The 461373-nt window shown below is 69.3% G+C and carries 404 protein-coding genes, 9 tRNA genes, 2 pseudogenes and 2 riboswitches (2 of these 417 only partly in view); of the genes and pseudogenes, 188 read left to right on the top strand and 227 right to left on the bottom strand.

The window, feature by feature from the left end; genetic code table 11:
• The 3 genes from EDC82_RS03430 to rplJ form a co-directional block, all read right to left on the bottom strand.
• On the bottom strand, positions 1-2079 hold the 5' portion of the coding sequence (locus tag EDC82_RS03430; RefSeq protein ID WP_131940627.1) for an ABC transporter ATP-binding protein. It extends 1392 nt beyond the left edge of the window; only the first 2079 of its 3471 coding nucleotides appear in the window; the start codon lies at positions 2077-2079; its stop codon lies off the left edge, out of view.
• A 199-nt stretch (positions 2080-2278) separates the two neighbouring features.
• On the bottom strand, positions 2279-2665 hold the full coding sequence (rplL, locus tag EDC82_RS03425) for a 50S ribosomal protein L7/L12 (protein ID WP_006946083.1): 387 nt from the start codon (positions 2663-2665) through the stop codon (positions 2279-2281).
• A gap of 105 nt (positions 2666-2770) precedes the next feature.
• On the bottom strand, positions 2771-3361 hold the full coding sequence (gene rplJ / locus EDC82_RS03420; RefSeq protein WP_131940625.1) for a 50S ribosomal protein L10: 591 nt from the start codon (positions 3359-3361) through the stop codon (positions 2771-2773).
• 397 nt (positions 3362-3758) lie between these two features.
• Between rplJ and EDC82_RS03415 the strand changes: the two genes are divergently transcribed.
• The 3 genes from EDC82_RS03415 to EDC82_RS03405 all read left to right on the top strand — a co-directional run bounded on the left by EDC82_RS03415 (position 3759) and on the right by EDC82_RS03405 (position 8098).
• Positions 3759-4526, top strand: coding sequence for a DUF6318 family protein (locus tag EDC82_RS03415; RefSeq protein ID WP_131940623.1), 768 nt, complete (start codon positions 3759-3761; stop codon positions 4524-4526).
• Positions 4527-4653: 127 nt separating this feature from the next.
• Complete coding sequence (locus EDC82_RS03410) at positions 4654-5472, top strand: hypothetical protein (RefSeq protein WP_160126181.1); 819 nt, start codon at positions 4654-4656, stop codon at positions 5470-5472.
• Between the two features lie 223 nt (positions 5473-5695).
• Positions 5696-8098, top strand: a complete 2403-nt coding sequence (locus EDC82_RS03405) for a lamin tail domain-containing protein (protein WP_074045780.1) — start codon at positions 5696-5698, stop codon at positions 8096-8098.
• Between the two features lie 130 nt (positions 8099-8228).
• Here EDC82_RS03405 and rplA read toward each other — a convergent pair whose 3' ends face one another.
• The 5 genes from rplA to EDC82_RS03380 all read right to left on the bottom strand — a co-directional run bounded on the left by rplA (position 8229) and on the right by EDC82_RS03380 (position 11278).
• The gene (gene rplA, locus EDC82_RS03400; RefSeq protein WP_038567056.1) at positions 8229-8948 is read right to left on the bottom strand and encodes a 50S ribosomal protein L1; all 720 of its coding nucleotides are present in this window, start codon (positions 8946-8948) and stop codon (positions 8229-8231) included.
• 474 nt (positions 8949-9422) lie between these two features.
• The gene (gene rplK / locus EDC82_RS03395) at positions 9423-9851 is read right to left on the bottom strand and encodes a 50S ribosomal protein L11 (protein WP_006946271.1); all 429 of its coding nucleotides are present in this window, start codon (positions 9849-9851) and stop codon (positions 9423-9425) included.
• Positions 9852-9977: 126 nt separating this feature from the next.
• On the bottom strand, positions 9978-10811 hold the full coding sequence (gene nusG, locus EDC82_RS03390) for a transcription termination/antitermination protein NusG (protein ID WP_006946230.1): 834 nt from the start codon (positions 10809-10811) through the stop codon (positions 9978-9980).
• 112 nt (positions 10812-10923) lie between these two features.
• Positions 10924-11175: a preprotein translocase subunit SecE gene (secE, locus tag EDC82_RS03385; RefSeq protein WP_006946054.1), complete on the bottom strand. Its 252-nt coding sequence runs from the start codon at positions 11173-11175 to the stop codon at positions 10924-10926.
• Positions 11176-11205: 30 nt separating this feature from the next.
• Positions 11206-11278: transfer RNA gene (locus tag EDC82_RS03380), tRNA-Trp, on the bottom strand.
• A 145-nt stretch (positions 11279-11423) separates the two neighbouring features.
• On the opposite strand from EDC82_RS03380, the gene EDC82_RS03375 reads away from it, so the two are divergent.
• A complete protein-coding gene (locus EDC82_RS03375; protein ID WP_006946103.1) occupies positions 11424-12476 on the top strand; it encodes an adenosine deaminase in 1053 nt (350 codons plus the stop codon).
• Between the two features lie 77 nt (positions 12477-12553).
• On the opposite strand, the gene EDC82_RS03370 is transcribed toward EDC82_RS03375, so the two are convergent.
• The 9 genes from EDC82_RS03370 to EDC82_RS03330 all read right to left on the bottom strand — a co-directional run bounded on the left by EDC82_RS03370 (position 12554) and on the right by EDC82_RS03330 (position 18982).
• Positions 12554-13666, bottom strand: a complete 1113-nt coding sequence (locus EDC82_RS03370) for a UDP-N-acetylmuramate dehydrogenase (protein WP_006946263.1) — start codon at positions 13664-13666, stop codon at positions 12554-12556.
• An 11-nt stretch (positions 13667-13677) separates the two neighbouring features.
• Complete coding sequence (locus EDC82_RS03365; RefSeq protein WP_006946241.1) at positions 13678-14112, bottom strand: MaoC/PaaZ C-terminal domain-containing protein; 435 nt, start codon at positions 14110-14112, stop codon at positions 13678-13680.
• The gene (locus tag EDC82_RS03360; RefSeq protein WP_074040615.1) at positions 14109-14564 is read right to left on the bottom strand and encodes a MaoC family dehydratase N-terminal domain-containing protein; all 456 of its coding nucleotides are present in this window, start codon (positions 14562-14564) and stop codon (positions 14109-14111) included. The genes EDC82_RS03365 and EDC82_RS03360 overlap by 4 nt, the downstream gene beginning before the upstream one ends.
• 246 nt (positions 14565-14810) lie before the next feature.
• Positions 14811-14981, bottom strand: coding sequence for a 50S ribosomal protein L33 (rpmG, locus tag EDC82_RS03355; RefSeq protein WP_006946127.1), 171 nt, complete (start codon positions 14979-14981; stop codon positions 14811-14813).
• Positions 14982-15042: 61 nt separating this feature from the next.
• A tRNA-Met gene (locus EDC82_RS03350) sits at positions 15043-15119 on the bottom strand.
• A 32-nt stretch (positions 15120-15151) separates the two neighbouring features.
• Positions 15152-15224, bottom strand: a tRNA-Thr gene (locus EDC82_RS03345).
• Positions 15225-15475: 251 nt separating this feature from the next.
• Positions 15476-16336 (bottom strand): MaoC/PaaZ C-terminal domain-containing protein, encoded by an 861-nt coding sequence (locus tag EDC82_RS03340; RefSeq protein WP_200829275.1) that lies wholly within the window; start codon positions 16334-16336, stop codon positions 15476-15478.
• Position 16337: 1 nt separating this feature from the next.
• Positions 16338-17702, bottom strand: coding sequence for a 3-oxoacyl-ACP reductase (locus EDC82_RS03335; RefSeq protein ID WP_200829274.1), 1365 nt, complete (start codon positions 17700-17702; stop codon positions 16338-16340).
• A complete protein-coding gene (locus EDC82_RS03330) occupies positions 17702-18982 on the bottom strand; it encodes an acetyl-CoA C-acetyltransferase (protein WP_062258594.1) in 1281 nt (426 codons plus the stop codon). The genes EDC82_RS03335 and EDC82_RS03330 overlap by 1 nt, the downstream gene beginning before the upstream one ends.
• 130 nt (positions 18983-19112) lie before the next feature.
• Between EDC82_RS03330 and EDC82_RS03325 the strand changes: the two genes are divergently transcribed.
• A complete protein-coding gene (locus EDC82_RS03325; RefSeq protein WP_131940616.1) occupies positions 19113-19961 on the top strand; it encodes a TetR/AcrR family transcriptional regulator in 849 nt (282 codons plus the stop codon).
• Between the two features lie 71 nt (positions 19962-20032).
• Positions 20033-22069, top strand: a complete 2037-nt coding sequence (locus EDC82_RS03320; protein ID WP_062258663.1) for an acyl-CoA dehydrogenase — start codon at positions 20033-20035, stop codon at positions 22067-22069.
• Positions 22070-22230: 161 nt separating this feature from the next.
• Here EDC82_RS03320 and EDC82_RS03315 read toward each other — a convergent pair whose 3' ends face one another.
• Entirely contained in the window at positions 22231-23115 is an 885-nt protein-coding gene (locus tag EDC82_RS03315) for an SDR family oxidoreductase (RefSeq protein WP_131940614.1), read from the bottom strand.
• Positions 23116-23146: 31 nt separating this feature from the next.
• Between EDC82_RS03315 and EDC82_RS03310 the strand changes: the two genes are divergently transcribed.
• Complete coding sequence (locus tag EDC82_RS03310; RefSeq protein ID WP_131940612.1) at positions 23147-23500, top strand: DUF952 domain-containing protein; 354 nt, start codon at positions 23147-23149, stop codon at positions 23498-23500.
• A gap of 78 nt (positions 23501-23578) precedes the next feature.
• Here the strand turns inward: EDC82_RS03310 and EDC82_RS03305 are convergent.
• Positions 23579-23662: transfer RNA gene (locus EDC82_RS03305), tRNA-Tyr, on the bottom strand.
• Between the two features lie 222 nt (positions 23663-23884).
• Here EDC82_RS03305 and EDC82_RS03300 point away from each other — a divergent pair.
• On the top strand, positions 23885-24385 hold the full coding sequence (locus tag EDC82_RS03300) for a YajQ family cyclic di-GMP-binding protein (protein WP_062258586.1): 501 nt from the start codon (positions 23885-23887) through the stop codon (positions 24383-24385).
• 81 nt (positions 24386-24466) lie between these two features.
• On the opposite strand, the gene EDC82_RS03295 is transcribed toward EDC82_RS03300, so the two are convergent.
• Positions 24467-26155, bottom strand: coding sequence for a TIGR03767 family metallophosphoesterase (locus tag EDC82_RS03295; protein ID WP_062258584.1), 1689 nt, complete (start codon positions 26153-26155; stop codon positions 24467-24469).
• Positions 26156-26443: 288 nt separating this feature from the next.
• Between EDC82_RS03295 and EDC82_RS03290 the strand changes: the two genes are divergently transcribed.
• Positions 26444-27598, top strand: coding sequence for an acyl-CoA dehydrogenase family protein (locus EDC82_RS03290; protein ID WP_006946057.1), 1155 nt, complete (start codon positions 26444-26446; stop codon positions 27596-27598).
• Between the two features lie 154 nt (positions 27599-27752).
• Here EDC82_RS03290 and EDC82_RS03285 read toward each other — a convergent pair whose 3' ends face one another.
• Positions 27753-28286, bottom strand: a complete 534-nt coding sequence (locus EDC82_RS03285) for an isochorismatase family protein (RefSeq protein ID WP_062258580.1) — start codon at positions 28284-28286, stop codon at positions 27753-27755.
• A gap of 258 nt (positions 28287-28544) precedes the next feature.
• On the opposite strand from EDC82_RS03285, the gene EDC82_RS03280 reads away from it, so the two are divergent.
• From EDC82_RS03280 to EDC82_RS03265, 4 genes are all read left to right on the top strand, one after another.
• Positions 28545-30074: an AMP-binding protein gene (locus tag EDC82_RS03280; RefSeq protein WP_062258577.1), complete on the top strand. Its 1530-nt coding sequence runs from the start codon at positions 28545-28547 to the stop codon at positions 30072-30074.
• A gap of 54 nt (positions 30075-30128) precedes the next feature.
• Positions 30129-30890 (top strand): SDR family oxidoreductase, encoded by a 762-nt coding sequence (locus EDC82_RS03275; protein WP_006946150.1) that lies wholly within the window; start codon positions 30129-30131, stop codon positions 30888-30890.
• A gap of 106 nt (positions 30891-30996) precedes the next feature.
• A complete protein-coding gene (fabG, locus tag EDC82_RS03270) occupies positions 30997-31749 on the top strand; it encodes a 3-oxoacyl-ACP reductase FabG (RefSeq protein WP_006946283.1) in 753 nt (250 codons plus the stop codon).
• Positions 31750-31769: 20 nt separating this feature from the next.
• A complete protein-coding gene (locus EDC82_RS03265) occupies positions 31770-32222 on the top strand; it encodes a MaoC family dehydratase (protein WP_038567023.1) in 453 nt (150 codons plus the stop codon).
• A 525-nt stretch (positions 32223-32747) separates the two neighbouring features.
• On the opposite strand, the gene pepN is transcribed toward EDC82_RS03265, so the two are convergent.
• From pepN to EDC82_RS03210, 11 genes are all read right to left on the bottom strand, one after another.
• Positions 32748-35531: an aminopeptidase N gene (pepN, locus tag EDC82_RS03260; RefSeq protein ID WP_062258573.1), complete on the bottom strand. Its 2784-nt coding sequence runs from the start codon at positions 35529-35531 to the stop codon at positions 32748-32750.
• 62 nt (positions 35532-35593) lie between these two features.
• Positions 35594-37111: an NADH-quinone oxidoreductase subunit N gene (locus EDC82_RS03255; RefSeq protein ID WP_062258571.1), complete on the bottom strand. Its 1518-nt coding sequence runs from the start codon at positions 37109-37111 to the stop codon at positions 35594-35596.
• Entirely contained in the window at positions 37108-38706 is a 1599-nt protein-coding gene (locus tag EDC82_RS03250) for a NuoM family protein (RefSeq protein WP_231729593.1), read from the bottom strand. Before EDC82_RS03250 ends, EDC82_RS03255 begins: the two co-directional genes overlap by 4 nt.
• On the bottom strand, positions 38703-40679 hold the full coding sequence (locus EDC82_RS03245; RefSeq protein WP_062258567.1) for an NADH-quinone oxidoreductase subunit L: 1977 nt from the start codon (positions 40677-40679) through the stop codon (positions 38703-38705). Before EDC82_RS03245 ends, EDC82_RS03250 begins: the two co-directional genes overlap by 4 nt.
• Complete coding sequence (gene nuoK, locus EDC82_RS03240; RefSeq protein ID WP_082740947.1) at positions 40676-41122, bottom strand: NADH-quinone oxidoreductase subunit NuoK; 447 nt, start codon at positions 41120-41122, stop codon at positions 40676-40678. The genes EDC82_RS03245 and nuoK overlap by 4 nt, the downstream gene beginning before the upstream one ends.
• A complete protein-coding gene (locus EDC82_RS03235) occupies positions 41119-41631 on the bottom strand; it encodes an NADH-quinone oxidoreductase subunit J (RefSeq protein WP_038567014.1) in 513 nt (170 codons plus the stop codon). The genes nuoK and EDC82_RS03235 overlap by 4 nt, the downstream gene beginning before the upstream one ends.
• Before the next feature lie 94 nt (positions 41632-41725).
• Positions 41726-42361 carry an NADH-quinone oxidoreductase subunit I gene (locus EDC82_RS03230; protein WP_082740946.1) on the bottom strand — a complete coding sequence of 212 codons (636 nt, stop codon included), beginning with the start codon at positions 42359-42361 and terminating at the stop codon, positions 41726-41728.
• Positions 42358-43314 carry a complex I subunit 1 family protein gene (locus EDC82_RS03225; protein ID WP_006946099.1) on the bottom strand — a complete coding sequence of 319 codons (957 nt, stop codon included), beginning with the start codon at positions 43312-43314 and terminating at the stop codon, positions 42358-42360. Before EDC82_RS03225 ends, EDC82_RS03230 begins: the two co-directional genes overlap by 4 nt.
• Entirely contained in the window at positions 43311-43880 is a 570-nt protein-coding gene (locus tag EDC82_RS03220; RefSeq protein WP_038567011.1) for an NADH-quinone oxidoreductase subunit C, read from the bottom strand. The genes EDC82_RS03225 and EDC82_RS03220 overlap by 4 nt, the downstream gene beginning before the upstream one ends.
• Positions 43877-44626, bottom strand: a complete 750-nt coding sequence (locus tag EDC82_RS03215) for an NADH-quinone oxidoreductase subunit B (RefSeq protein WP_062258566.1) — start codon at positions 44624-44626, stop codon at positions 43877-43879. Before EDC82_RS03215 ends, EDC82_RS03220 begins: the two co-directional genes overlap by 4 nt.
• Positions 44627-44638: 12 nt before the next feature.
• Positions 44639-45010 (bottom strand): NADH-quinone oxidoreductase subunit A, encoded by a 372-nt coding sequence (locus EDC82_RS03210; protein ID WP_006946140.1) that lies wholly within the window; start codon positions 45008-45010, stop codon positions 44639-44641.
• A gap of 282 nt (positions 45011-45292) precedes the next feature.
• On the opposite strand from EDC82_RS03210, the gene recC reads away from it, so the two are divergent.
• The 5 genes from recC (at position 45293) to EDC82_RS03185 (ending at position 55223) form a co-directional block, all read left to right on the top strand.
• Positions 45293-48730 carry an exodeoxyribonuclease V subunit gamma gene (gene recC / locus EDC82_RS03205; protein ID WP_160126180.1) on the top strand — a complete coding sequence of 1146 codons (3438 nt, stop codon included), beginning with the start codon at positions 45293-45295 and terminating at the stop codon, positions 48728-48730.
• On the top strand, positions 48727-52110 hold the full coding sequence (locus EDC82_RS03200; protein ID WP_131940608.1) for a UvrD-helicase domain-containing protein: 3384 nt from the start codon (positions 48727-48729) through the stop codon (positions 52108-52110). The genes recC and EDC82_RS03200 overlap by 4 nt, the downstream gene beginning before the upstream one ends.
• Positions 52107-53975: an exodeoxyribonuclease V subunit alpha gene (gene recD, locus EDC82_RS03195; protein ID WP_062258319.1), complete on the top strand. Its 1869-nt coding sequence runs from the start codon at positions 52107-52109 to the stop codon at positions 53973-53975. The genes EDC82_RS03200 and recD overlap by 4 nt, the downstream gene beginning before the upstream one ends.
• A 69-nt stretch (positions 53976-54044) precedes the next feature.
• Positions 54045-54962, top strand: coding sequence for an EamA family transporter RarD (gene rarD / locus EDC82_RS03190; protein ID WP_006946240.1), 918 nt, complete (start codon positions 54045-54047; stop codon positions 54960-54962).
• Positions 54963-55013: 51 nt separating this feature from the next.
• Entirely contained in the window at positions 55014-55223 is a 210-nt protein-coding gene (locus tag EDC82_RS03185) for a hypothetical protein (protein ID WP_062258321.1), read from the top strand.
• Positions 55224-55751: 528 nt separating this feature from the next.
• Here EDC82_RS03185 and EDC82_RS03180 read toward each other — a convergent pair.
• The 6 genes from EDC82_RS03180 to EDC82_RS03155 all read right to left on the bottom strand — a co-directional run bounded on the left by EDC82_RS03180 (position 55752) and on the right by EDC82_RS03155 (position 62071).
• A complete protein-coding gene (locus EDC82_RS03180) occupies positions 55752-57053 on the bottom strand; it encodes a D-arabinono-1,4-lactone oxidase (RefSeq protein ID WP_082740880.1) in 1302 nt (433 codons plus the stop codon).
• Entirely contained in the window at positions 57046-58197 is a 1152-nt protein-coding gene (locus EDC82_RS03175; protein ID WP_062258324.1) for an alanine racemase, read from the bottom strand. The genes EDC82_RS03180 and EDC82_RS03175 overlap by 8 nt, the downstream gene beginning before the upstream one ends.
• Positions 58194-58790, bottom strand: a complete 597-nt coding sequence (locus EDC82_RS03170; protein ID WP_062258326.1) for a TetR/AcrR family transcriptional regulator — start codon at positions 58788-58790, stop codon at positions 58194-58196. Before EDC82_RS03170 ends, EDC82_RS03175 begins: the two co-directional genes overlap by 4 nt.
• Positions 58791-58939: 149 nt before the next feature.
• Positions 58940-59968 (bottom strand): polyprenyl synthetase family protein, encoded by a 1029-nt coding sequence (locus EDC82_RS03165; RefSeq protein WP_131940606.1) that lies wholly within the window; start codon positions 59966-59968, stop codon positions 58940-58942.
• A 22-nt stretch (positions 59969-59990) separates the two neighbouring features.
• On the bottom strand, positions 59991-61313 hold the full coding sequence (locus EDC82_RS03160; RefSeq protein WP_062258392.1) for a geranylgeranyl reductase family protein: 1323 nt from the start codon (positions 61311-61313) through the stop codon (positions 59991-59993).
• Entirely contained in the window at positions 61310-62071 is a 762-nt protein-coding gene (locus EDC82_RS03155; protein ID WP_050786552.1) for a demethylmenaquinone methyltransferase, read from the bottom strand. The genes EDC82_RS03160 and EDC82_RS03155 overlap by 4 nt, the downstream gene beginning before the upstream one ends.
• A 138-nt stretch (positions 62072-62209) precedes the next feature.
• Between EDC82_RS03155 and EDC82_RS03150 the strand changes: the two genes are divergently transcribed.
• The 3 genes from EDC82_RS03150 (at position 62210) to EDC82_RS03140 (ending at position 64915) form a co-directional block, all read left to right on the top strand.
• Positions 62210-63496, top strand: a complete 1287-nt coding sequence (locus tag EDC82_RS03150; RefSeq protein ID WP_062258393.1) for an isochorismate synthase MenF — start codon at positions 62210-62212, stop codon at positions 63494-63496.
• A gap of 186 nt (positions 63497-63682) precedes the next feature.
• Positions 63683-64144, top strand: a complete 462-nt coding sequence (locus tag EDC82_RS03145; protein ID WP_062258400.1) for a flavodoxin family protein — start codon at positions 63683-63685, stop codon at positions 64142-64144.
• 222 nt (positions 64145-64366) lie between these two features.
• Positions 64367-64915 (top strand): hypothetical protein, encoded by a 549-nt coding sequence (locus EDC82_RS03140; protein ID WP_040014814.1) that lies wholly within the window; start codon positions 64367-64369, stop codon positions 64913-64915.
• Between the two features lie 22 nt (positions 64916-64937).
• Here the strand turns inward: EDC82_RS03140 and EDC82_RS14470 are convergent, their stop codons facing one another.
• From EDC82_RS14470 to menD, 3 genes are all read right to left on the bottom strand, one after another.
• Entirely contained in the window at positions 64938-65111 is a 174-nt protein-coding gene (locus tag EDC82_RS14470) for a hypothetical protein (protein ID WP_006946187.1), read from the bottom strand.
• 78 nt (positions 65112-65189) lie between these two features.
• On the bottom strand, positions 65190-65372 hold the full coding sequence (locus EDC82_RS03135; RefSeq protein WP_006946300.1) for a hypothetical protein: 183 nt from the start codon (positions 65370-65372) through the stop codon (positions 65190-65192).
• Positions 65373-65494: 122 nt separating this feature from the next.
• Positions 65495-67369, bottom strand: coding sequence for a 2-succinyl-5-enolpyruvyl-6-hydroxy-3-cyclohexene-1-carboxylic-acid synthase (menD, locus tag EDC82_RS03130; RefSeq protein ID WP_235006102.1), 1875 nt, complete (start codon positions 67367-67369; stop codon positions 65495-65497).
• 55 nt (positions 67370-67424) lie between these two features.
• On the opposite strand from menD, the gene EDC82_RS03125 reads away from it, so the two are divergent.
• The 5 genes from EDC82_RS03125 (at position 67425) to EDC82_RS03105 (ending at position 72905) form a co-directional block, all read left to right on the top strand.
• The gene (locus EDC82_RS03125; RefSeq protein ID WP_235006100.1) at positions 67425-68420 is read left to right on the top strand and encodes an aldose 1-epimerase family protein; all 996 of its coding nucleotides are present in this window, start codon (positions 67425-67427) and stop codon (positions 68418-68420) included.
• A gap of 118 nt (positions 68421-68538) precedes the next feature.
• The gene (locus EDC82_RS03120; RefSeq protein WP_006947059.1) at positions 68539-68916 is read left to right on the top strand and encodes a hypothetical protein; all 378 of its coding nucleotides are present in this window, start codon (positions 68539-68541) and stop codon (positions 68914-68916) included.
• Positions 68917-69011: 95 nt separating this feature from the next.
• On the top strand, positions 69012-69944 hold the full coding sequence (locus EDC82_RS03115; RefSeq protein WP_082740667.1) for a DDE-type integrase/transposase/recombinase: 933 nt from the start codon (positions 69012-69014) through the stop codon (positions 69942-69944).
• A gap of 223 nt (positions 69945-70167) precedes the next feature.
• The gene (locus tag EDC82_RS03110) at positions 70168-72429 is read left to right on the top strand and encodes a helicase-associated domain-containing protein (RefSeq protein WP_231729562.1); all 2262 of its coding nucleotides are present in this window, start codon (positions 70168-70170) and stop codon (positions 72427-72429) included.
• Positions 72426-72905, top strand: coding sequence for an 8-oxo-dGTP diphosphatase (locus EDC82_RS03105; RefSeq protein WP_062258331.1), 480 nt, complete (start codon positions 72426-72428; stop codon positions 72903-72905). Before EDC82_RS03110 ends, EDC82_RS03105 begins: the two co-directional genes overlap by 4 nt.
• Here EDC82_RS03105 and EDC82_RS14855 read toward each other — a convergent pair.
• From EDC82_RS14855 to EDC82_RS03090, 4 genes are all read right to left on the bottom strand, one after another.
• Positions 72863-73297: an EamA family transporter gene (locus EDC82_RS14855; RefSeq protein ID WP_255569622.1), complete on the bottom strand. Its 435-nt coding sequence runs from the start codon at positions 73295-73297 to the stop codon at positions 72863-72865. The genes EDC82_RS03105 and EDC82_RS14855 overlap by 43 nt on opposite strands.
• Positions 73298-73312: 15 nt before the next feature.
• Positions 73313-73780, bottom strand: coding sequence for an EamA family transporter (locus tag EDC82_RS14850; protein ID WP_006946205.1), 468 nt, complete (start codon positions 73778-73780; stop codon positions 73313-73315).
• A gap of 78 nt (positions 73781-73858) precedes the next feature.
• A complete protein-coding gene (locus EDC82_RS03095) occupies positions 73859-75844 on the bottom strand; it encodes a M13 family metallopeptidase (RefSeq protein ID WP_062258333.1) in 1986 nt (661 codons plus the stop codon).
• 99 nt (positions 75845-75943) lie between these two features.
• Positions 75944-77308, bottom strand: a complete 1365-nt coding sequence (locus EDC82_RS03090; protein ID WP_062258335.1) for an MFS transporter — start codon at positions 77306-77308, stop codon at positions 75944-75946.
• A gap of 297 nt (positions 77309-77605) precedes the next feature.
• Here EDC82_RS03090 and EDC82_RS03085 point away from each other — a divergent pair, with 297 nt between their 5' ends.
• A complete protein-coding gene (locus EDC82_RS03085) occupies positions 77606-79237 on the top strand; it encodes a DNA repair helicase XPB (RefSeq protein WP_062258337.1) in 1632 nt (543 codons plus the stop codon).
• Between the two features lie 38 nt (positions 79238-79275).
• Positions 79276-79512 (top strand): type II toxin-antitoxin system Phd/YefM family antitoxin, encoded by a 237-nt coding sequence (locus EDC82_RS03080; protein WP_062258357.1) that lies wholly within the window; start codon positions 79276-79278, stop codon positions 79510-79512.
• Between the two features lie 89 nt (positions 79513-79601).
• Here the strand turns inward: EDC82_RS03080 and EDC82_RS03075 are convergent, their stop codons facing one another.
• Positions 79602-80018 (bottom strand): DUF2530 domain-containing protein, encoded by a 417-nt coding sequence (locus tag EDC82_RS03075; RefSeq protein WP_231729563.1) that lies wholly within the window; start codon positions 80016-80018, stop codon positions 79602-79604.
• 222 nt (positions 80019-80240) lie between these two features.
• On the opposite strand from EDC82_RS03075, the gene EDC82_RS03070 reads away from it, so the two are divergent.
• Positions 80241-81728 (top strand): NCS2 family permease, encoded by a 1488-nt coding sequence (locus tag EDC82_RS03070; RefSeq protein ID WP_038566975.1) that lies wholly within the window; start codon positions 80241-80243, stop codon positions 81726-81728.
• A 66-nt stretch (positions 81729-81794) separates the two neighbouring features.
• Here EDC82_RS03070 and EDC82_RS03065 read toward each other — a convergent pair whose 3' ends face one another.
• The 3 genes from EDC82_RS03065 to EDC82_RS03055 all read right to left on the bottom strand — a co-directional run bounded on the left by EDC82_RS03065 (position 81795) and on the right by EDC82_RS03055 (position 83668).
• Positions 81795-82688: a DUF3027 domain-containing protein gene (locus EDC82_RS03065; protein WP_062258339.1), complete on the bottom strand. Its 894-nt coding sequence runs from the start codon at positions 82686-82688 to the stop codon at positions 81795-81797.
• Between the two features lie 2 nt (positions 82689-82690).
• Positions 82691-83074 carry a cold-shock protein gene (locus tag EDC82_RS03060; protein ID WP_006946178.1) on the bottom strand — a complete coding sequence of 128 codons (384 nt, stop codon included), beginning with the start codon at positions 83072-83074 and terminating at the stop codon, positions 82691-82693.
• Between the two features lie 90 nt (positions 83075-83164).
• Entirely contained in the window at positions 83165-83668 is a 504-nt protein-coding gene (locus tag EDC82_RS03055; protein WP_040014818.1) for a hypothetical protein, read from the bottom strand.
• A gap of 167 nt (positions 83669-83835) precedes the next feature.
• Here EDC82_RS03055 and EDC82_RS03050 point away from each other — a divergent pair, with 167 nt between their 5' ends.
• Positions 83836-85080 (top strand): winged helix-turn-helix domain-containing protein, encoded by a 1245-nt coding sequence (locus tag EDC82_RS03050; protein ID WP_062258340.1) that lies wholly within the window; start codon positions 83836-83838, stop codon positions 85078-85080.
• Between the two features lie 67 nt (positions 85081-85147).
• Here EDC82_RS03050 and EDC82_RS03045 read toward each other — a convergent pair whose 3' ends face one another.
• The 12 genes from EDC82_RS03045 to EDC82_RS02990 all read right to left on the bottom strand — a co-directional run bounded on the left by EDC82_RS03045 (position 85148) and on the right by EDC82_RS02990 (position 97718).
• Positions 85148-86983: a DUF2339 domain-containing protein gene (locus tag EDC82_RS03045; protein WP_082740884.1), complete on the bottom strand. Its 1836-nt coding sequence runs from the start codon at positions 86981-86983 to the stop codon at positions 85148-85150.
• A 117-nt stretch (positions 86984-87100) separates the two neighbouring features.
• A complete protein-coding gene (locus tag EDC82_RS03040; protein WP_131940604.1) occupies positions 87101-87757 on the bottom strand; it encodes a response regulator transcription factor in 657 nt (218 codons plus the stop codon).
• 120 nt (positions 87758-87877) lie between these two features.
• Positions 87878-89275: a MacS family sensor histidine kinase gene (gene macS, locus EDC82_RS03035; RefSeq protein ID WP_144707914.1), complete on the bottom strand. Its 1398-nt coding sequence runs from the start codon at positions 89273-89275 to the stop codon at positions 87878-87880.
• Positions 89272-90006: a LemA family protein gene (locus tag EDC82_RS03030; protein WP_006946234.1), complete on the bottom strand. Its 735-nt coding sequence runs from the start codon at positions 90004-90006 to the stop codon at positions 89272-89274. The genes macS and EDC82_RS03030 overlap by 4 nt, the downstream gene beginning before the upstream one ends.
• Positions 90007-90136: 130 nt before the next feature.
• On the bottom strand, positions 90137-90901 hold the full coding sequence (locus EDC82_RS03025; protein WP_160126179.1) for a sirohydrochlorin chelatase: 765 nt from the start codon (positions 90899-90901) through the stop codon (positions 90137-90139).
• Positions 90894-91844 carry a uroporphyrinogen-III synthase gene (locus EDC82_RS03020; protein WP_006946229.1) on the bottom strand — a complete coding sequence of 317 codons (951 nt, stop codon included), beginning with the start codon at positions 91842-91844 and terminating at the stop codon, positions 90894-90896. Before EDC82_RS03020 ends, EDC82_RS03025 begins: the two co-directional genes overlap by 8 nt.
• Positions 91837-92622, bottom strand: coding sequence for a uroporphyrinogen-III C-methyltransferase (gene cobA / locus EDC82_RS03015; RefSeq protein WP_235006096.1), 786 nt, complete (start codon positions 92620-92622; stop codon positions 91837-91839). Before cobA ends, EDC82_RS03020 begins: the two co-directional genes overlap by 8 nt.
• A gap of 130 nt (positions 92623-92752) precedes the next feature.
• On the bottom strand, positions 92753-93022 hold the full coding sequence (locus EDC82_RS03010; RefSeq protein WP_131940597.1) for a DUF4031 domain-containing protein: 270 nt from the start codon (positions 93020-93022) through the stop codon (positions 92753-92755).
• A gap of 79 nt (positions 93023-93101) precedes the next feature.
• Positions 93102-93506, bottom strand: coding sequence for a nitrite reductase (NAD(P)H) small subunit (locus EDC82_RS03005; RefSeq protein ID WP_006946104.1), 405 nt, complete (start codon positions 93504-93506; stop codon positions 93102-93104).
• On the bottom strand, positions 93503-96139 hold the full coding sequence (gene nirB, locus EDC82_RS03000) for a nitrite reductase large subunit NirB (protein ID WP_131940595.1): 2637 nt from the start codon (positions 96137-96139) through the stop codon (positions 93503-93505). Before nirB ends, EDC82_RS03005 begins: the two co-directional genes overlap by 4 nt.
• A gap of 213 nt (positions 96140-96352) precedes the next feature.
• Entirely contained in the window at positions 96353-96907 is a 555-nt protein-coding gene (pyrE, locus tag EDC82_RS02995; RefSeq protein ID WP_062258358.1) for an orotate phosphoribosyltransferase, read from the bottom strand.
• 28 nt (positions 96908-96935) lie between these two features.
• Complete coding sequence (locus EDC82_RS02990; RefSeq protein WP_200829273.1) at positions 96936-97718, bottom strand: SDR family oxidoreductase; 783 nt, start codon at positions 97716-97718, stop codon at positions 96936-96938.
• A gap of 85 nt (positions 97719-97803) precedes the next feature.
• Between EDC82_RS02990 and EDC82_RS02985 the strand changes: the two genes are divergently transcribed.
• Positions 97804-98592: an exodeoxyribonuclease III gene (locus EDC82_RS02985; protein WP_006946080.1), complete on the top strand. Its 789-nt coding sequence runs from the start codon at positions 97804-97806 to the stop codon at positions 98590-98592.
• A 207-nt stretch (positions 98593-98799) separates the two neighbouring features.
• On the top strand, positions 98800-100272 hold the full coding sequence (locus EDC82_RS02980) for an NAD(P)/FAD-dependent oxidoreductase (RefSeq protein ID WP_006946121.1): 1473 nt from the start codon (positions 98800-98802) through the stop codon (positions 100270-100272).
• A gap of 76 nt (positions 100273-100348) precedes the next feature.
• Here the strand turns inward: EDC82_RS02980 and EDC82_RS02975 are convergent, their stop codons facing one another.
• The 5 genes from EDC82_RS02975 to EDC82_RS02955 all read right to left on the bottom strand — a co-directional run bounded on the left by EDC82_RS02975 (position 100349) and on the right by EDC82_RS02955 (position 105181).
• Positions 100349-100723, bottom strand: coding sequence for a hypothetical protein (locus tag EDC82_RS02975; protein ID WP_131940591.1), 375 nt, complete (start codon positions 100721-100723; stop codon positions 100349-100351).
• A 163-nt stretch (positions 100724-100886) separates the two neighbouring features.
• Positions 100887-102134 carry a glucose-1-phosphate adenylyltransferase family protein gene (locus tag EDC82_RS02970; protein ID WP_235006094.1) on the bottom strand — a complete coding sequence of 416 codons (1248 nt, stop codon included), beginning with the start codon at positions 102132-102134 and terminating at the stop codon, positions 100887-100889.
• A gap of 105 nt (positions 102135-102239) precedes the next feature.
• Complete coding sequence (locus tag EDC82_RS02965; protein ID WP_131940589.1) at positions 102240-102755, bottom strand: tRNA (cytidine(34)-2'-O)-methyltransferase; 516 nt, start codon at positions 102753-102755, stop codon at positions 102240-102242.
• A gap of 19 nt (positions 102756-102774) precedes the next feature.
• Entirely contained in the window at positions 102775-104436 is a 1662-nt protein-coding gene (locus EDC82_RS02960) for an AMP-binding protein (protein WP_131940587.1), read from the bottom strand.
• A gap of 118 nt (positions 104437-104554) precedes the next feature.
• Complete coding sequence (locus tag EDC82_RS02955; protein WP_006946248.1) at positions 104555-105181, bottom strand: TetR/AcrR family transcriptional regulator; 627 nt, start codon at positions 105179-105181, stop codon at positions 104555-104557.
• Positions 105182-105371: 190 nt separating this feature from the next.
• Here EDC82_RS02955 and EDC82_RS02950 point away from each other — a divergent pair, with 190 nt between their 5' ends.
• Both EDC82_RS02950 and EDC82_RS02945 read left to right on the top strand, forming a co-directional pair.
• A complete protein-coding gene (locus tag EDC82_RS02950; protein WP_131940585.1) occupies positions 105372-105914 on the top strand; it encodes a DUF4352 domain-containing protein in 543 nt (180 codons plus the stop codon).
• Positions 105915-106179: 265 nt separating this feature from the next.
• A complete protein-coding gene (locus EDC82_RS02945; protein ID WP_074041058.1) occupies positions 106180-106614 on the top strand; it encodes a lipoprotein in 435 nt (144 codons plus the stop codon).
• 468 nt (positions 106615-107082) lie between these two features.
• Here the strand turns inward: EDC82_RS02945 and EDC82_RS02935 are convergent, their stop codons facing one another.
• Together EDC82_RS02935 and EDC82_RS15225 are read right to left on the bottom strand one after the other, a co-directional pair.
• The gene (locus tag EDC82_RS02935) at positions 107083-108327 is read right to left on the bottom strand and encodes an IS256 family transposase (protein ID WP_040014493.1); all 1245 of its coding nucleotides are present in this window, start codon (positions 108325-108327) and stop codon (positions 107083-107085) included.
• Positions 108328-108477: 150 nt separating this feature from the next.
• Complete coding sequence (locus tag EDC82_RS15225) at positions 108478-108654, bottom strand: GNAT family N-acetyltransferase (RefSeq protein WP_200829272.1); 177 nt, start codon at positions 108652-108654, stop codon at positions 108478-108480.
• 554 nt (positions 108655-109208) lie between these two features.
• Between EDC82_RS15225 and EDC82_RS02925 the strand changes: the two are divergent.
• The 5 genes and pseudogenes from EDC82_RS02925 (at position 109209) to EDC82_RS02905 (ending at position 115795) form a co-directional block, all read left to right on the top strand.
• Positions 109209-110787 (top strand): annotated as a pseudogene (locus EDC82_RS02925) (carboxyl transferase domain-containing protein).
• Positions 110788-110792: 5 nt separating this feature from the next.
• Positions 110793-112922, top strand: a complete 2130-nt coding sequence (locus EDC82_RS02920; protein ID WP_074041059.1) for a biotin carboxylase N-terminal domain-containing protein — start codon at positions 110793-110795, stop codon at positions 112920-112922.
• Between the two features lie 155 nt (positions 112923-113077).
• Positions 113078-114253, top strand: coding sequence for an acyl-CoA dehydrogenase family protein (locus EDC82_RS02915; RefSeq protein ID WP_131940580.1), 1176 nt, complete (start codon positions 113078-113080; stop codon positions 114251-114253).
• Between the two features lie 74 nt (positions 114254-114327).
• Positions 114328-114873 (top strand): MaoC family dehydratase, encoded by a 546-nt coding sequence (locus EDC82_RS02910; RefSeq protein ID WP_231729366.1) that lies wholly within the window; start codon positions 114328-114330, stop codon positions 114871-114873.
• An 88-nt stretch (positions 114874-114961) separates the two neighbouring features.
• Positions 114962-115795, top strand: a complete 834-nt coding sequence (locus tag EDC82_RS02905) for a CoA ester lyase (RefSeq protein ID WP_062256177.1) — start codon at positions 114962-114964, stop codon at positions 115793-115795.
• Positions 115796-116013: 218 nt separating this feature from the next.
• Here EDC82_RS02905 and EDC82_RS02900 read toward each other — a convergent pair whose 3' ends face one another.
• Positions 116014-117828, bottom strand: coding sequence for an MFS transporter (locus EDC82_RS02900; RefSeq protein ID WP_062256175.1), 1815 nt, complete (start codon positions 117826-117828; stop codon positions 116014-116016).
• Positions 117829-117909: 81 nt separating this feature from the next.
• Positions 117910-118623: an LppX_LprAFG lipoprotein gene (locus tag EDC82_RS02895; protein ID WP_006946146.1), complete on the bottom strand. Its 714-nt coding sequence runs from the start codon at positions 118621-118623 to the stop codon at positions 117910-117912.
• 121 nt (positions 118624-118744) lie between these two features.
• Here EDC82_RS02895 and EDC82_RS02890 point away from each other — a divergent pair, with 121 nt between their 5' ends.
• Entirely contained in the window at positions 118745-119653 is a 909-nt protein-coding gene (locus EDC82_RS02890; RefSeq protein WP_006946120.1) for an alpha/beta fold hydrolase, read from the top strand.
• Positions 119654-119767: 114 nt separating this feature from the next.
• On the opposite strand, the gene EDC82_RS02885 is transcribed toward EDC82_RS02890, so the two are convergent.
• Entirely contained in the window at positions 119768-120649 is an 882-nt protein-coding gene (locus EDC82_RS02885) for a universal stress protein (RefSeq protein WP_082740471.1), read from the bottom strand.
• Positions 120650-120843: 194 nt separating this feature from the next.
• Positions 120844-123504, bottom strand: a complete 2661-nt coding sequence (clpB, locus tag EDC82_RS02880) for an ATP-dependent chaperone ClpB (RefSeq protein ID WP_040014867.1) — start codon at positions 123502-123504, stop codon at positions 120844-120846.
• 272 nt (positions 123505-123776) lie between these two features.
• Between clpB and EDC82_RS02875 the strand changes: the two genes are divergently transcribed.
• The 3 genes from EDC82_RS02875 (at position 123777) to EDC82_RS02865 (ending at position 126480) form a co-directional block, all read left to right on the top strand.
• A complete protein-coding gene (locus tag EDC82_RS02875; RefSeq protein WP_006946249.1) occupies positions 123777-124022 on the top strand; it encodes a hypothetical protein in 246 nt (81 codons plus the stop codon).
• Complete coding sequence (locus EDC82_RS02870; RefSeq protein WP_074041106.1) at positions 124019-124489, top strand: hypothetical protein; 471 nt, start codon at positions 124019-124021, stop codon at positions 124487-124489. Before EDC82_RS02875 ends, EDC82_RS02870 begins: the two co-directional genes overlap by 4 nt.
• A 152-nt stretch (positions 124490-124641) precedes the next feature.
• The gene (locus EDC82_RS02865) at positions 124642-126480 is read left to right on the top strand and encodes an ABC transporter ATP-binding protein (protein WP_131940578.1); all 1839 of its coding nucleotides are present in this window, start codon (positions 124642-124644) and stop codon (positions 126478-126480) included.
• Between the two features lie 9 nt (positions 126481-126489).
• Here the strand turns inward: EDC82_RS02865 and EDC82_RS02860 are convergent, their stop codons facing one another.
• Positions 126490-127989, bottom strand: a complete 1500-nt coding sequence (locus EDC82_RS02860; RefSeq protein WP_131940576.1) for a neutral zinc metallopeptidase — start codon at positions 127987-127989, stop codon at positions 126490-126492.
• A 318-nt stretch (positions 127990-128307) separates the two neighbouring features.
• Between EDC82_RS02860 and EDC82_RS02855 the strand changes: the two genes are divergently transcribed.
• On the top strand, positions 128308-128667 hold the full coding sequence (locus EDC82_RS02855) for a hypothetical protein (protein ID WP_131940574.1): 360 nt from the start codon (positions 128308-128310) through the stop codon (positions 128665-128667).
• A gap of 12 nt (positions 128668-128679) precedes the next feature.
• Positions 128680-128985 (top strand): hypothetical protein, encoded by a 306-nt coding sequence (locus EDC82_RS02850; RefSeq protein WP_131940572.1) that lies wholly within the window; start codon positions 128680-128682, stop codon positions 128983-128985.
• Positions 128986-129115: 130 nt separating this feature from the next.
• On the opposite strand, the gene EDC82_RS02845 is transcribed toward EDC82_RS02850, so the two are convergent.
• Positions 129116-129742 carry a DUF2382 domain-containing protein gene (locus EDC82_RS02845; protein ID WP_160126178.1) on the bottom strand — a complete coding sequence of 209 codons (627 nt, stop codon included), beginning with the start codon at positions 129740-129742 and terminating at the stop codon, positions 129116-129118.
• A gap of 326 nt (positions 129743-130068) precedes the next feature.
• Between EDC82_RS02845 and EDC82_RS02840 the strand changes: the two genes are divergently transcribed.
• The gene (locus EDC82_RS02840; protein ID WP_040014869.1) at positions 130069-130536 is read left to right on the top strand and encodes an SRPBCC domain-containing protein; all 468 of its coding nucleotides are present in this window, start codon (positions 130069-130071) and stop codon (positions 130534-130536) included.
• Positions 130537-130766: 230 nt separating this feature from the next.
• Here the strand turns inward: EDC82_RS02840 and EDC82_RS02835 are convergent, their stop codons facing one another.
• Positions 130767-131048 (bottom strand): hypothetical protein, encoded by a 282-nt coding sequence (locus EDC82_RS02835; RefSeq protein ID WP_006946280.1) that lies wholly within the window; start codon positions 131046-131048, stop codon positions 130767-130769.
• 152 nt (positions 131049-131200) lie between these two features.
• On the opposite strand from EDC82_RS02835, the gene EDC82_RS02830 reads away from it, so the two are divergent.
• From EDC82_RS02830 to EDC82_RS02815, 4 genes are all read left to right on the top strand, one after another.
• Positions 131201-131464, top strand: a complete 264-nt coding sequence (locus tag EDC82_RS02830; protein WP_006946272.1) for a hypothetical protein — start codon at positions 131201-131203, stop codon at positions 131462-131464.
• Positions 131465-131603: 139 nt separating this feature from the next.
• A complete protein-coding gene (locus EDC82_RS02825) occupies positions 131604-131981 on the top strand; it encodes a hypothetical protein (protein WP_006947059.1) in 378 nt (125 codons plus the stop codon).
• Between the two features lie 95 nt (positions 131982-132076).
• Complete coding sequence (locus tag EDC82_RS02820) at positions 132077-133009, top strand: DDE-type integrase/transposase/recombinase (protein ID WP_160126177.1); 933 nt, start codon at positions 132077-132079, stop codon at positions 133007-133009.
• Positions 133010-133155: 146 nt separating this feature from the next.
• A complete protein-coding gene (locus tag EDC82_RS02815; protein ID WP_006946216.1) occupies positions 133156-134064 on the top strand; it encodes an SGNH/GDSL hydrolase family protein in 909 nt (302 codons plus the stop codon).
• A gap of 25 nt (positions 134065-134089) precedes the next feature.
• On the opposite strand, the gene EDC82_RS02810 is transcribed toward EDC82_RS02815, so the two are convergent.
• Positions 134090-134818, bottom strand: coding sequence for a TetR/AcrR family transcriptional regulator (locus EDC82_RS02810; RefSeq protein WP_160126176.1), 729 nt, complete (start codon positions 134816-134818; stop codon positions 134090-134092).
• A gap of 87 nt (positions 134819-134905) precedes the next feature.
• Between EDC82_RS02810 and EDC82_RS02805 the strand changes: the two genes are divergently transcribed.
• Both EDC82_RS02805 and EDC82_RS02800 read left to right on the top strand, forming a co-directional pair.
• Complete coding sequence (locus EDC82_RS02805) at positions 134906-135919, top strand: zinc-binding dehydrogenase (RefSeq protein ID WP_038566900.1); 1014 nt, start codon at positions 134906-134908, stop codon at positions 135917-135919.
• A gap of 72 nt (positions 135920-135991) precedes the next feature.
• Positions 135992-137758, top strand: coding sequence for an oleate hydratase (locus EDC82_RS02800; RefSeq protein ID WP_115296563.1), 1767 nt, complete (start codon positions 135992-135994; stop codon positions 137756-137758).
• A gap of 139 nt (positions 137759-137897) precedes the next feature.
• On the opposite strand, the gene EDC82_RS02795 is transcribed toward EDC82_RS02800, so the two are convergent.
• The 4 genes from EDC82_RS02795 to dnaK all read right to left on the bottom strand — a co-directional run bounded on the left by EDC82_RS02795 (position 137898) and on the right by dnaK (position 142236).
• Positions 137898-138407, bottom strand: coding sequence for a heat shock protein transcriptional repressor HspR (locus EDC82_RS02795; protein WP_082740404.1), 510 nt, complete (start codon positions 138405-138407; stop codon positions 137898-137900).
• A complete protein-coding gene (locus tag EDC82_RS02790) occupies positions 138404-139420 on the bottom strand; it encodes a DnaJ C-terminal domain-containing protein (protein WP_062255934.1) in 1017 nt (338 codons plus the stop codon). The genes EDC82_RS02795 and EDC82_RS02790 overlap by 4 nt, the downstream gene beginning before the upstream one ends.
• Before the next feature lie 178 nt (positions 139421-139598).
• Positions 139599-140228 (bottom strand): nucleotide exchange factor GrpE, encoded by a 630-nt coding sequence (locus EDC82_RS02785; protein WP_062255928.1) that lies wholly within the window; start codon positions 140226-140228, stop codon positions 139599-139601.
• A 121-nt stretch (positions 140229-140349) separates the two neighbouring features.
• Positions 140350-142236: a molecular chaperone DnaK gene (dnaK, locus tag EDC82_RS02780; protein WP_006946091.1), complete on the bottom strand. Its 1887-nt coding sequence runs from the start codon at positions 142234-142236 to the stop codon at positions 140350-140352.
• A 328-nt stretch (positions 142237-142564) separates the two neighbouring features.
• On the opposite strand from dnaK, the gene EDC82_RS02775 reads away from it, so the two are divergent.
• Together EDC82_RS02775 and EDC82_RS02770 are read left to right on the top strand one after the other, a co-directional pair.
• The gene (locus tag EDC82_RS02775) at positions 142565-143617 is read left to right on the top strand and encodes an alpha/beta fold hydrolase (protein ID WP_131940566.1); all 1053 of its coding nucleotides are present in this window, start codon (positions 142565-142567) and stop codon (positions 143615-143617) included.
• 118 nt (positions 143618-143735) lie between these two features.
• Positions 143736-144182 (top strand): M48 family metallopeptidase, encoded by a 447-nt coding sequence (locus EDC82_RS02770; protein ID WP_200829271.1) that lies wholly within the window; start codon positions 143736-143738, stop codon positions 144180-144182.
• 97 nt (positions 144183-144279) lie between these two features.
• On the opposite strand, the gene EDC82_RS02765 is transcribed toward EDC82_RS02770, so the two are convergent.
• Positions 144280-145143: an oxidoreductase gene (locus tag EDC82_RS02765; RefSeq protein WP_074041115.1), complete on the bottom strand. Its 864-nt coding sequence runs from the start codon at positions 145141-145143 to the stop codon at positions 144280-144282.
• Between the two features lie 66 nt (positions 145144-145209).
• Positions 145210-145971, bottom strand: a complete 762-nt coding sequence (locus EDC82_RS02760) for a sulfite exporter TauE/SafE family protein (protein ID WP_235006091.1) — start codon at positions 145969-145971, stop codon at positions 145210-145212.
• A 133-nt stretch (positions 145972-146104) separates the two neighbouring features.
• On the opposite strand from EDC82_RS02760, the gene EDC82_RS02755 reads away from it, so the two are divergent.
• The gene (locus tag EDC82_RS02755) at positions 146105-147028 is read left to right on the top strand and encodes a patatin family protein (RefSeq protein ID WP_006946092.1); all 924 of its coding nucleotides are present in this window, start codon (positions 146105-146107) and stop codon (positions 147026-147028) included.
• A gap of 131 nt (positions 147029-147159) precedes the next feature.
• Here EDC82_RS02755 and EDC82_RS02750 read toward each other — a convergent pair whose 3' ends face one another.
• Positions 147160-148782, bottom strand: coding sequence for a DEAD/DEAH box helicase (locus EDC82_RS02750; protein WP_172462956.1), 1623 nt, complete (start codon positions 148780-148782; stop codon positions 147160-147162).
• Positions 148783-149192: 410 nt separating this feature from the next.
• On the opposite strand from EDC82_RS02750, the gene EDC82_RS02745 reads away from it, so the two are divergent.
• The 5 genes from EDC82_RS02745 to EDC82_RS02725 all read left to right on the top strand — a co-directional run bounded on the left by EDC82_RS02745 (position 149193) and on the right by EDC82_RS02725 (position 154304).
• A complete protein-coding gene (locus tag EDC82_RS02745; RefSeq protein WP_131940562.1) occupies positions 149193-150533 on the top strand; it encodes an MFS transporter in 1341 nt (446 codons plus the stop codon).
• Positions 150534-150634: 101 nt separating this feature from the next.
• Positions 150635-151012 (top strand): hypothetical protein, encoded by a 378-nt coding sequence (locus EDC82_RS02740; RefSeq protein WP_006947059.1) that lies wholly within the window; start codon positions 150635-150637, stop codon positions 151010-151012.
• Positions 151013-151107: 95 nt separating this feature from the next.
• Positions 151108-152040, top strand: a complete 933-nt coding sequence (locus EDC82_RS02735) for a DDE-type integrase/transposase/recombinase (protein WP_082740667.1) — start codon at positions 151108-151110, stop codon at positions 152038-152040.
• Between the two features lie 197 nt (positions 152041-152237).
• Positions 152238-153002, top strand: coding sequence for a peptidyl-tRNA hydrolase (locus EDC82_RS02730; RefSeq protein WP_235006089.1), 765 nt, complete (start codon positions 152238-152240; stop codon positions 153000-153002).
• Positions 153003-153125: 123 nt separating this feature from the next.
• On the top strand, positions 153126-154304 hold the full coding sequence (locus tag EDC82_RS02725) for an alanine racemase (RefSeq protein WP_131940558.1): 1179 nt from the start codon (positions 153126-153128) through the stop codon (positions 154302-154304).
• 148 nt (positions 154305-154452) lie between these two features.
• Here the strand turns inward: EDC82_RS02725 and EDC82_RS15220 are convergent, their stop codons facing one another.
• The 4 genes from EDC82_RS15220 to EDC82_RS02705 form a co-directional block, all read right to left on the bottom strand.
• Entirely contained in the window at positions 154453-154905 is a 453-nt protein-coding gene (locus EDC82_RS15220) for a metal-sensitive transcriptional regulator (RefSeq protein WP_311200878.1), read from the bottom strand.
• Complete coding sequence (locus EDC82_RS02715) at positions 154902-157340, bottom strand: cation-translocating P-type ATPase (RefSeq protein WP_038566884.1); 2439 nt, start codon at positions 157338-157340, stop codon at positions 154902-154904. Before EDC82_RS02715 ends, EDC82_RS15220 begins: the two co-directional genes overlap by 4 nt.
• Before the next feature lie 2 nt (positions 157341-157342).
• The gene (locus EDC82_RS02710) at positions 157343-157555 is read right to left on the bottom strand and encodes a heavy-metal-associated domain-containing protein (protein WP_038566882.1); all 213 of its coding nucleotides are present in this window, start codon (positions 157553-157555) and stop codon (positions 157343-157345) included.
• Between the two features lie 97 nt (positions 157556-157652).
• On the bottom strand, positions 157653-158453 hold the full coding sequence (locus EDC82_RS02705; protein ID WP_131941984.1) for an SDR family oxidoreductase: 801 nt from the start codon (positions 158451-158453) through the stop codon (positions 157653-157655).
• 252 nt (positions 158454-158705) lie between these two features.
• Between EDC82_RS02705 and EDC82_RS02700 the strand changes: the two genes are divergently transcribed.
• Both EDC82_RS02700 and EDC82_RS02695 read left to right on the top strand, forming a co-directional pair.
• Positions 158706-159170: an NUDIX hydrolase gene (locus EDC82_RS02700; protein WP_131940556.1), complete on the top strand. Its 465-nt coding sequence runs from the start codon at positions 158706-158708 to the stop codon at positions 159168-159170.
• A 176-nt stretch (positions 159171-159346) separates the two neighbouring features.
• A complete protein-coding gene (locus tag EDC82_RS02695) occupies positions 159347-159745 on the top strand; it encodes a DoxX family membrane protein (protein ID WP_006945735.1) in 399 nt (132 codons plus the stop codon).
• Between the two features lie 559 nt (positions 159746-160304).
• Here EDC82_RS02695 and EDC82_RS02690 read toward each other — a convergent pair.
• The 4 genes from EDC82_RS02690 to EDC82_RS02675 form a co-directional block, all read right to left on the bottom strand.
• The gene (locus EDC82_RS02690; RefSeq protein WP_115296571.1) at positions 160305-161030 is read right to left on the bottom strand and encodes an SDR family oxidoreductase; all 726 of its coding nucleotides are present in this window, start codon (positions 161028-161030) and stop codon (positions 160305-160307) included.
• Between the two features lie 470 nt (positions 161031-161500).
• Positions 161501-162694: an alcohol dehydrogenase catalytic domain-containing protein gene (locus EDC82_RS02685; RefSeq protein ID WP_062257463.1), complete on the bottom strand. Its 1194-nt coding sequence runs from the start codon at positions 162692-162694 to the stop codon at positions 161501-161503.
• A gap of 386 nt (positions 162695-163080) precedes the next feature.
• The gene (locus tag EDC82_RS02680) at positions 163081-163392 is read right to left on the bottom strand and encodes a hypothetical protein (RefSeq protein ID WP_131940554.1); all 312 of its coding nucleotides are present in this window, start codon (positions 163390-163392) and stop codon (positions 163081-163083) included.
• A gap of 71 nt (positions 163393-163463) precedes the next feature.
• Positions 163464-164405, bottom strand: a complete 942-nt coding sequence (locus EDC82_RS02675) for a 2-hydroxyacid dehydrogenase (protein WP_131940552.1) — start codon at positions 164403-164405, stop codon at positions 163464-163466.
• A 35-nt stretch (positions 164406-164440) separates the two neighbouring features.
• Here EDC82_RS02675 and EDC82_RS02670 point away from each other — a divergent pair, with 35 nt between their 5' ends.
• On the top strand, positions 164441-164776 hold the full coding sequence (locus tag EDC82_RS02670; RefSeq protein WP_131940550.1) for a type II toxin-antitoxin system VapC family toxin: 336 nt from the start codon (positions 164441-164443) through the stop codon (positions 164774-164776).
• Between the two features lie 156 nt (positions 164777-164932).
• Here EDC82_RS02670 and ppc read toward each other — a convergent pair whose 3' ends face one another.
• Entirely contained in the window at positions 164933-167839 is a 2907-nt protein-coding gene (gene ppc, locus EDC82_RS02665; protein ID WP_131940548.1) for a phosphoenolpyruvate carboxylase, read from the bottom strand.
• Positions 167840-168008: 169 nt separating this feature from the next.
• On the bottom strand, positions 168009-169175 hold the full coding sequence (locus EDC82_RS02660; RefSeq protein ID WP_040014707.1) for an MFS transporter: 1167 nt from the start codon (positions 169173-169175) through the stop codon (positions 168009-168011).
• Between the two features lie 376 nt (positions 169176-169551).
• Between EDC82_RS02660 and EDC82_RS02655 the strand changes: the two genes are divergently transcribed.
• Entirely contained in the window at positions 169552-170598 is a 1047-nt protein-coding gene (locus EDC82_RS02655; RefSeq protein WP_006945670.1) for a peptidoglycan bridge formation glycyltransferase FemA/FemB family protein, read from the top strand.
• Between the two features lie 61 nt (positions 170599-170659).
• Positions 170660-173386 carry an ATP-dependent helicase HrpB gene (gene hrpB / locus EDC82_RS02650; protein ID WP_131940546.1) on the top strand — a complete coding sequence of 909 codons (2727 nt, stop codon included), beginning with the start codon at positions 170660-170662 and terminating at the stop codon, positions 173384-173386.
• A gap of 176 nt (positions 173387-173562) precedes the next feature.
• Here hrpB and EDC82_RS02645 read toward each other — a convergent pair whose 3' ends face one another.
• The 3 genes from EDC82_RS02645 to EDC82_RS02635 all read right to left on the bottom strand — a co-directional run bounded on the left by EDC82_RS02645 (position 173563) and on the right by EDC82_RS02635 (position 176731).
• Positions 173563-174174, bottom strand: coding sequence for an antibiotic biosynthesis monooxygenase (locus EDC82_RS02645; RefSeq protein ID WP_006945738.1), 612 nt, complete (start codon positions 174172-174174; stop codon positions 173563-173565).
• A 163-nt stretch (positions 174175-174337) separates the two neighbouring features.
• On the bottom strand, positions 174338-176431 hold the full coding sequence (locus EDC82_RS02640; RefSeq protein ID WP_131940544.1) for a thioredoxin domain-containing protein: 2094 nt from the start codon (positions 176429-176431) through the stop codon (positions 174338-174340).
• A gap of 114 nt (positions 176432-176545) precedes the next feature.
• Positions 176546-176731, bottom strand: coding sequence for a hypothetical protein (locus tag EDC82_RS02635; RefSeq protein WP_131940542.1), 186 nt, complete (start codon positions 176729-176731; stop codon positions 176546-176548).
• 161 nt (positions 176732-176892) lie between these two features.
• Here EDC82_RS02635 and hsdR point away from each other — a divergent pair, with 161 nt between their 5' ends.
• The 5 genes from hsdR (at position 176893) to EDC82_RS02610 (ending at position 183461) form a co-directional block, all read left to right on the top strand.
• Positions 176893-179346, top strand: coding sequence for an EcoAI/FtnUII family type I restriction enzme subunit R (hsdR, locus tag EDC82_RS02630; protein WP_160126175.1), 2454 nt, complete (start codon positions 176893-176895; stop codon positions 179344-179346).
• A gap of 74 nt (positions 179347-179420) precedes the next feature.
• Positions 179421-180029 carry a type IV toxin-antitoxin system AbiEi family antitoxin domain-containing protein gene (locus EDC82_RS02625; protein ID WP_131940538.1) on the top strand — a complete coding sequence of 203 codons (609 nt, stop codon included), beginning with the start codon at positions 179421-179423 and terminating at the stop codon, positions 180027-180029.
• Entirely contained in the window at positions 180026-180865 is an 840-nt protein-coding gene (locus tag EDC82_RS02620; protein WP_131940536.1) for a nucleotidyl transferase AbiEii/AbiGii toxin family protein, read from the top strand. The genes EDC82_RS02625 and EDC82_RS02620 overlap by 4 nt, the downstream gene beginning before the upstream one ends.
• A complete protein-coding gene (locus tag EDC82_RS02615) occupies positions 180862-182343 on the top strand; it encodes a class I SAM-dependent DNA methyltransferase (protein ID WP_131940534.1) in 1482 nt (493 codons plus the stop codon). The genes EDC82_RS02620 and EDC82_RS02615 overlap by 4 nt, the downstream gene beginning before the upstream one ends.
• Complete coding sequence (locus EDC82_RS02610) at positions 182340-183461, top strand: restriction endonuclease subunit S (RefSeq protein WP_131940532.1); 1122 nt, start codon at positions 182340-182342, stop codon at positions 183459-183461. The genes EDC82_RS02615 and EDC82_RS02610 overlap by 4 nt, the downstream gene beginning before the upstream one ends.
• Here the strand turns inward: EDC82_RS02610 and EDC82_RS02605 are convergent.
• Both EDC82_RS02605 and EDC82_RS02600 read right to left on the bottom strand, forming a co-directional pair.
• On the bottom strand, positions 183445-184086 hold the full coding sequence (locus EDC82_RS02605; RefSeq protein WP_131940530.1) for a RadC family protein: 642 nt from the start codon (positions 184084-184086) through the stop codon (positions 183445-183447). The genes EDC82_RS02610 and EDC82_RS02605 overlap by 17 nt on opposite strands.
• Before the next feature lie 85 nt (positions 184087-184171).
• Positions 184172-185335, bottom strand: a complete 1164-nt coding sequence (locus tag EDC82_RS02600) for a phosphatase domain-containing protein (protein WP_131940528.1) — start codon at positions 185333-185335, stop codon at positions 184172-184174.
• 180 nt (positions 185336-185515) lie between these two features.
• On the opposite strand from EDC82_RS02600, the gene EDC82_RS02595 reads away from it, so the two are divergent.
• Entirely contained in the window at positions 185516-185809 is a 294-nt protein-coding gene (locus tag EDC82_RS02595) for a GNAT family N-acetyltransferase (RefSeq protein WP_006945741.1), read from the top strand.
• Between the two features lie 470 nt (positions 185810-186279).
• Positions 186280-186546 (top strand): hypothetical protein, encoded by a 267-nt coding sequence (locus EDC82_RS14465; RefSeq protein ID WP_074045973.1) that lies wholly within the window; start codon positions 186280-186282, stop codon positions 186544-186546.
• A 226-nt stretch (positions 186547-186772) separates the two neighbouring features.
• Here the strand turns inward: EDC82_RS14465 and EDC82_RS02590 are convergent, their stop codons facing one another.
• On the bottom strand, positions 186773-188293 hold the full coding sequence (locus EDC82_RS02590; RefSeq protein WP_131940526.1) for an amino acid permease: 1521 nt from the start codon (positions 188291-188293) through the stop codon (positions 186773-186775).
• 387 nt (positions 188294-188680) lie between these two features.
• On the opposite strand from EDC82_RS02590, the gene EDC82_RS02585 reads away from it, so the two are divergent.
• On the top strand, positions 188681-190204 hold the full coding sequence (locus EDC82_RS02585; RefSeq protein ID WP_131940524.1) for an MFS transporter: 1524 nt from the start codon (positions 188681-188683) through the stop codon (positions 190202-190204).
• 105 nt (positions 190205-190309) lie between these two features.
• Here the strand turns inward: EDC82_RS02585 and EDC82_RS02580 are convergent, their stop codons facing one another.
• Positions 190310-192004, bottom strand: a complete 1695-nt coding sequence (locus EDC82_RS02580) for a long-chain-fatty-acid--CoA ligase (protein ID WP_081873786.1) — start codon at positions 192002-192004, stop codon at positions 190310-190312.
• A 264-nt stretch (positions 192005-192268) separates the two neighbouring features.
• On the opposite strand from EDC82_RS02580, the gene EDC82_RS02575 reads away from it, so the two are divergent.
• The 8 genes from EDC82_RS02575 (at position 192269) to crcB (ending at position 198237) form a co-directional block, all read left to right on the top strand.
• Positions 192269-192811 (top strand): O-acetyl-ADP-ribose deacetylase, encoded by a 543-nt coding sequence (locus EDC82_RS02575; protein WP_006945675.1) that lies wholly within the window; start codon positions 192269-192271, stop codon positions 192809-192811.
• Positions 192812-192940: 129 nt separating this feature from the next.
• On the top strand, positions 192941-193336 hold the full coding sequence (locus EDC82_RS02570) for a MazG nucleotide pyrophosphohydrolase domain-containing protein (RefSeq protein WP_131940522.1): 396 nt from the start codon (positions 192941-192943) through the stop codon (positions 193334-193336).
• Positions 193333-193908: a methylated-DNA--[protein]-cysteine S-methyltransferase gene (locus tag EDC82_RS02565; RefSeq protein ID WP_131940520.1), complete on the top strand. Its 576-nt coding sequence runs from the start codon at positions 193333-193335 to the stop codon at positions 193906-193908. The genes EDC82_RS02570 and EDC82_RS02565 overlap by 4 nt, the downstream gene beginning before the upstream one ends.
• Positions 193909-193993: 85 nt before the next feature.
• Positions 193994-194581, top strand: a complete 588-nt coding sequence (locus tag EDC82_RS02560; protein WP_131941983.1) for an RNA polymerase sigma factor — start codon at positions 193994-193996, stop codon at positions 194579-194581.
• Positions 194581-195195, top strand: a complete 615-nt coding sequence (locus EDC82_RS02555; protein WP_006945660.1) for a methylated-DNA--[protein]-cysteine S-methyltransferase — start codon at positions 194581-194583, stop codon at positions 195193-195195. Before EDC82_RS02560 ends, EDC82_RS02555 begins: the two co-directional genes overlap by 1 nt.
• Before the next feature lie 156 nt (positions 195196-195351).
• The gene (locus EDC82_RS02550) at positions 195352-197391 is read left to right on the top strand and encodes a PhoX family phosphatase (RefSeq protein WP_131940518.1); all 2040 of its coding nucleotides are present in this window, start codon (positions 195352-195354) and stop codon (positions 197389-197391) included.
• Positions 197392-197503: 112 nt separating this feature from the next.
• Positions 197504-197890, top strand: a complete 387-nt coding sequence (locus EDC82_RS02545) for a CrcB family protein (RefSeq protein ID WP_235006087.1) — start codon at positions 197504-197506, stop codon at positions 197888-197890.
• Positions 197890-198237, top strand: coding sequence for a fluoride efflux transporter CrcB (crcB, locus tag EDC82_RS02540; protein ID WP_131940516.1), 348 nt, complete (start codon positions 197890-197892; stop codon positions 198235-198237). The genes EDC82_RS02545 and crcB overlap by 1 nt, the downstream gene beginning before the upstream one ends.
• 70 nt (positions 198238-198307) lie before the next feature.
• Here the strand turns inward: crcB and EDC82_RS02535 are convergent, their stop codons facing one another.
• The gene (locus EDC82_RS02535; RefSeq protein WP_131940514.1) at positions 198308-199834 is read right to left on the bottom strand and encodes a HAMP domain-containing sensor histidine kinase; all 1527 of its coding nucleotides are present in this window, start codon (positions 199832-199834) and stop codon (positions 198308-198310) included.
• Positions 199831-200559, bottom strand: a complete 729-nt coding sequence (locus EDC82_RS02530) for a response regulator transcription factor (RefSeq protein ID WP_131940512.1) — start codon at positions 200557-200559, stop codon at positions 199831-199833. Before EDC82_RS02530 ends, EDC82_RS02535 begins: the two co-directional genes overlap by 4 nt.
• 311 nt (positions 200560-200870) lie before the next feature.
• On the opposite strand from EDC82_RS02530, the gene EDC82_RS02525 reads away from it, so the two are divergent.
• Positions 200871-201935, top strand: coding sequence for a hypothetical protein (locus EDC82_RS02525; protein WP_131940510.1), 1065 nt, complete (start codon positions 200871-200873; stop codon positions 201933-201935).
• Here EDC82_RS02525 and EDC82_RS02520 read toward each other — a convergent pair.
• Positions 201926-204217, bottom strand: coding sequence for a bifunctional UDP-sugar hydrolase/5'-nucleotidase (locus tag EDC82_RS02520; protein WP_131940508.1), 2292 nt, complete (start codon positions 204215-204217; stop codon positions 201926-201928). The genes EDC82_RS02525 and EDC82_RS02520 overlap by 10 nt on opposite strands.
• A gap of 267 nt (positions 204218-204484) precedes the next feature.
• Here EDC82_RS02520 and EDC82_RS02515 point away from each other — a divergent pair, with 267 nt between their 5' ends.
• Positions 204485-205534 (top strand): pirin family protein, encoded by a 1050-nt coding sequence (locus EDC82_RS02515; RefSeq protein WP_006945690.1) that lies wholly within the window; start codon positions 204485-204487, stop codon positions 205532-205534.
• A 301-nt stretch (positions 205535-205835) separates the two neighbouring features.
• Here EDC82_RS02515 and EDC82_RS02510 read toward each other — a convergent pair whose 3' ends face one another.
• Positions 205836-206276, bottom strand: a complete 441-nt coding sequence (locus EDC82_RS02510) for a hypothetical protein (RefSeq protein WP_006945714.1) — start codon at positions 206274-206276, stop codon at positions 205836-205838.
• Between the two features lie 254 nt (positions 206277-206530).
• Between EDC82_RS02510 and EDC82_RS02505 the strand changes: the two genes are divergently transcribed.
• Both EDC82_RS02505 and EDC82_RS02500 read left to right on the top strand, forming a co-directional pair.
• Positions 206531-207427, top strand: coding sequence for a lysoplasmalogenase family protein (locus EDC82_RS02505; protein ID WP_006945680.1), 897 nt, complete (start codon positions 206531-206533; stop codon positions 207425-207427).
• A gap of 10 nt (positions 207428-207437) precedes the next feature.
• Positions 207438-207923 carry a hypothetical protein gene (locus tag EDC82_RS02500; RefSeq protein ID WP_131940506.1) on the top strand — a complete coding sequence of 162 codons (486 nt, stop codon included), beginning with the start codon at positions 207438-207440 and terminating at the stop codon, positions 207921-207923.
• Positions 207924-208095: 172 nt separating this feature from the next.
• Here EDC82_RS02500 and EDC82_RS02495 read toward each other — a convergent pair whose 3' ends face one another.
• Together EDC82_RS02495 and EDC82_RS02490 are read right to left on the bottom strand one after the other, a co-directional pair.
• Positions 208096-208509, bottom strand: a complete 414-nt coding sequence (locus EDC82_RS02495) for a hypothetical protein (protein WP_006945701.1) — start codon at positions 208507-208509, stop codon at positions 208096-208098.
• Positions 208510-208515: 6 nt separating this feature from the next.
• On the bottom strand, positions 208516-209562 hold the full coding sequence (locus EDC82_RS02490; protein WP_006945748.1) for an ATP-dependent 6-phosphofructokinase: 1047 nt from the start codon (positions 209560-209562) through the stop codon (positions 208516-208518).
• A 211-nt stretch (positions 209563-209773) separates the two neighbouring features.
• Here EDC82_RS02490 and EDC82_RS02485 point away from each other — a divergent pair, with 211 nt between their 5' ends.
• The 3 genes from EDC82_RS02485 (at position 209774) to EDC82_RS02475 (ending at position 216265) form a co-directional block, all read left to right on the top strand.
• Positions 209774-213946: a Pls/PosA family non-ribosomal peptide synthetase gene (locus EDC82_RS02485; RefSeq protein WP_131940504.1), complete on the top strand. Its 4173-nt coding sequence runs from the start codon at positions 209774-209776 to the stop codon at positions 213944-213946.
• The gene (locus EDC82_RS02480; protein ID WP_131940502.1) at positions 213946-215325 is read left to right on the top strand and encodes a M1 family metallopeptidase; all 1380 of its coding nucleotides are present in this window, start codon (positions 213946-213948) and stop codon (positions 215323-215325) included. The genes EDC82_RS02485 and EDC82_RS02480 overlap by 1 nt, the downstream gene beginning before the upstream one ends.
• A gap of 97 nt (positions 215326-215422) precedes the next feature.
• Complete coding sequence (locus tag EDC82_RS02475) at positions 215423-216265, top strand: thioesterase family protein (RefSeq protein ID WP_006945674.1); 843 nt, start codon at positions 215423-215425, stop codon at positions 216263-216265.
• A 23-nt stretch (positions 216266-216288) separates the two neighbouring features.
• Here the strand turns inward: EDC82_RS02475 and EDC82_RS02470 are convergent, their stop codons facing one another.
• The 3 genes from EDC82_RS02470 to EDC82_RS02460 all read right to left on the bottom strand — a co-directional run bounded on the left by EDC82_RS02470 (position 216289) and on the right by EDC82_RS02460 (position 220371).
• The gene (locus EDC82_RS02470; RefSeq protein ID WP_006945740.1) at positions 216289-217452 is read right to left on the bottom strand and encodes an ABC transporter ATP-binding protein; all 1164 of its coding nucleotides are present in this window, start codon (positions 217450-217452) and stop codon (positions 216289-216291) included.
• A 140-nt stretch (positions 217453-217592) separates the two neighbouring features.
• A complete protein-coding gene (locus EDC82_RS02465) occupies positions 217593-219266 on the bottom strand; it encodes an iron ABC transporter permease (protein ID WP_006945742.1) in 1674 nt (557 codons plus the stop codon).
• A gap of 10 nt (positions 219267-219276) precedes the next feature.
• The gene (locus EDC82_RS02460) at positions 219277-220371 is read right to left on the bottom strand and encodes a thiamine ABC transporter substrate binding subunit (RefSeq protein WP_006945684.1); all 1095 of its coding nucleotides are present in this window, start codon (positions 220369-220371) and stop codon (positions 219277-219279) included.
• A gap of 55 nt (positions 220372-220426) precedes the next feature.
• Positions 220427-220535: riboswitch (TPP riboswitch) on the bottom strand.
• Between the two features lie 270 nt (positions 220536-220805).
• Here EDC82_RS02460 and EDC82_RS02455 point away from each other — a divergent pair.
• The 4 genes from EDC82_RS02455 to EDC82_RS02440 all read left to right on the top strand — a co-directional run bounded on the left by EDC82_RS02455 (position 220806) and on the right by EDC82_RS02440 (position 224729).
• Positions 220806-221141, top strand: a complete 336-nt coding sequence (locus EDC82_RS02455; RefSeq protein ID WP_006945679.1) for a DUF4235 domain-containing protein — start codon at positions 220806-220808, stop codon at positions 221139-221141.
• A 288-nt stretch (positions 221142-221429) separates the two neighbouring features.
• Positions 221430-221726, top strand: coding sequence for a DUF72 domain-containing protein (locus EDC82_RS02450; protein WP_131940500.1), 297 nt, complete (start codon positions 221430-221432; stop codon positions 221724-221726).
• A gap of 10 nt (positions 221727-221736) precedes the next feature.
• Positions 221737-223266, top strand: coding sequence for a circularly permuted type 2 ATP-grasp protein (locus EDC82_RS02445; RefSeq protein WP_131940498.1), 1530 nt, complete (start codon positions 221737-221739; stop codon positions 223264-223266).
• Between the two features lie 179 nt (positions 223267-223445).
• Positions 223446-224729 (top strand): DUF4921 family protein, encoded by a 1284-nt coding sequence (locus tag EDC82_RS02440; protein WP_062255807.1) that lies wholly within the window; start codon positions 223446-223448, stop codon positions 224727-224729.
• Between the two features lie 12 nt (positions 224730-224741).
• Here EDC82_RS02440 and EDC82_RS02435 read toward each other — a convergent pair whose 3' ends face one another.
• Positions 224742-225173, bottom strand: coding sequence for a nucleoside deaminase (locus EDC82_RS02435; protein ID WP_062255812.1), 432 nt, complete (start codon positions 225171-225173; stop codon positions 224742-224744).
• 64 nt (positions 225174-225237) lie between these two features.
• On the opposite strand from EDC82_RS02435, the gene upp reads away from it, so the two are divergent.
• Positions 225238-225888, top strand: a complete 651-nt coding sequence (upp, locus tag EDC82_RS02430) for a uracil phosphoribosyltransferase (protein ID WP_006945708.1) — start codon at positions 225238-225240, stop codon at positions 225886-225888.
• A gap of 106 nt (positions 225889-225994) precedes the next feature.
• Here upp and EDC82_RS02425 read toward each other — a convergent pair whose 3' ends face one another.
• Entirely contained in the window at positions 225995-227086 is a 1092-nt protein-coding gene (locus EDC82_RS02425) for a small ribosomal subunit Rsm22 family protein (protein ID WP_235006086.1), read from the bottom strand.
• A 192-nt stretch (positions 227087-227278) separates the two neighbouring features.
• Here EDC82_RS02425 and EDC82_RS14460 point away from each other — a divergent pair, with 192 nt between their 5' ends.
• The 8 genes from EDC82_RS14460 (at position 227279) to EDC82_RS02390 (ending at position 233958) form a co-directional block, all read left to right on the top strand.
• Complete coding sequence (locus EDC82_RS14460; RefSeq protein ID WP_006945715.1) at positions 227279-227455, top strand: hypothetical protein; 177 nt, start codon at positions 227279-227281, stop codon at positions 227453-227455.
• A gap of 4 nt (positions 227456-227459) precedes the next feature.
• Positions 227460-228494: a PH domain-containing protein gene (locus EDC82_RS02420; RefSeq protein WP_131940492.1), complete on the top strand. Its 1035-nt coding sequence runs from the start codon at positions 227460-227462 to the stop codon at positions 228492-228494.
• Positions 228495-228533: 39 nt separating this feature from the next.
• Complete coding sequence (locus EDC82_RS02415) at positions 228534-230102, top strand: APC family permease (RefSeq protein ID WP_062257539.1); 1569 nt, start codon at positions 228534-228536, stop codon at positions 230100-230102.
• Positions 230103-230359: 257 nt separating this feature from the next.
• Positions 230360-230935 (top strand): peptide deformylase, encoded by a 576-nt coding sequence (gene def, locus EDC82_RS02410; protein ID WP_006945693.1) that lies wholly within the window; start codon positions 230360-230362, stop codon positions 230933-230935.
• A gap of 59 nt (positions 230936-230994) precedes the next feature.
• Positions 230995-231870, top strand: coding sequence for an SMP-30/gluconolactonase/LRE family protein (locus EDC82_RS02405; protein ID WP_006945667.1), 876 nt, complete (start codon positions 230995-230997; stop codon positions 231868-231870).
• Between the two features lie 359 nt (positions 231871-232229).
• A tRNA-Arg gene (locus tag EDC82_RS02400) sits at positions 232230-232302 on the top strand.
• A gap of 106 nt (positions 232303-232408) precedes the next feature.
• Positions 232409-233128, top strand: coding sequence for a sulfite exporter TauE/SafE family protein (locus EDC82_RS02395; protein WP_115296591.1), 720 nt, complete (start codon positions 232409-232411; stop codon positions 233126-233128).
• Between the two features lie 194 nt (positions 233129-233322).
• Positions 233323-233958: a hemerythrin domain-containing protein gene (locus EDC82_RS02390; RefSeq protein WP_006945733.1), complete on the top strand. Its 636-nt coding sequence runs from the start codon at positions 233323-233325 to the stop codon at positions 233956-233958.
• A 221-nt stretch (positions 233959-234179) separates the two neighbouring features.
• Here EDC82_RS02390 and selB read toward each other — a convergent pair whose 3' ends face one another.
• The 3 genes from selB to EDC82_RS02375 form a co-directional block, all read right to left on the bottom strand.
• Positions 234180-235997, bottom strand: coding sequence for a selenocysteine-specific translation elongation factor (gene selB / locus EDC82_RS02385; protein ID WP_131940490.1), 1818 nt, complete (start codon positions 235995-235997; stop codon positions 234180-234182).
• 118 nt (positions 235998-236115) lie between these two features.
• Positions 236116-237471 (bottom strand): L-seryl-tRNA(Sec) selenium transferase, encoded by a 1356-nt coding sequence (gene selA / locus EDC82_RS02380; RefSeq protein WP_006945663.1) that lies wholly within the window; start codon positions 237469-237471, stop codon positions 236116-236118.
• Positions 237472-237695: 224 nt separating this feature from the next.
• Positions 237696-237788 (bottom strand) — tRNA-Sec (locus EDC82_RS02375).
• A gap of 121 nt (positions 237789-237909) precedes the next feature.
• On the opposite strand from EDC82_RS02375, the gene selD reads away from it, so the two are divergent.
• Complete coding sequence (gene selD / locus EDC82_RS02370) at positions 237910-238899, top strand: selenide, water dikinase SelD (protein ID WP_131940488.1); 990 nt, start codon at positions 237910-237912, stop codon at positions 238897-238899.
• A gap of 131 nt (positions 238900-239030) precedes the next feature.
• Here selD and nrfD read toward each other — a convergent pair whose 3' ends face one another.
• The 4 genes from nrfD to EDC82_RS02345 all read right to left on the bottom strand — a co-directional run bounded on the left by nrfD (position 239031) and on the right by EDC82_RS02345 (position 245419).
• Positions 239031-240374: an NrfD/PsrC family molybdoenzyme membrane anchor subunit gene (gene nrfD, locus EDC82_RS02365; RefSeq protein ID WP_006945724.1), complete on the bottom strand. Its 1344-nt coding sequence runs from the start codon at positions 240372-240374 to the stop codon at positions 239031-239033.
• The gene (locus tag EDC82_RS02360; RefSeq protein WP_074045946.1) at positions 240371-241597 is read right to left on the bottom strand and encodes a 4Fe-4S dicluster domain-containing protein; all 1227 of its coding nucleotides are present in this window, start codon (positions 241595-241597) and stop codon (positions 240371-240373) included. Before EDC82_RS02360 ends, nrfD begins: the two co-directional genes overlap by 4 nt.
• A complete protein-coding gene (gene fdh, locus EDC82_RS02355) occupies positions 241597-244887 on the bottom strand; it encodes a formate dehydrogenase (protein ID WP_235006084.1) in 3291 nt (1096 codons plus the stop codon). Before fdh ends, EDC82_RS02360 begins: the two co-directional genes overlap by 1 nt.
• A gap of 133 nt (positions 244888-245020) precedes the next feature.
• On the bottom strand, positions 245021-245419 hold the full coding sequence (locus tag EDC82_RS02345) for an HAD hydrolase-like protein (RefSeq protein WP_235006082.1): 399 nt from the start codon (positions 245417-245419) through the stop codon (positions 245021-245023).
• A gap of 49 nt (positions 245420-245468) precedes the next feature.
• Between EDC82_RS02345 and EDC82_RS02340 the strand changes: the two genes are divergently transcribed.
• Positions 245469-246122, top strand: coding sequence for a histidine phosphatase family protein (locus tag EDC82_RS02340; RefSeq protein WP_006945659.1), 654 nt, complete (start codon positions 245469-245471; stop codon positions 246120-246122).
• 103 nt (positions 246123-246225) lie between these two features.
• On the opposite strand, the gene EDC82_RS02335 is transcribed toward EDC82_RS02340, so the two are convergent.
• The gene (locus EDC82_RS02335; protein WP_131940484.1) at positions 246226-246948 is read right to left on the bottom strand and encodes a hypothetical protein; all 723 of its coding nucleotides are present in this window, start codon (positions 246946-246948) and stop codon (positions 246226-246228) included.
• A gap of 181 nt (positions 246949-247129) precedes the next feature.
• On the opposite strand from EDC82_RS02335, the gene EDC82_RS02330 reads away from it, so the two are divergent.
• From EDC82_RS02330 to EDC82_RS02295, 8 genes are all read left to right on the top strand, one after another.
• Positions 247130-247948, top strand: a complete 819-nt coding sequence (locus tag EDC82_RS02330) for a rhodanese-like domain-containing protein (RefSeq protein WP_235006080.1) — start codon at positions 247130-247132, stop codon at positions 247946-247948.
• 217 nt (positions 247949-248165) lie between these two features.
• Positions 248166-249923 carry an ABC-F family ATP-binding cassette domain-containing protein gene (locus EDC82_RS02325; protein ID WP_235006078.1) on the top strand — a complete coding sequence of 586 codons (1758 nt, stop codon included), beginning with the start codon at positions 248166-248168 and terminating at the stop codon, positions 249921-249923.
• 62 nt (positions 249924-249985) lie between these two features.
• A complete protein-coding gene (locus EDC82_RS02320; RefSeq protein WP_006945671.1) occupies positions 249986-250159 on the top strand; it encodes a CsbD family protein in 174 nt (57 codons plus the stop codon).
• A gap of 357 nt (positions 250160-250516) precedes the next feature.
• On the top strand, positions 250517-251986 hold the full coding sequence (locus EDC82_RS02315; protein WP_006945676.1) for an amino acid permease: 1470 nt from the start codon (positions 250517-250519) through the stop codon (positions 251984-251986).
• Positions 251987-252155: 169 nt separating this feature from the next.
• Positions 252156-253673, top strand: a complete 1518-nt coding sequence (locus tag EDC82_RS02310) for an amino acid permease (protein ID WP_131940478.1) — start codon at positions 252156-252158, stop codon at positions 253671-253673.
• A 187-nt stretch (positions 253674-253860) separates the two neighbouring features.
• Positions 253861-255336, top strand: coding sequence for an amino acid permease (locus tag EDC82_RS02305; RefSeq protein ID WP_074040599.1), 1476 nt, complete (start codon positions 253861-253863; stop codon positions 255334-255336).
• Between the two features lie 140 nt (positions 255337-255476).
• Positions 255477-256529, top strand: a complete 1053-nt coding sequence (locus EDC82_RS02300) for an SAM-dependent methyltransferase (protein WP_235006077.1) — start codon at positions 255477-255479, stop codon at positions 256527-256529.
• A 72-nt stretch (positions 256530-256601) separates the two neighbouring features.
• A complete protein-coding gene (locus EDC82_RS02295; protein WP_062258547.1) occupies positions 256602-257510 on the top strand; it encodes an aminoglycoside phosphotransferase family protein in 909 nt (302 codons plus the stop codon).
• 130 nt (positions 257511-257640) lie between these two features.
• Here the strand turns inward: EDC82_RS02295 and EDC82_RS02290 are convergent, their stop codons facing one another.
• The gene (locus EDC82_RS02290; protein ID WP_050786530.1) at positions 257641-258336 is read right to left on the bottom strand and encodes an endonuclease domain-containing protein; all 696 of its coding nucleotides are present in this window, start codon (positions 258334-258336) and stop codon (positions 257641-257643) included.
• Positions 258337-259265: 929 nt separating this feature from the next.
• Between EDC82_RS02290 and EDC82_RS02285 the strand changes: the two genes are divergently transcribed.
• Positions 259266-261104 carry a phosphoenolpyruvate carboxykinase (GTP) gene (locus EDC82_RS02285; protein ID WP_038566783.1) on the top strand — a complete coding sequence of 613 codons (1839 nt, stop codon included), beginning with the start codon at positions 259266-259268 and terminating at the stop codon, positions 261102-261104.
• A gap of 189 nt (positions 261105-261293) precedes the next feature.
• Here the strand turns inward: EDC82_RS02285 and EDC82_RS14455 are convergent, their stop codons facing one another.
• Positions 261294-261572: a hypothetical protein gene (locus tag EDC82_RS14455; protein WP_160126174.1), complete on the bottom strand. Its 279-nt coding sequence runs from the start codon at positions 261570-261572 to the stop codon at positions 261294-261296.
• A 54-nt stretch (positions 261573-261626) separates the two neighbouring features.
• On the opposite strand from EDC82_RS14455, the gene EDC82_RS02280 reads away from it, so the two are divergent.
• The gene (locus tag EDC82_RS02280) at positions 261627-262262 is read left to right on the top strand and encodes a hypothetical protein (RefSeq protein WP_062257053.1); all 636 of its coding nucleotides are present in this window, start codon (positions 261627-261629) and stop codon (positions 262260-262262) included.
• 15 nt (positions 262263-262277) lie between these two features.
• Here EDC82_RS02280 and EDC82_RS14450 read toward each other — a convergent pair whose 3' ends face one another.
• From EDC82_RS14450 to EDC82_RS14445, 6 genes are all read right to left on the bottom strand, one after another.
• A complete protein-coding gene (locus EDC82_RS14450) occupies positions 262278-263483 on the bottom strand; it encodes a hypothetical protein (protein ID WP_160126173.1) in 1206 nt (401 codons plus the stop codon).
• Positions 263476-264111, bottom strand: coding sequence for an RNA polymerase sigma factor (locus EDC82_RS02265; RefSeq protein ID WP_131940474.1), 636 nt, complete (start codon positions 264109-264111; stop codon positions 263476-263478). Before EDC82_RS02265 ends, EDC82_RS14450 begins: the two co-directional genes overlap by 8 nt.
• Before the next feature lie 249 nt (positions 264112-264360).
• Complete coding sequence (locus EDC82_RS02260; protein ID WP_074039769.1) at positions 264361-265164, bottom strand: ParA family protein; 804 nt, start codon at positions 265162-265164, stop codon at positions 264361-264363.
• A 118-nt stretch (positions 265165-265282) separates the two neighbouring features.
• On the bottom strand, positions 265283-266800 hold the full coding sequence (glpK, locus tag EDC82_RS02255; RefSeq protein ID WP_131940472.1) for a glycerol kinase GlpK: 1518 nt from the start codon (positions 266798-266800) through the stop codon (positions 265283-265285).
• Positions 266801-266858: 58 nt separating this feature from the next.
• A complete protein-coding gene (locus EDC82_RS02250; RefSeq protein ID WP_006946749.1) occupies positions 266859-267584 on the bottom strand; it encodes an MIP/aquaporin family protein in 726 nt (241 codons plus the stop codon).
• Between the two features lie 194 nt (positions 267585-267778).
• Positions 267779-267916 carry a hypothetical protein gene (locus tag EDC82_RS14445; RefSeq protein ID WP_006946717.1) on the bottom strand — a complete coding sequence of 46 codons (138 nt, stop codon included), beginning with the start codon at positions 267914-267916 and terminating at the stop codon, positions 267779-267781.
• A gap of 317 nt (positions 267917-268233) precedes the next feature.
• On the opposite strand from EDC82_RS14445, the gene EDC82_RS02245 reads away from it, so the two are divergent.
• Positions 268234-269961: a glycerol-3-phosphate dehydrogenase/oxidase gene (locus EDC82_RS02245; protein ID WP_006946713.1), complete on the top strand. Its 1728-nt coding sequence runs from the start codon at positions 268234-268236 to the stop codon at positions 269959-269961.
• 168 nt (positions 269962-270129) lie between these two features.
• On the opposite strand, the gene EDC82_RS02240 is transcribed toward EDC82_RS02245, so the two are convergent.
• A complete protein-coding gene (locus EDC82_RS02240) occupies positions 270130-270630 on the bottom strand; it encodes a hypothetical protein (protein WP_131940470.1) in 501 nt (166 codons plus the stop codon).
• Between the two features lie 74 nt (positions 270631-270704).
• Between EDC82_RS02240 and EDC82_RS02235 the strand changes: the two genes are divergently transcribed.
• The 3 genes from EDC82_RS02235 (at position 270705) to EDC82_RS02225 (ending at position 273619) form a co-directional block, all read left to right on the top strand.
• The gene (locus EDC82_RS02235; protein WP_062257047.1) at positions 270705-271430 is read left to right on the top strand and encodes a response regulator transcription factor; all 726 of its coding nucleotides are present in this window, start codon (positions 270705-270707) and stop codon (positions 271428-271430) included.
• A gap of 153 nt (positions 271431-271583) precedes the next feature.
• Positions 271584-273092 (top strand): cell wall metabolism sensor histidine kinase WalK, encoded by a 1509-nt coding sequence (locus EDC82_RS02230; RefSeq protein WP_131940467.1) that lies wholly within the window; start codon positions 271584-271586, stop codon positions 273090-273092.
• A complete protein-coding gene (locus EDC82_RS02225; RefSeq protein ID WP_062257044.1) occupies positions 273089-273619 on the top strand; it encodes a GtrA family protein in 531 nt (176 codons plus the stop codon). The genes EDC82_RS02230 and EDC82_RS02225 overlap by 4 nt, the downstream gene beginning before the upstream one ends.
• 55 nt (positions 273620-273674) lie before the next feature.
• Here EDC82_RS02225 and EDC82_RS02220 read toward each other — a convergent pair.
• From EDC82_RS02220 to EDC82_RS02195, 6 genes and pseudogenes are all read right to left on the bottom strand, one after another.
• Positions 273675-273968: pseudogene (locus EDC82_RS02220) on the bottom strand (IS3 family transposase); the annotation flags it as partial.
• Positions 273969-273972: 4 nt separating this feature from the next.
• Positions 273973-275172 (bottom strand): IS30-like element ISPfr14 family transposase, encoded by a 1200-nt coding sequence (locus EDC82_RS02215; RefSeq protein WP_083803176.1) that lies wholly within the window; start codon positions 275170-275172, stop codon positions 273973-273975.
• Positions 275114-275833, bottom strand: a complete 720-nt coding sequence (locus tag EDC82_RS15215) for a DDE-type integrase/transposase/recombinase (protein WP_370448842.1) — start codon at positions 275831-275833, stop codon at positions 275114-275116. Before EDC82_RS15215 ends, EDC82_RS02215 begins: the two co-directional genes overlap by 59 nt.
• 239 nt (positions 275834-276072) lie before the next feature.
• On the bottom strand, positions 276073-276366 hold the full coding sequence (locus EDC82_RS02205) for a transposase (protein WP_062256098.1): 294 nt from the start codon (positions 276364-276366) through the stop codon (positions 276073-276075).
• A 258-nt stretch (positions 276367-276624) separates the two neighbouring features.
• Entirely contained in the window at positions 276625-278115 is a 1491-nt protein-coding gene (locus EDC82_RS02200; RefSeq protein WP_235006074.1) for an NAD(P)/FAD-dependent oxidoreductase, read from the bottom strand.
• Between the two features lie 340 nt (positions 278116-278455).
• Positions 278456-278550 (bottom strand) — tRNA-Ser (locus tag EDC82_RS02195).
• A gap of 322 nt (positions 278551-278872) precedes the next feature.
• On the opposite strand from EDC82_RS02195, the gene EDC82_RS02190 reads away from it, so the two are divergent.
• Positions 278873-280291 (top strand): LCP family protein, encoded by a 1419-nt coding sequence (locus tag EDC82_RS02190; protein ID WP_160126172.1) that lies wholly within the window; start codon positions 278873-278875, stop codon positions 280289-280291.
• 170 nt (positions 280292-280461) lie between these two features.
• Here the strand turns inward: EDC82_RS02190 and EDC82_RS02185 are convergent, their stop codons facing one another.
• The 4 genes from EDC82_RS02185 to EDC82_RS02170 all read right to left on the bottom strand — a co-directional run bounded on the left by EDC82_RS02185 (position 280462) and on the right by EDC82_RS02170 (position 284262).
• Entirely contained in the window at positions 280462-280665 is a 204-nt protein-coding gene (locus tag EDC82_RS02185) for a cold-shock protein (RefSeq protein WP_006946709.1), read from the bottom strand.
• Positions 280666-280963: 298 nt separating this feature from the next.
• On the bottom strand, positions 280964-281929 hold the full coding sequence (locus tag EDC82_RS02180; RefSeq protein WP_062257042.1) for a DMT family transporter: 966 nt from the start codon (positions 281927-281929) through the stop codon (positions 280964-280966).
• A gap of 84 nt (positions 281930-282013) precedes the next feature.
• Positions 282014-283615: a glycerol-3-phosphate dehydrogenase/oxidase gene (locus EDC82_RS02175; protein WP_235006073.1), complete on the bottom strand. Its 1602-nt coding sequence runs from the start codon at positions 283613-283615 to the stop codon at positions 282014-282016.
• Complete coding sequence (locus tag EDC82_RS02170) at positions 283615-284262, bottom strand: TetR/AcrR family transcriptional regulator (RefSeq protein ID WP_062256463.1); 648 nt, start codon at positions 284260-284262, stop codon at positions 283615-283617. Before EDC82_RS02170 ends, EDC82_RS02175 begins: the two co-directional genes overlap by 1 nt.
• 103 nt (positions 284263-284365) lie before the next feature.
• Between EDC82_RS02170 and EDC82_RS02165 the strand changes: the two genes are divergently transcribed.
• Both EDC82_RS02165 and EDC82_RS02160 read left to right on the top strand, forming a co-directional pair.
• Complete coding sequence (locus EDC82_RS02165; RefSeq protein ID WP_062256465.1) at positions 284366-286066, top strand: FAD-binding oxidoreductase; 1701 nt, start codon at positions 284366-284368, stop codon at positions 286064-286066.
• A complete protein-coding gene (locus tag EDC82_RS02160) occupies positions 286063-286959 on the top strand; it encodes a diacylglycerol kinase family protein (RefSeq protein ID WP_131940461.1) in 897 nt (298 codons plus the stop codon). Before EDC82_RS02165 ends, EDC82_RS02160 begins: the two co-directional genes overlap by 4 nt.
• A gap of 20 nt (positions 286960-286979) precedes the next feature.
• Here the strand turns inward: EDC82_RS02160 and crtI are convergent, their stop codons facing one another.
• The 8 genes from crtI to EDC82_RS02120 all read right to left on the bottom strand — a co-directional run bounded on the left by crtI (position 286980) and on the right by EDC82_RS02120 (position 295068).
• Positions 286980-288461: a phytoene desaturase family protein gene (crtI, locus tag EDC82_RS02155; RefSeq protein WP_131940459.1), complete on the bottom strand. Its 1482-nt coding sequence runs from the start codon at positions 288459-288461 to the stop codon at positions 286980-286982.
• The gene (idi, locus tag EDC82_RS02150; RefSeq protein ID WP_074046427.1) at positions 288458-289177 is read right to left on the bottom strand and encodes an isopentenyl-diphosphate Delta-isomerase; all 720 of its coding nucleotides are present in this window, start codon (positions 289175-289177) and stop codon (positions 288458-288460) included. Before idi ends, crtI begins: the two co-directional genes overlap by 4 nt.
• Positions 289178-289232: 55 nt before the next feature.
• The gene (locus EDC82_RS02145; RefSeq protein ID WP_115296604.1) at positions 289233-290441 is read right to left on the bottom strand and encodes a polyprenyl synthetase family protein; all 1209 of its coding nucleotides are present in this window, start codon (positions 290439-290441) and stop codon (positions 289233-289235) included.
• Positions 290438-292186 carry an FAD-dependent oxidoreductase gene (locus EDC82_RS02140; RefSeq protein ID WP_131940457.1) on the bottom strand — a complete coding sequence of 583 codons (1749 nt, stop codon included), beginning with the start codon at positions 292184-292186 and terminating at the stop codon, positions 290438-290440. Before EDC82_RS02140 ends, EDC82_RS02145 begins: the two co-directional genes overlap by 4 nt.
• A complete protein-coding gene (locus EDC82_RS02135) occupies positions 292183-292500 on the bottom strand; it encodes a lycopene cyclase domain-containing protein (RefSeq protein ID WP_038566746.1) in 318 nt (105 codons plus the stop codon). Before EDC82_RS02135 ends, EDC82_RS02140 begins: the two co-directional genes overlap by 4 nt.
• A gap of 1 nt (position 292501) precedes the next feature.
• Complete coding sequence (locus EDC82_RS02130; protein ID WP_040014990.1) at positions 292502-292972, bottom strand: lycopene cyclase domain-containing protein; 471 nt, start codon at positions 292970-292972, stop codon at positions 292502-292504.
• 31 nt (positions 292973-293003) lie between these two features.
• The gene (locus tag EDC82_RS02125) at positions 293004-294029 is read right to left on the bottom strand and encodes a DUF5914 domain-containing protein (RefSeq protein ID WP_062256476.1); all 1026 of its coding nucleotides are present in this window, start codon (positions 294027-294029) and stop codon (positions 293004-293006) included.
• Positions 294030-294108: 79 nt separating this feature from the next.
• Positions 294109-295068 carry a phytoene/squalene synthase family protein gene (locus EDC82_RS02120; protein ID WP_131940455.1) on the bottom strand — a complete coding sequence of 320 codons (960 nt, stop codon included), beginning with the start codon at positions 295066-295068 and terminating at the stop codon, positions 294109-294111.
• 327 nt (positions 295069-295395) lie between these two features.
• On the opposite strand from EDC82_RS02120, the gene EDC82_RS02115 reads away from it, so the two are divergent.
• Both EDC82_RS02115 and EDC82_RS02110 read left to right on the top strand, forming a co-directional pair.
• The gene (locus EDC82_RS02115; protein ID WP_074039752.1) at positions 295396-296610 is read left to right on the top strand and encodes a glycosyltransferase; all 1215 of its coding nucleotides are present in this window, start codon (positions 295396-295398) and stop codon (positions 296608-296610) included.
• Between the two features lie 37 nt (positions 296611-296647).
• Complete coding sequence (locus EDC82_RS02110) at positions 296648-298276, top strand: glycosyltransferase family 39 protein (protein WP_131940453.1); 1629 nt, start codon at positions 296648-296650, stop codon at positions 298274-298276.
• A gap of 115 nt (positions 298277-298391) precedes the next feature.
• On the opposite strand, the gene EDC82_RS02105 is transcribed toward EDC82_RS02110, so the two are convergent.
• A complete protein-coding gene (locus EDC82_RS02105) occupies positions 298392-299114 on the bottom strand; it encodes a hypothetical protein (RefSeq protein WP_040014964.1) in 723 nt (240 codons plus the stop codon).
• A 236-nt stretch (positions 299115-299350) separates the two neighbouring features.
• Between EDC82_RS02105 and EDC82_RS02100 the strand changes: the two genes are divergently transcribed.
• Together EDC82_RS02100 and EDC82_RS02095 are read left to right on the top strand one after the other, a co-directional pair.
• On the top strand, positions 299351-300766 hold the full coding sequence (locus EDC82_RS02100) for a tryptophan-rich sensory protein (RefSeq protein ID WP_131940451.1): 1416 nt from the start codon (positions 299351-299353) through the stop codon (positions 300764-300766).
• Positions 300766-301488 (top strand): CPBP family intramembrane glutamic endopeptidase, encoded by a 723-nt coding sequence (locus tag EDC82_RS02095; protein WP_131940449.1) that lies wholly within the window; start codon positions 300766-300768, stop codon positions 301486-301488. The genes EDC82_RS02100 and EDC82_RS02095 overlap by 1 nt, the downstream gene beginning before the upstream one ends.
• Positions 301489-301691: 203 nt before the next feature.
• Here the strand turns inward: EDC82_RS02095 and EDC82_RS14845 are convergent, their stop codons facing one another.
• Entirely contained in the window at positions 301692-302333 is a 642-nt protein-coding gene (locus EDC82_RS14845) for a DUF3253 domain-containing protein (protein ID WP_235006071.1), read from the bottom strand.
• Positions 302334-302655: 322 nt separating this feature from the next.
• On the opposite strand from EDC82_RS14845, the gene EDC82_RS02080 reads away from it, so the two are divergent.
• A complete protein-coding gene (locus EDC82_RS02080) occupies positions 302656-303840 on the top strand; it encodes a glycosyltransferase (protein ID WP_160126171.1) in 1185 nt (394 codons plus the stop codon).
• A 208-nt stretch (positions 303841-304048) separates the two neighbouring features.
• Here the strand turns inward: EDC82_RS02080 and EDC82_RS02075 are convergent, their stop codons facing one another.
• On the bottom strand, positions 304049-305110 hold the full coding sequence (locus tag EDC82_RS02075; protein ID WP_131940445.1) for a GNAT family N-acetyltransferase: 1062 nt from the start codon (positions 305108-305110) through the stop codon (positions 304049-304051).
• 141 nt (positions 305111-305251) lie between these two features.
• Here EDC82_RS02075 and EDC82_RS02070 point away from each other — a divergent pair, with 141 nt between their 5' ends.
• A complete protein-coding gene (locus EDC82_RS02070) occupies positions 305252-306559 on the top strand; it encodes an ISL3 family transposase (RefSeq protein WP_131940254.1) in 1308 nt (435 codons plus the stop codon).
• 154 nt (positions 306560-306713) lie between these two features.
• A complete protein-coding gene (locus EDC82_RS02065; RefSeq protein ID WP_062256493.1) occupies positions 306714-307304 on the top strand; it encodes a GNAT family N-acetyltransferase in 591 nt (196 codons plus the stop codon).
• Positions 307305-307495: 191 nt separating this feature from the next.
• On the opposite strand, the gene EDC82_RS02060 is transcribed toward EDC82_RS02065, so the two are convergent.
• The 10 genes from EDC82_RS02060 to EDC82_RS02015 form a co-directional block, all read right to left on the bottom strand.
• Positions 307496-308368 carry a glycosyltransferase family 2 protein gene (locus EDC82_RS02060; RefSeq protein ID WP_051805565.1) on the bottom strand — a complete coding sequence of 291 codons (873 nt, stop codon included), beginning with the start codon at positions 308366-308368 and terminating at the stop codon, positions 307496-307498.
• Positions 308368-309891, bottom strand: a complete 1524-nt coding sequence (locus EDC82_RS02055) for a glycosyltransferase (RefSeq protein ID WP_200829270.1) — start codon at positions 309889-309891, stop codon at positions 308368-308370. The genes EDC82_RS02060 and EDC82_RS02055 overlap by 1 nt, the downstream gene beginning before the upstream one ends.
• Positions 309891-311285 carry a glycosyltransferase gene (locus EDC82_RS02050; RefSeq protein ID WP_131940443.1) on the bottom strand — a complete coding sequence of 465 codons (1395 nt, stop codon included), beginning with the start codon at positions 311283-311285 and terminating at the stop codon, positions 309891-309893. Before EDC82_RS02050 ends, EDC82_RS02055 begins: the two co-directional genes overlap by 1 nt.
• A complete protein-coding gene (locus EDC82_RS02045) occupies positions 311282-312085 on the bottom strand; it encodes a glycosyltransferase family 2 protein (protein WP_082740547.1) in 804 nt (267 codons plus the stop codon). Before EDC82_RS02045 ends, EDC82_RS02050 begins: the two co-directional genes overlap by 4 nt.
• Positions 312082-313401: a glycosyltransferase family 2 protein gene (locus EDC82_RS02040; protein ID WP_131940441.1), complete on the bottom strand. Its 1320-nt coding sequence runs from the start codon at positions 313399-313401 to the stop codon at positions 312082-312084. Before EDC82_RS02040 ends, EDC82_RS02045 begins: the two co-directional genes overlap by 4 nt.
• Positions 313398-314579 (bottom strand): hypothetical protein, encoded by a 1182-nt coding sequence (locus EDC82_RS02035; protein WP_131940439.1) that lies wholly within the window; start codon positions 314577-314579, stop codon positions 313398-313400. Before EDC82_RS02035 ends, EDC82_RS02040 begins: the two co-directional genes overlap by 4 nt.
• An 83-nt stretch (positions 314580-314662) precedes the next feature.
• Entirely contained in the window at positions 314663-315634 is a 972-nt protein-coding gene (locus tag EDC82_RS02030; protein WP_131940437.1) for a WcbI family polysaccharide biosynthesis putative acetyltransferase, read from the bottom strand.
• The gene (locus tag EDC82_RS02025; protein ID WP_131940435.1) at positions 315631-317337 is read right to left on the bottom strand and encodes a PIG-L family deacetylase; all 1707 of its coding nucleotides are present in this window, start codon (positions 317335-317337) and stop codon (positions 315631-315633) included. Before EDC82_RS02025 ends, EDC82_RS02030 begins: the two co-directional genes overlap by 4 nt.
• On the bottom strand, positions 317337-318323 hold the full coding sequence (locus EDC82_RS02020) for an acyl-CoA dehydrogenase family protein (protein ID WP_235006070.1): 987 nt from the start codon (positions 318321-318323) through the stop codon (positions 317337-317339). The genes EDC82_RS02025 and EDC82_RS02020 overlap by 1 nt, the downstream gene beginning before the upstream one ends.
• Positions 318320-320401 carry a catalase gene (locus tag EDC82_RS02015; protein ID WP_131940431.1) on the bottom strand — a complete coding sequence of 694 codons (2082 nt, stop codon included), beginning with the start codon at positions 320399-320401 and terminating at the stop codon, positions 318320-318322. The genes EDC82_RS02020 and EDC82_RS02015 overlap by 4 nt, the downstream gene beginning before the upstream one ends.
• A 246-nt stretch (positions 320402-320647) precedes the next feature.
• On the opposite strand from EDC82_RS02015, the gene EDC82_RS15210 reads away from it, so the two are divergent.
• The 5 genes from EDC82_RS15210 to EDC82_RS01985 all read left to right on the top strand — a co-directional run bounded on the left by EDC82_RS15210 (position 320648) and on the right by EDC82_RS01985 (position 325266).
• Entirely contained in the window at positions 320648-322231 is a 1584-nt protein-coding gene (locus EDC82_RS15210; RefSeq protein ID WP_370448805.1) for an SDR family NAD(P)-dependent oxidoreductase, read from the top strand.
• Between the two features lie 112 nt (positions 322232-322343).
• Positions 322344-323540, top strand: coding sequence for a zinc-dependent alcohol dehydrogenase (locus EDC82_RS02000; RefSeq protein ID WP_062256513.1), 1197 nt, complete (start codon positions 322344-322346; stop codon positions 323538-323540).
• A gap of 209 nt (positions 323541-323749) precedes the next feature.
• On the top strand, positions 323750-324403 hold the full coding sequence (locus EDC82_RS01995) for a HEAT repeat domain-containing protein (protein ID WP_235006266.1): 654 nt from the start codon (positions 323750-323752) through the stop codon (positions 324401-324403).
• 64 nt (positions 324404-324467) lie between these two features.
• The gene (locus EDC82_RS15205; RefSeq protein ID WP_200829269.1) at positions 324468-324629 is read left to right on the top strand and encodes a hypothetical protein; all 162 of its coding nucleotides are present in this window, start codon (positions 324468-324470) and stop codon (positions 324627-324629) included.
• A 211-nt stretch (positions 324630-324840) separates the two neighbouring features.
• Positions 324841-325266 (top strand): S9 family peptidase, encoded by a 426-nt coding sequence (locus tag EDC82_RS01985; RefSeq protein ID WP_172462920.1) that lies wholly within the window; start codon positions 324841-324843, stop codon positions 325264-325266.
• Between the two features lie 89 nt (positions 325267-325355).
• On the opposite strand, the gene EDC82_RS01980 is transcribed toward EDC82_RS01985, so the two are convergent.
• Positions 325356-326246, bottom strand: coding sequence for a universal stress protein (locus tag EDC82_RS01980; RefSeq protein WP_115296621.1), 891 nt, complete (start codon positions 326244-326246; stop codon positions 325356-325358).
• A complete protein-coding gene (locus EDC82_RS01975; RefSeq protein ID WP_131940425.1) occupies positions 326246-327640 on the bottom strand; it encodes an NAD(P)/FAD-dependent oxidoreductase in 1395 nt (464 codons plus the stop codon). The genes EDC82_RS01980 and EDC82_RS01975 overlap by 1 nt, the downstream gene beginning before the upstream one ends.
• A 56-nt stretch (positions 327641-327696) precedes the next feature.
• Here EDC82_RS01975 and EDC82_RS01970 point away from each other — a divergent pair, with 56 nt between their 5' ends.
• Positions 327697-328359: a TetR/AcrR family transcriptional regulator gene (locus EDC82_RS01970; RefSeq protein WP_115296623.1), complete on the top strand. Its 663-nt coding sequence runs from the start codon at positions 327697-327699 to the stop codon at positions 328357-328359.
• Positions 328360-328376: 17 nt separating this feature from the next.
• Here the strand turns inward: EDC82_RS01970 and EDC82_RS01965 are convergent, their stop codons facing one another.
• The 5 genes from EDC82_RS01965 to EDC82_RS01945 form a co-directional block, all read right to left on the bottom strand.
• The gene (locus EDC82_RS01965; protein WP_115296624.1) at positions 328377-329894 is read right to left on the bottom strand and encodes an APC family permease; all 1518 of its coding nucleotides are present in this window, start codon (positions 329892-329894) and stop codon (positions 328377-328379) included.
• On the bottom strand, positions 329891-330964 hold the full coding sequence (locus EDC82_RS01960; RefSeq protein WP_115297106.1) for an agmatine/peptidylarginine deiminase: 1074 nt from the start codon (positions 330962-330964) through the stop codon (positions 329891-329893). The genes EDC82_RS01965 and EDC82_RS01960 overlap by 4 nt, the downstream gene beginning before the upstream one ends.
• Before the next feature lie 38 nt (positions 330965-331002).
• Positions 331003-331977: a nitrilase-related carbon-nitrogen hydrolase gene (locus tag EDC82_RS01955; RefSeq protein WP_115296625.1), complete on the bottom strand. Its 975-nt coding sequence runs from the start codon at positions 331975-331977 to the stop codon at positions 331003-331005.
• A gap of 18 nt (positions 331978-331995) precedes the next feature.
• A complete protein-coding gene (locus EDC82_RS01950; protein ID WP_115297107.1) occupies positions 331996-333426 on the bottom strand; it encodes a gamma-aminobutyraldehyde dehydrogenase in 1431 nt (476 codons plus the stop codon).
• Between the two features lie 248 nt (positions 333427-333674).
• Positions 333675-334157 carry a hypothetical protein gene (locus EDC82_RS01945; RefSeq protein WP_006946737.1) on the bottom strand — a complete coding sequence of 161 codons (483 nt, stop codon included), beginning with the start codon at positions 334155-334157 and terminating at the stop codon, positions 333675-333677.
• A 149-nt stretch (positions 334158-334306) separates the two neighbouring features.
• On the opposite strand from EDC82_RS01945, the gene EDC82_RS01940 reads away from it, so the two are divergent.
• From EDC82_RS01940 to EDC82_RS01930, 3 genes are all read left to right on the top strand, one after another.
• Complete coding sequence (locus EDC82_RS01940; RefSeq protein WP_062256521.1) at positions 334307-335002, top strand: response regulator transcription factor; 696 nt, start codon at positions 334307-334309, stop codon at positions 335000-335002.
• A gap of 163 nt (positions 335003-335165) precedes the next feature.
• Positions 335166-336599: a guanitoxin biosynthesis heme-dependent pre-guanitoxin N-hydroxylase GntA gene (gene gntA / locus EDC82_RS01935; RefSeq protein WP_083603810.1), complete on the top strand. Its 1434-nt coding sequence runs from the start codon at positions 335166-335168 to the stop codon at positions 336597-336599.
• Positions 336592-337260 carry a DUF1989 domain-containing protein gene (locus EDC82_RS01930; protein ID WP_006946721.1) on the top strand — a complete coding sequence of 223 codons (669 nt, stop codon included), beginning with the start codon at positions 336592-336594 and terminating at the stop codon, positions 337258-337260. Before gntA ends, EDC82_RS01930 begins: the two co-directional genes overlap by 8 nt.
• A 199-nt stretch (positions 337261-337459) precedes the next feature.
• Here the strand turns inward: EDC82_RS01930 and EDC82_RS01925 are convergent, their stop codons facing one another.
• The 4 genes from EDC82_RS01925 to EDC82_RS01910 form a co-directional block, all read right to left on the bottom strand.
• Positions 337460-337768 carry a hypothetical protein gene (locus EDC82_RS01925; RefSeq protein ID WP_062256523.1) on the bottom strand — a complete coding sequence of 103 codons (309 nt, stop codon included), beginning with the start codon at positions 337766-337768 and terminating at the stop codon, positions 337460-337462.
• A gap of 63 nt (positions 337769-337831) precedes the next feature.
• Positions 337832-339646, bottom strand: coding sequence for a GNAT family N-acetyltransferase (locus EDC82_RS01920; protein WP_083603808.1), 1815 nt, complete (start codon positions 339644-339646; stop codon positions 337832-337834).
• A 123-nt stretch (positions 339647-339769) separates the two neighbouring features.
• Entirely contained in the window at positions 339770-340960 is a 1191-nt protein-coding gene (locus EDC82_RS01915) for a pirin family protein (RefSeq protein WP_074039722.1), read from the bottom strand.
• Between the two features lie 308 nt (positions 340961-341268).
• Positions 341269-341353: transfer RNA gene (locus EDC82_RS01910), tRNA-Ser, on the bottom strand.
• A gap of 195 nt (positions 341354-341548) precedes the next feature.
• Between EDC82_RS01910 and EDC82_RS01905 the strand changes: the two genes are divergently transcribed.
• Both EDC82_RS01905 and EDC82_RS01900 read left to right on the top strand, forming a co-directional pair.
• Complete coding sequence (locus tag EDC82_RS01905; protein ID WP_006946922.1) at positions 341549-341983, top strand: hypothetical protein; 435 nt, start codon at positions 341549-341551, stop codon at positions 341981-341983.
• A gap of 171 nt (positions 341984-342154) precedes the next feature.
• Positions 342155-342430 (top strand): HU family DNA-binding protein, encoded by a 276-nt coding sequence (locus EDC82_RS01900; protein ID WP_006947090.1) that lies wholly within the window; start codon positions 342155-342157, stop codon positions 342428-342430.
• A gap of 167 nt (positions 342431-342597) precedes the next feature.
• Here the strand turns inward: EDC82_RS01900 and epsC are convergent, their stop codons facing one another.
• Both epsC and cysK read right to left on the bottom strand, forming a co-directional pair.
• Positions 342598-343197 carry a serine O-acetyltransferase EpsC gene (gene epsC, locus EDC82_RS01895; RefSeq protein ID WP_074039719.1) on the bottom strand — a complete coding sequence of 200 codons (600 nt, stop codon included), beginning with the start codon at positions 343195-343197 and terminating at the stop codon, positions 342598-342600.
• A 116-nt stretch (positions 343198-343313) separates the two neighbouring features.
• Positions 343314-344246 carry a cysteine synthase A gene (gene cysK / locus EDC82_RS01890; RefSeq protein WP_006946929.1) on the bottom strand — a complete coding sequence of 311 codons (933 nt, stop codon included), beginning with the start codon at positions 344244-344246 and terminating at the stop codon, positions 343314-343316.
• A gap of 219 nt (positions 344247-344465) precedes the next feature.
• Between cysK and EDC82_RS01885 the strand changes: the two genes are divergently transcribed.
• From EDC82_RS01885 to EDC82_RS01870, 4 genes are all read left to right on the top strand, one after another.
• Complete coding sequence (locus tag EDC82_RS01885; RefSeq protein WP_006947058.1) at positions 344466-346811, top strand: (Fe-S)-binding protein; 2346 nt, start codon at positions 344466-344468, stop codon at positions 346809-346811.
• A 370-nt stretch (positions 346812-347181) separates the two neighbouring features.
• Positions 347182-347562 carry a hypothetical protein gene (locus tag EDC82_RS01880; RefSeq protein ID WP_040015042.1) on the top strand — a complete coding sequence of 127 codons (381 nt, stop codon included), beginning with the start codon at positions 347182-347184 and terminating at the stop codon, positions 347560-347562.
• A complete protein-coding gene (locus EDC82_RS01875) occupies positions 347559-347993 on the top strand; it encodes a hypothetical protein (protein ID WP_143181188.1) in 435 nt (144 codons plus the stop codon). Before EDC82_RS01880 ends, EDC82_RS01875 begins: the two co-directional genes overlap by 4 nt.
• The gene (locus tag EDC82_RS01870; protein WP_131940421.1) at positions 347990-349465 is read left to right on the top strand and encodes a hypothetical protein; all 1476 of its coding nucleotides are present in this window, start codon (positions 347990-347992) and stop codon (positions 349463-349465) included. Before EDC82_RS01875 ends, EDC82_RS01870 begins: the two co-directional genes overlap by 4 nt.
• Before the next feature lie 115 nt (positions 349466-349580).
• Here EDC82_RS01870 and EDC82_RS14700 read toward each other — a convergent pair whose 3' ends face one another.
• Together EDC82_RS14700 and dcd are read right to left on the bottom strand one after the other, a co-directional pair.
• Positions 349581-350813, bottom strand: coding sequence for an alpha/beta hydrolase (locus EDC82_RS14700; protein WP_006947111.1), 1233 nt, complete (start codon positions 350811-350813; stop codon positions 349581-349583).
• Positions 350814-350815: 2 nt separating this feature from the next.
• Positions 350816-351391: a dCTP deaminase gene (dcd, locus tag EDC82_RS01860; protein WP_006947114.1), complete on the bottom strand. Its 576-nt coding sequence runs from the start codon at positions 351389-351391 to the stop codon at positions 350816-350818.
• A 200-nt stretch (positions 351392-351591) separates the two neighbouring features.
• Between dcd and EDC82_RS01855 the strand changes: the two genes are divergently transcribed.
• Positions 351592-351665 (top strand) — tRNA-Gly (locus EDC82_RS01855).
• Positions 351666-351709: 44 nt separating this feature from the next.
• Here the strand turns inward: EDC82_RS01855 and EDC82_RS01850 are convergent.
• Positions 351710-352225 carry a Fur family transcriptional regulator gene (locus tag EDC82_RS01850; RefSeq protein WP_235006069.1) on the bottom strand — a complete coding sequence of 172 codons (516 nt, stop codon included), beginning with the start codon at positions 352223-352225 and terminating at the stop codon, positions 351710-351712.
• A 257-nt stretch (positions 352226-352482) separates the two neighbouring features.
• Between EDC82_RS01850 and EDC82_RS01845 the strand changes: the two genes are divergently transcribed.
• Positions 352483-354330 (top strand): acyl-CoA dehydrogenase, encoded by a 1848-nt coding sequence (locus tag EDC82_RS01845; protein WP_131940417.1) that lies wholly within the window; start codon positions 352483-352485, stop codon positions 354328-354330.
• A gap of 164 nt (positions 354331-354494) precedes the next feature.
• Here the strand turns inward: EDC82_RS01845 and EDC82_RS01840 are convergent, their stop codons facing one another.
• The 4 genes from EDC82_RS01840 to EDC82_RS01825 all read right to left on the bottom strand — a co-directional run bounded on the left by EDC82_RS01840 (position 354495) and on the right by EDC82_RS01825 (position 359873).
• The gene (locus tag EDC82_RS01840; RefSeq protein ID WP_074039713.1) at positions 354495-355730 is read right to left on the bottom strand and encodes an acetate/propionate family kinase; all 1236 of its coding nucleotides are present in this window, start codon (positions 355728-355730) and stop codon (positions 354495-354497) included.
• The gene (gene pta, locus EDC82_RS01835) at positions 355727-357802 is read right to left on the bottom strand and encodes a phosphate acetyltransferase (RefSeq protein ID WP_074039711.1); all 2076 of its coding nucleotides are present in this window, start codon (positions 357800-357802) and stop codon (positions 355727-355729) included. Before pta ends, EDC82_RS01840 begins: the two co-directional genes overlap by 4 nt.
• Positions 357803-357959: 157 nt before the next feature.
• Positions 357960-358403, bottom strand: a complete 444-nt coding sequence (gene aroQ, locus EDC82_RS01830) for a type II 3-dehydroquinate dehydratase (protein ID WP_074039708.1) — start codon at positions 358401-358403, stop codon at positions 357960-357962.
• Between the two features lie 87 nt (positions 358404-358490).
• The gene (locus EDC82_RS01825; RefSeq protein ID WP_074039706.1) at positions 358491-359873 is read right to left on the bottom strand and encodes an MFS transporter; all 1383 of its coding nucleotides are present in this window, start codon (positions 359871-359873) and stop codon (positions 358491-358493) included.
• Positions 359874-360022: 149 nt separating this feature from the next.
• Here EDC82_RS01825 and EDC82_RS01820 point away from each other — a divergent pair, with 149 nt between their 5' ends.
• The gene (locus tag EDC82_RS01820) at positions 360023-360385 is read left to right on the top strand and encodes a nuclear transport factor 2 family protein (RefSeq protein ID WP_074039704.1); all 363 of its coding nucleotides are present in this window, start codon (positions 360023-360025) and stop codon (positions 360383-360385) included.
• A 156-nt stretch (positions 360386-360541) separates the two neighbouring features.
• Here the strand turns inward: EDC82_RS01820 and EDC82_RS01815 are convergent, their stop codons facing one another.
• The 3 genes from EDC82_RS01815 to EDC82_RS01800 all read right to left on the bottom strand — a co-directional run bounded on the left by EDC82_RS01815 (position 360542) and on the right by EDC82_RS01800 (position 366315).
• On the bottom strand, positions 360542-362452 hold the full coding sequence (locus EDC82_RS01815; RefSeq protein ID WP_115297108.1) for an NHL domain-containing thioredoxin family protein: 1911 nt from the start codon (positions 362450-362452) through the stop codon (positions 360542-360544).
• A 654-nt stretch (positions 362453-363106) separates the two neighbouring features.
• On the bottom strand, positions 363107-364132 hold the full coding sequence (locus EDC82_RS14825) for a nitrilase-related carbon-nitrogen hydrolase (protein ID WP_006947062.1): 1026 nt from the start codon (positions 364130-364132) through the stop codon (positions 363107-363109).
• 2 nt (positions 364133-364134) lie between these two features.
• Positions 364135-366315 carry a cytochrome c oxidase assembly protein gene (locus EDC82_RS01800; protein ID WP_131940415.1) on the bottom strand — a complete coding sequence of 727 codons (2181 nt, stop codon included), beginning with the start codon at positions 366313-366315 and terminating at the stop codon, positions 364135-364137.
• 213 nt (positions 366316-366528) lie between these two features.
• Here EDC82_RS01800 and EDC82_RS01795 point away from each other — a divergent pair, with 213 nt between their 5' ends.
• From EDC82_RS01795 to EDC82_RS01785, 3 genes are all read left to right on the top strand, one after another.
• Complete coding sequence (locus EDC82_RS01795; protein ID WP_115296637.1) at positions 366529-367020, top strand: MarR family winged helix-turn-helix transcriptional regulator; 492 nt, start codon at positions 366529-366531, stop codon at positions 367018-367020.
• A gap of 18 nt (positions 367021-367038) precedes the next feature.
• The gene (locus EDC82_RS01790) at positions 367039-368940 is read left to right on the top strand and encodes an MDR family MFS transporter (RefSeq protein ID WP_131940413.1); all 1902 of its coding nucleotides are present in this window, start codon (positions 367039-367041) and stop codon (positions 368938-368940) included.
• Positions 368941-369076: 136 nt separating this feature from the next.
• Positions 369077-370156, top strand: a complete 1080-nt coding sequence (locus EDC82_RS01785; protein WP_131940411.1) for a hypothetical protein — start codon at positions 369077-369079, stop codon at positions 370154-370156.
• Between the two features lie 45 nt (positions 370157-370201).
• On the opposite strand, the gene EDC82_RS01780 is transcribed toward EDC82_RS01785, so the two are convergent.
• The 4 genes from EDC82_RS01780 to hisC form a co-directional block, all read right to left on the bottom strand.
• Positions 370202-371668: a dihydrolipoamide acetyltransferase family protein gene (locus EDC82_RS01780; protein ID WP_131940409.1), complete on the bottom strand. Its 1467-nt coding sequence runs from the start codon at positions 371666-371668 to the stop codon at positions 370202-370204.
• 14 nt (positions 371669-371682) lie between these two features.
• The gene (locus EDC82_RS01775; protein ID WP_082740533.1) at positions 371683-372723 is read right to left on the bottom strand and encodes an alpha-ketoacid dehydrogenase subunit beta; all 1041 of its coding nucleotides are present in this window, start codon (positions 372721-372723) and stop codon (positions 371683-371685) included.
• On the bottom strand, positions 372720-373937 hold the full coding sequence (locus EDC82_RS01770; RefSeq protein WP_311200781.1) for a thiamine pyrophosphate-dependent dehydrogenase E1 component subunit alpha: 1218 nt from the start codon (positions 373935-373937) through the stop codon (positions 372720-372722). The genes EDC82_RS01775 and EDC82_RS01770 overlap by 4 nt, the downstream gene beginning before the upstream one ends.
• A 251-nt stretch (positions 373938-374188) precedes the next feature.
• Entirely contained in the window at positions 374189-375295 is a 1107-nt protein-coding gene (gene hisC, locus EDC82_RS01765) for a histidinol-phosphate transaminase (RefSeq protein ID WP_038566667.1), read from the bottom strand.
• A 100-nt stretch (positions 375296-375395) separates the two neighbouring features.
• Between hisC and EDC82_RS01760 the strand changes: the two genes are divergently transcribed.
• Both EDC82_RS01760 and EDC82_RS01755 read left to right on the top strand, forming a co-directional pair.
• Positions 375396-376451, top strand: coding sequence for an esterase family protein (locus EDC82_RS01760; RefSeq protein ID WP_062256561.1), 1056 nt, complete (start codon positions 375396-375398; stop codon positions 376449-376451).
• 68 nt (positions 376452-376519) lie between these two features.
• Positions 376520-376924, top strand: coding sequence for a phage holin family protein (locus EDC82_RS01755; protein WP_062256563.1), 405 nt, complete (start codon positions 376520-376522; stop codon positions 376922-376924).
• Between the two features lie 3 nt (positions 376925-376927).
• Here the strand turns inward: EDC82_RS01755 and EDC82_RS15200 are convergent, their stop codons facing one another.
• On the bottom strand, positions 376928-377347 hold the full coding sequence (locus EDC82_RS15200; RefSeq protein WP_370448841.1) for an NUDIX domain-containing protein: 420 nt from the start codon (positions 377345-377347) through the stop codon (positions 376928-376930).
• Positions 377348-377414: 67 nt separating this feature from the next.
• On the opposite strand from EDC82_RS15200, the gene EDC82_RS15195 reads away from it, so the two are divergent.
• On the top strand, positions 377415-377702 hold the full coding sequence (locus EDC82_RS15195) for a pentapeptide repeat-containing protein (RefSeq protein WP_354082245.1): 288 nt from the start codon (positions 377415-377417) through the stop codon (positions 377700-377702).
• Here EDC82_RS15195 and EDC82_RS01745 read toward each other — a convergent pair.
• Positions 377639-378214: a DivIVA domain-containing protein gene (locus tag EDC82_RS01745; protein WP_131940405.1), complete on the bottom strand. Its 576-nt coding sequence runs from the start codon at positions 378212-378214 to the stop codon at positions 377639-377641. The two genes, EDC82_RS15195 and EDC82_RS01745, sit on opposite strands and share 64 nt — an antisense overlap.
• Positions 378215-378338: 124 nt before the next feature.
• On the opposite strand from EDC82_RS01745, the gene EDC82_RS01740 reads away from it, so the two are divergent.
• Positions 378339-378563: a hypothetical protein gene (locus EDC82_RS01740; protein WP_131940403.1), complete on the top strand. Its 225-nt coding sequence runs from the start codon at positions 378339-378341 to the stop codon at positions 378561-378563.
• On the opposite strand, the gene EDC82_RS01735 is transcribed toward EDC82_RS01740, so the two are convergent.
• Complete coding sequence (locus tag EDC82_RS01735) at positions 378553-379518, bottom strand: NADPH:quinone oxidoreductase family protein (protein ID WP_038566655.1); 966 nt, start codon at positions 379516-379518, stop codon at positions 378553-378555. The genes EDC82_RS01740 and EDC82_RS01735 overlap by 11 nt on opposite strands.
• A 2-nt stretch (positions 379519-379520) precedes the next feature.
• Complete coding sequence (locus tag EDC82_RS01730) at positions 379521-380234, bottom strand: TetR/AcrR family transcriptional regulator (protein WP_074046273.1); 714 nt, start codon at positions 380232-380234, stop codon at positions 379521-379523.
• Positions 380235-380274: 40 nt separating this feature from the next.
• Between EDC82_RS01730 and EDC82_RS01725 the strand changes: the two genes are divergently transcribed.
• From EDC82_RS01725 to EDC82_RS01700, 6 genes are all read left to right on the top strand, one after another.
• Entirely contained in the window at positions 380275-381552 is a 1278-nt protein-coding gene (locus EDC82_RS01725; RefSeq protein WP_062256569.1) for an acyl-CoA dehydrogenase family protein, read from the top strand.
• Positions 381549-382721: a phosphotransferase family protein gene (locus EDC82_RS01720; RefSeq protein WP_038566649.1), complete on the top strand. Its 1173-nt coding sequence runs from the start codon at positions 381549-381551 to the stop codon at positions 382719-382721. The genes EDC82_RS01725 and EDC82_RS01720 overlap by 4 nt, the downstream gene beginning before the upstream one ends.
• A complete protein-coding gene (locus tag EDC82_RS01715; RefSeq protein ID WP_074039785.1) occupies positions 382718-383446 on the top strand; it encodes a histidine phosphatase family protein in 729 nt (242 codons plus the stop codon). Before EDC82_RS01720 ends, EDC82_RS01715 begins: the two co-directional genes overlap by 4 nt.
• Positions 383447-383571: 125 nt before the next feature.
• A complete protein-coding gene (gene galE, locus EDC82_RS01710) occupies positions 383572-384591 on the top strand; it encodes a UDP-glucose 4-epimerase GalE (protein ID WP_131940401.1) in 1020 nt (339 codons plus the stop codon).
• Positions 384592-384746: 155 nt separating this feature from the next.
• Positions 384747-385382 (top strand): bifunctional 2-polyprenyl-6-hydroxyphenol methylase/3-demethylubiquinol 3-O-methyltransferase UbiG, encoded by a 636-nt coding sequence (locus tag EDC82_RS01705; RefSeq protein ID WP_074039679.1) that lies wholly within the window; start codon positions 384747-384749, stop codon positions 385380-385382.
• A 127-nt stretch (positions 385383-385509) separates the two neighbouring features.
• A complete protein-coding gene (locus EDC82_RS01700; RefSeq protein WP_074039678.1) occupies positions 385510-386085 on the top strand; it encodes an alpha-ketoglutarate-dependent dioxygenase AlkB in 576 nt (191 codons plus the stop codon).
• 69 nt (positions 386086-386154) lie between these two features.
• Here the strand turns inward: EDC82_RS01700 and argS are convergent, their stop codons facing one another.
• Positions 386155-387939: an arginine--tRNA ligase gene (gene argS / locus EDC82_RS01695; RefSeq protein WP_006947076.1), complete on the bottom strand. Its 1785-nt coding sequence runs from the start codon at positions 387937-387939 to the stop codon at positions 386155-386157.
• A gap of 200 nt (positions 387940-388139) precedes the next feature.
• Here argS and EDC82_RS01690 point away from each other — a divergent pair, with 200 nt between their 5' ends.
• The 5 genes from EDC82_RS01690 (at position 388140) to EDC82_RS01670 (ending at position 393954) form a co-directional block, all read left to right on the top strand.
• The gene (locus EDC82_RS01690) at positions 388140-388886 is read left to right on the top strand and encodes a hypothetical protein (protein WP_062256581.1); all 747 of its coding nucleotides are present in this window, start codon (positions 388140-388142) and stop codon (positions 388884-388886) included.
• Between the two features lie 177 nt (positions 388887-389063).
• A complete protein-coding gene (locus EDC82_RS01685; RefSeq protein ID WP_038566642.1) occupies positions 389064-389753 on the top strand; it encodes a hypothetical protein in 690 nt (229 codons plus the stop codon).
• A 138-nt stretch (positions 389754-389891) separates the two neighbouring features.
• Positions 389892-391430, top strand: coding sequence for a cytochrome ubiquinol oxidase subunit I (locus EDC82_RS01680; RefSeq protein WP_038566639.1), 1539 nt, complete (start codon positions 389892-389894; stop codon positions 391428-391430).
• A 16-nt stretch (positions 391431-391446) separates the two neighbouring features.
• Positions 391447-392535 (top strand): cytochrome d ubiquinol oxidase subunit II, encoded by a 1089-nt coding sequence (gene cydB, locus EDC82_RS01675; protein ID WP_006947079.1) that lies wholly within the window; start codon positions 391447-391449, stop codon positions 392533-392535.
• A gap of 198 nt (positions 392536-392733) precedes the next feature.
• Positions 392734-393954, top strand: coding sequence for an MFS transporter (locus EDC82_RS01670; protein WP_006947054.1), 1221 nt, complete (start codon positions 392734-392736; stop codon positions 393952-393954).
• Between the two features lie 147 nt (positions 393955-394101).
• On the opposite strand, the gene EDC82_RS01665 is transcribed toward EDC82_RS01670, so the two are convergent.
• From EDC82_RS01665 to EDC82_RS14685, 5 genes are all read right to left on the bottom strand, one after another.
• The gene (locus EDC82_RS01665) at positions 394102-394785 is read right to left on the bottom strand and encodes a type 1 glutamine amidotransferase domain-containing protein (RefSeq protein WP_006947030.1); all 684 of its coding nucleotides are present in this window, start codon (positions 394783-394785) and stop codon (positions 394102-394104) included.
• A 271-nt stretch (positions 394786-395056) separates the two neighbouring features.
• Positions 395057-395515 (bottom strand): hypothetical protein, encoded by a 459-nt coding sequence (locus EDC82_RS01660; protein ID WP_006947037.1) that lies wholly within the window; start codon positions 395513-395515, stop codon positions 395057-395059.
• A gap of 39 nt (positions 395516-395554) precedes the next feature.
• Positions 395555-396925: an NAD-dependent succinate-semialdehyde dehydrogenase gene (locus tag EDC82_RS01655; RefSeq protein ID WP_131940399.1), complete on the bottom strand. Its 1371-nt coding sequence runs from the start codon at positions 396923-396925 to the stop codon at positions 395555-395557.
• A gap of 174 nt (positions 396926-397099) precedes the next feature.
• Positions 397100-398428 (bottom strand): sodium:proton antiporter, encoded by a 1329-nt coding sequence (locus EDC82_RS01650; protein ID WP_131940397.1) that lies wholly within the window; start codon positions 398426-398428, stop codon positions 397100-397102.
• 237 nt (positions 398429-398665) lie between these two features.
• On the bottom strand, positions 398666-399913 hold the full coding sequence (locus tag EDC82_RS14685; RefSeq protein WP_200829268.1) for a hypothetical protein: 1248 nt from the start codon (positions 399911-399913) through the stop codon (positions 398666-398668).
• A 258-nt stretch (positions 399914-400171) separates the two neighbouring features.
• Here EDC82_RS14685 and cydD point away from each other — a divergent pair, with 258 nt between their 5' ends.
• Both cydD and cydC read left to right on the top strand, forming a co-directional pair.
• The gene (gene cydD, locus EDC82_RS01640) at positions 400172-401776 is read left to right on the top strand and encodes a thiol reductant ABC exporter subunit CydD (protein WP_131940395.1); all 1605 of its coding nucleotides are present in this window, start codon (positions 400172-400174) and stop codon (positions 401774-401776) included.
• Entirely contained in the window at positions 401773-403584 is a 1812-nt protein-coding gene (gene cydC, locus EDC82_RS01635; protein WP_131940393.1) for a thiol reductant ABC exporter subunit CydC, read from the top strand. The genes cydD and cydC overlap by 4 nt, the downstream gene beginning before the upstream one ends.
• A 250-nt stretch (positions 403585-403834) precedes the next feature.
• Here cydC and EDC82_RS01630 read toward each other — a convergent pair whose 3' ends face one another.
• Complete coding sequence (locus tag EDC82_RS01630; protein WP_131941977.1) at positions 403835-406588, bottom strand: DivIVA domain-containing protein; 2754 nt, start codon at positions 406586-406588, stop codon at positions 403835-403837.
• Positions 406589-406909: 321 nt separating this feature from the next.
• Between EDC82_RS01630 and EDC82_RS01625 the strand changes: the two genes are divergently transcribed.
• A complete protein-coding gene (locus tag EDC82_RS01625; RefSeq protein WP_074039661.1) occupies positions 406910-407542 on the top strand; it encodes a TetR/AcrR family transcriptional regulator in 633 nt (210 codons plus the stop codon).
• A 162-nt stretch (positions 407543-407704) separates the two neighbouring features.
• Complete coding sequence (locus tag EDC82_RS01620; protein WP_131940391.1) at positions 407705-410308, top strand: MMPL family transporter; 2604 nt, start codon at positions 407705-407707, stop codon at positions 410306-410308.
• Between the two features lie 154 nt (positions 410309-410462).
• Here the strand turns inward: EDC82_RS01620 and EDC82_RS01615 are convergent, their stop codons facing one another.
• Positions 410463-410957: a hypothetical protein gene (locus EDC82_RS01615; protein WP_131940389.1), complete on the bottom strand. Its 495-nt coding sequence runs from the start codon at positions 410955-410957 to the stop codon at positions 410463-410465.
• Between EDC82_RS01615 and EDC82_RS14440 the strand changes: the two genes are divergently transcribed.
• From EDC82_RS14440 to EDC82_RS01590, 6 genes are all read left to right on the top strand, one after another.
• Complete coding sequence (locus tag EDC82_RS14440) at positions 410947-411276, top strand: hypothetical protein (RefSeq protein ID WP_143181519.1); 330 nt, start codon at positions 410947-410949, stop codon at positions 411274-411276. The genes EDC82_RS01615 and EDC82_RS14440 overlap by 11 nt on opposite strands.
• Positions 411277-411356: 80 nt before the next feature.
• Positions 411357-412394, top strand: a complete 1038-nt coding sequence (gene bioB, locus EDC82_RS01610; RefSeq protein WP_131940387.1) for a biotin synthase BioB — start codon at positions 411357-411359, stop codon at positions 412392-412394.
• Positions 412395-412420: 26 nt separating this feature from the next.
• Positions 412421-412723 (top strand): hypothetical protein, encoded by a 303-nt coding sequence (locus EDC82_RS01605; RefSeq protein ID WP_131940385.1) that lies wholly within the window; start codon positions 412421-412423, stop codon positions 412721-412723.
• A gap of 110 nt (positions 412724-412833) precedes the next feature.
• On the top strand, positions 412834-413088 hold the full coding sequence (locus tag EDC82_RS01600; protein WP_131940383.1) for a hypothetical protein: 255 nt from the start codon (positions 412834-412836) through the stop codon (positions 413086-413088).
• Between the two features lie 98 nt (positions 413089-413186).
• Positions 413187-414494 carry an ISL3 family transposase gene (locus EDC82_RS01595; RefSeq protein ID WP_083604063.1) on the top strand — a complete coding sequence of 436 codons (1308 nt, stop codon included), beginning with the start codon at positions 413187-413189 and terminating at the stop codon, positions 414492-414494.
• Between the two features lie 32 nt (positions 414495-414526).
• Positions 414527-415681, top strand: coding sequence for a M1 family aminopeptidase (locus EDC82_RS01590; protein ID WP_160126170.1), 1155 nt, complete (start codon positions 414527-414529; stop codon positions 415679-415681).
• Between the two features lie 6 nt (positions 415682-415687).
• Here EDC82_RS01590 and EDC82_RS01585 read toward each other — a convergent pair whose 3' ends face one another.
• Positions 415688-416098 carry a hypothetical protein gene (locus EDC82_RS01585; protein ID WP_074039656.1) on the bottom strand — a complete coding sequence of 137 codons (411 nt, stop codon included), beginning with the start codon at positions 416096-416098 and terminating at the stop codon, positions 415688-415690.
• Positions 416099-416245: 147 nt separating this feature from the next.
• On the opposite strand from EDC82_RS01585, the gene EDC82_RS01580 reads away from it, so the two are divergent.
• The 8 genes from EDC82_RS01580 to purB all read left to right on the top strand — a co-directional run bounded on the left by EDC82_RS01580 (position 416246) and on the right by purB (position 425200).
• Positions 416246-417613 (top strand): adenosylmethionine--8-amino-7-oxononanoate transaminase, encoded by a 1368-nt coding sequence (locus tag EDC82_RS01580; protein WP_074039654.1) that lies wholly within the window; start codon positions 416246-416248, stop codon positions 417611-417613.
• Positions 417610-418944 carry an 8-amino-7-oxononanoate synthase gene (locus EDC82_RS01575; RefSeq protein WP_235006068.1) on the top strand — a complete coding sequence of 445 codons (1335 nt, stop codon included), beginning with the start codon at positions 417610-417612 and terminating at the stop codon, positions 418942-418944. The genes EDC82_RS01580 and EDC82_RS01575 overlap by 4 nt, the downstream gene beginning before the upstream one ends.
• A complete protein-coding gene (gene bioD, locus EDC82_RS01570; protein WP_038566593.1) occupies positions 418941-419663 on the top strand; it encodes a dethiobiotin synthase in 723 nt (240 codons plus the stop codon). Before EDC82_RS01575 ends, bioD begins: the two co-directional genes overlap by 4 nt.
• Positions 419663-420790 carry a galactose-1-phosphate uridylyltransferase gene (gene galT, locus EDC82_RS01565; protein ID WP_074039784.1) on the top strand — a complete coding sequence of 376 codons (1128 nt, stop codon included), beginning with the start codon at positions 419663-419665 and terminating at the stop codon, positions 420788-420790. Before bioD ends, galT begins: the two co-directional genes overlap by 1 nt.
• Positions 420787-421992, top strand: a complete 1206-nt coding sequence (galK, locus tag EDC82_RS01560) for a galactokinase (RefSeq protein ID WP_074039652.1) — start codon at positions 420787-420789, stop codon at positions 421990-421992. The genes galT and galK overlap by 4 nt, the downstream gene beginning before the upstream one ends.
• A gap of 370 nt (positions 421993-422362) precedes the next feature.
• Positions 422363-423151, top strand: a complete 789-nt coding sequence (locus tag EDC82_RS01555) for a VOC family protein (RefSeq protein WP_074039650.1) — start codon at positions 422363-422365, stop codon at positions 423149-423151.
• A 139-nt stretch (positions 423152-423290) separates the two neighbouring features.
• The gene (locus EDC82_RS01550) at positions 423291-423722 is read left to right on the top strand and encodes a hypothetical protein (protein ID WP_074039648.1); all 432 of its coding nucleotides are present in this window, start codon (positions 423291-423293) and stop codon (positions 423720-423722) included.
• Between the two features lie 56 nt (positions 423723-423778).
• On the top strand, positions 423779-425200 hold the full coding sequence (purB, locus tag EDC82_RS01545) for an adenylosuccinate lyase (RefSeq protein ID WP_074039646.1): 1422 nt from the start codon (positions 423779-423781) through the stop codon (positions 425198-425200).
• Between the two features lie 263 nt (positions 425201-425463).
• Here purB and EDC82_RS01540 read toward each other — a convergent pair whose 3' ends face one another.
• From EDC82_RS01540 to EDC82_RS01500, 9 genes are all read right to left on the bottom strand, one after another.
• On the bottom strand, positions 425464-426117 hold the full coding sequence (locus tag EDC82_RS01540; protein WP_074039645.1) for a VOC family protein: 654 nt from the start codon (positions 426115-426117) through the stop codon (positions 425464-425466).
• Between the two features lie 158 nt (positions 426118-426275).
• Positions 426276-427088, bottom strand: a complete 813-nt coding sequence (locus EDC82_RS01535; protein WP_074039644.1) for an RNA methyltransferase — start codon at positions 427086-427088, stop codon at positions 426276-426278.
• A gap of 136 nt (positions 427089-427224) precedes the next feature.
• Positions 427225-428088: an HAD family hydrolase gene (locus EDC82_RS01530; protein ID WP_006947074.1), complete on the bottom strand. Its 864-nt coding sequence runs from the start codon at positions 428086-428088 to the stop codon at positions 427225-427227.
• A gap of 176 nt (positions 428089-428264) precedes the next feature.
• A complete protein-coding gene (locus EDC82_RS01525) occupies positions 428265-429701 on the bottom strand; it encodes a hypothetical protein (protein WP_074039643.1) in 1437 nt (478 codons plus the stop codon).
• A 105-nt stretch (positions 429702-429806) separates the two neighbouring features.
• The gene (locus EDC82_RS01520; protein WP_074039641.1) at positions 429807-431018 is read right to left on the bottom strand and encodes an ABC transporter permease; all 1212 of its coding nucleotides are present in this window, start codon (positions 431016-431018) and stop codon (positions 429807-429809) included.
• On the bottom strand, positions 431018-431920 hold the full coding sequence (locus EDC82_RS01515) for an ABC transporter ATP-binding protein (protein ID WP_038566572.1): 903 nt from the start codon (positions 431918-431920) through the stop codon (positions 431018-431020). Before EDC82_RS01515 ends, EDC82_RS01520 begins: the two co-directional genes overlap by 1 nt.
• A 108-nt stretch (positions 431921-432028) precedes the next feature.
• A complete protein-coding gene (locus EDC82_RS01510) occupies positions 432029-432814 on the bottom strand; it encodes a response regulator transcription factor (RefSeq protein WP_074039640.1) in 786 nt (261 codons plus the stop codon).
• Between the two features lie 55 nt (positions 432815-432869).
• Entirely contained in the window at positions 432870-434324 is a 1455-nt protein-coding gene (locus EDC82_RS01505; protein WP_235006067.1) for a sensor histidine kinase, read from the bottom strand.
• A 55-nt stretch (positions 434325-434379) separates the two neighbouring features.
• Positions 434380-435057 carry a DUF1345 domain-containing protein gene (locus tag EDC82_RS01500; RefSeq protein WP_160126169.1) on the bottom strand — a complete coding sequence of 226 codons (678 nt, stop codon included), beginning with the start codon at positions 435055-435057 and terminating at the stop codon, positions 434380-434382.
• A 264-nt stretch (positions 435058-435321) separates the two neighbouring features.
• Here EDC82_RS01500 and EDC82_RS01495 point away from each other — a divergent pair, with 264 nt between their 5' ends.
• On the top strand, positions 435322-435606 hold the full coding sequence (locus tag EDC82_RS01495) for a hypothetical protein (protein ID WP_083603794.1): 285 nt from the start codon (positions 435322-435324) through the stop codon (positions 435604-435606).
• A gap of 72 nt (positions 435607-435678) precedes the next feature.
• Here the strand turns inward: EDC82_RS01495 and serS are convergent, their stop codons facing one another.
• Positions 435679-436992, bottom strand: coding sequence for a serine--tRNA ligase (gene serS / locus EDC82_RS01490; protein WP_074039636.1), 1314 nt, complete (start codon positions 436990-436992; stop codon positions 435679-435681).
• A 54-nt stretch (positions 436993-437046) separates the two neighbouring features.
• On the opposite strand from serS, the gene EDC82_RS01485 reads away from it, so the two are divergent.
• Complete coding sequence (locus EDC82_RS01485) at positions 437047-438051, top strand: diacylglycerol kinase family protein (protein ID WP_074039635.1); 1005 nt, start codon at positions 437047-437049, stop codon at positions 438049-438051.
• 188 nt (positions 438052-438239) lie between these two features.
• Here EDC82_RS01485 and EDC82_RS01480 read toward each other — a convergent pair whose 3' ends face one another.
• The 4 genes from EDC82_RS01480 to EDC82_RS01465 form a co-directional block, all read right to left on the bottom strand.
• Positions 438240-438431: a YbdD/YjiX family protein gene (locus EDC82_RS01480; RefSeq protein WP_131940375.1), complete on the bottom strand. Its 192-nt coding sequence runs from the start codon at positions 438429-438431 to the stop codon at positions 438240-438242.
• Positions 438424-440685 (bottom strand): carbon starvation CstA family protein, encoded by a 2262-nt coding sequence (locus tag EDC82_RS01475; protein ID WP_131940373.1) that lies wholly within the window; start codon positions 440683-440685, stop codon positions 438424-438426. The genes EDC82_RS01480 and EDC82_RS01475 overlap by 8 nt, the downstream gene beginning before the upstream one ends.
• A gap of 310 nt (positions 440686-440995) precedes the next feature.
• On the bottom strand, positions 440996-441568 hold the full coding sequence (locus tag EDC82_RS01470; RefSeq protein WP_131940371.1) for a GNAT family N-acetyltransferase: 573 nt from the start codon (positions 441566-441568) through the stop codon (positions 440996-440998).
• Between the two features lie 205 nt (positions 441569-441773).
• Complete coding sequence (locus EDC82_RS01465; protein ID WP_200829267.1) at positions 441774-442751, bottom strand: TauD/TfdA family dioxygenase; 978 nt, start codon at positions 442749-442751, stop codon at positions 441774-441776.
• Positions 442752-442761: 10 nt separating this feature from the next.
• A riboswitch (SAM riboswitch) is annotated at positions 442762-442889 on the bottom strand.
• 162 nt (positions 442890-443051) lie between these two features.
• Here EDC82_RS01465 and EDC82_RS01460 point away from each other — a divergent pair.
• Complete coding sequence (locus tag EDC82_RS01460) at positions 443052-443348, top strand: hypothetical protein (RefSeq protein ID WP_131940369.1); 297 nt, start codon at positions 443052-443054, stop codon at positions 443346-443348.
• Positions 443349-443408: 60 nt separating this feature from the next.
• Here the strand turns inward: EDC82_RS01460 and EDC82_RS01455 are convergent, their stop codons facing one another.
• The 6 genes from EDC82_RS01455 to EDC82_RS01430 all read right to left on the bottom strand — a co-directional run bounded on the left by EDC82_RS01455 (position 443409) and on the right by EDC82_RS01430 (position 450549).
• Positions 443409-444713, bottom strand: a complete 1305-nt coding sequence (locus EDC82_RS01455; RefSeq protein ID WP_131940366.1) for a cyclopropane-fatty-acyl-phospholipid synthase family protein — start codon at positions 444711-444713, stop codon at positions 443409-443411.
• Positions 444710-446107, bottom strand: a complete 1398-nt coding sequence (locus tag EDC82_RS01450) for an FAD-binding oxidoreductase (protein WP_131940364.1) — start codon at positions 446105-446107, stop codon at positions 444710-444712. Before EDC82_RS01450 ends, EDC82_RS01455 begins: the two co-directional genes overlap by 4 nt.
• A 52-nt stretch (positions 446108-446159) precedes the next feature.
• Complete coding sequence (locus EDC82_RS01445; protein WP_038566553.1) at positions 446160-447425, bottom strand: FAD-binding protein; 1266 nt, start codon at positions 447423-447425, stop codon at positions 446160-446162.
• 194 nt (positions 447426-447619) lie between these two features.
• Complete coding sequence (locus EDC82_RS01440; protein ID WP_115296670.1) at positions 447620-448630, bottom strand: NADP-dependent oxidoreductase; 1011 nt, start codon at positions 448628-448630, stop codon at positions 447620-447622.
• A 196-nt stretch (positions 448631-448826) separates the two neighbouring features.
• Positions 448827-449291 (bottom strand): GNAT family N-acetyltransferase, encoded by a 465-nt coding sequence (locus EDC82_RS01435; RefSeq protein WP_051805511.1) that lies wholly within the window; start codon positions 449289-449291, stop codon positions 448827-448829.
• Positions 449292-449382: 91 nt separating this feature from the next.
• A complete protein-coding gene (locus EDC82_RS01430; RefSeq protein WP_131940362.1) occupies positions 449383-450549 on the bottom strand; it encodes an acyl-CoA dehydrogenase family protein in 1167 nt (388 codons plus the stop codon).
• A gap of 285 nt (positions 450550-450834) precedes the next feature.
• Here EDC82_RS01430 and EDC82_RS01425 point away from each other — a divergent pair, with 285 nt between their 5' ends.
• The 3 genes from EDC82_RS01425 (at position 450835) to EDC82_RS01415 (ending at position 453794) form a co-directional block, all read left to right on the top strand.
• Positions 450835-451872, top strand: a complete 1038-nt coding sequence (locus tag EDC82_RS01425; protein WP_131940360.1) for a hypothetical protein — start codon at positions 450835-450837, stop codon at positions 451870-451872.
• 18 nt (positions 451873-451890) lie between these two features.
• The gene (locus EDC82_RS01420; RefSeq protein ID WP_131940358.1) at positions 451891-452235 is read left to right on the top strand and encodes a hypothetical protein; all 345 of its coding nucleotides are present in this window, start codon (positions 451891-451893) and stop codon (positions 452233-452235) included.
• A gap of 143 nt (positions 452236-452378) precedes the next feature.
• Complete coding sequence (locus EDC82_RS01415) at positions 452379-453794, top strand: hypothetical protein (protein WP_131940356.1); 1416 nt, start codon at positions 452379-452381, stop codon at positions 453792-453794.
• 57 nt (positions 453795-453851) lie between these two features.
• On the opposite strand, the gene pheA is transcribed toward EDC82_RS01415, so the two are convergent.
• From pheA to EDC82_RS01400, 3 genes are read right to left on the bottom strand one after another with little or no spacing between them, the layout of a single operon-like run.
• Positions 453852-454976: a prephenate dehydratase gene (gene pheA / locus EDC82_RS01410; RefSeq protein WP_038566544.1), complete on the bottom strand. Its 1125-nt coding sequence runs from the start codon at positions 454974-454976 to the stop codon at positions 453852-453854.
• Positions 454973-455407 (bottom strand): DUF4446 family protein, encoded by a 435-nt coding sequence (locus EDC82_RS01405; protein WP_038566542.1) that lies wholly within the window; start codon positions 455405-455407, stop codon positions 454973-454975. The genes pheA and EDC82_RS01405 overlap by 4 nt, the downstream gene beginning before the upstream one ends.
• A 31-nt stretch (positions 455408-455438) precedes the next feature.
• The gene (locus EDC82_RS01400) at positions 455439-456065 is read right to left on the bottom strand and encodes a TMEM165/GDT1 family protein (RefSeq protein WP_131940354.1); all 627 of its coding nucleotides are present in this window, start codon (positions 456063-456065) and stop codon (positions 455439-455441) included.
• Positions 456066-456122: 57 nt separating this feature from the next.
• Between EDC82_RS01400 and EDC82_RS01395 the strand changes: the two genes are divergently transcribed.
• Positions 456123-458288, top strand: a complete 2166-nt coding sequence (locus EDC82_RS01395) for a hypothetical protein (RefSeq protein WP_131940352.1) — start codon at positions 456123-456125, stop codon at positions 458286-458288.
• Between the two features lie 325 nt (positions 458289-458613).
• Here the strand turns inward: EDC82_RS01395 and EDC82_RS01390 are convergent, their stop codons facing one another.
• The 5 genes from EDC82_RS01390 to EDC82_RS01370 form a co-directional block, all read right to left on the bottom strand.
• Positions 458614-459507 (bottom strand): DUF5926 family protein, encoded by an 894-nt coding sequence (locus EDC82_RS01390; RefSeq protein ID WP_131940350.1) that lies wholly within the window; start codon positions 459505-459507, stop codon positions 458614-458616.
• 355 nt (positions 459508-459862) lie between these two features.
• On the bottom strand, positions 459863-460279 hold the full coding sequence (locus EDC82_RS01385; RefSeq protein ID WP_006947063.1) for an ATP-binding protein: 417 nt from the start codon (positions 460277-460279) through the stop codon (positions 459863-459865).
• Between the two features lie 171 nt (positions 460280-460450).
• Positions 460451-460846 carry a hypothetical protein gene (locus EDC82_RS01380; RefSeq protein ID WP_074039600.1) on the bottom strand — a complete coding sequence of 132 codons (396 nt, stop codon included), beginning with the start codon at positions 460844-460846 and terminating at the stop codon, positions 460451-460453.
• A 2-nt stretch (positions 460847-460848) separates the two neighbouring features.
• On the bottom strand, positions 460849-461226 hold the full coding sequence (locus EDC82_RS01375; protein ID WP_074045901.1) for a helix-turn-helix transcriptional regulator: 378 nt from the start codon (positions 461224-461226) through the stop codon (positions 460849-460851).
• Between the two features lie 46 nt (positions 461227-461272).
• Positions 461273-461373: the 3' end of a hypothetical protein gene (locus tag EDC82_RS01370; protein WP_131940348.1), read on the bottom strand. Its footprint extends 313 nt past the window's final position; only the last 101 of its 414 coding nucleotides appear in the window; its start codon lies beyond the right edge, outside the window; the stop codon is at positions 461273-461275.

The following is a 461373-nucleotide window of genomic DNA, read 5'->3' as shown; positions in this document are numbered from 1 at the left end:
CACGCGCATGCGCACCCGCAGGGAGATCTCGATCCACCACCGCGGGTAACGGATGACGGCCACCGCGAGCGAGACCGGGCCGAGCATCACGCACACCGCGACCGCTGCGGCCCAACCCCATGCGGGGGTGCCGTCCGCCAGGGCCTGCACGGTGTGACCCCAAGCCCAGCCCGTGACGCTGCCGATGGCACCGAAGATGGAGAACGCGAGGAACGCGAAGATGGCCACGACGCCCCACTCGGGCCGCACCTTCAGCGCGTTGATGATCGCGCGTGCGAGGGACGAACCCTCGGGGATGTCGCGCGTGACGGGCGCCGCGCCCGTGCGTCGCGCGTGCGCGACGTGCGGGGCCTCGTGGTCCGGGGCGGGGACGGCGGACGCGCCGGCGGCTTCGGTGAGGTCGCGGAAGTAACCGGGTGTCTCGAGCAGTTCGTCACGGCGACCGAACTGCACGAGGCGCCCGCGCTCCATGACGCCGATGAAGTCGGCCCGCTCGATGGTGCCGAGACGATGCGCGATGAGGATGCCGGTGCGCCCCTCGAGCAACCGTGCAGAGGCCGCGACGACGCGGGCCTCCGTCACCGGATCCATGCGGGCGGTCGCCTCGTCGAGCACGATGACGCGCACGTCGCGTGCGAGCAGACGGGCGAACGCCAGCAGCTGTTCCTCGCCGGCCGACAGGCTCACGCCACCCGGGCCGAGCACCGTGTCGAGGCCGTCGGGCAGGGTCGAGACCCACGGGCCGAGACCGAGCGTCTCGACGACGTCCTCGATCTGAGCGCGCGGCAGCGGCTCGAAGACGGTGATGTTCTCCGCCAGCGTGCCGGCGAGGATCTCGGTGCGCTGCGTGACGACACCGACGCCCCCGCGCAGCGCCTCCAGGTCGAGGTCGCGCACGTCGACGCCGCCGAGGAAGAGCGAACCGGGCGGCGGCTCGACGGCGCGCGAGACGAGGGAGGCCAACGTCGACTTGCCGGATCCGGTGCGTCCCACCAGGGCGAGAGTCGACCCGGCCGGCACGTGCAGGTCGACGTCCTGCAGCGCGAACGTGCCGGTGCCGTAGCTGAAGTCGAGGTGACGTACGTCGAGATCCAGCGGGCCCTCCGGCAGCGCTCGTCCGCCCTCGGGTTCGGCCGGAACGGCCAGGAGGGCGCGCAGGCGCACGATGGCGCCGAGGCCCGCCTGCATGTCCGGGAACTGCTCGGCGACCCGTGCCAGCATGCCGACGAACGTGCTCGTGACGAGGAACATCGTGACGAGATCACCGACCGACATCGACGTGCGCGAGGCGAGCGCGACACCGGCGAGCACGACGAGGACGAGCAGCAGGTGCAGCGACAGGCCGGTGCGCAGCAGCAGCTTGACCTCGAGGCGCACGACGGCCAGGAACCGCTCGTGCACGCGCGCCGACAGCTTGGCGAGGCGCGCGACCACGAACGGCTGGCCGAGGCTCGTGCGGATGTCGTCGCGGCCCGCGACGCCCTCCTCGAAGATGGCGGCGTGCTCCGTCCAGGCGGCCTCCTCGAGCACCTTGCCCGCCGCGATCGGGGCGAGCAAGGAACGCATGAGCACCCACGTCAGCGCCGCGAAGAGCGGGAAGAGCACCCAGGCCGGCCACCACGTGATACCCGCGACGATCCACATCGGCACCATGGCGAGCGTCATCCGCAGCACCATCCAGATCTGCTGTCGCAGCAGGTTCGAGATCTCGTGGGTGTCGTCGTCGACACGGTCGAGGATCTCACCGCCCGCCTGCTCCGACAGGGCCTCGAGCGGTTGCGCGAGCACCGCGTCGACGAGGTCGCGACGCAGCTGCCCGGCGGCACGATCGACCATGCCCGCCCACAGGAAGCGCCCCGCGGTGTCGACGAGCGCCCCACCGAGGACGGTGACGGCCAGCAGCGTCACGAGGCGAGCGCTCGTGTGCTCGGCCAGCCGACCCGCGATGACGGACGCCGCCGTCGTCGCCAACGCTGTGACGGCCGCGAGGATGACTGCGACCCACGTACTGGGGACGGCGATGCGTCGCCATCCGATCTGGCGGGATGGCGAGGCGTGCGGCGCGGGTGGTGTCGTCATGGCACGTCACAGGCTACGGGTGAACACCGACAACCGCACCCGAATATCGCGCGCGTCATCGGCGGCACCGGCCTCGGCAGGGTTCCTCCGGCGCGACGCCCAGGTCTGCGGGCATGCGAAAGCGGGCCGCACCGTGATGGTGCGACCCGCTTCGACGCGATGTCTCGCGATCAGTGCCCAGGCAGTGCCCGGGCAGAGATCACTTGACCTCGACGGTGGCGCCGGCGCCTTCGAGGGCTTCCTTGGCCTTGTCGGCAGCGTCCTTGGCGACACCTTCGAGAACCGGCTTCGGGGCGCCGTCGACGAGGTCCTTGGCCTCCTTGAGACCGAGGGACGTGAGGGCGCGCACCTCCTTGATGACCTGGATCTTCTTGTCACCGGCCGAGGCCAGGATGACGTCGAACTCGGACTTCTCCTCGGCAGCGCCGGCGTCGCCGCCGCCTGCAGCCGGAGCAGCCGCGGCAGCAACCGGGGCAGCAGCGGTGACGTTGAAGGTGTCTTCGAAGAGCGTCACGAACTCGGAGAGCTCGATGAGCGTCATTTCCTTGAAAGCCTCGAGGAGCTCGTCGTTGGAGAGCTTCGCCATGATGGGCGTCCTTTCTGTTCTGTCGGACCCGGACCGATGTGGTCGTGGGATCCGTGCCGTGAGTGGCGTTGTGGTGGGTTTGCGCTGATGCCGGTCAGGACCGGATCAGGCCTCGTCGCCACCCTCGGCGACGTCTGCGGTGGCCGCTTCGACAGCCGGGGCTGCGTCGGTGGCCGGTCCCTCGGTCTCGACCTTCGCACGCAGGGCGTCGACGGTGCGAGCAGCCTGCGACAGCGGGGCCGCGAAGAGGTAGACAGCCTGGCTGAGCGAGGCCTGGAGGCCCCCGGCCAGCTTGGCGAGCAGGGTCTCGCGGGACTCGAGGTCCGCGAGCTTGTTGATCTCCTCGGCCGACATGGCCTTGCCATCAAGGACGCCGCCCTTGATGACGAGGAGAGGGTTGGCCTTGGCGAAGTCACGCAGCTTCTTCGCCGTCTCCACCGGGTCACCGGTGACGAAGGCGATAGCGGACGGGCCCTGGAGCTGGCCGTCGAAAGCCGTCACGCCGGCTTCGGCAGCCGCACGGGCGGTCAGCGTGTTCTTCACCACGGCGTAGGTGGCGTGCTCACGAATGGAGTTACGCAGATCGGTGATCTGCGCCACGGTGAGACCGCGGTACTCCGTCAGCACGGCAGCATCCGAGTTGCGGAAGTTGTCCGCAAGCTCGGCAATGGCTGCATCCTTAGCGGCGGTAGCCATGCGCGCCTCCTTCGGTGGTGAGTGCCAGTCGCTCGGGCGACACGAAAAAAGAGCCTCGGCGCAGGCGCGCTGAGGCTCTGAAAACATGCTGACGAACAGCACGATCATCGACTGAAGCTCACCTGCGCCGGACGCTCACAGACGTGAGGCCTTCGGTCACATCCACCCTGAGGCAGAGTGCAACAACCGGCGGTCATTGGTTCTCCCAATGTACCGGGCGGGCGGCGAGCGGCCAAATCGGTGCGATCGACGCCGGTGGGCACTGGTGCACAGGCCGCGGAAACCTGACGAAAAACTTACCGTCGCGATCGGGTGCGACACGCGCCGCGCTGGTGAGACTCGAGAAGTGACCGGTGACGCACCGGGCGCTGCCTCACCGCCGACCGAAGGACCAAGCATGCCCGACGCACCCACCCCCGCAGCTGCTCTACCCGACGATGGCGCGACCGCACGTCGTGGACTTGCCGGGCGCCATCTCGCGCCACGTGGGGTCGCCGTGATCGCCCTGGCCGCGGCCGTGACGACGGCGGTGAGTGGGTGCGGCGACGACTCGACGGCCGATGCCTCGACGAGCACCATCGCCCCCTCCGACATGAGCCGCATCGCGGCCGGCAACACGCCGCGTTCCAGTTCGACTGACCCTTCTACGTCGTTGCGCAGCGCCGCCTCGTCTGCGCCCGCGACCTCGCGGAGTGCTTCGGTCGCGTCGAGCGCACCCGGGACGACATCCAAGGCCGGCGCCGCCGCAGTCGTCATCCCCGACGCCGCCAAGGCCCACACCAAAGACGGCGCCAAGGCCTTCGTGAAGTTCTACTGGGAAACCCTCGATGTGCTAGCCGCCAAGCCTCAGCCGGATGCGTTGCGTTACCTTTCGCAGCCGAGCTGTGCCACGTGCCAGCTCCAGATCACTGGCCTCTCGGACTTGCTGCGGGAAGGTGCCCACATCGAAACCAATCAGCGTCGCCTTGACCATTGGGCCGTGCGTGCCGACTCGGTGGAAGACTCCGTCGTGGTGACGTTCCGGCAATCCGACCGTGGCAACTTCAAGGTGGGCGCCGACGGCTCCCGAAAGCAGTTCGCACCGAACAACCTCGGCGTCGCAGCCCGGGCCGACTGGACCGCCGGAGGCTGGAGGATCGGAGCTGCTGGTGCTGACAAGTCCTGATGACCGCGCGCAGCACCAGCGAACAACAAGCTCAGCATTATTAGCCGCGTGCCTCGCCGCCACGGCCATCTTGGGTTCCGCGACCACAGCCTCTGCTGATCCGCGCTGCCCGGATCCCACAGCGTGCGTGATTGATGACGGCGTCATCATCCACGTGACGAATCCCGGCGTGCCGACGAAACCGACCCCCGGCCGCCCCGGCGTCGGGTGGACCCCGCCTCCTCCGCGCGACACCACGAACTACCCCGGCACCCAGCCTGGCCGGCCCCACACAGAGAACGGACCCAACACCGGCGACATCGCCGCGTACTACGACGCGGACAGCGCGTCAGTCCACGCACGCCCCGCTGACACGCCGTGCGCGACGGGCGAGGGGCAGACCCCGAAGCTGTCGTGCGTCAACTACACCCCCGCGCCACCTGCACCCACGATGACCACCCCCGCATCAGGAACCGCCACAGCGCCAGCAGCTCCGGCCGCGCCCACCTACACCGCCGAGCAAGCAGCCACCCAGGCCTGGACGACTCAGACCTTCACGAAGGCCACCGTCGCCATCCAACCCGCCGGCAACACCACGCTCACGGGCCTGCCCACCTACTTCCAGGCGACCTACGGCCCCGACGGTCTCGCCCCCGGTGAGACGGCCACCGTCACCCTGCTCGGACACACCATCACCCTGCGCCCCACCGACGTCACCTACACCTACCACTACGGCGACACCGCCACCTACGGCCCCACCACCGACGCGGGCGGGCCCTACCCCACCGGCAACGTCACTCACACCTACCCCACCAAGGGCACCGTCACCACCCGCATCGACACCACCCTCAGCGGCCAGTACCAGGAGAACAACGGCCCCTGGCGCACCATCCCCGGCGCCACGACGATCACGGGACAGCCTCAACGGCTCACCATCGCCACCCTCCAATCACGCCTCCACCACTGACCACCGCACCCAGAGAACACACCCGCCGCCCGACCGCTCGCACCCACCCGCCAGCTGCACCACGAATGCGCGACTGCGCGCACGTTCCCCGTGTGGGTGCACAAGTCCCCAGCAGAGTCGCTGCACCAACTGTTCACCCACTGGCCACGATGACGCACCCTGCGCGCCGCGGCCCGCCGCCTACTGTCAGCTCGTCCTGTTGCTGAACCAACGAAAGCCCCTCATGCCACTGCTTCCCCAGCGCCCCACCGCCATCGTCACCGTCGCCGCAGCCGTCGCGGGGCTGACGTCGTTCTCGCTGTCCACCGCAGGTTCGGCGCAGGCTGCGTCGACCACCGTCACGATCAGCGAGGTGTTCGGCGGAGGCGGCAACAGCGGCGCACCGCTGCGCAGCGACTTCGTCGAGCTCTACAACACCTCGAGCGCGCCCGTCGACCTCACCGGCTGGAGCGTCCAGTACTGGTCCGCGTCGGGCACGAGCGCCCAGAAGACTCCGCTCAGCGGCCAGGTCGCACCGGGACACCACTTCCTCGTCAAGGAAGCCGACGGCGCGAACGCGTCCGCGCCCGCCCTGGAGAATCCTGACGTGACGGGCACGATCGCGATGTCGGGCACCGCGGGCCGCGTCGCCATCGTCGACCCGAACGGCGCCACCGTCGACCTCGTCGGCTGGGGCGGGGCGAGCGTCGCGGAGGGTTCCCCTGCCCCCGCGACGACGAACTCGACATCCGTCTTCCGCAAGAGCGAGTGCACCGACACCGACGACAACGCTGTCGACTTCACCGTCGGCACCCCGACGCCGACGTCGTCGGCGGCCGGCGCGACGGCCTGCACCCCGCAGGCGCCGCACGAGCCGTCGACGGTGACGATCCAGCAGATCCAGGGTTCCTCGCACCTCTCGCCGCTCAGGGACGAGCGCGTCAGCAAGGTCAGCGGTGTCGTCACCGCCATCAATGCCACCGGGTTCTGGATGCAGGCCCCGAGCGACGACGACGACGCGACGAGCGACGCCGTCTTCGTCTACACCAAGACCGCGCCCACCGCCGTCGTCGGTGACGCCGTCAGCGTCGACGCCACCGTCTCCGAATTCCGACCGGGCGGCGCCTCGGGCAACGACAACCTGACGACGACGCAGCTGACGAGCCCCGTCGTCACCGTCACCGCGTCCGGGCAGGCGCTGCCGGCGCCTGCCGTCCTCGGCAAGGACCGCATCGCCCCACAGCAGAACGTCGAGTCGGGCGACCCGAAGAACGTCGAATCGGCAGCGGCCACCTTCGACCCGACGAAGAACGCGATCGACTTCGACGAGTCGCTCGAAGGCATGCGCGTCGCCCTCGACGATGCGCGCGCCGTCGGCCCGACCAACCCCAAGTACCGCGAGACCCCGGTCGTGCCCGGCCAGAACGTCGACGCGCTGACCACGCCGCGCGGTGGCGTGCTCTACTCCGGCTACGACCACCCGAACGCGATGCGCGTCATCCTCGACGACCAGGCCAAGCCCGCCAACCCGCTGCCCGTCAGCACCGTAGGTGACGTCTACACCGGCCGCACCACCGGCATCATGGACTACTCCTTCGCCATGCCGCACGTGCACGTCACCGACGTCGCGGGGCACCGCAGCGCCGGCCTGAAGCGCGAGACGACGAAGGCCCAGGGCCTGTTCGAGATGGCCGTCGCGACATTCAACGTCGAGAACCTCGCACCCAGCGACCCCCAGACGAAGTACGACCGCCTCGCCGGCCAGATCACGGGCAACCTGCACTCCCCCGATGTCCTCGCGCTCGAAGAGATCCAGGACAACAACGGCGCCCAGAACGACGGCACCGTCGACTCGTCCACGACCGTCAAGAAGCTCGTCGACACCATCAAGGCCGCCGGCGGCCCGACGTACCAGGCGCGCTGGGTCGACCCCGAGAACGGCAAGGACGGAGGCCAGCCCGGAGGCAACATCCGCCAGGTGTTCCTCTACCGCACCGACCGCGGCACGTCGTTCGTCGACAAGGGAACCCCCGGCGCGACGACGGCCACCGGCGTCACCGGGCGTGGCCTGTTCACCGACCTCACCGTCTCGCCCGGCCGCATCGACCCGACGAACACCGCCTTCACCGACTCGCGCAAGCCGCTCGTCGGCGAGTTCAAGTTCCGCGGGACGAAGGTGTACGTCATCGCCAACCACTTCAACAGCAAGGGCGGCGACGACCCGCTCTTCGGCCGCTGGCAGCAGCCCGTGCGCTCGTCCGAGACGCAGCGCCACGCGCAGGCCACCGTCGTGCGCGGATTCATCGACAAGCTGCTCGCCGCCGACCCCAACGCTCGCATCGTGACGCTCGGTGACCTCAACGACTTCGAGTTCAGCCGGACCACCGACATCCTCGCCGGAAACGGCAAGACAGCGATGACGGACCTGCCGCGCACCCTGCCCGCCAACGAGCGGTACTCGTACGTGTACGAGGGCAACAGCCAGATCCTCGACCACATCCTGCTCAGCCCCAAGCTCGCCCAGCCCTGGCTCGGCCTCGGGAAGCCGCCGTTCAACTACGACATCGTCCACACCAACAGCGAGTTCCCCGACCAGGACTCCGACCACGACCCGCAGATCGTCCGCATGACCGTCACCCCGTTCTGACGTCATGCGGCCGGCCACGTGATCTGGACGGCACAACAGGCGAGGCCCGCACCCCGAACGAATCGGGATGCGGGCCTCGCCCGTCGAGAAGCGTCGACCGCTCACGTAGAGCGATCGAGCGAGAAGCCGATCAGGCCTGCTCGGCGCCGTCCTCCATGAGGTTGCGCGTGCGCGACTGGTCGATCAGGATGCCAGGGCCCATCGTCGTGGCCATCGTGGCCTTCGTGATGTAACGACCCTTCGACGCCGACGGCTTCAGCCGCAGGATCTCATCGAGCGCAGCCGCATAGTTCTCGACGAGAGCCTTCTCGTCGAACGAGGACTTGCCGATGATGAAGTGGAGGTTCGCGTGCTTGTCGACCCGGAACTCGATCTTTCCGCCCTTGATGTCTCCGACGGCCTTCGCGACGTCCATCGTCACCGTGCCCGTCTTAGGGTTCGGCATGAGACCACGCGGACCGAGCACCTTACCCAGGCGACCGACCTTGCCCATGAGGTCCGGCGTCGCGACGACGGCGTCGAAGTCCGTCCAGCCACCCTGAACCCTGGCGATCAGGTCATCCGAACCAACGAAGTCGGCGCCGGCAGCCTCAGCCGCCGCAGCCTTGTCACCGTTCGCGAACACGAGGACGCGAGCCGTCTTACCCGTGCCGTTCGGCAGGTTCACCGTGCCACGAACCATCTGGTCCGCCTTGCGCGGGTCGACACCGAGGCGCATCGCAACCTCGACCGTCGAATCGAACTTCGTGCCGGCCGTCTCCTTCGCGAGGCGAACAGCCTCGAGCGGCGAGTACAGCTTGCCTTCTTCGATCTTCTCTTCCGCCGCGCGGTACGTCTTGCTGCGCTTCATCTCAAACTCCTTCAACAGGGAGATCGTGGTTCTACGAGCCAGCGCCGGCCCAACCACTTTCGGGCTCCGCGCCCCCGACACCAGGTCGATCCTGACGCCGCGATGCCACACAGGCAACCGGTTGATCTTACGTGACGTGCGGGGGTGGGGTGAAATCGGCGACGGACGCACGAAGCCCCTGACCCAGGTGAGGGCCAGGGGCTTGCGTCGAACCGGCAGAACCGTCAGACGATTTCTTCTCGACTGATCGACCCCGCCGAAACGTCACGGCGGCATGAACATCACCGACCGTACCGAAGGTGCACTCTCAGACACTTTTTCTCGACTGAACGCACCCCGGCCGGAACGTCACGGCAGTACGAACATCACTGCCCGTACCGAGGATGCACTCTCAGACACTTTTCCTCGACTGAACGCACCCCGCCGGAACGTCACGGCAGTACGAACATCACTGCCCGTACCGGCGGTGCACTTTCAGTCGGTGGTAATCCCCATCGAACGCGCCGTACCCGCAATGATCCGCGACGCCATGTCGAGATCGTTCGCGTTGAGGTCCTGCATCTTCTGCTGCGCGATCTCACGAACCTGATCCGCCGACAGGTGCGCGACCTTCGTCTTGTGCGGCTCGCCGGAACCCTTCTGGACGCCCGCAGCCTTCTTGATGAGCTCAGCAGCCGGCGGCGTCTTCGTGATGAACGTGAACGAACGGTCCTCGTAGACCGTGATCTCGACCGGGATGACGTTGCCGCGCTGGGACTCCGTCGCAGCGTTGTACGCCTTGACGAACTCCATGATGTTCACACCGTGCTGACCCAGCGCCGGACCGACCGGCGGAGCCGGCGTCGCCGCACCGGCCTGGATCTGCAGCTTGATGAAACCGGAAACCTTCTTCTTCGGAGGCATGAAGCCACCTCTTTCCTGTCATGGGCCGACGCCGTGGGCGATGACCCGGTTGCATCCTCACCACCCGGACAGGCGATGAGAGGTTGACGACGACCGCCGCGACGAAACGCGCGGCAGGTCGAAGGATCAGATCTTCGCGACCTGGTTGAAGCCCAGTTCGACCGGCGTCTCGCGACCGAAGATCGACACGAGCACCTTGATCTTCTGCGTGTCCGCGTTGATCTCGGAGATCGTCGCGGGCAACGTCTCGAACGGGCCTTCCATGACGGTGACGGACTCGCCGACGGTGAAGTCGACATCCGCGGACGCCGACGACGCGGAGCCACTCGACGCGGCCGCACCCTCAGCCGAAGCCTCCGGCTCCTCGAACGTCGGGTTCAGCATCGTGACGACCTCGTCGATCGACAACGGGTACGGCTGGTGCGCGTTGCCGACGAAGCCCGTGACACCCGGGGTGTGACGCACTGCGCCCCACGACTCGTCCGTCAGATCCATGCGCACGAGCACGTAACCCGGGATGCGCACGCGCGTACCCGACTTCTTCTGCCCGTTCTTGATCTCGGTGTAGTCCTCCATCGGAACCTCGATCTGGAAGATGTAATCCTCCATGTTGAGGCTCGTGATGCGCTGCTCGAGGTTCGTCTTCACACGCTTCTCGTAGCCCGCGTAGGAGTGGATGACGTACCAGTCACCGAACTGCGACTTGAGCTCCGCGATGAACGCCTCGCGAGGGTCGACCGCGTCAGCCTGCTCGGCCGGGGCGACCTCGGCGTCGACGACGGCCTCCTGCTCCACCTCGCGCTCGGCGTCGTCGGCGTGGGCCTCGGCGGCGCTCGGCAGTTCGCCGACTTCGCCCTGCTCGGGCGCCAGGTCAGCGTCAGGCGTGCGCACAGCGCCCGCCGCGAATTCGGCCTCTTCCGCCGCAGCCGGCGAAAGCTGCTCGGGGTTCTGCTCGGTCATCGACCTGCTTCCTTCACATGTGGGGACGTACGTCGCGTGCTCTCACACGAACGCCGCCCGCGCGGCCCCCGCGGGGGCGCTCAGGCGGCGAATCTTCGAGATGGCCCGGGACTCAGTTCGAACCGAAGACCCAGGAGACCGCACGCGTGAACAGCCAGTCTAGACCGTTGACGTACGCCATGATGACGGCGAGGAAGACCAGGACCGCGATCGTGTACGTCGTCAACTCGTCACGCGTCGGATAAACGACCTTGCGCATCTCGCCGATGACCTGCCGGATGAACAACAGGATGCGGCCGAAGAAACCGCGGCGCTCAGATTCACCCGCGACGGAAGCCCCCGTCACGACATCGGAATCTGCCACGGCCCCGCCCTCTCGGATCAATACGCTGTGCAGGGCACGAGGGACTTGAACCCCCAACCCCCGGTTTTGGAGACCGGTGCTCTGCCAATTGAGCTAGTGCCCTTCGCGAGCGAACCCGCGCGACGCGGCGGTTGAGTGCCGTGTCGACCCCCAACTGTACGGGACGACGACGCTCGAACGGAAATCTGGCCCTCCCCCGTGCGTGATGCGCGGCAGCCGTCGCGCGAGGGCGGTGACAGGATGAGCGGGTGACGAGTCGCGACACCTCCCCCAGCCGCTCCCGGCGAGACCTCGACGCCCTGCCGAAGGCGCACCTGCACCTGCACTTCACCGGCTCGATGGCGTTCGACACCCTGCTCGACATGAGCGTGACGCACGGCGTCCGGCTGCCGGACAGCCTGAGGCGCAGCTGGCCTCCTCAGCTCGCATCGGCCCGCGACGAGCGGGGTTGGTTCCGCTTCCAACGCCTCTACGACGCCGCCCGCGCCTGCGTGCGTAGCGAGGATGACATGCGCCGCATCGTCGACGAGGCCGCCGCGAGCGATGCGCGTGAGGGCTCACGATGGTTGGAGATCCAGGTCGACCCCACGTCCTACGCACCGTTCGTCGGCGGCATCACACCCGCCTTGGAGATCGTGCTCGACGAAGCTGCGCGGGCCGGTGAGCGTCACGGCATCGGGGTGGGCGTCGTAGTCGCGGCGTCACGGCTACGGCATCCCCTCGACGCGCGGACGTTGGCCCGGCTCGCGGCGAAGAACGCCGGCGGTGTCGTCGGCTTCGGATTGAGCAACGACGAACGCCGCGGCGACACCTCCGCGTTCGCGCCGGCGTTCCGCATCGCGCGCAACGCGGGCCTCGCCTCACTGCCCCACGGGGGCGAACTGCTAGGCGCCGACGCCGTGAGCGAGACGCTCGACGCGCTGCACCCCACGCGGCTCGGGCACGGGGTGCGTTCCGCGGAATCGCCTGAGGTGTTGGCGCGCGTCGTCGATGCCGGCGTCGGGCTCGAGGTGTGCCCCGGCAGCAATGTGGCACTCGGCGTGTACGAGAGCGCCCCGGAGGTGCCCCTGCGTCCCTTGTTCGACGCAGGCGCGCGGATGGCGCTCGGCGCCGACGACCCGCTGCTGTTCGGCTCACGCCTCACGGATCAGTACCGCACCGCGCGCGACGTCCACGGATTCAGCGACGCCGAACTCGCCCAGCTCGCGCGCGACAGTTTCACGATCTCGAACGCGCCGGCGGACGTCGTCGCGGCCGCGGACGCCGACATCGACGCCTGGCTCGCCGCACCGCCTGCTTGAGCGCTCAGCCGGCCTCCCAGATTGCTGCGTCGCGCTCGAGCATCGAGTGCGCGGACGCCGGAGGTGGGCGGAGCGGGTCAGGCGATCGGTTCGAGCCCGACCCACACGGGCTCGGGCACGAGACGCACGCCGAACGCGGCCTCGACGCCGTCGACGATCTCGGTGGCGAGGGCCACGACGTCCGATGCGCTGGCATCGCCACGGTTCGTCAGAGCGAGCGTGTGCTTGGTCGACAACGCCGCCGGGCCGGGCATGTTGTACCCCTTGCCGAAGCCGGCCTTGTCGATGAGCCAGGCCGCCGACGTCTTGAGCAACCCCGGGTGCGCCGCGCCGGCGGGGAACTCGGGCGGTGTGGGTCCGTCGGCGCCGAGGCGCTCGGCCGCTCGCTCGCGGATGCGCGCCATGACGCGTTCGGAGACGATCGGGTTGGTGAAGAACGAACCGCACGACCAGGTGTCATGATCGGCCTCGACGACGACCATCCCGCGCTTGGAACGCTGGGCGAGGACGGCCTCGCGGGCGTCGGCGAGCGGAACGCGATCGCCCTGCTCGACGCCGAGCCCCGCGGCGAGATCCGCGTACGCGATGGGCTGGCTGCGATCGGCCTTGCGCAGCTGGAACGACACGTCGAGCACGACGTAGCGACCGCTCGCGTCGCCGTCACGGAAGGGGGTGTTCTTGAAGATGCTGTGACGGTAGGTGAAGTCGCAGTCGGCGTTGGCGAACGTCTTGATCTGCTGGGTGACACGGTCGTACGTCCGTACGCTCGCGACGGTCTGCGCGACCTCCTGGCCGTACGCGCCGACGTTCTGCACGGGCGTCGCGCCGACGAGCCCCGGGATACCCGACAACGCCTCGATGCCGGACCAGTCGTGGCTGCAAGCGTACGCGACGAACTCGTCCCACACCATGCCGGCACTGACACGAACCGTCACGCCCCCGCAGTCGGAGTCGTGCTCGACCTCGAGGGTGTCGTTCGCGATCTTGACGACCGTGCCGGGAAAACCCTCGTCCGCGATGAGCAGGTTCGAACCGCCCGAGAGCACGAGCAGCGGCTCCTCGGCGTCATCGACCTCGCGCACGACGTCGACGATCTCGTCGATCGTCTCCGCGACCACGAGACGTCGAGCAGGGCCACCGACATGCATCGTCGTCAGGCTCGCGAGCGGGACGTCGAACTGCTCCTGCATGAAGACCTCGATCAGAGTTGGATGACTGCTCTCGTTCGACTCAAGACCTTAGTGCCTGCCACCGACACCGCCGCGTCCAGCGTCACCCTGCCCGCGTCGTCGTCGCGCGAGAACAGCGAGACGACGATGTCGACGCGTGCATCGCCGCCGGCAGGCACGACGACGGGCGCGGCGAAGCGGGTGCCGAAGGAGACGATCAAGTGCCCCTGCGCCAGCTCCTCGATGCGTGAGGCGACCAGCCCCATCGTCAGCATGCCGTGGGCGATGACGTCGGGCAGGCCGACGCTCTTGGCGAACGCCTCGTCCTGGTGGATCGGGTTCTGATCGCCGCTGGCGTCGGCGTAGGCGACGAGATCGGCGCGTCGAAGCGTTTCGCTCGTCTCGAGCAACGTGTCGCCCGCGCTCGCGGACGTGAGGTCGACGCTGCGGTGTTCGTGCTCGCTCATGCGTGTGCCTCCTCTGCCCTGATGACGACGACGCTCGTCGTGTCAGCTCGATGCGACCCATCAGCGGTCGTGACGGCGGTGGCGAGCGTGACCATGTCGTGTCCGCCGGCCGAGCGAACGCGCGCGACGGTCGTCTCGGCGATGAGCGCCTCTCCCGCGACGATCGGCGCGTGATGCGTGAACGTCTCCTCACCATGGACGAGGCGCGAGAAGTCGACGCCGGCCTCCTCATCGCGCATGAAGAGCGCCTCCGCCTGCTGGGCGAGCGTGACGGCGAACGTCGTCGGCGCGACGATGTCCGTGTGGCCCGCGGCGCGGGCGGCGTCGACGTCGAGGCAACGGTCGTCGCTCGTGCGGACGGCGCGGGCGAACGTCACGATCTCATCGCGCGTGACGACGTGCGCCTGCGGCATGCGGTAGGTGCGGCCCTCGACCGCCGGGTTCACTGGCATGTCTCGACGCTAGAGGTGCCTCGGCGTTACTCGGAAGTCGGAGAGGCGCGAGGTCGAGGCGCGCATAGGTTCTAAGACGGCAGCACGACGGACGTCAGACGCATGTGACCGAAAATCGCAGATGGGGACGAAAATCGCGAAGGTGGACAGGATTCGCCGATGGGGCGGGAATCGCAGATGGGGCGGGGTTGCGAAACGGCCGTCACCCTCGAGGGGTGACGGCCGTGACGTGTGGTTCAGACGAGATCAGCGGGTCTCGCGGTGAGCCGTGTGCTTCGTGCAGCGCTTGCAGTACTTCGCCAGCTCGAGACGGTCGGGGTTGTTCCGACGGTTCTTCTTGGTGACGTAGTTGCGCTCCTTGCACTCGGTGCAAGCCATCGTGATCTTCGGGCGAACGTCAGCGCTCTTCGAGGCCATGTCCTACACCTACTCTCAAAAAAGTCGAAAACTGTCGTGAGACAGACTGTCGGGAAAAACTTGGTAGCGGGAGCGGGACTCGATCCCGCGACCTCACGATTATGAGTCGTGCGCTCTAACCAGCTGAGCTACCCCGCCATGCCATGGTCGCCGTCTCCGGCGCTCACGCGAGCCCCCAAACGGAATCGAACCGTTGACCTTCTCCTTACCATGGAGACGCTCTGCCGACTGAGCTATAGGGGCCTCACGCCACTACCGCCGAGGCTGTTTCAGCTGCTCAGCGCGTTTCAGGCGCGAGGAACACCTTACACGGCGCCCGAACGAACACGAAATCGACGAGACCACGGCGCCGGACGCGGTGCCGCCGCGGATCGCCCCACGAAGTCGGGATCGGGTCGTCGTCACCGTCCCGGCGCCGAGACGTGCCACGCACGAGACGCGGGATCCCGACGGCACGTCATACCGTCGGGATCCCGCGTCTCAGGGGGTGTGCCTCACAGCGGACGGATCGTGCCCCGAGCGTGCTCCGTGCCCTTCTTGGCGTTGCGCAGCGCGAGGTCGAACGACCCCGGCCTGCCCGCGGACTGCGCGATGAAACGCGCCGTCGACGGGATGAGCACCGGCTTCTTGAACGCAACGTTCACCTCGTAGGCGTCGGGCAACCGGTTCTCGAGCGCGCCGAGCATGCGGGCCTTGCTCCACATGCCGTGCACGATCGTCGTCGGGAAGCCGAGCGCCTTCGCGGCGAGCGGGTTCATGTGGATCGGGTTGACGTCGCCCGACACCTTCGCGTATCGGCGTCCGAGGTCGCCGGCGAGGCGCCACGTTGCACCGAAACCGTCGATGGCGTCCGGCTCGTCGACCTTCGGCGGCACCTCTCCGTCGACCTTCGCGCCGCGAAAGAGGTACGACGAGCGGTCCTCCCACACGAGTTCGCCGTCGACGTACGCCTCACCGACGAGGTCGGCCTGCGCACCACGGAAGTGCGGGCGTAGGTTCTCGACCCGCGCGCGCAGCTCCAGCGTCTCGCCCAACAGCACCGGACGGTGCTGACGGATCGTGTTCTCGAGGTGCACCGAACCCATGAGGGCGAACGGGAAGCCCGGATCCGACATGAGCGCGACCTGCAGCGGGAAGACGAGCACGTGCAGGTACGTGCTCGGCACCCGGTTGCTCAGCGCGAACCCGCAGACCGCGTCGTAGTCGGCGACGTCCGCGACGCTCGGCGTCACGTCGCGTCGCACGACCTCGAGGTCGGGCAGCGTCCGCCCCTTGCGCTTCGACCCGGTGACGACGGCTTTCGCGAACATGGGGCCGAGCTTCGGCTCGCCCTTCAGCTCGATCGTGCGCGTCACGTCAGGCTCCGATCTGGCTCTGCCCGCACACGCGCAGCACCTGGCCGGTGACGCCCGCCGAGCCCGGCTCGGCGAAGAACGCGATGGCCTCGCCGACGTCGATCGGGTTGCCGCCCTGCATCATCGAGTTGAGGCGGCGGCCCACCTCGCGCGTCGCCATCGGAATCTTGGACGTCATGTCGGTCTCGATGAAGCCGGGCGCGACGGCGTTGACGGTGATGTCGCGCTCGGCCAGCTTCTCCGAGAGCTCACGCACCATGCCGATGACGCCGGCCTTCGACGCCGCGTAGTTCGCCTGACCGCGGTTGCCGCCGATACCGGAGGTCGAGGCGACCGACACGATGCGTCCGCCGTCCTTGAGACCACCCTTCGTCGCCGGGTCGAGCAGCACCTCGTTGATGCGGAACTGCGCGCCGAGGTTGACGTCGACGACCGAGTTCCAGCGCGCCTCGTCGGTGTTGACGAACAGCTTGTCGCGCGTGATGCCCGCGTTGTGGACGATGACGTCGAGCTTGTCGGCGTGACGGGCGACGGCTTCGGCGATCTTCGCGCCCGCGTCGGGTGAGGTGATGTCGAGCCCGAGCGAGGTGCCGCCGATCTCGTTGGCGACCTTGCTCAGCGCGTCCCCGGCGGCCGGGATGTCGACGGCGATGACGTGCGCACCGGCGCGGGCGAACACGCGCGCGATCTGCGCGCCGATGCCGCGCGCCGCACCCGTGATGACGGCGACCTGGCCTGCGAACGGCTGGTGCCAGTCGGCGACCTCGGTGACGGCGTGCTTGCGGATGCGGATCGGCTGACCCGACACATACGCCGAGCGGCTCGAGCCGAAGAAGCGCAGCGGCGCCTCGAGCACGGCCGCGTCGCCCTGGGCGTCGGGGTCGATCCAGAACAGGTTCGCCGAGCCGCCGGCGCGCAGTTCCTTGCCGATCGAGCGCGTGATGCCCTCGAACGCCTGCGCCGTCGCGGCGGCTTCGACGTCGTCGAGCGCGGACGGCGTCGTCGCCATGACGATGACGCGCGCCGACCTGCCGAGCGCCTTGACCGCCGGGATGGCGATCTCGCGGAACGTCTCGAGGTCGGTCAGCTTCGTCGCCGCGGTGACGTCGATGACGAACGCGCCGAGCTTGTCGGAGTACGTCGCCTCTGCGGTGGCGTCGACCACGTCGGCGCCGGAGCCGCGCAGGATCGCCGCGGCCGTCGAACCGACGACGCCGGAACCGACCGTGCCGACGGCGGCGGGGCCGTCGAGCAGGTCCTGACCGACCTCGTAACGGCGCAGGACGGGCGGCTGCGGCAGCCCGATCTGCTTGGCGAGCTTCTTGCCGAAACCGTTGTTGACGAAGTTCGAGTAACCGTCAGCCATCACACTGCCTCCAGAATCGCGACGACGCCCTGGCCACCAGCGGCGCACACGGAGATGAGGCCGCGGCCGGAGCCCTTCTCGTGCAGCTGCTTGGCGAGCTGCGCGATGATGCGGCCACCGGTGGCCGCGAACGGGTGGCCCGCGGCGAGCGAGCTTCCGTTGACGTTGAGCTTGCTGCGGTCGATCGAGCCGAGCGGCGCGTCGAGACCGAGCTTGTCCTTGCAGAACTCGGGGCTCTCCCAGGCCTTGAGCGTGGCGAGCACCGTCGAGGCGAACGCCTCGTGGATCTCGTAGAAGTCGAAGTCCTGCAGGCTCAGACCGTTGCGCGCGAGCAGGCGCGGCACCGCGTACGCGGGGGCCATGAGCAGGCCCTCCTTGCCGTCGACGTAGTCGACCGCGGCGGCCTCGCCGTCGACGAAACGGGCGAGCAGCGGCAGATTGCGCTCCTTCGCCCACGCCTCGCTGCCGAACAGCACGGCCGAGGCGCCATCCGTCAGCGGCGTCGAGTTGCCGGCGGTCATCGTCAGGCCCTCGCCCTTGCCGAAGACCGGCTTGAGCTTCGCGAGCTTCTCGGCCGTGCTGTCGGGACGCAGGTTGTTGTCCTTGGCGAGGCCGAGGAACGGCGTGATGAGGTCGTCGAAGAAGCCACGCTCGTAGGCGGCGGCCATCTTCTGGTGCGACGCGGCGGCGAGCTCGTCCTGGGCCTCACGCGTGATGCCCCACTCCTTGGCCGTGATGGCCATGTGGTCGCCCATCGCGAGGCCGGTGCGCGGCTCCGAGTTGCGGGGCTGCTCGGGCGCGAGCTGGTTCGGGCGGATCGAGGCGAACGCCTTGAGGCGATCCGGCGTCGTCTTCGCGTAGTTCGCCTTCATGAGCGTCTTGCGCAGACCCTCGTTCAGTGCGAGCGGCGCGTCGGACGTCGTGTCCGTGCCACCGGCGATCGCCGAGTCGATCTGGCCGAGCTTGATCTTGTTCGTCACGAGGATCGCAGCCTCGAGACCCGTCGCGCAGGCCTGCTGGATGTCGTAGGCCGGCGTCGTCGGCGCGAGGTGGCTGCCGAGGACGGATTCGCGCGTGAGGTTGAAGTCGCGCGAGTGCTTGATGACGGCACCGGCGACGACCTCACCGAGGCGCTCACCCGAGAGGGAGAAGCGCGAGACGAGGCCGTCGAGGGCCGCCGTCAGCATGTCCTGGTTGGAGGCCTTGAGGTAGGCGCCGCCCGAGCGGGCGAACGGGATGCGGTTGCCGCCGATGACGTAGGCGTCACGGATCGTGGTCATGAATCGCTCCGGTTGAGTCGTGGTGGGTCGTGCGCGAGTCGATGACGAGGCCGCGCGGACGTGAGCACTCGTCAAAACTTACCGATACGGACAGTAGCAGGTACGGCGCGTACGCGATACCGTGTCAGGCATGTCCACCACCACCCGAGCATCGAGCGCCCAACCCGACGGACGCGACGCGCGCTGGGCCGCCCATCGCGTCGCCCGCCGTCGCGAGCTCGTCGACGCCGCCCTGCGCGCCATCCGCCGTCACGGCGCCGGGGTGGGGATGGACGAGATCGCGGCCGAGGCCGGCACGAGCAAGACCGTCATCTACCGTCACCTCGGCGACCGGCTGGGGCTCTACCTCGCCGTGTGCGAATCGGTCGACGCGCTCATCCTCGCCGAGATCGACGCGGCCGCGAGCGCCACGTCGGATGGTGACGGCGACGCCCGCGCCACCGGTTCGTCCGCGCGACGCACGCCCGGGCCCGCGATGCTCGGCGCCGTCATCGACTCCTACCTGCGCCTCGTCGAACGCGATCCCGAGGTGTACCGGTTCGTCGTGAGGCGCCCGGACGTGACGCTGCCGGAGGGTCCTGGCGATCCCGTCACCGGCCTTTCGGGACGGATCGCCGACAACCTCTTCGACCTCCTGCTGGCCTTCGGCCCCGACACCGAGGAAGCTCGCGGGAGAGCGCGAGCGTTCGCGTGGGGCGTCGTCGGCCTCGTCAAGGAATCGGCCGACCGGTGGCTGGAGAGCCCCGGCGGATTGAGTCGCGCGCAACTCGCCGCCCACCTCGCCGCGCTCGCCCACGGCGGCCTCGCCGGGGCGCTGGCGCGAGACGCGCCAGGGCCGGCCGATGCGCACATCGCTACTGCTGGCCCCGGCGGCGTCGACCAACCCGACCGCCCCGCCGACACCGGACGCGACGAGCGAAGCATCCACGACGACACTGCCCGATCCGACGAAACACCGACGTTCGACCCGGCCGGATGACACGATCCGTTCCGAGGCAGCTCTCACCCGCAGGCCGCACCGCGGCGCCCGCGGCCGACAAGGAGGACGACATGAGCACGACTCCCGAGACCACGACCGAGAACACTTCGCCCGCGCCCGCGACGAACGACGTCGTCGAGCAGATGCGCATCGCGCTCGACGGGCCGTGGCGCGACCTGCGCGAGCGGATCCGCGGCGAGCTGCCGTGGGAGGCCATCAGTGGCACGCCCGGCGAGTCGATCGAGGCTCAGCGCGAGCGAGTGACGCGTCAGGTGCTCGCGCTCGCCGACAAGGGGTACGGCTCGATCGGTTTCCCGACGCAGTACGGCGGCACGCTCGACTACGGCGCGTCCTGCGTCGCGTTCGAGATGGAGGCCTACGGCGACCTGTCGCTGCTCATCAAGAACGGCGTCCAGTTCGGTCTGTTCGGCGGCGCCGTCTCGCGCCTCGGCACCGACAAGCACCTCGCCGCGTACGTGCCCGACATCATGAGCGGCAAGCTCATGGGCTGCTTCGCGATGACGGAGGTCGGCCACGGCTCGAACGTCGCCGCCGTCGAGACGACCGCGACGTACGACGTGGAGACCGACGAGATCGTCGTGCACTCCCCCACTGTCTCCGCGACGAAGACGTACATCGGGAACGCCGCCAAGGACGGACGCGCGGCCGCCGTGTTCGCGCAGCTCGTCGTCCCGAGCGTCGGTGACGTCGCCGACGGCGAGGAGGAGACCCCGAGCAAGGGCGTCCACGTCGTCGTCGTGCCGATCCGCGACGAGGACGGCAACCCGATGCCGGGCGTCACGATCGGCGACAACGGCGTCAAGGGCGGGCTGCCCGGCGTCGACAACGGCACGATCGCGTTCGACCACGTCCGTGTGCCCCGCGAGAACCTGCTCGACAAGTTCGGTGGCATCGACGAGACCGGCACCTACGTCTCGGAGATCGACAACATCAACCGGCGCTTCTTCACGATGCTCGGCACGCTCGTGCGCGGCCGCGTGTGCGTCGGCGGCGGCGCGGGTGCGGCGGCGCAGAAGGCGCTCGCCATCGCCGTCCGCTACGGCGACCAGCGGCGTCAGTTCTCCGCTCCCGGCTCGCCCGACGAACTCGTCGTCCTCGACTACCTCGCGCATCAGCGCAAGCTGCTGCCGCGCCTCGCGAAGTCGTTCGCGCTGCGCTTCACGCAGAATGCCATGACGGCGCGCCTGCAGGAACTGGAGGACGCAGCGACGTCGTCGGAGAAGGAGACGCCCGGCGCCGACCACGAGGACGCTCAGCGGGAACTCGAGGCGTGGGTCGCCGGCATGAAGGCGCAGACGACATGGCATGCGCTCGACACGATCCAGGCGTGCCGCGAGGCGTGCGGCGGCGCCGGGTACATGGCGGCCAACGGGCTGACGCAGATGCGCGCCGACGTCGACGTGTTCGCGACGTTCGAGGGCGACAACACCGTCCTCATGCAGCTTGTCGCGAAGGGGCTGCTGACGGAGTACAAGGACCAGTGGGGCGATCTCGACATCGCGGGAACGATCGCGAAGGTCACCGCGCAGACCGTCGAGGGACTCGTCGAGAACACGCTGAAGCGTGCCGGCCTGCAGCGCCTCATCGACGGCGCGACGCCGCGCAACGACGAGACGGCGCTCGACTCACGCGGCTGGCAGGAGTCGATGTTCTCCGAGCGCGCGTCGCACCTGCTCGAGACGGCCGCGATGCGGCTGCGCAAGGCGGGCAAGAGCGACGGGTTCGCCGTGTTCAACGCGGCCCAGGATCACATCCTCGCCGCGGCGAAGGCCGACATCGACCTGCGGATCTTCGAAGCGTTCAAGGAAGGCCTCGAGGCCATGCCCGAGGGCGAGGCGCGCGAGCTCATGGCGAAGGTGTTCGACCTCTACGCACTGGCGTCGATAGAGGAGGACAAGGGCTGGTTCATCGAGCACGGCCGCATCACGGCGTCACGTTCGAAGGCCGTCACGACGCGCATCAACGAACTGTGCGCCGAGCTGCGTCCCCACGCCGTCGACCTGACGAAGGCGTTCGGCATCCCCGAGTCGTGGCTCGAGAACGACCTCATCGACCTCGGTCAGGACCGCGCGGGTGTGACGGCCTGACGACGGGTTCGACGCCTCGCGGGTTACAGGGCGCTTCGGCGGGCCGACGCATCGCGGCGCGAATGCTGACGGGCGCCTCACCTGGCTGGTGAGGCGCCCGTCAGGCGTTCTGTCCGCGCGTCTGGTGATGTGCCTGGCCGCACGCGGGGGCGTCCCGGGGCTCAGCGCACCGGTTCGCTGGAGACGACGAGCTGTTCGAACGTCATCGCCTTCTGCCCGGTGAGCAGTCGCACGTCGTTGCTGACGACGTCGAGCTCCCCCGCGGCGATCGCCGTGTAGGTGCTCACCCATGCGTCCATCTCGAACGGCTGCGGGTCGTACTTCTGCCGTGACGCGCGCGCCTGCTCGATCGTCTCGGGTTCGTAGCGGAAGTCGCGGTCGCGACCCGCGCTGAGGATGGCGGCGATCTCGTCCAGCGTCAGGGCCTGCGGGCCGGTGAGATCGTACGTGCGGCCCGAGTGCTCGCCCGGTGCGAGGAGCACCGCGTGCGCGGCACGGGCGACGTCCGCTCGGGCGACGGGCGCGACGCGTCCGTCACCCGCCGGGCCGCGGAGGACGCCGTCCTCGTCGGCGAAGTGCTCGAAGACGTCGGCGTAGAAGCTGTCGCGCAGGAACGTCCACGCCATGCCGGAGGCCTTGATGTGCTCCTCCGTCGCGAAGTGGTCGCGCCCGAGCGTGAACGTCGAATCGGGCGCCGCATTGAGGAACGAGGTGTAGACGATGTGCTGCACGCCCGCCTTCGCGGCCTGGTCGACGAAGTTGCGGTGCTCCTCGACGCGCGTCGGGCTCTCGGCCGCCGACACCATGAACAGGGTGCCGACGCCCTCGAGCGCGGCGGCGGCGTCGGGGGCTCCGTACTCGGCGACGGCGACCTCGCTCTCACCGTCGACGTCACCGAGATGTGGCAGGCGCGAGACGTCGCGCAGGAAAAAGCGAACCGGGCGTCCCGGTGCCGAGACGAGGCGCGCGACGGCGCCGCCGACGGCACCCGTCACACCGGTGACACCGATGCGGGGAAGAGTGGTGGAATCTGCGCGAAAGGCCATGTGCCCATCATGCCCGTCTATCGTGTCGCGCATGAGAACGATTCAGCACATCGCGGTGGCGGAGGAGTGGCGGGACGCGCTCGAGAGCGGCGAGTACGTGTGGTCGACGATCGGCATGACGATCGAGCAGGTCGGCTACCTGCACGCGAGTTTCCCCGAGCAGGTGCGGCCGACGCTCGAGCGGTTCTACTCGGACATCGACGTGCTGCTGGTGCTGCTGACGTTGGACGCGGACGCCATCGTCGCGGCGGGGCTCGAGGTTCGCGTCGAACCCGCGCTCCCCGGCGCGGTGGGCAGCGAGAAGTTTCCGCATGTCTACGGTGGCCCTCTGCCGACGTCATGCGTGAGCAACGTCGAGGCGATCGGACAGCCGCCGGCTGCGTGAGCATGGCGCCCACTCGGCAGACGGGCCTGGCAAGACGAGAGCCCCGCAGACGAATCTGCAGGGCTCTCGGTGCATCTGTGGTGCCAGGTGAAGGATTCGAACCTTCGTAGCTTTCGCGACGGATTTACAGTCCGCTCCCATTGGCCGCTCGGGCAACCTGGCGCGCGTGCTCGGAAACCATAGCAAGAGCGCGCGCCGTTGAGCGAATCGGCAGGGCACGCGCGGGTGTGCGAGGTCACGGCGGCGCGGTGGCGTCGCCGTCAAGGCATGACGCTGGCTGGGACGTCGGCTCGACCGCGGGCGGGACGGTGGCGCGACGGCACGGGATCGGCGTCACGGCATAATGAGGCGCAGGCAGCGCCCGCGTTCAACGAAGGAGAAACCGTGGCAGACAGCTCGTTCGACATCGTCAGCAAGATCGACAAGCAGGAGGTCGCCAACGCGGTCAACCAGGCCGCGAAGGAGATCAGTTCGCGCTATGACTTCAAGAACGTCGGCGCGTCGGTCGAACTCTCCGGGGAATCGATCGTCATGAAGGCCAACTCCGAGGAGCGCACGCTCGCCGTCCTCGACGTGCTGCAGACGAAGCTCGTCAAGCGTGGTGTGTCGCTCAAGACGCTCGACTACGGCGACGACGAACCGACGCCGAAACTCTCCGGCAAGGAATACCGCCTCGAGGCGAAACTCAAGGAGGGCATCTCGAGCGAGAACGCGAAGAAGATCAGCAAGATCATCCGCGACGAGGGCCCCAAGAGCGTCAAGGCCCGCATCGAGGGTGACGAACTGCGCGTCACGAGCAAGAGCCGCGACGACCTGCAGGAGGTGCAGGCCCTGCTCAAGGGTTCCGACCTCGACGTCGCACTGCAGTTCACGAACTACCGCTGATCGGCGTACTTCACCACCCGATGGACGAGGGCCCCGCACCGACTCGCTCGGCGCGGGGCCTCGTCGTCGGCATCCTCGACGTCAGCGCCAGGGGTGGCGCAGGATCAGTTCGGTGTTGCGGTCGGCGTCGGCGCCCATGAGGGCGGCCGAGCGGTTCGGATCGTTGTAGGACAGCTCGCGGTACAGCGACGCCAGATCCGCCTGGTCCTGCCCTGTCGTCGACGCTGCGTACGGCGCGGCCGACTCGACCAGCGTCGTGTACAGGCTGAGCGTGCCGTCGGCGTTGTCACAGAGCTCGATGATGCGCGCGTGCTGCGGGAAGTCGACGTGGCTCGCCGTGTTGATCTCCCAGAACGACCGTCGCGGATCGGCGTGACGATGCGCGGTGATGCGGTTCTCGTGCGTGTGCCCGTTGACCCACGCCACGACGTTGCGGAAGCGCATGAGCGTGTCGCGCACCTCGCGCCCGGCGTGCCGCAGTTCGGGCGTGGCCGGGTCGAGCAGCACGTTCGTCATCGTCGTGCTCGTGTGATGGCTGAAGATGACGAACATCTCGTCGGCGACGGCATGGCGTTGTGTGCGACCCCAGAAGTCGACGTACGTGCTGCTGCCCGCGGTGAGGACACGCTGCAACCACAGGAACTGCTCGTGCCCGAGGCTGCCCTCGGTGAATCCGGCGCGGTTCGTCGAATCGAGCGAGATGCCCGTGACACCGTCGGCGATGCGGAACGTGTAGTAGCCGCGCCCGGTCGCCACGTTCTCGTCCGTGAAGCCATGGCCGCCGCTCGGCAGGTGCGCGCGCATGTACTCCGTCGGGGTGAACGGCCTGCGGCGCTCATCGGGTGTGACGTGCCAGGTGTTCTTGGTGCTGCTGCTGACGCCCTTGATCGCCGTGCTGCCGGTCGCGAAGGTGCGTCGCAGTGCCGCATCGGACGTGCCCGAGGTGAAGCCGGTGAACTTCACGTCGCCGGTGTACATCGCGGCCAGTGCACCCCAGTCGGACGGCAGGACGCCGCTGACGGAGTCGTCGTGGTTGCCGAAGACCGAGAACCATCGCACGTTCAGCCCCGGGCTGCGGTGCGCTGCCGTGGCGCGGCGGAAGAAGCCGTCGAGGACCGGGAAGCCTGCGCTGACGTACCGGTCGCGGACGGAGGCATTCTCGACGTTGTAGTACTGCGGGTTGCCGCTCGTCTGCGCGCCCTCCCACCGGTCGCTCGCGCCCGTGTTCGGGGTGATGACGCCGCCGTTCATGACTGCGAGGTACCACTCGAGCTCGACGTGCTCGTGGTTGTCCGTGTTGTCACCCGTCGAGACGACGCAGTCGAACCGGCGCCCGGTGAACGGGCCCTTGGCGAGGTCGTTGACCCGCTCGACCAGCTGCGCCGCCCCCTGGGTGCCGAGAGCCTCCTGCGGGCGGCACGCGCTCGAGTTGACCGTGTTGAGGAACTCGAAGCGCACCGGGCTCTGCGCGTCGACGACGTGCAGGTCGGTGAACTGGACGATGCTCGCGAGGCCGGTGCGGGTGTCGTCGCGGGAAGGTCGCGGCTCGGCGAGGTCGGCGCGCACGACGAGGGGGTAGCCCGGCCCGGCCGTCAGACGCGTGTAGCCGCTCGTCGCCACCGGGGCCGCAGCCTGCTCGAGCGTCGTGCCGCGGGTGTAGACCGAACGATCCGCGGCCTGCGCGAGTTGGGCGTTGGTCGCGGCGAGCGCTGCGGTGACGAGGGAGCCGGAGGCGCCCTTGAGGAACGCGCGACGTGTGGGGCGAGGCATGACGACAACTCTCCGTCGGGGATGAGGAGGTGCCAGCGTGCCCCTGGCGCGGGGCATGGACGTGACGGGCGGCTGAATGCGACGTGAACTCGTGGGGCGTCAGCCGAGCTGGTGGCCGGGCTCGACGGCGACGCACTCGAGGCGCTGAGGTGCGCTTCTCGACGACGCCGAGGCCCTCGCGACGGTTACGTCAAGGTAAGGATCGCAGCCCGGCGACAAGTACCTGTGACGGGGCGTACCATGCAAAGAGCGATCAAGCTACCCATGAGCTAAGAAAGGCGGCGTCCCATGCCCCGCAACATCTACGACGAAGACCACGAGGCGTTCCGCGCTTCCGCCCGCGAGTTCGTCGAGCGCACCCTCGCCCCGCGTGCCGAGGAGATGATCCGCGATCACGTCATCGCGCGTGACATCTGGCTCGAGGCCGGCAAGCAGGGCTTCTTCGGCCTGTGCATCCCGGAGGAGTACGGCGGCGCCGGCATCGACGACTACCGCTTCAACGCGATCTTCGCCGAAGAGATCAGCAAGTTCACCGCCGCCGTCGCGTCGTGCTTCGGCATCCACTCGGATGTCACCGCGCCGTACATCGTCAGCCTCGGCACCGAGGAGCAGAAGCAGAAGTACCTGCCGCGCGTCGCGACGGGTGAGCTGATCCTGTCGATCGGCATGACGGAGCCGTCGGGCGGTTCGGACCTCGCCAACCTCAAGTCGACGGCCGTCAAGGCTGACGACGGTTCGGGCGACTGGATCCTCAACGGCTCGAAGACGTTCATCACGAACGGCCACCAGTGCGACGTCGCCGTCGTCGCGGCGCGCACGGACCCGAGCAAGGGCGCCAAGGGCATCTCGCTGTTCCTCGTCGAGGCCGGCACGGAGGGCTTCACGAAGGGCAACAAGCTCGACAAGGTCGGCCAGGTCGAGTCCGACACCTCCGAGCTGTTCTTCGACAACGTGCGCCTGCCCGCCGACGCGCTGCTCGGCCCGCAGGACCTCGGCTTCATCGCGATGATGAAGCACTTGCCGCAGGAGCGCATCGGCAACGCCATCGCGAACATCGCGAACGCGAAGCAGATCCTCGCCGAGACGATCCAGTACTGCAAGGACCGCAAGGCGTTCGGTCAGCCGATCGGCTCGTTCCAGCACAACACCTTCAAGATCGCCGAGATGGTGACGAAGATCGAGGTCTCCGAGGCGTACATCGACGACTGTGTCGCCGCGCACGCCGAGGGCAAGCTGACGGCCGTCGACGCCGCAAAGGCGAAGTGGTGGGCCGCCCAGGTGCAGTGCGACGTGCTCGACGAGTGCGTGCAGTTGCACGGTGGCTACGGCTACATGAACGAGTACCGCGTGGCACGTGCGTGGCGTGACGCTCGCGTGCACAAGATCTGGGCCGGTTCGAACGAGATCATGAAGATGATCATCGGGCGTGACCTGGGTTTGTGACGAGCGAATACCGAAGGTCGAGGGCCATGGCGATCGCGCGCAGCGCGATCGCCATGGCCCTCGACCGTAGGTGAGCGTCCGGCGAAGGGTTGTGGAGGTTCGTGCTACCCAGAGCACGAACCTCCACAACCCTCGTGGGAGCGGCTGCCACCCGTCAGGCGAACGCGTCGGCGGCTGTCGTCGTCGAGCCCACCGCGTCAGGCTGCTTCGTCCAGGACGCTTGGGCGTTGAGGACGCGGATGGCTTCGTCCGGGCCGTAGGGCAGGCCATTTTCGCGCATGTCGGCGGTCGTGTGCGCGTCTTCGACGAGCGTCATGTCGTAGCCGCGGTGGATGCCGCCGTAGAACGTCGAGCGGATGCAGGCGTCGGTCTGGGCGCCGCAGAGGACGATGCGTTTGACGTCGCGCTCCTGCAGACGTTCGGCGAGGTCGGTCTCGACGAACGCATCACCCCACGTCTTGTGGACGACCAGTTCGCCAGGTGCCGGAACAAGCTGCGGGACGACCTGCCATGCGTCGCTGTCACGCGGCATCCCCGGGTCGGAGTGCTGCACCCAGATGACGGGCACACCCTGCTCACGCGCCCGATCGACGAGCGATGAGATCTTCGCGACGACGTCGTCGCTGTTGACGGATTCGGCCATGACATCGTTCTGCACATCGACGACGAGAAGTGCTGTTTCGCTCATGCAGTCAGCGTAGGTGGCCCCGGTGACAACGCTGCCCGGACGTCCCACTCGATGCAGAACGACGCCAGGCGGAGACGCGGCGGCCCGCGGACGTCCCACTTCATGTCAGGCGGCGCCATGTGGGGAAGTCATCAGGCCTGACGGGCAGTGCGCAGGACAATGCCATCCAGTTGTTGAGCAATGCTCAACAAGATGCCCCAGGAGCGTTGTCGGTGTGGTGTGATGTGATGCACAGCACAGTCAACGTCTGGAGTGCACATGTCCGAGCTGCCCGTCGTCTCCACCACGCTCTCCCTCGCCAGCGTGCTCGCCGAACCGGCGCGCCGCACCCCTGACGCTCTTGCCCTGATCGAGGGCGAGCGTCGACTCACGTACGCGGAGGTCTGGCGCGAGGCGCGCACGGTCGCCGCGCAACTCATCGCGGACGGCGTCACGCCCGGCGACCGCGTCGCGCTGCTGGCGCCCAACGTCGTCGAGTTCGTCACGAGCTACTACGGCATCCTCGCGGCGGGTGGCGTCGTCGTCCCCGTGCCGACGCTGCTGCAAGGGCGCGAGGCCGCCTACCTCCTCGAGACGGCCGAGGTGAGCCGCCTGCTCCACCACCCGGCTGTCGCGGCGACGGCGACGAAGGCGTCGGAGATCACCGGCGTCCCCGCGGTCGACATCACCACGTACGCGGCCAGCGCCGAACCCATCAGCAACTTCGTGGCACGCGAGCCGCTCGACCCCGCCGTCATCTTCTTCACGAGCGGCACGACGGGCAAGCCCAAGGGCGCGATCCTCACCCATCTCAACCTGGTGATGAACTGCACGGTCAGCGCGTTCGACGGCAACGGCGTCGCGGCGGGCGCCGTCGTCCTGGGGTGCCTGCCGTTGTTCCACATCTTCGGTCAGTCCGTCTCGCTCAACGCGGCGTTCCGGCGCGGCGTCACCGTCGTCCTGCAGCCCCGTTTCGACGCGACGGAGGCGCTGCGCCTCATGAACGCCGAGGGCGTGACGATGATCTGCGCCGTGCCGACGATGTACATCCAGCTGCTCAAGGCGGTCGGCGAGCACCCCGAGATCCCCGTCCCGCAGCTCGCTGACGCCATCAGCGGCGGCGCGTCGCTGCCCGTAGCCGTGCTCGAGAAGTTCGAGAGGGTGTTCTCGACGAAGATCCACGAAGGCTACGGCCTCAGCGAGACCTCGCCGTCGATCACGTCGAACCAGGAGGCGCTCGGCGTCGAACCGGGCACCGTCGGACACGCGCTGTGGGGCATCGACATGGGCATCGCCGACCTGACGGTGCCCGAACGCGTCGAGCTGCTGCCGCCGGGCGAACGCGGCGAGGTCGTCTGCCGCGGCCACGCCATCTTCGCCGGCTACTGGAACAACCCGGCCGCGAGCGCCGAAGCCCTGCAGGACGGATGGTTCCGCACCGGCGACATCGGCATCCAGGACGAGACGGGGCGGGTGCGCATCGTCGACCGAACGAAGGATCTCGTCATCCGCGGCGGGTACAACGTCTACCCGCGCGAGGTCGAGGAGACGCTGATGCGCTATGACGGCGTCGCGCAGGTCGCCGTGATCGGCGTGCCCGACGAGCAGTACGGCGAGGAGATCATGGCCGTCGTCGTGCCGTCCGACGACGCTGCGCTCGACGCTGAGACGCTCGTCGCCTGGAGCCGAGAGCAGCTCGGATCGCACAAGTACCCGCGCCGCGTCGACATCGTCGAGGCGCTGCCGCTCGGGCCGAGCATGAAGGTGCTCAAGCGCGAACTTCGCACGAGGTACGCCGAAGGGGCATAGTGTTGTTGAGCAACGCTCAATAGCGTTGCGTGCGTCTTTCGAGAGGAATGCTTCATGACTGCACAGGCCAGCCGCTTCACTGGCAAGGTCGCGATCGTCACCGGCGCGAGCCGCGGGATCGGCCTCGCCATCGCCCAGCGCTTCGTCGACGAGGGCGCGAACGTCATCATCACCGCGCGCGGCCAGGAGACGCTCGATGCGGCCGTCGCGCAGCTCGGCGACGCGGCCGTCGCCGTCGCCGGCAAAGCGCAGGACAAGGCGCACCAGGACGAGGTCGTGCGCACCGCGATGGAGCGCTGGGGCCGCATCGACGTGCTCGTCAACAACACGGGCATCAACCCCGTCTACGGCGGCCTCATGGACCTCGACGACGACGCGGCGCGCAAGATCGCCGACGTCAACCTGCTCGCGACGCTGTCGTGGACGCGCGCCGTCTGGAACGCGTGGATGAAGGACAACGGCGGCTCGGTCGTCAACCTCGCGAGCATCGCCGGGCTGCGCGCCGCACCCGGCATCGCGTTCTACGGCGTGACGAAGGCCGGCGTCATCCACATGACGGAGGAGCTCGCCGCCGAACTCGGCCCGAAGGTGCGCGTCAACGCCGTCGCCCCCGCCGTCGTCAAGACCGACTTCGCGAAGGCCCTGTACGAGGGACGCGAGGAATCCGTCGCCAAGCCCTACCCGCTCAAGCGCCTCGGCGCGCCGGAGGACATCGCGGGGCCCGTCGCGTTCCTCGCCTCCGACGACGCCGCGTGGATGACGGGCCAGACGCTCGTCGTCGACGGCGGCATCACCGTCACCGGCGGGCTCGTCTGAGACCTGCTGCCGGCTACTGCTGGCCGTCGCTGTTTGCGTGCACGTGCACGCGAGTAGATGAGCCACGAAACCTGAACGACCCCCCGCTCCACGAAAGGACTTCCCCATGACCCAGCGAACCGCCATCGTCACCGGAGCCGCGCGCGGCATCGGCGCCGCCGTCGCCAAGCGCCTCGCTGCGGACGGCATGAAGGTCGCCGTCCTCGACCTCGACGAATCCGCTTGCGCGGCAACGGTCGAGGCCATCAAGACCGCCGGCGGCGACGCCCTGGCCGTCGGCTGCGATGTCGCCGATGAGGAGAGCGTCAAGGGCGCCGTCGCCCGCGTTGCCGACGAGCTCGGCGCGCCGACCGTCCTCGTCAACAACGCCGGCATCCTGCGCGACAACCTGCTGTTCAAGATGTCGGCCGACGACTGGGACATGGTGATGAACGTGCACCTGCGCGGCTCGTTCCTCATGTCGCGCGAGTGCCAGGCGCACATGACGAAGGAGGGTTTCGGCCGCATCGTCAACCTGTCGTCGAGCTCCGCGCTCGGCAACCGCGGCCAGGCGAACTACTCGGCCGCGAAGGCGGGGCTGCAGGGCTTCACGAAGACGCTCGCCATCGAGCTCGGCAAGTTCGGCGTGACGGCGAATGCCATCGCCCCGGGCTTCATCGAGACGGACATGACGGCGGCGACGGCCGAGCGCGTCGGCGTGCCGTTCGAGGACTTCATCAAGGGCGCCGCCGAGATGACGGCCGTCAAGAAGGCCGGCCAGCCCGACGACATCGCCAACGCGGCGTCGTTCTTCTGCGACGAGCGCTCCGGGTACGTCTCCGGGCAGGTGCTGTACGTCGCCGGCGGACCGCTCTGCTGAACCGGGACGAGGAGAACACCATGCGAACGTTCAACGGACTCGACGAACTCAAGACGGCTGTCGGCGAGCATCTCGGCACGAGCGAGTGGCACGAGATCACGCAGAAGATGGTCGACCAGTTCGCGGACGCCACCGGCGACCACCAGTGGATCCACGTCGACCCCGAACGCGCCAAGAGCGGCCCGTTCGGCACGACCATCGCGCACGGCTACCTGACGTTGTCGCTCGCGCCGATGCTGTCGTCGGAGATCTGGACGATCGAAGGCATCACGATGGCCGTCAACTACGGCTCGAACAAGGTGCGCTTCACGCAGCCCGTGCCCGTGGGGTCGCGGGTGCGCGGCAGCATCGTGCTCGACAGCGTCGACGAGAGCCCCAAGGGCGCCCAGGTCGCCATGACGCTGACCGTCGAGATCGAGGGTCAAGAGCGACCCGCGTGCGTCGCGCAGACGCTGAGCGTCATCGTGCCCTGACGATCGGCGCCGCTGCGCTCGTGTTCGAGCGCGCACGATGGCGGGTGACTCACGAGGTGGAGGGCAGTTTCGAACCAACCAGTGAGTTACCCGCCATCATGCGTCAGGCCTGCGATTCGTCGGTCCCGGGGTCGATGAACGCGGCCCCTATTCTGCGGGACTCCTCGTCCCCCAACCACTCGAGCGCATGAATCGGGGCGGGGCGACCGCCCTGCCTGACCCCTGTCCACTCTCGTCGAGCCCACTGTTCGGTCTCGGCCTCGATTGCCGCGCCGTCACTCAGCCAGATGTCTGTGCACACTCCGTCCGGCAGGTCGAGCCACAGAATCGCGTTCTCGTAGGGTGCCGACCAGCATCGCCACCACAGATGACCACTCTCGAGCGTGGCGAGGCGAACCGATTCGACGTACAGAACTCCTGAGCGACCATCGGGCAACGTGGCACGCGCCGCGCGATCGCGAAACGGGTCGAGACACGGATCGGGCACGAACCCCGTCTCGAGATCGGGCTTTGGTGACAGCCCGGTCAGCCCTCGACGAACGCGGCGCGCGAGGCGAGGACCTCACGCACGAGGGCCTGCTGATCGACGACGGCACGGCGCACCGATGCGGGCAGGTCGCGCTCGAGCATGCGGCGGGCTTCGACGTCGAGTTCCTCGCTCGCGAGGGCCGTCGGGAACGCAAGCGACGCGACGCGGGCGAGCGCGTCCTCGCCCACCCACGCGCGCATCGCGGGAACGTCGCTGACGTAGCGCTCGATGTACGGCGCAAGGGTGGCCTCGTCGTCGGCCGACCAAAAACCCGTGGCGAGCGCGTTCATCTCGTAGTTGCTGTGCGCCGGCGTGTCATCGGTGGGAGCGGCCGTCAGCTCCTCCCACGCCCATTCCTTCGCCTCCGCGGTCGGGAACGACGCCCGTGCCGTGAGATAGCCGAGCTGACCCGACATCGTCTCGTCAGCCGCGAGGGCGTCGCCGAGCTCGGCGATCGTCACCGCGTCGAGCTGTGCGAGGCGACGCGCCACGCGCCACCGGAACGGTGCGTCACCGTCGAGCCCCGCCGGCAGGCCCTCCCCCGCGAACCACGGACGCAGACGCTCGGCGTCGCCCGTCGAGGCGACGAGACGCGCCCCCGCGAGGAGGCGGGGATCGTCGACGGCATCGACCCGTGCGCCCGAGGACGCACCGGCCGAAGTCGATGACGGTGCGCCGGCAGGGCTCAGCGAAGATGCGCCGGCAGCGCTCGACGACGGGCTGGCAGTGCTCGTCGAGGACGCCGCTGACATGGCGCTCGTCGAAGAATCCGATGCCGCAGCCATGAGCTGCTCCCCCACCGCGGCGAGACGTGCCGCAGCGTCCGAACGCTCGGACCACGGCATGAAGCGTCCGACGACCTGCCCCAGGGCCACGCCGACGGCGACGTCGAGCACGGGCATCTGCGTCTCGGCCGGCAGCGCGCCCTCGGCGATGGCGAGCACCTGCTGCGGGGAGACGACAGCCGTCGCGAGGCCGTGGGCGAGTGCCGTCCAGATCATGCCGCGCGTGGTTGCGTCGGCGATGCCGGACAGTGCTGTCGGCAGCGCAGCGAGGGTCGCGGCGTCGAACTCGACGCCTGCCCACGTCAGGTCACCGGCGTTCGGGATGATGGCGGCGACCTGCTCACCGCGCGCCATCGTTCCGCTCACCTCGGGCAGGTCGACGAGGCCCGCAGCGCCCGTCAGGTCGTCGACGGCGACGAGGGCGCCGTCGGCTGAATGGGCGCTCAAGCGGAGGGTGTGCGTGCGCTCGGCAGGCCACTGCGTGTTGGCCTCGATGACGAGGTGGGGCGCGCTCGTCGTGTCAGCCGCGGCGGAGGCATCGTGATCCGAGGGAGCGGACGCAGCCGGGTCGCGGGCGTCGTCGAGCGAGCGGGTGGTACGTGCTGCGTCATCGGTACCCTCGGTCACCACACCGCGGGCCGCGCCGACGAACCCGTCGACGCGGAGGGTGTCCATGCCGGCCGTCTCGAGCCACGCGGCGGCCCATCGCGTCAGGTCGGTGCCGGAGGCCTCTTCGAGGGAGGCGAGGAAGTCGGCGAGCGTCGCGTTGGCGAACGCGTGCCGCTGCAGGTGAAGGCGCACGCCCGCGATGAACGCGTCGTCACCGATGTGGTGGATGAGCTGACGCAGCACCGCCGAACCCTTGGCGTAGGAGATGCCGTCGAAGTTCTGCAGCGCCGTGTCGGTGTCGGGCGCGGGCGCGCCCGCGACGGGGTGCGTCGACGGCGACCGCTCCGCCGCGTAACCCCATGCCTTGCGGCCGGCGGCGACGTCGACCCACGCGTCGTCGAACTCGGTGGCCGCGACGAGCGTGCGGTTGGCCATGTACTCGGCGAACGACTCGTTGAGCCACAGGTCGTCCCACCACTGCATCGTCACGAGGTCGCCGAACCACATGTGCGCCATCTCGTGGCTGATCGTGTTGGCGCGCGACAGGTGCTCGGTGCGGCTCGCGGCGCCGGTGAAGACGAGCTGGTCGCGGAACGTCACGCACCCCGGGTTCTCCATCGCGCCCGCGTTGAACTCAGGAACGAACACCTGGTGGTACTCGCCGAACGGGTATCGGATGCCGAACAGCTGGTGGTAGTAGTCGAACGACTCGCGCGTCACGGTGAGCATCTCGTCGGCCTGCGCCTCGAGCCGGTCGCGCAACGAGGCGCGCGCGTGCAGCGCGAGGGGAATGCCGTCGTGCTCAGCCGTGACGGTGGCGAAGGGGCCGGCGCAGACGGTGACGAAATACGTCGCGAGCGGTTTCGTCGTCGCAGCGCGCCAGAGCTGCGGCTCGACCTCGCGCATGGCGCCGTTGGCGACGACCGTCCACCCCTGCGGGGCGCGCACGGTGACGTCGTACGGCGCCTTGAGGTCGGGCTGGTCGAAGCAGGCGTAGACGCGCGATGCCGCGTCCATGAACAGGTGGCCGTAGACGTAGTCGTTGCTGTCGGCGGGGTCGGTGGCCCGGTGCAGGCCCTGCCCGTCGCGCCCGTACGTCATGCGCGCGGTGACGACGAGTTCGTTGCGCTCGGCGAGATCGTCGAGGCGCAGGCGACGACCGTCGAGGGCCGTGGTGACGTCGAGGTCACGCCCGTTGAGCGACGCTGACAGCAGCTCGTCGGGGTCGAGGTCGACGAACGTCGACGCTCCGGCCTGCGCGTCGAACGTCAGCGTCGTCGTCGAACCGAACGTGCGGGGCCCCGCGTCGAGATCGAGGTCGATGCGGTAGGCCGTCGGATGCACGATCGCGGCTCGTGCTTGCGCTTCGTCACGCGTCAGAGTCATGCTGCCATCCTGCCAGCCCAGGGTGTGCCGCAGGTGGAACGCGGTTACCGACGGCGCGGGCCTCAGAAGAAGCGCAGCAGCAACGACGGCAGGATGCTCGTCGCGACGAGCACGAGCGCCATCAGCGCGATGACGACGCGGTGGCCGCGCGTCGTGACGACCAACGGCGAGGCCGCCGCGCCTGCGGACGTACCCACGACGGTCGCGCCCGCCCCCTCGACGGAGTCAGCGGCCGGCGCATCGGATGCGTCGCCCGTCGCGTCACCGATCGGCACGAACATCGCGACGATCCAGCGCAGGTACACCGCCACGCCGAGCAGCGTGTTGAGCACCGCGAACCCGAGCAGCCACCACGAGTGGTCGACGGCGACGGGTTTCATCGCGACGACCTTCGCGACGACACCGACGATGCTCGGCGGCAACCCGGCGAGCGCGAGCAGGCCGAGCGCCATCGTCGCCGCACTCAGCGGATGCGAGCGGAACATGCCGCGCAGCGCGTCGATCTGCACTGCCCGGCCGGGCCGCTCGAACGCGGCGAGGACGACGAACACCGCGGCCGTGCCCAGCGTGTAGAGCGCAAGATACTGTGCGGCTGCATGCGTCGAACCGGCCGAGACGCTCGTGAGCGGCAGCAGCACCCAACCGGCCTGCGCAACCGTCGACCACGCCATGAGACGCAGCAGATCGACCTGACGCAGCGCCATGACGTTGCCGAGCGTCATCGACAACGCCGCGATGATGCCGAGGGCCGCCTGCGCCGGCGAACCGAGCGCGGACGCCGCCGACACGACGACGAGCATCGCGCCGAGCGCGCCCACCTTGGACGTCGTCGCGAGGAACGCCGCGACCCACGTGCCGGACCCCGCGAACGCCTCCGGCGTCCACGCGTGGAACGGCGCGAGCGACAGCTTGAAACCCACACCGGCGAGCACGAGCATCATCGCGACGACGGCGAGCGGCTTGCGGGCCGGGTCGGCGAACGCCGTGATGACGGCGTCACCGCTCATCGCGATGGTGCCCGTCGCAGCAAACCACAACGCACACCCGAGCGCGAGCACGGCGAACGACGCGAGCGCCGTGACGAGCAACGTCAACGCACCGTGCGCGGCCGCCCGGCCACCACGCAACGCGACGAGGGCGATGCTCGGCAGCGTCGCGAGTTCGAGGAGCACGAGCCACGATGCGAGGTCTCGCGCGGCGACGACGCCGACGCATCCGGCCGTCGCGGACAGCACGAGCATGGCGCGCACCGCGGCGCGTTGAGGGGACGTCGGACGCACCGGCTCGAGCGCCGCGAGCACGACGACGACGAGCGCCGAGACGAGCGCCAACCCCGCGAGGCCCGTCCCCGGCGCGTCGAGACGCCACCAGCATTCCCCGCCCGAGCACAGCGTCGCCAAGTGCCCTCGGCGCCCCGCGACGACGAGGGCACCCAACGCACCGATCAGACCGAGAGCCGCGATGATCCACGGCAACCGCGCCTTGGCGTGGAAGACCACGTCGACGAGCAGCACGAGAAGCGCCGCGACCATCGGCACGGCAGCCGGAGCGAGGGCGAGAGCGTCGACGGAGATCTTCACTTGACGCCTCCCAGCAGCGTGACGAGCTCGTCGTTCATGAGATGCATGAGGGGGCTCGGGACGAGACCGAGGGCGATCGTCGCGAGCGTCAGCACGCCGATCGCGAGCCACTCCGCGCCCGTGACGCGCTGCATGGCCGCGGCGCCGTCGGCCGGCGACGCGACGGCTGCCACGCCATTCGAGGCGTCGGCGACGGCCGTCGCGTCAGACGCAGCGTTCGCAGTCGCTCGACGGGCGTCATCGACAGCCGCGCGACGAGTGTCGTCGTCGAGGTCGCCGGACCAGACGGCGCGCAATACGCGTGCGCCGTAGACGGCGGCGAGCACGGCGCCGAGGGCGGCGAGGGCCGTCAGCACGTGGAACAGGGTGTTGGGTCGTGACGGCGCATCCCACGCCGCGAAGAGTGCGAGGATTTCGCCCCAGAAACCGGCGAGCCCCGGCAGCCCGAACGCAGCGGCGACCCCGACGACCAGGGCGAACCCGAGTCGCGGATGGGTGTCACGCAATCCGAGCGCGGGTGCGTCGACGTCGACCGGCCCACGGCGCGCCTTCAGCGCACCGACGATCGCGAACAGCAGCGCCGAGATGACACCGTGCGCGATGTTGCCGTAGAGCGCGGCGCCGAAACCGATGACCTGCCCGGCCGCGAGCGCCAGCATGACGAAACCCATGTGGGCGATCGACGACCACGCGACGAGGCGTTTGAGGTCGTGTTCGACGAGACAGACGAGGCCACCGACGATGATGCCGGCGACCGCCAGGATCGCGACGATCGGCGCGATGCGGCGCCATGCGTCCGGCATCGGCAGCGCGACGAGACGGACGAAACCGTACGTGCCCAGCTTGAGCAGCACGGCGGCGAGCATCATCGAACCGGCAGTCGGTGCCGCCGTGTGAGCGCGCGGCAGCCACGCGTGCACGCCGAGCAGCGGCACCTTGACGGCGAGGCCGACGCTGATGAGCGTCGCGGCGATGAGCGTCGTCGTGAATGGCAGGTGGTGTGCGGCCGCCGTGAGGTGGTCGAGGTCGCTCGTGCCGGTCGCGGCGACGAGCACGAGCAGCCCCGCGAGCATGAGCATGGAGCCACCGACGGTGTAGAGCGCGAACATCCACCCGGCGCGACGACGCTCGGCGGGCGCAGCGTCACCGAAGCGGTCGATGAGCACCCACATCGGCACGAGGGCGACCTCGAAGGCGATGAAGAAGCCGATGACGTCGCGCACCGTGAACGCGGCGACGGCCGCGCCGAGCACGACGAGCAGGCTGCCGTAGAACAGCCCCGGCGTGCCCTTCGGACGCTGACGGGACGACACGGCGACGGCGAGCAGCGTCACCGCTGCGGCGAGCACGACGAGGGGCGCGCTGATGCCGTCGATCGTCAGGTGCAGGCGCAGCCCGATCTGCGGCGCCCACGGCCGGTCGACGACGGCGTCCCCCATCGCCGCGGCGAGGCCGGCGCCGAGCGACGCAGCCGCGGTCAGGAGGGCGATGCACCAGGCGGCGGTGTGCGACAGCGGACGTCCGAGACGGTCGGCCGCCATGAGAGCGGCGCCGAGACCGAGCGGCAGGGCGCTGGCGAGGAGCAGGGCGATCACCACAACGTCACCCCCACGACCGAGGCGACGACGACGCCGACGACGACCCACGACAGGCCCGTCGAGGGGCGGCGCGTGTGCGGTGCGTCGGCGAGGTCGCCGAGGCGCGCCATGCCGGCGGGCAGCGTGTCGTGCGCTGCGGCGAGACGAAGATCGGTGCCGTGGACGACATGGGCGAACCACACGATCGGCCGCGTCAGCGCGAGGTAGGCACGATCGAGGCCGAACCCGCGCGTGGCGAGCAGCGTCATGCGTCGCGGCAGGCGCCGGGAGGCGTCACCGTAGAGCTGACGCAGCGACATGATGCGCACGACGAGCACCGACGCGAGCACGAGCAGCACGGTGGCCCCCATCATCGGCAGGTTGAGATGCCGGGTGTCGATGTCGATGAGCGGCGTCAGCGCGAGGGCTCCACCGAAGATGCCGCCGAGGGCGAGCACCCACATCATGAACCGCACCATGACGCCGGGGCGCGGCAGCACCTCGTCCTCGTCGTACTCCTCGACGGCGGCGATCTCCTCGCCGTGCTCGTCGACCTCGGGCGAGGTGCGCAGCAGTTCGACGATGTCGACGTCGCGCACGACGTGCGAGTCGTTGAGGACCTGACGTTCACCGCGGCGCTCCAGCGTCGTGCGGTGCTGCAGGATGAGCCAGGCACGCATCGAATACGCGGCAGTCGCGGCGACGATGAGGAACAGCATGATGAACCCGATGAGCCCTTCGACGTGTCCGTCCGCCTGCGAGCGCGCTGCGTCGTTGATCATCGCATCCTTCGAGACGAACGCGATCGTCGGCGGCAGCCCCGCCATGGTGAACAACCCCAGGGTCGCCGGAACGAACGTGCGCGGCAGGCGACGCAGCGACCCCGACATGCGACTCGCGAGCGTGCTGCCGATGACGACGGACAGCCAGCCGAGCAGCAAGAACAGCATCGACTTGAAGAAGGCGTGGCCGACGAGGTGGAGCAGCGCGGCGTCGGCCGAGTCACCCGGCGGGACGGCGCCGACGGCCAGCAGCATGAGCCCGACCTGGCTGACGGTCGACCACGCGAGCAACCGCTTGAGGTCGAACTGGCAGAACGCGGCCAGCGCCGCGAGCAGCGACGTGACACCGGTGACGAGGACGAGCGTCAGGCGGGCTGTCGGTTCGAGCGCGAGCAGCGGCTCGAACTGGGCGAGCACGACGGTGCCGGCGGCGACCATCGTCGCGGCGTGGATGAGCGCGGAGGCGGGCGTCGGGCCCTCCATCGCATCAGGCAGCCAGTCGCTGAACGGCAGCTGCGCCGACTTGCCGAGCACGCCGCAGACGAGGCCGAGCAGGACGGCGAGTCGCAGAGGGCCGTCGATGTGCGTCCACGTGCTGAGGATGTCGCTGATACGCGTCGTGTGCGCGACCATCGCGAGCGCCGCGAGGCCGACGATGAACGGCGCGTCTGCGAGGCGGGTGACGACGAAGGCCTTGAACGCTGCGCGGCGGGCCGCAGCGCGCTCGCTCTCGTGACCGATGAGCAGGTACGAGCACCAGCCCATGACCTCCCAGCCCATCAGCGTGAGCAGCACGTCGTTCGACAGCACGACGAGCACCATCGCTCCAGTGAACAGCGCGACGCTCGAGGCGAACACGCGATAGCGCGGATCGGAGTACAGGTACCAGCGCGCGAAGAGCTGCACCGTCAGTGACACGAGAAGCACGACGGCGACGATGAGCGCGCTCGTCGCGTCGTCGCGCAACTGCAGCGGCACCCGCAGCGTGGGCCCGAGCGGCAGCGCGTCGAGCGTCGTGACGTCCTGCGCCACCCCCGACCCGAGATGACGCAGGACCAGCCAGACGGACGCGCCGAGCGCCGCGGCCGTCGTCACGGAGGCGAGGACGAAGGCGACGACGTTGCGGCGTCCGAGGACGAACGCCAATAGCGTGCCGATGAGCGGCAGCGCGAGAGCCGCCTGCGCGAGGTGAGACGTCACGCTCGTCACGAGGTCACCTCCGGCGAGGATGCTGAGGATGCCGGCGACGTGGTCGACGTCGCGGCCGGCGAAGCTGTGGTGGCCGTCACGCCCGCCTCGCGAGCGCCGCTGTTCTCGCCCGTGACCTCACGCGTGTCGGCGCGTACCTCGTCGGCGTCGAGTCCTTCGCCGAGGTCGATGTGACCGCGCGCGCGAAATGCATACAGGATGATGCCGAGCGCGAGGGTCACCTCGGCGGCGGCGAGGGTGATGACGAACAGGGACATGATCTGGGCGGAGCCGCCCGGATCGGGCAGGATCGCGCTCGTCGTGACGAGCACGAGGTTTGCGGCCGCGAGCACGAGTTCGACACCGATGAGCATGAGGACGGCGTTGCGGCGCGCGAGGATGGCGTAGACACCGGCGCCGGCGAGGATCGAGGCGAGGCCGAACGGCAGCACGAGGTGGATCATCGACCGCCTCCCGAGCGTCGCGAACCGATCATCGCGAGGGCCCCGACGAGGGCGGCGAGCAGGACGAGCGAGACGACCTCGAACGGCCACGCGAACCGGCCGAACAGGTTCTGCGCGAGGTCGGTCGTCGTGCCCGAGTCGATGCGCGCGCGGCGTGTGCCGAACGCCGAGACGAACGCAGAGAACAACAGACCGCCCGTCGCCGCGGCGATGACGAGGGCGGCCATCCGCGTCATGATGGGCGCGTCGTGGTCGCCGCTGCGCCCGATCGGCGCGCGCGTCAGCATGACGGCGAACAGGACGAGGACGACGACCGCGCCGACGTAGACGAGCAACTGCACGAGCGCGACGAGTTCGGCGCCGAGGACGAGGTAGCAGCCCGACAGCGTCGCGAGGCACACCGTCAGCCACAGTGCCGCGTGGACGATCTGCCGCGTCGTCACCGCACAGATCGCGGACGCGGCGCTGATGAGGCCGAGGCAGGCGAACAGGGCGTCATGGACGGTCATGGTCGCTCCCCCCTGGTCCTGGCTGTCCGGCTGCTGATGGGCGTGTCGACTTCGGTGTGGCGGGCGGTGGCCCGCGTCGTCGTGGTGCTCGCGTTCACTGCGTCGGCCGACGTCGTTGCACGCGTGCGGGTTTGCTCGCCGCAGCCACCTCGGCGGCCCCGGGTGCGCCGTCGTCGAGATCGGGAGGCGCGGGGACGGTGCGCATCCACGCGCCGAGCTCGTCCTTCTCCTGCAGCAGGTCGCGGATGTCGTTCGTCGCGTACTCGAACTCGGGGCTCCAGAACAGCGCGTCGAACGGGCAGACCTCGATGCAGATGCCGCAGTACATGCACAAGGAGAAGTCGATCGCGAACCGGTCGACGACGTTGCGCTGACGATCGCGCCCACCGGGCGCCTCGCTCGGCACCGTCTCCTTGTGCGAGTCGATGTAGAGGCACCAGTCGGGGCACTCGCGTGCGCACAGCATGCAGGCGGTGCAGTTCTCCTCGAGCAGCGCGATGACGCCGCGGCTGCGCGGCGGCAGGTCGGGCTTGACGTCCGGGTACTGCTGCACGGACGTCTTCTTCGTCATCGTGCGCGCAGTCGTGCGCATCCCGGTGAGCAGGCCGCGGATCGGACCCGCCTCACGCCCGGAGGAGGGCAGCGGGTGGACGTGGCGACCGAGATCGCGCGGGGCGTCGGGAGTCGCGTCGCCCGAGGCGGACGCGTCGTTCTCGTGAGGCTGAGTCATGCGGTGTAGATCACTCCTGCCGCGGTGAGAGCGAGTTGGACGAGTGCGAGCGGGACGAGCACGAACCAGGCGAAACGCTGCAGCTGGTCCTCACGCAGCCGCGGCCAGCTCATGCGCATCCACAAGATGACGAAGGCGACGACGGCCGTCTTGAGCAGCATCCACACGAACCCGAGCGCGCCCTCGAACGGGCCGTTCCACCCGCCGAGGTAGAGCGCGGCGAACAGTGCCGACATCACGACGATGCCTGCGTACTCGCTCAGCAGGAACAGCGCGAAACGCAGGCCGGTGTACTCCGTCATCACGCCCATGACGACCTCTGAGTCGGCGACGGGCATGTCGAACGGCGGGCGTTGCAGCTCGGCCGTCATCGCGACGAGCAGGACGAACGCGCCCGGCAGCTGCCACAGCAACCAGATCGGGTGCCACTCGTGGACGATGCCGGAGATGCTGAGCGAACCCGCAGCCATCGCGAACGACGCGCACGCGAGGATGAGCGGCACCTCGTAGCTGACGAGCTGCGCGGCCGACCGGAACGCGCCGAGCGTCGCGTACTTGTTGCCCGAACCGAACCCTGCCATGAGCGTCGCGACCGTGCCGATGCCGGAGACGGCGAGCACGTAGACGAGCGACGCGGGCAGGTCACCGGCGACGAGGCTCGGCGTGAACGGGACGGCCGCGAGCGCCAGCAGATAGCTGAACATCGACACCGCCGGCGCGAGCTTGAACACGCCCCGGTCAGCGGCGCGCGGCGTCACGTCCTCCTTCTGCGCAAACTTGACGCCGTCGGCGACGAGCTGCGCCCACCCGTGAAAACCGCCGGCCTCCATCGGGCCGAGGCGCCCCTGCATGTGCGCCATCACCTTGTGTTCGACCTGGCCGAGCACGAGCGGCAGCACCATGAAACAGGCGAGCACGGCCACGCTGCGCAACGTGACGTCGAGAACGCTCATCGCGGCCCCCACGTGTCGTCGGGGACGCCCGGCGCCATGACCTTGCGGCGCTTGGCCGCTCCCGCGCGAGGGCTCTCACCCTTGGACTCGCCGGGGTCCTTGATGCCCGGCCACTCCTTGCTCGCGCGCGCCGTGAGGACGAACGACTTTCGCAGCGGCGTGCCGATGAACGTCTCGGGCAGCAGCAGCTTGCGCAGACCGGCGCCCGTGCCGTCGTCGAACCCGTCGAAGACGATGCCGAACATCTCGAACGTCTCACGTTCGTGCCATGCCGCGCCGCGCCACAGGCCGGTGAGGCTCGGGGCGTGCGCCGGGTCGTCACCCGAGGCGAGCGGCACCCGTGCGCGCGTCATGACACTCGCGCGCACGCCGGGGACGTCGCCGTCACCGATCTCATAGAGGTGGCTGACGAGGTCGAAACCGGCCGGCTTGTCGGGCAGATCGCGATCGGTCTCGTCGACGGCGGTGACGAAGTCGAAGAACGTGTAGCCGTCGGCGCGGTGCGCTTCATGCGTGGCGATCCACTCGTCGAGCGCGACGTCGACGCGGCGCGGTTCGCGGCTCATGCGTCATCACCGGTCGTGGGGGTGTCGGGTGTCGGGGCGTCGGCCTTGGTGGCGCCCGTCGCCTTCGTCGAGGGGACGTCGTGCCCCGGCTTCGTCACGAGCGGACGCTGGACGGACGCGGCGCTGCGGCGCTTGGTGGAGAACGGGTTGAGGCGCGACATGATGCTCTCGCCGGTCAGCTTCTCCTGCGCGATCTGGTTCTGCAGCGTGACGATGCCCTGCAGCAGCGCTTCGGGGCGCGGCGGGCAACCGGGCACGTAGACGTCGACGGGCACGAGCTGGTCGACGCCTTTCGTCACGGAGTAAGAATCCCAGTACGGCCCACCGGAGTTCGAACACGCGCCGAAGCTGATGACGTACTTCGGCTCGGGCATCTGGTCGTAGAGGCGACGGACGGCGGGCGCCATCTTGTCGGTGACGGTGCCGGAGACGACCATGAGGTCGGCCTGACGTGGGCCCGGCGCGAAGGGGATGACGCCGAGGCGGATGAAGTCGTGGCGCGACATCGAGCCGGCGATGAATTCGATCGCGCAGCAGGCGAGGCCGAAGTTGAACACCCACAGTGAGTAGCGGCGCCCCCAGTTGAGGACGAGCCGCATCGGCTTCGGTGCATGCTCCTGCGCCATGCCGACGTGGGGACGCACCGTCGGCATCGGCAGGTCGACGGCGCGCTCTGCGGTGGCTTCGATCGGCCCTGCCGTGGGGAAGGTCGCGTCGGCGGCGGGCGTGCGGGAATCGTCGGTCATCGTCGGATCACCTCACAGCCAGGCCAGCAGGCCCCGGCGCGCGGCATGCGCGAGGCCGACGAGCAGGACGAGGATGAAGATGCCCATCTCGAACAGTGAAGCGACGCCGAGACCGCTCGTGCGCAGGACGAGCGCCCACGGGAACAGGTAGACGGCGTCGACGGCGAACACCACGTAGAGAAACGCGAACGCGACGTACCGGAAACCGGACTGCTGCCAGTTGCCGGCGATGGGGTCGACGCCCGACTCGTACGTCGTCAGCTTCGTCGGGCTGGGCACGCGCGGTGCGAGGACACGACGGACCACCATGGCAGCGACGAAGAGCGCGACGCCCCCGAGGGTGACGCCGAGCACGACGAGGTAGCCCAGCAGACCGGAATTCACCGGCCCAGCCTATCGGGGCGCACCACCTGCGCCCGCGAGGCTGGCGCGTGTGTCTCGCCTGCGGGCGTTCTGCGGTGACGCCGGGCATCATGCGGCTGCCCTCTCACAGATGGAGTGGGGAGCCTGTCTGCCCCTGTCACCGACGGGAGTTCGTCGAGGCTGAAGGCCCGCACCCGCAGCCGTGGCGTTCATAGGCTCCTGCCGGCAGGTGCGATGTCGCCGATGGGACGCAAGAACCCCGGAATCCCGCGGTTGTCGGAGGCAGCGTCTACTGTCTGTGACGTGGCACTCATCCTGCATCGGGAAGCTTCCCCGACCGCTCTCGCCGAGCAGCTCGGCTCGCTCCTCGCGAGCGATCCGCTCGACGTGTTCGACCGTGAACTCGTCATCGCGCCCTCCCCCGGCGTCGAGCGCTGGCTGAGCCAACGTCTCGCGCACGAGCTCGGCGCGAACATCGGCGACGACGGGGTGTGCGCCGGGCTGAGCGTCCACACGCCGTACTCGTTCATGTCGTTCGCCCTCGAGCGCGAGTTCGACGACCCGTGGCACCCCGACCGGCTCGCCTGGCTCGTCCTCGAAGCCGTCGACGCGGCCGTGCAGCGCCCCGGGTTCGAGACGCTCGCCCACCACCTCGGGGCCGATGCGCTGCCCGGCGGCGCGTCGAAGAACGACGCGTGGTTCCACCGTGCCCGCCAGTCTCGTCGGTACGCGGTCGCGCGGCGCCTCGCGGGGCTGTTCGCGCGCTACAGCGACGAGCGTCCCGCGCTCGTTCGTGCCTGGGAGAGCGGTGCCGGCGGCGACGTCGCGCCCGACCTCGCGTGGCAGCCCCGGTTGTGGCGTGACGTGCTCGACGTGGCGCGCGCGCACGGCATCGACGAGTCGCCCGTCGCGCGGCTCGACCGCGTGTGCACCAGCCTGCGCGACGGCACGCTGACGCTGTCCCTGCCGCGGCGCGTCAACTTCTTCGGCTACACGCGGGTGTCGACGGCGACACTCGACCTGTTCGAAGCGATCGCCGCACGTCACGAGACGCACCTGTGGCTGCCGCACCCGAGCGACGCCCTCTGGCAGCGGTTGCGCCAGCTCGATTCCGGCGGCCTCCGGCGCCGCGACGACGACAGCGCGCGCGCCGCGGAGCACCCGTTGCTCGCCACGCTCGGGCGTGACGTCCGCGAACTCGAACTGACGCTGCTGCGACGCGACGTCGAGGACGCGAGCGCACCGGCGGCCGCCCCGTTTGGGCAGGGGCCTGCCGGTGAGGGATCCTCGCGCGGGGCTGCTGCCGGCACGCGCCTCGAGCAGCTGCAGGCCGACATCCGCGCCAACCGCGCCCCGAGCGCCGTCTCGACCATCGACGACACGACCTCCTTCCAGGTTCACGCCTGTCACGGCCCGGCCCGTCAGGTCGACGCACTGCGCGAGACGCTGCTGTGGCTGCTCGACGAGTCCAAGGGCAGTCTGCAGCCGCGCGACATCGTCGTCATGTGCCCCGACGTCGAGACGTACGCGCCGCTCATCAAGGCGGCGTTCGCCTCCGTCGACGACGACGGCGCGCACCATCCCGGTCGGCGTCTGCGCGTGCAGCTCGCCGACCGCGGCCTCGCCGCCACCAACCCCCTCGCCGAGGTGGCCCTGAGACTGCTCGGCCTCGCCGGCGGGCGCGCCACCGCATCCGAGGTGCTCGACTTCGCGCACCTGCCCGCCGTGCGCCAGAAGTTCGGTTTCGACACGGATGCCCTCGACCGCATCAGCCGGTGGGTGCGCACGAGCGGTGCACGTTGGGGTTACGACGCCGAGCACCGCCGCGAGTACGGCCTCCTCGAGATGCCGGCCAACACGTGGACGCTGGCTCTCGACCGGCTCGCACTCGGCGTCGCGATGAGCGCCGACACAGAAGCTCCGGCGGGCGCCCTGCTGCCGATCGACGATCTGGGCACCTCCGACATCGAGACGGCGAGCGCCTTCGTCACCCTCATGACGGAGGTGACGGCGGCCGCCAAGGCCGTGCGCGGCACGAGCTCAGCGGGCGTCGACCTTACCCGGGGCAGTTTCACGCCGCAGGAATGGTTCGACTGGTTGCGGCGTCACGTGGGCGCCGTCGCTGCTCCGTCACGCGACGAGGCGTGGCAGCTCGGAGCGTTCGAGCGCGAGTTGGCGTTCCTCGCCGAGGGCAGCACCCGCACCGGTCTGCGCCTCACCGACATGCGCGTCATGCTCGAGCAGCGCTGGGGCCCGCGCCCGTCGCGCAGCAACTTCCGCAACGGCGCCGTCAGCGTGTGCACGCTGACGCCGATGCGTTCGGTGCCGCACCAGGCCGTCATCCTGCTCGGCCTCGACGACGAGAGCTTCCCCCGCTCCTTCGTCGTCGACGGTGACGACGCGCTCGCTCGCGACCCTCATCTCGGCGAGCGCGACCCGCGCAGTGAGGACAGGCAACTGCTCCTCGATGCCGTCATGGCGTCGCGCAAGCACCTCATCGCGTTCTACTCGGGCTTCGACGAGCGTGACGGCACTCGCCGCCCGCCCGCCGTCCCGCTGCAGGAGCTCATCGCCGCGGCCGCCGCGACCGGCGCGCCGACCCCCGAGGATGCCGAGCGTCACCCCTTCGAGTTCGTCCACCCGCTGCAACCGTTCGACGAACGCAACTTCACGTTCAGTTCACCCCTGCCGGGTGGCTCGTACGACGCGGCCGCGCTCGCCGGCGCGCGTTCGTTGCGGCAGGCGCGTGAGAGCGGACGCGACGTCGCCGACGAGACCTCGCTGCCGCCGCTGCTCACCGGCCTGCTGCCGGCCCGCGAACCCCGTGACGTCACCCTCGACGAGCTCGTGAGGTTCATCGAGAACCCGGCCCGCACGTTCCTGTCCGACCGGCTGCAGACGGGCGTCACGTACGAGGCCGACGAGACCGAGGATGCGCTACCGATCGACCTCGACCCGCTCGAACAGTGGGCCGTCGGCGATCGCCTCCTGCGTCGCACCCTCAGCGGGGTGCCGCTGGAGCAGGCGAGCGCCGAGGAGAGCCACAGTGGCGCGTTGCCACCGAGCCCGCTGCCGTCGAAGATCGGCGACATCACGCGCAAGGTCGGCGCCATCCTTCAGGGCCTGCCGCCGGGTGAGCGACGCAGTATCGACGTGTCGATCCCCCTCACGCTCAACGGGCCGAGCGGGCCGGCCTCCGTCCGGCTGACGGGTGTCGTCCCGCACGTCATCGGCGACGAGATCCAGATCGTCAACTACAGCTCCGTCAGTGCTCGGCACCTCGCGCGGGCCTGGGTGAGCGTCCTCGCGGTCGCCGCCTCGCGTCCTGGGCAGGAGTGGAGCGCCGCCGTGCGCGGCAAGTACGGCGAGTGCCGCCTCACCGCACCCGATGACCCGCTCGGCGCGCTCACCGACCTCGCGGCCCTGCGCCTCGACGGTCTGCGCGCGCCCCTGCCGGTGCCGGCGAAGACGTCGCTCGCGTTCATCGATGGCTACCGCACCGGGCGACGCTCGCGCAACGCCACCGAAGAACTCGCCCTCAACGTCGGGGCGAGCAAGGCCCGCCCGGTCTGGGAAGGCACCTTCGATCGCGAGGGAGAACGCGACGACCCCTGGTGGCAGCGCGTTTACGCGCCACAGGTGCCCTCACTCGACCGGCTCAATGCGGGCAACGTGTTCATCGACCGGAGCAAACGGCTGTGGATGCCGCTGCTCGACCAGAAGGGACCGATCGGGCGATGACCGAGACCCCAGCACCCGTCGCGACGAACCCGCTCGGGGCACCCGCGCCGCCGCCGTCCGCGCAGTTCGACGTCACGGCGCCCATCCCGCACGGCACGACCCTCATCGAGGCGAGCGCCGGAACGGGCAAGACCTGGACGCTGAGCGCCCTCGTGACCCGTCTCGTGGCCGAGGAGGGGCTACCGCTCGAGGAACTGCTCGTCGTGACGTTCTCCCGCGCCGCCAGCCAAGAACTGCGCGAACGCGTGCGCGAACAGCTCGAACGCGTGCTCACGCGGCTGCGGCAGGCGCCCCGCGACGACGACGGCGTCCTCGTCGCAGCCCTGCGCAGCGACGACCCAGGCATGCTCGCCGAGCGCTGCGACCGCCTCGCCCGGGCGCTCGCGTCGTTCGACTCGGCGCTCATCGCGACGATCCACCAGTTCTGCCACGACGTGCTCAAGGGCCTCGGCGTCGCCGGCGATTCCGACTCGTTCGCGACGCTCGTCGAGGACACGACCGGCCTGCGCGACGAGGTCATCGACGACCTTTACGTCGCCCGCCGCGCGCAGGATCCGTCGTTCGACCTCTCGCACGAGCGGGCACGATTCATCGGCCACTGCGTATTGACGAACACCGGCGCCGCCCTCGACGCGCCCGCCGACGACAGCCAACGCGCCGTCATCGACTTCGCTGAGGCGCTGCGCAACGAGTACGCGCGCCGCAAGCGCCGCGCCGGCATCCTCGAGTACGACGACCTGCTCGTCGACCTGCGCACCGCACTGCGTGCAACCCCGTCGATCGCCCGCGAACGGATGCGGGCGCGGTGGAGTGTCGTGCTCGTCGACGAGTTCCAGGACACCGACCCCGTGCAATGGGAGGTCTTCCAGACGGCGTTCTCGGAGGCGGGCCGCTCCCTCATCCTCGTCGGCGACCCCAAGCAGGCGATCTACGGTTTCCGCGGCGGCGACGTCCACACCTACCTGCGGGCGTCGCAGACCGCCGAGCACCGTTCGACGCTGCCGACGAACTACCGCAGCGACGGCCCGCTCGTCGACGCCCTCGGCCGCCTCATGGGCAACGTGACGCTCTCGCCCGGCATCGTCGCGCACCCCGTCACCGCCGACCGCGAGACGTCCCGCCTCGTCGGCGACGCCGCGCCGATCGAGATGCGCTGGGTCAACGGTGACCCGCTGCCCGCAGCTGGCGCGCGCAGCGCCGTCGCGCACGACCTCGCGGTGCGCGCCAGCGAGCTGCTGGCGAGCGGGACGACGTTCGGCGACGCGCCGCTCGCGCCGCACCACATGGCGGTCCTCGCGCGCACCCACGCACAGCTGCTCCAGGTCCGCGAGCAGCTGCGTGCCGCCGGCATCCCCGCCGTGATGATGAGTGGCGACTCCGTACTGCGCAGCAGCGCCGGGGCCTGGTGGCTCGAGCTCCTGCTCGCCCTCGAACAACCCCATCGCGCGCAGCGCGTGCGAGCGGCGTGCCTGACGCCCCTCATCGGCTGGGACGTCGCCCGCATCGACGCACTCGAGACGGCCGACGCCGACGAATCCGCCGAACTCGTCCACGCGCTCGCGGCGCAGTTCGACGAGGGCGGCATCCCCGCCGTCGTGGATGCGCTGCGAGCGCACGGCATGCTCGAACGCCTCCTCGCCCGCGTCGGCGGCGAACGCGACGTCACCGACATCGAGCACTGCGCGCAGTTGCTGACGGAGCGTCAGCTCGCGACCGGCGGCGGCATCGCGGCGCTCGTCGCGTGGGTGCAGGAGCAGAGCGCCGCGGATGCCAAGGTCACCGCCGACGCGCGCCTCATGCGTCTCGACTCCGACGCGCAGGCCGTGACACTGTCGACCATCCACGCGAGCAAGGGGCTGCAGTACCCCATCGTCTTCGCGCCGACGCTGTGGAACCGATGGGACAAGGACCGCTCGGTTCCCGACATCGTCTACACCGAGGCGGGCCGTGTCGTCTCGTTCGATCCGGGCGTCATCAACGCGTCGCGATCGCACGAGGAGGCCTCCGGCGAGGAGATGCGCCTCGCGTACGTGGCGATGACGCGCGCGCAGAGCAAGGTGGTGTTGTGGTGGGCACCGACGGCACGCAGTACCTCGAAGAGCGCTCTGCACCGGCTGCTGTTCGGTCAGGCCGCCGACGCCGCGTCGCTGGGAGAACTGCTGACGCGCCGCACGAGCGACAAGGGCAGCGAGGTCATCACCACGACCGAGCAGAACGGCCTGCCGCGCGGTGACAAGCTGTTCGAGACCCTCCAGACCTGGGCTGAACACCGGGCCTTCACCCTCACCGAGGTCGTGCCCGGCGCCAAGCCGACGCCCGTTCACGTCGCCGTCTCGAGCGACGAGATGAACCTCTCACGGTTCGACCCACGCCTCGTCGACACGTCCTGGCGACGCACGTCGTACTCCGCGCTGTCGGCCGCCGGCGAGCGCGCCGACGAGCTGGCGGGCGTCGTCAGCGAGCCCGACGCCGTCGGCGCCCAGCTCGACCCGGACGTCGACCTCGCGCTGCCGCAGGCACCGTCGGCGCCCGATGTCCCGGGGGATGACGCTCTCTCCCCCATGCACGACCAGCCGCTCGGCGCGACGTTCGGCTCGCTCGTGCACGGTGTGCTCGAGGAGGCCGACTTCCAGGCCGACGACCTCGACGCCGAGCTGCACCGGCACATCGTCGAACAACAGCTGCGCTGGCCGGCCGACGTCGACGTCGACGCCCTCGTCGAAGCGCTGCGCGGGGTGCTCGCCACCCCGTTCGGGCCCCTGGCCGACGACGTGTGCCTGCGTCGGATCGCAATGAGCGACCGCATCGCCGAGATGGACTTCGAGATCCCCCTCGGTGGCGGTGACACCCCCCACGCCCGGGCGACCCTGCGTGCGTTCGCCGACGTCCTGCGCCGTCACCTGCCGGAAGACGACCCGCTGCGTCCCTACGCCGACCATCTCGAGGCCTCCCTGCTCGGCGAGGAGACGCTGCGCGGGTACCTGACCGGCTCGATCGACCTGACGTTCCGTCACGGCGGGCGCTATTTCGTCGTCGACTACAAGACGAACCGCCTGGGTGATCCGGATGCCCCGCTCACGTTGTCTGCTTACGGCCCCGAGGCCCTCGCCGCGGCGATGAATCACTCGTCCTACCCGCTGCAGGCGATTCTGTACGCCGTCGTCCTGCACCGCTACCTGCGCTGGCGCCTGCCCGGCTACGACCCCGAGACCCACCTCGGCGGCGTCATGTATCTCTATGTGCGTGGCATGGCGGGGGCTGACACGCCCCGCGGTGACGACGACACCCCCTTCGGCGTCTTCACGTGGCGCCCACCGGCAGCGCTCGTCGTCGCGCTGTCCGCCATCATCGACGGTCGCGAGCGAGGGAGTCAGCGATGACCGACCACCATGTCGAGACTGCGCCCGAATCGGCGGTTGTCGCACCTGACGCGGGTCGCACAGACGGACGCCACCCACTCGACGTCCTCGCCGAGCACGAGTTCGTCAGCCGCGGCGACGAACTCGTGGCCCGTCGCATCGCCCGCGCCGTGGGTGAACGCGACGGGTGGCCGCTCGCGCTGCTCGCTCTCGCCGTACGCGCGGCCCGAGAAGGATCGAGCGCGCTCGACCTCACAGGCGTCGCCAAGACGGGCGCCGAGGTCGCGCGTGACCAGGAGGACGAGGTCGACCTCGCGGTGGCGACGCTCGCCGAGGTGATCGCCGTGCCCGACCCTGCGGCCCTCGCCGATCTCGTGCGTGCGAGTGCGCTCGCGCACCAAGGCGTCGTGCACCTGCGCGGCGACGGCGCGGACGCCGCAGATCCGCCGCTGCTCATCATGGATCGTCACGACCGCGACGAGAACCTCATCGCCGACCTCATCGCACAGCGGCAATCACTGCTGGCTCCCCTCACCACGCAGTCGCAGGCCGAGGCCGACGCGGCCATCGCCGGCATCGCGCTCGACGACGCGCAGCGCGGAGCGGTGCACTCGGTCCTGACGCGATCGCTGACCGTCCTCACCGGTGGCCCGGGCATGGGCAAGACCTACACGCTCGCTGCGATCATCCGCGCCGCCCACGCGGGGCTCGGAGCCGACCTACGCCTTGCGCTCGCGGCTCCCACCGGCAAGGCGGCGGCGCGCATGACGGAGTCGTTGCGTGAGAACGGCGTCGGCCCCGACGCGGCCCCCGACGCCATCACCCTGCATCGCTTGCTCGGGTGGGATCGCACGAACTCGCAGCGCTTCGTGCACGACGCGAGCAACCCGCTGCCGCACGATCTCGTCGTCGTCGACGAGGCGTCGATGCTGTCACTCGCGATGACGGCGCGCCTGCTCGAAGCGCTCAAGCCGACGGCGCGCCTGCTCCTCGTCGGCGACCCCGATCAGCTCGCATCCGTCGAGGCCGGTTCGGTGCTGAGCGACCTCGTCTCCGGGCTCGACGACGCGCAGATCGTGCGCCTCACGACGCATCACCGGCTCAGCGAATCCCGCCGCGATCTCGCGCTGGCCTTCGCGGCGCCGACGCCGGACGAACAGGTCGCGGGCGTCACCGCGGTGCTGCGCGGTGGGCGCGGCGACGTCGAACACCTCAGCGAGGGCGACGTCGACCTGGCCGCGCTGCCGCACGTCGCGGAATCGGCGTGGCAGCTGCGTCAGGCGGCCGCTGCCGGGGATCGTGACGCGGCGCTGGGCGCCCTGCGTCACCACCGTCTCCTGTGCGCGCACCGCACCGGACCGTACGGTGTCGCCCGCTGGAACCGCCTCGTCGAGGCCTCGCTCGCCGATCGGGGCGTCGACATCGTGGCGGGCCGCATGTACGTCGGCCGGCCCGTCATCGTGACGAAGAACGACCCGAGCCTCGGGCTTTTCAACGGTGACACGGGCGTCGTCATCGACGCGGGCGGGCACCTCGTCGTCCTCGTCGACCGCGGGCAGAAGGCGGGCGAGGAGACGAAGAAACGCACCGAGTTCTCACCGTGGCGCCTGGCCGACGTCGAGACGATGCACGCGATGACGGTGCACAAGGCGCAGGGCAGCCAGGCCGAGCACGTCACGGTCATCGTGCCGCCGGTCAGTTCGCGGCTGCTGACGCGCGAGATGCTCTACACCGCGCTGACCCGCGCGAGTGCGCACCTCACCGTCGTCGGCACGGACGACGCCATCGAGCACGCGGTGCGCACCCCGGTGCGCCGAGCGTCAGGGCTGGCGCGGCGCCTGCGTGAGACGAACATCCAGCGCGAGACGAAAACCGAGAATGGATAGATTTCTGATGCACTGACCGGTGTCACCTGCCCCGCCGGGATCACCCGGCCCGACGACCGATGGAGAAGCGTGGCTGACGAGCAGCGCCAAGGCACGATCTACGGCTTCCTCGCCTACCTGGCGTGGGGTCTGTTTCCGCTGTACTTCCATGCCCTCGAACCGGCGGGCGCGTGGGAGATCCTCAGCCATCGCATCCTGTGGACGCTGCTGCTGTGTCTCGTCCTGCTGGCGATCACCCGCAATCTGGGCTTCCTGGGCGGGTTGTTCAGGGACGCGCGCAGGCTCGGCGCCATCACGATCGCGGCGCTCCTCATCGCCGCGAACTGGACGATCTACGTCGTCGCCGTGACGAGCGGCCACGTCACCGAGGCCGCGCTCGGGTACTTCCTCAACCCTCTCGTGACGGTGATGCTCGGCGTCCTCGTGCTCGGTGAGAAGCTGCGGCGTCTGCAGTGGCTCGCCGTCGCGATCGGTGTCGTCGCGTGCGTCTACCTCGCGATCGACTACGGCAGCCCGCCGTGGATCTCCATCTCCCTCGCGCTGTCGTTCGCCGCATACGGCCTCATGAAGAAGCGCATCGGCGGCCACCTCAGCGCCCTCGAAGGGCTGACAGCGGAGACCGTCGTCCTCGCGCCGTTGGCCGCCGCGCTGCTGCTGTTCGTGCTGCCGTCGAAGGATCTGACGTGGAGCGGGCACGGCGTCTCGCACAGCGTTCTGCTCGCCTTCAGCGGCGTCGCGACGGCCATCCCGCTGCTGCTGTTCGCCGCCGCTGCCCGTCGCATCCCGCTGACGACGATCGGGCTGCTGCAGTTCATGACGCCGATCATGCAGTTGCTGTGCGGCGTGCTCGTACTCGGCGAGCACATCAGTGCCGGACGCTGGGTCGGCTTCGGCCTCGTGTGGCTCGCCCTCGTCGCCCTGACGCTCGACTCGCTGCAGCACGCCACCCGCAGCCGCCGCGCCCGACGCGTCGCAGCCGCCGCCTGAACACGCAGCCACTCGGATCATGGCGCCGACGCGCGCCGGGTCAGCGAGGTCATGCCACGTCAACCGCACGACGATGAAGCCAAGACGCTCAAGACGCAGGTGACGCAGCTTCTCGGCCTGCAGGGCGCGCGGGCTGTCGTACTTGCCGAGCCCGTCGAACTCGATGAGGACACGAGTACTGCAACCCGGAAATCAGCCCGGGCGAAGACGCCGCCCGTCTCGTCGCGAATCGGGTGTTGCGGCTCCAAGGCGATCCCGTAGGTGTGGCACAACCAGCGCAGCCGGCTCTCCCCCGGCGACTCGACCCGGGCGTCCGCGAGATCGACGACGACGCGCGCCATGCTCACCCCCCTTGCGACGGTCATAGAGGGCAAGCACGTCTGGCAGTGCCGTGAGCGTGGCGGCAACACGGCGTCGCGCCAATTCGCGGCGCCACACCGCCGGATTCTCGGACGTCGGCGGCGTCACGATGTGATAGCTGCCGTTGCCGAGCGATTCGAGCCAACCGTCACGGACCCAGCGTCGGACGTGGTCATGCGTCAGCCCATGGGTGGCGAGTTCACTCACGTGCAGATGATGGGGTCCGTGCTGCATTCGCTGCCGCAGCAGCTCGGGTGGCGGATTCACTCTCACACTGTCGCCCATCGAGGGCACGGCGTGCTGGGCGAACGACGTCGCCCTGTGGACAACCAACCACGATCGAGCGAATCGGTGGGATCAAGCACTGCAGCGCTCGATCCCACCGATTTCGCTCGTGTTCGGCCCGGCTCGGCCCCGTGCGCCCAGCCGTCAGGCCCCGAGCACCTGTTCCAGATACGGGTTGGCGAACACCCGCTGCGGGTCGAGACGATCGCGCAGGGCGACGAAGTCGTCGAAACGCGGGTAGACCGAGCGCAGGTAGTCGGCGTCGTAGTCGTGCATCTTGCCCCAGTGAGGGCGCGCGCCGAGTTCGCGGGCGACGTCCCAGAAGTGCGCGAAGTAGGCGCGGTGGTCGGCCTTCACGTATTGGTGGATGGCGATGTAGCAGCTGTCACGCTCGTTGGCCGTCGACATCCAGCGATCGTCACCGGCAGCCCAGCGCACCTCGACGGGGAACGCGACGGGTTCGGCGGTGCGCTCCACCCACCGCTGCATCTCCCGCAGGATCGGCTCTGCGGCCTCGAGCGGCACGGCCATCTCCGATTCGCGGAACCGAACCGTTCGCGGTGAGGCGTACACGGCGTGCGAGCGATCCGAGAACTCGCGCGCGGACAGCGTCGAGGCGGAGATGTCGTTGAGGCGCGGCACGAGCGACGGCCGTCGCACCGCGAGCTCGTTGAGCCACCCGAAGACGGTGTTCGACAGGAACTGATCCTCGAGTCGTCCCTTCCAGCGCGGCAGCGGATTCACCGCCGCGTCACCGCCCCCGCGGACGTTGCGCTTCGTCATCACCTTGTCGGTGTGCGGAAACCAGTAGAACTCGTAGTGGTCGATCTCGGCGAGCGTCGCGTCGAGGCCGGCGAACTCCGCCGTCATCGTCGACGGGCCCTCCGTCGCGGCCAGCGTGAACGCCGGCACGCACTGCATCTCGACCTCGGTGATCACCCCGAGCACCCCGAGCGTGACGGCGAGAGCCGGCACGAGGTCGGCGTTCTCCCCGCCGTCGCTCCAGCGCAGAACCTCGCCGGTGCCCGTCACCATCTCGCCGCCGACGACGGCGCCGCCGAACCCGGTCCAGCCGAGCCCTGTGCCGTGCGTCGACGTCGAGACCGCCCCCGCGATCGTCTGACGGTCGATGTCGCCCATGTTGGGCAGCGCGAGCCCGTGTTCGGCGAGCCGCTCGACGAGGTCGTACAGGTGCGTCCCCGCCTTGATGCGCACCCGGTTCGTCGCCTCGTCGACGACGATGCCGCTCAGCGCATCGAGACGCACCTGGACGTCGACGGGCTCCGCGATCGCCGTGAACGAGTGCCCTGCACCGACCGGTTTGACCCGCCCGCCCGACGCCGCGGCGCGCTGCACGAGCGCAACGACCTCGTCGCGCGATCGCGGCGTGACGACCTCGCGCGGCGTCGCCGTCACGTTGCCGGCCCAGTTGCTCCACTCAGCCAAAGTTCTGCCCTTCTCCCCGATAGGTCGCGACCTCGTCGACGAGGGCGCCGTTCTCGACGACGAGGATCGAGTCGAACCGCTCGCACATCTCCCCCGCCTTGGAGTGGCGGAACCACACGTGGTCGCCGATGCTCAACCCGCGCGCGGACGCTCCGTGCAGCGGCGACTGCACCTCCCCCGCGCCCAGCTGGCCGTAGTACTTGAGCCCACGCGGATGCACGGGCACCGGCACCCGCGAGCGTGACGGCGGCCCGGAGCCGATGTAGCCGCCCGAATACGTGACGGCGGTCTGCGGGTCGGGTTTGCGCACGACGGGTGAGACGAACCAGCAGGCCGGTTCGGTGCGTAGCGCGCGGTAGCCGTCGAACAGACGCGGCGCGAACAGCCCGGAGCCGACGGCGATGTCGCCGAGCACGCCGTCACGCCCGCTGATGTGCGCCGATCCCGTGCCGCCTCCGTTGATGATCTCGAGGTCGGAGTACGCCTGCAGCGCGTCGACGACGGCGCGTCGGCGGCCCTCGATCTCGCGCATCGACGCCCACTTCATGAGGCGGTGACCGGGCGTCGAATCGGGCACGCCGGCGATCTGCGCCTCGTAGAACATGCAGCCGACGAGCTCGACGCCCGGCGTCCGCTCGATGCACTGCGCGAGGCTGACGGCGTCCTCGGGCGTACGCACGTCGGACCGGTGCGCTCCGGCGGTGAACGGACCGACCTTGAACGTCATGTCGACGTCGATGGCCACGCGCAGCACGACCCCCGCCTGCGTGGCGACGCGCGCGATCATCGCGACGTGCTCGGGCGAGTCGACCATGAGCGTGACGGTGGCGCGTGCCTCCTCGTCGTCGGCGATGGCGCGCATCGCGACGACGTCGGCGCTCGGGTAGGCGACGAGCACATCACGTAGCCCGTGAGACAGGAGCCACCGCGCCTCGGCGACCGAATAGGCGAGCAGACCGCTGACGCCGTCGTGGCGCAACGCCTCCTCGATGAGCGCGCGCACGCGGATCGACTTCGTCGCGATGCGCAGCGGCACGGGGGTCGCGACGTCGCGTAGCGCCGTCAGGTTGCGCGTGAACGCCGCGCGGTCGAGGACGGCCGTCGGCGCCCTGATCGGCCCCAACGGTGTGTCGAAGACGCTCACGCGGACACTCGGTCGGCGAACAGGCCGGCGAAGGCGTCGAGGACGGCGAGCGCCTTGTCGTCATCACCGTCGGCGAGCCAGGCGAGGGCGACGCCGTCCGTCATGGCGATGACCATGCGCTGGACGACCTCGGTCGGGATGCCGAGGTCGTTCGACCAGCGTGTCTGGAAGGTCTCGACGAAGTCGTGGACGATCGCGTAGTTCGTGGCGAAGATGCGGCGCGCGAGTTCGGGGCCCGAGTCTTCCTGACGCACGAGGTAGGCGACGAGTTCGTAGACGAGTCGCTGCCGGTCCGCCTGCGCACCACTGATCGACCAGTAGTAGCGGAACGCGGCGCGGATGGCGTCGACGGGCGAGACGTCGTCCGGCAACGGCAGTGACGCCGCCTCGATGTCGCGAGTCGCGATCGACTCGACCATGGCTTCGAGCAGCGCCTTCTTGCTGTCGAAGCAGTAGTGGACGGTGCCGAGCGAGACGCCCGCCTCCGTCGCGATACGGCGGACGGTCGTGTTGTCCAGGCCGTCCCGCAGGGCGATCGCGACGGCCGCCTGGATGAGTTGCGCGCGTCGCGTTTCGATGTCTAGCCGAGGCATAACTGCGACTCTAACGCCCCCTGAACTGGACATGTGTCTTGCACCACATTCGACACCCAGATGGTCACTTGCTGAACACCCGGCGTTCACGCCTCGGGACGGAGCGCGGTGTCAGCACGTGGTCTCAACTCTCCCCGCACCGGCGCCCGTCACGCCGAACGCGTCGCGACGCTCAGCGGAACCTCCTTGAGCGCGTCCTGCACCTCGCCCTCGCCGAGTTCGTCGATGAGAGCGGCGGCTTCGCGCGCTGTCGTCAGCGTGTGCGCGCGGGCCTGCTCCATGGCGGGGTGCGCGCGCAGCAGCTCGAGGGCCTCGGCGTGCTCGGCGTCGTCCGTCAGTGGCCTCGCGAGCAGTGCCTTCAGGCGCGCGTCGGCGGGGTCGCTCGAGGCGTTGACGTAGAACGTCGGCAGCGTCGTGACGCCCTCACGCAGGTCGGTGCCCGGGGTCTTGCCCGAAGTCTCGGCCTCGCTCGCGATGTCGAGGATGTCGTCGCTCAGCTGGAAGACGAGCCCGACGAGCTCGCCGTAGCGGCCCAGCACCTCGACGGTGCGCTCGTCGCAGCCGGAGAACATCGCCCCGTACTGCGCGGCGGCGGCGATGAGGACGCCCGTCTTGTCGGCGAGCACCTTGAGGTAGTACTCCATCGGGTCGGCGCCGTCGGGTGTCTGACGCTCGTCCTCGATCTGGCCGGCGCACAGGCGCACGAACGTCCGGGCCTGCAGGATGACGGCCTCCGGGCCGAGGTGGGCGATGAGTTCGGATGCCTTGCCGAAGAGCAGGTCGCCGATGAGGATGGCCGTCGAGTTGCCGTACACTGCGTTGGCGCTCGGCACACCGCGGCGGATGTCGGCCTCGTCCATGACGTCGTCGTGGTACAGCGAGGCGAGGTGCGTCAGCTCGACGCCGGCCGCCGCGTCGACGACCTCGTCGCTGATGCCGGTGCCGAGCATCGAGGTGAGCAACGTCAGCATCGGGCGGAAACGCTTGCCGCCGGCGTCCACGAGGTGGTGGCTGGCCTCACGCACGAGCGGGCTGTCGTGGTCGACGACGACGTCGAGGCGTGCGTTGACGCGCTGCAGCCCGTCGACGAGGCGGTCGCTCAGCTCCGCCGAGGCGTCCGGGACGATCGCGGACGCGACCGACTGGGCGCTCGAGGTGCGCGCGGATTCAGCACTCATGGTTCAACTCTTCCTGGGCCGTTCACGCGTTGGGCGCGAGGCGGGTCAGCACGGTGTACAGGCGATCGGTGGCGCTCTTGCCGCCCGGGTCGGCGAGGTTCGCCATCACCTTGACGATGATCTTCATCAGGTCCTCGCGCGGCAAACCGTACGTGACGGCGAGCTTCATGATCTGCGGATTACCGATCATCGTGGCGAAGTGGCGACCGAGCGTGAAGTAGCCGCCGAGGGCCTGCTTCATGACGTCGGGGTAGGTGGCGAGGATGCGTTCGCGGGCGACGTCGCCGCCGTTCTTCGCGGCGCCGAACGCGTCCGCGACGACGCTCGAACCGAGGCGCGCGGCCTCCATCGCGTACGCGATGCCCTCACCGTTGAACGGATTGACCATGCCGCCGGAGTCGCCGACGAGCATGAGGCCGTCGGCGTAGTGCGGGGTGCGGTTGAAGCCCATCGGCAGCGCCGCTCCGCGGATGTCGCCGACCATCGTCGCGTCGCCGAACGTCCACTCGGGCGGCATCGTCGCGACCCAGCGGCGCATGACCTCGCGGTAGTCGGTCTTGCCGAACGCCTTCGAGGTGTTGAGGATGCCGAGGCCGACGTTGCTCGTGCCGTCCCCGACGCCGAAGATCCACCCGTAGCCGGGCAGCAGGATCTTCTCGCCGCGCTCGTTCGTCGACGGCAGTTCGAGCCAGCTCTCGAGGTAGTCGTCGTGCGTGCGCGGGCTCGTGTAATAGGCGCGGACGGCGACGCCCATCGGCCGGTCCTCGCGCTTCTGGCGGCCGACGGCGAGCGCCAGGCGGCTCGAGTTGCCGTCGCAGGCGACGACGAGCGGGGCACGGTACGTCGCCTTCTCGCCGGTGGCACGCCCGTCCTCGCCGAGGAGCTTCGCCTCGACGCCGGCAACGCGGCCGTTCTCGACGATGGGCGCCGTGACGTTGACGCCCTGCAGCAACCGCGCGCCCTGGGCGACGGCGTGCTGGGCGAGGATGTCGTCGAAGTCCTGGCGCGTGCGCACGAGACCGTAGGCGGGGAAGGCTCCCTCGTCGGGCCAGTCGACCTGCAGACGCATGCCACGCCCGACGAGGCGCAGCCCCTTATTGCGGATCCACCCCTCGCTCTCGGGAGTGGGGATGCCGAGCGCGTCGATCTCCTTGACGGCGCGCGGCGTCAACCCGTCACCACACACCTTCTCGCGCGGGAAACGGGTCTTCTCGAGCAGCAGGACGTCGAGGCCGGCCTGCGCGAGGTACGCGGCCATCGTCGAACCACCCGGGCCGGCACCGACGACGATGACGTCGGCGCTCTCGATCGCCGCCTCGGGGCGCGTGCCGACGGCGTCGCTCACGCCGCGCCGCCCTTCTTCTTCGCCTGCTGGTTCTTCGACTGCTGGTTCTTCGGCGCATTCTTCGCCGCGGGCTTGACCGCGCGATGCAGCGCGACGATGCCGCCGGTGAGGTTGCGCCACTCGACGTCGGCCCAGCCTGCCGTCTTGATCTGCTCGGCGAGCTCACGCTGCGCGGGCCAGCTCTGGATCGACTCGGCGAGGTAGACGTAGCTCTCCGGGTTCGAGCTGACGGCGCGCGCGACGGGCGGCAGCGCCTGCATGAGGTACTCGGTGTAGACGCGGCGGAACGGCCCGTTCGTCGGGTGGCTGAACTCGCAGATCAGCAGGCGCCCGCCGGGCTTCGTCACGCGCGCGAACTCGGCGAGCGCGCCCGTGACGTCGACGACGTTGCGCAGGCCGAAGCTCATCGTGACGGCGTCGAACGAGGCATCGGCGAACGGCAGCTTCGTCGCATCGGCGGCGGTGAATCCGAGGTCGGCGCGGCGCTTCTTGCCCTCGCGCAGCATGCCGAGGCTGAAGTCGGCGGGCACGACGTGTGCGCCCGCGGCGTCGAAGGGCTCCGACGAGGTGCCCGTGCCTGCGGCGATGTCGAGCACGATCTCGCCCGGCTTGGGGTCGAGCGCCGTCAGCACCTGCTTGCGCCAGCGACGGTCCTGGCCGAGGGAGAGCAGGTCGTTCATGATGTCGTAACGCGCCGCGACGTCGTCGAACATGCGCGCGACATCGCTGGGTCGCTTGTCCAGGCCAGCACGATTCATGGGGCCATTCTCGCACTCGCGCGCGCGTGCCCTCGCGGCCACCTGAATGAGCAGGTGCGCGGGGCGTCATCACGCGTCGCTGACGGCGGCGCCTCGCGCCACCGAGCCGTCCGCGGCACGGGGTTAGGCTGGTGTCTCGTGAGCCTTTCCCCATCGCCCGCCGACGCCGCGCGCACGCCGCACCTGCGGGTGCGCACCCAGGAGCTCGCCGACCCGGGCGATCTCGTCTCGCTCGTTCCGGCGGGCCGCCCGGCCGAGGACGTGATGTCGTGGGTGCGCCGCGGTGAGGGTCTCGTCGCGTGGGGGCGCGCCGCGTCGATCGCGACGAGCGGTGACGAGCGATTCGCCGACGCCGAGTCGTGGTGGGATGCGCTCGTCGCGGCAGCCGACGTCGAGGACGAGGTCGCCCTGCCCGGCAGTGGACTCGTCGCGTTCGGCTCGTTCAGTTTCCGCAACTCCTCCGACGAGGGTTCGGCGCTCGTCGTGCCCGAGATGGTCGTCGGGCGCCGCGGCGGGCGAGCGTGGCTCACGACGATCAACCGCACGAGCGACCGCCTGCCCGACGTCACGCCAGCGCTGGCACCGACGGGCGTCGAGGCCCGTGACGGCGCGCTGACGCCCGCGCAGTGGCGCAGCGCCGTGAGCGACGCCATCGAGATGATCCGCACGGGGCGCATCGAGAAGGTCGTGCTCGCGCGTGACGAGATCCACGTCGCGGACGCCGACATCGACCCACGCTGGCTGCTGACGCGTCTGGCGGCGCGTTACCGCGACACGTGGGCGTTCGCCGTCGATGGTCTCGTCGGCGCGACGCCGGAGCTGCTCGTGCGCTCGGAGAAGGGGCTCGTCACCTCACGCGTCCTCGCCGGGACGATCCGTCGCGCCGGGGCCGGCGCCTCCAGCGAGGAGCAGGATCTGGCGCTCGCCGCGAGCCTCGCGCGCAGTTCGAAGGACCTCGAGGAGCACGAGTATGCCGTCCGCTCCGTCGAGGCGGCGCTGCGGCCGCACTGTTCTTCGATGAACGTGCCCGACGCGCCGTTCGTCCTCAATCTGCCGAACGTGCTGCACCTCGCCACGGACGTCTCCGGCGCGCTCGACGGGGGCGCGTCGTCGCTGACGCTCGCGGCATCGCTGCACCCGTCGGCTGCAGTGTGCGGGACGCCGACGAACGAGGCGGCGCTCGTCATCGACGAGCTCGAACACATGGACCGCGGACGCTATGCCGGGCCCGTCGGCTGGATCGACGCCGCCGGCGACGGCGAGTGGGGCATCGCGCTGCGCAGCGGCCAGATCGACATCGAGAACCCCTGCCGCATCAGGCTGTTCGCCGGGTGCGGCATCGTCGCCGGGTCCGATCCGGTGAGCGAGGTCGCCGAATCCGTCGCCAAGCTCTCACCCATGCGCGAGGCGTTGCGCGACGACTGACGCGCGAGGAGGGCAGGTTTGGCGACGTCGCTCCGGTTCTTGTGCGCGTTCGGAGCTGCGATCGCGCCATGCCGACTTTCAGCCCTCACGGTGCGAGTTGAGGGCCACAACCCTGCCATGCGGTACTTCAGCTCCGCGCGGGACGGCTGGTTCCACGCTCGGCGGCCGGGCGGTAGCGTCGATCAGATGAAGCGTCTTCTCGTCATCAGCCACGCACCGACCCTGGCCACGGTGTCCCTGCGCGATGCAGTGATCGCGGGGGCGAGCGACCCGGAGTTCTTCGACGGACTCGTCGAGGTCGTCGCGATCGAAGCGCTGGAGGCGACCGACCCGCGGGCCTACCTCGACGCCGATGCGTATGTGTTCGGCACACCGGTCAACTTCGGCTACCTCTCCGGCGCACTCAAGCACAGTTTTGACTCGACGTACGGCGCGCTGCAGGGGCACGTCCGCAGGCGCCCGTTCAGCTACTGGGTGCACGGGCGCAGCGACGCGACGGGCGCGCGCCGCGCTCTCGACGCCATCACGACGGGCCTCGAACTGCGCCTCGTCGCCGAGCCCTTCGAACGTCTCGGCGACGTGGGTGATGACGACCTCGCCGCTGCCCGCGAGTTCGGAGCCACCGTCGCGGCACACCTGTTGGACTGAGCATCCACCTCGCCGTCTGCGCTGGGCTGGTGAACTCACATGGGCTGGTGCATTCAAGCGCGTGACCATGCCGGCGCGGCGCCGGGCCACTCGGTCGTGACGCGCGACAACCGGCACCCGCCAGAGGGCAGCCCCGATCGCCCCGGAAGCGCCCGCGGTGGGCGGCGCAACACATAGGGTGAGGCGGCAGTCACCGCGCGGTGACGCGGAGAGGCCCCACCGATGTCAGCGTTCCGTCCCCGACAGGGCGAGTCCAAGCCTGCGCGCACCTGGACGGCCATCGTCGTCGCGTTGGGTACCGCCCTGGCCCTCGTCGCGGCCTTCGGCGGGCCGAAGGACGTGCGCCGCACCGATGGAGGCAACGTCGCCTTCGCGATCGGGGCCTGCGGCGCGTCCGAACCGAAAGCCTTCCCGAGCGGTGTCATCGCCAACACGGATCGGCACACGGCCCGAATCATCGCCATCACGCCGAGCGCTGGATCGTCGCGTGTCGACGTGCGCGATTTCGCCGTCATCGACGCGGGGCCTGCCGAAGGCAGCCTCGATCCCGAGACGCCCATGAGCGTCGGGTTTGCGTCACTTCCCGCCGTCGCGCACCCACACGAAATCTTGCCCGGGCATCAGGCGATCATCGAGGTTCGCGTGACCTCGAGTGGTCGCCCGTCCCACCTGACCGGCTACGACATCACAGTGGCGAACGGCCCCGCCACGCACGTGGTGCATGACGAGGCCGACGTGACCTTCACCGGGGCCTGCTCGGCCCCCGCGTGAGGCGTGATTCAGACGATGCGGTTCAGACGGCGTGGTCCGTCGGCGTTCCCGGGTCGTTGCTGACGATGGTGCGCGTGGGGTCACCTTCGTCGATCGAACCAGCCTTGTCGGTTGCGTTCTGAGCCGTCTCTCCGGTCCTGTCGGACGCGCCGCTCAGGCGCGCCTTGAGCTGCTCGATGAAGTCGGTCAGTGCCATGCTCGTCATCTCCTCGTGTCGTCGTCTCGCGCATCATGCCCGGGCGCCCGCAACCTCGCGAGCGGCCGGGCAGCGCGATCAGTTCTCCTGCAGTTTGTCACCGTCGAGGCCGGAGTGCGGGACGTTGTCCTCGTTCACCGTGTCGGCCTCGCCGCCGGCGTCGGGGGTGTCGATGTTGGAGGCGTCCTGCTCGCTCAGACGCTCACCGTCGTTGTCGCCGTCCTCGGGCATCTCGAACACTGCGTCGGTCGCAACCGTCATGTCGTCTCTCCTTCATCGTGTGGCGCGCCACCATGTGGGCTGCGGCGCCCCGGGCGGGCGCCGCCTCCTGCCACTCTTGCCGAGATGACGCGGGCGCGCACCATACCTGAGGGTGGGGCGCGTCATCGACGTTCGTAGCGCGCGTCCATCTCACCGGCGTCGGCGACGGCGTCGATGGCGGCCGCGAAAAGGTCGTGGCGCGCCTGACGCTCGAGGTGACGCTCGATGCGCACCTCGATGACGTTCAGCCCGGGCGCCGGGTCGCTGACGCGCTCGATGAGTTCGTCACGCGACCCGATGAGCGAATACCCGACACCGCGGGCCTCGCACACGAGCGCGAGGTCGGCGTTCGTCGGCGTGCCGAAGACGCGCTCGAAGTGCTCGGCGAGTTCGCTGCGCCCCTGCTCGAGCGTGCCGAAGATGCCGCCGCCGTCGTCGTTGATGACGACGATCGTCAGGTCGGGGCGCGGCTCGCCGGGGCCGATGAGCAGGCCGTTGCTGTCGTGCAGGAACGTCAGGTCGCCCATGAGTGCGAAACTCGGGCCGTCGTGCGACAGCGCGATGCCGACGGCCGTCGAGACCACTCCGTCGATGCCCGACAACCCGCGGTTCGCGACGGAGCAGACCCGACGCGCGATGCGCTGCGGGTTGCGACCGAGATCGAGGTCACGCGCCGTGTTCGACGACCCGATGAGCAGCGCCGACCCGGCCGGCACGTGCTGCACGAGCGTCGACGTCGCGGCCAGGCCGGACGGCCACGACCGCGCGACGAGCGGCCCGATGCGCTGCGCGAGACGCTGCCCTGCGATGCGCCAACTGCTCGACCACCGACGGTCCGCGCACGCCGCGACGAGTTCGTGCGAGCGCGCGATGGCGGCCCACTCGTGCACCCGCTGCACGACGTGCGACGGGTCGGCCCACGACGTCGAGGCCGTGATGACCTCGACGGTCACCTCGGGGTGACGCAGCAGCTTCGCGACGTCGCGCGAGAGCGTCATGCGTCCGGCGACGAGAACACGCTCGGGCAGGTGCTCGTCGAGCCAGTCGTGGGCGGCGAGGATGAGCGAACCGTGCGGCATGGCGCGCCCGCGGTGGTAATCGCCGAACGGCTCGGCGATGACGGGCCAGCCCGCCGCGTCGGCGAGTTCGGCGACCTCGGCGGCCAGCTTCGGATCGGGCAGATCACCGAGCAGGACGAGCGTACGCGGCACCGGTGCGATGCCCGGGCCGGGCGCGACGGTGACCGTCGATGCCGGAGCACGCAACTGCATCCAGGGGCGCCCGCGATCCCGCCCCTCGAGGCTTTCGGGCCACACGGGTGACGTCGTTGAGGGGGCGTCATCAGCCCGGCCGTCCTCATCGGACGTCGCGCTCGTATCCCTCGCCACGATCGCCGCCGCGCCCGCAACGGCTCCGGCCATCGCGAGGTCGGCGACGTCGGGCGTCAGCGGCTCGCGGAACGGCAGGTTGAGGTGGACCGGCCCGACGTCGCCCGTCGGGACGCCCGTCGCGTGGGCGAACGCGCGACCGACGACCGAGCGCCACACCGTGTTCTGCCCAGCGCGCTCGCTCGGCGTCGCGAACTCGTGGAACCACCGCGTCGCGGAGCCGAAGATCTTGACCTGATCGGTCGTCTGGTTGGCGCCCGTGTCGCGTAGTTCTGCGGGGCGGTCGGCGCTCATGATGATGAGCGGCACCTGCGCGTGATGTGCTTCGAGGACGGCAGGGTGAAGGTTTGCGACGGCCGTGCCGCTCGTCGTGATGACGGGCACCGGGTTGCGCGAGATCTTCGCGAGACCGAGGGCGAGGAACCCGGCCGAACGTTCATCGACGCGCACGTGCAGACGTAGCCGTCCAGCCTTGTCGGCCGCGGCCACCGCGTACGCGAGCGGCGCCGAACGCGAACCGGGCGAGAGCACCACGTCCTTGACGCCGAGCCGCACGAGTTCGTCGATGATCACGCTTGCCATGGCAGTCGAAGGATTCACGCTCACCATCTTGGCGCATGGCGCCGACAACCCCAACGACGCGCCCGTTCCCTACGCTGTGGGCGTGACGAACGACGAGCAGCCCACCCTTCCCAGCGGCACGCAGTGGCACATCAGGGCGTCCGGGTACGAGGCGACGATCGTCGAGGTCGGCGGCGGGTTGCGGACGCTGCGCCACGACGGCGAGGACATCGTCCATGGATACGCCGAGGACACCATGGCCGACGCGGCCCGCGGGCACGTCCTCGCGCCGTGGCCGAACCGCATCGCAGGCGGGCGCTACGCGTTCGACGGCGACACGTACCTGCTGCCGCTGACCGAACCGGAGCACGCCAACGCCGCCCACGGGCTGGTGCGCTGGCAACCGTGGCAGCTCGTGGAGCACGCGACGCATCGCGTCACCGTCGGCGTCACGCTGCACCCGCAGCCGGGATGGGCGTGGACGGTGCGATTCGAGATGACGTACGTGCTCGGCCCCGACGGCCTGACGATCACGCCGCGCGCCACGAACCTCTCCAACACGCCATGCCCGTTCGGGTTCGGCATGCACCCCTATCTGACGGCAGGTGAGAGCTCACTCGACGACGTGACGCTGACCGCCCCTCTAGACGAAGCCCTTACCGTCGACGAGCGGCTCATCCCGGTGGGGCGTGGACCAGCCTCGATCGACTTCACCGAAAGCGCATCATTGCGCGGCGTCACCCTCGATACGTGCTTCACCGGTATCGGAGCCCGCCCGGGCAGCGGAATGCCCTCGCGGCCTGCAGACGCGGCGCCACGGGCTGACGGAGCCGCGTCGTCGAGCAACGACGCCGCACGCTGGGAGGTCAGCGTCAGCACGTCGTCGCGGGTGACGACGTTGTGGGCCGATGCGCGCGAGTTCGGCTACGTGCAGCTGTTCACGGGCGACGGGTTGCCGGAGCCGAAGAACCGACGCTCGGGCTTGGCCGTGGAGCCGATGACGTGCCCCGCCAATGCGTTCAACACGGGCGAGGGCCTCATGGTGCTGCACCCCGGCCGAACATGGACAGCCTCCTTCGGCATCTCCTCACGCCACTGATCCTCACGACCCCGACCCTCAAAACGCTGGCCCCACCCGTCCCCATCCGCGATCCACATCGGCGATTCCTGTCCACCCCTGACTGTCAGCCTGGGTGTGAGTCACTCAGGAGGTGGGTATGCGCAGATGGACTGCGGAAGAGAAGACCGCGTTGGTGCAGCAGTATGTGGCGTTGCCGCATGGCACGAAAGCGGCGTGGTTGCTCGAGCAGGGTGTGTCGCGTCATCAGATCATGACGTGGCGCAAAGCGTTCTACTTCGGAGACCTCGAACGAGACCTCGTGCCCCGCGATACTTCACACATGACAGTTGCTGACGGCGCGCGTTTGGCGCGCGTGGAACAAGAACTCGCCGCCGAACGCGCAGCCCGCGCGCGGGAGGCGCAGACGCATGCTGAGCAGGTTGCGCGGCTGGAGGCATCGAACGAGGCGCTGGGAAAAGCTATCGGGCTCTTGCACGAGTTGAACGCGCCGCAGGAGCCCACGCCCGAGTCCTGAACGAGGCCGATGCCGCCCGCCATGCGGCGTTCCTCGAAGCGGAGAACACCCTGGTCGCCGAGCATGTCGCGGCCGGCTATTCCCAGCGTGAAGCGTTGAAGATCATCGGTGTGGCGACCTCGACGTGGCACTACCGTCACCATCCACGCGCTCGCGTCGCGGACCCGATCGCGCACACCGAGCGGTATCAGCCGTGCGCGCTCAGCTCTGAGGAGCGCGCCCAGATCGTGTCCGCGATCCGTGACGGTTGGCACGAGCAGCGCAGCGTGGAGCAGTCGTTCTACGACGCGTTCGATGCGGGGCGGCCGGTGGCGTCTTTGTCGACGTGGATGCGGTGCGCGCGTGGCTTGCACGGGCCACGGCCGGTGCGTCGACGCCGTACGCGGCGCACGGTCGCGATGCCGCAGTGGGAGGCGTCCGCACCGAACGAGGTGTGGTGCTGGGACATCACGAAACTTCCCGGGCCATACACGGGGGTCTGGTATCAGCAGTACACGATCATCGACGCGTTCAGCCGCACGATCATCGCCAGCAGCGTCGAGACAGATGAGTCCGACGAACTCGCGGTCGCGTTGTTCCAGGCCGCGACAGAACGTGAGGGTGTTCACCCGCGGATCGTGCATTCCGATGGTGGGCCGGCGATGAAGTCGGTACTGCTGGCCGACTTCTACCGTCATGCTGGGATCAGCGCGAGCCGGAATCGTCCGCGCGTGTCGAACGACAACCCGCACATCGAGTCCTACTTCAAGACCGAGAAGTACCGTCCCGACTACCCGAGCCAGTTCACCAGTGTTGAACACGCGCGCGAGTGGGCCGAGCACGTCGTGCACGATTACAACACGCGTCATCACCACAGCTCACTGGCCGGGTTCACGCCCGAACAGGTCCACACCGGCACCTGGGTCGATGTCCACACCGAACGCCAAGCCGTCCTGGATGCGCAGTACGCCGCGAACCCCGAACGCTACCGAGGCCGGCGCCCCATCGCCGCCACAACACCCGAAATCACCCAACTCAACCCCACGTGACTCCAATCAGGTTGACAGCTTCCGCACCTTCGCGATCCACGTCCACATCCGCGATTCCTGTCCGCATGTGCGAATTTCGCTCATATTCAGCAGGCCGTCATACCGCGCACTCGAGCCCCCGCCCACCCAGCCGACGTCCATGGTGCGCTCTGCCGTCTCGCCACAGACGTCTTCACCGGATGTCGAGGTGCCCCCGGCCGCGCCGCCGACTACCGTGGTGCGGGTGCCCAGAGCCGCGCGCAGTTTTGCCGATGATCTGAGGGCCCGCAGCGACGACGAGCTCGCGGCCCTCCTGCTCGCGCGCCCCGACCTCACGCGACCGGCGCCGGCGGACATCACTTCCCTCGCGGCTCGCGCCGCGACGCGCGCCAGCGTCCAGCGTGCGCTCGAACATCTCGACGGCGGCGCGCTGCGCCTCGTCGAAGCCCTCCTCGTCGTCGGTGCTGACGGCGCCGCGGCCGCGCTCGGCGCGTCGAAGAAGGCCGTCGAACAGGGGATCCGGGAGCTCTGGGCGAAGGCGCTCGTCTGGCGCGCTTCCGACGGCTGGCGAACGGCTCGCGCGGTCGGTGAGATCCTCACGCACCCAGCAGGATTGGGACGTTCGACCGCCGAGCTGGTGACGCATCCGAGCACCCTCGCGCTCTCGCCCACGACCACCCCCGACGAGGTCGCCGACGCCGAAGCACGTCTCACCGATCGCGCGCGCGCCGTCATCGAGCAACTGCGCTGGGGTAGCGCCCGCGCCTCGTTCACGACGCCCGCCCTGCGCGCCGTCCGTGACGAACTCGTCCGCGCCGGGCTCATGGTCGCCCTCGACGGTGACGACGCCGTCATCCCGCGCGAGGTGGGCCTCGCCCTGCGCGGCGGCCGGCTGTCGCGCGAACCGTGGGCGCCGCCACAACCCGAGCCACGTCACGTCGACCAGGCCGACGCCGACACGGCTGCCGCCGGGGAGGTGCTCGATCTGCTGTGGCGACTCGACGACGTCGCCGCCGCCTGGGATGAGGAGGCGCCGCGTGTCCTGCGCACCGGTGGTCTGTCCGTCCGCGATCACCGTCGTCTCGCCGCGAGGCTCGATGCGTCGAGCGAACTGACCGCCTTCGTCCTCGAGATCGGCCACGCCGCAGGCCTGTTCGCCTCCGACGGAGAGATCGACGCGACGTGGCGACCGACCGATCTGTACGACGAATGGACGACCTGGAGCCCGGCGCGACGCTGGACGGCCCTCGCTCTGGCGTGGCGTGACACCGTCCGCGCCCCCGGCCTCGCGGGTCAGAGCGTCGACGGGACGCTCGTCAACGTCCTCGGCAAGGACGCCGCGTGGCCGCTCATGCGGGCCCGCCGCCGGGACGTGCTCGACGTCCTCGCCGCCCTCCCGGCGGGCAGCGCCCCCACGATCGACGGCGTCGAAGCGCTGCTGCGTTGGCGCCGACCGCTCCGCCTGCCTGCCGGGGCGCCCACCCACACTGATGTCGTCCTGCGCGAAGCGGCATGGCTCGGCGTCCTCGGCCGGGGCGCGCTCACCAGCGCCGGGCGTGCGCTGCTCGCGGCCGACCCGTCGTCCGCCGCGGATGTCGAGGCCGTGACGACCGCCATGTCGACCGCGCTCCCGGAGCCGGTCGATCAGGTCATGCTCCAGGGCGACCTCACCGCCATCGCGCCCGGCCCGCTGGCGGAAGAGGCCGCCACGTTCATGCGTCGCGCCGCCGACGTCGAATCCCGCGGTGGTGCAACGGTTTTCCGCTTCAGCGACGCGAGTCTGCGTCGCCTGCTCGACCACGGGGTCTCCTCGGCGGAGGCGCTCGAGTTGCTGCGTCGCCACAGCATGACGCCGATCCCGCAGGCTCTCGAATACCTGCTCGGCGACGTCGCGCGCCGCCACGGCCACGTGCGCGTCGGGTCGGTCAGTTCGTACGTGCGCAGCGATGACGAGGCCGCCCTCGACGCGCTCGTCGCCGACACGGGCCTCGCGTCGCTGCAGCTGCGCCGCATCGCACCCACCGTCTGCGTCTCCCCGATGCCTGCGGCGACGCTGCTCGACGTCCTGCGCGAGCATCGTCACGCGCCTGTCGCCGAGACCTCCGATGGCGGGGTCGTCGTGCGCGCCGCCACCGTCGAGCGCGCCCCGACGCCGTCGCGCCGCACCACCCCCGTCCAGGTGCACACGCTCGACGCCGGTGAGGCCGAGCAGCTGGCCGGCCGTCTACGGGCCGCCGAGAAGGACGCCGTCCGTCCGAGCGAGCACGACGCGCACAAGCGCATTCCGTCCTGTGATCCGACGGTGACGTTGGCGCTGCTGCAGGACGCGGCCGCCGAGAGCGTTCCCGTGTGGATCGGCTACGTGGAGGCCGGCGGCGACATCAAGCGCGGCTTGTTCCGCCCCGCGAGCGTGACAGGCGGGCGCGTCACGGGCCAGCTGGGCGACGCCTCGCCAGTGACGCGGACGTTCTCGATCCACCGCATCACGGGCGTGGCGTCGGCGTGACGTCCGCGACGCCCCTCGAGACCTGCCTCGTCCTTGTCACCCGTACGAGCGACGGGGCGGACGAGGTGCTGCTCGGGCGAAAGCTGCGCGGCTTCGGTCGTAGCCGCGTCGTCGCCCCCGGCGGAAAGATCGACGCCGGTGAGAGCGCGCAGGAGGCGGCCGCCCGCGAGCTCGAGGAGGAGACGGGTCTGCGCGCGCAGACACTCGCGCCAGCCGGCGTCCTCGACTTTCGCTTTTCCCACGACGACCTGACCCAAGACATGCGGGCGCATGTGTTCATTGCGTCCGATGCCCTCGGCGCGGTGCAGGATTCAGACGAGATCGCCGGCCGGTGGGTGCGTCAGGACGAGATTCCGTACGTCGAGATGTGGCCGGATGCGCGCCACTGGATGCCCCGCGCGCTCGCGGACACCCTGCAGCACGCCCTGTTCGTCTACGGCGCGGACGGCGTCACGCTCGAGCGCTTCGAGCTCTGACGGCGGGCGCCCAGCCGCGTCAGCGCGCGCGGGCCGAGCACGATGACGGCCACGTCAACGAGCAGGAGCGCGCCGCCGACGAACGCGGCAGCGTTGGTGCGTTCGCCGAGGAAGACCCAGCCGGCGAGGAAGCCGACGACGGGGACGAGCAGCGTGAACGGGGCGACGTTCGATGCCGGATAGATGCCCATGAGCCCGTTCCAGATCGTGTAGCCAACGAGGCTCGCAAGGATGACGGTGTACGCCGTCGACGCGATCGCCGCGCCGCCGAAGTGCGTGAGCGCGTCACCGACAGCGCCCGGGCCGTCGCTGAGCAGCGACAACACCAGCATAGGCAGCGGGACGAACAGGCTGCCCCACACCGTCAAACCGAGGCCTGACGCTCCGCGCAGCGTCGCGAGGCGACGTTACCGGCACCCCAGCTCAGCGCTCCCGCGAGACACAGCAGGACGCCGACGAGCGGTGTCGCCCCCGAGCGTCCGAGGGCCACGACGACGAGCCCACCCACGGCGATGCCCATGCCCATGAGTGGGATGGGTCGCCGCCGCTCCCCCCAGGACGGCCGCGGCGATGACGACGGTGAACAGCGCCTGAGCCTGCAGGATCAGCGAGGCCAGCCCGGAGGCCAGACCCGCTGCCATCGCCGAGTACAGAAACCCGAACTGCCCGGCCGACATGAGCAGCCCGACGAGTGCGAGGTCGCGCCACGCGACCTGCGGGCGCGGCACGAACGCCATGATCGGCAGGATGCACGCGAACCGGATCGCCACGAACAGCAGCGGCGGCATGCCGGCCAGCCCCTCGTGGATGACGACGAAGTTGAGCCCCCAGATGAGAACGACGAGCAGCGCGAGCGCGATGTGGCGTGGGGTCATGAGCCCCATCCCACCGCACCGCGCCCGCCGCCGGAAGAACGATCCGTCTGGTGGCCGTTCAGGGCCTCGGAAGGTGCCTCAGAAGATGCGCACGCGCTCGTCCTCGTCGACCCACATGCCGTCGCCGGCCCTGACGTCGAACGCCTCGACGAACTCGGTGAGGTTGCGGGCTGCGTTGGCGCGCACGTCCATCGGCGAGTGCGGGTCGGTGGCGAGCAGACGCTTCGCCTCGGCCTCGCGAGCGGTGCCGCTCCACACCTGAGCCCAGCCGAGGAAGAAGCGCTGCGCGCCCGTGAAACCGTCGAGCTCCGGTGCCGGAGCGTCCTCGCAGGCGATCGTGTACGCCTTGTACCCGATCGTCAGTCCGCCGAGGTCGCCGATGTTCTCACCGACCGTCAGGCCACCGTTCACCTTGAGGCCGGGGGCGTCGCGCGTCTCGAGCTCGGAGAACTGCGCGATGAGCTTGGCCGACAGGGCGTCGAAGCGCTCGCGGTCGCCTTCGGTCCACCAGTCGACGAGTTCACCGTCTCCGTTGAAGCGCGAGCCCTGGTCGTCGAAGCCGTGGCCGAGTTCGTGTCCGATGACGGCGCCGATGCCGCCGTAGTTGACGGCGTCGTCCGCGTCGACGTCGAAGAACGGCGGCTGCAGGATGGCGGCCGGGAAGACGATCTCGTTCATCATCGGGTGGTAGTAGGCGTTGACCGTCTGCGGGCTCATGAGCCACTCGTTGCGGTCGATGGGCTGCCCGATCTTGGCCAGCTGGTAGTCGGTCTCGAATGACGCGGAACGCTTGATGTTGCCGACGAGGTCGTCGGCGACGATCTGCAGGTCGGAGTAGTCGCGCCACTCGTCGGGGTATCCGATCTTGGGCGTGAACGCGTCGAGCTTCTCGAGCGCCTTGACCTGCGTCTCGGGGCTCATCCACGTCGATTCGCGGAAACTGCGACGGAACGCCTCGACGAGGTTGCCGACGAGTTCCTGCATCCGCCCCTTCGCCTCCGGCGGGAAGTGACGCTCGACGTACAGCTTGCCGGCCTCCTCGCCGAGGACGCCCTCGACGAGGCCGACGCCGCGCTTCCAGCGCTCACGCAGCTGCGGCGTGCCCGACAGGGTGCGGCCGGCGAAGTCGAAGCGCTCCTCGACCACGGCGTCGCCGAGGTAGTTCGCGAAGGAGGTGACGAGGTGCCACGTCATCCATGCCTTCCAATCCTCGAGCGGACGGGTGGCGAACAGTTCCGCGAGCCCCTCGAGGTAGCTCGGCTCCCCGACGACGACGTTCGCGAACGCGCCGTCCGGCACGACCTGGCCCTCCATCCACGCGTCGAGATCGAACGCGCCGAGCACGTCGCGCAGCTCGTCGAGCGTGTAGCGGTTGTAGGTCTTGATGGCGTCGCGCGTCGAGACGTTGTCCCAGTGGTGCTTCGCGAGGTCGACCTCGAGGGCGTAAGCGCGGTCGGCGACGGCCTCCGGCGTGGAGACACCCGCGAGTTCGAGCAGCCGCACCATGTGCTCCTGGTAGGCGGCGCGGATCTCGGCGTACTGCGCCTCGCGGTAGTAGGCCTCGTCGGGCAGCCCGAGGCCGCTCTGGCCGATGTAGACGATGTACTCGTCGCTGTTCTTCGCGTCGGCGCTGACGTAGAAACCGAACAGACCGCCCATGCCGTAGCGCTCGAGGTGGCCGAGGAGCATGAGCAGATCGTGCTCGCTCGTCAGCCCGTCGATGGCGGCGAGATCCTCCGCGATCGGCGAGACGCCGAGACGGTTGATGCGCTCGGTGTCCATGAACGAGCGGTACAGGTCGCCGACCTTCTGCGTGGCCGGGCCGAAGCCCTCGGCCGGGTTGCCGTTCTCGGCGTCCTCCGCCTTCTGCGCTGCCTCCTCGATGATGACGCGCATCGCCGCCTCGCTCTTCTCACGAAGGCGGTCGAACGCGCCGTAGCGCGACTTGTCGTCGGGGATGGGGTGCTCGCGAACCCACGTGTTGTTGACGTAGGCGAACAGGTCGTCCTGGGGGCGGACGGACGCGTCGAACGTGTCGACGTCGAGGCCGGACTTGCGGGTCATGCGAACACCTCAGATTTCGTGGAGGTCGAGGACTTCTCAGCTGATGTCCATCCAAACACCTCGCACCGACAACCGTCATCCGCAGCTCACCGCGCGAGCTCAGACAGCATCGTTGAGACCCACCCCGGGCACCGCCGACGGGTCGTCGCGAACTGACTTGGGGTTCGTCTCCGGCAGCAGCCAGGCCCCGACGGCCGTCAGGACGCTGAGCACCACCATGTAGGCGGCGATCCCGTGCGTGCTGCCCGTTCTGTCGATGACGGAGGCCATGATCATCGGGGTCGGGCCGGCCAGTGCGATGGCGGCCAACTGATACGCCAGCGACATGCCCGAGTACCGCATCGACGGGTGAAAGATCTCTGCAAGATAGGCAGCGAGCGGGCCGTAGATCGTCGACTGGAAGAAGCTCGTGAGAAAAGCCCCGATGGCGAACATCGCGATGCTCTTCGTCCCGAGCAGAGCGAAGTAGGGAAAGATGACGACTGCGAGGCCGATGGCTGACCAGAACACGACGGGTTTCCGTCCGATCCGGTCCGAGAGTGCGCCCGACCACAAGATCATGGGGATGTTGAGCGCCGAGAGCACAAGAGTGACGAGCAGGAGACTCTCTCGTTTCATCCCGAGCTCGCTCGAGGCGTAGCTCAGGGAACCGACGATGCCGACGTAGAACATCGAATTCGTCGCCCCCATCGTGAGGCAACCGAGCAGAATGCGTTTCCACGCCTTGCGGACCACGTCGAGCGCGGGCGCCTGAGCAGGGGCGTCGTTCATCCGCTCGGCGGAACGCGCCTGCAGCTCCTTGAACTCCGGCGAGTCCTCGACCTTGTTGTGGATGTACAACCCGAGGGGGAACAGGACGACGCTCAGCAGGAACGGGATGCGCCAACCCCACGAGACGAAGTCAGCCTTGGAGACGCTCTGCGACACGACGAGAAAGATGAGGTTGCCGAGCAACACGCCGATCGGGACGCCCATCTGACCGAAGGTGCCGGCGAAGCCGCGGCGTTTCGGCCCCTCGGATTCCGTCAGGAGCAGGATGATGCCGCCCCATTGACCACCGGCCGCAAGGCCCTGGACGAACCTGAGGGTCACGAGGACGACGGGCGCGAGGACGCCGATCGTCGCGGCAGAGGGCAGGAGGCCGATGAGGAACGTCGCCCCTCCCATGGCCAGGACGCAGATCACGACGACGCGCTTGCGCCCGTACTTGTCGCCGTAGTGGCCGGCGAGCACGCCACCTAGTGGGCGGGCAAGAAAGGCCGCCCAGAACGTCCCGAACGACAGGAGGGTTCCGGTCAAGGCGGAGCTGTCGGGAAAGAACACATGAGGGAACACCAGCGCTGCTGCGGTCCCGAAGATGAAGAAGTCGTACCACTCGATCGAACTGCTCAGCAGGCTGGCGGCGAGCAGCCGCTTGCGGCGCTTCGGATCGATGGCGACGTCAGGTGCGGATACAGCAGTCACGGGGGGCCTCCTGCTCGACGGGAGATGACATTTTCATGTGATCTGAAGCACACCCTAGAGCCCCACTCGTCACTTGTTGAGCAATGCTCAATAACGCATCGGTAACGGAGATCGCGTCACGGCCCACTCGATGACGGGCGGCGCCGATGTTGTGTCATGAACGCGCGCTATCTCACGCGTTCATGACACAACATCGGCCGTCTCGGTGCTCACCCCGGTCGGAATGCCCCGTCGCTGGCGCCCGTTACCCTGAACGCGGCACCTGTCGATGCCGCAGACCCCACCGAGAGGCAACGCGTGAACAACGGCGCACTCATCGTGCAGAGCGATCGGACGATCCTGCTCGAGGTCGATCACGAGGACGCCGAGGCGGCGCGTCGCGCCATCGCTCCGTTCGCCGAGCTCGAACGCGCCCCCGAGCACGTTCACACGTATCGCGTCACGCCGCTCGGCCTGTGGAACGCCCGCGCTGCAGGCCTCGACGCCGAGACGGTCGTCGACGCCCTCATCACGCACAGCCGTTTCCCCGTGCCGCAACCGCTGCTGCTCGACGTCGCCGAGACGATGGATCGTTACGGCCGTCTCGTCCTCGAGAAGGACGGCGACCAGCTCGTCCTGCACTCCACCGACAAGCCCGTGCTCGAAGAGGTGCTGCGGCACAAGAAGATCAAGCCACTCGTCGGCGAGCGCCTCGACGACTTCACCGTCGCCGTCCACCCAAGTGAGCGTGGCGCGATCAAGCAGGAGCTCATCAAGGTCGGCTGGCCGGCCGAGGACCGTGCGGGTTTCGTCGACGGTGAGGCCCACCCCATCGACCTCGACACCGACGGCTGGGAGCTGCGCCCCTACCAGCGTCAGGCCGTCGACGGGTTCTGGGACGGCGGCAGCGGCGTCGTCGTCCTGCCCTGTGGCGCCGGCAAGACGCTCGTCGGCGCCGGTGCCATGGCGAAGGCCAAGGCGACGACCCTCATCCTCGTGACGAACACGGTCTCGGCCCGTCAGTGGCGCGATGAGCTGCTCAAGCGCACGACGCTGACGGAGGACGAGATCGGCGAGTACTCCGGTGCGCGCAAGGAAATCCGCCCCGTCACGATCGCGACGTACCAGGTGCTCACGCTCAAGCGAAAGGGCGTCTACCCGCACCTCGAGCTGCTCGACGCGCGCGACTGGGGCCTCGTCGTCTACGACGAGGTGCATCTGCTCCCGGCGCCCATCTTCCGCATGACGGCCGACCTGCAGGCCCGTCGACGTCTCGGCCTGACGGCGACGCTCGTGCGTGAGGACAACCGCGAGGACGACGTGTTCTCCCTCATCGGCCCGAAGCGCTACGACGCACCCTGGAAGGACATCGAGAGCCAGGGTTACATCGCGCCCGCCGATTGCGTCGAGGTGCGCGTCGGGCTCTCCGACTCCGACCGCATGGCCTATGCGACGAGCGAACCCGACGAGCGCTACCGCTTCGCCTCGTGCGCGACGGTCAAGGATCCGGTCGTCGAACGCATCGTCGCCAAGCATGACGGCGAACCGACCCTCGTCATCGGCCAGTATCTCGACCAGCTCGAGACCGTCGCGGGACGCCTGAACGCCGACCTCATCACCGGTGAGACGTCGGTTGCGGTGCGGCAGAAGCTGTTCCAGCAGTTCCGTGACGGCGAGATCACCAAGCTCGTCGTGTCGAAGGTCGCGAACTTCTCGATCGACCTGCCGGAGGCGAGCGTCGCCGTCCAGATCTCCGGAACCTTCGGCTCGCGTCAGGAGGAGGCCCAGCGCCTCGGTCGCGTCCTGCGCCCGAAGGCCGACGGACGCACCGCGCACTTCTACTCGATCGTCACGCGCGACACCGTCGACGCCGACTTCGCCGCGCACCGTCAGCGCTTCCTCGCCGAGCAGGGCTACGCCTACCGCATCGTCGACGAGAGCGACATCTGAGCCCTTCCCCGCACAGCTTGGTTCAGCAGACCAACCACATGACGACGGTCAACATCCACGAGGCGAAGACTCACCTTTCCCGGCTGCTTGCCAGGGTCGGGGCCGGCGAGTCGATCACCATCGCCAAGGCGGGGCGGCCCATCGTCGACCTCGTCCCGCATGTCGCCGAGCCCGTCAGGTTCGGCACACTCGATGCGTCGTGGACGACGGCGGACGACGCCTTCGGCGATGAGATCGACACGCTCGTCGGGGCGCTGTTCGGCGCCGGGCGATGAGCATCCTGCTCGATGCCCACGTCGCGCTGCGGCTACTGCAGGACGACCGCGGTCTCGGCCGAAGTGCGAAAGACGCCATCCGCGAGAGCTCACGCAGCTTCGGCGTTGCCACGTCCGCGACGCACGTAGGCCCAGCCCATGAGTCCGAGGACGGCGCCCGCGACGCACGTCCACGGCCACCAGTCACGCTCGCCCGTGTGCAGGGCGGGCACGAGAAGCGTCACGACGAGCATGACGACCCAGCACGCGACGCCGACGAGGATCACCTTGGGTGTGTCGACGTGCAGCGGCTGCGGCTTCGGAATGACGGTGTCGCCGCCGGTGAACAACTTCTCGTACGGCGATTCCTCGAGTCGCGCCTGGCCCTCGGGGGGGAGCACGACGCCAGCTTCGTAGGACATCGAGTGCTCGGCGCGCTCCCGCATCTCGCGGGCGCGCTCGATCGAGCGGGGCGTCGCACCGTCAGCACGCGGCGCGCGCTTCGGCTGACGCTGGTCTGGGCTCACCGCCACAGCCTAGTTGACGCGCCCCTGACGGGCGGCGAAGCACCGACAGCCGAGCTCGGCGCCGGCGCCCTCAGACCCGGCGGCGCGCCTCTGCTGAGCGGGGCGAAGGGACGGCAGACGTCACTCACGGGCCCGGTCATGGGCGCGCACCCGACGAGGCGGCGACGACCACCCGCTGAGCACGTTTCCCGGCGCACACGGGCGCCAAATACGATGTGCGCCATGTCGAGCACAGTCACTTCGGCCCCCGCCCCCGGGCCGCCCGCGAACGCCCTGGATCGCTACTTCAAGATCAGCGAACGCGGTTCCACCGTCGGACGGGAGATCCGCGGTGGCCTCGTCACCTTCTTCACGATGGCGTACATCGTCGTCCTCAACCCCATCATCATCGGCACGGTGCCGGACTCGACGGGCCATTACATCGGTGGCGGAACGTCGCCGAACCTCACCCTCGTGGCATCCGTGACGGCCCTCGTCGCTGGTGTGATGACGATCTTCATGGGCGCGATCGCCAAGTTCCCCCTGGCCATCGCGACCGGCCTCGGTCTCAACGCATTCGTCGCCTACTCCGTGGCGAAGTTGCCGGGCATGACCTGGCCTGACGCCATGGGGCTCGTCGTCATCGAGGGCTTCATCATCTTCCTGCTCGTCATCTCCGGTTTTCGCAAGGCACTGTTCGCGGCGATTCCGCACTCGTTGAAGACGGCCATCAGCGTCGGCATCGGGCTGTTCATCTGCCTCGTCGCCCTCCACGACGCGGGTTTCAACTCCGCCGGCGGCGGCTTCCTCCAACTTGGCCCGAGCGGCACGCTGCAGGGCTGGCCGGTGCTCATCTTCATCATCGGCGTGCTCGGCATCGCCGCGATGATGGCCCGCAAGGTGAAAGGCGCCATGCTCGTCGGCATCCTCGGTGCGACGACGCTCGCCGTCATCGCCGAGACGGTCGGCAACATCGGCAGCAAGACGAACGCCAAGGGGGACGTCGTGAACCCGGGAGGGTGGTCCCTCACCGTGCCGCAGGTGCCCGACTCGTTCGTCTCGCAGCCGAACTTCTCGATCATCGGCGACTTCTCGCTGTTCGGTGCCTTCGGCAAGATCGGCACCATCTCCACGATCCTCATCATCTTCACGCTCGTGCTCGGCGCCTTCTTCGACCTCATGGGCGCGATGTACGCCGTCGGCGCCGAGGGAGACCTGCTCGACGAGGATGGTGTGCCCGAGCACTCCGAACGCATCATGATCGTCGACTCCGTGGCCGCGATGGCCGGCGGCGCCGGCTCCATCAGCTCCAACACGGCCTTCATCGAATCGGCGTCCGGCGTCGGCGAGGGTGCGCGAACCGGCCTCGCCTCCATCGTCACCGGCGTGTGCTTCCTGCTCACGACGTTCCTGGCCCCGCTCGTCGAGATGGTGCCTTCGGAGGCCGCCGCGCCTGCCCTCGTCATCGTCGGCTACCTCATGATGACGCAGGCGAACGACATCGACTGGAAGGACATGGAGATCGGCCTGCCCGCCTTCCTGACGATGGCGCTCATGCCCTTCACCTACTCGATCGCCGTCGGCATCGGCGCCGGGTTCATCAGCTTCATCCTGATCAAGCTGGTCAAGGGCAAGGCGAAGGACGTGCACCCACTCATGTACGTCGTCGGGTTCTTCTTCCTCGTCTACTTCGGGATCGAACCGGTCAAGCAGATCCTCGGCGTCAGCTGAGGTGTCGATCATGCGGCGAGGGCCGCCCACCACGTGGTGGGCGGCCCTCGCCGTATGTTCGCTGCCTCAGGCCTCGTCGTGCTCGGTGTTCTCCTGCTCGGTGTTCTCGCGCGCACCCTTGCCGCCGCCCGAGACCTCCAGGTCGACGTCAAGTTCGTCGAGCACCGGCGCGTCCTGATGGTCGTGCGCCTGCGGAGCTTCCATGTCGGCCTCGGAATGGGCGCCGCACCCGAAGTCGAGGGCGACGACCTTGCCGTCGGCGGGCGACCAATCATTGGCACAGACACCGAACTGCTGACGCAGCACACCCGCCATCGGCAGGAAGTAGCCACACGTCGCGCACGGCGCGGGAGCCTTGCGGGCGATGTCGGACGACGGCCCGTTCTCTCCGTCGTACCAGCGCTGAGCCGCCTCGTCGCGCCCCTCTGCCGAGAGCACGCGCGCGCGGCCGAGGCCGAGCTCGAAGATGGCGACCTGGTCGACGTCCTCGTTGCCGGTTGCCTCGAACCCGCCTTCGAGGCGCGGGTCGTCCTCCTTGTACGGCAGCACGTCGCCGGCGCTCAGGTCCCCCGGGGCGAGCCGGTCAGCCCAGGGCACCCACTCGGGCGCGAGGATCGACGACGCCGTCGGCACGAGATTCGTCTCGCACACGGTGGCGACCTTCGCGCGGGGCGCGCGGGCCACGGAGACGGCCCACTGCCAGTCGGGGTAGCCCTTGGCCAGGCTCGCGAAGTAGTGCGTGCCGAGTCGCTCCGAGTTCATCTCGAAGCGCACGTGCTCACCGACCGTGTCGCGGTAGGCGATCTCGACGACGGCGGCGCGCGCCATGTCGCGTGCGGCGTCAGCGGCGAGTACGGCGTCGTTCTTCACCACCTTGACGCGGCGAGCCTTCGGTGACGACGCGGGCGCCGGCTCGACGGGTTCGCTCGCCGCGGAGGGCACGGAGGGGACGTCAGACATGATCAGACCTCGAGGTCGTCGGCCACGGCGCGCAGCACCGTCGCGATCTTGTTCGAATGGCTGCGGTCGGGGTAACGCCCCTTCTGCAACCCGGAGGACAGGTCGTCGAGCAGACGGATCACGTCTTCGACGATAACGCTCATCTGCTCAGCGGGCTTGCGCTTGCGCTCGGCGATCGACGGCGGCGCGTCGAGCACCTGGACGTGCATCGCCTGCGCGCCCTTGCGCCCGTCGACGACGCTGTACTCGATGCGCATTCCGCCCCGCAGCTGGCTCACCCCGGCAGGCAGCGCACTCGCGGGGACGAAGACGTCGACGCCGTCGTCCCCGGAGACGAAGCCGAAGCCCTTCTCGGCGCTGTAGAACTTGACCTTGCCGACCGGCACGTCGCACCTCTTTGCTCATGAGGCCGGCGGGCGACCTCGGGTGGGATGGCTCGCGCGTGCGGCACCCCGTCGAACACTAACTTTTCGAGTTTACCGGCGCGTGTGCGGCGCCTCCGAATCGTCGGCCTCGACGCGTTCCACGCTCGGCTCGGCGACCTCGATGCCGGCGTCATCCGAGCCGCCGCCGCGCTCGTGTGCACCGTCGCCGCGACGGGCCTCGTCCTCGCGTAGTTGCTGCTGCATCTGCCGCAGCATGTCGGCGCGGGCCGAGCGCGACGCCGCATCGCCCGCCGACGCACGGCGGGCGGTCGGCGGCTGCGTGACGGCGCGCGAGCGCCACCAGAAGAACACCCCGCCGAGCAGCATCGCGAACCCGGCCAGCAGGACGACGAGACAGACCAGCGCCCACACCACCATGGCGGCATGGAGCAGCGCGCCGACATGCCCCCGGTCAGCGAGCTTGACGGCTACCGTCACCCACGCGCCGATGAGCAGTGGCGAGGCCACCCACAGCAGCGCAGCGCCGACGATCGCGAGCCGTTTGCCGCGCGCCAGCAGCGCGGTCGAGAAACTCTCCTCGTGCACGTCGTCCATGGCGCGAACGCTACCGCGCGCCGGCGACAACCCCGTCATTCCAGGCCTTCGGCGCCGCCCGCCAGGTGCCGAGTGCTGCCCGGACGTCGGCGCGTCGCCACGCCGTCACGGGGCCGGAAAACCCCGAGCCGACGGGGTTGTCGGGGCCGCCCACTACTGTCGGCGACATGACGAACCGCAGTCCGCGACGCCTCAGCACCGCGCAGGCACGCCGCATCGCGTTGGCCGCCCAGGGGTTCGCGAAGGCACGCCCCGAGAGCGTCACGACACGCCACCTGACGGCGACCGCCGCGCGCCTGCAGGTCGTGCAGATCGACAGCGTCAACGTCCTCACGCGCAGCCACTACCTCCCCTTCTTCAGCCGCCTCGGCCCGTATGCGCACCGCGACCTGGACGCGCTTCGGGACCGCGCGCCACGTCGTCTCGTCGAGTATTGGGCGCACGAGGCCAGTCTCGTGACGCCGCAGGTGTGGCCGCTGCTGCGTCACCGCATGGCGCGCGCCCATGAGGACGCCTGGGGTGGCATGCGTCGCGTCGCAGCCGAGCACCCCGACCTCGTCGAACGCGTCCACGCCCACGTCACGACGCACCCGCCCGCCACAGCCCGCGAGATCGAGGTCGCGCTCGAACACGACGAGCAGCTGAACAACGACCACTGGGGCTGGAACTGGTCGCTCGTCAAGGCAGCTCTGGAGCACCTGTTCTGGGCCGGCCGCATCACCTCGGCCGGACGAACGCCGCAGTTCGAACGTCGCTACGCGAGCCTCGAGCGCGTCCTGCCGAACCAGATCGCCGACGCCGCGCTGGCCGAGGAGTTCTTCTCACCGACCTCCCTGATCGACGCCCCTGCGGGCAGCGACGTCGCCTACTTCGACGACGTCGTCGAACTCGTGCGGCGCGGCGCGATGGCGCACGGGGTCGGCACCGAGCTGTGTCTAAGGGATTACTTCCGGCTCAAGGGCGCGCAGGTGCGCCCGGCGATCGAGCACCTGGTGTCGGCGGGCGAACTCGAACCCGTCGACGTCGAATGCTTCGACAAACCCGCATGGCGCCACGTCGATGCAAAGAACCCTCGCCGCATCGAGACGGCCGCGCTGTTGTCGCCGTTCGACTCACTCATCTGGCAGCGCGAACGCACCGAGGCACTGTGGAACTTCCGCTACCGCCTCGAGATCTACACCCCCGCCGCGAAGCGTCAGTACGGCTACTACGTCCTGCCGTTCCTGTTCGGCGAGCGCCTCGTCGCGCGCGTCGACCTGAAGGCCGACCGCGCCGCCGGGGTGTTGCGCGCTCACGCGATCCACTGGGAGCCGGGCGCCCCCGCCGCACACCCAGGCGCCGCGGACGCCTTGAGCGACGAGCTCACGACGATGGCGACATGGCTGGGTCTCGAGGGGTGGCGCGCCGCATGAACGACGCGCGCGCACCGGTGACGGGTGGAGTCCGCCCCACCCGTCACCGGTGCGCGTTTGGCTCATGTCAGACGTGACGCTCCTGATGCGGCTCCGACGATGCCTTCGGCTGCTTCGCCTCCTTCGAGGCCAGCGCGTAGGTGCGGGCGTACGTGGTGCCGGCCGCGAGCAGGACGAGGCCTGCGACGACGCACGTCATGGCCCGCGTCATCGCGCCCATGTAGGCGAGATCGAACATGAGCAACTTGAGAAGGGCACAGCCGAGCAGCGCGAGACCCCACGCCATCGACGCCGACAGGTGGCGCGGCCGCGTCAGGCCGGCGACGAGCACGAGAGCGGCGAGCGCCATCGTGCCGACGGTGATGACGAGGTGCACGAGGAAGAAGCCCGACGGCGTGCGACCCAGGCAGGTGATCAGCGACATCGCGAAGCCCAGCAGACCGATGAAGCCGGCACCGACGAGCGTCATCTGGACGTGCGGCGCGGGCATCGCCCGGCCCCGGACCGACCAGGTCGCGACGGCGGCCACCGTGAGCATGAGCAGCCCGCTCACCGCGACGGATGCCGGCAGTTCAGCGGCACGCCCCCGGTAGAACAGGTCGATCGTGGGAGAGGCCACCTGCTGCGCGACGGCGGCGAGACCCAGCGCTCCGAGGGCCAACTGACCGTCGATGCGCCGACGCGTCATGCCCTGCGCGGCGAACAGCACGAGCGCAGCGGCGAGGAACGGTAGGGCGAGCCACGGCCCGGTCGTCATGGCGAAGGCCAACGTCAGCGCGTTGATGACGGTGACGACGAGCGCGCCCAGGCGCAGCTCGCGCCCCGCGTGCCGCAGGGCCCACCACGTCAGTGCCGCGACGAACGTCGCCCCGAGGGCCAGCAGCGTCCACGTCGAACGGTCGGCGCGGATCATGAAGACCCACATCGGCAGCCAGGCGCTGACGTAGGCGGCCGCACCCCAGCGCGCGTCGGGACGAACCGTCGCGGTGAGCAGCGTCGTCGTCACCGCGGTGAGGGCGATGAGGCCGATCATGACGGGCACCTGGACGCTGTGGTCGAGGTCGATCCAGAACGTCGCGGCGAGCACGACGGGGACGGTCCGCGCGAGGCCGAGCTCGTCCCAGCGACGCGTCGGCTCGGGTGCGACGCCGACGAGCTGGATGACGAACAGGAACGCGACGAGCGCGAGGCCGGGGCCCTGCGTCAAGAAGGGCGCGAACACGCAGACCGCGACCATGATCGCGATGGCGAGCCATTTCTCGTCCCAGCGCATCGCGAGCAGGAACGCGGCTGCCGCGACGACGAACGCCATCGCGAGGCCGACACTCAACGGCACCCACGCGTAGAGGCGGGTGACGGCGATGACGTCGAAGTACGCCGCGGACGCTGCCGTCGCGAGCAGCGCGATGGAGCCGATCTGGCCACCCGGTCGACGGCGCACCCACGACGCGGCCGCGGCGAGAGCCGCCGAACCCGCGGCGCCACCGACGACGCGGACCGGCGGCGTCAGGATGCCTTCACGCGCCGCCATGACGAGCAGGAGCACGACCCCGACGAGCGTGACGACGACGCCCGCGGCCGCCAGCAGCATCGCGACGATCTGCTGGTTGTCGAACCGTCGAGGCTTCAGTTCGGGAGGTGGCGGCGGGATGAACGCGAGCGAACCGGGAAATGCGGGTGCCGGTCCTGCACCAGAGCGCCCGTCACGGGGAGCCTGACCGGGAGCGGCACCGCTGTACTGGCCTTGCCGATGACCACTGTTCGGCGTCGCCCCCATGAATGGTGGCGGCGGCGTCGAGTGGCCGTCAGGAGCGTCGAAGGCAGGGCGTCCGGGGTACGACGGACCGTAGGGCGGCACCGGGCGGGACGGGTCGAAGGAGTTCGAGGGCTGGTTCTCATTCATGCCTTCGAGCCTCGTCGGCCGTCGGCTTCGGCGCCTGAGCAGGACTACTCAGACGACGTGAGTAATGGACGCGAGTGAGTGCTCAGGGCGCCCCTGCCCACGCAGGTGCGGCGAACGTCAGTCGAGGCCGTTCTCGAGAGCGAACCGCGTCAGTTCGACGCGGTTGGCAAGGTGCAGCTTGCGCAGCGTCGCGGCGACGTGGTTGTCGACGGTGCGGCTGCTGAGGCCGAGCCGCGAGGCGATCTGCTTCGACGCGAGCCCCTTCGCAACCATGCGCAGCACCTCGCTCTCGCGGGGCGTCAGGGCGCTCGCCGGGTCGTCCGTGGTGTCGACGCGGCCACGCAGGTGCGCGAGCACCAGCCCGGCGAGTTCGGGGGTGAACACCGCGTCTCCGCGCAGCGTCGCCTCGACCGCGTCGACAAGTTCGGCGGCGCTGGCACTCTTGAGCAGGTAGCCCGACGCGCCAACCTTTACGGCGTCGAGCACGTCGCTGCGCGCCGACGACGCCGACAGCACGAGCACCTTGACCTCGGCGAGCGTCAGCATGATGGCGGACGTCGCGTCGGCACCGTTGCCGTCGGGCAGATTCATGTCCATGAGGACCAGGTCGGGGCGCGTCGCGCGAGCGCGATCGACGGCCTCGCGCACGGACCCGTCGGTGGCGACGACGTCGTAGCCGCGCGCGACGAGGTCGCGTTCGACGGCGTCACGCCACATCGGATGATCGTCGACGATCATGACGCGGGCCTGGGGCTCACGGGACGAGTCATTCATGACGACATTGTCGCGGACGCCAAGATCGCGAGCCACCGTGGCGCTGCGGCGCTCCACTGCTGCGGCGGATGAGAACGCCCGTCGCGCGACACGATCATGATCGAGGCCGCTTGCCGCGCCTCAGCGCGGCACCGTGAACTCCCACTCGACGCCCTCGCCCGGCGCGGTGGTGAGATGCGCGCGTCCGCCGATCGCCTCGATGCGTCCGACGATCGATCCGCTGACGCCCAGTCGCCCTTCGGCGCGTGCCTGCGCCGGCCGTTCCGGCGACATGCCCACGCCGTCGTCACGGACGGTGACGACGACCTCATCGCCGAGATCCTCGAGCAGGACGTACGAGGTCGCGGGTGCGCCACCACGCCCGGCGTGCAAATCGGTGTTCGTCAGGGCTTGCCGCACCGCCGCGGTGATCTCGGCGACGACGTCGGGGCGCAGCGTCACCGCCTCGGCTCCGGCGCTGACGTGGCACCGACGGCTCTCGAGGGCGAGCAGCACCTGGCGCAGATCCGTCGGGTCAGGCGCGTCAGACCGGCGGGCAGCACCCCGCGCCGGCGCGTCCACCGACGACGCCTCTATGCCGGCGTCGAGAGCTCCCCCACCCCGCGCCACCCCGTTCTGACCCGCATCACGCAGGCTGGAGGCGACTCCCCCGGCGAGACCATTCAGACGCACTGCCCCCGCGTTGCCCGCCCACGTGCCGTCGCGGCGCGCGCTGTCGTCGCCGTCCGCGATGAGGTGGCGTAGAGCCTGCTCCTGCTCGGCGGCGAGCTGCCCGACACGCGCGAACTCACCACCCGCGCGCTCCCCTTCGCGCGCGGTCAAGGCGAGCACCTGCAGCACTCCGTCGTGCACCTGCCGGGCGAGCCGTTCGCGCTCCGCGGCCCGGGCGCGCAGCTCGAGCGCCCTCGTCAACTGCTCGTGGGCGCGCTGCACACCGTGGCTCGCCACCCCCGCGGCGATGCCCGCACTGACGAGAATGGGCAGCGTCGGTGAACGTTCGAGCCACGACAGATCTCCGCCGACGTGCAGGCACGCGAGCCCCAGGACGACGGCGCTCGCGAAACCTGCGCCGACACCCCACATCATCCCGGCGGTGAGCACGGCGTTCGTCACCCACATCGTCGTCGGCAGGCTCTGGTTGTGATCCCACCAGCTCTCGGGTGCGACGATCCACGTCGAGTAGACGAGCGCGAGCGTGACGACCTGGTCGAGCCCGACGAGCACAGGTCGCCAGGTGCGGCGCGCGAACATCGCGTACGCCGCGATGCCGGACCAGATGCACTGCACCGCGATGAGGGCGCTTGCCAGGTGGGGGCGCGAGTAGTGCGAGATCGCCATCGAATGGATGAAGAGGCTGTATGCGAGCGTCAGGACGCGAAACGCGCCCGAGGTTGCCCAGAGCGAACCCATCGCGTCGTCGGGCAGGCCCACGCCCCAGCCCGTCCATCGGGACGCGACGGACGGCGCCCCGAACCGCACAGGCGATTCGGGGCGTCGACGCAGGTGGGCTCGGCTCACTTGCGCTGCTCGGGGTACGGCACCCCGTAACCCTCCTGGCCGGGCGCCTGGTACTCGCCACTCGCGGTGTTCTGCGTCGGGTACGGCATCTGCGACGGCGGCAGCTGCGGCTGCTCGTTGTACGGACGCTGCTGGCTCTGCGGCGCGTCGAACTGCACGTTCGGCGCCTGGTCGTTCGTCATGTTGACGCGCGGGGCACCCTTCGTCGCCTCGTCGGCCTCGTAGTACTCGGCCTTCGTCACGCCCGCGGGGCCGGCCATGAACTTCGTCGGGATCGAGTCGACCTTCGAGTTGAGCGAGCTGACGCACGCGTTGTAGTAGCGGCGCGCGTTGGAGATGCGGTCCTCGGTCGAGCTGAGCTCGCCCATGAGCTGCTGGTAGTTCTGGTTCGACTTGAGGTCGGGGTAGGCCTCGGAGACGGAGATGAGGCGACCCAGCGCCTGGCTCAGCTCACCCTCGGCCTCGGCGACCTGCGCCGGCGAACCGTTCGTGTTGACGGCCGCACCACGCGCGCGGATGACGGCGTCGAGCGTGCCCGCCTCGTGCTTCGCGTACGCCTTGACCGTCTCGACGAGGTTCGGGATGAGGTCGTGACGACGCGTCAGCTCGACGTCGATCTGGTGCCAGGCCTCTTGCACCGTGTTGCGCTGCTTGACGAGGCCGTTGTACATCATGACGGCTGCGACGACGAGCGCGACGATGATGACGAGAAGGATGATGACGAACGTCATGAGTGGCTCCTGCTTCGAGGGGTCATGTCTGCTTCGACCCTAGCCGACGGCAGCGACCACCGTCAGCGCTCGATGCGTGTCACGGCGCGATTCGCCCCCGGCGGGGCCGGCTGCGCCTGGGGACTGGAGGTCACTCCTCCTCGAAGCGGGTGAGGATCTGCTCGACGATCTGGGGGGATGCGCCCAGCGGCGCGGTGACGATTTCGGCGCCCGAACGCGTCAGCTTGTCATGGAAGTGCCCCTCGCCGAGCAGCAGCGCCGCGACGGCGACACGGACGTGAGGGTGGTCGCGGTTTGCGCTCACGGCGTCGGGCACGGACGGGGTGGCAGCCGAGCCGAAGGCCACGCCGATCGAGGTACCCCAGACGTCAGCGAGCAGACGTGCCTGGGCGCGGGCGTCGGCGGTGGCCTCGGCGCGGCTGGACCCGGCGGCGGCCATGACGATCGCGTCGCCGGGACGCGCGCCTGCCTCGCGGAGGCGCTGCGCGAGCAGTTCCGCGATGGGTCGCGACGGGCCGAGCGCGCCCGTCGAGCGCGCGTTGTCGTGCGGCGCAACGGCTTTCGCGACGTCGACCCGCACGTGGTAGCCGCCGCAGAACAACAGCGGCACGGCGACGACCTCGTCGAACTCGGGCACCAAGCGCGCCACGACGTCCGCGACCTTCGGCTCCTGCACGTCGACATACGCCTCGGTGACGGTGAGGTCGGGGCGCGCGGCGCGAACCGCGTCGGCGAGATCGTGGACGACCCGCCGGCCCTGTGGGCTCGCCGTCCCGTGGGCGACGAGGACGAGTGCGGCTCGCCGGCCGCCACGCGCGGGCGCCGTTGCAACAGCGGAGGATTCAGGGGGCGCGAGATCGGGCGCGGTCGGGGCGACCGTCATGTCGTCAGGCATGGCCGTCATTGTGCCCGCCGAGGGTGTCGGCGACCAGGCGCGTCAAGGCGCCGAGGCGAAAGCGCGTCGGCACGATCGGTTCGACGCCGCACTCGCGCAGCGGCGCCGCGGTGGTGTCACCGACGCAGGCCGCGATGACGCGCCCCTCGCGCAGCATGTCCAGCACGGCATCCTGTTGACCCGAGGCGCGCGCGGCGTCGAGAAAGGCGAAGACGCCGGGAGCTGCGGTGAACGCGACGACATCGACGTCGGATCGCGCGACGAGATCGACGGCGCGCGCGACGGCAGAGGGGTCGGGCGCCGGGCCCCAGCGGTAGACGACGAGCGAGACGACGTCAGCACCTGCGGCGCGCAGGGTCTCGTCGATGCCGTCGGAACCGGCGCCGTGGTGTTGCACAGCGACGCGGACGCCGTCGAGCGACTCCCCGCGCAGACGTTCCTTGATCTCCTCGGCCGTCTCCGAGGCGGCCGTCCACGTGACCTCGAGACCCGCTCCGACGACAGCGCCGCGCGCCTTCGGCCCGCGGGCGTAGATGCGAGTCGTCCGCAGTGCGTCGAGGAGTCGCTCGCGCAGCCCGGCCGCCTCGGCGGCCTCGAACCAGCCCCGGAACCCGATGCCCGTCGTCACCACGAGCAGGTCGGGCGGCTCCTCGATCAGCGCGCGGGTATGGGCGAGCAGCTCAGGGTCGTCGACGTGCGGCACGTGCGACATAGTCGCTGCCCGGATCACCTCGGCGCCGCGACGTTCGAGCGGTGCGGCGAACTCATCGGCCTTGCGCTGCGCGGTGATGACGATGCGCCGCCCGGCGAGGTCGTGCGGCGCCCGTCGCTGCTGGGGAGCGGAATCCGAAGCGAACTCCACCGAAGCGACGGCAGAGGCGTGCGACGCACGCCGAGCGGCGTCTCGAGGGGCGCTCGCGCCGTCCGGCTGCTGGTCACGCATCGGTCTCACCCGTCCCCTCGGTGGTGGCTTGCTGCGTCGTCATGGCGATGATCGCCGCGTCGGGCAGGACGTCGACGACGTCGCCGATGACGATGACGCTCGGGTTGCCGATGCCCCGCGTGGCGCACTCGCCGGCGAGCTCGTCGAGGGTGGAACGCACGACCTGCTGCTGCGGCGTCCACGCACGGTGGACGACGCCCGCGGGCGTCGCGGCCGGTTTGCCGTGCGCGACGAGGCCGGCCGTCAGCTCGCCCAGGCGTCCCATCCCCATGAGGACGACGATGGTGTGCGGCCATGCCGCCAGCGCCGGCAGCGCCAGTTCGTCGTGCCCGGAGAGCACGAGCAGGCCCGCCGACGATCCGCGATGCGTCACCGGGATGCCGCCGGCGAGCGGCGCGGAGAGCGCGCTCGTCACGCCGGGCACGACATCGACGTCGATGCCGTGCGCATGGCAGGACAGGTATTCCTCCCCCCCGCGGCCGAGCAGGTACGGATCGCCGCCCTTGAGGCGCACCACCCGCCGCCCGGCCCGCGCCTCACGCACGAGAATCGCGTTGATCTCGCCCTGCGGAACGGGGTGATGGTGCGGGCTCTTGCCGACGTCGATGATCTCGGCGCTCAGATCGAGACGCGCCAGTTCGTCCCGCGGGCCAAGGCGATCGGCGACGATGACGTCCGCCTGCTCGAGCTCGCGCAGGGCACGCAGCGTCAGCAGGTCGAGCGAACCCGGTCCGCCGCCGACGAGGACGACGCGCCCCGCCGCGACTGCGTCGCTCATCCGTTCCTCCTCGCTGCGGCCCTTCGTGTTCACTCCCCGACCTTAGGCAGCGACGCGCCGCAGCCGCCGTGATGTTCGTGACGCGAGAAGCGTCGCGCACTCACGCCCGCGCAGCACCCGTCGAGCAGTTTCATGATCGGCGCTCCACGGCACGAACCCGCACACCGCCGGCGATCAATCGGCGAATGAGCTCAGTGGCGCGCACGGGCAGCGCGCCACCCGCGACCAACGCGTCGTACATGCGCTCCGGCACGTCGTAGTGGTCGACGTCGAACGCAGCATCCGGAACGCCATGATCGTGCGCGAAGGCGTGCAGCTCGTCGAGCGAGCTGCCGGAGACGAGATGCGAGAACACCGTGCCCCACGCGGGCCACATCGGCGGGTCGATGAGGATGGCCATCGTCCCATCATCGCGGTTGGCCGGGCACATCGCCACCGTCCCCGCCGCAGGCGACCGACCTGGCGAGGCGGCCGGACGATCAGCGCGTCGTCTGCTCCGGTTCTGCGTAGTCGCTCGTGCGCTCGCCCAACTCGATCATCCCGTCGCGCTCACGCACGGCCCAGGTGCCGAGACGGACGGCGCGGTCGGCGACGTCCTCGCCCGTCCGCACGTCGAAGGCCTGCTTGTACAGCGGCGACTGGATGACGTCGTACGTCTGACCGTCGAGAGTGCGCGTCCCGACGACGCCGCGGGCGATGACGTTCGCGAGGGCGTACGGGTCACGGTGGCCGACGGCGAACACCTCGTCGTTCGCGAGGCGCACGAGGGCGACCTGCGCGCCGTCCGGCGTGAGTGCCGCAACGGCCCGCTCCGGTGTCAGCCGGTCGACGGCGCACAGCGGGGTCCACGAGGTACCGGCCTCGCTAGGTGTGGGGGTTGTCATCCCTGGCCTCCTTGTGCAGCGCCTGCGCCGACGGGGATGCGCTCGCCTGCGATCCGGACGGGACGTCGGTTGGAGTCGATGAGTTCGAGGGTGGCGTCGGCCTTCTCGGCCGGGGTCGCCGGGCGGGGCTGGTCACGTTCCACGACGTAGAGCAGATCGGGGTCGACGTTCGTGTCGTCGTTGACGAAGGCCGTGAACCGGGCGAGCTTCTCAGGGTCCTCCAGGACGTCGCGCCACTCGTCGGAGTAGGCGTTGACGTGACGTTCCATCATCGCGTCGAGGTCGGCGCAGATGCCCAACGCGTCGTCCATGATCACCTCGCGCAGGTGCTCGGTGCCGCCCTCGAGCTCGGCGAGCCACGGCGCGGTGCGCTGCAGCCGCTCGGCTGTCGAGATGTAGAACATGAAGAACCTGTCGATGGTGCGGATCAGTTCTTCTTCGTCGAGGTCCTCAGCGAGCAACTGCGCGTGCACCGGCTTGAAGCCACCGTTACCCCCGACGTAGAGGTTCCACCCGTTCTCCGTCGCGATGATGCCGGCGTCCTTGCCGCGCGCCTCGGCGCACTCGCGCGCGCACCCGGAGACACCCATCTTGAGCTTGTGCGGGCTGCGCAGCCCCTTGTACCGGGTCTCGAGGTCGATCGCGAGACGGACGGAGTCGCGCACGCCGAAGCGGCACCAGGTCTGCCCGACGCACGACTTCACCGCACGCAAGCTCTTGCCGTATGCCTGGCCGCATTCGAAGCCCGCGTCGAGCAACTCGCGCCAGATGGCGGGGAGCTGGTCGATGCGGGCACCGAACATGTCGATGCGCTGGGCGCCGGTGATCTTCGTGTAGAGGCCGTACTTCTCGGCGATCTGCCCGATCGCGACGAGACCCGACGGCGTCACCTCACCACCCGGGATGCGCGGCACGACCGAGTACGTACCGTCCTTCTGCATGTTGGCGAGGACGTGATCGTTCGTGTCCTGCATCGTCGCCTGCTGACCGTCGAGCACGTGGCCGTTCTCGAGACTGGCGAGGATGTTGGCGATCGTCGGCTTGCACACGTCACAGCCACGCCCGGCGCCGAAACGCTCGATGACGTCGTCGAAGGACGTGAGCCTCGCGACCTTGATCGCGTTGAACAGCGGGCTTCGTGACAACGGCATGTGCTCGCACAACGACCTGTCGACCTCGATACCGGCCTTCGCCTGCTCGACCTCGACGAGCTTGATGACGAGCGGCAGGCATGATCCGCACGAGGTCCCTGCCTTGGTGCAGGTCTTGATGTCCGAGACCGTCGTGGCACCGTCCGCGAACGCCGCACGGATCTGGCCCGCACTCACGTTGTTGCACGAGCAGACGCCCGCGTCGTCGGGCAGTTCGAGGTTGATCTCGGCCTTCGCGCCGCGTTCGTCCTCGGGGATGACGAAGGCGCTCGGCGCTGCGAGGTCGTGGCCGACCATCGCCCGCAGGCTCGGGAACGCGCTCGCATCACCGACGAGCACTCCGCCGAGGAGGGTGTGTCCGTCATCGGCGACGACGAGCTTGCGGTACCAGCCGGTCATGGCATCCGAGTAGACGACCTCGCGCGCGCCGGGCGTCGCGGCGAACGCGTCGCCGAAGCTCGCGACGTCGACGCCCATGAGCTTGAGCTTCGTCGAGGAATCGGCGCCGTCGAAGTCCGGCGCTTCGCCGAGCAGATGCGCAGCGGCGATCTCGGCCATCGTGTACCCGGGTGCGACGAGGCCCCACACCTCCCCCTGGATGCACGCGACCTCACCGATCGCGTGGATGGCCGGGTCCGTCGTGGCGCAGTGGGTGTCGACGAGGACGCCGCCGCGAGGCCCGAGCTCGAGGCCCGCGGCACGCGCGAGTTCGTCGCGAGGACGGATGCCCGTGGCGAAGACGACGACGTCCACGTCGTCCCGCTCGCCACTCGCGTAGTCCATCGAGGCGACGCGACCGTCGTCGCCCGCGTTGATGCGTGCCGTGGCGGTCGAGGTGCGCACGTGCACGCCGGTGCCTTCGATGATGCGCTTGAGATCCTCGCCGCCTCCCGCGTCGACCTGCATGGGCATGAGGCGGTCAGCGAACTCGACGACCGTCGTATCCGCTCCCATCGCCTGCAGCGCGCCACCGGCCTCGAGGCCGAGCAGACCACCTCCGATGACGGCGCCGCGCACCTGCCGCTCGGGGTGGCGTCCGGCCGTGTCCGAGACGTAGCGCCGAAGCGCCTCGACATCGTCGAGGGTGCGGTAGACGAAACAACCCGTGACGTCGCGCCCCTCGATGGGCGGCACTGCGGCGTGCGAGCCCGTTGCCAGGATGAGGGCGTCGTAGGAGATGTGCTCGCCGCCCTCCGTCTCGACGGCTCGCGCGTCTCGGTCGATGCCGGTGACGAGCGTGCCCGTGCGCAACGTCACCCGTTCGTCGTCCCAGACACTCTCGTCGAGCAGCAGATCTGACGCGGTGGAGCCCGAGAAGAAGCTCGTCAGATGCACCCGGTCGTACGGCGCGAACGGCTCGTCACCGATGACCGTTAGCGAGACGCGGCGCGCGTCGTCCTTCGCGAGGAGCGTCTCGGCGAACTTGTGGGCCACCATCCCCGCGCCGATGACGACGACGTGGGTGGGTCTGTCTTGGCGCATGCTTCCTCCGGAACGGGTCGTGTCATCCCACCGTACGAGCGCACCGGGACGTCGGCGAAGGGGCCATGGTCCCGATTCACCGGGTGTTCACCTGCAGCGGTGTCCAGCTCCGTGGCGACGGGCGCGCACCCCTGAGGCACAGACGAACGAGCCGCCACCGGTGACGGTGACGGCTCGTTCGCGCACAGCCAAGAGGCGCGGCGTGACAGACGCTCAGGCGAGGCCGAGATCTTCCATCGAGAAGGCGCTGACGTAGGTGAGGCCCTCGGCCTCGATCTTCTCCTGCGCACCGGTGGCACGGTCGGCGATGGTCGCGACGCCGACGACCTCGGCGCCCTCCTCACGGCACGCGGCGACGGCTTCCAACGGCGAGGCACCCGTCGTCGTCGTGTCCTCGACGACGAGCACGCGACGACCCTTGATCGAGGGGCCCTCGATGCGCTGCTGCAGGCCGTGCGCCTTGCCGGCCTTGCGGACGACGAACGCGTCGACCTGCTCCCCCGCAGCAGCCGCAGCGTGCAGCATCGACGTCGCGACGGGGTCAGCACCAAGCGTCAGACCGCCGACGGCGACGTAGTCGAAGTCCCTCGTCAGATCGCGCATGACGCGTCCGACGAGCGGCGCAGCCTCGCCGGAGAGAGAGATGCGACGCAGATCGACGTAGTAGTCGGCCTCCTTGCCGCTGCTCAACGTCACCTTGCCGTGCACGATGGCGTTGTCCTTGATGAGTTGCAGCAGGCGGGCGCGGTCTTCGGCGATGTTCGTCATGCCGTCCATTCTATTTGGCGGGGGTTCCTCAGTCGCGCGGCCGATGACGGTTGCTCAAAGCGCCCGCGCGCACGATGGAGCGCGGCACGTGGCGCAGCAACTGCGTCGCGACCTTGTACTGCTTCCCCGGCACCGAGATGACGCGGCCGGCGTCGACGTCGGCGAGGCAGTCGCGCACGAGGCGGTCGGCGTCGAGCCAGAGTCGCTTGCCGATGGCCGAGGTCTTGTCGACGTCGATGTCGGCGCTCGCGTGGAAGTCGGTGTGGGTGAAACCTGGGCACAGCGCGGTCACCGTGACGCCCGTGCCCGCGAGCTGGCCGGCGAGCGACTCGCTGAACACGGTGACATACGACTTCGCCGCCGAGTAGGTGCCGCTCGCCATGAACCCCGCGACCGACGAGACGTTGATGATCGCGCCCCGCCCCCGCTCACGCATCGCGCGGCCTGCGGCGTGGCTGAGCACGACGACGGCCTTGACCATGACGTCAACGGAGGCGATCTCCTTCTCGACGTCGGTGTCGAGGAACGCCGTCTTGAGCCCGAAGCCGGCGTTGTTGACGAGCACCTCGATGGGGTCGCTCGCCTGCGCGACACGCTCGGCGACGCGCTTGAGATCGTCAGCGTTGGCGAGGTCGGCCGCGAGGACCTCGGCGTGCACGCGGTAGCGCTTCTCGAGGTGTGCCTTGAGCTCCTCGAGCCAGTCGGCGCGCCGCGCGACCAGGACGACGTTGTCGCCGCGCGCCGCCAGCTGCTCGCAGAACTCCTTGCCGATGCCGGCGCTCGCGCCGGTGACCAGTGCCCATTTCGTCATGCTCACCACTGTGCCACTCGTCGCCGACAACCGCAGGATCCCGCTGGTTTCGAGGGTTGTCGCAGGGCCCGTCTAGGGTTGAGGCATGCGAATCGCCACGTGGAACGTCAACTCCATCCGCACCCGCGTCGACCGCGTCATCGCCTTCCTCGAACGTGGTGACGTCGACGTGCTCGCCATGCAGGAGACGAAGTGCAAGGACGAGCAGTTCCCCATGGCCCGCTTCGAGGAAGCCGGGTACGAGGTCGCCCATCACGGGCTGAACCAGTGGAACGGTGTCGCGATCGCCTCGCGCGTCGGCCTCGAGGACGTGCAGATCGGCTTCGAGGACATGCCCGGCTTCGGCGACCCCATCGCGGCGGAGGCCCGCGCCATCGCCGCCACGTGCGACGGGGTGCGCATGTGGTCGCTCTACGTGCCGAACGGTCGCGAGATCGGCCACCCGCACTACGAGTACAAGCTCGACTGGCTCGCCGCGCTGCGCGCCGACGGCGAGAAGTGGCTCACCGAGAACCCCGAGGCGCAGATCGCGCTGACGGGTGACTGGAACATCGCGCCGAGAGACGAAGACGTCTGGGATCCGGCGTTCTTCGAGGGCAAGACGCACGTGACGCAACCCGAGCGTGACGCGTTCCAGGCGATGATCGACACAGGCTACGCCGACGTGGTGCGCCCGCACACGAACGAGCCGCGCACCTACACGTACTGGGATTACACGCAGCTGCGTTTCCCCAAGAAGCAGGGCATGCGCATCGACTTCGCCCTGTGCTCCCCCGCCCTCGCCGGGCGCGTCCAGGGCGCCGTCATCGACCGCGACGAGCGCAAGGGCAAGGGTGCGAGCGACCACGCGCCCGTCATCGTGCAGCTCGACTGACAGCGTCTTGACTGACGAGTCGGCTGGCAGCGTGACGGCGCACGGTGCGATCAGCCGAGCCCAGCTGCGTCAGTCCGTGTCGTTCGAGTCAGTCCTGCGTGACGCAACCGGCACTGACTGACGCAGTGGCGGCGCGAGCAGCGCCATCACGCGCCGTCGGCTGTGTCGGTGCGCGATGGCGGCGGTCGGCCCCGTTAGGTTGGTGCGGTGAGCACTGTGGCAGAGGTGGACGTCGTCGTCGTCGGCACCGGTTTCTCCGGGATCGGCATGGCCGTGGCGCTGCAGGACGCCGGCCGCAGCTTCGTCATCCTCGAGAAGGCCGACGAGATCGGTGGCACGTGGCGTGACAACCGTTATCCCGGTGTTGCCTGCGATGTGCCGAGCCACCTGTACTCGTTCAGCTTCGAGCTCAACCCGTACTGGTCGCACACCTATTCGCGCGGTGACGTCATCCAGGACTATCTGCTCGCCGTCGTCGAGAAGTACGAGCTGCGCGAGCACATCCGCTTCGACACGGCGCTGCACGCCGCCGACTTCGACGAGTCGAGCGGCGTGTGGACGATCGCGACGCACTCCTCGGACGGTTCGACGCACACCGTCACCGCCCGCGCACTCGTGCTCGGCGTCGGTGCGCTGCACCTGCCGCACATCCCCCTCATCGACGGGCTGCACACGTTCGCCGGCGAACTCATCCACACCGCAGCCTGGCCTCGCGACAGTTCGATGTTCGGCCGCCGCGTCGGCATCATCGGCACGGGCGCCTCGGCTGTGCAGTGCATCCCGGCGCTCGCCGAGGACGCCGAGCACCTCACCGTCTTCCAGCGCAGCGCACCGTGGATCATGCCGCAGCGCAACAGCGAGTACTCCGACGCGACGATCGACCGCTTCCGGCGTCACCCCGCGCTCATGCGGGCCCATCGGGCTGCACTGCGCCGACGCAACGACCTGCCTGCCGTCGCGTTCGACAGCCAGCCGCGGCTGCTCGAACTCGCCTCCCGCGAGGCCCGACGGCACCTGGCCAACCAGATCAAGGATCCGCAGCTGCGCGAGAAGCTGACCCCCACCTACACGATGGGGTGCAAGCGCGTCCTGCTGTCCGACACGTACTACCCTGCCCTCGCGCGCGCCGACGTCGACGTCGTGACCGACGACGTCGTGGGCGTGACGCCCGACGGCGTCGTCACCGCCGACGGAACCCTGCACGAGGTTGACGCCCTCGTGCTGGCCACCGGCTTCGACCCCCGCGGCTCGTACGCCCACCTCGACATCACCGGGCGTGACGGCCGCTCGTTCGCCGAGGAATGGCAGAACGGTGTCGAGTCCTATCTCGGCGTGACGATGGCCGACTTCCCCAACCTCTTCATGCTGCTGGGGCCCAACACGGGCCTGGGGCACACGAGCGTCGTGCTCATGATCGAAGCGCAGATCGCCCACGTCATGACGCTGCTCGACGAACGCGATCGCCGAGGCGCCCACGCCGTCGAGGTGCGCCCCGAACTCGTGCCCGCCTTCACGCGTGAGATGCGCGAACGCAGCGGTCGCTCGGTGTGGACGCAGGGCGGCTGCACCTCCTGGTACCTCGATGACGACGGCGAGAACCGCACCCTGTGGCCCGGCGGGGTCGGCGAATACGAACGGCGCCTCACCGAGCCGTCGGCCGTCGACTTCCTCTTCACCTGAGCACACCGGCGAGCCGGCCGGAGTCGTTCGCCTTACCTGCGCTCCCGCGCCTTGTCATGCGCGAACGAGAGCCCGGCTACCGTCGCCCGATGCCGGCGAGTTGCGCCTGACGATGGCGCTCCCGATGAGTCATCCGCGCGAGGACGAGTTGCTCAGGCGTCCGACGGTTCTTGGCCTGCTGGAACGAGACGGCGTAGATGAGCGGGCCCACGACGGGCAGGACGCCGACGAGCAGGGCCCAGCGGTACATGGCGTCCTCGGTGTCGGCGACGAGACTCGGCCACTTCTTGAGGCTGCGGGTCGCCACGATGGCACCGGTGAGCCACAGCGCCGGGGCGACGACGAAGAGCAGGACGGCGACGACGACGAACCAGTGGATGAACGTCGCGAGCGCCTCCGCGTTGGGATCGTCCGCGACCGCGAGCACACCGTGAGTTGCGAAGATAGTCATGCGTCGACGGTAGGCATGTCACGGGGTGTGCCGTCGGCGCCGGCCGCAAACCCTGTGGACGAGGGTGCAGGACGGCCGCGGAAGGCCGCGCAGCCGTCATCGTCCACAGCCGTCGGCGCCCCTGCGTCACCCCACGGGGTTGCCGGGGCGCCCCCGGCGCGGCTCAGCTGACGACGTCGCCGGGGTCGATCTGCTCCCCCGGCTTCACGACATCGCGCACGGTGGCACCCGCGCCGATGACGGCGATGTCCGCGTCGCGCGCCGCGGTGGCGGCAGGGGCTGAGCCGACGCGCGCTCCTCGGCGCACCGCGACGTCGACGTCGACGATCGCGGTGCGCACCTCGGCACCCTTCTCGATGACCGTGCCGTCGAGCACCACGGCATCCTCGACGACGGCCCCCGCGCGCACGATCACGCCGGGCCCGAGCACCGAGCGGCGCACGGTGCCGGCGATGTCGCACCCTGGCGACAGGTAGGACGCGTCGACGACGGCCCCTTCGCGCACGCGCGCCGCGCACTTGTTCGTCGCGAGGGTGCGCATTGGCCACGCCTCGTCGTCGAAGATCGGCACGTCACCACGCACGAGGTCGCGGTGAGCGCGCAGGTAGGTCTCGGGCCGGCCCATGTCCATCCAGTACGCCTCGAGCGCGTGGGTGCGCACACGTCCACGCGCGACGAGCGTCGGGATGAGGTGCTCGGCGAAGTCGCCGAGACCGGTGTCGTCCTCGTCGTCGGCTTCAGGGCGCGTCGCTTTCTCGGCTTCTTCGAGGGCGTCGAGCAGCGCTGCCGTGCGGTAGATGAAGACCTCCGCGGAGATCGTTCCGTGGGCCGGGTCCTCGGGCTTCTCGTCGATGCGGGTGACCTTGCCGGTGGCGTCGCTCGTCACGACAGCCTTGTTCGACGCCTCCGTCACGGGCACCTCGGTGGTGACGATGGTGAGGTCGGCGCCCTTGGCGAGGTGAGCGGCGACGACGTCCCGCAGGTCGAGCGTGAACACCTGATCGGCGCTCAGCACGACGGTCACGTCAGCGTTCTCGTCGGCGATCTGATGACGGATGCGGTACAGGTCGTCCGCGTTGCCGGTGGCGAACCCACCCGTGCGCGCGGCGTCGATCTCCTCGGGCACGATGCGGCGGAAACCGCCGTCGTTGCGGTCCAGATCCCAGGGGCGTCCGTGCTGCAGGTGCTTGTCGAGCGTGCCCGCGCGGTACTGCACGGAAACCCAGACGCTGGAGATACCCGAGTTGACGAGGTTCGACATGGCGATGTCGACGAGCTGGTGCGTGCCACCGAACGGCAGCGCCGGTTTCGCGCGGTGCGTGGTGAGCACACCCATCCGTGAGCCCTTACCTCCGGCCTGGACGATGGCGAGCACGCGCGGAGCGTCGGTCAGGGGCATGTGAGCGGCCATGCCGCCATCCTGCCAAGGCAGCCTCCCCGCGTCGAGCCGGCGTCGCATCCTGTGTTCATGACCGCCCCGCCGCACACCCCACACCTCGCGTCTCACGCGGGAAACTCATGCCTCCCGTCGTGGGGCGTCAGCGCTCAGCGCCTCGAGGGTGCCGGTGCCGTCATCAGCAGCGCCGGTGAAGCCGAGCTGACGCCATGCCTCATACGCTACGACGGCGACCGCGTTGCCGAGGTTGAGGCTGCGGTTGTCGGGGCGCATGGGGATGCGCAGTCGCTCTTCAGCGCTGAACGTCGCGAGGAGATCGTCAGGCAATCCTGTTGCCTCGCAACCGAAGACGAGGACGTCGTCGTCACGGTAGTCGACGGCGTCATACCGTCTCCGGGCACGCGACGTCAGCGCGAGCCACCGCCCGGGGCAAGCGGCGCGGGCCGCGTCGACGTCCGCGTGCACGTGGACGTCGGCCAACTCGTGGTAGTCGAGCCCGCCCCGGCGCAGCAGGCGGGCGTCCATCGAGAAACCGAGCGGTTCGACGAGGTGCAGGCTCGCGCCGACGTTCGCGGCGAGGCGGATGATGTTGCCGGTGTTGGGCGCGATCTGCGGCGCGACGAGGACGATCTGCACGCCCGCGAACCTACCAGCGTCACTTCATGTACTGCGGCGCCTCTTCACGCAGGTCGATCTTGCGGATCTTGCCCGTCACCGTCATCGGGAACTCCTCCATGACGCGCACGTAGCGCGGCACCTTGTAGTGCGCGAGCCTGCCGTCGCAGTAGGCGCGTAGCGATTCGACCGTCAGCGGCTCCGCGCCGTCGATCATGCGGACGCACGCCATGAGTTCCTCGCCGTACTTGTCGTCGGGCACGCCGATGACCTGCGCGTCGACGATGTCGGGGTGGTTGTAGAGGAACTCCTCGATCTCTCGCGGGTAGATGTTCTCGCCGCCGCGGATGACCATGTCCTTGATGCGCCCCGTGATCGTGACGTACCCGTCGTCGTCCATGGCGGCGATGTCGCCCGTGTGCATCCAGCCGTCGACGATGGCTTCGGCGCTCTTGTCGTCCTGGTTCCAATAGCCGAGCATGACCGAGTACCCCTTGGTACACAGCTCACCCGGCTCACCGCGCTTGACGGGCTCGTACGTGACGGGGTCGACGACCATGACCTCGAGGTGCGGGCCGACGCGCCCTACCGTCTGCGTGCGCTGCTCGACGGTGTCGTTCTTGCGTGTCTGCAGCGACACGGGCGAGGTCTCCGTCATGCCGTAGCAGATCGAGACCTCCTCCATGTGCATGCGCTCCATGACCTGACGCATCGTGTGCTCGGGGCAGGGCGAGCCGGCCATGATGCCGGTGCGCAGGCTCGTCAGGTCGTAGCGGTCGAAGTCGGGCAGCGCGAGTTCGGCGATGAACATCGTCGGCACGCCGTAGAGGCTCGTACACCGTTCGTCCACGACGGTCTGCAGGGTGAGGGCGGCGTCGAAGCCGGGCGCGGGGATGACCATCGTCGCGCCGTGCGAGGTGCAGGCGAGGTTGCCCATGACCATGCCGAAGCAGTGGTAGAACGGCACGGGGATGCAGACGCGGTCTTCGGCTGTGTACGAACAGAGTTCGCCGACGAAGAAGCCGTTGTTGAGGATGTTGCGGTGACTCAGCGTCGCGCCCTTGGGGAAGCCGGTCGTGCCGCTCGTGTACTGGATGTTGATTGCGTCGGTGTTCTTCAGCGACTTCTGGACGGCGGCGAGGCGCTCGCGTCCGCCGTCAGCGGCGAGAGCCTTCGCGCCCGCGTCGGCGAGGTCGCTCCACGACGTCTCGCCGATGAGAACGACGCGCGCGAGGTCGGGGCACTCGCCGCGCACCTGCTCGATCATGCGCGCGTAGTTGCTCGTCTTGAACTTCGGGGCGGCGATCAGTGTCGTGATGCCGGCCTGGCCCAGCACGTACTTGAGTTCGTGGCTGCGGTAGGCGGGGTTGATGTTGACGAGGATGGCGCCGATCTTGGCCGTCGCGTACTGGGTGAGCGTCCACTCGGGGCAGTTGGGCGCCCAGATGCCGACGCGGTCGCCCGTCGCGACGCCGGCGTCGAGCAGGGCCAGGGCAAGTGCGTCGACGTCGTGGAGGAACTCGGTGTACGTCCAGCGCCGGCCGCTCGCCACGTCGACGAGCGCCTCACGATCGGGATGTGCGGCGACGGTCGCGTCGAGGTTGTCGCCGATCGTCTGCTCGATCAGAGGCGATTCGGGCGCCCCACGCGTGTGGCTGAGCGTCGGGTCGAGGTCGTTCTCGAGGGTGTCGGTGGCGGACATCGGCTCTCCTCCGGTCGCGTCATCCGTGACTCGCATCACAGGATTTCAGTGAATCACATCACACCGTCTCGGTTAATGGTTCTTAACTGAATTTCTCGACGGGCGGAACGACCCGGCTTCACCCAGCAGGGCGCAGCGCCGCGAGCGCCATCGCGCGCAGGACGGCTCGGGTGCGTTCGCGGTGAGCTTCGACCGCGGTCTTCGTCCTGCCGGTCGAGTGCGGCGTCGAGTTGAGCGCGCCGAAGCCGGCGTGGGCCTTGATGCGGGCCTCGTCGTCGCTGAGAGAGGGGTCGACGTCGCGCAGCACACCGACCCAGATCTCGACATATTGGCGCTGCAGCTGCCGCACGTCGCGACGAGCGGCTGCGTCGAGGCTTGCGAGATCGCGGCCCTGCACGCGGATGAGCGCCGGCTTGGTCAGGGAGAAGTCGATGTGGAAGTCGACGAGGTTCTCGAGCGCCTCGTCAGCCGTGGCGGCGTCAGCGACGACGCGCGAACCGTTCTCGAGGAGATACCGGCTGATGCCGACGAGCAGTTCGGCGAGCACCGCTTCTTTGTTCGCGAAGTGGCGGTAGACGGCGGGGCCGCTGATGCCGACGGCGCTGCCCAGGTCTTCGAGACGCACCCCCGCGAGCCCACGCTCGGCGATGAGGCCCGCAGCGGCATCGAGGATTTGCTGACGCCGGGCAGCCTTGCTGCGCTCCCGGGCCGTCAGCTCCGCGCCTGCCGCGACGTCGAGCGCCATGCGAACCCCCGTGGGCGAGAGACAGATACCAACGATCGAGTTAATCACAATGAACTGAGTGTGGTTGCCCTTGACGGAGTCCACATGGCGACCGACGCAGGCAGTCACCCAAAGAAGTCACCTCGCGAACCCCCTCGAAACATACGAAACCCTCTGTCTTGGCCCTATGCGCAATCTGAAGATTTGCTCCGTGGCGGCTGCCCTCGCCCTGGCCGGCTGTTCGTCAGAGGTCAAGAACTCGAACGACGCCCCTGGCAGCAACACCCCCGCCTCGTCGGCCTCGTCAGCCGCCGGGGAAGGCGCGACACCTCAGACATCCAGCTCCGCGACCTCTACGTCATCTGACGAAGGCAACAGCAAGACCAAGCCCTTCGGATCCACGTTCACGTGGGACGACGGCGTCGCGATCACCATCTCGAAGCCTCAGCCCTTTCAGCCGTCTCCCTACGCAGCCTCTGACACCAAGTTCAAGAAGTTCGTCATCGTCGATGTCACGTTGAAGAACGGATCTAAAGAGCCCTACAACGCCATGACGCTCACGACCACAGCCACGAGCGGAGATAAGCAATCCGACGGGGTCTTCGACACCGAGAAGGGCGTTGATCTGCCCACCGCCGACATTCTCCCCGGCAAGACGCTCACTTGGAAGCAGGCCTACGGTGTCGACGCCACGGGCGACCTCGTCATCGCGGTTGAAAACGGCTTTGGCAACGCAAAGGGCTATTACAAATAGGACAGCGCCCCGACGGGGTTGGACAAGATCACTGCGGCGGCGCTGATCATCACGGTACGGCCGCCTCTCATACGGAACTACTGCGGCGCACCGTAAACTCGGAAGGGGACGGAGGGCCTCAGCGTCCGTTGTGCCGGTTCATGCTTGAGCCACCACATCGGCGTCAAGCCCCGGACATGAGAAGTCCCCACTGCCGTGCGTGACGAGTTGGACACAAGCATGACCAGCGAGCCTTAAGCCAGGGAGCTCAGCCTAAGGTCGATCTATGAACAAGACCAGCCTCCTCGCACTGACTGCCGTTCTCGCCCTCGCCGGGTGCTCGAGCAACGACACCGACAAGGCCAAGGACGCCGCGACCAGTGCTGCGTCGCAGGCCACGAGCGCGGTGGCGAGCGCAGGCTCCGCCGCATCGAGCGCAGCCGGCGAAGCCAGCTCCAAGGCCGTCGGGGCGCAGGCCGAGCCGTTCACCATGCCCGACGAGACCGGCAAGACCTTGCAAGCCGCGCAGGACGACGTGCAGCGGGTCTCCGGCAACCCGCTCTACGTCTCGCACTCGGACGACGCGCTCGGCACGAGCCGCCCCCAACTGCTCGACAAGCACTGGAAGGTCTGCTCACAGACCCCTGCCGCCGGAACCGAGGTCAAGGACGGCGTCGACGTGCGGTTCAAGACCGTCAAGCTCGACGAAACCTGCCCCTGACGCAGGGCACCGGCGCCCGGCACCGGGTGCCGCGTTATGCCGGTCATGCCGCCACAGCGCAGAAGCGAACTGCGGCACCCCGTCAAGAAACGACACTGCGGCTCACACGCGCCGCGCGAGTCGGCCGTGCTCGCGGCTACCCCTTCAAACGCGATGGCGCGACACGCCCGGCCGTCACCCCAGGCGCGCGAACGGCTCGGGGTAGGTGAAGACGCCGCGGGCCCCGGCATACGCGGGGCTCGCGGCGTCACCGTCGCGCCCCCAGCCGCCCGCGAGAGGACGCGCCTGGAAGAACTCGCCCCACGCCGGGTCGGCGCTGATGCCGAGATCCGCAGCCGGTACGAAACCGAACCACGCGTAGTAGCCCGGTTCACCCAGCAGGACGATGACGCTCGCACCTGCCTGACGCGGCGCGGGTCAAGTCCGCTGGGGTGGTGTACGAGGTTGATCCCTCGGTTGGTCGTGTTGTCAGGCTGTGAGGGCCTGTAGTTCGAGTTCGGTGGTCACCTCCTCGGTGGTGGTGTCGACGGCTTGTGCGCGGGCGAGGACGTCGAGGCCGAGGTAGCGGCGGCCTTCGGCCCACTCGTCGTGTTGCTCGGCCAGGACGGCGCCGACGAGCCGGATGATGGATGCGCGGTCGGGGAAGATCCCGACCACGTCGGTGCGCCGGCGGATTTCGCGGTTGAGCCGCTCGTTCGGGTTGTTCGACCAGATCTGACGCCAGACCTCTTTCGGGAACGGCGTGAACGCCAGAATGTCCGCCTTGGCACCTTCGAGATGTTCAGCCACCGCCGGGAGCTTCTCGTGCAGGGCGTCGACGACGCGGTCGAACTGGGCGTGCACGGCCTCAGCATCGGGCTGGTCGTAGATCGAGTGCAGCAACGCCTTGACCCACGGCCAGTTGGTCTTCGGGGTCGCGGACATCAGGTTGGCCGCGTAGTGGGTCCGGCAGCGCTGCCAACCGGCGCCCGGGCTCGTGGCCGCGATCGCAGCTACGAGCCCGGCGTGGGCGTCAGAGGTGACGAGCTTGACCCCCGTGAGGCCGCGGGCGGTCAGATCCCTCCAGAACGCGAGCCAGCCGGCGCCGTCCTCGCTGGTGGTGACCTGCGCGCCGAGGATCTCGCGGTGCCCGTCAGCGTTGACACCGGTCGCGACCAGCACGTGCACCGGCACCACACGGCCACCTTCGCGGACCTTCAACACCAGCGCGTCAGCGGCGACGAACGTGAACGGCCCGGCGTCTTCGAGTCGTCGGGTGCGGAACTCTTCGACGTGCTCGTCGAGTTCCTTGGCCATCACCGAGACCTGGGACTTCGACAGGCCGGTGATCCCGAGAGTCTGGACGAGCTTGTCCATCCGCCGCGTCGAGACGCCGAGGAGGTAGCAGGTCGCCACCACGCTGGTCAGTGCTCGTTCGGCACGCTTCCTGCGCTCGAGCAGCCACTCCGGATACAGCGACCCGGTGCGTAGCTTGGGGACGGCGACATCCAGGGTGCCGACGCGGGTGTCGAGGTCGCGGTGGCGGTAGCCGTTGCGGGAGTTGACCCGCTCCGGGGTCCGTTCGTTGTAGCCGGCACCGCACACCGCGTCGGCCTGGGCGGACAGCAGTGCATTGACGAAGGTGGTGAGCAGGTCCCGCATCAGATCGGGGCTCGCCTGGGACAGCTGCTCGTTCAGGAAACGGGCAGGGTCGATACTGGGTCCAGCGGTCATCAAGGTGTCCTTCTTCGAGGTTGGTTGTGAGAGATCACTCGAAGGATCCACCTGGTGGCCGCGCCTACGTTGAAGGCACGCGCTCACTCAGGTCCGTCGTACACCACTCTGCTGGACTCCACTCTGCGCGTCCAGGGTCGCCTCCATCAACTATGACCCGATGCCCTGCCCCTGCCTCGACGGCTCGACCGACAACGGCCCCAGCCCGAGCGTCGGCGCCCCGTCGAGGTCACCCCCGGTCGCCACGTGCCCGACGATTCTGTCCCCATCGAGTGCGACGAACGCGAACCTCGGGTCGTACGAAGCCGATTCGCGAAGCCAGCCCACGAGCGTCGCCTCACCGGGAGCCCGACGCACCCGGCAACGACATCGACGCCGACGCCAGACTCGACGCCGACGCCAGACTCGACGCCGGCGCCGCGCCCTCGTCGGACGACCCGCAGGCCGCACCCCCGAGCGTCACGACGCGCGCCGCTCCCGCTCCCGCAGCCGCCCGTCGCCGCGGCCGAACATAGTTCGTGAATTCATCCCTGCGTGTCATCAGATCTTCCCCTGGTCCCCGCGGCCGTCGAAGCCTCGACGGCCGTCGCCATCCGGCCGCGCACATGCGCACCTCACTCACCATGACGCTCGCCTCGCCGACTCGTAAAGCCCTTGGCACGAATGCGACACGGACGGTTGACGACGCCGGCCGCCACAAGCGGCCCACCGCCCACCGCTCACTGCGACGACTCCCGCCACGTGCTCGGGCGAGGACACCGGGCAGACCTCCCCGCTCACCACACTTGAGTTAATTGTGATTAACTGAATGCGCGAGTGACGCAGGTCACGTGATCGCTCGCACCGACCCGTCCCACCGACGTCACGGGGTGAGCGAACGCATGGCCTTCGACCAAGCCGCCAACCGAGCCGAGCATCTGCGCCTGCTCGACGATCTGAACGACAAGCTGGCCCGCGCTGCGAAGGGTGGCAGCGACAAGTCGCGCGAGCGCCACGTCGCCCGCGGCAAGCTGTTGCCGCGCGACCGCGTCGAGACGCTGCTCGATCCGGGCAGCCCGTTCATCGAGCTCGCGCCCCTCGCCGCCGACGGCATGTACGACGACGAGTGCCCCGGCGCCGGCGTCATCGGCGGTATCGGCCGCGTCGAGGGTCGCGAGTGCGTCATCGTCGCGAACGACGCGACCGTCAAGGGCGGCACGTACTACCCGATGACGGTGAAGAAGCACCTGCGCGCGCAGGAGATCGCGCGCGAGAACAACCTGCCGTGCATCTACCTCGTCGACTCCGGCGGAGCGTTCCTGCCCAAGCAGGACGACGTGTTCCCCGACCGCGACCACTTCGGCCGCATCTTCTACAACCAGGCGACGCTGTCGGCGAAGGGCATTCCACAGATCGCCGCCGTCATGGGTTCGTGCACCGCCGGCGGCGCCTACGTGCCCGCGATGAGCGACGAGACCGTCATCGTGCGCGAGCAGGGCACGATCTTCCTTGGCGGCCCGCCGCTGGTGAAGGCTGCGACGGGCGAGGTCGTCACGGCCGAGGATCTCGGTGGCGGCGACCTGCACTCGAAGGTCTCAGGCGTCACCGACCACCTCGCCGATGACGACCACGACGCGCTCATGACGGTGCGCAGCATCGTCAGCACGCTCGGGCCGAAGCCCGAAACCCCTTGGCGCACCGTGGAACCGCGCGACGCCGTGCATGATCAGGAACGCCTCTACGACGTCGTCCCCGTCGACCTGCGCACACCGTACGACGTGCACGACGTCATCGAGACGATCGTCGACGCCGGCGAGTTCCACGAGTTCAAGGCCGAGTACGGCAAGACGCTCGTCACCGGGTTCGCGCACATCCACGGCCACCCCGTCGCGATCATCGCGAACAACGGCGTGCTGTTCGGCGAATCCGCGCAGAAGGGCGCGCACTTCATCGAGCTTGCCGACAAGCGCAAGACGCCGCTGCTGTTCCTGCAGAACATCACCGGTTTCATGGTGGGCCGCGAGTACGAGGCCGGGGGCATCGCCAAGCACGGCGCGAAGATGGTGACGGCCGTCGCCTGCGCGCGCGTACCGAAGTTCACCGTCGTCATCGGCGGGCAGCTACGGTGCCGGCAACTACTCGATGTGCGGGCGCGCTTACTCGCCGCGATTCCTGTGGATGTGGCCCAACGCGCGCATCAGCGTCATGGGCGGTGAACAGGCCGCGAGCGTGCTCGCGACGGTGCGCGGCGACCAGCTCGAAGCCGCCGGCACCCCGTGGAGCGACGACGACGCCGAGACGTTCAAGGCCCCGATCCGCGAGCAGTACGAGACGCAGGGCAACCCCTACTACTCGACCGCCCGCCTCTGGGACGACGGCGTCATCGACCCCGCCTCCACCCGCGACCTCGTCGGACTCGCCCTCGAGGCCTGCTCCGGCACCGACCTGCCCGACGTCAGCTACGGCGTCTTCCGGATGTGAGTGAGATGACCTCGAACACGACCTCCGCCCCCGACACGAACGTCGAGAAGCGCGACATCGCAACGGTTCTCATCGCCAACCGCGGCGAGATCGCCGTCCGCGTCATGCGCACGCTGCGCCGCATGGGCATCCGCAGCGTCGCCGTCTACACCGACGCCGACGCGAGCGCGCTGCACGTGCGCGAAGCCGACGTCGCCATCAACCTGGACCGTCTCGACGTTGCGCGCGGTGACGCCAGCGCCCCGGTTCGCACGAACTACCTCAGCATCCCCGCCGTCATCGAGGCGTGCCGCATCAGTGGCGCCGACGGCGTGCACCCGGGCTACGGGTTCCTGTCGGAGAACACCGCGTTCGCGGCTGCGTGCGAGGAGGTGGGCATCGCCTTCCTCGGCCCCGGCAGCCGCGCCATCGAGACGATGGGCGACAAGATCACGGCGAAGACAGCCGTCAGCGCGTTCGACGTGCCCGTCGTGCCCGGCCTCGCCCGACCCGGTCTGAGTGACGACGAGCTCGTCGCGGCCGCGAGCGAGGTCGGTTTCCCCGTCCTCATCAAGCCGAGCGCCGGCGGCGGCGGCAAGGGCATGCACGTCGTCGAGCGTGCCGAGGACATGGCCGACGCCGTCGCGCGCGCCCGTCGGGAGGCCGCCTCGAGCTTCGGCGACGACACGCTGTTCCTCGAACGGTTCGTGCTGCGCCCGCGGCACATCGAGGTGCAGGTCATCGCGGACAAGCACGGCAACGTCGTGCATCTCGGCGAGCGCGAGTGCTCGCTGCAGCGCCGTCACCAGAAGGTCATCGAAGAGGCACCGTCACCGCTGCTCGACGACGCCACGCGTGCACGAATCGGCGAAGCGGCCTGCAACACAGCACGATCCGTCGACTACGTCGGTGCGGGGACGGTCGAGTTCATCGTCAGCGCCGACGCGCCCGACGAGTTCTTCTTCATGGAGATGAACACGCGCCTACAGGTCGAGCACCCCGTCACCGAACTCGTCACCGGCCTCGACCTCGTCGAGTGGCAGGTGCGCGTGGCCGCCGGTGAGCCGCTCGGGTTCACGCAGGACGACGTGACGCTGACGGGCCACGCCATCGAGGCGCGCGTGTACGCCGAGGACCCGGCGCGCGGCTTCCTACCCACCGGCGGCGAGGTCATCTCGCTGTCCGAGCCGACGGGCGCCGGGGTGCGCGTCGACTCGGGGTTGCGCGTTGGCACGATCGTCGGCAGCAACTTCGACCCGATGCTGAGCAAGGTCATCGCTTACGGCCCCGACCGCGCGTCCGCCCTGCGAGGCCTCGACGCGGCCTTGGCGAAGACGCACATCGGCGGCGTCGTGACCAACATCGATTTTTGCCGCTTCCTGCTCGCCGACCCCGACGTCATCGCCGGGCGCCTCGACACCGGCCTGCTCGACGCGCGCGTCGCCGACTACGTCGCCACCCCCGCGCCCGACGGCGTGCTCGTCGCCGCAGCGTCGGCCTCGTTGGGGCTCGTCGGCGGCGGCGACCTGTGGGCCGGGCGAGACGGATGGCGCACCGGCCACAACAGCCCTCGGCGCGCCCGCTTCGCCGTCACCGACCCGAGTGAGGATGCCAGCGGCATCGTCGAGGTCGCCCTCACCCACCACCGCGACGGCGAGGACGTCACGATCAGCCGCGACGTGCCCGCCTCCGTGACGGCGGCCCGCGGCGACGGGGAGACAACGCGGCTCGCCGTCGTCATCGAAGGCGAGGAGACCGACGGCACAACGCGATTCGTCATCGACGCCGATGGCGAACGCCGCACGTACCGAACGGCGATCTCGAGCGACAAGAGCGGCACCCGCACGGTGTGGGTCGACTCACCAGACGGGACGTTCACGCTCAAGGAAGCACCACACGTCAGCCTGCGCGCGTCGGCTGCGGCCAGCGCCGGTGGTGACATCACGAGCCCGATGCCGGGCGCCGTCATCGCCGTGCAGGTCGCCGATGGTGCCGAGGTCGCGGCGGGTGACGTCGTCGTCATCGTCGAGGCGATGAAGATGGAGCACTCCCTCACCGCACCGATCGACGGCACCGTCGAAGTTCTCGCCCCCGCAGGCACTCAGGTGGCCGTCGACGAGGTGCTTGCTCGCATCACACCGCCCGACGCCTCCTGACCCCCTCCCTCTTCATCCCACCCCACTCTTTCCGCCTCTTCAGCCCCCCGCCGAGCCCTGACCCCCCGCCGAGCCTTGACCCTCTGCGTGCAAGTGCACCCGGGTTCACTTGCACGCAGAGGGGGTAGACGCCCACGCACCCGTAGGAGACCGCCATGACCGACTTCATCGCGCAGGGCAATCTGCCCGACGAGTACGCCGACCTCGCGAAGGGCGTGCGTGATTTCGCGCAGCGTGTCGTCGCGCCTGTGTCGGCCCAGCACGACAAGGACCACACGTTCCCCTACGAGGTCGTCTCCGGCATGGCCGAGATGGGCCTGTTCGGCATCCCGTTTCCCGAGGAGTTCGGTGGCGTGGGCGGCGACTACTTCGCCCTGTGCCTCGCGCTCGAAGAACTCGCGAAGGTCGACCAGAGCGTCGCCATCACCCTCGAGGCGGGCGTCGGGCTCGGCGCGATGCCTATCTACCGCTTCGGTTCGCAGGAGCAGAAGGAGCAGTGGCTACCGATGCTCGCGTCCGGTGAGGAGCTCGGCGGCTTCGGTCTGACGGAGGCCGGCGCCGGTTCTGACGCGTCCGGCACGCGCACGACGGCCAAGGAAGACGGCGACGCGTGGGTCATCAACGGCTCGAAGCAGTTCATCACCAACTCGGGCACCGACATCACGAAGCTCGTGACGGTGACGGCGGTGACGGGCGAGTCGCAGACGGCTGATGGGCGCGCCAAGAAGGAGATCTCGACAATCATCGTGCCGGCGAACACGCCGGGTTTCACGGCTGAGCCCGCCTACGACAAGGTCGGTTGGAATGCCTCCGACACGCATCCGCTGTCGTTCTCGGACGTGCGCGTGCCGAAGGCGAACCTGCTCGGCGAACGCGGCCGCGGGTACGCGAACTTCCTGCGCATCCTCGACGAGGGCCGCATCGCCATCGCGGCCCTGGCGGTCGGCGCGGCGCAGGGATGCGTCGACGAATCGGTGAAGTACGCAAAGGAACGTCAGGCGTTCGGCCACGCGATCGGCGAGTACCAGGCCATTCAGTTCAAGATCGCCCGCATGGAGGCGCGGGCTCACACGGCGCGTTCGGCGTACTACAACGCCGCGGCACTCATGCTCGCCGGCAAGCCGTTCAAGAAGGCCGCGTCGATCGCGAAGATGGTCGCGTCGGAGGCCGCGATGGACAACGCCCGCGACGCCACGCAGATCCACGGCGGCTACGGCTTCATGAACGAGTACGTCGTCTCGCGTCACTACCGCGACTCGAAGATCCTCGAGATCGGCGAGGGCACAACCGAGGTGCAGCTCATGCTCATCGCCCGCGAACTGTCCTTGTGACCCACGATGTTGCCCGGGTTTCGGGGCGCAGGCGCCCCGAAACCCGGGCAACATCGACTCGACGAAAGGCCGTCATGCCCCTTCCTGAAACACCCCAAGATGCCTCGAGCGACGACGCCGCTACCGGCCCCGACTCGGGCGAGCGACAGCCCAAGCGCATCACGCAGCGGGGACTGTGGTTCGAGGAGTTCGAGGTCGGCGCGATCTACGAGCACCGCCCCGGACGCACCGTCACCGAGGCCGACAACGTGCTGTTCACGACGTTGACGATGAACACGCAGGCCCTGCACCTCGACGCCGAGTACGGAGCGGGGACGGAGTTCGGCGAGCGCCTCGTCAACTCGATGTTCACGCTGTCGACGCTCGTCGGGCTGTCGGTCGCCCAGCTGACGATGGGAACGATCGTCGCGAACCTCGGGTTCAGCGAGATCAGCTTTCCCAAGCCGATGCGCCACGGTGACACGATGTACGCCGAGACGCTGATCGAGGACAAGCGCGAATCGAAGTCGCGCCCCGGCCAGGGCATCGTCACGCTGCGGCACGTCGCGAAGAACCAGCACGGTGACGTCGTCGCCGTCGCCGTCCGCCAGACGCTCGTGAAGTGCGCGCCGTCGGCCTGATGCACACCTGGTGACGGTTGGGGTGGATGGGGACGTTCGGACGTCACCATCCACCCCAACCGTCACCGTCTACCGACCGGAGGAACTCATGGACACAAGCACCTCGTGGACGATGCCGGGGCCGGGCTGGCTCTTCTGCCCGGCGGACCGCCCGGAGCGCTACGCGAAGGCCGCTGCGGCGGCGGACGTCGTCATCCTCGATCTGGAGGACGCCGTGAACCCGGCGGACAAGCCCGCGGCACGTCAGGCCCTCATCGACGCATTCAATTGTGACGGCGCACCGGACGTCGAGACGCTCGTCGTGCGCGTCAACGCCGCGACGACGGACGAGTTCGCCGCCGACCTCGTCTGCCTGGAGCAGCTACCCGTCCGTCGCGTCATGCTCGCCAAGACCGAGACGCGCGCCGACGTCGACGCCCTGCCAGACCACGACGTCATCGCCCTCATCGAATCTCCTCTGGGTGCCGTCAACGCCGCCGAGATCGCTGCCGCCCCGAACGTCGCCGGGTTCATGTGGGGCTCCGAGGACCTGACGGCGGGCCTCGGTGGGCGCCGCAGTCGCCTGGCCGACGGGAGTTACCACCCGATCGTTCAGCAGGTGCGCGGCAACGTCCTGCTGGCCGCGAAGGCGCACGGCTGCTTCGCACTCGACTCCGTGTTCATGGACATCGGCAACCTCCTCGCCCTGCGCGCCGAGGCCGATGACGCCGTCGCCATCGGTTTCGACGCGAAGGTCGCCATTCACCCCAAGCAGGTCGCCACGATCCGCGACGCCTACGCCCCGACCGATGAGCAGATCGACTGGGCCACGCGCCTCATGGACGCGGCGAAGCACGAACGCGGCGTGTTCACGTTCGAGGGACAGATGGTAGACGGGCCGGTGTTCAAGCAGGCCGAGCAGATCCTGCGGCGCGCGAACTGACGCAACGCGGCCGGTGGGGCAATGACGGGGGCTGCTCCAAGCTGGCGCTGCGGCGGCGTCCCGGGCCCGCTCATCCCGCATCGCGGCCACGTCCGGCCCTCGACGGCGAGGTCCCGGCAGGCCCTTGATGGCGGGCCGGGCATGCAGGCCGCCGAGGTCAACGTCGACGCCCAGCGGTAGAGGCCACCGTCATCGGCCCCTGTCGGCGCCGCGGCCGTTCAGCTCTCGACGCGGCGTGAACCGATGACCCGGCGCCCCAGGAAGAAGAACGCCAGCACCGCCGCGACGAGCACCGCGACGCCTGCGCCGACGAACACGGTGTGCACCTGCACGACGCCCGCGTCACGCACGGTCTGCTCGCTCGTATGAGCGGCCTTCTGCATCTCGACGCTGAACTGGTGCAGGCCGATCGCCGTCAGCAGCGCGAGGCCGACGACCATGCCCATCATGCGGCCGACGACGACGAGTGCCGACGTCACGCCGTGCGCGTCGTCGGGCGAGTCGGCGAGCGCCGCGTCGTTGACGGGCGCGATGGCGAGGCCGATGCCGAGGCCCGCGACGGCGAGCACGAGCGTCGAGATGACGACGCCGCCGAGCGTGTCGCGCCCCCACGTACTCATCGCGAGGATCGCGGCCCCGGCCATGATGAGACCGGGAGCGGCGACGAGGGCCGGCCCCACGCGGCGCAGCAGGAACCCGCCGAGGAACGCCCCGATGGGCACGGCGACGAGAAAGCGCAGCAGGACGAACGCGGCCGCCGTCTGCGAGTCCGTCAGCGTCAGTCGCGCGAGGACCGGGATCTCGACGACGATCGCGACGAGCGCCGTGCCGACGAGGAACGACACCAGTAGCGCGACGGGCACCCGACCCGCCAGGACGCCGCGTTCGATGAGTGGTCGCCGCGCCGTGCGATGACGGATGCCGTACCCGACGAGCAGCACCGCCGCCACCGGCAGCAGCACGTATCCGGCGGGGCTGAGCACCTCCTTCGAGGTGTCGGCCGCGGCGAACGCCCACACGATGCAGGCGAGCGCGCCCGTCAGCAGCACGGCGCCGGGCAGGTCGACGGCGCGTAGCCGCGGCCACCAGATCCGTGCGGTCAGCGCGATGCCCAGCACGAGGACGCCGAGGCCACGCAATGCAATGGGGGTCGCCATGCGCGAGGTGTAGCCGTCGTACGGGACGAACGGCAGGCCGTAGTCGACGTCGGAGGTCAGCCGCTCCGGCGCCCACAGCGCGAGCAGGACGATGAGGGTTCCGACGAGCAACGCCAGCCACCCCAACCATCCGACGATGCGGGCCACGCGCCCGGGGCCTGACGACGCAGCAGCGACGCGGTGCGCGCCGTCGCCAGCCGCGGATGTCGACGCGCCGCGCCCGCCCACAGGCTCAACGCCGCCGCCCACGTCCGGCACCTGCGTGCTCGTCCGTCGCCCCAACACACCGATCATGACGGCGAGGACGACGGCCGCTGCAGCGTTGACCCAGAAGATCGCGCGCCACGACCACACGGCGAGGATCGCGGCGCCGAGCAGTGGGCCGAGCACCGACCCCACTTCCTGCACCGCCGACACCATCCCGAGCGCCGTGCCCCGTCGCCCGCGCGGCAGCAGATCTGCGACAAGGGCCAGCGTCGCGGGCACGAGCCCGCCACCACCGATGCCCTGGATGACGCGCCCGCCGACGATGACGGGCAGGTCGACGGCGAGCGCCGTGACGACGCTGCCGAGGCCGAACAGCACGAGGCACCACAGCAACACGCGTTGGCGCGAGACGAGGTCGGACAGCCGTCCGATGAGCGGCAGCACGGCGATGTAACCGAGCAGGAAGCCCGACACGATCGGCGTCGCCCGTTGCAGTTCGTCGAGGCCGAGGCCGACGCCCGCCATCATGTCCTGCAGCGCGAGGACGACGACGTACGTGTCGGCCGCCGTCAGCAGCACGGCGAGTGCCGCCGTCGCGAGCAGCGCCTTCGAACGGGTGGCGATCGCCGGAACGTCGGCGTCGGGCGCGGTGGCAGCGGTGAGCGTCATGGGTCGTCGAGGTCTCTCGCGTCGGGGGTCAGTCGGCGGCCGGGTGCGTCACGAGCAGGGGTGAATCACCGGCAGGCACGGTCACGGCTGCTTGATCTCGACCTTCTGGTCGTACTTGGAGATGTCGATCGTGTACGTCGCGTCGGCCGAGTCGAAGAACGGGCCCGTGATGATCATGGTGCGCACCTCGTCGGAGTCCGTGAGGCCGACCTCGACGGTGTAGTCGCCGCGCGTCTTGCCGAAACCCATCGCCTTCGCGGCGCTCGGGCCGTCGAGCGTGCCCTTGTACGTCGTCACCTTCTCGCCGCCGACGAGCTTCTCGCCCGAACGCTTCATGTCCTTGCTCATGAGCGGCATCGCCGGGATGCCACTCGTCGCGTTGAAAAGCGACGTCGGGGACGGCACACCGAGCGACTTGAGGTTCACCGTCAGGTACTTGGGCGAGAAGCTCGGCTTCACCCAGTTCTTGTCGCCGATGCTGATGATGCCGGCCTTGATCTCGTTGCCCTGCGTGCTCGCCGTCACGTCACCCTTGAACGCGGCGGGCGAGTTGACGACGTCGCCCTCCCCCGCCTTGAGCGCCGGTTCGTCCTTCGGCGCGGCCGAGCACGTCACCTTCGTGTGGTACCCGGACGTCTTGCCGATCTTGTCCTGCGCGGCCTTGAGACGCTTCGTCACGTCCTCGCCGCTGGAGGCGTTCGAATCGGACTTCTTCGCCGACGAGCACGCCGTCAGGGCGACGCTCGCGAGCGCTGCCGTCATGACGCTGCGGCGCGTGGGCATGTGGGAGGTCATGAGCTCACCTGTCCGTCGGGGGTCGTGAGCGGATGCTCACCTGTCGTTGTGACGCAGCCTATGCAATGCAGGTTCCGAAACGGGGCGGTTCACCGTCTCCGGGTGTGTTTGAGTGGGTCGCGTGAACCACGAATTCGCCCGCACCACCGTCACCGCCGCCGACGGCGCGCGCCTCGCCGTCTTCACCGCCGAGCCGGCCGATCTGGCGCCCGACGCGCCGACCGTCGTCATGTCCCACGGCTGGACACTGAGCCACCGCTCGTGGGAACCCGTTGCGCAGCGTCTGCTCGATCGCGGCGGCGTGCGAGTCGTGCTGTGGGATCAGCGCGGGCACGGCGACTCGACGTTCGCCGGTGGCCGCATGCGCCCCGGCGACGAGACCGTGCGCGCGCTCGGCGAGGACCTCGCGAGCGTCGTCGCCGAGACGGCACCGGAGGGATCACCGGTCATCGTCGCGGGTCACTCGATGGGCGGGATGACGGTGATGGCGTTCGCCGGGCTGCACCCGGGGCTCCTGGGTGAGAAGGTCATCGGCGCGGTGCTCGTCTCGACGTCGTCAGGGCAGTTGCGCGGCTTCACCGTCCCCGGCGAGAAGTGGATCGTCAAGGCGCTCAAGCACGTTCCGCTCCGCCCGGGCCGTCTCGTCACCCTCGCCTCACAGCGCCGCGGCGGCTTCGGCATCGACCCGCGCGACGAAGACGTCCGGGCCGCGCGCGACCAGATCGCCGCCACGCGCATCTCGACGAGCGGCGCGTTCTACACCGCGCTCATGGCGCACGACGAACTCGCCGCGCTGGCCGCGCTGAGCAAGGTGCCCGTGCGCATCCTCGTCGGCTCGCGTGATCTGCTGACGCCGAAGCGCCACTCCATCGCTCTCGCCGAGGCCATGCCCGACGCTCACCTCGACATCGTGGACGGCCGGGGCCACATGCTGACGTACGAGGAGCCCGACCTCGTCACCGACGCCATCGGCGACGTCATCACGCAGGCCGGCGCGAACGATCAGGGCTCTGCCGTCACGTCCGCGTGACGCCGGGGCCATCGTGCGCCTGCCGCGGCCACGTCGGCGTCCCGCTCAGGACGCCTGAGCGCGGCGCCCCCGCGAAGGGGACGCCGCGCTCAGTCATGTGCGCGAGGTGGCGGCTCAAGCGTCGCGTCGCGGGACGACGATCATCGGCACGGGCAGCGACGAGAGCATGCGCGTCGCAGCGGAGCCGAGGAAGGTGCGTCGGTTCTGCGCGAGCCGGGACGAGCCGACGCACAGCGCCGTGCGCTCGTCCCAGTCGATCTTCTTGACGGCCTGCTTGAGCGAGCGGCCCTGACCGACGACGGTCGTGACCTCCGCGCGGTCACCGACGCGCTTGGCTGCGTCGGCGAGCACGCGCTCGGCCTCATCGAAGCCGTCGACGTGGAACTGCTTGTCCTGCTTGAGCGAGACGAGCGAGATGAGCTGCAGCGGCAGGCCGACGCGCTTGATCGCGTCTGCGGCCTCGATGGCGACCTGGTGCGCGCCGGGGCGCGGGCCGATGGCGGCGGACAGCGACGAGAGCGAGTCGAACTTCACCTTGCGGTAGTTGCGCGGCGCCATGGCGATCGGGACGGGGCTCGAGTGCAGCAGGCCGCCGACGATGGCGTTCGTCGCGACGGGCTGACCCGCGCCCGAACCGGCACCGATGACGATGGCCTGCGAGCCAAGCTGCTCGGCTGCGGCGAGGATGCCCTGCGTGATCGACTCGCCGTAGACGACGTGCGTCTCGACCTCGACGCCCTCGCCCACCGACTTCGCGGCCGTCTTCAGCCAGCCGGCCGCCTCGCGTCCGACCTCCTGCTCGAAGGTGCGGTCGCCCGCGGTGACGGTGAAACCGTTCGTCTGCTGGAAGACGACGTACACGATGTCGAGCTTCGCCTCGAAGGTGCGCGCGAGCACGGCGCCGAGCTTGAGGGCGTCCTCCGAACGCTTGTCCCCACCCCAGGCCACGAGGTAGCGCGTGCCAGGAGTCGTCACTGCAGGTGTGTTCTCTGTCATACGTCAAATCTACCTGCCCCGATGCCGTGCCATCAGCGCCGCGATACGAATGTGACCGAAACTCGCAAGGGTGGACGAAAATCGCAGAAGGGGACGGGAACCGCAGAGGGGACGCGCGAAACGGGCCGGACACCGTGATCGGTGTCCGGCCCGTTTCAGTGTGCGGTTCACTGCTCAGGCAGCTGTCGCGACGATCAGCTCTCGACGCCCGCGTCGGGCTCGACCCTCTCCGACACGATGCGCAGACCCGTCACCGGAGGCTCGACGCCCTCCGGTGCCGTGACGCCATCCGGCAGCTTCAGCGCCGCGCCACGTTCGACGTCAATCGTCACCTTCTCGCCGTCGAGCACCTCGCCGGCGAGGAGTGCACGAGCCAGACGGTCGCCGATCTCCTTCTGCACGAGGCGACGCAGCGGGCGCGCACCGTACGCCGGGTCGTACCCCGTCTCGGCGAGCCACTCGCGCGCGGCCGGCGTCACCTCGAGGGTGATGCGGCGATCGGCGAGCCGCTTGCTCAGCGACGCGACCTGCAGCTCGACGATGTGCGACAGCTCGTCCCGCGTCAGCGGGTCGAAGATGACGATCTCGTCGAGACGGTTGAGGAACTCGGGCTTGAACTGCGCGCGCACCGCACCCATGACAGCGCCATGCTTGGCCTCCGGCGCCATCGTCGGGTCGACGAGGAACTGGCTGCCCAGGTTCGACGTCATGACGAGGATGACGTTGCGGAAGTCGACCGTGCGGCCCTGCCCGTCCGTCAGGCGCCCGTCGTCGAGCACCTGCAGGAGGATGTCGAACGTCTCCGGGTGCGCCTTCTCGACCTCGTCGAGCAGCACGACCGAGTACGGGCGACGGCGCACAGCCTCGGTCAGCTGACCGCCCTCTTCGTACCCGACGTAGCCGGGAGGCGAACCGATGAGGCGCGCGACGGCGTGACGCTCGGAGTACTCCGACATGTCGATGCGCACCATGGCGCGCTCGTCGTCGAAGAGGAAGTCGGCGAGCGACTTCGCGAGCTCCGTCTTGCCCACACCCGTCGGGCCGAGGAACAGGAACGAACCGGTCGGACGATCGGGGTCGGCGATGCCGGAGCGCGAACGGCGCACGGCGTCACTGACAGCCTCGACCGCGGCCTTCTGACCGATGAGGCGCTCGCCGAGGAAGTCCTCCATGCGCAGCAGCTTCTCGGTCTCGCCCTCGAGCAGACGCCCGGCGGGGATGCCGGTCCAGCTGGCGATGACCTCGGCGATGTCGTCGGCGGTCACCTCGTCGGAGACCATCGGCGCCTCGCCGCCGGCCTTCGAGGACGTCGCCTCGGCTGCCTGCGCCTCGTCGAGCTGCTTCTCAAGAGCCGGGATGTCGCCGTAGAGCAACTTCGAGGCGTTGCCGTAGTCACCTTCGCGCTGCAGCTTCTCAGCCTGCGTGCGCAGGTCGTCGATCTGGGCCTTGAGATCACCGACCTTGTTGAGGCTGGCCTTCTCGGCCTCCCAACGCGCCGTCAGCGCGGCGAGCTGTTCCTCGGTGTCGGCGCGGTCGGCCCGCAGCTTCGCGAGTCGGTCGCGCGAGGCCGGGTCGGTCTCGCTCTCGAGGTGCAGTTCTTCCATGTTCATGCGGTCGACGCTGCGGCGTAGCTGGTCGATCTCGACGGGGCTCGAGTCGATCTCCATGCGCAGACGCGACGCGGCCTCGTCGATGAGGTCGATCGCCTTGTCGGGCAGCTGTCGGCTCGTGATGTAGCGGTCGCTCAACGTCGCAGCGGCGACGAGCGCCTGGTCGGCGATGGCGACCTTGTGGTGCGCCTCGTAGCGCTCCTTCAGGCCGCGCAGGATCGCGATCGTGTCCTCGACGCTCGGCTCACCGACGAACACCTGCTGGAAACGACGCTCCAGCGCCGGGTCCTTCTCGATGTTCTCGCGGTACTCGTCGAGCGTCGTCGCACCGACGAGACGCAGCTCGCCGCGCGCGAGCATCGGCTTGAGCATGTTGCCGGCGTCCATCGACGAGTCGCCGCCGGCACCCGCGCCGACGACGGTGTGGATCTCGTCGATGAACGTGACGATCTCGCCGTCGGAGTTCTTGATCTCCTCGAGGACGGCCTTGAGGCGCTCCTCGAACTCGCCGCGGTACTTCGCACCGGCGACCATCGCGCCGAGGTCGAGGGAGATGAGGCGCTTGTCGCGCAGGCTCTCCGGCACGTCCCCGGCGACGATGCGCTGCGCGAGACCCTCGACGACGGCCGTCTTGCCGACGCCGGGCTCACCGATGAGGACGGGGTTGTTCTTCGTGCGGCGGCTCAGCACCTGCACGACGCGACGGATCTCGCTGTCGCGGCCGATGACGGGGTCGAGCTTGCCCTCACGGGCGAGGGCCGTCAGGTCGGTGCCGAACTTCTCGAGCGCCTCGAACGTGCCCTCGGGCTCGGCGGAGGTGACCTTGCGGCCACCGCGCGTCGCGGGGATCGCCTGTTCGATCGCCTCCGCGTTCAGCGTGGAGAACTTGCCCGTGCGAGCGAGCGCGAGCAGCAGGTGGTCGGTCGAGGTGAACGCATCCCCCATGGCGCTCATGTCGCTGCGCGCCTTCTCGAGCACGTTGAGCAGCTCACGGCTCATGCCGGGCTGGCCCACGCTTGCACCCGAGCTGCTCGGGAACGTGCGCAGGTCGGCCTCGGCCTGCGCGATGACTGCCTGCGGAGTGGTGCCCGTCGCCTCGAGCAGCGGGCCGGTGGTCGTGTCGGTCTGTTCCGCGAGCGCCTTGAGGAGGTGCGCGGGCTCGATCGAGGGGTTGCCGGCCGACTGCGCGGCCGTCACGGCGGCGGAGAGGGCCTCCTGCGCCTTCGTTGTCAGTTGAATATCCACTGCTGACTCCTTGTCGTTGAACGTCTTCTTGCTGCAATGCACGACGTTCGCTGACGGGCCCGGTGGCTCGACAGCGACCTCACCTTCAGTATGGCTGGTCGCGCATCTTCCTGTCAGGTACAACCGCAACAAAGTTGCGCGTATTCCACTCAACTCACGGGTACACACGAAGCTCATGAGTGTGTCCACACGGACGGCCCTCGTTTGATGACGGCGACCTCGAATGCACAACTGAGTGTGCTCAAAAAACGTTTCATCGCCTGGGGATCCACATGACCACACCCATCTCACGCCGTTCCGTCGCCCGCGGGGCCGCCGGGAGCATCCCCGCCGTCACCGTTGCGGGCGCTGCCCCCGTGATGGCGGCATCCACCTGTGGCGCCCCCACACCTCGTGTCAGCGGCGGCGTCATCTACGACTGGGGTGATGTCAGCGCACCGACGGCGAATCAATCGCTCAACGTCGGCGCCCCGACATGCGTCGACAACCTGCCCGCCGGCGTGACCGTTGCCAGGTGACCTACGACTACTGGCTCGGGCTGCGCAACGGCCAGACATCTTCCGGCCCTGGCATCTTCTGGGTCGGTGACACCACCTCCAACCGCCGGAGTTCCTGTGGCTCGTCCACCTGTTCCAACATGACCTACTCCTACGGCAGCGCGGGGTGGCAGCCGGTGACCAGCACCTCACGAAGCACGATCATCGCCCACCTCAATGGCACCCTCGCGAGCTGGAATCTTCACGTCGAGTGGCGCGCAGGAAGCGGGGCAGGCTCGTACAGCCTTGTCACGGGTACGACGTGCCGCAACTTCACCACCGGCCCTTCGGGTCGCTTCATCACGAACTACTCGAACGCCGTCGCCCCGCTCGGGTGCGGTGTGGCGCAGGGCGGACTCAGCTACGTACAGGACGTCACGGTCACGCTGCCCGACGGCACGACGCTGCCGTGCCAGGTCAAGTCGCTCGACGCATCGAACACGTGTTGACGACACCGCTGCGACGCCGAACGCACCGGCCGCTCCGACACCGCGGGCTGCACCTTCTTTCTCCGGGGCAGCCCGCGTCGTCGTGTCGGCCACCGGACACCGCTTTGCCGCGAGATTTCGGGGTTGTCGGCGCCGGGTGGCACGCTTCATCCGTGCGAAGCATCGGCAAGATCCTGTCCTCCACCCGCGCTCTGTGGTCGTCGTATCTCGCGATCGTCGTCAGCTCGGTCCTCATCACGGCGACGTCGCTCGTCATGCCGTTCATCATCTCGGGTGCGACGGACGAGGTGGTCTCCGTCGTCAAGACGGGCGCGAACCCGTCGGGGCACGTCGCGACCATCATGTGGTTCGCGGTGGCCCTGCTCGTGGCCGACCTCGCGAACACGGCGATCAGCAACATCGGCGGGTACATCGGCGACGTGACGGCGGTGCGGCTGCGACGCATCCTGTCGACGCGCTACTTCGAGAAGCTGCTGACGCTGCCGCAGAGCTACTTCGACCGTGAGCTGACGGGCAGGATCATCAACCGCCTCTCGCGGAACATCTCGGAGACGACACAGTTCCTCAACTCGTTCGCGAACAACTTCCTGCCGATGCTGCTGACGACGTTCGCGGTGCTCGTCATCTCCGCCATCTACTCGTGGCCGCTCGCGCTGCTGCTGCTCATCGTCTTCCCCGTCTTCATGTACCTGACGACGCTGACGAGCAAGAAGTGGCAGGTGCTCGAGGGCGAGAAGAACAGCCAATTCGACATCGCCGGCGGACGTTTTGCCGAGGTCGTCGGGCAGATCCGCGTCGTCAAGAGCTTCGGTCAGGAGCGCCGCGAGCTCACGTCGTTCGACGAGCGGTACGCGAGCACCGTCGCGACGACGCGCGAGCAGTCGCGCTACTGGCACCTCATGGATGGCGCGCGACGCGGCGCCCTCAACGTCATCTTCTTCGGCGTCTACTCGATCATCTTCGTGCAGACCGTCGAGGGGCACTTCTCCATCGGTGACATGGTGCTGCTCATCCAACTCGTCAACATGGCGCGTCAGCCCGTCATGATGATGAGCTACCTCATTGACTCGGGCCAGCGGGCCGTCGCCGGCAGCCGCGACTACTTCCGCGTCCTCGAAGAACGACCAGAGCGGGAGGGCCTCGACCTGCTCGGCGACGCCGACACCGCGCCGGGTGCGACGATCGACGCCGCGCGGGCGCGCGCCGCCGCATGCACCGGGTCCGTCATCGAGTTCGATCACGCCTCGTTCGGCTACGACGCCGACCGGGACGTGCTGAAGGACATCACGCTGGCCGTCGAACGGGGTGAACATGTCGCGTTTGTCGGCGAGTCCGGCGGCGGCAAGACGACGCTCATCAGCCTCCTGCTCGGGCTGTACACGGTGCATGACGGGCACCTGCGCGTCTTCGGCCGTGACACCGCCGAGACGCCGCTCGACGAGCTGCGCAGCGACTTCGGCGTCGTGTTCCAGGACGCGTCGCTGTTCAGCGGCACGATTCGCGAGAACATCGCCTACGGCCACCCCGAGGCCACCGACGAGGAGATCCGGGCCGCGGCCGAACGCGCCAACGCCGACGTGTTCATCCGCCAGTTCCCCGACGGCTACGACACGACGATCGGCGAACGCGGCCTCAAGCTGTCCGGCGGCCAGAAGCAGCGCATCGCCGTGGCGCGGGCGATGCTCAAGGACGCGCCGATCCTCATCCTCGACGAGGCGACGAGCGCGCTCGACACCAAGTCGGAGCGGCTCGTGCAGGCCGGCCTCGACGAGCTCATGGAGGGCCGCACGTCCCTCATCATCGCCCACCGCCTGTCGACGATCAGCGCCGTCGACCGCATCGTCACCCTGCGCGACGGACGCATCGACGAGGTCGGCCCGCCCGCTGAGCTCGCCACCTCCGGCGGCATCTACGCCGAGTTGCTCGCCCTGCAGGCGTCGGGGTCGAAGCGCGACAAGAAGCGCCTCAAGGCCTACGACATCGCCGGGTGAGCACCGCCGTCATGACACCTTGGCGCCGGCGCAGCCCTTCGGCCCGTCGAGCGCACCCTTGCGGTAGGCGCGGATGAGGTCGAAACCGTCGGAGCCACCGACCATGAGCAGTGCCTGGATGGCTTCGTCGAGGTCACCGGGCGACATCGTGAACGAGCTGGTCTGCGGACGGTTGTGCAGGATGACGTCGGCGGAGTAGGCACCCGCGTAGCAGACGCCGCGATCGGCGGCGTCGTCGCCGAGCGGCTTGCCCGAGCGGCTCAGGGCCGCCTTGCCGTACTGCGCGGCCAGGAGCACGATTGGGCCGAAGTCGCCTGTCTCCCGGTAGATCTCACGCGTGACGTCGTCGTTCCACCCGATCGAGTCGTCGCTCGGGCAGTAGTACGCGACGGCGCCCGTCACCGTCTCGTCGCCGCACGTGGCCGGCTTCCTCGTCGCGAACGGCGTCAGCTTGCCCATCGGCTTCCACTGCTGACCATTCGTCACCTGGGGGTAGGTGTGCTCCCAGTAGTCGTCGAGGTCGTAGGCGCCGCTCTGCATCGCCGACTCGTACGGCAGGTTCCCGCCACTCGCAGCGTCCGTGTAGCTCGTGAACGGCAGCTCGGTGACGACGGGCTCCTCGCTCGTGTACGCCTTGCACGCCTTCAGGCCGTCGTCGTAGCCCGTCTGGAAGGAGTTGACGCGGTCGAAGCCGTTGCCGTGCGCCTGTTCGGAGCGCGGGTCCTCACCCACCGGGTCCTTCACCGCGAGGATCGCGGCGGCGGCCTGCGTCGGCGTCTCCGACGAGGCGGCGACGACCTTGTCGTCGATCGCGTGATGGAGCCAGGCGCCGGCGAAGCAGTCGGCCTGCAGCTCCTGCACGACGGGTTTGCCGCGGTAGCCGAAACGGTGCTGCACCGCGTGCCCGAACTCGTGCGCCATGATGACCTGCGGCGAGATGTCGCCGTAGGCGCTGCGCATGTCGGTGAGCAGGCCCGTCGAATCCCAGGCGATCGCCCCGTCCTCGTAGCAGTAGTAGGCATTTCCGGTGACGTCACCGCAGACCGACGGTGAACGGCGTCCCGCCTTGGTGTCGACGGAGTAGTAGGCCTTGATGGGTGTGAACGCCGAGCCGTAGACCGCTGGCAGCTGCCGACCCCAGTAGCGTTCGAGGTCCGCGACGGCGGCCGTCGCGAGCTTCGCGGCGTCGCTGCGCCGGTCGCCTCGCACGACGACCTTCGACACATCGATGGGCTGGCTCGAGGTGGACGTCTGCGATCCGGGGGTGCTCGCGGACGGTGACGCCGCGGCGCCGGTGTGTCCCGAGGTGGTGGCCGAGGCGGGCGCCGAGGTGGGCGCCGAGGAGCCACCGGTCGTGGCGCTCGTGCACCCCGTCACGGCAAGCGCGGCCGCGACGGTGACGACCGTGCCCCGCATGATGCGGCCGCGCGCGGCTGCGCTTCGCGGTGACGCCGCGTCGGCGCCCGGCAGATCGGCGCGTTTGGTCGCGCGTCGTGATGTCATCCCCATGGAGCCACCCTCCTGTGTCCGGCGCGCCTCTCGCGCGCGTCGGCAGCCACCCGATGGCCGGCCGGTGCGTCGAGGGTAGCGCGGGGCGGAGAGCCTCCGCGACAGGATCGGGTGCGCGTGTGGAGGGTGCTCACCAAAGCCGCCTGGCCCCTGAGCGGCCTCAGAGAACACTCTGGACGGCCGGTCAATTTCCTCTGATGACCCCGCCGCACCATCGTCCCAGGCACCGCGTGGAGCATCCCCACCGTCACGATCGCCGCGGCGAGCCCGTCCGGCACAGCCTCGAACACCGCACGCAGCCCTGAGAGCAGGGCGACCATGGATCTCGCCTTCGCCGACCTGCTGACGAAGCAGGGCTCGCTGACGGTCAACTTCTACCAGTTGGTCCTGAGCGCCAATGGATTCGAGGGCGAATCCTGGCTCAACCTGCGCAACGACAGCGACGTCCCCCTGCGCTTCGCGGCCGACCACCCCCTGGCGCCGCGTGTCGACGTCGTCGGGCGCACCGGACCCAAGGACACCGAGCGGGCGGGGACCTGGCCGTCCACTTCGTGGGGCACCATCACGCGCGGTGGCTTCGACAAGACGACGGGAACACGCACCTACACCTGGACGTTCCTCGGCACTGTCCACGCTTGTGGCAAGGGCGACAACGAGGCGGACTTGCGATTCCACTGACAGGACGGCTTCATGTTCACCGGCCGCATCACGAACGAGATCCGCATCACCCCGTTGATGCCCAACACGCCCCTGCCGCCCACCCTCGAGCCCATCGCCCTCACGTCCGGGCAGGGCGCTGCGTGCCAGAACTACTACGACGCCAAGGTCGCGGAGTACAACCGATTGGCCCGCACCATTGCCTCATACGCGGACGGTTCTAGGAACAGCGGCAGCTCCGATCGTCATGGCGACCAGAGCGTCGCGCTCGGGCAGACGGTCGCCTCCAGCGTCATCGGCGACTTCCGCCCGGCGGGTGCCGTCGACGGTATCTACTGACGGCTCGGCTCGGCCGGAACGTCAGGAGGGCGGTACCCGATCGGGTACCGCCCTCCTGACGCTGCACTGGGCGCCCACGGAGGCGCTGCTCAGCAGCTTGCCCGGCACGTCATCGCGTGGGGGAAGGTCGTCACGCGCGCGCCGAACCGCCCTCACCACGTGGGTCGCGCACGTCGTCGACCTCGTCGACCTCGACGACCTCGCGCTGCACCGGCTCGGTGGCGGTGACGTTCTCCTTCGTCGCACTGATGCCGAGGTGCAGCCGTTCGACGGCGTAGACCCGCGTCGAGAGCACGGGGCGCTCCTCGTGCAGCACGATGACGCCGTCCTCGTCGCGCCGGTCGGCGTCACGCGTGTGCGTGCCCTCGCCGGCTTCGACGTCGTACACCTCGCCCTCGGCATGCGTGTGCTCGCCCAGCGCCGAACCGCCGTCGAGGTTCTCGATGCGCGGCTGCCACGTCGAGGCGGGGACGTCGACGGCTTCCTCGCTGCCGTCGTCGTACACGCGCACGACATCGACGACCTCGCGGCGCACGGGGACGGTGATCGTCACCTCTTCGACGACGACACGCTTGCGCACCTCGACGCGCCCGGCCTCGGCGCGCTCGACACCCGCGACGAGACGCTCCTCGTGCAGGACGACGCCCGCTTCGTCGGCGCCCACGCCATCGCGACGCATTCCGGCAGCCTGTTGACGCGTGTCCTGCTCGTAGGCCTCGGCGTCGAAGGGACGCTCGTCAGGGCGGTTCTTCGTCATCTGCAGACTCCTTCGTGGGGTGAGCGCGGCACCCCGCTGCGCCCGTGATCGGTTGGGGGCCATGGCGGCCCCGTTCGACGATCACGCTACCCGAGCGCCCGTCACGGCGCGATGCTCTCTCGGGGTGAGCCAGGCGCTCACCGGGAGGGCGCGGCTGCCGTCCAGGTGCACGCGCCACGTGCGTGATTCGACAACGGCGCCCGATGGCCCTCAGCCTGCCGCCGCCCCTTCGCCGCGAGCGCGCCCGCCCACACACGTCGCCCGCATCGACGCCGAAACGCCCTGGACGCCTTGCGAAGACGCGCGCCGTGAGCCAAGGTGAAGACATGACTGACGAGAAAAAGATCATCGTGACCCGCACCATCGAGGCCCCGGCGCAGGACATCTTCAACGTCCTCACCAACCCGGCCGAGCACGTCAAGCTCGACGGCTCGGGCTTCATCCGCAGCGTCGACCACGGAGACCGCATCCAGAAGGTCGGCCAGGTGTTCACCATGAACATGGTCGGTGAGCACATGGGGGGCGAATACCAGACCGACAACCACGTCACCGGGTACGCCGATGACAAGCTCGTCGCGTGGCAGACGGCGCCCGCCGGCACCGAGCCCAAGGGCTGGGAGTGGATGTACGAGCTAGAGGCCCACGGCCCGAAGGAGACCGCCGTAACCCTGACGTACGACTGGAGCAAGGTCACCGACAAGGAACTGCTCAAGAAGGTGCACTTCCCCCTCGTCGAGAAGCACGCCCTCGAGGAGTCGCTCGCGAAGCTCGAAGAGCGCGCCACGTCGAACTGACGCCCGTTCATCGGTGAGGCCCCATTCCCGCGCGGGAATGGGGCCTCACCGATGCTGGGAGCAACTAGTCCGATGTGCCGGTCGACGGCGGCAACGCGTCGGTGAGGTCGCGCAGTCGCCACCCGGCGCGTCTCTTGGCCCGTCAGCACGCCCGACGGCGTTTAGCTCAACGCGTCAGCACGACCGGCGGCGCGACGTGCGTCGCGTCAGCTCTTCCGACGCCGCGTCGCTCAGCGCGTCGGCAGCTGCGCGGGGTTGGGGTCGAGCCAGCCGTCATGCTCCTTGGCGAGCGCGTCGAAACGCTCGGTGAGGGCCTGCGCGACGGCCGAGGCAGGATCGTCGACGGTGTCCTGCTTGACGTAGACGCCCCACTCGTGATCCTCGTCGTCCTCCTCACCCGCCAGCGCCTCACGCACGACGCGCACGTCGGTGAAGTCACCCGATTCGAGCAGGTCGTCCGCGATCTCCTCGGCGACATCACGCTCGGGAAACAACATGAGGTACTCGGTCATGGGCACTACTGTGCCAAGGAAACCTGGGGATTGTCATCGTCGCCGCGCCCACGCGAGGCGGTAGATTGGCGACTCGAGTGGGGCGGCTCGAGTCAGACGACTCCAGTCGAGCGGCTCGAGTCAAGCGCGTGGATCGAATGTGAGGAATCGTCATGGTGTGGGCCCTCGTCGTCGCCGTCGTCCTGCTCCTGCTCATCGGGTGGAGCAACCTGACGCTGCAGAAGCAGGTGCGTCACCTGCAGGAGGAGATCACCGATCTGCGTGCGGGCCAGGATCTGTCCGAGCGCGTCAGCTACCTCGTGCACAAGGGTCGCGAGATCGAGGCCATCGCGATGTATCGCAGCGCGACGGGCCTCGGCCTGCTCGAGAGCAAGAACGCCGTCGAGGTCATCGCCAAGAACAACCCCCAGCTCTGACGTGCCGTTGGCGCCCCTGCCGCCGGCGTCGGAGCGCGTCAAGCCGCGTCAGGTCATTCTTCTCGTGACCCGCTCCTCACCTGCGATCTACGTCCACCCCTGACTGTCAGCCTGGGTGTGAGTCACTCAGGAGGTGGGTATGCGCAGATGGACTGCGGAAGAGAAGACCGCGTTGGTGCAGCAGTATGTGGCGTTGCCGCATGGCACGAAAGCGGCGTGGTTGCTCGAGCAGGGTGTGTCGCGTCATCAGATCATGACGTGGCGCAAAGCGTTCTACTTCGGAGACCTCGAACGAGACCTCGTGCCCCGCGATACTTCACACATGACAGTTGCTGACGGCGCGCGTTTGGCGCGCGTGGAACAAGAACTCGCCGCCGAACGCGCAGCCCGCGCGCGGGAGGCGCAGACGCATGCTGAGCAGGTTGCGCGGCTGGAGGCATCGAACGAGGCGCTGGGAAAAGCTATCGGGCTCTTGCACGAGTTGAACGCGCCGCAGGAGCCCACGCCCGAGTCCTGAACGAGGCCGATGCCGCCCGCCATGCGGCGTTCCTCGAAGCGGAGAACACCCTGGTCGCCGAGCATGTCGCGGCCGGCTATTCCCAGCGTGAAGCGTTGAAGATCATCGGTGTGGCGACCTCGACGTGGCACTACCGTCACCATCCACGCGCTCGCGTCGCGGACCCGATCGCGCACACCGAGCGGTATCAGCCGTGCGCGCTCAGCTCTGAGGAGCGCGCCCAGGTCGTGTCCGCGATCCGTGACGGTTGGCACGAGCAGCGCAGCGTGGAGCAGTCGTTCTACGACGCGTTCGATGCGGGGCGGCCGGTGGCGTCTTTGTCGACGTGGATGCGGTGCGCGCGTGGCTTGCACGGGCCACGGCCGGTGCGTCGACGCCGTACGCGGCGCACGGTCGCGATGCCGCAGTGGGAGGCGTCCGCACCGAACGAGGTGTGGTGCTGGGACATCACGAAACTTCCCGGGCCATACACGGGGGTCTGGTATCAGCAGTACACGATCATCGACGCGTTCAGCCGCACGATCATCGCCAGCAGCGTCGAGACAGATGAGTCCGACGAACTCGCGGTCGCGTTGTTCCAGGCCGCGACAGAACGTGAGGGTGTTCACCCGCGGATCGTGCATTCCGATGGTGGGCCGGCGATGAAGTCGGTACTGCTGGCCGACTTCTACCGTCATGCTGGGATCAGCGCGAGCCGGAATCGTCCGCGCGTGTCGAACGACAACCCGCACATCGAGTCCTACTTCAAGACCGAGAAGTACCGTCCCGACTACCCGAGCCAGTTCACCAGTGTTGAACACGCGCGCGAGTGGGCCGAGCACGTCGTGCACGATTACAACACGCGTCATCACCACAGCTCACTGGCCGGGTTCACGCCCGAACAGGTCCACACCGGCACCTGGGTCGATGTCCACACCGAACGCCAAGCCGTCCTGGATGCGCAGTACGCCGCGAACCCCGAACGCTACCGAGGCCGGCGCCCCATCGCCGCCACAACACCCGAAATCACCCAACTCAACCCCACGTGACTCCAATCAGGTTGACAGCTTCCGCACAGTCGCGATTCTTGGTCATATCGACGAATGTGGACGGGAATCGCAGATGGGACAGGAAGCGCAGATGGTCACGGCGTCTCGTCGATAGCTGCTCGTCCACCTGAGTTCACCCAGGCTTCATGCCCCGGATCACCCACGGCCAGCCGGACGCCGACATCGGGCCACGCGAACGACCTACCGTCAGCCCGATGAAGGGACGTTACGTAGCGGTCGGAGACTCGTTCACCGAGGGCGTCGGTGACGCGAACCTCATGTACCCCAACGGCGTGCGCGGGTGGGCCGATCGTATGGCCCGCCAGATGGGGCGCGTGGACGCGACGTGGGAGTACGCGAACTTCGCCATCCGCAGCAAGCGTCTCGACGAGATCGTCGACGAGCAGTTCGACGCCGCCCTCGCGCTCGAACCGACGCTCATCTCGTTCTACGCCGGCGGCAACGACATCCTCGCCGTCCGCTCCGACATGCCCGCCATCATGGAGCGTTACGAGGCCGCGCTGCAGCGCCTCGTCGGATCGGGCGCGGAGGTGCTGCTGTTCACGACGTTCGACGTGAAGATCTCGACGGCGCTCGAGCCGCTGCGGCGGCGCATCGTCTTCTACAACGACGCCGTGCGCGAACTGGCCCGCCAGTACGGCTGCCTGCTCGTCGATCACACCCAGTTTCGAGAGTTCGACGACCCGCGCATGTGGGCGTTCGACCGCATCCACATGAGCCGGCTCGGGCACAAGCACCTCGCCGCCTACGTGCTCGCCGAACTCGGCATCCCCCACACGCTCAAACTGCCGGAGCTGCCTCCGTTCGAGGCGCCGCACTGGCGCGAGAGCATCCGCACCGAGAGCCGATGGCTCGCCACCGAGGTGATCCCCCTCTTCCGGCGCCGCATCAACGGCGTCCGTGAGGGCGATACGCTTCCCCCGAAGTGGCCCGAACCGATCCGCCCCGCGGACGGCATGAAGCGACTGGCCCGTGCGCGCGCGGGCGACGCCGTCGAGGTCAGGGCACGCGCAGGTGAACGCCACGCCGGCTGAGCGCCCGCGTCACGCTCACGAGCGATCAGACGCCCGCGCCGCGCACCGCGACGTCGACGAGATCTCCGAGGCGGCGCGCCACGGATTCGACCTCGGCGCGTCCGGTACGCGTGCGGTTCAGCTCGAGCACCCCACCGGAGACGATGAGGCCCGCGGCGGCGACGCTGCGCTCCGCGTCACCCCCCGCTGCGACGAGCAGCGCCGCGATGGCGTCCTCGAGACCGGCGACCAGCGCGACGACCTTCTCGCGATACGGCCCGGGCGCACCGAACAGCACCTCCCGTCCGACGACCATCGCGTTCTCGGGGTAGTCACGGGCCTGCTGCGCGAACGGTTCGAGCAGACGCAGGACGTGCTCGCGCACCCCACCGTCACCGGCGTCGTCGGGCAGGTGATCGTCGACGAGATCACGCCACTCGTGTTCGACGACCATCATGAGCAGTTCCGCCTTCGTCGGGGCGTACTGGAACACGGTGCCGGCGGCGACGTTGGCGCGCTTGGCCACCTCGGCCGTCGTCATGCGCTCGTACCCCACCTCACCGAGCAGGCTCTCGGCAGCCGCGAGGATGCGGGCCTGCTTGTCAGCCTTGTTGCGCGCGCGACGACCCTGCTGGTCCGAGCCGCTCACGACGGGACGTCGGCAGGTCACGACCGTGGCGTCAGGCGTACCCGGCGTGGGGGCCGGCCTCGTCGGGGCCGTCGAACCGGCCGACGGTGCCGCGGAGGCGGCCGTGGCGCTGAGGGGAAGCGACATGGATCGAAACATTACCCGGGCCGAAAGGCCCTGGTGGCGCCGCAAAAAATGAGTACAGTCAAAAATATCGGAAACGAAGGAGACACCATGGACACCATGAAGGCCGCACGCCTCGACGTCACGCACCACACCCTGAACGTCGAGGAGGTACCCGTCCCGACGCCAGGGCCGGGCCAAGCCGTCATCGAGGTGAAGGCGGCGGGCGTCTGCCTGTCGGACGTGCACCTGCTCGAAGGGCTCATCGCGCCGCAGTTCCTCGACAGCGAGAAGGTGACGCTCGGTCACGAGGTCGCGGGCGTCGTCACCGCCCTCGGTGACGGCGTGCCGACACTGCCCGGCATCGAGGTGGGCAGCCGCGTCCTGCTGCAGGCCGGCCACCGCCTCCCGAACGGCCGCATCCTGACGCGCGGCGTCGACTACGACGGCGGGTACGCCGAATACGCCCTCGCGCAGGCCGAGACGCTCGTCCCGATCCCCGACGACCTCCCGTTCGAGCAGGCCGCCATCATCCCCGACGCCGTCTCGACGCCGTGGGCAGCCATCCAGACGAGCGGGCGCGTGCGCGCCGGCGAGGCCGTCGGCGTCTGGGGCCTCGGCGGGCTGGGCATTCACGCCGTGCAGTTGCTGCGTCTCATCGGCGCCTCCCCCATCGTCGCGATCGACCCGCTCGAGGCCGCGCGCGAACGGGCGCTCGCCGTCGGCGCCGACGTGGCGTGCGCCCCTGAAGACGCGGAGGACGCCATCCGCCAGCTCTCGCCCCGCGGTCTCGACGTCGCGTTCGACTTCGCGGGCGTGGCCCCCGTGCGGGCCCAGGCGATGGCCTCCCTCGCGCCGCAGGGACGTCTCGTCATCGTCGGCCTCGCCGGGCGGCCCATCGAGATTCCGTCCGACACCGCATTCGCCTACAAGCAGCTGACGCTGCGCGGCCACTACGGCAGCGAGGGAACGGACGTCCACCAGCTCGTCGCGTTGACCCGCACGAAGCGGCTCGACCTGTCGGCGTCGATCAGCGGGGTCTTCCCGCTCGAGGAAGCGCCCGAAGTGCTCGAGCGGCTCGCGCGCAAGGACGGCAACCCGATCCGTTTCATCCTGCATCCCTGACGGCGCACGCAGCCGTCCCCTCACCCATCGTCCCGCGCGATGATCTCGCGCACCCGACCTCGAGGAGGTCCCATGTACTACAGCAGTGGAAACTACGAAGCCTTCGCCCGTCCCCGCCCGCCGAAGGACGCCGCGAGCAAGCACGCCTGGATCGTCGGCAGCGGCCTCGCGGGCCTCGCGGCGGCCGTCTTCATGATCCGTGACGCCGCCGTCCCCGGCGAGAACATCACGATCCTCGAGAAGGGCTCCCTCGCCGGTGGCGCCCTCGACGGGATCGAGGAGCCCGAGAAGGGGTTCGTCATCCGCGGTGGACGCGAGATGGAGAACCACTTCGAGTGCCTGTGGGATTGCTTCCGCACGATCCCCAGCCTCGAGGTCGAGGGCGCGTCCGTGCTCGACGAGTTCTACTGGCTCAACAAGGACGACCCGAACTACTCGCTGCAGCGCGCCACCGTCGAACGCGGCCAGGACGCGCACACCGACGGGTTGTTCACGCTGAACAAGAAGGCGCAGAAGGATCTCGTCAAGGTGTTCCTCGCGACGCGCGAGGAGATGGAGAACAAGCGCATCGACGAGGTGTTCGGCCGCGACTTCCTCGACAGCAACTTCTGGCTCTACTGGCGCACGATGTTCGCGTTCGAGGAATGGCACAGCGCACTCGAGATGAAGCTGTACCTGCACCGCTTCATCCACCACATCGGCGGACTTCCGGACTTCTCGGCGCTCAAGTTCACCAAGTACAACCAGTACGAGTCGCTCGTGCTGCCGATGACGAAGTGGCTGAGCGAGCAGGGCGTGCGTTTCCAGTACGACACGGAGGTGACGGACGTCGAGTTCGACCTGACGGCGTCGGCCAAGCGCGCGACCCGCATCGAGTGGACCCGCTCCGGCGAGCACGCCGGTGACACGGGCGTCGACCTCGGGGACGACGATTACGTCCTGATGACGATCGGCTCGCTCGTCGACAACTCCGACGAGGGCGATCACCGCACCGCCGCGACGCTGAACCGCGGCCCTGCCTCGGCGTGGGACCTGTGGAAGAAGATCGCGCGCAAGGATCCGTCGTTCGGGCGCCCCGAGGTGTTCTGCAGCTCCATCGACGAGACGAAGTGGGAGTCGGCGACCGTCACGACGCTCGATGAGCGCATCCCCGAGTACATCCGGCGCATCGCCAAGCGCGACCCCTTCAGCGGACGGGTCGTGACGGGCGGCATCGTCACCGTCAAGGATTCGAGCTGGCTCATGAGCTGGACGGTGAACCGCCAGCCGCACTTCAAGAAGCAGCCGAAGGACCAGATCGTCGTGTGGGTCTACAGCCTGTTCGTCGACACGCCCGGCGACTACGTCAAGAAGCCGATGAGCGAGTGCACCGGCGAGGAGATCACCGCCGAGTGGCTCTACCACCTCGGCGTGCCCGAGGCTGACATCCCCGAACTCGCGGCGACGGGCGCGAAGTGCGTACCGGTCATGATGCCGTACGTGACGTCGTTCTTCATGCCCCGCAAGGCCGGTGACCGCCCTGACGTCGTGCCGGAGGGCGCGGAGAACTTCGCCTTCATCGGCCAGTTCGCCGAGACCAGCCGCGACTGCATCTTCACGACCGAGTACTCGGTGCGCACCGGCATGGAAGCCACCTACCAGTTGTTCGGCGTCGAGCGCGGTGTGCCCGAGGTGTTCAACTCGACCTACGACGTGCGGACGCTGCTCGACGCCTCGGCGCGCCTCAAGGACGGCGAGAAGACCGAGCTGCCCGGCCCCGCCGTACTGCGCCGCAAGATCGCGAAGGGGCTCGACTCCACCGAGATCGGCGTGCTGCTGCGCGAGCACGGCATCCTGTGACGGCAACCTGACGCCCGCATCGCGCGCCGAGGCCCTCATCCCGAGTCGGGGATGAGGGCCTCGGCCATGCAGGTGTTGTACGACGACGGTGTGGCGCTGCGTCGTGCGCTCCGGAGCGTGCGTCGTGACGAGCTCGGGCTCAGCGGGTGCTGTACGGCCGGAGCGAACGCCCGATCGAGCGCGGGCGCGGTCGTTCGCCGGGCCCCAGCGCGACGATGCCGTCGCGTCCGGCCGCGAAGACGCACGTGTGAGAGCGCGATTCGAGTGCGTCCCGGTACTGCGCGTTCTGTTCGCTCAGCTCCTCGATCTGCGCCCGTAGCGCCGTGACCTGGTGCTCGAGCTCCATGATGCGTTGGATGCCGGCGAGCGAGACTCCCTCCGACGACAGCTCCTGCACCCGACGCAGCTGCGCGATGTCGCGCATCGAATAGCGGCGGCCGCCGCCACTCGTGCGTTCGGGGGTGACGAGCCCCAGACGGTCGTACTGGCGCAGCGTCTGGGCGTGCATCCCGGCCAGTTCGGCGGCGACGGAGATGACGTACACCGGCTTCGCCGGAGCGTCGAGGCCGTGCAGCCGCTCGTCACCGACGCGTCCGTTGTGGTCGTCGACGATCTCGCCGAGCCGCCGTTCGACCCGCGACGGCGTCACGACGCGGCCTGACGCGCCTTCGCGAGCAGCTCTTCGCGCGGGTCGGCTTCGCCCGCCGCGAGGGTCTCGACGGCCCGACGCTGCTCGTCGGTGAGCTCCTTCGGCACGACGACGTGAACCTTCGCGATGAGGTCGCCGGTCGCCTTCTTCGTCTTCACGCCACGGCCCTTGACGCGCAGGCTGCGGCCCGAGGGCGTGCCGGGCGCGACGCGGACCTTGACGCTCTTGCCGTCTAAGGTGGGCACCTGCACCGTGGCGCCGAGGGTGGCCTCGGCGAACGTCACGGGCAGCTCGACGGTGAGGTTGTCACCGTCGCGGCCGAAGACCGGGTCGGTGCCGACGCTGATGTGCAGGATCATGTCGCCGTTCGGGCCACCGCCGAAGCCGGGACGGCCCTTGCCGCGCAACCGGATCTTCTGCCCGTCCTTCACCCCGGCCGGAATGCGCGCGGTGAAACTCTGACCATCGGCGTCGCTGATGCGCACCTCGCTGCCCTCGACGGCCTGACGGAACGTGATCGACGCGCGCGCCTCGACGTCCTCGCCTCTCTGGGCGGCGCGCTGACGGGAGCCGCCGCCGAAGCCGGAGCTGAACCCGCCGCCCCCGAAGCCTCCGCCGGCGCCACCGAACTGGGCGAGCAGATCTTCGAGGTTGATGCCCTGCTGGCCACCCGCCCCACTCGAATAGGTGCGGTAACCGCTGCCGCCGCCCCCGCCGAACATCGACGAGAAAACGTCCTCGGCGCCGCCGGCACCGCCGCTGAAGCGGGCGCCGCCTCGCGCCATCTGACGCACGGCGTCGTACTCCTGACGCTGCTGCGGGTCGGAGAGCACCTGGTTGGCCTCGCCGATCTCCTTGAACTTCTGCTCGGCGGAGGTGTCACCGGGGTTCTTGTCCGGGTGGTACTTGCGGGCCAGCTTGCGGTAGGCCTTCTTGATGTCCTCCTCGCTTGCGTCCTGCGCGACACCGAGGGTGGCGTAAAAGTCTTTTTCGAACCAGTCCTGACTGGCCATGCGCACCTCCTTCGTGGTTTCACGCCGGCCGGTCTCGGACCGGGCGTGCATCGCGTGCGCGTGCGAACGGGGTTTTCAATTGTGTGTCGGCGGCGCCCGGTGGGGGCGCAGCCGCGACGTCAGCGAAGCAGATTGCCCCGCGGCACGAAGCGACTCGGCTCGGCCGCGGCGCGCTCGATCAGCCTGCGACCGAGACGCGGGCGGGACGCACGACGCGCTCGCCCACCTTGTAGCCCGGCTGCAGCACCTGCACGACGAAGGTTCCGTCGACGCCCTCGGGCGCCTCGGCCTCGACGTGCATGAGCGCCTCGTGGACGCTGGGGTCGAACGCCTCGTCGACCTCGCCGAAGCGTGCCACACCGAAGCGGTTGAGCGTCGATTCGATCTTGTCGGCGATCTTGCTCATCGGGCCCTCGGTGAGGTCGCCGTGCTGGCGCGCGAGCTCGATGTCGTCGAGGACCGGGATGAGGGATTCGACGACCGAGCCGATCGTCGTCTCCTTCTCACGAGCCCGGTCGCGCTCGACGCGGTTGCGGTAGTTGACGTACTCGGCCTGGATGCGCTGCAGGTCGGACAGGCGCTCCGCAGCGAGCTTCGTGTCCGGGTGCTCGGCGACCGCGTCGTCAGCGCTCGTCGCGTCGGGGCCGGCCTGCGTGGCGGCCTCGTCGGAACGCGTCTGCAGGTTCTCGGGCTGCTCTCCGCCGGGCAGGTCGGAACCCACACCGCCGGCGAACGAGTTGTCGGTCTCGCCCTGCGTCGCACCGTCGGCGTTGTGGGGCGTGGCGCCGCTCGTGTTCTGGTCCGTCATGACGGACTCCTTCCTGCCACCTCCTGGTGGCGAAGCGGCCGGTGGACTCCCCGTGGGCAGCCCACCGGCCGTACTCGTGTCAGGGGCCGACCGGGGTGCGCGTGGCACCCCGGTCAGGCACTCACTTGGAGGTGTCGTCGTCGTCCTCGACGACCTCGGCGTCGACGACGTCGTCGCCACCCTGCTTCTGCTCGCCTGCAGCGCCCTCGGCACCGGCCGCACCCGCGGCGTCGCCGTTCTCGGCCTGCGCGGCGTACATCGCGGCGCCCATCTTCTGGCTGGCCTCAGACAGCGCCGTGGCCTTCGCGTTGATGTCCTCCGGCGACGCGGACGACTCCGGCTTCAGGGCCTCCTTGAGCTCGGCGAGGGCGCTCTCGGTGGCCGACTTCTCGTCAGAGGGCACCTTGTCGCCGTTCTCCTCGAGGAACTTCTCCGTCGAGTAGATGAGAGCCTCGCCCGTGTTGCGGGCCTCGGCCTCCTCGCGACGCTTCGCGTCCTCGGCGGCGTGCTCCTCCGCCTCGCGGACCATGCGCTCGATGTCCTCCTTCGGCAGCGCGGAGCCACCGGAGATCGTCATCGACTGCTCCTTGTTCGTGCCACGGTCCTTCGCGGAGACGTGCACGATGCCGTTGGCGTCGATGTCGAACGTGACCTCGATCTGCGGCACGCCACGCGGCGCGGGAGCGATGCCCGTGAGCTCGAAGTTGCCGAGAGCCTTGTTGGCCTTGGCGATCTCGCGCTCACCCTGGAACACCTGGATGTCGACGGACGGCTGGTTGTCCTCAGCCGTCGAGAACACCTCGGTGCGCTTCGTCGGGATGGCCGTGTTGCGCTCGATGAGCTTGGTGAAAAGCCCACCCTTCGTCTCGATGCCGAGGCTCAGCGGCGTGACGTCGATGAGCAGCACGTCCTTGCGCTCACCCTTGAGCACACCGGCCTGCAGCGCGGCGCCGACGGCGACGACCTCGTCCGGGTTGACGCCCTTGTTCGGCTCCTTGCCACCGCACATCTGCTTGACGAGCTCGACGACGGCCGGCATGCGGGTCGAGCCACCGACGAGGACGACGTGGTCGATGTCGGAGATCTTGACGCCCGCATCCTTGATGACGTTCTCGAACGGCTTCTTCAAGCGCTCGAGCAGGTCCTTCGTCATCTGCTCGAACTGAGCACGCGTGATCGTCTCGTCGACGTGGATCGGGCCGTTCTCGCCCATCGACAGGTACTGGAGGGAGATGTTCGTCGAGGTCGAGCTCGACAGCTCCTTCTTCGCCTGCTCCGCGGCGTCACGCAGACGCTGCATGGCGATCTTGTCCTTGCTCAGGTCGACGCCGGACTCGCTCTTCACCTTGTTAATGAGGTGCTCGACGATGCGGTTGTCCCAGTCGTCGCCACCGAGCTTGTTGTCACCGGAGGTGGCGCGCACCTGGATGGTGGAGAAGCCGTCCTCCGCGTCCTTGCCCACCTCGAGCAGGGAGACATCGAACGTACCGCCACCGAGGTCGAAGACGAGGATGAGCTCGTCCTCCTTGCCCTTGTCGAGGCCGTAGGCGAGGGCCGCGGCGGTGGGCTCGTTGACGATGCGCAGGACGTTGAGGCCCGCGATCTCGCCGGCCTCCTTCGTGGCCTGACGCTCGGCGTCGTCGAAGTAGGCGGGAACCGTGATGACGGCGTCCGTGACCTCTTCGCCGAGGTAGGCCTCGGAGTCACGCTTGAGCTTCATGAGAATACGGGCCGAGATCTCCTGCGGCGTGTACTTCTTGCCGTCGATCTCCGTCGTCCAGTCCGTGCCCATGTGGCGCTTGACGGAACGGATGGTGCGATCGACGTTCGTGACCGCCTGACGCTTCGCGATCTCGCCGACGAGGATCTCGCCGTTCTTCGTGAACGCGACGACGGATGGGGTGGTGCGACCGCCCTCGGCGTTCGCGATGATCTTGGGCTCGTTGCCTTCGAGAACGGCGACGGCCGAGTTGGTGGTACCGAGGTCAATACCGACTGCGCGACCCATGGTGGGATCTCCTTCGTTCGAGGAAACGACGATCTGTGCGCGCGCCCTGCAGGCGTGGCCCACACCGTCAGATTGACTGATGTTGACTCAACTCTGTTTCGCCGTGAGTGTCAACCCTCGGCTCATCAAAGTTGCTGTTACTTGACTCAACTTGTTTGATCCGCACTTCATTCCCCGTCGCAGAAGTTTTCTCCGGGCCCCGTCTCGTCAGCCTTGGACGAGCCTCGCCCGTCGCGCGGACGCCGCCACTACCCCTGGGTAGGATCGCGGGATAGACAGGGCGAGCCCGGATGGGTTCGCGGGCGCTGCGGGACGATGGAGAGCGACGATGCGGACAGAGCCCGAGCAACACGCGACGAGCGGAAACGTGACGGTCTCGCGCGTGCAGTACGGCCCCTCCCAAGCGCGCGTCACCTCGATCAGCGGCCCCCGCGGTCGCGACTTCGTCCTCGTCGCCGGCATCGGAGTGGCCTCCGACTACTACGTTCGCCTCGCCCTCGATCTCAATCAGGTCGGCACCGTCCACGCCATCGACCTTCCCGGCTTCGGCGGCGTTCCGCACGGCAAGCAAACGCCCGGGATCGAAGGATTCGCGGATCTCGTCGAGGCCGCGATCACCCAGCTCGAGCTGGACGACCCGGTCCTCGTCGGGCATTCCATGGGCTCACAGGTCGTCACCGAGGTCGCGGCGCGGCGCTCGGATCTCAGCACCATCGTCCTCATCGGCCCCGTCGTGAACTCTGCCGAGAGCAGCATCGCGCGCCAGGCGTGGCGCCTCGCCCAGTGCGCCGGGCGCGAACCCTTCGCGATCACCGTGCACGTCCTCATCTCCTACGTGCTCTGCGGGCCGTGGTGGTTCTTCAAGGTGCTGCCGAAGATGATGAACTACCCGATCGAAGAGCGGCTCCCGCACGTGCGCGCGCACACCCTTATCCTGCGTGGGCAGCACGACGTGACCAGCCCGCGCTCCTGGGCACGGCACCTGTGCGACATCACGCCGCACGCACGCGCCTGGGAGATCCCGAGCGCCGCGCACTCCGTCATGTACGCGCACGCCGGCGCCGTGGCCGCCTTGATCATCGAGCACATGCAGCACCCCGAAGCCGCGCACGACGACCCTCGCGATCGACAGATCGACCAGCGCACGAACCCCGACGAGCGCCGCTCGCTCGTGCGCTTCCTCTCGCGACTGCGTGGCGGTGCGACGACGCTGCGCGGGATGGTCACCGGCGACGATGCGCTCGTCGCCCGCGGCAGCCGCCGCTCCCTCGCCGGATACGACGGTCCGCACGACTCCCCCGACGTCGATGCCGTACCCCTCGACGCCGCGGAGGCCGCGGAGGACGAGTCGACGTCCGAAGCGGCACGCACGACGGACTGACGAACCCCGCGGTGTGCTGCCACCACTCGTCGGAGCGCGGTTCGGAGGCGAGGTGATCGGGAACAGCGGCGCCGCAGCGATGGTTGACGCGGACACACCGCGACGCACAGGAGCAGCCATGAGCGACGAGACCTTCGAGCCCACCACGCCGATGAAGGCGCACGAGCCGGCGGCCACGCGGACGATGGAGCAGATGCTCGGCGCGGCGACCAGTCCGTCAGGCCTGCACACGATCACCGACCCGAGCGGCGACCCCTACGAGACCCTGCGCACGGCCAAGGAGCTGTTCGACACGCGCAAGTACACCGAGGCGGCGCGTCTCATCGAGGGCATGACCGGCACGCCGGAGGGCGCGTCGCGTGATGCTCGCGAACTGCTCGCCCGCAGCTACTACCACTCGGCGCAGCTGACGAAGGCCGCCGTCGCGGCCCGTGAACTGCTCGACGTCGACCCGACGAACGTCGACGCCGCCGTGCTGCTGGCCCGCTCGCTCGAGCGTGCGGGCAAGAAGGACGAGGCCGCCCCGGTGCGACGCCTCGCCCAGTCGCTCGGCGCCGACATCTGACGCACGTCGGAGGGCAGCATCTGGTCTGTGAGGGCACGGAAGAACGCTCCCATCGACGTCAGCTGCTGCCGCTGCGACGGTGCGCGGCACGCGCCGCTCAGCGCAGGGCGTTCAGCGTCATGAGGTCGTCGTCACTGAGGGTGACGTCGCGAGCCGCCGTGTTCTCCTCGAGGTGCGCGATCGACGATGTGCCAGGGATGAGCAGGACGTTCTCGGCGCGCGCGAGCAACCAGGCCAGGCCGACCTGCGCCGGCGTGACGCCGCGTTCGGCGGCCATGCGCTGCACCGCCCGGTCGTCGCCGACCTTCGGCAGGTGCTCGAACGCCGAGCCGAGCGGGAAGAACGGCACGTAGGCGACGCCACGCTCACGGCACAACTCGAGCGTGGCGTCGTCGTCACGCATGAGGAGGTTGTAGGCGTTCTGCACGCACACGGCGCCCGCGTCGAGCGCGACGCGCGCCTGCTCGGTCGAGACGTTGCTGACGCCGAACGCCTCGAGCTCCCCCGCCTCGACCAGGCCCTGCATAGCACCGAGCTGCTCCTCGAGGGGGCAGGCGTTCTCATCGCCGATCTCGTCGACGGGCATGACGCGCAGGTTGACGACCGGCAGCCGCTCCACGTCCAGCGTCACGAGGTTCTCGCGGACCGCGGCCACGAGCTGGTCGGGGCGCTGCGCCGGCAGCCACTCACCCGACGGTCCCCGCACGGCGCCGACCTTGGAGACGATGACGAGATCGTCGGCGTAGGGATGCAGCGCCTCCTTGATCAGTTCGTTCGAGACGTTCGGGCCGTAGAACTGCGACGTGTCGATGTGGTCGATGCCGAGCTCGACGACGCGACGCAGCACGCGGACGGCCTCGTCGTGATCGCGTGGCGGACCGAACACGCCCGGCCCGGGAAGCTGCATGGCGCCGTACCCGACGCGTCCGACGCGATGACCGGCGAGAGTGAAAGTGCTCATGCGTCATTCGACCACGTCGGCCTGGGGGCAGGCGGCGGCGCCTCGCAGATGCTCGTCAGATGAGCGTCAGAGCGTGAGAAGACCCCGCACGAGCGCCGACGCGCCACCGAGCGCGGCGAGCGCCATCGCGAGTCGCTTCGCCTGCGCCGTCGTCACGCGAGGCGTGAGACCCTCGCCGATGCGGACACTGATGAGCACGAGCACGACGACGAGCGGCATGAGCCACCAGGGCGGCAACTCGGTCGAGCCCGTCGACCCGAGCGTCGTCTTCGCGATGACCGAGATGGCCCCCATCGTCATGAAGATGGGTTGGAGGGTCGCGGCGAACGATCGGTGCTCCCACCGCGTCAGCCGGGAGTGGATGACGAGGACGGGCGCCGAGACCCCGGACAGCGTATTGAAGAATCCGCCGATGCCGCCGGCGACGGGCGTCGGCCACGCGGACGTGACGTGCGGTAGACGGCCGAGGCGATCGGCGCCGACGGTGAAGCCGATTGCGCCGAGCACCGCCACTCCGACGACGACCTGCAGCCAGGCCGCACTGACCTCGCGTACGACCACGGCACCCACGAGAGCGCCCGGCACGACACAGGCGCAGATGATGCCGGCGCGCCGCCAGTCGACGTCACGTCGCAACGTCAGGGTGAGCAGCAGGCCGGAAACGGTCGTCGTCGCGTTCGCGAGCAGGACGCCATGGGCGGCGCCCATGATGAGCGTCAGTGTCGGAGCCAGGACGAGCCCCATGCCCGAACCCGACAGGCGTTGGAGCACCGCGCCGACGAGGATCGCCGCGACGACGGCGGCGAGCATCGCGGCGGTGAACTCCATCCACACATCCAAGCAGGTCGTCCCCCGCCGCCGTTCCTCTGGTCAGCGGGCCACGTTGGTGGCCTGGGGCGGGCGGGAGGGTTTCACCCTCGCGTTTGGCCCGTGGGGCCGACGCGCGTCAGGATGGGGAACCGTGAAGACCGTCCTCGACGTCATGCGCCACCGGCGCGACAACTCGAGCCAGCCCCTGCGGCGTCACGACCACGCGCGCGTCACCGTCGTCCTCGAAGGCGGCAGTTCCCGCGCGGCCTACGGCGGCGGCATGGTGGCCGAGCTCGAGGCTCGCGACCTGCTCACGACCGTCGATGCGGTCTACGGCGCGTCGGCCGGAGCTCTCAACGGCGCCTGGCTGATCTGTGGCCGCGCCCGGGCCAATCTGCACGGCTGGTGGGCGCCGGAGAGCATGAATGCGACGATCCGCCCGTCGAACGCGCTGCGTCGCAAACCCGTCGTCGACACCGACGTCATCGTCTACGACCTGTACGAGAACGTCACGCCGATGGGGTTCGAGGAGATCCTCGCGAGCGATGTCGAGTACCACCCCATCGCCACCGACGCGGCGAGTGGCGACGCGGTCGACCTGGCGCCGATGATCCACGACAAGGCGAGCCTGCAGGACGCACTGCGCGCCACGGCGCGGCTGCCGGTTCTCGGCGGCGCACCCGTCGAGATCGACGGGCGACGTTTCATCGACGGCGGGATCGCTGAGAACATCCCCGTCGAGACAGCACTGGCCCAGGGCGCGACGCACGTGCTCGTGCTGCGCACCAAGGCGCCGTCGCTGGATCTGAGCCGCGACAAGGCGGTCGAGAAGCGACTCGTCGCGCGGTGGATGTCCCGTCACGCGCCCGGCGCGAGCGCGGCCTGGACGCGCCGCAACCTGCGCAAGCAGGAGCTCGAGCACCTCATGTCGCACGACGACCGGGTGACGCAGGTGGCGCCGCCCGCCGACGTCGCGCGCATCTCGGTCGTCGGCCGCGCTCAGGACGTGCAGCGACGTGCCGTCGAGGACGGTCAGCGCATCATGGCCGAGACCCTCGACGCCGCAGGGTTGTGATCGACGCCCGTACCCACCGGCGATTCTCGGTCACATCTGCAGATCTGCAGATGTGACCGAAAAGCGCACAAGGGGACGAGAATCGCCGATGTGGACGCCGTTCGCCGATGTGGACGGGAATCGCGGGAGGGTCAGCGCCCGGCGCGCGAGTTCGACGAGAACCCGGCTGCACCGCCGCTGCGACGAGCGCCGCCGGAGCGTCCTGCCGCACCCGAGCCACCCTGGCCACGCGCACCCGAACCACCACGCGAGCCACCCTGGCTCCGTGAACCCGAGCCACCGGACGGACGCCCGCCCGCCCGGTTGCCGTCGCGACCACCGGTCGCAGCGCCGCCGGAGCGTCCGCTGCCCTGGTTGTCACGGCCGGCGCCGTCCTGACCGCCGCGGCCGCCGCTCTGAGCGCCTCGGCCACCGGAGCGTCCTCCGCCCTGGTTGCGGCCGCCGGAGCGTCCGCCCTGGCCACGTCCGCCTTGACGCTGCTCGCCGCCGTCCTTCGGAGCCTTCTTGCGCGAGGGCTCCTGCACGGGTGCGGTGGGCAGTGCTGCGGCGACCTCGTCGGCGCTCATCGTGCGACGCTCACCGGGCGCGAGCTTCTCGAGCAGCGGGTGCGAGGCAGTGACGTTCGTCGTCGTTGCGTTGATCTTCGCCATGCGCAGCAGCGACTTCACGTCGCCGCGCTGATCCGGCGTCATGAGGGTGATGACGGTGCCCGCGGCGCCGGCGCGGGCGGTGCGGCCCGAGCGGTGCAGGTAGGCCTTGTGCTCGGTGGGCGGGTCGGCGTGGACGACGAGTGAGACGTCGTCGACGTGGATGCCGCGCGCGGCGATGTCGGTCGCGACGAGCGTCTCGACGGCGCCCGAGTGGAACGCGTCGAGGTTGCGCACGCGAGCGTTCTGCGACAGGTTGCCGTGCAGGTCGACGGCGGGAATGCCGCGGCCGGCGAGCTGCTTCGCGAGCTTCTTCGCGCCGTGCTTGGTGCGGGTGAACACGACCGTGCGTCCGGGTGCGGAGACGAGGTCGGTGAGCACGTCGATGCGCGAGTCGGAGTCGACGGCGAAGACGTGGTGCTCCATCGTCGCGACGGGCGACTGCGCCGAATCGGCCTGGTGCGTCACCGGGTTCGACAGGAACTTCTTGACGAGCACGTCGATGCCACCGTCGAGCGTCGCGGAGAACAGCAGGTGCTGCGCCTCGCGCGGCACCTTCGTCAGGATGCGTTTGACGCCGGGCAGGAAGCCCATGTCGGCCATGTGGTCGGCCTCGTCGAGGATGCAGACCTCGACGTCGGACAGGTCGCAGAAGCCCTGGCCCATGAGGTCTTCCAGACGCCCGGGGCACGCGATGAGGACGTCGACGCCCGCCTTGAGAGCCTTGACCTGCGGGTTCTGCCCGACGCCGCCGAAGACGGTCGTGTACGACAGCCCGGCCGCCGCGGCCAGCGGCTTGAGCGAGTCGGCGATCTGGTTGGCGAGCTCGCGCGTCGGCGCGAGGACGAGCGAGCGCGGGCGGTAGGCGTCGATCTCGTAGCGCGTCTCGTCGAGACGGGCGACGAGCGGCAGCAGGAACGCGAACGTCTTGCCCGAGCCGGTACGGCCGCGGCCGAGGACGTCGCGGCCCTTGAGCGAGTCGGGCAGCGTCGCGGCCTGGATGGGTGTCGGCGTGTCGATGCCGAGCTTGTCGAGGGTCTTGACGAGGACGGCGGGCACGCCGAGATCGGAGAACGAGGGCACAGATGACTCCTGGAGAGGTTGCATGGAAAGACGAACGATCGATGGTGAAAGCCCGCGCGGTGAATCCGCGCGTCGCAGGCGATCTCGCATCTCGACGATCGTCCGACTCTCATGCGCCACGCGTTCCCGAGATCGGAGGGCGTCGTTCGACGACGTGTGCTGCCCGTTTCGGCGCTGCCGCGCGCCGGGCGCACGACGAGCGCGGGGCGCTCCGATTCGAGGGGAGGCGCAGGGGCGAGTCGGCCACCTGCACGAAGCATCCAGTCTACGCGCAAAGGTTGCGAACCTTCACATGCCACTGTCACGGGCGTGGCATTCGTCGCATCATCGTGCTTGGCTGGAGGTCACCTATTCGCCCCTGGCGCCCGGCCCTCGCACCATGACGCTCGATGCACCACCCGAGCCAAGGACGCCTCCAGCACAAGGGATCTCCCATGGCAGCCATCCCCGTCGACGCGCCACGCGCCCTCGACGCCCATCGCCCGCTGAGCAAGACGTCCCTCGCCGTCGCGGGGTCGTCGACCGTCATCGAGTGGTACGACTTCACGCTGTACCTGTACCTGACGACGGTCATCTCGCGCGTCTTCTTCGGCGGCGGCACGAGCGGTACCGCATGGACGCTGCTGGTCTTCGCCGGCACCTACCTGATGCGCCCCGTCGGCGCCGCGTTCTTCGGCCATGTCGGCGACCGCATCGGGCGCAAGCCCGTCCTTCTCATCTCCATGGCCCTCATGACGTTGGCGATGCTCGCGACGGCCTGCCGGCCGACGTACGCCTCCATCGGGCCAATGGCGGGTTACCTGATGATCGCGCTGCGCGCCCTCATGGCGTTCAGCGTCGGCGGCGAGTACTCGGGCGTCATGACGTACCTCGTCGAGGGCTCCGAACCGCACCGCCGCGGCTTCGTCACGTCGCTGGCCTCCGCGGCGAGCGAGATCGGTGGCCTGCTGGCGGTCGGCCTCTCGGCGATTACGACGTCGTACTTCGTCGGTGACGACCTCGATTCCTGGGGCTGGCGCGTGCCGTTCTTCATCGGCGCGGCGATGGCTGCGACGACCCTGTTCATGCGCTCACGCATGGAGGAGTCGCCCGTGTTCGAAGAGGAATCCGAGGCGGACAAGTCGAAGAACCCGCTCGTCGAGGTGCTCAAGACCGAGCCCGCCGCGGTGTGGCGTGGTTTCGCCATCTCGGCGCTCGGGTCGATCACGTACTACGTCGGCATCGGCTACGCGCCGACGTTCCTGCAGTCCGCAGGCAAGTTCAGCGAGTCCGACGCCCTGTGGCTCGGTACCGCGGCGGCGATCGCCGTCATCCTCGTGACGCCGCTGGCGGGCCTCGCCGCCGACCGCTTCGGCCGCCGTCCCATCCTGCTCATCTTCGGGGTGCTCGCGGCCGTGACGTCGCTGACGATGTTCCAGCTCATGGCGAACGGCTCGACGGGCGCGGCGCTCGCGGGCGCCCTCGTGCTCGCCGCCGTCGCGGGCGGGTGGAGCGCCGTGGCCGCGTCGGCCATCGCGGAGCAGTTCAAGTCGAAGGCCCGCATGTCGGGCATGGCGCTCGGATTCACGACGGCGACCGCCATCTTCGGCGGGTTCGCGCCGCTCGTCGGGCAGAAGCTCATCGACTCGACTGGTTGGGCACCCGCGCCCGGCGCGATGATCGCCGTCGTCGCGATCTGTGTGCTGCCCGTCGTGTGGTTCCAGAAGGAGACGGCCCCGAACGTGACAGAGGGCAACGCCGCCAACGATCCGGCCTCCCCCACCCGCACGCCGTGACCATCTGCGATTCCTGGCCACATTCGCGATCTTCGTCCACGTCTGCGATTTCCGGTCACCCCTGACTGTCAGCCTGGGTGTGAGTCACTCAGGAGGTGGGTATGCGCAGATGGACTGCGGAAGAGAAGACCGCGTTGGTGCAGCAGTATGTGGCGTTGCCGCATGGCACGAAAGCGGCGTGGTTGCTCGAGCAGGGTGTGTCGCGTCATCAGATCATGACGTGGCGCAAAGCGTTCTACTTCGGAGACCTCGAACGAGACCTCGTGCCCCGCGATACTTCACACATGACAGTTGCTGACGGCGCGCGTTTGGCGCGCGTGGAACAAGAACTCGCCGCCGAACGCGCAGCCCGCGCGCGGGAGGCGCAGACGCATGCTGAGCAGGTTGCGCGGCTGGAGGCATCGAACGAGGCGCTGGGAAAAGCTATCGGGCTCTTGCACGAGTTGAACGCGCCGCAGGAGCCCACGCCCGAGTCCTGAACGAGGCCGATGCCGCCCGCCATGCGGCGTTCCTCGAAGCGGAGAACACCCTGGTCGCCGAGCATGTCGCGGCCGGCTATTCCCAGCGTGAAGCGTTGAAGATCATCGGTGTGGCGACCTCGACGTGGCACTACCGTCACCATCCACGCGCTCGCGTCGCGGACCCGATCGCGCACACCGAGCGGTATCAGCCGTGCGCGCTCAGCTCTGAGGAGCGCGCCCAGATCGTGTCCGCGATCCGTGACGGTTGGCACGAGCAGCGCAGCGTGGAGCAGTCGTTCTACGACGCGTTCGATGCGGGGCGGCCGGTGGCGTCTTTGTCGACGTGGATGCGGTGCGCGCGTGGCTTGCACGGGCCACGGCCGGTGCGTCGACGCCGTACGCGGCGCACGGTCGCGATGCCGCAGTGGGAGGCGTCCGCACCGAACGAGGTGTGGTGCTGGGACATCACGAAACTTCCCGGGCCATACACGGGGGTCTGGTATCAGCAGTACACGATCATCGACGCGTTCAGCCGCACGATCATCGCCAGCAGCGTCGAGACAGATGAGTCCGACGAACTCGCGGTCGCGTTGTTCCAGGCCGCGACAGAACGTGAGGGTGTTCACCCGCGGATCGTGCATTCCGATGGTGGGCCGGCGATGAAGTCGGTACTGCTGGCCGACTTCTACCGTCATGCTGGGATCAGCGCGAGCCGGAATCGTCCGCGCGTGTCGAACGACAACCCGCACATCGAGTCCTACTTCAAGACCGAGAAGTACCGTCCCGACTACCCGAGCCAGTTCACCAGTGTTGAACACGCGCGCGAGTGGGCCGAGCACGTCGTGCACGATTACAACACGCGTCATCACCACAGCTCACTGGCCGGGTTCACGCCCGAACAGGTCCACACCGGCACCTGGGTCGATGTCCACACCGAACGCCAAGCCGTCCTGGATGCGCAGTACGCCGCGAACCCCGAACGCTACCGAGGCCGGCGCCCCATCGCCGCCACAACACCCGAAATCACCCAACTCAACCCCACGTGACTCCAATCAGGTTGACAGCTTCCGCACCTTCGCGATTCCTGATCCCATCCGCGAATCCCGGTCACTTTCGCACCGCCAGCCGTGACGGCGAAGGCCGCGCCCGACGCGTCGGGCGCGGCCTTCTCGGCGTCCGACACGGGGCAGCTCGCATCGTCGCCATTCTTCGCGCCCCGGGCCCCCTGGACCACAATGGTGCGGTGAGTGAGACGAGACCCGCGCCCGAGACCGACGCCCCGCCTCTGGCGATGCAGATCGCGCTGCGCGTCGAGAAGACCGCGCCACCGGACGAACTCGACGCCTGCGCCGCGGCCGCGCAGGCCTGCGTCGGATTGCTCGTCGAGGCCGAGCGCCGCGCGCACCCCGTCGTGTCCTCTGATGCCGCCAGCGGCGCCGACGACGACGGCGCCGCTGGCGGCATCGAGACGCCCGCCCCCGACACTGCGATGCTCGACGCCATCGACGCCTGGCGCGGCATCGCCATCCGCAAGATCGTGAGGCGTTGCAGCGGCAAGCGCTGGAGTGACGCGCAAGCCCTCGACGGGGTGACGGCTCGTCACGGCAGCGCCGAGGCTCGTGCGTTCACGCCGGCGCCGACGTCACCGCTGCCGCCCGAGCTGAAGAAGATGCAGGTCGAGGGCACGCAGCTCCCGTCGCACCCCGACGATGGAACGAGCGACGCGCGCGACCCGCAGGACGTGGATGCGATGGTCACCGTCCGCCTCAGCCCCCTCGTCACGATGACGAGCGGAAAGAGCGCCGCGCAGTGCGCGCACGCGGCGCAGCGAGCGTGGGAATCGATGAGCGCCGACGAGCGCGCACGGTGGGCGGCCGACGACCACCGCGTCCGCATCGTGCGCGATACAGAGGCGCACTGGGCCGCGACGCCGGGCCGCGTCAGCATCATCGACGCCGGATTCACCGAACTCGACGGACAGCACGAGACGACCCGCGCGGACTGGTGACGCACCCGCGCACGTCACGATTCGTCGCCGCGCATCACGTGAACCGCGGTTTCCCGCGCAGGGAGCACAAGATTGCGGCCCGGCGACCGGCAGAATGAATGCACCCGACCGTCAGGAGTTCTCGTGACCGCCACGCCCCGCCTCGTCGCCGACCTCGACGTGCTCGAACGCAACATCGACGCCATGGCGAGCCTGGGTCGTGACGCCGGTGTCGCGCTGCGGCCGCACGTCAAGACGCACAAGATGCCCGAGATCGCCACCATGCAGCGTGACGCGGGGGCGCGCGGCATCACCGTCGCGACGATCGGTGAGGCCGAGGTCTTCGTCGACGCGGGCTTCGACGACGTGTTCATCGCCTACCCCTTGTGGGTCGACGACGAGGCTGGGCGGCGCCTGCGCGCCCTCGCGGAACGCGCGCGCGTCGGCGTCGGCTGCGACTCGATGACGGCCGCGCGCCAGCTGCGCAAGCCGCTCGGCTCTGCGGTGGTCGAGGTCCTCGTCGAGCTCGACTCGGGTCAGCACCGCACCGGCATCCCGGCGCGTGACGCAGGCGAGCTCGCCGCGGGCATCGCGAGCCTCGGCTTCGACGTGCGCGGCGTCTTCACCTTTCCCGGCCACTCGTACTCGCCGGAAGGCCGAGCCCAGTCCGCTGACGACGAAAGCGCTGCGCTCGCCGGCGCGTCACGAGCCCTGCGCGCCAAGGGAATCGAACCGCACGTTCGTAGCGGCGGGTCGAGCCCGAGCATGGCGTTCGCTGCACGCAACGGCGCTGGCGAAGGCGCGCGCGCGGGCATGCCGGGGGCTGCGTCGTGGTCGGGGAGCGCCCTCACGAGCCTGCCTGGCGCCACCTCCGCCGTCAACGACGGCGCGGGCCCGTCGACGGATGTCGCCCCCATGGAGATGCGGCCCGGTGCGTACGTCTTCAACGATGCGCAGCAGTGGGAACTCGGAGCCTGCGCGGCCGGGGACATCGCGCTCACCGCACACGCGCGGGTCGTCTCGCACTCGGGTGGGCGTCTCGTGCTCGATGCCGGGTCGAAGACGCTCGCTGCCGACAAGGCGCCCTGGGCGAGCGGCCACGGTCGACTGCTCGACCATCCCGACGCGCGCATCGTGCAGATGTCCGAGCATCACGCCGTCGTCGACATGGCCGGGGCCTCCCTGCCCGCGCTCGGCTCGACGGTGCGCGTCGTGCCGAATCACTGCTGCAACGCGATCAACCTGGCCAACGCGGTCGACGTCGTACGCAACGGCACGCTCGTGGGCACCTGGGCCGTCGCAGCGCGGGGCATGAACAGCTGATGCCTTTCGCGTGCTCGAGTGTGTGGGGCGTGATCGATCCAGCGCTCGCACCGAGGCGCCGCGCAGGTGAGTCAGTTGGTGCCGGCCGAGTCAGTCCTGTGTGACTCGGCCAGCATCAATTGACTCGGCTGTGTGAGGCGGGCGAGCGTCAGCGCACCAATCGGCGCAGGGCGTCGCTGACCTCGGCGAGCTTGGTGGCCTGTTCGTCGCCCCCGGCTCGAGCAGCCTCGACGACGCAGTGGGCCATGTGGTCGTCGAGCAGCCCGAGCGCCACGGCCTTCAACCCCGACTGGATGGCCGCGATCTGGGTGAGGACGTCGATGCAGTACCGGTCGTCCGCGACCATCTTCTCGACGCCGCGCACCTGCCCCTCGATGCGCTTGAGCCGCTTCGACAGAGCATCCTTCGACCCGGCGTTCTCGTACCCCGGTTTCGACGGTTCACAGCACGACGACCCCGCGGCGTGATCGCCGCCATCGGACACCCCGTTGCCCGGCTCCACAGCGTCAACCATGGCGTCTTCAGCCCCCGTCAGTGCGTCGACGACGGGTTCCTGCCGCATCGCCTCCACGGCCGGCTCCTTCGACTTCGTCTCGCTCACGCGCGCCCACCCTCCTCGTTCGATCGATGACTCGGCCGTTGCTCCGCCGTCCCGGCGAATCCGCGCAACCGCAAGCTGTTGAGCACGACGAACACCGAGCTGAACGCCATCGCGGCGCCCGCGATCATGGGGTTGAGCAGCCCCGCGGCGGCCAACGGAATCGCTGCGACGTTGTACGCGAACGCCCAGAACAGGTTGCTCTTGATCGTGTTCAGCGTCCTGCGGCCCAGGCGGATCGCGTCGCCGACGAGACGCAGATCGCCGCGCACGACGGTGACGTCAGCCGCTTCGATCGCAACGTCCGTGCCCGTTCCCATCGCGATGCCGAGATCGGCCTGCGCGAGCGCGGGAGCGTCGTTGACGCCGTCGCCGACCATCGCGACGACGCGCCCCTCACCCTGCAGACGCGTGATGACGTCGACCTTGCCCGCCGGCAGCACACCGGCGATGACGTCGTCGATGCGGACTGCGTCGGCGACGCTCCGCGCGGCGCGCTCGTTGTCGCCCGTCAGCAGGACGGTGTGCAGGCCGAGGCGCGACAGTCCGCGCAGGGCATCCGCGCTCGTCGGTTTCACGGTGTCGGTGACGGCGATGACGCCACGCGCCGCGCCGCCCCATCCGACGGCGACGACCGTCCCACCACCCGATTCGAGATCGTCGAAGGCTCCACGCAGGTGGCCGTCGAGAGCCATGCCCCGGGCCGCGAGAGCATCCGGGCGGCCGACGATGACGTCGACCATCACGGCTGCCTCAGCGTTCGGGCCGGGCACGCGCACTCGCCCCGTCACGCCCTCGCCGGGCATGTTGATGAAACCGTCGGCGGTCGGCAGATCGCCGACGCGGTCGCGGCCCGCGTCGGTGATGGCGCGAGCGATCGGGTGCTCCGAGCCGCTCTCGAGGGCTGCCGCAACAGCGAGCACGTCCTCCTCGGATTCACCACCGGCACAGACGATCTCACCGACCGACATCTCGCCGGAGGTGAGCGTTCCGGTCTTGTCGAGCACGACCGTGTCGATGCGATGCGTCGCCTCGAGCACCTCGGGGCCCTTGAAGAGCACCCCGAACTGCGCGCCGCGCCCAGTACCCACCATGAGCGCCGTCGGCGTCGCAAGACCCAGCGCGCAGGGGCACGCGATGATGAGCACCGCGACGGCTGCGGTGAACGCCGCTTCGACGTCGCCCGTCACGACGAGCCAGCCGAGGAGCGTCAGCACCGACAGCGCAATGACGACCGGCACGAAGATGCCGGAGACGCGATCGGCGAGCCGCTGCACGTCCGCTTTGCCGTTCTGCGCGTCCTCGACGAGCTTCGCCATCTGCGCGAGCTGCGTCTGCCCGCCGACGCGGGTGGCGCGCACCACGATCCGTCCGCTCGTGTTGAGCGTCGCCCCGATGACGGCGTCACCGGGGCCGACGTCGACGGGCACCGATTCGCCCGTCACCATCGAGGCGTCGACGGCGCTGTCACCGCTGACGACCTCGCCGTCGGTCGCGATCTTCTCGCCGGGTCGCACGACGATGCGGTCGCCGACGACGAGTTGGCCTGCGTTCACACGCTGCTCGCGCTCGACGCCGTCAGGGCCGGAGCGCAGGACGGTCGCCTCCTTGGCCCCCAGGTCGAGCAGGGCGCGCAGCGCGGCGCCGCTCGCGCGTTTCGAACGCGCCTCGACGAAGCGTCCGAGCAGCACGAACGTCGTGACGCCGGCGGCCGCCTCCAGGTAGATGTTCGACGCACCGTGCCCTCGCGTCGCGCCGAAGTCGAAGCCGTGCTTCATGCCCGGCATGCCGGCGTCGCCGAAGAACAGCGCGTACAGCGACCACGTGAACGCCGCGATCGTGCCGACGCTGACGAGGGTGTCCATCGTCGTCGCGCCGTGCTTGAGGTTCGTCCATGCGGCGCGATGGAACGGCCACGCACCCCAGACCACGACGGGCGCCGCGAGCGTCAGCGACAGCCACTGCCAGTTCGTGAACTGCAGCGGCGGAATCATCGCCATGAGCACGACGGGCACCGTCAGCGCAGCGCTGACGACGAGGCGCTGCCGCAGCTCGCGCACGTGCGCGTCGGCCGGTGATTCGCCCGCTTCGCCGGCGCGAGCGCCGCTGTCCGCCCCGTCAGTGTCGGCCGATGACGGCGGGGAAACCGGTTCGGGCGTGATGACGCTCGCGCCGTAGCCGGTCTTCTCGACCGTTGCGACGAGGTCGTCGGGCGTCACGTCGTCGGCGAAGGCGACGCGTGCCTTCTCCGTCGCGTAGTTGACGCTGGCCTCGACGCCGTCGAGCTTGTTGAGCTTGCGTTCGATGCGGTTCGCGCACGAGGCGCACGTCATACCCGTCAGCGCCAGTTCGACACTCTGCGTCGGCGTTGCCGGAGCCTCGGGGGCTACTGGCGCCGCTGGGGTGGGGGTCCGGGTCTGCGTGGTCGTCTCGATCATCCTCAGGCGAGCTGGTATCCGGCTTCGGTGACGGCGGCGTCGACCTGCTCGCGGCTCACGGGCTGCTCGGAGGTGAACGTCACGACGCCGCTCTCGTGGTTGGCGACGACGTCGCTGACGCCGGGGATCTCCTCGAGTTCCTCGCGCACGCTCATCTCGCAGTGGCCACAGGTCATGCCGGTGACGGTGTACGTGCTGGTGTTCTGCTCAGCCATGACTGCTCCTTCGTCGTGTTTTACTGACACACAACACCATACCCCCAGGGGGTATTCCCCTCCGGTCGACCGTCGCCCGGCCCCACCGTCGCGCGCGTCAGTTCGATGCCAGGTGCGCGCCGAGGCGCTGCATCCCGCGGATCCACCGGTCGTAGTCGGCGCCCTTGGCGCGGTACATGTCGAGCACGTTTGCGTGGGGCAGCACGAGGAACGTCTCGTTCTCGATCGCGCGCATGACGTCGTCCGCCACCTGCGCAGGCGTGAGCACCGGGCCCGATTCGGTGACGGCGCGCTGCGCGACGCGCGAGGCGCCGCCGGTCTCGGTCAGCAGGTTCGTGTCGACGCCCATCGGGCACAGGCAGCTGACGCCGACGCCCTTGTCGCCGTACGACACGGCGAGCCATTCGGCGAAGGCGAGCGCCGCGTGCTTCGTCGTCGCGTACGTCGACGAGCCGATCTGCGTGAGCAGGCCGGCAGCCGACGCCGTCGAGACGAAGTAGCCGCGGCCGCGCTCCACCCATCCTGGCACGAGCTGCTGCGCGGCGCGCACGTGCGCCATGAGGTTGACGTCGATCGCGGTGGCCCAGCTCGCCTCGTCGGCCAGATCTGCGCCCACGCCGACGCCCGCGTTCGCGACGTAGACGTCGACCGGCGCACCGAACTCGCGTTCGGCGAGGACGATGACCTCGGCGATGTCGGCGGCGCTCGAGGCGTCACCGGCGGCGGCGACCACGTCGCCGTGGGCGGTGGCGAGCCGTTCGCGCGTGGCACTGAGACGTTCGCCGTCGAGGTCGGTGAGGGCGACCTTCGCGCCGCGTTCGAGCAGCGCCTCCGCAAGCGCCGCGCCGATACCGCCTGCCGCCCCGGTCACCACGCACACCGCGCCGTGAACATCCATGTCTGCCACCTCGTTCATCGTCGTGAAGCATTGTTGAGCAATGCTCAATAGTTACCTCGATCACATCACAGACTGCGTCGGCCGCGCCAGGGGTTCATCGCCACCAGCTCTTCCGACCGGCGCCCGGCCGAGCGATCCGTGCGCATCTCAGCGCCGCCCGGCCACTGCCGGGCCGGGCGAACCACGCCCGCCCCTCGAACGACGTGCGACGACCTGCTCGGCTCCCCCGGCCCGAGACGATACGTTCGAGCCATGCCATGGAACCCACCAGAGATTCCCGCCTCCGCCGGCGCACTGCTCTTCGATCGTTCGGGGCGCCTGCTCATCCTCGAGCCGACATACAAGAGCGGCTGGACGATCCCCGGCGGCGCGATGGAGGCCGACGGCGAGAGTCCATGGGACGGATGCCGGCGCGAGGTGCTCGAAGAGACGGGGCTGGTCGTGACGAGCGGACACCTCGTCATCGTCGACACCCGCCCGGGCAAGCTCGAGCGCAAGCTGGGGCTGCGCTTCCTCTTCGACTGCGGCACCCTCGACGACAAGCAGATTGCCTCGATCCGCCTGCAGGCCGACGAGATCGCCTCCCACCGCTTCGCCGAACGCGACGAGGCACTGGCCCTGCTGTCGAACCCCGTCGGACGGCGCGTCGCGCACGGCTGGGGCGCCCCTCACTGCCTCTACCTCGAGAACGGTCGGCCGGTCGACGGGGTGAACTGACGCCCCGGGGCTCACCCATCTGCGGTTGCCTCGGCCTGTTGACGCACCCCGCATCAGCCCGCAGGTCAGGCATCCACGCCCGCGGGAATGCGGATCGCAGCGCGACATCATAGGCTGGGCATCGAACGGAACGGCGCGCTCAGCGTCGTTGATTCTTTAACGAAGGTGGTATTCGCATGTTCAACCCCGGCAAGGCTCTCGGCCGCGCGATGGTCGGTTCGCTGTTCGTCTACGGCGGCCAGAACGCCATCAAGAACCGCGCTCACCTCGTGCCGATGATCGACGCCGCGCAGGAGCGCTACGGCCTCAAGGGTCAGCTCCCGCTCACGTCCGAGCAGCTCATCCAGGCCAACGGCGCCGGCATGATCGCCCTCGGCGCGGCGATGGGCCTCGGCATCAAGTCGCGTCTCGCTGCCATCGGCCTGCTGCCGTTGCTGGCCGCCACGACGGTCTCCGCCCACAACTTCTGGGACATCAAGGACGACCCGCAGGCCCGCAACCAGCAGATGACCGCCTTCTTCGGCAACCTCGCCGCCGCCGGTGGCCTCGTCACCGTCATCATGACGAAGAACTGACGCACCCGGGCGTCGAGGTCTGAGACGTCTGCGATCGACGTCTGAGGAGTCGCCGTCCGAGAATTCGATGGCGGCCTTGCGCCGCGTCACGCGTGAGAGCCGGAACCCTGCCTGGCAGGGTTCCGGTTCTCACGCGTTTTGTCTCGCAGCGGCGAGCGGCGCCAGCGGCGTCTCGGCTCTCAACGCGTGTCACCGCGACGCACGTAGCGCCGGGCATCCGACGTGATCGGCTCGGCTCTCGCCGAATTGGTGGGCGGAGAACAGATCGGAAACCTCCCCGATCGCTTCCGATTGTCTGGCGAGCTTCTGCGACATCGACGAAACGCGTGCGCACCTCACGAGTCGACCTGGCACGTTCAGACCCTAGGCGCGAAGTGGCGATAAGACGTCGACCAGCCCTATGTGCACGCGCACTCGATGAGCGACGGCTCGTGCCAGTGGGGTGTACCCACCCCACGAAAGTAGGCACCCTCTCAGGTGTGCACTTTCGAAGATGCGGAATCTAGGGACGGTCCTCTTGGTGGTTTCCCTCGTTGAGGTGGCCGGTCTTGCCGGATGGTCAGGCGATGCGTGCGCCGCCGTCGACGTGGATGGTCTCGCCGGTTACGAACGACCCTTCGAGCAGCCACAGGACGGCACGTGCGATGTCGTCGTTCCGCCCCACTCGGCCGACCAGGGTCGCGCGCCCGGAGTCCTCGAGAAATTCGTGCTTCGCGTTGTCTCCCATCGCATCCCAGCTGCCGGAATCGATGATGCCGGGCGAGATCGCGTTGACCCTGATGGGAGCGAGCTCCTTTGCGAGATGCGTGACGGCGTAGGTGACCGCCCCGTTCGTGATGCCCATGACGGCGTATCCGGGCGACGGGTTCCACGCGGCGACGCCGGAGAACAGCAGAAGGCTGCCGTCGGGGCGAACTGTCTTGGCTGCATGCTTCGCCAGCAACATCGGACCGATCACCTTCGCCTCGAAGGCGGAGACGACATGATCGTGGTCGAGCTGCGAGACCGGCACGTTGTGATGCGCAGACGCGGTGGTGACGATGTGATCGAGTGGTCCGACCTCGTCCAGAGCGCGCACGATGCTGTCTTCGTCGGTGATGTCGATGCTGACAGCTCGCGCTCCGGGGATCCGCTCAGCGGCCTCGCGCGCTTTCACCAGGTCGCGAGCACCGATGACAGGTGTTGCCCCTGCTTCGTGGATGGCGTTCGCGATGGCGAACCCGATATCGCGCGCGCCGCCGATGATGAGGATGTTCTGGCTGGCCAGGGGCAGGGTGGCACTCATGGGGTTCTCCCTTGCGTTGCGATAATGAGATGCGTTGTGCGGGGATCAGATGTGGCGACGCTCGCGCGCGTCCAGTCGCAGGGTGACAAAGGCAAGGGCCAACCCCGCTGCGGTCATCATAGCGCCGACGATGTTGGCCGAGGCGTACCCGAAACCGGCCCCGATGGCGGCGCCAGCGAGCCACGCAGACGGTCCGTTCGAGCCGACTGCTTCCATCGCACGAGGTGCCTGAACGCTTCCAGGGCCGGTCTGCCTCGACTTTGCGCAAGCGGGTGGCTCCGGGCCCGACTGTGCAATGTCCGAGGCGTGTCGTGTGCAAAGTACGGCGCATCTCGACATCGGTCAGCCGCATTCCTGGGCTATTGCAAAGGCCTGGTTTGAGCCAGTTGCCCAGGTTTGCCGGTGAACGTGTGAGTGGGGCCCCGCCAAATGCGGCGGGGCCCCACTCACACGTCAGGGGTGCAAGACGATCAGTGCTTGATCATCCCGTGCGGGTCGATGATGTACTTCTCGTCCGAACCCTCGTTGAACTTCACGTATGCGTCAGGGGCCTCGTCGAGGCTGATGACCTTGGTGTTGAGCATGTCGCTCAGGTAGGGCATGCGGTCCCACAGGATGGCCATCATGAGTTCACGGTTGTAGTGCATGATCGGCGCCTGGCCCGCAGAGATGCGAGGCGACTTGATCCACACCTTGCCGAAGTCGAGCGGGAAGGTGCCTTCCTTGCCTTCCTGCGTCGGCGCGAGCGGGTCCGGCCCGTAGACACCGATGACGCCCGTGGCGCCGCCGGCTCGGGTTGCGTCCATGACCTGGTTGATCGCGGCCTGCGGCATGAGCTTGTCCGCGTCGGAGCCGATGCCGTGAGCTTCGGCTCCGACGTAGTCGACGGCGCTGTCGACCATCGGCTCACCGAGGATGGCCTCGATCTGGTCGGTCAGGGGCACGTCCTTGGACAGGTCGATGGTCTCGCAGCCGCTGCGCTTGACGAGGTCGAGTCGCTTCTGGTCGTAGTCGCCGACGATGATGCACGACGCACCGAGCAGGCGGGCCGCAGCAGCGCCGCAGCGTCCGACGGGGCCAGCGCCGGCGATGTACACGGTGGAGCCCGGCTTGGCGCCGGCTTCCATGAGACCGTGGAATGCGGTGGGGAGGATGTCCGACAGCAGCGCCAGGTCGCGGATCTTCTCCATGGCCTGGTCCTTGTCGGGGAAGCGCAGGAGCTGGAAGTCGGCGTAGGGCACGAACATGTACTCGGCCTGGCCGCCGTCCCAGTTACCCAGGTTGAAGCCGTAGGCGGCGCAGGAGGCGTCGGGGTTCGTCGTCTCGCACACCTCGGTGTGGCGGGCGCGGCAGTTGCGGCAGCGGCCGCAGGCGACGTTGAAGGGGACGGAGACGAGGTCGCCCTCGGACAGGAACTCGACGTCAGGGCCGACCTCGACGACCTGCCCAGTCATCTCGTGACCCATGAGCATGCCCTCGGGCACCGGGAACGAACCGCGGTAGATGTGCAGGTCGGACCCGCAGATGTTCGTTGCGACGATCTTGAGAATGACGCCGTGCGGGGCCTTCTGGCCGTTCGGCATCTCGAGCTTGGGGTAATCGACGGTGTCGACTCGCATGTCTTCGGTACCGTGGAACACCACGGCGCGGTTACCAGTTGCCATGTCTTTCACTCCTTCGACCGCCCCAGCTCGAAGCGGCCCGTCGAGGGGCCCGTGGATTACGGGTCTGCCTGTAGCTAACCAGAGTGCGGTTGTTTGCTCCAGCCCGATGCAACCGCGTCGGGGCATCCATGTCGCGAGTTGAATCGCCCCGGGTTCGGTAGAGGCTGTCAGTCGGCGCAAGGATCGACAGCATGGCAGCACCAGGGACTGCCGAAGAGTCGATTGCACCCCAACTCGACCAGCGCCATCACACGCTGCTCAACCGCTGTCGCGGGGCGCTGCTCGTCGCGCACCTGCCGACTGGTGGTCATGGGGGTGAGGTTCGCCGCGAAGCGCGCCTTCGGCCCAGACGGAGCCAGATCCGTCCTGGCTGGCGGGCCGGAACGTTACGGCCTGTTCGCCAGCAACGTCCTCAACTGCGCCGCTGCCTCGTTCGCCGCCTGCTCGCTCATCTGCGACGGGTCCAACCCGATCAGCGGGCGAACCTGCAGCATGCAGTCCAGCCTCGCCTGCTGATTTGGGTCGTAGCTGACCTGCGGCAGGCCCTCCTGCTCGGCGATGTCCTCCGCCTCGTCTCGGCCTCGTCCACCATCGTTTTCTCCCACACGCTCGGAATCGGCACAAACGCCACCTGGCTCCAATCCGGGACCGGACTCGCAGGCGGCATCCGCAGTCTCGCCTGCCTCCGGCTCGGCCATGCCGAAAGGCCGAGGACGAGTCATGACGCTCGCCGCGAGGGTGGTCGTGGCGCAAGGGCCGTCATCGATCGTCAGTTGACGCGGGTGGGCAGCTCCTGGCCCGCACGGTGGGCGTCGATGTTGGCAAGGACGACGTCGGCCATCGCGCGGCGCGTCTCGTGTGTCGCGCTCGCGACGTGCGGGGTGATGACGACCGTGTCGAGGTCGCATAGCTCCTGCGGGATGCGTGGCTCGTCGGCGAACACGTCGAGCGCGGCGCCCGCGATCGCGTCATGCTGCAACGCCTCGATGAGCGCCTCCTGGTCGACGACGCTGCCCCGCGCGATATTGACGAGGTAGCCACGCTCCCCCAGTGCGGCGAGCACGTCGGCGTCGACGAGCGCCTTCGTCTGCGCGCCGCCAGGAGTCGCGACGACGAGGACGTCGGCCCATTCGGCCAGCGCCGCGGGGCTCTCCTCGTAGTCGTAGACGACGTCCTTGCGCGAACGATTGTGGTACCTGATCTCGCAGCGGAACCCTTCGAATCGCGTCGCGATGGCCTGCCCGATGCGGCCGAGACCGAGGATGCCGACCTTTGCTCCGGTGACGCGCCGCTGCAGCGGGTACGGGCCGTCACTCTCCCAACGACCCTGTCGCGCATACCGATCCGAGGCGGAGATGGCGCGCATGACGTCGATCGTCAGGCCGATGGCGAGGTCGGCGACACAGTCGTCGAGGACGTCGGGGGTGTTCGTCACCGGGATGCCACGCGCGGTGGCCGCGTCGACGTCCGTCGCGTCATAGCCGACACCGAAGTTGGCGATGAGTTCGAGGTTCGGCAGCGCGTCGATGAGGCGCGCATCCGCTCCGACGCCCGCACTGCTGACGACGACGCGGATGTCGGCGGCGTGATCGTCGAGCATCGCGCGTCGGTCAGCGCCACCGTGTGGCCAGGTCAGGGCGCCGTCATCGACGAGCTGCTCGACGAGCGGCGGGTACAGCCCGCCGGCGCCCAGGATCAGTGTGTCGCTCATGCCCTCATCGTGGCATCCCGGTCACGCTCGAGCCGATGCGCCCCGCGACGCGCGCGGCACCACGGAGCGGGGCACCCAAGTCCTACGTGTCGGCCGCCAGCGTCTGGGAGACGAAGATCAAGGTGCGCTCCGGCAGGCTGTCCGGGCCTGACGGCATCACGGCCCTCTGCGGGCGTGCCGGGCTCTGCGAGTTGCCCATTCTTCCTTGGCATACCGATGAGGCGGCGCGCGTCAGCAGCGAACTGCCCCACCGCGACCCGTTCGACGCGATGCTCGTCACCCAGGCAGCCCTCGAAGACATGACCCTGGTGACAGCCCGCCGCCATCTTCTCGGCACCTCGCTCTGCCGCACCCTCGACGTCTCGTGCTGAGGGCGACCAAGCGAGCTTCTGGCGGAACCTGCGAGGTCAGCCCCCGCCCGCCACCCTGACCGCGATCAAGCGAGCCCGCTGGGCGAGCGCTGAGGAGTCAGCGTCAAAGATCATCGAACTCCGGGGGGCCGGGGAGCGCGCTCGCGCGCTGCCCGGTCACCCCGAGTTGCGCAGCGCTGTCGCCAGTCCGTTCATCGTGAGCAGGATGCCGCGTTTGAGTTGGGGGTCATCGTCGCCGGCGCGGTAGCGGCGCAGGAGTTCGACCTGCAGGTGGTTGAGGGGCTCGAGGTAGGGGAAGCGATTGAAGACGGAACGTTTGAGAGCGGCGTTGTCCCACAGCAGGTCGTCGTGGCCGGTGATCTTCTCGTACATGGCGAGGGTGCGGGCGTGTTCGTCGCGGATCTTGTCGAACACGCGCGCTCGCAGGTCGGCGTCTTCGACGAGTTCGGCGTATTCGGCGGCGAGTCCGAGGTCGGATTTCGCCATGACCTGCGCCATGTTGGAGATGACGGAGCGGAAGAACGGCCAGCGTTCGACGTAGCCGCGCAGTTGCGCGAGGCGCGCGTCGTCGTCACCGATCCAGCGTTCGAGGGCGGTGCCCGTGCCGTACCAGCCTGGCAGCATGACGCGGCACAGCGACCACGACATCACCCACGGGATGGCGCGCAGGTCGGCGATCGACGACGTCGGTTTGCGTGAGCTGGGACGGGAGCCGATGTTGAGTTCGCCGATCTCGGCGACGGGCGTCGACGTCTTGAAGTAGTCGACGAATCCGTCGGTGCGGTGCACGAGGTCGCCGTACGCCTCGCGGGCGAGGGCGGCGATCTCGTCCATCGCGGCGTAGGCATCTTCGACCTCGGACGGTTCGAGACCCTCGACGTCGAGCAGGGACGACTCGATCGTCGCGGAGACGAGTGCCTCGAGGTTGCGCGTGGCGAGCTTCGGTTCGGCGTACTTGGCGGCGATGATCTCGCCCTGTTCGGTGAGGCGCAGCGAGCCGCGCACGGCGCCCGGCGGTTGCGCGAGGATCGCGTCGTAGCTCGGGCCACCACCACGTCCGACGGTGCCGCCTCGGCCGTGGAACAGCCGCAGTCGGATGCCGGCTTCTTCGGCCACCTCGACGAGGTCGAGTTCGGCGCGGTACAGCGCCCAGTTGGCGGCCATGTAGCCGCCGTCCTTGTTCGAGTCGCTGTAGCCGAGCATGACCTCCTGCAGCCCTCCGCCCTTGCGTGCAGGTGAACCCGGGTGCATCTGCGCGCAGGGGGCGTCGGCGGGCGGCGCCTTCGAATCGACGAGGGCGCGGTAGGCGGGGACGGCGAGCGCCGCCCGCAGCGTCGTCGCGGAGACCTGCAGATCCTCGATCGTCTCGAACAGCGGCACGATGTTGACGCTGCAGCGCGGACCGTCTGGCGTCACCGTCAGCAGCCCGGCCTCCTTGAGCAGGACGGCCGTCTCGAGCATGTCGGACACGCTTGTGCACATCGAGATGACGTGGTTCGGCACGGCCTTCTCACCGAACGTCCTGACGGCGTGTGCGGCGGCCGCGGTGATCGCGAGTTCCTTCGTCGTCGTCTCGCTGAACGTCGCATTCGGCCCGGCGAGGGGACGGTTGTTCGCGAGCTCCGCGGTGAGCAGCTCGACGCGGGCGTCCTCGTCGAGCGCGGCGTAGTCGTCGCAGACGCCGGCCCAGGCGAACAGCTCCGCGATGGTCGCCTCGTGCGTCTCGGAGTTCTGGCGCAGGTCGAGGCCGTAGAGGTGAAAACCGAACGTGCGCACCGCTTCTCGCAGCGTGGCGAGTCGGTCGTCGGCGATCAGGTCGTCACTGGTGCTGCGCAGCGAGGCGTCGATGACGTCGAGGTCGGCGAGGAACTCCTCGGGCGTCGCATAGGCGACGTACGGGTCGTCAGCCTCACCGCCCTGCCCCGCGCCGACGGCGCCGGCCGGCCCAGCCGCGCCCGCCGCGCCCGCCGCGCCGGGATCGCCCGCATCAGCCCCCACGACGACCCCATGCGTCTCCATGAGTCGGTCGTGCACGTACGACAACGCCTGACGGTAGGGCTCGTCGTCGCGCGCGTCACCGGCGTCAGCCGCGTGCTGCGCGAGGGCCAGCAACTCGTCCGTGACGGGCGCCATGCGTCGGGAGAGCGACAGGCTCGTCTGCAGCTTGTCGAGCTCGTCGAGGTAGTGATCGAGCGCCGTCTCCGCGGCACGGCGTGTGGCGTAGGCGACGACGTCACCCGTGACGTTGGGGTTGCCGTCACGGTCGCCACCGATCCACGAACCAGCCTGCAGCACAGGATCATCCGCGATTCCAGCGCCCGGGAGCAGGGCCGCGAACGCGTCACGCAGCTCGGCGTTGAGCGTCGGCATCACCTCGAAGAACGCGGCGTCGTACCAGCGCAGGCCCGCGTCGATCTCGTCGGTGATCGTGATCTTGCTCAGCCGGATGAGGGCCGTCTGCCACAGCGTCAGCACCCACAGCTTGATCTGGCGCAGGTTCTCCGCATCCTCGCTCGGGTCGAGCTGCATGCGCGTGCGCTCCCGCATGAGGCGCTTGATGTGGCTCTGCGCCTCGAAGACGGTGCGGCGGCGCGTCTCCGTCGGGTGCGCCGTGATGACGGGAACGACGGTGGCGCCCGCCAGCCGCTCGGAGGCCGTGTCACCGTCGATATGGGCGCCGGCGAGCTTGCGGAAGGTCGCCGCGAGCGAGCCGTCCTGCGGATCCTCCCCCGCCGCGACGTGAGCGGCGCGGCGACGCTCACGGTGCAGATCCTCCGCGATGTTCGCGAGCAACGCGAAGTGGCTGAACGCTCGGATGACGTGGAGGGCGTCGCGCGTCGACAGCCCCGTCAGCGTGTCGCCGAACGACGCGCGGTCGACCTCCTGACGACGGACCCCGAACGCCCTGACCCGGGCGTCCTCGACGAGGCCGAAGACGCGTTCACCCTCGTGCTCGCGGATGACGTCACCGAGCAACCCGCCGAGCAGACGGATGTCGTCGCGCAGCGGCTCGGTGGCCGAGCGGTCCGCGTCAGTGGTCGTGAAGTGCAGAAGTTCTGACATGTTCGCCAGTATGCCGAGGCCGGCCCCCGCGTTTCAGCGGCGTCCAGGCCGTGTCACACGCCCGAAACACGCTTGCGCCACAGCGTGTTCGAGCTCGGGGGATGCGGCAATGACCTGACGTGCACGAAATGGCGCGGCTGGGCCCTGCGTTCGCCGCGCGATGCAGCCCTCAGGCCGTGACGCGACGCCGGTACGCGAGCACCATGGCGGTCGCCGTCAGTGTGCCGACGATGGCGACGACGAACACGGTGTGGATGTTCGAGACGTCGAGGACGAACGCTCCGAGGGCGGCTCCGCCGGCGATCGCGAAGTTGAAGATGCCCGAATCGAGCGCTGCGGCGGGCTCGGCGTAGGGCCCGGCGCTCGTCAGTACCCAGTGCTGCAGCACGACGGCCATCGCGCCACCGAACAGTCCCCACACGCCCATCGCGAGGGCCGCGACGGCGGGGGTTCCCGAGAGCATGAGGCCCGCGATGCCGGCCGTCATGCCGCACGTGACGAGCAGCAGCGCGAGCATCGGGCGACGTCGCATGATGGGCGCTGAGCCGACGTTGCCGAACAACCCGGTGATGCCCATGACGAGCAGCATCGCGCCGACACCCGCGGGGCTGACGTGCGCGAACTCCTGCAGCGCAGGGCTCGCGTAGGTGTACGCGCAGAACTGCGCGACGACGAGCACCGCCGTCACGAGCAGCGCGAGACGCACCGGGCCGATCGACCAGGCGCGGCGGTACCCGTCGGTCGTGAACTTCTCGTCGACGAGCACGCTCGGCACGAGGAACCACAGCGCCACGGCAATGACGAAGCAGAACGCGGCGAGCGCGTAGAACGCGACGTGCCACGTCCACGTCGTGCCGAGCCACGTGCCGATCGGCACGCCGAGGATCGTCGCTCCCGACGCCCCCGCGAACGCGACGGTGGTCGCGAGCGCCGCGCGTTCGGGCGCGACGATGCGGGAGGCGACGATGGCGATGAGCGCCCAGAACACGCCGATGCCGAGCCCGGCGCACAAACGCGCTACGAGGTAGACGGCGACGTTCGTCGCCATCCCGGACGCCGTGGTCGCGGCCGCGACGACGAGCAGTGCCGTGAAGAGCACGACGCGGCGATCGAGGGTGCCGATGGCGAGTGACGTCGACAACCCCATGACGCCGGCGACGGCGCCGGCCAGCGTCACGCCGAGGCCTACGGCTCCTTCGGAGGCGCCCAGGTCGTCGCTGATCAGGGTGAGGACGCCGATCGGCAGCTCCTCGACCGTCACCATCGCGAAGATGCCGAGGGCGAGCACGACCACCCCCGGCCACCCTGACGCCCGCAGACCCCTGTGCTCGTTCATCGCCCTCCTTCGACAAGATGGCCGCCCCACAGGATCGGGGGCGGCAGATGAACTCCCAGTTTCTCAGACCTGGCGCTCTTGGCGAATCGCTGCGCTTCTGGGCGTCAACACCCCGCCCCATCTGCGATTCCTGTCCCCATCCGCGTTTTTCGTCCACATCTGCGATCCAGCGACCCAACGGCGATTCACGGACACATGTGACCGAGAAGCGCCGTTGAGTAGGGGCTGATCGGGACCCAGGTGTCGCGCTCGCCGCCCGGCCCGGCTCCGCGCGGTGTCGGCGACGTGCCCGACGTCGAGGACGGCGATGCTTGACGCGCGGGGTCGATGCGTCACGATGGAGGGGAACATCCATTCCCGAGACGTAGGACGCACCGTGACGGCGCCATCAGCCTCCTCCACCACATCAGCCCCCGACGGCTGGAACGCCTCCGTCGCCGCGAACCCCGACGGCGGCGCATTCTTCCAGCTCGCGGAGTTCGCCGAGATCAAGGCCGACGCCGGGTGGAGGCCCCGCTTCGTCGACGCGGGTGGGGTCGCCGTCATGGTGCTCGAGCGGATCGTCCCGCCGCTGGGGCGGCTGTGGTACGTGCCGCAGGGCCCCGGGCTGGCGGAGGGCAGCGACCCGTCGGGCGTGCTGACGGCGCTTGCCGCGCAGGCGAAGAAGCGCCTCGTCTTCGCGATCAAGTTCGAGCCGCAGCTCGTCGATTCACCCGAGAACCGGGCGGCGCTCGAGGCCGCGGGCGCTCACCGCACGACCGACGTCCAGCCCACGTTCTCGACGGTGTGGCTCGACATCCGGCCCGACGCCGAGACCCTGCTCAAGGGCTTCGACTCGAAGGCGCGCTACAACATCCGCCGCGCCGTCAAGGACGGCGTGACGACCGCCGAGGCGCCGATCGACGACGCCTCGTGCCGCACGTTCTACGACCTGTTCGTCAAGACGGCCGAGGGCCGTTTCGTCATCCGCCCCTACGAGTACTACCGCACGTTCTGGCAGACGTACGCGCGCGACGGCCGCGGCGCCTTCTTCTTCGCCTACTACGAGGGTGAGGTCATCTCGGCAGACTTCGTCATGATCAACGGCCACCTCGCGAGCCGCAAGGACGCGGCGTCGGTGCCCGTCAAGAAGGTGCGCGGCGCCGCGGCGCTTCTCGTGCTCGACACGATCAAGGCGCTCAAGGAGCGCGGCGTCACCGACTACGACCTGTGCGGCGCCCCGCCCTCGGATCGCGCCAAGGACGAGACGCACCCGCTCTACGGCGTCGGACAGTTCAAGACGGGGTTCAACAAGGAGATCACCGACTACGTCGGCACCTGGCTGCTGCCCGTGATGCCGCTGCAGGCGAAGGCGTGGGAGGCCGGCGTCGAGAAGGCTGTGCGCAAGGCCCACTTCGTCGTGAAGAAGACGCCGTACTTCTGATCGGCGCCCGCGCATCCTGCGATTCGGGGTGAGATGCCGCGCGGGGCGAGAATAGGCCACGATGAATGCCCTCTTCGACCTCGACGCCATCGGACGCGGGCTGCCCTTCGCGACGGCCACCGCTGAGTTGACGCGCGCTCTCGACGCGGGCGCGTGCGTCGTCCAGGCCCCGCCCGGCACGGGCAAGACGACGCTCGCGCCGCCGCTCGTCGCGAACTGGCTCGCTGAGCGAGGCGACGCATGGCGCGACGTCGACACCGCAGCGGCCCGTGGAGTGACGCCCGGCCGAGCGGGCCGCGTCATCGTCACCCAGCCGCGCCGCGTCGCCGTACGCGCTGCCGCACGCCGTCTGGCACAGCTGACGGGGTCGCGTCTCGGTGACGTCGTCGGCTACGCAGTGCGCGGCGAATCCCGCTCGAGCACAGCGACACTCGTCGAGTTCGTCACGCCCGGTCTGCTCGATCGGCGCCTGCTCGCCGACCCCGAACTGACGGGCGTCGGCGCCGTAATCCTCGACGAGGTGCATGAGCGCTCGATCGAATCCGACGTCGCGTTCGGCCTGCTCGCCGACGTACGCGCGCTGCGTGACGATCTCGTCGTCGTCGCGATGTCAGCGACGCTCGACGCACCGCGTTTCGCCGATCTCCTCGCCGCGACCACCACGTCGGGTGAGGCACCCCTCGTCGATTGCCCGTCCGCGCTGCACCCGCTCGACGTGCGATGGGCGCCGTTCGACTCGCCCCGCCTCGACGCGCGCGGCGTCACCCGCGCCTTCCTCGAGCACGTCGCGCGCACCACGACCCGCGCGCTGGACGATGCCGACACTCATGTCGGCGGGCGTGGCACTGCCGCAGCGACGGACGCCGTCGCCAACTTGGCCGGCTTGCGGGGCTGCGACGCGCTCGTCTTCCTCCCGGGTGCGCGCGAGGTGTCGATCGTCGCCGAGCAGGTGCGGCAACTGCGCCCCGAACTCGACGTGCTCGAACTGCACGGGCGCATCGACGCCGCCGAGCAGGATCGCGCGACGTCCGGTCGCGGACCCGACGAACGGCGCCGCGTCGTCGTCTCCACAGCCCTCGCGGAGTCGTCACTGACGGTGCCCGGCGTGCGCCTCGTCGTCGACGCCGGGCTCTCGCGCGAACCTCGACGCGACGTCGCGCGCGGCATGAACGGCCTTGTCACCGTGGCGTGTTCGCGCGCCAGCGCGGTGCAGCGTGCCGGCCGTGCGGCCCGTCTCGGGCCCGGCATGGCGGTGCGTTGCTACGACGAGCAGACGTTCGCGCGCATGCCCGAGCATGTCACGCCCGAGATGGCGACGAGCGACCTCACCGACGTCGCCCTGACGTTCGCGGCGTGGGGCACGCCGGGCGGCACCGGGCTTTCCTTGCCGACGCAACCACCTGCGCCCGCCCTGCGCGAGGCGACGCACACCCTCGTCGGCCTGGGCGCGCTCGACGCTGACGGTCGCATCACCGCCCTCGGCAGGACGCTCGTCGAGGTACCCGCCGACCCGCGGCTCGCCCGCGCCTTGCTCGTCGCGGCCGAGCGAATCGGCGCCCGATCGGCCGCGGAGTACGTCGCTGCACTCGCCGACGACGTCCGCTCGAGGGACGCCGACCTCGACCACGCGATCGCCGAGCTGCAGGGGGCGGCCCGTTCGCGGTGGGTGCGCGAGAGCGAACGCCTCACGCGCGTCGTCGCGGCCGGCTCGAATGACGCCGGCGCCACCCCGGACCCCGGGTGGGCGCCCGGACACGCCGCGGCATCTCGACGGGCTCGCTCCGTGGACGCCGAGACCGAGAGCGACGCCGGTCTCGTCATCGCTCTTGCGTATCCGGAACGCGTGGCGCATCGCGTCGCCGAGGGCGTCTACCTCACGGCGTCGGGAACCCGTGCGGGGCTAGACGATTCACCGTTGACCGAGTGTGAGTGGTTGGCTGTCGCGGACGTCGCGCGTTCCGATGGTCGCGCCGCGCGTGGGACGGGCGCCGTCATCCGGTTGGCGGCCCCGATCACTCGACCGATCGCGGAGGACGCAACGTCGCACCTGCTCGTCGACGAGATGCGCGCGACGTGGGACGCGACCTCCGGCAAGATCGTGGGGCGGCGTGTCAAGGCGCTCGGCGCGATCGAGTTCTCGGCGACACCAACGTCCCCGACGCCGGAAGTGGCGCGACAAGCCGTCGCGAATGCTCTTGCAGCGCAGAGGCTTTCGTTGCTGACATGGAGCGATGCTGCAGCGGCGCTGCGACGTCGTCTGGCTTTCCTGCACCACCACCTCGCCGACCCGTGGCCCGCGATGGACGACGACACACTGCTCGCCCGACTCGACGAATGGCTCGCCCCGGAGCTCGACCGCCTCGCCCGTGGGGGGAAGCTCGCCTCCATCGACCTGACGGAACCGCTGCGTCGCCTGCTGCCCTGGCCCGAGGCGACACGTCTCGACGAGTTGGCACCCGAGCGGCTGCGTGTGCCCAGCGGCTCCAGCGTGCGCATCACCTACCCACCTCTCGACGAACCGGGCGGCCCGCCCATCGTCGCAGTGAAACTGCAGGAGTGCTTCGGGCTGACGCAGACCCCGCGCCTCGCCGACGGGCGCGCACCTGTGCTGTTCCACCTGCTGTCGCCTGCGCAGCGACCCGTCGCCGTCACCGACGACCTCGCCTCGTTCTGGGCCGGGCCCTACGCGGGCGTGCGCGCCGACATGCGCGGCCGCTACCCGAAGCATCCGTGGCCCGAGGACCCTCTCACACACGTCGCGACGGCGAAGACGAAGAACCGCCTCTGACGCCCGGCGGCACTTCGGAGGCACAATCCTGCATGGCCGAGTTGCAGTCCCCCAACTCCCAACTCGAGGGGCACAATCCTGCATGGCTGAGTTGCAGTCCGCAACTCACCGGCCGACAGCCTCAACCCGCCTGGCGACGCCGCAGCTCTGACGTCCGCGTCACGCCGGCGCAGCCGTCACTCCTCGTGCAGCCACTCGTCGAGCACGCGGGTGGCGAACGGCAGCATGATGTAGGTCATGAGCGGCGTGAGGATCGACGTCTGGATCAGCGTGCGCAACACGACGTGCAGGCTCGCGATGTGCGGCTGCAGCAGGTAGGCGGCAAGCACCGACATCGGGAAGAACACCGCCCAGATCATCGTGGCCTGCTTCCACCGCGGCGGCGCGAGACGACGGCCGGGCGCGGGCGCTTCGCCGGGCAGGACGACGTCACTGCTGTGCGACGGCTCGTCGAACCATCCCTCGATGCCGACGCGCTTCTCGCCGCGGGTGTGCTGCACGATGTCCGCACCGAACGACAACCACCAGGCGCGCTCGGGGCTGCGATCCCACGCGTCGAGGCACGCCTGATTGCGGAAACGACACAGCATGTGCCATTCCTGCGAGTTGCTCGACGAGCGCACCCACCCGGTGCCGAGGAAGCCCTCGAACTTCTCCGCCATCGCCATGCCGGCATGCACCCAGGCCAGCACCTGAGTCTCGTTGTCGGTGCTCATGTGGCGCGTGAACGACACCGTCACGGGCGCCTCGTCAGGCGCGGTCGGCGCGGCAGCGACAGCATTCGTCATACCCGTCATCGTCGGGCATGCACGGCGCAGACAACGAACCGAACCGGTGTCACATGCGTCACGCCGACGACGCTCGCCGCCCAGGCAGCACGCCCTGGGCACCCGTACCGCCCACCCTCATCACCCCCACGACGATCGGCGCTCGCCGCCCGCGCGGCGCACCTCAGATGTTCATCTCGTCCGCCCTCGTCACGGGGGCATCGCACACGAAGCCCCGGCACACGTACGCCGTCGCCTGGCCGTCGACCGCAGGGCGATCTGCCAGCAACGGCACCCCGCCGGCGTCGGCAGCGCCACGAACACGCACCAACCCCGGACTCGTCGAACGCCAGGCGCGCAGCCACATCTCATCCGCCTCGGCCGCATCAGGCGGCCCATCGACGGACCCCGCAGCCGCACCCCCATCCGCAGGGTCGACGACGGCGACCTGCACCGGCCCCGCAGCGAGCGCCTCCGCCGCAGCGAGCGCCCACCCGGCGAACCGCGGGTTCGACGCCATCACACCCACGAGGCCGGACAGACAGGCAAGAGCTCGCTCGCGGTATTCGCCGTGCCCCGTCAGAGCGAACGCCATGACGTACGCCGAGGCGAGCGACGACGCGCCGCACGGTTCGGCGTTGTCGCCGTCGGAGTGCGGCCTGATGAAGAGCTGCGACGCGTCCGACCCCGTGTCGTACACGATGTCGCCGTCGAAGAACAGGCGCGCCGCGTCGTCGAGCAGACCGATCGCCACCTCGGCATGGCGCGTCTCGCCATTCGCCTGATGCAGCACCAACAGCCCCTCGGCGAGGTTGCCGTAGTCATCGGCACACGCGAGCGCCTCGCTCACCCGGCCCTTGAGCGACGCCCGCCGCAACCGCCCGTCGACGACGTGGGTCGCGAGCACGACGTCAGCCGCCTCCCGCGCCGCCGCCACCCACGAGGGTTGTTCGAGGATCATCCCGGCCTCGGCGAGCGCGGCGATGGCGAGGCCGTTCCATGACGTGACGACCTTGTCGTCACGGGCCGGCTGCGGGCGCTCGGCCCGCACCGAGCGCAGCCTGGCCCGAACGTCTGACCACCACGCGTCCGGGGAGCGGTCACCCAGCACCTCGGGCGAGAAAAGCTCGGCGGAGTCACGACGCAGCTGCAGGGTCGAGCGGCCGTCTTCGAACGTGCCGTGACGGGTGACGCCGAGAAGCTCAGCGGCGCGCGCGCCGTCGCTGCGGCCCAGCACCTCGACGAGCTCCTCCTCGTTCCATACGTAGGTGAGGCCTTCGACGCCGTCGGTGTCAGCATCGAGCGCGGAGGCAAACGCCCCCTCACTGGTGCCGAGGCGCCGCAAGATGAAGTCGGCCGTCTCGTAGGTCACGCGACGCGCCCAGTCGTCGCCTGTCGCGCGCCACAGGTGCGCGTACACCCGCAGCAGTTGCGCGTTGTCGTACAGCATCTTCTCGAAGTGCGGCACGACCCAGTCGACGTCGACGCTGTAGCGCGCGAACCCTCCGTCGAGTTGGTCGTACATGCCACCGCGCGCCATCGCCTCGCCCGTGCGGCGAGCCATCGCGAGGGCGTCCGCGTCGCCCGTGCGGGCGTGGTGACGCAGCAGGTGCTCGAGCGTCATCGACGGCGGGAACTTGGGCGCGCCACCGAAGCCGCCCCGGCCGTCGTCGAACTGGCGACGCAGGCCGACGACGGCACGCGTCAGATCGACCCCCACGAGCTGTCGCTCAGCCCCATTGCCCTGCCCGAGCAGGTCATCTCCCCCAGGCCCCAAACCCGTCGCCTCGGCACGCGAGCGCGTCCGCATCGCCTCGACGATGGAACGCGCTGCTTCCTCGACGCGCGCCCGATCGTCACGCCACAACTCACCGATCGAGTGCAGCAGCGACGAGAACTGCTCACGCGGGAAGTAGGTTCCGGCGTAGAAGGGCTCACCGTGCGGCGTCAGCAACACCGTCATCGGCCAGCCGCCGTGCCCGGTGAGCGCCTGCGTGACGTTCATGTAGACGGCGTCGACGTCCGGGCGCTCCTCACGATCGACCTTGACGGCGACGAACCCCTCGGCGAGCTGCGCCGCGATGGCTGTGTCCTCGAATGACTCGTGCGCCATGACGTGGCACCAGTGGCACGCCGCGTAGCCGACGGACAACAGCACGGGCACGTCACGATGTCGCGCCTCGGCGAACGCCTCGTCACCCCATTCGTGCCAGTCGACGGGGTTGTCGGCGTGCTGACGCAGGTAGGGGCTCAGCGAGGCAGCGAGTCGGTTGGCCATGACCCCAAGCTAGGCCCCGACACCGACAACCGCGTCATCCCAAGGGATTCAGCATGCAGAGCGCCCCCGTCACGATCATCACGTGAAGGGGGCGCACATCGTCAGGTATCCGGTTCAGGCGGCTCGCGACAACTCGGCCGCCGGCTCGAGCGCCGCGACGGGCGCCTCGTCGGTCTCAGCGTCCGGCGTGACCATGACGTCGTTGAACATCCGTGTCTCGACCCCCGCCATCACGAAGACGAGGACGAACATGGTCACGACGACGAGAACGGCCAGACCCAACGCTGCTCCAAGGCTCATGCCTCCACCCTGACAGGTTTGCGCTCATAGCGGAACCCCGACGCGCGGCGGGGGTTGGTTGCATTGACATATGTCACATTGGCGCCTCATCGAAGAGCGCTGAGCGCCGGTGGTTCGCAGAATCCGCCATCCTCATGGAGGACGTCACTAGGCTGGCGTCCGTGACGGATGATTCGCTGGAATGGGAGACGTGCCGCGACTTCGTGGTGCCGGCGCTGAGGGAGGCCGGCTGGCGCGACGAGAACATTCGCGAGCAGTTCGCCCTCCGCGCCACCCGCGCGGACCGTCGCAGCGGGTTCGGCGACGGGTTCGCCGATTACGTCCTGATGTCGCCCAACGGTGAGGTGCCCCTGGCCGTGGTCGAAGCCAAACGCTCGCGTCGCTCGGCCGCCGACGGTCTTGCGCAGGCCATCCGGTACGCCGAGCAGCTCGGGGTCACGTTGACCTACAGCACGAACGGCGGCTCGTTCATCGAGCGGAACTTCACGACGGGCGCCGAACGCGTTGTGCCACGACCTGCGTCGCCGATCGAGGCGTGGGCCGAGTACATCTCGGCGCGCGGCCTCGATGCCGAATCGGCGGAGCTTCTGGACCAGCCCAGCAACCGGCGCATCATCGACGGCGAGCGGGTCCGAACCTTGCGCTGGTATCAGGCCCGCGCCGTCCACGAGGCACTCGCGGCGATCGCTCGTGGTGAGCAGCGCGTCCTCGTCCTCATGGCCACCGGGACGGGCAAGACCTTCACAGCGATGCAACTCATCCACAAGCTGCGTGAGTACGAGCGGCACGTCCGCCCGGGCAGTAACTACCGCGTCCTCTACCTCGCCGACCGCACCGAGCTGCTGCGTAGCCCTCATGAGAAGGTGTTCAACCCCGCGTTCGGCCACGAACCCAACCTGCGGGTGCGCGGCAAGGTCAACCTCAACCGTGAGATCTACTTCGCCACCTACCAGGCGTTGCTCAACGGGCAGGACGACGAGGCGCTGCTCGCCTATCCCTCGGACTTCTTCGACCTCGTCATCGTCGATGAGTGCCACCGCGGTTCGGCGCGCGAGAATTCTCTGTGGCGCGGCGTGCTCGATCACTTCTCCAGTGCAGTGCAGGTCGGGATGACGGCCACCCCCAGCGAGGCAGACGACGCGGAGACCTATCGCTACTTCGGCAACCCGGTGTTCACGTACACGCTGCGTCAGGGCATCGAGGACGGCTATCTCGCTCCGTACGACGTCCTGCGCGTCCTGCCGAGCCCTGACGAGGAGGGCTGGGAGCCGCTGCGTGGCGAGGTCGACATGCACGGCAACGCCATTCCTGAGGGTGTCTACAGCACGAGGGATTTCGAACGCAGGATCTCGCTTCTCGCACGGACGCGAGTGGTCGCGGAGCATCTCACCCGCCTGCTCGCGCGTCACCCGGGCGAACGCGCCATCGTGTTCTGCGTCGACCAGGATCATGCGGAGCAGATGCGCTCGGCGCTGGCCGCGCTCAATCAGCCGCTGATGCAGCGCACCCCAGAGTGGGTCGCCCGCATCACCGGCGACGAGTGGGAGAAGGATCGGCTGCTCGAGTCGTTCACCTCGACCGAGGAACCGCGCACGCCGATCGTCGTGACCACGTCGCGCCTGCTGTCGACGGGGGTGGATGTCGTCGACCTGCGGTTCGTCGTCCTGTTCCGGGCCGTCGGGTCGAAGACGGAGTTCAAGCAGATCGTCGGACGGGGGACGCGACTGTATCCCGAGGCGGGCAAGACCCACTTCACCGTCGTCGACTACGTCGGTGCGAGCCGTCATTTCCTCGATTCCGATTTCGACGGCTACCCGCCGCACATCGAGAACGTCGTGATCCACCGCGACGGCACCACGACGCGTTCCGAGGCTGACGGCTCGGCAGCACCGGACGCGGGATGCGGCGATCTGCCGCCCGTCGACCACCCGGATTCGGACGGCTGGGCCGATGCCGACGGCGCCGTCGACATCGACGGCGCGAGCGTCGGCGATCCGGGCGCGCCCTTCGCCGTCGTCCCCGGCCCCGCGCAGCCGCCGCGCCCGCCGAAGCTCGTGGTCGACCGCGCGTCCGGCATCTCGATCACCGGCGAGTTGCGTTTCCGCGCCGACACGAGCGGGGGCGGGCTCCAGCTCGTGGAGTTCGAGCGCTACTTGCGCACCACGTTGGGTCGGGTCGCGGGCACTGCGGATCAGCTTGCCGCCGAATGGGCGACGCCGGCGGGACGTGCCCGCGCCTTGGCCGAACTGGAACGGGCGGGGATCCGGCGCGAGGACATCGCGGCACCGGGCACCGAGATGATCGACCTGTTCGACGCCCTCACCCATCTCGCGTTCGACGCCCCGATGCCGACTCGCGCCGAGCGCGCCCGCCGCGCCCGGGCTGCCCACGAATCGGAGATCGAGGCTCTTCCCACGCAGGCCCGGGCGGCGATCGAGGGGCTGCTCGAGCGTTACGTCGAGCACGGCGTCGACGACATCAGCACCGGCGAGGTCCTCTCCCTGCCGCCGCTGTCCCAGGTGGGGAGCAAGCGGGAGATCACGCAGGCCTTCGGCGGTGTCACCGAGTTCAACGCCATGCTGGGGACGGTCCAAACCTGGCTGTACTCAGCATGATCTTGAGTTAGGCATACACCGCTGCCGCTGAAACTAAAGATTTTATTGAGGCGACGCCGGGCTATGCTGGGACCATGCGCACCGATCGCCGCGAGCTGCGTCTCCGCCTCGAGCGGATGGCTTTCACTCAGTCCGGCTACTTCACTGCGGCGCAAGCCCTCGACGCCGGGTACTCCTACCAGGCGCAGAAGTACCACGTCGATGCCGGCAACTGGCTTCGCGTCGAGCGAGGCCTGTTCCGCCTCCCGCACTGGCCGGTCGAGGAGCACGATCATCTCGTGCGCCTGCAGCTCGCCGTCGGTCCGCAGGCCGCCTTCTCCCACGCCACGGCGTTGGCGCTTCATGGGCTCTCGGACAGCAACCCCCGCCGCCTCCACATGACGGCCTCGAGTGGCAGAGCGCTCACGGATCCGTCCGTGATCGTGCATCGGGGCCACCTCGGCGACGAAGACGTCGAGACGCGTTCCGGCTGGCGGGTCACGACGCCTATCCGCACACTCATCGATGCGGCCGGTGATGCCGAGCTCTCCCAAGAGATCGTCGATGACGCCGTCGCAGACGCCGTCGAGCGCGGCCTCACGACGGCTCGGAGACTGCGGCGGGCCTCGGACGAAGCGCCCGCCGCGTCCGCCCTGCGCGTGGAACGAGCGCTGGGCCGCCTCGCGGAGCGTGCCGCGCGATGAAGCATTCCGACGCGTCCAGATCGTTGGGCCACCGCATCCGCAACGCGGCACGCGAACGCTGTGTCGACCCCGCCCGCCTACGCCGGCAGATCGCGTTCCAGCGGCTGCTCGCCCGGCTCGCTCTCGACGAGGCATGGGTGCTCAAGGGCGGCTTTCTGCTCGAAGCACGGTTCGAGGCGCAGGCGCGAACCACCAAGGATCTCGATCTCGTCCACGCCGAGACCGGCCTGACGGCACTCGACGTGCAAGATCTGCTCGACGAAGCACTCGACCGGGATCTCGGTGACTCATTCTCGTTTCGGGTCGGCCTCCCCCGGCGCCTGCGCGATGCCGACGATGAGGGGGCGTGGCGGGTCGGCGTCGAAGCCTCGGTCGGCGGCACGAGCTTCGAACATCTCACTCTCGACGTGGTCACTCAGGCCGCCGAGACGGCGGGGGCGGTCGAGACCGTGGAGATCCCGAGCCCGCTGATCCCGTCCGCAGCACCGGCGGTCCGGATCCGCGCCGTCGACCTGGCACAGCATGCGGCGGAGAAGGTGCACGCCTATTCGCGCATCTACGCCCATGACCGGCCGTCGTCCCGGGTGAAGGATCTCGTCGACCTCGTCCTCATCATCGAATCCGGCGCGCTCGATGCTGCGCGGTTCGCGGAGCGTGTCGACGTCGTCTTCCGCGTCCGTGACGGCGCTGCAGCGCCCGCCGACCTTCCCGCGCCGCCGGCCTCGTGGCCCACGCCGTACGCGGCGATGGTCGCCGATCTCGACGTCACGTCTCGCACCAGCGACACCGCCTACGCTTTCGTCCGCACGTTCTACCAGAAGTCGAGGAACCGATGACCCAGCCCGCGACAACCCGCGCGCAACTGCAGAACATCGTCAAGGAATCGCGCGCCATCATGCGCAAGGATGCGGGGCTCAACGGTGAGCTCGACCGACTGCCCCAGCTCGCGTGGCTGCTCTTCCTGCGGGCGTACGACGAGGCGGAGCAGGATCGCCCCATCGGGAACCCGGGGTACGTCCCAGCCATCCAGGGCCGGTATCGATGGTCCGAGTGGGCCCGCGGTTCGATGACCGGCGAGCCGTTCCTCGAATTCGTCGACACGCAGCTCCTGCCGCACCTGCGCGACCTTCACGGTTCCGACGATCCCACCGACCCGCGCAACACGATCTCCGCGGTCTTCCACGACGTGCAGAACCGCATGATGAGCGGTTTCCTGCTCAAGGATCTCGTCGCCCAGATCGACAAGATCAGTTTCGCGAGCAACGACGACATCCACACGCTCGCACACGTCTACGAGTCGATGCTGCGGGAGATGCGTGACGCAGCCGGCGATTCCGGTGAGTTCTACACCCCGCGCCCGCTCGTGCGTCTCATGGTCGACCTCGTCGACCCTAAACCCGGTGAGACGGTGATGGATCCGGCTGCGGGCACCGGCGGCTTCCTCATCGAGTCGCTCGAGCACATGCTGGAGCAGGCGCCGGGCAGCGTCGAGCGGCAGAAGGTGCGTCAGAGCGTGCGCGGCATCGAGAAGAAGCCGCTGCCGTTCCTGCTGTCCCAGATGAACATGCTGCTGCACGAGGTCGATCGACCCCGCCTCGTGCGCACCAACACGTTGTCGCAGAAGCTCGATCAGGTGCGCGGCGACGGCGTCGACGTCGTCGTCACCAACCCCCCGTTCGGTGGTGAGGAGGAATCGGGGGTTCTCGAGAACTTCCAGACGAGCCTGCGCACCACCGAGACGGTGTGGCTGTTCCTCCAGCACGTCATGGCCCGCATCGAGAAGTCGCCGACGGGGCGGTGCGCGATCGTCGTGCCCAACAGCGTCATGTTCGACGCCGGTATCGGCGGGCGCATCAAGGCCAGGCTCATGGAGAAGTTCAACCTCCACACGGTGCTGCGCCTGCCCGAAGGCGTGTTCGCGCCGTACACGATCATTCCGTCGAACGTGCTGTTCTTCGAGCGCGGCCCGCAGAGCGACGACGTGTGGTTCTACGAGCACCCCCTGCCCGAGGGCCGCAAACGCTACACGAAGACGAAGCCGCTGCAGTTCGAGGAATTCGCCGACTTCACGACGTGGTGGGGCGGCACCTCCCACGAAGGGCGCACCGGGAACGAGCACGCCTGGCGCGTGAGCGCCGATTCGATCCGCGAATCGGGCTACAACCTCGACCTGCACAACCCCCACACCGCCGACGACCTCACGCACCGCCCCGTCGCCGAGATCGTCGACGAACTCATCGCCACCGAGCACGAGATCCTCGCCGTACTCGACGACCTCAAGACCACCGTCGCGGGATTCGAGGTGCACTCATGACGGACATGGTGCCGTTGGGTGAACTCCTGGAAGCAGCTCGAACCCCTGTCGCCATCGACCCCACGCAGGCCTACCGCCCCGTGGGCCTCCGAAGCTTTGGAAACGGCATTATCCGCTACCCCCAAGCGCCCGCTCATGAACTCTCTAAACTCCGATACTTCCGTCTTGCGCCTAGCCGCATTGTCATCAGTAACATCAAGGGTTGGGAGGGTGCGGTAACGACCACGACGGAAGACGAGCATGGATATATTGCCTCCAACCGTTTTCTGCAATATACCTCCCGGGGAAACGCGGACCTCAATTACGTGAAGCATTACCTGCTGTCCGAAACAGGGATTGGGTCACTAGGGCAGGCGTCACCGGGATCAGCCGATCGCAACAGAACGCTATCCATCAAGAACTTCGAGAGGATCGAAATCCCCCTCCCCGACCTCGCCGAGCAGAAGCGCATCGCCGACTATCTGGACACCACGGCATCGACGGTCAGCCAGATCATCCGCCAAGGCGCAAACAGAGCGTCGCTTCTCCGCTCCGTCACCCATAACGAGCAGCCCGGGGTATCGGTCCCCTTGGGCGAGTTGGTGTCACGCGTGCGCCGACCTGTGCCCGTACGGACCGACGATTCGTATGGACTGGCAGGGGTGCGCTGGTACGGGGATGGCGTTTTCCACCGCGAGACGCGGTACGGACGCGACCTCTCGGCGAAGACACTTTACGAAGTAGCGCCCGGGGACCTCGTCTACAACCGACTGTTCGCTTGGAAGCAGTCCTTCGCCATTGCGGAGAGCCATCTTTTCGCGTCCAACGAGTTCCCCACCTACGAGATCGACCGTACCCGAATTCTCCCGGAAGTCCTTCTTGCCCAGCTCCTCTCACCACAATTCACCGCCCTCGTAAACCAGGCGAGCACTGGGAGCACTCCGACCAGCCGGAACCGGTTGAAAGAGGAGAATTTTGAAAGCCTGCCCGTCACGGTTCCAGAGCCTCACACACAGCGGTCCCTGGCCATGGCGTTACGGCTCGCAAGGGATGCTCAACTACTCAACCTCCGGTCGCAGACGTTCGCCGAAGCCCTCCTGCCTGCCGCGCGCAACGAGGTGTTCAGTGCGTTGATGTGATGCTGGCCCACGCGTCGCCGTCGGTGACGACGACGTGGTCGAGCAGGCGCACGCCGACGACGTCGCAGCCGGTGCGGAGGCGATGGGTCGCGTCGAGGTCGGCGCGGCTCGGCGCGGCGTGCCCGCTGGGGTGATTGTGCGCGACGGCGAGCGCGACGCCGTCGTGGCGCATCGTGAGGGCGAGCAGCTCCCGCACGGGCAGGCTCGCGCCCGCGGCGCCGCCGCGGCTGACGACACTCGTGTGCAGCGGCACGAGGCGGGCGTCGAGCACGAGGGCGAGGACGTGCTCGACCCGTTCGTGGCCGATGTGGGCGCGCGCGAGCGCCGCGATGTCGGCCGACGACCGCAGGGGCCGCGTCGGGCGCTGCCCGCCGCGCGAACCGAGGGCGAACGCCGCGACGAGTCGGCTCGCCTTCGCGGGGCCTACCCCGGGCGTCCTGGCGAGTTCGGGCACTTCCGCGCGCGCCAGCCCGGCGACGCCGCCCCAGGCGTCGAGCAGGCGGTGGGCGAGCACGAGCACGGGGGCCCCTTGGCTGCCCGTCCCGAGATGCAAGGCGACGAGTTCGGCGTCGCTGAGCGCGGACGCGCCATGGATCATCAACCGCTCCCGGGGCCCGTCGCTCATCACCCTTCGACGGTACGGCGACGCGCAGCGACGCGGCGTTCGTCATCCACAGGCCCGTGCGAGCTCGCAGGCACGCGCCACCGCGTCAGGCGCCGGCAGCGTCCCGTTCCACCAGCTCGCGCATGGCGCGCTCCTGCTCGGACGATTCCCATTCGACGTCGTCGAGCAGCCGGTGGATCTCGTCGATGACGCGCTGCACGCCCGCCTCGGAGATCAACCCCAACTCGTGAGCCTTGGCGGCCGCACCGACGTAGGTGTCGACCACCCAGATCCCCTTCGCGGCGAGTTCGGCGCGGCGTCCGGCATCCAGGGCCACGACGTCGTGGATGAAGACGGCCTTGACGACGTCACCGTGCGCCTGCAAGATCTGCTCGCCGACGGCGATGTCCCCCTGCCCCGAATCGCCGACGAACACGAGGTCGTACTCGGGAAACAAGGTCGCGTAGTGCGCGATGTTGGCGACCTTCTTCGCGGCCATCGCGTCGTGCGTCGCAAGATGGAAGATGCTGCCCGTCATGATCGACAGATCCGCGAACCCGGCCTTGGTGAGTGACTCGCGGCTGTAGCTCTTCATCAACCCCAGGGCATCCGCAGGCCGCGCCGTGACGAACGTCAGGTCACCGCGCGAGAGCGGCGCGTCACGAGGTCCGAGGTCGAGTGCTTCGTAGAACGCGATGATGCCCGGGATGACGGTTCCGCGCGGGTAACGCGTCTCGTGGATCTTCGCCAGGGCGGTGTCGTCGATGTCGGACAGGGTCTTCGCCTGCCGCTCACCCTCGAGCGACGAGGACGCGGCGAAGTGGTCGAGAATCTCGGCGCGGATGGCGTCGTCGTCGATGTCGGCGAAGACGAGACCCTCCAGATCGTGTCGGCCCTTCGCGAGGTTGAGCGTGTTCTTCAGGTGCGTCAGGTCGTTGCCCGTGTGGGCGAGCAGCATGTCACGGATCGCGCCCTCCATCGCAGCCGACGTCGCGCCGCCCTGCATCCCGTGGATGACGGCGACCTGCGCCGCCATGCTCAACTCGTGACGCCTCGTGCGGGTGAGCAACTCGATGAGGGCGGTCTCGTTGTCGGGGCCGATGAGGCGGTCGTCCATGTCGTCGAACAGCTTGGTCGCGTCGACGTTCTCGAGGACGTCGTTCAGCTCACCGGCGGGCGCCTCGCGCAGCAGCGTGAGGATCTGCTTCTCATCACGTCGCCCCGTCGGGCCGTCGAGAAGGGAGTTGACGAGATCGAGCGTGGCACCCACGAGGCCTCCCCTGGCCGAACGGCTGACGGCAGCCGATCACGGCGCCGCCCGGGCGCACCACGCCCGCGACGACAGCCTATCGAGCCTCGATGCGGCGCCCCGCACCTCACCGACACACCTCACCGACACACCGCGCGGGATACTCGCCCGCCCGCGAGTTCGGCGTGCCACAGTGAGTGCATGAGCGACACCATCACCGTGAAGAAGAACACCGAGACCCACCGCTACGAGGGTTTCCTCGACGACGAGCAGGTCGGGTTCGCCGACTACCGCGAGGACGGCGACGTCGTCACGATGCCGCACACGATCGTGCCGGAGCGCTTCGGTGGCCGCGGTTTCGCGAGCCAGATCGTCCGTTTCGCGCTCGACGACGTGCGCGCGGCCGGCAAGAAGGTCGACCCGGTCTGCCCGTACGTCGCGTCGTGGATCGACAAGCACCCCGACTACGCGGACGTGCGCGTCACGGCCTCATGAGCGGGCGGTTCGTAGCCCCAGCGGCGCACGAACACCGCGAGGTCCTCGACACCACGCGTCGACGACGCCGTCGGCGCGTGCAATACGTGCGCGCCACCGACTCATGCCATGGACAGCCCGGCCTGCTCGGCGCGCATCGCGAGATCGAGGTCGCCGATGGCCGGGTCGCGGTAGTCGGGGGCAGAAACCACCGAGCAACCGCCACTCGCGCACGCGGACGGCGAAGCTGTCCGCCAGGAACAACCGATGGTCCTCGTTCGCGCGCACGTCACCAGGAGGCGGGAGCGCGCGGCGCGGGTGCGGGTCGACGAGTTGCGCGACTCCGCGTCGTTTCATGGCCGCCAGGTCATCATCGGCCGACAGGTAGGTGATGGGGCCGTTGAACAACCACCGCGGCTCGTGCCGCACACGGCAAAGGCGTCGCGATACGCCTCGAGGAACCCTGGTAGTGGGATGCTGCGCGAGTCTGGATGGATGAAACCCTCACGCCCCTGAGCGATGGCGATGCTGGCACCCATGTTGCCCGCCCGACCGATCATGAAGTCGGCCGCGTCGAGCTCGTGCAGCTGTACGTCGGGATCGTTCGCGAGCGAGGCGATCGATCGCGCTCACGCGAGATCGTCCACGACGACGTGCGGGACGCCGGATGCGACGTCGCGGAGGAATCGCCGCTGCTGCTCGAGCGAACCCAGATCTCCCGACGTCGCCGTCACGAAGGCGAGACGCGGCGGTGCTGACGAGGGTGCAGGAGACCACTGGGGCTTCGCGCGGAGGCAACGCTGAGGCACGCAAGACCTTCCGAGACATCCGCGACGAGGTCGTCGACACCCCGGTAACGAATCGCTTCTATCCCAAAATGCGACCCACATCTGAAAATTAGTCGCCGGTACAGCTCGAAACCGAACACCGCGCGCTGGCCGAGTCAGCGCAGCCTGTCAACGCGCCCAGCCGGTCAACCCGCCGTCAGGAGTGCGAGCGGGTGCGCGTGAGATCCGCCTCGAGCGGGTCGACCTTCTTCGACTTCGTCATGAGCTTGTGGCCGGCCCACACGGCGAGGAACAGCGGCAGGCCGATGTAGCTCTCGAGCAGGCCGCCGGGGTCGACGGTGCCTTCGAAGATCAGGTCTTTGTTCTGCAGCACGATGACGAGCGCGCACATGCCGAGCGCGACGACCGGCCCGAGCGGGTACCACTTCGCGCGGAACGGCAGATCCTCGACGCGGCCACCTTGTGCGACGTACGCCTTGCGGAACTTGAGGTGGCTCCACGCGATACCGCACCACGTGATGAACCCCGCGAGACCGGAGGCAGCGACGAGCCAGCCATAGGCGTCGGACGAGAGCAGGCTCAGCCCGTAGCAGCCGAGCGCGACGAGGGCCGTCAGCAGCAGCGCCGGCATCGGTACGGAACGGCGGTTGGTCTTGAGCAGGAAGCGGGGCGCCATGCCCTTCTGGGCCATCGCGTAGAGCATGCGGGTCGAGACGTAGAGACCGGACGAACCGGCCGACAGGATGGCGGTGAGAATGACCGCGTTCATGACGCTCGCCGCACCGACCACGCCGACCTTCTCGAAGATCAGCGTGAACGGCGACGCCTGGATGTCGCCGTCAGCGGCATTGACGAGGCGCGGGTCGGTGTACGGCAGCAGGAAGCCGATGACGACGAACGCGCCGATGTAGAAGATGAGGATGCGGAAGAACACGGCGCGGATGGCCTTCGGGATCGTCTTCTCGGGCTCGTCGGCCTCACCGGCGGCGACACCGATCATCTCGGTGCCCTGGAAGCTGAATCCGGCGATCATGAAGATCGCGATGATGCCCGAGAACCCGCCGACGAACGGCGCCTGGCCGGTGGTCCAGTTCTTCGTGCCGGGCGCCTCCGTCATGATGCCGAAGATCATGAGGACGCCGACGGCGAGGAACACGAGGACGGTGATGACCTTGATCGAGGCGAACAGGAACTCGCTCTCGCCGAAGGCGCGCACGCTGATCGCGTTGATGGCGAACAGGATGGCGAAGAAGACGAGCGCGACGAGACGCTGGTCAACGTCCGGCGCCCAGTATTTGACGACGGCGCCCGCCGCCGCAATCTCCGCCGCGACCGTGATCGCCCAGTTGAACCAGTAGTTCCAGCCCTGCGCGAAGCCGAAGCTGCGGCTGACGAATCGGGTGCCGTACGCCTCGAACGAGTTGGCGAGCGGCAGATACGTCGACATCTCGCCGAGGCTCTGCATGAGCAACCACACCATGAACCCGATGACGCCGTACGCGACGAGCGCGCCGCCGGGGCCCGCCTCGTGGATCGAACCGGCGGAGGCGAGGAACAGGCCCGTCCCGATGGCGCCGCCGATGGCGATCATGTTGAGGTGGCGCGCATTGAGGTCGCGTCGCAGCTCGTTCTGACCACCCGCGCCAGGCGTCGGGTCGGCGACGGAGCCCGCGGGCCCTGACGGCTCGGCGGGCGTGGAATCGGCCTGTGTGGCCATGGCGTCTCCTGCGAGATCGAGAAGTGGATGACGCGGCGTGAGGACCGGTCGTTCGGTTCCTCGCCGGGGCACCTGCCCGGCGGGCGAGCCGGGCTCAGAGTAGCAACGCGAGCCGCCCGGAGAAGGGGCGACACGGGGGCCGACAACCCCTGCCGCGGCGTGAAATGTGCGGCAAATCACATCCTCGCGACAAAGCTGTGGCGCCGCGCTGCCTCAGCCCTGCCGAACCTCGCAGATCGGGGCCGCAAAGCGTCCGAGCACTGGACATTCCGGGGCATCGGCGATGGGATGAGAACCGTTTTTTCCCATTCGAGACGAACACCCACGAGCGACGAATGCGCTGCGGGCCCGGCTTCGCCCACCCGAACGTGCGCAGGAGAAACACACATGTCCCATACCGCTTCCGCCGCACCGGACGGCGAGCCCCGCGAGCTCGAACGCGACCACATCACCGTGGTCGAGAAAGCTCCACTCAAGAAAGCCATCACGGGCGCCACCATGGGCAACCTCATGGAATGGTATGACTTCGGCATCTACGGCTACCTCGCCGCCACGATGACGAAGGTGTTCCAGCCCGAGGGTGGCGACGACTCGACGAAGATGATCATCACCTTCGCCGTGTTCGCCGTCAGCTTCCTCGCCCGCCCCTTCGGTGGCCTCGTCTTCGGCCCCCTCGGCGACAAGATCGGGCGTCAGAAGACGCTCGCCATCACGATGCTGGCCATGTCGATCGCGACGGGCGCCATCGGTCTGCTGCCGTCGTTCTCGACCGCCGGCTGGTGGGCGTTCGCCGGTCTCATCATCTGCCGCCTCATCCAGGGCTTCTCCACCGGCGGTGAGTACTCGGGCGCGACGACGTTCGTCTCCGAGTACTCCCCCGACAAGCGTCGCGGCTACTTCTCGAGCTTCCTCGACACCGGTTCCTACCTCGGTTTCGCGGTCGGCGCCGCCGTCGTCGCGCTGTTCAGCATCGGCCTCGGATCCGAGACGATGGACGACTGGGGCTGGCGCATCCCGTTCCTGCTCGCTCTGCCGTTCGGCCTGCTCGCCATGTACTTCCGCATGAAGATCGACGAGTCGCCGACGTTCGAGAACACGCAGGCCGCCAACGAGGCAGCCGAGAGCAACGACGCCATCGACGAGTCGCAGACGCAGCTCGGCCCGGTCGGCATCATCAAGCACCACTGGCGCCCGCTGCTCATCGCCATGGCGCTCGTCGGCGCGACGAACACCGCCGGCTACTCGCTCACGTCGTACATGCCCGGTTACCTCGAGAGCAACCACGGCTACACCACCCTGGGTGCCGCTGCAGCCACCATCCCGGCGCTCGTGGCGCTCTCCCTGGCCGTGCCCTTCGTCGGGCGCTTGTCGGACAAGATCGGCCGCAAGCCCGTCTACTGGATCGCGATCATCTCGACGCTGCTGTTCACCTACCCGGCCTACATGATGATGGAGAACCAGACGCTGGCCTTCGTCGCGATGTTCATGCTGGCCTTCTCGGTCTGCTTCTACGTCGCGATGTCGGCCTCGACGCTTCCCGCGCTGTTCCCGACGGCCTCACGCTTCGGCGGCATGGCGCTGTCGTACAACATCGCCGTCTCCCTGTTCGGCGGCACCGCGCCGATGATCAGCGAAGCGCTCGTCAAGTGGACCGGCAGCAAGAACGCACCGGCGCTCTACACGATGTTCTTCGCCGTGCTCGGCGGCATCGCATTGCTCGCGATGAAGGAGTCGGCGCGCAGACCGCTGCCGGGTTCGATGCCGACGGTCGCCTCCGACGAAGAGGCCCACGAACTCGTCGAGACGCAGCACGACAACCCCGACATCGTCCACGAGGACCTGCCGTTCGACGCGCACGACGCCGCGAACGCGGCAACCGCGGGGACCACTTCGGACACCGAGAAGCACTGACGTCCGCTGCCGCGAGCGCTGAGTCCACAACGCTCGCAGCCACGAAGGCCGCCACCCGATCGGGGTGGCGGCCTTCGCCGCCGTCTCGCCGCGACCACCGCTCGTTCAGTCGCCCTGGTTCGTGTGCTCGTGCAGCAGCTTGGTGACCTCGCGGCGCAGCACCTTGCCCATCGGGTTCGTCGGCAGTTCGTCGACGACGACGAAGCGACGCGGCGCCTTGTACGCCGTCAGCTTGCCCTTGACGTGGCGGCGCAGCGCCTCGGCGTCAGCATCGGTGTGGCCGTCGGCGAGCACGACGGCGGCGACGACGTCCTCACCGCCCGCGGTGGCGGGCAGCCCGACGACGGCGGCGTCGGCGATCGAGTCGTGTTCGCGCAGCACGCCTTCGACCTCGCTCGGGTAGACGTTGAAGCCACCCGTGACGATCATCTCCTTGATGCGGTCGACGACCGTGAGGTAGCCGCCCTCGCCCATCTCGACGACGTCGCCGGTGCGGAAGAAGCCGTCGTGGAACGCCTCCTGCGTCGCCTCGGGCTTCTTGTAATAGCCACCGAAGACCTGCGGACCCTTGACGAGCAGCTCGCCCGGGCCGGAATCCGGCGCGTCCTTCGTGACGTCCTCGGGATCGGCGAGGCGGATCTCGACGTCGGGGAACGGCACGCCGATCGAGCCGGCGCGACGATCGTCGGAGATGGGGTTGCCGACGACGACCGGGCTCGTCTCGGTGAGGCCGTAGCCCTCGATGAGGTGGCCGCCCGTCGCCTTCTCCCAGCGTTGCACGAGCGCGGACGGCAGCGACATCGCGCCCGACAGGCCGATGCGGATGCCCTCGAGGCTGACGTCGCGCTTCTCCGCCTCGTCGAGGATGCGGGCGTACAGCGGCGGCACGCCCGGAGCGAACGTCGGGGTGCGACGCTTCACGGCGTCGATGATGAGCGGCACCTCGGGGGCGGGCAGCATGAGCAGGCACGCGCCGAGGTTGATGCCCGCGAGGACGCCGATCGTCAGGCCGTAGGCGTGGAACATCGGGAGGACGACGAGGAACGTCTCCTCACCGTCACGCAGCTGCGCCCACGCCTTGCCCTGCAGGCAGTTGGCAGCGAGGTTCGCGTGCGTGAGCGGGACGCCCTTGGGGGTGCCGCTCGTGCCCGAGGTGTAGAGCATGATCGCCGGGTCACCGGCCGATGGCTTGGGGTGGTCGACGGGCAGCGTGCCGCGTGAGAGCAGGTCGTTCCAGCTCAGCAGGCCCTCGGGCGCCGGGCCGGTGAGCCGCTCGCGCGACTCGCGCGCCTTCTTCACCGGCAGGCGCAGCGCGAGACGCTTGACGAACGGCAGCTCCGCCGTCACGTCGATCGCGACGATGTGGCGGACGCCGTTCTCCTGCGCGAGGTCGACGAGCATCGGGCTGATCTTGTCCCATGCGATGACGACCTCGGCCTCGTGGTCCTCGAACGGCGCGCGCAGCTCACCGATCGTGTAGAGCGGGTTGTGCTGCACCGCGATCGCGCCGATGCGCATGATCGCCTGCGTGACGACGACGTTCTGCGGGCAGCCAGGCAGCAGGACGGCGACGCGGTCGCCCGCCGTGACACCGAGGTCCAACAGACCGGCCGCGGCGGCGTCGACCTGAGCCTTGAGCTGGTCGTAGGTCGTGACGCGCCCCATGAAGTCGATGGCCGGGCGATCGCCGAATCGCGCGACGGCGGAGTCGAACTGATCGACGAGCGTCGCCATGCCGTAATCGAGGCGCAGGGGCACACCGGGCGAGTAGGAGTTCGCCCACAGCGCGTTCGTCAGCATCGTCGTCATCCTCCATCGGCGCGTCGCGCCTCGTCACGGCTGGTCTCGTCACAGCACGAGGTGCCGAGCGGGATCGCCGGCACCGTCTTCGAGTGTATGCCCCGTCACGTCGAGCTTCTACACCCGTAGTACCCATCGGCGATTCCTGTCCCCTCCTGCGAACTACGTCCCCGGTCGCGATTCCTGTCCCCTGTGCGATTTTCGGTCACATTCGCGAATCCCGTCCCCACCTGCGGAACTGCGGCGCGGTGCAGGATGGGTGCCATGAACACCGTGACAGTCCATGAGGCCCCCTCCGTCGAGATCGTGCGTGGCGACATCACGACCGAGCAGGTCGACGCCGTCGTCAACGCCGCGAACTCGGGCCTGCTCGGCGGTGGCGGCGTGGACGGTGCCATCCATGCCGCAGCAGGGCCGCAGCTGCGCGAGGAGTGTCGCAAGCTGCGCGCGACACGGCTGACGGGCGGATTACCGACCGGCGAGGCCGTCATCACCGGCGCGGGGCGGATGCCCGCGCGCTACGTCATCCACACTGTCGGCCCGAATCGTCATGCGGGCCAGACGGATCCGGCTCTTCTAAGCTCCTGTTTCGCCGAGTCATTGCGGATCGCCGACGAGGCGGAATGCCGCTCCGTGGCCTTTCCCGCCATCAGCGCGGGCGTGTACGGCTGGGACGTCGAAGAGGTCGCGTGCATCGCTCTCGAGGTGGCGCGTTCCGCCCGATGTGCACATGTCCGGTTGATCCGTTTCGTGCTGTACGACGATCGCGCACTCGCCGCTTTCGAACGTGCTGCCGACCGAGCCTGACCGCATCCCGGCCAAGGCGAGTCGGATCTCTCTCGGGCAGACCAACGGCAGGGTGCGGGGAGCGTTCCTGCGGGCCGGTTGGGTGGCCACGTTCGATGGCTTGTCGGCGCCGCGTGGTTGGCTTCGACCATGGAGCTGAACGAGTGGAGTGGACGCATCGAGGGCATCTCGGCTGCGTACGGCGAGTACTTCGCTGTGGAGCGCACGCCGGAGTGGGTCCTGCTCGAGCTCACCGAGGAGGTCGGGGAGCTCACGCAGGCCTATCTCGCATCGAGCGGGCAGGGTCGAAACCGGGGCAAGAGCGACGACGAGCTGCGCCAGGACCTCGAGGGTGAGGTCGCCGACGCGTTCGCCATGATCCTGGTCTTCGCGCGGAGCGCGGGTATCGACATCGAATCAGCGCTGACGACGAAGTGGCTCCCGTGGGAGAAGTTCCACGCCGATCGAGCCGCAGGTCTGGCGCCCGAGCCACTCGCCCATCGGTGGCCCGAGCCGTCCGACGATGACCCGCAGGCGTCGTCATGACCGTCGCGAGTCCTCCCCTGCTGCGCGGTGACGGCGCGAGCGCGCAGAATCGTCGGTCAACCCGCCTCGCGACGCCGCTGGGCGACATGCTCGTCGCCGTGAGCGGTGACGGGGTGCTCGGCGCCTACTTCGACGGCCAGGCGCATCAGCCGGACGCGGCGTGGTTCGGCACCCGCGTCGAGCGGTCCGCCGATGCCCTCCTCGACGCCGCGGCGCAGCAGCTCACCGCCTGGTTCGCCGGGGAGCGGACCGATTTCGACCTTCCGCTCGCCCCGCTCGGCACCCCGTTCCAGCGCAGCGTCTGGGAGCTGTTGCTGCGGATCCCTCCCGGCGAGACGACGACGTACGGCGAGCTGTCGGCGTCGCTCTCACCCGACGGAGTCGCCACCCCTGGCCAGGCACAGGGCGTCGGGCAGGCCGTCGGTCACAACCCGATCAGCGTCATCGTGCCGTGCCACCGCGTCGTCGGCTCGGACGGTTCCCTCGTCGGCTTCGCCGGCGGCCTGGATCGCAAACGCTGGCTCCTCGCCCACGAGGAGAGCGAGACGACCCGTGAATCCCGTTTGTTCTGAACGGTTCTCGCGCCGCTCGGCTCGGTTGCGAAAAAAGTTCTCTCGCCGACCTCACACTTCGTCGTTCTCGGACGACTCCTGAGTGATGACACAGCAACCGCTCTTCCACGAGATCGTCGAACGCCATGGGCCGACGGTTCTGCGCGTGTGCGCCGCGACCCTGGGGCCCGGTGCGGACGCGGAGGACGCCTGGTCCGAGACGTTTCTCGCGGCTCTGCGGGGCTACCCGTTCGACGAGATCGAGGACGTCGAGGCATGGCTCGTGCGCGTGGCGCGGCACAAGAGCGTCGACATCGTGCGACGGAATCGCCGCGCCGCGCCACACCCCGAGCTCGTCCGCGATCTCGAGGCGGCCCACGACTCGACTCGATCGCGGCGCCTCGGCGCCGGAGCCGCCAAGGACGACGACGCCGGGCAGGCGCTTCAACGCCTCTTCGTCGACGACGTCCACCCGGGCGCCGATGTCGAGGCCTGGGACGGCGAGTTGTGGAGCCACGTGGGCGCTCTGAGCGAACGGCAACAGTTCGTCGTCGTGCACCGCTACGTGGGGCAGTGGACCTACCCGGAGATCGCCGACAAGCTCGGCTGCTCGACGGCGGCTGCCCGACGTTGCGGAGCCGACGCCATCGCCGCGCTGCGTCATCGACTCATCCCGACCCGAGAGGACACCTGATGACCAGCGACGACGTGTTCACCACGACCATCGACGCCTTCACCGACGCGTCATCGACCGAGGCGCTGACGAGTCGGCTGCTCGAACATGTGCGTCCGCGGGACGTCGACGTCGTGTGGACGACGCACGAGACGCTGCTCGGCCGGCTCCTGCTCGCCTTCCGCGACGACGCCGTCGTCCGCATCGCGTTCGAGTCGGAGGGCTTCGACGCCGTGCTCGACGACCTCGGTGAACGTCTCGGACGCCGCACGCTGCGCTCGGCCCAGCCCGCCGACACCCTGCGCCGCCAGCTCGACCTGTACTTCACCGGGGTGCGCGTGGAGTTCAGCGTGACGCCCGACCTGTCGTTGTCCACTGCCCCCTTCCGACGGGAGGTGCAGTCGAGCCTGCCCACGATTCCCTACGGCCGCACCATCAGCTACGCCGATCTCGCCTCCTCGACGGGACGCCCCCGCGCGGTTCGCGCCGTCGGCAGTGCCTGCGCGAGCAATCCGCTACCCATCGTCCTCCCCTGTCACCGGGTCGTGCGTAGCGACGGCTCCCTCGGCAACTACCTCGGCGGCGTCGAGGCGAAGCAGCGGTTGCTCGAGCTCGAGTCCGCCGCCGCGCCTTAGGCCCACCTAAGTCATGCAGCCGGCTCTCAGGGTTTACGCCGACGACATCTGCGCGACGTCTCGTGTCTGCCTCGACGCCCAAGGATCGACCCGCGTGGGCGCCCCCACCGTCCGCCCTGATCAGCTCCCGACTTTCCGCCCCGGCGAGGAGACCCCATGAGCCCCAAGCTGCTCCCCCTCATCAATACCCGCCACGGTTCGCGCAGCGCGAAGACGTGCGAGTACCGCTGCGCCAACCAGTGCGACGCGCCTACGCCGAACACCTCGGGCAACGAGGAATTCCAGACTCTCGCTCAGCGTGCCATCGCCCGTCGCGCGATGCTCACGGGCTCCGCGGGCGCCATGGTGCTCGCCGGTTTCGGCGCGCAGGCTGCTGCGGCGGACACTGCGCACGGCCACCACCCGCGACCCGAGCGCAACGTCGGGCGCGCCTCCTTCACCTCCGTCGCGCCGAACCGCAAGGATGACGTCGTCAACGCCGAAGGGTTCACGCACGACCTGATCATCCGTTGGGGCGACCCCGTCACCAAGCGCGCACCGCGTTTCGACGTCCACCACCAGACGCCCGAGGCACAGGCGCAGCAGTTCGGTTACAACAACGACTATGTCGGCATCATCCCGCTCGACGGTCGCCGCGCCCTGCTGAGCGTCAACCACGAGTACACCGACCCGGAACTGATGTTCCCGACCGGGACGGACGAGCTGCTCAAGAAGAAGATCGAGATGGCCGCGCACGGTCTGGCGGTCGTCGCCATCGAGAAGGGCCGGGCCAAGGGGTCATGGAAGGCCAGCGACCCGCGCCGCTCGCGCTACAACCGCCGCATCACGGCCAGCACGCCGCTGCGCGTCGACGGCCCCGCCGCTGGTCACGAGCTGCTGCGCACCAAGGCTGACCCCAAGGGCACGACGATCCTCGGCACCTTCGCCAACTGCTCCGGCGGTACCACGCCGTGGGGCACGACGCTGCACGGCGAGGAGAACTTCCACGGTTACTTCGACGCCTCCGGCGCGCTCGACCCCAAGCAGGCCGATGCCTACAAGCGGTACGGCATCACCGGCCAGGGCAAGGGGTGGAAGGACGTCGACGAGCGTTTCGACCTGACGAAGACCCCGAACGAGGCCAACCGCTTCGGTTGGATCGTCGAGCTCGACCCGCTCGACCCGTCAGCCCCGCCCGTCAAGCACACGATGCTCGGCCGTGTGAAGCACGAAGGCTGCAACGTCACGATCGCACGTGACGGCCGCGTCGTCGCCTACACCGGCGACGACGAGAAGGGCGAGTACATCTACAAGTTCGTCTCACGTGACCGCTACCAGCGCAGTGCCTCGCCCGCCGCACGCCGCCACAACAAGACACTGCTGTCCGCCGGCACGCTCTACGTCGCGAAGTTCACCGGTGACGGCGACGCCGACGGCGTCCACGACGGCACGGGCACGTGGATCCCGCTCACGAGCGAGAAGAAGTCGTACGTTCCGGGCATGAGCGTCGCGGAGGTGCTCGTCCACACGCGCCTGGCGGCCGACAAGGTCGGTCCGACGCGCATGGACCGCCCCGAGGACATCGAGCCGAACCCCGTCAACGGCAAGATCTACTGCGCGCTGACGAACAACTCCGACCGCGGCAAGAAGTTCACCACGGACGAGGCCAATCCCCTCGCCTCGTCGATGACGCGCAAGAAGCTGGGCGAGCCGCTCACGGCCACGTCCGGCAACCGCAACGGATACATCCTCGAGATCACCGAGGGCCGTGGCCGCTCCTGCGGCAAGGGGTACGAGACCTCGACCGACTTCACCTGGGATCTCATGCTCATCTGCGGTGACCCGGCCGCGCAGGAGACGTACTTCGCCGGCTTCCCGAAGGAGCACGTCAGCCCGATCAGCTGCCCCGACAACGTCGCCTTCGACGCCGTCGGCAACCTGTGGATCTCCACCGACGGCAACCAGCTCGGCTCCAACGACGGGCTCTTCCGCGTCCCGACGAACGGGCCGGAGCGCGGCCGCGTCCAGCAGTTCCTCACGGTGCCCTACGGCGCCGAGACCTGCGGGCCGCTCGTCAGCCCGGACCAGCTGTCCGTCTTCACGGCCGTGCAGCACCCGGGCGAGACCGACGACGCGACGTTCGAGAAGCCGACGAGCACGTGGCCGCACACGGACGCCTTCCCCCGCCCGTCGGTCATCGTCTCCTACGCGAAATGACGATGCTCGTCTGACCGAGCGTGAGCCGTGCGGTCAGACGAGCAGGCGCCGGCGGCTCACCCGCGCACCGGGTGAGCCGCCGGCGTCATGCGTCATGGCCTAGGCTCGGGTCGTGAGTTCGCCCGCCTTGCATCGTCGCGTCTCGATGGTCGCTCTCGTCGCCCTGGGCGGCGCAGCGGGGGCGGTGGCCCGCGCCGGTGTTGCGGCCGCGATGCATGCGCCGTGGGCGACGCTGACGGTCAACCTCGTCGGCGCGTGCATCCTCGGCGGGCTGCTCGAGTTCTTCACCCGCGCAGGCGACCGCTCGGCCTGGCGTCTGCTGCTCGGCACCGGGTTCTGCGGGGCCTTCACGACGTACAGCACGTTCGCGCGAGAGGTCGCCGAACGCTCCGCTGGGTCGGGAGTGGGCCTCGCCGCCGCGGAGGTCGCGCTCGGCCTCGCAGCCGCGGCGGCGGGGGCCGTCGTCACCGCCCGTTGGGCACCTCGGAGCAGCGCATGATGACGTGGCCGCTCATCGCCCTCGGCGGCGCTGTCGGAGCGGCCCTGCGCTTCGTCCTCGACGGGGAGATGAAGGCCCGCGGCCCACGCACGTGGCCCCACTCGACGTTCGCCGTCAACCTCCTCGGCTCGTTCGTGCTCGGCGTCCTCACCGCGCATCCTCGCCCAGGATGGTTGAGCGCCCTCGTCGTCACCGGTGTCTGCGGCGGCTTCACGACGTTCTCCACCGCGAGCGTCGAAACGCTCACCCTGCTGCGCGAACGGCGCGCGGCCACTGCTCTCGGGTACGCGGTGGGCAGCGTCGTCGCCTGCGTCGCCGTCATCCTGCTGGCTCACCGCTTCGTCTGACGGCCGGGCTCGAGCCGGCTGCCGAGCCGCGCGGCGCGCATCCGACACCGCGACCGGCTCGAACCGAAGCTCACTCAGCCCCGAGCGCTGCGGGGCGGCGCGGCAACGTCACGATCGCCGTCGTGCCGGCAGTGCTGGAGTCGAAGTGGATGCTCGCCTCCATCGACTCCGCGAGTGCCATCGTGATGGCGAGGCCCAGCCCACCGCGACGATCGGTGTCCGAACGCGCCGCCCCCTTGAAACGTCGCCCTGGTTCGGCGGCGACGGACGCGGGCAGCCCCGGCCCGTCGTCGGCAACCTCGACGACGACGCTGTCGCCGGCATCGCGCACGCTGAGCTGCACGCGCGTACCGGCGGGCGTGTGGCGTCGCGCGTTCGTCACCAGATTGACGATGACGCGGCGCACCCCGTTCTCGTCGCCCACGATCTCGCACGCCTCGTCCGGCGCGTCGAACGCCCACAGGTGCTGCGGCGCCATCAGTTTCGCGTCGGACAACGCCTCCAACGCGAGGAACGTGACGTCGACGCTCTCCTGTGCCGCGCGTTCGCCGGCGTCGAGGTGGGCGAGGAGCAACAGATCCTCGACGAGGCGCGCCATCCGGATGCTCTCGCGTTCGATGCGACGCAGCGATGGCGCCAGCTCGAGCTCGAGCGCGCGGACGTCACTCGCCGCCCTACGTCCGTGGTCAACGCCGCCATCCTGGCGCTCAACGCCCGAGAGGCCCCCGCCGGCAGAGTCGCCCGCCGCCTCGGATCGCTCGGCCTCCACGGCGCGCGCGAGCATCGACGCGGACAGCTCGGCATGCGATCGCACGACGGCCAGCGGCGTGCGCAGTTCATGGCTGACGTCGGCCAGCATGGTGCGCAGGGCGGCCTCGCTCTCGTCGCGGCGCGCGAGGGCCGCCTCGACCTGACGCAGCAGATCATTGATGGAATGTGTGAGCACCCCCACCTCGTCGGCGGCTCGTCGCGGTTCGGGCACACGGCGGCTGACGGCGTCCTCCACCGATTCCGCGGGTGTCTCGGCGATACTGCGCGCGGTGCGCGTGACGGCCTGCAGGGGCCGCACCTGACGTCGCGTCAGCCACACGCCGATGGCGCTCGCCACGATGCCCGCGGGCACCCACAGTGCCAGTTGCCACGCGGCGAGGCGGGCGAGGTCGCGCTGCGCGGGTTCCACGCTGACGGCGGCGAGCACCTCGGTGCCGGACTGCCTCAGCGTGGCGACGCGCATGTCGTCGCGTTCGGGCAGCTTGACGTCGCGCAGGCCGTCCGGGCGATCGAGCTCGGTTCGCAGCGCGGTGGCGTCCTCCGCCGCCACCACGCGGTCGGGGCCGTTGGTGCGCACGTCGAGCCGGTCGCCGCGTCGCACCATGACGATCGCCCCGGACGGTAGTTCTTCCGCCAGCTCCTGCGCCGACGTGTGCTCGTGGTTGACCGCAACGTGCAGGGTGTCGTCGATGCTCGCGTGGATGACGGCGCGTGACAGCAGGAACGAGGCGATGCAGCCGATGGCGGCGAGCACCATCGTCAGCGTCATGACGAGCACCGCGACGCGCGCGCTCAGCTTGCGTGGCCGCAGCCGTGCGAGGTTCATCCCGCGGCGGGTCGCAGCGTGTATCCGAGGCCCCTCGCTGTGTGGATGAGCGCCGGATGCGGCCCGTCGATCTTCTTGCGCAGGTAGCTGATGTAGAGCTCGACGACGTGCTCACCGCCCTGGAAATCCTCGCCCCACACCGCGGCGAGCAACTCCTGCTTCGAGCACACGCGACGCCCGTTCTGCGCCAGGTGCCGCGCGAGCGCGAACTCGGTGGCGGTCAGACGGATCGGTTCGCCGGCGCGCGACACCTCGTACGTCAGGGTGTTGATGACGAGGTCGTCGACGACGAGATGCTCGCCCTGCCCCTGCGCGACCATGCCGCTGCGGCGCATGAGCGCCTCGGCGCGGACGATGACCTCCTCGAGGCTGAACGGCTTCGTCAGGTAGTCGTCAGCGCCCTGCCGGATGCCACTCACCCTGTCCTCCAACGCATCCCGCGCCGTGAGGAAGATGACTCCCGCCTCGGGCAGGATCGAGCGGATGCGGGCGAGGACGTCGAAACCGTCCGTGTCCGGCAGCCCGATGTCGAGGACGACGACGTCCGGGCTCTCGCGCCGCGCGAGGGCGACGGCCTGCGAGCCGGTCGTCGCCGTCAGCACCTGCCAGCCCTGGAACGTGAACGCCGCCGACAGCGACGTGAGCAGGCCCTCCTCGTCGTCGACGATGAGGACGCGCGCTGCACGTCCGGTGACGTGACGAAAGGATGCCTCGCGGGTGTTCATGCTCCCACGATAGAAGCCGCCGAGACGCGCGAAACAGACCACAGTTCCATGAGAGGGAATTCTGAGGAAGGGGCGATAGTTTCATCTTCGTGCCCAGGAAGGTGCTCCCGTTCCCCCCTGGTGTGATGCGTCCTGGGCACCCCAGCGGCGGTGGAGGTCTCGACCTTCACCGCCGCTTTCTTCTCACCGCGGGCGCGTCGTCCACAGGCCGTGACGGCGGGAGCGCTCTTTCCGCTGCCGGAGCAGGCTGATCCACAGGGTGGCCGTGCTGACGTTGGCGCCGCTCATGGCCCGCCCGCCACGCTCGAGCCATGAGCGACGATCTGGCACCCGGCCCCCTGTTCGACACCCCCGCGCCTGACACCTCCGACGACGCCGCACCGACGCTCGTCGGCGCGTGGATGAGCCCCGGCCTCCTGACACATGACGGTGTCGTGCCGCATGACGAGCGCCTGCCGGGCGATTTCGGTGCGACCGGCCCCGGGGCGGACGATCCCGACGCGGGCGGCCCGGCGGAAACCGGCCTCGGGTCGGACGAGGCGCCGTCGGCCAGCCAGCCGTCCCCTGCTGACCCGACGGCCGGTGAGTCGGCCGCTCCCGAAGACGCGCCTGCTCCGGAGAACGAGCCAGCTCTCGAGGACGGTCTCGTTCCAGGGGACGATCTCGAGTCGTGCGCGGCGACCCTCGCAGTCGCCGTCGTGCTCGAGCGCGGCGCTCCGTCTGCATGGCGCGCCGTGCCGGTGCGTCAGGGCCTGAGCAGCGCCGTCATCGATGCGGTGATGACGCCCCGCGTCATGACGAGCACCGTCGACGCCGTCGTCGCCCGCCACGAGGCCGCGTTCGGGGCGGGCACCGCGTCGGAGCTGCTGCACGCGTTCGATCTCATGGGCGAGACGACGTGGCGGGAGGAGATCGGCACCGGCCACCGCACCCGCGCCAGTGTGGACGCACCCCACAAGAGCGCCGTCATCCGTCAGGCGGCGGCGCTCCTCGCGGGCCGAGGTATCGAGTCATGCGCCGACCTGGTGGCGGCCGCCCACGACGACGACCTCCGACGGGCCTGGTGCGCGCTGCCCGGCCAGTCGTCCGGCTCGACGTGGCGTCACCTGCTGCTCGCCGCAGGGTGCGACGACGTCATGTTGTGCCCCCTCACCCGATCCTTCGCGCGCCGCGCCACCGGCCACACCCTCACCGCCGACGAGCTCCACGCCGTCATCGTCTCCGCGGCCGTCCAGTTGGGCATCACGCCCGCCGCGATCGAGCACCAGATGTGGCGCGGCGCGCTCACGGCGAAGCGCCGCCGCCCCAGCGTGAGCGACGACGGCGCTGCGCGTGAGGGGGCCGATGAGCCCCCTGCTGTCGACGATCAGCTCTGACGGCGCAGACGCATCGCGATGCCCGCGCCGGCAGCCACCACGACGACAGCCAGGCCCGCGAGGCCTGTGACGGCGCGCTCGTTGCTCACGCCATCGGTGTCGACCTTCGGCCCCGTCGTCGTGCTCGGGGACGTGCCGTCGGAAGCGGAACCGGTCTCCGTCGCGCCGGTGGTGGAGCTCGTCGAACCGGCCGGCGGCGGCGTGGGCTCGGTCGTCGGCGTGGTCGGCTCGGTCGTCGGCGTCGTCGGTTCCGTCGTCGGCGTCGTGGGCTCGGTCGTCGGCGTCGTCGGCTCGGTCGTCGGCGTCGGGGTCGTCGTGGCGCCGGCCTCGAGCGTCACGGGGAAGCTGCCCGTCGTGCCGGATTCCTTGGCCCTCAGCGTGATCACGGCGTCGCCGGCGGCGAGGTCGCTCGGGGCGGTGAACGAGATCGTGGCCTCACCGTGGTTGGCCGGGTAGGGCGGGGTGGCGGCGCTCGTCGCGCTGATCGGGAACGTTCCGACCACGTGGCCACCGATCGAGACCTCGACCGAGGTGTTCGTCGGCGAGTTCTTGCTCGTCATGTCGAAGCCGGAGGCGGTGAACTCGACCTTCTCCCCGGCCTTGACGCTCGTCGGCTGGCCATGGATGGACAGCGACTGCTTGGCGTACGACGGCTTCACCGGGCTGTGCGCCTTGAGCCACTCGACGAACAGGCCCTGGTCGATGAGACCGGAGTCGGAGATCGGGCCACCCTCGTTGAGGGCGGTGAAGTTGTCGCCGCCGGCCATGAGGAAGGAGTTGGACGCGACGGTGTACTTCGCCGCCGGGTCGATGGGCTTGCCGCCCACCATGACGCTGGTGATGCGCGAGCCCGCGGGCTTGGTCTCGTCGAACGTGTACGTGACGTTGCTCGACAGGCCCATCTTGAGGAACGGGCGGGAGGCGCCGTCGGGCTGCCACTGCTGCTCGAGGAGCTTGACGAACGTCGCGCCCGAGATCTCACGCGTCGCGACCGTGTTGTTGAACGGCATGACGGCCGCGGCCTGCGCGAACGTCAGGTTGCCCGCGGCGTCGGGGACGAGGTCGGCGCGCACGCCGCCGGGGTTCATGATGCCGATCTCGACGCTGCCCGGGCGACCGGGCGCGTTGAGGGAGTCGACGTAGCTCTGCGCGATGGCGTTCGACAGGTTCGACTCGGCGAGACGGTCGTCGCGCGAGCCGTCGGGCTTGAGCGCCGAGGTGATCGGGCCCGTGGCCTGTGCGATGACCTGCTGACCGATCTGCGCGGCGCGGGCGTTCGCCGAGTCGACGATGGAGGCGGCAGCGGTGTAGGCGGGCAGCGACGCGCAGGCGTCCGTCGGCGCCGTGACCTTGCGGTTGACGACGGAGTACTGCTTCACCTTCCCCGAGGCCTTGTCGTAGCCGAGGTTGAGGATGCCCAGGTTGTGCGCGTAGAAGTCGGTCTGGATGATCGGGCGCGTGCCGTCGCCGTCAGGCACGGGAGCGTCCCAGTCGTACAGCTGGTGGGTATGGCCGGTGAAGATCGCAGAGACGTTCGCGCTCGTCTTCGTCACGATGTTCTTGAAGACGGGGCTCGCGGATTCCATCTGCTCCAGCGTCGCGCTGCCGCCCTCCGGCGCACCCTCGTGGTACTCGGCGACGACGACGTCGGCCTCACCGTTCGACGGGTCGCCGTCCTTCAGCTTCGCCGCGACACGGTTGACGGCGGCCACGGGGTCACCGAAGTCGATGCTCGCGATGCCGTCGGCGCCGACCATGTTCTTCGTGTCCGTCGTGACGGCACCGACGACGGCGACCTTGACGCCGTTGACGTCGAGCACCTTGTACTCGGGCAGCGCGGGCGTCGTCGTGCCCTTCTCGTAGACGTTGGCACCGAGGTAGGTCCACTGCGCGCGCGACTGGACGTGACCGGTCAGGTCGTCGAAGCCCTTGTCGAACTCGTGGTTGCCGACGGAGGAGACCTGCAGCTTCAGGGCGTTGAGGTAGTCGATCGACGGGTTGTCGTCCTGCGAGGCCGACTCGAACGGCGAACCGCCGACGTTGTCACCGGCCGAGATGAACGCCGAACCCGGGAACTCCTGCTCGGCCGAGGCGACGGTGCAGGCGAAGTCCTTCGTGAAGTGGCCGTGGAAATCGTTGGTGCCGAGCAGCGTGACGGGCGTGAGGTCGGCGTCGAGCGCGGGAACGACGGTGGCGGCGTTCGCGGCAGGCGTCAGGGCACCGGCGAAGGCGAGTGCGAGCACACCGGAGAGGGCACAGGTGCGCGCGATGCGGTTGGTCATGAGGTTCCTCGAGGTTCGAAGTGTTCGGCGGACGCTCGGCCTGGGGCACGTCGCCGCGGGGAAGGACAGCGCCTCATTGTGCGCAGGCTGGCCGCCCCCTGGGTGCCCCCAGCGCCCCCTGCGCGTGATGTTCACCAAGTGTTCGCCTGACGTCGTCGACCACGGGCGAAACCGCGGCGGCGGCCGTCCACCTCACCCGCCCCGCCAGGCGGAATAGTTGAAATGTAAACTAGGTTGAACCAGGCAACCGATCGCCAGGAGGATCACATGCCCGCCGTCACCGCAGACACGCTCACGCTGCCGCGCCTCGCCGCACCCGCGGCCACGGCCCGCGAGCGCCGCGTCACCCGTCACGTGGCCGGCCCGAAGGGGTACGAGGGCGAGGGTTTCCCGGTCACGCGCGCCTTCGCCGGCATACCCCACGACGAGCTCGACCCCTTCGTCCACATGGACGAGATGGGCGCCGTCAACTACGCCCCGGGCGAGCCGAAGGGCACCGACTGGCACCCGCATCGCGGTTTCGAGACCGTCACCTATATCATGGACGGGCGCTTCCAGCACCAAGATTCGCACGGGGGTGGCGGCATGATCGAGAACGGCGCCACCCAGTGGATGACGGCCGGTTCGGGCGTGCTGCACATCGAGACGCCCCCGGCCGAGCTCGTCGTCTCGGGCGGTTTCTTCCACGGCATCCAGCTGTGGGTCAACCTGCCGGCCGCGCAGAAGTTCGCCGACCCGCGATACCAGAACATCGACGGCACGGACTCCGAGCTCGTGACGACGCACGACGGTGCCGCGCTCATCCGCATCATCGCCGGCTCCATCGGCGGCTTCCGCGGCCCGGGCAGCACGCACACGCCGATCACGATGGCACACGCGACGATCCCTGCCGGCGTGCGCGCCGACATCCCGTGGGAGGCGTCCTACAACGGCCTCGTGTTCGTCCTGTCCGGTTCGGGCACCATCGGCAGCACGCCCGCTGACGGTTCGTCGCCCCGGCCCATCTCGGCGGGTCAGACGATCGTCACGAGCGCCGGTGACCTCATGACGCTGACCGCCGACGCCCGCCAGGACGTCGAGACCCCGTCGCTCGAGGTGCTGCTGCTCGGCGGTCGCCCCATCAAGGAACCCGTCGTGCAGTACGGTCCCTTCGTCATGAACACGAAGGCGGAGGTCATGGCGGCGTTCGAGGACTTCCGCTCAGGACGCCTCGGCCGCGTCCCCGCGGACGCCCTGCGCCCCTACCGCGCGACGGAGGCCGAACTGCGCGACGCCGTGGCCGCCATGCCGCACGGGGGCACCATCACGACCCCCTGACCACCGCGCCGCCGTCCCCAACTGCGATTTTCGTCCCCATCGGCGATTTTCGTCCACCTTCGAGGCCGGCTCGTCGCCCACGACGGGCCGGCCGGCGTCGTCACCCAACGGGCAGAGCGGGCATCTGCATGACGAACCACACCGCGAAGCCGACGGCCAGTGCGAGGGTGACGATGGCGACGACGGCCGTGACCGCGGGCGCCGTCCGAGGGCGTGGGCGCTGACCGCGCGGAGCTGCGATGACCTTCGGCAGCCGCCACACGTAGGCGAGGACGTGCGTCGCGGCGCAGATGATCCACCCCTAGAACGACGCCTCGTGCAGTGTCAGCCAGATCGTGTCCGGTTCGTACAGCGTCACGATGCCGGTGCCGATGACGCTCGCAGTGAGCACCACGAGCAGCGGCGCAAGCAGTCGCAGGACGATGAACGGTGGCCCTGACGCGACGTAGCGGCCGTCGCGCGTGTAGTAACGCACGAGCCGGTAGCCGGTGGAGGTCAGCTTGACGAGGACGACGACGCCCGCGGCGATGCCCAGCCCCGCATGCCACTCGATGAGCCCCTCGACGTCGAGCAAGGTGACGCCGACGGCGCTCAGGATGAGGACGAGCGAGGCCCCGAGCGTTGCGGTCAGGCGTGAGTTGGCGACGACGCCGTCGTCCGCGGCGGGCTTGTCGACGCTTTCGGGGCGGAACAGCTCGGCGGGGAAGAGCACCTCGTCGAGCGGTTCGGGCAGGCGATTCATGCGCCGATCATGCGGCCGCGCAGCGAGATGCGCCAACCAGTGCAGGCAAACCTGAGCTCGCCACCTCGTGCTCACTCCGGCGACACAGAACCCGCCCCGCGAAGCTGCCTGCCCGTTATCCACGCCCGCGGGGTCGATATCCACCGCGAGGCCATCGCGAAGCTGCGATGCTGAGGGGACGAGAACGGCGCTGACGCGCCCCGAGACCGAACCCGAGTTCAAGGAGAGATGACGATGACGCACGGTGAGCGGGCATGAAACTGCGTCCTCTGCGCCACCGTTCGGCAGGCCGCGCAATCACCTCACTTCCCGGCGCGGCCACGCGCCCTGCAATCGCTCGCCTCGCGACGACGCGCCCCTCGGCCGCGGCATACGTCGTCGTCGCTGCGACGACCAGCCTCGGGGCTCTGTTGCCCGACGATCGCCTCCACGCCGTCACCAAGCATCTCGTCGCACCGCTCGCCGCGCTCGACGTCGCGACTCGCCCGGGGGCGTGGACCCCGCGTCGCCGTCCTACGACCGGCACGCTGCTCGTCGCCCTCACCGGCTCGGCCATCGGCGACCACCTCATGCTCGCCGAGTCGCGCAGCGAGGGCGCGGCGGCTCGCCGTCATCTGCGTCGCGGCGCGGCCGCATTCGGTGTGCAGCAGCTCGGCCTGCTCACCGTCATGCGCACGCGCGGCCAGCGCTTCACGCCGCGCACGATCGCAGTCGGCGTGACGACGCTCGCCGCGCTCGCCGTGGTCGATCACGTTGCCGCCCGGCGCGATTCCGTCTCGTCGATCGTGCCGGACGACAGCGCTCCGAGCGCCGCTCACAACCCGGACGCCGCCAGGGTTCAGCCGCGCGCCCCCGAGCCGCGCACGCCCGACGCGCCATCGTCCGCACTGCCCGACCCTGTCGTCGCGACCTACGGGGCGCTCCTCGTCGCCATGGCCATGCTCGCCCAGGACGACGCCCGTACCGCCCGTGGCGGGGCCCTCTTCCTCGCGAGCGACGCCCTCATCGTCACCCGACAACTGCTGCCGCACAGCAGGCTGCGGCGCGTCGCCGACACCGCCGTCGTGGCGACGTACACCGCGGCGCTCGCGATGCTCGTCGACGCGTTGGCCGCCGACGACATCACTCCCGCGCGATGTCACCGCGGGTGATAATGCAGGCATGGCTCTGCAGATCGACTACTTCGCCGCCGCGTCCGACGAGGAGGCCGCGGCGCTCGTCAACCTCGAGACGGGCGTGCGCTCGATCCCGTTCGACGACGAATCCGACGCTCCGGCAGTCGAATACGACGTCGTCCCCTCCCAGGTCGTCGATCCGGGCCTCGCGTTCGGCTACCTCAACGAGCTGTTGACGGGCGTGCCCGTCGAGGAGTTCGTGACGAACGGCTGGCCCGCGCTCGTCGCGACGAGTGACGACGAGCAGAAGTTCGTCCTGCAGGTCGACCCGGGATTCGTCGCGCTCATGTCGACGCGCGAGGGGCCGTTCGACGACCTCGCCGCCCAATGGGCCGCCGTCGAAGCACCCGAGGACGCCGACGAGTGGGAAGCCGGCCCACGTGAACTCGGCGAGTTCCTGGCCCAGTTCGTCGCGCTCGCGCTGACGGCCGGCGACGAGGGCAAGCACGTCTACTGCTGGCTGTGGCCCTGACGGGTCTGGGTGCTCGCCGGCCCGGCGCCGCAGGAGACGCCCGCCGGATGGCAGGTCACTCACACGTAGGCGCGCAACTGCGTGCCTGCCTGTTCGTCAGTCGCCATCCTGCATCACGCGAGGCCACCGCAGCGTGTCATGCGAGGTCGCCACGCCGCATCACGCGCAGCGATCACCTCGCAAGATCCTCCCGCGACAGCGCACGGTAGGCGTGCCAGGCCGGTTCCTCGTACGGGTGCGCGGCGAGCATGGCGTCGAGCGCCCGCACGGCGTCGCGCCGCGGGCACACGACTTCGATGCGCTGCTCCTGCACGACCTCGGGGCGCCCTACGGCGCCGATGTGCGGCTGCGCGCCGGCGAGCGGTTCGAAGCGCCCTTCGCCGGTGACGCTGAACGAGCACGCGCGGTAGTCGCCGATCGCACCCGCCCCGGCCCGCGCCGCAGCGTCACGCACCGCGTCGACGTGGCTGACAGGGGCGAACACGACGATGACGACGAGGTCGTCGCGGCCGCCCGCACCCCCGTCACCGGCGCCGAGGTACTGGCCCCCACGCCGGACGGCGCGCGCCCAGCGCGTCTCATGCACCGTCGATCACCCGAACAGGACGGCTGCCTCGTCCCACTGCTTGCGCGGGACGGTCTTGAGCTCCTTCGTCGCCTCGGCCATCGGCACCGTCACGATGTCGATGCCCGAGAGCGCCACCATCTGACCCCACTTGCGCTGCATGACGGCGTCGATGGCGGCGTGCCCGAAGCGCGTGGCCAGCACGCGGTCGTAGGCCGTCGGCACACCGCCGCGCTGCAGGTGGCCGAGCGTCGCGGCGCGCGTCTCGATGCCGGTTGAGCGTTCGATGAGCGGTGCGAGCGCCTCACCGATGCCACCGAGGCGCGGGCGTCCGGCGGCATCGAGGCCGCGTTCGGCCGCGATGTCCTCGAGTTCGCCCTTGTCGTTCTTCAGCTGGAACCCCTCGGACACGACGACGACGGGTGCACGCCCGCGCGCCTGCGTCAGCAGTACCCATTCGGTGATCTGCGCGAGCGTCACCGACACCTCGGGGATGAGGATGGCGTGGGCGCCGCTCGCGAGCCCGGCGTGCAGTGCGATCCAGCCGACGTGACGGCCCATGACCTCGACGACCATGCAGCGGTGGTGCGCCTCCGTCGTCGTGCGCAGTCGGTCGATCGACTCGGTCGCGATGGAGACGGCGGTGTCGAAACCGAAGGTGTAGTCGGTGCCCGACAGGTCGTTGTCGATGGTCTTCGGCACGCCGACGACGGGCAGCCCGTCAGCGGCGAGACGCGCGGCACCCGACAGCGTGCCCTCGCCTCCGATCGCAATGATCCCCTCCATGCCGTGCCGTTCCATGACGGCGCGGATCGCGTCGGGGCCTCCGACGCCGTCGATGCCGTTGTAGGGGTGCGTTCGGGAGGTGCCGAGGATGGTGCCCCCCTCCTTGGACAGCCCACGCACGCGACGGCGTGGAAGGGAGAACACGTCGTCGACGATGAGGCCGCGCCACCCGTCACGGATGCCGGCGAACTCCTGCTCATAGATCTTGTCGCCCTTCATCACCGCGCCACGGATGACGGCGTTGAGGCCGGGGCAGTCGCCGCCAGAGGTCAGGATGCCGATGCTCATGCGCCTAGTTTCTCCCATGCGCGGCGGCAGGGGGCACCCGCACCGCCGGGTGGGACGTCGCGTCTCTCCCTACGGACGAGTAGACCCGCAGCCATGTGGATGGGACGGCAGCCGGCGCGACGCATCGCGCGTGCGCGGGGGACACCCGTCGGGAGGAGCGTTGCCCATTACGATAAGGTGTCACCACACCTCGACGGCAGGATCCGTGAGCATGACGCGCCCCGACGACACGACGCCTCAAGCCCCTGTTCCCACCGAGCCGGAGGCTGCGGAGCCAGAGCCATCCGGAACCCGCGACCCGTTGCTGCGTGGCGATCTGGCTCCCGCGCCGCGCACACTCGTCGACATCCTGCGCGCGAGCGTCGCCGCGCACCCGGACGACCCGGCCGTCGACAACGGCCAGGACGTGCTGACGTACGCCGAATTCGCCCAGGCCGCAGAGCAGTTCGCCGACGCCCTGCACGAGCTGGGCATCGGTTCGGGTGAGCGCATCGGCATCCGCATCCCGTCGGGAACCCTTGATCTGTACGTCGCGATCGCGGGGACGCTCGTCGCGGGCTGCGCGTACGTGCCGGTCGACTTCGACGACCCCGACGAGCGCGCCGACACCGTCTTCGGCGAGGCCGACGTCGCCGCCATCGTCGGCAAAGACCTCGTCATCAGCCCCCGCGCGCCGCACGCCGACGACGCCGCGGCGCATGACGACGTGCGCACCGGCGACCCTGCCCTCACCGACGACGCGTGGATCATCTTCACCTCGGGTTCGACGGGCAAGCCGAAGGGCGTCGCCGTCACGCATCGCAACGCTGCGGCGTTCGTCGACGCCGAGGCCAACCTGTTCCTGCAGAACGCACCCATCGGGCCGGGTGATCGCGTCATGGCGGGTCTGTCCGTCGCGTTCGACGCGAGCTGCGAGGAGATGTGGCTCGCGTGGCGCTACGGTGCCTGCCTCGTGCCCGCACCGCGCAGCCTCGTGAAGTCGGGCATGGATCTGGGGCCGTGGCTGACGGCGAACGACATCACGATCATCTCGACGGTGCCGACGCTCGTCGCGCTGTGGCCGCACGAGGCGATCAAGGACGTCCGCCTCGTCATCCTCGGCGGCGAGGCGTGCCCGCCCGAGATCGGCGCCCGTCTCGCGACCGAGGCCCGCGAGGTGTGGAATACCTACGGCCCGACGGAGGCGACCGTCGTCGCCTGCGCCGCGCAGCTGACGGGTGAGCCACCCGTGCGCATCGGCTTGCCCCTCGACGGGTGGGATCTCGCCGTCGTCGACTCCGAGGGCAACCCCGTGCCGCAGGGTGAGGCGGGCGAGCTCATCATCGGCGGCGTCGGCCTCGCGCGCTACCTCGATCCGGCCAAGGACGCGGAGAAGTACGCGCCGATGCCGACGCTCGGGTGGGATCGCGCGTACCGAAGCGGCGACATCGTCGTCAACGATCCGATTGGTCTGACGTTCCAAGGCCGCGCCGACGACCAGATCAAACTCAACGGCCGACGCATCGAGCTCGGCGAGGTCGACTCCGCGCTGCTGCAACTGCCGCACGTCAGTGGTGCGGCTGCGGCGGTGCGTACCTCGGAGACGGGCAACAAGCTGCTCGTCGGCTACCTCACCGTCAAGGACGGCTTCGACCGCAAGGCCGCCACCGCGCACCTGCGCGAGACGATGCCCGCGGCGCTCGTGCCGCAGCTCGCCGTCGTCGACACGCTGCCGACGCGCACCTCCGGCAAGATCGACCGCGATGCGCTGCCGTGGCCCCTCGAGATCCCGACGGGTGACGGCGACGGCGAGACGTTCACAGGCACGGCGGCGCGGCTGCAGGAGCTGTTCGCCAGCATCCTGGGCACTCCCCCTACGTCGCCGGACGACAACTTCTTCGACCTCGGCGGCGGCTCGCTGACGGCGGCGCAGCTCGTCGCGCGGCTGCGTGAGACGAACCCGGAGATCACCGTCGCCGACGTCTACGAGGCGAACTCGATCACCGAACTCGCCGCGACGATCGACCAGATGTCCTCTCCCACCGGGCGATTGAACGACAACGTCGTCAAGGTGCGCCGCAGCACGCAGACGTTGCAGGTCGTCGCGTCGCTCGCTGTACGCCAGTTCTCGGCGCTGCGTTGGCTGACGTGGTTGGGTGCCGGCGCGAACCTCGCGCACGCCTCCGGCATGACGTGGGTGCCGACGCTGAGCTGGTGGTGGATCCTCGTGGGCTGGGTGCTGTTCGTCGCCCCGCCGGGGCGGATGCTGCTGGCCGCCGGATTCGCCCGCACCATCCTCGCGGGGGTGACGCCGGGCGCGTACAGCCGCGGTGGACGCACCCACCTGCGCGTCTGGCTCGCCGAACGCATCGCCGACGAACTGGGCGCCACCAACCTCGCCGGTGCGCCGCTCGTCAAGTTCTACGGCCGCCTGCTCGGCTGCGACATCAAGAAGCACGTCGACCTGCACAGCCTGCCGCCCGTCACCGGCTTCCTCACGCTCGGCAAGGGCTGCTCGATCGAGCCCGAGGTGGAGCTGCGCGGGCACTGGATCGACGGTGACACGTTCCATCTCGGACGCATCGAGGTCGGACCGAACGCCCGCGTCGGCACGCGCTCGACGCTGCTGCCCGGCGCCCGCGTCGGCAAGCGCGCGGAGATCGCTCCCGGTTCGGGCGTGTTCGGTCGCGTGCCCGCCGACCAGCTCTGGTCCGGGGCGCCCGCCGAGCACATCGGCACCGCACGCGGCCCGTGGGACGAGCAGGCGCCACCGAACAAGCCGATCTGGCTCGTCGCGTACGGCGCGACCGGCATGGCCGCGTCGCTCATCCCCGCGGTGGGTTCGGCGGCCGGGCTGGCCGTGCTGTGGCCCTGGCTGCGTCACGCCGACTCGGTCGCGGACATCGCCCGCATCGGCGCGATCGGCGTCATCCCAGCGACGCTCGTCGGTTTCGTCGTCACGGCCCTCGTCATCCTGGCTGCGGTGCGCGCCCTCGGCCGCGGCCTCGTCGCCGGTCACCACGCGATTCACGGCGGTCAGGGCTGGCGCGCGTGGACGACCATGCGCATCCTCGACGAGGCCCGCACCTGGCTGTTCCCGCTCTACTCGAGCACGCTGACGCCGAACTGGCTGCGCGCGCTCGGCGCGAAGATCGGACGTGAGGTCGAGGCCTCGACCGTGCTCATGCTGCCGAAGATGGCGGACGTCGGCGAGGGCGCGTTCCTCGCCGACGACACCCTCGTCGCCAACTACGAACTCGGCGGCGGCTGGATTCGCATCGCGCCCGTCAAGGTCGGCAAGGGTGCCTTCATCGGCAACTCGGGCATGGCCGCGCCCGGGCGCAAGGTGCCGAAGCGCGGCCTCGTCGCCGTACTGTCGGCCGCGCCCGCACGCGGGGCGGCGAAGAAGGGCACGAGCTGGCTCGGCTCGCCGCCGCAACGTCTGCGCCGCCAGGCCGGTGAGACGGACGCCTCCCGTACCACCGCGCCGCCGACAAAGCTGCGTGTCGCGCGCGCCGTCGTCGAGGCGCTGCGGATCATCCCGCAGTCGCTGCACTCGGCGCTCATCGCCGGTGCAGCGCTGACGATGCTGTGGGTCGCCGACACGCACTCGTGGTGGCTGGCGGCGCTGACGGCAGGATTCGTGCTCGTCGGTTTCGGCGCGCTCGGCGGGGCGTCCGCCGTCATCGCGAAGTGGCTACTGGTCGGGCGCCTGCGCGTCACCGAATACCCGCTGTGGAGTTCGTTCGTGTGGCGCAACGAACTCGCCGACACGTTCACCGAGGTCGTCGCCGCGCCCTGGCTCATCCGCGCCAACGGCGGCACGCCGGTGCTCAACCTGTGGCTGCGCGCGATGGGAGCGAAGATCGGCCACGGCGTGTGGTGCGAGACGTACTGGCTGCCCGAAGCCGACCTCATCCGCCTCGGCGACGGCGCCTGCGTCAACTCGGGTTGTGTCGTGCAGACTCACCTGTTCCACGACCGCATCCTCGCGATGGACACCGTCACCCTCGGCGCCGGCGCGACGCTTGGCCCCAACAGCGTCGTCCTGCCCGCTGCGAAGATCGGCACACACGCGACCGTCGGGCCGACGTCCCTCGTCATGCGCGGCGAGAGCGTGCCTGACAAGACCCGCTGGCTCGGCAATCCCATCGGCCCGTGGATCGAGGACGAGAACCCCGCCGACGCCCGCCGCGACGGCGGCGAGATGGAAACCGACGCCGTCGCGCACGATGACGAAGCGGCGCGCACTTCGCAGGGCGCGACCCACGTCGAGTTCCACGACGAACCGTCCTCACCGGTAGCATCCGACGAACACCCCGGCGACGGGCAACCCGTCACGAACGGCGCCTCCTTCGAGGGACGCGACGCCACGCCGACCGCACGACCCGAAAGCGATTCCTGATGTTCAGCAGCACTCCGAGCGGCGGCGCCGACCCCTACGTCCCGGGTCACGGCGATCTGGCGTTCGGCGTCGATTCCTACGATCTGACCCTCGACTACACGCCCGCCGGTAACCGTCTCGACGCCACGGCCGCGCTCGCCTGCCGCATCGTCGACGACGTGCCGGAGGCCTCGCTCGACGACGGCGGGGTGCGCCGGATCGAACTCGACCTGCATCACCGGCTCAAGGTCGCGAAGCTGACGGTGTCGGGCGCGAAGATGGCGCGGTTCGGCCAGGAGCGTTCGCGGCTGTTCATCCGGTTCGCGCAGCCGCTCGCGCCGGGCGCGCGCTTCACCGTCACCGTCGCCTACAAAGGTTCGCCCGGTCCGATGCGCGGGCCCGATGGCGACGCGGGCTGGGAGGAGCTGGAGAACGGCGTCATCGTCGCGTCGCAGCCCCACGGTTCGCCGACGTGGTTCCCATGCAACGACCGTGCCGCGGACAAGGCCGTCTACCGCTTCGCCGTGACGACGGATGCCGAGTACCACGTCGTCGCCAACGGCACTCTGCTGCGCCGCCGTCACACGGGCCGACGTGCGACGTGGACGTACGAGTGCACAGCACCCATGTCTCCGTACCTGGCGACGTTGCAGATCGGGCCGTACCAGACCCGTCAGATCCAGGCGAAGCCGACGGACGTCCGCCTCGTCTTCCCGCCTCGTCTGCGTGAGCCGGTCCGAGAGGCGTTCTCCGACCAGCTGCACATGATCGATTTCTTCTCCTCGCGCTTCGGCGCGTACCCCTTCGCCTCGTACACGGCCGTCATCACCGACGACCCGCTCGAGATCCCCCTCGAGTCGCAGACGTTGTCGACGTTCGGTTCCAACTTCGCGAACCGCGGCTGGGACGCGCAGCGCCTCATCGCGCACGAACTCGCGCACCAGTGGTTCGGCAACGCCGTGACGGCGGCGTCGTGGGAGGACATCTGGCTCCACGAGGGTTTCGCCTGCTACAGCGAGTGGCTGTGGAGCGAGGAGATCCATCTCGGGAGCGCCGACCAGCGGGCGCGCGAGGCGTGGCTGCGCCTGTCGCGGCTGCCGAAGGATCTGCGCCTGCACGATCCGGGCCCGAAGGACATGTTCGACGACCGCGTCTACAAGCGCGGAGCGCTGACGCTGCACGCCCTGCGCCTGACGATGGGTGACGCCGCGTTCTTCACGCTGCTGCAGCGATGGGTGGCCGAGAACACCGGCAAGACGGTGACGACGCAGCAGTTCGTGCGGCTCGCGGACGAGGTGGCTGCCGCAGCCGGCGTCGAACCCGTGGGCGCCCTCATCGCCGAGTGGCTCGAGACCCTCCCCCTGCCGCAGCTGCCTGGGCCAGGCTCCACGCGCGTCTGACCCGCTCGAGCCACTGAATGTGGACAGGAATCGCAGATGGGTACGCGGCGCCGCCACCGAAGCGATCCAGGTCACACCAGATGGGTAGGGTGAGGGCATGCCAGCTGATGCACCTGAGCTTCCTGCGTTCACGCCGCGCGAGGACGTCGACACCTACTTCATCCCCCGCCTCGAGACCCCCGAAGGAGCCCCCGAGGGCGCGCGCCTGTTCGATCCGACGATCCACGTGCAGGGCGCCTGGAACGAGGGCGAGCAGCACCTCGCCGCGTCGGCAGGGCTCATGGTGCACTGCATCGAACAGCACGAGCCGCGCGACGACATGCAGCTTGCGAAGATCACCTTCGACGTCCTCGGCTTCATCCCGCTGCGTCCGACGCTCGTGTCGGTGCGCACGATCCGCCCCGGCCGCACGATCGAACTCGTCGAAGCCACGTTCAGCGTCGACGGACGAACCATCATCGTCGGGCGCGCGTGGCGTCTGTCGAAGCAGGATTCCTCACCGGTGGCGGGCGCCGACGTGCCCACCATGCCGCCCCTCGAAGAATGCACCCCCTACAGCATGGCGAGCATGTGGCCGGGCGGCTTCATCCACTCCCTCGACGGTTACGAGGCCGAACCCTACGTGCCGGGCCGACACCGCGTCTGGCTGCGCACGCAGCTGCCGATCGTCATGGGTGAACAGATCACCCCGACGACGCACTTCCTCTCCGTCATCGACGGCGCCAACGGCATCGCCGTCCGCGTCGATCCGCGCGAGTGGATGTACCCCAACGTCGATTTGACGGTGCACCTCTTCCGCCAACCCGACCCCACCGCAACGGGATTCGACACCATCGTCGCGATGGGCGAGAGCGGGCTCGGCGTCACGATGACGTCACTGCACGACATCCACGGCCCCGTCGGACGCATCGCGCAGAGCCTGACGGTCCGCAAGCTCTGACGCGCGATGTTGCCCGGGAATCGTCAGTGGGTGAACTGCACGCCCTGGGAGGCGTCGAGCACGACGCCGACGCGGGCGCCGGGCTCGAGCGCGGCCGGTTCGACGTCGCCGGGGTAGGCCACAGCAGCCAGCTCCAGCATGGGCAGCGCATCGAGCCGGACGCTCACGCGCGTCAACTCGTCCGCCACCGCGCTGTGCACGATGCTCGCCGCCAGCGCGCGGGGGGCCCGGGCGTCACGCGCTCCGGCCGCTTCGCCCCACGAGGAACCATGCGTCGCCCCGGCGTCACGCATTGCGACACCGTCTCCCGAAGAGGAGCCGGACGCCGTTCCTGTCGCAACCACCCGTAGGGCACTCTGACGCAACTTCCAACGCCCCGGCGCGAGGCCCACCGCTGTCGCCTCGTCGGGGTCCAGGGTCGTCGTGAAGCCGAGGAAATCGGCGGTGTCTTCGTCGGACGGCACGGCCCACACCTCAGGCGCGGCACCGTGCTGGACGATGCGTCCGTCGCGCATGACGGCGATGTCGTCGGCGACGGTGAGCGCCTCGCCGTGATCGTGCGTGACGAACAGTGCGGTCGCGTTCTCGGCGGTGAGGATGGCCCGCAGATCGGTCGACAACCGCTCGCGCAGGCCTCTGTCGAGGGCCGAGAGCGGCTCGTCGAGGAGCAACAACCGCGGTCGCACCGCGAGGGCCCGCGCGAGCGCCACACGCTGCTGTTGACCGCCGGAAAGCGTTGCGGGAGAACGCTTCTCGTAGCCAGGCAGCCCGACGAGGTCGAGCAGTTGCCCGACGCGTGCGGCCTGCTCGGCGCGCCCCACACCACGTCGCGCCAGCCCGTAGGCGACGTTCGCGGCGACGTCGAGGTGCCCGAACAGTTGGCCGTCCTGGAACATCAGCGCGAAGTCGCGCTTGTGCGTCGGCACGCGCGTCACGTCGTCGCCGTCGAAGCTGACGCGCCCCGCGTCGAGACGCTGCAAGCCTGCGACGGCGCGCAGCAGCGTCGACTTGCCGCAGCCGCTCGGGCCGAGGACGGCGAGCACGCGCCCGGCGTCGACGGTGACATCGACGTCGTCGAGCGCCGGTGACTCCTGGCCGGCGAACGTCACGCGGGCGCCGCTGACGACGAGCCCGCGCGCCGCCTCCGCGGCCCGCTCACCATCGGCCCGCTCGCCACCAGACGTCATCCCCTCGGACCGCGTCCCACCGGCTCGCAACCCGTCGGACCTCTCGCCACCAGACGGCATCCCGTTGGCCCGCTCTTCACCGACCGGCGTCCCACCAGCCCACGCCGGACCGGCGTCGCCTCGCCTGGGTCGTCCCACCATCAGCCCATCCTCCCTGCGGCGACGCCGCCGATCTTGTCGACGGCCACCATGACGAGACCAGTCACGGCTGCGAGCACGACGGACGCTGCCATCGCGCCACCGAAGTTGGCGTCACCGGGGCGCCCGATCAGCTGGTAGATGACGACGGGCAACGTCGGCGAATCAGGTTGCGCGAGAAAGGCCGTCGCGCCGAACTCGCCGAGCGAAACCGCGAGCGCGAACCCGGCTGCCGCGACGAAGGGTCGCCACAGCACCGGCAGATCCGCCGTCATCCATGCCCGGACCGGCGAGGCCCCGAGCGCGGCGGCCGCCTCGCGCGGACGGGGGTCCAGCGAGCGCAGCACGGGCGTCAGCGTGCGCACGACGAGCGGCAGCGCGACCATTGCCTGCGCGATCGGAATGAGCGCTGACGACGAACGCAGGTCGAGAGGCGGCCGGTCGAGCGTGATGAGGAAACCGAAACCGACGGTCACGGCCGAGACGCCGAGCGGCAGCATGAACGCCGCGTCGAGCAGCCGGACGACACTCCGCCCCTTCGGGCTCGCCGCGCGCCACGACACGACGACGCAGACGCACACCCCCAGCACGAGCGCGAGCAACGCAGCGTCGATCGCGATGCGCCAGCTCTGCGAGAGCGCACCGACGACCCCGAGGTCACCCAATCCGCGATAGTGCTGCACCGTCCAGCCGCCATCGGAACGCAGCGAGCGCACGAGCAGCGTCACCAGCGGCGCCAGGATGAGCGCCCCGACAGCGGCGGTGAGCGTCAGGGCAGCCACGTCACCGCGACCAGGACGTCGCAGCGCCGTCTGCTGCGTCACGCCACGCCGCACCCGCTCGTCATGACGCCCGATGCGCGAGCGTTCGCTGACGACGAGCAGCGCCGCGACGAGGACGAACTGCGTCACCGACAGCACCGCCGCGGCTCGCAGGTCGAGGAATTCGACGGTGAGGGAGTAGATCTCCGTCTCGAGTGTCGAGTAGCGCAGGCCACCGAGCATGAGGACGATGCCGAACGCCGTCGAGCAGAACAGAAACACGACGCTCGCGGCGCTGACGACGGCGGGGCGCAGCTGCGGCCACGTCACCGTCCGGAAGACCTGCCGCGGTGATGCCCCGAGTGCCGCCGCCGACTCCGCCGTGCGCGGGTCGAGCGACGCCCACATCGGCCCGACGGTGCGCACGACGACGGACACGTTGAAGAACACCATCGCGAGCAGCACCGGCTGCCACGAGCCGTCCCAGCCCAACCAGGCAAGCGGGCCGCCGTCGGCGAACAGCGACCGGAACGCGACGCCGACGACGACCGTCGGCATGACGAACGGCAGGACGACGAGCGCGCGCCACACCCCCGCCCCCGGCACGCGCAGCCGGTACAGGGCGTGCGCGACGGGCACACCGAGCAGCACCGAGCACGCCGTCGCGAGCGCCGCCATCCACACGGTGAACCACAGCACGCGCAGGATGCGCGGGCGCGTCAGGACGTCCGTGAATCCGCCCAGATCGACGTGCCGACCCGGCGCGAGCCCACGCACCGCCATCGCTGCGACGGGCCACGCGAAGAAGATCGCGAGGAACACGAGCGGGACGACGGCAAGCGCGGCCATGACGAACGGCGCGCGAGCGCCCCGGGCTCGTGCGCCGCGACGCAGACCATCACGGGTGCCGTTCATCGCTCGGGCGTCACTTGGACGTGACGTCCTTCCACTTCGTCAGCCATTCGGAACGGTTCTTGTCGATGTCGGCGGGCGACACCTCGATCGGCTTCGTCGGCTGCTTCGCGTTCGCCGCCCACGCCTTGGGCAGTTCGACGTTCGAGTCGACGGGGAAGACGTACATCGAGTCGGGCAGCGACTTCTGGAAGCTCGCACCGTTCATGAAGTCGATGAGCGCCTTCGCGCCGTCGGGGTTCTTCGCCCCCTTGAGCACACCGGCGTACTCGGTCGATCGGAAGCACGTGTCGAGCAGCGCCGACGTCGTCGACGTGCCCGCCTTGTCGACGGTGAACGCCGGCGAGCTGTCGTAGCTGACGACGATCGGACGCTTGCCCTTGCCGCTGCCGGTGAAGTCGACCTCGTACGCGTCGCTCCAGCCCGACGTCAGCTTGAGCCCGTTCGCCATGAGCTTCTTCCAGTACGCCTCCCAGCCGTCCTGGCCGTAGTGGCCGACGGTCGCGAGGAAGAACGCCATGCCCGGCGAGCTCGACGACGCGCCCGGCGCGACCATGAGGTTCTTGTACTCGGGCTTGACGAGGTCGTCGAACGACGCGGGCTTCGTCTTGTGGTTCTTCGTGAACCACGCGTCGTCGACGTTGACGCACACCGACGCGGTGTCGATCGGCGACAGCTGCCCCTTGCCCTGGCCGTCCGGCAGCTCGTACTTCGACGCCGACGCAGGCGCGCCCTTCGGGCTGTACGGCTCGAGGACGTCGTTCGTCGTGACACGCGAGGCGAACGTGTTGTCGATGCCGAACACGACGTCACCGAGCGGGTTGTTCTTGCTCAGCACGAGCTTGTTCGCGAGCTCACCGGCGTCACCGGACTTCACGACCTTGACGGTGTAGCCCGTCTGCTTCGTGAACTCGGCCATGACGTTCTTGTCGGGCGCCCACGACTCGTGCGTCACCAACGTGACCGTCTTCGACGCGCCCGAACCCGACGCACCCGAGCCGCCCGCTGAACTCGACTTCGAGCCCGACGAGTTGTTGTCGACGCTGCACGCCGCCAGCGCACCCACGCACGCGAGCGCCAGCACGGCGCGGCCACCACGAGACATCATGTGAACGTTCCTCCTCACGGCCAGTGAGGGACGTCGTCGCCCGCACGTACGCGCGACGAGTGAGAACTCGACTTCCTCCGCCGGTGCTAACCGGGTCAGGTTCGAGGGTTTGGTGCCGGATGCGGCACGATCTCAGCGCACACTGCGCTCCCCTGTCGTTCGAGCGTGAGATTAGCACCGACCACCGACGGACGACACGCTTCGGCCCGCTTCGCACTCCGGCATCCCCGCTGACGGCTCGTGCGCACCTCACGCCGACGCCGGATCCCTCGTGCACGAGCCGGCCGCCACGACGCCCACCCCCGTCAGACCGGGCTGATGAGCATGCCGACTGGCGCAGCGACACATGCACGCGCGAGGATGGACCCAAGACATCAACGGCCCGAGGCTCGACGACGCCTCACGACGGCCGACGACACGTAAGGGGAAACACCATGGGCAACCTCGTGTGGAAGGTGCTGAGCATGGGCGCCGGCATCGTCGCGAGCAAGATCGCGACGACCACCGCAACCAAGACGTGGAAGATGACGACCGGCAAGAGCCCGCGCAGCGCGAAGGACCCGAACGCCAGCATCATCGAAGCCGCGATCTACGCCGCCATCTCCACCGGCGCACTCGCCGCCGCCAAGATGTACGCCGAACGCCGCGCCGCCGACTACTTCACCAAGTCCGCCGGCCACCCGCCGCAGGCCCTCGTCAAGCGCGCCGAAGAAGAGGCCAAGGAAGCCCAGAAGGGCAAGAGCCAGGCGCCCGTCGTCGTCATGAAGTAATTCCCCTTCGTCCGCTTTCCGGCGTGGGAGCCTCGCGGGCTCGGCTCCCACGCTCGGTGCAGCAGACTCGGGGGCGTCCATGTTGCGCATGGAGCTGTTCGCTTGGAGGGTCAGGTTCTGCCTGGCCCTCCTCGCGTGTCTCTGGCCGACGCATCACTGAGCGTCGCGAATTTCGTCCACACCGGCGAATTTCGCCCACATTCGCGATTCACGTCCACCTCGGCGGATCTCGTCCACATTCACGTCCCGGCCGAACATCACGCCGCGCTCCGGTGGCATGCTGACGCCATGAGCACGGCCACCCGAGCGCAACTGCGCCTCGGCACGTCAGGGTGGACGTACGCCTCCTGGAAAGGCACCGTCTACCCCGCAGGCGTCGCCGACCGCGTGCGCCTCGAGTACTACGCGGCGAACCTCTTCGACACTGTCGCACTCAACGCCAGCTACTACCGCTGGCCGTCACTCACGACCTTCGAGGATTGGCGCCGCCGCCTACCCGACGGGTTCCGCATTACCGTCAAGGCCCCCAAGGGCCTCACGCACGTCCCGCTTCGTGCGCGAGCGCACGTGAGCCGTCTGCCGTAACGTCGTCCCCATGACCACGGCACAGGGCACGAACCCGACGAACGACGAGGGCGCAGAGGGCGAGATCGTCCCCGAGGCGTTCAGCGAATACCGCGAGCACGAACCCGAGACCCCGGGCGTGCACGACGAATCCGTCACCGACGATGCGGAGCTGCGCCCCGACTACGCGGCCGTCATCGAGCGCATCGAGACGCTCGGGCCCGACGAGGTGTCGCGCCGCCTCGAAGCGGCCGGCAAGGGCCTGACCGAGCTCGGCGTGACGATCAACTCCGAGGACGGCAACCGCCCGTACCCGATCGACATCGTGCCGCGCATCATCTCGGCCGAGCGCTGGGCCGAGCTCAGCGCCGGCGCCGAGCAGCGCGTCCGTGCGCTCGAACTCTTCCTGCGCGACGTCTACGGCCCCGGCGAGATCATCAAGGCGGGCCGCGTCGACGCCGACATGCTGCGTCGCTCGCCCGGCTGGTCCAAGGACGGCCAGCGGGTGCCCGCCGACTTCGTCCGCGCCGGCATCTGCGGCCTCGACCTCGTCTCGCCCGCGTCCGGCGAGTGGATGGTGCTCGAGGACAACCTGCGCATGCCCGGCGGGCTGGGCATGACGCACATCAACCGTGAGGTGCTCGAGAACCACTTCGCCGAGATCCTGCCGCCCGCGGAGACGCTCGAGCACCCGACCCGGACGTACGGGCTGCTGCACGAGTCGCTCATCGCAAGCGCAAGACTCGTCGACGGTGGCGTTGCCGAGGGCGAGATCGGCCTGTGCATGGTCTCCCCCGGCCCGACGGACACGACCTGGTACGAGCAGAACCTCGTGAGCGGCCAGGTCGGCGCCGCCATCGTGACGGCAGACGCCCTCGTCGTCGACGACGGCAAGCTGTGGCGCCTCGACGGCGGCGAACGTCACCGCGTGCACCTGCTCAACCCGCGCATGGGTGAGACCGAGCTGTTCGAAGCGAAGGGCGCGGACGGTCGTCCGCTCGGCGACGCGCTGCGTGACGTGCTCGCGGCGGGCGCGGTCGCCATCGTCAATGCGCCCGGCAACGGCCTCGCCGACGACAAGGCGACGTACGCGCTCGTGCCCGACATCATCGATTTCTACCTCGGCGAGAAGCCGCTGCTCGCGCAGGTGCCGACGCTGCTGTGCGCCCGCGAGGACCACCGCGAGGAGGTGCTCGATCGCCTCGACGAACTCGTCGTCAAGCCGATCGACGGCTACGGCGGCAGCGGAATCACCGTCGGCCCGGAGTGCTCGGCCGACGAGCTGGAGACGCGCCGTCGGGAGATCCGTGAGACGCCTGAGCGCTTCGTCGCGCAGGACATCGTGCCGTTGTCGACCCTGCCGACGCTCGTCGACGGCTCGTTCGCGCCGAGCCACGTCGACCTGCGCGCGTTCGTGCTGCAGCGCCCGGACGAGCAGGACGCCTCGCGCACCGTCGCCGTCACGACACCGGGAGCGATGACGCGCGTCGCCCCAGCGGGCACGATGATCGTCAACGTCTCGGCCGGCGGCGGCGCGAAGGACACCTGGATCCAGCGCTGACGCCCGCATCGCGGCCCGGTGCGACACTCGAAGCGCCCTGACGCGATCGTCGACGGGCCGCGCCACCGTGCGCAGAGTTACGCCCGGTCGCGCAGCCCCACGCCTCTGCGTGCAAGTGCACCCAGGTGCACTTGCACGCAGAGGAGACGGGGCGCGGCGCCGTGGGTGAGACTGGAGTCATGACGCGCGACGCCAGCCAGCAGCCGACCGAGTTCATCCGCTCGATGGCGGACGGCACGACGAAGCAGGTCAACCCGCTGAGCGGTACGAAGGTGTGGACGGTGCCCGGCCGCGGCGACCGTCCCCTCGGGCTCGTCCCTGCTGATGTCAAAGACCTCGTGGCGCAGGACTTCACGTCGTCCTGCGCGTTCTGCTCCGAGCGCTACCTCGAGACGCCACCGGAGAAGGTGCGCTCCGTCCTCGCCGCAGGTTCCGCCGAGGCGCCGCGCTTCGTCCGACTGCGTGGTCTGACGCCGGCCGAGGTGACGTCGCAGGTCGCCGAGTTCCGCCGCATCCCGAACCTGTTCGAGATCATGTCGGTCGACTACTGGCAGGCCAACCACGGCTACACGTTCGACGACGCGATCGAGGCCCGCCGCCGCGCCTACGAGGCTGCTGACGGAGGGCGCGAACACCTGCTGCGCCTCGCGCGGGTGCGTCTCGGCAAGCGCGCCGAGGTCGCCACGGACGCCGAACTCCTCGACGCTGCAGGCGATTTCTTCGCGAGCACCCATGACGTCATCGTCGGCCGCCGCCACTACGTCGACGGCGCGACGCGCAGCGACCAGCTCGCCTCGTCAGGCGCCCTGACGCCGACCGAGCACCGCGAATACCTCGACCTGACGATCGACGCGATGGCCGAGCTGTACGCGACGAACCCGCACGTGCGCTACGTCGCGGCCTTCCAGAACTGGCTCAAGCCGGCGGGCGCGTCGTTCGACCACCTGCACAAGCAGATCGTCGGCATCGACGAGTTCGGCACCTCGACCGACCTCGACATCGATGCGGCGCGTCGCGATCCGCGCGTGTTCGAGGAACTCATCGCCTACGCGCGCAGCCACGATCTCGTCGTCGCGGAGAACGCTCACGCGATCGCCTTCGCCGGGTTCGGCCACCGCTACCCGAGCATCGAGATCTGGTCGACGTCCGGCACGTGCGAGCCATGGCTCATGACCGACGACGAACGTCACGCAATGGCCGACCTCGTCCACGCCGCGCATGCCGCGACCGGAGCCGACGTGCCGTGCAACGAGGAGTGGCACCACCGTCCGCCGTCCATGAGCGAGGTCGAGATCCCCTGGCACGTCGTGCTCAAGTGGCGCATCGCCAACCTCGCCGGGTTCGAGGGCAGCACGAAGATCTACCTCAACACCATCAGCCCCGCGGGCGTCCGCGACCGCGTCGTTCCCGCGCTCCGCCGGTTGCAGGACGAGGGCCGCCTCGCCCCCGGCATCCGCCTCTGATCGCTGCGCGCGTCACCGTCGGGTCGCGAAGAATTCCTTGAGGACCGCCGAACACTCGTCCTCACGGATGCCGCCGACCACCTCGATGCGGTGGGTCGAGCGTGAGTCGCGCACGACGTCCCACAGCCCGCCGCAGGCGCCGGCCTTGCGATCCCACGCCCCGAGGACGATGCGCGGCAGCCGCGCCTGAACGGCTGCCCCCGCGCACATGAGGCACGGTTCGAGCGTGACGACCAGGGTGCAGCCGTCGAGGCGCCAGCACCCTCGCGACGCTGCAGCGCGCCGCATCGCGACGATCTCCGCATGACCCGTCGGGTCGCCGTCGACCTCACGAAGGTTCGCGCCGACGCCGATCACCTCGCCGTCAGGATCGACGACGAGCGCTCCGACCGGCACGTCTCCCGCCGCGCCCACCTCACGCGCCAGTTCGAGCGCGCGCCCCATCCACGCGTCGTACGTGAGCTCGATCGCTGGTGCCACGGGAAGATCCACGGGTTAAGTTTGTCCCATGCGCGTCATCGTTGCCGACCACCCGCTCATCTCGCACAAGCTCACGACGCTGCGTGACAAGCGAACCGACTCCCCGACGTTCCGTCGCCTCGTCGACGAACTCGTCACGCTCCTCGCGTACGAGGCGACGCGTGACGTCCGCGTCGAGGAGGTCGACGTCGAGACGCCGGTGACGACGGCGCGCGGCATCAAGCTCGCGACGCCGCGTCCGCTGCTCGTGCCGATCCTGCGCGCCGGCCTGGGCATGCTCGACGGCATGATGCGGCTCCTGCCGACGGCCGAGGTCGGCTTCCTCGGTCTCGTGCGCAACGAGGAGACGCTCGAGGCGACGACGTACGCGAACCGTCTGCCCGACGACCTGTCGGGCCGTCAGGTCTACGTCGTCGACCCGATGCTCGCGACGGGCGGCACCCTCGCCGCGACGATCGACTACCTCGTCGAGCGCGGCGCCGACGACATCACGGCCGTCGTGCTCATCGCCGCGCCGGAAGGCCTGGCGAAGCTCGAGGAGTTGACGTCGCACATCGAGGTGCCCATCACCCTCGTCACCGGTGCGATGGACGAGAAGCTCAACGAGAACGGCTACATCGTGCCCGGCCTCGGCGACGCCGGCGACCGTCTCTACGGCATCGCGACGCACGACGCGTGAGCGCCTGAGCCGCATTCTCGATGGGGGCCGAAATCCTGCAGTGCAGGGTTTCGGCCCCCATCACGCTCATTCGGGGCTGAAACACTGCATGGCAACGTTTCAGCCCTCAGCCCCGAGCACCCAGGTCGATGGCGTCGCCCCAGCCAGCGTCACGAGCCTGCTTGTAGGCCGGGCCGGCCTTCTTCGTCACCACGGCGCGTCGCACCTGGCCGGCGAGGCCTGAGGCGTCGAGCGCCTCGCACACCTGCAGCTCCACGAACCCCTTGTTCTTCTTCGGATGCCGGATGATGCGGGCGTCGCGCTCGCTGGGGCGCTGCGTCAGATCGACGCCGTCGCGCAACGGCACACCCTGCGCCACGTGCGCGGGCTCACGCACCATCGCGACGTACGAGAACTTCTCGTCCTCGTGCGACAGCTCGCCACCCTTGATCTGCCGGTGCACCGACGAACGGTTGACGCGCGCCGCGAAGTGGCACCAATCCGGTTCCGTCTTGACGAGCAACGGGCACGCCCCCTGATGCGGACATGGCGCCGCGACCGACCACGACTGCTCGAGCAGTTGATCGCGGGCTCGCAGGATGCGCGCGTAGCCGTCCGGCGTGCCGGGTTCGACGATGACGACGGCGCGCGTCGCCGCTGACGTCGCCTCGGCGACGATGCGATCGGCCTGCTGAGCCGACAACTCGCTCAACACATAGGAGACCGTCGCGAGATCGGCGCCGCCACCGGATGGCGCACCGACCGTCACGTTCCACGAGCCGACGCGGCCCTCCTGCCACACGGTGCGCTCGAGGGCGGGCACCCCACTGGCGCGCGCGAGCCGCTGCCCCAGGTCGAGCGCGGCCGGCACCTGGTCGAGGACGCTGATGTCGCGCAGCGTCTCGAAGACGTCCGCCGCCGCCCAGGCCGCGGCGCCGGTGCCGCCGCCGAGGTCGACCATCGACGTCACCGAATCAGCGTCGAACACACCGGAATCGGCGAGGGCGCGCAGCGCCGAACGCACCGCACCGAACGTCGCGGGCATGCGGTAGTGGGCGTACGCGAGCACGTCGACGGGGCGCGCGAGAATGGGCTCGTCAGCCGCCGCGACGGCCCGATACCGGGTCGACAGGCGCGTGACAGCGTCACTCAACTGCTTGATCGCCGTACCGGAGGCTTCTCGTTCGAGCGCATCGCGCAGACTCATCGCCAGATCCACGCCGTCAGCGTACGCACCACCAGCGACAGCGGCGCGCGCGTTCCACGGCGGGCCCGACGGCGCGCACCCGCCGGCGAGCGCCGCGAAAACGGTTCGGCGCGCCTGCGCCGCAGCATGGGTGAACCCTGCAAGGATGCGAGAGTTGCCCGTGCCTTCCCCCGCGCGCTCCACCCACCAGAAAGAGACGACGCCATGGACAAGATCAACTTCAAGTCGATCCTGAAGTTCTTGTTGTTCGCGTTCATCATCTACGCCGTCTTCTCGAGCCCCGCGAAGTCGGCCGACGTCGTGCGCGCCGTCGGCGACGTGCTGCGCAACGCCGTCACCAACCTGCGCGAATTCTTCGACGCGCTGCTCGGCAAGAACTGAACCCATGGGCCCACTGCGCCCACATCAGGCGAGCGACCGCGTCGCCGGTTATCTCGCGCGCGGTGAGGACGTCGTCCTCGAGATGAAGCAGCACTGGGCGCGCGTGCTGCCCGCCATCACCTCGTGCGTCGTCGGGTTCGTCCTCGTCATCGTCGCGGGCATCTGCGCGCCCGCCTGGATGGGCCCGCTGACGAACGCCGCGTGGTGGATCTGGCTCGTCCTCGCCGCGCACCTCGCCTGGCGCGTCGTCGAATGGTGGGACCAGACGTTCGTCATCACGAACAAGCGCCTCATCCTGGTGCACGGGTTGTTCGTCAAGAAGGTGGCGATGATGCCGCTGTCGAAGGTGACGGACATGTCGTACAACCGCTCGCCCGCCGCGCGGCTGCTCGGCTACGGCACGTTCAAGATCGAGTCGGCGGGTCAGGAGCAGGCGCTCAACGTCATCGACTACGTGCGCAACCCCGACGAGAAATACCGCGACATCTGCGGGCTCATCTTCGGTTTCGAGGACGAGGACGACCCGCGCCCCAGCGGGCACGCGGACGCGCGGCACGCCGACGACGAGGGCTACGACGACGAATGGCGTGACCCGTGGGTCGAGGACGACTGGCACGACGAGTCGCAGCATGACGAGTCGTGGGATGGCGACGGCTGGTCCGACGACGAACAACGCCGTGAGACGCCGCGCCGCGAATCGCAGCGTCGTGAGTCGCAGCGTCACGGCCCGTCAGGCGGCGACGACACCCGCCCCCTCGCGGTCCGTCAGCCCCGAGCTCGCTACGGCCGCGGGCAACGTCGAGTGGCCGAGGACGACACGGATCCTCACGGATTTGTCACGGTTGGTCACCCAAACCCCCACAGTGACACCGATCACACGTACCGTCAGCGGCATGACAGGGACGAGACGTCGCCCGAGCAGGGTGACGAATCGGCCTGGTGGGTGAGCCGTGAACACGCGACCTCACCTCAACCCGTCCGCCGACGAGGTCGCGACCACGATGTGGACGATGGCTCCACATGGCGAGACGGAACGTAATCTCACACGGTTCCAACCATCCGGTGAAAGGGCGCTCACATGAGCCTTTTGCGCACCAAGTCGATCGAAGCGTCGATCGCAGACTCGGAAGCCTCCGAGTTCCAGCTGAAGAAGAACCTGTCAGCGCTCGACCTGACGGTCTTCGGCATCGGCGTCATCATCGGCGCCGGCATCTTCACGGTGACGGGGCGAGCCGCGCACACGATGGCGGGCCCCGCCATCGTCATCTCGTTCCTCATCGGCGCCTTCTGCTGCGGTCTCGCGGCCCTGTGCTACGCCGAGCTGTCGTCGGCGGTGCCCGTCTCGGGCTCGGCCTACACGTTCTCCTACGCGACGATGGGCGAACTCATCGCCTGGATCGTGGGCTGGGATCTGCTTCTCGAGCTCATCCTCGCCGCGGGCGTCGTCGCCCAGGGTTGGAGCGCGTACTTCAACATCCTGTTCGGTGAGTGGGGGTTGAAGCTGCCCGACAATCTGCAGGGCGGCACCGGCTGGTTCACCCACTTCGACATCGCCGCCTTCGGCCTCGTCGCCGTGCTCACCTGCGTCATCGCGACGGGCATCAAGGAGTCGATGCGCGTCAACCTGACGCTCGTCGCCGTCAAGCTGTTCATCGTGCTGTTCATCATCGTGATGGGCATCCAGTACATCAACACGTCGAACTACACCCCGTTCGTGCCGCCGGCTCAGCACCTCGAGAGCACGTCCGACACGCTCAAGCGCCCCCTGTGGGAGCTCATGACGGGCATGGAACCGCAGGCGTTCGGCGTCATGGGCGTCATCTCCGGCGCAGCCCTCGTGTTCTTCGCCTACATCGGCTTCGACGTCGTCGCGACCACCGCCGAGGAGACGCGCAACCCGAAGCGCGACCTGCCGATCGGCATCATCGGCTCGCTCGCGATCTGCACGATCCTCTACGTCTCCGTCTGCCTCGTCATCACCGGCATGGTGAGCTACGACAAGATCGACCCCAAGGGCGCACTCGCCGCGGCCTTCCGCGATCACGGACATCCCGGGTACGCGCAGATCATCGCAGCCGGCGCCGTCGCGGGTCTCGCCACGGTCGTCATGACGCTGATGATCGGCGCCACCCGCGTCATGTACGCGATGTCGCGCGACGGCCTGCTGCCGATGGGCATGGCACGCACGAACCCCAAGACGGGCACGCCGGTCCCGATGACGCTCGTCATGGGCTTCATCATCGCGGTCGCAGCGGCGACCATCCCGATCGGTGAGTTCGAGGAGATGGTCAACATCGGCACCCTGTCGGCGTTCTTCCTCGTCAGCCTGGCCGTGCCCGTGCTGCGCAAGAAGCGCCCCGACCTCGAGCGCCCGTTCAAGGTGCCGGGCAGCCCCGTCCTCCCGTGGGTCGCCGCCGCTGTGTGCCTCTACCTCATGCTCAACCTGCCCGTCGAGACGTGGCTGCGTTTCGTGGTGTGGCTCCTCATCGGCTTCGCGATCTACTTCTTCTACGGCCGCGGCCACTCGCGCGTCGGTCGCAACCCGCAGCTGCAGGGCGGCGTCGGTGACGGCGTCTACGCCACCGACCTCGACACGTCGGTCGGTGACGGCGCCGAGGCGCTGCGCAAGAACGAGCGACGCTACTGAGCACACTCGCCTCGTTTCATCTCGAAGCCCCTCACCCGCATCGTCGGGTCGAGGGGCTTCGACGTGCTCCGTCGCCTCTTGTCGCAGCTCACCCGCGCCCGCGATCGAGCGGAATCGGTGGGATCGAGCGTCGGGGCACTCGATCCCGCCGATTTCGCTCGATCACGTCGGCGAGCACCCATGCACCCGGTCGCCCCACCCGAGGGCCCTAGAATGATCGACGCCCACCCGCCGACCCGCGTTCTTCGAGGTTCCTCATGGCTGTTCGCCCCATCACCATCGTCGGCCACAAGGCCCTGCACGCACCCACGAAGCGGGTCAAGGAGATCACCGACGACACGCGCGCCCTCGTCGAGGACATGTTCGAGACGATGGAGGCGGCGAACGGCGTCGGCCTCGCAGCCAACCAGGTCGGCGTCAAGCAGCGCATCTTCGTCTTCGACTGTCCCGACGACGAACTCGGCGATAACCGCCGCGGCGTCGTCATCAACCCGAAGCTCGAGAAGGGTCGCGTGCCTGCCGGCGAGGCCGACGAGGAGAACGACAACGAGGGTTGCCTGTCGGTGCCCGGCGAGCACTTCCCGACGGCGCGGGCCGACTGGGCGAAGGTGACGGGCACCGACCTCGACGGGAACGAGATCGTCATCGAGGGGCACGGCTTCTTCGCCCGCATGCTGCAGCACGAGACCGACCACCTCGACGGCTACCTCTACCTCGACCGCCTCACGCCGACGATGCGCCTCGAGTCGCGCGAGGCGGTCAAGGACCGCGGCTGGCAGTACGACGGCATCACCAAGTGGGACCCGACCGAACTCAAGGCCGAGGACGTCTGAGCCGACAGCGGCATCCGAGCATCGTCGCGGAGCGTTGCCGCCCGATATAGCCTGACGTCATGAAGGCTGAAGCTGTCGCGAAACCGCACGCCTACCACGGTGAGGGCGTCATCTGGGCCGACGATTGGGGCGGCGGCCACCCGGCGCTGCGCTACGTCGACATGCTGGCCGGGGACGTCCTCGAGCTCCAGCCGGGCGGTGATGTCACCCGATTCCACGTCGGGGACGTCGCGGCAGCGCTGCGTCCGCGCGCAGGTGGAGGCGCGATCGTCGCGACGGAGCGTGGTTTCGCACTGACGCGTTCGGTCGACTTCGCCGATCTGGAGCACACCGCCGATCTGTGGCCGTCGACGCACGAGCCGCGCACCCGGTTCAACGACGGTGGATGCGCCCCCGACGGGTCGTTCTACATGGGGTCGATGGCCTACGACCAGAGCGAGGGCGCGGCATCGATGTGGCGGCTGGCGCCGGACCGGTCGACGAGCCATGTCTTCGGTGACGTCACCATCTCGAACGGCCTGTGCTGGTCGCCCGACGGCACGCTCGCCTACTACAACGACACGCCGACCCGCATCATCTGGGTGTTCGACTGGAGCGCCGAGACCGGCCTGACGAACCGTCGGCCCTTCGTCCGGCTCGAGGACGGCATCGGCCACCCCGACGGGCTGACGGTCGACGCCGAAGGCGGAGTGTGGACGGCGCTGTTCGGCGGCTCCGCCGTGCGTCGCTACGACGCTGACGGCTCGCTCAGCGAGATCGTCGAGGTGGGGCCGAGCCTGGTGACGTGCCCGGCCTTCGGCGGCGACGACCTCGACCAGCTGTTCATCACGACCTCGCGAGAGAACCTGCCGGACGACGCGGAGCCCGACGCCGGCGCCCTCTTCGTCTGTACGCCGGGTATCCGCGGTCAACGCACCCTCCCCTTCACCGGCTGACCGCACCAGTCCGTCCCCATGTACGATTCTTGACCCTTCCGCGAACCGCGTCCACATCGGCGATTTACGTCCCCATTCAACGGACGTTGCCACCAGGGCGACCCGTGTCACGACGACTCGCGCCGACGCGTGCGAATGTGACGCTGATTCGCAGATGTGGACGCCGTTCGCGCGTGTGAACGTGGATCGCGGATGGGGACGCGATTCGCCGATGTGGATGAAAATCGCAGGTCATGACAGGCGGGGCTGGCGGAGGAGCACAGGCCGGTTCACAAGGGGCGGCCGAGCCGATTAGCGTTCCCCCGAGGATGCGTGTAGAGTTCTATCTCGTTGCAGCGGCCGCTGAGGCCGGGCAGCAAGCACCCGTAGCTCAACGGATAGAGCATCTGACTACGGATCAGAAGGTTTGGGGTTCGAATCCCTACGGGTGCACTCTGTGTTGAGACAGAGGAAAGAACCCCCGGCTCGCCGGGGGTTTTTGCTATGTCCGGGCCTTGCTCTCCGCGCGGCCCGACAACCTTCGCCGAAGTGGGGTCCGATGCCGCTCACCACCCTGCTGGTCCTCGGTCTCGTCGTCGGCGTCGGCGCCTTCGTGCAACGCATCGCCGGGTTCGGCCTCGCCGTCGTCGCAGCGCCGTTCGTCGTCATGGTCGCTCCGCAAGTCATGCCGGCGGCACTGCTATTCGTTGTCCTGCCACTGCCCGTGCTGGAGATGGCTCGGGCCCACCGTGACATCCGGTGGCGGCCGTTCGGGTGGGCGATGGCAGGCCGCCTCGCGACGATGCCACTCGGCGTCTGGCTCGCGGCCAACGCGTCGCACACCGTCACGTCACTCCTCGTGGCCGGCATGGTGCTCGTCGCCGTCGCCGGATCGCTCACGCGCTGGCGCGTACGCCCGTCGTCGGGCATCGCCCTCGGCGCCGGAGCCTTGACGGGCATCTCGGCGACGACGGCGTCGATCGGCGGCCCGTTCTTCGGCCTCGCCCTGCAGGAACTCACACCGCAGCAGGCACGCTCGACACTCGCGCCGTTCTTCCTCTTCGGCTCACTGAGTTCACTGCTCGGCCTCGCGATCGGCGGCCAGATCAGCGCTGACGGTCTGCGTGCCGGGCTCGCGTGGCTGCCGTTCATGGCCGTGGGCGCTCTCGCGGCGCAGCCGTTGCGGCACTCGATCGACGCGGTGCGCTTCCGCCACAGCATCCTCGCGCTCGCGACGGTCAGCGCCCTCGCCGTCATCGTCCGCGTCGCGCTCACCTGAACGCGTCCCTCTCGACGGCGAGCGCCACGCCGTCCGCGTCCCGCGCGTCGTCATCGAGCCCGCGACGCTGGGCGCGACGTCCCCGTCACGAACGCTTTGTCGCATAGGTGCACCTTGCTGGCGCAACGCCCTTCGTCAGCGTGAGATTGAGGGCAAACAGCCCCCGATTCCGGGGCCGTCTCACGGAGGTAGCCATGGACATCACCGAGATCATCCTGCAGCAGCACACCGCTCAGCGACGCGCGTTCGCCGTGCTCGAGGAGTGGCCGCGCGACGACACCGACGGTCTGGCCGCGCTGTGGAGCCAGCTGCGCATCTTCCTCGAGCTGCACGCTGAGGCAGAGGAGCTGTACTTCTACCCCGAACTCGTCAAGATCGGCACCGGCGGCGCAGACGCCGAGAGCAACGACGAGCAGGTCGAGGACGCGATCCACGACCACAACCTGCTGCGCGACGCCATCAAGCGCGCGGACGCCGCCACGACCGGGTCGAAAGACTGGTGGGAGGCCGTCGTCCAGGCCAACATCGCGAACTCCGACCACATGGCCGAGGAAGAGCGTCAGGACCTGGCCGACTTCCGTCAGCAGGCGAGCCTCGAACTGCGTCACCAGGTCGGCATCAACTTCCTGCGCCACCTCGCGGCGTCGTGGTCGAAGCCGCTGACGATCGAGGACAAGAACCCCGAGCGCTTCATCGCCGACGCCGAGAAGGCCGGCCCGAGCGGCGCCGTCCGCGCCGCAGCTGCTCAGGCGAAGGAGCAGACGTCGACGCGCGTCAGCGCCCACCCCGAGCCGTCGCTCAAGGCCGACGACCCGGAAGGCGACGACTGAGCTCCCCTGATCGAACGCAACGCGCCATCGCTGGGTCCTTCCCAGCGGTGGCGCGTTGCTACGTCTGTGCGGCTGGACGCACGTCGAAGATCGGCCCCGAGCGGCGGTCGGTCGGCGCCGGGCGCGGGTGGTGCGCCCCCGGCGCGCTCGGGTGGGCCTCAGTCGGTCGCGATTCCGACGCTCCGTCCGACGGTGCTGCGCTCGGCCCCGTCCAGCACGATTCAGCGCACGACGACGCGCGCGTTGCCGTCACGCCGCGTCCAGCCTCGCGCGTCGAGATGCTCGAGCAGGGGGATGACGACGCGGCGCGTCGTGCCGAGCGCCTGGCGCGCCTCGCTCGTCGTGAACGGTTGCGGCAGTCTTGCGAGCTCGCGCATCGCTCGCGCGGGCGCGTCGGGCAGCAGGACGATGTCGGCGGGCTCGGCCTTGAGTCGCAGGATCGCTCCGCGCTGTGCAGCCGCGGCGAGCTGCCGGTTGCCGAGGCCGAGCGCCACGAGGTCATCGGCTTCGGGGGCATCGAACGGGTTGGCGCGCAGCCGTTCTCGAAGTTGCTCCAGGGCCGCTTCATCGGCACCGAACGATGAGCCGTGGCGTGAGCCGACAACCCGCCCGTCGCGGATCACGAGACCCGCATCAGGGTTCGTCACGCCGCATGACTCGACGAGGGCGGGCAGCAGACGTCGGGGCACGCCGAGGCGCGTCTCGATGGCGCCTGACGGCAGCCCGGGGCTCAAGGGGTCGGCGGCGTCAGCGGTGACCGCCTCGATGATCGCGGCGCGCCAAGCCGTCGCCTGTTTCTCGTGCACGACGAGTCCCTCGACACGACCCAGGCCCTCCCCCGGCAGGGGCAGCCCCTCGCGCAGCACCTCGGGGCGGCGGGCCCCGACGGCGGTGACCCACTCGTCGCGCACCCAGCCGCGGTCGGCGACGAGTGGTTCGAGCTGCGCGACCGCGTGGCCGGCTAGGACACGTGCGCGCTCCCGACCGGCGCCGCGCCTCGTCAATGCCGCCGGGTCGAGGTCGAGCACCGTTGCCCCGCAATGGATCCGCCCCGCTGACGCATCACGCACGATGATGCGATCCCCCAGCCGCAACGGCAGCGGATCGCTCAGCGTCAACCGCGCGTGACGCTCGTCGAACGGTCGCACCCGCGCCTCGACGGACGCTGTGCCGATGTGGACGCTGACCTCCGCCGACGCATCCTGCCACTCATGCCCGCCCTCGCTGCGCACGTCGAGGACGTTCATCCACGACGCCGACCCCGGCGTCAGCAGGGGCGTGCCGCGCGGCACGTCGTCGGTGTGCAGACCTCGCAGAGCGACCGCGACGCGCGAGACCGGCGCGACCTCGTCATGACGCTGCCCGAGCACCTGCAACGAACGCACGACCGCTCGTTCGTCACCCACCTCCAACTCGTCCCCGAGACGCAGCGTGCCCGCCGCGAGCGTGCCGGTGACCACGGTGCCGGTGCCCTTGACGGAGAACGAACGATCGACCCACAACCGCACAGGGGAAACCGTGTCCACGGGTGGCATCTGCGCGACGAGATCGTCGAGGGCGCACCGCAGTTCGTCGATGCCACGGCCGCTGACGGCGTCGGTCTCGACGACGTCGACAACTTCGAGTGACGTCGCGGCGATGTGGCCGAGCGCTGTCTCACGCACCTCGGCGACGCGCTCGGGCGTCGCCAGGCCACAGCGCGTGATGACGAGCAGGCCGTGCCTGAGACCGAGTGCGTCGATCGCGTCGAGGTGCTCGCGCGATTGCGCCTGCCACCCCTGATCCGCGGCGACGACGAGCATGACGGCCGGCGCCGGCCCGAGGCCCGCGAGCATGTTGCCGATGAAGCGACGGTGGCCGGGCACGTCGACGAATGCGAGCTTCTCGCCCGACGGCAGGTCGAGTCCCGCGAACCCGAGATCGATCGTCAGGCCACGCTTCTTCTCCTCCTCGAGCCGATCCGGGTCGGTGCCCGTGAGAGCCCGCACGAGGGTGCTCTTGCCGTGGTCGACGTGACCGGCCGTCGCGACGACGCGCATCAGCACTCACTCCCCGCGAGCCGCACCGCGCCGCCGCTGCGCTCGGCGACGTAGCCCCTGGCGGGGAGGAGCGGTGTCGTCGCCGACGGGGCCGTGGCATCACGCCGCGCGTTCATCGTCATGCGCGTCCTCCGTCGTCAGCTGGGGTGCCGGATTCGTTGCCTACAGCGACGGCCCGGATCGCGGCGGCGACGTCGGCGTCCGAGGACGCAGGGACGCACCGCAGGTCGACGAGGCAGCGTCCAAGCGCGGTGCGGGCCAGGACGCACGGGCGTCCGAGGCGTAGCGCCTCCGCGAAGGGCTCCGGCAGGGCGACGGCGAGGCTCGGCAGCTCGAAACCAGGCGCGCCTCCCCCACCGACGCGTCCGATGACGTCGACGACCTCGGCGCCCGGAACGACGTCAGCGATGGCCGCCGCAAGGTGTGTCGTGCGCTGACGGAGCGAGTCGCGCGTCTCGTGCAGGGCGCGGGTAACGGGGGGTTCGGGGCCGCGCAGGGTCGCTTCGAGAGCGGCGAGCGTCAGCTTGTCGACGCGCATCGCGCGGGCCATCGGGTGGCGGCGGACGCGTTCCACGGCGTCGGCGTCGCCGAGAACGAGCCCCGCTTGCGGCCCGCCGAGTAGCTTGTCGCCGCTCGCGGTGACGACCGTCGCGCCATCGCGCAGCCAGCTCGTCGCGTCGGGCTCGTCGGGCAGCACCCGTTCGGGGGCGAGCAGGCCGCTGCCGACGTCCGCGATGACGGGGACGCCGAGCGCCGCGAGATCGCGCACGCCTGGCACCCCGGCGAACCCTTCGACGCGATAGTTGCTCGTGTGGATCTTGAGCACGGCGCCCACCCGGCGGCCGTGACGTTCGGCGTCGACGATGGCGTTCTCGTAGTCGCGCAGATGCGTGCGATTCGTCATGCCTACCTCGACGAGCCGGGCCCCGGCCGACTGCAGCAACTCGGGCAGACGGAAGCCGTCGCCTATCTCGATGAGTTCGCCGCGGCTGACGAGGACGTCCGTGTCCCCGGCGATCGCGAGGCAGGCGAGCAGCAGTGCCGCCGCGCCGTTGTTGACGACCAGTGCGCCGCCCGCGTCCGGCACCCGCTCCTGGAGCGCGTCGAGCGTTGCGCGGCCGCGCTTGGCGCGCGTGGCAGTGACGGGGTCGAACTCGACGTCGACGTACCCCGCAGCGCGACCGAGCGCCTCGACCGCGGCGTCGCTGAGAGGCGCGCGCCCGATGTTGGTGTGCACGACGACGCCCGTTGCGTTGAGGATCGCTCGCAGGGTGGTGGCCGACTCGGGCAGGCGCAATGCGATGGCCGCGTCGATGCCGTCGGGGCTGATGGTGCCCGCGCGGACGTCGGCCTGGGCAGAGACGATGGCGCGCTTCACAGCGTCGCGTCCGAGCGCGCCTACCTCGTCGGCGAAGCGTGCGAGGAGCTCGTCGGTGCGCGGGATGCGTCGACGTGGGTCGTCGCTCGTGGCCATCGTTCCTCCAGGTCGAGTGCTGATGCGCCCCAACCTATCGGGCAGGTCTGACAATCCTGCGCAGCAACGGTTTTCACGCCCTTCGCCGCTCCGGCGCACTCATGGCTCGAGTGACCCTCCGTGGCGCGTCGCTCCGAGCCGCGGCGGCGAGCCCACGCGGCCGGAAGAGGGGCCAACGACGACACATGCGAGAAGCCCCCCAGCTCGCGGGGCCCTGAGACTTGCGGAGGCGGACAGGAATCGAACCTGCCAAACCGAGATGCTCGGTTTCACCGGTTTTGAAGACCGGGGGGCCCACCAGGAACCCGGACGCCTCCCTTGGTGCGTGTCAATCATAGGGGCGCTGGAGTCGTGGGTGCGCCGGGGCGATGGGCGGGCGGGGTCCGCGCGGCGTACCCGTCGGGGTCGTTGTCAGGGGTACGGCGTAGGGTCGGATGCATGGAGTCGATACGTCTGACGCAGTACGCCCATGGTGGCGGGTGCGCGTGCAAGATCCCGCCCGGCGAGCTCGAGGAGGCGGTGAAGCACCTCGTGGGGCAGCCAAATCCGAGTGTCATCGTCGGCCTCGACGACGGTGACGACGCAGCCGCCGTGCGCGTCGGCGAGCAGGCGGTGCTCTCGACGGCTGACTTCTTCACCCCTGTCGTCGACGACGCGTACGACTTCGGTCGCATCGCGGCCGCGAACGCGCTCAGCGACATCTACGCGATGGGCGGCACCCCCGTCGTCGCCATCAACCTCGTCGGCTGGCCGCGCGACGTGCTCGGCCTCGACATCATGGCCGAGGTGCTCCGAGGCGGCGCCGACGTCGGTGCGCAGGCGAACTGCCCCGTCATCGGCGGCCATTCGATCGACGATCCGGAGCCCAAGTTCGGCATGGCCGTCACCGGCATCGCCGACCCGGGCAAGCTCATGCGCAACGACGCCGCCGAGGCGGGCCTGCCCATCTCCCTGACGAAGCCGCTCGGCGTCGGTGTGCTCAACAACAAGCACAAGTCGACGGGCGAGGTTTTCCCGCAGGCCATCGAGGTGATGACGACGCTCAACCGCGACGCGTCGATCGCCGCCGTCGCGGCGGGTGTCAAGGCGGCGACAGACGTCACCGGTTTCGGTCTGCTCGGCCACCTGTGGAAGATGTGCCGCGCCTCGGGCGTTCGCGCCGAGATCGACTCCGCTGCCGTGCCGTACATCGAAGGCGCCCGCGACGCCGCAGCCGAGGGTTACGTCTCCGGCGGCACGCGTCGCAACCTCGACTGGGTGCGTGAGCACATCACCGCAGCCGACGGGATCAGCGAAGACGAACTGCTGCTGCTCGCGGACGCTCAGACGTCCGGCGGCCTCCTCGTCATCGGCGAGGTGCCCGGCGCGCCCGTGATCGGCCGCACCCTCCCCCTCGACGGCGGCGCCCCCGGCATCAGCGTGCGCTGACTCGAACAGCACAGCTGCACGAGAAATGCGCATCTGCACGGGTATCAGCAGTCACGATCCCGGTGCAGATGCGCATTTCTCGTGTACAGACCCGGCCAGCCGACGAGCCGACCCGCCAGACACGCGAGCGCTCAGAGGTTGACGGGCTTGCCGTCCGGGCCAGGCAGCGGTCGGCGCCCATCCGCGGTGCGGGGGGCGTCATCCGCCGAGGCCAGCCGCGGGCCTGTCGTGATGTTCTCCGTCCCGCCACGCGCGTCGAGGCGGCGGCGCTGCGGCCCCATCGTGTACTTCGGGTCCTTCGCCGATTCCATGCCGGCTTCGAACACCGCGAAGCGTGTGCACACCGAGCCTGCGACGAAGCAGGCCCCGGAGACGACGGACGCCACGCGCGAGCGTCGCGCGAACAGCGCCGTCCCGACGAACCCGGCGACGTTGAGCGCCATGCTCGCCTTGTTGAGCTTGCCGGCAGTACCGTGGTGCAGCGGCTCGCCGACGCCCTCGGCGTCGAGGTGCTTCTCGAGACGATTGAGCACGCCGAGGTCGACGGCCGACCCGATGAGCGCTAGCGCCCGGGCGGGGCCAGCCTTCTCGACTGGCGTCCACATCATCGCGTTGCCGCTCGCCGCGGCCGATGCTGAACCGCCGAACACAAACGGCAGGTACAGCCGCGACTCGTGCCACGTCGGCGTCGACGTGTTCGACAGCAGCACCGCCGTGTACGTCGCCAGCGGCGCCGCCATCGACGCACCGAGCGCGACGAATCCCGGTTCGGTGACGCCGAGCATCTTCTCGACGCCGACGAGTGCCCCGTTGACGCGCAACCCGGCGTCACGACGACCCGCAGCACGCGACTGCCGCCGCAACCACCGCGACCCCGGCACCTCGAGCGAGGACGCCGACGCGACCTCGCCTGCAGCCCCGGCCACGCGATCGAGCGCGCCGACCAGACCCGTCACGGTGCCGCTTCGCTTGAGCGGCAGCATCCGCAGCACCTCGAGGGCCGCGAGCGGCATCGCACCGCCGCTGAAACCGGAGAGGATCCACGTGCCCACCGACATCGGCGAACTGAGCTTCGCCACGCGCATCATGTTGTAGAAGCGCTCCGGGCGACCCAGGTCGCCGATGAGCGACGCACCCGAGACGGCGACCGCAACGGCCGTCGTCAGGCGCGTCACGCGCTGCAGGGGTTCGTTGCCCGTCAGGTACGCGCCGGTCGCGAGCAGCTGAGAACCGCCCGCGAGGCCACCGAAGAACAGGTACGTCGGGATCGGCCATTCCCACGGCACGGGCTTGATGACGCCACGCCCGTAGTAGCTCTGGAACTCGACGTCCGGCACGAGCGCGCGCTCACCGCGGCCCTCGCGACCGTTCAGCCAGTCGGTCGGACGGCGACGCTTGCCGCCACGCCCGCCGCGACGGCGCCGCCCACCCTCGGGTTCAGGATCCCGATACGCATCAAGGGAATTCACGCTCACGCCACACCACCTCCGACGAACGCCAGCGCTGCTGCGGCCATCATTCCGCCGGCCGCCATCGCCATCCGCTTGTACGACTCCGGCAAGGTCTTCGACGGCGCCACCGGGTCCGGTGGCAGTCCGTACACCTCGGGATCGTCGAGCAGGAGGAAGACCGAACCGGTGCCGCCGACGCCGTCGTCGAGGTTCGCGCCGTAGAGGCGCGCCTCCGTCATGCCCTGCGCGTGCAGCTGCGCGACGCGCTCCTCCGCGATCGCGACCATCTCCGCATGCGTGCCGAACTTGATCGACGTCGTGGGGCACGTCTGCGCGCACGCGGGCGTCTGGCCTTCCTTGAGCCGGTCGTAGCACAGCGTGCACTTCTGCGCGTTGCCGTGATTGACGGTCGCCGTCTTCTCACGCCGTTCGATGACGCCGAACGGACACCCGCCGACGCAGTAGCCGCAGCCGTTGCACACGTCGGCCTGCACGACGACCGTGCCGAACTCGGTGCGGAACAGCGCGCCCGTCGGGCAGTTGTCGAGACACCCGGCGTGCGTGCAGTGCTTGCAGACGTCGGAGGCCATGAGCCACCGGAAATCCTGGGCCTCGTGCAGCGCCGTCGGCATGACGCCGTTGTCGGTCGCGACCATGTCGAGCACGTTGACCCCCGCCAATTCGTCCGCCACCTGCGCCCGTTCGACGTCGAGCGCCGGGGCGCCCGGGTCGAGCGCTGACGGTGCGTCGGTCGCGTAGTCGGTGTGCCCACCGGCGACGCGGATGGCGCGCGCGGCGTCATCCGGCAGGTCGGCGAGGTGCGACGCTTCGCCCGAGCCGCCCGCAGCTTCTGCACCGGCGCCGGAGGCCGACCGCAGCGTCGGCATGCCGAGGTCGACGAGCTTGCGCCCCGACTCACGGGCACGCGCGATCTGCTCGCCCGACTGCTCGACGAACGCGACGTGACGCCACGTGTCGGCACCCAGCTCACCCGTGTTGTCGTAGGAGTAGCCGGTGAACTCGTACCCGTCCTCGGGGTTGCGGTTCCACTCCTTGCACGCGACCTCGCAGGCCTTGCAGCCAATGCAGATCGAGGTGTCGGTGAAGAAGCCCATGCGTTCGGCGAGGACGTCGTTGGGCGCACCACCCGTCAGCGTCGTCGCCTCCGGGGTGCCCCAACCCGCCTGCTTCGACGGGTCACCTCCACCCGCGAACTGCGAACGGATGTACTCGGTCACCAGGCTCATCAGTCACACTCCTGGCAGATCTCGTTGCCCGTCTCGACGGTGACGCCGGCGCGGCTCTGGTACTCACTGACGAGCTGCTCGTACTCGTCCCGATCCTGTGGACGGCGGCCCGGGCGGATGTCGCACATGCCCATCTTGCCCTCCTGGATCTGGGTGTTGCGATCGAGCACCACGCCGAGCAGGTCGTTGGCCGAATCACCATGCACCTGAGCGGACTTCGCGCTGCCCCAGTGGTACGGCATGCCGATCTGGTGCACCATGCGACCACCGATCTTGAGCGGCACCATGCGGTCGGTGACGAGCACGCGCGCCTCGATCGCCGCGCGAGCCGACACGACGGTCGCCCAGTCGCCGTTCTCGAGGCCCTTCTCGGCCGCGAGATCGGGTGAGACCTCGATGAACATCGACGGCTGCAGCTCCGACAGGTACGGCAACCAACGGCTCATGCCGCCGGCCGTGTGATGCTCCGTCAGGCGCCCGATCTGGAACACGTACGGGTACACGTCGCCACCCGGCATGCCCTCGCTCGGCGCGTTGAGGTTGTCCTTACGACGGAACGTCACCCGTGTCGGGTTGGACTGCTGGCTGTAGAGCGGGTTGCGCATCGGCGATTCCGCCGCCTCGTAGTGCGTCGGCATCGGGCCGTCGACGAGACCGAGCGGCGCGTAGAGCCAGCCCTTGCCGTCCGCCATCATGATGAACGGATCGTCGCCGGCGAGGCCGTCGGGCCCACCCACACCCTCCTTCGGACGGTAGGACGGGGCGGTCTTGAGCGGGAAGTCGGGGTTGTCCTTGCCGACCCACTGCCCCTTCTCCTCGTCCCACCAGATGAGCTTCTTGCGCTCGCTCCACGGCTTGCCCTCACGGTCCGCGGAGGCGCGGTTGTAGAGCGTGCGGCGGTTCGCGGGCCACGCCCACGCCCATTCGGCGGCCGTCTCGTCCTGCTCGTACCCAGGCTTGCGCCGCGCGGCCTGATTGACCCCGTCCTTGTAGATGCCGGCGTAGATCCAGCATCCCGACGTCGTCGAACCGTCAGCCTTGAGATCCGCGTACGTCGCGAGGGGCTTGCCCTCCGCGTCGGTTCCGTTGATCTCGGCCATGACCGATTCGGCGATGACCTCGCCGTGCTCGTCCTTGGGGTAATCCCACGTGATCGCCTTGAGTGGCTCGTCGATGGGGTCGCTCGAATCGGCCAACCTGGCACGGATGCGCACCCCGACCTCGTGGAAGAAGTCGAGCTCGCTCTGCGCGTCGCCCGGCGGGTTGACCGCCTTGTGACGCCACTGCACGAGGCGTTGGGTCTGGGTGAACGTACCGGCCTTCTCGACGTGCGTCGCCGCGGGGAAGAAGAAGACCTCGGTGTCGATGTCCTCACTCCTCCACTCCCCGGAGGCGACCTCCGGCGCGTCCTTCCAGAACGTCGCGGTCTCGATGAGCTGGAAGTCGCGCACGACGAGCCACTTGAGGTGGCGTAGGCCCTCACGTTGCATACGGGCGTTGGCCGAGCCGACGGCCGGGTTCTGCCCGAGCACGAAATAACCCTCGACCTGGTTCTCGATCATGCCCATGACCGTCTGGTACGTCCCGTGCGCGCCGGACAGACGCGGCATGTAGTCGAGCCCGAAGTTGTTCGCACTTGTCGCGTTCTCGCCGTACCAGGCCTTTAACAGCGACACGGCGTACTTGTCGGCATTCGCCCAGTACCCCTTGGCGTCCTTCGACACGATCGAGTCGATGTAATCCTCGAGCGTTTCGTGGTCGGAGACCCGCGGCATCGGAAGGTAGCCCGGCAGCAGGTTGAACAGTGTGGGAATGTCGGTCGATCCCTGAATCGTCGCGTGTCCGCGCAGCGCCATGATGCCGGCGCCAGGACGCCCGACGTTACCCATGAGCAACTGCAGGATCGCCGCGGTGCGAATCATCTGGGCCCCGCCGACGTGCTGGGTCCAACCGACGGCGTAGGCGAACATCGTCGTGCGCTCGCGACCAGAGTTGGCGACGACCTCGCGGGCGACGAGTGCGAAGTCCTCCTTGGAGACGCCGCACACCTCTTCGACCATCTCCGGTGTGTAGCGCGAGTAGTGCCGCTTCATGATCTGCAGCACGCACATCGGATCGGTGAGCGTCTCGTCGCGCAGCACGGCCGAATGCGCGAGCGTCGGGCCACCCGAGCCGTGCGTCTCGGCGCCACCGCTCGCCTGGTGGCCCGAGGAACCGCTCTTCTCGTCACTCGAGGTGCCCTGATCCGGTTTGCCGGGCGGCGTCTTGTACTGCCACGAACTCTGGTCGTACTGACCCGTGGTCGGGTCGTACCCGGAGAACAGCCCGTCGAGCTCCTCGGTGTCGACGAAGTCGTCGCTGACGATCGTTGCGGCGTTGGTGTAGGCGACGACGTAGTCACGGAAGTAGGACTCGGTAGTCAGCACATGGTTGATGAGTGCACCGAGGAAGACGATGTCACTTCCGCCACGGATGGGGATGTGCTTGTCGGCCACGGCGGACGTGCGCGTGAAGCGAGGGTCGATGTGGATGACCTTCGCGCCGCGCGCCTTGGCCTCCGTCACCCACTGGAAACCCACCGGATGACACTCGGCCATGTTCGACCCCTCGATGAGGATGAGGTCGGCGTTCGCCATGTCCTGCAGTGAATTGGTGGCTCCACCACGCCCGAACGAGGCTCCCAGACTGGGAACCGTGGCGCTGTGTCAAATACGCGCCTGGTTCTCGATCTGTATGGCCCCCGCGGCGGTGAACAGCTTCTTGATGAGGTAGTTCTCCTCGTTGTCGAGCGTTGCTCCACCCAACGAGGCGATTCCCATGGTGCGACGCAGGCGGTTGCCTTTGTCGTCCGTCTCCTGCCATCCGTTGCGGCGGCTGGCGATGAACCGGTCGACGACCATGTCAATGGCCTTGTCGCGCTCGATCGGCTCCCAATCGGTGCCACCCGGCTTGCGGTAGAGCACCTGCTTGACGCGTGAGGGGTTGTTGACGAGCTGCTCGCTCGCTGCCCCCTTCGGGCACAGGCGGCCGCGCGAGATCGGCGAATCTTTATCGCCTTCGATCCCGACGACCTTCTCGTCCTTGACGAACACGCGCTGGCCGCAGCCGACGGCGCAATAGGGGCAGACCGACTGCACGACGCGGTCGGCCGTCGTCGTGCGCGGTTCGAGCGTTCGAGTCTTCTCACTCGTCACTGCCGGGCCGCGACCGAGGAAATCCTTCGATCGCACCTGACGCAGGACGGGCCACTCGAGGGGTGACAGACCCATTGAGCTCCCCTTTCGTCGCATGCGTGATCGTTCTGCGTCCAAGTCTAGACCCGAGAGCCGACAACCCAACCGTCAGGCGCCGCCCGGAGCGCCGATCACGTTGCCGGGCGGCGAGATTCGCTCGCCTCGAGCTCTTGCCGCGCCGTCGCGCAGATCACTGCGGGCAGGCCTCCTGCAGCACCTCGACGACCGACGGCAGGACGTGCGTGTGCGGGCTCGCCTCAAGCGTCTCGCGCGAGACGGAACCCGAGAGCACCCCCGCGACGAGACCCGCCCCGCTGCGGGTACCCGCGATGAGATCGGCACCCGTGTCGCCCGCGACTACGACCCTTCGGACGTCGACGACGCCGGCACGTTCCATCGCCCGGAAGATCATGTACGGCGCGGGACGCCCCGCCGCCACCTCGTCGGCCGTGACGAGCGCATCGACCATCCCGCCGTCCTCGAGCGGCCCGACGCGCCAGCCCACCCCATCGAGCACCATGTCGGCGACGTCGCGGGTGAAACCGGTCGTCAGGGCGACCTTGAAGCCGGTGGCGCGGTGGATGGGCACGCTCGTGCGTGATCAGGTGATGTTCACCCCCGGCTGATTGGATGAGCGGGTGACCACCCTCCTGCTCATCCGCCACGGCCAGACCCCCAACAACGTCATCGGTGCGCTGGATACCGCGCTGCCCGGCGCCGGGCTCACCGAACTCGGCCACGCGCAGGCCGACGACCTCGTGCCGCGCCTCGCCGATCGCCGCATCGATCGAGTCGTCGCGTCCGCCCACGATCGAGCGCGTCTCACGGCCGGACCGCTCACCGCCGAACGCGGGCTGACGCTGACGCAGGACGCCGGCTTCGGTGAGATCTTCGCCGGTGATCTCGAGATGGCGACGACGCACGAAGCCGCCGACATCTACCTCGACACGGCCTACGCGTGGGCCACCGGTGACCTCGAGGCGCGCATCCCGGGTGGCCCCGCCGGCGCGGAGACGCTCGAACGGTTCACCGAGGCACTCGAACGCTCCCTGGACGGGCTCGACGACGATGCGACGCTCGCCGTCGTCAGTCATGGCGCGGTGCTGCGGCTATGGGTGACGTCGCAGTGCGAGAACCTCACGCCGCGGGAGGTGCGTCAGCGTCGGATCCCCAACACGACCGTCCTGACGCTCGAGGGTCGGCCGGGCGCCTGGCGATTCGTGGCCTGGGACGAACCGCGCCTGCTCGACCTCGCCGCCGACGACCCGACGGCCAACGCCGACGAAGACTGAATAGCCCGCGGCGCGCATCGCGTCAGCCGTCCGCCGCCTGAGCCACATGATGCTGCCCGAGTCAGTCAGGACTGACTCGGGCAGCGCCACGTGACGCGACTGATCAGGCAGCCTGCGCGCTCGTGCTCGACAAGGTGGGCGCCGTGGTCGACGAACTCGTCGAACCCGAACCACCCTGCGTCTGGCCGCTCGGCGCGCCATCGTGGCGGGGTCCGTCATGCCCGCCCGGCCCGCCGGGCTTGCCGGCCGTCACAGTCACGGTCTTGAGATCCATGCTGACGTCGATCCGCACGTGCGCACCCGCCTTCGTGTCGAACGCGTGGTAGGTGCCGTCGCTCTCCTTGTAGACCTTCTCGACGGTGACGCCCGAGTCCTTCGCCTTGACGGCGTTCTTGACGCCGGTCAGGGCGGTACCCGTCACCTCGGTGCCGCGGTGGTGACCGTGGTGGCCGTGACCCCGGCCGGTGCGGACGGTGACCGTCTTGAGGTCCTTGCTCACCTCGACCATGACGCGCTTGCCGGACCTCGTGCCGAACGCGCGGTACGAACCGTCCGGCGCCTGACGCACGCCCTTGACGGTGATCGACGCGTCCTTCGCCTTCACCGCATTCTTGACGTTCGTCGCCGCGGTCCCCGCGACCAGCTTGTCGTGCATGCCGCGCATGCCGTGCCCGTCCTGGCCGGCGGCGCTGCCCTGCTGCGTCGTGGTGTTCGGGGTGGAGGTGCCGGTGCTCACCGTCTGCGAGCTCGCGAGCGCCGCCCCCGAGACCGCGAGGGTGCTCACTGCGCCGACGCCGGCGGCGATCTTACGACCGTTCTTCGCCATGGTTGACTCCTTCATCCGTGGGCCTCGACCGTTCGTGGCCCGACGGATGCACGCTGACCGCCGCGGCTGTGATGAAGCTATGTGCACTACAAGGCGAGCCCATGCGTTCGCCTGCCGTCAGGTTCGAAGAAGCTGAGAGAATGCCGCCATGCCCGGCGCTCCCTCCGACGATCTCGCACCCATGACCTCTCCCGCTCCGTCCGCCCGCCCGTCGAGTGGCGATCACATCGCGTTCTATCGGTTCGTCGCGGTGCCCGACGTCGACGCCGCCGTCGTGCGGGTGCGCGAGCTGTGCGCTGCGCGCGAGGGTTTGACGGGGTCGGTCCTCATCGCGAGCGAGGGCGTCAACGGCATGCTCGCCGGAGCGCCCGAACAGGTCGACGCCTTCCGCGCGGCAGCGAGCGCCGACGCCGTCACGCGGGCCCTGTTCGACGGCATCGTCACCAAGCGCACCGCGTTCACACGTCCGCCGTTTCGCCGCATGATGGTCAAGGCGAAGCGCGAGATCGTGCCGCTGGGCGTCGACGGGCTCGACATGCCGAACCGCATGGAGGACGTGCGTGCCACCGACGTCGCGCCGCAGCGATGGCGCGAGCTGATCCGGCGCGACGACGTGATCGTCCTCGACAATCGCAACAGCTTCGAGTTCGGCGTCGGCCACTTCGAGGGGGCGATCGACCCGGGCGTCGAGAACTTCCGCGACTTCGCCGACTACGTCGAGGCGCACGCGCCTGCGTGGCGTGAGAGCGGGACGAAGGTCGCGATGTACTGCACGGGCGGCATCCGCTGCGAGAAGTCGAGCCCGTGGATGCAGGATCTGGGTCTCGAGGTCTTCCAGCTTCAGGGCGGCATCCTCAACTACTTCGCGCAGATGCCGGACGCCGACGTCGACTGGCGCGGCGAGTGCTTCGTGTTCGACGAACGCGTCAGCCTCGACACGCACCTGCGCGAGAGCGGCACGGGCGCCGCGGACGTCGACGAGCCCCGCCCCTCCGAGTGACGAGCGCGGGGCGCCTGCCCGACGGCACATGACATGTCGCCCCCGCTGACGAGTGCCCGCTGGGTCGTCGGGGCGTCGCGTCGTCGGGGCGTCGCGTCGTCGGGCCCACTGGCTGACGGACCGCCCAGCCCGCTGAAAATCGGGTGACGCCACCCCGCCACGCCGCCTAGCGTGAGGGTGTTCCCACCACTCCAGGAGGCCTGTGTATTCATCGTCCTTGCCCTCGGCCGGCGGCTCGTCCGGCAGCCACCTGCGCGTCGACGGCGTGTCGAAGAGCTACCCCGACCGTCGCGTCCTGACGAACATCTCCTTCAGCGTCGCGGGGGGCGAACGCGCCGCCCTCATCGGCGAGAACGGCACGGGCAAGTCGACGCTTCTGCGCCTCGTCGCCGGCCTCGAGCGCCCGGATGCGGGCAGCATCACCGCGCCCGGCAGCGTCGGTCTGCATCATCAACAGGCGCCGTTCGCCCTGACGCTGACGGCGCAGCACGTGCTCGACGACGCCGCTGAGCCGATCCACGCTCTGGCGCGAGCGGTCGAGGTCGCGGGCGAGCGTCTCGCGCGAAACGCCGAGGACGCGCTCGCCGCAACCGAACTCGACGCGGCCCTCGCCGCGGCGGAGCGAGCCGATGCGTGGAACGTCGAGCACACGATCGACGAACTCGTCGACGGCCTCGGCATCGGCGCAATCGCGCGTGACACGCCGATGAACGAGGTCTCCGGCGGCCAGCTCGCCCGCTTCTCCTTGGCGTGGACGCTCATCCGCCGTCCGCAGACGCTGCTGCTCGACGAACCGACCAACCACCTCGACGATCGTGGCGCGCAGCTGCTCACATCGATGCTCCTGACGTGGCCCGGCCCGGTGCTGCTCGCGAGCCACGATCGTGCCTTCCTCGACGAGAGCGTCACCGACCTCATCGACCTCGACCCGCGGCCCCTGCCGCACCGGGTCGCCGCCCGCATCTCCGATGCCTCGGACGCCGGCGCCGCCCACGGCGTCACGCGTTTCACGGGCACGTTCTCCGACTACGTCCTCGCTCGCCACGACGAGCACGAACGCTGGGCGCGCCAGTACGAGGACGAGCAGGCCGAACTCAAACGGCTGCGCGCGAAGATGAGGGAAGACCACACCGTCGGGCGCCCCGAACGAGGGCCCCGCACCGAGGCGCGCGGGGCGAAGAAGTTCTACTCGGACAAGAACGCCACCGTCGTCGCGCGCCGCGTCAACGATTCGCGCACGGCGCTGGAGCGACTCGAGAAGACGCAGGTGCGCAAACCCCCGGCCACGTTGCGGTTCAACACCGAGCGTTCCCTCGCGGCGGCCTCACGCCCGTCCGAACTTCCCGGCGGGCCGCTGCTCGCGGCGTCCGCCGTCAGCGTTCCGGCGCGTCTGGAGCCGACGAGCCTGACGGTGTCCGCCGGCGAGCGCCTCCTCGTCGAGGGGCCGAATGGGTGCGGCAAGTCGACGCTGCTGCGCGTCCTCGCCGGCGAGTTGGAGCCCGTCACGGGGTCAGTGCATCGCGAGCGCCGTGTCAGCGTCGGATTGCTCGGCCAGGACACGGCACCGCTCGCGTCCGACCGTCAGCCCTCTGCCGGCCCTGACGTCGACGCCCCGCACCTCGAGCCCGACACCACCGTCCTCGACGCCTACCGCGCCCGTGTCGGTGACGACCTGGCAGCGCGACATCCGCTTGCGACGTTCGGCCTCATCGCCGGACGCGACGAGAACCGTGCGTTGGCCGATCTCAGCGTCGGGCAGCGTCGTCGTCTCGATCTGGCGTGTCTGCTCGCGTTGCCGCCGGACGTGCTGCTGCTCGACGAACCGACCAACCACTTCTCGCTCCTGCTCGCCGAGGACGTCGAACGGGCTCTTGACGACTACCCGGGCGCCGTCGTCGCCGCGAGCCACGACCGCATGCTGCGCTCGCGCTGGGCAGGAGAACGCCTCGCACTGAGCTCCCAGAAAACCCCCTAGCCACGCTCCGGAAAGCGGCGTAGGGTCGAGGCAACTGTTGTCCAGAGAAAGGAGTTCATGTCATGGGTATCGATGACAAGTTCGACAACGCCAAGGACGAGAAGCTCGGCCAGGCCAAGGAGGCCTTCGGCAAGGCGAGCGACGATCAGGGTCTCGAGGCCGAGGGCAAGGGCGACCAGATGGGCGCCAACCTCAAGCAGGCCGGCGAGAAGATCAAGGACGCCTTCAAGGGCTGATTGCCCGAAGCGTTGCCTACTTGGTCACGGGGCGCATCCTCACGACGAGGATGCGCCCCGTGTCGTATGTCCGCCCGGTCCAACCCTGCAGGCTCCCCCCGGGTACGAGCGCAGCGTCGACGGCCGATCGTCACGATGCGGTCTCGGTCGCGTCGCGTCCAGAGCGCTCGCCCAGGCCGCCCCGCAGCGTCAGACCGCGTCACCCACGCGACATTCACAGGCCCCCTTAACACTCCCGTAACAATGGGGCGCGAGGGGTGTCACCTCGCTGGCCTACAGTGATGAGCGGCACACGTGACCGGCGACGTGCGTCCCCGCGCGAGGCCGAGGTGTCCTCCTGTTCATGAAAGGCAACGTATGTCCTCGACTCCTGACGCGCTGAAGAATTCGGCCGCGTCCGATTCGCGCGACTCCGGTGACACCGGGTACGCCAAGCACCTGAAGAACCGCCACATCCAGATGATCGGCATCGGCGGCGCCATCGGCTCCGGCCTCTTCCTCGGCTCCGCGGGGCGTCTCAACGAAGCCGGCCCGTCCCTGATCTTCAGCTACGCCATCTGCGGCGCCGTCGCGATGATCGTCGTGCGTGCGCTCGGTGAGATGGTGCTGCACCGCCCGAGTTCGGGTGCCTTCGTCTCCTACAGTCGCGAGTTCATCGGAGAGAAGGGGGCGTACGCAGCGGGCTGGTTCCACTTCCTGAACTGGGCCTTCACTCTCATCGCGGACGCAACGGCGATCGCGACGTTCCTGTACTTCTGGAAGCCGGTGTCCGACGCCTTGCCGAAGTGGGCGCTCGCCCTCATCGCGCTGGCGATCGTTCTCGCCATCAACCTCATCGGCGTCAAGCTGTTCGGCGAGGTCGAGTTCTGGTTCTCCATCATCAAGGTCGCCATGCTCGTGGTCTTCATGGTGGTCGCGATCTACTTCATCGCGACGTCGCACCAGCTGGGCCCTGATACCGCAGGCCTGCGCAACATCACCGATCACGGCGGGATGTTCCCGAACGGGCCGAGCCACATGTGGACCCTGATGTCCGGCGTCATCTTCGCCTACGCCGCCATGGAACTCATCGGTGTGGCCGCCGGCGAGACGGAGAACCCGCGCGAGGTCATGCCGAAGGCCGTGCGCTCCGTCCTGTGGCGCATCCTGATCTTCTACGTCGGCACGATCACGCTGTTCTCGCTGCTCCTGCCGCACACCGCCTACCAGGCGGACACCTCGCCCTTCGTGACGGTCTTCGACCGCATCGGCTTCCACATCGGCGGCGTGAAGATGGCCGACATCATGACCGTGGTCCTCGTGACGGCGGTCGCCAGCTCGATGAACTCCGGCCTCTACTCCACCGGGCGCGTGCTGCGCTCGATGGCCGAGGCGGGCACGGCGCCGCGTTACCTGCGCAAGATGAGCAAGCACCAGGTGCCGTGGGCCGCGATCGCGACGACGGCTGCCTTCGGTCTCATCGGTGTGGCCATCAACTATGCGTGGCCCTCGGATGCCTTCGAGATCGTCCTGGAGGTCGCCGTCCTCGGCATCATCGGCGTGTGGGCCATGATCCTCATCTCTCACATGATGATGGTGCGCAAGGCGAAGCGCGGTGAGATGCAGCGACCCGACTTCCAGCTCAAGGGCGCGCCCTTCCTCAACATCGTCGCGCTGGGCTTCCTCGGCTTCATCCTGGTCCTGATGGCGACGCAGGGTGGCGTGCTGCAGAAGGTCGTCCTCATCATGGGCCCGGTCGTGGCCGCTCTCATGATCGGCGGTTGGTTCCTCGTCCGCAATCGGATCAACGCCGAAGCGTTCGACTCCGAGGACAACGCCATGGTGTGAGCCTCCGCTCATCACGTCTGATGCCCCGTCTACGTTCGTAGGCGGGGCATCACGCGTCGATGGCGTCATCTCAGAGCGGACACGTGTGTGCACGCGGTCACATCGGTGGCCTAGAGTGTGCCAGTCATGTGGCCTGGGCTACGGCCCTCGAGCAGTAAGGCATCCCTCGATGTCCTCCCTCCTCTCTGAGCCTGCGCCCACCTCCGGGTCCGCGGCTCCCGGCGCGAACGGCCCCGCCGACGCCCCGCATTCCCGCGACGCCGGTGACGCCGGGTACGCCAAGCACCTGAAGAACCGCCACATCCAGATGATCGGCATCGGCGGCGCCATCGGCTCGGGCCTCTTCCTCGGCTCCGCCGGGCGCCTGCACGAGGCCGGCCCGTCCCTGATCTTCAGCTACGCGATCTGCGGCATCGTCGCGATGATCGTCGTGCGTGCGCTCGGTGAGATGGTGCTGCACCGCCCGAGCTCGGGCGCCTTCGTCTCCTACAGTCGCGAGTTCATCGGCGAGAAGGCGGCCTATGCCGCCGGGTGGTTCCACTTCATCAACTGGGGCTTCACCGTCATCGCCGACTCGACGGCCATCGCCGGGTTCCTCATCTTCTGGAAACCGATCTCCGACGCGCTGCCGCAGTGGGCTCTGGCGCTGCTGGCTCTCACGATCGTGCTCGTCATCAACCTCATCGGCGTGAAGTGGTTCGGCGAGATGGAGTTCTGGTTCTCCATCATCAAGGTCGTCACGATCATCGCGTTCATGTTCGTCTCGATCTTCTTCATCGTGACGAGCAAGGATCTGTCGTCGGACGGTCAGCACGCCACGGCCGGCCTGCACAACATCACCGACAGCGGTTTCTTCCCGAACGGCGTGTCGCCGATGTTCATGCTGATGTCCGGCGTCATCTTCGCGTACGCGTCGATGGAACTCATCGGCGTCGCCGCCGGCGAGACGGAGAACCCGCGCGAGGTCATGCCGAAGGCGGCGCGCGCCGTCGTGTGGCGCATCCTCGTGTTCTACATCGGCACGATCACCCTGATGACGCTGCTGCTGCCGACCGACCAGTACAAGAAGGGCGAGTCGCCGTTCGTCACCGTGCTCGACCGCGTCGGGTTCCACATCGGCGGCGTCCACATGGCCGACATCATGAGCGTCGTGCTGATCTCCGCCGTCGCGAGCTCGATGAACTCCGGCCTGTACTCGACCGGCCGTGTGCTGCGCTCGATGGCGATGGCCGGCACCGCGCCGCGCTACCTCGCGAAGATGAGCAAGACGCAGGTGCCCTACTGGGGCATCTTCACGACGTTCGCGTTCGGCCTCATCGGCGTCGGCATCAACTACGCGTGGCCGTCGGACGCGTTCGAGATGGTCCTCGAGCTCGCGACGCTCGGCATCATCGGCGTGTGGTCGATCATCCTCATCAGCCACCTCATGATGGTGCGCAAGGCCAAGCGCGGCGAGCTGGAGCGACCCGACTTCAAGCTCAAGGGCGCGCCGTTCCTCAACATCTTCGGCCTGCTGTTCATGGCGGCCGTGCTGCTGCTCATCATGTTCGGCGACGACCCGAAGGCCGCCAAGGCCGTCTACATCGGCGGGCCCGTCCTCGCGGCGCTCATGGTCGGCGGCTGGTTCCTCGTGCGCGGCCGCATCAACTCCGAAGCGTTCGACGACGAAGCGTCACGCATGTCCTGACGATCGAATGCCCGACGTGACGGCGCCCCACCCGGCCGGGTGGGGCGCCGTCACGTCTGTGCACTCCAGACGCCTCCTCGTGACCGGATCGCTCACGGCGATGACGGCCCTGCGTGCGTTGATGCCGCACGCCTCCCCTAGTGTGTGCGTGCCCAGGCCGCACCCGGCCTCGACGTGAAAGGGAGCGATGTCGACCTCCGCCGACACCCAGAACAACCCGGCGCCCACCGCGGGACGCCCCGCCGACGCCGGTGACCACGGCTATGCGAAGAACCTGAAGAACCGCCACATCCAGATGATCGGCATCGGTGGCGCCATCGGCACCGGACTGTTCCTCGGTGCCGGTGGCCGCCTCGAGAAGGGCGGGCCGTCCCTGCTCATCTCGTACGCCATCTGCGGTGTCGTCGCGATGATCGTCGTGCGCGCCCTCGGCGAGATGGTCGTGCACCGCCCGAGCTCGGGCGCGTTCGTCAGCTACAGCCGGGAGTTCATCGGCGAGAAGGCTGCCTACACCGCCGGTTGGATGCACTTCATCCACTGGGCGACGACGATCGTCGTCGACTGCACCGCGATCGCCCTGTACTTCCACTACTGGGGCTTCTTCAGCGAGCACGTCCCTCAGTGGGTCATCGCAGCCATCGCCCTCGTCGTGACCGTCGCGATCAACCTCGTCGGGGTGAAGCTGTTCGGTGAGATGGAGTTCTGGTTCTCCATCATCAAGGTCACCGCCCTGCTGGGGTTCATGGCCCTCGCGATCTACTTCATCGTCTCCGGCCACCACGTCGGTGGTTCCGCACCCGGGCTGCACAACATCACCAACCACGGCGGGTTCTTCCCGCACGGTCTCGCGCCGATGTTCATGCTCATGCAGGGCGTCATCTTCGCCTACTCGTCGATGGAGCTCGTCGGCGTCGCCGCCGGTGAGGCCGAGAACCCGCTCGAGGTCATGCCGCGCGCCGTCAACTCGGTGCTGTGGCGCATCATCGTCTTCTACCTCGGTTCCCTCGTGCTGCTGACGCTGCTGCTGCCCACCGATGAGTATTCGTCGACGACGTCGCCGTTCGTCACCGCCCTGGCGCAAGCCGGCGTGCCACACGCGGGGGACGTCATGAACGTCATCGTCATCACGGCCGCGGCATCGTCGATGAACTCGGGCCTGTACTCGACGGGACGTGTCATGCGGTCGATGGCCGTCTCCGGTTCGGCGCCGCGCTTCCTCGGCGTCATGAGCGGACGCGCCGTGCCCGCCGCCGGCATCATCGCGACGGCTGCACTCGGCGCTGTCGGCGTGGTCATCAACTATCTGTGGCCGAGCGAGGCGTTCGAGATCGCGCTCAACTTCGTGTCGGTGTGCATCATCGCGGTGTGGTGCCTCATCATGCTGAGCCACCTCGCGTTCGTCGTGAAGTCGAAGCGTGGCGGCGCCCCGCGGCCCGCGTTCCGCCTGTGGGCCTCCCCCGCGAGCGACATCTTCGCGCTGCTGTTTCTCGTCGCCGTCGTCGTGCTCCTGGCGACCAGTGACAACAAGGGCTTCCTGACGGTCTGCGTCGCCTCCCCCATCGTTGCGATCGTCCTTGTCATCGGGTGGTTCTTCGTGCGGAACAGGATCGACCCCGACGCCTTCGACGCCGAGGAAGCACGCCTCGAGGGCCACGAACACTGACCCTCACCTCGGCACCCTGACGAACCCCCACCTGCCTGATGGGTGGGGGTTCGTGACGTCGCCGGTGCAGGAGGTTCGGTTGTGGCCGACGGCCGCCGACGCGCGATGGGGGTCATGTCGTTCGCCACTAGACTGACCGGGTGATCGAGCTTCCTGTGCTGTTCTCCACCACGCCCGACTACTACCGTTTCGCCGTCGTCGAGCTGCGCCGTGAGCTCGACATCGAGAAGGTGACGCGCGTCGGCGAGGACGCCGGGCTCGTGCAGTTGAAGGACGGCGGCCTCGAACGGATCCACGACCTCGCGACGAGCGGTTACCTCAGGTTCTGCAAGTACCTCGCGAACGTCGAGGCGCACACGCCGACGAAGGCGCATCGGCACGACGACGTCGAGGAGATCGCCGAGTGGGCCCTCGACGCGATGACGACGCGCCTCGAAGCGCTGACCGAGGCGGGCCGATATCGGGCCGGTGACGCCGTGTCGCTGCACACCTGGGATTCGGGGCAGGCGCCCTGGGCGCCGGGCAAGGTGCGTCGCCCCCTGCTCGAGATGCTCATGGACGAAGGTGTCCGCGTCGTCCCCGGCGGCGCCGAGCACACGCTGTCGCTCTGCCTCGGTGAGGATCGTCTGACGACGGGGGTGACGCCGACCCACCTCGGCCTGTCCGACTGGGCCGGCGGGCGCATCCGCCTCGCCGCGCGCAAGGAGCAGGTCAGCCGCGCCGAGTTCAAGCTCGAAGAACTCTTCGGTCTCATCGACGTGCCGCGCGGAGACGTCGCCGTCGACCTCGGCGCGAGCCCCGGGGGCTGGACGCGCATCCTGCGCTCGCACGGTTTCTCGCAGGTGCACGCCGTCGACCCGGCCGACATCGACGAGCGCGTCATGAACCTCGGCGGCGTCGAGCATCACAAGACGACGGCGGGCGAGTTCGTCGCGAAGCACGGCGAGCGCGTCGACCTCATCGTCAACGACATGCGCATGCCGCCGCAGCTTTCGGCGCACACGATGCTCGAGGCGTCCGACATGCTGCGTCCCGGCGGCAGCGCGATCGTGACGTTGAAGCTCGGCACGAACAACCCCGTCAAGCAGGCCGACGAGGCGATGACGATGCTGACGAAGGCGTATGACATCACCTTCGCGCGGCAGTTGCAGCACAACCGCCACGAGATCACGCTGGTGCTCTCTCGCGTGTGATGCCGGCGCTCATCTCCCAGCATCGGGAGAAAATGCGTCGCCGCTCGCCGAGTCGGCTGCAAAACTCCCGACATGATGAGTTCTGAGCCCGACGCTGCCGACGCTGCCCGACTCTTGCGTGAACAGGCACCTCACCTTTCGACGCTCGAGGTGCGCCCGAGCAAGACGTCCGGCAGCAGCAACTGGGTCTTCCGGATCGGGGAGCACCTCGCGCTTCGTCTGCCACGCTCGGATGCCTACGCCGACGACCTCGCCAAGGAGGTGACGTGGCTGCCGATGCTCGGAGCTGCCGTGAGAACACCGATCCCCCGAATCGAGTTCACCGGGCGCCCAAGTGCGGTGTTTCCGCGCCGATGGGCCGTCATCACATGGCTCGAAGGCCGCACGCCCAGAGATCTTGAGGCGCCGATGCAGCAAGCGCTTGCCACCACGCTCGGCGAGTTCACCGCAGAGCTCCACGCGCTCGACACCTGCGGCGAAGTGGGCGGCGCCGAGCGCTGGGGCTACCGCTGTGGGGAGCCGGTGAACGACACCACTGACGGCTGGGTGGAGGAAGCAGCCGATGAGCTGAGCGATCTCTTCGACCCGGCTCAGGTGCGCCTGGCGTGGAAGCGGCTGCGCGAGGTCGGCCCCGCGCCTAAGGCCGGGGCCTGGGTGCACACCGACCTGTCGCCCGAGAACGTGCTCGTCGACGCTCGCGGCGCGCTGGCCGGGGTCATCGACTTCGGCGGGCTCGGTGTGGGTGACCCCGCGGTCGACCTGCTCTACGCCTGGGACCTCTTCGACGCACCGGGTCGCGCCGTGTTCGCGCGTGCCGCTGGTGCCGACGAGGCGATGTGGGCCCGTTCTCGCGCATGGGCCTTCGCCGGGCCGGGTCTTCTCACCTTGGCGAATTACCGCGACACCATGCCCGAGCGCACGGCGCGTCTCACCCGCATGGTCGAAGCCGTCGCCACCGACGTCGGGGTCGCTCTGCGCTGAAACGTCCAACCTTGGGAGTTTCGCAGCCAGTGCCTGGCCGAGTGGCTGCCGAACCCCCAACGTCAGGAGTTTCACAGCCAGTGCCTGCCCGAATAGCTGTAGAACTCCCAACGTCAGGAGTTTCGTCCGCCTACGCGAGCTGACGGAAGTGAGCCCGCCACTCGTCCGACGTTCGCACCGCGAGGCCCCGGCGTCCGAGGGCTGCGGCCACGGCTCGCACCGTTCCAGCCGGGTCGCGGTATATCCCGTGCGACACGACGCGGATGACCTCCCACCCCTCTGCGCGCAACGCCGCTTCGCGCTCGAGGTCCGCGTGCTTCTGCGCCTCGGTGGTGTAGTGGTGATCGCCGTCGTACTCGATCGCGATCTTCAGCTCGGGGTACGCGAGATCGAGCCGACGACGGCGCCCGCCGGCGACCACCTCGACCTGCGCCACCGGTCGCGGCAACCCCGCAAGGATGAGCAACACGCGCAGCCGCGTCTCCATCGCCGACTCTGCTGCCCCATCGACGAGCCGCACGAGATCCCGCCCGCGCCCCGGCCGCGTGCCGAGCGACTCCGCCCATGCAGCACGAGCCCGCACTGCATCCACCGACCTCAGGCGCAGGATGGCATCGGCGAGAACGACGGCGTCGACGAGGGAGAGCCACGGCAGGCACTCGCGCACGAGATCGAGCGGAGCCGTCGTCGGCAGGCGCCGCCGCACCGACGGCACCCACACCTCGGCAGTCTGCGAACGACCGAGGTGCCGATGCACGACCAACCCGGCGCTGCGTACGTCCCGATGCGCAGGGATGCTGACGCTGACACCCTCGAACGCAGGCACCGGCAATCCCCACAGCTGCGCCGCATCGAGGCGGGAGATGCGCGCTCCCTCCCCGCAGCGTCGTAACGCCGCCGCGCACCGAAGCCCGTGCGCCACCGGAACGCGAGCGTCGACGAATACACCTCGGAAGAGGCGACGGACGTCATCGGAGGCGAGGTCGCTCCGACTCAGGCCCGCCGCGAGCGCCTCCTGCGAGGTGAAGGGCAACGGACCGAATGCGCCCAGCGCGGTGCGTCGCCGCTCGGCTACCGCTCGGCGGGACGCGCGCTGTCCGGACGACGTTTCAGCTGCGGGTGAAGAGGTGGTCATGCCCCCAGACTCGCGGGTTCGCTGCGACCGTGCCGAAAGTTATCCACAGGACCTGGGAGCTTGGCGGGCGCGGCCGTCGAAGCGCCCGAGCTTGGGGTTTCGCAGCCGACCCGCGCCCCCGCCGGCCTTAAACGCCCGAGCTTGGGAGTTTCGCAGCCGACCCGCCACCCCCTGGGCCTCAGACGCCCGAGGTTGGGAGTTTCGCAGCCGGCCCGCGGCACGCGACCGTCGAAACGCCCAAGCTTGGGAGTTTCGCACTCAGCGTCCGCGCAGCGTTCCGAACGCCTCCGAACGAACCCGCCAACAACCCGTGCCACAGGTCACCGTCGTGGGTGGAAATGTTGAGTTAACGGCGAGTTCGTCGTCACTTTCGACATTCGACACTGAAACCCAACAGGTCACCATGCATTTGTGACTCAGCTCACAAGCTTGGTTCGATCGCCCATCTTATCTTGACGTCGAGATACCCGTACGTTCGAAGAGTCCCCATTCGTGCAGCGGAAAACAATCGTGGCCAGCCACGAAACGTCCGCGGCCGGGGTGACCGACGACAGCGATCAGGACGGCACGCGCGGAGATCCCGCTCGGGCCCGATCGCACACTAAGGATGGCCGATCCACATGACGACGATGGACATGCCGAAGGCCGGCGTTCCCACCGAAGGCGGCACGACGCACGAGGGCCTCGCGGCCTGGGTTGCGGAGGTCGCCGAGATGACCACCCCCGACCGCATCCAGTGGGTGACTGGATCGGATGAGGAGTGGAAGCAGATCACCGACAAGCTCGTCGAGCAGGGTACGTTCACGCGCCTCAACGAGGAGAAGAAGCCGAACTCGTTCTACGCCGCGAGCTCGCCGCAGGACGTCGCGCGCGTCGAGGACCGCACGTACATCTGCTCCGTCGACGAGAAGGACGCCGGGCCCACCAACAACTGGATGGACCCGAACGAGATGAAGGACCTCATGCGTGGCCTGTACAAGGGCTGCATGAAGGGCCGCACGATGTACGTCATCCCCTTCGTCATGGGTCACCTCGAGGCCGAGAACCCGATGTTCGGCGTCGAGATCACCGACTCGGAGTACGTCGTCGCGTCGATGCGCGTCATGGCGCGCTGCGGCACGAAGATCCTGAAGCGCATCGAGGAGCTCGGCGAGAACGCCAAGTACGTCCCCGCGCTGCACTCGCTCGGCGCGCCGCTCGCCGACGGCCAGAAGGACGTCGCGTGGCCGTGCAACGAGGAGAAGTACATCGTGCAGTTCCCCGAGGAGCGCACGATCTGGAGCTTCGGCTCGGGTTACGGCGGCAACGCGCTGCTGGGCAAGAAGTGCTACTCGTTGCGCATCGCGTCCGTCATGGCGCGTGACGAGGGCTGGCTCGCCGAGCACATGCTCATCCTCAAGCTGATCTCCCCGGAGAACAAGGTCTACTACGTCGCGGCGGCCTTCCCGAGCGCCTGCGGCAAGACGAACCTCGCGATGCTGAAGCCGACCATCCCGGGCTGGAAGGTCGAGACGCTCGGCGACGACATCGCCTGGATGCGTTTCGGTGAGGACGGCCGCCTCTACGCCGTCAACCCCGAGTTCGGATTCTTCGGCGTCGCGCCGGGCACGAACGAGCACACGAACCCGAACGCGATGGCCGCGATCAACAAGGGCAACAGCGTCTTCACGAACGTCGCCCTGACCGACGACGGCGACGTGTGGTGGGAGGAGCTGGAGAACACGCCGGCTCACGCGACGGACTGGAAGGGCAACGACTGGACGCCCGAGTCGGGCGAGCTGTCGAGCCACCCGAACAGCCGCTACTGCACGCCGATCGACCAGTGCGACATCCTGGCCGACGAGTACAACGACCCGCAGGGCGTGCCGATCTCGGCGATCCTGTTCGGTGGCCGCCGCAAGACGACGGTTCCGCTCGTCACCGAGGCCCGCGACTGGCTGCACGGCACCTTCATGGGCGCGACGCTGTCGTCCGAGACGACGGCCGCCGCGACCGGCGCGGTGGGCGTCGTGCGCCGCGACCCGATGGCGATGCTGCCGTTCATCGGCTACAACGCCGGCGACTACTTCCAGCACTGGGTCAACGTGGGCAAGGACGCCGACGCATCCAAGCTGCCGGCGATCTTCTACGTCAACTGGTTCCGTCGTGACGAGGACGGCGGCTTCCTGTGGCCGGGCTTCGGCGAGAACAGCCGCGTCCTCAAGTGGGTCATCGAGCGCATCGAGGGCAAGGCCGCCGCGGTCGAGACGCCCATCGGCCACGTCCCGACGCCCGAGTCGCTCGACGTCGACGGCCTCGGCCTGACGGACGCGCAGCTCGAGAAGGCGCTCGCCGTCGACGTCGAGGAGTGGAAGGCCGAGATCCCGCAGATCGAGGAATGGTTCGCGAAGTTCGGCGACCAGCTGCCCGTGCAGCTGCAGGTCGAGCTCGACGGTCTCAAGGAGCGCCTCGGCGCCTGAGCCCATCACGGAGACGCTCGCCGCCTCGGTGCCTGCATGAGTAGGTTCCGCTTCGGCGGGGCGTGCGCCAGCAGGTTCCGCTTGGGCGGGGCAGACTCGATGAAGCCCAGCAGGGTGCGTCTCCCCCACGACGTGGCGATCCCGGCCGATCGTCACTGGCCGTCGTCGGTCACGAAGCCTCCCGCGTGCTCACCCGAGCGCCCGGGAGGCTTCGCCGTCCCCCCGGCGATCCTCGTCCCCGTCTGCGTTTCTCATCCCCATCGGCGAATCCTGTCCCCTTTCGCGATTCTTGGTCACATTCGCATCGGCGCCCGGCGGGAGCACCTCGGCGTCCGTGGCGGCGTCGAAGGTGGACGAGAATCGCAGATGGGGACGCCGTTCGCAGAGGTGGACGAGAATCGCGAAGGTGGACGAAATTCGCAGATGGGGACAGGAATCGCCGTTGAGGACGGGCGCAGGCTCGGGCACGGGCCCTCTCTGAGGGCCGGCGGTAGGCTGCGCCGAGACGAGAGGAATGACCGCATGATCCCCTTGGACGAGGCCAGCGCCGCCGTCATCGAACACTGTCGGAGCGGCTCACGCGTCCTGCTCGGTCTTGCCGGCGAGCCGGGCGCAGGGAAGTCGACGGCGGCCGCCCGCTTGCTGCTCGACGCCGACCAGGCCGGCGTCACGGCCGCCGTCGTGCCGATGGACGGCTTTCACCTCGCGCACAGCGTCCTCGAAAGCCGGGCGATGACGGACGTCAAGGGCGCGCCCGAGACGTTCGACGCGCACGGCTTCGTCACGCTCGTCGAACGCATCCACGCCCAGCGACCCGGCGATCCGACGATCTGGGCCCCCGAGTTCCGCCAAGAGATCGAAGACGCGGTGGCCGGCGCGATCGAGGTGCCCGCCGACACACAACTCGTCATCGTCGAAGGCAATTACGTGCTGCTCGCCGAGGAGCCGTGGGCCCGCCTGGCGCTGCTGTTCGACGTGGCGTGGATGCTCACTCCCTCAGCCGAGCGACGCCTGGCCCGTCTCATGGCCCGCCACGAGTCGTACGGCAACGACCCGGCCGACGCCCGACGACGTGCCCTCGGACCGGATCAGACCAACGCCGAACGCGTCCGCGCACACTCGCAGCGACCCGGCGTCACCATGGTCGACCCCGGCTGACGCCAGCGCGGCCGGTCAGCCTCCGCTGCCGAGGGTCATGGGCGCGCACCACGCCGTGGCACCCCACGGGAACTGGGCCCACGGGAAGATGACCTGGATCTCCTGGAGGTCGAGCACCTGCCATCCGGCAGGTGCGTTCGTACCTCCGACGCGGACCGGATCGAAGCACATCCATCGACCGATCTGGAGCCCCCGACCCCACGCCGGATCAAAGCCTGTCCCCGGCGCAGGGGGCGTCGTCGGGCCGGTCGACGTACTCGGCTCAGGCGACGTGGGCTGCGGCGAGGTCGGTTCCGTCGTCGTCGGCGGGTTGACGATGCTTGTCGTCGGCGACGTCGGATCCGAGCTCGTCGCCGGCGGTGATGTCGGTTCCGCTGTCGTCGGCGGAACGACGATGCTCGTCGTCGGTGCCGTGAGACGTGACGAAGTCGGCTGGACCGGTGACGTCGGCGTCACGGGCGGCACGGTGCTCGTCGTCGGGCCAGCCGTCGACGATGCAGTGGGGACGTCACTCGTGGTCGGCGACGTGGTCGAATGGCTCGTCGCCGGCGAGTCGGCCACGACGATGCCCGGCCCGGTGGGCATCGACGGCGCGCTCGTCGGCTGCACCGTCGGGACGGCGTCAGCGCTCGGCGCGGCCGCCACCGAGCGCGCGGGCACAGGCGGCAGCGACGTCGCGCCGTTAGCTCGTGAACGGCTGGCGCCGGCATCGCTCGCCGCCAGCTGAGCCGTCGACACATCGGACGTACCTGCCGTCGACGACGCCACCGACGCCGAAGACGAATTCGTCGCCTCGGACGACGCCGCGCCCGTCGGCTGCGTCGCGGACGGCGCGCCGGAGGTGGGCGGCGCGCCCTGCGAGCCGGCAGCGCTCGTCTGGGACGCAGCGGTGCGCGTCTCGTACCGCGCCGAATCCTTGCCCATGTAGACGAGGCCGAACGCTGCCGACGCTGCGGCGGTGAGGACGAGTCCACCTGCGGCCCAGGTGCTCACGCTGCCACCCGCGCCGATACCGCCGGACCCACCCGAGCCGCCGGACGAACCAGACGAGCCCGTAGAACCGGAGCCTCCCGCCCCATGCGGCATCGTCAGGGCTTCGCGCAGCGCTTCCATCTTCGCGACGTTGAGCGTCGCGGGGCTGACGGTGTGGGCCCGCGCCGACAGCGCCTCTCGAAGCGTCGCTTCGAAGGCGGTGAAGTCGTCAGGTCGCAACTCACCCATCGTTGCCTCGCATGGATACCGTCAGTTTCTTCATCGCGCGGGAAGCCTGCGATTTCACGGTTCCTGTGCTGATGCCGAGGGTCTTCGCGATCTCTGCCTCGCTGAGCCCCTCCCAGTAACGCAGGACGAGCACCTCTTTCATCCGCGCCGGCAACGCGTCGAGGTGACGCAGCACCTCGGCGTGCTCGTCGGCGAGGAGGACGGGTTCGTCGGAGCCGGGTGCCGTCTCGGGCTCGGCGACGGCCATGTGTTCGCGCGCGGTGCGTCGACGGCGTAGCGCCGAGCGCGCCTGATTCATCACGGCCGTGCGCAGGTAGGCGCGCGCGTTCGCCGGCGATTCGAGGTTGTGACGGTTGCGGTACAGGCCCAGGAACGCGTCGTGGACGACGTCCTGCGCCGACTCGACGTCGTCGACGAACTGCCGCGCCAGCCGAACCATGTCGTGGTAGGTGTTCGTGTAGAGCTCGTCGAGGTCGAGACCCTCGGGTTCGCCGTGGCCGTCATCCGGCATGCCGGCCGCGGAATCGCGGCGGGACGACGCAGCGTCGCGACGCGCGCGACGGGAGGTCGCGTCCCCGGCCGTCATCGCCCACGGCGGCAGGGGGATGGGCACGACGATCGACGTCATGGCGTCTCCTCCCGTCACGTGTTGGGCGCGTGGACTCGCCCTTCGGCGCGGGGCGCGGGCGCAACCCGCCGGGCTCAGCGATGCATAGGTTCCGACTCTACAGGGTGTCATGGCGGTGGATTGTGGCGCAGCTTCGCCGATCCTCTTGTCGTTCGGCACGCACCCCACGCGCCGTCCGTCCACCCCGTTCATGACCGTATAGACGCATGAGACCCATGTGGGTTGCGCGGGTCGGCGATGAGAAACGCGTCATGCTGACGCGGACGCCCGCCGATCACTGCGACGCGTCAGCCGCGACGCTCGCTCGATGCGTCCGAGGAGAAGCTCGAAGCCCTGGAGCGCCGCGGCGCCACCGGACATCGCGTCGAGGGGTGCACGTGCTCCCTGAGCCTTCGGGACGACCGCGCGATCGGGCAGCGTCGGCGAGAGCACGAGCGGGCCGAACGCGCGCTCGAGCGCGGCCCGCTGCGCGCGCTGCTCCGCCATCGACGGCTTGTACCGATTGAGGACGATGCCGAGCGGTTGCAACCCGCCGGCCTCGGTGCGGCGGATCTCGTCGATCGCCGCGAACAGTCGCGTCACGGCGTTGACGGCGAACGCACCTGCCTCCGTCACGACGACGGCGCGGTCGCTCGCGACGAGCGCACTGCGCGTCAGGCCGCTCAGGGACGGCGGCGCGTCGATGAGAACGAGGTCGTAGTCGAGCTTGCCGAGCGCGGTGCGCAGCGTGTGCAACTGCTCGCCGTCGGCGTCGGGCCGGTCGAGGTTCGCCGTCGCGTCCGAACTCGGCAGCACGTGCAGATCGGCGTTGCCGCGCGGCCAGCCGGCCGGCACGATGGCGCGCTCGAGCACCTTGCGCTTCGGCCGCTCCAACACGTCAGCACTGACGGCCCCGGGAGCGTCGACGCCCAACGCGTACGTCGCATCCCCCTGCGGATCGAGGTCGACGACGAGCGTCGTCAGCCCCCTCGCCCGCGCTGCGGCGGCGAGGCCGAGCACGACGGACGTCTTGCCCACCCCGCCCTTGAGGCTGCACACGCTGACGACGAACATGTCTCGAACCTTACCGAGCAACGCCGCCCACCGGGGACGTTTCACCGCACCGCGACGACCGACGACCGCACCCCCTGCACCGAGGCAGGGGGTGCGGTCGTCGGTCGTGGGCGGGCGATCACTCAGCCCAGTCGAGCGTGCGCTCGACGGCCTGACCCCAGCGCTTGAGCAGACGCTGACGCTCTGCGTCGTCCATCGACGGCTCCCAACGCTTGCTCTCGGCCCACTGACGGCGCAAGTCGTCGAGGTCCTTCCAGAACCCGACGGCAAGCCCCGCGGCGTACGCGGCGCCGAGCGCGGTCGTCTCGTTGATCTTCGGGCGGATGACGTCGACGTCGAGCAGGTCGCTCTGGAACTGCATGAGCGTCTCGTTGACGACCATGCCGCCGTCGACCTTGAGCTCGGTGAGGTCGACGCCGGAGTCGGCGTTCATTGCCTTGACGACCTCCTGGCTCTGGAACGCGACGGCCTCGAGGGCGGCGCGGCAGATGTGGCCGCGGTTCGCGAAGCGGGTGAGGCCGACGATGGCGCCGCGCGCGTCGCTACGCCAGTGCGGCGCGAACAGGCCGGAGAAGGCGGGGACGACGTAGACGTCGCCGTTGTCGTCGACCTCCTTCGCGTACTTCTCGACTTCCTTGGCGTCCTTGATGAGCTTGAGGTTGTCACGCAGCCACTGCACGAGCGAGCCGGTGACGGCGATCGAACCCTCGAGTGCATAGACGGGCTTCTCGTCGCCGATCTTGTAGCAGACGGTCGTGAGCAGGCCGTTCTTGCTCATCACCTTCTCCTCACCCGTGTTGAGGATGAGGAAGTTGCCCGTGCCGTACGTGTTCTTCGCGGTGCCGGGCTCGAAGCAGACCTGACCGAACGTCGCGGCCTGCTGGTCGCCGAGCGCGCCGGAGATCGGCACGTCCTTGAGGATGCCGCGGTGACGCACCTTGCCGTAGACCTCGCTGCTGCTGCGGATCTCAGGCAGCATCGACATGGGGATGCCCATGTCCTCCGCGATGTCCTCGTCCCACTCGAGGGTGTCGAGGTTCATCAGCATCGTGCGTGAGGCGTTCGTGACGTCGGTGACGTGGACGCCGCCCTTCGGCCCGCCCGTCATGTTCCAGATGACCCACGTGTCCATCGTGCCGAACAGCAGGTCGCCCTTCTCGGCCTTCTCGCGGGCGCCGTCGACGTTGTCGAGGATCCACTTGGCCTTCGGGCCGGCGAAGTACGTCGCGAGCGGCAGACCGCACACGTCCTTGTACTTCTCGCTGCCGGCGTCACCGGCGAGTTCCTTGCAGATCGCGTCGGTGCGCGTGTCCTGCCAGACGATCGCGTTGTAGACCGGCTTGCCGGTGTTCTTGTCCCACACGAGCGTCGTCTCACGCTGGTTGGTGATGCCGACGGCGGCGATATCGTCAGAGTCGAGGTCACCCTTCGCGAGGGCCTCGGCACACACCTTGCGCGTGTTCGTCCAGATCTCGAGGGCGTCGTGCTCGACCCAGCCCGCCTTCGGGAAGACCTGCTCGTGCTCCATCTGCGCGACGGCGACGACCTCGCCGTCATGGTCGAAGATCATGCAGCGCGTGCTCGTCGTGCCCTGGTCGATGGCGGCGACGTACTTCTTCTCTGCCTTGTCAGCCATGTTCACTCCTCGTGCGATCCGTGTTCGATGCTGCTGGTGTCCAGTGTGCGCTTCTGCGTCAGCCGATGTAGGCGTGGGCGGCGAGACCGGCGAGCACACCACCGATGACGGGGCCGACGACCGGCACCCAGGCGTAACCCCAGTTGGAGTCGTCCTTGCGCGGGATCGGCAGGACGAAGTGCGCGAGACGCGGAGCGAGGTCACGGGCGGGGTTGATGGCATAACCCGTCGGGCCACCCAGGCTGACGCCGATCGCGACGACGAGGAACGCGACGTTGAGCGGGCCGGCCTGGCTCGGGGTCTTCGTGAACGCGAGGATCGTGAAGACGAGGATGAACGTGCCGACGACCTCGGTGACGACGTTCCAGAACGGCGCGCGCACGGCGGGAGCCGTCGAGAAGACGTTCGTCGGGGCGTCCTCGTGATCGTCGAACTGCTTCTTGTAGGCGGCCCAGACGACGACGGCACCGATGAAGCCGCCGATGAACTGCGCCGCGAGATACACGAAGGTCGACGCGACGCTGATGTCGACGCCCTTCGCGTACTCATCGGCCCCCGAGGCGAGGATGCCCAGAGTGACGGCCGGGTTGAGGTGCGCGCCCGACTTGTACGAGGCGAAGACACCGGCGAAGACGGCGAAGCCCCACCCGATGTTGATCATCAGAGGCCCTCCCCCGAAGCCTCCGTTGCGGGGCAGCAGCACGTTGGCCACCACCCCGACACCCAGGACGATGAGAATCGCCGTCCCGAGAAGTTCGCTGACGAAGACCTGACCGAGGCTCATGGGTGCCTTTCTCGACGTTCGACGGTGGCATGTGACGACCACCACTCATGCTACCGATGAAGCCTACGTCAGGCGCACCCCGGCAGGTCGGACGGGGACATGTTCCGCGTCACACCCGTCATCGTGGCCCTGGCACGCGCAAGGGATCAAGCAGCCGGGGCGGTTCCCACGCCTCGGGACAGCCGGGGACGACGTCAGCGCTCGGGCGAGGTCTCAGCGATCTCAGGCGTGCGACGCACCTCGGCCGGCGGCGACGTGAGGCACCAGGCCAGGCCCAGGAAGGGAACGACGGCGGTGACGGCCCACAGGACCCACGTGATGGCGTGCTCCATGAGACAGCTCCTCGAGATCGTGTCTACTTCTGCGCCCATGCTCGCACGGGGCCAGCGGCACCTCAACCGATCTCGTCGACCACCCACCAGGTCGATCGGACTCGCGCAGTTCGTCGCGGCCCACGCTGCCGGGAGAGGCCCACGTGGCAGGGCGTGGCCCACGCGGCCCGGCGAGCTGCGCCGCCGTCCGGTGAGGAATGACACCCCCGCAGGCGGTATCGGGGACGAACAGGCGGGTCTAAGCTGAAGGAAGACCAGAGAATCGGCGCGGCTCGGCGATCTCCGACGCGCCTTCGACCCGGCAGTGGAGGTTTTCGATGACCATGCACCCGTACAGCGCACAGTTGGGCCCCAGCTCGCGCGCCGAGTCCTGGCGCGAACTCACCGAGCGTGAGCTCGACGTCCTCGTCATCGGTGGTGGCGTCACCGGCGCCGGCACTGCGCTCGACGCCGTCACGCGCGGTCTGCGCACGGGTCTCGTCGAGGCCCGCGACTTCGCGAGCGGCACGTCGTCGCGCAGCTCTAAGCTATTCCACGGTGGCCTGCGCTACCTCGAGCAGCTCAACTTCGCGCTCGTCGCCGAGGCGCTCAAGGAGCGCGAGCTCATGATGACGCGCATCGCGCCGCACCTCGTCCACCCCGTCGCGTTCCTGTACCCGCTGTCGCACCGCGCGTGGGAGCGCCCGTACGTCGCGACCGGTATCGCGATGTACGACCAGATGGGCGGCGCCCGCTCCGTCCCGCGTCAGAAGCACCTGACGAAGAGCGGCACGATGAAGATGTTCCCCGGCCTCAAGAACGACGCGATGGTCGGCTCGATCCGCTACTACGACTGCCAGGCCGACGACGCACGTCACACGATGACGGTCGCCCGCACCGCCGCGCAGTACGGCGCGATCGTGCGCAACTCGACCGAGGTCGTCTCGCTCATCACCGAGGCCGACCGTGTCGTCGGCGCGAAGATCCGCGACGTCGAGACCGGCGAGACGGCTGACGTGCGCGCCAAGGTCGTCATCAACTGCACGGGCGTGTGGACCGACGACATCCAGAAGATGACGGGTGGTAAGGGCCGCTTCCGCGTGCGTGCGTCGAAGGGCGTGCACATCCTCGTCCCGCGCGACCGCATCGCCGGCGAGGTCGGCCTGATCCTGCGCACCGAGAAGTCGGTGCTGTTCGTCATCCCGTGGGGCCAGCAGTGGCTCATCGGCACGACCGACACCGACTGGGCGCTCGACGTCGCGCACCCCGCCGCGACGAGCAAGGACATCGACTACATTCTCGAGCACGTCAACACGGTGCTCGCCTCGCCGCTGACGCGTGACGACATCCTCGGCGTGTTCGCCGGTCTGCGTCCGCTGCTCGCCGGCGAGAGCGAGGACACCTCCGCACTGTCGCGCGAGCACGCCGTCGCGCGTCCGCAGCCGGGCCTCATCTCGATCGCCGGCGGCAAGTACACGACGTACCGCGTCATGGCCGCCGACGCCGTCGACGCCGCGGCCCAGGACCTCGGCCCGATCAAGGAGTCGGTGACGGAGGTGACGCCGCTCGTCGGCGCCGACGGTTACGCCGCGATGCTCAACCTCAAGCACGAGATCGCCGCCGAGTCGGGCCTGCCCGAGTGGCGCATCGAGCACCTGCTCAACCGTTACGGCTCGAAGCTGTACGACGTGCTCGCCCTGTCGAAGGACGACGAGTCGCTGCTCGAGCCCGTCACGAACGCCGACGAGTACCTGCGCTGCGAGATCGCGTACGCCGTCACGGACGAAGGTGCGATGCACCTCGAGGACGTCCTCGCGCGCCGCACGCGCATGTCGATCGAGACGAAGCACCGCGGCGTCGACGCGGCCGCCGAGGTCGCCGACATCATCGCGCCGATCCTGGGCTGGACGCAGGAGCAGCGCGACGCCGAGGTCGAGTCATACACCGAGCGGGTCGCTGCCGAGGTGAAGTCGCAGGAGCTCGACACCGACGAGGCATCCGACGCCGCCCGCCTGTCCGCTCCGGACCCGCGCCCGCAGCTGCGCAAGGTCGTCGCCACCCGCTGACGGCCCGTCCGCACGAGCGCCGACCACACGTCCCACTTGTCGCAGATGCGCGGCAAGTGGGACGTCGCGTGTCGGGGTTCTCCCCACTCGGTGCAGTTCTACGCCGAGTGGGACGACGCGGCGTCACGTCTTCCCCACACGGGTGCGCATCTGCACAATGTGGAAGCGTCACGCGCGCCTCGCCCGCTCACTCGTGTGGTGATGCTCTCCGTCGTACTCGAAGGCGAGGTGCCATTGCGGATATGCGAGGTCGAAGCGCCGGTTCACTCCCTCGATGCGTACCGAGTGCTGCAGCACCGGCGTCGGCAAGCCCGCCAGCACGAACAACGGACGCAGGCGCGCCTCCATCGGCGATTCAGCGCGCCCGTCGGCGAGACGGGCAACCTGGCGCAGGCGTGGGTTCGTCGACCACTCGCTCAGCATGTCCTTCGCCATCAGCTCATGACGCGCGAGCACCGCGTCGGCGAGTACCACGGCGTCGACGAGCGGCACCCGATCGACGACCTCGCCGAGGAGATCGGCCGGCGGAGCCATCGCGATCGGCCCGGCGGCCGTCTCGGCGACGAACGAGCGCGCAGCGCCGCGAGCAACACCACCGCATCCGAATGCGACGTCGACCTCCCCGTCCCGCTCCCACTCGGTGCGCATCGGCGCCATGTGGGACGACACCGCTCGCCGCTCACACAGAAACGTCACAGAAACGGCACTGAAAGGACACAGTCAGGTGGCGCAGACTCGGAGTCATGAGCACCGCTGCCCCTGCCCTGAAGCGTCCTGACGGCTCGAACGTCCGCGTCCTCGTCGTCGACGACGAGTCGAACCTCACCGAACTGCTTTCCATGGCCCTGCGCTACGAGGGGTGGGACATCAAGACGGCGGCCACGGGCAACTCGGCCGTCAAGACGGCCAAGGAGTTCAAGCCGGACGCCGTCGTGCTCGACATGATGCTGCCCGACTTCGACGGCCTCGAGGTGCTGCGGCGCATGCGCGACGAGGACCCGGCGCTGCCGGTCTTGTTCCTGACGGCACGCGACGCCGTCGAGGATCGTGTCGCCGGTCTGACGGCGGGCGGCGACGACTACGTCACGAAGCCCTTCAGCCTCGAAGAGGTGGTCGCGCGCGTGCGGGCGCTGCTGCGTCGCTCGGTGCAGCTCGCCGAGGAGGAGACGTCGCTGCTCACCGTCGGCGACCTGACGCTCGACGAGGACAGCCACGAGGTGATGCGCGCCGGCACCGAGATCAACCTGACGGCAACGGAGTTCGAGCTCCTGCGCTTCCTCATGCGCAACCCGAAGCGCGTGCTGAGCAAGGCGCAGATCCTCGATCGCGTGTGGCACTACGACTTCGGTGGGCAGGCGAACGTCGTCGAGTTGTACATCAGCTACCTGCGCAAGAAGATCGACGCGGGCCGCGAACCGATGATCCACACGATGCGCGGCGCCGGTTACGTGCTCAAACCGGCCGGCTGATCGCGGCGGCGGGCATCCGTCGTCAGCGATCGTTGCCCGAGAACGCGTCGAGCACGACGCGATCACGGGCGAAGATGAAGGCCTGGAGCCCGTCCCCGTCCCCACGCGGAGACGACCACCCGCCCTTGAGCAGCTGGGAGACAGCGACCCGTCATGATCCTCAACCCGGCCCGGTGGACGCTGCGTTCGAAGCTGCTCGCGTCCATCGTCACCCTGTTCATCGTCGTGCTGACGCTCATCGGCGCCGCGACGGTGCTGTCGATGCGCACTTCGCTGATGAAGCAGGTCGATCAGCAACTCATCGACGTCGAGCGCGCCGTCGGCGGCGGGCCGGCGGGAACCACGGAGCAGGGCGGGCCAGCGGACAAGGACTCGCACCCTCGCGCACCAGGCCTCGGGGGCAGTGTGCTGCGGCTGACGCTCGACGCGTCGTCGACGCCTGATTCGCTCGTGGTCGACCAGAACTACGTCTCGTCCGCGACGGGCACACAGTTGACGTTGTCGCAAGCGCAGATTCGCAGTCTCGCGACGGCAGACCTGGGCACGACGCCGAAGACGATGGATTTCGACGGCTCCCTCGGCCGCTACCGCGTCGTGCGTGTCCCGAAGCCCGACGGGGACATCGCGTTCATCGGGCTACCGCTCGCGCCGATCGACGACAACATCCGCGCGCTCGCCGGCAACATCGCACTCATGGGGCTGCTCGGTCTCGTCACGATCGGGGGCGCCTCGTTCCTGCTCGTGCGTCGTAACCTGCGGCCGCTGCAGCAGGTGGCAGCGACGGCGGAACGTGTCTCTGAACTGCCGCTCGGGCGTGGTGACGTGCGCACCGACGAGCGCGTGCCGGTGGCGCTGACCGACGATCACACCGAGGTCGGCACCGTCGGGTTGGCGCTCAACAACCTGCTCGACCATGTCGACTCGGCGCTCGACGCGCGTCACGAGAGCGAGATGCAGGTGCGCCAGTTCGTCGCCGATGCCAGCCATGAGCTACGCACGCCACTCGCATCGATCCGCGGCTACGCGGAGTTGTCGCGGCGCGAGAAGGAGCCGGTTCCCGTCGGTGTCACGCATGCGCTGGGCCGCATCGAGTCGGAAGCGGGACGCATGACGACACTCGTCGAAGACCTGCTGTTGCTCGCCCGACTCGACGCAGGGCGCGAGCTCGAACGCGAACCGGTCGACCTGACGCGCGCCGTCGTCGAGACCGTCAGCGATCTGCACGCGGCTGGGCCCGAGCACGTGTGGCATCTCGACCTGCCGGAGGATCTGGAGGACTTCCCGGAGGTCATCGGCGATGAGGCGCGCCTGCGTCAGGTCGTCATCAACCTCTTGGCCAACGCGCGGCGTCACACCCCGGCGGGCACGACGGTGACGGCCGGCCTCGCGCGGCGCGATGACGACGTGCTGCTCACCGTCACCGATGACGGCCCCGGCATCCCGCCCGAGTTCATGCCGCACCTGTTCGAGCGGTTCACGCGCGGGGACGCAGCGCGAACGCGTACGGAGGGCTCGACGGGGTTGGGGTTGTCGATCGTCGATGCGGTCGTCGCGGCGCATCACGGTACCGTGCGGGTGGAGAGCCGGCCGGGACGCACGTGCTTCACGGTGTCCCTGCCCCTCGAAGATCCGCGGCCATCGTCTCAGGAGGACCGATCGTGAACCCGACGCCCGGCGCGGACACCGCGCACCGTTCGACGACCGCGCCCGTCTCTACTGCTTCGACCTCATCGGGTTCGAGCGACGAGTCGATGACGGCGAACGCTCCAGGCAGCAGCCGCCTCGACGCGCTGCGCTCCCCCGGAGCGGCGCAGGCGATGCGCTTCGCGATGGTCGGCATCGCCTCGACGGTGCTCTACACGGTGTTGTTCGCCGTTCTCGACACGCGAATGAACCACCAGATCGCGAACATCTTGGCGCTGCTCATCTGCACGGTGCTCAACACGTGGGTCAATCAGCGGTTCACGTTCGACGCGGCCGGCCACGAACGCGGCCGTGACGCTCACCTGCAGAGCCTCGCCATCCTCGTCGTCACGCTCGCCGTGACGAGCGGAGCCCTCGCCCTCGAACATCACCAGTGGCCGCACGCCTCGACGCTGTGGGATACCGTGACGGTGACCGTCGGCAACGCCATCGCCACCGTCATCCGCTTCGTGGTGTTCCGCCGTATCTTCGCCGCCCGGGACTGAACGGGCGCGGCGCACGGTGCGCCCGGGACTGCTGCACGGATAGGTGACATGTTGGTCATGCGGCCTGGGTGGCCGCTGTGGTCATGATGGTCTCGTACTCGATGGGGGTCAACTTGCCGAGGCGGGCTTGGCGTCGTCGGCGGTGGTAAGTCCGTTCGGTCCAGGTGACGATGGCCAGCCTCAGCTGGTCGCGGGTGTCCCAGGTTCGGCGGTCCAGGACGTTCTTCTGCAGGAGTGCGAACCAGCTCTCCATGGCGGCGTTGTCCGCGCTCGAGCCGACTTGTCCCATGGATCCGAGCAGGTCGTGCCGGGACAGGGCGCGCAGGTACTTGCGGGACCGGAACTGGGCAGGTTCAACCAGTCGTTGCAACACCGGCTTGTTCGAGTGATCGTAGTTGCTCGTCGAAGACCTCTGCGGGGGTTCGCCAGCCGAGGACTTTGCGTGGCCGGTTGTTGAGGGTGTGAGCGACAGCTTCAAGGTCGTTCGCGCTCCATCGGGACAGGTCAGTGCCCTTGGGGAAGTACTGGCGCAGCACGCCGTTGGTGTTCTCGTTCGTCGGGCGCTGCCACGGCGAGTGCGGGTCGGCGAAGAACACGCGCGTGCCGGTCTCCAGCGTGAACTGGGCGTGCCCGGACAGTTCCTTACCCCGATCCCACGTGATCGTCTGACGCACTTGCTGCGGAAGCGACGTGATCGACGCGCTCAACGCCTTGTTCATCGCCTGCGCGCCGTAGCCGCCCAGCGACGGGCCGTTCTTTACCTGCGGCTGCTCACCCCAGCCTTCAAGTCGAGGAAGATGTACGAGGATCGTGGTGCGGCTACGACGCTCGACGAGCGTGCCGATCGCGGAGCGGCCGGTACCGATGATGAGGTCGCCTTCCCAATGGCCTGGCACGGCACGGTCTTGCGCTTCGGCGGGCCGCTGGCTGATGACCACCTCAGCGCTGACATGGCCCTGGGGCTTGTTCCGTGAACGCTCCCGCGGTTCACGCAACGCGCGGCCGGTGCGCAGACAGGCGACGAGTTCGCGTTTCAACGCGCCGCGCCCTTCGATGAACAACGACTGATAGATCGCCTCATGGCTGATGCGCATGGACTCATCATCGGGGAAGTCCAACCGCAGCCGATGACTGATCTGCTCCGGGCTCCACGAACTGGCCCAGCGCCGATCCTGCCTGCGCGGCTTGTTCAACCCCTTCCACGCCGGCGCGGCCGGGCCTGCCACGGGCGTGCCGTCAGGATGGGTGACCCCGCCGGCGAGGCGGTCTTGGACGTAGTCGCGTAGACGCTCGTTCCTAACCAACTTCGCGATCTTCGGGCGTTTCGCTGCTTCTTGCGCTTTCCACTGCGCGACCGTGGCCCGGTACTCGATTCGGCCGCTACGGGTGGCGGCGTTACGGCGTAGTTCACGGCTGATCGTGCCTGCATCACGCCCCAGCTGGCGAGCGATCGCGCGGACGCCGACGCCTTTGGCGTTCAGGATCGCGATCTCTTCACGTTCTTCGAAACTGAGATAGCGCCCGGACGGCTCGGCCAGGCTGATCGGTGGCATGCCGCCAGCGTGTCGAAACCAGCGCGCACCGACGGGGCACGACACGCCGACCGCGAGGCAGGCTTCCGCCGTTGTGACGCCCGTGGCGATCTGGCGCCAAAACTGCCGTTCGACTCGCCGCGAAGGTGACTGGCGTGGGCGCCCAGGGGAACGCATCGGTGGGCGCAACGCTCGATCTGCACGCCACTGGCGCCGCAACACCTGTGGCGCGTCCCTCGTGCTCTGGTCCCTGTCGTTCGCTGCCATCGCCAACACCTTCCACGTCAAGGTGTTGCGACGACCAGTTGAATCCGCCCTGGGACCCGCGGTCGCTGTGGACGATGCAGCCGGCCACGTCGACGCCCGCTCGGGCGCGGGTGTCCACGGCGTGTTCCAACGCCTGCACGGCCAGGCGGGCCTTCATCCGCGAGCTGATGGAGTACCCGAGGAGCCGGTTGGACCACACGTCCTTGACGGCGCACATGAACACCTTGCCCTCACGGGTGCGGTGCTCCGTGATGTCGGTCAGCCACAGCTGGTTCGGGCCGGTCGCGGTGAAGTCACGCTGGACGCGGTCATCGTGCGCCGGCGGGCCGGGCCGGCCCTTCTTCGCGCGCTTCTTCCCGAACACGCTCCACCACGCGTTGCTCGAACAGATCGCCCACGCGGTGCGGTCGCACATCTCCTGCCCGGCGTCGCGGGCCTCGTCAGCTAGGAGGCGGTACCCGAACTCCGGGTCGTCACGGTGTGCATCGAACAACGCGTTCGCGCGGTGCGCTTCCACCCAGTCGGCGTCGGTCACGGGGTTGGCCAGCCACCGGTAGTACGGCGCCCTGGCAAGTTTCAGGACCCGGCACGTCACCGTCACAGGCACCCTGATCGGGGCATCCTGGGCGGCCAGCTCACGGACGAGCGGGTACATCATTTTCCCGGCAGGTTCGCCTGCGAGAGGTACGCCGCAGCGCGGCGTAGCACCTCGTTCTCTTGCTCGAGCAACCGGATCCGACGGCGAGCCTCACGCAACTCACCAGAGTCGCTCACCGCGGCGGCGGGTTTGTTCCCGTCCTGCCGGTCAGCGATGGCGATCCAGTTCGTCAGGCAGGACTCCGAGATCCCGAAGTCCTTCGCGATCTCCTTCAACGTCGTCCCGGCCTCACGAGAGCGAGCGACCTCGATCACGTTCTGGCGGAACTCCTTGGGGTACGGCTTGGGCATGGTGCACATCCTCTCCTGCGGCACCGAACGGCACCACAGAGTCGATGTCACCTATCCGTGCAGCAGTCCCCCCGAGCCATCGAGGCCCGTCTAGTCCGTCCCCCGATCTACAGGTCCTCGCTTCACCGGGTGCTACCGGTCATTGCGTCGATGCTCCAACTTCGTGATGCATTCAGCACCGCACTCGGCCGTCCGGCCAACCTCCGCGTCCAACAACAGGTTCCACCGCCCGTGGGGATCCGTCTTCGCAGTTCCGCTTCAGGCGAAGACGACGTCCGTCGTCACGTCCAAGCGGCGCATCTCGCGCGCCTCGGCGAGATAGTTCTGCCGCATCGTCCACGGCGCGGCGTCGCTGCGGCGCGGCATGATGTCGGCCGCGCGGCGCAGATAGCCCGAATCCATCTCGAGCAGCGGGCGCCGGCCGAGCTCTGACGGCGGGACGGGCGTCGCGCTGCGGTAGCGGCCGTCACGCAGATGCTGGATCATCCGCGCGACGAACCGGTGCGACAGGTCACCGCGCAAGCTCCACGACGCGTTGATGTAGCCGACGCAGAGCGCCGCGTTCGGCACGCCCTCGAGCATGCAGCCGCGGTAGACGAGACGCTGCGAGACGTCGACCGGCTCGCCGTCGATGCGCAGGCTCGCGCCGCCGAGCAACTCGACGGCCAGACCCGTCGCCGTCACGATGACGTCGGTCTCGAGCAGCTCACCCGAACTCGTACGCACCCCGCCCGGCTCGACGCTCGCGATCGTGTCGGTGACGACCCTGGCACGCCCGTGCTTGACCGCCTTGAACAGGTCGCCGTCAGGCACGATGCACAACCGCTGATCCCACGGCGCATACGGCGCGGTGAAGCTGTCGACGTGCTCCTCACCCGCGCCCTGACGAACGTTCGCACGCAGCACCGCACGCGCCGCCCGCGGCAGGCGCCGCGCCGTCTGGTACGAAGCCCACTGCGCCGCAACGTTCTTCGCCCGCATGACGGCGTGCTTGCGCTGCGGGCTGAGCCGCTCGTCCGGGATCTTCGCCAACGCCGCCGCTAGCGGATCACGCGACGGCTGCGCGAGCACATACGTCGGCGTTCGCTGCAGCATCGTCACCTCCGCGCCGAGATCGGCGAGCGCCGGCACGAGCGTCATCGCCGTCGCACCCGAGCCGATGACGACGACGCGCCGGCCCGCCACGTCGAGATCCTGCGGCCAGAACTGCGGATGCACGACCTGGCCCGCGAACTCCGCGAGAGCGGGGATGTCCGCCGCATACGGCTCGGCGTAGCTGTAGTAACCGCTGCACGCGTAGATGAAGCCGGCCGTCATCTCGACCTCGCCGTCAGGTGTGTCGACGCGCAGCCGCCACACCGCGTCAGCACTGCTCCAATCCGCGCTGACGACCTTGTGCCGCAGACGAATCCGCTCACTCACACCGAACGCGTCGGCCGTCGAACGGATGTAGTCGAGGATGTCCTCACCCGCCGCGATCGCCTTCTCCTGACGCCACGGCGCGAACGGATACGACAACGTGTACATGTCCGAATCCGTTCGCACCCCCGGATACCGGAACTGATCCCACGTGCCACCGAGCGCATCCCGCGCCTCGCGAACGACGTAATCGACGCCCGGATTCGCCTCCTGGATGCGACACGCCGCCCCGACGCCCGACAACCCAGCACCGACCATGACGACATCGACGTGCTCCACCTGCTGCTGCACACCCACCGACACGACGAACTCCCCACTCCACGAACACACCACCTGCGAGGCTAACGACCCCGACGTGGGCGCGTGGCCCGTCGAGACAGGTGCGATACCGAGGGGTGGGGTGCCGTGGCGCCCGGGCGGGCGGCCGAGCTGCCAGAGCTGGCGGAGGGCCTCCGTCGGCGCGACGTGCGCTCGCTTCGCTCTTGTGGCGGCCCGGGCGAGTTGTTGAGCTGTCGGAACGGGCGGAGGGACTCCGTCGGCGCGACGCGCGCTCGCTTCGCTCGCGGGCGTCGTGCCTCCTCCTCAAAACCCCCGTACCCATTCAGCGAGAGTGACGAGGGCCCCGCCGGGGCGACTTCGTCGCGCCCGGCGGGGCCCTCGTCACTCTCGCTGGCGGAGGCGGAGGGATTTGAACCCTCGATGGGGCTATAAACCCCAAACCCGCTTAGCAGGCGGGCGCCATAGACCGGACTAGGCGACGCCTCCTCCGCGCAGCTTTCGCTGCAGCCCTGAAAGGTTATCCGACCCGCCCCGCCACACCAAACCGCCTCCCCCCGACACGTCAACACAGGAGACTCACACCTGGGCTTCGGCCGGCGTCGAGCTTCGTCACCAGATTGAGACATTTCCTCCTTCATCCCTCATGATGGAGTGTCAGGGGCAGCTTTCGGTGCCCTCACACGCAACAGAGAGGGCCACGATGGCGAGGCAGGCGGAGCACGAACCATCCGGTGCGCACGCACCGTCCGACGTGACCCGCTCGAGCGAGCGTCAACGCCGCCGTGCGACGCTACGCCGCTCTCTGTCGTTGACATTTCTGAGCACCCTCGTCCCCGGCCTCGGGTTGATGTGGACGAAACGTCGCACCGTCGGCGTCATCCTCCTGCTCATCGCCGTCATCGCCGGCATCGCTCTCAGCATCTTCCTCCTGAGCGGTAACGTCCTCACCGGCGCCGCCAACGTCCTCACCTCGACCGGCCTCAAGCTCGCCCTCGTCGCGCTGGCCGCTGCCCTCGTGCTGTGGTTGACGTCGATCGTTCTCACCGCGCGCACGACGCACACCGACGGCTGGTCGCACCGCGGCGACATCCTGTTCAAGGCCTTCACCGCCCTCATGTGCCTCGCCGTGACGATGCCGCTCGCGCGCGCCGTCAGCACCGTCACCGTCACGCAGGACGCGTTCGGCACCATGTTCATCAAGAACGGCAAGGGCGCCGCCTCCACCAAGGAGAACGCGTTCAAGAAGAAGGCCCGCGTCAACCTCATGCTCGTCGGTTCCGACGCGGGTAGCGACCGCACGGGCATCCGCACGGACTCGCTCATGGTCGCCTCGATCGACACCCACACGGGTGACACGACCCTCATCAGCATCCCGCGCAACTGGAACTACGTCCCGTTCCCCGAGTCGAACCCGCTGCACAAGCTCTACCCGAACGGCTTCCACTGCCCCGAACGTGGTGCGGGCGACCCCTGTTGGATGGATGCGGTGTGGAGCGAAGCCGACACGCAGCACCCGGAGTTGTTCCCCGGTGAGCAGTACGCCGGCCTCAACGCGACGCGCGACGTCGTGCAGGAGATCATCGGCATGCCGATCGACTACTCCACCGTCATCAACCTCAAGGGCTTCCAGGACCTCGTCGACGCCATGGGCGGCGTCGACATGACGATCCCTCCCGGGGGCATCGCCATCGGTGGCAAGATCGAGGGCGGCGCGATCGTGCCCGGCTCGATCACCGGCCGCATCCCCGAAGGACGCCAACACCTGAACGGTCAGCAAGCCCTATGGTACTCACGCAGCCGCGTCGAGACCGGCGACGGCGACCGCATGCGCCGTCAGCGCTGCATGGTCAACGCACTCATCGACCAGACCAACCCCATCTCACTGGTCAACCAGTTCCCCTCGATCATGAAGGTCGCCAAGGAGAACATCCTGCTCGACCTGCCGCAGAGCGAACTGCCCGACCTCGCCGACCTCGCGAACACGATGAAGAAGGGCCAGACGAAGAGCGTCAACCTCGCCTACCCCGTCATCAGCGACAGCCACCCCGACTACGACAAGGTGCGCGCCCTCATCAAGAAGGGCATGGATCGCTCGACGCCGGCCCCGAAGCCGAAGTCCAGCTCGAGCGCTTCGTCGTCGACCGCCCCGAACTCGTCGTCGAGCAGCGCGAGCACCAGCTCGTCGAGCAGCGACCAGGCCATCGACGACACCACGGCCACCTGTTGATCGTGCGCACGACTGAACGCAGACTCGGCTGCGCCGCCCACCCCACGAGGGACGGGCGGCGCACTCGTCTGCGTGACGGGCCCCGCCCGAGCATGACGGAGTCGGCGCACGACGAAGCCCCCAGCCGAACGGCTGGGGGCTTCGTACGAAAACGCTACGAGATCAGATGATCAGGCAGCCGTGACGTTCGAGGCCTGCGGGCCCTTGTCGCCCTGCGTGATCTCGAACTCGACGCGCTGACCCTCGTCGAGCGAGCGGTAGCCGTTGGTCTGGATGGCGGAGAAGTGAACGAAGACGTCGGCGCCGCCGCCGTCCTGCTCGATGAAGCCGAAGCCCTTCTCAGCGTTGAACCACTTCACAGTGCCCTGTGCCATGGGAAATCCCTCAATCTGTTTCTCTGCGTTGAGCCTGCACTTTTTGCAGGCTCAGGCTGATGTGCATGCCGTGAACGCCTGAGGTGATGTACAACAGGGGTAAAACCGGGTTCTGCAAAGCAACCACCCTCACGCTAACACGAGCGGCCCCGCGGGCTTCATTCCACGCGTCCCGCGAAGGTGAACAGTTGGTGACCCGCAGCAGCTGGAGCAGTGGGCGGAGAGCGTCACTTCCAGCCCGAGCAGGACCTCGAGCGCGCATCGGAGCATCGAGCCGGGTAGGTGTGCGCCGCCGGTGTCACTCGTTGCGCATCGACAGCGGTGTGGCGCCGCCGTCCATCGCTGCCGCGAGTTCGGCCTCGGCGGCCGCGCCCTGGGCGGCACGCACCGAGCTCAGCTTGACGACCGAGTACAGCAGCAGCGCGAGCCCGGCCACCTCACCGGCGACGGCGAGGGGCGTGTCGCGCAGTTGGTCGCCGTAGACGCTGACACCGATGAGGACGCTGAACAGCGGATCGAGCGAGGCGACGACGGGCAGCACGACGTTGAGAGGCGCCGCCGCGAACGCCACCTGGTTGAGCGCCAGACCACAGGCAGCGAGCGCGATGAGCACCCACAGCTGCCACGACGTCAGCACCGCGTCGAGACCGAAGAGGTGTGAGATCTGCGTCGTCGACTTCATCAACCCGGCCGTCGTCGCGTAGACGATGGCGACGGACGCTGCGAGCGCCCGGGCACGCATCCGCGGGCGCATCGAGCGCGTGCCGAACACCGCGCCGAGGACGAACAGGCCGCCCACGACGGCGAGGATGATGGCGGGCACGCGACGACCGATGGCCGTCTCTCCGTGTGCGGAGATCGCGTCGGAGACGAGCAGGAACATCACGAGGCCGGCGACGAGCGTCAGCGAATGGAGGATCTCCGAACGTGTCGGGCGTGTGCGCAGCATGACGTGGTTGAGCCCGAGGCTGATGACGAGCGACATGCACAGCACCGGCTGCACGACCGAGAGGCTGCCGTACTTGAGGGCGAGGATCTGGAAGACGACGCACAGCCCGTCGAACACCATGGCGATGGCGAACGTCGGGTTCGCGACCCAGGCCACTGCCGCGGCGCGCAACCCGCGCCGGGGGTGCTTCTCACCGTCTGCTCGCTCGTCGGCCGCCGGCTGCTCCACGGCATGCTGTGCGGCGCGGTGCTTGAACACCGTCGACAGCGCCGCACACGCACTGGAGGCGACAGCCAGCAGCAGGACGAGCAGCATGCGACCTCCGAGCGACGACGTTGTCGGACGCCACGGCATCGGCCTCCCGGCCTCAGGGTACTGGCCGAGGGCGGTCAGGGACGTTCAGGCACGGCGGTGCACGACTGGGAGTTCTGCGAAGGTGTCCAGACCCATCTCGCGCCGCAGAACCTCCGCCGCAACGGCCCGAGCCGGCTCGAGGTCTGCGTCGACGAAGGCCAGGCGCGTGCGGCGCTCGACGAGATCGTCGAGCGTCATGGCACCCTCGTGCCGCACCGCGTGGACGAACTCGGCGACCAGCGTCGACGATCCGGGCACGACGCGCTCGGCGTAGAACGACGATTCGTCGGCGATCGCGGCCACCGACGGGGCCAACGTGCCGTAGCGGCGCACGAGCCGCTCGGGCGCCGCGACGCGAGCGAGGACGTCAGTCGGGGCTGCGCCGAGAAGCGGAAGCTCACGCGTTCGGCACGATGCGATCACGCCTCCGACGCGCCGGGCGACGGCGTCGACGGCGTCCTGCGCCATGCGACGATACGTCGTGAACTTTCCTCCCGTGATGGTGATCGGGGCGCCCGGCTCGTCGAGGAGCAGGTGCTTGCGCGAGGCGTCGGCGGTCGCGCCTTGCCCGCTCGAGGCGTCGGCGCGCGTCACGAGCGGTCGCAGACCAGCGAAGCGCCCGACGACGTCGTCGCGCGTCAGCGGACGGGCCAGGACGGCGTTCATCGTGGCGAGCAGGAACTGCTCGTCTTCGTCCGGGACGGAAGGCGCGAGCGGGTCGGCGTCCGGGTCGGCCTCGTCCGTCAGCCCGATGAGGACGAGCCCGTCGGCGATCGGAATCGCGAACACGTAGCGGCCAAAGTGCCCGGGCACCGGTGCGACGAGCTGCGCCGAAGGGTCACCCACCGCGCTCGCCCGGACGACGAGGTGCGAGCCACGCGAGGGCGTGACGGTGAGACGCTCGTCGTGCTCGCCGCTCCACACCCCCGTCGCGAGCACGATGTGGCCGTGGGCGACGAACGACTCCCCCGTCAGCTGGTCGGTGAGCTCGACGGACTCAGAGTCGAGCGGACGCGCCGCACACCGCGTCACGACGTCGGCGCCGTGCGCCGCGGCGGTGCGCGCGAGGGTCGTCACGAAGCGCGCGTCGTCCTCGAGCTGGCCGTCGGTGTAGCGCAGCGCCGCGCGGCCGCGCACTGCCCCAGGCACGAGCGACTCGACGTCACGCACCCGAATGCGGCGCGGCGCGGCGAGGACGTTCGACGGCGTGCGGCTGACGCGGCGCAGCCCGTCCGAGAGGGTGATGCCGAGGTTCGAGACGGCCGTCTCACCGATGCCGGTGTCGAGCACCACCGTGTGCAGCGGCCGCACGAGATGCGGCGCGATGCTCGTCATCAGGTGATGACGCTCGCGCGCCGACTCGTAGGCGACGGCGAGGTCACCCTTTGCGAGATAGCGCAGGCCGCCATGGATGAGCTTGCTGCTCCACCGACTCGTCCCTGCCGCCAGATCGACGCGCTCGACGAGTGCCGTGCGCAGCCCGCGCGACGCCGCGTCGAGCGCCACGCCGGCACCCGTCACCCCGGCGCCGACGACGATGACGTCGTAGCGCTCGTGGGCGAGGCGGTGCAGTGCCGCAGCGCGTTGGGTGGGGTTGAGGCTGCCCACGCTGGGGTCACTGGCGGGGTGGCAGGGGGCGGTCGACATCAGGAGCGGCCTTCCGTGGGGGTGGTCCGGTGGTCAGAGGCTGCCGGGCTGGGCGCGAGGTACCCGTCGAGCAGATGGGCCGCCTCGACGAGCCACACCTGACGAGGGGCGATCTGCTCGAGCGGTCGACGACTGACGAGGTAGGGCATGAGCGCCTGCATCGCGCCCATCGCGAGGACGTCGGCCGGCGCATCGCGCACCGAGCCATCGAGCTGCGCGAGGGCGATCGCGGCGCTCAACGCGTCGAGAATGCTGCGCTGGCTGCGCCCGACACGTTCGACGAGATAGGGCAGGAGCAGTTCGGGGTCGTGCTCGATCAGCGCCTGCGTGAACTCCGTCGAGAGCGCCTCGAGCGTGGTGATCGCGGCGCGGACGATGACGTCGCGGGTGACGGCGCCCGCCTCGTCGTTTGCGGGTTCGCCCGCGGGTTCGTTCGCGGGAACCTGGGGCAGCGCGTCGCTTGCGGCGGCGGCGAAGTCGGCGACGAGGGCCTCGCGCACGAGGTCGTCGAGCGTCGCGCCACGTCGGTAGAGGGTGGCCCGACTCATGCCTGCGCGGCGGGCCACCGACGTCATCGTCGCGCGGCGAAAACCGTAGGCGATGACCTCCGCCCGCACTGCGGCCAGGATTGCATCGTCCTGCGTCATGCGTCCTCCTCGCTGTGCGGTCGCCGCCACGATTGGCCCGTCGAAACGATGAAACATTGAGACAAATCGTGAGTCAGTGTCTCACGCACGGCATGATGGAGACATGAAGGATGACGCGAACCTCGTCGAGACCGCCCCGCGCTCGGTGTGGCACGGCTGGGGAGACCCGCAGCTCAAGAAAGAACTCTCCCCGCTCGTCTGGCGCGGGTTGAAGCTCGCCAAGGGCATCGAACCGGCTGAGCAGGACACTCCGCCCGTCGCGCTCGACGACGTCGAGCTGCCCGCCTCCACCCTCGACGACGACGACCTCGCCGCCCTGCGCACACTCGTCGGCGACGCGCACGTCAGCGTCGAACGACGCGAGCGCATCGAGCACGCCGGGGGCAAGAGCTACCCCGACCTGTACCGGCTGCGCACCGGCGACGGCAGTCACGCGCCGGACGCCGTCGTGTTTCCCGCCGACGGCAGCGAGGTCGTCGAGGTGCTGCGCCTCGCCGCGCAGCGTGAGATCGCCGTCGTCCCGTTCGGCGGTGGCACGAGCGTCGTCGGCGGTGTCGACCCCGTGCGCGGTCGGTTCGCGAGCGTCATCAGTCTCGACCTACGGCGCCTCGACGCCGTCGTCAGCATCGACGAGACGTCGCGCACCGCGACGCTCCAGCCCGGGCTGCGCGGCGCCCAGCTCGAAGCCGTGCTGCGTCCGCGCGGACTCACGCTCGGACACTTCCCGCAGAGCTACGAACAGGCAACGCTCGGCGGATATCTCGTGACGCGCAGCTCCGGGCAGGCGTCCTCCGGGTACGGACGGTTCGAGCAGAACGTCGTCGCCGTCACCCTCGCCACGCCCGAGGGCGAGCTGACGCTCGGCGGGCGGACTCCCAGCTCGGCGACGGCCGCCGGGCCGAAGCTCATCGACGTGCTCATCGGCAGCGAGGGCACGCTCGGCGTCATCACCGAGATGACGCTGCAGCTGCACGAGGGACCGACCGAGTTCGCTTACGAGACCTGGGCGTTCGACTCGTTCACCGACGGGTTCGACGCGTTCCGGGCGCTCGCGCAGGATCTCGGCCACGGCGTCATGCCGGACGTCAGCCGCCTCTCCGACGGTGAGGAATCACGCACGATCCTGGCCCAGTCGGCGCGAGGGCTCGCGGCGATGGCGACCTTCGCCGCGCGCGGCGCCCGCGAGCCGTCGCTCGGGGTGCTGCGTTGGGAGGACACCGACCGCACCACCCTGCGTCGGCGCCGGCGACAGGCGCACCGCGTGCTGCGCGCGTCGGGTGCGCGACGTGCGCCCGCGTCGATCGCCGAGCACTGGATCAGCCACCGCTTCCGCGGGCCCTACCAGCGCGACCACCTCATGGATCGCGGCATCTTCGTCGAGACGCTCGAGACGGCGACGACGTGGGCGAACCTGCCGACGCTCTACCGCGCGGTGCGCGATGCGATCAGCGCCGAGATCGGCCCGCACGCCGTCGTCCAGTGCCACGTCTCGCACCTCTACGACGGCGGCGCCTCGCTCTACTACACGTTCTTCTGCCGCGAGGAGAGCGACCCGCTCGCCCAGTGGCGCCGCGTCAAGACGGCCGCGAGCGACGTCATCGCGGCACACGGTGGCACGATCACGCACCACCACGCCGTCGGCACCGACCACCGCGCCTGGGCCGCTGACGAGATGGGCGAGCTCGGCGCGCGCATCCTGCGCGCGGTGAAGAACGAGCTCGACCCGGCCGGAATCCTCAACCCCGGCAAGCTCGTTCCGCCGGTCGACGACGCCCCCGACGCGTGCGAGGCCGGGGCGTCATGACGCGGCCCGTCACCCTGGTCGTCAACCCGGCTGCGCGCAAGGGTGCGACGCTGCGCATGATCGATCCGGTGACGGACATCCTGCGCGCGCACGGTTGGCACGTCGACGTCGTGGTCACGCGGTCGGCGGACCACGCGTCGCAGGTCGCCGCGGACGCGAGCGTCGACGACCTGCTCGTCACGCTCGGCGGCGACGGGCTCTACGGGCGGGTGGCCGCGGGCGCCGTCGTCAGCGGCTGCCTCATGGCGCCGTTGCCCGCGGGGCGTGGGCACGACCTCGTCCGCGCACTCGGGGGCCCGGGCGACGTGCGACGCGCCGCGCAGCTGCTCGCCGTCGCGCGCGAACGCCGCCTCGACGTCGGACTGGCCGGCGACGGCGACCCGTCGACCGCCACGGTCTTCCTCGGTGTGGCGACGCTCGGCTACGACTCGATGGCGAACACGTACGCCAACGACGCTCCGCGCGCGGTGCCGAGTTCGCTCGTCTACGCCTACGGCGGCGCTCGAACGCTCGTGCACGCGCTGCCGCGACCGTTGACGCTCGTCGTCGACGGGGTGACGCACGAGTTCACCGGGTGGAACGTCGCGATCGGCAACTCGGGGCGATTCGGCGCCGGGATGCGCGTCAACCCCGACGCGTCGATGAGCGACGGGTTGCTCGACGTCACCGTGGTCACCGACATCCCACGCTGGCACTACCCGGCGATGCTGCCGCGCCTGTTTCGCGGCACCCATGTCGACGGGGTACGTGTTCGAGCGCTGCGCGGACGCGAGATCCGCGTCATCACGCCCCACGTCGGGGATGTCTATGCCGACGGCGACCTGCTCGAGGCGTCGCCGACGACGTTCCGTGCGCTGCCCGACGCCCTGCGCGTCCTCGTGCCGGCGCCCTGAGACGCCTGAGCGTCGAGCCGTCAGCGCCCGACGTAGGCCTCGACGCGCGCCGCGGCGAGCTTGCCGCTGACGAGCACCATCGGCACGCCGACACCCGGCACGGTGCCGGAACCGGCGAAGAATACGCCGGGGCGGCGGCGTTCGACGTTCGGCGGGCGGAACGGGCCGGTCTGCAGGAACGTGTGGCTGAGCGCGAACGGCGTTCCCGCGGCCATACCCTGCGCCTGCCAGTCGGTGGGATCGACGAACTCGTCGGTGACGATCGTCGTCGGGTAGCCGGCGTCATCGAGGAAAGCGAGCAGTTCCTCCTTCATGCGCGGCCGCTCGGCCGCCCAGTCGACACGCCCGACGTCGAGGTTGGGTGCGGGCTCGAGGACGTACAACGTCGAACAACCCTCCGGCGCGGCGGTGGCGTCGTCACGAGACGGAATGGTGACGAGCCGCGACGGGTCCTGCATCCGCGTGCCGCGCACGAGCAGATCGTCGAACGACTCCTCCCACGCCGTGCCGAAGTGGATGTTGTGGTGCGCGGCGTCGCTCGGCACACCCTCGACCCCGAGGTGCCAGACGACCGCGGACGGCGAGTACGTCGCACGCTTCAGGACGGCCGGCGGTTCGAGGTCGTCGAGCAGCGTGCGGTAGGCGATGGGCAGGTCGGTCGTGCAGACGATCGCGTCACACGGCAGCCGCTCGTCACCACTCGGGCCGAACATCTCGACCCCGGCGACGGCGCCGTCAGCGCGGGTGAGGATGCGCGTCACCGTCGTGTCGTAGCGCTGTTCGACGCCTGTGCGCCCGAGCGCACGCGCCATCGCCTCGGGCACCTCGCGCATGCCGCCGGCCGGGAACCAGACACCCTCGATCGAGTCCATGTACGTGATGACGGCGTACAGCGCGAGCGCCTTCTCCGGCGCGAGACCTGCATACATCGCCTGGAACGAGAAGATGCGGTGCAGGCGTTCGTCGTCGAAGCGCTCGCGGATGACGGGCCCGAGGTGACGGAACCCGCCGAGCCTCACGAGCCGCGCGGCTGCAGCCGGGTTGCGCAGCAGGTCGAGGGGTGAGTCGAAGTTCGCGTCGATGAAGTGCGGCATCTCGACCTCGTACAGCCGCCGCAGCCACGCGACGAAGTCGTCGAACGCCGCTGCGTCCTTCGCGCCGCACTCGCGCGCGATCTCCTCGCGCATCGCCTCGTGGCCGTGGCGGACGAAGATCGTCGAACCGTCCGCGTAGCAGGCGCGGTAGGCGGGGTCGAGCAGCGTCAGGTCGAGCACATCGTGTACGCCCACGCCGATCTGCGCGAGGGCTTCGTCGACGAGGTCGATCATCGTCAGGACGGTCGGGCCGGTGTCGAACGTGAACCCGTCCCGCTCGAGGCGGATGCCACGCCCACCCGCCTGCGCCTGCTTCTCGACGATGACGACGTCGTGCCCGGCGCCGCGCAGATGACAGGCTGCGGCCAGGCCGGCGAGGCCGGCTCCGATGACGACGACGCGACTCATGCGAGATCCTTCTCATCGAGGGGTTCGTGTTCTTCGTGCTGCGTGTGCTCGTGCGCGGTCTCATCGTGCGGGAGCGCGAGCGGCGAGAGGCCGTTCTCCCCCAGCTGCTCGGCGAGCAGCACGATCTGCTCGGCTGCCCACGGGCTGAGCAGCGCCGGAGTGCGACGCGCGAGGTGGACCGCGTCGGGCCAGGCGACCCAGGCCCACTCGCATACCTCGTCGGGGTGCGGTTCGAGCTGCGCCGGGTCGATGCGCCCCACCAGCACCGGGCAGATCTCGTGCTCGACGATGCCGGACGCGTCGACCGCACGGTAACGGTAGCTCGGCAGGACGACGCGCAACTGCGTCACATCCAGCCCGAGCTCTTCACGCACGCGCCGGCTCACCGCGTCCTGCGTGGGTTCGTCGGGGCGCGGATGCCCGCAACAGGTGTTCGTCCACACACCCGGCCACGCGACCTTCGTCAGCGCGCGACGGGTGAGCAGCAGGCGACCCGCGTCGTCGAGCAGGTAGCTCGAGAAGGCGCGATGCAGCGGCGTGTCACGGGTGTGCACCTCGGCGCGCGGGCACGTGCCGATCGCGGCGCCGTCATCGTCGAGCAGGACGACGACGTCGTCGGTCGCGGCCGGCACACCCCTAGTAGGAGCGGCGGGCGCGGCACCGAACGTCGCTTCCGCTGGCTTGCCGGGCGCGTCGATCATCGGCGTCTCGCGCATCGGGGGTGCTTCTTTCGAGTCGTCGGCGTGAGGTGCTGGATGATCCTGACGACGTTCACGCATCGCGCACCGCCAGTTCGTCGGCGAAACGCGTGAGTTCGTCACGCACCGCGCCCTGCGGCAGCGCCGCGAGAGCATCGAGGGCATCAGCGTGGCGATCGGCGATGCGGGCGACGGCCTGCGCGCGCACGCCCGCCGCGTCGAGGCGCTGCAACCAGGCGTGTGTCTCGGCCTCGTCGAGTGGTTCGCGACCCGGCGCCAGGCGTCGCGTCAGCTCGCCGTCGAGGGCCGAGTCGGCGAGGCCGAGGACGGTCGTCGGCTTGCGTTCGCGCAGATCCTCGCCCGCCGGTTTGCCCGTGACGGCGGGTTCGCCCCACAGGCCGATGATGTCGTCGGCGAGCGCGAACGCCTCACCGAGCGCGGCGCCGAATTGGCTCAGCCACGCCGGTGGCGCGCTCTCGCCGGCGAGCAACGCGCCGATCTCGAGGGGGCGCTGCACCGTGTACGCGCCCGACTTTGCGTGCGCGACGCGGCGTGTGCTCACCTCGTCGAGGCGTGCCTCGGCGGCGAAGACGAGGTCGAGCCGCTGGCCGGTGACGAGCTCGACGACCGCTGCGTCCCACGCGTCGGCCACGTGCTCCGGCAGAGCGCGGACGAGGCGGTTCGCGAGCGCGAACGCGAGATCACCGGCGAGAACGGCGACGCTGTCGCCGAGGCGCGCAGCGTCGGGGCCGTCGGGCTGAGCTGCGGCGGCTCTCACCTGGTGGTGCGCGGTCGGAGTGCCGCGTCGCGTGTCAGAGGCATCCATGACGTCGTCCTGCAGCAACCCGAACAGGTGCAACAACTCGAACGCCGCAGCGACACGAACGACAGCGTCGGTGGTCGCGGGGTCGTCGTCGGGGTTGGTGCACTCGCGCGCCGCCAGGTACCCGAGGCGGACGAGCCGGGGCCGCACGAGTTTGCCGCCGGCTGCGAGAAGATCACGCACGAGCGTCTCGAGCGACGATGCCTCGACCAGCGCTGACGAGGGCAGTCCGGCCGTCACCACACCGCCGGCGTCGGCCGCGAAGGCAAGGCTCTCGGCCAAGCGCGCCTGCACGGCGTCGAGAAAGCTGGCGGCATCGGTGAGACGGCACGCGTCGCTGCGGCGTCCTCCATCTCGACTCTCGGTGTCGCAGCGTCCCGCGGCGCGCCGCTCGAGCCCGAGTCCTTCGCGCCCGAAACGTCCGGCGTCGAGGGCGATGTCGTCCTGCCGTCCGCTCATCGGCCACGCCCTGACGAATCGCGACCTACCGTCGCGAGGCCACGCTCGCGCAGGCGCAGCGCCGCACGGGCGGCGCGCAGCGACCGCGGGAACCGCGCCCGCGTCGGCACGCTCCACAGCTCGTGCCCGGGCAACCCCCAGTGGCGCAGCAACGCGTTCGCGGCCTGGAAACCGGTCGTCGCCGCCCGCTCCATGAGCGCGACGGGCAGCTCGCAGCGCACGCCGTCACCGGCGAGGACGAGCTTCGGCTGCGGCGTGACGACGCCCGGGCGCGCGGCCCACTCGTCCGTACCGGCGAGGGGGCAGTCGGCCTCGACGAGCACCTCCTCGTGCACCGGCTCGCACCCGGTGAGCTCAGGGTGCAGGCGCTCGAGCTGATGTCGTAGGTCGGCGAGCACTTCGTCATCGGTGACGTCGTCGGGCACCGCGTAAGCATGCAGTTCGACGACGCTGCCGCAGCACCGCTCGGCCCACTGCGCGGCGCCGTCCTCGAGGTCGTGGACGAGCGAGACGTTGTCGAGATGGCCGTACGCGGCCGTGCCGACGAACGGCGCGCTGCCCGCCGCGACGGGGCGGTCGAACCACAGTCGCTGCACGATGAAACGAGGCGCCATCTCCCCGGTCAGCACGGACGCACGCCAGGCCTCGTCGCCGAGGTCGGTGCCGTCGACGAGACGCTGCAGCACGTCACGGCTCGTGGCGATGACGACGGCGTCGGCGCGGAGCGAGCCATGGGCATCGTCACGGTCGATGGCGAAGTCAAGGCGGCCGCGACTCGCCTCGTCGATACCCGCCGCACCCGCAGCAGCCGCGCCGGCGCTGACACGGAAACCCTCGCCGTCGCGCTCGATCGACTCGACGCGACAACCCGTCACGACGTGCGCGCCGAGGTCTTCGAGGTAGGAGCGCAGCGGTCGCCACATCGTCGTGTCGAAGTCGTCGCGGCTGACGTCGAACAGCAGCCCCTCGCCGGAACCGAGGAAGTACATGTGAAACATGGCGACGAGTTCGCCGGCGGAGAAGTCGCGCGGGTCGGCGAAGAAGCTGCGTGCGAACACCTCGAGCGCGAGCGAGCGCATGCGCTCGGGGAATCGCAGCGCGTCGAGGGCGTCGGCGGCGCTCACCCCGTCGTAGCGCGAATACGTGGCGGGGAAGTCGACGTCGAGCAGGTCGAGGGCGCGGTCGGCGTCGACGCGCGACAGGTCGCGCAGACCGAACGAGGGGCTGCGGGCGACGAACGACAGGAAGTTGAGCGGCGGCCTCGTCGCGATCTGCGTGAACGAATCCTGCGTACCGTCCGCGTGACGCAGCGGGTAGTCCGCGACGGGCCGCAGACATTCGAGGCCCGGGTCGACGCGGCGCAGCAGCGCGCGCAGGTTGTAGTACTGGCGGAAGAACGCGTGAAACCCGCGGCTCATCGTCGCTCGATCGTCCGGGGCGCCCGACGCGTCAGCGCCCGGGGTCGGCACGTCGACGGGCCAGCTGCGCACTCGGCCACCGAGGCTGCTTTCTGCCTCGATGAGCGTGACGCGCACGCCGCGCTCGGCCAGCCCGACGGCGGCGCTGATGCCGGCAATCCCACCACCCACGACGACGACGTGGGGGGCCGCGGCGTCCGCCACCCTCGACGCAGCAGGGCCACCCCGACCGTCAGGCTCATGCCGTTCGGCCGCCGCATCACGTCCGGGGCGCCACGGCGGCACCCGTCGCAGCCCCGCCGTGAAGGCCTCGATCGTCGCGCTCATCGTGCGTTCTCCTTTCGGCGGCGGCCGTGGTGTTCCCACAGCAGGATCGTCAGCGTCACCATCGAGAAGCCGAACCCGAAGTCCTCGATCGGGATGTCCCACGGAAAGCGGATGCCGAGGAACTGATCGCGCCCGTAGAGGACGATCGGGTCGCTCAGCTTCGTCAGCCAGCCGTCGACGAGGATCTGGAACGCGAACACGATGACCATCGAGCACCAGTAGCGCGCCGAGGTGAAGATGCCGGTGCGCCAACGCCCTTCGAGAGCGACGACGCCGATCATCGACGCGACGGTCAGCACGGTGTACTCGGGCACGTCACACCTCCCTCGACGGGCGATGATCGCCTCGCGCGGACGAGCCATCAGCCGCCACATGGCGTCCCTCGCCCGCCCGCCCGTCCGAATCGACCCGGGCGAGAGCACTTCTCGCGCTCCCGCTCGAGCGCCACGAGGCGAGCAGGCGCAGGCAGAACCCGACGGCTCCGTACGTCAGCAGCCCGCAGATCGGGATGACGACGAAGAACACGAGCTCCTCGATCGGCATCGGGGTGAGCGGCACATCCCAACCCGACGTGAACCGCGGCGAGTACGACCAGTGATCGCGCACGATCCCGACGATGTCCCACACACTGAACAGCACGACGACGGGCAGCAGCGCCGCGAGCAACCGTCGCGGGCGTGAGTACACGCGGGCGCGCAGGACGAGTTCGAGCGGCAGCGTGATGAGCAGGCATCCACCCATGAGCAGCAGGTACTGATAGGGATCCCAGGACGCGGGCAGGCTCATGTCGCCCACCCCACCACGACGTCGGCCGCCGTCACGACTGCCCGTCCCTCGCGAAACCCGAACGCAGTTCGTAGCGACGCTCCGCGTACTCGAGGTCGTCGACCCACAACTGGCCCTGCGTGCGCAGCACGAGCGGGCGGATGAGCGGCGCGAATGCCCGCGCCGCACGGAAACCGGGGCGCTCGGAGTGCGCGATCGTCGCCTCGTGAATGACGCTGCGAGCCGGCTGCTCGGCGCTCGCCGGCTGCACGCACGTCGCGTGGGTCTCGACGGTGCTGCCGACGCCCTCGCCGTCGATGATCGTCATCGTGATCGTGCGGCTGTCGGCGCACGTGAACGCCGCGCGCACCGGAACGCCGTAGGTGTGGTTGAGGCGGAACGTCACGTCGGTGACGAGGCAGTCGTCGTCGCTCGCGTCCTCGTCGACGACGAGGTGGCTGAACGCGTATGGGTGGAACCAGGCCCCGTGCCACGGGTCGAGGCGATTCGCGATGACGTCGGACGTCTCGCAGCGCGCTTCACGCGTGTAGACCGCGACGAGCGCCTCGTCGAGTGGAGCGCGCGGGGGCAGCACCGGCGCATCGCTCGGCGTCTCGCCGTCGCTGGGCAACCGCACCCAGAACAGGACGCCGTCGTCGTGCGCGGGGTAGGTGAGCCATTCGCCCGGCCACTCGCTCGGCAGCCGCAGCCCGTGCCAGCGGCACAGCACGTCGCCGTCATCGGTGTGGCAGTTCTCCAGCAGCGCACCCATGTGCGGGCACGCGCCCGGCCCCGCGAGCGCCGAGCCGTCGGTGCCGCGCCACAACGCGATCTCGCGTCCGAGGATCGTGCGCACCGTCGAACGCCCCGCGACGACGTCCGTGCTCGCCGCCGCGACGTGCCAGCCACCCGCGTCCTGGGCGAGGGCGCGCGCCAGCATCCGCTCGATGCGGGGCACCGCGGCCTGACGCCACGTCGAGCGAATCTGCTCCTCCGGCGGCTGCGGGACGCGTCGGATCGGGTTGCGCCGCGCGATCTCGGCACGCAGTTCGGCGCGGTTGCGGGGCGGGCGTCTCATCTGCGGCTCCTTCGGCGAGTTTCGGTGGGCGAGGGGGTGCGGTGGGTCGAGCCGGTCTCCATCGTCGGGTGCACCTCGCTCATGACGCGGATGACGTCACGGCCGGCTCGTTCGCCACGGCCGATGACGAGGGCGCGACCGGCGCCGCAGTTCGGGCGCGTCCGGTGACGACGACGGCTCCCGCGATGGCGCTCTTGCGTGCTGCGGAGACGCGGTGGCGCGTGCTGAACACGTCGTAGTCGGCCGCCTCGATGAGGCACAGGATGCGTGAGTACATCGCGAGCGCCGCGCCGACGCACCGTCGCGACGAGGCAGGCAGGTGCGGCAGACCGGCTTCGGCGTCGTGGAACAGCGCGCGGTTTCGGGCGATCTGCTCGGCCATGAACGCGCGCCACTGCGGGGTGACGCGGCGCAGCCACGGGTCGGCGCCGTGCGCGGCGAGTTCGTCGGCGGGCAGGTAGACGCGACCGCGTTCGAGGTCTTCGCCGACATCGCGCAGGAAGTTCGTCAGCTGGAACGCGAGCCCCAGCGCGCGGGCCGGAGCGAACGCGACCTCCCGCGAGCGCGGGCGCAGCACAGGCAGCATCATCTCGCCGATGACGGCGGCCGAGCCCTCCATGTACTCGTCGCGCAGCTGAGGCCACGACGCCCACAACGTGCGGACGAGATCGAGCTGCATGGCGCCGAAGAAGCGGTCGTAGCAACCGGAATCGAGGTCGAGACGCCGGGCGGTGTCGACGATGGCGGCGAACAACGGGTCGTCGCTGCGCCCCGCGGCGAGGTCGGCCTGGAAGCGCTGTTCGAACTGCGCGAGACGCTCCCCCGGCGGCAACGATGCGTCGAGGCCGTGCCCGGTGGCCTTGTCGGGCTCGTCGACGATGTCGTCGGCCAGGCGGCACAGGGCGTACAGGCCGTAGACGTCGCGGCGCTGCTGCGGCGGCAGGAACAGCGTCCCCCAGTAGTACGTCGTGCCGTGCATGCGGGTGATGTCGCGCGCCTGGCGGTAGCCATGCGTGAGGAGGGCCTCGGGGTCTGTCACGAGTGCCTCCACGGGTGACGGGGTGTGAACGTCCATCGGCCGGTCGCAGGTGAGGGGGACCTGCTCGCGGGTCCGAACCATGAGCATAGCCGCCGACGCGCCGATGCGAGCGCCCCGGAGGCGTTGGAAAATCACGGAATTCGACCATGGGGGTTGGCGTTTGCGACCGTGCCGCGGCGACTCTGCGGGCCCGTTCGTGCCGTCGTGGCGGCACTACGATGAGGGCACCCGTCCGGCTATTCGAAGGTGTGCCATGCGATTCCGACGCCCGCGCGAACGCGACGCGAGCACCGAAACCCCGTGCGTTCACCCGTCGGAGCGGGCTGCATGAGGGTCGTCATCGCCGCCGCCGGCAGCCGCGGCGACGCCGTCCCGTTCGGGGTGCTCGCCGCGCGTCTCGTCGCCCGTGGGCACGACGTCACCGTCGTCACCCACGCGTCGCTCGCGCACGTCATGCCGGACGGCCCGCGCGTCGTGACGGTGGCGAGCGATCCGGGTGCCCTCCTCGCCGGCCCGGCGGGCACCGCACTGCGGCGTGGTGATCTGCGCGCGCTCAACCGCACGCGCAACGTGTTCGCCGAGTTCCTGCAGTCGTTCGGGCCGACCACGCGTGAGGCGCTCGCGGGCGCCGACGTCCTCGTCGCCTCGAGCTTCGCGATCGCCGCCGTCGACGAGGCGATGCGCGCCGACGTCCCCGTCGTCCGCGCGCACCTGTGGCCCGAGTTCGACAGGCTCGACGGGCCGATGCCGCTGCTGCCGTACGCGTGGACGCTGCCCACCGGTGTGCGGCGTCGCGCGCGTGGAGCGCTGCGGCGCGTCGAACCGTACTTCGCGGGCGTCGACGGCGGATGGGCCGACGGCCGACTCGACCTGCGCGCCGCCCACCCCACGGGCCTGACGACGGCGACTCTTGGCTCGCTGCACGCGTACAGCCCGCTGCTCGCCGAGCCGGTGGACGACTCCCGCACTGTCGTCACGGGGTGGTGGCGCGAGGCGCCGCACGAGGGCTTGTCGGAGCGCACCCGGGCGCTGCTCGCCTCCGGCGACGAGTGGATCGCCGTCGGGTTCGGCTCGATGCACCAGAACTCACCGGGCCGCGTCGTCGACGTCGTCACCGAGGCGTGCCGGAGACTCGGCGTGCGCGCGCTCGTCCAGCTCGACGGTGCGCCGCGCGAGGCGGATGGCGTCGTCGTCGGCATCGATGACGAGCCGCACCACGCGCTGTTCGCGCAGGTGCGCGCCGTCGTCCACCACGGCGGGTCGGGGACGACGGGTACCGCGCTCGCCGCGGGCGCGCCCAGCGTCGTCGTCCCGCACTTCGCCGACCAGTACCACTGGGCGCACCGCCTCCACACGCTCGACCTCGCACCCGCGCCGCTGCCGCGTCGATTGCTCACCGCGGGGTTGCTGACGCGTCGGCTGCGCGCGGCGATGAGTGCTGGAATGCGCGAGCGTGCAGTGGATCTCGGACGCCAGGTGGCGACCGAGGACGGCGCGGGCGTGGCCGTCGCCGCCATCGAACAGTTCGTCGGCGGGGCATGACGTGACGCCGTCCGCGTCGAGTTCATCGAGGTGGCGTGTGTCGGCGCGGTTCGTCGAGGCGCAGCCGTGGTGGCGCCCCGGTGCTCCGGCAGCGCTGGCCGTCATGATCGTGCTGCTCGCGACGGCGTCGCGCCACGGTTTTCACGGCGACGAGCTGTACTTTCGCATGTTGCCGCCCGCGTGGTGGTACGACGATCAGCCGCCGCTCACCGTCTGGCTCGCGCACGCAGCGGCGTCGGTGAGTGACGCGGTGTGGGTGCAACGGCTGCCGGCCGCGCTCGCGGCGGGGGCGGGCGCGCTCGTCGCGGGGCTGTTTCCGCGGCTTCTCGGCGCTGATGTGAGGGTGCAGCGCATCGCCGCGTGGGCGCATGCGTTCACCGTCTATCCGCTGCTCATGGGGCACGTCATGCTGACGGCGAGCCTCGATCTGCTCGCGTGGCAGCTCGTCGTGCTCGGTGTCGTCGCTGCGCTGACGGGGCGTCGCCATGCGCTGACGTGGGCCGGCGCGGCGGCTGGGGTGGCGTGCTGGAACAAGCTGCTCGTCCTCGTGCTCGTCGCGGCGGTCTTCGTCGCGCTCGCCGCGTGCGCCCGGTGGGTGCTGCGCACCCGTGACGCCTGGTGCGGCGCCGCGTTGCTCGTCGCGGTCGGCGGGTTCCAAGTGGGGGCGCAGATCGTTCACGGCGTGCCGATGCTCGACGTCTCGGCCGACGTCGTCGCCCGCGATGGCGCGCTCAACCGATGGCTCGTCGTGCCGCTGCTCGTCGTGTTCGTCGGACCGCCGTTCGTGCAGGTCGCGTGGCGGGGGTTGTGGTGGCACCCGGGAAGTCGTCGTGCCGCCCACCCCGGAGCTGACGGCGGCGACGACGGCGGTGGGCACGCCGAGGCGAACGGCTGGCGCAGCGGTCCCGCTGACGACGCCCGCGTCAAGGCGTTCGGCGGCGTCACGAACGATCCTTTCTCCACCGACGACGGTCACGCCGGCCGCATCGCCCCGGACCCACCACAACAGCGCACCGGGCCCGTGCTCGCCGTCATGGCCGCGATCGTCCTCGTGTTCGCGCTCGTCTCCCCTGCGCAGCCCTACTACGCGGTCGCGGTGTTCTTGCCGCTTGTCGCGGTCGGCTGGGCGCGGGCGGCTGCGGACGAGGAGCACGTGTGGCGGCGCGCGCCCATCGTCGTGACGGCGAACGCCGTCGTCGCAGCCCTCATCTGCCTACCGATCGTGCCCGCTTCGTCACCGGCGTTCTCCATCGTCTCCGCCCTCGACCCCATGCAGCGCGACCAGACCGACTGGCCGTCACTCGCCGCCCAGATGGCGACAGCCCGTCCGACGGGTGCGGCCATCGTCACCGATTCGTATGCCCTCGCCGGAGCTGCACATCAGTACGGCCCTGCGCTCGGGGTGCCGCGTGCCGACGTCGCCTCGTGGCACAACGCGCTCTGGAGCCTCGGGCCGCCACGCAGCGACGGGGACACGCACGACGTCCTCGCCGTCGGTGGGGACGAGCACCGCATCCGTGCGGCGTTCACACGCTGCGACCCCGCTGGACGGCTCATCGCGCCGCACGACCCGTTCGGCCTCGACGGCACGACGATGCTGCGATGTTCCGACCCGCGAGGAGGATGGGGCGCCGTCTGGCCGACGTTGCGCCGCCTCGGCGGTTGAGGCGCACTCCCCCACTCCTCGTGTGGCGCGGCGCGCGTCCAAGGCCGCGATGTTGCCCACTTCTTGGGGCGCGGGCGCCGTGACACCCGGGCAACATCGAGGGAGGCGGGGTGTGTCAGGGTGCGGTGATGTCGCGCGGGCGTCGCAGCAGGTCGAACGCCACGACGACGAGAGCAACTGCGAGCGCCAGCAGCGAGACGCCCTCCGCCACCCCGCGCGGGATGGGCGCCGGCGCCGGCATGACGTGGTCGAGACTCATGAGCGACGACACGGCACCCAGCGCCCCGAGCGCGCGCGTCAGCGTGTGACGGGGCTCGCGCTCGCTCGCGAACCGATCGTGATCCCCTCGTGAGTCGGCCGACCGCACCCCCACCAGCCCATGTGCGAGCAACAGGACGGACGGCGCCGGCAGCGCGAGCACGCCGCCCACCATGTGCACCCCGATGGCTCCGTCAGCGGGAAAGACCGCGACCCACACGAGTCCGACGCCGAGGCAGACGAGCGCCGCCGTCAGCAATCGTCCGAGTCGATCGTGCGTCAGAACCCCCGCCGTCAGGATGCAGGCTCCTGCGACGCCCACGGCGACGTTGAAGAGGTCGGCGCGCGGCGAGCAGACCCAGAATCCGTGCCAGTCGCGGCAGATCGTGCGTCCGAGGTCGCTGATCATCGCGCGCCGCCAGGAGAACGACGCACCCCGAGCATGCACCGCCGCGACGTACGCGCCCACGCACAGCACGAGCCCGAGGACGAGCAATGCCGCCGCCGAACGCTCGCGCCGAGCCGAGCGGCGCTCGGCTCGGAGCGGCGGGTGCGAGGGCTCGCCCTGAGGTTCGGACACGTCGAGGAGTGTAGGCCGCAGCCGCCCAGCCCCCTCGTGGGCGCCGGCAGGCTGGAATGACGGCGAACCGTTCCCCACGCACCGCGGCGCTCAGGTGCGCCCGCATGAGCGGCGCAGCTGACGCCCGCGCTGAGCAACCCCGCTGTGACCGGCGCCGCTGACGCCGACGTCAGGTAGGACTATCCTGAAATTCCAACGTGATCCACGCGCATTCCTCGATGAAACGGATGGACTTCATGACCTCTCGCCTCGCCCTCGTCACCGGGGCCACCGGATACGTCGGCGGCCAGGTGGCCGCTGAACTCGTCGAGCGGGGATGGCGCGTGCGCGTGCTCAGCCGCAGCGAGAAGAAGGTGCGTGCGCTGCCGTGGGGCGAGCACGTCGAGGTCGTCGAGGGTGACGCGTCCGAGGCCTCCGACGTCGCGCGCGCCATGGAGGACGTCGACGTCGCCTGGTACCTGCTGCACTCGATGAGCACGTCCGACGACTTCGTCTCCGAGGAGAAGGAGATGGCCTCGACGTTCGCCGACGCCGCCCACGACGCCGGCGTCTCGCGCATCGTCTACCTCGGTGGCCTGCACCCGGACGACGAGGACGTCGAGCAGTTGTCCGACCACCTGCGCTCGCGCGTCGAGGTGGGCCACGTGCTCATCGACTCCGGCGTTCCGACGGCGGCGCTGCAGGCGGGCGTCGTCATCGGTGACGAGTCGTCGTCATTCATCATGCTGCGCAACCTCAGCGAGCGCCTGCCCGGCGCGATCGCGCCGAAGTGGATCAAGAACCGCATCCAGCCGATCGCCGTCGCCGACGCCGTGCACTATCTCGTCGGTGCCGCCGACCTGCCCGCCGACGTCAGCCGCACCTTCGACATCGGCGGCCCCGAACCGATGCCGTACGGCGACATGATGAAGCGCTACGCGAAGGCGACGAAGCGCTGGCTGCCGCGCATCGTGGGCACCGCGCCGGTGACGACGGCCGGACTCGCCGGGCACTGGATCGGCCTCGTGACGCCCGTCTCCAGCAGCCTGGCGGCGCCGCTCATCGGCAGCCTGCAGCACGACACCGTCGTCCACGAACGCGACCTCGACGACCTCGTCGGCGCACCTCCGGGCGGTCACACGACGTTCGAGGATGCCGTGCGCGCGGCCGTGAAGGACCTCGACACCTCGCGCTGGGTACGCACGCTCGGGCTGACGTCCGCCGCCGTCGCCGCGACCGCCGTCGCCGGCTCGCTGCTGACCGACCCGAAGTCGGCGTGGTACCGCACGCTGCGCAAGCCTGCGATCCAGCCGCCGCCCGCCGCGTTCCCGATCGTGTGGAGCGCGCTCTACACCGACCTCGCGCTCATCTCGAGCCTGACGATCGCCGACCTCGCCGAGACGGGCCGCACCAAGGAACAGCGGGCGTACATCGCGGCGCTCGCCGCGAACCTGGCCCTCAACGTCGGCTGGAACGGCACGTTCTTCGCCGCGAAGAAGCTGCGTCCGGCGGTGCTGGAGGCTGCGGTGCTCGCCGCCAGCTCGGCCGACCTCGTGCGCCGCGCGCACAAGGCCTCGCCGGAGAAGGGCGTCGTGCTCGCGCCGTACGCGGCGTGGACGGGGTTCGCCACCGTCCTCAGCGCGGTCATCGCCCGTCGCAACCCGGGACGCTGATGGCGACATCGCACCGCTCACCTCGCCACGTCTTCGGCGCCGCGCTCGCAGGGGCACGCGACGTCGAACTACGTGACGCCGGGGCCGATCCCGTGCCCGAGCATCGTCTCGGGGCGACGCGGGTCATCATCGGCGCGACGGGCGTCGCGGCCGCCGTCGCACTGTCGTGGTCGCTCAATCTCGAGCCGGGGCAGGCCCTGTTCTACCCGGCGACGTTCCTCGTCGCCGTCATCTACGGAGCGGGGATCTTCGCGGCCGGCCGGGTCGGCGCGACCAGGCTGCGCTGGCGCGCTGACGGACGCGAACTGCTCGAGGCGTTCGGCATCGGCATCGCGTTGGCGCTGTTGTTCGTCGTCGGCGCGTTTCTCGTGCGCTTCATCCCGGCGCTGCGCGACCCCGTCTCGCACCTGCTCGACCATGCCCGCAAGGGCAGCCTGCCGATCGTCGCACTGACGACGGCCGTCAACGGCATCGCCGAGGAGGTGTTCTACCGAGACGGGCTCTGGCGCGTGCTGTCGCCGAGGAAGCGCGTGCTGTGGACGACCGTCGCCTACACCGCCGTCACGGCCCTCACCGGCATTCCGCTGCTCGCACTCGCCGCGGCGATGCTCGGCTTCGTCGTCGCCGTGCTGCGTCAGCAGTCGGGCTCGCTCGCGGGGCCGATCGTCACGCACCTGACGTGGTCGATGCTCATGCTGTTCGTCCTGCCGCACGTCGTGTAGTGAGATCGGCCGCCCGACGCCCTTGACGTGAGTGTCCCCCCGCTGCGATCTACGGTGGATGTCAACCTGTGGTGCCAGGCTGGCACTCAGGGCGGCGTCGGGGGACGGTCGCGGCGGATCTCGAGTGATACGCCCGTCGTCAGACTGAGCGTCAGCGATTTTCGCCCGACATCGCGTCGGCAGCGACGCGATGTCGGGGAACATCACGACGTGGGGCGCTCCCCAGCGTCACCACGAATGTCATCGTCAGCGCCACCGCCGGCAAAGATGATCCTGACGGGCCCGCGAGCTGTCTCGTCGACGGCCTTGCCCTTCTGGGTGACGAGCACCTCGCCGGCCGCTCGCATTCGATGCGCCACGGCGCGGACGGCGGGCATGAGGTCGCGCCACCCGTCATCGCCGTTCGTCGCATCGCTGCCCCCGGTGGTGGTCGACTCGCCTCCGACTTGGGTCGCCGTCTCGTGGCCACTCGCCTTCGAAATACCGCCGCCATGGATGTCAGTGTGCGCGCCGCTGCCGACCACGCGCGCGACGTCGCTGGGGCAGATGCTCTTGCCGGCGCGATGACGCAGCAGCGCACGGATCGTCGCTTCGATGCGGACATCGCGTTCGTCGTCGGACGGAGTAGTCCACCATTCGTAGCCCCGCTCGCCGAGAGCGATCTTGGCCTCCTGCACGCGCGGTCGGGCGTGCTCGGCGTCCGTGCGCACGAGGCGACGGGCGGCCATCAGTTCGTCGACGAGTTCTTGCCGCAGCTTCGGCGGGATGCCGGGGTCGGACGCGCGCCAGCGTCGACCGTTCACGACGATGTAGCGACCGTCCGGGGTGCGCTCGGGTTCACTCACCCGCCCACTGTGACGGCCCACGCCGCCGCGTGTCCACCGGAGCACGTCTGACATGCCCGCGCCGATGAAGACGGGGCTGCCTCGCGCCGCCTCCCCCGGGCCTGGCTCATGTCGGCGGCACCGTCTGACTGCAGATGCGCGATGCACTTGTCAGGCCGAGGGACGATCGTTGCCCGGATTGGCGTCGAACATGACGCGAATCCGGGCAACGATGATCCGTCAACGGGCGAGCCTGCGGGTAGGGTGACGGCGCCCGCCCTCGGTCGCGTTCACTGTGTCGTGCTCAGTGTCGTAGCCGATGAGATCGCCTCCAGGAGAAGCCATGATTCGTGTCGCGTCGGTTCCGGCCGATCACCCCTACGTCGCGCACCTCTCCCCGACCGGCGAGACACCAGGCGACGGGTGCGACGAGGTGATCCGCCTGCCCGACCCGCCCGTCATCGCTGACGACGGCTCGACGCGCTGGTGGCCGCCGCGCATCCTCGATCCGGCCTGGCTACGCGAGCATGCCGGCGAGTTCGACGTGCTGCACGTCCACTTCGGGTTCGAGTCGTTCAGCCCTGAGCACCTGCGCGAGGTCGTCGACGTGGCGCACGAGCTGGGCAAGGGCGTCGTCGTCACGGTGCACGACCTGCGCAACCCGCACATCAAGGACCCGGCGGCGCAGCTCAGCCGACTCGACGCGCTCGTGCCGGCGGCTGACGCCGTCATCACGCTGACGCAGGGCGCGGCTGATGCGATCCAGGCTCGCTGGGGTCGCGACGCCGTCGTCGTGCGCCACCCGCACATCGTGCCGCTGGACGTCATGGCCGCGCTCCTGCTCGATGACACTTCCTCTCGGACGAACCGCGCCGACGCGCGGTCGAGCGACGACAGCACAGCGGCGCCCGCGCGAAATGATCGTCGGCGAATCGGCTTGCACCTCAAGAGTCTTCGCACGAACGTAGACGCAGCGGGAGCGCTCGACGCGCTCGCCCTCGTCGCCGATGAGCGGCCTGACGTCGAGATCGTCGTGACGATGCACCGCGACGTGGCGGACCCAACCGATCGCGGTCACGACGCCTGCGTCGTCGAGCGCGCCGAGGCGCTGGCGGCGCGCGGCGCCATCACGCTCGTCCTGCACGAGCCGATGGATGACGCGACGCTGTTCGCGTTCGTCGGCGGCCTCGACGTCAGCGTCATGGCGAACGTCTGGGGCACCCACTCGGGGTGGATCGAGATGTGTCACGACCTCGGCGTGCGCGTCGTGGCACCGAACATCGGGTTCTACGGCGAACAGCACGCGCCCGTCCTCTACGATCTCGCGGGCCGGGGCGATGAGGCCGAGGACGGTGCGGCCGCGAGTGAGGACGCCACCGTCGACGCTCGCAGGCTTGCCGACACGATCCTGGTCGCCGTCGACCAAGGGCGCGCTGCCCCGGCCGACGTCGCCGCACGCCGCGACGAACGCGATGCCGGAGCACGCGTTCACTCCGAGATCTACCGCGCCAGCATTCCCACTCGTTGACGCGACGTCGCCCCTGGCGCGTCTGTGAGCGACATACGTCGTGTGCCTGAATGTGCACGAAATTCGCGATCTTCGTCCACCTCTGCGAGCCGCGTCCCGGTCTGCGAATCCTCGTCACATCGGCGATGTCGTGGTCACCACCGCTGCCCCGTCGCCCCCCGCGGACCCTACGACGCCCCAGTCGCGCCGTTGACCCGTCGGCCAATCGTCAGTGCGGCACCGAGCTGTTCTCCGCTGACGCCGTCGTCGCCACGGTGCTCGCCACGGGCGCCGACGAGTCCGCGGTGGCCTCCGGGCCTCGAGCCCGCTGCGTCTGACGACGTTCCGCGAGATGCTCGCGGGCTTCGAGGGCACGTCGCGCTCCGGGCACGATGTCGCGTTCCCAGGTGCCGAGGTGGGTGACGTCCTCGCCACCGAAGGAACGCTTGAAGGCGCTGAATCCCGCCCAGGGATGGTTCGGCTCGTCCGGTGGTGCGAGGCCGAACAGGTCAGCGGTCCGAATGCCTGCGTCGTGGGCGTCGAGCAGCGCGCGCGTGATGAGGGGCTGGTTCGGACGCAGTTTTCGATGCTCCACGGGCATCGCGGCGTGGGCGAAGAGCCGCTGGGTGGGGCTGTCGTAGACGAGGGTGGCGCACAGCGGGGCGCCGTCCTTCCACGTCGAGTAGAGGGTCGCCGCGTCCACCGGCATCATCGCGGAAGCCACCGCATGCAGGTAGCTGGTCGAGCGGACGACGATGTGCTTGTGCCCAGCAGCCTGCGACAGGAACGCGGCGAGGATGGTGACGTCGTCCGGGTTGCGGCTCGTCCGCACCTCCAGGCCCTTCTTCGCGTGGTTGCGGTGAATCGTGCGGATGCTGCCCGTCGCCGCGGCAAGGATGGCGTCCGGGCCCGCAGTCAGGTCGATGAGGCGAGTGTGCTTCGGTTGGTGATCGTGCAGCGCCGGGTGAAATCTGTCGGCCTCGAGCACGTCCCGCCACAGCGGCAGGTCCGACCAGAGGGCCTCGCGTTCGCTGCTGCGCGGCTCGACGCGAACCCACCAGGCTCGCCGTCGACGAGCATGGGCGTGGATGGCGCGCAAGGCGTCGTCGAGTGCGCCCGCGTCACGGCAGATCGGCCCGTACGGCACGTACAGGTAGGAGCCGACCGCGCGCTTCTCCTCGACGCACAGTGCCGACCACCCGTCTCCCTGCAGTGTCGACGTCGGCTTGCCGAGCTTGCGTTGGACCTTGGCCCATGCGTCGGTCTGCAGTGGCGATTCGAGCGAGAACATTCGAGGTTCCGATCATCGGGGCGATAACGGGCTCTTCACGAACGAGGGTGTAATCGGTTGAGCGCGTCGGTGGCCGGGTAGGGGTCGAGGTCTCCCGGATGATGGAAGTTCTTCACGCTCGCCATCCCGAAAGACCTCGACGTGCTCCACCCTACTTTCGCGACCCCTGACCTGACCACGTTCTGCCGCCTCGACGAGCTCGGCCTCGTCGCCGTCGGCCAGCTGATCGAGCCGGATCGGGCCACGATCGAATGCCGCGTCGTCGGGGACGACCCGTGGTGTCGGAAGTGCGGTGTCGAGGGCGTGCCGCGGGACACGGTCACGCGTCGACTGGCGCACGAGCCGTTCGGGCACCGGCCGACGATCCTGCTGGTGCGGGTGCGCCGGTACCGGTGCGGACACTGCCGGCGCACGTGGCGGCAGGACATGACGCGGGCAGCGGCGCCGCGTGCGAAGATCTCCCGCGGCGGCCTGGAGTGGGCGCTGCGGGGCATCGTCATCGACCACCTCACCGTCACCCGCGTCGCCGCAGGTCTCGGGGTGTCCTGGAGTGCCGCGAACACCGCCGTCCTCGCGGAAGGCAAGCGGCGCCTGATCGACGACCCCGCCCGGTTCGACGGGGTCACCACGATCGGTGTCGACGAGCACGTCTGGCGACACACGAGGCTGGGCGACAAGTACGTCACCGTGATCATCGACCTCACGCCCGCGAGGAACAAGACCGGGCCGGCGAGGCTGCTGGACATGGTCGAGGGCCGCTCCAAGGCGGTGTTCAAGCAGTGGCTCGCCGCCCGCCCTGCGGACTGGGCGAAGCGGATCGAGGTGGTCGCGATGGACGGCTTCGCCGGGTTCAAGACCGCTGCCGCCGAGGAACTCCCCGACGCCGTCCCCGTCATGGACCCGTTCCACGTGGTCCGCCTCGCCGGCGACGCGCTGGATGTCTGCCGGCGTCGGGTCCAGCAAGACACCACCGGTCACCGCGGGCTCAAGGGCGACCCGCTCTACAAAGCCCGCCGCACCCTGCATACCGGGGCTAGCCTGCTCACCGACCGGCAGCGGGCACGCCTGGACGCAGTGTTCGCGAGCGAGGAGCACGTCGAGGTCGAGGCGACCTGGGGCATCTACCAGCGCATCGTCGCGGCCTACCGGGAGCCCGACAAGAAGAAAGCGAAGGCGATGATGCAGGAGGTGATCGCTGCGATCAGCAGCGGCGTTCCCGCGGTGCTCGTCGAGGTCCGCAAGCTCGGCCGGACCATGAAGCAGCGGGCGGGCGACATCCTCGCGTTCTTCGACCGCCCCGGCACCAGCAACGGCCCGACCGAGGCCATCAACGGGCGACTCGAACACCTCCGCGGCTCCGCCCTCGGCTTCCGCAACCTCACCCACTACATCGCTCGGTCGCTGCTCGAAGCCGGAGGGTTCAGACCCGCGCTACACCCTCATTCGTGAAGAGCCCGATAACGCTCAGGCGATGTGCAGCACGGACGGAGACCGCGAGGCAACTTCTCGACCGTATCGCGAGACTCACCCCCTGACCGCGCATCCTGAGCCTTCGGCATGTCACCCGGTTGCCGCTGATCGCCGATGGGGAGAGAGTGAGACCATGCTCCCCGCCGAACTGCCGAACCTGGGGGACGGACGTGTCACCCTTCGCGCTTTCGTGAACGATGACGTGGATCTGGTTCGCAGCGTTGCCCGCGACCCGCTGATTCCCCTCATCACGACCGTCCCCGCGAGCGGTTCCCATGACGACGCGCTGAGTTACATAGCGCGTCAGCACGAGCGACTACGGACCGGCGCCGGGTACTCCTTCGCCATCACCGACCAGCACGATCAGTGCATCGGCAACATCGGCCTGTGGCTCAGCTCCATCCACCAGGGGCGTGCCTCGACGGGGTACTGGCTGGCGCCGGCGTTCCGGGGACGCGGCTACGCGAAGCGCGCACTCGCCATCCTGAGCGGTTGGGCCGAGACGCTCGAAGACGTGGCCCGCCTCGAGCTCTACGTCGAGCCGTGGAATGAGGCGTCATGGCGTTGCGCCGAGGCCTGTGGTTTCGAACGCGAAGGACTGCTGCGTTCCTGGCAGCAGGTGGGCGATTCGCGCAAGGACATGTTCATGTACAGCCGCATCCGCGTCGATGAAAGCGCCCAGGCTGAGGCCTCCCCGCGGAGCGGCGGCGGCGACGGCGCGTAGTCGGCCCGTCCGCGCTCTTCGTCTCGGTGGCGATGCGTCACCCCGCGGTACGAATGTGGACGGGATTCGCAGATGGGGACGTAGATCGCAGGATGGCCCCGGCGCGCCGTGTACAACTGCGATTTTCGTCCACATTCGCGATTCTCGGACAGGCCTGCGAATCCTGTCCACATTCGGGCACACCGCAAGGCTCAATGCGGCGACGCCAGGGACAACGACGTAGGGGTCCACTCGACGAGGCCTTCGTCGGCGAACGCCTGCAACCAGCCCTCCATCGGCCAGGTGCCCCACCGCTCGCGGTAGAGGTTCGCGTTGCGCACGATGTCGACGACGTGATGGCGCGGCGGGTTCGCGCTCGGATGCCACTGATGCAACGCGTGCGCGCCGCCGACCCACGCCATCCGCAGGCCCGCGTCACGGGCCCGCATGCCGAAGTCGGTGTCCTCCGCGCCGTACCCGACGTACCGCTCGTCGAAACCGCCGCACGCGCGCCAGGCGTCGGCATCGAGCGCAAACGCGAGCGACCACAGGAGACGATGGTCGTCGTCGACCTCGACCGCACCCGACGACGGCGCGGGGCGCGCAGCATGCGGAGCGACGAAACGTCTTGCAGCCGCCGGGAATTCACCGTCGAGACGATCGTCCTCCCCCAGATACGTGACGATGCCGTTGAGCACGGCACGCTCGCCGCGAGCATCGAGCTGACGCTGCGCGTCACGCGACGCATCGACGAAACCGGGCAGGGGGACGCAGTCGACATCGAGGAAGACGATGAGTTCCGCGCCATCATCGAGTGCCGCCGTCGCGCCGACGTTGCGGGCCCGCGCGGTCGGCATGCCCAGCGGGTGATCGTCGAGGGGCACGATGCTGACGCTCTCACCCATGACGCCCGCCGCGCGCAGGTCGTCACCCAGATCAGGCATGTCGACGGCGACGATGACGTGTCGCACGTCGGGCGCCACCTCGTCGAGGAACCGTCGCTGATTGACGAGGTGCTCCAGACGCCCCCGCACCGGAGTGACGACGGCGACGGGCAGCGTCCGGCCCGACCCCATGTCGGTCATCACTGCAGCGTCCCATCTCCGAGTGCGGGCACCTCGGCGCCGGTAGCGGCTGGCCAGCCGGAGCCGCCCTCGACGACTCCACGCGCCGCGCCCCCGGCTTCGCGGACGCCTCGCTCTGCGACACCTGCGCGCGCAACATCGTCGATGCCGTGCCTGCTCCCACGCACAGCACCTCCCAGATCGTCGGCCTCAGTTCCAGCGGCTAGGTCAGCGACGCCCCCGCGCGCAGCGGCCTCGATGACGTCAGCCGCGCGGTCAACAGCGCCGTCGACGCACCAGCGCGCCCACGCACGTCCTGTCAATCGCTCGTCGTCCCCGGCGAGGAGTTCACGGATGCCGGCAGCGACCTCGTCAGCGGTCGCACCCAGAGTCAGCCTGCGCGCGATGCCGGCGTCGTCAAGAGCACGAGCCATGTCGGCCTGCTCGTCGAACGGACGCTCCTGCGGCACGACGACGGCAGGAACACCGAAGGCAGCGACGTCCGCAAGAGCATTCTGCCCCGCGTGGGTGACGACGACGTCAGCCGTCGCGAGCAGAACCTCGACGGGGTGGTCGGCGTCGGGCGTCCGCCAATGGACCTGCGGCACAGCGCGTTCGACGGCGCCCGGAAGCTCAGCGTCGTCCCAGCCCTCGCCGCCGACGAGGAGCACACCACGCAACCTTGGTATCTCTTGGGCGCCCCGCGATGTCGCGTCCGAGAAGGCCCCTCTCGGCGTGCCCACCGAAAGGCCCTCCGGAACGTTCACCGCGGCACCGTCAGAATCGCTGCCCGCCAAGGCATCTGACGAGGCCCCTCGCCGTGCGCCCAGCGAAGGGCCTCCCACAGCGTCTATTGCTGCACCGCCGGATCCGGCGCCCGGTGCAGTGCTCTGCGAGACGTCCGCCGCGACGCCGCAGCCGCCGGCATCGCGGGAACCGGCCGCCCGCGGGCCTGACGCAACACTTTCCGAGGAGTTCGGGGAGGGACATGCCGACGAACCACCGCCCGCAGTGTTCGGCCCCGCAGCATGACCCGCGAAGCGCGACAGGCCACCGACTTCGACCGTCTTGTCGCGATGGCGTTCGAGGTGCGGCGCGACGTCGAGCCGCGCCGGCCAGGGCGCCAGCACAGCCGCCGCCAGGTCGAACGCCAGCGCATGCGGTGCGTCGTCGCGTCGCCCGGGCTGAGCCACGACGACGACGGGGACGCCGAGCAGCCGCACGAGAGCGGTCACCTCGACAGAGACGTCGACGACGACGACGTCCGGGCGCCCCTGGGTCACCCACGCCGCGATCTGCGCCGAACGCTCGGCGTAGCCACCGCCGAGCGGAGCCCAGTGCAGACGCCCACCCGCATCGGGGTCGACGAACGGTGCATCCGCTTCATCGGCATCCGACGCGAGCGCGACCTGATCCCCGTCGGGTAGTGCGCCGCTGCCGAGATAGGTGATGACGTGCCCGCGCCGCGTCAGTTCGGCGCCGATGACGCCCGCCCGCGTCGCGTGCCCCCGCCCGTGATGGTGCACGTAGTAACCGATGCGCATCACGACATCGCCCCTGTCGCGTCCGGTTGGGCGCCGCCTGAGACGCTGTCGCCCGAAAGGCCCCCCGGGAGCAACGGACGGTCCGCAACGTCGCTGCCCGTGCCGTTCGGCGCGCTCACGCCCGGACGAACCCCGGCTGGAGGCTTCATGTCCTCACGGATGACGAGCCGCCGCGCGTCGGCGTCGCTCGGGAGCGGATCCAGCGGTGTGTGACCTTCGACGGATCGCGCGCCCGATCCAGGCTGCGAACGGCGCGCCGCGTCAGCCGCCTCCGTCAGCACCGCGAGATGCCCGTCGATGCAGGCATCGAGAGAGAAATGGCGGACGGCGCACTCGCGCACCGCCGCGCGCTCGAGAGCGTCGACTTCGGTGACGGCAGAGGCCAGTCGGGCGACCAGCACGTCGTCGGGCGCCGCCATCACGGCTCCTGCCGGGAGCTCAGACGAATCCACGACCGGATTCGTCGACACGTCGACGAGGACACCCATGTCCGGTCGCACCACCTCGACGAGACCACCTCGTGCGAGGGCGATGACAGGCGTCCCGCACATCGCGCCCTCGACGGCGACGAGGCCGAACGGCTCATCCCATGCCGGTGTGACGAACAACGCGTCGCTCCGCCCGACGACCTTCGCCACCTCCTGCGGCCGCAATGCGCCGAGATGCTCGACGTCACCCCCGAGCCGCGGCGCGATCTCCGCCTCGAAGTACGCGGCATCGCTGACCGGCCCGACAAGAGCCAGCCGTCGCCCGGCCATCCGCGCCGCATCGATCGCGAGATGCGGCGCCTTCTCCGGCGTGATCCGACCGACCCAGGCGAGACGGCCGTCGGCAGCACCCGGCCCGAGGACGAAACGCGACTCGTCGACACCGTTCGCCACGACCTGCCGCGTCACCGTCGACCACTGCGCCGCGAGGGCTTTCGACACCGCGACGAACCGCGACGCCGGCGAGGCGAGGGCAGCGCCGAGCTCCATCCACGGAAACGGCGGCGTGTGCAACGTCGTGACGACCGGCGCGTCGTAGGCGCGCGACAGCGACATCGGCAGGTGGTGCAGGCTGTGGTTGGCGACGACGTCGAGCTCACCGGCACGATCCCGGCGCGCCAGTTCGGCGGCCGCGAACGTGAACGCGTGATGGTCGTCGAGAAACGGCTTCTCCGGCAGCTGCGGGTCGAGCGCGGCAACCGCCGAGAACCGCGGCAGCGCCGGGTACGTCACGACCTCGTCGGCCACGTCGGCCGGCGTCCCCTCGGCCGCGAACAGCACGACGTGGTGGCCGCGCCGACGGAACCCGGCGACGAGCGCCGCCGTCAGCGATTCCTGGCCGCCGGCGAACGGCTCGCTCAACGGGTTGCGGTTCGTGGCGAGCACGGCGATGCGCAGCGACGTCATGCGACTCCTCCTCGCAGGTTGGCCAGATACGTCGCGAACCCGCCGACAGCTCGCCCGTCGAGACGGCTCGACGTGACGACGCGCGCGTCATCGGCCGCCCGCACGAGGCGCTCGTCCTCGGCGCGCAGCCGCTCGACGAGGTCTACGTCCTCGTGCAGCGACAGCGGCGCGAACCCGCCGACCCGCAGGTACGCAGAGGCGCGCACACCGAGATTCGCGCCGTGCACGTGAGGATGCCCCTCCCGCAGATGGTGTCGTTCCATCCACTCTGCGCGCCGCGCGCCGGTGAGAGCCGCGTCCGGTTCGACGGTGCCGACGTACGCGTCGGCGCCGGCGTTGGCCGTCGCGATGTGGGCGCTCAGCCAGTGCGGCGGGACGTGCGTGTCGGCGTCGGTCGACGCGAGCCACAGCGCGTCGGCATCGATGCCGTCACGTTCCGCCCATTCGAGCGCGCAGCGCACTCCCGCGGCACGCGCTCGCCCGACGCTCCCCGCCGTGACGACGAGCGGCTCCACGCTGAACTGCCCGCGGTGCGCCGCGGCGCCCGCGAAGGCACGCACGATGGCCTCGCTGTCGTCGGTGCACGTGTCGAGGACGATGCACGCACGTAACGTCATCGCCGGCGCGAGATGAGCAACCTCGACGAGCGCTCGTTCGAGCGCCGTGAGGCAGTGCGCAAGCGCCTGCTCTTCGTCACGCGCAGGCACGATGACGGTGGCGCCGGCGAGAGCAGGGCGAGGCGAACCGTCACGGCTGCGAGTGAGCGCACGTGTCACGCACGGATAGGTGCGCTCGCTCATGACCACCTCCGTCGGCCCCAGGCCTCGAGGTCGAGGGGCCCGTCTGCGGGCACGGTGTCGACGATCGGTGACGCATCCGCGGACGATTCGACCGGCCCAGCGACCCTGTCATTTCTGCGATTTTCGTCCACATTCGTCCGATGACGGGTGCGCGCCGCCGTCACGCCGCCGCCCACCCATGGCGCGCCGTCGCACGCTGCGAGCAGACCCTCGGCATCGCGCAGAACGCACGGCTGCATGACGTCGACGATGAACTCAGCGCGCTGCAGAACGTCGTCGGACGGTTCGCCGGCGCACACGCGAGAGTCATCGGCGAGCACGTCGGGACGGTGTTCACCGCACCAGATCCCGACGTCCGCGAGCGCGAGCCACGACTCGAGGGCGGCGTACTCGCCGCTCGGTGCCACCGTTCGCGCCGGCCGCCAGAACACGACGACGCGCGGGGCGCGCCAGATACCGTGGCGCCCCCGCACGTCTGGCTGTGGAATGCGGGCAGCGAGCGCGAGCTGCTCGCCCTCCTTGAGCTGCGCGAGATCGGCTCGCTCCCCCGCGTCGGGGCCGTCGTGCCAGGCCACCGCGGCCGGCGCATGACGCAGGGCGACGCCGGTGTTCCAGGCGCGATAGGCGAGATCCCAGTCTTCGCCGCCGTACCCGACGAGGCTCTCGTCGAACCCGTCGAGTCGTTCGAACGCGTCGCGCGTCATGCCCATGACGGCGCTGATGACGAGTCGCCAGTCGCCGTCGCCGGCGTCACGCAGGTCGTTCGTGCGCGTATAGCCGTCGCGCAGCCACTGGGGTGCGGCGAGGACGTCACCGTCGGCCGGCGCCTCGGGATCGGTTGCCGCACACCAGGACACGACGTCGTCACCCCGCGCGGCGACGGCACTGAGATCGGCATGCCGACGGGCTCCGACGACGAGGGCGCCGGCGCCCGGCGCCTCGCGCGACGCCTCTCGCAAGGCGTCGACCATCGCGGCACAGTAGCCGGGCGTCGGCACGGTGTCGCCGTCGAGGAAGAGGACGACCGGTGACGACCCGGCGCGCGCGCCGAGATTGCGCACTGCCGCGGCGCGGAAGCCCTCGTTCGCCTGTCGCAGGAGCGTGACGCCGTCGGGGACGCTCGGCGGGGTGGCCGAACCGTCATCCGCGACGACGACGTGGAGGCGCAGCGACGAATCATCCTGCGCCGCCAGGGAATCCAGCACCCATCGCAGACGCTGCGGGTCTTCGAAATGCGTGACGACGACGTCGACGTCGCGTCCGTCACCCACGCTCAGGTCAGCCCCCTGCTCGCCTGCGCGAGCGTTCGCGCTCACCCGACACCACCCAGGGACGTCAGGTGCGCGGCGAGCAGTTCGCTCTGGCGACGCGCGGCGTCCGGCGTCGTGAGCAAGCCGGGATGCGACGGGTTCGTCACGGTCATCATCGGGTCGCTCAGCGCCGACCGGGCGGCATCGACGAAAGCGTCGACCACCCCATCCCGATCACCCGAATCGCTTGCATCTGTACGAGGTTCGACGACCGTCACCGAACCGGGTGCCGCCGTCGACAGTTCGGCGACCCACGGCGTGGCCAGCGTGATCGGCCGGCGACCGGCGGCGATCCATCGGCCGATCGAACCCGACGCGGAGATGTGACGGTAGGCCGCGAGCGGCACGGCGATCGTCGCGATCGCGGCGTCCATCTCGTCCTCGCTCAGGTGCCCGAGAACGCGCAGTTCGATTCCGCGCGCGTTCGCGGTGCGGCGCAAGTCATCGACGAAGTCCTCGTGCCCCTCGACCACCGCGCCGAGCATGACGAGGTCGCGACCCAGCGCCGCGGCAACATCGAGCGCCAACTGCGGATCCTTGCCCGGATGGACGAACCCGAGGACGCCGACGGGCGCGTCATCGCCCAGGGCGAGCACCGCGTCACCCGCCTCGGTTGCACTCGCTCGCGCATCGACCGGCAACGTGACGACACCGACACCAGCGACATCGGCGTCGCCGAAACCCCGAGCGGCGCTGTCAGCGTCACCGGCAGGCGCCGCGACGACGTCACCCAGCATCGCGCGCTCGGCCTCGCTGCACACCTGAACAGACGCGGCGGCCGCGACGATGCGCGCATACAGCGCAGCGCGACGTTCGTAGCGCGCCTGCCCCTCGGCGGGCTGCGGAATGTCGTGAAGCGTGACGTGCACGGGCCGCGCGGCGCCCTCGATCGCGCGCACCCCGGCTTCGATCGCCCGGTGGTCGGCGCCGAGCAGCGCGTCGGTGAGGTGAACATGCACGGGCCCCGCATCGTCCGCGAGGTACGCCGCGAGGTCACGCGCGCCGGTCCCCACGTCGAGCATCGACGTGCGGCGCGCACCGGCGAGAGCCGCCCCGTGGCGCGTCACCCCGTGCTCGGGCGGGCCGAGCAGGAGGTGGTCGACGGTTGCAGCCGCATCACCCGATGCAACGTGCGCGCTGCGGGGTTCCTCAGCGGCAGTGCTCGCCGGGCGCGTCGTCGTCATCCTCGTATTGTCATGTGCGACGGGGCTTCTCGTCATCTTGACGTCCGTCGGATGTTCGAACGCATCGCCGCTCGGTGCGGCGCTCACACGTCACCGTCCACGATCTCGAGCAACGTCGCATGTCGACGCACCGCGTCCGCGAGTGCCTGCGGGTGCTCGGCGTACCACGCGGCGTGGGCGGCGACGATCTCGTCCTCGCCCACCGCCTGACCGCGCACCTGCCACACGCGGGCGACGTCGTCATCGCTCATCGGCACCTGCGCGAGCGCGGCGGCGCGCTCGTCCATCGGCGCGACGAGGGCGCCGAGCAGCGACCGGCCAGGGTCGTACTCGCGGGGTGCGCCGAGGTCGAGGGCGGCCGCGATGCGGTCGGCGACCTCGACGAGGACGTCGTTCGTCGGGTGGTTGATGACGTGGACGCTGCGCCGTCCAGGGCGCGCGAGGGCATCACGAATGTCGACGGCGCCGTGCGCCTCGATGCGCCGCGTCAGCTCGGCGAGGGATGCGTCGCGCAGGGCAGCGACGGCGCGCTCGTCGAGCTGCGGCAGGTCGTCGCTCGTCATGCGAGTCGCGTGGTCACCCGCTCGGCGGCACGCCGCGATGACGCGCAGATCGTGATACGGCACGATCGGCGGCTCGCCCGCGGGCGTGCGGACGATGACCTGCGCCGGGTGCAGCCCCGCCCACCGCATGACGGGCACGATCGTCGACCTGACGTGCGGCGCCGCCGTGAGCAGTTCGTCCGTGCCGACGGGCAGGCCGCGATACCCGGGGGCGACGGGTTGCGTCACGAGGTAGTGGGCCTGCGCGAGGATGCGATGCAGGTGCGGCACATCATCGGCAAGCAGTTCGTGCGCCGGGATGAGGCGGATCGTGCGGATGCGATCGCCGTACCGACCGTCGAGAAGTACGCGCAGCGACTCCGCCTGGCAGTTGCCGTGGACGACGAGCACCGGGCGGCCGGCAGGATCGGCCGTCGGCACGGGGTCGGTGAGACCGTAGAACTCGCCGTAGTGCAGGTTGCGAGGCGTCGCCTCGACGGCAGGCACTGTCATGAGGCCTCTCCTTCGACGTCATCTCTGGCACTTTCGCCGCTGACGGCGCCAACGCCGCGCTCGCCGTCAGCCGACGAATGTGGACGAAAATCGCCGATGTGGACAGGATTCGCCGTGGACGGGATTCGCAGGACGGCGCGGGTGTCGCGCGACACGGGGGCCGTTGCGGCGGTTGGGGCATCGCCGTTGCTCGGGCGAGCGACCACGATGGCGACGTCGTCGTCTTCGTAACGCGCGAGCGTCGGCCACACGAGGCGCACCTGCTCATCGACGAGACGCCCGTCGAGGGGGATGTCACGCGTCGGGTGCAGCCAGTTCGCCACGACGACGACACCGTCATCGCGCAGCAGCGCGTCGATGCCGGCAAGGGTCGCCAGCAGCGTCGCGCCGTCGAGGAAGTAGCCGATCTCGCTGAGCACGACGGTGTCGAACCGCTGCCCTTCGTCGGCGAGTTCATCGAGCACAGAAGGCAGTTCGGCGTGGCGCCAGTCGACGCCGTCGACGTCACGTCGACGAGCGCGCGCCAGCGCCTGGGCGCTCCCGTCGACCGCGACCACGCCGTCGGCGCGCTCGGCGAGCACCCGCGTCAGGGCGCCCGTGGAGCATCCGAGATCGAGCACGCGCCCGAGATGCTCGTCAGGCAGCATCGCCTCGATGAGGGCACGGCGACGCCGCTCGTACCAGCGCGTCTCGACACCCCACGGGTCGTCGCTGCCCTCGAACATCGCGTCGAAGGATGCCGCCGGCGTGCGTCCGTCATCGAACGAGGCGACGCGGGGCAGCGCGCCGTCCGGGTCGAAGAGTGTCTCGACGAGACGTTCGAAGTGGGCGAGGACGCCGGCGTCGAGCATCGCAGGCTCGGCTGTCGGGCGCGCGAACGTCCCGATCTGTGACGAGTACGCCGCGATGGCCGCGCGTTTGCGCTGGAGCGAGGCGACGTCGGGGACAGCGAGAACGCTGCTCTCCCAGACTGTTTCGGCGACCGACGATGGGTCGCCCCAGTGCCACCACCACAACGGATAGCTGACGCACGCCGCCCCGAGCTGCGCCGCGACGTCACGCGCCACGGCTCCGCACGTGTCGTGGTCGATGTGCGCATCGGCCTCCGCCGGGGCGACGACGAGCACCCGCTCAGTTCCCGACCCACGCACCGGCGTCATCGACGGCGTCACCGTCGAGGTCACATCGGTGGCTGCGTCATCGCAGCCGACCGCTCTCGAGGGCGACTGGTCCGACACCGTGGATGCCTCCGCCGCAGTTACCCGCACGACGCGCTCCAGCGCAGCGGCCAGCTCGGCACGGTGGTCAGCGACGCGGCCGTCAGGTAGCGCAAGGCGCTCAACCCGCCCGAGCGCACCGCCGAGCAGCACACCGAGAGCGTCGTCGAACTCGCGACGACGGACTTCGCGGACGACCTCGAATGTCAGTCCCGTTGCCGCAGAGTGCGATCCCTCGCCGTCGGTGACGAGGGCGACGTCTACGGGCAACCCCGCGTCCGCGAGCATCGCCAAGAATGCGCCGACGGCGAGTGTCTCGTCGTCGGGGTGAGCCGCGACGACGACGACGCGGCTGTACCGGGCAGCGAGGGCTTCGACGTCGAGGTGGCCAAGCGACGCCCATGGCGTCCCTCGCAACCACGTGCGTTCGCTCGTGCCGGGCTCCCGCGACGACCACGAGGCCGGCGCGGCGGGCATCCCGCGCATCAGTGACGCTCCAGCGTGGCGGCGCCGATGGCGGCGAGGTCGCGTTCGGCATGGTGCTGGCGCACGTAGACACCGAGGTCGGCAACGCGCCGCGCGTGGGTCTCGTCGCTCGTCAACGGGCCGGGGCCGAGCGCGTGGCCACAGATCGTCAGCGCCTGCTCCGCCGCATCGGCGACGACTGCTCGCACGCGCGACGACAACGCGAGACCCGCTGCACCGCAGGCGTTTCCACCGTCGATCGCGCGGGCTGCGTCGGCGAGTACCGCGTCGAGCAGATACGTGATGACCTCGAGCCGGCCCAGATGCATGAGCGCGATCTGATCGGGTTCACGCCGCCCCGCAGCCGCACGAACCGCTGTGACGAGGCCGTCCACGCCGCCCGCCCAGACGGCGGCGACACCGATGCCACCCCACGCGAAACCGTCACGACCGAGGTAGAAACCTGGCTCCCCGACGGGCTTCGCGGGCATCGCGTCGAACGTCAGCGACGTCGAACGGATCGCGGCGAGCCCACGCGACACCCATGACTCCTCGGCGCCACCCACCCGCGCGTCCGTGAGATCGACGGCGAACAACCGCTGCCCTTCAGGCGTACCGGCCGTCACGAGCGCATGCGACAACTGCTCACCGAGCGAGCACCACGGCTTCACCCCGTCGAGCACCCAGCCATCACCCTCGCGACGCGCGGCGAGGCCCGGCGCCCGCGCCGCGAACACGCCCCAGGCGCCGTCCCCACCGCCGGGCAGCACGTCGCCCGGCGCAACCCCCGCCTCGGCGAGGATCGCAAGCGCATCGAGGTGCGGTTCGATGACGCGGGCCGTCGTCAGGTCGGAGGCGCCGAGCGATCGGAGCGTGTCGAGATACACCGCGCTGTCGCGGCCCAACGCCGCTGCGGCGGAAGCGAATTCACCGGCAGCGGCAAGCGCCGCCCCGATGTCCCCAGCAGGGATATCGGGGCGGCGCAGCGCGCGAGAGGGTTCGCTCAAGCGGAGAGCTCCCGCTTCCAGAAGCGCAGCGCACGGCACGTCTCGACGAAGCCCTTCGCGCCGGCCGCGTCGCTGACGTCGACGAACCCGTCGTCCTTCTTCGACGCCACACCCGCGGCTTCGATGAGACCCGACGCGTCCGGGCCGAGGGCCAGGAACTTGTTGTGCGCGACGGCGTCCGTCACGAAGTCACGAGCCTCAGCGACCTTGCCGAGCGTCGCCGCACCGTCAGCCGACGGCAGCAGCGCGACGGCGTCGAACAGCACAGACGGCGCACCGGCGATGGCGTGATCGGCGGCGAGCTTCTCACCGTTCGACAGCGTGACGCCACCGACGGCCTTCGCGACGATCTCGACGACCGTGCCCTCGGCCTCGGCGGCCGAACGCACCGCGGCGAGCAGGTCGGCGTCGGTTCCGTCGCTGACGACGACGCCGATCCTGCGGCCGGCGAAGCTGTCGGGTCCGTTCTTCACGATGCTCAGCGCGTCGGAGACGGGCAGGTCGTGACGCGGCGCCACCTTCGCGGGCGAGGCCTCCGGCAGCTCCATCGCGAGCTCGTCGGCGACGCGCTGCGCGAGCGACTCGTCGACGTTGCGCAGGTTGCCGAGCATGCGCGTGCGGATCTCGGGGATCTCGCACTTGCCGAGCTCGAACGCGAACGCGTCGACGATGTGCTTCTGCTCGACCTCCGTCTGGCTCTTCCAGAACTGATTGGCCTGGCTGTAGTGGTCGGCGAACGACTCCGCACGCAGACGGCGCGCCTCACCCTCGACCTTCGTCGGGTACGTGTCCGGCTGGAACGTCGTCAGCGCGCGCGGGCCACGGTCGTCACCCGAGAAGCCGTTCGGCTCGTAGTTGGCGCGGCCCCTCTGGTGCGCGAACTGCATGTGACCGTCACGCTGGAAGTGCGCGACGGGGCACTTCGGCGCGTTGACGGGCAGCTGCGTGTGGTTGGTCGAGCCGAGGCGCGACAGCTGCGTGTCGAGGTAGCTGAAGTTGCGGCCCTGCAGCAGCGGGTCGTTCGTGAAGTCGATGCCGGGCACGACGTTCTGCGTCATGAACGCGACCTGCTCCGTCTCGGAGAAGACGTTGTCGACGACGCGGTTGAGCGTCATCTTGCCGAGCGGGCGGATCGGGACGATCTCCTCGGGGATGATCTTCGTCGAGTCGAGCACGTCGAAGTCGAAGCTGTCGGCGAACGCGTCGTCGAACACCTGGACACCGAGTTCGTACTCGGGGAAGTCGCCGCTCTGGATCGCGTTCCACAGGTCACGACGGTGGAAGTCGGCGTCGGCGCCGTTGATCTTGACGGCCTCGTTCCAGACCACCGACTGCATGCCCTGCACGGGCTTCCAGTGGAACTTGACGAACGAGCTCTTGCCGTCGGCCGTCACGAAGCGGAAGGTGTGGATGCCGAAGCCCTCCATGAAGCGGAAGCTGCGCGGGATCGCGCGGTCGCTCATCGCCCACAGGGCCATGTGCGTCGACTCGGGCATGAGGGAGATGAAGTCCCAGAACGTGTCGTGCGCGCTCGCCGCCTGCGGCCAACCGCGGTCCTGCTCCTCCTTGACCGAGTGCACGAGGTCGGGGAACTTGATCGCGTCCTGGATGAAGAAGACGGGGATGTTGTTGCCGACGAGGTCCCAGTTGCCCTCCTCGGTGTAGAACTTCGTCGCGAAGCCACGGACGTCGCGCGCGAGGTCGGCGGAGCCCATGTTGCCGGCGACCGTCGAGAAACGAACGAACGTCTCCGTCTGACGGCCCTTCTTGCCGAGCAGGTAGGCGGCCGTGAGGTCGCTGTGGTCGTCGTAGCTCTCGAACACGCCGTGCGCGCCGTAGCCGCGGGCGTGGACGACACGCTCCGGGATGCGCTCGTGGTCGAAGTGCATGATCTTGTCGCGGAACGCGGCGTCCTGCAGCAGCGACGGGCCGCGGTCGCCCGCACGCAGCTGGTTCTGGTCGTCGGTCACCGGAATACCCTGCGACGTCGTCATGGCGTTGCCACCGCTCACCCCCTGGTGCAGCTCGTCCCCGGTGCCGCGCGTGTCGGGGCTCGTGGTGCGCTCGTTGTCGCTCATGGCTCTCCTCATGCTGGTGGTCGTTCGATCATGGCCTCTCGACCCTATGTCGGAGAGTAAGGCCACCGCACCCCCTCTCACCACGCCCCTACGGATGTGGACGAAAATCGCAGATGTGGACAAGGATCGCAGCGAGGCCCAGGGCGCTGACGGGACATGAGCCGCCGGGCACCCGTGTGGGTGACGACTCGGTGTGAGAGGCGAAACCCATTGGAAAAATTAGGGATCGACTCTAGGGTGAAACTCATGGAGACGTCGCGCAGCCAGTCGGATCACCCGGTCAGTTCGCCGAACCAGAATGCATCGGCTTCGTCAGAGAAGCCCTTGGCACTCGTCGCGGGAGCCTCGCGCGGGCTGGGTTTTCTCGTCGCCACCGCCCTCGCCGACGCCGGGCACCGCGTCGTCCTCGCATCTCGCTCCGCCGACGCCCTGGCGAAGGCCGCCGACACGCTTGTCTCCCACGGCCACGCGCGCAGTGCCGTCTCGACGATCGTCATGGACGTGAGTGATCGCGACGGGGTGGCTCGAGCCGTCGCCCAGGTCGAGCGCGAGCACGGCCCGATCGACGTCGCCATCCACGTCGCCGGTGTCATAGAGGTCGGCCCGGCCGAGAACACGACGCACGAGCACATCGAAGGCGCGATGAACATCATGGCGTGGGGGCCGATCAACCTCTCCGACGCCGTCATCCCCGGCATGCGCGAACGCGGGCGCGGGCGCTTCGGCGTCGTCACCTCCATCGGCGGCCTGCTGAGCGCACCGCACCTGCTCGCCTACTCGACGGCGAAGTTCGCGGCCGTCGGCTACACCGAGGGCCTCGCCGCGTCGCTCGCCCGCACGGGCGTGAGCGCCACCGTCATCGCCCCGGGGTTGATGCGCACCGGTTCGCACACGGCCGCACAGTTCTACGGCAACGCGCAGGCCGAATACGCGTGGTTTGCGCCCGCCGCGTCGCTGCCGTTCGTCAGCATGGACGCGACGAAGGCCGCGCGACGCATGGTCGACGGCGTCCTCGCCGGCAAGCCGTACGTCATCCTCACGCCCGCCGCGAAGCTCGGCGCACGCGTCCACGGCGTCATGCCGGGCGTGACGACGCGCGTCATGGGCCTCGTCGGGCGTGCGCTGCCCGGGCCCGTTCCCGGTGCGACGACGCCTGTCCCCGGATCGAAGCTCGCACCGAAGGCCGGACGATTCGTCAAGCTCCTCACGACGCTCGGTGATCGCGCGTCGCGCAGCAACCTCGAACCCGAGGGGCGAGCGGCCCCGGGTCGCGCCACCCGAAGATTTGAACCCAACCACCCGAGCATTCCAGACCCCCGACGAAAGGCACGCACCATGTCTGCTGGAACCCCGAAGTCCGACATCTCGCAGGAGCAGGTCGTCGAGATCATGCGTGGTGAGCGCTTCGTCATGCTCACCTCGATCGCAGTCGACGGGGCCCTGCACAGCCACCCGATGACGCCGCAGGAGGTGACGGACGACGCCGACGTGTGGTTCTTCGTCGGCCTCGGCACCGAGCAGGCGCAGGCGCTGCAGAGCAACCCGCAGGTCAACCTGTCGTTCGCGCACCTCGGTTCGTGGCTGTCCGTCGCGGGACGCGTCGAGTTCGTCGACGACCGCGCCAAGGTCGACGAGCTGTGGGGCGACGACGTCGCCGCGTGGTACGACGGCGGCAAGGACGACCCGGACCTCGGTCTCGTCCGCGTCGTCAGCGAGTCCGCGCAGTTCTGGGGCCAGCCCGGCGGCAAGGCCTCCGCGCTCGCGAGCATCGTCAAGGCGCGCGTCAGCGGCGAGCGTCCGAAGGGCCAGAGCGCCACGACCGAGCTGTGACGAACCCGGGAGCCGAACCGACGCGCGGCGGCTCCCGGCACCACGCTCCCCACCACCCCATCCCCACCAGCTGATCGCCGCACGTCGCGGTGATCCTCTCGAGGAGAAACTGATGCGAGCACTCACCTGGCAGGGCCAGGGCAAGGTCTCGGTCGAGCAGGTCGCCGACCCGAGCATCCAGGAGCCCACCGACGCGATCGTGCGCGTCACCTCGACCGCGATCTGCGGTTCGGACATGCACCTCTACACCGTCCTCGCGCCGTTCCTGACGAAGGGCGACATCCTCGGCCACGAGTTCATGGGCATCGTCGAGGAGGTCGGTTCGGGCGTCACGAACCTCAAGCCCGGCGACCGCGTCGTCGTGCCGTTCAACATCTCCTGCGGCCACTGCTGGATGTGCAACCGAGGCTTGTTCGCGCAGTGCGAGACGACGCAGAACGTCGACCAGGGCACCGGCGCGAGCCTGTTCGGCTTCACGAGCCTGTATGGTGCGGTGCCCGGCGGCCAGGCGGACTACGTCCGCGTGCCGCACGCCGATTTCGGCCCCATCAAGGTACCCGAGGCCGGCGAGGACGAGCGCTACCTCTACCTGTCCGACATCCTGCCGACCGCGTGGCAGGGCGTGCAATGGGCGAACGTGCGCCCCGGCGACACGCTCGCCGTCATGGGCGCCGGCCCCGTCGGTCAGCTCGCCGTCGCGAGCGCGCAGTACCTGGGGATCGAGGACGTCATCGTCGTCGACCGCGTGCCGGAGCGCCTCGAGCGCATGAAGGCCCGCGGCGCCCGCACGATCAACCTCGACGACCTCGACGGCTCGCAGGTCAGCGCCGTCGGCGACGCGGTGCGCGACCTGACGGGCGGGCGCGGTGCGGACGGCGTCGTCGACGCCGTCGGCATGGAGGCACACGGCAACCCGGTTGCCGCTGCGGGCCTGTCGGCCGTGAGCAAGCTGCCGTCGGCGATCTCGGAGCCGCTCGCGAAGAAGGCCGGCATCGACCGTCTCGCCGCGCTGCACGCCGCGATCGACAGCGTCCGCCGCAGCGGCACCGTCTCCGTCTCCGGTGTCTACGGCGGCGCGCTCGACCCGATGCCGATGATGCAGATGTTCGACAAGGGCATCGCGATGCGCATGGGCCAGTGCCACGTCAAGCAGTGGACCGACGAGCTGCGCGACGTGCTCGTCGACGCCGACCCGTTCGGCGTCGAGCAGCTCGCGACGCACCGCGTCGGGCTCGACGAAGCGGCGACGATGTACGACGTGTTCCAGAAGAAGCAGGACGGCTGCCAGAAGGTCGTCCTCAAGCCCTGACGCACTGACGGCCTGGGATCGGGTCGGCGTCCACCGAGACGCTGGGCCACCCGGCCGCCCGGCCACCACAGGATGGCGGGTAACTCACGGGTAGGCGCGCGGTTAGGCGCCGACCTGTGAGTTACCCGCCATCGTGCGTTCTACGTCCAGGCGGCGCCGCCTGGAATGGTGCGCGGAATAGTGCGGGCGCGACGGGCGCTGCAGTGAGCATGACGCCCGAGCAGTACGCCGCGAACATCGCCCGCGCCCTCGACGTGCAGGATCAGTCGGTGCGGTTGCAGGCCGCGATGGCGGCGGGCACACATCCGCATCCCGACCTGCTGGAGACGCTCGTGCGTCGCTGCGGCGTCGAGCCCGACTTCTTCGTCCGCGAGACCCTCGCCTGGGCGCTGACGCGCCTGCCGGCTGACGACGTCCTGCCGCGCGTTCAGCGCGAGCTGGCGTCGAAGAACATCCAGGCGCGCACGCAGGCGTTGCACGTGCTGTCGAAGGTCGGCGACGAGCGCGCATGGCCCTGGATCACGCCCGAGTTCCTGCACGACGCCGACGACGATCTCGCCCGCACCGCTTGGCGCGCGGCCGCCGCACTGGCCCCGCAGAGTCAACATGGCTCTCTCGCTGACGAATTGGTCGAAGAGTTCGGCCGTGGTGACGCCGGCACGCAGATGGCGTTAAGCGTCGCATTGCTCGGTCTCGGCGACGCCGCCGTCCCAGCGGTCAGGTCGGCAATCCGGAGCCAAGACGCGGCCGTCACCGAACATGCTCGCGCGACCGACCTGCTGCGCACCCGCCCCGAGCTCGCGTTCGACGGCGCCGTCGAGGAAGCCAAGCGCATCGTCGCCCTCGGCGGGCCTGGGGCCTGAGCGGCACGGGGCCGGGCGCCACCGACCCGGACGCGACGGGTCGGTGGCGACGTTGCCTGAGCCCATGAACAACCACCAGATCGACGTCACCGCCGCCCCGAGCGGCATGGGCTGCGTCGAGTGCGAGGCGAGCGGCGGTTGGTGGGGGCACTTGCGTCGCTGCGCGCTGTGCGGGCATGTCGGCTGCTGCGACTCGCGCACCACGCGTCGACGGGCCACGCGTTGACGGGCCACCGCGTCGTCCAGAGCTTCAAGCCGGGCGAGACGTGGTTCTACGACTACGAAACCCGTGAGATGGGTGACGGCCCGCAGCTTGCGCCGCCGACCCCGGCCGGCACGTCGGGTCTCGGCCTTGTCGAGTGCGGCGACGTCGTCGGTTCGGTGCGCTACGCCAAGCAGCGCTGGCCGGAGATGACGCTCGGACTTGGAGTCGCTGCATGGGCGGCAACTCGACGATCACCGCGATGGACCCTTACCCCGAAGAGTTCCCCGACATCAAGGCACTCGGCGTGCTCAACGTCATCAGCGGCCGCACCTTCATCGAGAAAGGCGCCGAGCTCGCGAAGATGGACCCGGCCGAGCGTCTCGACGTCCGCATCCGTGAGCTGACCGGTTTCCGCCTCGACGAGGAGATGCCGCGCCCGCACGCGCACGCCGTGACGGTGCCGACGTTCATGGCGCAGCTGAAGCGCGACTTCCTCATCCACGCCGAGCAGGACGGGCAGGAGATCTTCGACGCCCTCGGCGCCGACGACAAGGAACTGTTCTGGATCGAGGACTCGAACCAGCGCTTCCACGCCTACAACTACTTCGGCGACCACCCGGAGGAGCTCATCGCGTGGTTCGACGCGCACATGAAGTGACTCGCTGACACATGACTCGCTGACGGCGGGGTGTCCGACGACGGGCGCCCCGCCGCGCGCGTCATGCGGGGCGAGTCACTCGTCACGCGTCACTCGGGGCGAGGGACGACGATCATCGGCACCGGCAGGTGCGCGAGCAACCGGGTGGCCGTCGTGCCGAGGAACGTCTGACGCCTCTGCGCCAGGCGCGACGAGCCCACCATGAGGGCGCTGCGGGGCGCCCAATCGATGCGGCTAATGGCCTTCTTCAGTGTGCGGCCCTCACCGACGTCGACGCGCACGTCGAGATCAGCCCCCGCGAGCCCGCCACCCGCGTCACCAGGACGAGAACCAGAGCCCAGCCCCGCGCGCAGCTCGTCGAGAAGCGTGCGGGCGGCGTCAGCCTCGTCCTTCGCCGCGCCGCGGCTGCGACCGTCGCGATCGACGAGCGAGATGAGCCGCATCGGCAACCCGACCCTGGACGCGCCGGCGACGGCCTCGTCGATGACGAGTTGCGCGCCTGGGCGGGTTCCGACGGCGACGACGAGTTCGTCGAGCGGGCCCCGTTCCGCGCGGCGGTAGCGTCGCGGCGCCATCGCGACCGGCACGCTCGAGGCGTGCAGCAGCGCACCCGCGACGGGGTTCGCGACGAACCGGTTGCCCGGGCCCGCGCCGGCGCCGATGACGAGCAACGCCGCGCCCAGCTCGTCGACGGCGTCGAGGATGCCGCGCGTCACCGACGTCGAGCGGCGCACGTGAACCTGCGCGTCCACGCCATCGGGCACCGCCGCGAGAGCTGCGGTCAGCTTGGTGCGTGCCTGGTCCTCGACGCGATCACGGAAGGCCCGTTCACCCGGATGCTGGACGCCGAAGGCGCTCTCCTCGTGCAGCACGTACACGACGTCGAGGCTCGCACCGAACGTCCGTGCGAGGTCGACGCCGAGCGCGAGCGCATCGCCGGATCGGGCGTCGCCGCCCCACGCGACGAGGTAGCGGATCATCACGAACCGTCACCCTCGAGGATCTGGCGGGCGACGCGCTCCCCCATCCGGACGGCGCCGTCGACGTGCTGGTAGCCCTCCGCGGCGATGTCGGAGCACGCGAAACGCATCGGCCCGACGGCGTCGTGCTGGTAGGGGCCCCAGCGGTGCAGGCCGCCGAGGTCGTAGCTCGCGGCGTAGGCCCCGCGCGTCCATTCCTCGGAGCCGAAGTCGGATTCGTAGTAGACGACCGGCTCGCGCGCCTCGTCGCCGAGGTAGTTCGCGAGCGAGCGCAGGATGCGTTCCTTGCGCTCCTGCGCGCTGAGGCGGAACACCTCGTCGGCCTTCTCGTCGGAGACGAACCCGACGAGGGTGCCGCGCTCGTCACCGTGGTTGGTGTTGTCGTACACCTCCTGGTTCAGTTCCTCGGCGCCGAACCCGGTGCCCGACAGGCCTTTCTCGCGCCAGAACGGCGTCTCGTACACGGCGTGCACCTTGATGACGAGACCCAACGACTGGTGCTGGTGCATCTGGTGCTGCAGGCGCGGCATCGGCGGTTCATAGCTGATGCGCGAGTACAGGTTCGGCGGTACGGCGAGGATGACGTCCTTCGCCTCGACGACGAGACCGTCACTGATGACGCCCGCGCCCGCCGCCGCGTCGTCCGCGTTCCAGCGGATGGTGCGCACCGGCTGGCCGAGCTTGACGACGTCGTCGCCGAGCTCGCGCGCCATCCTCTCGGAGACGGACTGCATGCCGCCGACGACGCGCTTGTCGAGGATGAAGGTGTCGTCGACGAGGTTCGAGAACGACCCGGCGGACGCCGCCATCAGCACCGCCTGCAGCGCGGAGAACGCGTGTGCGGGCTTCGTCAGCATGCCGCCGGCGATGAAGATGCCGATGTTGTCGCACGCCTCCTCGTCGTCGGACTGCTCGCGCAACCAGTGGTGGAAGGAGATCGTGTCGAGTTCGCGCGCCTTGGGGTGCGCCCAGGGCTCCTCGGCGCCGATCTCGGCGGCGAGGTCGTCGAGGATGCCGGTGAGGCGCTCGATCTCGGCCTCGACTTTCTCCCCGGCGGGGAACATGTCGCCTGTGTAGAGCTCGCGGCGCCCGTCGGGGGCGAGGTAGACGTTCTTGCCCTGGCGGTAGCGAGTGAACGTCTCGAGGCCCAGCTCGTCGAGCAGCGCGATGAGCGCCGTCTGATCGGGTGAGACCCACTGGCCGCCGATCTCGAGGAACGCGCCGTCGATCGTGTCGGACCAGGTGCGGCCGCCGACGCGGTCGCGTGCCTCGAGGACGACGACGCGCTTGCCGGCCTGCGTGAGGCGGCGGGCGGCCGTCAGCCCGGCGGGGCCCGCCCCGACGATGCAGACGTCGGCGTGCAGGGTGGGTCGTTCGGTTTCTACCGTGTTCATCGGCTCTCTGTTCTTTCTCTTAGACTCTGTGCGGTGATCGATGGCAGGGGGCGACGGTGGTGACGGACGGCGACGCGCGCAGGCGGCGCGGGCGCCCGCAGGCTCCGGTGCTGACGCGGGATCGCATCACGCGGGCGGCCCTGCAGCTGGCGGAACGCCGCGGCCACCGCGCCCTGACGGTCGATGCACTCGCACGCGATCTCGCGGTGTCGAAGTCGGCGCTCTACAACCATGCCGCCTCGAAGGCCACGCTGTTCGTGTGGATGCAGGACGCGATCAACGCGACGATCGACACGAGCGCCTTCGCGAGCGCCGACTGGCGTACGGCGATGGCCGCGTGGGCGCGCTCGTACCGTGAGGCGTACGCGCCCTACCCCCAGCTCGTGCCGCTCATGGCGACGCAACCCATCGCGGACGCCCCGCGCACGGCCGCGATGTACGAGGCCGTCGCCCGCGGTCTCGTCGCGGGTGGGTGGGACGTCGCGGACGTGCTCAACGTCGTCGTCGCGGTGGAGGCGTTCGTCTTCGGCGCCGCCCTCGACGTCGGCGCGCCCGCCGACATCTTCGACGCGCGCAGCGCCTCCGACGAGGCTCCGAGCATCGCGAGCGCCGTCAATGCGCGCGCCGCGCGTCACGGGGTGGGGCGCGAGGCCGCCGACGCGGCGTTCGAACTCGGGCTCGTCGCGCTGCTCGACGGGTTGGCCTCGCGGCGGGGCTGAGGGCCCGCCGGCGATCGTCATGACGTCGCCTCGTCGAGGGATGCCGCGGCGTCGCGTCCGCTCCACGTGAGGCCCTCGCGGAAGAACTGCGGGTAGCGCGCTCGCACCGCGAGCATGACGAGCAGCCCGAGCGCGAGAATGCCGACACCGATGACGAAGACGAGGCCGACGCCGCCGAGCGAGGAGCCGGAGCCGAATGCCGGGTTCCAGCTCTCGACGGTCGTCTCGAAGAACACGACCGCGAGCGCCACCCCGCCGAGCAGCGGCAGGATCGTGCGCATCAACCGCGCGCGCAGGCCGTGTGCGCGGCGCCTGAAGTACCAGACGCACGCGAACGCCGTCACCGCGTAGTAAAAGCACACCATCATGCCGAGCGCCGTGATCGTGTCGTTGAGGACGTTCTGGGAGATGAGGCGCATGACGACGTAGAACCCGCCGGAGACGAGCGCCGACGTCAGGATGCCGGCCGACGGGGTGCCGCGGCTGAGGTTGAGTCGCTGCAGTGCCGGAGGCAGCGCCTTGTAGTACGACATCGCGAACAGGGCGCGCGAGGGGCCGCCCATGGTCGCCTGCAGCGACGAGGCGCTCGAGGAGAGCACCGACAGCGTCAACAGGAACGCGAGCGGGCCCATGACGGGGCCGGACAGGTTGAGGAAGACGTTCTCCGCGTTGTCGGGGTTGGCGAGGCCGTTGCCGGTGTCGCCGGTGCCCGAGAACATGATCGTCGCAACGGCGAGCAGGAGGTAGACGGCGAGGACGGACAGGGCCGTGATGGTCGCGCCCCAGCCCGCGGTGCGTCCGCCGCCCTTCGTCTCCTCGCTCAGGGTCAGGCACAGATCCCAACCCCAGAACAGGAAGATCGACAGGCTCATCGCGGTGCTGAAGGCACCGAAGTCGGTGATCTGCAGCGGGTCGAACCACGACAGGTCGGCCTGCCCGGCGGGGAAGCCGTGCTCGGCGGCGCGGTAGATCGCCATCCCCGCGTAGACGAGCAGGACGACGAGTTGGAAGCCGAGCAGCACGTATTGCACCCACTTCGTCGTCTCCACCCCGCGCAGGCACAGCCACGTCGAGATGCCCATGAACGCCAGGCACGTCACGACGTTGACGAGGGTGTTGCCGGCCAGGTCGGCGAGGTGAGGGCCGGAGAAGACCTGCCCGAGGAAGGCGTAGAAGAAGTCGACGGCCACCCCCGCGAGGTTCGACAGCACGATGATGTTGGCCGCGAGGAAACCCCAACCGCCCATCCAACCGACGTACGGGCCGAACGCGCGCGATGCCCACGTGAACGTCGTGCCGCTGTCCGGCATCTCGTCGTTCAGCTCCTTGTAGCCCATCGCGACGAAGAACATCGGGATGAACCCGAGCAACAGGACGGCCGGCACCTGCTTGCCGACCTCGAGGGCCGTCGGGCCAAGACTCGACGTCATCGCGTACGCAGGCGCGATCGTGCTGATGCCGATGGCGATGACGGCGAGCAGCCCCAGGCTGCCGCTCTTGAGGCCCTTGTCCTCGATGGGCGCTTCGGCGGTCATCGGTCATCCTCATCGGTCGGGGTCGACGGTTGCTGCTGCGTGATGCAGTGGATGCCGCCGCCGCGCACGAAGATCTCGCGGGCATCGACGGTGACGACGCGGCGTCCCGGGTAGGCGCGTTCGAGGACGGCGACGGCTGCGGCGTCCGCGCGTGCTGCGGGCGACTCCTCGTCGTCGGCGTCGGCGAATCGGCAGGCGATGACGCCGCCGTCGACGACGAGGTGGTTGATGTAGCTGAAGTCCACCCAGCCCTCGTCGTCACGCAGTTGTGTGGGCGCGGGGACGCATTCGACCCGTAATCGGCGGCCGCATGCGTCGACGGCCTGGGACAGCGTCTCGACGACCTCGGCGCTGATGGCATGGTCGGGGTGGCGCGCGTCCTGCTGGTCGTGGACGAGGACGACGCCCGGTTCGCTGAACGTCGCGACGATGTCGACGTGGCCGCGCGTACCGAACTCCTGCGCGTCACGCGTCAGGCCACGATCGAGCCAGATGACCTTCTCGACGCCGAGCACGCGACGGAACTCGTCCTCGACGTCGCGCTCGACGAGGCCTGGATTGCGGTGCGGGTCGAGCTGGACGCTGCGCGTCGCGAGAGCCGTCCCCTCGCCGTCGACATGGAAGCCACCGCCTTCGTTGACGAGCGGGCTCGACACGAGCTGGGCTCCGGCGCGTTGCGCGACGAAGGCGCCGACGTCCTCGTCGTGCTTCCACGTCGCCCAGTCCTGAGCGCCCCAGCCGTTGAAGACCCAGTCGACGGCGCCGAGCCGGCCACGGGCGTCGAGGACGAACGTCGGGCCCATGTCGCGCATCCACGCGTCGTCGAGCGCGGTGGTGACGATGTCGATGCGAGCGCCGTCGCGTGCGTGGCCCGCGAGATGACGTTCGGCGTGCCCGACGTCGGCAGGGTCGACGACCATCGTCACGGGTTCGAACTCGGCGCACGCTGCCGCCACCGCGGCCCACGCCGCACGCGCGCGTTCGGCGTCCGCGGGCGTCTCGCCGAGGGTGTAGCCCTGGTGCGGGAAGGCCATCCAGATCCGCTCCTGCGGGCTCCATTCCGCGGGCATGCGCCAGCAGACGGCCTCGTTCGAGGCGTCGCGCCGAGTCACCGCGCCTGCCCCAACGCGTCGTCGGCGTTGACGGGTTCGACGAGGGCGCCGTACGTCTCGGGACGCCGCGTGCGCAGGAACGGGAACAGCTGCAGCCAGTCACGTCGCTGATCGAGATCGACGTCCGCGACGAGCACGGCCGACTCGTCGCGCGGTGCGCGCACGAGGACCCGCCCGTAGGGGTCGCAGATGAACGAACTGCCGTAGAACGTCAGCGTCCCCTCGTCACCCCAACGGTTCGGCACCATCATGAACAGGCCGTTCGCGATGGCGTTGCCGACGATGACCTGCCGCCACAGCGGCTCGGTGTCGAAGTCGGGGAAGCCCGGTTCGGAACCGATCGCCGTCGGATAGACGAGCAGGTCGGCGCCCGCCAGCGAGTACAGGCGCGCGAGTTCGGGAAACCACTCGTCCCAGCACGTCGGCAACCCGACACGCATTCCGAGCTCTGACGGTTCGTGCACCGGGTAGGGTTCGTCGGGCTGTGCCGCCCGGAAGTAGTGGTCCTCGTAGTAGCCCTCGGTGACGGGGATGTGCAGCTTGTCGGTCGCGCCGACGCGTGTGCCGTCGGGCGCCATGAGCACGGCCGTGTTCGTGCCGAGCGAATCACCGACGGCGTCGCGGCGGAACATCGAGGCATGGACGAAGATGCCGTGACGACGCGCCTGCTCCGCGGCGAAACGAGCCGTCGGGCCGTCCGCGAGATCTTCGGCGGCCGCGGCGGCGTCACCCTCCGGCAGTGTGTCCGCCGGGTAGCGCATGAGCGACAGCTCGGGCAGCGCCACGAATCGAGCGCCCTGCGCGGCGGCCGCGGCGATGCCGTCGGCGAGCTCGGCGGCCGTAGAGTCGGCGTCGCCGCGCCAGTGGTGTTGCACGAGGGCGACCCTGACGGGCTCACGGGCGGGGGCGGCGGCGTCCTCGGCTGTGCGTGACAGGGGTCGCGGCGCCCCGAGCGATGTGATGATGCGCATGGTGATCCTCGCGGCCTCTCAGGCGTCCAGGGCGTGCATGACGTGCTTGACGCGGGTGTACTCCTCGACCGAGTACAGCGACAGGTCCTTGCCGTACCCGCTCGACTTGAACCCGCCGTGGGGCATCTCCGGGGTGAGCAGCACGTGCGTGTTCACCCAGACGCAGCCGAAGTCGAGGTCGCGGCTGACGCGCATCGCCGTGCCGTGATCGCTCGTCCACACGCTCGAGGCGAGCGCGTACTCGACGTCGTTGGCGAGCTCGATCGCCTCGGCCTCGTCGGTGAAGGTCTGCACGGTGAGGACGGGGCCGAAGGTCTCCTGCTGCACGATGTCGTCGTCCTGACGCACACCGTCGACGATGGTCGGCGGGAAGTAGAACCCGTCGCGCTCCATCGGACGGCCGCCGGTGAGGACGCGCGCGTGCTCGGGCAGCGCGTCAAGCTTGGTCGTGACGTCGGCGAAGTGACGCGCATTGTTGAGCGGGCCGTAGGCGTTCTGCGTCTCGTCGTCGGCGCCGGTGACGGTGGCCTGCGCAGCTTCGACGAGCAGGCTGACGAGGTCGTCGTGCGCGCCCTGCTCGACGAGGATGCGGGTGACGGCCGTGCAGTCCTGGCCGGCGTTGAACGTGCCGAACTCGACGAGCGCCTTCGCCGTCGCGGGCAGGTCGGCGTCGGCGAAGACGAGCGCCGGGGCCTTGCCGCCGAGCTCGAGGTGCGCGCGCTTCAGGCCATCGGCGGCACTGCGCGCGACAGCGCGGCCGGCCCGCACCGAACCGGTAATGGAGACCATGCCGGGCGTGCGGTGCTCGGTCAGCAGCTGCCCGGTCGAGGCGTCGCCGAGGACGACGTTGACGACCCCGGCCCCGAACACCTCGGTGCACATACGGGCGAGCACGAGCGTCGACTCGGGCGTCGTATCCGACGGCTTGAGGACGACGGTGTTGCCCGCCGCGAGCGCCGGGCCGAGCTTCCACAACGCCATGAGGATCGGGTAGTTCCAGGGCGTGACCTGCGCGACGACGCCGACGGGCTCGCGGCGCACGTACGAGGTGTGCCCGCCGAAGTACTCACCGGCGGCCTTGCCCTCGAGCGTGCGCGCCGCGCCGGCGAAGAAGCGGATGTGGTCGGCTCCCGTCGTCACCTCCTCATCGGCGATCTGCTTCCGCGGCTGACCGGTGTTGCGGTGCTGCGCCTCGACGAGCTCGTCGAGGTTCGCCTTGAGAGCGTCCGCGAACTTGAGCAGCATGGTCTGACGCTCCCCCGGCGTCGTGCGATTGAAGGTCTTCGCGGCCTTCTGGGCGGCGTCGAACGCGGCGTTGACGTCCTGGGCGTCACTGATCGGTGACGTCGCGACGACCTGGCCGGTGCTGGGGTCGACGACGTCCAGTCGGCCCTCGCCGTGGGCGTCGACGGCCCCGCCGTCGATGACGTTGCGCAGCAGGGTGCTCATGAGCTTCTCCTCGGATGTCGCGGCGGTAAGCACTGTGGTGAGCGCCACACTTAAATGACTTTCGTTCATTATTAGCACGCAGGCGGCGCCCACGAAAGCATCTCGGGAGGGGCGCCTCACATGGCGGACACCCTCGACCGACGTGGGCGGCCGACCTCGAGGCGCGTCAAGGCGAGCCGGCCGCGGACCGCCGGAGCGGTCCGTCTGGGCGACTCGTCAGGCGGCTCGCCAGCCGAGCGCAGCTGAGCTCAGCGCAGCGTCGCGGCCGCTTCGGCATGAGCGGCGACGAGGCGTTCGATCTGGCTGTCGGCGCGCACGATGAGGTCGTCGAGTTCGGCGACGTCGATGCGCGCATCGTTGATCGCGAGCACGCGCATGCCCTCCCAGCCGGCCCGCTTGCCACGAACGGCCGCCAGCAGCGCCTCGAGTTCGAGCACGTCGCTCAGCGGCGAGCGGCGCACGAAACGGCCGTTGAGTTTCACGCGGCTGACGGTCTCGCCGACGCTCAGCGCGAGCTGCGCGAGCCGCGCCTCACCCACCCCGAGCGCGTCGGCCATGACGCGCAGGCGTGCGCGGTCCTCGGCGATCTCCCGCGTCAGCGTCGCGAGCACCTTCCGCGTGCGCGCCGAACTCTGCGAGCGCGACGCGCGCTCGAACAGGTCGAGCCCACCCTTCGATGCGGCCCAGTGATGAGCGACGTAGCTGGTGACGAACTTGTCGCGCGATTCCATGATCGACCTCCTGCAGGTCTGCGAGAACGGGTGTCACCGTCAGCCTAGGAGGTCACCGTGCGCGCGACCAGCCCGACGCAACACGGTGGATGTCGGAAGTTCGTCATGGTTGATTTCCTTGTGTCGCAACATGTTGGCAAGGTATCCCCATGTCGTCCCATCCGAGCACCGATGGAGCCGCACACCTCCGTCTGGCGACGGGTGAGGAGTCGAGGGGCGCGCCCGCACCCCGCGCACTGCGCGTCACCCTCGTCGACGACGACGCCCTCGTCATGGCCGGTTTCCAGGCACTGCTCGCGCCCTTCGCCGCACGCGTCGAGGCGACGTGCAGCCGCGGCGTGCCCACCGAACCCACCGACGTCGCGCTCTTCGACTGCTTCGCCGCCCCCGAGCCGGGGTGGGCGACGCTGGCGCGCCTGCGCGACACAGCCGCCGTCGCGCGCCTCGTCGTCTACACCAACGACCCTCCGCAGGCGCACGTCGGTGCGCTCACCGACTTCGGCGTCGCGGGCGTACTGACGAAGCACGCGACGGCCGACGAGCTCGTCACCGCACTCGAACGCGTCGCCCGCGGCGAGCGCGTCGTCGACCCCGCGTTCCCCGTCGAGCTGGGTGACGACTGGTGGCCCGGGCGCGCCGAGGGGCTCACCGAGCGAGAGGCGCAGGCCGTCACGCTCATCTGCCGCGGCCTGCCCAACGGCGCGATCGCGCACGAACTCAACGTCTCCCTCAACACGCTCAAGAGCTACATCCGCTCCGCCTACCGCACCATGGGCGTCGCCTCCCGCAGCGAGGCGGTGCTGTGGGGCGTCGCCCGCGGACTGCACGTCGACGGCCGGCCCTGACGCGCTCACCACTTTCCAGCATGGCGCCGCGCAACGGCGGTCCATCAGGCAGCCGACGCTTCACCTCCTTGCGGGTGTGGCGCGAAACACGGTGAGCGACAACACTTCTCATCACCACCGACACCTCACGACCCTTGATCGTCGGATCGCTCGAAGGAGAGCTGTGCCCCGCCTCACCGTCGCCGTTGTCGCACGTAGCGAGCTGTTCGGATGCGGCGCGATGGCGGCTCTCGACGCGTTCGGCGTCGCGACACGCCTCGTGCTCGTGCGTGGCCCGGGCCTGCGCGCCGAGGATCTCGCGCTCGATGCCGACGTGGCCGTGCTCGAGTGGAACGAACCCAACCGCAACGCCTGGGATCAACTACGCGCGCTGCACGCCGCGAACCCGACGACGAAGCTGCTCGTGTCGTCGCTGCACACCGACGAGGCCGCCATCAGCCGGCTCCTCGCGCGCGGCGCGTCGGGAGTCGTCGGACGGTCGGCGAGCGCCGCCGATCTGCGCGCCGGGGTCGATGACGTGGTCGCGGGCCGAATCGTCCGCCCCGCGGTGCTTCGACCCTCCCCCACGGACGCGCGGCCGACCGTCCCCTCCGACGGGCTGACCGCACGTCAGGCGCAGATCGTCGATCTCATCTGCTCGGGCATGCCGAACGCGCAGATCGCCGAGCGCCTGCACCTGAGCGTCAACAGCATCAAGTCGCACATCAGAGGCGCCTACCGCGCGATGGACGTGCAGACGCGCCCTCAAGCCGTGTTGTGGGGTCTGGCGCGCGGCTACGGTGGTCATGTGTCCGACGATCACTGGCCGCCAGCCGCGGCCCCCACCTCATCATCCGGCTCGTCGACGCACCCAACCGATGACGACGAGTCGCAGGCCCCTGACCTCGCCGACTGGCTCGCCGAACAAGCCGACGCGGGCCTCGAGGGCGCGGACGAGGCAGCCATCCGCGACGTCATCGGCGCGATGATCGAGCACCCTCGGTTTCCGTGCCTCGGAGCGCGTTCGGCGCTGAAACGCGACGGCGCGCTCGTCCGCGTCTTCGACGACATGACCGATGACGCGTGTCTCTCGACGCTCAGCGCTGAGCTGGCCGACTTCGCCGCGATCGAGCGTGGCCCGCGCGAGTTCGGCTCGTTCATCGCCGTCTTCCGTCGCCCGCGGGTGGGCGACGAGCGGGAGTTCGAGAACCTCCTGTGGGGCATGCTGCAGCGATTGCACGATCGTGACGACGCGCCGTGGGCCGAGCGCGTGTCGCCCGACACGACGTCACCGCACTTCAGTTTCAGCCTCGGCGGCGTGCCGTTCTTCCTCGTCGGGCTGCATCCGCAGGCCTCGCGCATCGCGCGCCGTGCTCCGCTGACGACGGTCGTGTTCAACCTGCACGATCAGTTCGAGCAGCTGCGAGCTGACGGCGGCTTCGACCGGATGCGCGACGCGATCCGCCGCCGCGATGCTGCGTTGCAGGGTTCGATCAATCCGGTCGTCACCGATCATGGACGCTCGTCGGAGGCGCGTCAGTACTCTGGGCGGCACGTGGAGGACGACTGGCGTGCCCCGTTCACCGCGCACCCTTCGAAGGAGAATCCTGATGACTGACCCGCGACGCCCGCGCTCCCCCCACCCGCCGACGCCGCGGCCGCCGTACGCGGGCGGCCCCGAAGCTCCCGCCGACGGTTGGTCGCGCATCGCCCCGCAGACGGGGGTGCTCGTGCCGCTGGCGGCCGGTCAGGTGCTCGAGGTCGTCGACCCGTGTGGTGAGCAGGTGAGCGACTTCTACGCCGTCATGCAGGACGACATCGCCGAGTGCTTCTCGGCGGGGCGCACCGTCGACTACAACAACACGTTGTACCCATCGACGGGGCACCGGTTGTGGAGCAACCGCAGCAGCGTCATGGCGACGATCGTCGCGGACTCGGTGGGCATCCACGACATGACGGTGACGCCGTGCAGCCAGCAGACGTTCGACATCCTCTACCCCGAGTTCGACGGCGCCCCGCACCCGAGTTGCTTCGCGAACCTGTGCGGCGCGCTCGAACCCGTCGGCGTCGCGCCCGACCACATCGGCACGACGCTCAACATCTTCATGGACGTGTGGACGAGCCCCGACGGTGAACTGCACATCGACCCGCCGCCGACGCAGGCGGGCGACGTCTTCGCCATCCGCGCCGAAGCCGACCTGTTCGTCGGGCTGACGGCCTGCTCGGCCGAGAAATCGAACGCCGGCGTCTGCAAACCCATCGACTACCGGGTGCGCTGAGGCGCTGACGTCGCACCGGTCCTGTCAGCGAAAGTGGCGAAACAGGCGGCCGTTCAGGCCCCGTCGGGGCTCAGGCGCTCCGAGCAGAATGAGCATCGAGACGGCCCATGTTGTGTCACGAAAGCGCGAAATAGCGCGCGTTCATGACACACCATCCTTGGGTGGGGAGGCGTTGTGAGCCGACACGGCGCTCCGATGGTCAGCAGAACGTGACGCCCGACCCCGCCCATTTGGTGCCGTCCTTGATGAAGGACGCGACGTTGAGCGTCACGGTTGTCGTGCCGTAGCCGTCGACAGTCACGAGGTAACTGAGTGACACGGAGGCCGGGTTGGCGCTGCTCGTGCCGGAGGAGTTCGTGAGTGAGATGCCGATGTACGTGTTGCAGACCTGGGCTGTTGAACTGGCAGGACCACTGCAGCCGCCGTTCGGCGTGCCGGCTGTACCGGAGCCCGCGACGCCGGTGCCGCCCGTCAACGCGTAGCTCTTGCCCTGTGATGTACGACGCAACCGTCCCCTTGTGCGTGCTCGACGGGGCCTCCGTCATGCCCCCGAGCGCCCCGTCGTCACGCGTCAGCGCAGGTTCGTCGGCAGCTCCTCGAGCAGGCGCAGCCAGAGCTCCGACGACGTCGGGTAGCTCGGCACCGCGTGCCGAAGGACGCCGACCGGCACCTGGCCGACGATGGCGACCGTCGCCGCGTGGACGAGTTCGGCCGCCTCGTGGCCGACGAACGTCGCGCCGAGCAGGCACCCGGTGGCACGGTCGACGACGATCTTGGCGCTCCCCACACCGTCGTCACGCAGCAGAGCCGTACCCGCGGCGCTCGCGAACGGCACCGCGACGGTGACGACGTCATGCCCCGCTTCGCGCGCCTGAGCCTCGCTGGAGCCGACCGCCGCGACCTGCGGGTCCGTGAACACGACCTGAGGGACGGGAACGTCACGCGGCGGCGGCGTCTCGTGCGCGCCGGCGAGTCGGGCGCCGAGCACGCGCGCCTCGTACTTGCCCATGTGTGTCAGCGGCGCGCCGCCGCCGGCGTCACCGATGGCGTGCAGCCAGGTCGGCAGGCGCCCGGCGCGCACGTCGTCCGCGTTGACGCCGACCGCGTCGAGACCGACGTCGTCGAGGCGCGGGCGACGGCCGGTGGCGAGCAGGAGTTCGTCGGCGACGATCCGCTCGCTGCCCGATTCATCACGTTCGACGGTGAGCGTCACCGGCCCGCCGTGCACGCGACCGAGGCCGGTGTCGGCGGCGCCGGCGCGGCTGGCGTCGGTGATTCGGGTGGCGAGGCGGACGTCGACGCCGGCCGTACGCAGCGCGTCGAGGACGGCCGCGCCGGCGAATGGTTCCTGGTCCGTGAGCAGCGCATCACCGCGCACGAGCATCGTGACGCTGCTGCCGAGGGCGCTCATCCACGTCGCGGCCTCGCAGGCGACGACCCCGCCGCCGACGATGACGAGCCGGTCAGGCACCTCGACGACGCCCGTCGCGTCACGCGACCCCCAGGCGTGCAGGTCGGCGAACATCGGCGGGACGACGGGCACCGAACCCGTCGCCAGCACGAGGGCGACGCCCGCTTCGACGACGGTGCTCGCGCCGCCGTCCGAGCTCACGCTCACCGTCCTCTCGCTGACGAGACGTGCGTGGCCGCGCATGACGTCGAGGCCTGCGCCCGTCGCCCAGTCGAGCTGGGAGGTGTCGTCGTAGTCCGAGACCCACGCGTCGCGGCGTGCGAGGAGCGCTGCGACGTCGAGTTCGGCGGGCCGCAGGCCGGGCAGGTGCTCGCTGGTCGCCCTGACGTCGAGCGGGCGCAGCAGCGCCTTGCTCGGCATGCACGCGTAATAGGAGCACTCACCGCCGAGCAGTTCGCCCTCTATCAGCAGGACGCTCAGCCCACCGTCATGGGCGTACTGAGCGACGTTCTCGCCCGTCGGCCCGCCACCGACGACGATGACGTCGACGCGGCGCACGCCGTCAGGGCCGTCAGACTCGGACGGGCGGTGAGGATCGGTGGCCGCGTCCGGACTGTCGACGCGGGGCACACCGCCAGGACCCTTGGGCTCGGCGGGCATGCGTCCGTCCTTCGCCTTGGTCTCGGGTGCGCCGTGGACGAGGTCGACGTATTCGCGGTGACGCCCGATCCAGCCCTTGATGAACGGGCACAGTGGCAGCACGTCGTGAGTGCCGTCGGCGCGCACGTCGTCGAGCGCGAACCTCGCGACCTGTGAGCCGACGCCCTTGCCCTCGTAGCTCGGATCGACCTCGGTGTGCGTGAACACGATGCGCTGATCGGTGAGTTGATATTCGGCGAATCCGGCGAGGGCGTCACCGTCCCACGCCTCGTAGCGGTTGGCGTCGGTGTTCTTCGTCAACGTCAGGTCGGGCACGACGTTCTCCTTCGATGGGGTCGGGCTGAGCGAGTCGTGCGACGGGCGGTCCTCGTTGCGGGGCTGGGCGGATGGTCGGCGGGTTCGTCGCGATGCGACGTGTGTCGCGTTCGCGAGCCATCGTCACCCTCCGCCGCGCCCGCGACGGTTACGCGGGCGCAGGCGAACCGGGGGCATGGTCGGCGCGGGGATGCGCTCGACGTCGCCGACATATCCCTCGACCGAGCCGAAACGCTCTGCACCCGCCTCGTATTCGTCGCGCGCGAGGACGATCTCGTCGTGGCTGCGGCCGATGAAGTTCCACCACATCACGATCTCCTCCTCGAACGGCGTGCCGCCGAGCAGGATGACGCGCGCGGGCTCATTACCGACGTCGAGCGTCAGCGTCGCGCGGCCTTCGTCGACGCAGCCGAGGTCGCCGCGTTCGAGGCGCGCGCCGTCGAGGGTGACCGTGCCGGTGTCGACGAGGATGCCGTGCTCGAACCCCTCGTCGACATCGAGGGTGACACGCGCGCCCGCGTCGAGGCGCAATTCGGCGCCGAGCAGCGGCGTGTGCGTGACGATCGGCGAACCGGCGACGCCGCGCAGTTCGCCGATGAAGACGAGCGCCGAACCCTGACCGCTCGGTAGCGGCACGCACTCGGGCGCGTGATGTTCGAACGCGCGGTCGCCGTCGCGGGTCACGTCGGGCAGTGCCACCCAGAGCTGGACGCCGTGCAGCGTCTCGGTGCCGGGCGTCGAGACCTCGGAGTGGACGATGCCGTGGCCGCTCGTCATGAGGTTGACCTCGCCGGGGCGGACGACGGCGTGCGCGCCACCAGAATCATGGTGTTCGATGGCGCCCTCGAACAACCACGAGACCGTCTGCAGCCCGGTGTGGGGGTGCGGCGGCACATCCATGCCGACGCCGCGTTCCGGGCCGTAGTGGTCGACGAAGCACCACGCCCCGACGAACGAGCGGTCGCGGTGCGGCAGGGTGCGTCGCACCTCGAGGGCACGCAGCCCGCCGAGCGGAACCTGGCGGGGTGAGAGAACCTGAACAACACCCTCGACGGGGCGTTCTGCGGTGGGCGCCTCGTTCGCCTGGGCGACGATCGCACCTGCAGGGTCGAGTCCACCGGCGGCCCTGACGTCGGCGTCGGCGCCTGACGTGCGGGCACCGACGTCGCGGGTAGTGGTTCCAAGAGCGCCGTCGCGCGGGTATGGCGGGTGGGTGTTGTCGTGAACACCGTCGCCCTGGATGCCGGACGGGTAGGCGCCGGCGTGATGCGTGGTGTCGGTGCGGGCCCCTGTGTCCTGGGTGTCGTCGAGCATTTCAGCGCTCCCTGGTGTCGACCGTCAGCCCCGACGAATGGGGCCCTCATGTCACCCAAGCACCCACGGTGTGCAGGAGCAACAGTCGGCCGATCGTTGTGCACGAAAATCGCAGATGTGGACGAAAATCGCAGTTGGGTCGCTCTGCACCGTTAGGAGGGAGGTCGTGGGAACCGTCGCGCCGCGCAGGCTCGCTATCACTCACTCGCGCGTCGCTCCTGCCAAATCCCCAGCCTGTCATGCCGCAGATGAGTAGGACCCCCGCCGGGCGACTTCGTCGCTGATCCGGCGGGGGTCCTACTCATCTGCGGAGGGCGTGGGATTTGAACCCACGGTTGGTTTCCCAACTCCGGTTTTCAAGACCGGTGCACTCGGCCACTATGCGAGCCCTCCTCGTCGCTGCACCAACCGCGAACACCACGCGCAACGACCCTTCGAGCGCATCGTCATCGACGCTCCCAGCAGGGCCGAACCCAGGCGTCGCACGGCAACCGGGCAACGAGAAACCATCGTAAGGCACTGGCGCGCCAACGCAGATTGGGTAGGCTCGACGGCAAGTTGTCCGTTCACATGAAATGGAGCCACATCATGGGCAAGATCTCCTTCCTCGCCGGCGGCGTCGTCGGCTACGTCCTCGGTACGCGCGCTGGGGAGAAGCGCTACGAGCAGATCAAGAAGCAGGCCGACAAGGCCTGGAGCAACCCTGCCGTGCAGGACAAGGTCACCGCCGCGACGGAGACCGTCAAGGCCAAGGCGCCCGTCGTCGCCGCGGCTGTCGGCCAGAAGGCCGCTGACGTCAGCAAGGACGCAGCGCATGGCGTCGCGAGCAAGGCGTCGGACGCCAAGGACGCGACGACCTCCAAGGCCGCCGACGCGAAGGACGCCGTCTCGTCGAAGACGTCCGGCGGCAAGCACGCTGCGAAGGACGACAGCGACCTGCCCGAGACGATCCACCGCGACTCCAAGGGCGACCTTCACGCCGACACGAGCGGCTTCGGCCCCGGCGGCGAGAAGCTCCCCTGACCCCCACCCACTCGACTCGCCCTGACGCTCGAGGCGCACGACGTGCGACGAACCCCGCGTCAGGCGCGACATCTCGCGGGATTTCGCGTAGATTCGCAGACAGCGCGGCCTAACACAGCCCTTCGGGTGGCTGTCTCGGCCACGACCAGTCGGATAGAACAGGATTGATTCATGAACCGCAGTGACCTCGCCAGCACCATCGCCCAGCGCACCGGCGTCAGCGTCAAGGACGCCACCGCCGTCCTCGCCGGCCTCAACGACGTCATCATCGAGGCCGTCGGCCGCGGTGACAAGATCCAGCTCCCCGGCCTGCTCACGATCGAGCGTGTCGAGCGCGCCGCCCGCACGGGCCGCAACCCGCAGACGGGCGCTGAGATCGAGATCCCGGCCGGCTACGCCGCGAAGGTGACGGCCGGTTCCAAGCTCAAGGCCGCCGCCAAGGGCTGAACTGCCTGATCTGACGAAGGGGGCCGTTTCACCACATCGGGGTGAAGCGGCCCCCTTCGTCATGCCTGGCCGCGCGCCAGTCACCCGACAATGTTGCCCGGCTTTCGGGCAATCGATCCCCAGAAACCCGGGCAACATCGAGGTCAGCGCGGGGGCAGTGCACACGATCAGATGTAGACGGCAGGGTCGCTGAACGGGTCGTGCTCGACGGCGGGCACCCGCACCTTCGCGGGCACACCGACGGCGACGCCCGTCGCGGGCACGTCCTTGACGACGACGGCGTTCGCGCCGACCTGAGCGCCATCGCCCACGACGATCGGGCCGAGGATACGAGCGCCCGCGCCCACCGTCACGCCGTCCCCGAGCGTCGGGTGACGCTTGACCTTCGCGAGCGTCCGCCCACCCAGGTTGACGCCGTTGTAGAGCATGCAGTCGTCGCCGATCTCGCTCGTCTCCCCGATGACGACGCCCATGCCGTGATCGATGAAGAAACGCCGACCGATCGTCGCACCGGGATGGATCTCGACGCCGGTGACGGCCCGCGTCACCTGCGATCCGAGACGCGCCGGCAGCTTCCAGCGGCCGCCGCGCTGCCACATCGCATGCATGACCCGGTGGCTCCACACAGCGTGCAGACCGGGCGAGGCGAGCGCCATCTCCAACCGCGAACCCCCGGCGGGGTCGCGTGCGAGGGCCGCGTCGACGTCCTCGTTCATCGTCTCCAGCGCAGCCCTTGCACGCGTCAACGGGTTCTTCGCCACCGTCATCTCCTCGAACTCGACTCTCGCCCAACAGCTCTGCTCATCATCGGCGCACCCGCCCGGGGTGCCCGAACGCCGGGGCGCGCGGTGCAGCACCACGCGCCCGGCCGATGAGACGGATGTCAGTCGACGATGCCCTCGAACAGGATCGTCGACAGGTAGCGCTCACCGAAGCTGGGGATGATGACGACGATCGTCTTGCCCTTGTTCTCGGGGCGCGCTGCCACCTGCGAGGCTGCGGCGAGTGCGGCGCCGGACGACAGGCCGACGAGCAGCCCCTCCTGCGTCGCGGCCTTGCGCGCCCATTCGACGGAGGTCTCGGCGTCGATGTCGATGACCTCGTCGTAGATGTCGGTATTGAGGATGTCGGGCACGAAGTTGGCGCCGATGCCCTGGATCTTGTGCGGCCCGGCCTGACCGCCGTTGAGGATCGGCGACTCAGCGGGCTCGACGGCGATCATCTTCACGTCGGGCTTGCGCTCCTTGAGCACCTCGCCGATGCCGGTGATCGTGCCGCCGGTGCCGATGCCGGCGATGACGATGTCGACGGCGCCGTCGGTGTCGCGCCAGATCTCCTCGGCGGTGGTCTTGCGGTGCACCTCGGGGTTGGCCGTGTTCGCGAACTGGCGGGCGAGGACGGCGCCGTCACGCTCGGCGGCGATCTCCTCGGCCTTCGTCACGGCGCCCTTCATGCCCTCGGCGGCGGGGGTGAGGACGAGTTCGGCGCCGAAGCCCTTGAGCAGCGCGCGACGCTCCTTCGACATCGACTCGGGCATCGTCAGCACGACGTCGTAGCCCTTGGCGGCGCCGACCATGGCGAGCGCGATGCCGGTGTTGCCCGAGGTCGCCTCGACGATCGTCCCGGCCGGCTTCAGCTCGCCGGAGGCCTCCGCGGCCTCGACGATCGCCTTGCCGATGCGGTCCTTGACGGAGGCGGCGGGGTTGCTGAACTCGAGCTTCGCCGCGACGGTGACGTCGGGGGCGTCGATGATGCGGTTGATGCGCACGAGCGGCGTGTTGCCGATGGCCTCAGTGACGTTGGCGAGGATGGGCATGAGGGGGGCCTTTCGACGGTGGCGGCGCGTCCAATCTCGCCCCAAGGAGGCGAGCAGACGCGGTGCGATGACTGCTTATGACTTTACCAACTCTGCGTTATCTACGTTTATGCCCACGGGCCAGGCAATAGCACACGTGCTCGTTGACTAATTCGAAATGGACACGACATCGCCCCGCCCCCGGGTTACCGGCCGGTAGCCCCGTCTAGACTGGGGCCCATGTCAGCCCTCCAGATCGTCGCCGCAGTGATCTGCGTCGTCATCACCGTCATCGGCGTCTCGCTGCTCGTGCGCGCCGTGGCACAGATGGTGGCGCGGTTCAAGGTCGGCGCACCCGAAAAGCGCACGGACAACCCCGGTGCGCGAACCGTCACGTTGCTGCGCGAGTTCCTCGGACACACGCGCATGTCCCGCCTGCCGATCGTCGCCGTCGCGCACTGGTTCACGATGATCAGCTTCGGCATCCTGTTCTTCACCCTGGTCACCGCCTACGGCCAGATCTTCAACCCCGACTTCACGCTGCCGATCATCGGAACGTTCGCTCCCTGGGAGTGGCTGACCGAGTTCATGGCGTGGACGGGCTTCCTCGGCATCTGCTGGCTCATCTGGAACCGCCGCAAGAACCACCCGGGCCGTTCGGCCGGCAAGGACGGCCGCAAGTCGCGCTTCTTCGGTTCGTCGTTCTGGCAGGCCTACTACGTCGAGTTCACGATCTTCGGCGTCGGTCTGTGCATCGTCAGCCTGCGCGCGCTCGAGTACGCGCTGGGCCGCGTCGACGGCAGCCACCACGCGAGCGTCCTGCACTTCCCGATGACGTTTTTCCTCGGCAAGCCGTTCGAGTCGATCGGCAAGGACGGCCTCGAGCAGCTCATCGTCGTCATCGCCGCGATCAAGATCCTCATCTCGATGGCGTGGATGATCACGATCTCGCTCAACACGACGATGGGTGTTGCCTGGCACCGCTTCCTCGCGTTCCCGAACATCTGGTTCAAGCGCAACGCGGACGGCCGCACGGCCCTCGGCGCCGCGAAGCCGATGATGGTCGACGGCGAGCCGCTCAAGGACGTCGAGGAGCTCGAGCTCGACGAGGACACCGTCCTGGGTGTCGGCAAGGTCGAGGACTTCACGTGGAAGGGCCTGCTCGACTTCTCCACCTGCACCGAGTGCGGTCGTTGCCAGAGCCAGTGTCCCGCGTGGAACACCGAAAAGCCGCTGTCGCCCAAGCTGCTCATGATGACGCTGCGCGACCACTCCGCCGCGAAGGCGCCGTTCCTGCAGGCCGCTGCGGCCGCGTCCGGGCCCGTCGACGAGAAGGGCCTGCCGACGGTCGCCGACCACTCCGGCGTCGACCTGCTGCGCACGCCGCTCATCGGCTCGACCGGCTACGACATCGCGAACCCGCTGACGGCGTACAACCCGGCCGGCACCACCGCGAACGGTGACGCGGCCGGTGCCATCATCGACGAGGACGTCCTGTGGTCGTGCACGACGTGTGGCGCCTGTGTCGAGCAGTGCCCCGTCGACATCGAGCACGTCGACCACATCGTCGACATGCGTCGCTACCAGACGCTCATCGAGTCCGCGTTCCCGACCGAACTCGCGGGCCTGTTCAAGAACCTCGAGAACAAGTCGAACCCGTGGGGCATGTCGGCGCGGGCTCGCCTCGAGTGGGCCAAGGGCCTGCCGTTCGACGTCAAGGTCATCGGCTCCGACGTCGAATCCGCCGACGAGGTCGAGTGGCTGTTCTGGGTCGGCTGCGCCGGCGCCTACGAGGACCGTGCGAAGAAGACGACGCGCGCCGTCGCCGAGCTGCTGCACACAGCGGGCGTCGACTTCGCCGTCCTCGGTGACGGCGAGAGCTGCACCGGCGACCCGGCACGCCGCGCCGGAAACGAGATCCTCTTCCAGATGCTCGCCGGCCAGAACGTCGCGACGCTCAACGAGGCGAAGGCGAAGAAGATCGTCGTCACGTGTGCGCACTGCTTCAACACGATCAAGAACGAGTACCCGCAGATCGGGGGCGAGTACGAGGTCGTCCACCACACGCAGCTGCTCAACCGTCTCGTGCGCGAGAAGAAGCTGACGCCCGTCGCGGCGCCGGAGGAGTTCGCGCAGCAGCCGAAGGACAAGTCGGGCGCTGCGTCGACGGGCAAGTCGGTCACGTACCACGACCCGTGCTATCTCGGCCGTCACAACCAGGTCTACGCGCCGCCGCGCGAACTCATCGCGTCGCTGCCCGGCGTCGAGTACAAGGAGATGGAACGCTCCGGCGAGAAGTCCTTCTGCTGCGGCGCCGGCGGCGCCCGCATGTGGATGGAGGAGAAGCTCGGTGAGCGCATCAACCTCAACCGTACGAAGGAGGCCGTCGCCACCGGCGCCGACCGCATCGCCATCGGCTGCCCGTTCTGCCGCGTCATGATGACGGACGGCCTCACGGCCGAGCAGAGCGACGGCAACGCGCGCGAAGAGGTCGAGGTCGTCGACGTCGCCAACATGCTGCTCGCCGCGGTGCGTCGCGGTGAGGACACGAAGGCCGTCGACGAGGGCGCGACGCAGACCGTCTGAGCCGCCGCACCCGCCCGTCACGGGCACGAGGGTTGACACCCGGGGCGCTTCGTTCCGCTGAGAGATCAGCGGGACGGGCGCCCCGTTCGTCGTTTCATGGGGCGCCTCGGGCGGGGTTTGTTGAGCGAGGTTCGTTGAGCGGGGTTCGTCCATCCCAGTTCGCCTGCCAGGGTTCCGCTACTCACGCCCCCGCCTCGTGCGTCCAGATGCACCCGGGTGCATCTGGACGACGAGGCGGACCGGCGGCGCGGCCTCGTCATCCACAGGCAGTGACGGCCACGGGCCGTTTCGACGCTCTCGGGAGGGCTGATCCACAGGGTCGCGGCGCCCGGGCTGCGCGGGGGCGACGCAGGGACCTAGCGTCGCCGTCATGAGCACTCTCGGAGACGACATCCGGGCGCAGCAGCGGCGAGCCGACCTGCTCTCGAGCGACCTCGCACAGTCCGCCACGGATCTGCGCACGACCATCACGACGACGCAGTGGACGTCCGGTGCGGCCGACCATTGCCGCAGCGTCCTCACCTCGTTCGCCCGCGACCTCGACGCCTGCGGTGACGACGCGGCGTCGTTCGCGACCGACATCGGCCGGCACGCCGCATCGGTCGAATCGCATCAGACCAGCGTGACCAACGTCGTCATGGCGCCGATCGATCTCGCGCGCGATGGCCTGTCGAAGGTGGGCAAGGCCCTGCACCGCGACGAGAGCGAGGGTCCGTACGACTACTCCCACTACGGCGACTGGCGGGGATGACGATGACGCAGCCGTTCCTGCTCGTGCGAGCCCGTGCCGGGCAACACACGTCGTTGCTCGAGGTCACCTTCGCTGACGGGTTGTTCCGCCTCGCGAGCACCCGGGGCGCGAGCGTCCACGCCGCCGAGGACGTCGTCAGCGCCGTGCTACAGCTCGTCGTCGACGCCCCGCCCGACGCCGACGCCGACCTCGTCGTCATCGGCTGTCTGGACGAGGTCGCGACACCTTGCCTCATCGCAGCGCGCCGAGGCGGCGAGTGGTGCGACGTCGGGTTCGACGACGCAACACGCGACTGGTTCGACGTTCGCGCCGAGGTCGTGGCGGCACTCGTCGGCCTCCATGCGCAATCGGGCGCGCCGAGCGGCTGCCTCGCGGCTGGCGACGCCCAGGATGAGATGCGTCCCGACCCCGGATGGGAGCACGCCGCATGAGAGTCGACCCGCCCAGCTCGTCGGTGACAGGCACCGTCATCGCTAAGAAGAGCGCCGGCCCGAGCGCCGTCGACGCCAACCTCGCTGATCTGCGCACCCTCGCCGCCGCGCTGACGACGGCGCACGGTGACGCGAGCAGCGCTTCCACCACGAGCCTGTCGATCGGCTGGGGCCTGCCGTTCACCGGGGATGCCCTCTCCCCTGGCACGGCCACGACATGCGCCACGGCGTCACTCGATCTGGCGGCCACCCTGACGGCCACGGCGCTGCGCGCGCAGTTGCTCAGCACTCTCGTGAGCGCCTCGCTCGACGCCTACGAGCTCGCCGAAGCCTGCGCCGTCGCCCACATGAAAACAGCCATCGCGACGTACTCGCTGACGGTGACTCTGGCGAAGATCTCGATGCGCCAATGGACCGGCAACGCGCCCTCGCCCGATACGACCGCGATGATCGTCGGTGACGTCGTCGCCATCATCGACGCGAGACTGCCGGGTTCGTACGAGGAGAATGTCGCCGGCATCAACATCGGCCTCGTGCGTGCGCTGGGCACTCCGAACCCCGTCACCACCTCGATCGTCAGCGGGCCCGATGCGCCCCGGCCCGCACCCGCAGTGCGCAGCGTCGGCCAGAGCATGGGACGCATCGACGATCTGTACGAGAACGGCAACGACTCCGCCCACATCCAGGTGCAGCGCGTCGTCGACCCGGCCACTGGCCAGGGCCGCTGGATCGCGATGATCCCCGGCACCGCGACGTTCTCCTGGAACGCCCGCACGCCACTCGACGGCTCCGGCAACGTTGCCGCCGCGGCGGGTCTCGTCAGCGGTGGCGAAGTCGCCGTCCGGGATGCCTTGCGCGATGCGATGCAGCGTGAGGGCGTGCTCGGCAAGGGCGAGCCGGTCATGCTCGTGGGTCACTCGCAGGGCGGCATGGTGATGACGAACCTCGCGCGCCGTCGCTCCGACGGTCTCAACGTCACCCACGTCACGACGTACGGTTCGCCGGTCGGGGCCGCCAAGCTCCCCGCGGGGGTGCGTACGCTCAACATCGAGAACTCGGCTGATTTCATCCATCGCATCGACGGGCGGGCCACCGGTGACGGCGACCCTGGACGCGTCCGACTCGTCATCGACGACCCGACGTCGGCGGTGACCGCGAAGGGTTCGACGAGCATCATCGAGCCGCACTCGCACGAGAAGTATCGGTGGAACTACGAGGCCGTCATGGGTCAGGAACGCGGACGCCCCGGCCCGCCGAGCGCCGCCGTCGACTTCGAGACCAGCGCGGCGCCGTTCTTCGAGGGCGAGGCTCGCACCTACCGGTACGACGCCTCGCGCGAGCCCGGCGTCGAAGCAACGCAGAACGCCGTCACGCCGACGCTGACGTGCACGTCGGAGACGACGCACAAGCCGTCACCGACGCCGAACTTCGGCGTCGGCCCCGCCGGGCAGTACCGGGTGACCTCGCCATGACCGCGCCCCTCCGCGATTACTGTCCCCACCGGCGATTTTCGTCTGCAGTCGCGGGGCCGCTGCCGGTGCGCCGTCAGGGCCTGGAGGCCGGGCTGACGGTTTCGTCCCCGGCGCTCTACGTCTCGACGTTCTCCACACCGGTTGCGGGGATGGCGCGGTCGCCGTCACCCGGGGCGGCACCGTCGAGCAAGTGGTCGATGAGGAACCGCGACGTCTCACGGTGCCAGCGCGGCGCGCCCCACAGCATCGCGTGCCAGCCCGGCATCGAGACGAAGCGGGCGTCGCCCCCGAGGGCCGCGACGTCGTCGATGAGCTTCTTCGTCGCGACGGGGTTGGTCACGGTGTCGCGTCGGCCGTGGATGCCGAGCAGCGGGATGGTGCGGAACGTCGCGGGCTCGGACGCTTCTGCCGCCCACGGCGCGAGCGCCACGACGGCGGCGACGTCCTCGCTGCTCGCGATGTCGAGCGCGACCCGCCCACCCATCGAGTGGCCGGCGATGGCGATCGGCACGCCCGGGTAGCGATCGCGCAGCTCGCCGAGAGCCCAGCGTGTGTCCTCGACGGCCGGCTTCTCCGGCTCGTTCCACCCACGGACGGCGAGGCGCAGCGTCGCACCCCCGATTCGGCCGTGGCTACGACGCTCGACGTCGCGCGCGAACGGCACGATGCGCAGGTAGGCGGGGTCACCGCGACGCATCCGCAGGTGACCTTCGACGTCGCCTCCGTGGACGAACAGCACGATCGCCTCGGGGTGACGCACGCGCGGCATCGTCAGCAACGGACTCGCGACGACGGCCGCACCACCGCGCTTCGTCGTCGCCGGACGCTGTGGCGCCTCCACGCTCAGGGGGGCGTCGACGGCAGCCGAACCGTCTTGCGCGGGAGCGTCAGGAGCGGCGGCACCCCCGGCGCCGGCCCGCCCGCCGTCGCGGTCCGCCCTGCCGTCATCCTGCTCGTCCCCGTCGTCCTCACCCTCAGGACGATGCACGTGCGGCATGGGCGTCGGCGGGTTGGTGGACGCCAGCACGTCGGACTCGCGACGCGTCGTTGCGGCACGCTGCGGTGCCCTCACGGCGTCGGCGTCGTCATCGACGGTGACACCGTCGAGCGCCTCGTCGCCGAGTTCGTCGTCGCGCAGCAGCGCATCGGCGGCGTCGGCGGCGAGGCCGACCACTTTGTCGCCGAGGGAGGTCTCGTCGACGGGGGTGGCTTCACCGTCCGGTACGCGCGGAGAATCTGCTTGCCCCGGGGCGACCTCGACCTCGAGCTCGGAGCCGAGACGACGGCTGAGCTCGACGGCCGCGCGCGCCGGCAGCGACGTGACGTCGTCGTCGCTCTCGTCGGCCATCGTCAGACGTCGGTGCGGTGGAAGGAGGAGAAACTGCGGCTCGCGGTGGGGCCGCGCTGGCCCTGGTAGTGCGAGCCGTATTCGGAGCTGCCGTAAGGGTGTTCGGCGGGGGACGTCAGCTGGAAGAAGCACAGCTGGCCGATCTTCATGCCCGGCCACAGCTTGATGGGCAGCGTCGCGACGTTGCTCAACTCGAGCGTCACGTGGCCGGAGAAACCGGGGTCGACGAAGCCCGCCGTCGCGTGCGTCAGCAATCCGAGGCGACCAAGCGACGACTTGCCCTCGACACGAGCGGCGACGTCATCGGGCAGCGTGATCTGCTCGTAGGTCGAGCCGAGGACGAACTCGCCGGGGTGCAGGATGAACGGCTCGGACGCGTCGACCTCGACGAGGCGCGTCAGTTCCGGCTGCTCGGCGGCGGGGTCGATGAAGGGGTACTTGTGGTTGTCGAACAACCGGAAGAACTTGTCGAGGCGCACGTCGATGCTCGACGGCTGGATCATCGACGGTTCGTACGGGTCGAGCACGACCCGGCCGGAATCGATCTGGCTCTTGATGTCACGGTCCGAAAGCAGCACACGGCTACGGTAATCGACGCGCGTCTGCCGCGGCCCCGCTCTCACTCATCGGCGCCGTCGGTGGCGAGAGACCGACACACCGTCCGTCATGACATGCACGTACGGCGCGGACGCGCTAGAGTACGAGGCGCTTGATCGACGCGCCGGACGTTCACCAGGACGGGCGCCGGACAGGCAAGAACCCCGCCGTGGCGGGGCTCGCGAGTGTAGTTCAATGGTAGAACATCAGCTTCCCAAGCTGAATACGCGAGTTCGATTCTCGTCACTCGCTCCAAGCATGTGAAAGGGGCCGGATCCGATGGGATCCGGCCCCTTTCGTCATTCTTGCTCGGCCTCGCCGGGACGCGAGGTCGGCTGTGGCTCCTTCGAGCACTGCGCACACCGCCCCAGCAGCGCCCCGTGCTCGGCGTCGAGCGTGAACCCCGTCAGCTCCTTGATTCTTGCGGCGAGTGGCGCGAACTCGGCCACGTCGACGTCGACGAAGCGCCCGCACGTGTCGCACTGCAGGTGCGCGTGGGCGTGAGGCTCGGCCACGTGCCCGGTGACCTCGTGCCCGGCGGCATCGCCCTCCCCCGACTCCCCATCCGATGCACCAACATCGGCCTTCGCCCCCTCACGCGCCACGTCGGCCGCCAGGTGGTAGATCGTCGCGCCGCCCGGAACGTGGGTGTGCGTGACGATGTCAGCGTCGACGAGAGCCTGCAGCGAGCGGTAGATCGTCGCGCGGTGGATACCCGGTTCGACCTCGTCGACGAGCGCCGCGACGGCATCGGCGTCGATGTGACCCGGTTCGCGGCTCAACACGTCGAGGACGGCTCGTCGTCCAGGCGTCACGCGTTCTCCGCGCGCCCGCAGTCGCGCTAGCGCTGCGTCGCGGCGTGTTTCGCTCGGGATCGCGCCCGCGGGCACGTCAGCGTTCGCTGCAGCACCACGTGCGTCAGGGCTTCGAGGGGTCATGCCTCCATCGTCCGGGCTCCCCACCGGCGAGGCAAACCGAGCACTCAGCACAACCTCGCGTACTCATGAGTAGACTTACCGGCGAGTAGCGCCTGGACCATCGCGCTGCACCCCTACCGATCTCGGAGGACATCTTGTCTCACTACAAGAGCAACGTTCGCGACCTTGAGTTCAACCTCTTCGAGGTCTTCAACCGTCAGGACGTGCTGGGCACCGGCATCTACGAGGACGTCGACGTCGACGTCGCGAAGGACATCATCGGCCAGGTCGCGAAGCTCGCCGAGGGTGACCTCGCGGCGAGCCTCATCGACTCCGACCGCAACCCCCCGGTCTACGACCCGGAGACCAAGTCGGTCACGATGCCGGAGTCGTTCAAGAAGTCGTACAAGTCGTACATCGACGCCGGCTGGGGCATGCTCGACGCCCCCGTCGAGCTCGACGGCATGAAGGTGCCGCCGTCCGTGCGCTGGTCGCTCGCCGAACTCGTCTGCGGCGCCAACCCGGCCGTCCACATGTTCTCCGCGAGCTACGCGTTCGCGTCGCTGCTGTACTTCATGGGCAACGACGAGCAGAAGAAGCTCGCCAAGCACATCGTCGACGGTGGCTGGCACTGCACGATGGTGCTGACCGAGCCCGACGCCGGTTCTGACGTCGGCGCCGGCCGCACGAAGGCCACGCAGAACGACGACGGCACGTGGAACATCACGGGCGTCAAGCGCTTCATCACCTCGGCCGAGTCGGACATGGTCGACAACGTCGTCCACTTCGTCCTCGCCCGCCCTGAGGGCGCCGGCCCCGGCACGAAGGGCCTGTCGCTGTTCATCGTCCCGAAGTTCCACGTCGACCTCGAGACGGGTGAGCTCGGCGAGCGCAACGGCGCATACGTGACGAACGTCGAGGACAAGATGGGCCTCAAGGTCTCCACGACCTGCGAGGTGACGTTCGGTGACGGTGCACCCGCCGTCGGCACGCTGCTCGGCGACGTCCACGACGGCATCGCACAGATGTTCAAGGTCATCGAGAACGCCCGCATGTTCGTCGGCACGAAGGCGATCGCGACGCTGTCGACCGGCTACCTCAACGCGCTCGAGTACGCCAAGGAGCGCGTCCAGGGTGCCGACATGACGACGCCGCAGAAGGACGCGCCGCGCGTCACGATCACGCACCACCCGGACGTGCGCCGCAGCCTCATGCTGCAGAAGGCCTACGCCGAGGGTCTGCGTTCGCTCGTCATGTACACCGCGTGCCAGCAGGACGTCGTCGACCAGGCGACGAAGGGCAACCCGGCCGCCGAGCTCGAGGAGGGCAGCCCCGCCGAGATGGCGGCGCGCCTCAACGACCTGCTGCTGCCCATCGTCAAGGGCGTCGGTTCGGAGCGCGCGTGGGTGCTGCTCGGCACCGAGTCGCTGCAGACGTACGGCGGGTCGGGCTTCCTCAAGGAGTACCCGCTCGAGCAGTACGTGCGTGACGCAAAGATCGACACGCTCTACGAAGGCACGACGGCCATCCAGGGCCTCGACTTCTTCTTCCGCAAGATCGTCAAGGATCAGGGTGTCGCCCTCGGCATGCTGCAGAAGGAGATCGAGACGACGATCGGCCAGGCTCCCGAGGCCCTCAAGCGTGAGGCGGGTCTGCTCGCGCAGGCCGCGACGGACCTCAAGGACATGGGTGAGTTCATGTTCGGAGCCGCGATGGGTTCGCTCGAGAAGCCGACCGAGGCGTACAAGATCGGCCTGACGTCGACGCGTCTGCTGCTCGCTGCGGGCGACGTCGTCATCGGCTGGCTGCTGCTGCGGGCCGCCATCGTCGCGCAGGCCCGCCTCGAGGCGGGCGACGCCGGCAAGGACACCGACTTCTACACCGGCAAGGTTGCCGCGGCGCAGTTCTTCGCGCGCACCGTGCTGCCGCGCATGGCGTCGGAGAAGGCCATCACCATCGCCGAGGACGGCTCGCTCATGGACGTCCCGGAGAGCGCTTTCTGATCTGACCTCACCGGTCTCGACCAGAACCGCTGCGGCCCGGCTCCCTCACGAAGGGAGCCGGGCCGCAGCGATTCCGCGACGCCCCACATGACGCGTAGACGCACGATGTGGGGAGGCGCACCGCGACCCACTCGGTGCGCAACTGCAGCGAATGGGGGCGCGCGTCAGGCGTCGATCGCCGCCACCGCGTGACGCGCGATGGCAAGCTCTTCGTTCGTCGGGACGACGCACACGGTCACAGGCGATCCTGCCGCGGAGATGATGCGCGCGTCATGATCGTCGGCGCTGTTGGCGGCTGCGTCGAACGTCACGCCGAGCCACCCGAGACGGCGGCACACGGCCTCGCGGATGGCGGCGTTGTTCTCGCCGACGCCGGCGGTGAACGTGATGACGTCGACGCCCTCGAGCGCCGCCGCGTACGCGCCGATGTACTTGACGAGCCGGTGCACGTAGACGTCGAATGCGAGCTGCGCCGTCTCGTCACCGTCGTCGACGCGCCGCATGAGGTCGCGGAAGTCGCCTGACCCCGTCAGTCCGAGGATGCCCGACTTCTTGTTGAGCAGCGTGTCGATCTCGTCGACGCCGAGCCCCGCGACACGGTTGAGGTGCAGGACGACGGCCGGGTCCATGTCGCCACCACGCGTGCCCATGACGAGGCCCTCGAGCGGCGTCATGCCCATCGACGTGTCGACGGCGCGGCCCCCGTCGATCGCCGAGATCGACGCGCCGTTGCCGAGATGGCAGATGATCTGCTTGAACCCCTCGACGGGACGTTCGAGAAACTGTGCGACCCGCGCCGAGACGTACTCGTGCGACGTGCCGTGGAAGCCGTAGCGACGGATGGCGTGCTCCTTCGCGAGCTTCGCGTCGATCGCGTAGGTGTACGCGGAGGCGGGCAACGTCGAGAAGAACCCGGTGTCGAACACGGCGACCTGCGGCAGGTCGGGAAAGATGCGCCGAGCCGCCTCGATGCCGAGCGCGTGCGCCGGATTGTGCAGCGGCGCAAGGGTTCCGAGGCGTTTGATCTCGTCGAGCACGTAGTCGGTGATCATCTCGGGGCCCGTGAAGTTGCGCCCGCCGTGCACGACGCGGTGACCCACGACGACGACGTCCGCGTCCTCGATCGGCAACCCCGTCTCGGCCATGACCTTCGTCATCTCCTCGAGGGCGACGCCGTGGTCGGCCATGTCGACGTCGTGCGTCGTCTTCTCGCTGCGGTACTCGTGCGTGATCGTGCCGCCCGAGTCGCCGACGCGCTCGGCGAGGCCCTTGACGACGAACTCCCCCGTCACCGGGTCGACGATCTGGTACTTGAGCGAACTCGACCCCGCGTTGATGACGAGGACGTTGCCGGCCCCGCCGTCCCGCTCGCTGCTCGGCGCCTGCGCCACGTCGTTCATGCCTTCTCCTCCTGCGCCTGCACGGCCGTGATGGCGATGGTGTTGACGATGTCCTCGACGAGCGCGCCGCGCGACAGGTCGTTGACGGGCTTGTTGAGCCCCTGCAGCACCGGGCCCATGGCGACGGCACCCGCCGAGCGCTGCACGGCCTTGTACGTGTTGTTGCCGGTGTTGAGGTCGGGGAAGATCAACACCGTCGCGCGCCCTGCGACGGGCGAGTCGGGCATCTTCGACTTCGCGACGCTCGGTTCGACGGCCGCGTCGTACTGGATCGGCCCGTCGACGGCGAGTTCCGGCGCGCGCTCGTGCACGAGTTCGGTTGCGGCCCGCACCTTCTCGACGTCGGCGCCGCTGCCGGAGGTGCCCGTCGAGTACGACAGCATCGCGACGCGCGGCTCGATGCCGAACGCCGACGCCGTCTTCGCCGAACTGATCGCGATGTCGGCGAGTTGCTCGGCGTTCGGGTCGGGGTTGACGGCGCAGTCACCGTAGACGAGCACCTGATCGGCGAGCGCCATGAGGAACACGGAGCTGACGATGTCCGCGTCGGGCGCCGTCTTGATGATCTCGAAGCTCGGCTTGATCGTGTGCGCCGTCGTGTGCGCTGCGCCGCTCACCATGCCGTCGGCGAGCCCGAGGTGGACCATCATCGTGCCGAAGTACGACACGTCCTGCACCGTCTCGCGGGCCAGCTCGATCGTCACGCCCTTCTCCTTGCGGATCTCGGCGTACTCGGCGGCGAACTTCTCGACGAGCTCCTCGTCGTGCGGGGAGACGATCGAGGCGGACGAGATGTCGAGGCCGTTGCTGCTCGCGAGCGCCTTGATCTGCGTCTCGTCACCGAGGATCGTCAGTTGCGCGATGCCGCCGCGCAGCACCTCGTCGGCAGCCTTGAGGATGCGCAGATCGTCACCCTCGGGCAGGACGATGTGCTTGCGGGCGCTGCGCGCGCGATCGAGCAGACGGTGGCCGAACATCAGTGGCGTGACGGCGGCCGCCTCGTCGATGTCGATGGCGGCGAGGAGGCCGTCGGCGTCGATGGCTTCGCCGAACGCACGCAGCGCCGTCTGCTTCTTCACGACACTGCCGGAGCTGAGGGCGCTGCGCGTGCGCGCCAGGGCTGCCGTCGTCTCGAAGGTGCCCGAATCTGTCACGAGGATCGGCACGTCGAGCTTCGTGCCGTCGAGCAGCTGCTGCACGCTCTCCGGCGGGCGATAACCGCCCGTCAGGACGATGGCGGCGAGCCCGGGGAACGTGCCGGACTGATGCGCGAGGACGAGCCCGGGCAGGATGTCGTAGCGGTCGCCGGGGGCGATGACGGTGACGTCCTCGACGAGGCGCGTCAGCACGTTCGGCAGTGACATCGCAGCGACGACGAACCCGCGCGACTCGCGCTGCAGCCACTCAGGATTGCCGCGCCACAGCTCGGCCCCGGCGGCTTCTGCGAGCGCCGCGACGGTGGGTGCGACGAGCAGGGGCACCTCGGGAATGACGCCGGCGACGGGCACCGAGGCCGTCTCGGCGTCCTTCGTCAGGGCGAGGCGGATGCCGGTGACGTCCCCGCTCGTGGCGCGGTTGACGACGATCGCGACGGGCGTCGCGTGCCTCGCGCGCAACTGTTCGCAACCCATGACGGCGACCTGCGCGATCTGCTCGGGGGTGCGCTCGCGCCCGTGGACGACGAGGACGACGGGCGCGCCGAGGTTCGCGGCGACCATGGCATTGATCTCGGCTTCGCGGCCGGTCGAGACGTCCGCGAAGTCGCTGCCGAGCACCATGACGAGATCGGCGTCGGCGGACACCTCGTCAAAACGGGCCAGGATCGTTGCGAGCGAGCCCGACTCGTCATCGTGCATCTGGTCGTAGGTGACGCCGAGCGCGTCGTCGTAGGCCTGGTCGACGGCCGGGTGCGACAGCAGCAGGTCGACGACCTTGTCGCGGGAGCTGGTGGCAACGGGCCGGAAGATCGCGATGCGCCCGGCCTGGCGCGAGAGGAGGTCGAGCAGCCCGTAGGCCACGGTGGACTTGCCGGTTTCACCTTCGGCTGAGGTGACGAAGACACTGCGCGTCATGGTTTCCACCCTAGGCGAGAGCGGTGACAACCCGTCCGCGACCTTGGTCCTGTGCGTCGGGCGACGCGTCCGCCCGAGTCAGCCGTGCGGCGGTACCGATCACCACGCCCGACGAATGTGGAGAAAATGGCAGATGTGGACAGGAATCGCAGATGGGTCAGCGGGTCGCGGCGAGCGCAGCCAGGCGGCGCAGCGCAAACTCGTAGCCCTGGACACCACACCCGACGATGACGGCCACCGCCTTGTCGCTCAAGTACGAGTGGTGGCGAAACGCCTCGCGCGCATGGACGTTCGAGATGTGCACCTCGACGAACGGCGCCTCGAAACTCGCGAGAGCATCCCGGATGGCGACACTCGTGTGCGTGTACGCCCCCGCGTTGATGACGATGCCCGCGCTGTCGTGACGGATGCGCTGGATCTCGTCGACGAGCGCCCCCTCGTGGTTGCTCTGGAAGCACTCGACGCCGAACCCCAGCTCATCACCGACCCGCACGGCGAGCGTCTCGACGTCAGCGAGGGTGTCGGCACCGTAGATCGACGGTTCGCGCTCACCGAGCAGGTTGAGGTTCGGGCCGTTGAGGACGTGCAGCGTGCGAGTCATGGGCCCATTGTCGTCGGGTTCGGGCGACGGATCCAGGTGGTGCCCCGGTGGGCCCCGGTGGTGGTTCCGCGGCGCCTCGGGCATCCGTCACACCGCGTCCGCGCTACGCCCCGTGCTGCGGTGACCGAGCACCCCCACCGTCACGACGAGCAAGCCCATCGCGACGGCAACGATGACGAACACCGGTGTACTGCCGTGGTCTTCGAGCACCGGCAGCAGGATGAACGGCAGGAACGCCGTGACGAGCTTGCTCAACGAGTACGCCGCGCCGGCAGCCGTGCCACGGATCGCCGTCGGGTACGAATCGGCGAGATACACGTGGTACGCGTTCGAGAACAGGTTCGACGCGCACGAGTACAGGAAGCCGGCGGCGATGATCTGAGCCGTCGACGACGCGAATCCGAACCACAGGCCGAAGATCGCCATGAGCGTCGCCGTCGCCATGACGAGGTACTTGCGCTCGATGCGCTCGACGATCGGCACGGCCAGCAGCGACCCGAGCGGGTAGCCGAGGTAGCTGAGCGCGACGAACAGCAGCGAACTCGTGACGCTGTAGCCCTTCGCGACGAGGACGAGCGGCGCCACTGTCCCGAAGCCGTAGTAGCCGAACACCTCGAGGGCCGACAGCAGCCACAACATGATCGTGCGCTTCGTGTACGGCGCCTTGAACAGCGACGCCATCGAGACCTGACGGGACGCGACGGGCGTGAGCGACGCGTCCGGCTCGGCGAGGGTGTGGCCCTCGGCGCGCGCGGCGTCCTCGAACTCGCGCGTGATCGCGTCGGCCTCGTCGTGACGGCCCTGCGCCTCGAGCCAGCGTGGCGACTCGGGCAACCCGGTACGCACGGCCCACACGACGATCGAGCCGATCGCGCCGAAGACGAACAGCCAGCGCCATCCGTCGATGCCGAACGGCGTCATCGGCACGAGCCAGCGCGCGAGGAAGCCGACCGTCGGCACCCCGAGGAAGCTGATCGTGTACGCCCACGAGATGAACTGCCCGCGCTTGTTCTTCGGCAGGATGTCGGACAGGTAGGAGTCGCCGAGCGCGTACTCGCCGCCGATGCCGATGCCCGCGAAGAACCGCGTGATGACGAGCCACGCCGCGTTCGGGCTGAACGCGCCCGCGAGCGAGAACGCCGAGTAGAGCGCGAGGTTGACCATGAACGCCTTGCGCCGCCCGATGCGGTCGGCGAGGCGCCCCATGAACAGCGCCCCGATGAACTGCCCGATGAACGCCGACGCGAGCACCCACTTGAGCACGTCGCCCTTCAGCGCGAAGTCTTCCTTCAGCACAGCGGCGATCGTCGAGGCGAGAAAATTCTCGTACGCGTCGAAGAACAACCCGAGGCCGATGACGCCCGTGGCGAGCAGATGCTTGCGTGTGATCGGGAGCCGGTCGAGGCGTGCGGCGACCGACGTCCCCGTCGCGGATGCCACCGACGCATTGGGCAGCGATGCTTCTGTCATCGCGGCAGCCTAGCCGCGGTGAGACTCGCGCACTAGGTTGAGGCCAGACAGCGATACACGGCATGCGGTCGGCTCGGGCCGACGGCATGGCGGTGGCGACGGACGGACGATGCTCGGCCGCCACACCCACGTGACGAGAGGACACCCGAATGCAGCGCGAATCCCGCGACGCTCACATCCGCCGCTACTACGAGGTCGTCGACGCCGGCGACGTCGAGGGCGTGCTCGACATCTCCACCGACGACGCCACCTACTGCCGCCCCGGATACGAACCCATGGCCGGCCGCGAGGCGCTGCGGGCGTTCTACTCGGGCGATCGCGTCATCGAATCGGGGCGCCACAGCGTCACGTCACTGCTCATCGACGGCGACGAGGCGTTCGTGCGCGGCGAGTTCAACGGGGTGCTCAAGGACGGCAGCGACGCGCACCTCGAGTTCGCCGACTTCTTCCGCTTCGGCGCCGACGATCGCATCGCCTACCGCCAGACGTACTTCTACGCTCCGCTCGTCTGACGCCGGGGCACGCTTCGAAGGGGTGCTGACGTCACGTCGGCGGAGCATCGATTCCTCGACGTGCTGAACACCGCCCGTGCGGGCGCACTGCCTGAGAGCGGCGACCCCGCATCGCCGAGTTGCAGCTCCCGGGGCCGGCAAGAGCAGACGTGATCGTCAGACGCCGCGCAGGTCGAGCGTCAGCGTGCGGGGGCCGTCGCCGGTGATGACGAGGGGGATGCCCCAATCCTGTTGGTAAAGATGGCAGGCGGCGTGCTCGGGCACCTCGCCGGTGTCGGGGTCGCCGTCGCAGGCGGCTGCGCGGACGCTGACGTGCAGGATGGCCGAGCCGACGCTCTCGTCGATCGTCAGCGTGCGCGTGAGCCCCTGCTGCTTGCGCGCTCCGTCGCGTAGGAACGCCTCGGGAGAGCTGCTCACCTGCAGCATCGTCGGGTCGCCGTAACGGTGGTCGAGTTTCTGCCCCGCCGGCGGCGTGAACGTGACGACGAGTTCCACTGCGCCCGAGGCGATCTCGCTCGGCGGGCGCTGCGTCTGCTGCGCATCGCCCTCGATGCGTTGCGCTTCGGCGGTCAGCGCCACCGGCGTCAGACGATGGGCGTTCGACTCGACGACGAGCAGGTGTGCATCAGCGTCCACCTCCCCCGGGACGACGATGACGTCGCTCGGTTCGGCCAGGCCCGTGGCGAGCGTCGTCACCTCGCCGCTCGACGGGTCGAAGCGCCGAATCGCGCCGTTGTACGTGTCGGCGACGGCGACGGATCCGTCGGGTAGTTCCGTGACACCGAGGGGATGCTGCAGCAGCGCCGCGTCAGCCGCGCCGTCGACGTGGCCGAAGTCGAACAACCCTTGCCCGACGTGGGTGGTCACCTCGAAACCCTCGTCGCTCACGCTGAGGCTGCGCAAGGCACTCGTCTCGGAGTCGGCGACCCAGACGTGTGAGCCGTCCGCGCTCGTCGCGAGACCGCTGGGCTGCGCGAACCAGGCGTCGTGGGCGGCGCCGTCGCGGATCCCCTCGTTGCTCGTGCCTGCGAGCACGGCGACGGTGTTGAGCTCGGGGCTCTCGCCCAGATGCAGCGCCCACAGCTGGTGCGTGCCCGCCATCGCGATGATGACGCGGTCGTGCCACCACGCGAGATCCCACGGCGTCGACAGCGCCTGACGCAGCGCCGGGCCGCCGCCGTCACGTTCGCGCAGCTGCTCGCCTGTGCCCGCGACGGTGCGAATCCGCCCGTCACTCAACCGAATCGCCTTGATCTCGTGGTTGACGCTGTCCGCGACGAGCAGGTCGTCGCCGGTGCGTGCGCGAGCCTCTTCGGGAAGGAGCAACAGCCCCTGTGGTTCGTTGAACACCCCCGGGCCGCCGTAGCGCGCGAGCTCCGTCTCGCCGTCCTCGGCGAGGTGCACGACCTGGTGGTGCGCGGTGTCGCTGACGAAGAAACCCCCGCTCGTCAGGTGCTCCCCGGCACCCGCGGAAGAGGCGGCGTCGTCCGCGCTCTGACGGCCCGTGGGCTGCGCCTGCACCGGGCGCGCCGGCGCGGTGATGACCTTTCCCGGGAAACGCAGCAACGTCTCGGGGGCAGGCGGCGCGACGTACGGACCGTCACCGCGACGCAGCGTCCCCTTGGTCGTGTGCTCGGCGATGAGGTCGTCGATGAGCACGCTCAATCCGTGCGCGTGTCCTTCACCGGACATCGACGCGACGATGTAGCCCTCCGGGTCGAGGACGACGAGCGTCGGCCACGCGCGCGCCGCGTACGCCTGCCACGTCGTGAGGTCGGGGTCGTCGAGGACGGGGTGGTGCACCGCGTACCGCTCGACGGCGGCTTCGAGGGCATCGCGATCGGCCTCGTGCTCGAACTTCGGCGAGTGCACGCCGATGAGGACGAGCTGGTCGCCGTATTTCTCCTCGAGCGGGCGCAATTCATCGAGCACGTGGAGACAGTTGATGCAGCAGAACGTCCAGAAGTCGAGGACGACGACCTTGCCGCGCAGGCTCGTCAGCGTGATGTCGGCGCCGCCGGTGTTGAGCCAGCCCCGCCCTGTCAGTTCCGGCGCCCGAAGTTTCATGACCGCCACCCTACGCGCCCGATCTTGCGTCACGAACGCATGCAATACCGCGCGTTCACGACGCAAGATCAGCGGCTGCACCGGCCAAGGCTGACTCACGTCGCCGAGCACGTCGCCGATCAACACCTGACGCTTGAGCTTGGGCAGCAGCCGCAGGGCGTGCATCATCGCCTCGGGCCGCGCCATTCGTCGTTGCGCCACCATGCTGAGGACGGTCGCCGCCGCACGATCACTGCGCAGCCATGACGCCAACCGCGCAGGCCTGCCAGCATCACCGCCTCTCGCCGTCAGCCCAGGCGGAATTGCCGGCGTTGAGCACGGCGGCCAAGATGGGTGATCGTTCGTCTCACCACCCAGCTGCGAGCACGTGCACCGCCTGTGTCCCGTGCACGCGGAATCGCCCCGCGACCACGTGCGTCCGGATCTGATGACGCGTGATGCCCAGCTGACGCAGTTGCCCCCCGCGAGACCACCCCGAACGTCGCGGACGCCAGTTCACAGGCGTGGGCGTCGGCGTGGGTCGTCTGCGCTGAAGTCACCCTCCGAGGGTGCCCGGATCGGGGTGGCGCGCGCTGAGGCCCTGTGGGCAGCCGGATGTTGTGTCATGAACGCACGGTGTGGCGCGCGTTCATGACGCAACATCCGGGGCGGCGGTCAGAGGCGACGGTCGCTCAGGACGGGGAAGGCCTCGCGGGTCGCGGCGACGTCGTCGAGGTCGATGTCGAGGGTGATGGTGCGTTCGCCGCGCCCGGCTTCGGCGAGCACCTCACCGGTCGGCGAGACGATGGCCGAGTTGCCGCCCATCTCCGTACCGGCGTGCGTGCCGGCGGTGTTGCAGGCGATGACGAACACCTGGTTCTCGATGGCGCGAGCCTGCAGCAGCGTGCGCCACGCCGCGATGCGCGCAGCCGGCCAAGCGGCAGGGATGACGAACACCTGGGCGCCCGCGTCGACCTGCTTGCGGTACAACTCGGGAAAACGCAGGTCGTAGCACGTCGACAGACCAACCTTGACGTGGCCGTCGGGCGCAGCCGCACCACCCCTCGCATCGTCGGCGACACTCGCGGCGGGGGCATCGTCCACCTCGCTGGAGGTGCTCATGTCGCCGTCGAGGTTGACCCCCGCCAGTTCGGCGCCCATCGCCCATTCGCTCTGTGACGCCTCGACGCAGGCCTCGGGGTTCGCCGGGTCGCAGACGGCGCCGTCGTCGGCTGCGACTTCGGCGGCCATGGCGCCACCGGCCCTGTCACCCAGCGCCAGGTCGAGGACGATGACCTCCTCGCCGGCTTCTAGCAGTTTGGGTTCGCCGTTGCCGAAGCCAAATCGGTGGATCTTGCGGTAGGTGCCGACGAGGTCGCCGTCACGGTCGAACATCAGCGAGGTGTTCCACAGCCCGCGCCCCTCGGGGCCCTTCTCGCCGGGCTTCTCGATGATCGAGCCGGCGTGAACGAATGCGCCGACGTTCGCCGCGGCCTCTGACAACGCCCGCGCGACGGTCCCTTCGACGCTCTGCGCCTTCTCGTTCCACGCCGGGTAGTCGAAACCTCCGGCGCTCCACAGTTCCGGCAGCACGACGAGGTCGGCGCCCTTCTGCGACTCGACGAGCGACGCGACGCGTTCGATGCGCGCCCCCATCGGCTCCGAATCGGTGTACGCAAGCTGGATGACGGCGACGCGCATGGCTACTCCTTGTCGATGCCCCCGACGGTGACGCGGCCGGATTCGGCGCGCCCGGAGGGCTGCTCGGGACGTTCGTCGTGCTCACCCTCGACCGTAGTCGACGACGATGCTTCCGTCGTGCTCGACGACATCTGACGGGCCGGTTCTTCACCCTCCGCCTGACCGGGGGACGCAGCCTGACCACCCTGACCACCCCGCGAGGCGAGGTAGGCGTTGTAGGCCTTGAGCTCAGCGTCACCGTCGCGTTCGGCACGACGCTCCGCGCGCTGACCCTCGATGCGGTCGGATCGGTACCACTGCGCGGCGACGACCATGGCGAGCAAGAATGTCGGGCCCTCACCGGAGCCCCACGTGATCGTTCCGGCGGCCTGCTGGTCGCGCAGCGGATCCGAGACGTAGTGCAGGGCGGTGAAGAACGAGGGCGCGAGCAACGTGCTACCCGTCATCATCGCGACACCGAAGAATGCGTGGAACGTGATCGTGATGAGCAGCACGAGCAGCCGCAGCGGCGCCGGCCACTTCTTGGGGCCGGGGTCGATGCCGATCAGGGCCCACGCGAACAGGTAGCCACTGACGAGGAAGTGGATGTTCATGAGGATGTGTCCGGTGTGCGTGCGCAGCGCCAGCTCGAAGAACGGCGTGTAGTAGAAGACGATGAGGCTGACGAAGAACAGGGCCGAGCTGACAGCAGGGTTGGCGACGACGTTGAGGTAACGGCTGTGCACGACCGACAGCAGCACCTCGCGCGGTCCGCGTGTGCCGTCGGAGCGCTTGGGCCATGCCCGCAGCATGAGGGTGACGGGCGCGGCCATGACGAGCAGGATCGGCACCGTCATCGAGATGGCCATGTGTCCGGCCATGTGGACGCTCATCATGACGCGCCCGTAGACCCCGGCGCCGCTGTCGATCGTCACGATGAACACGAGCCAAGCGAGCACCCACAGGATCGTGCGGTGGATCGGCCAGCGGTCGCCGCGGCGGTGCAGGCGCACAGCCCAGCGCACGTACTGGACGATGGCGATGACGGCGAACGTCGTCATCAGCCACTCGATGCGCCACTGCGAGAAGAAGTTCGCGGGCGTCAGAGCGGGCGGCGCCGGGTATCCGGTGAGCGCGACGACCGGGTCGGCGCTCTCGACGACCTGCCCTGACGGCGGCGCGGAACGCGCGAGCGCCGCAGCGAGGCCCATCGTCACGCCCATGACGAGCGCCTCGACGAGGGCGAGCCGGGCGAACAGCGCCTTGCTGGGCCGGTCGCTCGCGTCACGTTCGAGGACGGCGACGACACGGCGTCGCTGCATGAGCCCGAGCGCGCCGAGCACGACGAGGCACAGTGCCTTCGCGACGATGACGAGGCCGTAGCGCGTCGTCACGTACTGGCTGAGGTCGGGTACGCGCAGCGTCGAGGCGAGCACGCCGGAGAAAGCGACGAAGCCGACGCACCACGTCGCGACGCTCGAGTAGCGCCGCACCGACGCCGCCGCGGCCTTGCCGAGGCGGCCCCACATGACGCCGAGGGCGATGATGCCGCCCACCCAGAGCGTCACGGGGACGAGGTGCATGATGAGCGAGTCGACAGCCGTCTCGTGATCGCTCGAACCGGCGGCGTGGCCGCTCAACGCGATCGGCCACAGCGCGAGCAGACCGAGTGCCGTCATCCATGCCAGGCTCGTGCGCGAGGAGTGCCACCAGCAGGCCACCGCGATGACGAGCGCCGCGATCGCCGTCAGCATCGGGTTGCGCAGGATCTCCAGCTGCCACGTGTTGCTCCACCACTGACCCGTGTACCCGCGCGAACCGACGGGGATGCCGGCCAGGTCGCCGTAGCTGAGGTAGCTGACGACGAGGGTCGCGCCGAACCACAGGGCTGCGCTGATCGAGGCCCAGCGCCCGATGCGCGCGACCCGCATCGTCTTGTGGCCCTCGGCGACGAGGAACGCACCGAGCCCGGTGAAGCCGATGGTCGCCGCCATCGCGACGTCCGCCGCGGGCTTGAACAGAGCGATGCCCCAGCGCACGATCGCGCCGGCGTCGAGCAGCTGCTGCGGCTTGCTCGCCCCGGTGAACACGACGGCGCCGGCTGCTACGGCGACCGCGAGCGCCATCGCAGCCGCGAGCAGACGCCCGCCACCGAGCGGCCCTGTGGGGGCAGACGGGGTGGGTTTCGTGGCGCTCGAACTCATGCGCCCAGCCTACGTGGGCCCGGTGACAACCCCTCGCGCCACCCGATCCCCGCACGTCCGGCGTCGTCATGCCCGACAGGGCCCGCGCGGCCCGGCGACCCATCCATCCATCCGATCGAGCGCACCCCAATAAATTTGCTTGCATGGCACAACCAAACATATAGTTGTGCAGCCCAAGCATTCTTGGGCACTCCCTCCCCTCAAGGAACCGAAGTGACCGTCGACCTCCCCGTCGCACGCGACATCGCGACATCCTTCGTCGGGGCCGCGAAGGCGATGAGCGCGCACAAGCGCAAGTTGCCACGACCCCACCCGCACGCCGACCACGGCGCGCTGCCCCTGCTCTACGCCCTCGAGGCGGAGCCGCTGCGCGTCTCGGCCCTCGCCGACATCGTCCACTCCGACGTCTCGACGGTCAGTCGCCAGGTGAGCGCACTCACCGACGGCGGCCTCGTCACCAAGATCTGTGATCCGCAGGACGGTCGCGCGCAACTCGTCACCCTGACGCCCGACGCGCGCGAACTCGTCAGCACACTGCGCGAGGATCGCGCCGCGTGGATGCAGAACCTGCTCACCGACTGGAGCACCGCGGAAGCCCGCGAGTTCCAGCACCTGCTGCTCAAGTTCACCGCATCGCTCGATGCCTACCAGGGCGGCTGCATGCCCCGCGCCGGGCAACCCACTCCCCTCCGTCCCCCAGCCTGAACGTCGAAAGGCACCCTCTTGTCTGCACAGACCGCTGCGCCACCCGCGCAGCAATCGAGCTCGGCAGAGCTCTCGCACGGCCAGATCATGACGATCCTCGCGGGTCTCATGATGGGCATGTTCCTGGCCGCACTCGACCAGACGATCGTCTCCACCGCCATCCGCACCATCGGTGACGACCTGCACGGCCTCTCCGCGCAGGCCTGGGTGACGACGGCCTACCTCATCACCTCGACCATCGCGACCCCGCTGTACGGCAAGCTCTCCGACATCTTCGGCCGCCGCGGGTTCTACCTGTTCGCGATCGTCATCTTCGTCATCGGCTCGCTCGCATGCTCATTCGCGAACAGCATGTACATGCTTGCCGCGTTCCGCGCCATCCAGGGCATCGGCGCCGGTGGCCTCATGTCGCTGGCCCTCGCGATCATCGGTGACATCCTGCCGCCGCGCGAACGCGCCAAGTACCAGGGTTACTTCCTCGCCGTCTTCGCGACGAGCTCCGTCCTCGGCCCCGTCATCGGTGGCTTCTTCGCCGAGCAGGACCACATCCTGGGTCTCACCGGCTGGCGCTGGGTCTTCCTCATCAACGTGCCGATCGGCATCGTCGCCTTCCTCGTCGTCGCCCGCACCCTGCACCTCGAGCACACGCGTCAGGACCACCGCATCGACTACTGGGGCGCCGTCGCGCTCACGGTCGGCCTCGTGCCGCTGCTGACCGTCGCCGAGCAGGGACGCACGTGGGGCTGGGGTTCGGGCAAGTCGATCGCCTGCTTCGCCATCGGCATCCTCGGCCTCATCGCTTTCGTCCTCGCCGAGGCGAAGATGAAGGACGAGGCCCTCATCCCGCTGCGCATCTTCCGCCACCGTGCCGTGACGGTCACCGTCGTCGCCTCCGTCATCATCGGCATGGCGATGTTCGGCGCCATGATGATGCTGCCGCTCTACATGCAGATCGTGCACAACGCCTCCCCGATGAAGTCGGGCCTCATGATGCTGCCGCTCGTCGCCGGCATGATGACGGCCTCCATCACAGCCGGCCAGTTGACGGCTCATACGGGTCGCGTGCGCGAGTTCCCGATCATCGGCACCGCCATCGTCACCGTCGGCATGTTCCTGCTGCACACGATCAGCGCCGACACGCCGCTGTGGCAGGTCATGGTGTTCATGGCCATCGTCGGCATCGGCCTCGGCAACTGCATGCAGGCGCTGACGCTCATCGTGCAGAACGCCGTCAGCCCCCGCGAGATCGGCATGGCCACCTCGTCCGCCACGTTCTTCCGTCAGATCGGTGGAACCGTCGGCGTCGCCATCTTCTTGTCGATGCTGTTCTCGACGGTGGGCGGCAACATCAAGACGAACCTCACCGACGAGGCGAAGACGCCCGCGTTCCAGCAGGCCCTCAAGAGCGGTCTCGCCGACAAGGAGCTCATGAAGGACGAGCACGCCTACGGCATCCTGCAGAGCCTGGCGAACCCGAAGTCCGGCGGCGGCGCCCTGAACAACGTGAGCGAGGACTCCTCCGTCATCGCTCGCCTGCCGAAGGCTGTTGCTCACCCGTTCGAGGCAGGCTTCGCGCAGTCGATGGACCACGTGTTCCTGCTCGCCTCAGGCATCGCACTGCTCGGTTTCATCACCCTGCTGTTCCTGCCGAAGATCGAGTTGCGCAAGCAATCGGCGATGGCCGCGGCCGCGGCCGCGGCGCAGGACAAGTCGAACGCCGCGCTCGCCGCTGACGGTGGCGCGGCACGTCGCGCCGACACCGCAGCCGACGGTGGCGTGGACGCAGGTTCGACGCCCGCCGACGAGACGCACGATGACGTGAGCGACGCCGTCGCCGCCGCCATCGCGCGCGTCGAAGCGCGCAAGCACGGCGAGCAGGTCGATCACTCGGTCGCTCGTCACGCGTCCCACGACGAGTGACGGCTGCTCGCGACGCACGCTGAGTGATGCCCACCCCGACCTGTTCGGGGTGGGCATCACTCGTCTTCGGCGCACCCGATGTTTGAATGGGCGGTTCATGGTCGGCGCCGCACGACGGGCCGAGGGAGGGACAGGCATGGAGCACTGGCAGCTCGATCACCCCGAACGCGGAACGTTGGAGGCCTACGCCGGGTCGGCTGACGAACTCCGTACCGTCGACCCGGGATTCACACCCGGCGCACCGGATCCCGGCCGCGACGATGACGGCACGGGCGCGTCGCCGGTGGGCGACGAGGGGCACGGGGTCAAAGAATCTTCGACGGGTGCGCCGGTCATCACGCCGGCCGGTGCCAGTCGCGCCCGCGGCAGCACCCGCCGCCGGGCAGGCGAGCGTCTGCCCCTCTCGCCGGGGCGAAACGAGAAGCTGCGCACCCACCTCGGCCTCGACGATGAGTGGGCGCGCCCAGGGCTCGTGCTCATGCGTGACGGGGTGGTGTTCGCCCGCCGCCGCAGCATCGGCAACGTCAAGATCCGCCTCATGCGTTCCACACCCGACGGGCACTTCACCGAGCACACCCAGGCGACGGAGAAGCCGCGCGTCGAGGTGAGCGTCAACCCGGTGCGCGGGTACGTCATGGACGTCCAGCTGCGCGACGACGGCGGGGTCACCGCCTTCGATGCGCCGGTGGGTTCGATGGCGGCACACCGGTACGCCGCGATGGATTCGTCGCCGCTCAAGCGGGTGCTTTACCCGATCCTCGGCGGGCTCGGCAAGAGTGGATGGGCGGTCAGCGTGCTCGTCCTCGGTCCCCTCGTCGCGCGATTGCTCGCGTGGATCTTCGGCCCGATCATCGCGTGGATGGCATCACTCGTGCCGGACATCGACTGGCCCGAGATCCCATGGCCGAGCGTCTCGTGGCCCTCGGTCGACCTGCCGTCGATCCCGTGGCCCAGGCTGCCGTCGTGGACCCCACCGGGCTGGCTCGCATGGTTGCTCGAGCACCCGAAGGTGTGGGTACCCATCGTCGCGGCCGCGTTCTGGGGCGTCACCGCGAATCGCAACCGCAGACGCTCGGAGCGCAAGAAGGCCGAGTGGGCCAAGCGTCACGCCTACGCGCGCCTCGCGGCCGATCTGCACACCCTCCACGACTCACGCACCGAGGACGCTCAGGGCGCAGCTGAGTCACTTCGTGCCACGCGAGTCCGTCAGGACTGACGCAGGTGGCACGCGTGACTCAGCCGGCCGAACGAGGGAGCGAAATCAGCCCCAGAGCATCGCCTTCGCGGGGTTCTCGAGGATCTGGCCGACGGTCGACAGATACCGCGAACCGACGTCGCCGTCGATGATGCGGTGGTCGAAGCTCAAGGACAGCTGGGCGATCTGGCGGATCACCATCTCCTGCTCGCCGCGCTCGTTCTCGACGACCCACGGCATCGGACGCACCGTGCCGATGGCGAGGATGCCGCTCTCACCGGGCTTGATGATCGGCGTGCCCGAATCGACGCCGAAGACACCGATGTTCGAGATCGTGAACGTGCCGCCGTTGAGGATGGCCGGGCTCGGCTTGCCGTGGCGTGCGATCTCGACGAGCTTCGCGATCTCACGCCCCAGGTCGCCGAGGCCGAAGCGGCCGGCGTCCTTGACGTTCGGCACGAGCAGCCCACGGTCGGTGGCCGCGGCGATGCCGAGGTTCACCTCGGAACGAATGACGATCTCGCCGTTCGCGTCGTCCCACAGTGCGTTCATCATCGGCTCACGCTGCATCGCGATGAGGCACGCCTTCGCGACGACGAGCAGCGGCGTCACCTTGATGTCCTTGAGCTCGCGCATGCCCTGCAGTTCGCGGACGAACTCCATCGTGCGCGTCATGTCGACGGTGAGGAACTCCGTGACGTGCGGCGCCGTGAACGCGCTGCTCACCATGGCCTGCGCCGTCACCTTGCGCACGCCCTTGATCGGGATGCGCTCGTCGCTCAGACCGGCCGGGGCCGGAGCGGCAGCCGTCGGCTTGTCGGGGCGCACCGACGGGGCACTGGCCGCAGCCTTCGCGACGGTGTCCGCACTCGGCGCTGGTGGGGCGCTCGACGCGACGGTCGGCGTCGACATCGCCGCGGGCGCGTTTGAACCCCCGGCCTTCTTCACGTCGTCCCGAGTGACGACGCCGTCCTCTCGCGAGGGTTCGACAGTATCGATGTCGACGCCCTGCTGCTTCGCGAACCCGCGCGTCGCGGGGGCGGCGAGCGTGCCGCCACCCGACGCGCCGCCACCGGCTCCACGGCCGCGACGAGCGCGGCGCGTCGAGCTCGACGGCGTCGGGCCGTAGCCGACGAGCGTCTTCTGCTGCGGCTCGTCATCCGACTCGCCGGTCTCGGCGGGCGCGACGTCGGCCGCCGTCTGCATCTCGGCCGCGACCTCGCCACCGTCAGCAGCTCCGGAAACGTCATTGGCGGCACCGGCAGCGCCACCGTCCGCAGGTGCTGTATCGCCGCCGACGTCGATCGTGACGATCGGCGTGCCGACCTCGACCGTCTCGCCCTCGGGTACGAGGATCGATGCGACCCTCCCGGCCCACGGGATGGGCAGTTCGACGAGCGACTTCGCCGTCTCGATCTCGAGGACGACCTGGTTGACGTCGACGGTGTCGCCTGCGGCGACGTGCCACGTCACGATCTCGGCCTCGACGAGCCCTTCACCGGGGTCGGGCAGGGTGAACTCTTGAATGGCCATGTTCGGCGGTACTCCTAGAAGCTGAAGGACGCGTCGACGGCGTCGAGGATGCGGTCGAGCCCGGGCAGGTATTCGCGCTCGTGGCGGCTCGGCGGGTAGGGGATGTCATAGCCGGTGACGCGTTGCACGGGCGCTTCGAGCGAATAGAAGCAGCGCTCCTGCAGGAGCGCTGCCAGCTCGGCGCCCACGCCGTACGAGCGTGCGGCCTCGTGCACGATGACGGCGCGGCCCGTCTTGCGCACGGACTCGCAGATCGTCTCCTCGTCGATCGGCGACAGCGTGCGCAGGTCGATGACCTCGAGCGAGCGACCATCCGCCTCGGCGGCCGCGGCGACGTCGAGACACGTGCGCACCATCGGGCCGTACGCGAGCAGCGTCAGGTCGGCGCCCTCGCGCAGCACCTCGGCCTCGAAGAGGCCGCGAGCGGGGCCGGCGGCGAGGTCGAGCTGGTCGGGGCTGGGCTCGTGGTAGCGGCGCTTGGGCTCGAAGAAGATGACCGGGTCGTCGCAGTCGATCGCCTGACGCATCATCCAGTACGCGTCGACGGGGCGCGAGCAGACCACGACGCGCAGGCCGGCGGTGTGCGCGAAGTACGCCTCGTTCGACTCGCTGTGGTGCTCGACGGCGCCGATGCCGCCGCCGAACGGGATGCGGATGACCATGGGCAGCTTGACGGCGCCCTCGGTGCGGTTGTGCACCTTGGAGACCTGGCTGACGATCTGGTCGAACGCCGGGTACACGAACCCGTCGAACTGGATCTCGACGATCGGGCGGTACCCGCGCATCGCGAGGCCGACGGCCGAACCGACGATGCCGGATTCGGCCAGCGGCGGGTCGATGACGCGCTCGCCGAACTCCTTCTTCAACCCGTCGGTCAGGCGGAAGACGCCGCCGAGCTCGCCGACGTCCTCACCGATGACGACGACCTTGTCGTCGGCCGCCATCGCGTCGTGCATCGCCGCGTTGAGCGCCTTGGCAAGGGAGAGCTTCGGGGCCTTCTTGGGTTTCGCGGCCTTCTCGGCGCCGGGGGCCGTGCTCGTGGTAGCGCCGCTCATGCTGCATCGTCCTCGAAGGAGGCGAGGTAGGCCGCGAACTCGTCGCGCTGAGCGGTGAGCTGGTCGTCCATGACCGTGTAGGCGTGGTCGAACATCGCCGTCATCTCCGGGTCGGGCATCTCGAGGCACGAGCGGCGCCACTCGGCGGCGAGCTCCTTCGCCTCGGCGTCGACGTCGTCGAAGAACGCCGCGTCGGCGTGGTTCTCGAGCTCGAGCAGCGAACGCAGGCGCGCGATCGGATCCTTTGCCTTCCACGCCTCGACGTGCGCCGAGTCGCGGTAGCGCGACGGGTCGTCGGACGTCGTGTGCGCGCCCATGCGGTAGGTGAACGCCTCGACGAGCGTCGGGCCGAGCCCGCTGCGCGCGTTGTCGAGGCTGCGACGGGTGACGGCGTACGTCGCGAGGACGTCGTTGCCGTCGGTGCGCACGCCGGGGAAGCCGAAGCCGTCAGCGCGCTTGTAGGGCGGGATGATGAACTGACGCGTGTTCGGCTCGCTGATCGCCCAGCCGTTGTTCTGGATGAAGAAGACCATCGGCGAGTGGTTGACGGCCGCGTAGACCATCGCCTCGTTGAAGTCGCCCTGGCTCGTGCCGCCGTCGCCGGTGAATGCCATGACGGCCGCGTCGACGTTCACGTCCCCCGTGCCGACGACACCGTCGAGGCGCAGGCCCATGGCATAGCCGACGGCGTTGAGCATCTGGTTGCCGATGACGATCGTCGAGGTGTTGAAGTTGTGCTTGCGCGGGTCGTGGCCGCCGTGCGTGACGCCGCGGTAGAGCGCGAAGACCTGGCTCGGCTGGATGCCGCGGCAGAACGCGACGCCGTGCTCGCGGTAGCCGGGGAAGCCGTAGTCCTGCTCGCGCAGCGCGTGGCCGGCGGCGACCTGGGCGGCCTCCTGGCCGAGCAGCTGCGGCCACAGGCCGAGCTCGCCCTGGCGCTGCAGGCTGTAGCCCTCGATGTCGAATCGGCGCACCAGCACCATGTCGCGGTACATCGCGCGCACCTCTTCGGCCGTGATGGCCTTGAGCGCTTCCATGTAGGGCTCATTGACGCTCGTCATCGGCGAGCGGGTGCCGTTGGGTGCGATGAGCTGCACCATGTCGGGGCCGCCGTCGGTGATGTCCGGCTTGCCGTCGAGGGCATGACCGGCCACGTGCGTCACCCCATCGAGGTGCGCTGCGTGATTGGTGCGCGAAGCGTCGGGAATCGTCATCGTTTCCTCCTTGCGCGACGTCGCCCTGAGTGCGGGGCGCGAGGCGTTCGGGGGTGACGTCACGGAGTGCGGGACGCCACCACAGGGCTTGTGACGCAGGTCACGCCACCTAGGAGACGCTACCTGGCTACCGACGAGTAATTCGCATCCGAACGACGGTTTCTTCGGCCAGGTTCACAGTCGTATCGAGGCGCGAAACCCCCGTCTCACGATGTGATCGGCATCACTCGAATCTAGCCCGCAGAGACGACTCACCCCGCGTAGAAGCGCGTCACGACGTCGATGAGACGGTCGTTGGCCTCGACCTCGGCGATCGTGCAGCGCACGCCGTCACCGTCGAAGGGGCGCACGACGAGTCCGTTCTCGTCCGCGAAGGCGGCGAACTCGAGTGCCCGCTCGCCGAGCGGCAGCCACACGAAGTTGGCCTGCGTGTCGGGGATGTCGACGCCCGCCTCGCCCAGGGCGTCGACGACGCGTCGACGCTCAGCGACGAGGGAGACGACGCGCTCCTGCAGTTCGTCGAACGCTGCGATGCTGGCGATGGCGGCCTTCTGCGCCATGTCACTCACGCCGAACGGGGTGGCCGCCTTGCGCAGCGCCGTCGTGATGCGCGGGCGCGCCAACGCGTAACCGACGCGCAGCCCCGCGAGGCCGTAGGCCTTGGAGAAGGTCCGCAGGACGACGACGTTGGGAAACTCGCGGTAGATGGCGAGCGCGTCCGGCGCATCGTCCGCGACGACGAACTCGAGGTAAGCCTCGTCGAGCACGACGAGCAGATCCTCCGGCAGCGACCGCAGGAACGCGCGCAACTCGTCAGCACGCACGCTCGGGCCCGTCGGATTGTTGGGTGTGCAGACGATGAGCAGCCGCGTGCGATCGGTGACGGCAGCCGCCATCGCATCGAGGTCGTGCCGCGCGTCGGCGTCGAGCGGCACCTGCACCGAGCGCGCCCCCGCGAGCGCGACGACGATCGGGTACGCCTCGAACGAGCGCCACGCGTAGACGACCTCGTCGCCCGGCTCGCACGTGATCTGGATGAGGGAGGCGAGGACGCCCACCGAGCCCGTGCCGAAGCTCACCTCGTCGGCGCTCACACCCACCCGCTGCGCCAGGGCGTGCGTCAGCTCCGACGACGCCATGTCCGGGTAACGGTTCATCGTCGTCGCGGCCTCGCGCACGATGTCGAGCACGGACGGCAGCGGCGGGTACGGGTTCTCGTTGCTGGAGATCTTGAACACACTCGTGACGCCGCGCTCGGAATCCTCCGCGGCCATGGCCGCCGGCCTGCCCGGCTTGTATCCCGGCACGGAGTCGAGGGTGGTGCGCAGACGGACGGGGGTCTCCAGCGATTCGCTCATGCTCCCAGCCTAGGCCGCGCGAGGTTTCCAGATGCTCCTCATCGTTCCCCCAGCAAGGGCACCTTTAATGACGCCGAGAATCAGATCAGGGGAGGCCACCTTGTCCATCACCAGCCCGTCGCTGCTCACCCTCGTGGTGATCGGCGCCGTCATCGTGCCACTGGCGCTCGTCCTGGTGCGCCAGCGCACGAAGGCGACGTGGCAGCGCGCCGTCGGCAGTTGGGTGGCGGTCGTCGTCGCCCAGGGCCTCGCCGTCGCCTCCCTCGGGCTGTACGTCAACCGTCAGTACGGTTTCTACTCGAGCTGGGACGACGCGCTCGGCAAGACGGACAACGGCGCGGCCGCCATCGCCGCCGGTGGTGTCGACGCCAGCTCCGCGGGCAGCGGCCGCTTCGAGTCGTTCCCCATCACCACACCGGGCGGTGGCACCGCGCAGAGCGTCGCCTGGTTGCCGCCGGGCTACCACGACAAGACGAACGCCAACAAGCGTTACCCCGTCCTCGTCGTGCTGCCTGGTTACGCCAACACCGTCGGCTCCACCGTCGAGAACCTCAACTTCGGTCAGACGGCTAGCGCTCTCGTCGAGAAGGGGACGACCGCCCCGTTCGTCGCCGTGTTCGCGCCCTACCAGACGGTGCAGGGACGCGACACCGAGTGCACCAACATCACGCACGGCCCCCAGGAACTGACGTTCCTGACGCGGACGGTGCCCAACGCCATCCGTTCGCACCTGCGAGTCGCCAAGGAGTCGAAGCAGTGGTCGGCGCTGGGCTGGAGCACCGGCGGGTACTGCGCGGCCAAGGCGCTCTACACCCGTTCCGGTTCACCATGGGGCTCGGCAGTCTCGATGGGTGGGTACTTCGAATCGATGACGGACGGAACGACGGGCGACCTCTACCGCTCGAAGAGTGAGCGCGACCTCAACTCCCCGTCCTACCTCTACCGCCTCTACCAGATGCCCACGACGCGCATGCTCCTCGTCGCTAGCCGTGAGGACAAGGCGACCTGGACCACCTCGAAGCGCATGGCCGACCTGGCCAAGGCCGATCCGCACGTGTCGGCGATGTGGATCGCGCACGGCGGGCACAACTACAACACATACGTCCCCCACCTGGGCGAGATGATCCAGTGGGCGTTCACCCAACCGCAGACCTGAGGCCGGCCGTCAGCGAGCGCGCCGCTCAGATCGAGGAAACATTCAGCCCTACGGGGCAGAGTGGGTTCATGCGCACACTCGTCAAGGTCGCCATCAACGCGGCCGCCATCTGGGTGGCCGCCGCCCTGCTCGAGGGCATGACGCTCGCGGACGGGTTCACGACGAACTCGACGAAGCTGGTCACGGCACTCGTCGTCGGCGCACTCTTCGGCGTCGTCAACGCGCTCGCGCGGCCCCTCGCGAAGCTGCTCGGGCTGCCGTTCCTCATCCTGACGCTCGGGTTGTTCATCTTCGTCATCAACGCGGCGATGCTCATGCTGACGTCGTGGCTCGCGGGTCAGCTCGGCGTCGCGTTCCACATCGACCGCTTCTGGCCGACCGCTGTCGTCGGAGCCGCCATCGTGTCGGTCGTGTCATGGATCCTGGGGCTCATCATCGACCCGGACGACGAGCGCAGCGACTACCGCGTCTGAGGCTCAGGCCCAGCCCGGCTCGTCACCGTTCTCGAGGTAGACACCGCTCTCGCCGTTCTCGATCGCCGTGACGGCGCGCCGGATCACCTTGGCGGTGTAGGCCGCGACGTGGTCGTCGAGTTCGTCGAGGCCGACGAAGTGGATGCCGGCGATCTCCTTGCGCTGCAGCGCGAATTCGCCTGCCGGACGATCGAGTTCGACGTCGAACAGGTAGAGCATCGCGTCGTCCCAGCCGCGCCACGGCGGCAGCCACGACACGACACGCAGACCTGTGATCGTCGCCGTCGCGCCGAGTTCCTCCGCGATCTCCCGCACGAGGGCGTGCGCCGGTGACTCGTGCGGGTCGACGACACCGCCGGGCAGATCCCAGAACTTCTTGTACGACAACTGACACAGCATGACCCGACCCTCGGCGTCACGCACGAGCCCCTGGGTGATGGTGCGCGTGCGCGGCAGCTTGCGGTTGAGGTAGACCGCCGCCTTCGAGACAGTGTTCTCGTCGGGCAGGCCCTCGGCGTCGACCTCGGCGCGCGTCGCACGACGCAACTCGTCGGCCCCTGCAGGTGTGCCGCTCTGCGCGGCGTCGTCGACCGGCGAGCTCGTCGCGGGGGCTGACTTCTCATCGCCTGAGTTCTCGAGGGCGCGGTTCTCGGGAGCCTGGTTCTCAGGGGCCCGGCTGTCGTGGGCGGGCTTGTCGGGATCGGTCATCGCTCGTCATCCCTCCGGTCGCAGGTGGGCGATCTCGTCGAGGAAGTCGTCGACTTCCTTCGGGTCGTAGCCGCGCCGCAAGCCCGACGACGCGAAACGCGCCTGCGCCGGGTCGGGCAGCTCGACGCCGCGGCGCATCGCGACGACGACGGAGTCGAGGTAGTCGTCGACGTCGCTCTCGTCGTAGCTCGTCGCCGTGCGCCGCAGCAACGTGAAGTGCTTGTCGCGCACGCGATCCATCTGCTGCGAACTCCAGCGCGGCGCGCCGTCACGCACCCCCGCGAAGGCCGCCAGTTCGGCTTCCTGAGCGCGACGTGCCACGTCCTGCGGATCCTCGATCGGCGTGGTGCGTCGCCACACCGACAGCACGGTGCGCAGACCGTCGACCTGCCCGAGGTTCAGCCCGCCGCGCGCGGTGCGCCGCAGCACCATCGCATCGAGGTCGGGCAGCGGCTTGCCGGCTCTCATCGCGATGACGGCGCGACGGCGCAGGCGCTCGACGTCCTCACGTTCGTACCCGATGGTGCTCGGCGCGAAACGCGCTCCTTCGACGCAGGCGATCTGCTCGGGACTCCACGACATGCCCCCACCTTTTCACGTCCTCGCAAACCCCGCCCGTCGACGATCCGTGCTTGGCTGAGCCAAGAGCGCGAGTCGCACCCTCCGCGCGATCGGCGCAGGCGACACGGCTGCTGAGGGGGAGGCCATGTTGCCGACGAGCGAGTACGTCACGACCCACGCAGGTTCCAGTGTCCTCAACGCCGTCCTGGCCGGGATGCTGGGGCTGCTCGCCGTGACGATGTTCGTCGTCGGCGCCCTCGTCGGCGCCACCGGCCTGCTCGTGCGCCGGGCCCGCAGAGCGGATCCCGAGCAGAACGAGGCGAGTACGCCCGGCTCGGCACCGGGCGGCACCCGAACCGTCACAGCGTGAGGACGAGCTTGCCCGTCGCGCGGCGCTCCTCCATCTCGGCGATGGCCTCGCCGGCACGCTCGAGGGGGCGCACCTCGCCGAGTACGGGTGAGAGTTGACCGGAGGCGACGAGCGGCTCGATCGCCTTCCACTGCGCGGGTACGGTCTCGGGGCGCGGCATCCAGAACGCGCCCCACCCGACGCCGACGACGTCGACGTTGTTGAGCAGCAGCCGGTTGACCTTCACCTCGGGAATCGCGCCGCCGGTGAACCCGATGACGAGCAAGCGGCCTTCGACGGCGAGGCTGCGCAGCGAGTCGGTGAAGCGGTCGCCGCCGACCGGGTCGACGACGATGTCGACGCCGCGGCCGTCCGTCAGCTCCATGACGGCGTCCTTGAACCCGTCGGGCGCGATGACGTCGTCCGCGCCGGCCTGGGTGGCGATCGCGCGCTTGTCGTCGCTCGAGGCAACGGCGATCACGCGCGCACCACGCGCCTTGGCGTGCTGGATCGCGGCGATGCCGATGCCGCCGGCCGCACCATGCACGAGCACCGTCTCCCCCTCGGCCAGGCGCCCACGTCGGTCGAGGGCGAACTGCACGGTGAGGTAGTTCATGGGCAGCGCCGCACCCGTCTCGAAGCTGACGTCGTCCGGCAGGTGGAAGACGAACGGCGCTGCGACGCACACCTGCTCGGCCATCCCCCCGAAGCCGGGGAAGGCGACGACACGGTCGCCCACGCTGAACCCCGACCCCTCGGGCGCCTGGGCGACGACGCCCGCCACCTCGGCCCCGAGCGTGAACGGCGGCTCGGGCTTCATCTGGTACAGCCCACGGGTCAGCAACGCGTCGGGGTAACACAACCCGGCGGCGCGCACGTCGATGAGCACCTCGTGCGGCTTCGGCGTGGGGGCGTCGACGTCGTTGATACGGACGGCACCGGGCCCGTCGAGGGTGACGACCTGAACTGCGCGCATGGCTACTCCTTGGTGGGGGTCTGGGAGGTGTGATCGTGAGGGGTGACAGGCTTGGGCACGTCAGGCCCGCAGTCGTGGCGGGGCGCGCCGTCGTCCTGGGGGGAGAAGTGCGACGGCGTGATCGCCACGCCGCTCAACGCGTCGAGCGCCGCCAGCGCATGACGGACGGTGGCGGCGGCGTCGAACTGCTCGCGCACGGCGGGGCGTGTGCCCTGGACGGCAAGATCCTCGACGTACGCGAGCCAGGCGTGGACGACGGCGGGGTGCGGCGTCGTCGAATCGGGTTCTGTGGCAAGCGAATCGAGGACGATGCCGGTGAGGCGCTCCCGCAGCGTGACAGCGACCTCGGCTCCCCCGACGTCGGCGAGGCTGCCCTCGACGAGGGCGCGATAGAGCTCGTGTCGGCGTTCGATCTGAGCGACGAACGCCTCGACCATGGCGGCGAGCGCCGCGCGGCCCGTCACGTCGTCGGGCGGGGTGACGTTGCGCAGGATGCGGCGACCCGCGGCTGCGACGACAGCCTCATAGTACGCGGTCTTCGACGGGAAATAATGGAAGAGCAACCCGCGCGAGATGCCGGCCTCCTCGGCGACGGCGTCGAGCGCGACGTCCTGGATGGGTCGCTCGGTGAGCATCTTCAGCCCGATGCCGAGCAGCTGACGGCGGCGCTCGTCCTGTGTCAGGCGCTGACGGGGTCTGGAATCTTTCTCGCTCACCCTATTGAGCATTGCTCAACAAAGGGGTTACGGTCAAGACATGGACCTCACCGTTTCGCCCCGCGCGGCCGAGATCGCCGCAGACGTCGACACCTTCGTGCGCGAGAGGATCGAGCCCGCCGAGGCCGAGATCACGCGCGACTACGCCGCGATGCGCGCTCGCGGCGAGAACTCGTTCGTCGTGCACCCGAAGATCGACGAGCTCAAGGCGCAGGCGCGCGAAGCGGGGCTGTGGAACCTGTTCCTGCCCGCCGGCGAGCACGGCGACGAGTGGGCCGCACGCTTCGGCACGCGTGGCGGCAAGGGTTTCTCCAACGTCGATTACGCCGCCATCGCGGAGAAGACGGGCCGCACGGCGCTCGCGCCGCTCATCTTCAACTGCAACGCCCCCGACACCGGCAACATGGAGGTGTTGCTCAAGTACGGCACGCGCGAGCAGCAGGAGGAGTGGCTCGTGCCGCTGCTCGAGGGAAAGATTCGTTCGGCGTTCCTCATGACGGAGCCCGCGGTCGCGAGTTCGGACGCGACGAACATGGCGGCGCGCGCCGAGGTCGACGGCGACGAGATCGTCATCAACGGCCGCAAGTGGTGGAGTTCCGGTGCAGCGCACCCCGACTGCAAGGTATTCGTCTTCATGGGTCTGACCGACCCGGACGCACCGCGTCACGCCCAGCACTCGATGGTTCTCGTGCCGGCCGACGCGCCCGGTGTGACGATCGAGCGTGCGCTGCCCGTCATGGGTCAGCTCGACGAGCCGCTCGGGCACTGCGAGGTGTCGCTCGAGAACGTCCGCGTGCCGGCGTCCAACGTGCTGTCGGGGCCGGGTCAGGCGTTCGCCATCGCGCAGGGACGCCTCGGCCCGGGCCGCATCCATCACTGCATGCGCCTCATCGGGCTCGCCGAGATGGCGCTCGAGCGCGCCTGCCGTCGTGGCACCGAGCGCGTCGCGTTCGGCAAGCCCCTCGTGCAGCTCGGCGGCAACCGCGAGCGCATCGCGAAGGCCCGCATCGACATCGACATGGCGCGTCTGCTCGTGCAGAACGCGGCAGCGAAGCTGGACGCCTACGGCACCGAAGGCGCGCGCGTCGACGTCAGCGCCATCAAGGCCGTCGTGCCGCAGATCGCCTGCGACGTCATCGACTTCGCCATCCAGATGCACGGCGGCGGCGGCATGAGCGACGACTTCCCCCTGACGTCCGCTTATGCGACGGCGCGTTCGCTGCGTCTCGCGGACGGCCCCGACGAGGTGCACCTCGGCATGGTCGCGCGCGCCGAGCTCAAGCCTTACCTGGCCGCCGTGAAGGGTGAGGCCAAGTGAGCCCGGCCCCGGACACTCCTGGCGCTCCCTCGGCCCCCACCGCCCCCACGGCGGCGCCCGTCGACGACGTCGCGACGAACGCCTCCGACGTGCGCAGCGAGGATGCGTTCGACGTCGAACGCGTCGCCGCATGGCTGCGTGAGCACGCGCACCCCGACGCAGACACGAGCGGACTCGACGCGGCGCCGGAGGTCAAGCAGTTCACCGGCGGCGCGAGCAATCTGACGTATCTGCTGCGTTACCCGACCCGTGACCTCATCCTGCGTCGTCCGCCGGCGGGCACGAAGGCGAAGGGCGCGCACGACATGCGCCGTGAGCACGACATCCAACGCGCGCTGGCGCCCGTGTTCCCCGCCGTCGCGCCGATGATCGCGTTCTGCGACGACGCCGGCGTCATCGGCAGCGACTTCTACGTCATGGAGCGCCTCGACGGCATCATCCTGCGCAAGAACATTCCCGCTGAGCTGGGTCTCGGCGAGGCCGAGGTGCGGGCACTGTGCACCGCCGCGATCGACCAGCTCGTCGCGTTGCACTCGATCGACGTCGCCGGCACCGAGCTTGAGCGCTTCGGCAAGGGGGAGGGGTACGTCAAGCGGCAGGTCGACGGATGGTCGGCGCGCTACCGCAAGGCACGTACGCACGGTGTGCGTCACGGCACCGGATCGTTCGAGAAGGTGATGGCCTGGCTCGACGAGCATCAGCCACACGACGTCGGAAACTGCCTGATCCACAACGATTTCCGCTTCGACAACCTCGTCCTCGCGCACGACGACCCGACGCGCGTCATCGGTGTCCTCGACTGGGAGATGGCGACGCTCGGCGACCCGCTCATGGATCTCGGCGGCGCCCTCGCCTACTGGGTGCAGGCCGACGATGACCGCATCATGCGCGGCTCACGCCGTCAGCCCACGCACGCGCCCGGCATGCTCACGCGCGACGAGGTGTGGCAGTACTACGCGCACGCGTCAGGGCGTGCGATCAGCCCCAAGGATCAGCTGTTCTACGAGATCTTCGGCCTGTTCCGACTCGCCGTCATCGCCCAGCAGATCTACTACCGGTATGCGAACGGTCAGACGAGCAACCCCGCGTTCAAGCAGTTTCGCGGCTTGGTGATCTACCTCGAATGGCGCTGCCGGCGCCTCATGCGACGCGCGGGACGGCTGTCGTGAGCGTCATCCACCTCGTGCGGCACGGGCAGGCCGGGCCGTCGCGCGCGGCATACGACCAGCTGTCGGAGCTCGGCGAACGTCAGGCACGCCTCGCCGGCGAGGGGTTGGCGGCGCGCGGCGTGACGCCCGACGTCCTCGTCACGGGCACGATGCGGCGTCAGCAACTCACCGGGTCGCGGCTGTGGGAAGCCGCCGGGTGGGAGTCGGACGTCAGCACGGATGCGGGGTGGAACGAGTACGACCACGACGCGATCATCGAGGCGTACAAGCCCGCGTACCGCAACCACGCCGTCATGCGCGCCGACCTCGCGCGTCACCGTCACCCGCGCAAGGCGTTTCAGGAGATGTTCGTCGCGGCCGCATCGCGTTGGGCGAGTGGCGACTTCGACGACGACTATCCCGAGACGTTCTCGCAGTTCCGCGACCGCGTCGCGCTCGCGCTCGGGCGCGTGACCTCGCGCCTCGAGTCGGGGCGCAGCGCCGTCGTCGTCAGCTCCGGCGGGCCGATCGCGTGGGTCGCCGCGGGGCTGCTGACGGCGCCGTCACCGGCATCGACGCTGCCCGCGGCGTTGCCTGACGGTGCGGTGACGGTGTGGCGGCGCCTCAACGAGGTGACCGTCAACACGGGCGTGACGACGGTGCTTGCCGGGTCGGCGCTCACCGCAGTGAGCCTCAACGACCACGCTCATCTCGGCGGGGATCGTTCGCTCATCACGTATCGGTGAGCCCTCGCCGCGGGGCGCTGGGGATGTCGGCTACGGCCGCGGCGCCCTTGATGCCCGAGATGCCCTGGGCCGGCGCACAGCCGCGTCTCATCGTTCTCGGCGGGTGGGGCGCCTAGGCTGAGGTCATGCGCGTACTCGTTGCCGGTGGTGCCGGCTACATCGGATCCCACACCGTCCTTGCCCTGATCGAGGCGGGGCACGAACCCGTCATCGCCGACAACTTCTCGAACTCGAGCCCGGCCGTGCTGCCGCGCCTGGAGAAGATCGCCGGCCGCTCGATCGACTTGCACGAGATCGACCTGACGGACGCTGCCGCGACGAGTGCCCTCGTCGCCTCGGTGAAGCCGGACGCCGTCATCCACTTCGCGGGGTACAAGGCCGTCGGTGAGAGCGTGGAGAAGCCGCTCATGTACTACACGAACAACCTCGACTCGACGTTCTCGCTGCTGTCGGCGATGACGGCGCACGGCGTCGAGAAGTTCGTGTTCTCGTCGTCGGCGACAGTGTACGGGCCCGACGCGCCGCTGCCGTACAGCGAGACGTACGAGCCGCTGCGCGCCACGAACCCGTACGGCTGGACGAAGGCGATGATCGAGCAGATCGTCACCGACGTCGCCGCTGCGTCGCCCGGTTTCAAGACCGCGCTGCTGCGTTATTTCAACCCGATCGGCGCGCACTCGTCGGGGCTGATCGGTGAGGATCCGAGCGGCATCCCGAACAACCTCATGCCGTACATCGCGCAGGTCGCCGTCGGGCGCCGCGAGAAGCTCGGGGTCTTCGGCGACGACTACGACACGAAGGACGGCACCGGCGAGCGCGACTACATCCACGTCGTCGATCTCGCGGCAGGGCACGTCGCGGCGCTGGATCATCTTGACGCCATGGACGATTCGGCGCGCGCGTTCAACCTCGGCACGGGTGAGGGCACGAGCGTGTTCGAGTTGCTGCACGCGTTCGAGCGGGCGTGCGGCCGCGAACTGCCCTACGAGGTCGGGCCGCGACGTGCGGGCGACCTGCCGACGACGTTCGCCGACCCCACGCGCGCTCGCGAAGAACTCGGTTGGAAGGCCCAGAAGACCATCGACGACATGTGCACCGACACGTGGCGCTGGCAGTCGGCCAACCCGAACGGCTTCGGGGGCTGAGCCGACGCCGTTCGGAAACCGCATGGCACGGTCTCTCGAGTCCGTGCCCCGCATGTTCAGGCTTCGGCGAGGCGCCGAACCACGCCCCGTCCTATGCCCCCGGCCCCGGCCCCGATGATGGAAGCAGACGTGCGACCCACGACGAGGAGACTGGCATGACCGAGCCGACGCGCGAGTCGCGACGCGAGAACCCGAGCTGGGCGGAGTGGGTGAGCGAGGATCCGACGCGTTCGCAGTGGTACGTCGACCGCATCCGCGCCATGGCGGCGCGCGGCGACGACCTCGGTGGCGAGGCGCGGCTCGTCAACGCGCTCGTCACGCCCGGCTCACGCATCCTCGACGCGGGTTGCGGGCCGGGACGTGTGGCCGCCGCGTTGAGTGCCCTCGGGCATGACGTCGTCGGCGTCGACCTCGACCCCGTCCTCATCGCCGCCGCACGCGAGGACCACCCGTCGCTGCGTTTCGAGGTGGTCGATCTCGCACGGCTGTCCCTCGACGATCTCGACGTCACGCCGTTGGACGCGATCGTCTGTGCGGGCAACGTCATGCCGTTCATGCCGGACGACGCACGCCGCGACGGCCTGGCCGCGATGCGTCAGTGCGTGCGTGACGGCGGGCGCCTCGCCGTCGGCTTCGGCGCGGGCCGCGGCTACACGTTCGAGCAGTTCTTCGACGACGCCGACGCCGCCTGCTGGCGCCTCGACGCGCGCTTCTCGACGTGGGAGATGCACTCCCCCGCGCATGACGACGGCTTCGTCGTCGCGGTCTTCACCGCTGTCGCGCCGAGGTGAGGTTACGCGCCTCGTGATGCCCCACCCATGCGTGGGATCGCTCGAGTGAGGAAGGGCGACGTCGGGGATGCCCCACTCGTGCGTCGTGCCGCATCATGGGGCGGGCACCTGCCAAGGAAGGGGCGGCATGGGCGAGGCACCGATCGAGCTGCGCGCGACGTATCTGTCGACGGAGGAGGCGGACCACCTCATGTCGCACCTCGTCGGCGCGACACCCTGGCGGACGTCGTCGCTCACCATGTACGGCCGCACGATCGCGATGCCACGCCTCATCGCCTGGTACGCCGACGCGCCGTACACCTTCTCCGGCTCGACACAGCCGCCGAACGCGTGGACGCCCAAGCTCGCCGCGCTGCGGGAGCGTCTGGCCGCCGACACCGGAGCGCCCTACAACTCGGTGCTGCTCAACCTCTACCGCGACGGCCGGGACTCCATCTCCTGGCACAGCGATGACGAAGCCGAGTTGGGCCATGCGCCCACCATCGCAAGTGTCTCGCTCGGCGCCACGCGCGACTTCGTCATGCGCCGCAAGGACGATCACACCGTGAAGGAGACGCTCGCACTCACGCACGGGAGCCTCGTCGTCATGCGCGAGGACTCGCAGAGCGCCTGGCAGCACGCCGTTCCGAAACGCACGCGAGTGACCGAACCCCGCATCAACCTGACGTTCCGTTGGTTCGAGCCCCGCCCGGAACATCCCTGACGCTCCTGCAGGATCGAGCGAATGTGGAGGTAAATCGCCGATGGGGCAGGTCCGGGAGGGCCCCGAGCGTCACATCTTCTCGGGCGTCTCGATGCCCAGCAGCGACAATCCGTCGACGAGGACGCCCAGCGTCAGTTCGCACAACGCCAGACGCGACGCACGGACGTCGTCGTCATCAGCCTTGAGCACCGGGCACTTCTCGTAGAACGCCGTGAACGTCGTCGCCAGTTCGAACAGGTAACCGGCGAGGCGATGCGGCTCCAACGACTCGCCGACGGCAGCCACGACGGCGCCGTAGTCGAGCAGTTTCAACGCGAGGGCGCGTTCGGCGTCCTCGCCCAGCGTGATCTCCGCCGCCGGCGAGTACCCCGCCTCGGCGGCACGCGCGAGGATCGAGCGAATGCGCGTCGCCGCGTACTGGAGGTAGGGGCCGGTGTTGCCCGTCAACGCCAGCATGCGGTCGAAGTCGAAGATGTACTCCGAGTCGTGCGAGACCGACAGGTCGGCGTACTTCACCGCGCCGATGCCGACCTGACGCGCGACGACGGCGCGCTCCTCGTCGCTCATCTCCGCCTTCGACTCGCTGACGACGCCCGCGGCGCGGTCGACGGCCTCGCCGAGCAGGTCCATGAGCAGCACCGAGTCGCCCGAGCGCGTCTTGAACATCTTGCCGTCCTTGCCGAGCACCGACCCGATCTGCACGTGGATCGGCGTCGACTCGGGGCGGATGTAGCCGGCCTTGTCGGCGGCGGCCCACGTCATGCGGAAGTGCAAGTTCTGCGGCGCGCCGACGACGTACACCATCCGATCGCCCTGGAGGTCGAACGAGCGGTGACGCACCGTCGCGAGGTCGGTCGTCGCGTAGCCGTACCCGCCGTCGGACTTGCGGATGATGAGCGGCACCGGCGCATCGTCGCGCCCGGTGAACTCGTCCTGGAAGATGCACAGCGCCCCGTCGGAGACGACGGCGATGCCACGCGACTCGAGGTCGTCGCAGATGCCCGCGAGCTCGTCGTTGTACGTCGACTCACCAGCGAGGTCGGCGTCGGTCAACGTCACGCCGAGCAACCCGTAGACCTTGTTGAAGTACGCCTTCGAGCGCTCCATCAGCTTGTTCCAGTGCGCGAGCGTCTCGGGGTCACCGCCCTGCAGCAACGTCACGCGCTTGCGGGCCCGCGTGTTGAAGTCACCCTTCGAACCGGCGGGCTCGGCCTTCTCGGCCGTGTCGAACTTGGTGCGCGCCGCCTGGTAGAACGCGTTCGGGTCGCTCTCGAGCAGCGCCGCCTCCGGCGAATCCTCGCCCACCTCGAGAAGGTGCTCGATGAGCATCCCGAAGGGCGTGCCCCAGTCGCCGACGTGGTTCTGCCGGATGACGGTGTGCCCGAGCCGCTCGAGCACACGCGCCAGCGAATCCCCGACGACGGTGGTGCGCAGGTGCCCGACGTGCATCTCCTTCGCGACGTTCGGCGAGGAGTAGTCGATCGGGATGATCTCGGTCTTCGCTGCCGGCGCGACGCCGAGCGAGCCGTCCGCGAGGATCGTCGACGCCTGCGCCGCGACCCAATCCGTCGACAGCGTGATGTTGAGGAAGCCGGGCCCGGCGATCTCGACGTCGTCGACGAGTGCCATGACCTCGTCGTCCGCGCGCAGCGCCTCGACGATCGCAGACGCCACCTCGCGCGGGTTCTTGCCGACCTTCTTCGCGAGCGCCATCGCCGCGTTGACCTGCACGTCGGCGCTCGTCTGCTTCTTGTTCGCAGGACGGATGACGGGGTCGGCGTCGCGCCACTCGTCACCGAGGGCCGAGGCGATCGCGTTGCTCAGATGACCGGTCAGTGCGGAGATGGCGTCCATGACGTCAAGATTAGTGGCGCGCGCAAATTCCTTTCCGCACGCCGGCAGCGCGCGGCCCGAACGACGCACACGATCATGCCGGGGCACCCACCGCTCGACTCCCTCGGCGACGAAGGGCACGATGACGGCGCCCGACACGTCTGAACGGTGAAGGCCACCTGCAACACTGGGGGCACAACCAACTTCTCTGGGAGGAAACCATGACGAAGCTCCGCACGTCCGCCCTCGCCCTCGTCCTCGCGGCCGGCACGGCAGCCGGTGTCACCGGCTGCTCGAGCAAGGAGGCTCCGAAGGCCAAGGACGCCTGGAACAAGGCCCAGGACACCGCCGGCGCCTACAAGAGCCTCGAGCTCAAGGGCGAAGGCACCTCGGACGGCAAGCCGGCCACGATGACGGCCAAGGGCGACGTCAACGGCGGCAAGCTCGAGATGAGCGGCAAGATCGGCGACGGCACGATGGACCTCATCACGGTTGACTCCAAGAACTACATGAAGGCCAACAAGGCCTTCTTCACGCAGACGAGTTCGGGTTCGCCCGCGGCATCCAACACGGACAAGATCGCCGACAAGTGGCTCGAGATGCCGGCGGACGGTTCGTCCAACACCGGGTTCAAGGAACTCATCGACAACATCAAGAACGACTCCTCGGAGCCGAACAAGAAGCTGCTCTCCGACAAGGCCACCGTGTCGGAGGACAAGGTCGACGGCAAGGATGCCTGGAAGATCCAGAGTGAGGACAAGAAGGTCACCGCGTGGGTGTCGCAGGAGGATCGCCGCGACATCCTCAAGACCGAGGGCTTCGACAGCGCCTCCGTCGCCTCCACGTCGGGCTCGTCGGCGAAGTCCGATGAGTCGATGAAGACGGTGACGTTCCTGTCGCACGACAAGGATTACGGCATCAAGGCACCGAGCGGTGCCACGTCCATCACGGACGCGATGGGCAGCTGAGGTGTCCCCCGCCTCCCCGACAGGACGACCGCGTTGCCCGCGTCCCGCACGCTCAGCACCATCGCCGTGACGGCGGTGGTGCTGAGCGGCTGCACGATGGGGCATGACGCGGGGCAGCCCGCGTCGGGTCCGGTGAAGGGCCCGTCGGGGAGCTCGACGGCACCAGGCACCGCATCGATGAGCGCCTCGGCCCCTGCGGAACAGCCGAGCGCGAAGGATGTCTGGTCGCGCACCCAACAGTCGGTGCGTGGTTACACCTCCCTGTCGTTGACAGGAACGGACAGCGCGGACGGCTCCGGCCCCAGGGCCACCTTCCTCGGCGAGCTGGACGGCGAGCCGTCGGAGATGTCCTACGAGGGTGACGAGGTGGGCCACGTGACGATGCGTCGCATCTCCCATGACGTCTACCTCAAGGGCGATCGCACGTACTGGGATTCCGTCGACAAGGACGACCCGTCCCTCCAGGGCTCGAGCCCACCGGCGAACCGGTGGATCAAGGTGCCCGAAAGCGCCTTCGCCCAGAAGGACCTGTCCGACCTCAGCGCCAAGTCGTACATCGAGGCCATGGGCGACACCACCGACGCCAAGTGGGGTCACCTCGGCGACGGCACCCTGACGCCCGAGACGCTCGACGGCAGGCCGGCGTACAAGATCGTCAGCGCTGACGGAGACACTCGCGCCTGGGTGACCACCGACGACACGCACGACCTCCTCAAGGTCGTCGACGAGGCCGCGGGCACGGACGACCTGGGCACGGCGACGTTCTCACGCTGGAACGAGAAGATCGCGGTGCCGCGCCCCGTCGGCGCTCTCGACGGTGGGGAGATGGCGCCGGACCCGTCACCGTCCGGCGAGGCCACGACCTGACGCGTGGCCGGCCGCCGGTTCGGGCGCCGCGTGAGGCACGACACGCCTACGTCAGGACCATGGTCCCCACGGATTGCGGAACTCACCCCGTAGCGTGGTTGTGAAAGTCTTCACATTCGTCTCGTCGAGGGGTCACTCATGGATGCCTTGGAGCTGGCGAGATGGCAGTTCGCCATCACGACGGTCTACCACTTCCTGTTCGTGCCGATCACGATCGGCTTGTCTGCCGTCGTCGCCGGTTACCACACCGCATGGTTGCGCACGGGTAACACGCAGCATCTGAGGGTCGCGAAGTTCCTCGGCAAGCTGTTCACGATCAACTTCGCGCTCGGTCTCGTCACCGGCATCGTGCAGGAGTTCCAGTTCGGCATGAACTGGAGCGACTACTCGCGTTTCGTCGGCGACATCTTCGGCGCGCCGCTCGCGATCGAGGCGCTGCTCGCGTTCTTCCTCGAGTCGACGTTCCTCGGTCTGTGGATCTTCGGCTGGGGCCGACTGCCGAAGAAGCTGCACGCCGCGACGATCTGGATCGTCCACATCGGCACGGTGCTGTCGGCGTACTTCATCCTCGCCGCGAACTCGTTCATGCAGAACCCCGTCGGTTACAAGTACAACCCGACGACGCACCGCGCGGAGCTCACCGACTTCGTCGCCGTCCTGACGAACAAGGTCCAGCTCGTCACGTTCCCGCACGTCATCGCGAGCTCGTACATGGTCGGTGGCGCCGTCGTCATGGGCGTCATGCTGTGGAATCTGCGCAAGCGCACTCTTGCTGCCGAAGCAATCAAGGGTGAAACTCTCGAAGGCCGTTCCGACGGTTCGACGGGCGCGACGAAGTTGGCGTCGACCTCCGACGACCTCACGATGTACCGCAAGGGCTCGCGCGTCGGCGCGATCGTCCTGCTCGTCTCGAGCCTGTTCGTCGTCATCACCGGCGACCTGCAGGGCAAGGTCATGACCGAGGTGCAGCCGATGAAGATGGCTGCCGCCGAGGCGTTGTACGAGACGCAGGAGAAGGACGCGCCGTTCTCGATCTTCACCGTCGGTACGCGTGACGGCAAGCAGGAGAAGTTCGCGGTCACCGTGCCCAACCTGCTGTCGTTCCTCGCGACGGGTGACTTCCACGGCAAGGTCGAGGGCATCAACAACCTCGAGGAATCCCAGAAGGCCAAGTACAGCGGCAACGAGCTGACGGCGGCGGACACGTACGCGCCTAACATCATGTGGTCGTACTGGAGCTTCCGCTGGATGATGGGTTGGGGCGCGATCTCCATGCTCATCGCCTGCTGGGTGCTGTGGCTGACCCGCAAGGGCCGCAACGCGACGAACCGCTGGATGGGCCCGGCCGCCCTCGTCGGCGCGCTGTCGCCGGTCGCGGCGATGAGCATCGGCTGGATCTTCACCGAGATCGGCCGTCAGCCGTGGATCGTCAACGGCCTCATGACGACGAAGCAGGGCGTCAGTCCGAGCGTCACCTCGGGTGAGGTGCTGACGTCGATGATCGTCTTCACACTGCTGTACGGCGCACTCGCCGTCGTCGAGGTGAAGCTGTTCATGGACTACATGAAGAAGGGCGCCGAGCCCGTCGCCTCCGACGGTGAGGATCTGCCCGGTGGTCACGACGATGGCCACGGCTCCGCCGGTTCCGACGATGACGAACTCGCGTTCGCGTACTGATAGGCGAGGTTGAACGATGGAACTCACCACTTTCTGGTTCATCATCATCGGCGTGCTCTGGACGGGTTACTTCGTCCTCGAGGGCTTCGACTTCGGTGTTGGCATGCTGCTTCCCGTGCTCGGCAAAGGCAAGGCGGAGGCGACTGGCGTCACCGACCCGGTCACCGACCACATCGGCGAGAACGAGCGACGCCGCCGCGTCATGCTCAATACGATCGGCCCGGTCTGGGACGGCAACGAGGTGTGGGTGCTCACTGCTGGTGGCGCGACCTTCGCCGCGTTCCCGAACTGGTACGCGACGCTGTTCTCGGGCGCCTACCTGCCGCTGCTGCTCATCCTCGTCGCGCTCATCGTGCGCAACATGGGCTTCGAGTACCGCCACAAGCGTGACTCCGACGGCTGGCGCCGCGGCTGGGACGCCGCCATCGTGTTCGGTTCGTTCCTGCCGGCGATCCTCTGGGGCGTCGCGCTGACGAACATCGTCCACGGCCTGCCGATCAACCAGGACATGGAGTACACGGGCAACCTGCTCACCATGCTCAACCCGGTGTCGCTTCTCGGCGGCGTCACGACGATGCTCGTGTTCATGACGCACGGCTGCTTCTTCGTCGCGCTCAAGACCGACGGCGCCATCCGTCACGACGCTCGCGCGCTCGGCACGAAGATCGGCCTCGCGGCCGCCGTCGCCGCCGTCGTCCTGCTGCTGTGGCTGGGCATCGAAGGCGGCTCGGTGTGGTCGTGGATCACGACCGTCGCACTCGCCGTCATCTTCCTCACCGGGCTGTTCTTCAACATGCGCGGCAAGGAGGGCCTGGCGTTCCTGTGCACGTTCGTCGCGATCGCCCTGTTCGTTCTGACGTACTTCCTCATGCTGTTCCCGAACGTCATGCCGAGCTCGACGAACCCGGCGTGGTCGCTGACGACGACGAACGCGGCGAGCTCGCACCACACGCTCGTCATCATGACGTGGGTCGCGCTGATCTTCACCCCGATCGTCCTCATCTACCAGAGCTGGACGTACTGGGTGTTCCGCAAGCGCATCACGACGCGTCACATCCCCAAGGCGGTCGACCCGAGCCGCCCCGACCCGATCAAGGTCCACTGACGACTCACGTCCTGGCCCACGATCGCCCCATGACTTCGCTGTGAGCGAAGGTGCAACAGCAAGCGCCACCACCCCGAGCGGGATGGTGGCGCTTGCTGCGTCGTCCGCCATGGACCGACGAGTGCATGGGATCAACAAGAACGAAGCGAAAGAGCTCGTGCCGTCGTTCTCGCGACGCTCCCGTATCATCCTGACCCCGTGACCACGACACCCACCGCGCCTGCGGCCGCTGAGCGCCACGCCCGCGGTTTCTGGCTGCTTGCTGCGGCGTTTCCCATCCTCATGGCCTACTCGACCGTGCCGACGCCGATCTATCCGCTCTACCAACACCACGATCACTTCCCCACCGTGATGATCACCGCCATCTTCGCGGCCTACGGGCTGGGCGTCATGGCAAGCCTCTACCTCGCGGGCCACCTGAGCGACCAGTTCGGGCGACGCCGCATGATCGCGATCGCCACCGCCGTCTCCCTGGTGAGCGCCGCGATCTTCATCGGTTCGCCGTCCGTGCCGGCGCTGTTGGTCGCCCGGCTGCTGTGTGGTGTGGGGATCGGCATACTGACTCCGGCAGCAACGGCGATGCTCGGTGAATTGCGGCGCGTTCATCGCCCGCACGAGCCGAGCAGTTTCGCCTCGACGGTGGCCTCGAGCGTGAACACTGGCGGGCTGGCCCTCGGCCCCCTCGTCGGTGGAGTCCTCGTGCAGTGGGCCCCGGCCCCCTTGAGGACGCCCTACGTGGTCTTCTTCGTCCTGCTCGCCGGGGTGGGCCTCGCGCTCACGTTGGTTCCCGAGACCAACCCGGCAACACCGGCGAACGAGCGCCCGAGGTATCGACCGCAGCGCGCCGTCGTCCGACCAGGTCATGAAGCCCGTTTTCGCTCAGCGCAGGTCGTGGCCGGCGCGGCCTTCGCTGCACTGGGCATCCTGACGTCGATGACGGGGACGTTCCTGGCGCACGTCGCACATCGCTCGTCTCCGCTCGTGTGCGGCGTGGTCGTCTTCCTCGCCATGGGGGCATCTGCCCTGGCCCAGGTCGCCCTTCCGATCCCCAACCCGCGAACGAAGATCGCGTGCGGCGTCCTGTTCGCCGTCGCCGGCCTCGGGTGCGTCGCGGCGTCCGCACTCACCCACCCCTTCGTCCTGTACGCAGGCGGCGCGGTCATGGCGGGGGCCGGGATCGGCCTGCTCTTCCAAAGTGCTGTCGCCGTCGGTTCCGCGGTCAGCGAGGCCGGACACACCGGGGGAAGCGTGGCTGGTGTCTTCCTGGCCGCCTACATCGGCATCACGATCCCCGTCGTGCTGGCGGGGTTGCTCACGACACGCCTGTCCATCAGCGCGAGCCTGGCTCTCTTCTGCGCGCTCACCTCGCTGGTCGTCCTCGTCGCGAGCATCCCCATGATGCGCGGGGCATCGGACTGAGCCCGTTCATCTCGCACGACGAGGCGCCACGCCACGTGAGAGCCGAGCCCAATCGGCCCTTCGCCGGCCGCCCGTGAACACCGAAGGCGCCTGGACCCCATGGGGATCCAGGCGCCTTCAGCATGTTCGCGCGTGGCGCCGCCAGGCTCAGCTCAGGCGCTCGAGCAGCTTCTTGGCGAGCGCCTCGGACGATGCCGGGTTCTGACCCGTCAGCAGGTCACCGTCGACGACGGTGAACGGCTGCCAGGCGGGGCCGGTCGAGACGTCGGCGCCGAGTTCGCGCAGCCGGTCCTCCAGCAACCACTTGGCCTTGTCAGCCTTGCCGGCGGCCTTCTCCTCCTCATTGGAGAAGCCGGTGATCTTGCGTCCGGCGACGACGGGCTCGCCCGCCGACGTCCGCGCCGGGAGCAGCGCTGCCGGGCCGTGGCACACGATCGCGACAGGCTTGCTGCCCTTGAGCGCGTCCGCGATGAGCTTGCCGGACGTGGCGTCCTGCGCAAGGTCTTCCATCGGGCCGTGCCCACCCGGGTAGAACACCGCGTCATAGTCGCCGAGGACGACGTCCTCGAGCTTCATGGGGTGCTGCAGGCCGTCGATCGCGTCGAGGTCAGGACGCACGTCAGCGCCGCCGTTCGCGTCGGGGGCGAGGCTGACCTCATCGGCCACCGGCGTCACACCGCCGGGCGTGGCGAACGTGACCGAGTGACCTGCCCCGGTGATCAGACGGTAGGGGGTGAGAAGTTCTTCCGCCCAGTAACCCGTCGGGACGCTCGAGCCGTCGGCCAGGGTCCAGGAGCGGGCGCCGGTGACGACGAAGAGAACGTTGGACATGTCAATCTCCTTGGTGATTCAGTGAGCGGCGTCCGCATCGGGGCGAGTCGTCACTCGTGGTAGGTGAGGCACTCCTCGATCGGCCAGCCGAGCTGCTGCCACATCGGCAGCTTGTTCCACTCCTTGACGAATTCGACGAGCTTGTCGTCTTCGACGCGGAACAGGGCGCATGTGTACTCGTGCGCGAGGTCGAGGTTGGCCTTCTCGGTCTACGTGAGCTGCGTGGTGTCTGACATTGGGGTCTCCTTCGCTTGGGTGCGAAACGGTGAGATCAGCGACGCGAGCCGCGTCGGGGGAAGCCGGCCGCCGACAGCGCCGCAGCGATGAGGGCGGGCTGGCCGAACAGGCGGACGAGGCGCTTGGTGTCGGTGTCGAGGCCGAAGGCGTCGTGCCGCTCCGCGTACTGGCTGATGTTGCCGGGGAAGATCGCGGCGTAGAAGGCGGCGAGCGCCACCCCCACCGCAGCGCGACGCTGCGGCAGGGTGAGCATCGCCGCACCGAACGCGACCTCGACGACACCGGAGGCGAGGACGACGACGTCCTTGTCCATCGGGAACCAGTCCGGCACCTGCGCCTGGAAGTCCTTGCGGGCGAACGTCAGGTGCGAGACACCGGCGAACGACATGAAGGCTCCGAGGCCGAGACGGGCCACCTCCTGCCCACGGGTCGCAGGCGGGGCCGGCTCGGCAAGTGACCGGACGGACTCGATCAGTCGGGTGAAACGAGTCATGGTTGTTTCCTCCTCGCGTCGCGGGTCACGACGCATCGATCACTTGGCGACGCGGACGAGCTTCGTGTTGGCGAATTCGCCGAAGCCCCAGCGTCCGAGCTCACGCCCGTAACCGGAGCGGCGCACACCACCGAATGGCAGGCCGGCCTTCGTCGTGCCGTGCTCGTTGACATAGGCCATGCCGACCTCGAGGCGTCGGGCGATCTGCTCCGCCTTGTCGGTGTCCTTGCCCCAGACGGAGCCGGACAGGCCGAAGGAGGAGTCGTTGGCGAGCTCGACGGCTTCGTCGATCGAGTCGTAGGAGTAGACGACGGCGACGGGGCCGAAGATCTCCTCCTTGAAGGCGTCCATCTCACGCGTGACACCGGTGAGCACGGCGGGGGCCATCCAGGCGCCGTCCTGCTCGAGCGCCGTGCCACCCGTGCGCAGGGTTGCACCCTGCTCGACGGCGCGCTCGACCTGGGCGATCGCGTCGTCGCGAGCCTCGACCGACGAAAGCGGGCCCATGTCCGTGCCCTCGTCGTCCGGGTTGCCGACCTTCATGCCCTCGACGGTGGCGACAACGCCGTTGACGAAGTCGTCGAACATCGTCGACGGAACGAAGATGCGCTTCGGGGAGTTGCAGGCCTGCCCGGCGTTGCTCATGCGCGCGGTGGCGACGGCCTTCGCCGTCTCGGCGACGTCGACGTCGTCGAGGACGATGAGCGCGTCCGAGCCACCGAGTTCGAGGACGCTCTTCTTGAGGTTCTGCGACGCGGTCTCGGCGACGGCCTTGCCGGCGCCCTCGCTACCGGTCAGGGAGACGCCGCGCACGCGCGGGTCCTCGATGATCGACGTGATCTGCTCGTTGCTGACGAACAGGTTGATGTAGGCATCCTGCGGCACACCCGCGGCGTGGAGGATCTCCTCGATCAGTTCGGCCGTGCGCGCGCAGATCGAGGCGTGCTTGAGCAGGATCGTGTTGCCGAGCATGAGGTTCGGCGCGACGAACCGCGCGACCTGGTAGTGCGGGAAGTTCCAGGGCATGACGCCCATGAGCACACCGATCGGGTCGGTGACGACGAGCGACTTCGCGTCGTCGCCGATGTTCAGCTGCTCCTCGACGAGCAGCTCCTCACCGTGCTCGGAGTACCAGCGGAAGATCGACGACGCGAGCGCGACCTCACCCTGCGCCTGCGCGAGCGGCTTGCCCATCTCGGCGCCGATGACACGGGCGAGCTCGTCGGCGCGCTCGTCGTAGATGTCGGCGACCTTGGCGAGGACGGCGGCGCGCTCGGACGCGTCCGTCGTGCGCCACGTGCCGAACGCGGCGTCGGCGCGCTCGATGGCGCGGGTGACGTCAGCATCCGTCGCGGAGGTGTACTCCTTCTCGACGACGCCGGTGGCGGGGTTCTCGGTGCGGTAGGCCATGAGGTGTCTCCTTCAGATCGATGAGCTCTCTCATCGATCACAACACCACCGGCCCCCAGAAGCATTCCTGCACGCAGTTTTTCACCTCGAGGGGTGAGGAAAACGCGCCCGCGTGTGCGGCCCGGCCAGCCCGGTGCCGGGGTGCAGCGCAGGCGCCGCCGGGGCGCCGGTGGATCAAGCGTCCGCGAGCACCCGACGGTGGTTCGTGCGGTGACGTTCGAGCCACTTCATCGCGGGCGTGACGGTGGAGCCGTGCACGACGACGCTGACGATGATGGCGAGGGCGATCGTCGACCACAGCCAGTCGCTGCCCGCGAAGTCGGCGTGCCCCGTCGCGTACGCGATGTAGAAGATCGAGCCGATGCCGCGCACGCCGTAGAACGACGTGATCCAACGCTCCCCCGTCGTCAGGCCGACGGCCTTCGCCGTGTCGTCGCGCCGCCCGAGCAGCGACAGCCACGCCCCGCCGGGCCTGATGACGAGGATGAGGGCCGCGACGATGACGGCACTGCGCCAATCAGCGTGCGCGAGAACACCGTTCGTCGCCGCCGCGCCGAGCAGCAGGAGCATGACGAGGGTGAGGATCTGCTCGAGACGTTCGATGAACGCGTGCATGTCCGCGTAGTAACGGTGGCCGCGCTCGGCCTGACGCATCGCCATCGCCGTGACGAACACGGCGAGGAACCCGTACCCGCCGGCGAGCTCCGTCAGCCCGTACGAGCACATGATCGCCGCGAGCGCGGCGAGCGGCTCACCGGCGTCGGCGAGGCGATACTTCTTCGCCGGCAGCCGGAAGAACAGCTTGCCGAGCACCCACCCGACGACGAGGCCGACGGCCACGCCGAGCGCGACCTTGCCGACGAGTTCCCAACCGAGCCACTTCCACCCCCAGTGCGACGGCGAGCCCTCGCTCGCCCACAGGATCGCGGCGTAGACGAACGGGAACGCGAGACCGTCGTTGAGACCGGCCTCCGACGTCAGCGCGAACCGCACCTCGTCCGACTCGTCGATCTCGGTGTCCTGCGTCATCTCCTGCGTGGCCTCGGTCTGCGGCCCATCGACCTGGACGTCGGAGGCAAGCACCGGGTCCGTCGGGGCGAGCGCCGCGGCGAGCAGCAACGCCGTCGGCGCGGCCAGACCGAGCGTCCAGCCGAGCAGTGAGACGCCCACGATGCCGAGCGGCATCGCGATGGCGAGCAGACGCCACGTCGGCGCCCACGCGCGCCACGACGTCAGGCTGCGAACGCGCATCGGCCGATCGAGGGCGAGACCGACACCCATGAGCGCGACGAGCACCGTCGCCTCGGAGGCATGCAGGACGAACGCCTCGTGCTCCTGCGGCGAGAACGTGAACCCCTTCGGCATCGGCGCGAGGCCGACGAGCGCCCCGACGCCGAGCAGCACCATCGGCGTCGACAACGGGAAGCGCTCGACGGCGGTCGGGAGGAAGACCGCGAGCAGCAGCGCGAAGCCGAGCACGATCCAGACGAGGTCAATGGCCACGAGACGCCTTCGATTCAGTGGGAACTCAGGGGGAGGGATTCGCTCGCGACAGTAGGCGATGAGCGCACCCGCCGCACGTCGGCGTCCGAGCGCGCACCCCGTCGGCCCTGCGCTGCGCGTCGTGTCCAGCCCGCGTGGCACCTGGGATCCGCGCCGATTCGAAGGCCAGCCGGACGCACCACACCCCACCGGGCGAGGGCCAGGGTGGGGCGTGGTCAGCGGTTCAGGACCGCGGCGTCACTGCTGAAGGCGACGGCGAGCGACGACGATGCCGCCGAGCGCACCCGCACCGACGAGACCCGCGACGCCGAGCGAAAGGGCGTTGGTGTCGTCACCCATGCGGTCGGTCTCGACCTTGGGGCCCGTGCCGGGCGTGGTCGCAGCCGTCGTCGACGTCGTCGTCGTCGGGACGGTCGTGTTGGTCGTCGGCGTCGTCGGAACCGGGGTGGTCGGAACCGGCGTCGTCGGAACCGGGGTGGTCGGGACCGGCGTCGTCGGAGCCGGCGTGGTCGGAGCCGGCGTGGTCGGAGCAGGCGTGGTCGGGACCGGCGTCGTCGGGGTGGGGGTCGGCTCGGTCGGCTTCGGCGTCGGCGTCGTGGGCTCCGGGGTCGGGTCCGTCGGCGTCGGGTCCGTCGGCGTCGGGTCCGTCGGCGGGACGACGATCGTCACAGTCTTCGACACGATGCGCTGGCTCGTGCAGACATCGGCGCTCAGCGTCACCTCGTAGGTACCCGGCTTCGGGAAGGTGACGACGACAGGATCGCCGCTCAGCATCACCGGGTCGAACTCGACCGAGCCGTGCTTCGTGCAGGTGGCACGCTTGATGCCACCCTTCGTGGCGCCGCCGGAGACCTCGGCACCTTCGGGGAACGCCATCGTGTACACGAGCGGCACACCGTACTTGGCGTGCTTGTCGCGGCCGTACTTCATCTCGTGCTGTGTGCCGGTGACGGAGGGCACGAGGGTCGCGGTCAGGCCGTCCACGGTGTACTCGATGTGCGCGGCGGCGCTCACCTTCGGCGCGGGCGCCGGCTTGGCGATTTTGACGGTCGTCGTCTTCTCGACCGTCTGCAGGCCGCCCTCACCGCAGAAGTAGCCGGTGGCCGTGATCGTGTACGTGCCCGCCTTGCGGTAGGTGTGCGAGTAGCCCGAGGAGACCGAGTCACGGAACGGCGAGGTCGGGCCGGTCGTCTCGCAGGTGAGGCCGGGGCGACCGTCGTAGCCGTCGGGGTCGCTGTCGTCGCCGTAGTCGACGAAAAACGCCATCGCGCCGTAGCGGCTCATCGCCTTCCGGCCGTCGTTGGCGTAGTACTGGACGCCGCTGTCCTTGTAGGCGACGTCGACCGTCTTGCCCGTGACGGTCGCACCGAGAGTGATCGTCATCGACGGTTCCTGGGCGGCGTTGGCGGCGGGCGCCACGATCGTCGCGGCGCCGAACAACGACGCGACGGCGACGGCCTTGGTGACACGAATCGAGCGGCTCATGGGTTCTCCTGAGAATCTGCTGGTCCTGGTTTCGTCCGCGCGCGCCGCCCGGGATCGATCGACGCAGGCGCAGAGTGCGCGAGCCTCCCGAACCGCACGCCGACAGGTGCTGGCAGCCATGAGAAGCCCTCCCGCGCTCACCCTACCCAGCACGGACACGCCGCAGTGAGTTGGGTCACAAGGTTCCCCGAGGGCTCTCTCGTACATCCCGTTTCGCCCGTTGCGAGGGCTGTCACCGTCGGCTGCGAGAATGGGGCCATGCGTCCGTTCGACCCCCACCTGCTGCGCGCCGCGCCCGCCACCCGCCTCCCGGTCGCCGTGCTGGCCCTGCTGGGCGGCCTCGGCGGCATCGTGGCGATCGCACAGGCCGTGGCGGTGGCGCACCTCGTCGTCGCCGTCGTCGAGGGGCACGCGCTGCTGACGCCGGGCCTGTGGGTGCTGGCGCTGTTCGCAGCCCGCGGAATGCTTTCCGGCGCAACCGAACTCGCGGCAGCCCACGCGGGTGCACGCGTCTCCGGCGCACTGCGCGAGGCCGCGATGCGCCGCTGGATGACGCAGACGGCGGACGAACGCCCCGCACCGAGCGCGATGCTGACGATGGCGACGAAGGGTGCCGCCGCCGTCGAGCCGTACGTCGCGCGCTATCTGCCGGCGCTCGTCACCGCGGGCGTCGTGCCGGTGCTCGCCGTCGTCGCGATGCTGTGGGTCGACTGGCGCAGCGCGCTCATCGTCATCGTCACCCTGCCGTTGCTGCCGCTGTTCGCCGCGCTCATCGGCAAGTACACGCAGCGCGCCACGGCGGAACGCTGGGTCGAGACGACGATGCTCGCCGGTCACTTCGCCGACGTCGTTGCCGGGCTGCCGACGCTCGTCGCATACGGGCGCGGCAACCATCAGGTCGAGCAGGTGCGCAAGGTCGGCGATCGTCACCGCAGCGCGACGATGCGGACGCTCCGCATCGCGTTCCTCTCCTCCGCAGCCCTCGACCTGCTCGCGACGATCTCCGTCGCGATGGTCGCTGTCGCCGTCGGCCTGCGCCTCGCGAACGGCCACGTCTCCCTGCTGACCGGCCTCATGGCGATCCTCATCGCCCCGGAGGCCTACTGGCCGATCCGTCGCGTCGGGCAGGAGTTCCACGCGGCGGCCGACGGCGCCGAAGCCATCGACTCGCTGCTCGCCGACGAGCGTGAACGCCCCTGGCACGCCCCCGCACCCGAGACGTCGAGCGGCCTCGCGCGCGCCATGATGAGCGGCGTCACCTACACCTACCCGGGCCAGAGCGCGCCCGCGATCACGCACACGACGGGAGTCGTCCGCGACGGCCTCACGGCCCTAACCGGCCCGAGCGGCTCCGGCAAGTCGACGCTGCTCGAGATCCTCGCCGGCGCGCGCAGGCCCGATTCGGGGCGCCTCGAGGTGCCCAGCACGCACCTCGTCAGCCAACGTGCGTTCATCGCGCCGATGTCGGTGCGTGCCAACCTCGAGCTCGGCAACGACGCGAGCGTCGACGAGATGCGCACCGCGATGGCGGCCACGGGGTTCGACGACGTCGTCCTGTCGCTGCCCGACGGGGTGCGAACATCGCTGGGCGACAACGGTTTCGGCTTGTCCGCCGGGCAACGCGCGCGTCTCGTGCTGACGCGCGCCTGGCTCTCCGGCGCGGCCATGGTGCTGCTCGACGAACCGACCGCCCACCTCGACCCGGCGAGCGCCGCCGACATCCGCTCGGCCATCGTCGCGCTGAGCAAGCGCAAGCCGGTCGTCGTCGTCACCCATGACGACGCCCTTGCCGCCGCAGCCGACCATCAGTGGCGCGTCTCCGCCCGCTCACCCCAGCGTTACGAACAGGAGGTGACGGCATGAGCAGCGCTGCCTCACAAGCCGATTCGAACAGTGCGTCACGCGAGGGCGTGACACATGCCGATGTGACGCCCGACGATGTGGCACCCGCCGACGACGCGCGAGGCGGCCTCGCGCGCGCGGGCGGATCGCGCCCGGATCGGCGCCGCCCGCTGCTCGTGCCGGTGCGCGGCGTCATCATCGCGGGCCTCATCGGCGCTCTCGCGTTCGCCTGCGGCGTGGCGCTGACGGCGACGTCCGGCTGGCTCATCGTGCGCGCGAGCCAGCGCCCCATCGTCCTCACGCTGCTGACGGCGATCGTCGCGGTGCGCACGTTCGGCATCGGACGCCCCGTCTTCCGGTACGTCGAGCGGCTCGTCTCGCACAACGCGGCGCTGGCCGACCTCACCGAGCGGCGCACGGCGGCCTACCGTCAGCTGCTGCCGCTCACGCCCGCCCGGTTGGGCACTCGCCGACGCGCCGATCTGCTCTCCGGTGTCGTGCGCGATCTCGACGACGAGGTCGACATCCAGGTGCGCGTCATCGTCCCCCTCATCACGACGGTCGGTGCTGCCGCGGTGGCGCTCGTCGCGACGTTCCTCATCCATCCGCCGGCCGGGTTCGTCATGCTCGGGTTCATCGTCGTCGCGGCGCTCGTCGGGTGGCTGGATCTCGCCCTCGAGCGGCACGGGCAGGCGGCGTCCCTCAAGGCGCGCGGCCATGTCGATCGCGTCGCGCACCTCGTGAGCTCCGGCGCCACCGAACTCGCGGCGATCGGCGCGACGGACGCTCCGATGGCGTGGCTCGCGCACGCGCAGAAGAACGTCGAGAAGGCCGCGACGGCGCAGGCACGCGGCCGCGCCGCAGGTGTTGCGCTCACGCTCCTCGCGACGGGCGCCGCCACCCTGCTCATGGCGTGGACGCTCGACGGCGAGGTCAGGTCGGGCGCCATCGACGGGCCGTTCGCCGCGCTGCTGCTGCTGACGCCGCTGGCGCTCGGCGACGTCGTCGGGCTCATCCCGGACGCGGTCGGTTCGTTCGCGCGCTCGGCCGCGGCCCGGGATCGTCTGCAGGCGCTGCTGACGCAGGAACCCGCCGTCGCCGCCCGCGGCACGCACGGCGTCGCCGACGGCGCGCCGACGATCGAACTCGACGACGTCACCGCGTCGTGGACGGGCGCGCGCACCGACACCGGCCCGCACACGCTGACGATCGCGCCGGGCGAGCATCTCGCCATCACCGGCCCGAACGGGTGCGGCAAGTCGACGCTGCTCGCCGTCCTCGCCCGGCACCTCGACCCCAGCGGCGGCACCTGCCGCTGGGACGGCGTCGACGTGCGTGATCTCGACGCCGACGCCGTGCGCTCGCGCATCGCGTTCGTCGACGACGACCCGCACCTGTTCGCCGGGACGCTTGGCGCCAATCTGCTTCTCGCGCAGCCGGGTGCGAGTGACGACGAGGTGCGCGCGGCACTGCGTCGCGCCGGCCTCGGTGGGTGGCTCGACGAGCTCACCGACGGCCTCGACACCCATCTCGGCGAGTACCTCGTCGGCGCCGGTCGTGACGGCGCCGAGACGGCCGGCACGGCGACCGAGCGCTCCATCTCCGGCGGCGAACGCGCCCGCCTCGGCATCGCGCGTGCACTGCTGAGCGAACGCCCCGTGATCGCGCTCGACGAACCCGTCGCTCACCTCGACGGCCCGACCGCCGACGCCGTCATCCGCGACCTGCTCGAAGCCAGTGACGGGCGCACCGTCGTCATGGTGAGCCACCACCCAGTCGCCTTCGATGCGCTCGACCGCGTCGTCGAGTTGGAGTTCGCGCGAGCCTGATCACCTCGGGCCGGTCGGCGTTCGGTGCGTCGATGGACCAGGACGGCGAGCATCGCTGCCCGTGGGTCAAGAACGCACCGCCGGCGCGGGGTCGTCGGTGCGCCGAGCACCGCGGTCTCAGGGTGGCGACGCGCCGATGGGCAACGCCCAGCGAGTCAGAGAACGCCCACCGGTTCCTCAGCCCGCCACACGTTGCCCACCAGGATGGACGCGCCGGGGCGGCGCCTCAGTGGCCTCGCCCAGCCCAGAATCAGCCCCTGAAGATGCGACGCAGAATGCCCTTGCGGGACGTGTCGTCCCGCGCCGGCAACGGCTTGGGCGCCTCGATCGTCTCCGGCTGCTTCACGGCGTCGATCGGCTCGGCTGCGTCGATGGGCTCCGGACGTCCGACGCTCCAAGCGTCGTCTTCATCATCACTCGACGGGGCCTGACCGCCGTTCGCGGCCCGCGTGTCGTCGGAGGCACGTTGCGGCGACGTACTGGCCGCTGCGTCACCGCCCGATCCGTCCACCTGGGGCGCGGGGACGCTGGAGGACGCGTCTGACGAGTCACCCACCGTCCGGGCCGTCTCGGCAGACTCTCCCTCTGCAGCGTGGCCTGCAGCCGCGAGGCGTTCGCGCTCGGCCGCGCGGCGGGCGAGTTCGGCGGCGACGGGCGCCGGGGCGCCCATCGCGTCGCGATCGTCGTGGGGCTCACGCACGCGAGCGACCTCCTCCTTGGCGGGTGCGACTCTGCGAAGCGCTGCAAATGCCGGCGCGGGCGCCTCGTCGTCTCCCCCGGCGGCTGCGTTACCTGTCACTGACGACTCGTCATCGGGCGCAGCAGTGTGGGCGTCGGACGCGGAGGTCTCGTCACGCGACTCGAACGCCTCACCCACGTGCGCCGACGCTTCGCGACGCGAGCCGGGCACCGCATCATGCGACGTGGGGGTCTCGTCGTGGCGTGCGCCGGCGTCGTCCACCTGAGCACGCGACGTGCCATCCGCCTCGGGCGACGGCAGGCGCGGCGTCATCGCGGTCGGACCGCTCGGCTGGGCGAAGGGATCGAAGTCGTTTCCGGCGTGCGGGTCGAACGCGGCGACCGGCGCCTCGTCGGCAAACGGGTCGTCCGCGGCCACGTCGGAGGGATGAGACGCGACGGCCGGGTCACGCGACACGATCGGCTCGTCCCACGGCGACGACTCGGTCGTGGCACCGGTCTGCGTCGAAGCGGGAGTAGCGTCGGACGGCGTGCGGTCGAACGCACCCCCGTCCATGCCAGCGTGATCGAGGACGGAATCCGCGGCTGCGGGGTCGGCGGCCGAGCCGACGCGGGTCTCATCGAGGTGACGCGGTTCGCTCTGGTGCTCGGCAACCACGTCGCTGCGGGGCGCCGCCGGCTCGATCGGCGGGATCTCGGAGCCGGCGGGCTCGGCGAGGACCTCGGGCGTGGCGTAGGCGCTGAACTCGGGGTGGTAGTGCCCCTCCGCCTGGCGGTCAGCGTCGGACATCGCACGGCGAACATCGCCGCGAGGCAACGGAACCCGATGATCCGTCGCAGGGTAGGAGATGATCGATTCTTCGCTGACAGGCTCGTGTACGACGGGCACCTCACCTGCGCTCTGGGCCTCTTCGCCCTGCTCATCGACGTGGTTCGCGTCCGCGGCCGACTCGGTGGACGCGTCGTCGGCAGCGCCGCCCGTCCACGACTGGCCCATCGAAGGACGGATGGTCGCCGCGCGCTGATCGCCCGGCTCGGCCGATCGCTGGACGTGTTCGATCGTCACGTCTCGCGACGCCTCGTCGCTCCTGTCGTCGCCCTCGTCGGCGGACGCGACCGCGTCGCGGCCAGAATCGTCGTCAGCGCCCTCGTCGTCGATCAGCTCGTCGCCGGTGGCGGCGAGTCCGCCACCAACAGGGTTCACCTGCGCCGACGCCTGCGACGCCTCGCGTCGGGCCTCGTCGCGCGCGTCGGCAGCTTCGTCGAGCGGCTCCCCACCGACGGGGTTGATGCCCTGCTGGACGGTCCGTTCGTCGTCGACGGCGTGCCCGTCACCCTCGACGGCGTCATCGACGACGCGGCCGCCCGCACCTGCCTCGACGACGTGCTCGTCACTGGGGCCGCGCCGCTCTGAGTCGCCCGCGACATCTTCTGCATCGACCACACGCTGGGTGCGGTGATCGTCCTGAGCGCCCGCGTCATCATGCGCACCGAGGAATCCCCTCGCCGGGTCGCCCTCAGACTCGGCGTCGCCAGTCGCGAGAGCAGGCGCCTCGTGGTCAGCGTGCTCGTCGGCGTCATCCCACGATCCGTCGGGACGCACCCGCGGCACCTGCACGCCGGGCTCGGCGAGCCTCTCGTGACGGGTCTCGTCGGTCGGCTCCTCATCCCACGCGCCGTCGGGGCGAACCTGCGGCACGCGCACCCCGGGCTCGCCGAACGAGCCCCCACGCGAGTCGTCGACCTGGTCGTAGCCACGCTCTGGGGTGGGCTCCGCGCCACCACGCTGATTGTCGGCGCCAGAACGAACGCCGTCGGTCACCGCGGCGCTCTGCCACTCGTCGTCGGCCCTGGTGTCACTCTGAACCGCGCCGCGCGGCGCGCCTGACGCGACGGCGAGCGCCGCGGCGTCACGGACACCACCGTCGTCGCGCCGGGGGTCGGCGAAATCGTCGTCGCTCAACCCACTCGCGGGCTCCCACTCATCGTCGGCGTGGAGCGTCTCGCCGCCGTGCGAACCGGAGGTCTCGGCGGCGAACAGGCGCTGAGCGACGCGGTCGAGCAGGTCGTCGACGTCGTCCATGTCGTAGCCGCCGTTGACGTCGGCGGCTCGCTCGGGAAACTCCGCCTCCACGACCTCGTGGGACGTCACGGCGTCGGTGACGCTGCCGTGGCCCTGCTCGAGCGCCGTCAGCGTCGCGATGACACGGTCGAGGAAGTCGTCCACGGCCACCTCGTCGTATCCCGGCGTGCCGGCCGCGGCGCGGCGAAACTCGGCGTCGTGCACCTCGCGAGCGGTGATCATGGCCAATCCCCTTCGTCGTGACGTGCGCCGTCGAACGGCGCTGTTCTCGACCGAGCCTAGCCACCGGCGGCGCGTTCGCCCATGCACCGCGCCGAGTCGTCCGATGACGCCGGACGCGGCCGCCGCTGCAGCCCCTTCACCGTGACGACCGATGTCCGCCCCAGGCTCCCTGCCCTGACGTCCGCCGCCACGCCCCGTCGCTCCATCGCAGCGAGCAGCACCCGCCGTGAGGCACGTCACCCCCGCCGTAGTTGCACCTAGTGCGACGAAAGTGCAACATTGCACTGCTGAAGATTTCAGTGCAACAGCCGAAGGGGGCCCGTGCACACCACAGCCTGCACCCAGCCCGCGTCTCGCACGGCGCGCGCGATGCGGCGTCTCGTCGAGATCCAGGAGGCCGCCGCAACCCTCGTCATCGAGCGGGGTTATGACGGTTTCACGATGGACGAATTGGCCGAACGCGTCGGCGTCAGCCGCCGCACCCTGTTCAATCACGTCCCGGACAAGGCCTCGGCCGTTCTCGGCCCGTTCGACGAGAACAACCCGCGCCCCGGGGCGCTCGAACTGTTCCTCGAGAAGCAGCCCCACGGCCGACTCGTCGACGATCTCGTCCACGCCATCGACACCGTCATCGCCTCCGCCGACGACCTGGACGCCACGAGCCCCGGACACCGCGCCCTCGTCAATCGGGCGATCATGTCCGACGCGAAGGTGATGCAACTCGTCGCCCACCGCTTCGAGGTCGTCGCCGCCATGCTGCGTGACGCCATCGCCCAGCGGGAGGGGTGGGAGCCGTCAGATCTGCGGGCCCGCGTCCTCGCCACGACGATGCTGAGTATGCTCAAGCTGACGCTCGAGGATTTCGCGGGCGGCCAGGACGCTCCGCCGATCGACTTCACGACCCGATTCCACGAGGTGCTCGCAGCCGCCGTCGAGGTGCACGAAGAGCACTGAGGCAGCGACGCCCGCCCTCTCAGACCCCCATCAGCCCTTGTCCGCGAGCCCGCCCGATCGGCCCACGTTCACCACCCGTCTCGCACCACCGTCTCATCACCACCGTCTCGACGCACTGCGTCGCGCATCCTTCGTCCACCCGCCACTCGCAAGGAGATCTTCGTGGCAAACATCCTCTACCGCCTCGGGCGGACGGCTTACAAGAAGTGGCCGTTCTTCCTCGTCGGCTGGCTCATCGCGATCCTCGCGGTCGGTGGTTTCGCCGCCGCCAAGAGCAAGCCGATGTCCAGCGAGTTCACCATCCCCGGCATCCCGTCGCTCGAGGCGGCCGAGATGCAGAAGGAGCTCTTCCCCGACGCCAAGGCTGCCGACAAGCAGGTCAACGGCCAGATCGTCCTGAAGGCGCCGGCGGGCCACACGCTCTCCGAGCAGCCGTACAAGGGCCAGATCGACGCGCTCGTCAAGAAGTTGCAGAGCGCACCGCAGATGCCGAAGGGCGCTGAGGCGCAGACCATCGCGAACCCCGTCGTCGCCGCGCAGATGCAGAGCAAGCAGCTCGTCGCGCAGTCGATGAAGCAGGGCATGACGAAGGAGCAGGCCGAGGCGAACGCCCAGGCCCTGTCGCCGCTGTCGAAGGACGGGCGCATCGGCACGATCTCGTGGAACTTCGATGTCGAGAACGTCATGGACATCAAGCAGGACACGCAGAAGCAGATCCGTTCGGATGCCGCGGCCGAGGCGAAGAACGGTCTGACGATCGTCGCCGGCGGTCAGGGCATGCAGGAGATGATGCAGCCCGGCGGCACCTCGGAGCTCATCGGCATCGCCGTCGCGCTCGTCGTCCTCGTCATCACGTTCGGTTCGTTCGTCGCGGCGGGCATGCCGATCCTCAACGCCGTCATCGGGCTGCTGCTGGGCACGCTCGGCATCACGGGTGCGACGTACTTCTTCGACCTGCCGGAGACGACGACGGCGCTCGCGTCGATGATCGGTCTCGCCGTCGGCATCGACTACGCGCTGTTCATCCTGTCGCGTTACCGCAGCGAGCTGCGGCACGTCGACCGGACGAAGAACGACGAGCGTGCCCACGCGATGGGTCGTGCCCTCGGGACGGCCGGCTCGGCCGTCGTGTTCGCCGGTCTCACCGTCCTCATCGCGCTGTCCGCATTCTCGGTGCTCGGCATCGGCATGCTGACGGCGATGGGTCTCGGCGCCGCGGGCACCGTCTTCGTCGCCGTCATGGTCAGCCTGACGCTGCTGCCCGCTCTCATGGGCATGCTCAAGGGCAAGGCGTTCGGTGGGCGGGTGCGCAAGGACACGACCGCCGACGACTCCGACCACGACTTCGTCAACGGTTCGGTCCGACTCGGTCGCGGCATCCGCAAGGCTCCGTGGGCCGTCGCGCTCGGCGTCGTCGCCCTTCTGGGCGTGCTCGCGGCACCCGTGAGCAACCTGCACCTCGGCCTGCCCTCCGACGCCACGGCGGAGAAGAACACCGAGGCGCGTCAGAGCGCCGACCTGCTCGCCGAGGGCTTCGGCCCGGGCAAGAACGCCCCGATGATCGCCGTACTCGACGGACGTGACATCAAGGTCTCCGGCACGGACGCCGCGGCGCAGAAGGAACTCGCCGGCAAGCAGATGCAGGCGTACGGCAAGGTCGTGCAGTGGGCGTCGAAGGAGGACGACGTCGCCAACGCGCAGATCGTCCAGATGGCGAAGAAGGGTGACGGCGCCGTCGTCATGATCACGCCGAAGACGGGCCCCGCCGACAAGAAGACCGACGACCTGCTGACGCGCCTGCGCGACGGTCAGGCCGACATCGAGAAGTCGAGCAACGTCAAGGTCGGCATCACCGGCCAGACGGCGATCGCCGCAGACGTGTCGGAGAAGCTCAACGACGCGCTCGCGCCGTACCTCGCCATCGTCGTCGGGCTCGCGTTCGTCCTGCTCGTGCTCGTGTTCCGTTCGATCGTCGTGCCGCTCCTCGCGACGCTGGGCTTCCTCGCCTCGATCCTCGCGACGCTCGGCGTGACGGTGAAGCTCGTCCAGGACGGCACGTTCGGCTGGTTCGACCCGCAGCCCATCATGAGCTTCATGCCGACGCTGCTCATCGGCATCGTGTTCGGCCTCGCGATGGACTACCAGGTCTTCCTCACCACGCGCATGCGTGAGGCGTACGCCCACGGCATGGACGCACGCGACGCCGTCATCGACGGTTTCCGCCACTCGGGCCGCGTCGTCGTCGCCGCCGCGCTCATCATGATCTCGGTGTTCGCCGCGTTCGCCTCGCAGGACAACGCGCTCATCAAGACGATCGGTGTGTCGCTCGCGACGGCCGTCTTCCTCGACGCGTTCCTCGTGCGCATGATCCTCATCCCGGCCGTCATGCTCATGCTGGGCAAGCACGCCTGGTGGATCCCGAAGTGGCTCGACAAGATCATGCCCAACGTCGACGTCGAAGGTGAGAGCCTCAGCCAGCACGGTGCGCGCCCCGGCTCGCCCGAGCACGCTGCGGAGCGCGCAGCCGCCGGCACGACCGATGGGGTCGCCGCTGCGGCTGCCGGCTCGGCCGCCTCGTCCGACGCTGCGGGGACGGAGACGGCGGGCACGACGACGGACGCGGACGCCTCGGAGCACGCGGCCACGACGCCCGGTCTGCACGGCGCGACGCCGGCGAGCATCGTCGAGGAACTCTTCGCCGGTGAGAGCCACTCGACGCCGAAGCACCTCGCCCGCGACGACGAGGACCGCCCGCGTACGAGCTGAGCGTCAGACACCCGGCCGGCTGAGCGCTGACCGACGAAGCGGGCTCCGCGACCATCTGGTCTCGGAGCCCGCTTCGTCGTGTCAGGAGCTTTCGTCCGTGAGGTGCCTGGTCCGTTGGGCGCTGCGTCCGTCAGGGGTTTCGCCCCTCAGCGGTTCAGACGCGCGGCAGGTAGACGCCCGTCGTCGCAGCCGCGAGGGCCCACACGGATGCTGCGAGGGTCGGGCCGTTGGCGCTGCGGTACACCGGCACCTCGGCGGCCTCTCCGGTCATGCCGGTGCGGCTCTTCGGGCCGTAGAACGCGCCGTTCCGGGCCGCCGGGTCGGTGGCGGCCATGAGTTCGGGCCCGGCGCCCTGGACGGCGTCCATGCTCGGCAGCACGTCGAGGTCCATGATGCGCATCATCATCGTCGTGCGTCCGGAACCGAGCGCGGCGGCGCCGGCGCTCTGCAGGTTGGTCTTCGTGTAGCCGGGGTGCGCGATGGTGGAAAGGAGCCTCCAGCCGCGCTCCTGCGACACGCGGGCGAGATGCAGGCCCATGAGCAGGTCGGCGAGCTTCGACTGGCCGTACGCGCGCCACGAGGAGTACTTCTTCTTCCACTCGAGGTCGGCGAAGTTGATCGACGCCGCCTGCGCGGCGATGCTCGACATCGTCGTGACACGCGGCGCGCCCCTCCAGCAGCGTCGGCAGGAGCAGGGTCGTCAGGACGAACGGGCCGAGGAAGTTGCTGCCCCACTGCAGTTCGTGGCCGTCCTTCGTCAGCATGCGCTCCGGGGGCGTCATGACGCCGGCGTTGTTGACGAGGACGTCGAGCCCCTTGCCGTCGCTGCGGATCTCGTCGGCGAGGGCGTGGGCCGAAACGTCGAGGCGGCGCTTCGTCGCGTGGTGAAACCCCACCCGCTCGGGTGGGTATGCCCACGGCCGCCCGGGATGCGGGAGGCGCGGCGGGCCCGCGCGCCCTGCTCCTGACGGGGCAAGGCATCCAACACCTACTCGCCGGTTCGGGACCGGCCCCCAATTCTCGGTTAATGGTCGTTAACCTAGGCCGCATGACTATCACCGACGCACCGCTCACGCAGGCTCCCACGTCCGACGAGGACGTTCTGGCGCGCGCTCGCCGCACCGTGCTCGAGGAGGGCAAGCCGCTCGGCTACGACGACCTCGTCGAGGTGCTGCGCACAGGTGACGATCGCCTCGAGGAGCTGCTGCAGCTCGCCCATGAGGTGCGCCTGAAGTACAACGGTGACGAGGTCGAGGTCGAGGGCATCGTCTCCCTCAAGACGGGCGGCTGCCCCGAGGACTGCCACTTCTGCTCGCAGTCGGGGCAGTTCACGTCGCCGGTGCGTTCGGTGTGGCTCAACATTCCGCAGCTCGTGCGCGCCGCGAAGCAGACGCGCGAGACGGGCGCGTCGGAGTTCTGCATCGTCGCCGCCGTGCGCGGGCCGGACGCGAAGCTCATGGAGCAGATGCGCGAGGGCGTCAAGGCGATCCACGACGAGGTCGACATCCAGGTCGCCGCGTCTCTCGGCATGTTGACGCAGGAGCAGGTCGACGACCTGCGCGACATGGGTGTGCACCGCTACAACCACAACCTCGAGGCCGCGAAGTCGTACTTCCCCGACGTCGTCACGACGCACACGTACGAGGAGCGCTGGGAGACGTGCACGATGGTCAAGGCCAGCGGCATGGAACTGTGCTGCGGTGGTCTCGTCGGCATGGGTGAGACGCTCGAGCAGCGCGCAGAACTCGCGTCGCAGCTCGCCGAGCTCGAGCCGCACGAGGTGCCGCTCAACTTCCTCAACCCGCGCCCCGGCACGCCGTTCGGCGACATCGAGCCGATGGAGTCGAACGACGCGCTGCGCACGATCGCCGCGTTCCGTCTCGCACTGCCGCGCACGATCCTGCGCTACGCGGGCGGCCGCGAGCTGACGCTCGGTGACCTCGGCACGCGTGACGGGCTCATGGGCGGCATCAACGCCGTCATCGTCGGCAACTACCTGACGACGCTCGGGCGCGACCCGAAGGAAGACCTGTCGTTGCTCGGCGAGCTCAACATGCCGATCAAGGCCCTCAACGCGACACTCTGACGCGCCCTGCACGAGAGATGACGACGATGAGTGACGCGACGCTGCCGGGCCGCGACCAGGGTGCGGTCGTGGGGGGCCCGGCTGTGCGTGGGCGGGGTTCGCAGGTCGCGGCGGCGGGCAACTCGGGTGATGCGCCCGCGTTCTGCACGCGGTGCGGCTTGGCGCCCGAGGCGGCCGACCACGCGACGTGCGCTCGGTGGCTCGCCTCGGAAGAGCCGCCGCGCTTCTGCGCGCAGTGCGCGCGGCGCATGAAGGTGCAGATCATCCCGACTGGATGGTCGGCCGAGTGCTCCCGTCACGGCGCGATCAGTGGCGGCGCCGGCGTCTGACCGCGCGCGGCCGGCAGACGCGACGTCGGGGGTGACCCGAGTCACATCTGAACGTATCCTGAGGGTTCAGGCATCGACAGGGGTCGAGGCCGATGTCGCGAGGGGGAACGATGCCCGAATTGACCTGTTCACACGTCAGCCGCCGGAATGCCCTCCTGGGCGGTGCGGGCGCCGCGGCCCTGGGCTGTGTCGCCACTTCGACGACGTCAGCACTGGCCGACACCACAGACCCCTCGTACCCGCGCTTCGGCGACAGCCGCTACCGCGTGCTGCACTACCAGATCGGTGACACGATCCTCACCGGCAGCTCGCCGCGGCTCTTCGGTTCGACGACGATGACGGGCTCTTCACAGATGAGGGTGTAGCGCGTAGTCAAGGATCGAACGGCGTGGCGCTGCCCGGGTAGGCGTCGAGGCCTTCCGATGATGGAAGTTCTCACACTGCCCATCTGGAAGACCTCGACGTGCCTGACGCTACCTTCACCGACCCTGACCTGACCATGTTCTGCCGCTTGAATGAGCTCGGCCTTGAGGCCACCGGTCAGCGCCTCGAGCCCGCCGGTGCGGTCCTGGCCTGTCGAGTCGTCGAACCCGACCGCTGGTGCCGACGCTGTGGCTGTGAAGGAACCGCGCGCGGCACGGTTGTCCGCCGGCTGGCCCACGAGCCGTTGGGGTGGCGTCCGACGACGTTGGAGGTCACGGTCCGCCGCTACCGGTGCACCGGCTGCGGCCACGTGTGGCGCCAAGACACGTCTTTGGCGGCCGAGCCACGCGCGAAGCTCTCCCGGCGAGGGCTGGCGTGGGCGCTGGAGGGCATCGTCATCGCACACCTGACGGTCGCGCGGGTCGCTGAGGGGCTCGGGGTTGCGTGGAACACCGCCAACGATGCCGTCCTGGCCCAGGGCACACGCGTCCTGATCGAGGACCCGAACCGCTTCGACGGCGTCCGCGTGCTCGGCGTCGACGAGCACGTCTGGCGGCACACACGCAAAGGCGACAAATACGTGACCGTGATCATCGACCTGACCCCGATCCGCGACCGCAGCGGCCCAGCACGACTGCTGGACATGGTCGAGGGCCGCTCCAAGCGAGTCTTCAAGGAGTGGCTCGCCGCTCGCCCTCAGGCATGGCGTGAGGCCATCGAAGTCGTCGCGATGGATGGCTTCACCGGGTTCAAGAGCGCCACCGCCGAGGAACTGCCCGACGCGGCTGCGGTGATGGATCCCTTCCACGTCGTGCGCCTTGCCGGTGATGCCCTCGACCAGTGCCGACGCCGAGTCCAGCAGGAACTGCACGGGCACCGCGGCCGCAAAGACGACCCGCTCTACCGTGCGCGTAGAACGTTGCACACCGGCGCGGGCCTGCTCACCGACAAGCAGCAGACCCGCCTGCAGGAGCTGTTCGTGCTCGAGGAGCACGTGCCCGTCGAGGCGACCTGGGGGATCTACCAGCGGATGATCGCGGCCTACCGCGAGAAGGACCGATCCCTCGGCCGCGCGGCGATGGAGGCGCTCATCGACGCCGTCAGCCAAGACGTCCCCGCCGGGCTGGACGAGTTGCGCAAGCTCGGTCGGACCCTGAAGGCTCGCGCCACCGACGTGCTGGCCTACTTCGAGCGGCCTGGCACCAGCAATGGCCCCACAGAGGCGATCAACGGACGCCTGGAGCACCTGCGCGGCTCGGCCCTGGGCTTCCGCAACCTGACCAACTACATCGCCAGATCCCTGCTCGAGTCCGGCGGATTCAGACCTCAACTACACCCTCATCTGTGAAGAGCCCGATGACGTGCGTCGCTGCGCGATCGATGACGAACCTCTTCGTCGACTTCCAGCACACACCGAACGTCGTGTCGATCAACGGCAAGGCCGTGCGATTCTCCAGGACGTCCAGCGTCGCCACGACGTACGGCGACCAGGGCGGGCATCGCCGATTCACCGTCAGCGGCTTCTCGCTGCCGGCGGGAGCGCGATTCACGCTCAAGGTCGGCTACAACGTCTCCGCCGACGCGAACCGCACCGCCTCGCTGTTGAGCGCCGGGGCGTACTTCGTCGTCGCCGGCGAGCCGATCGCCGCCACGCACTGGTTCCCGTGCAACGACCGGCTCGACGTGAAATCGACCTACGGCGTCAGCATCTCGACCCAGCGGGCCAACCGGGTCATGCTGGCGAGGCCGACCTCACAGACGTTCTACACCTCGGGCCGCACCGCGATGACGAACATTCGCTTCGCTGTCGCCGAACCCAGCGCCACCTACCAACTCGGCCTCGCCGTCGGGCCGTTCAGCGTCACCTCGGGTACGTGGTCGATCGGCGGGCGTGACGTTCCCTACGGCGTCGCGGCACAGCCGGGGCTCACGAAGTCGACCCTGCTCGATCACACCCCGCGGGCCTTGTCGTACTTCGCGGCGCGCTACGGCAGCTTCCCCTTCTCGCACGCGGGCGGGGTCTTGGTCAAAGACATTGGTGTGGGCGCTCAGGAGACCGTCGGCGGGCCGACCTACGACGCGTCCTGCAACACAGCCGCGTTCGTCGCCCACGAGAATGCGCACATGTGGTTCGGCAACAGCGTGACCGCGGCGAGTTGGGCGGACGTCGTGTTGATCCAGGAGGGCCTGGCGCAGCTCCTGGAATGGGACTATGTGCAGATGTTGCGTGCCACGTCAGGCACCTCCGCCGCGATGTGGGCTCCCCTGCTGACGCCGCCCACGACCTGGCGCGTGCCGACCCACATGAAGGTGGCGAAGCTGACGTATCAGTACGCGGGTGGCCTCATGCGGGAGCTGCGCCGTGAGATGGACGGCTCGATCGAGCAGGCGCGCGCACCGCGCTTCACGGCATTCCTGCGCACGTTGGCCACGGGCCACGCCCACTCGAGCATCACCCGCGCCCAGTTCAAGGCCGAGGCGCAGAAGGCCGCGGGCAAGGATCTCAGCGGTTTCCTTCGTCGCTACGGCATCTGATCTGCGCTACTCGGGCCGCGCGGCATCCGTCGTCCCGACGGTGGGATCCACGACGGACGAAGACGCGGCGGCTCGTCGCGCCTTCGCCCAGCACACCCATGCGCCGAGGCACACCATGACGATGGCCACGAGGTGCACGATCACGGCGGCGATGTCGCTGAACGGCGCGACCAGGATGACGAGAACGGCGAGCACCCCCACGATGAGCGCGTAACGCATCATGAAGGGCGCGGCGGCGCGGTTGGCGTCGAGCAACGCCTCAGGGGTGCGTGCAACGCCGCGCGGGCGCAGCGCGAGCCTACCGCGGAAGGGCAGCGTGCCCGACGTGATCGAGCGTGCGAGCCACGCCGTCATTGCTGCGATGGCGGCGAGGACGCAGGCGCCGATCATGGCGGTCACCGCGAGATCCGTGATCATGGCCTCACAGTAGCGAGAACGGCCGACAACCGCGGAAGGACGCGGTTGTCGGCGCTCGATCCTAGGGTGAGACGCATCACGCCGCCCGTGCTCGAGGCCGCCTTCCGGACTCGCGGGTAACCGGGCGTGGGATGAGAGGATGCGGCCATGACCACGGACGTCGACGCGCTGCTCACCCTCGACGCCGCCCACGTGTGGCACCCCTACGCGAGTGCCACGGCAGGAGTACCGCCCCACGTCGTCGAGTCCGCCTCCGGCGTGCGGCTGCGTCTCGTCGAGGCCGACGGAACGCGCCGCGACGTCATCGACGCGATGAGCTCGTGGTGGTGCGCCGTGCACGGCTACGGCGTGCCGGAGCTCGATGCGGCTGCCACGGGGCAGCTACAGCGCATGTCGCACGTCATGTTCGGCGGTTTGACGCACGAACCCGCGATCCGACTCGCCGAGCGCCTCGTCGCGATGGCGCCGCACCCACAGCCGGAACGTGCGGCGTTGAACCGAGTGTTCCTCGCCGATTCGGGCTCCGTCAGCGTCGAGGTGGCAATGAAGATGGCGCTGCAGTGCTTCGCCGCCGACGACCGGCCACGGCGTCGCATCCTCACCGTCCGCGGCGGCTACCACGGCGACACGTTGCACCCGATGAGCGTCTGCGACCCCGACGGCGGTATGCACACGCTCTGGCGCGGCACGCTGCCCGAGCAGATCTTCGCGCCGCTGCCGCCCGCACCCGCGGACCCGTCTTCCGGCCTCGTCGCTGACGCGGGCGAGATGGCCGCGTGGAAGGACGAGACCGCGCGCTTGTTCGCCGAGCACGCCGACGACATCGCCGCCGTCATCCTCGAACCCCTGCTGCAGGGCGCCGGCGGCATGCGGATCCATGACCCGGAGTGCGTGCGATTCCTCGCCGAACTCGCCCGTGAGCACGGGGCGCTCGTCATCTTCGACGAGATCGCCACCGGTTTCGGACGCACCGGCACCCTCTGGGCGGCCGAACGCGTCGGCGTCACACCCGACATCATGTGCGTCGGCAAGGCGTTGACCGGTGGGTACCTGACCCTCGCCGCAACGCTGTGCAGCGACGAGGTGGGCCAGCGCATCAGCGATCGCACGGGCGCTGTCATGCACGGCCCGACATTCATGGGTAACCCCCTCGCGTGCGCCGTCGCACTTGCGAGCCTCGACCTGCTCGACGCCGAACGCCTCACGCGCGCAGCACAGTTCGAGGGCGCCCTCGAGGCCGGGCTCGGCCCGCTGCGCAGCATCGCGGGTGTGAAGGACGTTCGCGTCATCGGTGCGGTCGGCGTCGTCGAGTTGGAGGGCGACGTCGACATGACGCGCGCTACTGAGGCGGCACTGGCCGAAGGCGTCTGGATCCGCCCGTTCCGGGGCCTCATCTACACGATGCCGCCGTACGTGTGCACCGACGATGATCTCGCGACGATCGTGCGCGGCGTCACGGCCGCAGTGCGGGCGAGCGTCGACGCCGGCTGCCGAGCTAGCGAGGAGTCGCGATGAGCAGGCCTGACGGAATGGAGCCCGAAGCCTCGACGGACGGCGCAGCCGTGCCACGCGGGGGCCTTGACGCCGGCGCCTCAGCCCCAGCGGATGCGACCGTCCGCGGCGGTCAGGTCGATCAGTACGCCGTCTTCCTGCGCGACGCCGCACAGCGCCGCGAAGAGGTGGGCCTCACCCGCACGGCCGTCGACGACCAGCTCGACGGCGTCAGCATCGACCTCGCCGGCAACGACTACCTCGCGCTGCGGCGACACCCTGACGTCATCGCCGCAGCCGTCGCCGCGCTCCAGGACGACGGTGCGGGCGCCGGTGCGAGCCGCCTCGTGACGGGCACGCATGCCTCGCATGTCACGCTCGAACGCGAACTCGCCACGCACCTGGGGCATGAGGCCGCACTCGTGTTCTCCACGGGCTACCACGCCAATCTCTCCCTCATGACGTCCCTCGGCACGGCTGACACGGTCATCATCAGCGACGCGCACAACCACGCGAGCCTCATCGACGGGATGAGGCTCGCGAAGGCGCGCGTCGCCGTCACTCCGCACCTCGACGTGGCCGCGGTCCGCGACGAGCTCGTCGAACGCACCGAGCCGCGCGCCGTCATCGTCGTCGAGTCGATCTTCTCGGTGCTCGGGGATGCTGCCCCGCTGCGCGAACTGCTCGACCTCGCGATCGAGCACGATGCGCTCCTGGTCGTCGACGAGGCACACGGCCTCGGAGTCATCGGCGAGCGGGGCGAAGGCCTTGTGCGGGCGCTCGCTCTGCTCGATCGCCCGGGCCGCGAGCGCATCATCACGACCGTGACGTTGTCGAAATCCCTCGCCGCCCAGGGCGGCGCGGTCCTCGGCTCGGCCGCGCTGCGCGAGCATCTCGTCAACACGGCACGCCCGTTCATCTTCGACACCGGCCTGGCTCCCGCGTCAGCCGGAGCCGCGCTGGGTGCTCTGCGCCAGCTCGTCGCGCGACCCGAACTCGCCGCACGCACCCGCGAGGTCGCAGCACGACTGGCCGACATCGTCGGCGTCGAGGTGCCTGCGGGCGCCGTCCTCAGCGTTCCCATGCCGTCACCGCGCAGTGCCGTGTCCGCCGTCGACGCTGCCCGACGAGAGGGCCTGCGCATCGGCTGCTTCCGCCCACCGAGCACACCCGACGGCATCTCGCGCCTACGCCTGACGGCCAACGCCGGTATCACTGACGACGACCTCGCCGACGTCGAACGCATCCTGCACGGCGTGCTTCGCGCGACGTCGCACGAACGAGCCGGCAGCTCGGAGTCTCCGCGACCTGCTGCCGGCCCGCCCGTTTCCCCACCTCTCGAGGAGATCGCATGACCGCGCCCATCCTGCTCGTCACCGGCACCGACACCGAGGTCGGCAAGACGGTGACGACGGCCGCCATCGCCGCGGCTCTCATCGCACAGGGCATGCACGTGGCCGTCGTCAAACCCACGCAGACGGGTCTCGCGCCGGGCGAGGCCGGCGACGTCGACGAGGTGGCGCGTCTTGTCGGTGATCTGGGTGGCGACGACGCGGCCACGGGCTCGCTCACGACGCACGAGTTCGTCCGGCTGCCCGACCCGCTCGCCCCCGATTCCGCAGCTCGGCTGGCCCAGGTGACGCTGCCGACGGTCGCCGAGCACGCTCGTCGCGTCCTCGAGATCGCCGAGAGGGACGACGTCGACACCGTCATCGTCGAAGGTGCCGGGGGGCTGCTCGTGCACCTCGACGGCGAGGGCAACACCCTGGCCGACCTTGGAATCGCGTTGCGCGACGCCGGCGCTCGCGCCGGTTTCGTCCTCGTCGTCGCCTCGCGCCTGGGCACCCTCAACGTCACGGCGCTGACCGCCGAGGCCCTCGCTCGCCGCGAGCTCGACCTCATCGGGTACGTCGTCGGCAGCTACCCGAGCGAGCCCGATCTCGCCGAGCGCACCAACATCGACGACCTGCCCACCGCGGCCGGCGCCCAGCCCCTCGGCCGCATCCCGACCGGCGCGGCTAGCCTGGAGCCTGCCGAATTCCGCACGCACGCAACAGAATGGGTGCATCTGTGATGTTCCGAACCGACGGCCGTCTCGCTGACGGCCGCACGATCCGCTGGTACGACCGCACCGCGGGCCGTGAGCCGAGCCCCGACACCCGCGACCTGCCGACGACGACCCCGATGTCGCAGATCCGTCGCGATCCCCTGACCGGCGAACGGATCGTGCTCGCCGCGCACCGGCAGAACCGCACGTTCATGCCGCCCGCCGACGAGTGCCCCCTGTGCCCCAGTCGCGACGGATACGCGAGCGAGGTGCCGTCCGACTCGTACGAGGTCGTCGTGTTCGACAACCGCTTCCCGGCACTGTCGGACGCGGTCGTCGACGTCCCGACCGAGGACGACCCGCTGTTCGCCTCGGCTCCCGCGCACGGCGCGTGCGAGGTGGTGTGCTTCAGCGAACGACACGACGCGTCGTTCAAGGATCTCGGCCTCGAGCAGGCGCGCCTCGTCGTCGACGCGTGGGCCGACCGCACGCGCGAGCTGTCCGCGCGCGACAGCGTCGAGTACGTCTATCCGTTCGAGAACCGCGGCGTCGAGATCGGGGTGACGCTGCCACACCCGCACGGGCAGATCTACGCGTTCGGGTTCGTGCCGCCACGCGCGGCGACGGAGTTGGCGCGCGCCCGCGCCCACCATGACGCGACGGGGCGCAACCTGTTCGGCGACGTCATCGCCCGCGAACTCGCCGACGGCGCCCGCATCGTCGCCGAGAACGACACCTGGGTGGCGTTCGTGCCGTTCGCGGCGCGCTGGCCCGTCGAGGTGCACCTGTATCCGCGGACGCAGGTGGCCGACCTTGCGGCCCTCGACGACGCCCAGCGCGACGGGCTCGCGGCGCTGTACCGCGACGTCCTCACCCGCTTCGATGCCCTCTACGACGCGCCGCTGCCGTACATCTCGGCGTGGCAGCAGGCGCCGGCCAAGGCCGATCACCCGGACCGCGAGCTCGCGTGGCTGCATGTCGAGCTGTTCTCTATTCGTCGCAGCGCCGACAAGCTGAAGTACCTCGCCGGCACCGAGTCGGGGCAGGGTGCGTTCAGCAACGACGTCTCCCCCGAAGCTGTCGCACAGCGCCTGCGTGAGGTGGCAGACGCGTTCGACGGCGGCTCAGGCCGCGAAGTGGGTGAGTCGTCATGACGACGCCGACCTCGACGCAGCGTCGCCTGCTCGACGACGCGAGCTCCCTGTTCGATCGCGAGTTCGGCTCGGACGCAGGCGAACCCGACGGTGCGTGGTGGGCGCCGGGCCGCGTCAACATCATCGGTGAGCACACCGATTACAACGGTGGTTACGTCCTACCCATCGCCCTGCCGACGGGTACGGTCGCCGTCGCACGTCGGCGCGACGACGATCTCGTGCGCCTCGCCTCTGAAGGCAAGCGTGTCGAGGTGCGTCTCGGCGAGGTGTCGCGGGAGGCGGGCCTCGGATGGGCATCCTACGCCGCCGGCGTGGGATGGGCCGCCCGTCGCGACGGCCTCGACGTGCCGGGGCTCGACATCGCGTTCGCGGCCGACGTACCGCGCGGCGCCGGGTTGTCGTCGTCGGCGTCCTTGAGTTGTGCGACGGCGTCGGCGTGGAACGACCTCGCCGGCTGGGGGCTCGACGGGTCGGGCATCGCCAGGCTCGGGCGCCTCGCCGAGAACGAGATCGCGGGAGCACCGACCGGAACGATGGATCAGCTCGCGTCCGTGCTCTGCGAAGCGGGGCACGCGCTGCGACTCGACACGCTGACGAACGAGACGATGCAGGTGCCGTTCGACCTCGCCGACGCGGGCCTCGCGCTGCTCGTCGTCAACTCGCACGCGCCGCACGAGCTCGTCGACGGTGCGTACGGCGAGCGCCGCCGCGCGTGTGAGGAGGCCGCCGACGCCCTGGGCATCGCCCGCGGGCTACTGTGCGCCGAGATCGACGGACGCGACGTCGACGCCGTCGATGCGCGCCTCGCCGGGCTGCCCGACGTGCCGCGCCGCCGCGCGCGCCACGTCATCACCGACTCCGCGCGGGTCCTCGCCGTCGACGCTCTCCTGACCGGTGGCGTGACGCGGGACAAAGCGCCTGACGTCGGGGCACTGCTCACGGCGTCACACGTCAGCATGCGCGACGATTTCGAGATCACCGTCCCGGCCGTCGACACGCTCGCCGCCGCACTCGTCGCCGGTGGCGCGTACGGCGCACGCATGACGGGCGGGGGTTTCGGCGGGTGCGTCATCGCGCTCGTCGACGTCGAAGGCGTCGATGATGCCGTCGCGGCCGCTCGACGCGCGGCGCGCGACGGCGGCTTCCCCGAGCCGGAGCCCTTCGTCGCGCTTGCGAGTGCGGGGGCGCATCGGCTCGTCTGAGCGACCTGGCCGCAGCGACTCGACGATCGGTGGTCCAGGCTGATCGACGGGTGTCATAGGTGCTACCCGTCGCGCCCGTCTCGAACGCAGTTCTCCAAGCTCGGCGCACACCGAACGGTGGGGGCCAGCCTCGCGGCGTCAACCGGCGATGTGCTGAGCGATGGTGTCGCGCCCGTCCACCGAATCCTGAGGTATCTCGGGGCCGGCGTAGGCGAGGCCTGTCGGCGCCTCATGCGCGAGGCGCCGACGCACCGCGGACAAGATGCGATTCCCGGCAGGCCCGGAACCGCGCGGTTGTCTGCGTCACGTGATTGGCTGGGAACGTCACCGAGCGAGGCCGGACGGCCTCACCGCGACCGAAGGAGTCGTCATGCCAACCCGCACCACGAACTGGCCCGCCGGCACGCCCAACTGGGTCGACTGCAGCTTCGACCACATGCACCGAGCGAAGGATTTCTACGCCAAGCTGTTCGGCTGGGAGATCCGCGAGGGCGGTGACGACATGGGCGGCTATGCCGTCGCGCTCAAGCATCACCACGCTGCTGCCGGGCTGGCGCCGCGCATGCAGCCCGACGTTCCGAGCGCGTGGTCCACGTTCTTCGCGAGCGACGACGTCGACGCGACCGCTGGCGCCATCCGCGACGCCGGCGGCCGCACGCTCGTCGAGCCGATGGACGTGCCGAACACAGGACGCATGGCGTTCTTCCAGGATCCCGAGGGGGCCGCGTTCGGTGTCTGGCAGGGCGGCGAGCACCCCGGGTTCGGCATCTTCAACGAGCCTGGTTCCGTGGGCTGGAACGACCTCATGACGCGCGACCTCGAGGGCGCGAAGTCGTTCTACGGCAAGGTTTTCGGCTTCTCGTACGAGGAGATGGGCAGCGACTACGTCACGATCAAGCGCGCGAGCGACGGCGAGGTCGTCGCGGGCATGCACCTCACGACGCAGCTGCCCGACGACGTTCCCGCGAACTGGTTGACGCACTTTGTCGTCGCCGACCGCGACTCCACCGTCGCCATCGTCGAAGAGCTCGACGGCGAGGTGCTCATGAGCTTCGACACCCCGTTCGGGCCGGAGGCGACGATTCGCGGGCCCGAGGGTGAGACCTTCAACGTCATCGCTTTCTCACCCGAGGCCGAGAACGGTCGAGACGCCGAGTGACGAGCAGGTGAGGTAAGCCGGCCCTGGCCCAGGAAAATCCCAGGTACTTGTCAGGTCTGCCGGTTCCGGACGAGAGCCTTCTCCTAGGTGGACGCGGTTGGCTGTGGGGACACTGCTCCATTCCACGCGAAGGACCATCATGACGAGCTCCACGCCCGCGAATTCCTCAGCCGCGACGGCACCCACTCGTACGTTCGCAGCACTCGTCGGCGTCGCGTCGCTCGCCGTGCTGCTGCAGGGCCTGTGGGCCGGATTGTTCATGTCGACGCCCGACACCGACCCTGAGAAGACGCCCTGGCTCGAGGTCCATTCGTGGTGCGGGAAGGCCGCCATCGGGTTCGCGCTCCTCGCCACGGTGTGGGCGTTCCTGAAGCTGCGTGAACGCACCGACCTGACCTTCGGTGCGCTGGCGTTGACGGTGCTGTTGATCCTCGAGGCCTATCTCGGGGGGGCTCATCGTGGACGAGGGCAAGGACGTCATGGCCGCCATCCATGTCCCGCTGGCGATGGCGCTCATGGGCCTGGCGGTGTGGCTCCCGCTGCGGGCCCGAAAGCGCTGACTCCACCGTGAGGACGAGCCTCGGATGCGACACGCGTCCGGGGCTCGTCGTTTGGAACAATGGGTGCATGCACAGCCTCGCCGACACCCAGCCCGCCATCGCCCTCGGAGCCCTCGACGGCCGCTACCGCGGCGCCGTCGCCCCGCTCGTCGACCACCTGTCGGAGGCCGCGCTCAACCGGATGCGCGTCCACGTCGAGGTCGAGTGGCTCATCCACCTCACCGACGCCGGCATTCTCGACGGCGTGCGCGCGCTGGACGACGGCGAGAAGGAGGCGCTGCGCGACGTCGTCGAGGAGTTCGACGGTGACGACATCGCCGAACTCGCCGAGATCGAGCGCGAGACGGTGCACGACGTCAAGGCAGTCGAGTACTACCTCAAGCGCCGCCTCACGCAGATCGTGGCCGACGCGGGCCACGACGACGCCGCACAGCTCTCGGAACTCATCCACTTCTGCTGCACGAGCGAGGACATCAACAACCTCAGCTACGCCCTCATGGTGCAGCGTGCGACGCAGCAGGTGTGGCTGCCGAAGGCGACGACGCTCGTCGAGCAGGTCGCGACGATGGCCCGCGACATGCGGGACGTGCCGCTGCTCGCGCACACGCACGGCCAGCCGGCGACGCCGACGACCATGGGCAAGGAATTCGCCGTGCTCGCGCACCGCCTCGGCCGACAGCTGCGCCGCATCGAGGCCCAGGAGTTCCTCGGCAAGCTCAACGGCGCCACCGGCACGTTCGGCGCGCACACCGCCGCCGTGCCGAGCGCCGACTGGCCGGCGCTGAGCCAGAGCTTCGTCGAGGGCCTGGGCCTCACGTGGAACCCGCTCACGACGCAGATCGAGAGCCACGACTGGCAGGCCGAGCTGTACGCCGACATGGCGCGCTTCAACCGCATCCTGCACAACCTGTGCACCGACGTGTGGACCTACATCTCGATGGGCTACTTCGCGCAGGTGCGCGGCCAGGGCACCGTCGGATCGTCGACGATGCCGCACAAGGTGAACCCGATCCGCTTCGAGAACGCGGAGGCGAACCTCGAGGTCAGCTCGGCGCTGCTCGACGTCCTCGGCTCGACCCTCGTCACGTCGCGCCTGCAGCGCGACCTCACGGATTCCTCGATGCAGCGCAACATCGGCACCGCATTCGGGCACTCGGTGCTGGCCATGGACAACGTCGCGCGGGGCCTCGGTGGTCTCGACCCCGTGCCGGGCGCCATGGCCAAGGACCTCGAAGCCAACTGGGAGGTGCTCGGCGAGCCGATCCAGACGGCGATGCGCGCGCTCGGCGCCCAGGGCGTGCCGGGGATGGAGCAGCCCTACGAGCGCCTCAAGGAACTGACGCGCGGACGCCGCATCACCGGCGACGACCTGCGCGAGTTCGTGCGCGGCCTCGGCCTGCCCGCCGACGTCGAAGCACGCTTCGTCGAGATGACGCCCGCGACGTACGTCGGTATCGCTCCGCAGCTGGTCGACTTCCTCGAGGTCTGACGCCCAGCGGATCATTTCGACGCTCGACGTGCACTGGCCTGCGACGAACGCTCGTGCGCCCCTTGGCGATCTGCTGAAGCCCGCGGCTGCCTCGCTGAGAGCTGAGATCCTGCATGGCGGGGCCTCAGCTCTCAACGCGGCTGTTGGGGGCTCAAATCCCGCAATGCGGAGTTTCAGACCTCACCAGATGCGTTGAGGGCCGAAACTCTGGACTGCAGAGTTTCGGCCCTCGACGTCAGGACGGAACGCCGCCCCTCAGATCATCAGATCGTGACGTCGCCCTTGGCGGTCGCGAACGTCACCGACAGCACCGACGGGGTGCCGTGCGGCGCGACGAACTGGAAGTCGATGTCGGGTTCCCAGTCCTCGCGGTCGACGCCGGGCTCGCCCGTCAGGCCGAGCCATTCGCGCACGCGCTCGGGCGCGCCGGCAAGCGTGATGCCCTTGAGCGCGACGTCCGTGGCGCCGTCCTTCGACGGGTGCTGCGCGGGGTCGTCCCAGTGGATGAAGTACGGCAGCTGCGGGTCGACGACGAGGTCGCTGACGCCGATCTGCTGCCACGTGATCTCCGCACCGTCGGGGCGGTGACGGCGACCTTCCGTGGTGGGGCGGCCGAGCTTGGCGACGGGGCCGCTCATGTCGTCGAGCTCGACGACCCAGCCGACCCAGCCGCCGCCGTTGGCGGAGCGAGCCTTGACGGCCTGACCGAACGGCATCTTGTCGACGCTCGGGTGCTCCAGCGCTTCGACGACCTCGACGAAACGCCCCTGCCTCAGCGGCAGGATCATGTTGCGCGTCCCGAAGCGCGGGTGCACGCCGCCGTCACGCACTTCGATGCCGAGCTGCTGCGAGAGGCGCTCGGCTGTGGCCTGCAGGCCGTCATTCTCGGCCGCATACATCACGTGGTCAATCCGCATGGAGACACTGTGCCACGTCACCCAACACAGCTTGTAATCAGGGTCACGTCTCGGCGACGCGGGGCCGCGTCACGGGCTGGCGCCCCGGTGCGGACGGGTGGCGGGGGGCACCTCGCTCGCGGCGCCGGGGTCACCTGAGTGCGTCGGGTGGCCGCTCGTCAGCCCCGCACGCCGCGCTGTCGCATGGCTTCGTAGAGCACGATGGCGGCGCTCGTCGCGACGTTGAGCGAGTTGACCTGCCCGACCATCGGGATGCGGACGCGGGACGTCGCGGCGTCCAGCATCTCGTCGGTGAGGCCGTACTTCTCGGTGCCGACGGCGACGGCGACGGGCCCGGACAGGTCGATGTCGGTGTGCATGACGTCGGTGTCCGGTGTCGTCGCGATGAGGGGAATGTTCTTGTCGCGCAACCATTCCAGCGTCTCTGACGTGGGTGCCGCCGCAACCGGCACGCTGAAGACTGTGCCCTTCGAGCCGCGGACGACGTTGGGGTTGCCCCAGTCGGTGACAGGGTCGGCCGCGATGACACCGTCGACGCCCACCGCGTCAGCCGTGCGCAGCATCGCGCCCAGGTTTCCGGGCTTCTCGACGCCCTCGGCGACGAGCAGCAGCGGGTTGGCGGGCAGGTCGAGCATGCGCGGATGGGCGTTGACGCTCGGCACGACGGCGAGGAACCCGTCCGGCCCCTCGCGATACGCGACGCGTTCGAAAGCCTGACGCGCGACGGTGACGATCTCCGCGCCCGCAGTGCGCGCCGCGTCGATGACGTCATGCTGCCGCGCCGCGTCGAGCATCAACTCGTCACAGACGTAGAGCGTCTGCGGGCGGACGCCGGCGTCGAGCGCCAGACCCAGTTCGTCATACCCCTCGACGAGCGTCAGGCCCTCGGTCTCGCGCGTGCGGCGCTTGCGCAGGCCGACGAGGCCCTTGAGGCGCGGGTTCGTCGCGGACGTCAGGTGAAGATCAGGCACGCCCCATCATCCCAAATCGACGCGCCTCACGCGAAGGTGGACGCCGTTCGCCGATGTGGACAGGAATCGCCGATGTGGACGCCGTTCGCAGATGGGTACGGGAATCGCGAATGTGGGCGTCGATCGCAGAAAGGGGTCAGATGAGCGAACGCAGGACGAGGGCGGCGCCGTCGTCGTCGATGGGAGCGGTGACCTCGTCGGCGGCGGCCTTCACCTCGTCGGGCGCCTGGCCCATGGCGACGCCGCGCGCGGCCCATTCGAGCATCTCGACGTCATTGCGCTGGTCGCCGACGGCCACCGTGTTCGCTGGTTCCACGCACAGTTTGCGCCGCACCTGCTCGAGCGCGGACGCCTTCGTCACGCCCTCGGGGTTGATGTCCATCCAGGCCGTGAACCCGACGGCGTAGTTGACCTGGTGCAGGCCGACGCGTTCGGCGAGGTCGAGGAAGTCCTCGCTCGTGCCGGTCGGCGAGCGGAACGTCACGCGCGTGACGGGCTCCGTCATCAGCTCCTCCCACGGCACGACGACCTGTTCGCCGTCGAGTTCCCCGTCGGGGAACGGCGCCGTCACCTTGAACACGTCACCCGATTCGACGGCGATGACGGCGTCCTCCCACTGTCCGCGCAGCATCTGCAGCGCCGGCGTCGGGTCGAACGTGACGCGTTCGATCGTCTCGAACCCGTCGGGTAGCGAGCTGTCGAGACGCAGCGTGATCGCGCCGTTCGAGCACACCGCGTAGCCGGACGAGAGGCCGAGCATGTCGATGATTGGCTTCGTCGCGATCACCGCACGCCCTGTCGACAGCACGACCTGATGCCCCGCCTCGACACAGGCGCGCACGGCGTCGCGCGTGACGTCGTGCATCGTGCCGTCGTACTGCAGCAGGGTGCCATCGATGTCGAGGCACACCATGAGCGGCGGCCACTCCTTGCCATCCGGCTGCGACGAAACCGCCGAACCGGTCGACGGGGGCGGCGCGCAGGTGTCAGAGACAGTCACGTACCCACCCTAGGCGCAACGGCCCTCCTGGCGGCGACCATCCGTCGCGGGACGTACACGGCCGGGGTCCAGCCGCGTCCGACAGGGAGTCGACGCAGCGTCACCACCGCGTCGACGAGGCCGGCCCACCCCGTCTTGGGCGAGCCGGCCTCGTCAGGTGCGTGCCGTTGAGCGTGTCAGTAGGTCTGCTGACCCCACGGCTGCTGCGGGCCCTGCCCGTTGTTCTGCACGTTCGACGTGTTGTGCGCCGACGGGTTCGTCGCGTCCGCCTTGCGCGACTGCAGAAACGCGACGACGCCGACGGCGATCGCGATGAGGCCGGAGAGCAGCGTCAACCAGACGCCGGCACCGATCGTCGCGGTGTATCCGGCGGCCGCACCATTCGAACTCACGGCGCTCGACGCGGACGGGAACTGGACGATGCCGAGGATGAGGATGACGAGTCCGATCGCCGCGGTCACGAGGCCCGCCACCTTGGCGTTGAGCTTGCCCAGCAAGGCGAGCACCCCGGCCGCGACGAGGCCGAGGGCGAGGATCGCGACGAAGATGCCCGCCGTGTTCTTCGACCCACCGAGCGCGGAGTTCGCGGTGTTGCTGTTGCCGCCGATGCCGTTGAGTGCCACCGACTCGCTGCCGGCCTTGAACGTCACCCACGCCACGAACGGCGCGATCAGCCCGAGCAGCGCGGGCACGAACGGCCCGAACTTCGCGACAGGCGAGGCGGTCGACGTTGTGTGCGACGCGCCGACGCCGGTCACCGTCGCCGCGCCCGTCTGCCCGACGCCCGGTGCGGACGACTGACCGTACGGCGCCGACGTGTAGTGCTGCTGGTTCGACACCGCCGCACCCTGCGAGGACGGGTAACCGCCTTGCGGAGACGACGCGTAGCCGCCTTGCGGGTTGTTCGACGGGTAGCCGCCCTGGGGCGACGACGGGTAACCGCCCTGCGGAGACGACGGGTAGCCGCCCTGCGGGGACGAGGGGTAGCCGCCCTGGGGCGCGGACGGGTAACCGCCCTGCGGGGACGACGCGTAGCCGTTCTGGGCGGACGAGGGGTAGCCACCCTGTGGGTTGTTCGACGGGTAACCACCTTGCGGCGCAGAACCGTAGCCGCCCTGCGGGCTGTTGGAGGGGTAACCGCCCTGCGGGGCCGACGGATAACCGCTCTGCGGAGCGGCCGGGTAACCGCCCTGGCCGTACGACGGACCCGCCGGGTTCTGGCCCCCGGGGTATTGCCCGTATCCGCTCTGGCCATACCCAGGCTGGCCACCGCCCTGCGGCCCGGCATAGCCGACCCCCGGCGCGCTCGGGTATGCCTGCGACGACGCGGCGTTCTGCTGCCCACCCTGACTCGACGGGCCCCATGCCGGCTGAGCCGGCGCATCCGAGCGTGGGGCGACGCGCGTCGCGTCACTGCCGATCGCCTGCGTGTGGTCGTCGGAGGCAGCCGTGTCCTTGGACATCGAGACTCCCGCGCCCGACGACGCGGCCCCGGCGGGCGTGGAACCCGCAGGCGTCGCGCCGGCGCCGGTGCCACCCGCGACGTGGGTGGCCTGCTCGTTGTTGTCTGCGCTCCAGGTCGAGCCCTGGCCGGACTCGTCGTTGGTCGACATGCCCCTCTCCTTCATGATTCGAGGTTCGAAAAAACTTGCTCCCAATGTACGTGCCGCGGCGCCATCCACGGCCCGGTCGTCGCGCGACAGTGGACGGCAGAGTCGTCAGGCCCCGAGCTTGAACGCCTCGCGGTAGGACAGGCGCCCACCGGTGCGCATGATGCTGCGCTCATACAGCCGCGTCGCGAGACGGGTGATGACGTACGCCGCGACGATCGCGATGCCGATGGCAAGGATCGGCTCCCACCATGCGGCGCTGCCGTCCATGATGCGTGCCGGCATCGTCACGGTCGACACGACCGGAACGTACGAGGCGACGACCTGGGCCGTGCCGCTGAGCGACATGCCGACGACGAGCACGAGGACGACGAGCATGACGACGGGCTGCGACGTCGACTGCACGTCCTCGCTGCGTGAGGCGAGCGCGCCGGCGACGGCGAACATACAGGCGACGACGAAGAATCCGACGAGGAAGAACAGCAGGAACCATCCGGAGGCGCCCGCGACGGTGCCGACGAAGGCGCTCCACTTGGTCTGGCTCAACCCGATGAGTGCGACGGCGGCGAGCAACGTCACCTGAGCGATGGCGAGCAGCGCGTTGCCGATGATCTTTCCGGCGAGGATGTGGCGCAGCGGCACGGCGCTCGCGAGGATTTCGACGATGCGTGACTGCTTCTCTTCGACGACGCTCTGCGCGATCGGCATGCCGAACATGAACGCGACGAAGTAGAACAGGAACGCGAAGACGAGTGACACCACCTTCGCGAGCCCGGCGCGGTCGGCGTCGGAGCTGAGCGTCGACGTCGCCACGGCGCCGCCCTTCGTCAGCGACGACAGCTCGACGCCCTGCGATGCCGCGTTCGACGCGAGCGCCAGTTGTGCGGCGCTCGTCGTCACGTTCTTCTTCAACCCGTCGTCGATTCTCTTGTCGCCGATGAGTTGCCAGCCGCCGTTGGTGCGCAGCAGTGCGGCGTCGGCGTCGCCCTTCGTGACGGCGGCGCGGGCTGCGACATCGTCGGGGAACGCCGTGCTCGTGTACTCGACCTTCGCGCCGCCGTCCTTCGCGCTCGTCGCAGCGCCGTCGACGACCTGCTTCGCCGACGGCCCGGAGGCGCCCTTCGTGTCGACGATCGCGACCTTCTGCGTGTCCGTCTTGCCGGCGATCCACACCTGGACGGCGAACGTGCCGATCACCATGGCGAGGGTGACGCCGAGGCCGACGAGGAAGTTCTTGTCGCGCGCCTTGACGGCGATCTCGCGCAGGGCGACGATCTGCCACGCCGGACGCGAATCACGCTGAGCTGTCTGGACGTTCATCACGCCACCTCCCGGTAGATGTCGGCGAGCTGGGGCAGGACCTCGGCGTATTCGCGGATGCTCGCGCGTGCCATGACGGTGCGCAGCAACTCGTCGGACGCCCTTTCGCGGCCCTCGGCGTCGTCGGGCAGTTCGAGCAGCGCCCGCGGGCCGTCGACGTCGACGACACCGATGCCGAGACGGTCGGCGACGTCACGCACCCACCCGGCGTCGGAGTCGAGGACGAGGCGGTGACGGACGCGTCCGCTGCGGCGCAGCTGCGCGGCCGTGCCCTGCGCGGCGACGCGGCCGCCCGCGAGGAAGACGAGGCTGTCGCAGAGGCGTTCGACGAGGTCGAGCTGGTGGCTGCTGAACAGCACGGGCACGCCGCGCGAGGTGAACTCGCGCAGCAGGTCGGCCATCGCGTCGACGGCGCGCGGGTCGAGGCCGCTGAACGGCTCGTCGAGGATGAGCGCGTCCGGCTCGGCGATGACGGACGCCGCGATCTGCACGCGCTGCTGGTTGCCGAGCGACAGCGCTTCGAGCTTGTCCTTCGCTCGGTCGCCGAGGCCGAACCGTTCGAGCAGTTCGAGCCCGCGGGCACGCGCCGCAGCGGGTGCGACGCCGCGCAGCTGGGCGAGGTAGACGAGCTGGTCGATGAGGGGCTGCTTCGGGTACAGCCCCCGCTCCTCGGGCATGTATCCGATGCGCCGGCGATGTTCGCGCGTCATCGGCTCGCCGTTCCACAACGCCTCCCCGGCGCTGGGCTCGAGCACGCCCATGATCATCCGCATCGTCGTGGTCTTGCCGGCGCCGTTGCCGCCGATGAAACCCGTCATCTGCCCGTCGGCGACCTCGAACGACACGTCGTCGACGGCCGTCTTGTCACCGAACCTGCGGGTCAGGCCTCTGGCTTCCAACATGTTCCGCTCCCTCGTCATGTTCGATCGTTCCTCCAGCCTGTCGCGTCGGCCGTCGTGCCGGATCCGGCGCGCGACGGATCTTCGCGCCTCCCCCTCGCGACGGAGCTGTCAGTCGCCGACGCGCACCAGGCCCGTCTCATAGGCCGCGACGACGGCCTGCACCCGATCGCGCAGACCGAGCTTCATCAGCACGTTCGACACGTGTGTCTTGACGGTGGCCTCACCGACGAACAGCGCCGCCGCGATCTCCGCGTTGGACAGCCCACGCCCGAGCAGACCCAGCACCTCCCGTTCGCGCGGGGTGAGGTCATCAAGACGGCCGCCTTCGCCCGTCCTCCTCGGGGGCAGCGAGGGCGTCGAGTGGGCCGATGAGGCCGAGGGCCAGGCCGACGTCGCCGGTCCGACGTTGCCCGGGCCGTCGTCAGCGGCCCGGGCGGCACCGGCGGCCTCGGAGCCCGCGCCGAGCGACCCGTCCTGCACGCGTCGTTCGATGACGCGCCGCGTCACCTCAGGGGCGAGCAGGGCGTGTCCGTGCCCGACGGCGCGCACGGCGTCGGCGAGGTCGTCCGCGTCGGCGTTCTTGAGCAAGAAGCCGCTCGCGCCCGCGTCGAGCGCACTGAAGAGGTAGTCGTCGCGATCGAACGTCGTGAGGATGACGACACGCCCGAGCCCCTCGTCGACGAACCGTCGCGTGGCCTCGATGCCGTCCATGACGGGCATCTGCACGTCCATCAAGGTGACGTCGGGCCGCACCTCGCGGGCCACGTCCAGCGCCTGCGCCCCGTTCGTCGCGGTGGCGACGACGTCGATGTCGTCCTCCACGGACAGGATGAGCGAGAATCCGCTGCTCACCATCTTCTGGTCATCGACGATGACGACTTTGAGCGCGTCCATCAGGCCCGCCTTCCTGTCGTTCGCTGCCTCTGTCGGCCTCTCGCTGCGGCCCCGGTCATGAGCGCCCGCCGTCGTCGCCTCGCGCGTCGGGTAGCGGCAGCCTGACGCGCACGCGGTACCCACCGGTCAGCCGGGGGCCGATCTCGGCGCTGCCGCGATGAGCCGTCACGCGTTCACGCATGCCGAGCAGTCCCATGCCGCTGCCCGAGGTGCCCTGCCGTGGGCGCCCCTCGTCGAGGATCTCGACCTCTGCGTAGCGCGGCGCACCGGCCCCTCCCTCGCCGCCGCCACTGCGCACCGTGACGGACGCGGACGTCGCCGTCGAGTGGCGCCGGATGTTGGCCAGCGCCTCCTGCACGGTGCGGTAGAGGCTGTGTTGGACACTGCCGGGCACGTCGACGTCACCGATGAGGTCGCGCAGTTCGACGTCGAACCCGGGCGAGGTGACCTCTTCGACCAGTCGCGGCAGATCGTCCAACCCAGGTTCGGGACGACGGTGCGTCGCGTCCAGCGCAACGCCCGTCTCGCGCTCGTTCCTCGTCGCGAGCGAACCGTCCGATGACGCGGCGACCGCCAGATCAGCCGACACCACCCCGCCGCCAGGCGGCAGACGGCCCGGCCCGGACGACGCGCCGTCCCCGGTTCGCAGGGTGCCGAGCAGGCTGCGCATCTGCGTGACGGCGTCGCGCGAGGAGGTCTCGACGTTCGTCAGCGACGTGGCCGCGAGCGACAGGTCCTTCGCCATGAGCTTGCGTGCGGCCGCGGCCTGCACGCCGATCGCGGCGACGTGGTGGGCGACGACGTCGTGCAGTTCGCGGGCGATGCGCAGTCGTTCGTCGACGACGGCGCGTTCGGTGAGCTGCGCCGACTGCTCCTCGATCGTGCGTGCCTGATCCTCGGCGCGGGCTCGGGCGCGAGCTCCACGCCACGAGTTGGCGCCCGTCGCGACGGCGGTGACGAAGAACAGGACGTTCATCATGACGCTCGTGAGCACCGCTCCTGTGCCAGGGCCGAACAGCGCGTCATCGCGGGTGCCGCGGCCGTTTCTGTAGGCGTCGACGAGCGCGTCACGCCCCGACGCGACCGACAGCTGCACGGCCACCCACCCGAACATGAACACGACGACGGCGCTCGCCGCGACCATCGTCATCCGGCGATCTCGGCCCCAGGCGAGTGCGGTGAAGATGGAGAAGAAGTAGGCCGCCTGCATCGCGAGGTTGCCCATGACGACGTACTGCGCCATGCCGAAGGCGAACATGTGCGCGGCGAGCAGCAGCATGACGGCGAGGGGGAAGCGTCGCCGCCACACGAGCGGCAGCATCCCGACGAGCGTCGCCGCATAGAGCGCGGGCCGCCCCCAGGTGCCGCGCGGCAGACCCAACGCGCGCATCGCCTCGAGCTCGACGACGGCACCGAGCAGGAAGACGACGGCGATCACGGCATCGCGTCGCTGCCATCCGGGCGGCAGCGGCCGCACCCAGTCGTCGTCCAGACCGAAGAACTCCCTCACGCCTGCGAGGGTAGACGCCACCACCGACAGCCCGCCTCCCCCGCGCGACGGAGCGTCAGTTCGTCGCGAGCGACACGACGAGGTTGATGGCTGTCGCGACGACGCCGACGCCGAGCGCGTAGCTGAGCAGCGTGTGCTGCAGCACGAGGCGTCGCACCCACCGGTTCTTCAGGTTGGTGTCGCTGATCTGGTACGTCATTCCGAGGTCGAACGCGACGTACGCGAAGTCGTAGTAGTCGGGTTCGCCGCCCTCGAAGTCGATGCCGTTGCTGGCCGGCGCCGGCCCGTAGTACTGACGGGCGTAGCGCAGCATGTACGTGAGGTGCACGAGAAACCAGGACGCGACGACGCTCGCCGTGCCGAGCACGGCTTCGGCGGTGCCCGTCTTGTGCTTGCCCGCGACGAGCAGCAACCCGACCCCCGCGAGGCTCGCCATCGTCGCGATGATGACGGTGGCGTCCGCTCCTGCGACGCTCGGATCCTCCTCGCGTGCGTGCTCGGCGGCCTGCGTCGGGTTCATGCCACGCACGTTCAGCCACGTCCACGCACTGACGACGATCGCGCCGACCGTCCACCCCGTCATGACGTCGAACACGATCGTCCGGTCGGCGACGGCGATCGTGACGAACGCCGCGAGCACACCGACGATCACGCTGATCACCAACCGAAACCCCGTGCGGCGCGTGAGGGCACGACGGTTCGCCTTGGACGTCTCGTGGGAGGTGTCGTTCATGCGCTCATTGTCACCCGACGGACGCGAACCACCGGGGCCTGCGGGAACGGATGCAACGACGGGCGCGTCATACGGGCATGAGCATGGAGCGACCACAGCGGCACCGACTGCCGCATCGCGTGGCGGGAGCAGACGACGCGAGGAGACGACGCGAGCGCCGAGCATGCCGCGGGGACGGCCCCCGGCACCGACATGGCCGGGCCCGCCGGCACGAACTGGTCGGGCTCGAATCATTCGGGCCAGCACGACGACCCCCTGCCGGGCGTGCATGAGACGAGCGAGATGGGCGGCGTCATCGGCGGCGTGATCCCCATGGTGCGACCGAGTACGGCGACACCTATCACCCCCGTCGCGATGGCTGGGGCGGGCGCCGTCGGATTCGCCCTCATGACGCTAATGAGCTACCGCACCGCACGGTGGCTGGAGGCGACCGACAACGGCATGGGCGCCAAGAAGATGCGCGAACTCGTCAGCGGCTTCCTGGGCGCCACCATCATCGTCGCCATCATGGTGGCGATCGATCCGCACGGGGAGATCTTCATCGGCTGAGCGCGGGCCGGCACCCGCCCAGGACGCCGGCCCGCGTCAGCCCTCGTCGGACTGCGTCGTCCGAGCTCGTCGTCAGACGACGGGCAGCACCTCGAGGCCACCCATGTACGTGCGCAGCGCCTCGGGCACACGCACCGAGCCGTCAGCCTGCTGGTGCGTCTCGAGGATGGCGACGAGCCAACGCGTCGTCGCGAGCGTGCCGTTGAGCGTCGCGACCGAACGCGTCGCGCCGTCGGTGCGCTCACGGATGTTGAGGCGGCGCGCCTGGAACGTCGTGCAGTTCGACGTCGACGTCAGCTCGCGGTAGGTGCCCTGCGTCGGCACCCAGGCCTCGCAGTCGAACTTGCGTGCGGCGGACGTGCCGAGGTCACCGGCGGCGGTGTCGATGACGCGGTAGGACAGCTCGCACTTGCCCAGCATCTCCTCTTCCCACGCGAGCATGCGAGCGTGCTCCGCTTCGGCGTCCTCGATGCGGCAGTAGGAGAACATCTCGACCTTGTTGAACTGGTGGACGCGGATGATGCCGCGCGTGTCCTTGCCGTACGAACCGGCCTCGCGGCGGTAGCAGCTCGACCAACCGGCGTAGCGCACGGGAGCGTCGACGTTCAAGATCTCGTCCGCGTGGTAGCCGGCGAGCGCGACCTCCGAGGTGCCGACGAGGTAGAGGTTGTCCTCCTCCTGCACGCGGTAGATCTCGGAGTCGTGCGCGACGTCGAAGCCGGTGCCCTGCATCGTCTCCGGCCGCACGAGGGTCGGGGTGATCATCGGGGTGAAGTCGTTCGCGATGGCCTGGTCGAGCGCCATCTGCAGCAGCGCCAGCTCGAGGCGCGCGCCGACACCCTTGAGGAAGTAGAAGCGCGAACCCGAGACCTTCGTGCCACGCTCCATGTCGATCGCGCCGATGAGCTCACCGATCTCGAGGTGATCCTTCGGCTCGAAGTCGAACGTCGGGGCCTCACCGACCGTCTTGACGGTGACGAAGTCGTCCTCGCCACCCGCCGGCACGCCGTCGAGGACGACGTTGGGGACGGTGCGAAGCAGCGCGTCGAACTCCTTGCCCGCCTCGTCGGCAGTGGCCTCGAGCTCCTTGACGCGGGCGCTCAAGGTCGCAGCGTTCTCGCGCGCGGCCTCGGCCTCGGCCTGCAGACGCGCGACCTCCGCGTCGTCACCGCTCTTCTTGGCCTTGTTGAGCGCACCCATCGCGGCGCCGACGCTCTTCGACACCTGCTTCTGCTCGGCGCGTACCCTCTCGAACTCGCCGAGCGAACTGCGGCGCGTCGCGTCGAGCTCGAGAATGCGGTCGACGACGCCCTCGTCAGCGCCGCGAGCACGCTGGCTCGCGCGGACGGCGTCAGGGTTGTCACGAAGCAGTCGAATGTCGATCACCCCTCCAGGCTATCGCCCGCGCGAATCTGCGTCATTCCAGTTACAGTGCAAGGCGTGTCGAACACGCCCTCCCGTCCGCGCGCCGCGATCGTCGTCAACCCCACGAAGGTCGACGACCTCGGCGCCCTGCGCCGCGAATGCGTCGACGTCTCGCGCGACGCCGGATGGGCCGAGCCGCTGTGGCTGCAGACCCGCATCGACGACCCCGGCACCGGCCAGACGCAGCAAGCACTGCGCCAGGGCTGCGACATCGTCTTCGCCGCCGGTGGCGACGGAACGGTGCGCCACGTCGGCGCGGCGCTGAGCGGCACGAGCGTGCCGCTGGGGTTGATGCCACAGGGCACCGGCAACCTGCTCGCGCGCAACCTCGGCGTCTCGGTGGACGGCTCGGCGGCGCTCAACTTCGCGCGGTCGCTCGCGGGCGAGGACACCGTCATCGACGTCGGGCGGGTGCACGCGACGTTCGGGGACGGCTCGGCGACGAACGACACCTTCCTCATCATGGCCGGCTTCGGACTCGATGGCGACATCATGAACGCCACGAGCGAGACCCTCAAGAAGCGGATCGGGTGGATGGCCTACCCCATCGCCGGTGCGCGCTACGTGACCCAGCGCCCCGAGCGCATGCTCGCCTCCTTCGACGATGGCGCGCCGCACACGAAGAAGACGACGACGCTGCTCGTCGGCAACTTCGGTCAGCTGACGGCGGGGGTGCAACTCATGCCAGGCGCCAACGGCACCGACGGGCGCTTCGACACCGTCTGGCTCTCCGCCGACGGGCCCCTGCAATGGGCTGCGCTCTCGGCGCAGATCTTCGCCCGCTCGCGGCGCACCACGGGTCGCGTCGAGCGCACACGCTGCGCCCGCGTCGCGGCCAAGGCCATGGGACGCCCGCGCGCGCTCGAACTCGACGGCGACGTCCTCGGCGACGTGCGTGAGATGGAGATGTGGGTCGAGGAGAAGGCACTGCGCGTGCGCGTCGCCAACGCGCGTCACTCACGCATGTCCGACGTCCGCCGTCACCTCCCCGGCATCCTGGGCCAGACGCTGCGCCGCTGACACGCGCCCCCTGTTCGATTCCCGTCCCCATCTGCGATTTTCGTCCACATTCGTTGCCGAGCCTGGCCCAACCCGTCGCACGGACGGATCGCTTGCGACAGTGACGGGCCGCACTGCGAGAGGGGCTGACGCTTGATGCGTCAGCCCCTCTCGTCGTGTTCAGACCCGCGGTCTTGAACCGAGACCCGTCAGCGACACCGCGCGCCGGGGTTGCGGTCCTGGGCGTCGGTGCGTTCACGCCAGTAGTCGCGCTTCGACATCGGCGCCTCGCCGGGGTGGGCGACGGCGTGATGGCGCAGGTAGCGCTCGTAGTGGTTGTCGCCCATCATCGAGGCGACGTACCACTTGAGCGTGCCGACGATTCCGCGCGGCTCAGGCATGGACGCGCTCACCCGCATGCACGCCCTCGGGGTCGAGGCCCGCCTCACGCCACTGCGCGAGCACGCTCTCCTCGTCGGGCGTGACGCGCATGCCGCTCGGCGCGAAGATCTGCGACGGCACCGCGTCGTCGCGCACCTCGGGGTCGACGTGCTCGCTGCGCAGCGCCTTGAGCGCCGCGAACACACCCGCGATGACGACGACGATGACGAGCACCGCGAAGAGAACCGAGAGCGTCTCCTGGATGAGCGTGTTGCGGATGACGGCGTCGATCTCCTCGGGGGTCTTGGCCGTCTTGAACTTCGTCAACCCCTTGTTCTTGGCGTCGACGAACGCGTTGTGCTGCGCCCAGTAGCCGATCTTCGCGTCGCTCGAGAAGATCTTCTGGTAGCTCGCGACCATCGTCACGAGCAGATCCCAGGCGAGCGGGATGCCCGGGATCCACGCCCACTTCGCCTTGCCGTTGCGGATGACGACGACCGTCACGACCGTCAGCGCGACGGCGGCGAGCAACTGGTTGGCGATGCCGAACAGCGGGAACAGCGTGTTGATGCCACCCAGCGGGTCGGTGACGCCCATGAGCAGGATCGAACCCCATGCGGCGACGACGACGAGCGTCGAGATCCACGCACCGACGCGCCAGGACGTGTCACGGAAGCGGTGCAGCCCGGGCACGTTGCCGAGCGTCTCCGACAACATGAAACGTGCGACGCGCGTGCCGGCGTCGACCGTCGTCAGGATGAACAGCGCCTCGAACATGATCGCGAAGTGGTACCAGAACTGCTTCATCGAATCGCCTGGGATGACGCGGCTGAACACGTCCGACATGCCGAACGCGAACGTCGGGGCGCCACCGGTGCGCGACACGACCGAAGCCTCGCCGACGTCCTTCGCGGCCTGCGTGATCTCGGGCGCGGTGATCGGATTACCGCCCAAGCCTATCGAGTTCACCCACGCCGCGGCCTTCTCGGCCGTCCCACCCGTCACGCCGGCGGGGGCGTTGATGACGAAGTACAGGTGCTGGTCGATGATGGCCGCCGCGATGAGCGCCATGATGGCGACGAACGACTCGACGAGCATCGAGCCGTACCCGATGAGTCGCGCCTGGCTCTCCTTCTGGATGAGCTTCGGCGTCGTGCCCGACGAGATGAGCGCGTGGAAGCCGGACAACGCGCCGCACGCGATCGTGATGAACAGGAACGGGAACAGCGAACCCGCGAAGACGGGACCGTTGCCGTGCTTGCCGAACGACGTGATCGCGGGGATGTCGATCGCCGGACGCGCGATGATGATGCCGAGCGCGAGCAGGACGATCGTGCCGACCTTCATGAACGTCGACAGATAGTCACGCGGCGCGAGCAGCAGCCAGACCGGCAGGACGGCCGCGGCGAACCCGTAGACGATGAGGCACCAGGCGAGCGCCGTCGGAGACAGCGTGAACATGTCCTTGCCCCAGGCCGTCTCGGCGACCCAGCCGCCGGAGACGATCGCGAGCAGCAGGAGCACGACGCCGATGAGCGACACCTCGGTGACCGACCCCGGACGCAGGAAGCGCAGGTAGCAGCCCATGAACAGGGCGATCGGGATCGTCATCGCGATCGAGAACACACCCCACGGCGACTCGGCGAGCGCGTTGACGACGACGAGGCCGAGCACCGCGATGAGGATGACCATGATCGTCATGACGGCGAGCATCGCCGCCCAACCACCGACGGGGCCGAGCGTGTCGCGCGCCATCTGGCCGATGCTGCGGCCGCCACGGCGCGTCGAGATGGCGAGCACCATGTAGTCCTGCACGGCGCCCGCGAAGATGACGCCGAAGATGATCCACATCGTGCCCGGCAGGTACCCCATCTGCGCGGCGAGCACAGGGCCGACGAGCGGGCCGGCACCGGCGATGGCGGCGAAGTGGTGGCCGAACAGGACGCGACGGTCCGTCGGCATGTAGTCCTGGCCGTTCTCGAACTGCTCCGCCGGCGTCGCGATGTCGTCGCGAGGCTGCACGACCTTGTACGCGATGAGACGGCTGTAGAGCATGTAGCCGATGACATAGCTGCCGACGGCCGCGAACACGAACCAGATGGCGTTGACGTGCTCACCGCGGACGAAGGCGACCATCGTCCAGCCGATGGCGGCGACGATCGCCGCGACGGCGATCATGATCTTCTGCCGCCCGGTGATGGTGCGAGGGGGTTCGACCGCGACGGGGGGCAACCCCGGATCGCGGTCGAGGGTGTCGAGACGTGACGCCGCCACGGTGACCTCCTGGTAGTGCTGGTGGCCATGAGGGCCGATGTGAGTAAGGCCACAGTAGGGGTCTACCCATGGGTACGGCGTCTCGGCTCGCGGACCGAGCGATCACATCCTGGTCACGACGTCGGCTGAGGGTTTGGGGGCCTGAGTTCGGATGGGGACTGACCTCGGCCGGGCCGCCCCGCACCGTGCCCCTTCTGCGATTCCTGTCCCCGTCGGCGATTCTCGTCCACCTCTGCGAACGGCGGTCACATCGGCGATTCTCGTCCTCATCCGCGAGTTTCGGTCACATCCGCACCCGAGGCAGCCGGCGTCAGGCCGTCGGTCCCTGCGGAAACGGCGGCGAGCCGAACCAGTAGCGACGTGTCTCGCCCGGAAACGCGGGGTGGGAGCGGACGTCCTCGAACTGCCCGCCGCACTTCTCGATGACGGCGCGTGACGCCGGATTCTCGGTGCTGCAGCACACCAGCACCTGTTCGACGCCGAGCGCCCGCGCCTCGTCGAGACCGAGCATCAGCGCGCCCGCGGCGACACCCCGCCCACGAGCGCTGGGACGCACCGAGTAGCCGATGTGACCGATCGCCTCGTACAGCACCTCGGTGAGGGTGTGACGCAGGGCCAGAAAGCCGACGATGTCACCCTCCCCCGCCCGCGGGCCGTCGAGCACCCAGAAATAGCTGCAGTGCACGAATCCCTCAGGCGGCGCGACGGTCGTATCGCCCTGGCGCGCACGATCGGTGAGGTAGGCGTCGAACCCGGCGCGCGACGTGTCGACGACGTCGTCGCGACGATAGCCCGTGCCGTCTTTCGGCGTCGCGCCGAACTCGTCGAATGCGTCCTTCCAGTCGTCGTAGCGAGCGGCGTCGGGCCTGATGAGCTTCAGCATCCCGTCATTCCATCACCGTGCGACGCCCCCGGCGACCGATTTTCCCGACGGCCGGCTGGACGAATGTGCACAAGCAAATCGCCGATGGGGACCGGATTCGCCGAGGGGGACGGGATTCGCGAAGGGGGACGAAAATCGCAGAGGGGTACATGACGACGCGATGCGGGCCCCAGAGACCCGCACCGCGCCATGTCAGCTCACACCGTCAGGCAGCTGCGCCACCCGTCAGGCCATTGACGCCGACGGGCTTGTCGCCACCGACCGTCACGCGCCTCATGGCGCGCGGGCCAAGGTTGGCGTCGACGTAGTCGCGGTTCGCGTAGTGCGACGTCGCACGGTTGTCCCAGATGCCGACGTCGCCGGGCGCCCAACGGTGGCGGATGGTGTGTTCGGGCTGCGTCAGGTGCGCGTACAGCACGTCGAGGATCGCCCGCGACTCGGCCTGCGACACGCCGACGATGTGGGAGGTGAAACCGGGGTTGACGAACAACCCGCGACGGCCCGTCTCGGGGTGCACACGCACGACGGGGTGCTCGACGACGGGCAGCTCGGTGACGACCTCGCCGCTCCACTCCTGCCCACCGTTCTTGCGCAGGTACGCGCCCCATTCGCGGTTGCCGTCGTGGGCGGCGACGAGCTGGTCGACGAGGCCGCGGAACGGCTCCGACAGCGAGTCGTACGCCGCCTGCGCGTCGGCCCAGGAGGTGTCGCCGCCGTAATCCGGCAACGTCACGGCGCGCAGGACGCTGATGGCCGGCGGCTCCTTCATGAACGTGACATCCGTGTGCCACTCGTCGGAGAACGAGAACTCGGGGTCGGAGGAGTCGATCGAGTAGATCTCCTTGCGCTCGTGCGTGCCCGCGACGGGGTGGCCCGCCGTCAGCTCGCCGAGCAGGTTTCCGAGGCGCACCTGAGCGTCGTCGTCGAACGCGTCCTGACCCCGGAAGAAGAGCACCTTGTGCGCGAGCAGCGCGCGGCGCAGGTCGAACGCTATCGCGTCGTCGACCTGCGCGAGGTCGACGCCGTGGACGATTGCGCCGAACGCCGGGCCGAGGCGTTCGATGCGCAGCCCGGGCGTCGCGACGGTGCCGCCGTGGCGCGCCGCTGCGCTCGTCGGAACACCCGTCGGTGCGCCGCTCGCGGAGTCGACGTTCGTGTCGGGCGTGGTGTCGAGGAGTGTCATGGCAGACCCTTCGTTGCGCTTGCCGCCGCGTCGGTCGACGGGCGGCCGGGTCGTTACTCGGGGCACCCCGGCGCACGTGTGCGTTCGCATGGGGGTTGCCGCCCGGCCAGCCGAGACTTCGCGCCGGGGCTCGTGACCCGCACATAACGTAGCACTGGCCAAACATAAAGGTCGAGTTATGCATCAACGGCGGCCACACCGTGACATTCGTCAGGGGCCCGCCGCACCCGGGCGGCCATACTGAGAGCAGAACGCCCGTGGAGCACTCCCCCGTCGGTGAGCAGCGGTGATCGATGGTTCATGGTCGCCCTGACCGTGTTCGAGATCGGAGCGTCGATCGTCACGGTCGAGTTCGTGAAGTCGCATGGTGGCAGCGATTTCAGCGCGTACATGTGGTCGCTGCTCGCGCCGGCCGTCGGCGCTCTCGTCTACTGGGCGCGCACACGCCGCGCGTCAGGGGCCCGCGCCGCGATCCTCGCGTTCAACCTGCGCTCGGCGGCCGTCGTCATCGCGAACAGTTCGTTCCAGAACGCGTTCGCGTGGACGCAGATCATGACGGTGGCGGCGATGCTGGTCGGCATCACCCCACCGTCATGATTGCGCGTTGCCTGCGTCTGGACGGGCAACGGGCAGCCGCTCAGCACCGCCAGTGAGAGCTCAGGGTGCCCAGTGCGAGCCCAGCGGGTAGCCGCCGTTGTCGCCGTTGTCGGTCGTCTTCGTGGCGAGCACCTGGTGCAGGTGCAGCCAGCCCTCCTCGAACCCGAGGCGTGAACCGGCCATGTAGATGCCCCACACCTTCGCGGTCGGCAGGCCCGCCTCGGCGACGCAGAAATCCCAGTTCGCCTCGAGGTTGCGGCACCAGTCGCGCAGCGTCAGGGCGTACGACAGGCGCAGGTTCTCGTCGTGCTGAACCTCGAAACCGGCGTCGTGGCACTCACTGATGAGCCGCCCCGGCGAGGCGAGCTCGCCGTCGGGGAAGACATAGCGATCGGTGAACGGCTCCGGCTTGGCCGAAGCCGTGTCGTCGCGACGCGTGATGCAGTGGTTGAGCAGGCGGCCACCGTCGCGCAGCTTCGAGTGCAGGAACGAGAAGTAGTTGGCGTAGTTCTTCACGCCGATGTGCTCCGTGAGGCCGATCGAGCTGACGGCGTCGAAGCCCGTCTCGGTGACGTCGCGGTAGTCGCCGTAGCGGATCTCGACAAGGCTCTCGAGGCCCGCCTCACGCACGGCGCGCTGACCCCACTCGGCCTGCTCCTTGCTCAGGGTGACGCCTATGACGTGGACGCCGCGCTCGCGAGCGGCGTGCATCGCCATGCCGCCCCAGCCGCAGCCGACGTCGAGCAGCCGTTGGCCGGGCTGCAGGTCGAGCTTGTCGGCAACGAGGGCGAACTTGCGCTCCTGCGCGTCCTCGAGGGTGTCGTCCGGCGTGTCGAACACGGCGCACGTGTAGGCCATCGAGTCACCGAGCACCTTCTCGTAGAACGCGTTCGAGACGTCGTAGTGGTGCTTGATCGAGTCGGCGGCGCGGCTCACCGGGTTCACCTTGGCGAGGTGGCGCTTCCAGCGGGGCTCGTTCTCGACCTCGGGCAGCGGCGGGTGGACGAACGCCTTCGGCCCCAGCTGCTTGACGACGGGCGCGAGCGCCGACGCGACGCCCTTCGGCGTCAGCTGCTTCGTGCGCACGTCACGCTTGATGCGGCTGAACACCTCGTAGGGGTCACCAGGGTGGAAACCGGTGCCGGTCAGCGTGCCCGTCAGATAGGCGCGGGCGAGGCCGAGATCGCCAGGGGCGCTGAGGAGGTAGCGCAGCCCCTCCTCGCTCTCGACACGCACGGCGATGTCGCTGTCGCGCGGGCCGATGTCGGTGCCGTCGTACGCCGTGATGCGGAAGGGCAACGGCTCCTCCAACACGGCCTGGACGGCCTGGGCGACGAGGGGGTTGGCGGTCGTGGTCTGGCTCATGCGTGCGTCCTCATCTTGTCAGCGAACTCAGGAAGGCGGCCCTGCGGGTCGTACTTCGTCTTCATGCGGCGGTATTCGGCTGCGCCGTACAGCGCTTCGAACGTCTCGGCGTCGTAGTAGACGTCGGAATAGAGCGACTTGTGGCCGTGCATCGTCGGCAGCACGGCCTCGATGTCGCGGTTGACGTCGCCGTCAGACCGCCCGGGGGTGATGGCGACGGTGCCCCAGAACCCGACGTTGACGTACGTGCGGTTCGGTTCGAGCTGGTACAGCGGCCACGCGTCGTCGCCGCGCAGGCGCAGCGGGCACACCCACACGGGCGTCATGCCGACGTGCTCGTCGAACCACGGCATGAACGTCTCGAGCTGTTCGAGGGGCACCTCGACGTCCTGCACGACGCGCTCGCGCGGCAGTTCGCCGCGCATCTCGTCGATCCTCGCGGCGAAGCCCCAGCGGTTCTCCCACCCGACGATGCGGTGGTAGAAGTCGCTGCGACGGTACTTGCGCGGCCACACGCGTCGCACCTTCGGGTTCTGTGCGAAGAACGCGTCGGAGCACCAGAACCAGTCGGTGTCCCAACGCCAGATGTAGTCGTGCGCGCTCAACGTGTCGCGGTCGAGCTCACTGATGCTCTTGTAGAAGATGTTCTGCCCCGTGTAGTCGCTCGGGCGGCGGCGCGTCTCGGGGAAGAAGTTGGCGAGCACGAGATAGGCCTCGTCCTTGCTGACGATCATGCCGTCGAGGCCGTCGACGCGTTCGCCCTGCCACTCGCGGGTCTCGACGATGGCGTCGATCGCTCGCGTCATGGCTGCGACGCTCGCGAACCGCACGTTGCGCGTCTCGACGAGGTCACCGATCGGCTGCAGTTCGATGCGCAGACGCGTCGCGTAGCCCAGGCTGCCGTAGCTGTTGGGGAAGGCGCGGAAGAGGTCGGCGTGCTCGTTGGTCGGCGAGGCGGTGAGCAGCTCGCCGGTGCCGGTGAGGATGTCCATCTCGAGGACGGACTCGTGCGGCAGTCCGTTCTTGAACGACGTCGACTCGATGCCGAGGCCGGTGACGGCGCCGCCGAGGGTGATCGTGCGCAACTGCGGGACGACGAGCGGCATGAGGCCGTGCTCGAGCGTGGCGTCGACGAGGTTCTCGTACGTGCACATGCCCTGGACGTCGGCCATGCGAGCATCGGCGTCGATGCTGATGACGCCCGTGAGGCCGCTGACGTCGAGGCCCACCTTCGCCTTCTCGCGCGGACGGAAGAGGTTCGAGGTCTTCTTCGCGAGGCGCACCGTGGCGCCGGCGGGGATGGCTTCGAAGGAGGCCCTCAACTGCGCGACGGCAGAGGCGTGAGCGGCCTCACCGGCCAGTTCCACACTGGGCTGTTTTTTCTTATCGAACATCTATGCTCTCCACGTCTCAGGAAGTTACGCCTGCCCCGGTTGCAGCACCAAATCAGGCCGGCTCATTCCCGAGCAACCGCTCGACCCAGGCGTTGCGGAACATGCCGGACGGGTCATGCCGACGCGCCTCGCCGTCGAGGGCATGCAGTCCGGGGAACTGTTCGCTGAGCTGCTGTGGCGGTGCCGCGTGCAGCTTGCCCCAGTGCGGGCGCGGGTGGCCGAGTGCAGCTTCGAGGGCCGGCAGTTCACGGCGGACGGCGTCCGGGTCGCGGCGCCAGGTGAGGTGGATGGCGAGCATCTCGCCTGTGGCGAACGGGCTCGCACTGAGGCTGTCGCCGGCGACGGCGCGGATCTCCATCGAATGCGCGAGGCGGGCGAAGACGTCGGCGAACCGTGGCAGCGCTCGCAGGGCGTCCGCGACCGTTTCACGTGAAACAAAGTACTCGCTCTGCACCTCGTCGCCGACGCTGGGGGTGAAGTCGCTGCGGAAGTGAGTCAGCCGTTCGGCGCTCGGCCCGTGAACACCGAGCTGCTCAGTCACCGCGACGGGATCAGCGCCTGGGCTCGGGTGACGAGGGCTCGTGGCGGCGCGGGCGCCGGCGAGCTGCGCCGGAGCATCGACGCCGCGCGGACGCTTGGCGAAGAGCAACGCCCGACCGCCGTCGCTCCAGTCGGGGGCGATGCTGAACGAGTAGAGCGGGCGCGTCAGGTCGTCGAGATGGTCGACGAGGGTGTCGTATTCGAGCCCTTCGTACACCGTCGTTGCGATGTCGAACGCGGGCACGACGTCGAGGATCAACTCGACGACGGGCCCGAACAGACCGAGATGCACGGGATAGTGCTCGAACCCGGGTTCGCCGCGCGTCATCGTGTGCAGCTCGCCCGCAGCGGTGACGTGGGTGAGCGAACGCACCGCAGACGCGAGGCTCGGACGCTCCCAGCCGGAGCCATGCGTCGCCGTCGCGATGGCCCCGGCGACGGTGATGTGCGGCAGTGACGCAAGGTTCTCGAACGCCCAACCACGCTGCGCGAGAACGGCGTTGACCTGCGCATACGTGGCGCCGCCGTCGATGGTGACGCAGCGTGCGTCCTCGTCGAGGTCGATGCGACGCTCGAGGTCGAGGAGGCTGAGCTGCACGCCGTCTGTGTCGGCGATGTCGTTGAAGCTGTGGCCGGTGCCGACCACCCTCAGCCGCCCACCGTCGGCCGCTGCCCGGCAGACCGCATCCTGCACCTGCGACGTCGTCCGCGGCGCGTATCGCTCGCGTGCTTCGAAGACGACGGTGCCGGCCCAGTTCGTGGAAGGGAGCGCGCTCATCCCCCGACGTTATACCCGCCCGACGGCGCTCGCCCGGGGTGCTCGAGGCCGGGGTGCTGGGTCTACCGGCGAGTGAGTCACTCTCGTGTCCGGGTGAGTCAGTCAGGACTGACTCACCCGGACGTTGGTGACGCAGTTGGATCTCACGTCGCATGCGCCGCCCTGCGGGGCGTGGCGCGACAGGAGTCGAACGATCAGATCGAGACGACCATCTTGCCGGTGTTGGCGCCGTTCAGCAGGTCCATGAACGCCTGCGGCGCGTTCTCCAGGCCCTCGACGACCGTCTCGTCCCACTGAACCGAGCCATCGGCGAGCCACGTCGCCATCTTCTGCTGGAACTCGGGCACGAGGTCGCGGAAGTCGCTCTGGATGAACCCGCGGATCGTGATGCGCTTGCCGATGACGAGCGCGAGGTTGCGCGGCGCGGCGGGCGGCTCCGTCGAGTTGTACTGCGCGATGGCGCCGCACATCGCGATGCGCCCGTGGGTGTTCATCGACGAGATGGCCGCCTCGAGGTGGTCGCCCCCGACGTTGTCGAAGTAGACGTCGATGCCCTCCGGCGCGGCGTTCTTGAGCAGGCCGCGGACGTCACCGTCCTTGTAGTTGAAGGCGGCGTCGAAACCGAGCTCCTCGAGACGCGCGATCTTCTGTGCGGAGCCCGCCGAACCGATGACGCGGGACGCACCCTCGAGTTTCGCGATCTGACCGACGAGCGAGCCGACGGCACCAGCAGCGCCGGAAACGAACACCGCGTCGCCGGAGTGGAATTCACCGACGCGCATGAGCCCGCCGTACGCCGTGATGCCGGGCATGCCGAGCGCGCCCAGGTAGGCGGACGGCGACACCTGCGCGCCACCGACGTTCGTCGAGACCTTGCGTGCCGCCTTCGCGGGCACGACGGCCATGTCGCGCCAGCCGAGGCCATGGAGGACGAGGTCACCCTCCGCGAAACCCTCAGCGCGGGATTCGACGACCTCGCCGACCGCGCCGCCGTCGAGGGGCTCGTCGATCTGGAACGGCGGGACGTAGGACTTCACGTCGTTCATGCGGCCACGCATGTACGGGTCGACGCTCATGACGGTGTTGCGCACGAGCAGTTCGCCGTCGCTGAGGGCGGGGAGTTCCCGCGTCTCGAGGCGGAAGTTGTCGGAGGTGGGCGCGCCATGGGGGCGCGATGCGAGCACGATCATCTGAGAAGTCGTCATGCCCTCACATTGCCACGGGCCACCGACAACGCTCCAACCGAGCCGGTCGAAGCCCCCTGCGTATCCACGGTCCACGACGGTCGATTCAAGGGCGAATGTGACCGAAATCGCGGATGAGGACGCCGCTTGCGAAGATGGCCGAATCGCAGATGGGGACGACAATCGCGGAGGGGCGGGCCTTCAGGGACGCAGCGCGTCAGTGGTGGTCGCGCAGTTTCAGCTGGTAGTAGACCGTCGCGCCCGTGGTGTCCAGCTGTTCGAAGCCGTGCGATTCGTACAGGCGGTGCGCGTAGGCGTTGTTGCTCTGCGTGCTGACGCGAACGTGGTGCGCACCGTTCTCACGGGCACCGTCGAGTACCGCTTCGAGCAGCGACCCGCCGACGCGGCGTCCGCGTGCGGCTCCGTCGACGAACAGGTCGGCGATCACCCAGTCGTGAGTGAGGTGGATCGAGTCGAACGCGCGGTAGACCTGCGCGAACCCGACGACGCCCACGCTGTCCCGGGCGCCGAGGACGAGCGTCTGCCCCGTCTCGATGCGCTCGGCCAGAAACGTCCGCGCGTCTGGCGTTGGCGCCTTGCCGCAGAAGCTGCGGTACTGCTCGAACAGATCGACGAAATCCTCGACGTCCCCAGGCATGGCATGTGCGATATCGATGTTCACGCCTTCATCTTGCCCAATCGCGCACGCAGCGGCCTCTGGGCACCGCAGAGCGGTTCGCCGGGACTCGACGAACCGTTCTGCGGGCGTCAGGTCACAACGAGCGGGCGATGAGTTCCTTCATCACCTCGTTGGCGCCGCCGTAGATCTTCTGGATGCGCGCACCGGCGTACATCTTCGCGATGGGGTACTCGAGCATGAAGCCATAGCCGCCGAACAGCTGCAGGACGCGGTCGATGACATTGCACTGCACGTCCGTCGTCCAGTATTTCGCTCGCGAGGCGGTGGCCGAGTCGAGCTTGCCCTCCATGTGCAGCATGATGCAGTGATCGAGCAGAGTGCGGGCGGCGAGCACGTCCGTCGAGCACTCGGCGAGCACGAAGCGCGTGTTCTGCAGGTCCATCAGCGTGCCGTCGAACAGTTCACGCGACTTCGCGTGCTCGACCCCGAGCTTCACGGCCAGCTCCGCCGATCCGACGGCGGTGCACGCGAGGCCGAGGCGCTCCTGCGGCAGCTGCTCCATGAGGTGGTAGAAACCGCGCCCTTCCTCGCCGAGCAGATTCGCGACGGGTACGCGCATGTCGGTGAAGTGCAGTTCGCGCGTGTCCTGACCGTGCTGGCCGATCTTCTGCAGCACGCGCCCGCGCTCGAAACCGTCGAGGTCGGCCGTCTCGAGCACGATGAGCGAGATGCCCTTGTGCCCGGCGGCCTTGTCACGCTCGCAGGTGCGGGCCACGAGGACGATGAGGTCGGCGTGACCGGCGTTCGTGATGAACGTCTTCGAGCCGTTGATGATGAACTCGTCGCCGTCGCGCAGCGCGCGCGTCGAGACGCGCTTGAGGTCGGAGCCCGCGCCGGGTTCCGTCATGCCGATGGCGCCGACCCATTCGCCGGAGCACAGCTTCGGCAGCCACTTGCGCTTCTGCTCCTCGGTGCCGTAGGCGACGATGTAGTGCGTCACGATGATGGCGTGGACGACGAAGCCCCACGAGTCGTCACCGGCCTTCGCCTGCTCGATGGCGACGACGGCCTCGTGCGCGAACGTCGCGCCGCTGCCGCCGTACTCCTCTGGCACCGACAGGCCGAGCAGGCCCAGCTCACCCGCCTTCGTCCAGACGTCACGATCGACCTGGTGCTGTTCGCTGTAGCGGTCGATGTTCGCGAAGATCTCGCGGCTGAACGTGGCGGCGAGACGCTGGAGGTCTTCCAGTTCGTCGTCCATCCACGGCGAGCGGTACGGCAGGGGTGCGGCCGGGCCCATGGGTCTTTCCTTTCGTCGGTTCCACCAGTGTGCCCCACATCACAACAACCTTGGCGCTGCGGGCGCGTCTCATTCACTGCCCGTCGCACCGGGTCCTTCACCCGAAGGGACCAATGACCCTGAATCTATGTTGACCGTCAGGTACGCTTTATCGAACGCGAGTGGTGAAATCCGACACGCGTAGTGGGTCTGACGTCCGACCGGGTGGTGGCGGACGACAGGCCCGCGCGAGCCGCCACGGCGCCGCGCACGGGGGAAGCGCAACCGAGAACGAGGAGCTGCTGCATGGCCAGCCATGACGCCGGGTGGGAGGCGTTCCGCCAGGAGTTCCGCCACTGGATGGAGCTTCGGGGGATGACGAGCAGGGCCCTCGCCGCTCGCCTCAACGAGCTCACCGTCGACCAGCAGTTCGACGAGCACGTCGTCAAGCGATGGCGCCACTCCACGTCACCGCCCCTCGAAGCCGTGCCTCACATCGCCTCCCTGCTCGCGATGAGCGACGACCCGAGCGGTCAGGCTCCCTACGATCCCGCGTTCATCCTGCGTCGCATGGGCCTGCTCGCGCCCGCCGCGCCGGCCCAGGAACTTCTCGACACGAGCCTGCGCCTGCAGGAGCTTCGCCTGCGCCTCAGTGAGGTGCGCGGCCAGCTGAGCCGCCACGCCGCGCGCACCGGCGCCGGCCAGCTCGTCCAGACGGCGCTTTCGTACGGGTACGCCGCGGCAGTCTCTCCCGTCTGGGAGGGACCGGTCGGCTATCCGATGCACGTCGCCGACCGCATCGACTTCCGCACCCCGCGCGACGACATCCCTGCCGTCGAGGAGAACGACGAGATGCTCGCCGCGCTCGTCGCCAACGCCGCCGTGCCGGGCACCCGCCATCCACGATTCAGCACCCAGCCTGATGATCTGGCTGAACAATCGCACTGGGCGATCCAGCTCATCGGCCGCCCCTCGATGCGCAACGGCAAGGCCATCCACCCCGCCGCGCCGGCGATCGCCGTCACCGCCTCGACGACGAGTGCGCGGGCCGACGACGTGGGCGGCATCATCGCGTGGCTGCTCGGCTACGGCTTCGTCACGACCCGCGAGATCGCGCGTGAGCTGACGCGCAACCCGATCGCGACGGACGCGCTGCGCAGCGAGGTGCACGATCAGTTCGTCGCGCGCCCGCCGTCGCACCACGTGTGGTCGCACCACAGCGTCATGGTGCCGGAGGACAACCCGAACTCGCCGTGGGCCGCAGCCGACGGAACCGGCTCGCCCGGCCTCGTGCACATCCGACTCGTCGAGGATCACCGGCTCATCGAGTGGACGTCCGAATAGCTCGGCGGGCAGCTCGGCATGAGCGCCGAGGAAGCTCTGACGCTGACGCAGACCACCTCGTCCACCGTCGAGGCCCGCCTGCACAGCGGCGCGCTCGCGCACGTGCGACGACGCACCCTGCTCGTGCCGACACCGTTCGCCGAGACGTCGGCGCAGCGGTGGGAGAACGCCCTCGGCGCGGCGCTGGCCGCGACGCGCTTTCTCGCCGAGCTCGGCGTCGAGCGCACCGACGGCCTCGACGCCGTGCATGATCGGTTGATGCGAGACGAACCGGACATCGCCCCCTCCTTGCTGCGGTGGCTGGCCGACCACGAGTGCCCCCTGGTCAACCCGAAATTTTCGTCCTGGTCGAATAGGGTCTGACGAGGTCAAGCGAAGATTTCTGTTCACAGGTCGGACAACCGACTTGGTGCGCGGCCAAGCGAGCCGCGCCTTCCTACACTGGCCGGAAGCCACGGCATGCGCCCGCGTCGGACACGGGCACGCTCACGAGGGGACCACCGACGATGGCAGCGCACGACTCCAGCTGGGAGATCTTCCGCAGCGAACTCAAGCACTGGATGGAAATGCGCCGCTTCACGAACAAGGCGCTCGCCGAGGCGATCAACGCAGACCTGCCCTCCAGCGGTCTGAGCGCACCCGTCGACGAGCAGATCATCAAGCGCTGGCGGCACTCGACGTCACCGCCCCTGATGACGCTCAAGGTCATCGGACGCATCCTCGGCATGAGCAGCGACCCCACCGGCCGCGCCACCTACGACCCGACGCACCTGCCGCGCGTCATGGGCATCCTCGACCCCGCCCCCGAGAACGCCGAGCTCATCGAAGCCGCCTACCGGCTGCAGACGGTGCGCGCCAAGATCGCCGAGGCCCAGAGCACCCTGACGGCGATCACTGCTGACGAGGGCGCCGTCAACGTCGTGCGCGCGGCCGCCGCGTCGGGGCTCGGCGCCGCCGTCCTGCCCGTCTTCGAGGGCCCGCGCGGCTACCCGATGCACGTCTCCGACCGCATCGACCTACGCGCCCAGGGCGCCGAGGCCACCGCGCCGCAACCGAACCAGTACCCCCTCGTCCATGACGCGCTGCACGACGCGTTCGCCGTCCGCAGTCGACGCGCACCGCGCTTCGCCGACACGAGCCTGCAGCCCAACCCCGACGCCTACGCCGCCTGGGCCGTGCAGCACGTCGGCTGCCCGCGCACGAGCGCGGTGGATCGCCCCCACGTCGGCCTGCCCGCCATTGCCATCACGTCCGTCACGACGACGCCGTGGCCCGACGACGTGGGCGACATCGTCGCGATGGTGCTCGGCTACGGCTTCACGACGACGCGTGAGCTCGCCCGCGAGCTGGTGAGCGACCCCTATGCGGCGGAACCGCTGCGCGCCGACATCCATGACAACTTCCTCTACGCCGCGACCCCGCTGTGTCGCGTGTGGACGCACCACAGCGCCGTCGTTCCGCCGGCGAACGACCATGCGCCGTTCGGCGACGCGCAGGGCCGCGTGACGAGCCAGCTGCTGCACTTCTACGTGCGCGAGGACGATGCTTCCCTGCGTCACGCCGCCGAGCACCCGGCGAGCCGCCTCGACCCCGTCTCTCCGGAGGAGCTCGACGCCGCCGTCGCCCGCACGCGCGCGACGCGCGCCGAACTCGACGCACGGTTCGAGCGCGTGCAGGACAACCCGCGCATCCGGCGCATCGACTACGCCTTCACGCCCGAGGCCGAGGACCGCTGGGCGCTGGTGTTCGCGATGACGCTGACGATCCTGCGCAGGCTCGACGAGCTGGGCGTGCGCCTCGACCTCACCGAACTGCACGAGCGACTCGCGCGCACCGAACCGCAGGTCGCACCGCAGGTGCTGCGCTGGCTCGCCGACCACGACGCGCCGTTCGTCGAGTCGCGTCACCGCACGCTGCACTGACGGGCGACTGACGCGCGGCGCCCTGCGACGAGGAGACCCCGTTCAGGCGGACGGCCCTCAGCGCAGCGCGTGCAACCACGCGCGGGCGTCGGCGAAGGCCTCGTCGCTCGTCTCGGGCGTGACGTCGACGGGACGCTTGTCGGCGCGCGCGTACGAGCCGAGATAACGCACGTCGGCGGCCACGCGCTTGAGCCCCATGAGCGCCTCCCCGACACGTTCGGACGCGATGTGCCCCTCGATGTCGAGCGAGAAGCAGTAGCTGCCCATCGCCTCGCCCGTCGGACGCGATTCGAGGCGCGACATGCTGATGCCACGCGTCGCGAACTGCTCGAGCAGTTCGAGCAGCCCCCCGGCGCGGTCGGCGTGCTGGTAGAGCACGAGCGTCGTCTTGTCGTGGCCCGTCGGCGCGGGGGTGCGGGGGCGGCCCGCGGCGTCGCGGGCCTTCGTCACGAGGACGAATCGGGTGACGGCGCCCGCGTTGTCGCCGATGTGCGTGGCGAGGGTCTCGAGGCCGAATACGTCGGCGGCCATCGGCGCGCACACGGCAGCCTGGAAGTTCTCTGCGGCGTCATCGGCGAGGCTCTGCGCGGCGGCGGCCGTCGAAAGCGTCGGCACGTAGGTCGCCTGTGGCAGGTTCGACGCCATCCAGCCGCGCACCTGCGGCCACGCGTGCGAGTGCGACCCGACGCCCGTGATTTGCTCGGCGCGCGTGCCCGGGCGGGCCGCGAGGACGAACGTGATCGGCACGAGCACCTCACCGACGAGCAGCAACTGCGAGTCCGTGGGTGCGCCGGCTCCCGCGTTGAGGGCGTCCAGCGTGGAGCTCACGCCACCCTCGACGCTGTTCTCGATCGGCACCATGACGCCGTCGACGCCACCCGAACGCACCGCGTCGAGCGCGGCCGGGACGGTCGCGAACGGGACCGAGCGTTCCAGGGCAGCCGCGACGAGGTCGTCCGTCGCGGTTGGGGCGCCGGACGAGCTGGGAGTCTGGTGCGAACTCGCCTCACCGGGGGTCGAAGCACCCGCGGCAGGCGTGGTCGCGTCCGCCCCCTCGTCACTGGCGGGACGCACCGCTCCGGCGGTGTCACGCCTCTGCTGCTCGAGCCACCCCCGCAGCGCAGCCTGCGTGAACGTGCCGGCAGGGCCGAGGTAGCCGTAGGTCGGTTCGTCGTGCGTCATCGGGCATTCCCCTCACCGGCGCGCGCCGCGGCGACCGCCTGCTTCTCCTCGGGCGTGAGCTCGCTCGAACTCGCGCCTGCTTCGACACTCTTGGCGTACGTGCGTGACTCGGCGCGCCCGTGGATCGACGAGATGACGAGACCGTCACCGGCGTCATCGACGAGGGCCGCCGAGAACGACAGCTGACCCGCCATGTCGCCGAACGCGTCGTAGCGGACGACTGCGACGTGCTTGAGCGCGCGTCCCGAATCGGCGCGGGCTGCGGCGAGTTCGGTTCGAGCAGCGGCGATGTCGCGCGCCACCTGGCGCGGGCCGCCGTCGTCGTCACCGATGATGGTCGCGAGGCGGGCCTCGCTCGCGCGGACCTGCACGAGCGCCCACCCGGCGAGCAGGAGAGCACACACTGCGACGGCGAGAGCGACGGCGATCACGACGTCAGCCTATGCAACCGGGCGTGGTCGATCAGACCGGCACCCAGGCCGGGAATTCGACGCCGGCGAGGGCGGCCACCATGAGCGCCGCGAACAGCAGGCACACGACGCCACCGGCGGTGCGGATGGCGGAGAGGCTGAGCCGCTTGAGCAGCGCCTTTCCGGCGACGGCGCCCAACGCCGAGACCAGGGCGAGCGCGAGGAACGCCGACAGGCCGACGAGCCAGGGGTTGCCGCCACGCGCGACGAAACCGGCGGTCGCGAGCTGGCTGAGGTCGCCCCACTCGGCGAGGAACAGGATGAGGAAGCTCGCCCCGATCGCCTTGAGCCCCTCGGCCGGCTTGGCCTTGGCACCGAACTCCTCCTCGGCCTCCGCCTCACCCTCATCGGCCTCCTTCGCGCCCTTGATCAGCACGAAACCTGCGACGAGGAACAGCAGCGCGACGACGGCGTGCACCGGCTTCTCCGGCAGCAGGGTGAGCGCGCGGCCGAACAGCACGGCGACGACCGTCTGCACGGCGAACGCGGACGCGACACCGATCCACACGTACAGGGGCCGATACTTCGTCGCGAGCACGAGCGTCGCGATGAAGGTCTTGTCAGGGAGTTCGACGAGGAACAGCGTCGTGAAGACGGTCAGGGCGAGGGCGAGATCCACGGGCCACGAGCCTACCGGTCGCAGCGAGGATCCAGGATCAGCGTCTACGCTTGAGCGGTGTTCCGTCGGTGGCTCGTGACTGCTCTCGTCGCCGCCGTGACGTTCGCGGCGCTCGCCGTGGGCATCTCCGTCGCCAAGTCCGACACCTCCCCCACGCATCGCGCGCTGCCCGGCAACCTCGTCGTCGTCGGCATGCCGGGGCTGACATGGAGCGACATCAACCCCGACACGACACCGACGCTGTGGGACATGTCGCAGCACGCCGCCGTCGGCAACCAGCTCGTCCGCGTCATCAGCGACCACTCGTGCAGCGACGCGGCATGGGTGACGCTGGGCTCCGGTACACGCACCCCGCTCGGCTACAGCCCGCCGATGGCGGCAGCGTCCGGCACGAACGACTTCTGCCCGCCTCCGGTGAAAGGCGAGTACGACGCGACGCACCACACCTACCGCTACCCGCAGTGGAGCACGTGGGCCAAGGACGCGCTGAAACGCAACATCCCCTCACGCATGGGGCTCGTCACCTCGACACTGGAGAAGGACGGCCAGTGCGTCAGCGCCGTTGGAGAACGGGCAACGCTCGGTGCGGCGAACCGTCAGGGCGTCGTCTCGCACTACTGGCCGAGCATCTCCGGCGCTGACCTCGCCGCGTGCCCCGTCACGTACGTCTCGCTCGAGGGGCGCAGCGACGCGCAACTGCGTCAGGTGCTCGACGCGGCACCCATCGACACGACCGTCCTCGTCACCGGCCTCACCGATGACGAACGTCCCGAATCGCCGCGCGCGATCATGCTCGACGGGCCGACGGTCGGCTCCGGCATGCTGCGCTCGCGCCAGACGCGTCAGCGCGGGATCGTCACGACGACCGACATCTCCGCGTTCGTCCTCCAACGCACCCCCCGCCCGCCGGTGCTCGGCGAGGGGCGCCCCCTGTCGATCGAACCCGTCTCGACGCCCGCCGCACTGCGCTCGGTGCGCCACACCCAGACCCTGCTGCGCACCGAGCGCAACCTCGTCGGGCCGTTCTTCGTCTGGGTCGCGGCCCTCGGCGCGCTCGCCGTCACCATCGGGGCGTGGCTGTCGGTCCGCGCGCGCTGGTGGCCCTGGAGCGGACGTGACGTGGCTGACGGCGACGCCGCGGGCGTCGGCGACGCCGCGGCTCGCGCCGTCATGACGCGCCGGCTGCGGGTGGCGCGCGGTTGGTGGGCGACGACGGGTGCGCTGCTCGGTGCGGTGCCGGTGGCCACCTTCCTGGCGAACCTCTACGCCTGGTACCTCCACGACCATGCGTTGGCGTGGCTCGGCGGGTGCGTCGTCGTCATCATCGTCGTCATCGCGACGCTCGCACTGCTCGGGCCGTGGCGTCGCTGGACGCCCGGCCCTGCCGTCTTCGTCGCCTCCTGCACCGCGCTGGTGCTCGCGATGGACGCGGTGCAGGGATCGCCGCTGCAGCTCGTCAGCGTGCTCGGGCTGCAGCCGGTGTACGGCGGCCGATTCTTCGGGATGGGCAACGTCGGATACGCGCTGTTCATGACGTCATGCCTGTTCGTCGCGGCGATGCTCGCGGGGCGTTATCGCGCGATGAAACGGCCGCGGCTCGCATTGCTGACGGTGCTCGCGATCGGCGTGCCCGCCATCCTCGTCAACGGGGTGCCGCAGTGGGGCAACGAGGGTGGCGGCTCGGCAGCGTTCGTGCCCGCGATCATCTACCTGGCGATGCGTGCGCGCGGGTGGCGGATCACGCTGACGCGACTGCTGCTCGCCGCGTTGGGCGGTGCTGCGTTCGTCTTCGTCATCGGCTGGCTCGACTACCTGCGCGGCGAGAGTGCGCGCACACACCTCGGCGACATCTTCGCCGGCCTCGTCGGCGACGGGCAGGTCAACCCGATCAGGCGGGTGCTGTACGCAAACTGGCACATGCTCAACACGCATTGGTTCTACTGGTTCGTGCCGATCTGGCTCGTCGTGTGCATCGTCGTGCTCGCGTTTCCCGACGGGCCCGGGCGCTTCCTCAAGCCACTGCTCGTGCGCGTGCCCATGATGCGGCACGGCCTCATCGCCATCACGATCATGCTCGCCGCCGGATTCCTCGCCAACGACTCGGGCACCTCGATCCCGCCCGCCGGCGCGCTCGTCATCATGCCACTGCTCGTCATCGTCGCGGCGCGCCTCGGATCGCCGCGCACGAGCGAAGCCCCTCGCGTGCCTGCCGTGAAGAGTTGACGGCCGTACCCATCTGCGATTTACGTCCACATTCAACGGACGTTGCGGGAAGGCGAATGTGGATGAAAATCGCAGATGGGTACAGGCTTCCGGGGGCTTCGAGCCCTTTCCACTGATCCCTTCACACCGTCGCCGACGTAGGACGCGCGCCGCGCTCGGCCCCTTCCGTCAGACGACGACGCCCCCGGCAGCGACACGCGTGAGGCCCCCGCACCTGACGATGTGGGGGCCTCACGAGTGACGGCAAGGTGAGCGCCTGATGACGAGCGCCGCCGCGGTCGTTGCCCGGCGGAGAGCCGAGCTCAGTGCGACCTGATGGCGGACGTCAGCGCAGCGTGATCTGGCGCGAGACGATGCCGTTGCGGGCGCGACGTTCGTCGGCGGTGAGCGGCTCGGTCTCGAGCGAGGCGAACGCGTCGTCGAAGGCCTTGGCGAGTTCGGCCATCGGCGCGGCCTGCTGCTCGGGCAGGCGGTCGGTCGCGACCTCCCACACGGGCGTCAGCACACCGCACGCACGGAACGCGCCGAGGAGGCGGCCTTCGTCGTCGTTCTCCGGCATACGTGCCTTGCCGGATGCGGACAGGCGGGCGAGCGCGTCGGTGGCCTTGTTCTCGTCGTGCGGCAGCACCCAGCGAATGAAGGCGCGGTCACCGATGAGGCACCAATAGGCGGAGTCGACGCCGTCGATCGGGGCGGTCGGAGCGATCGACTCGTTGGCGTCCTCCATCGAGACGGAGGCCTCTTCGCCGATCTCGTGCTCTTCGGGGATCCAGAAGTCGAACGTCTCGTGCACGGTCGGTTCGAACGTCGTGCTCGTGATGATGTCCTGCAGGCGCGGCGTCGCGGCGCTGACGCGCGGCGGTGCGGGCAGCGGCTGGCCGTTCTCGAGCTGCGTGACAGCGATGAGCTGCGCGGCGAGGTCGCGGCTCGCGTCGCCGGATCCACCGCCCGTCTGCAGCGCCACCATCATGTCGCCGTCCTCGCGACGCAGGCCGGGCCACGCCATCGGCAGGATCGTCGCGATGACCGCCTCGTGCTCCTGCCCGTCGACCTCGAAGGTGACCTTTGCCGTCGCCGACGGGACGATCTCACGCATCGCCACCCAGTCCGTCTCACCTGCGAGGCCCTCGAATGGACGCGCGACGAACGGCGCCGGCATCTGCGACGGATCGAGCGGACGCTTGTTCTCTTTGCCCTTGCGGCGTGAAGCCTTACCCATGGTCGATGAGTCTAGTGATGTCGCGTGCCCGCGGCGGCGCGATGCGTCATCTCGCTGCGGTAGTGGAACGTCGTCAGGCGCGCGCCGCGTCGGCTGGGGCCACACGCGTGTCGCAGCGAGTGCATCTGCCGAGCGTGCGAGGCCGATGCGCCGCAAGACGCGCAGAGAAATGTCTGGGCGGGCGGCCGCGGAGGCGGCCTGCCCGAGCTTGCGAGGTCAGGCGCGCCTGCGCGACGGGCCGCACGCGTGTCGCAGCGAGTGCATCTGCCGAGCGTGCGAGGCCGATGCGCCGCAAGACGCGCAGAGAAATGTTTGGGCGGGCGGCCGCGGAGGCGGCCTGCCCGAGCTTGCGAGGTCAGGCGCGCCTGCGCGACGGGCCGCCCAAACTGGCCCACACCGTACGGCCGTTGCGTTCGTCGCTGACGCCCCATTCGTGGGCGAGGGAGCGGACGATGCGCAGGCCGCGGCCAGAGTTGACCCATTCACTCTTGGGTTTGGGCATGGGGATGTCGTCGCCGCCGCCGTCGGTCACTTCGATCTCGACGCGCGGGGCGCGCACCTTCCAGTGCACACGGATGCTGCCGTCGGGCAGGGGCTTGGCGTGGCGGATGGCGTTGGTGACGAGTTCGCTGACGACGATCTCGCATTCGCCGATGACTTCGTCGCTGATCTCGCCGTCGGAGAGGTCGTCGACGATGGTGCGGCGGATGCTGGGCACGGATTCGAGCGTCCAGTCCAGGCGGACGGTGCGGACGCGGGCGTCGCTCGACATGTCGTGGCTACCTCGTGCGGTCGGACCTCGCGGGGCGGGGTGGTGTTCAGCGTTCGTTCAACCTTGCCACACATCGCAACGGGCGTGGGGTTGAGTGCGCGGCCCCACGGGTGCGCCGCGGCGGATCTGAGCGAACCGGCCGGGGATGGAGCTGGCATCCCGGCCTCGGTGTCAGTGGCTGTGCGGTTCGGGAGGCAGTCGCCGAAGAGGCAGGCGCTGGTCGATGCTGAATGCTGCCGCCTGCAGGGCTCCGCGAGCGTGGGGCCACACGGCATCCAGGGCTCCGTGAGCGTCGGATTCGGGCCAATCCCGAGCGAAACTCTCATCATTCGGCACTGCGAACTCACACAGAAGCTCAGCGCGAACGGCGCACATGCCGTCGTCCCCGGTGGCGGTGATGTCGATACGAACCCGGGCCGCCTTCTCGAAGTGGGCCGCGTCGAAACTCGCACTCATCTTGCCCGCGAGAGGAGCCCACTCGGGTAGCTCGTCGTCAGCCTTCACAGCCGCGCTGGTGCTCAACACCGTCACCGCTCGCAGCTCCACGTCGACCCCGGCGATCAGCACGGTCAGGCACCCACGGCGAAGATCATGGTGCGGGCATCGCGTCGCGCACGAGGCACTCCCACCACCGGAGCGACATCTTCGGGCTCGATGTCGACGGTCAACGTCGGGCGGGCAGGGTTGACGACGTGTCGCACCTCTGCGCCCACGGCGATGGCATAGCGACGCAGCGATGACAGGTGGAGATCGCGGTTTCCTGCTTCGATGCGCGCGACACCGCTCTGCGAGATCCCCATGCGTTCGCCCACGTCACCTTGGGACAGGTTCTTCGCCTTGCGCAGCTCGACGAGGCGGCTCAGCCACTCCTCCTCGTGCACGAGGTTGCGCTCGGCGAGACGATCCTCGTCCGTCTCTGGCCCGAAGATGTCATCGAGAAAATCCATCACACACCCCCACGTATGCACTCAGAGTCATATGCCCCAGTATGACTCATGAACTGAAATGCGCGAGGCGCACCGCCTCAGCCTCGTCCATGTGCCCGTTCTGGGCTGCGCGCCACCCTGCTGTGTCGGGGTACTTGGCCCGGAACG

The sequence above is a fragment of the Dermacoccus sp. SAI-028 genome, assembly GCF_004346775.1.
GTDB classification, from domain to species: Bacteria; Actinomycetota; Actinomycetes; order Actinomycetales; family Dermatophilaceae; genus Dermacoccus; species Dermacoccus nishinomiyaensis.
The sequence above is the reverse complement of the archived record's forward strand: the minus strand, read 5'-3'. Positions and strand labels throughout refer to the sequence as shown.

Bases quoted from the DNA above. Each gene is read 5' to 3' on its own strand.
- EDC82_RS03280 (WP_062258577.1), top strand. From the start codon at position 28,545: ATGTCCGAGCTGCCCGTCGTCTCCACCACGCTCTCCCTCGCCAGCGTG.
- EDC82_RS02800 (WP_115296563.1), top strand. From the start codon at position 135,992: ATGTACTACAGCAGTGGAAACTACGAAGCCTTCGCCCGTCCCCGCCCG.
- EDC82_RS02460 (WP_006945684.1), bottom strand. From the start codon at position 220,371: ATGATGTCTCGTGGTGGCCGCGCCGTGCTGGCGCTCGCGTGCGTGGGT.
- EDC82_RS02295 (WP_062258547.1), top strand. From the start codon at position 256,602: ATGATGAGTTCTGAGCCCGACGCTGCCGACGCTGCCCGACTCTTGCGT.
- argS (WP_006947076.1), bottom strand. From the start codon at position 387,939: ATGGACGCCATCTCCGCACTGACCGGTCATCTGAGCAACGCGATCGCC.
- EDC82_RS02180 (WP_062257042.1), bottom strand. From the start codon at position 281,929: ATGCTGCTCGTCCTGCTGCTGGCTGTCGCCTCCAGTGCGTGTGCGGCG.
- EDC82_RS02450 (WP_131940500.1), top strand. From the start codon at position 221,430: ATGAGCACGGCCACCCGAGCGCAACTGCGCCTCGGCACGTCAGGGTGG.
- rplK (WP_006946271.1), bottom strand. From the start codon at position 9,851: ATGCCTCCGAAGAAGAAGGTTTCCGGTTTCATCAAGCTGCAGATCCAG.
- EDC82_RS02670 (WP_131940550.1), top strand. From the start codon at position 164,441: ATGCGCCCCGCGACGCGCGCGGCACCACGGAGCGGGGCACCCAAGTCC.
- EDC82_RS01615 (WP_131940389.1), bottom strand. From the start codon at position 410,957: ATGTCGAGCATCGCCGCGCAGGCGGCGTCGATCAACTTCGCCGACCTC.
- EDC82_RS02810 (WP_160126176.1), bottom strand. From the start codon at position 134,818: ATGTCGCTTCCCCTCAGCGCCACGGCCGCCTCCGCGGCACCGTCGGCC.
- EDC82_RS01575 (WP_235006068.1), top strand. From the start codon at position 417,610: ATGAGCAGGCCTGACGGAATGGAGCCCGAAGCCTCGACGGACGGCGCA.
- EDC82_RS02500 (WP_131940506.1), top strand. From the start codon at position 207,438: ATGGCTCTGCAGATCGACTACTTCGCCGCCGCGTCCGACGAGGAGGCC.
- EDC82_RS02525 (WP_131940510.1), top strand. From the start codon at position 200,871: ATGAGCGACGATCTGGCACCCGGCCCCCTGTTCGACACCCCCGCGCCT.
- EDC82_RS02785 (WP_062255928.1), bottom strand. From the start codon at position 140,228: ATGACGGACCAGAACACGAGCGGCGCCACGCCCCACAACGCCGACGGT.
- EDC82_RS01585 (WP_074039656.1), bottom strand. From the start codon at position 416,098: ATGATCACGGATCTCGCGGTGACCGCCATGATCGGCGCCTGCGTCCTC.
- EDC82_RS01540 (WP_074039645.1), bottom strand. From the start codon at position 426,117: ATGCGGATTGACCACGTGATGTATGCGGCCGAGAATGACGGCCTGCAG.
- EDC82_RS03335 (WP_200829274.1), bottom strand. From the start codon at position 17,702: ATGGCTGACGGTTACTCGAACTTCGTCAACAACGGTTTCGGCAAGAAG.
- EDC82_RS14825 (WP_006947062.1), bottom strand. From the start codon at position 364,132: ATGCGCGTCGCCGTCATCCAGCTTGCGTACACCGATTCGGAGCCGATG.
- EDC82_RS02660 (WP_040014707.1), bottom strand. From the start codon at position 169,175: ATGAACGAGCACAGGGGTCTGCGGGCGTCAGGGTGGCCGGGGGTGGTC.
- EDC82_RS03165 (WP_131940606.1), bottom strand. From the start codon at position 59,968: ATGAGTGCTGAATCCGCGCGCACCTCGAGCGCCCAGTCGGTCGCGTCC.
- EDC82_RS01725 (WP_062256569.1), top strand. From the start codon at position 380,275: ATGGACCTCACCGTTTCGCCCCGCGCGGCCGAGATCGCCGCAGACGTC.
- EDC82_RS02790 (WP_062255934.1), bottom strand. From the start codon at position 139,420: ATGGCCAGTCAGGACTGGTTCGAAAAAGACTTTTACGCCACCCTCGGT.
- EDC82_RS14460 (WP_006945715.1), top strand. From the start codon at position 227,279: ATGGACAAGATCAACTTCAAGTCGATCCTGAAGTTCTTGTTGTTCGCG.
- EDC82_RS01825 (WP_074039706.1), bottom strand. From the start codon at position 359,873: ATGACAGAAGCATCGCTGCCCAATGCGTCGGTGGCATCCGCGACGGGG.
- EDC82_RS01700 (WP_074039678.1), top strand. From the start codon at position 385,510: ATGGGCGAGGCACCGATCGAGCTGCGCGCGACGTATCTGTCGACGGAG.
- EDC82_RS01905 (WP_006946922.1), top strand. From the start codon at position 341,549: ATGGGCAAGATCTCCTTCCTCGCCGGCGGCGTCGTCGGCTACGTCCTC.
- EDC82_RS03025 (WP_160126179.1), bottom strand. From the start codon at position 90,901: ATGCCTGACGACATGACGGTCGCCCCGACCGCGCCCGATCTCGCGCCC.
- EDC82_RS01550 (WP_074039648.1), top strand. From the start codon at position 423,291: ATGACGAGCTCCACGCCCGCGAATTCCTCAGCCGCGACGGCACCCACT.
- EDC82_RS02465 (WP_006945742.1), bottom strand. From the start codon at position 219,266: ATGAACGGCACCCGTGATGGTCTGCGTCGCGGCGCACGAGCCCGGGGC.
- EDC82_RS02680 (WP_131940554.1), bottom strand. From the start codon at position 163,392: ATGGCCGAGCCGGAGGCAGGCGAGACTGCGGATGCCGCCTGCGAGTCC.
- hrpB (WP_131940546.1), top strand. From the start codon at position 170,660: ATGAATGCCCTCTTCGACCTCGACGCCATCGGACGCGGGCTGCCCTTC.
- EDC82_RS15205 (WP_200829269.1), top strand. From the start codon at position 324,468: ATGAACAACCACCAGATCGACGTCACCGCCGCCCCGAGCGGCATGGGC.
- EDC82_RS02015 (WP_131940431.1), bottom strand. From the start codon at position 320,401: ATGAGCGACAACGAGCGCACCACGAGCCCCGACACGCGCGGCACCGGG.
- EDC82_RS01840 (WP_074039713.1), bottom strand. From the start codon at position 355,730: ATGAACGACGTGGCGCAGGCGCCGAGCAGCGAGCGGGACGGCGGGGCC.
- EDC82_RS01680 (WP_038566639.1), top strand. From the start codon at position 389,892: ATGGATGCCTTGGAGCTGGCGAGATGGCAGTTCGCCATCACGACGGTC.
- EDC82_RS02690 (WP_115296571.1), bottom strand. From the start codon at position 161,030: ATGAGTGCCACCCTGCCCCTGGCCAGCCAGAACATCCTCATCATCGGC.
- EDC82_RS02060 (WP_051805565.1), bottom strand. From the start codon at position 308,368: ATGACCGACATGGGGTCGGGCCGGACGCTGCCCGTCGCCGTCGTCACT.
- EDC82_RS01940 (WP_062256521.1), top strand. From the start codon at position 334,307: ATGTCGTCCCATCCGAGCACCGATGGAGCCGCACACCTCCGTCTGGCG.
- EDC82_RS02615 (WP_131940534.1), top strand. From the start codon at position 180,862: ATGACCCAGCCCGCGACAACCCGCGCGCAACTGCAGAACATCGTCAAG.
- EDC82_RS02205 (WP_062256098.1), bottom strand. From the start codon at position 276,366: ATGCCCAAGCCGTACCCCAAGGAGTTCCGCCAGAACGTGATCGAGGTC.
- EDC82_RS01875 (WP_143181188.1), top strand. From the start codon at position 347,559: ATGACGATGACGCAGCCGTTCCTGCTCGTGCGAGCCCGTGCCGGGCAA.
- EDC82_RS02115 (WP_074039752.1), top strand. From the start codon at position 295,396: ATGAGGGTCGTCATCGCCGCCGCCGGCAGCCGCGGCGACGCCGTCCCG.
- EDC82_RS15215 (WP_370448842.1), bottom strand. From the start codon at position 275,833: ATGTGCGACCGCACCGCGTGGGCGATCTGTTCGAGCAACGCGTGGTGG.
- pyrE (WP_062258358.1), bottom strand. From the start codon at position 96,907: ATGACGAACATCGCCGAAGACCGCGCCCGCCTGCTGCAACTCATCAAG.
- EDC82_RS02175 (WP_235006073.1), bottom strand. From the start codon at position 283,615: ATGTCGACCGCCCCCTGCCACCCCGCCAGTGACCCCAGCGTGGGCAGC.
- EDC82_RS01995 (WP_235006266.1), top strand. From the start codon at position 323,750: ATGACGCCCGAGCAGTACGCCGCGAACATCGCCCGCGCCCTCGACGTG.
- EDC82_RS02185 (WP_006946709.1), bottom strand. From the start codon at position 280,665: ATGGCACAGGGCACTGTGAAGTGGTTCAACGCTGAGAAGGGCTTCGGC.
- EDC82_RS03330 (WP_062258594.1), bottom strand. From the start codon at position 18,982: ATGACCACGATCCGTGACGCCTACGTCATCGGCGGCAACCGCATCCCG.
- EDC82_RS01600 (WP_131940383.1), top strand. From the start codon at position 412,834: ATGCCCGAATTGACCTGTTCACACGTCAGCCGCCGGAATGCCCTCCTG.
- EDC82_RS02745 (WP_131940562.1), top strand. From the start codon at position 149,193: ATGGCAGCCATCCCCGTCGACGCGCCACGCGCCCTCGACGCCCATCGC.
- EDC82_RS02440 (WP_062255807.1), top strand. From the start codon at position 223,446: ATGACGCGCGACGCCAGCCAGCAGCCGACCGAGTTCATCCGCTCGATG.
- galK (WP_074039652.1), top strand. From the start codon at position 420,787: ATGACGACGCCGACCTCGACGCAGCGTCGCCTGCTCGACGACGCGAGC.
- selD (WP_131940488.1), top strand. From the start codon at position 237,910: ATGGAGTCGATACGTCTGACGCAGTACGCCCATGGTGGCGGGTGCGCG.
- EDC82_RS02900 (WP_062256175.1), bottom strand. From the start codon at position 117,828: ATGACGCTCACCGCTGCCACCGCGCCCGACGCCGACGTTCCGGCGATC.
- EDC82_RS02990 (WP_200829273.1), bottom strand. From the start codon at position 97,718: ATGACGAAATGGGCACTGGTCACCGGCGCGAGCGCCGGCATCGGCAAG.
- EDC82_RS03235 (WP_038567014.1), bottom strand. From the start codon at position 41,631: ATGACCGTCCATGACGCCCTGTTCGCCTGCCTCGGCCTCATCAGCGCC.
- EDC82_RS01655 (WP_131940399.1), bottom strand. From the start codon at position 396,925: ATGGCCTACCGCACCGAGAACCCCGCCACCGGCGTCGTCGAGAAGGAG.
- EDC82_RS03070 (WP_038566975.1), top strand. From the start codon at position 80,241: ATGTCGAGCACAGTCACTTCGGCCCCCGCCCCCGGGCCGCCCGCGAAC.
- EDC82_RS01375 (WP_074045901.1), bottom strand. From the start codon at position 461,226: ATGGATTTTCTCGATGACATCTTCGGGCCAGAGACGGACGAGGATCGT.
- EDC82_RS02520 (WP_131940508.1), bottom strand. From the start codon at position 204,217: ATGACCAACCGCATCGCGCGCACCTGTGCCCTCTCCGGTGTGCTCGCA.
- EDC82_RS02330 (WP_235006080.1), top strand. From the start codon at position 247,130: ATGACCTCTCCCGCTCCGTCCGCCCGCCCGTCGAGTGGCGATCACATC.
- EDC82_RS02640 (WP_131940544.1), bottom strand. From the start codon at position 176,431: ATGGCCAACCGACTCGCTGCCTCGCTGAGCCCCTACCTGCGTCAGCAC.
- pheA (WP_038566544.1), bottom strand. From the start codon at position 454,976: ATGACGCACGACGAACCGACCTACGGCTACCTCGGCCCTGCCGGCACG.
- EDC82_RS02840 (WP_040014869.1), top strand. From the start codon at position 130,069: ATGACTGACGAGAAAAAGATCATCGTGACCCGCACCATCGAGGCCCCG.
- EDC82_RS14440 (WP_143181519.1), top strand. From the start codon at position 410,947: ATGCTCGACATCGTCGTGACACGCGGCGCGCCCCTCCAGCAGCGTCGG.
- EDC82_RS02100 (WP_131940451.1), top strand. From the start codon at position 299,351: ATGACCTCTCGCCTCGCCCTCGTCACCGGGGCCACCGGATACGTCGGC.
- EDC82_RS02515 (WP_006945690.1), top strand. From the start codon at position 204,485: ATGCCCGCCGTCACCGCAGACACGCTCACGCTGCCGCGCCTCGCCGCA.
- EDC82_RS02125 (WP_062256476.1), bottom strand. From the start codon at position 294,029: ATGAGACGCCCGCCCCGCAACCGCGCCGAACTGCGTGCCGAGATCGCG.
- idi (WP_074046427.1), bottom strand. From the start codon at position 289,177: ATGCGCGAGACGCCGATGATCGACGCGCCCGGCAAGCCAGCGGAAGCG.
- rpmG (WP_006946127.1), bottom strand. From the start codon at position 14,981: ATGGCCTCGAAGAGCGCTGACGTTCGCCCGAAGATCACGATGGCTTGC.
- EDC82_RS03370 (WP_006946263.1), bottom strand. From the start codon at position 13,666: ATGCAGGAGCAGTTCGACGTCCCGCTCGCGAGCCTGACGACGATGCAT.
- EDC82_RS02860 (WP_131940576.1), bottom strand. From the start codon at position 127,989: ATGGGGATGACATCACGACGCGCGACCAAACGCGCCGATCTGCCGGGC.
- EDC82_RS01945 (WP_006946737.1), bottom strand. From the start codon at position 334,157: ATGGAATCGCGCGACAAGTTCGTCACCAGCTACGTCGCTCATCACTGG.
- EDC82_RS01390 (WP_131940350.1), bottom strand. From the start codon at position 459,507: ATGGGTAAGGCTTCACGCCGCAAGGGCAAAGAGAACAAGCGTCCGCTC.
- rplA (WP_038567056.1), bottom strand. From the start codon at position 8,948: ATGAAGCGCAGCAAGACGTACCGCGCGGCGGAAGAGAAGATCGAAGAA.
- EDC82_RS02095 (WP_131940449.1), top strand. From the start codon at position 300,766: ATGGCGACATCGCACCGCTCACCTCGCCACGTCTTCGGCGCCGCGCTC.
- EDC82_RS02170 (WP_062256463.1), bottom strand. From the start codon at position 284,262: ATGACGCAGGACGATGCAATCCTGGCCGCAGTGCGGGCGGAGGTCATC.
- EDC82_RS02910 (WP_231729366.1), top strand. From the start codon at position 114,328: ATGCCCCTTCCTGAAACACCCCAAGATGCCTCGAGCGACGACGCCGCT.
- EDC82_RS03325 (WP_131940616.1), top strand. From the start codon at position 19,113: ATGTCCACCACCACCCGAGCATCGAGCGCCCAACCCGACGGACGCGAC.
- EDC82_RS02000 (WP_062256513.1), top strand. From the start codon at position 322,344: ATGCGAGCACTCACCTGGCAGGGCCAGGGCAAGGTCTCGGTCGAGCAG.
- EDC82_RS03220 (WP_038567011.1), bottom strand. From the start codon at position 43,880: ATGAGCCGCGAACCGCGCCGCGTCGACGTCGCGCTCGACGAGTGGATC.
- EDC82_RS02550 (WP_131940518.1), top strand. From the start codon at position 195,352: ATGAGCCCCAAGCTGCTCCCCCTCATCAATACCCGCCACGGTTCGCGC.
- cydC (WP_131940393.1), top strand. From the start codon at position 401,773: ATGAGCAGCGCTGCCTCACAAGCCGATTCGAACAGTGCGTCACGCGAG.
- EDC82_RS01985 (WP_172462920.1), top strand. From the start codon at position 324,841: ATGGGCGGCAACTCGACGATCACCGCGATGGACCCTTACCCCGAAGAG.
- EDC82_RS02575 (WP_006945675.1), top strand. From the start codon at position 192,269: ATGAACACCGTGACAGTCCATGAGGCCCCCTCCGTCGAGATCGTGCGT.
- EDC82_RS01430 (WP_131940362.1), bottom strand. From the start codon at position 450,549: ATGGGCCCGGCCGCACCCCTGCCGTACCGCTCGCCGTGGATGGACGAC.
- EDC82_RS01980 (WP_115296621.1), bottom strand. From the start codon at position 326,246: ATGATCCGCTACCTCGTCGCGTGGGGCGGCGACGCCCGATCCGGCGAT.
- EDC82_RS02915 (WP_131940580.1), top strand. From the start codon at position 113,078: ATGACCGACTTCATCGCGCAGGGCAATCTGCCCGACGAGTACGCCGAC.
- EDC82_RS03135 (WP_006946300.1), bottom strand. From the start codon at position 65,372: ATGACGGTTGCGACCGACGCAGTGTTCGAGATGCCCGAGGACGGCGAC.
- purB (WP_074039646.1), top strand. From the start codon at position 423,779: ATGCACAGCCTCGCCGACACCCAGCCCGCCATCGCCCTCGGAGCCCTC.
- EDC82_RS02555 (WP_006945660.1), top strand. From the start codon at position 194,581: ATGACCAGCGACGACGTGTTCACCACGACCATCGACGCCTTCACCGAC.
- EDC82_RS02470 (WP_006945740.1), bottom strand. From the start codon at position 217,452: ATGACGTCTGGTGGCGAGCGGGCCGATGGTGAGCGGGCCGCGGAGGCG.
- EDC82_RS01930 (WP_006946721.1), top strand. From the start codon at position 336,592: ATGACTGACCCGCGACGCCCGCGCTCCCCCCACCCGCCGACGCCGCGG.
- EDC82_RS02530 (WP_131940512.1), bottom strand. From the start codon at position 200,559: ATGAACACCCGCGAGGCATCCTTTCGTCACGTCACCGGACGTGCAGCG.
- EDC82_RS01900 (WP_006947090.1), top strand. From the start codon at position 342,155: ATGAACCGCAGTGACCTCGCCAGCACCATCGCCCAGCGCACCGGCGTC.
- EDC82_RS01580 (WP_074039654.1), top strand. From the start codon at position 416,246: ATGACCACGGACGTCGACGCGCTGCTCACCCTCGACGCCGCCCACGTG.
- EDC82_RS02130 (WP_040014990.1), bottom strand. From the start codon at position 292,972: ATGAGCCTGCCCGCGTCCTGGGATCCCTATCAGTACCTGCTGCTCATG.
- EDC82_RS02580 (WP_081873786.1), bottom strand. From the start codon at position 192,004: ATGCTGACGAACGCGCTGTGGGCGAACTCCTACTCGCCCGGTGTGCCC.
- menD (WP_235006102.1), bottom strand. From the start codon at position 67,369: ATGGTGAGCGTGAATCCTTCGACTGCCATGGCAAGCGTGATCATCGAC.
- EDC82_RS01660 (WP_006947037.1), bottom strand. From the start codon at position 395,515: ATGACTCGTTTCACCCGACTGATCGAGTCCGTCCGGTCACTTGCCGAG.
- epsC (WP_074039719.1), bottom strand. From the start codon at position 343,197: ATGACGGTGGCGAAGAACCCGTTGACGCGTGCAAGGGCTGCGCTGGAG.
- EDC82_RS02960 (WP_131940587.1), bottom strand. From the start codon at position 104,436: ATGTCCGCCACCGACACCCTCGAGAACGACCTCGACCCGACGCTCAGC.
- pepN (WP_062258573.1), bottom strand. From the start codon at position 35,531: ATGACTCTGACGCGTGACGAAGCGCAAGCACGAGCCGCGATCGTGCAT.
- EDC82_RS03120 (WP_006947059.1), top strand. From the start codon at position 68,539: ATGCGCAGATGGACTGCGGAAGAGAAGACCGCGTTGGTGCAGCAGTAT.
- EDC82_RS02250 (WP_006946749.1), bottom strand. From the start codon at position 267,584: ATGAGCCTCGGTCAGGTCTTCGTCAGCGAACTTCTCGGGACGGCGATT.
- EDC82_RS01770 (WP_311200781.1), bottom strand. From the start codon at position 373,937: ATGACGATTCCCGACGCTTCGCGCACCAATCACGCAGCGCACCTCGAT.
- EDC82_RS01455 (WP_131940366.1), bottom strand. From the start codon at position 444,713: ATGAGCCAGACCACGACCGCCAACCCCCTCGTCGCCCAGGCCGTCCAG.
- EDC82_RS02140 (WP_131940457.1), bottom strand. From the start codon at position 292,186: ATGAGCGCGACGATCGAGGCCTTCACGGCGGGGCTGCGACGGGTGCCG.
- EDC82_RS02025 (WP_131940435.1), bottom strand. From the start codon at position 317,337: ATGCGCGGGATGCCCGCCGCGCCGGCCTCGTGGTCGTCGCGGGAGCCC.
- EDC82_RS03005 (WP_006946104.1), bottom strand. From the start codon at position 93,506: ATGACAACCCCCACACCTAGCGAGGCCGGTACCTCGTGGACCCCGCTG.
- cobA (WP_235006096.1), bottom strand. From the start codon at position 92,622: ATGAGCGACGCAGTCGCGGCGGGGCGCGTCGTCCTCGTCGGCGGCGGA.
- EDC82_RS01950 (WP_115297107.1), bottom strand. From the start codon at position 333,426: ATGAGCACCCTGCTGCGCAACGTCATCGACGGCGGGGCCGTCGACGCC.
- EDC82_RS01385 (WP_006947063.1), bottom strand. From the start codon at position 460,279: ATGTCGAGCGACGCCCGCGTCCGCACCGTCCGCCTGGACTGGACGCTC.
- EDC82_RS03055 (WP_040014818.1), bottom strand. From the start codon at position 83,668: ATGGACGACGTGCACGAGGAGAGTTTCTCGACCGCGCTGCTGGCGCGC.
- EDC82_RS03170 (WP_062258326.1), bottom strand. From the start codon at position 58,790: ATGCCTCGGCTAGACATCGAAACGCGACGCGCGCAACTCATCCAGGCG.
- EDC82_RS01775 (WP_082740533.1), bottom strand. From the start codon at position 372,723: ATGAGCGGCGCTACCACGAGCACGGCCCCCGGCGCCGAGAAGGCCGCG.
- EDC82_RS02215 (WP_083803176.1), bottom strand. From the start codon at position 275,172: ATGCCACCGATCAGCCTGGCCGAGCCGTCCGGGCGCTATCTCAGTTTC.
- EDC82_RS14700 (WP_006947111.1), bottom strand. From the start codon at position 350,813: ATGGCCGACGAGAGCGACGACGACGTCACGTCGCTGCCGGCGCGCGCG.
- EDC82_RS01915 (WP_074039722.1), bottom strand. From the start codon at position 340,960: ATGCTCGACGACACCCAGGACACAGGGGCCCGCACCGACACCACGCAT.
- EDC82_RS01705 (WP_074039679.1), top strand. From the start codon at position 384,747: ATGACCGAGCCGACGCGCGAGTCGCGACGCGAGAACCCGAGCTGGGCG.
- selB (WP_131940490.1), bottom strand. From the start codon at position 235,997: ATGCGCGTCGTCGCGACGGCCGGTCACGTCGACCACGGCAAGAGCACC.
- EDC82_RS02955 (WP_006946248.1), bottom strand. From the start codon at position 105,181: ATGGCGCTCGACGTCGCGGCAGGCGCGGAGCTGACGGCCCGGGAGCGC.
- EDC82_RS02750 (WP_172462956.1), bottom strand. From the start codon at position 148,782: ATGCAACCTCTCCAGGAGTCATCTGTGCCCTCGTTCTCCGATCTCGGC.
- EDC82_RS02645 (WP_006945738.1), bottom strand. From the start codon at position 174,174: ATGACGAATGCTGTCGCTGCCGCGCCGACCGCGCCTGACGAGGCGCCC.
- EDC82_RS01415 (WP_131940356.1), top strand. From the start codon at position 452,379: ATGGCAGCGCACGACTCCAGCTGGGAGATCTTCCGCAGCGAACTCAAG.
- EDC82_RS14450 (WP_160126173.1), bottom strand. From the start codon at position 263,483: ATGGGTGAGTTGCGACCTGACGACTTCACCGCCTTCGAAGCGACGCTT.
- EDC82_RS03290 (WP_006946057.1), top strand. From the start codon at position 26,444: ATGCCCCGCAACATCTACGACGAAGACCACGAGGCGTTCCGCGCTTCC.
- EDC82_RS02835 (WP_006946280.1), bottom strand. From the start codon at position 131,048: ATGACCGAGTACCTCATGTTGTTTCCCGAGCGTGATGTCGCCGAGGAG.
- EDC82_RS01555 (WP_074039650.1), top strand. From the start codon at position 422,363: ATGCCAACCCGCACCACGAACTGGCCCGCCGGCACGCCCAACTGGGTC.
- EDC82_RS01665 (WP_006947030.1), bottom strand. From the start codon at position 394,785: ATGTCCAACGTTCTCTTCGTCGTCACCGGCGCCCGCTCCTGGACCCTG.
- EDC82_RS01735 (WP_038566655.1), bottom strand. From the start codon at position 379,518: ATGCGCGCAGTTCAGGTCGTCACCCTCGACGGGCCCGGTGCCGTCCGT.
- EDC82_RS02145 (WP_115296604.1), bottom strand. From the start codon at position 290,441: ATGAGCGGACGGCAGGACGACATCGCCCTCGACGCCGGACGTTTCGGG.
- EDC82_RS02455 (WP_006945679.1), top strand. From the start codon at position 220,806: ATGGGCAACCTCGTGTGGAAGGTGCTGAGCATGGGCGCCGGCATCGTC.
- EDC82_RS01590 (WP_160126170.1), top strand. From the start codon at position 414,527: ATGACGAACCTCTTCGTCGACTTCCAGCACACACCGAACGTCGTGTCG.
- selA (WP_006945663.1), bottom strand. From the start codon at position 237,471: ATGGCCACGAGCGACGACCCACGTCGACGCATCCCGCGCACCGACGAG.
- EDC82_RS03215 (WP_062258566.1), bottom strand. From the start codon at position 44,626: ATGACCGACGATTCCCGCACGCCCGCCGCCGACGCGACCTTCCCCACG.
- EDC82_RS02285 (WP_038566783.1), top strand. From the start codon at position 259,266: ATGACGACGATGGACATGCCGAAGGCCGGCGTTCCCACCGAAGGCGGC.
- EDC82_RS02445 (WP_131940498.1), top strand. From the start codon at position 221,737: ATGACCACGGCACAGGGCACGAACCCGACGAACGACGAGGGCGCAGAG.
- crcB (WP_131940516.1), top strand. From the start codon at position 197,890: ATGACGTGGCCGCTCATCGCCCTCGGCGGCGCTGTCGGAGCGGCCCTG.
- nirB (WP_131940595.1), bottom strand. From the start codon at position 96,139: ATGCGCCAAGACAGACCCACCCACGTCGTCGTCATCGGCGCGGGGATG.
- EDC82_RS01880 (WP_040015042.1), top strand. From the start codon at position 347,182: ATGAGCACTCTCGGAGACGACATCCGGGCGCAGCAGCGGCGAGCCGAC.
- EDC82_RS02705 (WP_131941984.1), bottom strand. From the start codon at position 158,453: ATGGATGTTCACGGCGCGGTGTGCGTGGTGACCGGGGCGGCAGGCGGT.
- EDC82_RS02415 (WP_062257539.1), top strand. From the start codon at position 228,534: ATGAGCCTTTTGCGCACCAAGTCGATCGAAGCGTCGATCGCAGACTCG.
- EDC82_RS03415 (WP_131940623.1), top strand. From the start codon at position 3,759: ATGCCCGACGCACCCACCCCCGCAGCTGCTCTACCCGACGATGGCGCG.
- EDC82_RS02740 (WP_006947059.1), top strand. From the start codon at position 150,635: ATGCGCAGATGGACTGCGGAAGAGAAGACCGCGTTGGTGCAGCAGTAT.
- EDC82_RS14685 (WP_200829268.1), bottom strand. From the start codon at position 399,913: ATGAGCCGCTCGATTCGTGTCACCAAGGCCGTCGCCGTCGCGTCGTTG.
- EDC82_RS02160 (WP_131940461.1), top strand. From the start codon at position 286,063: ATGACGCGGCCCGTCACCCTGGTCGTCAACCCGGCTGCGCGCAAGGGT.
- EDC82_RS03010 (WP_131940597.1), bottom strand. From the start codon at position 93,022: ATGGCCATCCTCATCGACCCGCCGATGTGGCCCGCGTGGGGCACGGTG.
- EDC82_RS02405 (WP_006945667.1), top strand. From the start codon at position 230,995: ATGAAGGCTGAAGCTGTCGCGAAACCGCACGCCTACCACGGTGAGGGC.
- EDC82_RS02260 (WP_074039769.1), bottom strand. From the start codon at position 265,164: ATGTTCGTCGTCAGCGTGTGCAGCCTCAAGGGCGGGGTGGGCAAGACG.
- EDC82_RS02935 (WP_040014493.1), bottom strand. From the start codon at position 108,327: ATGACCGCTGGACCCAGTATCGACCCTGCCCGTTTCCTGAACGAGCAG.
- EDC82_RS02975 (WP_131940591.1), bottom strand. From the start codon at position 100,723: ATGACTATCTTCGCAACTCACGGTGTGCTCGCGGTCGCGGACGATCCC.
- EDC82_RS01820 (WP_074039704.1), top strand. From the start codon at position 360,023: ATGCAGCGCGAATCCCGCGACGCTCACATCCGCCGCTACTACGAGGTC.
- EDC82_RS02765 (WP_074041115.1), bottom strand. From the start codon at position 145,143: ATGAGCACTTTCACTCTCGCCGGTCATCGCGTCGGACGCGTCGGGTAC.
- EDC82_RS03295 (WP_062258584.1), bottom strand. From the start codon at position 26,155: ATGCCTCGCCCCACACGTCGCGCGTTCCTCAAGGGCGCCTCCGGCTCC.
- EDC82_RS02490 (WP_006945748.1), bottom strand. From the start codon at position 209,562: ATGAGCATCGGCATCCTGACCTCTGGCGGCGACTGCCCCGGCCTCAAC.
- EDC82_RS01975 (WP_131940425.1), bottom strand. From the start codon at position 327,640: ATGAACACGGTAGAAACCGAACGACCCACCCTGCACGCCGACGTCTGC.
- EDC82_RS02565 (WP_131940520.1), top strand. From the start codon at position 193,333: ATGACCGTCGCGAGTCCTCCCCTGCTGCGCGGTGACGGCGCGAGCGCG.
- EDC82_RS01515 (WP_038566572.1), bottom strand. From the start codon at position 431,920: ATGTTGGAAGCCAGAGGCCTGACCCGCAGGTTCGGTGACAAGACGGCC.
- EDC82_RS02420 (WP_131940492.1), top strand. From the start codon at position 227,460: ATGGGCCCACTGCGCCCACATCAGGCGAGCGACCGCGTCGCCGGTTAT.
- EDC82_RS03145 (WP_062258400.1), top strand. From the start codon at position 63,683: ATGAAGCGTCTTCTCGTCATCAGCCACGCACCGACCCTGGCCACGGTG.
- EDC82_RS03265 (WP_038567023.1), top strand. From the start codon at position 31,770: ATGCGAACGTTCAACGGACTCGACGAACTCAAGACGGCTGTCGGCGAG.
- galT (WP_074039784.1), top strand. From the start codon at position 419,663: ATGTTCCGAACCGACGGCCGTCTCGCTGACGGCCGCACGATCCGCTGG.
- EDC82_RS02035 (WP_131940439.1), bottom strand. From the start codon at position 314,579: ATGACGACGACGCGCCCGGCGAGCACTGCCGCTGAGGAACCCCGCAGC.
- EDC82_RS03200 (WP_131940608.1), top strand. From the start codon at position 48,727: ATGACCGAGACCCCAGCACCCGTCGCGACGAACCCGCTCGGGGCACCC.
- EDC82_RS02390 (WP_006945733.1), top strand. From the start codon at position 233,323: ATGGACATCACCGAGATCATCCTGCAGCAGCACACCGCTCAGCGACGC.
- EDC82_RS03230 (WP_082740946.1), bottom strand. From the start codon at position 42,361: ATGACTCAGCCTCACGAGAACGACGCGTCCGCCTCGGGCGACGCGACT.
- EDC82_RS01690 (WP_062256581.1), top strand. From the start codon at position 388,140: ATGACGAAGCTCCGCACGTCCGCCCTCGCCCTCGTCCTCGCGGCCGGC.
- cydD (WP_131940395.1), top strand. From the start codon at position 400,172: ATGCGTCCGTTCGACCCCCACCTGCTGCGCGCCGCGCCCGCCACCCGC.
- EDC82_RS02590 (WP_131940526.1), bottom strand. From the start codon at position 188,293: ATGGCCACACAGGCCGATTCCACGCCCGCCGAGCCGTCAGGGCCCGCG.
- EDC82_RS01630 (WP_131941977.1), bottom strand. From the start codon at position 406,588: ATGATCACCGCTCGCGAGGTGCACGACGCCGAGTTTCGCCGCGCCGCG.
- EDC82_RS02510 (WP_006945714.1), bottom strand. From the start codon at position 206,276: ATGAATCGCCTGCCCGAACCGCTCGACGAGGTGCTCTTCCCCGCCGAG.
- crtI (WP_131940459.1), bottom strand. From the start codon at position 288,461: ATGAGTCGCGTCGTCGTCATCGGAGCCGGCCTCGCCGGCCTGGCCGCA.
- EDC82_RS02280 (WP_062257053.1), top strand. From the start codon at position 261,627: ATGATCCCCTTGGACGAGGCCAGCGCCGCCGTCATCGAACACTGTCGG.
- EDC82_RS01685 (WP_038566642.1), top strand. From the start codon at position 389,064: ATGAGCGCCTCGGCCCCTGCGGAACAGCCGAGCGCGAAGGATGTCTGG.
- EDC82_RS02305 (WP_074040599.1), top strand. From the start codon at position 253,861: ATGTCGACCTCCGCCGACACCCAGAACAACCCGGCGCCCACCGCGGGA.
- EDC82_RS03155 (WP_050786552.1), bottom strand. From the start codon at position 62,071: ATGAATCGTGCTGGCCTGGACAAGCGACCCAGCGATGTCGCGCGCATG.
- EDC82_RS02230 (WP_131940467.1), top strand. From the start codon at position 271,584: ATGATCCTCAACCCGGCCCGGTGGACGCTGCGTTCGAAGCTGCTCGCG.
- EDC82_RS14445 (WP_006946717.1), bottom strand. From the start codon at position 267,916: ATGGAGCACGCCATCACGTGGGTCCTGTGGGCCGTCACCGCCGTCGTT.
- cydB (WP_006947079.1), top strand. From the start codon at position 391,447: ATGGAACTCACCACTTTCTGGTTCATCATCATCGGCGTGCTCTGGACG.
- bioD (WP_038566593.1), top strand. From the start codon at position 418,941: ATGACCGCGCCCATCCTGCTCGTCACCGGCACCGACACCGAGGTCGGC.
- EDC82_RS03185 (WP_062258321.1), top strand. From the start codon at position 55,014: ATGCCACGTCAACCGCACGACGATGAAGCCAAGACGCTCAAGACGCAG.
- EDC82_RS01520 (WP_074039641.1), bottom strand. From the start codon at position 431,018: ATGAACGTCCAGACAGCTCAGCGTGATTCGCGTCCGGCGTGGCAGATC.
- EDC82_RS01460 (WP_131940369.1), top strand. From the start codon at position 443,052: ATGGTCGCCCTGACCGTGTTCGAGATCGGAGCGTCGATCGTCACGGTC.
- EDC82_RS01525 (WP_074039643.1), bottom strand. From the start codon at position 429,701: ATGTCGACCAACGACGAGTCCGGCCAGGGCTCGACCTGGAGCGCAGAC.
- EDC82_RS02045 (WP_082740547.1), bottom strand. From the start codon at position 312,085: ATGAGCGAGCGCACCTATCCGTGCGTGACACGTGCGCTCACTCGCAGC.
- pta (WP_074039711.1), bottom strand. From the start codon at position 357,802: ATGACGCGCAGTGTCTTCGTCACCTCAGCCGAAGGTGAAACCGGCAAG.
- EDC82_RS02905 (WP_062256177.1), top strand. From the start codon at position 114,962: ATGGACACAAGCACCTCGTGGACGATGCCGGGGCCGGGCTGGCTCTTC.
- EDC82_RS01480 (WP_131940375.1), bottom strand. From the start codon at position 438,431: ATGCCTGAGCCGCGCGGAATCGTCGGCACGCTCAAGTGGTACGTCGCC.
- EDC82_RS01960 (WP_115297106.1), bottom strand. From the start codon at position 330,964: ATGCCCGCGGAATGGAGCCCGCAGGAGCGGATCTGGATGGCCTTCCCG.
- EDC82_RS15210 (WP_370448805.1), top strand. From the start codon at position 320,648: ATGGAGACGTCGCGCAGCCAGTCGGATCACCCGGTCAGTTCGCCGAAC.
- EDC82_RS02475 (WP_006945674.1), top strand. From the start codon at position 215,423: ATGCCAGCTGATGCACCTGAGCTTCCTGCGTTCACGCCGCGCGAGGAC.
- EDC82_RS02560 (WP_131941983.1), top strand. From the start codon at position 193,994: ATGACACAGCAACCGCTCTTCCACGAGATCGTCGAACGCCATGGGCCG.
- dnaK (WP_006946091.1), bottom strand. From the start codon at position 142,236: ATGGGTCGCGCAGTCGGTATTGACCTCGGTACCACCAACTCGGCCGTC.
- EDC82_RS02855 (WP_131940574.1), top strand. From the start codon at position 128,308: ATGGATCTCGCCTTCGCCGACCTGCTGACGAAGCAGGGCTCGCTGACG.
- EDC82_RS02830 (WP_006946272.1), top strand. From the start codon at position 131,201: ATGGTGTGGGCCCTCGTCGTCGCCGTCGTCCTGCTCCTGCTCATCGGG.
- EDC82_RS01965 (WP_115296624.1), bottom strand. From the start codon at position 329,894: ATGACCGCCGAAGCGCCCATCGAGGACAAGGGCCTCAAGAGCGGCAGC.
- EDC82_RS02815 (WP_006946216.1), top strand. From the start codon at position 133,156: ATGCCCCGGATCACCCACGGCCAGCCGGACGCCGACATCGGGCCACGC.
- EDC82_RS02770 (WP_200829271.1), top strand. From the start codon at position 143,736: ATGAGCGACGAGACCTTCGAGCCCACCACGCCGATGAAGGCGCACGAG.
- EDC82_RS03365 (WP_006946241.1), bottom strand. From the start codon at position 14,112: ATGAGCGAGCACGAACACCGCAGCGTCGACCTCACGTCCGCGAGCGCG.
- EDC82_RS01465 (WP_200829267.1), bottom strand. From the start codon at position 442,751: ATGACACTCCTCGACACCACGCCCGACACGAACGTCGACTCCGCGAGC.
- EDC82_RS02320 (WP_006945671.1), top strand. From the start codon at position 249,986: ATGGGTATCGATGACAAGTTCGACAACGCCAAGGACGAGAAGCTCGGC.
- EDC82_RS02625 (WP_131940538.1), top strand. From the start codon at position 179,421: ATGCGCACCGATCGCCGCGAGCTGCGTCTCCGCCTCGAGCGGATGGCT.
- EDC82_RS02805 (WP_038566900.1), top strand. From the start codon at position 134,906: ATGGACACCATGAAGGCCGCACGCCTCGACGTCACGCACCACACCCTG.
- ppc (WP_131940548.1), bottom strand. From the start codon at position 167,839: ATGTCAGAACTTCTGCACTTCACGACCACTGACGCGGACCGCTCGGCC.
- EDC82_RS02335 (WP_131940484.1), bottom strand. From the start codon at position 246,948: ATGGCGAAGAACGGTCGTAAGATCGCCGCCGGCGTCGGCGCAGTGAGC.
- bioB (WP_131940387.1), top strand. From the start codon at position 411,357: ATGACTATCACCGACGCACCGCTCACGCAGGCTCCCACGTCCGACGAG.
- EDC82_RS01885 (WP_006947058.1), top strand. From the start codon at position 344,466: ATGTCAGCCCTCCAGATCGTCGCCGCAGTGATCTGCGTCGTCATCACC.
- EDC82_RS03320 (WP_062258663.1), top strand. From the start codon at position 20,033: ATGAGCACGACTCCCGAGACCACGACCGAGAACACTTCGCCCGCGCCC.
- EDC82_RS02395 (WP_115296591.1), top strand. From the start codon at position 232,409: ATGCCGCTCACCACCCTGCTGGTCCTCGGTCTCGTCGTCGGCGTCGGC.
- EDC82_RS02610 (WP_131940532.1), top strand. From the start codon at position 182,340: ATGACGGACATGGTGCCGTTGGGTGAACTCCTGGAAGCAGCTCGAACC.
- EDC82_RS01780 (WP_131940409.1), bottom strand. From the start codon at position 371,668: ATGGCCATTCAAGAGTTCACCCTGCCCGACCCCGGTGAAGGGCTCGTC.
- EDC82_RS02485 (WP_131940504.1), top strand. From the start codon at position 209,774: ATGACGCGCCCCGACGACACGACGCCTCAAGCCCCTGTTCCCACCGAG.
- EDC82_RS03140 (WP_040014814.1), top strand. From the start codon at position 64,367: ATGTCAGCGTTCCGTCCCCGACAGGGCGAGTCCAAGCCTGCGCGCACC.
- EDC82_RS01440 (WP_115296670.1), bottom strand. From the start codon at position 448,630: ATGACGACTTCTCAGATGATCGTGCTCGCATCGCGCCCCCATGGCGCG.
- EDC82_RS02235 (WP_062257047.1), top strand. From the start codon at position 270,705: ATGAGCACCGCTGCCCCTGCCCTGAAGCGTCCTGACGGCTCGAACGTC.
- EDC82_RS03045 (WP_082740884.1), bottom strand. From the start codon at position 86,983: ATGAATGAGAACCAGCCCTCGAACTCCTTCGACCCGTCCCGCCCGGTG.
- EDC82_RS02310 (WP_131940478.1), top strand. From the start codon at position 252,156: ATGTCCTCCCTCCTCTCTGAGCCTGCGCCCACCTCCGGGTCCGCGGCT.
- EDC82_RS02075 (WP_131940445.1), bottom strand. From the start codon at position 305,110: ATGTTCTCGCTCGAATCGCCACTGCAGACCGACGCATGGGCCAAGGTC.
- galE (WP_131940401.1), top strand. From the start codon at position 383,572: ATGCGCGTACTCGTTGCCGGTGGTGCCGGCTACATCGGATCCCACACC.
- EDC82_RS03040 (WP_131940604.1), bottom strand. From the start codon at position 87,757: ATGAATGACTCGTCCCGTGAGCCCCAGGCCCGCGTCATGATCGTCGAC.
- EDC82_RS03360 (WP_074040615.1), bottom strand. From the start codon at position 14,564: ATGCCAGTGAACCCGGCGGTCGAGGGCCGCACCTACCGCATGCCGCAG.
- EDC82_RS14465 (WP_074045973.1), top strand. From the start codon at position 186,280: ATGGATGAAACCCTCACGCCCCTGAGCGATGGCGATGCTGGCACCCAT.
- EDC82_RS02055 (WP_200829270.1), bottom strand. From the start codon at position 309,891: ATGCGCATCGGTTACTACGTGCACCATCACGGGCGGGGGCACGCGACG.
- EDC82_RS03095 (WP_062258333.1), bottom strand. From the start codon at position 75,844: ATGACCCGCAAGTCCGGCCTCGACGTCGACACGTTCGACGCGTCCGTC.
- EDC82_RS02760 (WP_235006091.1), bottom strand. From the start codon at position 145,971: ATGGAGTTCACCGCCGCGATGCTCGCCGCCGTCGTCGCGGCGATCCTC.
- EDC82_RS02635 (WP_131940542.1), bottom strand. From the start codon at position 176,731: ATGAGCCTTGGAGCAGCGTTGGGTCTGGCCGTTCTCGTCGTCGTGACC.
- EDC82_RS02845 (WP_160126178.1), bottom strand. From the start codon at position 129,742: ATGACGAAGAACCGCCCTGACGAGCGTCCCTTCGACGCCGAGGCCTAC.
- EDC82_RS02620 (WP_131940536.1), top strand. From the start codon at position 180,026: ATGAAGCATTCCGACGCGTCCAGATCGTTGGGCCACCGCATCCGCAAC.
- cysK (WP_006946929.1), bottom strand. From the start codon at position 344,246: ATGCCCATCCTCGCCAACGTCACTGAGGCCATCGGCAACACGCCGCTC.
- EDC82_RS02245 (WP_006946713.1), top strand. From the start codon at position 268,234: ATGACCATGCACCCGTACAGCGCACAGTTGGGCCCCAGCTCGCGCGCC.
- EDC82_RS02315 (WP_006945676.1), top strand. From the start codon at position 250,517: ATGTCCTCGACTCCTGACGCGCTGAAGAATTCGGCCGCGTCCGATTCG.
- EDC82_RS02945 (WP_074041058.1), top strand. From the start codon at position 106,180: ATGAACAAGACCAGCCTCCTCGCACTGACTGCCGTTCTCGCCCTCGCC.
- EDC82_RS02535 (WP_131940514.1), bottom strand. From the start codon at position 199,834: ATGAACCTCGCACGGCTGCGGCCACGCAAGCTGAGCGCGCGCGTCGCG.
- EDC82_RS02850 (WP_131940572.1), top strand. From the start codon at position 128,680: ATGTTCACCGGCCGCATCACGAACGAGATCCGCATCACCCCGTTGATG.
- EDC82_RS03050 (WP_062258340.1), top strand. From the start codon at position 83,836: ATGACGAACCGCAGTCCGCGACGCCTCAGCACCGCGCAGGCACGCCGC.
- EDC82_RS01510 (WP_074039640.1), bottom strand. From the start codon at position 432,814: ATGGACGCGCTCAAAGTCGTCATCGTCGATGACCAGAAGATGGTGAGC.
- EDC82_RS01425 (WP_131940360.1), top strand. From the start codon at position 450,835: ATGGCCAGCCATGACGCCGGGTGGGAGGCGTTCCGCCAGGAGTTCCGC.
- EDC82_RS02675 (WP_131940552.1), bottom strand. From the start codon at position 164,405: ATGAGCGACACACTGATCCTGGGCGCCGGCGGGCTGTACCCGCCGCTC.
- fabG (WP_006946283.1), top strand. From the start codon at position 30,997: ATGACCCAGCGAACCGCCATCGTCACCGGAGCCGCGCGCGGCATCGGC.
- glpK (WP_131940472.1), bottom strand. From the start codon at position 266,800: ATGGCTGACAAGGCAGAGAAGAAGTACGTCGCCGCCATCGACCAGGGC.
- EDC82_RS14850 (WP_006946205.1), bottom strand. From the start codon at position 73,780: ATGACCCCACGCCACATCGCGCTCGCGCTGCTCGTCGTTCTCATCTGG.
- EDC82_RS03020 (WP_006946229.1), bottom strand. From the start codon at position 91,844: ATGCGTGACCAGCAGCCGGACGGCGCGAGCGCCCCTCGAGACGCCGCT.
- EDC82_RS01450 (WP_131940364.1), bottom strand. From the start codon at position 446,107: ATGTTCGATAAGAAAAAACAGCCCAGTGTGGAACTGGCCGGTGAGGCC.
- EDC82_RS02970 (WP_235006094.1), bottom strand. From the start codon at position 102,134: ATGGCCGCTCACATGCCCCTGACCGACGCTCCGCGCGTGCTCGCCATC.
- EDC82_RS02480 (WP_131940502.1), top strand. From the start codon at position 213,946: ATGTTCAGCAGCACTCCGAGCGGCGGCGCCGACCCCTACGTCCCGGGT.
- rplL (WP_006946083.1), bottom strand. From the start codon at position 2,665: ATGGCGAAGCTCTCCAACGACGAGCTCCTCGAGGCTTTCAAGGAAATG.
- EDC82_RS01740 (WP_131940403.1), top strand. From the start codon at position 378,339: ATGTTGCCGACGAGCGAGTACGTCACGACCCACGCAGGTTCCAGTGTC.
- EDC82_RS02700 (WP_131940556.1), top strand. From the start codon at position 158,706: ATGCCATGGAACCCACCAGAGATTCCCGCCTCCGCCGGCGCACTGCTC.
- EDC82_RS02775 (WP_131940566.1), top strand. From the start codon at position 142,565: ATGCGGACAGAGCCCGAGCAACACGCGACGAGCGGAAACGTGACGGTC.
- def (WP_006945693.1), top strand. From the start codon at position 230,360: ATGGCTGTTCGCCCCATCACCATCGTCGGCCACAAGGCCCTGCACGCA.
- EDC82_RS02065 (WP_062256493.1), top strand. From the start codon at position 306,714: ATGCTCCCCGCCGAACTGCCGAACCTGGGGGACGGACGTGTCACCCTT.
- EDC82_RS03310 (WP_131940612.1), top strand. From the start codon at position 23,147: ATGAGAACGATTCAGCACATCGCGGTGGCGGAGGAGTGGCGGGACGCG.
- EDC82_RS02570 (WP_131940522.1), top strand. From the start codon at position 192,941: ATGGAGCTGAACGAGTGGAGTGGACGCATCGAGGGCATCTCGGCTGCG.
- EDC82_RS03285 (WP_062258580.1), bottom strand. From the start codon at position 28,286: ATGAGCGAAACAGCACTTCTCGTCGTCGATGTGCAGAACGATGTCATG.
- EDC82_RS01870 (WP_131940421.1), top strand. From the start codon at position 347,990: ATGAGAGTCGACCCGCCCAGCTCGTCGGTGACAGGCACCGTCATCGCT.
- EDC82_RS01445 (WP_038566553.1), bottom strand. From the start codon at position 447,425: ATGAGCGCGCTCCCTTCCACGAACTGGGCCGGCACCGTCGTCTTCGAA.
- EDC82_RS03065 (WP_062258339.1), bottom strand. From the start codon at position 82,688: ATGTCTGACGTCCCCTCCGTGCCCTCCGCGGCGAGCGAACCCGTCGAG.
- EDC82_RS01955 (WP_115296625.1), bottom strand. From the start codon at position 331,977: ATGCGCATCATCACATCGCTCGGGGCGCCGCGACCCCTGTCACGCACA.
- EDC82_RS02685 (WP_062257463.1), bottom strand. From the start codon at position 162,694: ATGGCAACTGGTAACCGCGCCGTGGTGTTCCACGGTACCGAAGACATG.
- EDC82_RS02895 (WP_006946146.1), bottom strand. From the start codon at position 118,623: ATGACCTCCCACATGCCCACGCGCCGCAGCGTCATGACGGCAGCGCTC.
- EDC82_RS02695 (WP_006945735.1), top strand. From the start codon at position 159,347: ATGTTCAACCCCGGCAAGGCTCTCGGCCGCGCGATGGTCGGTTCGCTG.
- EDC82_RS02605 (WP_131940530.1), bottom strand. From the start codon at position 184,086: ATGAGCGACGGGCCCCGGGAGCGGTTGATGATCCATGGCGCGTCCGCG.
- EDC82_RS01745 (WP_131940405.1), bottom strand. From the start codon at position 378,214: ATGTCGTGGAGTCCCGAGCAGATCGCCTGCGTCGAAGGAGCGCGTTTC.
- EDC82_RS02985 (WP_006946080.1), top strand. From the start codon at position 97,804: ATGCGAATCGCCACGTGGAACGTCAACTCCATCCGCACCCGCGTCGAC.
- EDC82_RS02080 (WP_160126171.1), top strand. From the start codon at position 302,656: ATGATTCGTGTCGCGTCGGTTCCGGCCGATCACCCCTACGTCGCGCAC.
- rplJ (WP_131940625.1), bottom strand. From the start codon at position 3,361: ATGGCTACCGCCGCTAAGGATGCAGCCATTGCCGAGCTTGCGGACAAC.
- EDC82_RS02825 (WP_006947059.1), top strand. From the start codon at position 131,604: ATGCGCAGATGGACTGCGGAAGAGAAGACCGCGTTGGTGCAGCAGTAT.
- EDC82_RS02435 (WP_062255812.1), bottom strand. From the start codon at position 225,173: ATGGGGCGCGCGCTCGAACTGGCGCGTGAGGTGGGCGCGGCGGGAGAC.
- EDC82_RS02265 (WP_131940474.1), bottom strand. From the start codon at position 264,111: ATGACGTCGATCGTCGTGCCCATCCCCCTGCCGCCGTGGGCGATGACG.
- EDC82_RS02715 (WP_038566884.1), bottom strand. From the start codon at position 157,340: ATGATCGAGACGACCACGCAGACCCGGACCCCCACCCCAGCGGCGCCA.
- hisC (WP_038566667.1), bottom strand. From the start codon at position 375,295: ATGAGCGAATCGCTGGAGACCCCCGTCCGTCTGCGCACCACCCTCGAC.
- EDC82_RS03030 (WP_006946234.1), bottom strand. From the start codon at position 90,006: ATGACGTTCGTCATCATCCTTCTCGTCATCATCGTCGCGCTCGTCGTC.
- EDC82_RS01605 (WP_131940385.1), top strand. From the start codon at position 412,421: ATGAGTGACGCGACGCTGCCGGGCCGCGACCAGGGTGCGGTCGTGGGG.
- EDC82_RS02050 (WP_131940443.1), bottom strand. From the start codon at position 311,285: ATGACGTCGCTGCGCATCGCCGTGCTCGCCACGAACCGCAACCCGTTG.
- EDC82_RS01785 (WP_131940411.1), top strand. From the start codon at position 369,077: ATGGAGCACTGGCAGCTCGATCACCCCGAACGCGGAACGTTGGAGGCC.
- EDC82_RS02360 (WP_074045946.1), bottom strand. From the start codon at position 241,597: ATGAGCCTGGTGACCGAGTACATCCGTTCGCAGTTCGCGGGTGGAGGT.
- EDC82_RS03225 (WP_006946099.1), bottom strand. From the start codon at position 43,314: ATGAGCGTTCTCGACGTCACGTTGCGCAGCGTGGCCGTGCTCGCCTGT.
- nuoK (WP_082740947.1), bottom strand. From the start codon at position 41,122: ATGATCCACCTCGTGCTGCCGTTCGGCCTCGCCTCGATCCTCGCCGGC.
- EDC82_RS01420 (WP_131940358.1), top strand. From the start codon at position 451,891: ATGAGCGCCGAGGAAGCTCTGACGCTGACGCAGACCACCTCGTCCACC.
- EDC82_RS01500 (WP_160126169.1), bottom strand. From the start codon at position 435,057: ATGAACGACACCTCCCACGAGACGTCCAAGGCGAACCGTCGTGCCCTC.
- EDC82_RS01470 (WP_131940371.1), bottom strand. From the start codon at position 441,568: ATGCTGAAGCTCATCAGGCCCGACGCCGCTCGCTACGACGACTGGAAG.
- EDC82_RS02505 (WP_006945680.1), top strand. From the start codon at position 206,531: ATGAAACTGCGTCCTCTGCGCCACCGTTCGGCAGGCCGCGCAATCACC.
- EDC82_RS01800 (WP_131940415.1), bottom strand. From the start codon at position 366,315: ATGAGTTCGAGCGCCACGAAACCCACCCCGTCTGCCCCCACAGGGCCG.
- EDC82_RS02885 (WP_082740471.1), bottom strand. From the start codon at position 120,649: ATGACAGAGAACACACCTGCAGTGACGACTCCTGGCACGCGCTACCTC.
- EDC82_RS01815 (WP_115297108.1), bottom strand. From the start codon at position 362,452: ATGAAACTTCGGGCGCCGGAACTGACAGGGCGGGGCTGGCTCAACACC.
- EDC82_RS02165 (WP_062256465.1), top strand. From the start codon at position 284,366: ATGAAGGATGACGCGAACCTCGTCGAGACCGCCCCGCGCTCGGTGTGG.
- EDC82_RS02595 (WP_006945741.1), top strand. From the start codon at position 185,516: ATGAGCGACACCATCACCGTGAAGAAGAACACCGAGACCCACCGCTAC.
- EDC82_RS02875 (WP_006946249.1), top strand. From the start codon at position 123,777: ATGACCACACCCATCTCACGCCGTTCCGTCGCCCGCGGGGCCGCCGGG.
- recD (WP_062258319.1), top strand. From the start codon at position 52,107: ATGACCGACCACCATGTCGAGACTGCGCCCGAATCGGCGGTTGTCGCA.
- EDC82_RS02030 (WP_131940437.1), bottom strand. From the start codon at position 315,634: ATGACAGTGCCTGCCGTCGAGGCGACGCCTCGCAACCTGCACTACGGC.
- EDC82_RS01755 (WP_062256563.1), top strand. From the start codon at position 376,520: ATGCGCACACTCGTCAAGGTCGCCATCAACGCGGCCGCCATCTGGGTG.
- EDC82_RS03315 (WP_131940614.1), bottom strand. From the start codon at position 23,115: ATGGCCTTTCGCGCAGATTCCACCACTCTTCCCCGCATCGGTGTCACC.
- EDC82_RS03080 (WP_062258357.1), top strand. From the start codon at position 79,276: ATGACGACGGTCAACATCCACGAGGCGAAGACTCACCTTTCCCGGCTG.
- EDC82_RS02920 (WP_074041059.1), top strand. From the start codon at position 110,793: ATGACCTCGAACACGACCTCCGCCCCCGACACGAACGTCGAGAAGCGC.
- aroQ (WP_074039708.1), bottom strand. From the start codon at position 358,403: ATGACTCGCACGCTGCACGTCCTCAACGGCCCGAACCTCAACCTGCTC.
- nusG (WP_006946230.1), bottom strand. From the start codon at position 10,811: ATGACCGAGCAGAACCCCGAGCAGCTTTCGCCGGCTGCGGCGGAAGAG.
- EDC82_RS02710 (WP_038566882.1), bottom strand. From the start codon at position 157,555: ATGGCTGAGCAGAACACCAGCACGTACACCGTCACCGGCATGACCTGT.
- EDC82_RS14470 (WP_006946187.1), bottom strand. From the start codon at position 65,111: ATGGCACTGACCGACTTCATCGAGCAGCTCAAGGCGCGCCTGAGCGGC.
- upp (WP_006945708.1), top strand. From the start codon at position 225,238: ATGCGCGTCATCGTTGCCGACCACCCGCTCATCTCGCACAAGCTCACG.
- EDC82_RS03405 (WP_074045780.1), top strand. From the start codon at position 5,696: ATGCCACTGCTTCCCCAGCGCCCCACCGCCATCGTCACCGTCGCCGCA.
- EDC82_RS02585 (WP_131940524.1), top strand. From the start codon at position 188,681: ATGTCCCATACCGCTTCCGCCGCACCGGACGGCGAGCCCCGCGAGCTC.
- EDC82_RS03275 (WP_006946150.1), top strand. From the start codon at position 30,129: ATGACTGCACAGGCCAGCCGCTTCACTGGCAAGGTCGCGATCGTCACC.